Consider the following 461,373-nt stretch of genomic DNA (forward strand, 5'->3'; position numbering starts at 1 on the left):
CCCTACTCGCGGGCGAGCGCTCTGGTAACGAACTGTTTTAACTGACAGAACCATACCTGACTGCTAAAGTGAGGCTTCAACATTGAAGCCTCACAGAGGAAACTAAATATGTTAGTGACTCAGCAAACTCAGGATATCAACACGCCCACAGGGCCGATGCGCACTTATGTCTATCGCCCAGATGCCCCAGGGCAATTCCCCTGCATCCTCTTCTATTCTGAGATTTTTCAGCAAACCGCGCCCATCGCCCGCACCGCGACTATTCTCGCAGGCCATGGTTTTGCGGTGTTAGTGCCAGAAGTCTTCCACGAGCTTAATCCGATCGGCACAGTGCTGGCCTACGACGATGTGGGTAAAGATAAAGGCAATGCCGATAAATTTGCCAAGCCCTTAGAACAGCACGACAGCGACACCCAAGCCCTTATCGATTTTGCCCGTCAGCAGAGTTATTGCACTGGTAAAGTCGGCAGTATGGGCGTGTGTATTGGCGGCCACTTAGCCTACCGCGCCGCACTCAATCCCGAGATTTTGGGGGCGTTTTGCCTCTATCCGACCGACATTCACTCCAATACCCTGCCCTGTGCCTACGGCAATGACTCACTGAGTCGCAGTGGCGATATTCAAGGGGAATTAGTGTTAGTGTTTGGCAAGCAAGATCCCCATGTATCGCCCGAAGGTCGGGTATTGATCCACCAACAATTGATGGCTAAAAACCGCAATTTCAGTTGGTTAGAGGTTAATGCTCAGCACGCCTTTATGCGTGATGAGGGGGAGCGCTACGATCCCGCGCTGGCGCTGCAAATGTATCAACAATCCGTGGCGTTTTTTCACCGAGTATTGAGATAGGCGAAAGTATCAAGCCAACCCCTTAACCAATATGATTAATGGGTTGGCTTAGCGAAATGCTTAACTCTGAGCCTAAGCCTCTAAATCTTTACACCTCAGGGCTTACCCTTGTAAACGACTTTGGCTATAGGCCACCAGCTCTTGGTTGCTCACGCGGGCAATAAAAGTCTCGTCGAGGAAAAAGTCCACATCATCCCCCGATTTACGGCCCGACAATAATTGAGTGCTGCCATCTTCGTAGGCTAAGGTCATAGTCACAGTGTGCTCATCCGGATAGGCAATTTGCGCCTGAGTCAGTTTAACGGGCGCCGATTTCAGCTCATCACTCACATGGGGATTTACCTTAAAAATCGCGTCCACAGGCATATCAACGACCGCAGGGGATTTATCGGTGATCGGGTTCTTGCCCGTCCAAAACTCAATAGTGTTAACAATAAACAAATCGCCCGTTGCCGCCAGACCATACACTGGGCTTAACAGAATAAATAAGCCAGCACGGCCATAACGGTTATCCACCGCGCTTAAGTTGCCCTTAGTCACCATTTGGCTCAGACCCATTTGTCCCATACAACCGGTTAATTGTGTGGTTAACAGTGCGCCAATCGTCACGGCTAAGAGTTTAGATTTCATTCGATTCGTTCCCTTGGTAAAAACAAAAACACGAATTCTAAGGATTAGACAGAGCTAAACCGTGCGACGGGGCACAAACCTAGGTAAACAAAAGGGAGTGAATGTAAGCAAGTACGCTGATTTTGTTATGAAAAACACTTCAAGCAAGTAAAGCTCACGGGAAGATAATAAATCTCATCAGTTCATGACGCGCCGACAACAGTTTGCTAATAAATGTACTGCTGCAGCGCACATAAAGGAAAATAGTTACTCGAGGTCGAGTTTCTTTTTGCCATCCAGCAACGCTTGGCGCTCGTGGAGCGGCGCTTGATCCGCCAGCTTTAACACCGCCTTTTGCAACATCAAATTGTTGGGATAAGTGATGGTATCGCCATTATCCCTAAGAATAAGTACATGAAATAGCGCGATTTCAATAATCACTCCGCTGATATCTTCATCCTTATCCACCACCCGAATACGTTCACCAATTCGATACGGGAACACAAAGAAAATCAGCACACCAGCGGTTAAATTACTCAGTATCGACCACTGAGCGACTAAGGCGACGCCCATCACCGCAAACGCGGAGGAGACGAAAAGCGACACGTCCTGATAACCCAAGCCAAGGGATACCGCCATCAAAGACAGAGTGATAAAAAACATCACATAGGAAATAAACCGAGTGACAAGACTGGTACGGGCGGCACTCACCTGCTTCATCAATGAGAGTTTTTTCACCCATTGAGTTAAGGCACGCTGCAAAAAGAGAAACACCGCAAGATAAATACAGGCAAGCAGGATTTGATTTGTCATAATAGCCACTTAAAAAACGAAACCAGCTGAATTCTAACTTTTTTGCACCAGCAGTTATAGAGTCCCAAATCAGCCCAACGCAAATAGAGTAATAAGTACTATGGCCGACGCCACTTTGCTACACGAAACCCAAGATGCCCTAGGGCCGATCCGCGTGCTCGACTATGGTGATACCCGCGTGCTGTCCTTTGGCGACAATGATGAGCAGAGCAAGATTCTTAAAACCGCCCCGCACATCCCACAACATACCTATGTGCAAGGCATGTTACTGGTGTTGTTGTTTTGCCAACCCAAAAGCGCCATCGTACTCGGCCTTGGCGGCGGCGCCCTCATTCATGCCCTGCGCCGCTTCGATGCCGCAATCAAGCTTACAGCGGTTGAACTTCGCCCGGCGGTGATTGAACTTGCCAAGCGTTATTTCCAATTACCGATTGGCAAAAAGCTTAATCTCATCAACGAAGATGCCGTCGCCTTTATGGCATCGGCCGAGCATAAAAAGGTCGATGTGATTTTCGCCGATATCTACAGCGCCAAAGGGGTCGACACAGGGCAGCTCGCGCCCACTTTTCTTCAGCAGTGCACACAGCTAATTAAACCCAATGGTTATTTAGTGTTGAATTGCTGGAAGGAGCACAGCCAAAATCGCGAGTTACTCGCCGATCTGCAGCACCATTTTGCCCACGTGCATGCCTGCCTCACCAGCGGGGGCAATTGGGTGATTTTTGCCAGTCAAACACCACAATCTTTGGGCGCGTCGGCGCTGAAAAGTCAGGCGCAAACCCTGTCACAACAGCTGGATTTTGCCCTTGAACGCTCACTGACTCGTTTTGGCCCTTGGATTTAAGATTAATCTCAGTCAAATGGCTTAAATTAGTTAACCCTAAGACTCAGCTTTGCTATGCTTCACACTCTCTATTGATATGAGCTGTCACCATGAAAAATAAGAATAAATTGTTGTTAAGCGTTATGGCGCTGGCGTGCCTTAACTCTCTCAATGCTAACGCCGAAACCTTTAGTTTTGACACTCGTAACTCACTCAATTCCGACACATTAGTGCTGTTCCAAAGCGCTGATTCGACAACCTATAGTCTCGATTTTTTACCCCAATCGACCCAAGACCAACTCAACCTTGCGGTCGCCGACAACAGTTTTGCGGGTAAACGCGGTGAAATCCTCGAAATCCTAGTCCCGAGCGAAATAGACGCTAAGCGAGTATTACTGGTTGGGATTGGCGATGCTAAAACCCTAACACCCGGTGAGATCAATACCTTAGGTGGCAATATTGCCGCCAAGCTTGAAACAGTGCCTCAAGCGACTGTGCGTGTGCTGACCCAAGGCTTAAGTAACGCGCCGCTGTTTGGCTCAGAACTGGCCCACGGCATTGAACTGCGCAGCTACCGCTACACTCAATTTAAAGCCAGCAATCGCGCCGAGAAGAACTATCAAATCGGGGTTGATGACTTAAGCCAAAACCAAAAACACCATAAGAATCTGCAAGCTATCGAAGCGGGTGTGTTTTTAGCGCGGGATCTCACCAATGCACCAGCGGGAATCATGTATCCCGAAAGCTTTGCTAACGAGGCTCGTAAACTTAAGTCCCTCGGCGTAAAAGTCACAGTACTTGAAGCCAAAGACATTGAACGCTTAAACCTCGGCGCCTTAGCCGCTGTGGGTAAAGGCAGCGAGCGTCCACCTAAGTTAGTTGTCGCCCACTGGCCCGGCAGCAAAGAAGCGCCGATTGCTCTGGTGGGTAAAGGCATTACCTTCGACTCTGGCGGCTACAATATCAAGGCCACAGGCACCTCTATCGCGCGGATGAAGTCCGATATGGCGGGCGCGGCGACCGTGCTCGGCACAGTCAAAGCCATGGCCATTCAAAAGGCGCCGGTAAACCTAGTCGCGATTATGCCGATGGCGGAAAACATGGTGTCGGGACATGCGATGATCCCAGGCGATGTGATTAAAACTGCCCAAGGCCTCACGGTTGAAGTGCTCAACACCGATGCCGAAGGCCGTTTAGTATTAGCCGATGGCCTCTGGTATGCCCGTGAGAATTACCGCCCTTCGATTATCGTCGATGTGGCGACCCTCACTGGCTCGAAAGTGGGCGCGCTGGGTAGCGTTTATGCGGGATTGTTTACCGATTCTGAGCCGCTGGTGCAGCAGCTCACCTTTGCGGGTCAACAGGTGGGTGAAAAAGTCTGGCGCTTGCCGTTAGATCAAGCCTACGACGATGAGCTGAAATCCACCATCGCCGATTTAAAGAATACCGGTAAAGAAGGCAGCGCGGGGGCATCGTCTGCCGCCATGTTCCTCAAACGCTTTGCGGGTGAGCAACCTTGGGCTCACCTCGATATCGCTGGCAACGCCTTAACCGCCACCGATACAGCCGTCGTGCCAGCCGGCGCCACTGGCTATGGCGTGCGCCTGCTCAGCACTTGGTTAACTCAGCCTAAAGCGCAAAACTAACGCTATATTGTGAGTTAACTTCATCCAAACCCACTCAAGCCGAGTCTGTGGTTGGTTTGAGAAGCTAGATTAAGGGATATCGTCGATATCCCTTTTTTATTGCCCTACACTTGTGCCACTTCATTAAAGTAAACAATCAATTAGCCGCTAGGGCGCGCCAGTACTGAAAAATCGATTAATCCCCCATCTCAATCCCGCCAAATTCGATAAAACCGATTAGGATAATAGTTTTTATGCGTTATATTTATGATTCTGGGCTGGGTAATATGCTTCACATCAACGGGACACAAGTTAAGTGCCTCGTACTTAATTCACCATAATCAACTAAATGGAAGCATAAAATGACTCAGTCAATTATCAACAGCACAATCAAACCATTCAAAGCCACTGCTTACCACAATGGTGAGTTCGTACCTGTAACTGAACAAGATCTGTTAGGTAAATGGTCAGTTGTATTCTTCTATCCAGCAGACTTCACTTTCGTTTGCCCAACTGAATTAGGTGACATGGCGGATCACTACGCTAAGTTACAATCTATGGGCGTTGAAGTTTACTCAGTATCGACTGACACTCACTTCACTCACAAGGCATGGCACGATACTTCTGACACCATCAAGAAGATCAACTTCCCAATGCTGGCTGACCCAACTGGCGTGATCAGCCGTAACTTCGGTGTGATGATCGAAGAAGAAGGTTTAGCACTGCGTGGTACTTTCGTTATCAACCCAGAAGGCCAAGTGAAAGTTGCTGAAATCCATGACTTAGGTATCGGCCGTAGCGCTCAAGAGCTGGTTCGTAAGATCCAAGCGGCTCAATACGTTGCCACTCACGATGGCGAAGTTTGCCCAGCTAAATGGCAACCAGGTGACGAAACCTTAGCACCATCTTTAGACCTAGTAGGCAAAATCTAATCTAGCCTAACAAGAGTCAACCCCGCCAACCTAGCATCTCAAGCTAGTTGGTACCGCAGTAAGGTGGCAATTGCACGAATCCCCATGAGCTTAGTCTCTAAGTGATTGGGGTAAGTGATGCAGCCAACGCCATTGCGGTGCCAAATAGGAAGAGATAACCGCCCCCTGCAAGGTTCTAGGTTGGCACCCTCGCGTTTTTCTCTCTTTTCAATTTTTTATACTGATTTTGGAGTCATCATGTTAGATGCGAATTTAAAAAATCAACTGCAAACCTATCTGCAAAACCTCAAGAGACCAGTTGAACTTGTCGTGTCAGCAGATGAAAGCAGAAAGTCTCAAGAATTAAAAAGCTTAGCCAATGACATCGTTAGCCTTTCAACATTAGTGAGCCTCAAAGAAGCTCAAGGCCCCCGCACGCCAGCGATGACAGTGGTTAACCCAGAACTCAATACTCAGATTAGCTTTGCTGGTCTGCCTATGGGTCACGAATTTACCTCACTCGTGTTAGCCCTGCTGCACACGGGTGGACACCCCATCAAACTCAGCGACGAAATTATTGAGCAGATCCGTAATCTGCCTGGCAAATATGAGTTTGAAACCTATGTGTCACTCACCTGCCAAAACTGCCCTGATGTGATTCAGGCGCTGAATATGATGGCCGCGATCAACCCGAACATCACCAACGTGATGATCGACGGAGCCCTGTTCCAGGATGAAGTTGCCAGCCGCAATATCATGGCCGTACCCTCTGTGTACTTGAACGGTGAAGTGTTTGCCGCGGGTCGCATCAGTATTGGTGAGATCTTAAATAAACTCGATACTGGCGCAGCCAGCCGCAAAGCGGAAGAACTCAGCCAAAAAGCCCCATACGAAGTCTTAGTCGTCGGTGGTGGCCCCGCTGGTGCTGCGGCAGCGATTTACGCTTCCCGTAAAGGTCTGCGTACCGGTGTGGTGGCCGATAAATTCGGTGGCCAAGTCGCCGAAACCGTTGGCATCGAAAACTTTATTTCGGTTAAAGCGACTGAAGGTCCAAAACTGGTGGCTAACCTTGAAGCCCATGTGCGTGACTATGAAGTCGATATCATGGATAACCAAAAAGCCGTTAAACTGGCGAGCGATGGTTTATTCGAACTCGAACTGGCAAGCGGCGCTAAACTGCGCAGCCGTACCATACTACTGGCAACCGGTGCCCGCTGGCGCGAAATGAATGTCCCCGGCGAGAAAGAATACCGCGGTAAAGGCGTAGCCTACTGCCCACACTGTGACGGCCCATTATTTAAAAGCAAACGTGTTGCAGTGATCGGTGGCGGTAACTCAGGTATCGAAGCAGCCATCGACTTAGCCAACATCGTTGAGCATGTCACAGTACTCGAGTTCGATAGCAAACTGCGCGCCGATGATGTGCTGCAACGTAAAGCGGCTTCTATGGGTAACATAAAAATCATAACCCAAGCGATGACCACTGAAGTAACAGGTGACGGTACCCGTGTTAACGGCCTGAACTACACCGACCGTGCAACGGGTGAAAGCCATCATATCGCGCTGGCTGGTATCTTCGTCCAAATCGGTTTAGTGCCCAATGCCGAATGGTTAAAAGGCACTGTGGATTTGACTCCTCGCGGCGAAGTCATCGTCGATGAGCGCGGCCAAACCTCAGTACCTGGCGTATTTGCCGCAGGTGACGTGACTAACTCACCTTACAAGCAAATCATCATCGCCATGGGTAGCGGTGCCAATGCCTCACTGGGTGCGTTTGATTACTTAATCCGCCATAGCGATGACAGTACCGAAACCACAGCGACTAAAGCGGCTTAATCGTTAACGATTAATCCCTTAACTAAAAAGCCAGCTTATGCTGGCTTTTTGTTTTAGTGCTAACAATCCGGTTCTACAGGTAAGCATTCTCAAGTCGAATTTGCATTAAGGTTTCTGGTGTATCGACCGCTTTGAAACCAAATTGCGCATAGAGTCCATGGGCATCGCGGGTGGCGAGCATTATGCGTCTTAATCCTTGCAGATCAGGATGTTCCATAATTGCTGCCATCATCATCTTACTTAAACCTAAGCCGCGGTGAGATTCGAGGACAAACACATCGGCAAGGTAGGCAAAGGTGGCTTTATCGGTAATCAGTCGCGCAAAGGCAAGCTGCTGATTATCCTGATCAAACACCCCAAAACATAAACTGTTGCCAAGCGCCTTTCGCAAGAGTTCTGGCGGCATCCCCTGCGCCCAATAACTGTTGGCAATAAAACCATGGATAAGCTCAAAATCCATTTCCGTTTGCGCTGTGCTGACTCGATATTCCATCACTCGCCTCGATTTAGCTGTTGTTGACGCTTACCAATAACATGAAAGCCATGGCAAATAACACTAATTTAGCTAATGAATACAAGGCCCCCGCCAGAGTGCCACCGCCATGGTTAGTAAATGCCAAGTGGCGATTCATTTCATATTTAAATAAATGGGCGAGATGACGATAAGCCAAAAAGTAAAGCAGTGAAGCGGCAGGCCAAATGCCAATAATCAGCATTTGGCCCTGTTCCTTGGTCGTCAAAAGTGCTGACAGAAAGGGAATACTCAGAAACGCCGCATATATCCAAGCGAAACGCTTGAGTAACTGACGAATTTTTTTATCCGATAACGGCTTCAACTGAACTCCTTTTCATCTTACTTCCCCGCAATCACTGACTACATTGGCTCGATTTGCTCGACCATCAACTGCAGGGTGAAATTACCGCGATATTCATTTACATCCAGCTTATAAACGATGCGCGCATGTTGAATCGTCGCATCGGGCCAAGTGTGTAAATCCACATTAAAGGCAATCGCATCTAACATCACGGTACTGCATGGGGTTTCAAGCACTAATTTAAGGTGGCGCTCCCCCACAATCCGCTGCTGGATAATCTTAAAATAACCATCGAATAATGGCTCCTCGAAGGACTGACCCCAAGGTCCCGCATTACGCAGCAACTGGGCGATTTCGAGGGTAAGTTCCGTCGGTGTTAATTCACCATCGGACCAAAGCTCACCCGTGAGCTGCTCAGGCTTTAACAGTTCACGCACCGCATCATCATAGGCTTTGGCAAAGGTTGCAAAGCCGCCAGATTTTAAGGTCAAGCCAGCCGCCATCGCATGACCGCCAAATTTGCTGATAAGCCCAGGATGGCGGGAGTTAACCAACTCCAGCAGATCGCGCATATGCAAGCCTTTGATAGAACGCGCCGAGCCTTTAATCTCACCATTACCCGCGTCGGCAAAGGCGATAACGGGTCTGTGGTATTTATCTTTAATCCGCGAAGCAAGAATACCGATAACCCCTTGGTGCCAATCCTCTTGAAAGAGGGCAATGCCCCACGGGAGTTGCTCTTCATTAAGCTTTAGATATTCAAGGCTTTTCAGCGCCTCTTGCTGCATCCCGACCTCAAGCTCACGTCGCTCTTGGTTGAGGCTATCGAGTTCTGCCGCCATCCGCCTTGCATACATGATGTCTTCGCACAGCAAGGTTTCGACCCCAAGCGCCATTTCATCCAGCCGGCCGGCGGCATTGAGCCGAGGCCCTACGGCAAAGCCAAAGTCCGAGGCAACAATGCGAGCTGGATTACGTTTGGCCACTTCGAGTAAGGCGGTAATGCCTACGCGGCATCGACCACTGCGTACCCGCTGCAATCCCGCCTCGACCAGAATACGATTGTTGGCATCGAGCGACACCACGTCGGCCACAGTGCCAAGGGCAACAATATCCAGCAGAGTACCGAGGTTGGGCTCGGCAATGCCGCGGGCTTGATACCAATGACGAGCGCGCAGCTCTGCCCTAAGCGCCGTCATCAGATAAAAGGCAACCCCGACGCCAGCAATGGATTTACTGGCAAACTGACAACCGGGCTGGTTGGGATTCACTATGGCATCGGCCGCCGGTAACTCATGGCCGGGTAAGTGATGGTCGGTGATCACCACCTGCATGCCAAAGGCTTTGGCGGCGGCAACCCCCTCAATCGAAGAAATACCGTTATCAACAGTGATAAGTAATTCTGCCTGTTTGGATGCCGCCACGGCGACAATCTCAGGGCTTAGGCCATAACCGTAATCGAAACGATTGGGGATCAGATAATCGACCTTACTCGCGCCCATCATCCGCAGCGCTAGCAAACACACACTGGTCGAGGTAGCGCCGTCGGCATCGAAATCGCCGACGATCAGTATCGACTTATCCTGCTGCATCGCATCGGCAATCAACTTAGCGGCCGGCTCCAAGCCCTTCATTGTATCGGGTCTTAACAGGCCTTTGAGCACCAGTTCGCATTCGTTGGGCATAACACCACGGCGGGCGTAAAGCTGTCTTAATAACGGCGGAAGGTGAGCGGGTAAATGGCTATCATCAACGGTTGGACGACGGACTATCTTATGGATCAAGGGAGCAAACTCTTAAGCAATCATGGGGCTAAGATAACAAAAAGGTGAGCCTTAAGCTCACCTTTAATGGGATAAATTTATCCGAAATGGATTATTTGCGAGCTTCTAAAGTACGCAATAGATCGGCAGGTGGTTGATATCCTGGGATCATATTACCGTCTTCCAATACGATTGCAGGCGTGCCGTTAACGCCAAAGCTGGTACCTAGCTCGTACTGCTCGGCAATCTTGGCATCACAGGTCGCGGCAGACACTTTTTTGCCCGCCTTAGCTTCTGTCATGGCCTTTAATGGATCCTTAGCACACCAAATAGCCTGCATTTCATCGGCATTGGCAGATGGTACGCCAGCACGTGGGAAGGCTAAGTAACGCACGGTAATGCCAAGCTTGTTGTAATCGGCCATTTGGCTATGTAACTTACGGCAGTAACCACAGCTCACATCGGTAAACACAGTCACAACGTGTTTTTCATCCTTGGCTTTATATACCAGCATATGATCTTCAAGCGGCTTCATCATCGCCAGACGAGGTCCTGCAAGCGCCGCTTCCGTCAGGTTTTTCATGCCCTTATCAATATCGTATAAATTACCGTGGAACAGTTTTGAACCATCGCGGCTGATATAGAGCACGCCACGGTTGGTCATGGCTTGATATAAACCTTCGATCGGTGAATCCTGCATTGAAATCACTTCAACGTCTAACATCTCGCTGAGTTTTTGCTTAATCGCAGCTGTGTCGGGAGTGGTCGCCGTAGCGGCGCTGGCCAGAGGCGCAACAACAAGCGCGAAAACTAAAGATAATGCTCGGGTCAACTTCATGGGACTTCCTATTAAGTAAATCGCTACTGCGACATATGGGTCATCTTATTAGACCCTGTATGGGGGCAAAAAGTTACAGACAAGCTAGATAGAATGCAAATTTATACTGTAACTAAATTCAACCATTCGCGGTTTTGTGAAGGATACAACTTAACCGCGAGGATGATGCTGTTGGTGCAACTCTTGTAATCTCGCTCGCGCCACATGGGTATAAATTTGAGTCGTCGATAAATCACTGTGACCTAAGAGTAATTGCACCACCCTAAGGTCGGCGCCATGGTTAAGTAAGTGGGTGGCAAAGGCATGGCGCAGCGTATGGGGCGAGAGTTCAGTTTCGATGCCGGCGCGGCTCGCGTAGAGCTTGATCCGATGCCAAAAGGTTTGCCTTGTCATCATCTGTGCCCGCTTCGAAGGAAATACCACATCGGACTGGATATTGCCCAAGAGTTCGTGGCGCGCAAAGCTTAAGTAACGCTCAATCTCGGTAATGGCCAGCTCGCCCATGGGCACTAACCGCTCTTTACCGCCCTTACCCACAATCCGCACTAAACCTTGGCGCAAACTCATCTGCTCCAGGGTAAGCCCCACCAACTCACTCACCCGCAATCCTGTGGCGTATAAGAGTTCAAGCATGGCTTTATCACGGCACTCGACGGGGTCGTCCACATTGGGCTCGGCCAGCAATCTATCGACCTGTGACTCACTTAAAGAATCTGGCAATTGCCGACTCAATTTGGGCGATTCAATCAGCGCCATAGGATCGCCAGCAATCTGTTTGGTCTGCAATAAATAAGTGTAAAAACGCCGTAAACTGCTAAGTAGACGTGCGCTACTGGTGCGGGCAAATTGTTGTTCGACTCGGTAGGCTAAATAGGCGCGCACATCGGCTTGCCCCACCTCGATTAACCGCAGGCCTTGGCTCTGTTGATAGCGGTCAAAATGGCGTAAATCGGTGCGATAGGCACTCAAGGTGTTATCACTTAAGCCCTTACTGGACCAAAGATCATCGAGAAAGGCATCGATAAGCGGATCGCACTGATAGGTTTTAGCCACAAAAACTCCATAAAAAAACGGCGTATTCTAAGGATACGCCGTTGATATTAACTCAATTGTTCTGCTTGTGGCAGCGTCTTGTTTATGCCGCGCTGACCGCTTTCGCACCGCCGCGACCAAACAATAAACACAGCACGATCACGACTAAGGTGGGCAGTAACCACGCCATGCCTTCTTCGTACAGTGGCAGGATAGACAGTGTAGGAGACATACCGCTAACGAGATCGATAAAGCTCTGCGCCGCTTCGGTAATGCCTTTACCGTCTTCACCAGTGAGGCCTTTTGCCGCGACTTTCATCCCATCGAAAATACCAAACAGCAGCGCTACAGACAGTGCTGCACGGTGTGCAAACTGTGGACGCGGGAAGTGTTCGGTCAAGAAGGTCACCGCCACTAAGGCAATCGCCACAGGGTAAACCGCCATTAACACTGGAATACTGATAGCAATTAACTGAGACAGGCCCACGTTTGCGATCAAGGCACAGATGGCACTCAGCAGAACCACTAAGAAACGGTAAGACAGCTTTGGCATCAGCTCATTGAAAAACTCAGAGCAGGCACTCACTAAACCGACCGCCGTGGTTAAACAGGCTAAGGTCACAACGGTCGACAGTAATACTGTGCCTAAACTGCCAAACTCACGAGTCACATAGTTAGTTAAAATCTCGCCACCGTTTTTAGCGCCTACGGCAATATCACCCGCCGTCGCACCTAAAAAGAACAGAGATACATAAACAAAAGCCAGACCTGCCGCCGCAATAAAGGCTGCGCGGATCAAGTATTTAGTTTGCGCGCTAGGCTGGTCGATCCCCTTTTTACGCAGCAGATCGATAATCAACATACCAAACATCAAAGATGCTAGGGTATCCATGGTGTTGTAGCCTTCGAGGATACCTTTGGTCAGCGGATGGTTTTGGTAGTCACCCACGGCCACGCCAACTTCTGCAGCGGGCAAAAACACCACAGACAGGGCTAAACCCACCAGCAATAACAACAAGATAGGCGTTAGTACTTTACCGACGCTGTCGAGTAATTTACCGGGGAACAATGCCAGCAGCATAGTCACAGTAAAGAAGCACAGGGTATAGATAAGTTGCGACAGATTTAGCGACAAACTGCCGAGCATAATGGTCGCACTCGTATTGTCGATAAAGGGCTTAGCGCCGATTTCATAGGCCACAAGGCCCGTACGTGGCGCCGCAAACGCAGGTCCAATAATAATATAAATCGCGATGGCCAATGCAGTTGCCGCAAACACTGGTAGCATTGCCATAACCTTACCTTGAGCCTTAGCAACAGCAATGAGCCCGACTAAAGGTAAACCTACGGCAGTGATGAGAAAACCTAACATAGCAAGGGGCATATTCTCCCCGGCCAACATGCCCGCAAAGGGTGGAAAAATTAAGTTACCCGCCCCCAAAAAAAATGCGAATGTCATAAAACCTAAGCCTAATGTATCCCCGATACTCATCTGATTGTCTTGCACGGAAAGCCCCATCTTGTCTTATTGTTTTTAATAAACTTAAGTGATTATGTGTCGATTAGCCATAGCTAAAACAAAGCCCATCCGGAGTGCAAATCTATGTTTACACAATTCCGTGGTAAATATGTGCGATATCTGCTGAGTTTATAAACAAAAATGAACTAAAAATTGGCTTCACTGCCGATTTATTCACCTAAAAACCCGTTCACCTATCCGTTAATCATAAAATTGATTAAAAATGGGGGCGAAACTAATATCAGAATTTAAAAACCAATACAACAGACAAGATTGTTTTCACCTAAAAAAGCCCTGCAATGCTAATTAACTGCTAACAATGCGTTACCGGGGTAATAAATTAAACCGTTAATTAAGTGAACTTCGACTCAAAACAGCATAAAAAACACAAAAACTAGATCTAAATGGAAGAATGAACTTATTTGTATCAGGCACAAAAATCTTAGCGAATATGCGTTATGCCCTTTAAAATAACGCCAGCCCTTATGGGCAAGCTCTTTATTATTCACTTAATGATGTAATTCCCATGGCATTTACCTTTAAACAATTCCACATTGACGACCTTAATTGCGGCATGCCCGTCAGCACCGACGGCGTGATATTAGGCGCATGGGCTCCCCTATCGCAGGCTAAGCATATTCTCGATATTGGTGCGGGAAGTGGATTGTTAAGTTTAATGGCGGCGCAGCGTAGCCAAGGGCAAATCATCGCTGTCGAGTTAGAAGAAAACGCCGCAGCGGCCTGCAAATACAATATGACGCAAAGTCCGTGGGCGCAGCGCTGCCAGCTTATACATGGCGATATTCAGCACGTTTGTCAACAACCTGAGTATCAAGGGCATTTCGACCATATCATCTGCAACCCGCCCTACTTTGAGCATGGCCCCAAGGCAAACGAGCAACATAGGGCAATGGCGCGCCACACTGACACTTTAGGCTTTACGCCCTTACTCGAAGCGATAAATCAGTGCCTATCGCTTGAGGGTTACGCCAGCCTTATTTTGCCCATCCAAAGCCTGACGCGCTTTAAGGCTTGCCTAGATCAGACTGAATTTTATCTTGCGGAGGAAGTGAGGGTTAGCAGTGTGGAGAATAAGGCCGCCAATCGCGTGTTACTGCTGTTGGCTAAGACTGCGCAGACTAAAAGTCACGATGAACCTTGCCAGCACACAGAGCTCACTCTACGCCGAGAAGATGGCCGCTATACCGAGCAAATGATTGCCCTGACCAAAGATTTTTATCTAAAACTGTAATTCAAACGAGTGATAAGGCTCCCAGCAAGAGCCTTATCTTTTGTCGCTAATCTAATATCAGCTATCTATCCATTTATTTTTAATCTCTAGCACTTTATCTAAGTTATCGGTAAATAAGCGCACCAACTCAGGGTCGAAATGCACCCCGCTCTGCTCCTGGATATAGTCCATGGTCTTCTCAACTGACCAAGCCTCTTTATAGGGGCGTTTACTGGTCAGGGCGTCAAACACATCGGCGAGGGCAACTATGCGTCCTTCTAAGGGAATGGCTTCGCCTTTCAATCCATTAGGATAACCAGTGCCGTTCCATTTCTCGTGGTGAGTTAAAGACACGGATTTCGCTAACCGTAGCAGCTCAGAATCCGCCTCACCGATAATCTCGGCGCCGATATGGGGATGGGTTTTCATAATGGCAAACTCTTCATCGGTCAACTTTCCCGGTTTGAGCATAATGCTATCGGGAATACCGATTTTACCAATGTCGTGCATGGGCGCAGCATGTAATAAATCATCCGCCTGCGCCTCACTCAGGCCGTAGGCCAAGGCCAAAATTTTAGAATAATGGCTCATGCGCAGCACATGGGTGCCGGTTTCATTATCTTTATATTCGGCGGCGCGACCTAAACGTTGGATCACTTGCAAGCGAGTGCGGCGCAATTCATCGGCCTGCACTAAGGATAAATGGGTTTTCACCCGCGCCTTGACTACGGTGGCCGAAATCGGCTTCACAATATAATCCACCCCGCCCACGGCAAAGCCCGCCGCTTCATCGTGCTCATCATTCAAAGCGGTGACAAAAATCACAGGGATCGACTGAGTCTCTGGGATATTTTTCAGCAACTGACAGACTTCTAACCCCGTCATATTGGGCATCATAATATCCAGTAGGATCAGCGATGGCAGCTCAGTTTGCGCGAGGCGCAGGGCTTCTTCGCCACTTTTGGCAAAGATAAGATGGTAATCCTGATGTAAAACTTGCTTGAGCACCCGTAAGTTAACGGGCTCATCATCCACCAACAATAAGGTTTTCTTATGTTCAGATGTAGACTGCATTGCTACTCCTTATTCGCGGTGATAGAACGCCGTAACTCGGTCAATTCGTTATGGGCAATATCAAAATCAAAGTTGTCTAAGGCTTCGGTAATCATGGCCACATGAAGGCGCAGATGCTCATCAATACGAGCGGTAAGCGCCTCAAGATCAGACTCTTCAAAACTATGGTGCGCAATCGATGCTAGCAAGGCATCAATATGCGCTAATAATTCTGCGGGATCGCTTGTCCCCACATGGACGGCGGATACGCTGGCCGATGGCATTGTGGTGCCCTCGATATAATCCCCAATCTCGACGAGGGAGTCGCTTACCTTAGCAACAATGGCCTCCATGGCTTCACGCGAAGGTGACTGAGCTTGCGCCAACTGCTCTAACTGTCCAAAGTGCGCCATCCACTGCAATAGACCCAAATTCCCACTGACGCCTTTCAAACTATGGCTTAGGAGCTTAATGGTCACAGTATCTTGGTCACTTATCGCCTGTTGTAGCGCTTGATTTTTCTCTGGCCATTGGGCAATAAACTTCATCAACTCTTTGATAAATTGCGGTTTAGAACCCCACAATTTCACGCCCTTGGCTTCATCGACTAATTGCGTGCTAGCAGGCTGCGAAGAGACAAATTCGGCCTGAGGCGGATTAAGCTGCAACACTCTGGCAATTTCCCGCGTCAGCAGCGCAAAATCGATGGGCTTATTCGCAAAGCCATCCATACCGGCTTGCTCGGCGGCGCTCTTATCTTGCTCTAGCACGCTCGCGGTTAACGCAATAATTGGCATTCGGGGTAATTGAGATGCGACTTCTTGCTCGCGCCGCATCTTCGCCGCCGTCAGACCATCCATGACAGGCATTTGTAGATCCATCAGCGTGATATCGATGTCGGCTTTTTGCATCCGCAGCAGCGCCTGTTCACCATCGCGGGCGGTGATCACTTTATGCCCTTGGCGGGTTAACCATACGGACAGGAGATCGATATTCTGCTGAATATCATCGACCACTAACATCGTCAGTGGCGGTAATGACCAGTTATCGTCGTGCTGGCTCGATAGCGGCTCAAAGCTAGGTTGCAAGGGAATAGTAAAGCGGAATGTACTGCCTTGGCCGAGGGCACTTTTCGCCTCAATCTTACCGCCCATCAACTCAACCAACTGTTTACTGATAGTCGTGCCAAGCCCTGTGCCACCGTATTTTCGGCTCATGGACACATCGGCCTGGGCAAATGCCTCAAAGACCCGATTTAGCTGCTCGGGTGACATACCAATTCCGGTATCGACAATCTCGAAGCTAACCAGAGACTCATCCTGCGGGAAAACGTTGACCGTGACTTTGCCTTCGCAGGTAAATTTTACCGCATTACCAATTAAGTTGATCAGCACTTGGCGGATGCGCTCCGGCGAGCCAATAAAGTTCGCCGCCATCGTCGGCGCGATATTAACCTCGAGGGATAAGCGCTGTTTTTTCGCCTGCAACCACAGGGTTGAAATCACAGTATCGATTTCATCGGTTAAACAAAACACGCGGTTTTCTAACTCGAGTTTGCCCTTGTCGAGCTTGGCGCTGTCGAGCACATCGTTGAGTAGATGCAACAAGGATTTGGCGGAGCGATTGATGGTGGAGAGCTGTTTTTGCTGATCAACATCTAATACTGACTCCAACAGAATATCGCTAAAGCCGATGATGGCATTCATTGGCGTGCGGATCTCATGGCTCATGTTGGCTAAGAAGGCCGCGCGGGCCGCAGCCGCCTGCTCGGCATTATTCTTCGCCGTCACTAGGTCCTGCTCCATCTCCTTACGCTCGGTGATATCCATCAGGAAGCCGTCAATCCACACCTCTTTGCTGGTTTCATCGAGGATATAATTGCCGTGCTCGAACAACCAACGCACCCCGCCATCTGCGCGGATAATGCGATATTCCATCGAAAAGGTCGGCGGCTGCGCTTGGGCGTAAATGGTTTCAATATCGTCCGGATGATAGAGATCCGAGAAGAAACGTTTCGGATGGGGAAGCTCGAAATCCTCGGCGGGATAACCAGTGATATTTTGCACTGCGTCGCTGATAAACACCATGGGCCAGCCCTCAGTGCTTTTACAGCGATAGGCAATGCCTGGAATATTAGTGATCAGCGAGCGAAACTTGGCCTCATTGTTTTTAAGCTCTTGCTCCATCTCATTACGTTGGCTGAGATCGGAAATAAAGCCGACAAAGTAATGGGCTTTGCCCTGCATCACATGGCCAATACTTAGGCGCACAGGCACTAAATGGCCCGCCTTATGTTGCGCCTCGACCTCACGCCCCGTGCCGATAATCTGCGCCTCACGGGTTTTCACGTACTGGGCTAAATAACCATCATGGTTCGGCCGAATTGACTCGGGCACAATTTTCTTCACATTCGCGCCCAGTAACTCGGCGGATGACCAACCTAAAATAGTGGTCACCGCTTTGTTCACATTCACTATGATGCCTTGCCCATCGATCGTAATAATCCCATCGACGGCGGTATTCATCATGGCGCGCATACGGTCTTCGTTTGATTTTGCGAGCAAAGACAGGTCTTTATACTTAAAAATCACGTTCACAATCAGCACTAAGCAGATGATGATAACAGTGATCACCGAGACGCCGAGCGCCAGATAAAACGAGATTTCCGAGGTCTGCTGGCTCAGCTCCAAGCCTTCGGGTTTAACGAATCGCGCCGCCGCCATGCCAGTGTAATGCATGCCCGAAATCGCCAGTCCCATGACGATACTGGCGATAAAATTACAGCTAATGCTATTCATATTGGAGGAAATAAGCTGATTCAGCCCAGTGCGAACCCACAGCGCAATAATGGCCAGTAATACGGCGACCACGATAGACAGCGCAAAAATCCATGGGTCATAACGCAGTAATGGCGCCATCTCCATGGCCGCCATCCCCACATAGTGCATAGTGCCAATCCCTGCGCCCACTAAGGTGCCGCTAATTAACACTTGGGAAAGTTGAAAACTCGGCTTAGAGAGCAAATTCAGCGCCACCCATGAGGCACCAATACTAGGCAAAAGGGATAATGCCGTGAGCCCAAAGTTATAGGTCACGGGCGAACATAAATCGAAGGCCAACATTCCGATAAAATGCATCGACCAGACCCCACCGCCGAGGACGACGCTCCCCGTCAGTAACATGATCTGTTGCCGCGCTCTCGATTGACTCTGCACCGCTTGAGAGGTGACCTGAAAGGCCATAAAGGCGGCAAAAATCGCAATCAGAATGGAGATAGTGACTAGCAGGGGATTGTAATAGACATTCAGCAATAGGCTGTCTTGGGAAGAAATAAAAAACTGCGATAACCAATCAAAAGCCATATGTTCCAAGCCCATGTTTTAGAAACGTAAAACCTAATCGTAACCAACATTCGAATACGCCAATCCAAGCAGGGCTAACGCTTGGGTACTATGGGATGCGCTCATCAACCATAGGCACTATTTATTGTTAAGCTCCAGCTAACATCCCATCAATCCTTCGAACTCTCTCAACAACAGCCAATTTTTTACAATGTTCTCTTTATCTTATACATCTTTTGCAAAATGTCTGCCTTCAAATGTAATAGAGTACGGTAAAATCCACTCCTAACGGCCGCCATCAACGATGGCTTAAAGTAGGTAGACCCGCACTGCATCGGCCAAAGCACGGAAAAGTAAACCCTCTCCCGATTAAATTATTTAAGTTAACGGTTATAACCTTTATAATGCTTGGCTATTATTCGTCGAGACGCCGCGCATGCAATTTGAAGATTTTCAGCTTGACCCTAGCTTATTAGAGTCACTTAAAGCCATGGGGCACCTGTCGCCCACCACCATCCAGCAAGAAACCCTGCCACATGCCCTCGAGCAGCGGGATATTTTGGCGCGCGCCCCGACGGGTACAGGTAAAACCGCCAGTTTCTTATTGCCTGCGTTGCAACACTTAATCGACTTTCCCCGTCGCTATTCTGGCCATGCGCGAATTTTGATCCTGACGCCAACCCGTGAGTTAGCCAGCCAAATTCACCGTTATGCCTGCCACTTAGCCACAGGCCAAGGGCTGAATATCGCCATCATCACTGGTGGTGTGCCCTACGCGCCGCAGGAAGAAGCCTTAAAAGACAATATCGATATACTGGTCGCGACTCCTGGTCGTCTGATGGAATATTTAGATAGAGGCAAATTCAGCGCAGAATCGGTCGACATATTGATCATCGACGAAGCCGACCGCATGCTCGATATGGGTTTCTCCGCTGTGGTGAAAGCCATCGCCCTCGAAGCCCAAGGTCGTAAGCAAAATATGCTGTTTTCGGCCACCCTCGAAGGCAGTGGCGTTATCCGTTTTGCCCGCGAAGTGCTTAACGACCCTATCGAAATCGATGTCGACGCACCGCGCAAAGAAAAGGCTAAGATCCACCAATGGATCCACCTTGCCGATGATAAAGAACATAAGATTGCCCTGCTGTGCCATCTGCTCAAGCAGGAAGAGGTTAAACGCGCCATCGTATTCGTAAAGACTCGCGATGTGGTTTCTAGCCTCGAAGGTCAGTTGCTGAAAGCCGGTATTCCCTGCGCCTTTATGCGTGGCGATATGGAACAGAAGAAACGCTTCCAAGCCTTAAGCCGCTTTACCAAAGGCGAAGTGAATGTGTTACTGGCAACCGATGTAGCCGCTCGTGGTATCGATATCGACGATATCACCCATGTGATTAACTTCGACATGCCACGTTCTGCCGATAGTTACATCCACCGCATTGGTCGCACTGGCCGCGCGGGCGCGAAAGGGACGGCGATTTCATTAGCCGAAGCCCACGATATGCGCATTGTTGGTAAGATTGAGCGTTATATCGAGCAGCCGCTTAAGCGCCGTATTATTGAGGAACTGCGTCCTAAGCACAAAGAAGCGCGTGTACCGACCAAGAAAAAAGCCAAGGTGAAAGCTAAAGAAGCGGCCAAGCGAACCAGCAAGAAAGAGGCCGCGAAAAAGGCCACTAAAATTGCCCGCAAGAAGCAAGCTTAACCCCTCCCAAAAGCCGCGTAATGCGGCTTTTTTTTATGCTCGCCGGCCGCAAAAAATCGCTATAACAAATGCAAACCAAACACTCTTATCTTCCGTATGCTTATCGGCGGCCAAAAAAGAGGTGGCGTACCGTAAAAACGCGCCATCACCTTTAGACACATTTTATTTACAAAAATAAATTTATTGCGCCGCTCGACTCTGATACTTTAGGCGCATTAAGCGATTTAGCACGGATGTAACAATCATATGATGAAAACTTTACTCAGGAGATTATCTCCTCTGTTTATACTGCTGTTATTTGTTGTTGGTGCGATTGCACTGATGTCAACTAAGGAAGCCCCCGAACAAAAACCTGAAGAAATGCCAGTACCTATCGTCGATGTCACTCAGGTTGAGCAGCAAACGGTATCGCTTAATCTTCCTTCCTACGGCGTGGTTACCCCTAAATATAAGACGCAACTGGTGACCGAAGTCCAAGGGCGGATGCTGAGCATTTCGCCGCAATTTGTGGCTGGTGGCATAGTGAAGAAAGGCGACCAATTAGCCCAAATCGAACCTTCGGATTACGAAGCCGATTTAATGCAAGCCGAAGCCACCTTGGCTCAGGCAACCGCGGCGCTCAATGAAGAAATTGCCCGTGGCGAAGTCGCTAAAATCGAATTTAAGGGCTACGACAAAGGCTTACCGCCAGAGCTGGGGTTGCGTATCCCGCAGCTGAAAAAAGAGCAAGCCAACGTTAAATATGCCCAGGCCGCACTGGCACGCGCCCAGCGTAACTTAGAGCGCACTGTTATCCGCGCGCCCTTTGACGGCATAATCAAGGCCAGAAATGTCGATTTAGGTCAGTACGTGACATTAGGCACTAACTTAGGAGAGCTGTACGACACAAGCATTGCCGAAATTCGTCTGCCTATCTCTAACGATGATTTAGCCTATTTGGAATCCGTCGATCACCCCGATACCCAAGTCACCTTAAGCGCCTCTTTGGCGGGTAAGGAAAACACTTGGATGGGTAATATTATTCGTAGCGAAGGCGTGATTGATGCCGATAACCGCATGGTTTACCTCGTCGCCGAGATTAAAGACCCTTACCTACGTGAGCATAAAACCCAAGGCAGTTTACCGTTGAAATACGGCAGCTTTGTAAATGCCGTAATTAAGGGCCGCACCGTCGATGGCATAGTTAAACTGCCTCGCCACGTGGTACGTAATGAGCATGTGGCCTTGATTAACGAGCAAAATATTGTCGAGATGCGCCATGTGAATGTCGTACGTAGCGATCTTGAAAATGTGTTCATCAAGGACAGCTTAAAAACCGGTGAGCGCGTTGCCATCACTCACTTTAGCAATATGGCGAATGGCCAGTTGGTCAAAATCATAGGTGAAGATGCCAAGCCGGTGCAGACCCCCACACCTAAGGAAGATGCTCCTGAGTCGAGTCTTGCGGCCGCTGGAGTGAACTAATGGATACTCAAAAAGGGATCTTAGCCTGGTTTGCCCGCAACAGCGTGGCAGCTAACCTGTTAATGTGGGCGCTATTGATTGGCGGTCTATTTAGCACAGTATTGATTAATAAAGAGGTATTTCCCTCTTTTAATCTTAACTTATTGAGCATTACCGTTGCTTATCCCGGCGCTGCGCCGCAGGAAATCGAAGAAGGCATCAACATCAAGATTGAAGAAGCCATCCAAGATATCAACGGCATTAAAAAAGTCACTTCAGTTGCCAGTGAAGGGGTTGGCGCCATCACGGTCGAAGTCGAAGATGACTACGACGTGCAAACCGTACTCGACGAAGCCAAGTTACGATTGGACGCGATCTCCACCTTTCCGGTGAACATCGAAAAACCGCAAATCTATAAAATCGAACCCGAAAACAACGTGATTTGGGTGTCGGTCTACGGTGATATGTCGCTGCACGATATGAAGGAATTGGCCAAATCGGTACGTGATGATTTGACCCAACTTCCCGCCGTGACCCGCGCGAAAGTCACTGGGGTGCGCGACTATGAAATCGGTATCGAAGTCTCAGAAGATAAGCTGCGGGAATACGGCTTAACCTTCTCGCAAGTCGCCTTGGCGGTGCAAAACTCCTCTATCGACTTGCCGGGCGGTTCGATCCGCGCCGAAGATGGCGACATTCTGCTGCGCACTAAAGGCCAAGCCTATACTGGCGATGATTTTGCCAATATCGTCGTCACCACGCGCACCGATGGTAGCCGGGTGATGTTGCCCCAAGTGGCAACGATTAAGGACGATTTTGAAGAACGTTTAGAGTACACCCGCTTCAACGGCAAACCTGCGGCGATTATCGAAGTGACCAGCGTTAACGATCAAAACGCCCTCGACATTGCTCAGCAGGTCAAAGACTACGTCGAGAAGCGCCGTGCCACTCTGCCAGCCAATGCACAATTAGACACTTGGGGAGACTTAACCCACTACCTCAAGGGCCGCTTAAACATGATGATGTCGAACATGTTTTACGGCGCCCTATTAGTGTTTGTGATCTTAGCCCTGTTCCTCGACCTCAAACTCGCCTTCTGGGTAATGATGGGGTTACCCGTGTGTTTCCTCGGCACTATGCTGATCATGCCGCTAGAACCTTTCTCCATGACCATTAACATGCTGACATTGTTCGCCTTTATTCTCGTCTTGGGGATAGTCGTCGACGATGCAATTGTGATAGGTGAAAGTGCCTACAGCGAGGTCGAACGGCACGGACACTCGATTGATAACGTGATCCGCGGTGCGCAAAAAGTGGCTATGCCCGCCACCTTCGGGGTGTTAACCACCATCGCCGCCTTTATCCCTATGTTGATGGTCTCTGGCCCCATGGGGATTATTTGGAAATCCATCGGCATGGTGGTCATCATGTGTCTGGCATTTTCACTGGTGGAATCTAAATTTATCCTGCCAGCGCACTTAGCCCACATGAAGTTTAGAAAACCAGGGGAACCCACGGGCTTCTTTGGTCGCTTCAAGGACAGATTTAACAATCGCGTTCAACACTTTATTCACCACAGCTACCGCAACTTCCTCGAGCGCTGTATCCAACATCGCTACAACGTAGTCGCGGCCTTTATCGGTGTGTTGATTTTATCCATAGCCTTAGTCGCCAGCGGCCAAGTACGCTGGGTGTTCTTCCCCGATATTCCATCGGACTTTATCCAAGTACAGCTAGAGATGGATGAAGGCAGCTCAGAGCAAAACACCCTCAAGGTGGTACAGGATATTGAAGAAGCCCTGTACAAGATGAACGCCAAAATGGAGAAGGACAACGGCAGCGAAGTGGTGAAGCACAGCTTTATCAACATGAGCTCGCGCACCTCCGCCTTTATCTTTGCCGAACTGACCAAAGGTGAAGACCGGGATGTGGATGGCGAGACGATTGCCGCCGCGTGGCGCGAACAATTGCCAGAATTACTGTCGGTGAAGAAGCTCGATTTCAACGCCAGCGGTAACGGCGGAGGCGGTGGTGACATCTCCTTTAGATTGACTTCGAGCGATCTCGAAGAGTTATCCGCAGCCGCCCGAGAGCTTAAGCAAAAGCTCGCCACCTACGAAGGTGTGTACGACATTGCCGATAACTTCTCCTCGGGTAGCCATGAGATCCGTTTAAAGATCCGCCCCGAGGCCGAAGCGCTGGGCTTAACCTTGTCTGATTTAGCACGCCAAGTCCGTTATGGCTTCTATGGTTATGAAGCACAACGTATTTTGCGTAATAAAGAAGAAATCAAAGTCATGGTGCGCTACCCATTAGAGCAGCGCCGTACCGTTGGCTACCTCGAAAATATGTTGATCCGCACGCCGCAGGGCAAGTCGGTGCCTTTCTCTACCGTTGCCGAGGTCGAAAAAGGCGAATCCTACGCCTCAATCACCCGTGTCGATGGCAAGCGAGCGATTACCATTATTGCCAATGCCAACAAACACAAAGTTGAGCCTTCCAAGGTTGTGAATGAGATCCAACAGGATTTCCTGCCGCAGTTACAGGCCAAGTATCCGAAGATCCAAACCACCCTCGATGGGGGCAGTTTGGATGAGCAGAATGCCATGGTCGGTCTAATGCAGGGCTTCTTCTTTGCGCTGTTTACCATTTATGCCTTAATGGCTGTGCCGCTAAAGTCGTACAGCCAGCCGCTGATCATTATGTCAGTCATCCCCTTCGGGATTATCGGTGCCCTGTTTGGACATTTGATCCAAGGCCTTGCCATGAGCGTCTTGAGTCTCTGTGGTATCGTCGCGCTCGCCGGGGTAGTGGTAAACGACTCCTTGATTCTGGTGGACTTTGTTAACCGGGCGCGGGAGCAAGGGCAATCGGTCAGACAAGCGGCAGTAGATTCAGGCTGCTATCGTTTCAGGGCGATTATCTTGACCTCGTTAACCACCTTCGTCGGTCTCGTGCCTATTATTCTTGAACGCAGCTTACAGGCACAGATTGTGATCCCTATGGCGACTTCCCTTGCCTTCGGTATCCTGTTCTCGACTGTGGTGACCCTAATTTTGGTGCCTTTGCTGTACATCATTCTCGATGATGTTAAACGTACCTCTAGCCGTTTTTACCACTGGTGGTGGCGCCCAAAAACATCGCAGGAGAGGCATTTACCTGCCAATGAGAGTCACAAGGTATCCTTAGATGCCTTTAATGCACCTGACTATAAACAGGATTAGTGGTCGTACAGTCATCATCCTAACCCCATAAAAAGAGAGCCTAGGCTCTCTTTTTTTATCTCTAGCCTGTCCTGACGAGTAAAGCGCGTTGTGCGATCTAGGTGGCAGTTATCAAGGATCGCATTCGTTACACTCAACCTAAGTGACCGCCAAGATGCTAATAAAGTCGATAGTATGAAAACAGATCGGATGCCAAACTCACATTCTGCTTCAATCCACCCTGCACCACTCAAAGCCACTGAAACCTTAGTCAATGGCAACACAACGGCGGAAGTGTGCACCAATGAAACCTGCGCCAACGAAACCTTAGTCTATGATATTCGCAGGAGTCGTTACCTGAATATCACCGGCCGTTGCACCCTACGCTGCGCCTTCTGCCCGAAACATAATGGCAGTAAACAAATTCACGAGTATCAATTGGCATTGACCCACCAGCCCAAGCCAGAGGAAATCATCCCGCTGTTAGGCAAGGTGGAAGACTTTGAGGAATATGTGTTCTGCGGTTACGGTGAACCGACGATGAATCTGCCGACCCTGCTGGCCGTTGCCAAGGAAATCAAACGCCGTGGCGGTCGCGTGCGGGTCAATACCGATGGGTTAGGCAACCTAGTGCACAGGCGCAACATTCTGCCCGAGTTAGCGGAGTGCGTGGATGGATTATCCATTTCCCTCAACGCCGACAATGAGGCCGCCTATAACCAACATTGCCGCCCAAAACTGGCGGGCTCCTACGCCGCAGTGAATGCCTTTATCGCCCTCGCCCCCCACTATATTGAGCGGGTTCAAGTCTCGGCGATTGAGGGACTAGAAGGGGTCGATATCGATCTTTGCCGCGAACAAGTACTCGCCTCGGGCTGCGAGTTTAAGCACAGAGTGCTGGGCGCGCTCGGTTAATAGAACCGCAGAATAGCCGTTGGGTTGATGCATTGCTCGGGATAACAGAGTCGCCGAGCAACTTGCCACTGTCGTAACATTTCATTCGTGTTAACATAGCCTAATTAACAGTTAATCAACCCCAAATCGGCCCATGCTGAAAAAGAACCCTAGCCTACATCCACTCGCGCCATTACTTTCATTGACCCAAGGGCTGCATTGGTCTCACCAACGCCTGTTGGCTGTCGCGAGCCAGTTATCGATGCTGGTGATAGGTATGATTATTTTAACCAACTTAATCATTACCTTAGGTGAACGTCGGTTACAGGAAGAATGGGCAACCCAAAGATACAGCGAATTACAAACCATAGGCACGCTGATCACGGATAAGGTCGCCTTCCAGCAGTTTCGCACTCAGCTATTTGCCAAAGACGAATTACTCAAACAGTACCTCAAAAATCCAACGGCCTCGTCTCAGCAGAAATTGCAGGAAAGTTGGCAGGAGCTAGTGCAGCATATTCCCGAACTCCTCGGGATTGCCCTGTTCGATCCCCAAGGTAATTATAAGTTTGCGACACCTTCAAACTTTAGTCAGGACGCGCTGCCCGCCGCTCTGTTAGGTTCGAGCCGCAACTTAGGTGGCAAAGAAGTCTTTACCTCGCCCTTAGAGTTTGTGCCCCTCAATGGCATACTCGAACCCTACATGTATCAAATGACTTGGCTCGAGAAACCCGATCAAAGCTCGCTAGGTTACCTTATTACCTACAACTCGATTGTTCAGATGCTAGAAGCGATAAAACCTGCATTTTCAAGCAATAAATCACCGATGCTAGTGTTAGATACCCAAGGCTTGCTCTATGCGGGTGTGAGTGAACTCGCGCCTTTAACCCATATTCCCGATACCTTAGGCGCCAGTTTGCGCCAGAGTTATCCGGCGCTATGGCGGGAAATGTCGATGAGCAACTTTGGCCAATTCCATGGTGAAGATGCCACCTTCGTGTACCTCAAAGTCGAGTTAACCAATCAGCCCGAACTGCGCCGCGAGTATTTTTTACTCTCTTATATTCGTAATGCCGATATCGCCTCCAAGTTTTCCCAATGGCAAAACATCGTTATCGTCGCAGCGTTAATTCTGACCTTACTCGCCGCTTGGGTGATCTTACTCAGCCATATGTATCGCCTGCAGTATCGCTCGCGCCAATACAGTATCGATGTGGCCAATGCATTATTTAACAATGATATCGGCTTTATTCTCGCTAATGAGCAGGCACGGATCATCAGTGCCAACCCCAAGGCGGCCGAGGCGACTCAAGTCCCACAGGATGAACTCACAGATCGCAGCCTGCAACGTGCGCTGAATCTCGACGACCTGACCCACGCACAAATGCTCGACCAAGTGCATAGACAGGGTGAATGGCAAGGCAAGCTGTCGCTAGATAATGACAAGGGCTCAAGACTTAGCGTGTGTGTACGCCAAGCGCCGAGATTAGGGCGCGGCTTACCGCATCTGTTAGTCTCCCTTGAAGATATTAGCGCCATGATCGATTGCCAGAATCAAGCCTTCTTAAGCGACTTACTCTGCGATACGACTGTGGCCACAGCGCTGACAGATGCCAATGGTAAGCTGATAAAAATCAATCCGGTATTCGATCAGCTGATGCAGCTTAATGGCGATTTGAATCATGATTTAGCCTCACTGCTCGCCAACGATCTAGGTAACCAGTGGCAGCGGATCACTGCCCAAATCAGCATGCAAGGTCAATGGCAAGGGCAGATCCTGTGTTCACCCAATCTGCGCCATTCCAATTGTTTACAGGCCACCTTAAAGGGCCATGTGGCCGCCGACGGTGAGATTGATTACATCATCTGCACCTTAGAGCAAGCCGCAGATAGCCTAAGGGGCGCCGAGCCACGCAGCTTTGTGCCGCACCGCAGCACCATTTTGCAGCATCTCGCCGATTTAGAACGCTATTTTGCATCGCTTTCGCCCCAAAGCCGTAACCACTCAAGCCTGCTAGTGATGGATATCAACCCCGAGGGTTTACTCAGCCATATGAGTGATATCGACCAACTCGAGACGCGCCAGCAGGAAGTGGAAGTGCAGCTCTTGCTCGAAATCCCCACCCATTACCAAATCCTTCACTGGCAACTCGGTAAACTGTTGTTGTTACTGCCAGATACCGATGCAACGGCGGCGCATCACTTCGCCCTCAATACCATAGAAAAGCTCAACAGCAATGGCTTAGGTGAAGGGATCAGCATTGGGATTGCCAGCTATCAGGAAGGACAAAGCCTAGAGCAATACCTCAGCAATGCCGAGGTAGCGCTCAAACGGGCGAAGCAGAATAACGATCAGAATATCGGTCAGGCCTTTACTCGTCAGCCTTAGCGGGCGGATTAAAAGAATCGGGTAACTTACTCTGGGTGATCTCGATAATGGCCGAGCGGTTCATGGTGATTTTGTAGCGCGCGTATTCAGGCTCTTCTCGGCCGTCCCGCAGCACTAAAATCAGATTCACTTGGTAGCGACGCTCGACCGACTCATGGCTGATCTTGCCCTCAAGTTCCTTATAAATCTTGGCCTTGCCCCGCTCTAAGTAGCGGGCAAAGGGCACAAAACTGAAGTTCACTTGCTCTTGTATGGTCGAGTAGCCCGCCTGAAACTCGCCATGATTTACCCGAGTGGCAATCTTATAATGCAGGACTTCGGCATCGACCTTATTCTGGCTATGCCGTTGTTTTAGGATTTCGTTAACCTTCTCAGGCAAATCCTGCTGCCGCATAAATTCGAGCCAGACTAATTGCTTAGCGATCACCGACTGACTAGTGGTATCCCTTAAGATACGGCTCCAACGCGGCCGACCACGCTGAATAAAGCGCCAGAGGGCATTACGCACATCATCCTTAAAGATCTCACGAAAACCGTAAATCACCGCCAGCGTCAGCACCAATGCTATGGTAAAGCCGCTAAAGACGCCCTGCGCTTCAATGATAAGCGCCGATACCACCAACATAACCAACGCGGTCGCAAGTCCTGTCGTAAACTTTTTAAGGCCAATGCCTAAGGGTTTTAACTCTTCTTTGAGTACCACCCCTTGCTGAATTAAGCGCCGTAATAACAGCATCTTATTCGAAATTCGGTTGGGGTCTTGCTTGGTCTGCGCCGAGTTATAGTTGTTGGCATCGCGATAAGCGCATTCGGTGCGGCACAGGGTCAAGACTCGTTCTTGAATATCGGCAAAATCGCTGGTGCGGGTGGCATGGGCGAGCACTTTTAACAGTTGCTGCTCGCAGAACCAGGAGAGATAGTTATCGGCGTTCTCGAAATAGGATTTCCATTTAGGATCGCCCGGCTCATTACGGCGAAACTTTTTCAGCAGTTGCGTCACTTGCTCACACAGCTCATCGAGCGCCAGATAGAAGTGCTCCACATCGGCAATTCGATTGAGTTCTTTAACATCGTTTTCAACTGCGACGGCAAACTGGTAGGCAAACAGGTTTAAGTACAGCCGGAATTCTTCTACAGTACGGCGGTTCATACTGGCGAAACGCCCTTGCACCAGTGGCAAGTGCAGCCCTTCGGAGTAGTAGGAGCGGCGTCCCACAATCGCGCTGTGGTAATACTCTTCTTCGTTTAAGGTATGCGCGCCTATGCCCATTTCCTTTGGTAAAAAGAAATAGAGATCGAGCTGACGATTATCGCCCTTTTCCATCTGATGGCTGAACTTAATCGACAGGGATTCTTCTTGTTTGACACGTATCTTAAACACAACAACCCTATGATTGAGATGGAAGACTCGGCATTAACACCATGGAAAATATAATCTAAACCGAAAGCGCGGCAAATTCACTGATTAAATTCGGCTATTGACGATTCGGCAGCCACAGACAGTGTTACTCGGTTGGAATAAGACAACGGCATAGTCTTGATTCGTGTCGCTATCGAGCACCTCTATGCTGAGATTGTGTCTGCCAGATTCACTAAAGTGCAAGCTGCTGATGTAGGAAAGGTATTTCATATGTTCGGGCCAAGACTTTTTATCTATGTCTTCGGATTCCGTCTTGGTTTTAACTGAAACATTGTAGGTCATGCGGTTCAGCTCCATGCTCTTGACCTCACCCTGCATCAGAATCGCACCCGCGCTTGAACCATCGAGATTAAAGTAACGGTAATTAATCTGCGCATTGCCCGCCGAGATTAAGACATCGACCAATAAGTAGAATTTACCCTCATCCACTTGCTGCGTATGGCGGTCGAAGAGTTCTGAGCTGCAATTTAAGATCACCGCCTTATTGGAGACAGATTGCAGGTAAATCACCCCGCAGGCGACGATTAGCGCCGAGAGTATAGTCAGATTTATCGTCCACTTGAGCCACTTAGCCACAGATCCCGACCTCCTGAAGCCAGTTCACATCGATAAATTCTTTCGGCCGCCTAAAGTCGCTGATCTTCAAGTTGCGGATCACCGATTGTCCGAGTTTATAACCCCGCATAGTAATATTGAGCACCTGTTTATCGTGGGAGAGTGAGGAGTACACTTCGGACCAATCACTATGGCCGCAGCGACTTAGCCCTTGGCCTAAGCGGTCGCCTAACTCAAACAATAGGGTATTGTTGGTTTTCGAGTTGGCATACAAATGCAGCCGAATATGTTGCCCCGAGGCTAAGGGTAAATCGGTGGAAAGCAAAGGTTGAGTCGGTACGCTGTGGTCGATGCGGCTAAGATAAAAACCTGAAATCGCGAGCATAAATCCAAAAACCAGCAACACACTCCACCAAGGCAAGGATTGCAGCCTAGGATAGCGTAAGCTTTTTAGCTTTTGCCCTTGGGTACAGTGCAGCAGATAGCCTTGACCCTTGACGGTTTCAATCAGCCCCTCATATTGGGGCCCGAGGAAGGAGCGGATCATAAAAACCGCCCGCGCTAACGAAGTGTCAGTCAGAGGAGGATGCGCCCCATCGCCAGTCTTCAGCTCATGCTTGGAGACCAGTTTGCCTTGATGTTCAACCAACAGGCTCAACACTTGCAACTCGGCACGGGGAAGGTGCCAAGATTCATCACGAGCCTGTTCAACGAGTAAGCCACGCTCACGGTCAAACCAACAGCCCCCCACCTGCATAATTCAAACTCCAACCTATAAAATCATCGAATTAAGTCTATGCAAGCCTGCTAATGATTACTGTGATCCCGTTAACCCAAGGGGCTAAATAATTAATTTTCGTGAGCTTCCCCCGCAGGCAAATGAGCATAGAACAAAAATCTGCTTCAGCTCACAGCGATAAATACCATTTGCAGCACCCTCGCTTGGTGATAAATCCGCGTAAATTTACATAAATGCCACAAATAATGTGCTTTGGTGCAAATTACAATCGAGCATTCCTACAAAACTATATCGCAAGAATCGACCAAAACGATTGGTCATCTCCCACCGCCAGCGATTTTGGGAGGCGAAATATCCCCGGCCGCAAATCACACTATTTATTGCTGTAGTTTCTAGAATGATGCCATCAACCAATGGTTACTGATTGATAAATAAAAGCAATTAATAAAAGAGGATATTCATGATGAGCATTAATCGACGCCAAGCATTAACTCGCATTATCGGTATCAGCACGGCGGCTGCGGGCGCAACTTTAATGGGTACGTCAGCATTTGCGGCGACCAATGCCGACGGTCAATATCAATTAGCCCTCGGGGAAAAACTCAAATATGTGCCACTCGATGCCATGGCAACCGCAAAACTTGCCTACGAGACGGGTGGCGGCTGTATGCACCAAGTGTTTCACTCGGTTATCACTATGCTAGCGCAATCTAATAGTGCCGATGCCGACAAATTTAAAACCATTCCCACCGCCCTCGCGGGTTATGGTTTTGCTGGGGTCACAGGCCAAGGCACACTTTGTGGTAACCTCAACGCTATCGGTATGTTAGTCAACATCTTAGATGATATTAACGGCCAGAATAGCGCAGTTATCGCCAATACCTTCCGCTACTATGAAAACACCACCTTGCCACTATCGACCCCTGAGTTCGTTGCAGGTATCGGCTCGACAGCGGAAAAAACCGCCCTCGTTGGCAGTTCATCGAAGGCCATGAGTGTGCTGTGCCACTCCTCCATCAGTAATTGGTCACGGGCTTCTGGCCTGCCCTTCGCCAAGAAGGGTGAGCGCTGCTATCGCCTATCGGCCTCTATGGCCTATTACTTGGTTGAACTGCTAAATCGAGCCTATCAGGGCGAGAATATTGGCGCCCTCCCCGGCAGTAAACCCTCACTGGAAGCGCAGGATTGCCAAGTCTGCCACGGCAGCACCAGCACTTTAGGTTCGGCGGCAAGTGTTAAAACCGATATGGAATGCACCACGTGCCACACTGGCCACTTCAATTAAGGAGGCAGTGATGAAATACCCATTACTCGCATTAACCCTAGGTACACTCGCCCTTGTCGGCTGTGGTAGTGACGATGATAAATCCGAGGAGGTCACGCCTCCGCCGCCACCGCCGCCGGTCGAAACCACAGTGAGTATCGATGAGGCCACTCAGATTAATCTGGCGGTAGAACAGTTTGACCCCAACACCGGCAGCTTAGTGTTCTCATTAACCGATGCTAACCAAGCGGCCATTACCGCCGCCAAGAGCTATGACATTTATTACTTTGGTTTCCCTAATAAGGATAAAGCCTCGGCCAATCCTAAGGCTTGGAAACGCTGGCATGTGACCCAAAGTTATCGCTGCCAGAGCCAAGGGGAATGTTCGGGTCAACTGACCGAAGTCAAGAATGGCCAATATCAGTTCGAAATCGCGGGTCTCGATTGGCAGCAACAGGATCCCAGCGGCGCCGTGTCCCAAATCAAGGTCGCGATTCAGATCTATGGTGCTAAGGCCAATAATGAACTGACATTAGTTCAAGTGACACCTCAGTAGCGACACAGTAAAACCCCTTCATCGCGCCCCAAAAAGGCATCCTATGGGATGCCTTTTTATTGCTGACATTAATGACTCCTACAAGCCCACAAATGCCCGCTGGGATAGAACTTAATCAACACGAAATCATTTAAGGTATCCATATCCACAATCTGCATATCGAAACTCATTCTGCCCTGCTCGAACAAAGCTTGGCGGGATTTTCGCACCTCGGCACGCATTAAGTCAGGCACTTCGGTTTGCAGTAGGTCCATTTTTAAATTGGCTTGGTCTAAATTCAGCTTATAAGTCATAGTGCCAGGCTCTAAGGCACTGACTTTGCCGCGGTAAATCAGCGCAGCCAAGTCTTGCCCATCCTGCGCATAGCGATAACTTAACTTAGCGTGATTAGCCTCTATTGCCACATCGAGGGCTAAGCTTTGGCTAAAGGCAGGCAGAGATTCGGCCATAAAAGGCGATTGGTACAGCTTAGCCTGGCAACTCAAATTGAGTTGCTTACTGTTAAAGCTCATGGCGTAAGTGCCCAGCACTATACTGGATAAAACGACAATTATTCCAACTACATGCCATAAACGAAACCTATGGGTTTTCGCCGTTAAATCAGAAAACTTAAGCACAGATCCCCACCATTTTTAGCCATAACTCATCAATCACATCGGCATTAAAATCCTCGGACATCATCTTGATGGTCTCGAATCTCAGCCCATCGGCATCTTCATTTTTTAGCACTAGACTCACAAACTTTTGGTCCGTTGAGATTGTGGCGGCGATGGATTGCCAAGGGAAAATGGCACAAGCCGAAACCTGCGCCAGAAAGTGCTCGACTAATGGCTTCATCGAATGGTCCGTCGGCTGCCCCGTATAGAATTGGATCTCTGACAAATCACCATTATGCATAGGTAATTGCGTCGCATAATTGGGCGCGATGCTCGTGGGATGGGAGATCCGAGAGCTAACCCAAAACAGCGTTGCCAAGGTCAAGAGCATCAGCAACATAAACTGTGGCATACCTAGTTTAAAAAGCGGCGAATTAAGCTCGGTACGAGATTGTTTTCTAGGGGTGGCGTAAAGGATAAAACCTTGATTAGCAACATTAACCAATAGATGCGCCGCATCGTCACCGAGAAATAACCTTAAGCGACAAATGGTGCTATTGAGCAAGTCATCAGCACGCATAGATAATTTGAGTTGCGGCCGAATCGCCTGCTGCAACTCCATCCGAGAAACGACTTTGCCGCGCTGTGTACTCAGCAGAGAAAGTATTTGAAATTCATCCGCACTCAATAACCAGCTGCGTCCTGAAGCCGAATCAACCAGCACTTGTTCCTGTGCATTAAACCAACAAGCGCCTATTTGCATCTCGGCCTCTTTCATCATCTTACTTGAGGCCGAGTATACAATTCGAGCTAAAACAACGCAGTGATCTTAATGCCTCCTAACATGGTCAGATGAATAATCTGTGAAACACATCAATAAAACATTTAATGCTAAAAACAAACGGCGATACATTATGTTTCATTTGTTTTTAGAACATTGCTGCGTTGAGCCACATATGTACCAAAATGCTAGCAATATAGCCAAGCGCGATCACAGGTGTCCAACGTAAATGGGCGCCGAAGGTGTAAATCCCCCTCGCCTGTCCCATCAAGGCAACCCCCGCCGCACTGCCGATGGACAACAAACTGCCCCCAACGCCCGCGGTTAAGGTCACCAGTAACCATTGGCCGAGGGCCATCTCTGGGTTCATGGTCAATACGGCAAACATCACCGGAATATTATCGACAATGGAAGACAACAGACCGATAGCCACGTTGGCATAGGTTGCATCCCAATGGGAATACAACGCCTCAGACACTAAGCTCAAATATCCCATAAAGCCAAGGCCGCCCACACATAACACCACACCGTAGAAGAACAGTAAGGTATCCCATTCGGCGCGGGAGATCCGGCTAAACACATCGAAGGGAACCACGCTGTCAAGTTGTTGTAGTCGTTGTTTATCCTGACGTAATTCCGCCTTAGCACGCTCACGGGCAACGGATTTGTCGAAGGTCTTACGCAGGTAATAACCAAAGAACTGCAGGAAGCCCAGTCCCGTCATCATCCCAAGCACAGGTGGCATGCCGAAGAAGGAATGAGCACATACCGCCGTCGCAATGGTCAACAGGAATAAAGCAACGATACGTTTCGCACCGGGTTTAGTGTACACCTGCTCTTTTTCTGGCTCAGGTACATAACGTGGAATAAACACGCTCATAATCGCCGCAGGCAAGGCAAAGTTGACCAAGGCGGGAATAAACAGATGGAAGAAGTCAGCAAAGTGCACTAAGCCCTTTTGCCACACCATCAGGGTGGTGATATCGCCAAAGGGACTAAAGGCACCGCCCGCATTCGCCGCAACCACAATGTTAATACACGCCAGCGTAATAAATTTGCGCTGCCCCGCGCCGACCTTCATCACCACAGCGCACATCAATAATGCTGTGGTTAAGTTATCGGCCACCGGTGAAATGAAGAAGGCCATAAACCCCGTCAGCCAGAACACGGTTCGCAGGCTAAATCCCCGTCCGACTAACCAGCCGCGAATTGCATCGAATAAGTTACGTTCCTCCATGGCGTTGATATAAGTCATCGCCACTAAGAGGAAGAGTAATAACTCAGCGTATTCCAGTAGATTGTGCTTAAAGGCCGCCTCGGAAACCTCCGACATGCCATTTTGCACATACACAAAACCTATCATGCCCCAAATAATGCCGGCTGCGACCAATACGGGTTTGGATTTACGCAGGTGCAGCGCCTCTTCGGCCATCACCAAAATATAGGCGAGTACGAAGACGCATACGGCAATATACCCCACTGATGCAGCGGTTAAATCGAGCCGTTCTGTTCCTTCGGTCATTGCCCAAACTGCTGGTGAGAATCCGCTCAATATTGCAACGCAGAATAGGCTAGCGAGCACCACTCCACTGTTTTTAAACCACCGCTGTAATTTCATCAAAGTTGATCTCTGCAAGGGAAATTAGTTCGAAAATTACCATAGCTCGGGCTCTGTAAATTTTGACAAAACGCAACTTTCTATGCATTTCCCGATAACCAAGGGCATCTACAACATTAATTTTTGTATAACTACAGACATAACTAATAAAGAATTAACTAACTTTGTTTCAAGTTAGTCCAAAAACAGCCAATAAAAAAGCACCTCTCGGTGCTTTTTTATTGATATCAATCACATTGATTAGAACGAATAGAGCAAGGTCATATTCGTTTCGGTATCAGTGCTCTTTTTATCATCCAGCGGCTCGCTGTTGTAACGCACGATAATCGCAAACTTCATCGCCAAGGCGCCAATAATATTGGCAGTCAGTGAGGTTTCTGAACGCGCATCTAATTTATCGCCGTAGTCGGCCACAAAACGTTGCTGGAATTTTGAGGTTTCAGTGATTTCAGTTTCGAAGTTGATCACGCCGTGGGCAACCACACTGTCATTCGAATCTGTGCCTTCTAGCAGGGCTTGCTCGGAATCGAGGCGTTGATAGATGTAACCGGGACCGATTTCTACATCCAAGAAGGTCTTGCTGGTGTCATAGAGTCTGTGACCATAACCCGCCGCGCCTGAAACTGTGTAGTCATAACCGGTAAAAGGGTCAACTTCGTAGTTAGCGTTGGCAAACAGATAGCTGCGATCTGTCATCTTATAGTTGCCTTGAGCACCCGCTAAATAACGTTTAGCTGTCACTTCACCCGTATCTTCTTTGTACAAACCTTCTAAAAGATATTGGTTTTCCCAGTCACCCAGTTCGTGTTTTAGGCTTAAGCGGCCCTTGTAGGATGAGGTATCGGTGTTACCTGTGGTTAAGGTTGCACCTAACTCGGCTTCACCTGCGAATGTCTTGTCGCCTTTTACAAAATCGGCTCCCGCATTAGCCATAAATGGCGCAGTCATTAATAGCGCTGCGGTCAGTACTTTCTTCATGTTTATCCGTTCCTGTTGCGTTTTATCCCCTAAAAAATCTGCGCAATACTAACATTTACGATTAAAAAATGAAAATTCAACGGTTTTTTGCATAAAAAAGCCCGCTAATTAGCGGGCTTTTAACAGTGCTTTAAGACTTACAGGTTGATCTTAGGATCTAAAGCACCTGACTGATAAGCTTTGTACATTGCTTGTAAAGACAATGGCTTAATCTTAGAAGCTTGACCCGCACAACCGAAGGCTTCGTAGCGAACAGTACAGATGTCTGCCATCGCTTCCATAGAGGCTTTCAGGAACTTACGTGGGTCGAACTCGCTTGGGTGTTCGGCCAAGTATTTACGTACCGCACCGGTAGACGCTAAGCGCAAATCGGTATCGATGTTCACTTTACGCACACCGTGTTTGATACCTTCAACGATTTCTTCTAATGGTACGCCGTAAGTTTCAGGAATCTGACCACCGTATTGGTTGATGATCTGTAACCATTCTTGTGGCACTGAAGATGAACCGTGCATTACTAAGTGAGTGTTAGGAATGCGGGCATGGATTTCTTTGATGCGGTCGATACGCAGTACATCACCCGTTGGTTTACGGCTAAACTTGTATGCACCGTGGCTAGTACCAATCGCAATCGCCAGCGCGTCAACATGGGTATCGGCAACGAAGCGTGCCGCTTCTTCTGGGCTGGTCAGCAGTTGGTCGTGGCTTAATACGCCTTCTGCGCCCACACCGTCTTCTTCACCGGCTGTACCGGTTTCTAAGCTGCCTAAACAACCGATTTCGCCCTCTACAGACACACCACAAGCGTGGGCGAATGCTACGGTTCTGCGAGTCACATCAACGTTGTACTCGTAAGAAGCTGGGGTTTTACCGTCGGCCATTAATGAACCGTCCATCATTACTGATGACATACCTAACTGGATAGAACGCTGACAGATATCAGGATCGGTACCATGGTCTTGGTGAATACAGACTGGGATATCTGGATACTGCTCAAGTGCAGCCGTCATCAGGTATTTTAAAAATTGTGGACGCGCATATTTACGTGCACCCGCAGAGGCTTGCACGATAACAGGGCTGTCTGTGGCTTCTGCGGCCTGCATGATGGCACGCATTTGCTCAAGGTTGTTTACGTTGAACGCTGGCACACCGTATCCATGCTCTGCCGCGTGATCGAGTAGTTGTCGTAGGGAAATTAACGCCATTTTTTAACTCCAATAATAGGGTGACTGTCACATCAACGTTAGGTCACCGAGGTCGCTATCGTTTGGATGGATTTTTATACTCAATCACTCAAGAAAAACTTAGTCGTCTTAAGAGAATGAGCGGTTTTTTATAATTTTTTTATCAAGTTTTAGTGCCATCGCAGCGCGATGGCGCAATACCTAACTCAATATTAGGCACCGCGTTGTTTTAGCATAGCTACAGCCGGTAACTCTTTGCCTTCTAAAAACTCAAGGAAAGCGCCGCCGCCAGTAGAGATGTAAGAGACTTTATCGGCGATATCATACTTGTCGACCGCCGCTAAGGTGTCACCACCGCCAGCGATAGAGAAGGCTTTAGAATCAGCAATTGCTTGTGCGATACGCTTAGTGCCTTCACCGAATTGGTCGAACTCGAACACGCCCACAGGGCCGTTCCATACGATAGTGCCAGCAGACTCGATGATTTTCGCTAACGCTTCGGCGCTGTCGGGGCCGATGTCGAAAATCATGTCGCTATCGCCCACTTCATTGACCGCTTTTAAGGTCGCAGCAGCTGTAGGGCTAAACTCACCCGCAACAACCACATCGGTAGGTACAGGAATGTCGCCACCGCGGCTTTGGGCGTTCGCCACTAAGCGCTTAGCTTCATCGATTAAATCAGCCTCATACAGTGACTTACCTACATTGTGACCCGCCGCAGCGATAAAGGTGTTGGCGATACCACCGCCAACCACTAGCTGGTCCACAATGCCGGATAAGCTTTCTAATACGGTCAGCTTAGTCGACACTTTAGAACCACCAACGATGGCCACTAATGGGCGCGCTGGGTTGTCTAAAGCTTTGCCTAACGCTTCTAATTCTTGGGCTAATAATGGGCCAGCACAGGAGATAGGAGCGTGTAAGCCAACACCATTGGTTGATGCTTCTGCGCGGTGAGCGGTACCGAAGGCATCCATCACATACACATCACATAAGGCTGCCATTTTCTTTGACAGGGCTTCGTCGTTTTTCTTCTCGCCTTTGTTAAAGCGAACGTTTTCAAACACAACCACTTCGCCTACTGCCACTTCAACGCCGTCTAAATAGTCGGTCGCTAAACGGACGGTGCAAGACAGGGCTTTGGCCAAGTAATCGACCACAGGTTGCATGGAGAATTCGCTGTTGTATTCACCTTCGGTTGGACGACCTAAGTGAGACATCACCATTACCGCAGCGCCTTTGGCAAGGGCTAATTCGATAGTGGGAAGAGAGGCGCGCAGACGTGCATCACTGGTGACGACGCCGTTGCTGACTGGCACATTGAGATCTTCACGAATAAGCACTCGCTTACCTTGGAGATCTAAATCTGACATATTGATAATTGCCATGGTAACGCTTCCTTTTATAATCAAAAAAACAAACTGGTTTTTGCATCAATCGGTTAGCTTAGATAGCTACTCGGCACTCGACATCCCGTCGAATTGGCCACTAGGCTTAACCCATTGGTATAAATTCTTATCTTCAGCTTTGTTTAGCTGCAATCATCGCCAAACTGGTATCCAGCATACGATTTGCAAAGCCCCACTCGTTATCGCACCACAGCAACAGCTTAACCAACTGCCCTGCACTCACCCGAGTTTGGGTGCCATCGACAATACTTGAGCGCGGATCATGGTTAAAATCACAGGATACGAGCGGCTCATCAGTATAGCCTAAGATACCGTTAAATCGTCCATTGGCGGCCAATTCTAACACTTGATTGACGGTCGCAATATCCACTGTTTTATCTAATGTTACCGAAAGATCGATAGCGGTAACGTTGATCGTGGGAACGCGCACCGAAATCGCCTCAAACTTGTCTTTCATGTGCGGCAAAATCCGCTCGATACCACGGGCAAGTTTAGTGTCGACAGGGATGATTGACTGACCCGCAGCTCGGGTGCGGCGTAAGTCATCATGATAGGCATCAATCACTTGCTGATCGTTCATCGCCGAATGGATAGTGGTAATCGCGCCACTTTTCACGCCAAAGTGTTTATCCAGCACGTCGATAACGGGCACGATACAGTTGGTCGTACAAGAGGCGTTGGAGACCACAGTATGCTCGGCGCGCAGTAAGTCTTGGTTCACACCATAAACGATAGTGCCGTCAACATCGGCAGAAGAAGGGTGACTGATTAAGACCTGTTTGGCGCCTGCGTGGATATGGGCCTCGCAACTGTTGCGATCTAAGATGGCGCCAGTCGCTTCATAGACGATGTCGATGTCCATCTCGCGCCAAGGCAGCTTGGCTGGATCCGGTTCGTGGAGAATTTTGATGACGTCATCGCCGATCAGCATCTGATCATCGACTAATTTGACTCTGGGCTGAAACCGACCGTGGGTAGTATCGTACTGGGTCAGATGAATGATGGCTTCTGGCTTAGCCAACTCGTTGATTGCGACAATTTGTATTTGCTGACGTTTTCCGGACTCATATAAAGCGCGAAGGATTGAGCGGCCAATACGACCATAACCATTGATTGCGACTCGGATCATTGAGGTCTTTATTTCCTCTTAACAATACTGCATATACAAAAACGGCCTGCAAACGATTGCAGGCCGCATTATACAGATTAACCTTTCAAAAGTTTAACCTTTTGTCGGTAATCTCATCACCTAAGCGATTAGCCTAGTGATTTTGCAGCATTCAGCACATTTTCAACAGTGAAACCGAAGTGCTTCAGCAGGACGTTGCCTGGCGCAGACTCACCAAAAGTGGTCATGCCAACAACAGTGCCTTCGAAACCAACATACTTGTACCAGAAGTCAGTATGGGCCGCTTCGATAGCGATACGCTTAGTCACCGCTTTTGGCAGTACAGACTCTTTGTAAGCGGCATCTTGCTTATCAAACTCAGTGTTTGATGGCATAGAAACCACGCGAACTTGTTTGCCTTGCTCGGTCAGCGCAGCTGCAGCTTCTACCGCTAATTGCACTTCACTACCGGTCGCAATCAGGATGTACTCAGGCGTACCTGCACAGTCTTGCAGTACGTAAGCGCCTTTCGCCACATTCGCTAATTGCTCAGCAGTACGTGCTTGAGCCTTCAGGTTTTGACGGCTGAATACTAGCGATGTTGGTGCATGACGACGTTCGATAGCCGCTTTCCAAGCCACTGCGGTTTCAGCCGCGTCACATGGGCGCCATACCGCCATGTTTGGCGTCATGCGCAGGTTAGCTAATTGCTCAACAGGTTGGTGAGTTGGACCATCTTCACCTTGACCGATAGAGTCGTGGGTGTAAACGAAGATGTTTTGAATGCCCATCAGCGCAGACATACGTACTGCGTTACGTGCGTATTCCATAAACATCATGAAAGTCGCGCCGTAGTTGATGAAACCACCGTGGAGTGACACACCGTTCATGATGCCGCTCATACCGAACTCACGCACACCGTAGTACACGTAGTTACCCGCTGGATCTTCTTGAATACCCTTAGAACCTGCCCATAAGGTCAGGTTAGAACCTGCTAAGTCAGCACTGCCGCCTAACAGTTCAGGCAGAACCGCACCGAAAGCGGCAATCGCGTTTTGTGACGCTTTACGGCTCGCAATACCTTCGCCTTTCGCTTGGCATTCTTGGATAAAGGCTTGCGCTTTAGCTTCGAAATCCGCTGGTAATTCACCTTTCAGCACACGGCGCTCGTATTCGGCAGCCAGTTCTGGGTAAGCAGCAGCGTAAGCGGCAAACTTGTCGTTCCAAGCCGCTTCACGAGCGTTACCGGCTTCTTTAGCATCCCAACCTGCGTATACGTCTGCAGGGATTTCGAATGGCGCATGTGGCCAGCCTAAGAATTCACGGGCTGCAGCGATTTCAGCATCACCTAATGGTGCGCCGTGGCAATCGTGGCTGCCAGATTTGTTTGGTGAACCAAAACCGATAATGGTTTTGCAGCAGATCATGGTCGGCTTGTCGGTCACGGCTTTTGCCGCTTCGATAGCCGCGCGAATCGCATCGCTATCGTGACCATCAACGTTAGCAATCACGTGCCAGCCGTATGATTCGAAACGTTTTGGCGTGTCATCGGTAAACCAGCCTTCAACATGACCGTCGATAGAGATGCCGTTGTCATCCCAAAATGCGATCAGTTTGCCTAGGCCTAAGGTACCAGCCAGAGAACAAGCTTCGTGGGAAATACCTTCCATCAAGCAGCCATCGCCGAGGAAGCAGTAAGTGTAGTGGTCAACAATATCGTGACCTTCACGGTTGAACTGTGCCGCTAAGGTTTTTTCTGCAATCGCCATACCCACAGCGTTGCTGATCCCCGCCCCTAATGGGCCAGTGGTGGTTTCAACACCTGGGGTGTAACCGTATTCTGGGTGACCCGGAGTTTTTGAATGTAACTGACGGAATTGCTTCAGTTCATCGATAGGCAGGTCGTAGCCAGTCAGGTGTAATAAAGAGTAGATCAGCATAGATCCGTGACCGTTAGAGAGGATAAAACGATCTCTATCTACCCATTTCGGATTGTTCGGATTGTGCTTAAGGAAATCATTCCACAGCACTTCAGCAATATCTGCCATGCCCATAGGGGCGCCAGGGTGGCCTGAGTTTGCTTTTTGAACTGCATCCATACTTAACGCACGGATTGCGTTGGCGAGTACTTTACGGGAAGACATGCTCTCTCCTGCTTAATTTGTGGGGTCTAGCGGGCAATTTGGACGCATATTTTCCCCTACATAGCGAAGCGACGCAAACGAAAATTGCATTCCACTGTCCAGTCTGGTGGATTACACCTTTGAAGGTTTAGGCGAATTCATCTTAAAACACATTAAACATATTTGTAATACGATAATTCAAATATGTTATATCCTTTATTACATTGCCCCCATAACGATAAGGCTACAACCTTGGTTTGAGCTTAACTCAGCGACAACTTACCCACCTCATCGGGAACAAAAACCACATACCGCTATCAATTCATTGAGTTAGAGCAGAAACTCCAGCGCCGCAAACTCTGCCCGATTTGGGGCTTACCTCACTTTACACACAAATATTTAGTTTAGGGGGTGGCAACCAAGGGAAATTCCACTAAAATAGCCGTCTAGATGTAGATGCTTCTACACGTTTGATTGCTAACGACGAGATTTTCCTACTATGGCAAAGCACTTGTTTACTTCTGAGTCGGTCTCAGAAGGTCATCCCGATAAGATTGCAGATCAGATTTCTGATGCTGTGCTAGATGCGATTCTGGCCCAAGATCCTAAAGCACGTGTTGCGTGCGAAACATATGTCAAAACTGGCATGGTATTAGTAGGTGGCGAAGTGACCACCTCTGCCTGGGTTGATATTGAAGAGCTGACCCGTAAAACGGTTCGTGAAATTGGTTATGTCCATTCAGATATGGGCTTCGATGCCGATTCTTGCGCAGTATTAAATGCGATTGGTAAACAGTCTCCTGACATCAACCAAGGTGTCGACCGTGCCGATCCAAAAGAACAAGGTGCCGGCGACCAAGGTTTAATGTTTGGTTATGCCAGCAACGAAACTGACATTCTGATGCCAGCGCCAATCACCTATGCCCACGCATTAGTGAAGCGTCAATCAGAAGTGCGTAAAGATGGCACTCTGTCATGGTTACGCCCAGATGCGAAAAGCCAAGTCACCTTCGCTTACGAAGACAACAAAATTGTTGGTATCGATGCGATCGTACTGTCTACCCAACACAGCCCAGACATCGCCCAAGCGGATCTGATCGAAGGCGTGATGGAAACCATCATCAAGCCAGTCCTGCCAGCACAATGGCTGAACAAGGACACGAAATACTTCATCAACCCAACTGGCCGTTTCGTTATCGGTGGTCCAATGGGTGACTGTGGTTTAACCGGTCGTAAGATCATCGTAGATACCTACGGCGGTATGGCACGTCACGGTGGTGGTGCTTTCTCTGGTAAAGACCCATCAAAAGTTGACCGTAGTGCGGCCTACGCTGCCCGTTACGTAGCGAAAAACATCGTTGCAGCAGGCTTAGCGGACCGTTGTGAGATCCAAGTGTCTTACGCTATCGGTGTGGCTGAACCTACGTCTATCAGCGTTGAGACCTTCGGTACTGGTAAAGTGTCTGAAGAAGTCTTAATCAAGTTAGTCCGTCAACACTTCGACCTGCGTCCATACGGCCTGACTGAAATGCTGAACCTGGCTCGCCCAATCTATCAAGCAACCGCCGCTTATGGTCACTTTGGCCGTAACGAGTTCCCATGGGAAGCGACGGATAAAGCTGACGCACTGCGCGCCGATGCAGGTCTGTAATCTGTATTAAGCTCACGCTTTCGCTTGTAAAAAACCGCCTTAGGGCGGTTTTTTTTATGCTTAGGATGTATTGCCTAACCCCATCATAATCAGCAAGATGGCTTTCATTGTAGGCAAACGACAGAGACTCAATGAAGCCGTTAATCGCACAACTCCAATCCTGTTCTTGGGCGACCAAGATGGGCCATAACGAGCCCATGGCCAACACCTTAGGCAACCTTGAAGAAATCACCACTTATCTTGAAAAGGATCCCGACCGTTTTTTCGAACCGCCCTACTCCGAACCCTATGAAAGCTTATGCGTTAGCGACCATCAGCAGGCCGACAGATTAAAGCCCCAAGTCTCTAGCGAAATCGTCGCTCAAATCGCGAAAACCGCCTATCTGGAAACGTGGAAAATAATGCCCGTTGCTGAGATTTGCGCACTGGTGTCTGATGATGCCGATACCTTAGCCACTTTACTGCTAGCCGATGCAACGCTCTCAGAATTTACCCAAGAACGTTTAGCTTGGTACTTACAAGGACGGCTACCTTTTGGCTATCAAGGGAATTATCCGACGGGAGAATGGTTAATCCTTTGATTCGAATTAACAGTGGTCAAAATGGGCGTTTTGCATACACAGCAGGTTTATCTGCGCGGCGGATAACAGTACACAGTCTTGCACGCCAATTATCCTTGCACCTTGAACAGCCTCAGTCGTTAAAGGGACAATGGCTGCGCTGTAGGCATTGGTTCTGCCGCAATCGAGCCAACTATCCTCAATCTGCAGCCAATAGTGGGGGCGACTATCGTCGCAATCGACTTCAAATCCACGGGCTGTACATCGCTGCAACGCGCACTCGGATAACAAGACTCGCAAATTATCCCAAGCCGACAAATTGGCATTGGCGTATGTCGTCAGCAGGGTGCTGACTAAGGTATCACTCACTATTTCTCTCCAACCAAAAGGCTTTAGCCTCGGGTCCTGGCATCGCCTTGGCGTATAACCAGCCCTGCACATAACTCACCCCCGCCGCTTTAACAAACTCGGCTTCTTCAGGGGTTTCAACCCCTTCGGCAATCAAACTAAAGCCTAAACTATTACAAAGCTTACAGATTTGCAGATACAAGGTACGCCCTTTGGGCTCACAGGTATTAGCCAGAATACTGCGGTCGAGCTTAATGCCATCCACATTGATCCGACTCAGTAAACTTAAGCTAGAAAACCCTGTCCCGAAGTCATCTAAGAAAAAACTAAACCCATGTAGTTTAAGTTGCTTCATGCTGTTATCGATACGATTTAAATCCAACATAAAGGCCGATTCTAACATCTCAATTTCGACTCGGTTGGCGACGCTGCCTAACCTTTCATTCATGGTCGCCAACAATTGGGGATCGGTAATATTGTTTGGGTCGATATTGATGCTCACTTTTGGGTAAAAGCCTTCTAATTCCCAGCGAGCGAGATCCTCTGCAACCGTATTAATCACAAAGCGGTCGATGATATGGGAATAGCCCGCACGCTGAAAAGCATCAATAAAATACGGCCCCTTTAACTTACCATGCTCATCCTTCAGGCGAATAAGCGCCTCATATCCAACAACATGATTAGTGCTTAAGGCAATTTTAGGCTGATAGTGTAGTTGAAGCTCCCCCGCCAAGACTTCTTTGATGGTCTTCTCGAGGTTTAATTCGGCCTTAAGTGATTCGGACTGCTGCTGTGAATAATGCTGCTCCGTCATACGGTCTATATCCGCTTGAAACTGCACACGTTTAATTAATTCACTATCAAACTCATAGTGCTCAGACATCAAGGAGAAACGTCGTACAATGGGCAGATAAATCAATACCCCAAGTCCGATTAATAACACTTGGAAAAACACCGCGCTCAAGTGCCCGCTGGCAATGTAAGCGTTGAGCAGTGGCGGTGTGATCCAAGGGAAACTGTGCCCCTCAAAGCTTAAGATCCCAACATGGATAGCACTGTAGGCCAAGATAAAATTAACCAGTGGCGATAGAATAAACGGCACTAATAAGCGCGGATTAAAGATAATCGGTAGGCCGTAAATCAGAATTTCATTGATGTTAAAAATCGCAAAGGGTGTGGCAATTTTCGCAATATGCCGAGTGGCACTGTCTTTAGCACCGATAAAAATGGCAATGATCAGCGATAGCGTCGCGCCACTGCCACCATAGAGAATAAACAGGTCCATAAACTGGCTCGCAGTCAGGTGCGGCACCAATTCCATTAAGCCATTATCGACACCAATTAGCAGCAGATAGGCGTTATCGCCATGCACTCCAAAACACCAGAGCACATGAGTGAGCAGGATCCGCATAAACAGTTGCACGCCTAGGCTCGCTTGTTGCAACCCTTCGATAAATGGCGCAAATAACCATTCTAAAAAGATAGAAGCTTCGGCAACGATGGCAAACAGACCGATAAAACCAATCACTATCGGGAAGAATAAATTTAAATGTTGCTTTAAGTAACGACTCAGCGCCTTCGCTTTAATCAGTTGCAGCCCCTTCCATGCACTCAAAAAACGTAATAAATAGGCAGAGATAATTGGCAAAACCGCAATCCGCGGATCAGCCAAAATGGCGCGTACATAATCGAGATTAAATACATTCCCCGTATCTTGGGCATTAATGGCGAGTAAAATACTGAGCGACAAAGAACACACCACAATCGCCGACAGTTGTAGATATTTAGCGAAGTGAAAGGACAAAGAAATCAGTGCAAGTAATGGAAAAATCTTTGAAAGTTGCACCGAAAAAAAGCTAATTCCCTGATGAAAAGCAGAGCCTTGCCAAGTCGGAATACTGATATCGAGTAAGGCAATAATCAGGGATAGAAACGAATTAATCAAAATAAAAGGCAGTAACGCGATAAAGGATTCACGTATCGAAATGAGAAAACTTCTATCAAGAAATTGGCGTAGCTCAAACTTCATAGCAGCATTTATATTGATTAGTATTCTCTAACCATAGTCGATACAGAGTATTCCTCATAACGATATGCACTAAATACTGAGTTTCCAAGCAAGAACAAGTGTCAATCTGGATGTTCACTAAGCTTGAGTGCGCGCCACCATTAAATAGTAATCTCTTGCCGAAACGGTAAAGAAATCGACCACTTGCATTGTGGCTTTTTGGGTATGAGCGGCAAAGGAACGCTCGTTTTCCTCGGCAATAAAGGTCACCGCATAGGCAAAATGAGGGGCAAGTTGCTGATAAATCCCCTTCACCAACGCTTCAAAAATCCCCTGACCTCGATAGTGTTTATCTATCCAAATGGGGCCATACTGACAAGTATTCAGCTTCGTTAACTTAGTGCCGTCCCACTCGGCCTTAGCTAAGCGATTAAGGAGCGTGCGATAAACTGGCCAAGTTTCAAAAAAGGCCCAACGCCCGGCAATCACATAACCAATAATCCGCCCTTTATCCTCGGCCACCACCACCCAATGTCGAGTGACTAATTCGGTCAGCTCGCTACGGCCAAAGGCTTGTCCCTCCAAGCCCATCGCCGAAGACGCCAGTTCATCATTGAGGAAGGTTCTTTCTAATAAAACTAAAGAATCAATATCTTGTGTCGTAGCAGGGCGTATATTTACTGTCATTATCTAAACTCAATTTGGCGAGCAATATGGCTGGCGGCGCGCCAGTATACAGGAGTCATAAATCATCCCAATAATAGATGCATAAAAACTGATGTTTTTTTAGCCCATTGATTTGCAAATTATCCTGTTGTTTCCCAAACTTAAGGCATATTTTTTGCCCTTTAGGCGCCACCATGTTGCCCGAAACCATCAACCCCAATGTCAGCCTGCTCGACAGTGACCACCAGCAAGTCAATCTTGGTCGCTGGATGCATCAATGCGAGTTGATTAAAAGCTATTACAGCGCCACCAGTGTGTTTGTGCTGCAAATGACTCAATCTGGTTTTGAAGTGATTGTCAGCTCAGTGAGTGAAACGCCACTCTTTACCTCGGGTACTTTGTTTGCGAGCGACTTCCCCCTGTTTGAACAACTTAAACATAGTCCAGCGGAAGGAGACTATCTTAATCTCGGTCGTTTTATGCTCGACGAATTGCCACGGGATTTTGATGGTATTCAACATATTCTCTCCCGCCCTATCGCTTGGCCCGACGGCAGCCAATTTGGTTCACTGTGCGTGTTAAATCCACATATGGTCGAGCCCGCGAGCAACAGCGCCATGCTCGAGCCCTTCCAAATTTTGCTGCAGCAGGAATTATCCCTGTTATGCCAAAACCATCGCATTGAATCCCTATCGATGCGCGATCAAGAGACCGGCATGCTCAACCATTACGGTTTTATGATGATGGCGCCTAGGCAACTCAATCTAGGACGACGTTTTGGCGCCCATGCGGGGATCGTCTTCTTCGAGTTAACTGAAGCAAATTCGTCGGAAAATACTTTAGAAGAGAAACACCATAGACTGCTGGGCAATTTGGTCCAAGATACTATTCGCACCGCCGATGTCGCCGCCCATTACAGTGAGACTCAATTTGTGGTGTTAGCTTTCGTCGATAGCGAACGCGATATATTGCACATTATGAAGCGGGTAGAAAAACAATTAGAACAACAAAACCCCCATCTAAAACTCGATGCCAGTTACAGCTTCTTTACCCCTGAATCGACGGCCAAGTTAGCGCCCATGATGGAAGATGCGCGCTGCAAACTGAAATCCATGCAGCCAGAGCCTGAACCAAACCAAGCAAATCAAGCGCCCAAGTTCGATGCCGAGCAGTATGATAATCCCGCCGCCGACTCGGCCGAGCTCTAGCTTTTACGCGGGATTAATCTTTAGGAAGCTCGTCCTGACGCTTCGCCCATTGGATAAACAGCACCACGGGATAGGGTGACATCAATACGAGTCCTAAACCAATGAGGCTTGAGATCAGTAACATACCGCTGATTTCTAGACTCCATTGGGTCAACATATAGATCCCAAGTCCACAAACTAACATCAAAACACCTAACCAATGTAAAAACTTCAATAAATTCATAGTGCTTTTAATGGTATCTGTCATATAAACCTCTTTTTATCTCCCGCTAAACTTGTACACTATGGCCATGAATACGGAAAAAGGAACTGAGACAATGTTAAAACAAACATTTCTATTAAGCGCATTACTTTTTGGTTTAACCGCATGTCAGAGCACTGACGTTGCCAATCAGGACACAGTGCCATTACAGGGAAGCTGGCATATTGAAGCCGTTCAAGGGCAACCCACAGTGGATTACAGCCCTGCGCAAATCACCTTCGCTGATGAAGGTAAACTCTCTGGCAATAACAGCTGCAACAACTTCTTTGGCCAATACAGCCAGCAGGGACAGGCGCTAAAAATCATTCCTGGCGGCAGCACGATGAAGGCCTGTGTCGATGCGCTGATGCAGCAGGAGCATAAAGTGATGCAAGCCCTGCCATTGGTCGCTAAGGCCAAGTTAGTGCAAGGTCGTTTAACTCTGCTTAGCAGCGACGATAAGCCCGTCCTCGTCTTAAGCCAGCTTAAATAAGCTCGCTTCGATAATAAAAAACCGCCTAGTTGGCGGTTTTTTATTATTAGATGAATTAGCTTTTCGTCGCGGCGTTTTCACTCGCGGCATTTTGTTCGGCAATCATAGCGCTCTGCACCATATCGGCATTGTAATGCTCAACATCGAGCTCATCTTCCGACTTAGCAATCACAGTCGTCGCCACTAAGTCGCCAGAAACGTTTACCACGGTGCGCGCCATATCGAGAATACGGTCAATCCCCGCAATCAAGGCCACGCCTTCTAAGGGCAAGCCCACGGTCGAGAGCACTAAGGTCAACATCACTAGGCCTGCGCCCGGCACACCCGCGGTGCCGATAGAGGCTAAGGTCGCGGTTAAAATAATCGTTAGATAGTCGACCCAAGTTAAATCGATACCAAAGGCCTGCGCCACAAACAGCGCGGTCACGCCTTGATACAAAGCCGTACCATCCATATTGATGGTGGTACCTAAGGGCAGCACAAAGCTAGAGATCTTTTTATTTACCCCGAGATATTCGCTCGCACATTTCATGCTTGCGGGTAAGGTACCCGCCGAACTTGAGGTGGTAAATGCCACCGCCATCGCATTGCTGATCCCCTTGAAAAAATGCAGTGGATTCAGCTTGGCAAATAGGCGCAGCACTATGCTGTAGAAGCCTAACACGTGGATAATACAGCCAATATAAACGGCAATAATCACTTTAATCAGCGGCCACAGCATGTCGATGCCATACTCGCCCGCGACCCATGCCATCAAGCCAAATACCCCGTAAGGCGCAAGCTTCATCACCATATCGGTGAGTTTGTACATGGCCTCGGCAAGGCTTTCAAATACCTTGATCGCAGGCTTACCATGGTCGCCAATCAAGACCAAGGCAATCCCTAGGGCCACGGCAAACACAATCACTTGCAGAATTTGACCACTCGCCAAGGCGGCAACGGGGTTGGTAGGGACAATGTCAATCAGGGTTTGCATCACCGAAGGCACTTCTTTCGCCGTTTGTACCGCTTCGTGTTGCAGTAAAGGCACGCCTGCACCGGGTTGCACCACATAGCCCACGGCTAAACCTAGGCTGATCGCAATCGCGGTGGTGCACAGGTAAAACGCAAAGGATTTAAACCCAATTCGGCCCATTTTGGCGGTGTCTTCCATTGAGGTCACACCAACAATCAATGAACAAAACACTAAAGGCACAATCAGCATCTTGATGGTATTCACAAACAGGGTGCCAATAGGTTTCAGGTATGAAGCCTGCTCACCTAAGCTGACGCCCACCGCAATCCCTAACACCATACCAACGAAAATTTGCAGCCACAGGGGCACTGACATCCAGGAAGACCAGATCCGGCCTAGGGCTGATGACCTTTGTTTTGACATGTTTATAACCTTGAGTTTTAAATGATGATAGGGCTGAGCCTTATCCTTGGCGGGACTAACTTAACTTAGCCAGCCGCCGAGTCTAACATAAGGGATAAAATTCTAAGGATGATCTATATCACGTTGATGCCAACCGCTGCAAAATCCAGCGAAGGCAAAGCCTAGGCCTCAAATTGCACCGAATTGACTGAGGCGGCAAAACGTTGGCGATAAAGGGATGCGGGCGGCTGCTCGCACTCGATAAGGTAGCTCCAATAGTCATCGTCAAAACCGCTGAAGAGTGACTGATTATCCCCCTGCGATTTGAGGATCAAATACCACCAAACCAGCCCCCATAACCCAAAAGTGATTAAGGTAAGTACAAAGTGCATCCCATGATTAATCTGAAAATCTTTTTGCACTTCATAGACTTGTAAAAATTTGGGCTTAAAGCGACGAGTTGATTTTACGAATGCCATAATCGCACCACTCCCTTAGGGTGAAAACCTTATTCAAGCCTAGCAGATTAGACTTTAGTCGTACAAAAATTAGCCGTGATTAAAGCAGGATTTGAAACGCTGTTCACTCGTTCTTCTAAACGGTTCCGTGCTAAAGTGTGCCGCCGAATAAAAGCCGATGCATAAGCGTCATCCCCATACACAAGAGCGGTAGAGGTACTAACCGCCGAGGAGTTGTTATATGTTGATCCGTAAAGCCAAAGTGCAAGATCTCACCGCCCTAGTTCAATTTAATCAGGCAATGGCGCAGGAAACCGAAGGCCTCGCCCTAGACGAAACGACCCTGATTAAAGGCGTCAATACCCTACTGAATCACCCTGAGAAAGGCTTTTATCTGGTAGCCGAAATCGATGGCGAAATTGTCGGTTCGCTGATGGTTACCTTCGAGTGGAGCGACTGGCGCGCCAAAGATTATTACTGGATCCAAAGCGTTTATATTCGTCCGCAAAATCGTCGTCAGGGGATTTATGGCAAACTCTATGCTGAGGTGAAACAATTGGCCGAAGCCAATGGTGGCGCCGCGAGTTTCCGTCTCTATGTGGAGCAGGAAAATACCGCCGCTCAGCAAACCTACCAAGCACTAGGGATGAAGCAGAGTTACTATCTGATGTACGAGGAAAAGTAATAAAAAAAGGATCGGGTATAACCCGATCCTTTCGTTTCAAACCGCTTTTAATTCCAAGCTTAGCTTAACAAGCCAAACAGAATAGCCGTCATCGCGAGTAGGCCCGCAATAATCACAAACACGTTGCTGATGCGGTTACGGTAAGCCTTCAAAGCCGGCACTTTGTACACGGCATACATTGGCATTAAGTACAAAATCGCCGCAATAATCGGGCCACCCAGCGCCTCAATCATCCCCAAAATACTTGGGTTTTTAATCGCAACGGCCCAAATCGTGGCAAACATAAACACTAAGATAAACTTGTTCAGCTTGTTCTCACTGATTTGTTTATTACTTGAGCGCAGCTGCTTAACGATAATGCCCTTCATTCCCTCAGTCGCGCCCATGTAGTGGCCAAAGAAAGAAGACACAATCGCCACAAACGCAATGAAAGGCCCGAAATAGCTGACAAAACCACTGTCATGCACGTTCGCAAGGTAAGATAAAATCGGCAGGTTCTTCGCCTTCGCTTCGGCCAACTGTTCTGGCGACAGCGACAAGACGCAGGAGAACACGAATAACATCACAAAGCCGACTAACATCATCGAGGTATTACGCAGGATCACATCGGCCTTACGGGCCGCGTTGACGCCGTGGTCACGCTTAAGAGAAACCGAAAATTGCGAAATCGCTGGAGAATGGTTAAAGGCAAACACCAATACAGGAATGGTTAGCCATACAGTGCCTAAAAAGGCGCCGGTGTCTGGCACGACTTGCAGCGCATCCATTTTCCACTCAGGGATCAGATAGATGGACATAAAAGCCAGAATCCCCACCAGCGGATAGACCAGCAGCTGAGTCACCTTCAGCATAAATTGCTCACCAGCAACCATCACGGCCATCATGCCGAAAATCAACACGCCAGACAGCAGGAAACGTGGTGGTGAGGCCATGCCCAACTGGTTGACGATAAAGCTGTCGACTGTGTTAGTGATCCCCACACCGTAGATCAACACAATGGGATAAATCGCTAAGAAATACAGCAGCGTAATCGCCTTGCCCGCGCCAATCCCAAAGTGTTCTTCAACCACTTGGGTAATATCACTGCCGGGAATACTCGATGAACATACGAAGCGTGACAGGCCGCGGTGGGCGAGATAGGTCATAGGGCCGATGATAATGGCCATCAAGACTAAGGGCCAAAAACCGCCCATGCCCGCATTGATAGGAAGAAATAGAATGCCTGCCCCCACAGCGGTGCCGAATAAACTTAGCATCCAAGTGGTGTCTTGGCGCGTCCATGGTAAGTGTCTTGTTGTGCTTTCTTGCGTGCTTTGAGGTGTTTCGAGAACACTGATCGCATCTTTTTGCATATTAAAATTACCTTACGGTGATACCGCATAAAAAATTCGGCGTAAGGATAGCGAAAAAGCTTAAGCAAAAGTTGATCTAACACCATTTTAAGTAATGAAATTTCAAATAAAACAGGGTTTGCGATCTAGATCCATGAATTCATGTAATAAATTTTCAATGATGCAGCAAAAAGATCACACAAAAACACCAATATCGTACAGTTAATTCACCCCTGCACCTAAGTGTTGACACGGCCAGTTTGTCGATAAAAACCACAAAACCGCATCAAGTCGCAAAAATGCACTAAATGCGACAAGCTTCAATTAAGCCCTATAAAAGCTTGATCGAGATCACTGTGCAAATTGTTAAATTTTTACATTTTGAAACAGCAAGCGCTGCGCCAGAGAAAGCCAATAAAAAAAGGCCCACCTAAGTGAGCCCATCTATTCACGACAACTCAGCCATTACTGGGCTTTTTGCAGCGTCAGTTCTGTCGTCGAAATCACCGCAGGAGCGATATCGGCTTCCTTAAACAGTAAAGGACGGAAAGTCTTACTGCTGGAATACAGATTGCTTTGGTCGGTAAAGGAAGGCGACAGTATATTGCTCGACTCCGAATAGGTAAGTATGCCGCGCGCGACAGGGCCCTCATCGGTAAAGCTGACCGCCATCATCCAACTTGAGCCGTAACGCACTTGGTAACCCTTGGCCGTCATGCCTGAGGCCATGGCCTTACCTGTGGCAACGTCCATTAGCGGCGCGTACTTATGCTGCGGGATCAGAGTGTCATCTCCCGATAAACTTGTCGAAAACACGTTAAATCCACCTTCCGCGTTATGGCTGCCCGGCCAAGGTAAACGCGCGCCGCTGGCTGTGCCATCGGGGAGTGACTTCTCTACAAACTGCACATCACCTAACGGTGCATCTAAGGCAAAACCTGCGGCTTCAAGATTCAAGGCCGCATGGGCAAGCGCCACTAATGCACTACCGTCTGTGGTAAGCGTATTAGGCGTGGTCGCCGCATTCGCGGGGTCGAATCCCTTGGTCAACATGGTTTTTTGGCTGAACTGATGGGCAAACTCACGCAGTAAGGCGCCGCCTTTACTGTCGTTATCTTGCTTACCGTTCCAGGCTTTGAGCGCCGCACAGGCTGAGGTGAGATCCTTCGATAAACTCGCTGATACCACCACAGGCGTACTGCCCTGCGCCTCACATTGGGCAATCAAATCCGGCAATACCAACTCAGCTAAATAACTGCGATTCGACAATACCGCGGCTTCTAACTCTTCCAGATTGAACTTGCCATCACTGCCCGCCGCATCCTGCATCAAGGTTAAGCCCATACGGGTACGCAGCGATAACTGCCCAGCTTCTGGACCATACATGGGCGAGAAGTACGTCAGTGGCTCATTTAAGTTGGTAGACCAGAAGGAGTCATTGGAGTTTTGCACAAAGTCACTGCGCTCAAGCTTAGGCGCACGCTCATAGGGCGTGGGGCCACTAAAGCTAAATAACGAAGTATTCCCCGGCAGAATGGTAAAACCTGCTTGCTCTTTTGCCGCCTTAATATCGGGTGAAGTCTTTAGCACTACCACCGCCGCCTCGGATAAACCGGGCACGGTCGAGTCGTCGATGTAGAAGGCGTTACCCTCTTTATCGGCATACATAGTGTTGTTGAAAATCACCCCGTCGTAGTCTTTAAAGGCTTGTTGGAATTCGTCTTTATTGGTCGCTAAGTTCATGGCGAGCCAATGATCGACCGGATCCATAGTCGCCATGTTCGCATCTTGGATCATAAAGGCACTGCCATCGTCCCAACCAAAAGGCGCGAGCGCAGGCGGCGCCTCGACCATAGGTCCTTTTGCCGTGGTGTAAATATCCTTTTCAGCCACTAACATGCCAGCGGGGCCTGCGTTCACTAGGATAGACACAGTCTCTTTATTGATCGGCATCGGCTGACCATCGAACAGATACTGCAATCTATCGCCCGAGACCAGCTCGAGGTTGTACATCACAAAATGCTCAGCGGTTGAGAAGGTATGAGTCCAAGCTAAGTCTTTGTTAAACCCGATGTTGATAGGGCCTGGCATACCCACCAGCGAGCCGCCCATCATATCCAATTGTCCTGGAATAGTAATGTGCGATTGCCAGAAGCGCAGGTTGCCCGTATGTGGGAAATGCGGATTACCCAGCACCATGCCGCGACCATTTTCAGTCTTGTCTTTACCCAGACCCCAACCGTTAGAGCCCAAATCCCGCGGATTAGTCTCGGGAGTGGTAATGCGCGCCGCACGGGCAAGCAATTTAGACTGCATATCGCTGACAAACGCGGTTTGTTCTTGGCTTGGTGCAGGCCCGACGATGCGCGGCATATACTCCTGCCCATCCCCTGGGTTAGCGTAGAAAATCAAATCGAGGAAGTTAGCCGCGCCGGGTAATAGGGCGATGGAAAACAGATAAGTGACCACATCCTCTGGCACTATGGGCTTCACCCACGGCTGACCGCCACAGAAAGGTTCGGCGGTTTGTTTACCCGCTTCAACATCGGCAAGGTATTGGTTATAACCTGCTGTAAAACCTTGGATTAATGCACGTGAACGCTCGCTAAACTGCGGCCATTTGGCTTCGGCTTGCTCACGAATTTTTAAGGCTTTATAGGCAAAGTCGGAGATTAAGTTGCCATTGTCTTCGGCGGTGGGCTGCCCTGTGGTGAAATCAATCGACGCATGGGGGCCAAAGTACATAGAGCGTTGAGAGTTGGCCTTAATAAAACCATCGGCGAGCACGCAGAGGTTGTCCTGCGCCTGCGCGTAACCGCTACCAAAACCTAAGCTTTCTAGGTTTTCGGCTTGGATATGGGGCACACCGTAGGTGGTTCGACGAATATTGGCTTTGAGTAAGCCGTTAGGGGCAAAGGTTTGTAGTTGGGTTTCAGGTTCGGTAGGTGGAGTGCTATCTTCGCTGTCGTTACAGCCTGTGAGCATAACGCCGCAGGCCATCCCCATCGCGATCATGAGTTTGTTGAATTTCATTATTATTATCTCTTAATTTTAGTTCCTTCAATGACATAGCTTTACTGCTTAAATCAGCTAATTGACTGAAGGAGCAATAGTCGTATGTCGCTTCCTGATGCACGACTCTGGCTATTTGCTCCCCATGCATTCGCTTTTTTACTGAGCCAAGGCGATGAATATGGCAAAATAGAAAACCCAGAGGCGAGACACCTCCGACCATTTAAGCAATGATTCAAACGAGCGTCCACATTAAAAACCAAAATAAATAACTTATATGCAACAAAACATTATCAAAGTGATCGTCGGTTCGAAAAACCCCGTCAAAATTAACGCGGCGGCCAATGCCATGGCGCTGCTCTTCCCTGAATATGAGATCCAAACTCAAGGCATGGATGCGCCCTCAGGTGTCCCCGCACAGCCCATGACAGATAGCGACACCCGCCAAGGGGCAATCAACCGTGTTCACTATTGCCAGCAACAAGTTGAAGCGGATTATTACTTTGCGATGGAAGGCGGCGTCGATTGTTTCGAGTTCGGTCCTGCGACCTTCGCCTATATTGCGATTGCCCACCAAGCTCGTTTGAGCATTGGCCGAGGCGCCCTGTTGCCGCTACCGATGCAGGTCTATCAGGCACTCGAAGCGGGGGAAGAGTTGGGTCATGTGATGGATAGACTGTTTAATACGGTTAACATCAAACAAAAAGGCGGCGCAATCGGCCTGCTCACCCACGGCCACGCCACCCGTGAGAGCAATTACACCCAAGCGATCATCCTCGCCATGGCGCCCTTTTTAAATCCTGAGTTGTACCCTTAAATTTTGTTAATGAAATATTGCAAAGCCGAGCAAAGCCCGCTAATTTCGTTGTAACTTGCAACTAAATGATTCGAACTGAGCCACTGCCAGCCCACACAAGTGCTTGCATGGCTCAACTTTGATTAACCCTGATGGCATTCAATCCGACTATGGCAAATGATCCCGGCTCATCTAGCCAACTGAGACACCTTTCCCGCTATATGGTCAGACACTTAGGCATGCTCAATGCGGCCTTTGGCGATTTACCTCTGTCCCCAGTACAGGCCCACGCCTTGTTTGAAATAGGCAATCAACCGCAAACCATTAAGGAACTCGCCTGCAAACTGAGCATAGATAAATCCAATGCTAGCCGAGCAATCAAACACTTAGTCGATAAAAACCTCGCCCAGAGCCAAATGCATCCACGGGATAATCGTTGCCTCGTCGTACAACTCACGAGCGCAGGTAAAAAGCTGCTCGCAAAATTAGATAGCCAGCAAAATCAACTCTTTCAAGAAATCTTGGCCCAGCTGACCCCTGAGCAAATTCAACAAATCGAGCAAGCTCTTATGCAATACAACCAAGCCATACATAAAGCCAAACAACAATCGGGTTATCTTATCCGTGAAGCGACCGCCGCCGATGATGCCGCCATTGCCCAAGTGATCCGCGCGGTTTCCGCCGAATACGGCTTAACGGCGGATAAAGGCTATAGCGTTGCCGATCCGACCTTAGATTGTTTAAGCCAAATCTATTCGCAGCCTGGCGCTAAATACTGGGTGATTGAGCATGAAGGCCAAGTGGTTGGCGGCGCAGGCATAGCGCCACTGGCTAACAATGCCGGAATTTGTGAGCTGCAAAAAATGTACTTTATGCCCGAGATCCGCGGTAAAGGCTTAGCCAAACGTTTAGCGCTGCAGGCTCTAGAGTTTGCGCGTGAAGCGGGTTATCAGAGCTGTTACCTCGAAACCACCGCATTACTCAAAGAGGCCCTAAAGCTCTACGAACACTTAGGTTTTAACTACTTAAGCGCGCCTCTTGGCAATACTGGCCACGACGCCTGTGAGATCCCAATGCTATTGCCACTGCACGCCGAACTGAATGAATAGCCTTGTGCCAATATTTGCAGCAGTTAAGGCGCGGCTAAGAACCCCTTTTGGTAATTCAAAGCGGCCCTTCCAACGAAAGAAACCAGAATAAGGCTCCAATTACAAATCGTGGAGCCTTATTCTTTCGAAGTCATAGCATTAGCGGTTACATCAGACCCAGCATTGCGCGTTTGCGTTACTCCCGCAAACGTAACGTCTACTGAGTCGACACAGTGGTAAGACTTAAACCTTATGCAGAGATGATGTCGTCAGCAGCAAATGACTACGAATGATTTGACGGATCTGATTATGCAGTTCAAATACCCTGTTACGGTCGTTAAGGTTTAAGGAGAGGTTTTCCAGCATGACTAAGTCCAGATTAAATTCGGGATAATGCAGCGTCATCGACATATAACCCGAAACATACCCCGTATGGCTATATTCGACTAAGTCATTGTCCTTATTGATCCTTACCCCATAACCATAGCGCATATTCGGCCACAAAAATGGCAGCTCGATATAGGCAGTGGTCATTCGTTGATAACTTTCAGGGCTTAACAACTTGCCAGCATGTAATTGCTGCTGAAAGGCGGCATAAGTAGCCGTCGAGGCAATTAATCCCCCTGCGGGCAATAACGCTTCATCAATCACCAGCTCAGAAGGCGCAATCAATTCGCTTTCCTGCAATCCCACCGCCAAGCTAGGTACTTTGGCATGAATCGCCTCAAGACTTCCCTGCTCAGCACTTAGGCTATTAAGTTGGTATCGCGCAGCAAATTGTGCCACCTGCTCGGTAAAAGATTGGTGATTCACCTTCTCAAGTACTTGCCCCAACAATGCATAACCCAAATTAGAGTATTCAAATTGGCTGCCAGGGACGAACCGATTGGGCTGTCCAAGGCTGGCAACACCCGATGTATGGTTCAGCAATTGGTGCAAAGTAATGCGCTCATCATAACGGTTGGGATTCAAAGCCCCCGTATTGGCGTTCGCCTCAATGGCTTTTAGCGCCTTAGATTCCGCGTCAAGATCGCCAAAAAGGTAATGATTTAGCGTTTGATTTAAATCGAGTTTCCCCGCATCAACCGCCTGTAATATCAAGGTTGCAGTAATTTGTTTAGAGAGCGATGCCATCACAAAGCGCGACTCTTGGTTGATACCTTCGCCCTTTTGTAATTCAAGCAGAGGTTTCCCCTCTGCAAGCAGAATAACGCTGCCACTAAATGGCTGCGGCGAATCCTTGATCGCAGCTTGGATTAAGCTCTTAATCTCCCCAAGCTTAGATTCCGAGGATGCAGTTTGGCTTTCAAGCTTAACTAACTGACCGCCTTGCACGCTTTCCGACACAATCGCAGTTTCAAACGGCTCGCCAACACTATTGGCACTTGGGAGTAATAACAACCCCGATAGCAGGGAGCCGATAACACTCAAACGCATGGGTTATCCTTAACTTAATTAGCAAATACTGCCAGATTAGAAAGCGGCCAGCTTATCATAGTCGTATCTAATATGTTGTTAGAATTAAAGTTTAGAGTGTCATAGATAAATCTTTATAAAACCACAACGGCAATAATTACCGCACCCAACATATATAAACCCGCTGTGAGTGATATCGATTTTAGCGGGCTAAACTCTTCAACCTCCAACGTTTGTATCTCTTCAATTTTGACTTCTTTTCCCTCTCCCTCAATCTGCTGATCAGTCACTCTTTCGACGGTAAATTCCACCTTTTTACCCGATGCAGTGGTGACTTTGACTTTTTCGCCGATATAACTGGGTGCCGATTGAGCGTCTAATTTAACTTCATTGAGTGAAGAACATGCACTAAGGGAGAAACTGATAAGTAATGCTATGGCTAGCCTTTTCAAACGAACCTCCTATCCTACAAACGGTTGCATCCATGATTAAATAATACCTATAGGCATAAGTACTTAGATAAGTACGATTCAACTTACGAAATTCCGCTCGTAAACTAAAGAAACTTGAGCTGAATTGACTAAGGTTAAATCTTTTGACTGAGGTTCAAGTAATGTGGATAGCCACTTTTATCTATATTTTAAAGCGTCACAAATCACGACTGGCTTGAGAAGAGGCCGAAATCAGATTATGTTGTTGATTTTAAATGGCTGGAAAAGCTTTCGGTTTAAATATCTGTTCTAAGGAGAGAGCATGTTTTTTACATTACTGTTTATTACCTTTGCACTATCTATAACCGTTTCATTTCTGGTTGTTTCAATTTTCAAAAAACCATTGGGCGAAATATTTTCTCGAATTATTCAAGATTCAATCAGTGCCGCTTGGCAAAAATACATCATTTTTGCCACATATGTTGTGGGCATTTCAGGTGGCGTTAGGATTTATGATTTAGAGCGTTATATTACCGCTCGACATAAAGATGTAGAGATTCTTCAGCTAACACTAGAACGTTGGACTATTGAGATTTATCGGACGATTATTGAAACGTTGCAAAGTATTGCATGGATGTACCTTATCGTATTTATATTTGCCCTTATCGCATATGTCATTGTTAGAGGCTTTGAACATAAAAACGCTAATAAGCAATAAACAAAAATCGCGTTAGACTCAGCTGTACTAGCTGTGCCTAACGCGATTTTCTATTCCACTTACTGCTTAATCACCAAAGTCATCGAGCAGGATATTTTCAGGCTCAACCCCTAGGCTTTCGAGCATACGGATCACCGAGGAGTTCATGATTGGAGGACCGCACATGTAGTACTCGCAATCCTCTGGTGCCTTATGATGTTTAAGGTAATTTTCGTAAATCACATTATGGATAAAGCCTGTGTAACCGGTCCAGTTATCCTCTGGTAGCGGCTCAGACAGCGCCACATGCCAGACAAAGTTGTCATTTTCAGCCGCTAATGCATCGAAATCTTGTTGGTAAAACACCTCACGGGTCGAACGGGCGCCGTACCAGAAGCTCATCTTACGCTTGGTCTTTTTACTCTTTAGCTGATCGAAAATATGTGAGCGCATCGGTGCCATGCCCGCACCACCGCCGATAAACACCATTTCTGCATCGGTATCCTTCACAAAGAACTCACCGAATGGGCCAGAAATGGTCACCTTGTCCCCCGCCTTGAGGTTAAAGATATAAGAAGACATCTTACCCGGTGGTACATTAGCAGATGGTGGCGTGGCAATCCGCACGTTAAGCATGATGCGGCCCTTTTCATCGGGATAGTTCGCCATCGAATAGGCGCGTAGCACGTCTTCATTGACGGTGGAGACTAAGTCGAACAGGCCGTATTTTTCCCAATCGTCGCGGTACTTAGCCGGAATATCAAAATCGGCGTACTTCACCACATGGGCAGGCGCTTCAATTTGGATATAGCCCCCGGCCTTAAAGTGTACGTCTTCACCTTCCGGCAGTTTTAGCAGTAACTCTTTGATAAAAGTGGCCTTGTTATCGTTTGAGATCACCTCACATTGCCACTTCTTCACGCCAAAGATTTCTTCCTCTAGCTCAAGTTCCATATCGGTTTTCACCGCCACTTGGCAGGCGAGACGACAACCTTCTTTGGCTTCTTTTTTAGTGATATGCCCTTGTTCTGTTGGCAGAATATCACCGCCGCCCGATTTGACTTTCACCCGGCACTGGCCGCAGGTACCGCCGCCACCACAGGCCGAGGGAATAAAAATATTCTTGCTCGCTAAGGCGCCAAGCAGCTTGTCACCCGCGGCAACTTTAATGCTTTTCTCGGCATCGTCGTTAATCCCGATAGTGATCTCACCGGTAGTCACTAATTTCTTTTTGGCGATAAGGATTACTATCACCAGTAGGCACACCACTAAGGTGAACATGCCTATACCTATTGCCATTTCCATTCGATAACCCTTTTTCTAAACAGAATGCGGTTTCACTTTCTCAGCCACGCGTTACAGCGAGATCCCCGAGAAAGACATAAAGCCAAGTGCCATCAACCCTGTGGTAATAAAGGTGATACCAATCCCCTGTAAGCCTTCGGGAATCGCATGAAACTTCATCCGTTCACGCAGCCCGGCCAGCATCACAATCGCCAGCGCCCACCCCGTGCCCGAACCCATGGCAAACACCGCCGATTCAGCAAAGTTGTAATCACGGTTAGCCATAAAGATCACCCCAGCAAAAATCGCGCAGTTTACGGTGAGCAGTGGCAGGAAGATCCCGAGGGAGTCATACAGGCTTGGAATGTATTTATCTAAAAACATTTCAAGGATTTGCACTAAGGCCGCAATCACACCGATAAAGGTGATCAGTTGCAGGTAACTTAAGTCGATGCCAGGCATGCCCGCCCACGCCAATGCGCCCGGTGCTAACACCTTCACATAGATCAGTTGGTTCAAGGGCACGGCTAAGGTCATCACCACGATAACCGCAACGCCTAAGCCGAAGGCGGTCGACACCTTTTTAGACACGGCTAAGAAGGTACACATACCGAGGAAGAACGACAGCGCCATGTTGTCTAAGAATGTGGCCTGTAAAAACAGATTAATATAGTGTTCCATATCCGCTCCTTAACCGCGTTTACGCTGGATCACGTTAATGCTCCAGATCAGCAGGCCAATCAGGAAGAAGGCGCTTGGTGGCAACTTAAACATCTCGTTAGGTAAGTACCAGCCGCCGTTTTCAACCGTAGTCAACACGCTATGACCAAACAGATTGCCCGTACCTAACAGCTCACGCACAAAGGCCACACTGATCAGCACCAAGCCATAACCCGCCGCGTTCCCCACGGCATCGACCACGGCTAAGTGAGGTGGATACTTCATCGCAAAGGCTTCTGCGCGGCCCATGATGATACAGTTAGTGATAATTAATCCAACGAATACAGAGAGTTGCTTAGACAGCTCGTAAGCCACATCCTGCAACACCATATCGACAATAATCACCAAGGAGGCAATGACCGTCATCTGGGCAATAATCCGCACACTGTTAGGGATAAAGTTGCGAATGGCGGAGATGATAAGGTTAGAGAACACCAGTACGAAGGTCACCGCCAGTGTCATTACCACGGCCGTCTGCATGGAGTTACTCACCGCCAGCGCCGAACATACGCCCAACACTTGCATCGCTACTGGGTTATTGGCAAATACAGGGCCTGCTAGCATGTCCCGCATGGATAAACTGTTGCTCATTTTGCACCTCCCAACTCACCTTGCTCAGCCGATGCTTTTAATTGGTTGAAGAAGGTTTGGAAACCCTCGACGCCAAACCAAAACTCCATTGCGCGCTGCACGCCACGGCCTGTCATGGTCGCGCCACTCACCGCATCAACACCGTGCACATCGCCCTCTTTGGCGCCGCCTTTCACGAGGCGCATCGCAAACTTGCCTTTTTCATCAAAGAGTTGTTTACCCTTCCACAGGGATAACCAATGTGGGTCAGTCACAAAGTCACCGATACCTGGGGTTTCACCGTGCTCGTAAACCACCATGCCTTTAATCGTATTAAAGTCAGGCTCGACGGCCACATAACCGTAGATCATCGACCACAGCCCTTTACCGTAGAAAGGCACTACTACGCTGGATAATTTGCCGCTGTCATCGAACACCTTAAACACGCGGGCATCGTTGGCGCGGGTCTTGATTTTGGCGATATCCTTTTTAGGAGCGCTTGAGGTTTCTGGGTTAATCGCCGCCATACGCTCGTCAAAGTCGAGTACATTGGCATCCGAGTCCACTTTGCCTGTGTCGAGATTAATCAATAATGGTTTAACGGATTTAGCAAAAATCTCTCTAAACTCATTGCTTTGGCCAATATTCACATCGGCAGCCATCAACACATAACGTTGTAACTCATCGCGTTTTTTTGCGAGCTTACGCTCTTTCAATACGCCTGCGGTGCCGGTGATCATAAAGGAGCACAAAAGGCAGAGCGTAATGGTGAAGATCATGGTCCCCACCACAGTATCTTTCTTAAATACCATGACGTTTTACTCTCCGTTTGATGTTGGCACGGGCCACCAGATAATCGAACAGCGGTGCCCACAGGTTGGCGAACAGGATGGCTAACATCACGCCTTCTGGCATTTTGGGGTTAGCCACACGGATAAGGATTGTCATAAAACCAATCAAGGCGCCGTAGGCAAACTTGCCTTGGCGGGTATAAGAGGTCGTGACAGGATCGGTCGCCATAAACATCATCGCGATAGCAAAGCCGCCCGTGACTAAGTGCCATGTCCAAGGCATTGCCATCATCTGGTTAGTGCTTGAACCAATAACATTGAACAAGGTTGCAGTGGCAATCATGCCCAACATCACACCCACCACGATGCGCCAGTCGGCTAAACGGGTGATTAGCAGCAATAACCCACCGAGCAACACGGCGAGCGTGCTGGTTTCACCAATCGCGCCCACGGTAAAGCCGAAGAAATTATTCCACCAGTTAGGATCGCTAAAGGCGCTGTACCAAGCGTAATCGGCAAATTGCAACTTACCGGCAGCGGCTTGTGCTAAGGCTGTCGCGCCTGAAAAGCCATCTACAGCAACCAGTTGCTTAACGGTTGACACTTCAGATGGATAGGCAAAATAGATAAAGGCCAAACCTGCTAAGGCGGGGTTAAGGAAGTTGTATCCCATGCCACCAAACAGCTCTTTGGCAATCACCACCCCAAAACTAATCCCCATCACTACCAGCCAGAGTGGAATCGAAACGGGTAAAATCAGCGTAAATAACAAGGCAGTGACGAAGAAGCCTTCGTGCAATTCTTGGCGACGCACCTTAGCAAACACCACTTCCCAGAACAGGCTGGTCAGCAAGGCCGTTAAGTAAATCGGCAGATAAAAACTTAAGCCGTAGAGGAACAGGCCAATCACACCCGTCTCGGCACTTAAGCCACCGCTTAAGGCATTAAACAGCGCGAGTTTCCAGGTATCTGGCGTGGTTAAGCCGCTTGCTAGTGCGAGCTGTGCCTGTAAACCTACGTTATATAAGCCAAATAAAATGGCAGGTAATAAACAAAGGCCCACTAAGGTCATGGTACGTTTTACGTCAATGGCGTCACGTACGTGTACTTGTCCCTTAGTGCTGCGACCACTGGCGATCACCAATGAGCGCACAAAGCCCTTCATCGATTTACCCGTGGCGTAGTAGTCGTCCTGTAAATCAGGTTTTTTAGGTTGTGTCGTCATTAACCTTCCCTCTCGATAACATCTAGACAGGCACGTAACTCTTTACCGAAGTCATATTTGCCGGGGCACACAAAGGTACACAGGGCTAAATCTTCTTCATCTAACTCCAATGCGCCTAAGGCCTGCGCCTCATCGGTATCTCGCACCACTAAGTCACGCACTAGCAGAGTGGGTAAAATATCTAATGGCATAACGCGATCTAGCTGACCAAAGGCCATCATGGCGCGGTGAGAGCCGCCCTGATGAGTGGTAAATTCGAAGGACTTGGTCAGGCCAAATAAACGGGAGGTTACCGCACGGGTGATAGAGAACTTGTCCGAGCCACCACGCACCCAAGGCAATACTTGGTGCTGCGCATCTTCGGCGAGCACAGATACTTGGTTGTGGAAGCGACCTAAAAAGTCATGTACGCCCCTCGCGGTATGGCCTGATAACACTGAACCTGATACCACACGGTTGTTACCGGGTTTAACTTCGTCGGCCACTAAGGCGCTGAGCTCTGCCCCTAACTGAGTGCGCAGTAAACGCGGGTTAAGCACGCTCGGGCCACCCAGCGCCACCACGCGGTCGGTATAGAGTTCACCGGTTTGGAATAGCTTGCCGTAGGCGATTACGTCTTGATAGCCGATATGCCACACCTGACGCTCAATGCTGACGGGCAAGGTAAAGTGAATGTGTGTTCCGGCCAAGCCAGCAGGATGCACCCCAGTAAAACGGCGCACTTCAACCTTAGGCAAATCAGCACCGACTAAGGCTTCGCCTTTGTCTTGGCAGAGGTAAACCTTACCTTCGGTTAAATGGCTCAGTACCGCTAAGCCGGCCTTAAAGGCATCGCGCTGCTCGGCAATAATTAAACGAGGATCGGCAGCGAGTGGGTTGGTATCCATTGCCGTGACAAAAATACCTGCGGGTTTGCTATCTAGTGCGGGAACGCGGGAGAAAGGACGGGTACGCAGCGCCGTCCACAGGCCGCTCTTAACCAGTTGCGCTTTAACCACATCCGCAGATAGAGCCTGTAAATCGGTGTGGATATCGAAACGGATCTGCTCATCGGCGTCTAAGCCATTGCAGCGGATCACCACTGATTGCAACACCCGACGTTCACCACGGTGAATCGCAACAATCTCACCACTGGCGGGAGCGGTAAATAGCACGCCCTTTGTTTTTTTATCTTCAAACAAAGGTTGGCCTTTTTTGACCTTATCGCCGACTTCCACCAACATCGTCGGTTTTAAGCCAACATACTCCTCACCCAACAGAGCCACTTGGGATGGCCTGTTACCGGGTTCGATGATCTGCCGAGGCTCACCCGAAATCGGCAAGTCGAGGCCTTTTTTGATCGTTATAACTTGGTTTGAAAAATCTGCCATCACAAATATCAACCATGAAAATTTTTAGATAAATTTAGGGTAGATGTTTGTTAACAGATAATCCGATATTGGCGTCACATTCCGCCGCAATTTCGTAAGTAATATACGTAAATTCGCGCCATTTTGTGACATAGATTCACATCGATTACAACCTAAAGTTGCAAATGTAGTTTTATAACAAATAATTCATAATTCCTGCATTTCTGATTTAGTTTTGACTTAACTAGATAAAAACTGAAAAAAATCTCCCCTTTCAGCCCAGAATTAACACAAAGGTTCAAAACCTTGAGTCAGTGATGAATTCATGTGCAATCCAATCTGCGCGCCCCGCAATCCTGCTGTAACGCCCGGCTTTTAGGTATTGGTTATTTTTACTGCAGTAAAATGTTTGACGCCCTATTAACCTTTGCTTTACAGCAAAAGCTTGATAGCCTCGGACTAAGATAGTTTCCGTAGGAGAAATAGATGGAATACAGACGCATACCGCATTCTAATCTCGAGGTGAGCAAAATCTGTTTAGGCACTATGACTTGGGGTGAGCAAAATACCCAAGCCGAAGCCTTCGCACAGCTAGACTACGCCATCGGCAGTGGCATCAACTTTATTGACACTGCGGAAATGTACCCTGTGCCGCCCAAGCCGGAAACCCAAGGGGAAACCGAGCGCATTTTGGGCCAATACATTAAGGCCCGTGGCAACCGTGATGACCTAGTGATCGCCACTAAAATTGCCGCACCCGGCGGCAAGAGTGACTATATTCGCAAAAATATGGCGCTGGACTGGAACAATATCCATCAAGCGGTCGATGCTTCACTCGAACGCCTGCAAATCGATACTATCGATCTCTACCAAGTGCATTGGCCAGACCGCAATACCAACTTCTTCGGGGAATTATTTTACGACGAACAAGAGATTGAGCAGCAAACGCCAATCCTCGAGACCCTCGAAGCCCTCGCCGAAGTGATTCGCCAAGGTAAAGTGCGCTATATCGGCGTATCGAACGAAACCCCTTGGGGACTAATGAAGTATCTGCAACTGGCGGAAAAACACGGCCTGCCGCGCATTGTGACTGTGCAAAACCCCTATAACCTGCTCAACCGCAGCTTTGAAGTGGGCATGAGTGAAATCAGCCATCGCGAAGAGTTGCCACTGCTGGCTTACTCGCCCTTGGCCTTTGGTGCCTTAAGCGGTAAATATTGCAATAACCAATGGCCAGAAGGCGCGCGCTTAACCCTGTTTAAACGCTTCGCCCGTTACACGGGTTCGCAAATGGCGCTCGATGCCACCGCAGCTTATGTAGACTTAGCCCGCGAGTTTAATCTCTCCCCCGCGCAAATGGCGTTAGCCTTTGTTAACTCACGTAAATTTGTTGGCTCAAATATCATTGGCGCCACGGACTTATACCAGCTGAAAGAGAATATCGACAGCTTAAAGGTCAGCCTCTCCCCCGAGTTACTCAGCCGTCTCAATGCACTCTCAGATCAATTTAGATTGCCCTGCCCTTAGCTCTTAAAAGAGCGCTAACAATGAGCTGTTAAATTGAGTTTTTAAACAAGCCTCTAAAGTGAGTGGCCAAAGTGCCACTCACTTGAGTCACAGATTGATTGTCCATCACAGCAGTACCCTAACCGCAGCGATAGCCATTACAATAGCGGTCTATAAGACAGCAAAAGTCGAGAAATCCAGATGAAACAGGCCATTGTCCATATTGCACTCGTCGTAAGAGATTACGATGAGGCGATTGATTTTTATGTCAATAAACTCAAATTCGAGTTGATTGAAGACAGCTATCAACCCGAGCAAGATAAACGTTGGGTCGTGGTCGCTCCACCCAACTCCAGTGGTACCGCCTTATTGTTAGCCAAGGCTTCTAAGCCGGAGCAAGAACCCTTTATCGGTAATCAAGCCGGCGGCCGTGTGTTTCTGTTCTTAAATACCGATGATTTTTGGCGCGATTATCACCATATGCAGTCTATTGGGATCCGCTTTATTCGTGAGCCGCAGGAGCAGGATTACGGCACCGTTGCCGTGTTCGAGGACCTCTATGGCAACCGTTGGGATTTACTTCAATTGAACCCTAATCATCCCATGGCCAAAAGATGCCAATAACAGTGCAAAAGACTGAGCCGATAGCCAAGTAAAAAAACAGAATTAGCGTTAACTAAGTGACGCTGCGAGTAGCAGCTAAGTGCTTATCTCATTGAATAACCAATTGAATTAACCACGCAACTTGATGATAATCGCTTGGCTATTTAATCGCGTTATTCTTCACTTAGGAGTTGAAATGGATTTCCCTCAGTTTACCTATCACCCTCATCCCCTCGATACTGGCGCCGTGATCTCAAGCGATGCGACCTGCGAATGCTGCGGCCAAGCACGGGGATTTATCTGCAGCTCAGGAATGTATTGCAGGGACAATGTTGAAGCAATATGCCCTTGGTGCGTTGCCGATGGTAGCGCCGCAGACAAATTTAATGGCCATTTTGTCGATGATTACCCACTGCTCAACGCGGGGCTGGATATCGCCATAGTGAAGGAAGTGGCGGAAAGAACACCGGGGTATGTCTCCTGGCAACAGGAAGTCTGGCAATCCCACTGTAATGATGCCTGCGAGTTTCATGGCGATGCCGAACTCGCCGATTTACAAGCCTTGCAGGGCGAAGCATTGGAAGACTTTTTATCCGAATACTTACCCAACCATGCCCTATGGCAAAAACTCTTATCTAGCTACCAAAAGGGTGGCAACCCGGCCATCTATAAGTTTAAGTGCCGCCACTGCCAACAAGCGATTTTTACCTTAGATTGCCACTGAGCCAGTTTTATAACTAAAAGTTAACTAGACTCGGTCAATGTAAATCAATTAAGGTCAGTTTGTGGATTAGATAAGGCTAAAGCGAATTGGCCTGCATCAGCGACTCAGGTTGCCTGATACGGGCACATGCTTTAGCTTATTTCAACAGGGATACGCGCTTCCCGATAAGACTAACGGCTGAACCTTAACCAATAACAATAATGGCTTATCATCAATTTCGGACTCATAAAAAGTGGCCTTGGTTGCTGCTCAGTGTATGGCTACTGGTTACCCAGTGCTTTGCGCTGACCCATTACACCGAACACAGTCTGGAACATGAACACACCCATTGTATTGTCTGCGATTTTGGCCATGATACCAGTGCAAGTCCGGCATCTATGCCCGTGCTACCACTGGATTTGCAACATGCCGATCATCGCGACACTGTCGCCTATCAAGCCCCCAGCTTAGCCCACATCCGCCATGTAGATGCGCGCGCCCCTCCCTTTTAGAAAGCAAATTCAAAAACTTAAACATTAATTTTTTGCTTATCTACAAGGAAAGGCACAATGAAACTTGCACTATCTTCAATAGCGCTTGCGGTCGCGAGCGTGTGTTCATCGGCTATGGCCGCAGAGCTTCAAGGCCAAGTCACTGATCAACAAGGTAACGCGCTTGCCAATGCCCGCGTCAGTGTTGACGGCGGTAACAGCACAACCACAGATGCCCAAGGCCAGTATCAACTCAAGGTTGCGGATAATAGTCACCTGCACCTACACGTGAGTCATGCGAATTTTAAACATAGCGATCAAGAGATTAGTTCAAAGCAAGGTTTGCTCATTCAAGATGTGACGCTGAGCCAAACCCCGATGGAAAATATTGTGGTAACCGCATCGCCCCTCGCCCGCTCAGCCCTCGAGAGCACTACGCCCATCAGCGTATTGACCGAGGATCAACTCAAGCTCAACACCGAACCCACCTTGGGCGACACCTTAGAAAAACTCCCCGGCGTACAGGCCTCTCACTTTGGTGCGGGCGCCAGTCGGCCGATTATCCGCGGCATGGGCGGCCCCAGAGTACAAGTGCTTGAAAATGGCCTGTCGGTTGGCGATGCCTCCACTGTATCGGCGGACCATGCCGTGACCTCCGAGGCCGCCTCGGCGCAGCAGATTGAAATTCTTCGCGGTCCGGGCACCCTACTCTATGGCAATGGCGCCATCGGCGGTGTCGTCAATGTGGTTGATACCCGCTACAGCGAAACCCCAGTCGATGAAGTAACTGGGCACTTTGGCGCTCGCTACGACAGCGCCAATCATGGCCAAACCTACAATGGCGAACTCAACGGCGGTAATGGCCAGTTCAACTGGCATCTGGATGGCACCCACAGAAAAACTGAGGATGTCGACATTCCCGGTAATGCCATTGCCGATATGCCGACCACCCACGGTACCTTAGCCAATAGCCAACTCAAACTCGATGATTACGCCGCAGGCGTTGGCTATACGGGGGATTCGGGTTTTGTAAGCGTCTCCGGCGCGCGCACCGAATCCAACTACGGCATCCCTAGCCGTGGTGAAACCGATGCTCCCAATATCACCATCGACTTACAAAAAACCGCTTGGCAGTTACATAGCGGGCTACTCGACCCCTTTGCTGGTTTTAGTAAGTTAAAATTCGACGCTGCCTATAGCGATTATCAACACGCCGAGGAAGAAGATGGTGTTGCTGGCACCACCTTTTTCAACAAGCAGAGCGAAGCACGTTTAAGCCTAAACAATCATCCTTGGGGCGAATGGCAAGGCACTCTGGGGCTGCATGCGGTGCACCGTGACTTTGCGGTAGAAGGCGACGAAGCCCTGACCCCCGACAGTAAAACGGACACACTCGCTGCTTTTATCGTGCAAGAACGTAAGCTTGGGGATTTTCGCTTTGAACTCGGCGGTCGCCTAGAGCATTACCGCCTCGCGCCCGATAGCATGCAGCTCGACACGCTTAATGGTGAGCAAGAGTATCAACCTAATGATTTAACTGATAATAATGTGACGCTGTCGGCAGGTGTGGTGTGGGACTTTAATCCATCATACAACCTAGGGCTGTCACTCACCCGCGCCGAACGCTCGGCCACCGCCGAAGAGCTTTACAGCTACGGGCCACACGATGCGACTCAAAGCTTTGAGCTTGGATCGCAATTTAGCCTAGAGAATGGCCAAATCGTTGCCAACAGCGGCAGTAACGATAAGGAAATCGCCAACAATATCGACCTCACGCTGCGTAAGCTGGACGGCGCATGGACAGGTTCACTCAGCCTCGCCTATAACCGAGTCAATAACTTCTACTATGAGCGCAATACCGGACTGGTTGCCTCGGATCTGGTCAACAGCGATGAAGAAGGCGACATGCCGGTTTATCAATATACTCAAGGCGATGCGGATCTTTACTCCATCGAGGCGCAGGCAACGATACCATTTAATGATCTCTGGTCACTCGGGCTCTTTAGCGACTACACCCGCGGCAAACTCGTCGATGGCGGCAACTTACCGCAAATATCGCCGATGCGTGTCGGCTCGACATTAAACTTCGATCTGCAGCAGTGGCACGCAGAGTTAGGCGCCATAGGCTATGCCCGCCAAACCGACACCGCCGACAATGAGACTGAAACCGCAGGCTACGCCCTAGTGAACGCCGCCGCCACTTATCGCAGGTACACCTCAAGCGGCGATATTTTGGTTTATCTCAAAGGTACCAACCTGCTTAATCAGGAGGCCCGCCCCCATACTTCCCTACTCAAGGATTATGCGCCGTTAATGGGGCGCAACCTGATGCTGGGCGTCACCTATAACTTCTAACCCTAGGCCATAAACAAAAAAGCGAAGTCATTTGGCTTCGCTTTTTATTCACTTAACTGCGGGTTATTTCATTAACCACGCGCGGTAGGATTTACCTTTAATGCGGCCGCTGGTGATTTTGCTCAGCGCCTTTTTAGCGACTTTGCGATTCACCGCCACATAGGCGCGGTAGTCGGTCACAAGGATTTTACCCACCTGCGAGCCTTCGATACCATTCTCCCCCGTGAGGGCGCCGAGGATATCACCGGGGCGAAGCTTCTCTTTTTTACCACCATCGATTTGCAGGGTGATCATGGTTGGTGCATTGGGCGCTGTGCCCAGCAAACTTAATGATGGTAAGGCTTCGCTCTGAATATCGCGCTCTAAGTACTCTTCTAATAACGCAATTTTATAGCCATCTTGATCGTTAAAGAAGGTAAAAGCCGCGCCCTTACTGCCCGCACGGCCGGTACGGCCAATACGGTGAATATGCACTTCGGTATCGTAGGCCACGTGGTAGTTAAATACCGCGTCCAGCGCGTCGATATCGAGGCCGCGGGCAGCCACATCGGTTGCCACCAACACACAGGCACTCTTGTTGGCAAATTGCAGCAGGGTTTCATCCCGGTCACGCTGCTCTAAATCGCCGTGTAGGGCGATAACGCTAAAGCCAGCATCGCTCAGTTCATCGGCCACTTTTTGGGTTTCGCGCTTAGTATTACAAAACACCACAGCGCTCTCTGGCTTACGATCCAGCAGCAATAATTGCAGCGCCTGCATGCGCGCCTTGTCGTCATCCAAGTGGTAGAAATGCTGCTCGATGGTGCTCTTTTCGTGGGTCACAGCCACTTTCACCATCACAGGGTCGTACATAATTTGCTTGGCAATCGACTGAATTTGCTCGGGGAAAGTTGCGCTAAACAGCAGGGTTTGGCGCTCGCGTGGCGACTGCTCGATAATCGCATCGAGCTGTGGTTGGAAGCCCATTTCTAGCATACGGTCGGCTTCGTCCAGCACGAGCATATTCAGGTTACTTAGATCTAAACGGTTACGCTCTAAGTGATCGACAATCCGCCCCGGCGTACCGACGATAATGTGGGCGCCATGCTCGAGCGAACCAATTTGCGGCCCCATGGGAACGCCGCCGCAAAGGGTAAGCACTTTTACGTTGTGGATGCCACGCGCCAGTGTGCGGATCTCCTGCGCCACTTGGTCGGCCAACTCGCGGGTTGGACAAAGCACTAAGGTTTGAATGCGAAAACGCTTCACATCTAACTTGTTCAGCAGACCTAAACCGAAGGCCGCCGTTTTACCCGAACCCGTCTTGCCCTGACCAATCACATCCTCGCCCGCTAAAATGGCTGGCAGACTCTGCGCCTGAATCGGCGTCATTTCGTGATAGCCCATAGTGGTAAGGTTCTCAAGCAGTTCGGGTTTTAGCTTAAGAGTCGAGAAAGCCATTGAAGGCTGAGTGTCTGAATTGCTCAAGGCGAATATCCTGTGGTGGGTAACCCGCGCTGGCATAAACTCAGGCAAGTCACTGAAATTGCATCGTGTTACTGATTAAATACGCTTATCGCTTCGGGGAGTTTAGCCATTTGTTTAGGCTTTTATGTCTGGCGGTTAAGTTAACTAAGCCTTTAACTTAGGCCATTAAACTAGCTCTTTAAATAAGCTACGCCACTCGCGCAATAAGGCTAAGTCGGCAACTTGCCGTGCTCAGTCTTATCCGCGCCATCCCAAAGCTCGGCTATTGTAGCAATAAAGCGCGCTCTTTTCCTGAAGTCTTTCGCTTAACCACCCAAGCAGGCTTTATAGCCTGCTTTAAAGAGAGTCATTAATAAGAAGTGCGCGAACAAAAAGCCCTGCGCTGGCAGGGCTTAGTGGCTGTGACTTACGGAAAAACAAGCTTTGTACCAGCGGTGTTTTTCAAGCGAGGATTCAATATTTAAAGCAAGCCTTAGGCTATGCTGCCAAAGCGGCCCTCTTGATAATCGCGAATCGCCTGCTGAATTTCCGCTTGGGTGTTCATCACAAACGGCCCCATTTGGACGATTTTTTCGCGGATCGGTTTACCCACAAACAGTAACATGCCCGCACCGCGTTCATCGGCCTTAAGCTGCAATGGCGTTTGGCTATCGAGCACTAAAAACTGGCCTTCATTGAATGACCACTGTGAGCCTTCGCCCTTACTCAAGCCACCTTGGTAAAGATAGAGGGCGGCAAACTCATGCTTGGATAAATCGAGCTGCGCCTCACCATTAGCATTTATCATCAAGTCGGCAATCGCCGCTTCGCCCGCTAATCCTTGGATGGTGGCACTGATCGCGCTTTTACCCGCAAATGCCCAATCCCCCGCCAAGGCTTTAAGGGTGGCGCCTGTGTCGTTCGTGGTTTCAACGCTAGGGGTTGAAGCCGTATCTTGATACGTCGCGGGGCGCAGTTTGTCCTTGGCAGGCATATTGACCCAAATTTGGAAGCCATGCAGACCATTAAGCGCATCGGCCAGCGGCATTTCGGAATGCACCACGCCGTAACCCGTGCTCATCCACTGCACATCGCCAGCACGAATCGCTTTGACGTTACCCATCTGATCGCGATGCTCAAACCCGCCCTTGCGGATGTAAGTAAAGGTCTCCATTCCACGGTGCGGATGCGGCGGAAAACCACCAATAAAATCCTGTTTATCATCGGATTTAATCTCATCCATCATCAAAAACGGATCAAAATGGGTAGTGACAAAGTCCGCCACACGGCGAATATTCACCCCATCGCCATCCATCGCAGGTTTAGCAGAAAACTGACCTAAGACTTTCATTTTATGCTCCTAACTCGTAAGGCATTAGCCTGTGTAATCACGATCATTTGGGTTAGAAGTGACTGCGTGAAACAGTGGCAATGCTAATGGAGGCAGAATAACAAGGAAATTTGCAAAAGAATAACGCGAAATCACGGTCTAAACATTCGAAAAAATGGAATGGTAGGCAGCTGATATCCACGAATACAGGCTTGCCATGATGTTCACTCACCGACACGGTGAATAGAAACCTAAGGTTTCTGAGCTTATGAACGAGAGCCATGGATGGCGAACTGGCCTTTAAACAAGGATGTTGTTCAAGTCCGTCCGTGGATGCTCGACCGCCCCGTCCATGGGGCGGACAGTCGTCTCGCTAATCACCATGGTTCACCTTTTGACATTAGCGGAACCTGTAAATTTAACGTTTGGTTAAGGGACGGGCTTTAGCCCGTCCCAGTGAGCGAAGCGAGCGATTTGGACCAGTTGTTATATTTCTTCAAACTCAATGCTGTAATAATCCATGTTTTTGGTAGCTTTCCAGATGTCGAGGTATCCAGTAGAGCACGCGTGACGTCCTTGAACCTCAGCTTTAGTTATCTTTGATTTTAAGCCAATCAAGCAACTGTTTATTGAGCTGGATGACAATTTCATTAGATATATAGTCTTGGGGTTTTGACTTAGCTTGGCTAGTTCCATTGCCACGGCTGCTCTCTCTGCGTCGTCAGTAATTTTAAATAAGTTAATAACGCATGAGTCATTGTCAGGGTTAAAGATCGAATAAGAAGCGTTTTTTACTCGGTTTTTTATGCTTAGATTGCCGATAGAATCAAGGTTGGGAATTATGACTCGGTCAGATTGTTCTAGTCTAAGAATCACTCGATGCTCTTGCTCATAAATCCACTCATCACTTTTCTGTAAAAACACCTCATAGAGAATTCTATCCGCACCCTCTACTGATATATTTGAGTAATCATAATCGAACTTATCGTTGCGGTATCTTAATCCCTTCCTGTAAGAAACAGGTTTAGGAGTTCCATCGAATTGCGACCACTCCTCGCCCCAAGCTGAGTTTATGAGAGAGTCCGCTCTAAACAAATTTTCAAAAATGCATCCGTTTCGAGGGAAATGTACTATTCCAGCAACAATGCCTTTATGCTCATTTGCGTAGTGAGCCCACATAAGTAGATTTTCTTTGTTCTCGGTAAAGCTTATGACGCCTATATGGTGCATTCTCAAGTCAACATATTGAGAAAAACTCAACTCTCCAAACTCAGGGTCCCAAGAAGTTGGATTGTCAAAGTGACTAGCTAGTTCATCTAAGCTTTTACGGCAAAATGCCGCCTCAAAAGGGTCATTCAATACGCTTGGTTGTGAAAGGCGAATGAATCCCTCTTCGAAAAAGTCCCGAGGTTCGCTCATATATTTAAAGAGTTGCTTCAAGCGATGTCTCTTCTTGGTGGCTGAAAAATATAACGCCCAGTTAAGGGGTGAAGCACGCAATGACCAAACCACTGCATAGCACTTCAACACTAAAACCACCGCATACCAAAAATGCCACGCGTGCTGAATCCCTCTTGAACTGTTTGTTAGCTTTTTGAGTTTCTTAGTATATCCACTTTCCAGTATTTACCATATTTCGATGCCTTTCCGTCCAAATGACAACGAGTGACTTTTCTCTGATTTAACGGCATATCGAGTATAAACCAATTAAGTTTGCTGTTATCTTTGTTAAGCATAAAAGAAGGAATATTCTCTATTTCAATTCGATTTGGTTCAATTGGGCTGCATATTAAAAAATGTGGAATAACATTACTCCAATTTTCATTATTTTCACCAAAAATAGCACGTAACCTATTAGCTTTACTCTGGAGCTGATTGTTAGTAAAAGGTGTATCTCCTTTAGCTTCGATCATAATAATGTGGGTGTTGCCAGATTCATCCTCAAAAGCCAATAAAAAGTCGACATCTTCCTGGGTAGCAGTGATGCGTAGAGAATCTCTTGTTCTAGGTTCATTTCCATGAACATACGCGAGTTCTAAACTTGCGTATATCCAATCTAAGTGATAATCCATCGCAGAAAAATAGGATGGAGGTGTGTCCAACTCTAATAAGTCGAGGATTTTCTGTAATATAATTGGATCAAGATTAAATTCGGTATTGCCCAGTAATTGACCGACAAGATGAAAACGTTCTTTTCTATTAAAAGATTTTAAATATTCAATTATTTGCACAAAAAACACCTAATTAACATTGAAAGCTAACATTTTATTAGTGCGCATGCGCGTTTACCTCGTTGGACCTGTGAAAACGCGCACGGTTAACTATCTGTATGCAAAGAACTTATCAGCTTTCTGCCAAATACACTATCTGGAAAAACGCGCATGCGCGTTTTCCAAACCTAATAACTAAAATTCAGTTACTATATTCACTTGATTTTATAGATTTTTATTTATTGAGAATAGAATTAGTGCGCACTGATTTTGTCTAAAAATCATACCAAAACACCTAAATTTAAATATGACTGTATACCCATGCATTGTTAGCCGATTTCTTGTAAGGCCAAACATAGGCAAATAGATAAGAATATCTATGGCAGCAGTTGTGGGAATTTTCGGTTGAGCTAACGAGCCGAAACACGGAAAGGGGCAAATAGCTTTTAGTAGAACGAGCTGCGAGAAGGCTAGTTAGCATTGGCCATTGGCAATTTTTACGGAAGTGACCGTTGGTGGCATGGATGCCACCGTCGAGCCCTCAGGGATGAGTTTATGGCGTGTCACTGGAGTCATATTGCCAATCGACACTGCACACTGGTGAATTTTTTAGACTCTCGCTTTAAAACGAACAAGCAAAGCAACACCAAGCCTAGTCAGGCTTAAACACCCCAATCACGGCACCTGTGGCTTTTTCGGCGACTTTGACATCGGTTTGTTGTTCGCGGTAATCACAGTCGGTGCATTCTACGGTTTCGATACCGTTTTCTTTAAACAGCAGAATGCTGTCCTTGGCGCCACATTTTGGGCATTTTGCGCCAGCTACGAAGCGCTTTTTGATTTTGGTTGTCATGCTAATACCTTTAATGCACAGACCAGCTCAGTTGGATCAGAAGATGACTACGCTTCGCTTGAGAACACCAAAGCGTGAGCCTGAAATTGGCCGCTATTTTGCCACAGTGCCCAGCTATTGCCAGCCTTTAAACCAAGTTGTGATGCCATAAGATATGAGCAGGCGTTAGCATCTTGTGGGATTCACTCAAGAAGGATTTGCCAAATCAGCCGAACACTCGCATTGGCACTCATCCTAAGAGCGCCCTAAAAGCCGCCACCACATTCGCCAAAAAGATGCAGTAAAAAGTGTAAGAAATCCTCAGCAACTCGGCCTAAGTTGTGGTTTGCCATCGGCTTGTACGCTATCATCACAGCCCTTACTCATTCATGATATGACCAAGTTGTAGTTAATGATCAGCATCAACCAAGCGCAATTAATCCGTGGCAGCAAAACCCTGCTCGACGAAGCCTCTTTGACCATCTATCCCGGCCATAAGGTCGGCCTAGTCGGCGCCAATGGCACGGGTAAGTCCTCACTGCTGGCATTAATTATGGGTCACCTGAGCTTAGACAAAGGCGAATTTAGTATGCCTTCGGGTTGGCAAATCGCTACCGTAGCTCAAGAAACACCCGCGCTGGAAGTCTCTGCACTTGAGTATGTACTTGATGGTGATAAAGAATATCGCCAACTTGAGGCCGATTTACATATCGCGCAGGAACACAATGATGGCCATGCCATTGCCACCCTGCACGGAAAAATCGATGCCATAGGCGGCTACGCCATTCGCGCCCGCGCAGGTGCCTTGCTGGCAGGTTTAGGCTTTAGCGAAGCCGAGCAAAATAACCCAGTGAAAAGCTTTTCGGGTGGTTGGCGGATGCGCTTAAACCTTGCCCAAGCGCTGCTGTGCCGCTCCGACTTACTGCTGCTCGACGAACCGACCAACCACTTAGACTTAGATACCATGTACTGGCTGGAAGGTTGGATTAAGTCCTATCAAGGCACGCTGATTTTAATCAGCCACGATAGGGATTTTATCGACGAGATTGTCGATGAAATCGTCCATGTCGAGAATCAAAAACTCAATTATTACAAAGGCAACTACAGTGCCTTTGAGCGCATCCGCGCCGAACGTATGGCGCAGCAACAGGTCGCCTATGAGCGCCAGCAAAAAGAACGGGCGCATATGCAGTCCTTCGTCGACCGCTTCCGCTACAAGGCCAGTAAAGCCAAGCAAGCGCAGAGCCGCTTAAAAGCGCTGGAGCGGATGACTGAGCTGTTGCCATCCCAGGCCGATAGCCCGTTTTATATGGAGTTTCGCCCGCCAGAAGCTCTGCCCAATCCATTGATTAAAATGGAGCAAGTGGCGGTAGGTTATGGCGATAAACAAATCCTGAGCAAAGTACATTTGAACTTAGTCCCCGGTGCCCGTATTGGCCTTTTAGGGCGCAACGGTGCGGGTAAATCGACATTAATCAAACTGTTATCGGGACAACTATCACCGATGACCGGATTGTATGAGCCCAATCCCGGCCTGAATATCGGTTACTTTGCCCAGCACCAAATCGAATTTTTACGCTTAGACGATACGCCGCTGCAACATCTGGTGCGCCTCGCGCCCAATGCCCGTGAGCAGGAATTACGTAACTTCCTCGGCGGTTTTGGCTTCCATGGCGATATGGCGCTCTCGCCAGTGCGCCCATTCTCAGGTGGCGAGAAAGCGCGTTTAGTATTGGCCTTATTAGTGTGGCAGCGCCCTAACCTGTTACTGCTCGACGAACCGACTAACCACTTAGACCTAGAGATGCGCCATGCGCTGACTATGGCATTGCAAACCTTTGAAGGCGCAATGGTTATCGTATCGCACGACCGTCACTTACTGCGCTTAACCTGTAGCGATTACTATCTGGTTGACCAAGGCCAAGTGCAGGCCTTCGATGGTGATTTAGAGGATTACCACCAATGGTTACTCGATGCCGCTAAGGCCGCCAGTGCGAACTCCACCGTTAACGGTGACGATGCAAAACCCGCCGTCGATAAGAAACAGCAAAAGCGGTTAGAGGCAGAGCTACGCCAAAAGGTGTCGCCACTTAAACGTAAGCAGGCGAAGCTTGAAACCGATCAGCAAAAGCTCAGTGAACGGCTCGCCGAGTTGGAGCATCTGCTGGCCGATAGCGAACTCTACGATCAGGACAATAAAGCCAAACTCACGTCGGTACTCAGTGAGCGCACCAGCTTGACACAAACGCTAGAAGAAAGTGAAATGCAATGGCTTGAGCTGCAAGAAGAAATTGATGCAATGGAACTTGAGCTGATGGGACAGTAATTGGCCCTTTATCGCCTAACGTACAAGGAAACAGTATGTCGGATGCAACCCCGCTAGACAGTCAAATTTGGCATTGGTGTGATATGAGCTACGGGCAAAATAAGCAGCTTTGCCTCGAGCTACAGGATAACTGTCAAGTGAATGTGAATCTCTTACTGCTGGCGCAGTATTTAGATCTCACCAGCGATGTGGCGGGCCCGCGGGAATATTCGACCGAGCAGTGGCAGCAGCTGGTCAATGCGGTTTGGGATTGGGATGAAAAGTTTCTCACGCCCTATCGTCGTCTGCGCCGTCTCGCTAAGGCAAGCCTGAATGAGGAAGAATACCAGCAGATGCTCGATGTTGAGCTGATGATGGAACGTAAGGCACAGCGCACGATTCTAAATGCCGTCAATGGGTTATCGCCAACCGGCCAACAAACCAATCTCGTCAATTACCTCGCACTATTTGGCCTATCCGCAGCGGATGTTAACGCGCTGGATTTTATCGCACCTTAATAGACCGAACATTACTTAGTACGAGCCTGAGGATAACGCTGACAGTTATCCTCAATCTTGAGCCAACTTGGCTGCTCATCGGTATAAATATGGTAATTAGGCTGCACTAAATTCGGATCGTCTAAGCTTGCGATCGTCAGGGTGAGATAGTCGGGATACTCAGTGTGCCTGTAGGTTAGCGAGCAGCCGCAGTGGGCGCAAAAACCACGTCTCACACATTCAGATGAAGCAAACTCAGTCACTTGCCCCTTAACCCAAGTCACCTGTTGCAGCTTAAAATCCATCCAAGCGCCAAACACGGCCCCAATGCTTTTTTGGCACATGCGGCAATGGCAATAATCTGCGTCGAAGGGCTTGCCCTCAATCCGATAACGAATCGCCCCACATAAACAGCCGCCCTCCAAGGATCCTACAGATTGCATACAGGCTCCACGCTATTGTGGCTCTCGGCCATCGGTAAGCTTTTGCGCCAGCGCCGTAGCATTGCGCGCGGTAATGCCATAGATCGACAGCTGCGGATTGGCCCCGAGACTGGTCGGGAAGATAGAACCGTCCATCACCGACAGATTATCCAGATAATATGACTGACCATAGCTATTGACCATAGAGAGCTTTTCATCCTCACCAAAGGGGCAACCGCCCATCACGTGCGCCGAGGCAACGACTGTGCGCAGCGGTGCTAAATCCATTTGCGCAATGCTCTCTTTGGCCTCCTTCCATGACGACAGATACGGCATACCATCACTGATGGGCAGCACTTTTAATGCCCCCGCCGAGAATTGCAACTCGGCCATGCTGGCGTATGCCCGCCGCGCTGCCCGCCAAAAGGCCTCAGTAAGCGGGTAATCTAACATAAAGCCCGTTGGGGTGAGATGCACTTGCCCACCTTGGCTATCGGGATGATAACCATCGCGGATCAAGGCGATAGTGACCTGTAGCTGATTAAACTGTGCCATCAATTCGGCGTGGCTCACGCCGTAACCTATGGTCTTAGAGGCGATCAAAATCGGATGCACCGGCGGCACCTCAAGCTTGTAGCCTAACTCGCCATCGGCGCCGTTTTTCCAAACAAATTCATCGGAATAGATAGATTGCGGCGCGCCGCTGTGGGCATTAATCGCATCGGCAAATACGCCACCCGACAGCACTGTAGGATGTAAAAAGGTACGCTTGCCCAATAATTGATAGGGATCAGGCACCTCAGATCGCATCATTAAGGTCGGCGTGTGGATAGCGCCAGCGCTTAAAATATAGTGTTTGGCTTTAAATAACAGCTCGACTGAGGTCGGCCGTAAATTAACATCGAGCGCCTGCGCCTTGAGGGCAAACACTTGGCCATTATGATGTTCAATCTTAACGACTTTGGCACGGCTAACAAGCTGCGCGCCCTTCTCCAATGCGGTCGGGATCGTTGTGACTAACATAGATTGCTTGGCATTAACTGGGCAGCCCATGCCGCAATAGCCAGTATTCCAACAACCCGCCACGTTACGCTTAATGACGGTGTAATCCCAACCAAGGTTGATACAGCCTTGCTTGAGGGCGCCATTATTGCGGTTAGGTTCATAATTCCATTCATGAATGTTGAGCCGCTGCTCCATCTGTTCGAACCAAGGGGCAAGGGCTTCGGGGTCGAGACCCACCACGGATTTATGCTGCGCCCAAAAGGCTAAGGCTTCCTTCGGGGTACGAATCGAGGTGGTCCAATTGATGGTGGTCGAGCCGCCCACGGCACGACCTTGAAAAATCCCAATCGCCTTATCGGCGGTTTTCATCGCGGCCGCCTGTTGATACAAATTAGGGTAAGCGACCCGCTCCTCCATATTAAAGTCGCTGGAGGATTTAAGCGGCCCCGCTTCAATCATGATCACACTGAGTCCAGCTTGGGTAAGGATTTCCGCCGCCACACCACCGCCTGCGCCCGTGCCTACAATCACCACATCGGCTTCAAATTGCTGGTTCTCTTGCAGTTGACTGGCGTCGGTATGTAACCAACCGGAATTTAAACCTGTCACTATGGGATCTATGATTGCCACTTGGATTACTCCATTCTTACATTATTGTTATTATTATAAATTCAGCCTATTTGAACAATTCAGGCTTGGCGTAGTGAAGTCGGCTCCAATGCTCGGGACAGGCGTAATAACTGGCCATCACTAATTCCCGCAGGCCTAAATAAGCCGTTTGCAATAACGCAAAGTAGCTGTGGCGCCAGGTTTCCAACATTTGGGTTAATTCGCTGGGTGAACGCATCAAGAGTGGCGTCATACTCGAGGTCAGCAGCAGTAAACCGAGACGATTTTCCAGCATATCCAGCAGTTCGAATAGTTCAGTCTGCTGCTCATCGGGCAAGACATCAATCGAGTGCTTGATAGCATCTAAGGTGCGATTTTGCGCCGCCAACTTATGGGTTGCCACATCGGGCAAGGCCCCATCTAGCATCACAGGTAACAACACGCCGAATAACAAACGGTAGTCTTTTCCTTCGCCTTCATCGGGGAGGCTGAATTCGGGAGAGTAGAGATTCACCCCCAAGGCAATCGCCGCCGTACCGGCAAACGCGCCCAGTAAAAAGGTACGTCTATTCATCTATGTCTCCCCAAGACGCTTAGTGTTAAATTATTGTGCTACAATGACCGCGAATCTAAATTAAACACACGTTTTAATTTTCAGCAATAGTTGATATCAAGATAAGATCCCATGCCAAACGTTTTTAATCCGCCTTGGTGGGCCAAAAGTCCCCATGTACAAACTATTCTGCCCGTATTAACTAAAGTGGCCAAACCTGTGCTTGAGCGGCAGCGACTCGAGCTTCCCGACGGCGATTTTATCGATTTAGATTGGCAAGCAAGGCCAGAAATCGGCAAACCCATTATGGTCATCATTCATGGGTTAGAGGGCAGTGCCCAGTCCCATTATGCCAGACGCATTCTGCAAGCCTGTAAAGAGCAAGGGTTAGCGGCTGTGGTTCACCACCACAGAAGCTGCTCAGGGGAAACCAATCGCCTCGCCCGCAGTTACCACAGTGGCGATACCGACGATTTGCAGTTTAGCCTAAGCCTGCTGCAACAAACGTATCCGCAATCACCTTTATTGGCCGTGGGTTACAGCTTAGGTGGCAATGTGCTGACCAAATATCAAGGCGAATATCAAGAGCATAGCCTGTTGAGTCGAGCCGTAGTCGTGTCGGCGCCGCTGCAATTATCGGCCTGTGCCAAACGCTTAGAAAATGGTTTTTCAAAAGTGTATCAAAGCCATTTAATCAAACAGTTACAACATAAGGTCAATCAAAAACTCGCTGACCCCGATCTGGCGGGCGCGATGGCATTGAGCCCAATGCAAGTTGCTCATCTCAATACTTTTTATGACTTTGACGATAAAGTCACCGCGCCACTCCATGGATTTTTGGGTGTTGAAGATTACTACACCCGCGCCAGCGGCTTACCCTTTATCAAGTGCATCACTAAGCCGACGCTGATCTTACACGCCAAGGACGATCCCTTTATGACGGATGCCGTTATCCCGCATTCCAGCCAGCTTTCTGAACATGTGGAATATGAATTACATGCCCATGGCGGCCATGTCGGGTTTATTGAGGGTGGTACACCTTGGAAACCACGCTATTATCTAGAGCGGCGCATTTTAGACTTTTTACTCGCCAATGATGCTTTATCGGCACCTTAAGGAACCCGAATGCTTATCCCCTACGATGCTTTACTCCAGCTTCCCAAAGAGACGTTAGCCAATTTGATCCGCGAATATCTTTTAGGCCAAGTGGAGGATGGTAGTTTTACTAGCCTAGATGAGCAAGAGCTATCTGCAGCAATAGCGCAATGCCAACAAGCACTTAAACAAGGCAAACTCGTCTTGGAATACAGCGAGGACGATGAATCCTTTGCCATTCGCCACGCCGACCAAGTGGCCAAACGGCAAGATTGACCACCAGTATCCCTGTGCCGTATAAATAGCTTATACGGTTTATCGCTCCCAATGAGCGGCTCTTTAGGTTCCTAGCTAGGTAGAAAAAATGTCAGCAAAACATCCGATTATTGCAGTTACAGGCTCATCCGGCGCAGGAACCACCACTACTACTACCGCCTTTAGCCATATCTTTCGCCAGCTAGGGATTAATGCCGCCTTTGTAGAAGGCGATAGTTTTCATCACTTTACCCGTGCAGAGATGGAAGTGATGATCCGCAAATCCCAGGCCGAGAATCGCAATCTGAGCTACTTTGGCCCCGAGGCCAATAACTTTGCCCGCCTAGAGCAATGCTTTCGTGATTACGGCGCCACGGGCCAAGGCGAAACCCGCAGCTATTTACATACCTTCGATGAAGCTGTGCCCTTCAACCAAATGCCGGGCACCTTCACCCAATGGCGTCCACTGCCCGAAAACACCGATATGTTGTATTACGAAGGCTTACATGGCGGCGTAGTCACGGGCGATGCCAACGTGGCCCAGCATGTGGATTTGCTAATTGGCATGGTGCCTATCGTCAACTTAGAGTGGATCCAAAAGATCATTCGTGACACCTCGGAGCGAGGTCATAGCCGCGAAAAAGTGATGGGCTCGATTGTGCGCAGCATGGACGATTATATTAAGCATATGACGCCGCAGTTTTCGCGTACCCATATCAACTTCCAACGGGTGCCGACGGTCGATACCTCTAACCCCTTTAGCGCCAAAGATATTCCAAGCCTAGATGAAAGCTTTGTGGTGATCCGTTTTCGCGGCATCAACAACGTCGACTTCCCCTATTATTTGAGCATGATCCAAGGCTCCTTTATGTCGCGGGTCAACACCTTAGTGGTGCCGGGCGGCAAAATGTCACTCGCAATGGAGCTGATCCTCACACCACTGATTAAAGATTTAATGGAAAAACGCCAGCAGCTTAATAGCCCACAGGCGAACTGAGACAGAGTGAGCGTTTGACTAAAGGCTAATGAAATAAAGCCTTTTTGAGCAATAGATTAAGCTTGATTTAAGCCATTGAAGTTAATCTTATTGGCATCGGGATTTCAGGCGAAAGAACGATAGTTGGCATACTCTTGGGAGTTAATTCCCCCATCTTGATCTGTTGATTCCCTTGGGTATGCCAGCAACCCCTTCAAAGCTTTAAGTCGTAGCAGTTAATTCCACATCCTTGATCTGTTGATTCCCTTGGGTGTGCCAACAACCCCATCTTGAGTTAAGTCTTAGCAGTTAATTCCACATCCATACTTGATCTGTTGACTCCCTTAAATATGTCAGCAACCCCATCTTGCGTTAAGCCTTAGCAGTTAATTCAACTTCAATAATCCTTCGAAGCTATTCAGCCCAGATTTTCCTTGTGCTCGGCTAACGGCGAGCAGCTAAGCGCCCTATGTTTTTATACATCACCCGACAATCCAAAGCGATACCACGGGGTGAGCAATAGACCGCGTCTTCCTCTAGGCCTTCACCACCAAAACCGCAGTGGCGATAAAATTCGACCGCATTTAAGGTCGACTCTAATCGCAATTGGGCAAGGCCTAAATTAAACGCTTTTGTTTCAATAAATTGCAGTAACGATCTGCCAACACCTAAGCCCATCGCCTCGGGGGAGACAAACAGCGCCTCGACCTGAGCATAGGGTTCATCCAACATGATGGTGCCCACCACCGTCGATTCTTGGGTTGTTTCATTGAGGATTTCAGCCACATAAAAATGTGCGCCCACCATACGACGAAAAGATTCAGTCAATTCACCCTGAGTCCAAATCTGTAAATCATCTTGAGAATAAAATCCGGCGCAGCCTTTATTAATCGCCGCATTGCGGATATCCCAGCAGGCCTTGGCATCTAATTGCGTCGCTTTACGTATCCTTAGCATAGTCTTCCCGATAAATTGCCCTAGCCATATCCATGAGCATAGTCATAGCCAACCGCTAATAGGCTGAATCATAAAATAAACATATAAAGACTCATACTGTCCACGCGTTAATTTTATGCAATAAAAAACCGCCCGTAGGCGGTTTTAATACAATAAGAAGCGTTACTCGTAAGCTTAGCCGCAAAGGCAAACTCATTCGCGAAGGCAAACTTATCCTTTAATCAGCTCACTGATGGTCAGCACGCCATGGGTGGTCGCGCCAGCGCCCCATAGTGCAGAAGCCGAATCTTCGAAGGCCGCCGCTAAATCCACGTGTAACCATTTGGCTTCTGGCGAAACGAAACGCCACAGGAAGCCCGCCGCATTCGAAGCGCCGCCAGCACCACCGCCTTTTACAGGGCGACTGTTTGCCGTGTCAGCATAGGCAGATGGACACATGTCTTTGTGCCAAGGATCCAGTGGCAATGGCCATACACGTTCGGCCACAGTCGAGGCCTTTTGCTGCGCAAGTTGTAACACTTCAGTCTGTGGCGAGAAAATAGCGTTGTAGTTAGAGCCTACCGCCATCACAGCTGCGCCGGTTAAGGTTGCCGCATCGATAATAAAAGGAGCCCCCGTCGCAGAAGCCGCTTGCAGACCATCGGCCAGCACTAAGCGCCCTTCAGCATCGGTGTTGACCACTTCAACTGTCACGCCATTTTTGTAGGTGAGGATATCACCCAGCTTATAGGCACGGCCGCTGATCAAGTTTTCAGCGCAGCAGAGGAATAACTTAACGCGTTTGTTTAGACCCGATTTAATCGCTAAACCTAAAGCGGCGGTCACTGTGGCGGCGCCGCCCATATCGCACTTCATCCCCAGCATGCCTTCAGAGGCTTTAATGCTGTAACCACCAGAATCGAAGGTAATCCCTTTACCGACTAAGGCAACAGATACTGGGGCATCGGCTGACAGCGGGTTAAAGTCTAGCTCTAACATCGCTGGAGGACGCTCACTGCCACGGCCTACGGCATGGATCCCAATCCACTGCTCTTCTAATAATGCTTCACCTTCAATAATACGGTAGCTCACCTTAGCGCCACCTATATCGGCTAACCATTTAGCCGCTTGCTGCGCCAATTTCACTGGCGACAGATTTTCAGGGGTGTCGTTGATCAGTTGACGGGCAAATGTCGCCACTTCTAAGCGACGTTGTAATTCGGCTTGTACTGCGTCATCGCCGCACCATTGGATCTTATAGCCGGGTTTAGCGGTAGCAAAACCTTGGGCGAAGACCCATTGGCTATTCAGATCCCAAAGAGCGCCCGCTAAGGCTACCGAGCTGATCCCCTGATTGCGTAACTTACGCGCCGCCATTTGAATTTGGCGCAGCTCATCAGCGCCACCTAAGTGGACTAATGCGCCTTCGGCATTGAAGGTCACATCGGCTTTGCCCCAATGGGCGGCAGGGGTATCTTTGGTTAACTCAACTCTCATCACTTCAGTCACTTTAAGTTCACTCATGAGGGGTCCTTATTTTAATTTGTTCTTGCGCTTATACCCATGTAAGTTGAGGTGAGAGCTCCTGCATCCTCAGGCTTTTGGGGTATACAAAGTACAACGGGGTTGGCGGCAGTTTACTGCTAGCTGGCAAGGACTGAAAGCCATCGGCCTAAGTTACCGAGGTAAAATCTGTAAACATTTGCGAAATTTGTTAGTCTTGGACGCCCAAATCACCTCGCTACAGGTTATAGCATGCACTTTAGTCCATCACTGAAATCGGGAAAGCTACTTAAGCGCTACAAACGTTTTCTCGCCGATGTTCAACTCGAAGACGGCACTGAAATCACCCTGCATTGCCCCAACACTGGTTCAATGCGTAACTGCCTGTTTCCCGGTGAAACCGTGTGGTTTTCGACGTCTAATAATCCTAAACGTAAATATGCCCATACCTGGGAGTTAATGACCACGCCAACGGGCGGCCTTATCGGCATTCATTCGGGCAATGCCAACGCCCTGGTCGAGGAGGCGCTTAATAAAGGTGTCATCACCGAACTAGCAGGCTACGACAGCTTAAGCCGCGAAGTGAAATACGGCGATGAAAATAGCCGCATCGATATCTTGCTTGAGGCTGCTCAAAAACCCGCCTGCTATATTGAAGTCAAAAGTTGTACTTTGCTTGAGGATGGCCAAGGTTATTTCCCCGATGCTGTGAGTCTTCGCGGCCAAAAACATCTGCGAGAATTAATGCACATGGCCAGCCTTGGGCATAGAGCCGTCTTGCTATTTGTAGTGCAACACACAGACATCCACAGTGTGGCCCCCGCGGCGCATATCGACCCTGAATATGCTAACCTCTTGAAAAAGGCTGTTTTATCGGGAGTAGAAGTCTTAGCTTATCGCTGCGAGATTTCTGCAAGTGAGATACATCTAGCCCACGCTTGTCCAGTCCGAGTATGATGTTAAGATTCAGTAAAATGCATTTTCATTTCAATTAGCGAAGGTAATCAAAAAATTCTGCCAAGGTGAAATGAAAAATTTGCCTCAATGTGAAGATTCTGATATAGATAGCGGCCGTTCTTAAGGACGCCCTACAACGCAAATGATGACAGGAGATGCGTTATGCCTGAAGGCACCAAAAAACTTGGCGTACTCGCTATCGCAGGTGTAAGTCCCTACCAGGAAAAGCCGGGTGAGGAGTATATGAACGCTAAGCAACTGGGTCACTTCAAGATCATTCTTGAAGCTTGGCGCAATCAGTTGCGTGAGGAAGTCGACCGTACTCTGAGTCACATGCAGGACGAAGCAGCAAACTTTCCTGATCCTGTAGACCGTGCAGCGCAAGAAGAAGAGTTCAGTCTCGAACTGCGTGCCCGTGACAGAGAACGTAAACTGATCAAGAAGATCGAGAAAACCCTGCAAAAAATCGAAGAAGACGATTTTGGCTTCTGTGAAACCTGCGGTATCGAAATCGGTATTCGCCGTCTCGAAGCGCGTCCAACGGCCGATCAATGTATCGACTGTAAAACGCTTGCAGAGATCAAAGAGAAGCAAATGGCGGGTTAATCGGCCATCTCGGGCGGGGATTTCCCCGCCTACTTGTTTGTGCGTCTTGCATGAACATCTTTCGTTTCACTTCGCTTTTTTGTTCGTATCCCCCTAAAATACAGCCACTTTGACTGGTTATTCCTGCACATTCCTATGATGGCGACTCACTCTTCCAACACTTCCGCTTTACATCCCTATGTTGGCCGTTTTGCCCCTTCGCCCTCGGGCGCGCTGCACTTTGGCTCACTGATCGCCGCCCTTGGCAGTTATCTGCGGGCACGCTCATTGGGGGGAAAGTGGTTAATTCGCGTTGAAGATATTGATCCACCGCGGGAAGTTGCGGGCGCAGCCGATGATATTTTACGAACCTTAGAGGCCTACGGTTTCGAATGGGATGACACTGTGCTGTACCAGAGTGCACACACCGAGGCCTATCAAGCCAAGCTCGACGAGTTACTCGCCGAAGATAACGCCTACTTTTGCCAGTGTAGTCGCAAACAGATCCAAGCCATGGGCGGGATTTACGATGGTCGCTGTCATCAGTTAGCCACGCCGCATCAATCGGGCGCAATTCGCATTGTAAATCGACAACAAGTAGCCGAATTTAGCGATAATCTGATGGGAAAAGTCGTAGTGGACCATGCCTTTGCCGCCGAAGATTTTATTATCAAACGCAGCGATGGCCTGTATGCCTATCAACTCGCTGTAGTGCTGGATGACGCCTATCAAGGCATTACCGAAGTGGTACGCGGTTACGATTTAATCGAAGCCAGTTGCCGCCAATTAAGCCTGTATCAAACCTTTGGCCTAAGCGCGCCGCAGTGGTTGCACTTACCCTTAGCCTGTTTGATGCCAGGATTTAAACTTTCAAAACAAAACCATGCGCAGGCTATCGATAAACAACATCCGCAGGCGAGTCTTAATGCCGCCCTCGCCTTTTTAGGCCAAGCGCCAGTGGAGCCAACAACAGCGCCACAAATGCTGGCCCAAGCGGTGGCGCAGTTTCAACTGTCGGCCATTCCGAAGCAGCGGGAAATCTTGATAGCGCCTTAATCCCCGCGGGGCGAGTTGCGACCAAAAAGCATCGTTTTAGCTGTGCTAAGTCGTGGCATGGCTCAAAAATCGCGATATACCCATCGGTGCGCAATTGGTATATCATAGCCGCCAGATTTTTAATCACATAACAGATACATTCCGAGGTGTCCCATTTTTCGCCGTATCAGCCAATTCTGCAAGCAGCTATTTGAAGACGCGCCTAAAACGACCGCTCCGACTCCAGCTCAGATTGAACCCCAAACGCCAGAACTCACTTCAGGCGGCTTAAGCTTGTCGCTCGTGCCTCGGGATGCGCATTCGATTTCCCGTAAGCAGATCAGCGAAAACGCACTTAAAGTATTATACCGATTGAATAAATCAGGTTTTCAGGCCTATTTAGTCGGTGGGGGCGTACGGGATTTACTCCTCGGACTCGAACCGAAAGACTTCGACGTTGTTACTAATGCGACGCCGGAAGAAATTAAAAAGCTGTTTCGCAATTGCCGCGTAGTCGGACGCCGCTTCCGTCTCGCCCATATTGTGTTTGGCCGCGATGTGATTGAAGTTGCCACCTTCCGTGGCCACCACGGCGACAGCAATGAAAAGATTTCTAAAGCCAATGCCGAAGGGCGTTTGCTCAGGGATAACGTGTATGGCGAAATCGATGAAGACGCAGAGCGCCGCGATTTTACCGTCAACGCCCTTTACTACGATATCAGCGACTACTCTATCCGCAGCTATGGCGGCGGTATGGAAGATCTTAAAGCCGGCACCTTAAGGCTGATTGGCGATCCCGAAACCCGTTACCGTGAAGATCCGGTGCGTATGCTCAGAGCAGTGCGTTTTGCCACTAAGCTCAGCATGGCGATTGAAGAAGTGACCGCTAAACCTATCAAACAGTTAGCGCCACTGCTCAAGGACATTCCAGCCGCCCGCATGTATGAAGAAGTGCTCAAACTTTTCTTCGCCGGCAAAGCCATGGCCAACTTTGAGATGATGCAGGAATATAAGCTGTTCGCGCCGCTCTTCCCGCAAGTCGACGCCCAATTAAAAGATGCGCCTAAAGGCCCTGCGATGAAGATGGTGCAAGCCATCATGAAGAGCACGGATGCGCGCGTGAACGAAGATAAGCCTGTTACCCCGTCCTTCTTCTATGCGGCGATCCTCTGGTATCCACTACGCCAACGCGCCGAAGATATCGCGGTCGAGAGCGGCCTGACTTTATACGATGCGTTTTTTGCCGCCATGGGTGATGTGATTGAGCAGCAATGCCAAACCATCAGCATTCCGCGCCGTTTTAGTACACCTGCCAAAGACATCTGGCAATTGCAATTACGCTTCGATCGCAGCCAAGGCACTCGCGCCTTTAAACTGCTAGAGCACCCTAAATTTAGAGCGGCCTACGACTTGCTGTTACTGCGCGGCGAAGTCGAAGGTGGCAATGTCGCCAAAAGTGCCGCTTGGTGGCAACAGTTTGTTGAAGCGGATGAAACCGAGCGTTTGAACATCGCCCGCAGTGGTAACAAAGCGGCGGGCAACCGTAACCGCAATTCACCACAGCGCCGTCGTCGTCGCCCGAGTGCTGCGAAAGCCAAAGCCGCCGAATAATGACTCAGGTTTTTGTCGCCCTCGGGGCTAATCTTGAAGATCCTAAAACCCAGTTGGACAATGCCGTTGCGGCCTTGTCCACCTTGGCTGAACATCAGAGTCTCAAGGTATCGCCCTACTACGGTTCCGCCCCCATGGGGGACGTAGTGCAACCCGACTATATCAATGCCGTTGCCAGCTTTGAAACCTCTCTGGCGCCCATTGCCCTGTTAGATGCACTGCAAGAGATTGAAAACACTCAGGGCCGTGTTCGTAAAGAACGTTGGGGCCCTAGAACCTTAGATCTCGACTTACTCTTATATGGCGATGCCATTATCGATGAGCCCAGACTCAAAGTGCCACACTACGGCATGAAGGAGCGTAGTTTTGTGCTAGTGCCCTTGGCGGCCATAGCACCGGATCTGGTGTTACCTTGTAAAACACCGCTACGCAGCCTTATCAGTGAAAAATTCTTGGCCGAGTTACAACTACTGGGCAATGATCATTGAAGTCAGCCCCCAGTTAGCTTATAACACCACTTCTATTTGGTTTGAAGATCACCCATATGTCTAAAGTTACTAGCTCAACCCTGTTGAAATACAAACAGGAAGGTAGAAAATTCACCGCTCTGACAGCCTATGATGCCAGCTTTGCCAGTGCGTTCGACGGCGAAGGCATCGATGTGCTACTGGTCGGCGATTCTTTGGGAATGGTTCTGCAAGGCCACGATGATACCCTGCCCGTCACGACAGCCGAAATCGCCTATCACACTCGTTGTGTGCGTCGCGGTATCGAGCGCTCACTGCTGATCGCCGACATGCCATTTATGAGTTATGCCACGCCAGAACAAGCCATGGAAAACGCCACTGCACTCATGCAGGCGGGTGCCAATATGGTCAAGCTGGAAGGCGGTCACTGGTTACTCGAAACCGTGACTAAACTGACCGAGCGCGGTATTCCTGTCTGCGCCCACTTGGGCCTCACCCCGCAATCGGTACACGTTTTTGGTGGCTTTAAAGTACAAGGCCGCGATGCTGAAAATGCCCAGCGCATTCTCGATGAAGCCAAGGCCTTAGAAGCCGCTGGTGCGCAGCTGTTAGTAGTTGAATGTATTCCGGCATCACTTGCCACCGCCATCACTCAAGCATTAACTATCCCTGTTATCGGCATCGGCGCTGGCGCCACGACAGATGGCCAGATCCTAGTAATGCACGACGTGCTCGGTATTTCGAGTGGCTATATCCCACGTTTTTCAAAGAACTACCTTAAGCAAACGGGTGAAATCCGCTCGGCGGTACGCGCTTATATTGAAGAAGTGGCCAATGGCACCTTCCCAAGTGCTGACCACACGTTTAACTAAGCGTGCTAGCACTCATTGAGCTAAATAGTGCTAAGCACACAGACGACTATTTCAAGTTTTAGCAAGGTAAGAGTTAATGATCACTAGCGCCCATATCGATGATATTCGTACTCAAGTGCGAGCATGGCGTGCCAAAGGCGAGACCGTCGCCTTTGTGCCTACCATGGGCAATCTCCATCAGGGACACATCACCTTAGTGAAAGAAGCGGCGAAGAAATGCGACCATGTGGTCGTCTCAATCTTCGTGAATCCCATGCAGTTTGGGCAGAACGAAGATCTCGATGCCTACCCGCGCACCTTAGAGGCCGACAGCCAAGCGCTGACGGCCGCGGGCGCCGAGCTGCTATTTACCCCAACGCCTGCGGTTATTTATCCTAAAGGCTTGGCGCAGCAAACCTATGTTGAAGTACCGGGAATTTCCGATGTGCTCTGCGGTGCCAGTCGTCCCGGTCATTTCCGTGGCGTTGCGACTGTCGTCTGCAAGCTGTTCAACATAGTGCAGCCCGATGTGGCATTCTTTGGCAACAAGGATTATCAACAACTCTTAGTGATCCGCACTATGGTTGAAGACTTGTCACTGCCGATTGAAATTATCGGTGTGGATACCATTCGTGAAGCCTCAGGCTTAGCCATGAGTTCACGCAATGGCTACCTGACGGCGGAAGAAAAAGCCGCGGCGCCGGCGCTGAAAAAAGCTATCGATGCCATGGCACAAGGCATTAAGCAAGGCGTGAGCATCGAACAAGTCACCGCGGAAGCCAAAGCGAGCCTTATCGCCGCAGGCTTTACCCCAGATTATTTAGAAGTTCGCCATGCCACTACCCTGGCCAATGCGGAAACTACGGACCAAGCACTGGTGATTTTGGCCGCCGCTTACTTAGGTAAGGCGCGTCTTATCGATAACCTGCGCTTCGACCGCTAAGCGTTTTAGCGCAAGAAAAAGGAGCTTAGGCTCCTTTTTTGTTTGTGCAGCTCTGTGTAAACTCGCCTCAATCTATTGAGCGTCAAAAAAATTCCATCGTCAAAAAACTGGTTTTATTCTTCAAGTTACGCCATAGTATTCACGGTTGTTAACTATGAGTAACAAGTATTCCAGCCTCTTAATCTGATAACTGCTAGAGTTTAACAAGGACGCAAGCGCCAATCACAATCTGGCATTGCACCAATACAGTAACGTTATTCATTATTGCGTACACAAAGGATCTGTCGTCGAATGGCAAGACTCATAGTGACTCTTATTTGCGTGCTACTCCCTACGACTGCACTTGCAAATACCGTCTATAAATGTCGCAAGGACGATAAGGTCGTCTTTAGCCAAACCGCCTGCCCGCAGGATTATAGCCAACATAAGATTGAGTATCAGCTTGGCATCACCACAGAAACCGATTCAGACAAACGAGAGACGCCTGTCGACCCTCTGCAAGCCTTGCTCAATAGCCAAACGATTTCTAAGGAAAAACTGCTGCAATTGCTCGATGCCGAGCTGTACCGCCTAAAGCAGGAAAACAGCTATTTCGAAATCCTAAGAACCAGCGAGTTGCAAAAATTAGAACGCCAACGTTACTGGCAACATAAAGAAAAAGATGATCCTGAATACATCAGCCAACTCAATAAAATTAACGATCATTTTAATGGCTTAACCTCGAATAACACTCAGGCGATACAGCAGTTATCCGACCGGAAAACACAAATTTCCGCCGAAACTGAGCCAGAGGAAGTGAAATAAAAACCTTAGCTTTCGAATTTAGAGAACAAAAAAGGCGACCCTAGGGTCGCCTTATTATTTTATGACTTCATTAGAACTGCGCGACAACCGCCGCAGAACAGAGTGAGCCCGAGGTTTCACACACTTGGTACGTCACACTCGATGCCGTCGTTGTAAAGCGATCGCGGTAGTTACCATCGTTTTCAGTCGTGGCCACTAACTCGCCATCACGGTACAGGGCGACGCTTTCACCTAAGGCGCTATCCCATGTTAGATCGACCATAGCACTGCCACGGCGTGAGACTAGCGCACGAGTGACAGTGGCACTGATACTATGTTCATACACTTGCACTTCCATAGTCACAGTGTTGCTATGCTCCATGGCGTCAGTCACGGTAAGCGACACTCTGTAGGTGCCAGCGGCAGCAAACACATGGCTTGGGTTCATTTCGCTAGAGTTAGTGTCATCACCAAAGTCCCAGCTATAGCTCACGATATCATCGTTTGCATCGGTACTGGTGTTAGTAAAAGCAACGCTTAAGCCTTCAACCGCATACTCGAAACCTGCTACAGGTGCCGCGGGAGAGGCTTCACCTAAGCCGCTGATCACTAAGCCCCAGTTATTCAGGGTGCCCGTATCCGCGCCCGCATTGTCGTCAACAGATAATGACCAAGTACCACGGGCATTTTCACCGTCAAACGCGCTTAAGTCCCAGCTCTTAACGATGTTGTCGGCGCTGCCGCCCTCACGGTTATGCAGAACCACTTCGGTGCCCGCTGGAGAGGTTAACACAACACGTAAATCACCAATCCAAGTGTGGCTGATATTCACATCGGCGGTCACACCAAAAATCTGTACATCGTCGGCAACGTCGATAGTGCTCACCACGCCATTAGCGTTGTTATCTGGGATAGCAACAGCGTTTTCATTGCCATAGCTAAAGTCGTTTAATCCCTGTGGGAACACATTCAGTGAAACGACTTTAGACTTTTCAATGGTGCCATCGGTACCTGTTACTGTAATGCTGTAATCACCCCAAGCTGTTTGCGCCGTTGTCGCTACATCTAAGGTAAATGAACCACCAGCTGCAACTGTTGAGGTTGATAAGGATACGCCTTCAAGCGCCGGAGATACGGCTACGCTAAGCGCCACATCACCTTCCCACCCTGCCACACTGCCAACAGTAAAGTTATAACTAGCCGTGTTACCCGCTTCGACCGATTGCGATGCTGGCGATACGGTAAACTTATAGCTAGGGGATGGGTTTGCCTGCTCTAAGGCATTTGCCACATTGAGGCGAGTCCCTGCTACGGTTTTACCGGTGAGGTCCGCATTCGCATCGCCCGATGCCATCAGTAAGGTTTTCATTTCTACAGGCGAGAGATCGGGATTTAACGACCACACCAGTGCCGCCGCACCTGTCACATGGGGTGTCGCCATTGAGGTACCAGAATAACTGGCATAACCACCACCTGGTACTGTCGAGAGAATTGCAGTACCAGGTGCGCCCATATCGACGCTGGTTAAGCCCCACTGGGAGAAATCTGACATACGGTCATTACGGTCGGTACTGGCAATTGACAACACCACATCCGAGTCGTAGCTTGAGGGATAATGTGGGCTGGCATCATTGTCCACCGCATCGTTACCCGCTGCTGCAACGAATAAAATGCCTGCTTCACCACCCGCTTCAATCGCATCTTTTAAGGCTTGGCTAAAGCTGCCGCCGCCCCAAGAGTTGTTGGTGGCTTTGATATCCACGCCATGGTTAACCTTAAGATCGGTAAAGTAATCTAAACAGGCAATCGCGCCTGCGGTAGAACCATAACCATCGGCATCGAGGAACTGACAGGCGGCGATTTTAACATCCCAGTTCACCCCTACGACACCCACACCGTTATTGCCTTTAGCGCCAATCGTGCCGGAAACATGGGTACCGTGGCCGTTACCGTCCATAGGATTACCGTTATTATTGACCGCGCTGTAACCGTGAACATCGTCGATCACGCCGTTGCCGTCATCGTCGATACCGTTACCAGGGATCTCGCCACCATTCACCCACATATTGGCCTGTAAATCGGGATGATTGTAATCCACCCCAGTGTCAATCACCCCAATCACCACATCCGAGCTGCCGGTGGTGATTTCCCAGGCCTCTGGCGCATCGATATCCGCATCGGCGGTGCCACCGTTTTGTCCCGTGTTATGCATGCCCCACAGGCTAGCAAAGCTTGGATCATCTGGTGTGCCTATCACCTTGAGAATGTAGTTAGGTTCGGCATATTTCACCGCCGGATGACGGCTAATCACCTTAATCGCATCCTCAATATTGGCGCCTTTGCGCAGGGCTAAACGTGCCAGTTTGCCATTGAGTAAATGCTGGAACTTATCATCGACACCGTCCGCATTGGCATCGGTTAAGGTGCCACGAATTAAACGCTGAGCCGCCGAGCGCTCCGCTTTCGTCGCATTGTCTTTATACACCACGAGAATGGCATCTTTTTCATAAGCAGGGGCATCTTTTGCCATAGCAGGCACGGCTGACAATGTCATCGCTCCTGCAATTGCTAACGCCAGTGGTGAGAGTTTTATCGACATATTGAGCTTCCTATAGTCCTTTACGTTGAAATTCTGGAACCGCTATTACGCAGCCTCCGCTCAAAATTGATTGGATAATAGCAACGAACATCCAGCATGTTTGCCGGTAAATTGTTGCCATAATGTTTCAACTTAAAAAAGCCGCCCACAGCGAAATACGACTTAACTACTAGACCGACTCGGTAGGTTAAAAGGGAAGGCATACGGCGCATAAATAGACAATAAACTGATTTATCATAGGATTAACAAAAGTTAATCCTACCAAGCAGGCTATTACACCCAACAAATAAATACCCTTTCGGCCAATTGTCTCTCGGCCCTATGACTCGTACCTTGATGCCTGAATTGGTTGGAGTGTTTTCACCTCGGCCAAAACACCTATACATACAAGGAGTCACTTGTGCCAAGTCTATACACACGCTTTTTGGTACTGCTCATCTTGTTATGTAGTTGTCTGACGCCCAGCCAAGCGGCGGATGTCAGTGAACTGCCTATCACCCTGCAGGCGCTCATTGAGCGTTCTGGGCGCGATAACCTTATCGACCTAGTGCAGCAAGGTACGGCAAACCAAGCGATAGTGATCCAGTCGGGCAGCGATAACAGCGCCTATGTGACACAAGCGGGTAACGATAACGTTTCCCTCGTGACACAGATTGGTTCCAACAATGAAGTCCAACTACTGCAAGTCGGCACTCAAAACACGGCTTCAATTACCCAGATTGGCAATGACAATTTGGTGCAGTTGAACCAACTAGGAAGCGGCAATTTTTCGATCCAGCAGATTGCAGACGGTGCTGCAATCTCAATAACTCAATATTAAACAGGGAGAGTCCACATGAAATCACAAGCGAAAAAATCACTCATTGCTCTAGCTATTGCAACTGGCTTAAGTGGCCAAGCATTTGCGGCCAGTCTCGTTAACGACATCAACGTCGAGCAAACTGGCCAAGGTCAAGACACCTTAGTCGCGCAAACAGGAGTGATTAACGCTGCAGCAGTGACCCAAACGGGTAACGACCAAGTTGCCACCGTATTACAAGACGGTGTGTGGCATGAAGCGCAAGTTAACTCAACGGGTGATGCCAACGAAGTCACAGTGACTCAACAAACTGATTGGCATGTTGCGTCAGTTAACGTCACTGGCAATAACAACGTCGCTGAAGTGGCACAGGATGGTTTCTTCAACCAAAGCAGCAACGACATCACTGGTAGCGACAACCTGGTTTCTGTGAACCAATTAGGTGAAGTGAACGAAAGCTACGTTGAAATCACTGGCAACGAAAACAGCGCCTTCGTAGAACAAGAAGGTGATGCCAACTTCGCCGTATTCCGCGTACAAGGCGATAATAACGATGGCGACATCAAGCAATACGGTAACAACAACCAAGCGGGTTTAATCGCACTCGACCTGACCGCAAACATGGGTAATAACAACGACGTATCGGTTGAACAGATTGGTAACAACAACTTTGGTGCGGCTAAAGGCATCGCGGGTAACGACAACAGCATCGATATCTATCAAAAGGGTGATAGCCACACTGGCTTCGTTTACGCCTTAGCGGGTAGTGAGAACGATATCACCATGAAACAAGAAGGCAGCAACAACACTGCTTACCTTTCAATGACCACGGGTGATGACAACAGCATTGATATCGCTCAAGACGGCGACCGCAACACTGTAGGCGATACTTTAGTGGCCGACATTCAAGGTAACGACAACGATATCACTATCAAGCAACGTGGCAACAGCAACGGTGCAGAGTTCCAAGTATGGGGCGATAGCAACGACGTTGACTTAAAACAACGTGGTGACGCTAACTTCGCAACCTTTGGCGCTTACGGTACTGACAACGACTTCGACTTATCTTCTAAGGGTGATAACAACGAGCTGGTTGCCTTCGCAACAGGTGAAGACAACAGCATCGAAATCAGCCAAGAAGGTGATGTGAACTTCGCCTATGTGGATGCCGTTGGTAACGACAACGAAGTGGATGTTGAGCAAGATGGCGGACAAAACGAAACCATCATTAGCGTAACAGGTAACAACAACGCCGATGTGACTGCACTGCAACACCGTGGTGATCTGAACCTTATCGATTTAATCATCGAAGGTGATGAAAACTCAGCTCAAATCACTCAAGCGGGTAACGGTAACTGGGTAGGTGGCGATAGCGGCACTTCATTCGCTTCAAGCTCATTTGGCGTACGTGGTGATAACAACAGCCTAATGATTACCCAAACTGGTAATGACAACTTAGTGCTGGGTTCACAAGCTGGCAATAGCAACAGCATCAGCGTTAATCAAAGCGGTGATATGAACGTTGCAACTGTTGTTCAGTATTAATCTTTATCGATAGCCGTCTACTGTAGACGGCCCAATAAAAACGGGAACATGAATTATGTTCCCGTTTTTATTTGTGTATAAAGTGCAAAAGTGAGTTGCCGCTCGTCGAATCTTGCCGATGTAAATCACCATCCCAGCTCACTCACACCTCACCTCACCTCACCTTAGCGAGCTTAAGGCTTAACTGCAAAACTCAAAATGGGTTTGATAAGTTTGCGCCCAACGTAATAGCTCGACGCGATTGCGGGACTGTGTCTTACGGAAAATAGAGGAAATATGCGCTTTCACAGTGTGCTCACTGATACAGAGGCGATGGGCAATTTCCTTATTGCGCGCCCCGCTGGAGACGAACTGAATAATGGTTCGCTCTCTGGAAGTAAGCGCTTGCAACATGGCTACGGTATCGGCGGGCATCTCATTTTGCCCATCCAACTTTTGCACCACCCGGCGAAACATCTTACTGAGCAAGGTTCTATCGTACCAAAGCTCATCGGCCACCATTTTACGCAGCCCCGTTAGCATCAAATCCATCCGCTGATCAGCAAATAACAGACCGCGGATCCCCAGCAGCATGGCTGACTCTTGGTCTAAGGAATTACGCTCGACTTGATACAAAGCGACGGGAACATGTGGCACAAGACGTGACGCTAAGAGTGGGATCCCTTTATTGTCTAAGGCCGCGCCCTTTTGGGCGATTAAACAGAAACTGCGCTGCCCTTTATCTAAATTTAACTCAGAAGCCTGTTTAACAATCCGTGTTTTTAATCCGATAGATTCTGCAAGTATCGCCAAATGGCAAGGCGCTGCCACTTGATGCAGAAAAACTAACTCATTGATAGTACTCAATTTACTCTTCTCCCTGAAAAGTATTTCGTCTTTATTAGTCTAATGTTGAACTTAAGCGTGCAAATGCACAAAAATACAATTAATTAACATAGCCCATTTTGACTAGTTACCGCATGAATGCCATCACCCGAATGTACTAAATAATCACTCTTTTTTTATAGTAAGTTCGACTAACAGACCAAGGCTTTATCACTAAACAGTGATTAATCCTGAAGCTTATCGACGGAACAATCAGGTTACACCTTAGTCTATAAAGCTCTCAATCGAAAGTTGATACAAAAAATTAACAGAAAAAGATGACAGTTTGAGGCATAAAAAATCCCCTCTAAAGAAGCCTTAGAGGGGATTTTTCGGTAAGTGTTTGAGCCTAAGCTTGGCCGATAAGTTTTGCGATTTGCTTATCCTGCACACGGGACAAACTGATTAGTGCGACAATGGCCCCTATCAAGGCTAAAAACATATCCGATTGGGTATCCCACACATAGCCTTGAGTACCTAAGAAGGCCTCAGCGCCTTCGCCCGTCGCGGCGGCCACCCACCATTCAATCAGTTCGTAGAAGGCGCTGAAGGCCAACACAAAGCAGGTGACGAGAAAAGCACACCAGGCTCCAGGTTTAACGGCTTGATTACGTAACATAATCTCACGGGCTAACATGGCCGGAATAAAACCTTGAGCGAAATGCCCCACCTTGTCGTAGTTGTTACGCTCGGTCCCCATCCACTGGGCAATCGTATCGAACAGTGGCACTTCGGCATAGGTATAGTGCGCGCCAACAAACAACACACAGCAATGCACTAGCACCAAAAAATACACTAAGGGCGTCAGCGGAAAACGCTTGCGGGTAAAAAAGAGCAAGGGCACGGCCACTAATGCTGGCAGGGCTTCGAGCCACCAAGTGAATGGATCTGCGGGTTTTATCGCCGACCATATTAAAACTGAGAGGTAAATACCGCACCAAATGATTTTGTTATTCAATGTTCCTTCCTCTTATGCGATATTGTTCTAATTCTAGAATATTAACTTTAGCCATCTAGCCCTCCACAGTGAGCAAAAAAAGTGCTACTTTGGAAGGCCAAGGTTGTCAGCATATCACACAGAACTATTTCAATTAATTAGAGGGTACCCATATCATGGCGAAACATTCGCTGGACAAGGATAAGATCAAGATCCTGTTGTTGGAAGGCGTCCACCAATCTGCGGTCGATGTATTTGAACGTGCTGGATACACCAATATCGAGTATCACAAAGCCTCCTTAGGTGATGAAGCCCTGCTCGAGTCCATCAAAGATGCTCACTTTGTTGGTATTCGTTCCCGTACCCAATTAACGGCTGAAGTATTGAAGCGTGCCGAAAAACTGATTGCGATTGGTTGTTTCTGTATCGGTACTAACCAAGTGGATCTGGCGACCGCCGAATTGCTCGGTATCCCAGTATTTAACGCACCATTCTCTAATACCCGCAGCGTGGCTGAACTGGTATTAGGCGAAATCATCATGCTGATGCGCGGCATTCCTGAACGTAATGCTATCGCTCACCGTGGTGGCTGGATGAAGACGGCCGCAGGCAGTTACGAAGTCCGTGGCAAAACCTTAGGTGTGATAGGTTATGGCCATATCGGTACACAGCTCGGGATCTTGGCTGAAACCTTAGGCATGCGCGTGGTGTTTTTCGATATCGAAGACAAACTGCCATTAGGCAATGCCCAGCAAATCCATTCGATGGAACAATTACTGGCACAGTCCGACGTGATCAGTTTGCACGTTCCTGAAACGGCGCAAACCAAAGACATGATCAGCACCGCCGAATTTGCCGCCATGCGTAAAGGCTGCATCTTTATCAACGCCTCGCGCGGTACTGTGGTCGATATCGATGCCCTGACGGTCGCCCTTAAAGAGCGTCATCTTGCGGGCGCGGCCATCGACGTATTCCCCGTCGAGCCCCAATCGAATGATGATGAATTTATCAGCCCATTGCGTGGTTTAGATAACGTACTGCTGACTCCGCACGTGGGTGGCAGCACTGCTGAAGCCCAGGAAAACATCGGTATCGAAGTTGCCGGTAAGTTAGCCAAATACTCTGACAACGGTTCGACCGTATCTGCGGTTAACTTCCCTGAAGTGTCGCTGCCAATGCACAAAGGCATTTCGCGCTTACTGCACATTCACCAAAACCGTCCTGGCGTGCTGATCAAAATCAACAAAGCCTTCTCTGAAAAGGGCATCAACATTGCCGCTCAGTACCTGCAAACCACTGCAGAAATCGGTTATGTGGTGATGGAAGTAGATACTCACCAAGCCGAAGAGGCACTGGTTGAACTTAAGGCCATTGAAGGTACACTGCGCACCCGCGTATTGTTCTAATGCTTTAAGCACTCAGCTTGAGTGAATTTATAAGGCGCACATTTCATTCAAGATATGTGCGCCTTATGCTTTTGAGCGCCGCTTAATTCCGCTACAATCTAGCCTCTTGCATCGTCTTCATTTTCAGGATCTCCGCTATGACTATTGCAGTTTCGACACCCACTTGGGATCTGGACGCCTCCATGCCTCCACTTATGCTCGCCAACCTATCCCACCTCGGCCTCATCAAAGTAGTCGGTGAACAGGGGCGCAGTTTTATCCATGGCCAAGTGACCACGGACATTAGCTCACTCGAAGCCAACCAATGGCGCTGGGGCGCACATTGCGATCCTAAGGGTAAGATGATCGCCAGCTTCCGCACCTTTGCTATCCAAGAGGCGCTGTTGATGCTGCTGCCAAGGGAGACTATCGAGGTCGATCTGCCGCAACTGCAAAAATATGCCGTATTTAGCAAGGCAACCCTGACCAATGCGACGGCGGAGTGGACATTACTCGGCGTTGCAGGCGAACAGGCAACACAATTTGTGACCCAACACTTTGGTGAGCTGACTGAAGAACTGACTCTGGTCGAACATGGCGCCATTTTAAAGGACGCGGATCGTTTTATTCTGGTGCTGCAGCCAGAGGCGGCAACTACCTTAGTGGGCGAGCACACAGTGTTTGATGCCAGCGCTTGGCAAGCCTTAGAAATTGCTGCTGGCTACCCTAACCTAGCGCCAAGCCATGCTAATCAATATGTGCCGCAGATGTGTAACCTACAGGCTATCAACGGCATCAGCTTTAACAAAGGCTGCTACATGGGCCAAGAAACTGTGGCTCGGATGAAATACCGTGGCGGTAACAAGCGCGCGCTCTATATTCTCCACGGCACGACTTCCTCAGACATCAATTTGGAAAGTACTCTCGAGATCGAATTGGAAGATGGCTATCGCAAGGGCGGACAAATTATTGAGTTCGTACAGCGTGGCAATCAAGTACTGCTCACCGCTGTGCTGGCAAACGATACCGCGAACGATGCCAAGCTGCGCTTTGCCGACGATGAGCAATCCAGCTTACGCATTCAAGCATTACCCTACTCGCTTGAAGAAGCTTAGTATCTCGCTTCTAAGCGAGTCGTATTGAAAAAGGCGCCCTAGGCGCCTTTTTGTTTAATGTTCGATGTAAGTGTCTCGAATCGCCACCACCTCAGGCAGAATTTGCTTAAATTCTTCCACCAGCTTAGGGTCAAAGTGTTTACCCGCTTGGCTTTCGAGTAATTCGACCGTGGCTTCGATTGTCCAAGGCTCCTTATAAGGACGGCGCGAAGTCAGGGCATCGAAAACGTCCGCAATCGCCACAATCCGGCCTTCAATCGGAATATTTTCTCCCGACAAACCATTAGGATAACCCGAACCGTCCCATTTCTCATGGTGGGTTAAGGCGATGCGCCGCGCCATTTGCAGCAGTGGATCGCCATGTTCGCCAATGATCTCGGCACCAATGGCAGCATGTTGCTGCATGATTTCCCATTCATCGGCATCAAGCTTACCGGGCTTTTTCAGCACCGCATCGGGCGTGCCGATTTTCCCTATGTCATGCATGGGCGCCGCGTTATACAACAGCTCGCAGAAGGTGCTAGGCAAGCCCAGTTTAACGGCCAGCATCCGTGCATAGTGGCTCATACGCACAACGTGTAGGCCCGTTTCGTTGTCTTTGTATTCGGCGGCGCGGCCTAAACGGCGGATAATTTCGAAACGAGTTTCTTCTAACTCTTGGGTGCGCTCTTTGACTTGTTGCTCTAGCAGGCGTTTTTGATCGTACAGCGCCAGATGGGTTCGCACCCGTGCTTTTACCACGGGAGCACTCACAGGCTTAGTGATGTAATCGACGGCGCCGAGTTCAAACCCTTGAGTCTCGTCGGCCACCTCAGACAAGGCGGTCACAAAAATCACCGGAATATGGCAAGTTAAAGGCTCCTGCTTAAGCAGCTTACAGACTTCATAGCCGTTCATGCCGGGCATCATTACGTCGAGTAAAATCAAATCCGGCAGGGTTTTGGCGACAAGGGCGAGCGCTCTTGGTCCATCAATCGCCACCTTGACCTTATAATCCTCACCGAGTATGCCCACTAAAATATCGATATTTTCCGGTGTATCATCGACGACCAATATTGTTGCCTTATCCATCAACACTTTCACCTTATCCTGTGGCTTATCAATGGCCAATACCGCACTCTCTTGACCGGTTTTTAGGTTAATTCCGCAAGCACTTCATCAATCAAATCCACCGCTTCATCAAACTGATACTGATTAATCATAGTCAGGGCTGGGCTGAGCTGCAGCCATAACTTGCTACTGACCTGAGGTTTTAACGCATCGATTTGCGCCACCGCATCTGAGTCAGCATCCTCTAGGCTTTGTCGCAGCTGTTTTAAGGCGGTGACTAGCGCCTCTGGCGAGAGTTGTTCGCTCGTCGATGTGGTCGACTCCTCAAACTGCGGCTTGACCCGCTCAATGGCATCACAAATCGACGCCACTAGCGCTTGGATTTGGTCTAACTCAGTTTGGTATTCGCTCTTCTCACTTAAGTGCAACTCTAGTTGGCGAGCTAACTCCACCAGCTTGCTGGAGCTTAAGTTGCCCGCGAGCCCCTTCAAGGTATGCGCCATCCGCACAGCATCGTCACGTTTGTCATTGGCGAGCGCTTTATTGATGAGATCCACCACATTACGCTGACTGGTAACGAAACGATCGAAGATCCTTTGATACAAACGGGTAGAGTTTTGAACTAATTGTAAGCCCCTATCGATATCCAACTCAGGATGCTCGGGCCATTTCACCACTGATTCAGAATCTAAGTTGATAGGTTTAACCGGAATATCAACTAGTTGACTCGGCTCAGTGTTATCAGCCAGCGACCCGCTGCCACCTAAATATTTCAATAGGGTTTGGTAAAGCAGGTTGACCTCAATCGGCTTAGCGATATGGTCGTTCATCCCCGCTCTTAAACACATTTCCTTATCGCCAGCCATCGCATTCGCCGTCATCGCGACCACAGGCAGCTCGGTGAGTTCGGGCCGCTTTCTGAGTGCCTGCGTGGCCTGATAACCGTCCATCACTGGCATTTGGCAGTCCATCAACACCAGATCGAAGCTCTGCTGCTCCAGCTTATCGAGCGCAATCTGGCCGTTAGTGGCAATGGATAAGATAATCCCCACCTGCTCTAAAAACTCGGTGGCCACCTCAAGGTTCATCTCATTGTCTTCAACCAAGAGAATACGCTTGCCCTTAAGTGGCAATAACAGCTTAGGCTCGATGCTCTCGCTCTGGCGTCTCACGGGGAGAACCCCAGCCCGGCCGAGGGAGTTCATAATGCCGTCGAGTAACCTAGATGCACTGATGGGTTTACTGATATATCCGGCCAAGCCAAGTTCTTCAATTTGGCTTAAGAAATCTTGGTTTGCATGGGCCGACACCATCAAGACCCGCGGTGCCTTCTTCGCCTGTTGCTTGATTTGTTTAGCCGTTTCTATGCCATCGAGGTTCGGCATCTTCCAGTCGATTAAGGCAACGGCATATTCCTGCTGAATACAGCGGGTCACAGCCTCTTCGCCGGAGCGCACAGTATCCACCCTAAAGCCCATGCTTTCTAAGGTTGTGCGCATAATGTCGCGGGCGGTGGCATTGTCATCGGCAACCAGAATCGGCATGCCTTCAAGCTCTTGGGCGACCGTTAGCTTTTGACCGCTGGAAATCTGCAACTTAACGGTAAAATAGAAGGTACTGCCGTGGCCGAACTGACTTTCAACCCCAATGGTGCCGCCCATCAGTTCGACGAGCTGTTTACAAATCGCCAACCCTAAGCCCGTACCGCCGTACTTGCGCGTTGTAGAGGTGTCGGCCTGACTAAAGGATTTAAACAGTTTGGCCTGCTGATCTGCGGTTAAACCAATACCGCTGTCGCGCACACTAAAGCGCAGCACCACATCGTCATTTTGCTGCTCAACTAAGTTGAGCGATAACAAGACTTCACCGCGCTCGGTAAACTTAATCGCGTTGTTCATCAAGTTGATCAGCACTTGCCCTAGGCGCAGCGAATCACCGAACAAGTGCCTAGGCACATTGGGCGCCACCGCAAACAGCAGTTCAAGCTGTTTATGGGCAGCCTTCTCGGAGAACATATCGCTGAGATCTTCGAGCATAGTATCGAGCTGGAAGGGCACAGATTCGATGTCTAACTTGCCGGCTTCAATTTTAGAGAAGTCGAGGATGTCATTAATGATGGAGAGTAAGGATTTTGAGGCGCGCTCAATTTTCTCCACATAGTTCTTCTGCTTCTTATCCAGCGCTGTCTGCAAACAAAGTTGCGACATACCGATAATGGCATTCATCGGCGTGCGGATTTCATGGGACATATTCGCGAGGAAATCCCCCTTAGCCTTACTCGCTGCATCCGCTTCCTCTTTCGCCACTAACAGCTCGTCAGATAAGAGTTTCAACTCTGTCATATCGACCATACTGACCACGGCCGATTCGAACTGCTTCTGGCTATCAAACAGTGCCGACACATTGACCGTCATCCACAGTGGCTCACCATTGGGGCGAATAAAGCTACGTTCACCGCGATAGTGGTCGACTTTACCTTCGGCCAATTCTCTAAACTGAGCCTTAGCGGTTTCTTTATCCTGCAGGCTTAAGACATCGAAAATAGGCACACCGCAGAGTGACTCACGGGTCTGGCCCATGTCTTCGCAATATTGGTCGTTACAGTCGAGGATCACGCCTTTGGCATCGACGTTCACAATGCCAATGGTCGAGCCATCAAATAGCGCCTTAAAGTGCGCCTCGCTAACTGCCAACTCTTCTTCAATGGCTTTACGCTCGGTAATATCCATCACGTAGCCATTCCAAATAATGGCGCCATCATCGTTGTAGTGACCGCTCGCTCCCGCCTCCATCCAGCGAATACTGCCGTTAGGATGGCGATAACGGAACTCTCGCACCCATTGCAACTTGTCCTCACTCTTACCCGCTAAGGCACGCACCACCTCGGGGCGTTCCTCATCAAATATCCGCTCGGCAATGATATTAAAGTCTTTCAGTAAATCTTCGCGGTGTAAGCCCAGCATATGAAATGCCGCGCCGGAGAGGAAAGTAAAGGTGCGATCCGCAGGAGAAACCCAGCGCAACTGATACACAGTACAAGGGATAGATTCGGTGATATTGGTGAGTTGCAGGCGCGATGCCTCAAGCTCAACCATGGCCAGTTTACTCTCGGTGATATCGTCAATACTGCCGTCAAACCACAGTGGGAATCCTTCTTCGGTATAACTCGCCTTGCCCTTTTCATGCACCCAGCGAATGCTGCCGTCACGATGGCGGATGCGGTATTCCACCTCAAAGGTTTCTTGCTGCGCCAGCGCCCTGTCGATATGTTGATGGCATAGCTCACGATCTTCTTCCAAGATCAGCGAGGCAAAGGTGCGTTAACGGTTTTCAATAAACTGGCTCGCCGCAAAACCCGTAATATCGGCAATGTTGTCACTGACATATTCCATCACCCAGACATCGCCGATGCGCGTACGATAGACGGCGCCAGGGATATTGGTCACTAGGCCGCGGAACCTTAGTTCACTGTCACGAATTTTTTGCTCTACGGCTAGCTTCTGGGTCATATCCCGAATCGATGCCGCTACTTGTCTTCGACCTTCATGATCGGCAGGTAAAATACTTAAGGCGATTTCGGCGACAAACTCCCCGCCATCGGCTTTAAGCGCCCTAACATGGCGCGCATTGCCCATCGGGCGATCGCGGCCTTCACGCAAAAATTGCAGGCGGTCGCGGGCATGGTTGCTACGCATGGCTTCAGGCAAGAGTGACTCCACCTGTAGCCCCAACATGCTGTTGGCATCGTAACCAAAGAGAATTTGGCAGCGAGTATTAGTGAACACAATCGAGCCCATCTGATCGACGATCAGCATCGCCTCTGGCGCCGCTTCGAGTACGGCATTAGACCAAGTAGCAGCGGAGAACTGTTCGGTCACATCGGTGAATAACATCTCCACCGACATCAGTTCGCCCGTATCCGAAACCAAGGGCTGCATAAAGAGGTCGAGCATACGTGGGTGGCCACTCGCGTCGAGCAGCTCGACTTGATGGGAAGGAACGTTCTCCCCCTTCAGGGCTAAATCTGTGTATTCCCAATTTTTTTCATTTAATGGATTGGCGGTAAACAGTCTTTGATACTTACGCTTGAGCAGCTCAGGTGACATGCCCAAGACCTTAGTGACCCCCTCACTCACCTGCGCCAACTGCCCTGAAGGGTCGAGCGAGCAATAGAAGGACTTATCACTCATGCCATCGATCAGCCGCGCGAAACGGTTACCGCGGGAATCTAAAATCGCCTGCTCACGCTCGGCGAGGAGTTCCGCCATCTGGTTAAAGGTGCTGCTTAAGGTAACTATCTCACTCACCGCGCCTTTGGGGATCGCTAATTGCTGGGCTTTACCCTGACCGAAGGCCAAAATGCCCGACTCCAGCGCCTCAAGCGGCCGAGTCAAACGTTTAGCGGCGATGTAGCAAGTGAGTAATAACAATAGGGTTAATAAACTGAGGTTGAGCACTACGGATGCCACATCATCCAGCAGCGTTGCAAACAGCTGATGTTCGGGCACCATGACAATAACGCGCCATTTGAGCTTAGCCACTGAGGCAACACTGGCGAGATACACTGTGCTCTTATCATCGATAAAGCGCGCTTGTCCGTTTAGCCCCTTGTCTAATAATGTCCAAAAGTCACTGTTTCGACGGGTATTTCTATCGAGCCATTCGGCGGAGGTCACGGCGAGCACTTTCTCTTTATCGCTGTGGAAGATCAGCCGCCCTTGATCATCGAGTACCACTAATTGGCTTGGCTGCACACCAAGTTGTTCAGGCAATTTATCGAGCGCCAAATCGACGGTCGCCACCCCAAAGTAATCATTTTCAGGGCCAAAAGGCACCGAATAAGTCACCATCAAAGTGTTTCCTGCGCCCTCATCAAAATAAGCCTTAGACCAATAGCCTCCGGGTTGATTAATGGCTTTTGACCACCAATCCCAAGAGCCATCGGTATAGTCATAACCCTCGGCGCCAATATCTAGGTAATGGAAGTTGTTGCCATCGCGGTAAACATAGGGGGAAAAGAGTTTTTTATCGGGGAAGGTATAAGGTTTAAACGCAACGGCTGAGCCATAAAAATCGGGATTGCGTTCAATGCGATTAGTGAGTACCCGTTTGATTTTCTCACTATCATTAATGCCCTCCTTATTGGAGATAAACCCAATAAAATCGGCAACACCTTGCGTATTGGCCTGCGCATGTTCGAGTAACAACTGTAGGCGATAGGCGGAATGATTCGACTCCTGGGCTAAGGAATCGTATAGCTTTCGCTCGGCAGAAAGATAATTAAACCAAGCATTAATGCCGTAAACGGCCGTCATGATAAGAATTAAAGGCAGCGCAATATGGGAAAGAATTTTGCTGCGGAAGGTACGAAGTTTACTTTTATCCATGGCGTCGCCTCAAAGCCCCCGTTTTTAATCCACCCATTTTTGGGTAGCCCTTATAAAGTAAACGAAGAACCTTGTGGCGACAATCTTAAAGTTAAAATAATGTGAACTAATATATTGTTTTCACAACATTAATAAATTGGGTCTAATGTACGGTTTGAGAGTGTCCGAACAAAATAGCTTTGGGTTTCGGCAATAATCACATGCCTTAATCCGATAATCGCAATCAGGTTCGGTATCGCCATTAAACCGTTTACCGTATCGGCCAATAACCAGATCACATCCAGCTTGATAAAGGCCCCTACCGCAATCAGGCCTAAAAACAGCATTTGATAGGCACGCAGCCCGCGTTCGCCCACTAAATAGTACCAGCAGCGCTCGCCATAGTAGTGCCAACCTAAAATAGTGGTGAATGCAAAACAGACTAAGGCGATAGTCACTAAATACTGACCGATAGCCGCCGAGCCGCCTAGGCTGAAGGCCGCGCTGGTCATGGCTGCGCCTGCGGTATCGCCGCTCCAAACTCCGGTGATAATCAGTACCAGTCCCGTCATAGTGCAGATGATGATGGTATCGAAAAAGGTGCCCGTCATGCTGACTAAACCTTGTTCGACCGGCTCATTGGTTTTCGCCGCCGCGGCAGCGATGGGGGCGCTACCAAGGCCAGACTCGTTGGAAAACACCCCGCGGGCAATCCCCATTTGAATCGCCTGCGCCACAGTCGCGCCTAAGAATCCACCCGCCGCCGAAACAGGCGTAAAGGCCGACTCCACCACTAACTGCAATGCGGGTAAAATCGATTCGGCAAAACTCACTAAAATCCACACACAAGCCAGCACATAACCAATCGACATCGCTGGCACTAACTTTTGCGCCACGTTGGAAATACGCTTCACCCCACCTAAGGTCACCGCCGCGACTAACAGGGTGAGCACCAATGCCGTCGCCCAGGTCGGCACCTCAAAGGCAATGGTCAGGGCATCGCTAATCGCATTCACTTGGGCAAAAGTACCAATCCCGAAGAACGCCACCCCCACGCCAAACAGGGCAAACAACTTCGCCATCCAATGTAGGCCCAGACCCCGCTCGATGTAGTACATGGGGCCGCCTGCAATTTGCCCGCGCGCATCGGTGGTGCGATATTTTACCGCTAACATACATTCGGCATACTTGGTCGCCATGCCGAAGAAGGCCGCCAGCCACATCCAAAATAATGCCCCAGGGCCGCCCATCTTGATTGCGGTGGCTACCCCAACAATATTGCCTGTACCAATGGTGGCCGACAGCGCCGTACACAAGGCGGCGAAGGAAGAGAGATCCCCATGCCCTTTCGCAGGTTTAAACAATAGGCTAAGCGCCATTGGCAAACGAAACACTTGAATAAGCCGCAAACGCAAGGTGAGATAGATGCCCGTCCCTACGAGTAAACACAGGGTAACGGGTCCCCAAACGATACCGTTCAGGCTGCTGAGTAAAGCTTGAAAACTCATGATATTCCTCAATTATTAAACAACTAAATTAATAAAGGAGGAGGAAAAGAAATGGCTGTGACACACCGCTGCCAGCCTAAAGAAAGACTATCACCCAGCCAATAAAGGCAGGGAAAGCGTCCAAAAGACAAACGACAGGGACCGTGCAGTCATCCTCTCCTCTGTCCTTTTGCCTGAGCGTTTCGCAGAATGCATTCATCGATGCACCTACTTTCGCCTTCGGCGCCACCTATTATTGCGACTTAACGCAATCGGTAGTCTCTCCAGAGGCTCGTCCAGTAACAGTCCACGCCTTGCGGCACCTGAAAGAGTGCTTTGGATCGGGACACATCCCAAAACAAAGTTGCCTCGTCGGTGTGGGGTTAATTCCCCACTCTCCTGCTACCTTCATCCGAACGGATTGTTAAATCGATAGTCCGCTATCGATTTAACAGGGCGCACAGCATGCAACAAACACAAAAATAGCTCAAGCCCATTCGCTCACAGAATGCGAGCTAAACACCGCAATTGCAGAAAATTTAAACAGCATAAAACCTAAGTCTGAATCGATGCAAAGTGAACCTTAAGGGCCAAATAGCAGTATCTATCAGAAGATAAAATGTTTTATCTTTAGTCGGGCTAAATATTGCCAGAGTGGAAGGATAAATGTCAGAAGTAGCCAAACTTATCCAAGTGAGTAAAAGTTTTCGCGATGGCGAGCAGCGCCATACCGTACTGCAAGCCGTTGATTTAACCTTGCATCGCGGCGAAACCATCGCACTCACGGGCCCTAGCGGCAGCGGCAAAAGCACACTGTTAAATTTGATCGCAGGCTTTGAAACGCCAGACAGCGGCCAGATAGTGTTGAATCATCAATCCACCCAAGCATGGCAAGACAAACACTGGAGCGAGTTCCGACGCAGCCACTTAGGCGTGGTGTTTCAACAATTTAATCTGCTGACGCCACTCAATGTGAGAAACAACATAGGTTTTTCACTCAATCTCAACGGCGCCAGTTGGAATCCTTGGTGCGATTATCTCGTCGACAAATTGGGGCTGGCTTCGCTGCTCAATCGGCAGGTAGAGGCACTTTCAGGCGGGCAACAGCAAAGGGTCGCTATCGCCAGAGCCTTAGCCCACAATCCGAGTTTACTGCTGGCCGACGAACCCACGGGCAATCTCGATGATGAATCGGGTAAACAGGTGATGTCACTGCTGTGCGAACTGGCCAAAGAAAGCCAAACCAGCATCTTAATGGTTACCCACAGTGAAGAATGCGCCGCCTTTATGCACAAACGCTGGCATCTTTCCCACGCCGCAGTGTCTATCTCCGGTTAACTCGATGATGAGTCCAGCATTAACCCCTAAGGCAAGTGGCAACAAAACCCCAAGCAGAAACCGCCCATGGCTGCGGATCTATTGGGTATTAAAGGTCTTTCTCGCCCATTATCGCCACGCGCCGCTGCAAGCGGGAGCCATTTTGCTTGGTCTTGCCCTCGCCGTGACTTTACTTATCGGGGTTAAAGCCACCAATGATAATGCTATTCGCAGCTACAGTGAGGCCACAGAACTCTTGAGCCAGCGAGCAGATGTGCTCTTAAGCGCGCCCATAGGCCAAGAAACCCTCGACGAATCCGTGTATTTCAGCCTACGCCAAGCGGGCATCAGCCAAAGCCTTGCGGTTGTCAGTGGCAGAGTGGCGGGCATGAACGGTCAGTTTTGGCAAATTGAAGGCAGCGATATCGTCGCCGCGTTGACGGCGAGCCTAAGCCCAAAAGAGGGACAAAAGCACGACACCAGCACAAAGCAAGAAGCCAATCCAAGGATGTCGATGGGAGCGCTGCCGCTCGCCGATTTAATGAGTGGTGAGCCGATAGTGGTCATGAGTCAGAGCCTTGCCAATAAAATTGCACCCAATGGTCAACTCGCCCTCGCGCCCGCATCTTTTGCACCAGATAAGCTTAAGGTCATCAGTATCGATGATAGCTGGGGGCTGGGCAGTGCAATTCTGACCGATATTTCCCTCGCCCAAACGTTACTCGGGATGCAAGGCAAACTCAGCTATATCGCTCTATTTAGTGACAGGGATAAGCTCCCAGCCTTAAAGCCGCGGCTCGATACCCTAGGGATTACGCCGCTTCGCGCCAGTTACAGTCAACAGGATCAAGGCCAAGCCTTGATGGCACTTACCCGCAGTTTTCATTTAAACCTCAATGCGATGAGCATGTTAGCCTTTGTGGTCGGGCTGTTTATTGCCTATAACGGTGTGCGTTACAGCCTGATGAAACGCCAACGTCTATTAATCCAATTGCTGCAACAGGGCCTAGCGCGGCGCGAAGTCATGCTTGCCCTGCTTGGCGAATTACTGCTATTGGTGGTGTTGGGCTCGCTAATGGGATTTATCTTAGGATTACAGCTCAGTCACTGGTTGCAACCTATGGTCGCTATGACCTTAGAGCAGCTCTACGGTGCCCACTTGTTGCCAGGAATTTGGCAATGGCGTTGGTTGGCCGAGGCGATAGCCCTCACTTTAGTCGCCGCCCTAGCCGCCTGTTTACCCTTATATTTTGACTTAACCCGCCAATCCCTCGCCCAAGGCGCGAATCGTTATCAACAAACGCAGGCCCACAACAAAACCCATGGCAGGCAGTTTTTCTTAGCTTGCGGCCTGCTCACGCTCGCGGCAATACTCATGCCCTTCAGCCAAAGCTATAACACCAGTTTGGTATTGTTGGGTATGGTCGCCGTCGCGATTCCATTGTTATTACCACAAGTATTGCACTGGGGCGTCAGCTTGCTGCTGCCATTAACTCGCCCCGGGCTTCAGCAATATCTCCTCGCCGAAACCCGCGAGCTTATTGCGCCATTGTCTCTTGCGATGATGGCGATACTGCTGGCACTAAGCGCTAATGTGTCGATGAATACCTTAGTCGGTAGCTTCGAGCAAACCCTAAGAAGTTGGTTAGAAACCCGCCTGCATGCCGATTTATACCTGCGCCCCAGCGCCAACCATATGGCCGAAGTGCGCGATAAGTTGCGCCAAGATCCTCGACTGAGTGGCCTGTATCAGCAATGGCAAGTGGAGGCGGAAGTCTCTACCCAAGGGGCGGCACAAACCATACCCGTCAACCTGATTAGCCGCGATGATGCATCGATTCAACACACCAGCACACTCAAAGAAAGCTTGCCGGATCTCTGGCAAACCTACTTCAACGGACATTACGTGTTAGTCAGCGAACCCATGGCCATTAAGTATCAACTGCAACTTGGGGATACTGTGACGTTAAACGTACTGGACAAAACCGCCAACAATCCGGTCGTGATCGCGGGGATTTATTACGACCATGGCAATACCCGCAATGAGCTCATCATCAGCCATAAGCTGTGGCAACAGGCGCAGCTACCCGTGTTACCCATTAGCCTTGCGGCCAGTTTCCACTCTGTCGAGCCGGGAGTTCAAACCACAGCGACTCAGCGCAAACTCAGTGAGGCAGAGCTAGATGAGCTGCAAGGGCAATTAGCCGTTACATTGGGCTTAGCGCAGGCGCAAATTTACAGCCAAGCCAAGATCAAGGCTCAGGCCATTGCCATGTTTAAACGCACCTTCTCAATCACCTTAGTACTCAATAGCTTAACTTTGCTGGTGGCGGCCATAGGGCTATTTAGCGCCTGCTTGATGTTAACTCAATCCCGGCAAGCGCCATTGGCAAGACTGTATTCCCTCGGGGTGAGTCGCAGTAAGCTGCGGACTATGGTGTTCAGCCAAATGCTGCTGGTCGTGGTCATCACTTGCCTGATGGCCATGCCCACAGGCGCACTGCTCGGCTATTTATTGATTGATAAAATCACCCTGCAGGCCTTCGGCTGGACAATCAAGATGATTTGGGATTGGTTTGCCTATGGAAAAGCTATCCTCATTGCCTTAGTAACCTGCACCTTAGCCGTACTCTTACCGCTTTACTGGCAAACCCGCAGGCCCTTAATCGCCAGTTTGCAGCAGGAAACCCTATGAGCGCACGCGTACATCAAACCAAGGCTTGGCGCGTTAATGCATTAGCGTCTGCAACGCGATTTAGGATAAGGATAAGCACAAGCGCAGGCTTTATCTTGCAGAGCGTCATAGGTGGCTTATTGCTTGCGGCAATAAGCGGCTGCGATAATGCGCCTGCAACGACCGAGCCTCAATCCATGGGGTCTATGCTTGGGCAAGCAAGTGCAGATAGCCAAAGCTTTACTAAGGTGACGCCAGGAAACCGCTTTCAATTTCCTCAAGATCACCTCGCCCATCAGGATTTTCGTCAAGAATGGTGGTATCTCACCGCCAATTTAACCACTGAGAATGGTGAGCAACTTGGTGCCCAATGGACGCAATTTAGGGTAGCGCTAAAACCTAAGCACAGTGAATCGCAAAACGTGGGCTCTAATCCTAAATCCACTTGGGCGACTGAACAGCTTTATTTTGCCCATAGTGCACTCACCTCCAGCACTTCTCACCTCGCCCATGAAAAATGGTCGCGGGCACATCCATCACTTGCAGGAGTGAGCGCAGATCCCTACCAAATTCACCTCGATAATTGGCAATGGCGTAGCCAGTCAAAGGACTTATTCCCAGCAACCTTGAGCGTTGCAACCGACGACTTTAGTTATCAACTCGAGCTTAGCAGCCAAGCGCCACTGCAATATCAAGGGGATAAGGGTTACAGCATTAAGAGTCGCGACGGCAAAGTCGCCTCTTACTACTACAGCCAACCCTTTATCACGATTCATGGCGAAATCACCCGCCATATCAAGATCAATGCCCAAGTGGAGCACCGCGTCGAAAAAGTCACAGGCCAAGGCTGGCTAGATAGAGAATGGAGCTCGCAGTTTTTAACCAAGAGCCAGCAGGGCTGGGATTGGTTTGCCCTTAGGTTAGATGACGGTTCGGCGCTGATGTTATTTCAGCTCAGGGAACAATCCTCCGATAAAGCACAATCCGCCTTTTACAGCGCCAGACGAATGTTTGCCGATGGCACCGGACGCAACATCAATTCCCGCGATACCCCAGATGGGATAAAAATGACGCCACTCGAGTGGCAAACCACCAGCACGGGTAAATACCCAATTCGCTGGCAAGTGCAAATCCCAAGCGAGCAAATCGACATCCGCATTTCCCCCTTAAATCCCAATAGCGCCATGGCGTTATCCACTCACTATTGGGAAGGCCCGATTGAGCTTAAAGGTAGCCATAGCGGCACAGGTTATATGGAGCTGACGGGCTATTAATCTCCAGCTCAAATGTGATCTCCATATCAACTACAGCGACTGAACCCTCTTTGTTCTCATACTATCGATTGCAAATGCTGCTGAATTTTCACTCAGTGATTGCATTTCGATGAAAATCCCAATAAATTAACATGACAACGTTGTCAAAATAATTAAAACAACAAGATAGCCATCGTAATCACGGACGATTCTATTCAGTTCAATAACACAGGGAGGGGTGGATGAGCGCTTTACGTAAAGGGTTTACCCTGATTGAACTGATGATCGCCGTCGCCATTATTGGCATTCTTGCCGCCATTGCGATTCCTTCATTTAATGAGTACTTAAAACAAGGTCGACGCTTCGATGCGCAGCAATATCTCGTCAGTAGTGCCCAAGCGCTAGAGCGCCATTATTCCCGCAATGGCCTGTATCCCGCTTCGCAGAGTTTAACCAACAGTGCCTATTACAGTTTCAGCTACACCCCCACGACAGATAAATTAGGTTTTAGCCTCAAGGCCGTGCCCACAAGCCGTCAGTCGGATGCCTGCGGCACCTTAAGCCTCGACCATAAAGGTGTACGCACCCCCGCAACCCATTGCTGGACCCACTAAGATGGCAAAACGCACGACAGCGGGGTTCACCTTAGTCGAATTACTGGTCGCTATCGCCATCATAGGTATCTTGGCGAGCATCGCCCTGCCTTCCTATCGGGATCTGATCGCCAGAGAAAGCCTCACCAGCACGGCCAATGAATTGATCTCCAGTTATAAATTCGCCCGTGGCGAAGCCATCAAGCGCAATCAGGCGGTGATACTGGAAGCGACAGAAGATGGGCGCTGGCTGGTCATCAGCAATCAGGAACAACTTAAGGTCTTTAGTCCATCTAACCGCGGCGTCAGCATCGATGGCTTTAACACCCTCAATATCAATGCGACAGGCAACACCACTAAAACTCAGATGAGCCTCGAAAACACCCAAGGCGAAACGCTCAATCTGTGCATCTTGCCAAGCGGGCAAAGTTATCTACAGGAGGCGGCATGCGCATAAAGGTGCTGAGTGAGAAACAACAAGGCTTTACCATGACCGAAGTGCTGATTTCGTTAGTGGTGTCGGTCACTTCGCTACTGGCGCTCGGCAAAGCTCAGCTATCTTCATTGCAGCATGCGACCAATAGCTTCCAATATACGGTCGCCACTATTCAAGCGCAGAATGCCATTGAAAGGATCTGGCCGAGGATCTGCGATATTCAGCGCCAACCCGCACGCTTCGAGGATGTCAATTTTAGGGCCAGCCTCAGCCAAGATATGCCCAGCGGTTACACCTTAGTGCTCCCCAACACTTACCAAGACACTATGCCCATCACTGTCACTTGGCAGGACGGCCGCATTGAGGACAATAACAGTGTGAGCCTCAACGCCAGCTTTCCGCACTTATGTCAGGTGTAGTTATGTCGGGTGTAACAATGTCCTTAAGCGCGAAGAAACGGCAAGCGGGCTTTAGCTTATCAGAGCTAATGATCGCTATGGTGCTTGGGCTGATTATTATGCTGGCCGTGGTCAATTTTTTCGCCCCGCTCAAGGCCACGGTAGAAGAAAGTAAACGCCTCGAAAACGCTGCCGATGCGCTGAGATATGCCACCCTCAGCCTCAGCAAAAGTGTTAAACGTGCATCAAATATCGTATCCCTCAGCGCTAATGAGTTAGTACTCGCAGTTGCAGCATCCCCTGCCCAACCGAGTTTAACTTGCCTAGGAACCAGCAAAACCAGCGATTACAACGAAACCTACCGTTTTGACGCCCCCAATCTGAGCTGCGACGACGGCGATGGCGCTCAGGTATTACTCACAGGGCTAGAATCGACCCGTTTTGCACTTAATGGCGAACTGGTGACTGTAGTACTCAAGCCTGAAAAACTCCCCGCGCAATATGGCCAAGGGATCCAGCTCGATATCGCCCTGCGTAAACCTCTATGGCAGCAAGCCCTCAACAGCCAACAGAACCCATAAAGCAAGGAGGCCATAATGGATAATCTAAGACCAGCTCTAGGCAATAAGGAACATGGCGCGGTACTGCTTATCGTCTTAGTCTTCAGTCTGTTAGCGAGTTTGCTGGTAGTCACGTCGCTCAGGGATAATCTCGTGCAAGAGCGACTGAGTGGTAACTTTCAAAAGCAGGTCAATGCGCAGTTATTAGCCGAACAGGGAATGCACGAGAGCTACAACCAACTCAAGACTCAGCTGCAGCGCGCGCCCAATCAAGGTCTGCAAACCCTGTATGAGCAACTCCCCGCCGAGGCCGATGGCAGCCTCGAAGGCAGCAGCTATGCCCTCGAAAATGGTCAAATCGCCGGAGCCGATCTGAGCCTCGACAGTCGTGGCAATCATTTAGAAGGCGAGGCCAAACTTAACGCCCAGTTCACACTGCAGGGCAGTCACGGAAACACGATTTTCAATGATGCGATTGTGTCCTGCGAGAGCTTAAATTTAACTGGCAGCAGTAGCATCGATGGCTATGACTCCCGCAAAGGCGCCTATGGCGATAGCATCAGTAATGGCCAAGGTGGCAGTGAGCTTAATCAACACGGCAAAGGCAATGTCACCACCATTGAGCCCAATGCCAATATTACGCTCACGGGCAACGCGCCAATTTACGGCGATGTCAGCGCTACGGGCAGTGTCACTCTCACGGGCTCGTCGGATATCCACGGCAGCATTCAAGCCAATAATGATGTCACACTTGGCACAGGCACCATCGGCGGCAATGTCGCGGCGGGCAATAACTTTAACTTGGCCAATAGCGGCACGGTCGAAGGTTCGGTCAAAGCCAATAACAATGCCGCCACGGCGCCCAAGGCCCAAGTGAATGGCACACTGCAATATGGCGGCGACGGCAACTTTCATCGGGACAGCCAGATTGGCAACTTAGTCAACGCGCGCCCCAACTTGCCCCCCTTGCCCGCAAAATCCTGCGACCCATTGGATATTGGCGCTGTGATGGGTGGCTTTAAGATGCCCAATAACGGCGCCCGCACTATTGATGCCAACGCCAATGTTACTATCACACCCACAGGGTCGAGTAAGACCGAACTCGACTGGAAAGGTGATTATTTCCCCAGCCTTACCCCCACATCGGAGAACATCTTCGGCAGTGACACGCCGGTATTTAACCTCGACAGCTTAGTCATGAGCAGCGATGGGGTGCTTAATATCAGTGGCGGCGATGTCACCCTGATAGTCAATGGTGACTTTAAGATGAGCGGCTCGAATCAGCTGAATATTGCTCCAGGCTCGAGCCTTACCCTGTTTGTGGGCGGTGAAGTCGCCTTTACGGCGGGGACAAACAACGGCAACAACATTAAGGGGCAAACCCTGACCGACAGCAACAAGCCGCCACTGTCTATTTTTTCTGGCTCGGATAAGGATGTCACCGTCAGTGGTAATGTGCCGATTTATGCCGCGCTCTACGCCCCCAAATCTAAGGTCAATCTCCCCGGCGGCCCTGAGATTTTCGGTTCGGTGAGGGGCAAATCCATCACAGCGACAGGCAATGGAAAAATCCACTATGACAATGCCTTAGGTGCTGCCGACTTAGGCGAAGGTAATGCTAATCCCGCGCTCATCCTGCTCAAACAATGGCAATACTTATAGGCCGAATCCCCCCGCAGGACTCACTTGCAGCCTCCCTCTCCAAAGGGATAGGAATTGTGTAAATTTCAAACTGAGAGTTAGATCACGCGCAAAACTTTGATCCCGATCGACTATCCCCGCCAATACCTCTTGTGAGGTATACCCACATTTTTTATCAGGTCTAGACTCACAGTTATCCACATTTAGTTGTAGCGATTGTTATCGCAGCAACTGAGTGAATCTCAAGATAAAGGTACCGCTATGAGTCAGGAATACCATGTCACCAGCCTTGTGGTACATGCCGCCCCTAATGCCTTACAACAGGTTGAGGCCGATATTGCCGCGTTAAAAGGCTGCGATATCCACGCCATTTCACCCGAGGGCAAGTTCGTTATTACCCTCGAAGGGAATAGCCAAAAAGCTATTCTCGACAATGTTGAAGCCATCAATGCCCTGTCCGGCGTGTTATCCGCCAGTTTGATTTACCACCAAGTAGAACCCTTAGAACAAGAGAGTGAGGAAACACTATGAGCATTAGCCGCCGCGAGTTTCTCAAGGCTAACGCAGCGGTTGCCGCTGCCACGGCCGTTGGCGTCACGCTTCCCGTGAAAATGGTCGAAGCCGCCGAGTCAGATAACATTAAGTGGGATAAAGCCCCCTGCCGTTTTTGCGGTGTGGGATGTAGCGTATTAGTCGGAACCAAAGCGGGTAAAGTCGTCGCCACTAAGGGCGACCCTGAAAGCCCAGTAAACCGTGGTTTGAACTGTATTAAGGGTTACTTCCTGTCGAAAATCATGTACGGCAAGGACAGATTAACCACGCCGCTGCTGCGGATGAAAGACGGTAAATACCACAAAGAAGGCGAGTTTACCCCAGTAAGCTGGGATGTCGCCTTCGATACTATGGCCGCTAAGTGGAAACACAGCATCGCCACTAAGGGCCCAACCTCTGTGGGTATGTTCGGTTCGGGCCAATGGACGATCTGGGAAGGTTATGCCGCCTCTAAATTACATAAGGCCGGATTCTTAACCAATAATATCGACCCTAACGCCCGTCACTGTATGGCATCGGCCGTGGGTGGCTTTATGCGTACCTTCGGTATCGACGAGCCAATGGGTTGTTACGATGACTTAGAAGCCGCCGACCAATTTGTGCTCTGGGGCGCTAACATGGCCGAGATGCACCCGATCCTGTGGGCGCGCTTATCCGACCGCCGCTTAAGCCACAAAGACTGCCGCGTACATGTGCTATCGACCTTCGAGAACCGCAGCTTCGACTTAGCGGACAACCCTATGGTGTTCCGTCCACAGTCAGATCTGGTGATCCTCAACTTTATCGCTAACTACATCATCCAACACAAAGCCGTGAATACCGACTTTGTGACTAAACATACTAAGTTTGCCCTTGGTGTGGATGATATCGGTTATGGTCTGCGTCCAGATCATCCGCTAGAGAAGAAAGCCAAAAACCCAGGCAATGGTAAATCCAGCCCTATCAGCTTCGAAGAATACGCTAAGTTCGTCAGCACTTATACGCTGGAATATGCGGCGAAAATGAGTGGTGTTGAGCCTGAAAAATTAGAAACTTTAGCTCAGGCCTATGCCGATCCTAAGGTCAAAGTCATGAGTCTGTGGACCATGGGGATCAACCAACACGTACGTGGCGTGTGGGCAAACAACATGCTCTACAACATCCACTTGCTCACAGGTAAAATCGCCACTCCAGGCAACAGCCCATTCTCATTAACGGGTCAACCTTCGGCCTGTGGTACCGCCCGTGAAGTCGGCACCTTCGCCCACCGCTTACCTGCGGATATGGAAGTGGCTAACGATAAACACCGCGCCATTACAGAAAAAGTGTGGCAGGTACCAGAAGGCACGATTCCGCCAAAACCTGGCTTCCATGCCGTGCTGCAAAGCCGCATGCTCAAAGACGGCAAGCTCAACTGCTATTGGACCATGTGTACCAACAATATGCAGGCGGGCCCGAATATCAACGATGAAATTTACCCCGGTTTCCGTAACCCAGAAAACTTTATCGTGGTATCCGATCCATACCCAACCGTCACCGCCATGGCTGCCGACCTTATTCTGCCCACGGCCATGTGGGTAGAGAAAGAAGGTGCCTACGGTAACGCCGAGCGCCGTACCCATATGTGGCATCAACAGGTCAAAGCGCCTGAGGGTGCCAAGTCGGATCTGTGGCAATTAGTCGAGTTCTCAAAACGCTTTAAAGTGTCTGAAGTGTGGCCTGCTGAGCTTATCGCTAAACAGCCTGAATACGCTGACAAAACGCTTTATGAAGTGCTGTTTGCCAACGGTGTCATCAACAAGTTCCCAACCACAGATTGTAAGGGCGACCTGAACGATGAAAGCGCGCACTTTGGTTTCTATCTACAGAAAGGCATTTTCGAAGAATACGCCGCCTTCGGTCGCGGCCATGGCCATGACTTAGCCGACTTTGACCGTTACCACGAAACCCGCGGTCTACGCTGGCCAGTGGTTGAGGGCAAAGAAACCCTGCGCCGCTTCGTTGAAGGTAGCGATCCTTATGTGAAGGCAGGTGAAGGCTACAAGTTCTACGGTAAACCCGATGGCAAAGCGGTGATTTTCGCCCTGCCCTACGAGCCTGCGGCAGAAGAGCCAAATGAAGAATACGATCTGTGGATGTCTACCGGCCGTGTACTCGAACACTGGCATACAGGTTCGATGACCGCCCGTGTACCAGAGCTGTACCGCGCTTACCCCGATGCTCAAATCTTTATGCATCCTGAGGACGCTAAGGCCCGTGGTCTGCAACGTGGTGATGAAGTGCTTGTCGCATCCCCCCGTGGTGAGGTCAAAACCCGTGTCGAAACCAAAGGCCGTAACAAACCGCCACGCGGCGTGGTGTTTATGCCCTTCTTCGATGCGCGTCAGTTAGTTAACAAGCTGATTCTGGATGCGACCGATCCACTGTCAAAAGAAACTGACTTTAAGAAGTGTCCCGTAAAAGTGATGAAGGCCTAAGCCCTCATTTGATAGCAATAAGCGTATTTGAAAGTGATTAAGGTGTCTAAGGTGAGTCAGCAAGTGAAGAGTCCATTAACAGTCAAGCAAGTCAATCGTCGTCAGTTTTTGGCCACGACGGCTAAGGCTGGCTGTGTGATGGGGCTCGTGGGATTAGGCTTGACGGCCACGGCAAAAAGCCAAGGCCAACTCGCCCCCCAAGCTTGCAGACCGCCGGGAGCCCTTGAAGAAAGTGATTTTCTCTCCGCCTGCGTGCGTTGCGGTTTGTGTGTCGAGGCTTGCCCCTACAACACCCTATCGCTAGCACGCTGGTTCGATGGCGCCGCCACTGGCACGCCGTTCTTTACAGCAAGACGCATTCCCTGCGAAATGTGTGAGGACATTCCCTGCATCAAAGCCTGCCCATCGGGCGCGCTTGATCCTCAACTTGAGCAAATTAGCGACGCTAAGATGGGGGTTGCGGTACTGATAGATGAGAAAAATTGCCTCAACTTTAAGGGATTACGTTGTGATGTCTGTTATCGGGTTTGTCCGTTAATCGACAATGCCATCACCTTAGAACGCCAACGCAATCAACATAGCGATCACCACGCCATGTTTTTACCCACAGTCAACAGCGATACCTGCACGGGTTGCGGTAAATGCGAGCATGCCTGCGTGCTCGACACGGCCGCAATTAAGGTGTTACCGACCGCTCTGGCGCTCGGTAAAGCGGCGGCGCATGACACTTATATCAACACCGAGGAAACCACCTTAGAGATGTTGAATAAGGGGCTAACGCTATGAGTAACAAGTCTATGAATAACCAGACGGTGAACTCAAAAGCTAAGGCTCACATGCAAGGCGAGCATGCCGCAGCCATTGCAGAACTCGGATGGTTTGGCGCACACAAATATTTGCTGCTACGCCGCGCAGTGCAATTTGGCTTATTAGGCCTATTTGCACTGGGGCCACTTTTAGGAATTTGGCTATTTAAGGGAAATTTATCGGCCAGTTTACTGCTCGATACCATTCCCTTTGCCGATCCACTGGTGAGCTTACAAATGCTGGCAAGCGGGCATATTCCCGAGCTTAGTCTACTGATAGGCGCAGCCTTGATAGTACTGTTTTATGCCCTCGCCGGTGGCCGGGTGTTTTGCAGTTGGGTGTGTCCGGTCAATCTGGTTACCGATGCCGCAAGCTGGCTCAGACGTAAATTGAACCTTCCTCGCAGCAGCGAGTTGCCGCGCAATTTACGTTATTACCTGCTGGCACTCGTGCTGTTATTGCCACTGCTCACGGGCAACTTGATTTGGGAATGGGTTAACCCAGTCCCCTTAGTCTATCGCGCCGTGTTATTTGGCAGTCTCAGTGGTGTATGGATCTTAGCGGCGATATTTCTGCTGGATCTGTTTATCGCCGAGCGCGCTTGGTGTGGTCACCTGTGTCCAACAGGCGCCCTGTTTGGCTTAATCGGCAAATGGAGCCCCATCAAAATCGTCGCCAGCAAAGCCAGTGCCTGTGATAACTGCATGGACTGTTTTAGCGTTTGCCCCGAGCGCCAGGTATTAAAGCCGGCGTTAAAAGGGCAAAACCCGGTGATCACTAGCCCTGACTGCACCCAATGCGGTCGCTGTATCGATGTCTGCGCACAACGCGTATTTCGCTATCAAACACGCTTTACGGCCACTCAGGCTCAACTTAGTACAGGCGATTCGACCGATTGTCAGTCGCCATTAACCACTTCACCAATTCGTCAACACATTGCCCCCAAGGCGGAGAATGACCAATGAAAAAAATACTCACCTTAGCTGCGATTGTATTAGCCATCGGCGGCTGCTCAGGCCAACAAGCAGACACGCAAGCCACACCCGTAAACATTAAATCCCTCGCCGGCGATAGCGCGGTAACGGATATTCGCCCCGCCGATGCCATGCCCGTCTACCCAAGCCGTGGCAAGGCGTTAGAGCGCAGCTTTACCGACCAACCGCCACTCATTCCCCATAAGGATGATTACAAAATCACTATGGATAAGAATGGCTGTTTAACCTGCCACAGCTGGGATAAAGCCCCGCGGATGAAGGCTACGCCAGTGGCGAAATCCCACGTAGTCGATGATAAAGGCACACTCAATGGCCATAATTATTTCTGCACCCAATGCCACGTGGCACAGGCAGAAAACAAGGCGCCTTTAGTCGAGAACAAATTCTCAAATCAATAACACAGCACTTCCCTGCCCACAAAAGCCACTGCTAACCCAGTGGCTTTTTATTTTCAGCAATAACACCTCAGCACTAAGCTTTGCCCGCTAAGTGTTTAAAGCATAATGTTAAGAGCGCCGCTAAAACTGAAGATTCAGACACAGAGAGTGCAATGTAAGGACTAAACAATCATGCAATAAGATAGGAGTGAGGAAAGAAAACTGGCGGTAAGAGGATACAAACAAGAAACGACCTAAAAGTAAAAACCCAGCCTAGGCTGGGTTTACTTGTTGTTTTGCTTTATGCAAATCACCCGCTGGAGCCGTTAATCTGGTTTGCGCCGCTTTAGCTGTTTGCACATTCTTTGCTTCAGGCATCGCCGCCTGCCACAAAGCACCTACCCATAAACTCGATGTGGATTTCATTGGTTATTCCCCTTTTCTGTTAACGAGCTCAAAGTAATACTTAGGCCATCATCAGTAAAATGAATTAACGCCATACCATGGATTCCATTTAAGCATGAATATTCCAATCAAGACCTTGCAATGTTTTCTGATCCTCGTCGAAACGGAAAACTTCACTCGAGCCGCGGAAAAATGCTTTATCACCCAGCCGACGCTCAGCAAGATCATCCAAAGGCTCGAAGAGAGCTTAGGAGAGACGCTGCTGATACGTAACAATCAAAAGGTCGAGCTGACCCAAGCAGGACAACTGTTTGAGCACAGCGCGCGAGAAATTCTCGGTCAGTGGCATAGATTGCAGGAGGACATGAGTAACTTAAGTGGGCTAAAGACGGGGCGATTAAGATTAGGCGTCTGCCCTATGATGAGCAGTTTAATTATCGGGCTGCTTACCAGTTACCGGAAACGCTATCCCGGCGTAGAGCTGCAAATGTATGAATACGGCGGGTTTGGTTGTGAACAGGCACTGCTGAATAACAGCTTAGACATCGCCTTTACCGCGCTGCCAACCACCCATGAGACCGAGTTGGTTAACCAACCTCTGACCAAATATCCCCTGCTCGCTTGTTTGCCCGACGGGCATCCACTTACCGCTAAATCACACCTCAGCTGGCAGGATTTTGAGCCCTATCCCTTTATTCTCTACAACGAAGATTTTTCCTTGGCTAAGCTAATCAATCGCCTGAGTCGTAAGGCGGGAGTGCAACTCAATATCGCGTTTCGAAGTGGCCAATGGGACTTCCTCGCGGCCATGGTCGAAGCCGATATGGGACTGGCGATTTTACCCGAACCTATTTGCCAAAAACTCAGTACCAGCAAGTTAGTATTTAGACCTATGCAACCAGCTATGACCTGGGATTTAGCCCTTATCTGGCGACAAAATCTGCCTTTAACCCCTGCGGCCAATGCGTTACTGGAATTGAGTAAACAGAAAGCACTGCGTTAAACAGCTCCTTCAAGGCTTGGGCTTGGACTAAGCCTTAAGCTGCACCACTCAAGCTATGTTTATCCTTAAATTTCACCCATAAAAAAACCGCTACTAGCCTAGGCTTAGCAGCGGTTTCTATTTAGAGGCAGTTAAGAATTACTTCTTAGCTTCAGCAGCTTTACGCTCTTTAACTTGCTCAACAACTTTGTCCGCAACGCTGTTTGGACATGGGCTGTAGTGTGAGAACTCCATAGAGAACTGACCACGGCCAGAAGTCATTGTACGCAGAGTACCGATGTAACCGAACATTTCTGATAACGGAACGTCAGCCTTAACGCGAACACCTGTTACACCAGCAACTTGGTCTTTGATCATACCGCGACGACGGTTTAAGTCACCGATTACGTCACCCACGTTGTCTTCTGGGCTGAACACGTCAACTTTCATGATTGGCTCAAGCAGTTGTGGTTTAGCTTTAGCAATAGATTGACGGAATGCCGCTTTAGCAGCGATTTCGAACGCGATTGCTGAAGAGTCAACTGCGTGGTAAGCACCGTCAGTCAGTTCGAACTCAACGTCTAACACTGGGAAGCCAGCGATAGTACCAGTGTTCATCATGCTCGCGAAGCCTTTCTCAACTGCTGGCCAGTATTCCTTAGGAACGTTACCACCGACAACTGAAGACTTGAACACGAAGCCAGAGTTTGGCTCACCTGGGCGGATGATGTATTCGATCTTACCGAATTGACCTGAACCACCAGATTGTTTCTTGTGGGTGTATTGGTCTTCAACCATTTGAGTAATGGTTTCACGGTATGCTACTTGTGGTTCACCCACGATCAGCTCAACACCGTAAGTACGCTTCAGGATGTCCACTTTAATGTCTAAGTGCAGTTCACCCATACCTTTAAGAATGGTTTCACCTGAATCTTCGTCAGTTTCTACGCGGAAAGATGGATCTTCTGCGATCATCTTACCGATAGCGATAGCCATCTTCTCGCTGCCGCCTTTATCTTTTGGTGCTACTGCGATAGAGATAACTGGCTCTGGGAACACCATGGCTTCCAGAGTACATGGGTGCTTAACATCACACAGAGTGTGACCAGTTTGTACGTTCTTCATACCCACGATAGCGATAATGTCACCAGCTTCTGCTGATTCAATTTCGATACGATCGTTTGCAAGCATTTCGCACATACGGCCGATACGCTCAGTCTTACCAGTTGCACTGTTAAGAATGGTGTCACCTTTCTTCAGACGACCAGAGTAAATACGTACGAAGGTCAGGGCGCCGAAACGGTCGTCCATGATCTTGAACGCTAATGCTTTTAAAGACTCGTCAGCAGAAACGATTGCGTATTCGCCAGTTTCGTTGCCTTCTTCGTCAGTTAAAGGTTGTGGATCAACTTCGTTTGGTGCTGGCAGGTAGTCAACAACCGCGTCTAAAACCAGTTGCATACCTTTGTTCTTAAACGCTGAACCACAGAATGTTGGGAAGAATGCCATAGTACGAGTACCCTTACGGATACAACGCTTCAGGTCTTCAATAGATGGCTCTTCGCCTTCCATGTAAGCTTCCAGCAGATCGTCATCTTGCTCAACAGCCGTTTCGATCAGCTGTTCACGGTATTCTTCAACTAAGTCAACCATGTCAGCAGGGATCTCTTGGATAGAGTAGTTTTCTGGTAAACCAGTTTCATCCCACACGTAAGCTTGGCGAGTTAACAGGTCAACAACACCTTTGAACTCATCTTCAATACCGATTGGCAGAACCATAACCAATGGTGTAGCAGCTAAAACGTCTTTAGTCTGCTTCACAACGCGTAAAAAGTCAGCACCCATACGGTCTAACTTGTTTACGAAGATGATACGAGCAACTTCAGATTCGTTAGCATAGCGCCAGTTAGTTTCTGATTGCGGCTCAACACCACCAGAACCACAGAAGACAGCGATACCGCCGTCAAGAACCTTCAGAGAACGGTAAACTTCAACTGTGAAGTCAACGTGTCCAGGGGTGTCAATAACGTTGAAACGGTGATCTTTCCAGAAACAGCTTACTGCTGCTGATTGAATAGTAATACCGCGCTCAGCTTCCTGAACCATGAAGTCTGTTGTAGATTCACCGTCGTGGGTTTCACCAGCTTTGTGAATTCTACCAGTTAGCTTAAGAATACGCTCGGTGGTCGTGGTTTTACCCGCGTCAACGTGAGCGAAGATACCAATGTTTCTGTATTTGGATAATTCGGTCATGATTCAACTTTAATGATTAGTTTAAGAAGTAGACGGAGTATGCGACAAACCACCGACACACCGCACATCAGATTATTTTAGGCGCATATTGTAAATTGGAACCCCGCTCTTCGCAAATGGCTCTTGCAATTTTTCACGATAAAGTCGCGGAAAAAATTAAAAAAAAATAAGAAAAATATGTGAAAACAACTAAATAAAAATTTTTAGCTCATTTATCAATCAATTACTAAAAACCTTAAAAATAAGCGTGTTTTTGTTGATATTGATGTTTTTCCATGCTTTAACGGTTCATTAAACGCAAAAATCCAGCCCTCAGACAGTGCGCCTATGGGCAATATTCCCGTTAAAATCGGTTCGATGACGCAGGTTTTCTAGGATAAATAGCCGATTTCTGAATGAAATCCGCTATGTACTGAGGAATACAGTCTATTCATCACGCTCGGCACGTACTAGAGGTGCGTCTCATCCACACAAATTTGGTCCCGTCCCAACGCTTTTGCCTGATATAGCGCCTTATCTGCCCGCTCAAAACATGACTGCATAGGCTCATTTACCGCAAGTTTGGCAATCCCAAAACTACAGGTAAGCCGCACATCACCACTGAAATGATAATCTTTGATGGCGTGAGCTATCCGCTGACATAATGATTTAACGGCATCGAGCGATGTTTGATGGCAGAGGATCACAAACTCTTCCCCGCCCCAGCGCGCCACCACATCGCTTTCGCGCACGCAGTGCTGCAATACCGAGGACAACTCCATCAAAATTTTATCCCCAATCGCATGACCTAAGGTGTCATTGATCTCTTTAAAAAAATCGATATCTAACATCACCAAGCAAATAGCGCCTTCCATGGAGATAGCGGCGCGATGTTCGTGAACAAACTGGCGGTTAAAGTAATGCCGATTGTAGAGTTTAGTGAGTGGGTCATGGGTTGATAAAAATTCAAGCTCGGCATTACTTTGCTCTAATTGCAGGCGCAAAACCTCAAGTTGCTGGTTTTTATCGGTTAAACGTCGATTGTAACGGCTGATAACATAAGTGCGAGTCACGAGTAAAAATATCACCAACAGAGTGCCAGCAATGACCTGATAGATAAGCAGATAGTTAGTTTCATCGATAATGGTGATATTGTTCCACTTCTGATAAATCCGGATCCGCTCCAGTTCGTCCACATTATCCAATACCTGATTGATGATCGGCAGCAACGCCTCATGCCCCAAGCTCACTCCGACCCGCAGTTCATCCTCAGGGCCGCCCCAGCCAGCAATTTTAAGATGATTGAATCCCGTCTGCTGGATATAGGCATTAACCGAAAACATCGAGCCGACAAAGAGGTCAACTTTTTTCTCAAGCACGGCCTCAAGCCCCGCAGGCTCGCTCGCCACTTTAATGGTGTGAACATTGGGATAGTAATGGTGAATATACTCGGCCAGACGATAGCCATCGGGCACAGCCAAGGTGCGTGAACCGATGTTTTCAAAGCCCTGTAAAAAGGGTTGCTCCTTGAGCGACACTAAAACATTGGGGGAGCGAAAATACACATGGCTGAAATGTAAAAACTGCTCTCGAGTCGCCGTCTTATTGAGTAACGGGGTTAAATCGCAGCGCCCCGTTTGCAGAAAATGCAAGGTTTGTGTCCAAGATGTCGTGGGAACCAAGCTGAACTTTAACGACGAATGGGCTTCGATATAACGAATATAATCCGACGAAATCCCCACATGTTGACCATCACGAATCGCTTCGTAGGGCAACCAATCGGGGTCGACGCAATAACGCACCAACTGAGTCGCATGGTTAGCGTCTTCAGCAGCATTGAGGTAAGTTGAGGCCAAACGCTCGGCATTCCCAGATAATGGAGAGCATAAACAAAGGAGTAAAACCCAGTATCTGCAACCCATGGCACCTCTCGATTCGACCCGCTAGCAATCAGACAAAGTCAAAAAAGTGTATACGCGATATTAAGATAATACCAATAAGCCTTAATTTGAGTATGGAAATAGCCTAAGGGTTTGTCTATGCAACATTCATTAGGATAAAAAAATACCCGCCAATTGGCGGGTATTTCGTTTAAGCAGTCTGCTTTACTGATTAATCTTCTACGGGTGATACCACAAAGAGTAAGTCACCTTGAGATACTTGCTGACCATTGCTGTTCAGAATACGCTCGATGCGATACTTCTTATCTTCTGGGTACAGCACAGCGCCTTGACGGTTGAAGCCGGCTAAGTTCACTTGTGAGAACATCTTCATCGCTTCAGTTAACGCAAGCGTCTGATCTGCAGTCACAATATCACCTTCTTTCACGAAATCAGGTTCGCCAGGCGCTGGAGAGGTATAGAAGATACCTGCGCCTTGGGCTAATACTTTCAGCTCGTTACTTTCACCGACACGCAGTGACTCTGTGTCTACACCCACGGTTTCGGCAGCGGCTTCCATTTCAGCGATCAGCGCTGGAATGTCGAGCTCAGCCATGAAACGTGGCAGGTAGTTAGTGTCATATACGCCTTCTTTGAAGGTGCCATCGCTTAGGATCAGTTTCAGCAATGGAATATTAGTCGCGATACCTTTGAGTACTACGCTGTCTAAGTAAGCGTGTAGTTTCGCGATAACGTCTTCACGGTTTTCACCGCGCATAATCACCTGAGCGATTAAGCTGTCGTAGTATGGCGATACTTCTTTACCTGGGGCGGCAATCGAGATGATTTCCACATCTGGATGATCTGGGAATACACATTCGGTGATCTTGCCAGGATTTGGGATCAGTTGGAGTACACCATGGCTGTCCAGTGCTGCTTTTTCTGCAGTCACACGCACTTCCATCGCATAACCGATTTCTTTCGGCTCGAGGTTCTCGATTGAACGGCCCGCAGCGATATCAAACTGCGCGCTCACGATATCGATACCAGAAGTCGCTTCAGTTACTGGATGCTCTACCTGTAGACGAGTGTTCATTTCCATGAAGTACACTTCGTTCGCATCTAAGTTATAGATGAACTCAACAGTACCTGCGCCCATGTAATCGGTCGCATCACCTAAAGCACGGGTGTAATCCAGTACTTGTTTCTTCAGTTCTTCTGGCAGCATAGTTGAGCCAGATTCTTCGACCACTTTCTGGTTGTTACGTTGAACCGAACAGTCACGTAAACCCAGCACCTTAGCGTTGCCGAACTTGTCACGCAGTAACTGCACTTCGATATGACGCAGTGAGGTTACATATTTCTCTAAGTACAAGTCGCCGTTACCAAAGGCCGCAGCCGCTTCGGTAGAGGTTTTTTGGAATAAACCAATCATATCCTCAGGACGTTTAACGACCTGAATACCTTTACCGCCACCACCTTGTACCGCTTTAAGCAGCACTGGGTAACCAATTTCATTGGCCACGTTCACCGCTTGCTCAGCGTTTGTAAGAATACCGTGTGAACCTGGTACTACTGGTACGTTTTGGCTTTGTGAAGTCTTAATCGCGTTCGACTTGTTACCCATAGTCGTCATTGAATGCACGCTAGGACCAACGAAGTTTACCCCATTGTTCACACACAATGCCGCAAATTGTGGGCTTTCAGACAGGAAGCCGATACCTGGGTGCAGTGCATCAACTTGCTCGTATTCGGCAACTTTCAACACTGAGTATGCGTTCAGGTAACTTTCGTCAGAAGTGTTACCCCCTAAGCAGACTAACTTGTCTGAATCTTTCAACATATCCGCAGGTACGGCGGTCATGTCAGGATCTGACGCCACTAATACCACGTTGATATCGTTATCGTGAGCCTTACGGATCAGCTTAACAGCGGTACAACCACGGGCATGAACCAATACTTTGTTAATTGGTTTCATTAACTTACGTGGGTCGTTTTGAACAATCACTTCTTCTTCAACAGGCGCTTCAACAACCAGTGTTGATAGGGCGTTGATGATCACGTCATTGATCTTCGCCGTTGGCATTGGCATCAGAGGATCGATACTCGCCAATTGATTATCTAAGGTTTCGCTAAATGGGTTGTGGACTAAGCCCGCCATTGCACCTGGTACTTTCGACAAGTAGTTAGACAGTGTCGAAGTCGAAGGCAAGTAAGCAGGAACCACCATTTGACCCGCGAATGGCATGTTAGTACCAGACAGGTAATAGGTTTGCACTAATGGGTGAGTCACGAAACTCGCCTGTGCACCACCGGTACAGTCACCAAAACCAAACATCAGTACTGGCAGCTCGTTATCACGGATAAAACGAGTGATACGGTCGTTCACAACAGCCATAGAGAACAGTGCCGCAGCACCTTCTTTCGTTTGCATACCGCCTGAGCTGATAAAGCAAACCACAGGTAGCTTACGCTTAGCACACTCGATCAGCAGCGCAGAGAATTTCTCGGCACTCGCCATATCGAAGGCTCCAGCTTGGAATGCGGTGTTAGACACAGCCACACCCACACGGACTTTTTGACCTTTTTCTTTAAAGTCAGCAATACCTGTGATCAGACCGCAAGGACGAATACCTTTATCCAACGCATCTTCGATTGAGAGACGGAAACCAGGGAAGTTCAGCAAGTTGGCCGACATCTTGTCGCCATTGATTTCTTCAAAGTGAGTGAAGAATTGCTTAATCACATTTTCCCATGTCATCTTGCCGGTACGTTTTTCGTCACGTAATACTTTTTGGATCAGTAAGTCCTGATAACCCATGGTCAAGCGGTTCCAGAAGTCCTTACGACGACCGATACGCACAGGGTTAATCGCGCCAGTGTACTTGCTGTTATCGCTTTCACTGTCGAAGTATTCAGGCAGTAAACGCTCGAAGAAGTAAGTCAGGATAACGAATAAACTGTCGTTAAGTTGTGGGAAGCCCACACTCTTCCACTGCTCCACACGCACCAATAAGTCAGCACGGTTAGATTGGCCCATAAAGTACTTAAGCCACTTGTAGAATTTCGCTTTATCGTTAGCGGTATCCTGAGTCGACAGCGCATGGTCAATTGACTTGTGCAGCAGATTGTTCACTGAATTGCGCGACAAGCTCTTCGCCATCATGGCTTCTTTCGCGATAGACGCTAAGCTGCCCACAACGTTGTCGTACAGTGAGTTAAAGATCAGGATGTTATGACATTGCCAAATGAAGTCTTCACGCAGTTCATCGTTCACAACCACATCGAGCACAGTCAGTTGATTCAGTTCAGGCCACTTGGCTTGAGTCACTGACTTTGGCAGATTTTCAAGGTGCTGGATTAAGCCCTTGAAGTTGTTTGCCGCATTGCTCTTCCAGCGGTGATATAAAGACCAACCGATGTTAAATAACAGCGCCTTACGTGCTTTTTTGTAGTTCTCTTTTGGTTCACCCAAAATCAAACGCGTTAGCATGTTACGCTCGGTAGACACTTCATCGCGCTTAGCAATAAAGTTCGCCCACAGCTTGTTTAGATCTTCATCGTAAACCAGCTTATCAGGGCTTGATAACCAAGCTTGGAATACACGGTCTTGCTCTTGCTGGATACGTGCTAACAAGTCACCTTCAGGCACGCTAACACGTGACAAACGTCCGTATTGTTCCTGAGAGATTGAATGAATGCGGCTACGCAGCGTTAAATAACGCAGGTAACGGTAAGCACTACCAAACAGGTTGTGGTGGTTGGTTGGGCTAGTTGCCACGGCCAATTCCGCGTTTAACTCTAACGCCATCAGGTTTTTAGATGGGCTGAGGAAACGCGCTAAACTGCGGTCATAGTGCTCACGTAAATCTTTAGATTCACGCACAAAGTTGATGGCTGCACGTTCAACAGCTTCGATACTGCTGATGATAGCGCGGCGTAAATTGTGCTGACGCTCGTCACGGTCACCTGGAGAGAAATCGATGATGCCATCGATACAACCCGCGGTGTAAAGCTCTTCTGGAGACACGCCCACAGACTTAGCACATTCCTGCCATGACAGGTTGTACTTACGCGCAATACTCTGCAGACCTTGTGGCTGAATCGTGTTGAAAATACCATCGCGCAGCGATAACAGGATGTTGGCCGCCGCTAATGGAATTGCGCCGCCCGAGTAACCCGCACCGATAACGATACCGACTGTTGGCACGTCAACGTTGGCACTCTCAGCGATCGCCTTAGAAATAGAATGGGCTTGGTTTTGGCTGTTAGCCACTTCGCCCGCATCGGCCCCAGGGGTGTCGATGAGATAAACGATAGGCATAGACAATTCGGCGAAATGACGAATCGCTTTACAGGCCGCATAGTGATGTTCAGGCATCCACGCGCCGTTAGCAGTGGTACGCTCTTGGGCAATAAAACCGATACGACGAGTGCGTGAACCGAAATTCAGCTCGACCTCAGCGCTGTAGAAAGAACCCAAGTGAGTTTCGGTAATCAAGCGACCTTTTAGGTCAGCAATGATACGTTTTGCACCAGGACGACCTTTATCTTGGGTCGGCTGGATCACTTTTGCGACGTAACCATCGACATCTAAAGATGCCAAGTCTTTTAAATTTGCCTGAATGGCGTCATCGTTTAAAAGACCTTTAATTTCATCTGATAAGCTCTGTTTACTGTGTTTAGGAAACAGAGAAAAATCTTTTGCCAAATGCTCGGCTTGTAAAAAAAGCGGATCGGGCGTTTGGGCTTGAGTCATGTGTGTGGGCTGATTATTGCTGGTCATCAAAAGATCCTCTGCTTTAGCCTCTGAAAATTTTTAGCCAATAAATATAACTTTGTTATCCCGCCAAATGCCATTAAACTGCATAAGACGCTATGTTCCAAATATGAGACAGTGGGAAAAACATGCCAGATTTAAACGGTATGATGCTATTTGCAGCCGTAGTTAGAGCGAAGGGATTCTCCCAAGCTGCACGTGAAACCGGCCACCCAAAATCCACCATAAGTCGCAAAATCGCGCAGCTCGAAGAAGAACTTGGCGTGCGATTATTACAACGCGACACCCGCAACTTAAGCCTTACTCAAGTCGGGGCCCTCTTTTATCAACACTGTGATTCCATTCGCAATGAGGTGGAAGCGGCCAAGGCTGTTATCGAGAGTACCCATGATGATGTGTCAGGATCATTACGGATAGCTATTCCAGTCTCTTTTAGCCAAGAATTAATCGCTAACCTCTGTAGCGGATTCATGCGTTTATATCCCAATGTGGAATTAGATGTCCAGTTTACCGACAACGATATCGGTTTAGTGGGTGAAGGATATGACATAGCTATCAAATATGGGCCACTGCAATCCTCTGATCTTGTTGCAAGATTACTGTTCGAGCGCCAACCTATTCTCGTGGCAAGCCCGGCTTATTTAAAAGCCCGAGGCACGCCTGCTACACCCAAGGAATTAAGTGAACACAGTGGTATCTTACTCGGGACATCACGCTCTGCGCCCATTTGGCCACTGGGTAAAGGCGCACGTAAGACCATGGTGAATTTTCAACGTAAGGTTAGGGTTAATAGCCCTATTATGGTCAAGCAATTAGCCCTCGATGACTTTGGTATTGCCATGCTGTCCAACTCCGCCTGCAAGACGGAATTGGCGAATGGTCAACTGGTTCCCATACTACAAGAATGGCCGATCGAACCCTTTAAGGTCTATGGGGTGTATTCGAGCCGTCGCCAATTAGCCACTAATATCAGTGCCTTCTTGGACTTTTTCGTCAAACGCTTTAGTAGCCAAGAAAGCCTGCAATCCTTGATGGGCTAAGCACTTTATCGCAGCGGTATTCTCCTTTCCTTACATCGCCACGCCTTTACTCACACCACCATTGTGAACATCTATTTTAAGGGATAATAAAAAAGCCTAGCGAATTGGCTAGGCTTTTTGCGTTTAGGAATGAGAGGCTAATGCTCAGGCAGACGTTAACACTAAGCATCTGTCTATTGGGCCTAACCTAATTAAATATGAGCCATTGGGTATAAGCGCATCGAACATAAGCATTTTGTCCATATATCTTTACACCTTATATGACTGCTATTTTACACAAATGCGCCGCTAACCATTTCTAAGGAATAATTTTTTCCTGTTTCAGCACTGCTTTCGTAATGCTTTGACGCAACCCTAAGCCCTCAGCGGTGGGCATATCCATATTAGTCGCGAAGAACCACACATTGTCATCGAGTTCGACCCAGCCAACCCACCAACCAATTTTCGGTTCAATTCTGACCGAATAGCCAGTTTTCGCCCGGATGATATAGTCAGCATTTGCCTCGGTCAGCATGGCTTGTTTGACAATGCGCTGACTACGCTCAGAAACGTGCAGCTTGTTGTGGTAGAGCTTGCGTAAAAAAGCGATTTGCTGGGTAGCCGAAATGCGAATACCACCATCGAGCCAAAAGCTGTCTAAATTGCCCGAGATATCCTCATTGCCATAATCGAAGGCATGCAGCATTTTACTCATACGTGCCTCGCCAATTTGGCGGGCAAATCCTTGATAAACAGGCACAACCGAATACTTCATCGCGGTGATTAAATCATGGTCACGATTCCACGCGGCGATATCACGCGTCTGTCCATCCCATTTAAAGACTTGATGTTCATCCTTAACCACGCCTAAGTCCAAGGCAATTAAACTGTTTGGGATCTTAAAGGTCGATGCTGGTAAAAATGCTTGGTTTGCCCGTTTAAGATCGTTAGTAAAACCCTTCTGTTTATTCTCGTTCCAGAGCACAACCACGCCTTGGGTTTTATGTTCGCTAAAGTGAGCATTCCAGCTCTTGTTCTCTTGCCACTCCTTCGCTACCGCAGGCATGCCAATCATCGTTGTCACCATCAACACAGCCGATAAGGCTAACGCACGCATAATGTCCCCTTGCCTAATGCAATAAATCCATAAAAATAAGGCGCTAAGAGTAGCACCGTCTTGGCGGGCTTTCCCTAGCAAACTGCTGACCAATTGTGGCAGAAAAAAGGCACGCAGCTAAAGCGAGAGATTGCCAATGCTTGCAGTCAACGAAACGAACTCACAACCTAAAAACGCCACTTAGATAACATCTATATACAAAACAGGAATAAGATCCTCGAATCACTTTAGGTAAACTCTTATACTCAAAGCAATCATTGTGACTTTTTGGCATAAGTTACATCCGCTCTAGGATGAAGCAAACCAGAACGCCTTAGGAACATCGCCCTTTTCCAGCATAATAAGTGATTAAAATAAAAGGAAACGCCAATGTTAAAGCCCAGTCTCGCTTTTATCCTCGCCAGCACAGTGGTGCAAACCGCAGCTGCCGTACAACTCCTAGGAGATGTGGAAGTTTCCCGCATTCCCACCGCTGAAAAAGCCATGGCTGAGGTGGTAAATCGCTATCAAGCCTTGGATGAAGGCTTGGCTAATCAATTATCTGCACAAAAGAATGAACGCGATGCAACCCAACTTGCCGCTCGTCAAGGACACAGACTGTGGCAACAGGCGGTGCGTGATGTGCAGTCAGGGCACTTTGACGACAGATCCCTCTATTGGGCTCGGCTCTCAATGTTAAATAGCATCAAGAGTAATAGCGCTAATTTCAAAATGGCCGATTGGCAACAGCAGATTTTAGCCAGCGCCGTCGAAAAGGCATCTCGCGGTTTCAGCGATATCCAATACGATGACGATGTGCAGGTGAAAATCTTCCTGACGGGATTCGACCCTTTCTTCCTCGATAAAGACATCAGCCAGAGCAATCCTTCGGGCTTAGTCGCCCTCGCCCTCGATGGTTTTAGGTTTGATATCAACGGCAAAAAAGCCCAAATCGAAACCGCGATGCTCCCGGTGCGCTTCGAGGATTTTGACCAAGGCATTATCGAGTCCTTGCTAAGCCCGATTTATCGCGATCCTAAAACCCAGTTTGTCTTTACCGTTAGCATGGGCCGCAGTGACTTTGATATTGAACGCTTCCCCGGCCGTAACCGTAGCGCCGCCGCGCCGGATAACCAAAATCTGTACACAGGTGGGAGCAAAACTGCGCCTGTCGCCCCAAAACTCAACGGTAAAGACTTTATCGGCCCAGAATTTGTTGAGTTTTCACTGCCCGTAGCCGCCATGCAGGTCAAAGACGGCCAATGGAAAGTCAACGACAACCATACAGTGACGACCCTAGCGCGCGGCGAATTTAATGCCAGCTCCCTAAGCGAGCTGCAAATTGAAACCTCGGTCGAAGGCTCTGGCGGTGGTTATCTCTCTAATGAGATTTCCTACCGCGCCATTGTGTTACAGCAAAAGTTCAACAGCCCTGCCAAAGTCGGCCATATCCACACACCACGAGTGAAGGGCTACGACAACGCCACCGAACAAGCGATTGTCGAGCAAGTACGCACTATGGTGATGCAGGCAGCAGCGAGCCTGTAACAGGCACAATACTGGTATTGTCGGCAAGCGTTGGTTATGATGCGAACGCTTGCCCAAACGCTTGTCGAGCCACCTTGAATAAGGGCTTTGGACTCGTGAAATCCTAATAGATGCCTTGCGATAGCGAGAGATATTGTTTACTTGATGCTTTGCAGAATAAGAGTTAACGCCTAAGTCTATGTTTAACCCGAGATCCCTACTCAGTAGCCTGCGCCGTAAAGCCATCTCATCCGCGAGTATCACACCGACAGTGGCCAATACAGCGAAAACCAACACGCCCCAACGCCAGCCAAAGCCACTGACACCGCTGCAGCAACAAATCCTGGTACGCATCGAAGACTGTTATCAGCAGGCGGAAATCTACTTTAAGCGCCCATTTGCGAGGCCGTTGACCCAGTTTACCCTGAGGGGACGGAGTGCTGGCACGGCGCATTTGCAACAGAATCGCCTGCGCTTTAATCCCGTATTGCTCAGAGAAAACAGCGAAGCCTTTTTAGCCGAAGTGGTGCCCCACGAAATCAGCCATTTACTCTGCTTTCAACTCTTTGGCAAAACCAAGCCCCATGGCCGCGAGTGGCAATCCATCATGCTCAAGTTGTTTAAGGTGAGCCCCAATACCACCCACAGTTTCGATACTCAGTCGGTTAAGTGCAAAGACTTTGAGTACCGTTGTGCCTGCGGCCCGGTTCGGCTGAGCATCCGCCGCCATAATAAAGTGCTGCGTGGTGAAACCCGTTATCTATGCAAACGCTGCCATACCCAACTCACCTTTATCGAAGCCGCCGAATAATCCGCAATACACAAAATCCTCGGCCAAAAGTACGAGCGATTTGCATAAGGCGCTGTATTTCCCTTACCATTCAGGCATAAGAGACGAGCCACAGGCTCGCGTAGTACAGATTACTTTTTGGGATAAATATTGAACAACTCCAAGATAGCCTTAAGGTCTCGGCAAGCTTTGCTGTGCCTATTCAGTTGGCTGGCGGTTTCGGCCTCAGTCAATGCCTCTCCTTCACACCCCAATAGTTTCAGCCAAGCCAAGGTCTTGTCCCAATCCTTATATCAAGGCAGCCGTCAGGGCACCCTGCCCGCGGTCAGTTTTTATTGTGGCTGTGATATCCAAATAAAGGGCAAATCCTGGAAGCCAGATCTCAACAGCTGCGGCTATCAAGTGCGTAAACAAGAGACTCGCGCCAACCGCATCGAGTGGGAGCATATAGTCCCGGCGTGGGAATTTGGTCACCAATTACAATGCTGGCAAAAGGGCGGCCGTAAAAACTGCGCCGATAACAGTAAAGAATTCAATAAAATGGAAGCGGACATGCACAATCTGGTGCCCGCAATTGGTGAAGTGAACGGCGATCGCAGCAACTTCCGTTTTAGCCAATGGAACGGTAAGGCCGACCAATATGGTCAATGCACTATGGTCATCGACTTTAAGAATCGCCAAGCCCAGCCGCCCGCCAATGCGCGTGGCAAGATTGCCCGTACTTACCTGTATATGCAGCAAACCTACGGCCTTAAAATCGCCTCGCAGCAATTAAAATTGTTCAAAGCATGGGATAAAAGCTATCCAGTTGATACTATTGAATGCAAACGCGATAACGCCATAGCGCAGATCCAAGGTAATCATAATCCCTTTGTGCAGAACGCCTGCAATGCGCCGCCACTGCGCCAACAATTAGCCGAATAAGGTCGACAATGAGAGTTCCAAGAATTTATCAACCTCAACCATTAGCCGTAAACCAACAGCTGAATTTAGATGAGGATGGCGCAGCCCATATTGGCAAAGTGCTGCGTATGGGCAGTGGCGAACACATTAGCCTGTTTAATGGCGATGGTCATGATTATCTTGCCGAAATTGTCGATGCCGGTAAAAAATCGGTCACGGTAAAAGTGTTGTCCTGTGAGGCTAATCCATCGGAGTCACCCCTCAACCTGCATTTAGGCCAAGTGATTTCCCGCGGCGATCGGATGGAGTTCACCATTCAAAAATCCGTTGAGCTAGGGGTGAATACCATTACGCCGCTATTTTCTGACCGCTGCGGCGTCAAGCTCAATGGTGAGCGTCTCGAAAAGAAAATTCAGCAATGGCAAAAGATTGTGATCAGCGCCTGTGAGCAATCCGGCCGTAGCCAAGTGCCTATCGTTCGCCCCGCCATGGAATTACAGGAATGGTGTAGCGAACCGACCAGCGCACTCAAACTCAACTTGCACCCAAGGGCGGCGCACGGTATCAATGGCTTAGATTTATCCCATACCCGTGTACGCCTGCTGATCGGCCCCGAAGGGGGATTATCGGCGGAAGAAATCGCCATGACGGAAACCTACCAGTTTACCGATGTGTTACTCGGCCCCCGAGTGCTGCGCACCGAAACCGCCTCACTCACGGCGATTACCGCGCTGCAACTTAGATTTGGTGACTTAGGGTAAAGGTTTACCGCTAACTAGCGAATCGATGACTGGCTAATCCATAAATGCTTTTTGCCTGCAACGGCAATCAATAAGGAACAGATTAATGATAAAACTCGGCATAGTGATGGACCCCATCAGTGAGATCAACATTAAGAAAGACTCCAGTTTTGCCATGCTAATGGCGGCGCAGGAAAGGGGTTACCAACTGTTTTATATGGAAATGGCCGACCTCGCTATGGTCAACGGTGTTGCCATGGGCAATATGCGTCCATTAAAGGTCGTCAACGATGCCAATAAATGGTTCGAACTGGGCGAGGCTCAAGACACGCCGCTGAGCGAGTTGAACGTGGTGTTAATGCGTAAAGACCCACCTTTTGATACCGAATTTATCTACGCCACTTACATGCTAGAGCGCGCCGAAGAGCAAGGCGTGCTGATTGTGAATAAACCGCAAAGCTTGCGTGATGCCAACGAGAAGCTATTCACCGCATGGTTTAGCGAATTTACGCCAGAGACCATCGTGACCCGCGATGCTAATCGCATCCGCGCGTTCCATCAAGCCAAGGGCGACATTATCCTCAAGCCATTAGACGGCATGGGCGGCACCTCGATTTTCCGCGTGAAGCAGGACGATCCTAACCTTGGGGTGATCATCGAAACCTTGACCCAATATGGCAACCAATACGCCATGGCACAGGCCTTTATTCCTGAAATCACCAAGGGCGACAAGCGTATTCTGGTGGTGGACGGTGAGCCCGTGCCCTACGCTTTAGCGCGTATTCCGAAAAAAGGTGAAACCCGCGGTAACTTGGCCGCAGGCGGCAGCGGTGTTGCTCAGCCGTTATCGGACTCTGATTGGAAAATCGCCCGCGCCATTGGCCCAGAGCTGAAAAAACGCGGCCTGATTTTTGTGGGTCTGGATGTGATTGGTGACAAGCTGACCGAGATTAACGTCACCAGCCCAACCTGTATCCGTGAAATCCAAGCGGCATTCGATGTGGACATTACTGGCATGCTGTTCGATGCCATCGAAGCCCGTCTTGCCCAGTAAGCTTGTACACCTACAAGATAATATTATTCATTGAAGGCGCCCACAGAGCGCCTACGACTTCTAGGGATCTGATATGAGTTTCACCAAAGCGCCACTGTTATTGCTTGGTATGAGTTTATGGCTCTCCACCTCCGCACTGGCAGTTGAAGCAGGAGCGAATGAGACTGGCCCAGTAAAAGCCCCCTCACGCCCGAAAAATATTGTGATCATGATTGGCGACGGCATGGGGCCTTCCTATACCAGTGCCTATCGTTATTACAAGGACAATCCAGATACCGAAGAAGTCGAACAAACCGTCTTCGACCGTTTATTGGTTGGCATGGCGAGCACTTATCCCGCCAGCGTCAGTGGTTATGTCACCGACTCGGCGGCCGCTGCAACAGCCCTCGCGACAGGAGTCAAATCCTATAACGGCGCCATCTCGGTCGATACGCAAAAACAGCCACTACCTACCATTTTTGAAAAGGCCAAAACCTTAGGCTTGAGCACGGGTGTGGCGGTCACGTCGCAAATCAACCATGCCACGCCAGCGGCCTTTTTATCCCATAACGAGAGCCGTAAAAACTACGACGCACTGGCATTAAGTTATCTCGAAACCAACGCCGATGTGTTTTTAGGTGGCGGGCAAAAGTACTTTCCTCCAGAGCTGTTAGCCCAGTTCACCGCCAAGGGTTATCAACACATTACCCGCTTTGACGATCTGGCCAGCATTACCCAGCCAAAGGTCTTGGGTCTGTTTGCCGAAGTGCAACTGCCTTGGGCGATTGATGAAAAAGATGCTAAAAAACTCAGCACCTTGACTCAAAAAGCCCTCAGTTTACTGTCGCAAAATGAGCAAGGCTTTGTGCTACTGGTCGAAGGTAGCCTTATCGACTGGGCGGGACACAACAATGATATCGCCGCCGCCATGGGCGAAATGGATGAGTTTGCCAATGCGATTGAAGTCGTCGAGCAATTCGTACGCCAAAACCCCGATACCTTAATGGTGATCACCGCCGACCATAATACTGGCGGATTATCGATTGGTGCCGATGGTAACTACAACTGGAATCCCGAGATCCTACGTAATATCTCGGCAAGCTCAGATACCTTAGCCCAAGCCGCCCTTGGCGGTGACACTTGGCAAGCAGACCTATCCCGCGGGCTAGGCTTTGAATTGACCGAAGAAGAAGTGACTAAGTTAAATGTTGCCAGAATGCAGGGCTTAGAAACCATGGCCGTTGCGATTCGCCATGTGATTGATAAACGTACCGATACGGGTTGGACTACCGGCGGCCACACGGGGACTGATGTGCAAGTTTTTGCCGCAGGCCCAGCCTCTGAGTTGTTTAACGGTCATCAAGATAACACAGATATCGCCAATAAGATTTTTAGCCTGTTACCTAAGCCTAAAAAGCCAAAAGCCACCGCACAGGTATCGACTCCAGCTACAGCGCCTGCACCAGCACCAGAACTAGCACCAGTGCAGTCTCAGGGCTAATTTGCTGCGATTAGCTAATAGATGAAAGGCAACAGTGTTAACACAGTTGCCTTTTTTATTGGCTTTCATTCCGCACCGTTCGAGTGAGCGCTGTTTTGCTGCATCCCTTAAGTCTGCGGCTTGCAGGCTGGCTCGTAGCCGAATAAGGGGTATAATGCCCGCACTTATTTTTTACGGTAGCCATGCAGTGTTAACGAATCCATCGCAAGTCATTATCCGCAATCAGGAAACCCTGAGCCAACATAAAGTTTTAGTGCTAAACCATGAGGCAGACTCTCTGCCCAAAGCACTGCTCGATGTCGCCCAGTCCGTCGATGCTCTCGCCTTGGATTATCACCATTACCTGCATTTAGCGCCGCAGGCTAATGCCAAACTGCGCTGCTATTTTGGCCATCAACTGCCCCACCAGGATAAGTACGACACTGTGATTGTTTACTTTCCTAAGGCTAAGCCGTTAGCGCCCTACTTGTTTAATCTGGCCGCTCAGCATTTAGTGGCAGGTGGTCAACTCTTAGTCGTGGGTGAGAACAAAGGCGGGGTAAAATCCTTAGTCAAACTGCTGCCGAAATACTTTGCCACTGGCATCAAACTCGATAACGCGCGCCATTGCCTGCTCTTTGGCAGCAGCCTAATCGATACTGCGCCCGCGATTAAACTCAGCGATTGGACTAGCCAGTATCAACTCGCCACCCCGCAGGGCAATATCACCATCTGCAACTTAGTCGGTGTGTTCAGCGAGAAGCATTTAGACCAAGGCACAGAGCTATTGCTGTCGCATCTGCCAACGCTTTCAGGCCGAGTACTGGATTTTGGTTGCGGCGCCGGTGTGATTGCCGCTGCGCTGTTAAAGGCACAACCGACACTGTCGCTAGAATGTATTGATATCAATGCCATGGCGCTGGCCTCCTGCGAACTTACGCTAGCGGCAAACGGCATGACGGCCAAGGTCTATCCGTCCGATGGACTGGCGCAAACCAGTGGAAAATTCGACGGTATTATCTCCAATCCCCCGTTCCACGATGGCCTTGCCAGCACGACCAGCATTGCCCAAAGTTTTGTCGCCGATAGCGCCAAGCAATTACAATCTAAAGGGATTTGGCAAATCGTCGCTAACCGCCACCTACCCTATTCGGACACCATCGCCGCCGAGTTCGGCCAATTAACCGTGCCAGCAGAGAACAACAAGTACAAACTCTATTCCTTCCAACAGGCCTAATCTTTCGCCCCACTCAATTGTGAGTGGGGCATCCTTAATTTGACTCTAGGATGCACCAAGGAATAAAGACTCGTTAAGAATGACGAAGATAACGCCATCCCTATCAAATACGCCCATTTTGAAATCAAAAATACCCCAACAAACAAGTTAACGCAGCCATCTCTTAAATAGCATTTATTACCATTGAACGGTTCATCTGACTAAAAAGCTAATGCTCCATTCCATGCTTCGGCTCGTTAGCTCAATCGAAAAGTCTCACTCCTGCTGCCATACAATTCTCATCTATTTGCCTATGTTTGGCCCTGCTATAAATCGACTAATGATGGATGGGTATAGTCATATTTAAATTGAGGTATTTTTGAATGATTTGAAGACAATATCAGTGCGCATCAACTCTATTTGCAACAAATAAAACGCTATAAAATCAATTGACTATAGTAGCTGGCTTTTAGTTAATAGGTTTGAAAAAAGCGCATGCGTGTTTTTCCAGATGGATTACTTATATGAAAAGCGGCAGAAAGCTGATAAGTTCTTTGCATACAGATAGTTAACTGTGCGCGTTTTCACTGGTCTAACGAGATAAATGCGCATGAATAAAATGTTATGTCATTCTGAATAAATATCAAAATGTTAGTAGAGTTACTGGGTGAAGAAATATACGACAGATTTTGGCTTTCAGTTCAAACTAATCACTCAAAGCTAAATAAAAAGGTCTTGTTAGTTCGTGATGAAGCAGTAGCACTTTATGCGTACACAAACGTATACCCACCTTTCTATGATGCAATTAATGGTGCTTTACGTGAGGGGGATACTGGGCACTTTTTGATAGCTCTCCTTGACCAAGCAATAGTGAAATTGCCAAATTATAGTTCTAACATCGTTTACCGATGGTCCTCTCCACCAATTGAGCAAATGGAAGCTCTTGAACGAGGTGAGCTAGTTGAAGAGTTAGGTTATGTGAGTACACTAAAGGAACCGAATGAACTCGATATGGTTGATAGTGACTGTCTATTGTTTTCTATAAGTCACCAAAATGGTAGGGATATTTCGCTATATTGAGATGATTTTTCCTCTGAAATTCAAGAAGTCTTGATTCCAAGAGGGGCTAGTTTTTTGCAAGTAGCATTATTAAGCTCAGACTTTGACATGTCGTTAGAACAAACATAACAAACTATTTAAGAGGGATTCGCAACGCGTGGCATTTTTACTATGCGTTGATTTTAGTGATTAAGGTGGTTTTCGGCGGCTTCGGTGTTGCGTTGCTCACCCCTTAACAGGGCGTTAGTTTTCTTCATCAACAATTGAGTATAAATTTGAGAAACGATTGGAAGTTAATTTGTAAAGAAATCGAGAGGATTCGCTCCCAAAAAGGACATGTGGAGATTTCTGAGAACCTATTCGCTCATCTTGTTGCAGGTGAAGACCATCGATTCTGGTTTCATTTAGGTTTTGATCCGATTGGATTGTTAAGGGCTTTTTGGTGTTCAAAGTTTAAGAAAACCAGACAGGGGGGTTCCACAATAGCGATGCAGCTTGTAAGAACGCTCACAAGCAATTATGAATTCACATTGAGCCGGAAGGTAAAAGAAATATTAATAGCGATAATGTTAACTTATAGTTATGAGCGAGATGAAATTTTAAAGATCTACTTATTGGTAGCATATTTTGGTTGGAATATGCATGGTATTGAACAGACTTGCAAAAAATTAAACCTTAAAATAGACAAGCTTAATGATCATCAATCTGCATCAGTAATCGCGCGATTGAAATACCCTGAACCAAGATTTTTTGACAATAATAAAAGCAAGCTAATTAGCTTACGTGCTAATCATATTTTAAATAGATATCATAAGTTAAACTTTAAAGGTCAACATGGAACCATTTAAAATATCAAATCATTTAAGGAATGTTGTTGGCGCATACCCTCAAGCAGAACTTATTATTAACGCCGGTAAAGAAGGTGGTGAAGCTGCAAGGCACGCTATTGCAAGGCAATGGTTGTCAGAGGGTATTCCATATGCGTTCAAAGATTGCCCTGGAGTATATGAGTCAGTTAGATATTGGGTCGCAACCCGTTTGAGCGTTGATCCCAAAGAAGTAAATATTACTGGTAGCGGTAGATTAGGACAATCATTGGCTCCTCAAAAAATTGGGAAGGTATTTGGCGATGGTTCTGATTTAGATATTTTCATTATTTCTGGTGAGTTATTTGAAAAGCTAAAGCATGAATTCAACGATTGGTCATTTGATTTTGAGAGTAATAAACTAAATCCCTCAAATGACCGAGAAAGAGGATTTTGGGAAAGTAATTTACATAGAGTTCCCAAGAATCTTGGAAGAGGTTTTATAGATACGAAACTTATTCCGAATCATGAAAAATATAAAAACACAAGATCTATAGCTCAGACAATGTTCTTGCTCAAGGAAAAGTTAAGCGTTACTCCACAGGCTCCAAAAATTAGTGAAGCATCTGTTAGGTGCTATAAATCATGGAGCAGCTATGTTCAACAAGTATCTTTAGGTCTTCAGTAAACGAAAACTAACAAGAAATTCTAGCGGACAACGCTAAATTTGGCGTTAACATCTAAGGCAAGTATGAAGCACATTATTAGTAAAAATATCGGCATTGAAGAATTTAAAAAGAGATTCTCAGAAATCAGAGAATCCTTTTTGGATTCTTTAATAGCAGCTAGCGACGGTTATAAGAACGTAAGATACCTTGCTTGTGATGAAGATGGAGCACCTATTAACTGGGTGTGGGACGACGAAACCTTCAGCCATAACAAGGAAGAAGGCTCGCTTGAAGAGGCAATTCAATTTGCCAATAACATGATAGATAGCGGCATGTGTTTCTCCTACATGGGATGTTTATCAGGCTCCGGTGAGCTTGAAGTTTGGCTGACAACTTTTGAGTCCCCCATAGAAAAACCGACATGGCCAAGCAATAAAGCCCCCCTATTTGAACTGACTCATGGGGGTGTAACACAAGAATAGAAAGGGGTAATCAAATGTTAAACCATAGAATGTTGAATCCTAACCCTACGATTTAATCCTAACCCCACAAATTGAAGCAAAGCACCTAGCCCACTTTACCTCTAAGTTAGATTACTCGAAGATTTTAACGCGCCGCCCCATCTGGATAGAAACCTTCCCCTTAAGAACACCTCAATAAAGTCGCGCCCCCAAGCCGAGCACTAGCGGCTATCTAGATAAGATTTTTATGGTTTTGTGAACGCTATCAAATGCAGTAAGCGCTAAATTATCGAAGGTTTTACCCCTGTGGTGTTGTCCCTAACATACGGGGCAGCGTTGTAAAGTTTAATTTTTTGTTACATGCAAACATTGCGCAATTTTAGGCTCATGCTGGCGCACAGGCAAAAAACCAAAGATAACACTAAGTTACCGCCTATAGCTCAGATAAAAATCTATTTAAAAATCAACACATAGACTATAAGCAACAAAACGCCAACATTTACATCTTTTCGTGCCGAAAAGGCTTCTTTGAGCAAAGTTTCTACTGTTATACTCAGGTTAGCTACTAAAACAAAAATAAAACAAATGGATAGGAAGTGCTCTATGTTGGCCCCTGAACTTCTTGAGCTAAGCAGCGATAAAACCAAGGCGGAATTACGCTTAATTCCGAATGAACACGGTCCCATTACCCGTGATGATGTGATGCGTTTATTGTCCGTGCCTGAATTCGCCACCCTATTCCCCCTCGAGCCTGCGATAGATAAAGTTATCGCGCAAACCAATTCCCTATGCCATCAAGAAGATGGTAAATACGAGCTATTTGCCGTATTGGCAGAGCGCCGCGATGGCAGCGTAAAAATTGAGCTCAGCCAAGATAAAATGCAAGCCACCATGATCTTAACCGCCCCTTGGGGAGGTAAAGCCGTCGATTTACCCGAAATCCTCACGCAGCTTAAAAAAGACAATGTTTGCATGGGCTTAAGTAAGCTTAAGATCCAAACCTTGCTGCAAAAAATGACCAAGTTAAAACCGGGTGAAAGCTGCCAGAGTGAAATCGCTCAAGGTAAGGCCGCGATCAATGGTCAAAATGCGGTGCTGGAGCGTAAAGTCTCCCTCGCCCGTGAACGCCTATTGCAGCCGCAGGAGCGGGAAGACGGCACTGTGGATATGCGTAATCTCGGGGCGATGATCATGGTCAAGCCCAACGATCTGCTAATGATTAAGCATCCCGCGACCGAAGGGTCTCCCGGCTACAACATTAAAGGCGAAGTCCTTAAGCAAAAACCGGGGAAAGATCTGGTATTACAACCGGGTACGGGTACCGACTTCCACCCGAAAGATCCCAATAAACTCATCGCCACAGTGGCAGGCCAACCCGTTGAAACCCGCACGGGCATGAATGTCGACGATGTGTTGCAGCTTAAAGATGTGGATATCAGTACTGGCCATATCAACTTTAAAGGCAGTATTTTAATCACGGGCGATGTGCACGAAGGCATGATGGTTAAAAGTTCAGGCGATATTACCGTGATGGGCTTTGTCGATTCGGCGACCCTTGAGGCCGATGGTGATATTACGGTGAGCAAGGGCGTGATTGGCCGCCAAGTCAGAGTGAATGAGTTCTCCACCAATATCACAGCTCAGGGGCAGATCAGCGCCCAGTTCGTGCAATATTCCCAGTTAACAGCTAAGGGTAATATTCTGATCACTAAGCAATTACTCCACAGTAATACCAAAACCGCTGGCACGCTCACCGTAAGCGATCAGAGCGGCCGCCGTGGTGACTTAGTGGGTGGTGTCGTACATGCCGAAAAGGGCCTCACCGCCGTCGTGATTGGCGCAACTGCGGGCACCAAAACCGAAGTGTACTGCGCCATGGAACAGGGCGAACTCAAACAAAACCTCAAGCAGCTTGAGGAGAGCGTGCATGCAATGGTGGTGGCGACGCTGGATATCGAGGCTCGCCTGAAAAAACTGCCGCCGAAATCCGAATGGCAGAGCGACCCTATCATGATCGAACAGATTAAGATGATGCTCGATGAGAAGAATCGCATCTTAGGCGAACGTTCCCGCGAAGAATTAGAGTTCGATAGCCTCAAGCAAGAAGTCGAAACCTACTACGACAAGTACCGTATCGATGTGATTAAGCACGTATTCCTCAATGCCGAGTTCCATATTGGTCAAGCCAATCACAGAACCACCCGCGAACACGGTACTTGCTCAATAACCAATCTGAATCAAGAGATTAACTTCGATTACAACGCCAAACCTAAGGCGCAAGCGGCAAGCCATTAACGGGGCAATCATCCCCCCCCGCTAAGGGTTCATTCCATTGAGTGAACTCTTAGCCTGAATGCTTAGCCTGAATGCTTTGCCACTCATCGTGAGCCCCCATTAGGTAGGCTTGCCAGAGAAAATCCCCCAACGCCTTTCATCTTCGCCTAGGTCGGTGGCATACTGACCTCAATACAGCCCTTTAGCGCAGACTCTGTCGGCTAAAAGGCTAAGCACATAAAAAGCCTACGGGATTGCGCATGACTCAAGTGAAAATGGCAGACATTGAATGGCCTGCGGTAGTCAAACTCACTCAAAATGACGAACTACTCTACCTCGCCCATCAACGGGATTGGTTAGAACTTGCCTGCCTGTATCAGCACCAATTTATCGACACGGATTTATTACTCGACAGTCTCGGTAACCAATATCTGATCCGCGCCACCCCAAGCACCATTCATGAAGATCCCATAGGCGAGCTACCTAAGCTCCTCAAACAAGAGCAAAAATTGCCGCTTACTGACTTTATCAAATGGGTACAAAAGCACGCCAATGCCATAGGCCAGTGCTGCGTCGCTAAGTTAGCCTTCACCACCTTGGCCCAAGGGATGGAAATCGTTCGCAGCTTAGATGACTAACCCAGCTTGAAGAAATCGCGGGCGATCACAATAAAAATTAAGATGATCCTAAAAGCTAATATCCTCAGTCACATTTCACAGGCATAATTTGTCACACACGGCTCAGGCCGTTTTGCCCAAAGCGATTGATATTTATATGCCAAATTATCGCTGGGCATCATTCGGATACACATACAAACGGACCCTAAATTGGAACTACTTAAGATTGACTGCTTAGGCAAATCACTGCGTTTGGAAGGCTCACTCGCAGGTTGGCAACAACTCTTTTGGGACAATACCTTAGTCTCACAAAAAGCCGCATCGGTCGAAAATGGCGGCCTCAAAGTCCATGAATTTGAACTCACCCAGCACCAGAGCCAATTGGCCAGCGATACCGGCGAAACACAGGTTTTAGAACACAAAATCCAAGTACGCCTCGAGACCGATGTGGTGTGGCAGCCGTTTCGATTCGATTACCGCCTGTTGGTCGATGAAGAAGTGATCGCCCAAGGCACTCGCACCGAGAAAGATATCGAGCGTCAAACCCCTGAAGTCCCCGTGACTAATCCACAAAAAATCAGTTTTGTCGGCTTAGCCTCCCTCGGCTTTAAGCTACTCAAGAGTGCCAAAGTGATTAAAGTGGTGCTCGCAGGCGCGAGTGTAGCGGCCTATTCTTGGCTGTTTTCCTTCCAATTTGCCTTGGCGCTTATCGCCTGTTTGGTCTTCCACGAATACGGCCATATCCGCGCGATGAAATATTTTGGTATGAAAACCAAAGGGATATATCTCATCCCCTTTATGGGCGGACTCGCGCTGAGCGACGAAAAGATTAACACCCGCTGGCAGGATGTGGTCATCTCGATTATGGGGCCGACCTTCGGCCTGTTGATGTCGGTAGGTTCACTTATCGCTTACCACATGACGGACAATGTCTTCTTTGCGGGGCTAGCAGCCTTTAACGCGCTACTTAACCTGTTTAATTTATTGCCGATTTTACCCCTCGATGGCGGCCATATTTTAAAGAGTATTAGCTTCTCGATGAACAGCATCATGGGCTTAATCGCCTGTGTGATTGGCGCCGTCTTTGGGGTCTATATCAGTTATACCTTGGGACTTGCCCTACTCGGTTTCCTATTGCTTATCGGTAGCTTAGAGATAGTGTTCGAGTGGCGCACCCGCCATCAAAGCCACCTGCTACCGCTAGACAGATATGGGCAGATTTTCTCGACCATTTGGTATCTGGTCACAGTTGCCGCCTTGGTGGGCATTATCTGGCACTTAGCGGGCACGGGCGATGATATGTTAAGCCTGCCACTGCATATTCTGCGCAGCTAATCTGACTCGCATTAAGATAAAAGCGAAATAATAAAAAACCGCGAGAGCCTTAGGCATCGCGGTTTTTATTTATTAATGATTCAATTAGTTATCCGCTAATGGCGGCGCTATATCGCTCCCACCTAAGGCTTGGTAGAGTGTCGCTTGGGCCGTTAATTGGTTATAGCGATTCTCCAGCAATGCGGCTTCGGCGCTGCGGCGATTCTCCTGCGCATCGATCCAATTCTGAATGCCGATAGCGCCATGGCGATATTGGCTCTCATAAATGGCTTCGGCCTGGGCGGCGGCGCTAAATTGCACCTCAAGCTTCTCACCTTGGTAAGCGTATTGCTGCTTGGCCGAGATAGCGTTATCGACATCCTCGAAGGCGCTGTAGAGGGTTTTACGATAGCTGACGATGGCCGATTGATAGTCAATATCGGCAATATCATTGTTGATTTGCATTTGATTCCATTGCAAAAAGGGTAGCACTAAGCCCGCGCCTAAACTCCCCACGGGATTGCGCAATAACTCTTTTAGCTCTGAGGTCGACTCCCCTACGCTGCCAGTCAAACTCAAGCTTGGGAAGTAACTGGCATAGGTCGCATCTTTACTGGCCAGCGCCGAGCGCAGTTGATACAGGGCCGCCTTCACATCGGGACGACGGCCGACCAAGTCGGCGGGAATGCCGACGCCAACCTCTGGCACCGCACTGTCCGGCAATTGCTTGATCTCAACCGCCACTTGCCCCGGTGCGCGATTGAGTAAGATCGCCAGAGCATTCTCGGCTTCAACCAACTGTTGCAGCAGTTGGCTGTGGGAGGCCTCTTGCCCCGCTAAACTGCGTTGGGATTCAAGCACATTCAGCTCAGTCACAGCGCCCGAGGCAAATTGGCGCTGGGTTAACGCCAGCGTTTGCCGACTGTGTTCAATACTCTTATTGCTCAGTTCAATCCGTTGATGCAGATAACCAATCTGCCAATAGAGCGACGCCGTCGTCGCGACGAGACTCTGCGCCGTGCTCTCCCGATCTTCGAGACTTGCCAGCGCCGTCCATTGAGCTTGGTCGATATTGGCCGACACTTTGCCCCACAAATCCACCTCATAGCTTACCGACAGGTTCGCCTGAAATGCCCTGCTCGAACTGCCGCCCTCCAGCGGTTTATTCACAGACGCCGTATTATTAGAGCTGAGCTGTGGATACAAATCATCCCGCGCTAACCCCGCCTGTAAACGCGCCTTTTGCAAGGTTAAGGTGGCGAGCGTCAGGTCATTATTACTGCTGAGCACTTGGCTAATCAGCTGATTCAATTCGGGTTGATTAAACTTCTGCCACCAAGGGTCTAGGCTGACTTGACCATTTACTTGGGTGTGCTGCCACTGCTCTGGCACCTGTAAAACAGGTGGCTCAAAGTCGGAGCGCATCAGCGCGCCACAACCCGAGAGCAGGGCGATGCTGATAGCAATCACGCTGACCTTAAGCGTTGAACCGACACGGCGGCTTAATTCGTTTTGATGCGTTAAAACTCGATTATTCATTCAGTTACTCTCTCGCTAGGGCATCAACAGGGTCTAAACGCGCCGCATTACGAGCGGGCAGGAAGCCAAACAACACCCCGATTAAGGTAGAGCAGGCGAAGGCGGCAACAATAGAAGTCGTCGAATAAATCATCTGGAAACTGCCTCCCGCTTGGGCAAACACCACGCCAATCAGATAGGCCAAGGCCACCCCAAGCGCGCCGCCACACAAACAAACCAACACGGCCTCAATTAAAAACTGCCGCAGAATATCGCTCTGGCGCGCCCCGACCGCCATGCGAACGCCAATCTCGCGGGTGCGCTCGGTCACCGACACTAGCATGATATTCATCACCCCTATGCCGCCCACTACGAGGGATATCACCGCAATCGCCGAGATTAATAGCGTCATGGTCGCGGTGGTTTTCTCGATATTCTGGCGAATGGTATCCGTGTTAATGGTGAAGAAATCCTGCGTGCCGTGGCGCATCTTCAGCAGACTAATAATGCCCTGCTCCGCCGCATTGCTCGGCACCGACTCATCGAGTCGCACGGTAATCCCATCTAAGTATTTTTTGCCTACCATACGGCCAGAAACTGTCGTGTATGGCACCCACACATTGAGGGCATCACTATTACCAAAGGCGCTTTCCTTAGGCTGAGTCACACCAATAATCCGCACCGGTAAATCCCCGAGGAAGATGACTTCCCCGATGGCAGAATTCATAGCGCCGCTACTGTTAGGGAACAGCTGTTTACGGGTGTTCTCGTCGATCACCGCATCTTGGGCTAACGCATTAACACTGTCATCGTCCCAAAACTGTCCTTGGGCAAGCTCATAGCCTCGAACACGGAAGAACTCTGGCCCTACGCCATTCACAGTCGCCGTGACCGCCTTATTGCCATAACGCACAGTCGCACTCGAGCCAATGCTAGGGGTGACGCTATCGACATAGGGCAAGTTTTTCAGTGCATTAGCATCGCTTGCGGTCAAAGTTCGCACCCTTGCCGAGCGCCTATCACCAAAGCCTGAGCCGGGGCGAATGTCTATGGTATTGGTGCCCATTGAACTAATACTCTTTAAGATCTCCCGCTGCGAGCCTTCTCCCAGCGCCACCACAGACACCACGGAGGCGATACCGATAATAATCCCGAGCATAGTTAAAAAGGTGCGCAATCTATGGGTCGACATCGCCAGCAGCGCCATTTTCAGGGCTTCGGCATATCTGTCCCATGCCGCCACGCGGGCGCGTGCCTTAGTCTTGACGGGGATCACTTCGATCTTAGGCGCAGGCGCAATATTTGAGGCGGGATTAGGCTCATCGCTGATAATCACCCCGTCCTTAATCTCGATAATGCGGTCGGCATGCTGGGCCACGTGCATATCGTGGGTCACGATAATGATGGTCTGGCCCTCACGGTGCAGCTCCTGTAACAGCCGCATCATCTCTTCGCCGCTGTGACTATCTAAGGCCCCCGTTGGTTCGTCGGCGAGGATCACATCGCCGCCATTCATCAGCGCCCGCGCCACACTCACCCTTTGCTGCTGGCCGCCGCTGAGCTGATTCGGCTTATGGTCTAGGCGCTCACCTAAACCCAAGCGCGATAACAAGCTTTCCGCCCGCTCCCGACGCTCTAAGCGATCTTTACCCGCATACACGGCGGGCACTTCGACGTTACCCACAGCATTAAGATCGCCAAGCAAATGATATCGCTGGAAAATAAAGCCAAAATGCTCGCGCCTCAGCTTTGCCAGTTCATCCACATCCATCTGCGAGGTATCTTGGCCATCGATAAAGTACGAGCCCTTTGAGGGTTTATCTAAACAGCCCAAGATATTCATCAGGGTCGACTTACCCGAACCCGAGGCGCCGACAATCGCCACCATCTCACCACGGGCGATGGAAAGATTTATATCTTTGAGTACAGTCAGTTGTTGCTCACCCGCCTGAAAACTACGGTAGCAAGCTGACACTTCCAGTAATGGCTTACTCACGCTTAAAACCTCATTGGTGGGCCACGGAACTTCATGGTCGAACCGTCGGCGGGCATTCCGAGCACCACTTGGTCGCCTTCGTTCAGGCCAGACAGGATTTCGGCATTGATTTTGTTATTAATACCGACGGTCACATCCACATATTGCACTTGGTTATTTACCAGCACTGGCACTTGATACTGCGGCCCACGGGATTTGCGATCGCTTGCCGATGCCGCTTTATCCCGCGGTTTAGCTCGTAGCACCTGTGATGGCACTAACAACGCATCATCGGCTTTGGCGAGCACAATCGAGATCTGCGCCGTCATGCCAATACGTAGGGTATGGTCGGGGTTTTCGACATCGAATAAGCCGTGGTAGTAGATGGCGTCCGAATCGCTGGAACTCATATTGCTATCGTCACCATCCATGGAGGTGGGACCGGGTTCAATCGCCCTTAGGGTGCCGCGATATGGATGGTTGGGACGACCTAGAATCGTAAAGTACACCGCCTGCCCCGGATGCACATTGACGATATCCGCCTCGGAGATCTGTGCCTTGACCGTCATGGTATCGAGCTGTGCCATCTCGACTATGGTTGGCGTAGTTTGATTGGCGTTAACGGTTTGGCCCACTTCAACCGCAGAGTAAACGACCGTGCCATCCATGGGCGCGGTGATCTTGGTATAACCTAAATCGATTCTGGCACTATCGACATTAATCTCAGCCTGTTGTTTTTGCGCCTGTAACTGCTCAAGCTCGGCTTGATAAACCGTCAGCGTGGCTTCGGCGGCTTCAAAGTCTGCGCGGGAGCTAGCTTTATCGGCGAGCATTTCCTGCTGACGGGTGTATTCGAGTTTTGCCTGACGTATTTGCGCCTGCTTAGCGCGGTATTGAGCATTGATGCTTTTAAGGGAGGCCAGCGCATTTTGCAGGTTGTTTTGCTGAGCAAGGCTGTCGATTTGCGCGATAAGGTCGCCCTTCTTCACCTCTTGGCCAAGGTCCACAGGCAAACTCTGAATTTGCCCCGAGACCTGCGCGCCCACACTCACCAACTTGGAGGCCTGCAACATACCATTGGCGAGCACCAAGTTTTCAATGTCGCCGCGCCTAACGGGTTCAGTCACATAGCTTGGGGCCGCCTCGGGTTTATGCAGCAGAAAATAAGCGCCGCCCCCGAGGAGGACTAAACCGCTTAAGATCAATATCAGTTTACGCTTTGAGGATTTTTTCATCTGAATCTAAGTGTCCATCAATGCCAATGGGCGCAAGCGTGCATCTTGCGGGAGGAAAAATAGTGCAATCAGTATATAGAGTTAGCTCTGCGCAGTAGACGAAGGAAATGTCGATATCAGGTAAAGATTTGCAAATATCTGTGTAGAAGTTTGAAACAGAGAACACGGCCGTAACAATTCCCGCAAATGAGCTTAAGTTATTTGTGATGGGAATTGTCAGGCAGCTTTATTGGCATCCACCACAACGCACTGGGGATGACACTAATAGCGCATCATTGATCTTGATGAAGGCATCTTTTTTCGCTGATTTATCAACAGCCAAGCGCTATACTTTACAAAATCGCACAACCTAGTACAGCTTGGGAACTACGCAATGCGCCCTTCAACTCTGAAAAAACAAACCAACGTACTAGAAGCCACTACCGCGCTGTTTGGCCTATCTCAGCCAGACAAAGCTCAGGTTCACCTGCATATCGAGCGGGTGGTTGAGCACTTTCTTCACTCCCACCGTCATCAAACTGTCAGCGATGCATCAGGAGTACTCGCATGTTGAAACTGGACTCACTGTCGTTGTTTCAGCACGTGGTGCAACTGGGCGGTATTACGCAGGCGGCGGATTTTCTCTCGCTGCCCAAATCAAGCGTCAGTCGCAAAATCAAAGAGCTGGAAGAACATTACAATGTGAAACTGATCAATCGCAGCGCACGGCATTTTACCCTGACCGAAGCGGGCGAAATCTTTCATGCTCATAGTCGTGATGTGTTGACTCACGTCGAGGTGTTGGATCAGGAAATGTCGGCATACGGACAGGAAATGGCGGGGAAAATACGCCTTTTGTGTGTATCGCCGATGGTCAAATGTTTGGGTCAGTTACTGCGAGAGTTCTGCCGTCTATACCCGCAAATTGAGTTGGAACTGCATGCTCAGGAAGTGGTGGAGCGCACCATTCCCAAACGCCGCTTTGATCTGTTGGTGCAGCTTGGTCAGCCAGTGATCAGCAATCTGGTGGCGCAGCAGATTGGTGCGATGTACGCCGACTACTACGCCAGTCCGGATTACTTAGCTGAATTTGGCACGCCGCAAATGCCGGAGGATCTGTTACAACACCGACTGATCTTCCGTGAGATGTCGCAGGATGAGTACAAGTTCTGGTGGTTTGAATCCCCGACGCGTAAGCTCGACCTTGGGCGGGCAAATATGACGGTCGTCGATTCACCGGAGATGGCACTGACCTTGGCCACGCAGGGCTTTGGTGTTGCGTTGTTACCAGACATTCAACTGGCGCAAGCCATGAAGGACCAACAGTTGGTGCCGTTGTTTAACCAGCAACACCGTCGGCGTGTGCCGATTAATCTGGTTTATCACGATCGTCAGCACATTCCGCGCCGGGTGCGGCTGCTGATTGATTACCTCAGCAGCCATTTTGCCTCGGAAGCGCAGAAACACCTGTTGATGTGACACCCGATGGCCGGGTTGTTAACCGGCTTTCGCCTGCTTTTCCACCATCTTCTTCCCAATCAGGATCACCGGGGCCATCAGCGCAACCGCCACAACAAACCACAGAAAGGTATTGCCCAGCGCAGAGACAATCACTTGCTGGCTGATGGTTTGTTGCATCAATGATGCGCTGATTGGCGCCGAGGGCAGATGCCCTTGCGATAACAGCAGTTGCTGGGTCGAGTGGGCGTAAAATGCGGCCGATTCGGCACCGATATCACGAGTGAGGTCAGTCATAGATTCGGTGCGTGTTATCTGCAGCAAGCGGGTAAACAGCGCCGAACCCAATAAGCCCCCCAATGTGCGGCAGACATAGAACACGCTGATGCCTTCGGGGCGTTGCTCGGGACGAAAATGGGCCAACATGGCGATGGTCACCGAGACATTGAGTAAGCCGACCCCTAAGCCACGCAAGCAGATGGGCAGCAGCACTTGATCCGGCCCGACATACGCGGGTAATCGGCTGAACATCACCACCGAGATCACCAGCAAAACAACACCGATGGGCGTAATGATGTCACTTGGAAAGCGCCGTTGATTGCTGGCTGCGACACTGATCATCATGCCGACAATCATGGCAAGCAACGAAGGCAGTTGTATCTGTCCAGCAGTTTCATGGCTGTAGTGCAACACATTGGTGAGAAACAGCATCATCAGGGCGCCACTGGCGGTGACGCCGAATCCGGCAAGAAAGCCGTTATACATAAAGACATTGTTGTGCAGGTTGGTCAGCAGTGTGCGGCTGCTGGTATGGCCGCTGTTCTGGCTGGCCTGCATAAACAACATGGCCAGCAGCGCAATGACAATCACGCCCAACATCGCATATTCAAATCCCGGATAATCAAACCAGTTGTAATAGCTGCCACGCATCAACAGGTAAACCAGCAACGTGAGCGCCAATGCGCTGCATGCATAAGCGAGAAAGTGCGATTTTTTAGTTCGGGCGAAGGGATGACGAATGGAAAATTTTGTACTGATGGCAGCAGACAGTAACAATGACCCGGCGAGCGGATAAGCAAGCCACTGCCACTCGACCTGCGTGACCAGCCAGGTTAAGAACCAAGGGTATCCGCCCAGCGGCAGCAGGGTTGAGCAAGTCAGCACCAACGCAGTGAAAAGTGTCATGGCGCGATAGCCGTATTGATCCAAAATCAGCAGGTTAATCGTCAGCGTGATGGCACTGACGCAGAAGCCCAAGACGACCCAAGTTGCGCCATGCAGCCAGGGCGACTGGTGGGCAAAGGCGAAAACCAGTTGGCACAGAGCGGCCATTAGCAAGCTGGCGCGCAAGGTGCGAGTGACCGTGAAGTGGCGAACAATAAACGGGGCGGCCAGCAACGCGACCAGCTGCGCAGCGGAAAACGCGATATTGAGGTAACTCAGTTCATCACCGGATAATCCGTTGCTGGCGGCCATCTCTGCGGCGAGAGCTTTGAACAGTGCCGAGCTGATCCCTACGGGTAACATGGCCAGCAGAATGAGGGCGATGAGCCAACCTTTGCGTTGCATGGTCATTCTCCTGCTACCTTATTGGCCGAGCGCGATACTGACCACCGCAGATAAGCCGGGATAAACTCGGCCTTTGAGTGATTCAGGCAGTGTCAGGGTGATTTTGACGGGCACGCGCTGTACCACCTTAACGAAGTTTCCCGTTGCGTTTTGCGGCGGAATCATGCTGAACTGAGCACCAGTAGCAGGCGTGATCGAGTCAACCCGGCCTTCGAGCACAATATCGGGGTACATATCGATTCGCACATGAACTGCCTGACCTGCGATTAGGTGACTGAGTTGCGTCTCTTTAAAGTTGGCGTTCAGCCACACAGTTTCTGGCACCAGAGTGATGGTCCCCATGCCCGGCTGCACAAACTTGCCCTCTTGCACCTGGCGATTGGCGATGAAACCGTCCACCGGCGCTTTGACTACGGTGCGCTGCAACGCAATGGTATTCAAAGCCAGTTTGGACTGCGCCTGATTGAGCTGAGCGCTAAGTTGTTCGCGTTCAGCGGCCAGCGTATTGAGCTGCTGATGGGCGGCATCAAGGGCCAAATGAGCATTTTTCAGCGTCGCTTGCGCGTTGATCGCTTTGGTGTTCTGGTTATCAAAGGCGGTCTGGCTTACCGATGCTGAGCGCAAAAGTTTCTGAAAGCGCTGGCGTTCGGAATGTTGAAATTGTGCATTGGCGCTCGCGGCTTCTATCGCCGTTTTGGCCTGTTCAATGCTGACTTTTTGCAACTGCATGCGTGAGGCATTGTTGGCCAGCGCAGACTGAGCAACCGCAATGGCCGCCTGAGAGATGTTGACGTTCGCCTGATAGTCCTGATCATCAATCTGAAACAGTGGATCGCCAGCGTTCACCCACTGGTTGTCGCGTACAAACAGCTTGGTGACTCGGCCGCTGACTTCTGGGGAAACCAGCGTTACGTCTGCTTTGACATACGCATTGTCGGTTGTGACCCATTGTTGTTCCTGCCAGTATTTCCAACCGCCCAGTGCCAAAGTGCCCAGCGCTGCCAGCGTAATCATCGTTTTCTTCATCGTGTAACTCATCGAAGGGGAGAAAGATGGGAAAACTGTACTGGTGAGTACGCTTTGGAGCGAGAAAAATAACTGGAAGGTTACTGCCCAGAAAATGGAACCCCAAGGAATAAAGTGAATGAACATGAAACCGCCCATCACAGGCAGCGCGAAGTTCAGGCGCCTATGGTTGAGTTTGAATGCGCAATGACTACTTCGCCCATCAAAATATCCACGCCACCATCAGACTGAACCTGACAGATTTGCGCGTAAGATGCCTAGATACAGGTGCTAGGGACAATCTAGGAGAGTCAAATACACCGCCAACCTCGGATGCACATTCGCAGTTAGGCCTTGTTGACGGGTATATTCGAGTTTTACCTGACGAATTTGTACCTGCGCACATAAAGGGGTAATCAGGCTCTGGAACTAAAGTGCCATTGTCAGGCGCCGCAAAATTCAGCAAGTTCTCACTATCATGAACTTGGAAGCACTCCTATGCGCAAATTGACACTCATCGCTACTTGCCTCAGCGCACTGTTATTCACCCCCGCCTATGCCCAAAGTGAGTATCAGGCACTTAGCGAATTTGGCGCCAATCCCGGTGAGTTAACCGCCTCCTATTTATCGCCCGAAGGCCCAAGCCAAGGTGCGCTCGTCGTGCTGCTGCACGGCTGTGTGCAGGATGGCGTGGAACTGGCCAACAATAGCGGTTTAACCGCCCTCGCCCAAGAGAAAAAGTTTAGCCTACTTGTGCCACAACAGAGTTTTGAGAACAATGTAAAGCGTTGTTATAACTGGTTTTCAGCGCAGGATACTCAGGTGGATAGCGGCGAGATGCTATCGCTGAAAAACATGATAGCCAAAGCCCAATCCCAATCCGGCGCGAAGCGCGTCTATGTGATTGGACTGTCCGCCGGTGGCGCCATGGCCAGCGCCGCACTGGTGAATTATCCCGATTTATTCACCGCAGGCGCGGTGATCGCAGGCCTGCCTTACCCCTGCGCTGACAACCTGACCAAAGCCATTTCCTGCATGAAAAAGGGCCCAGCAGAGTCTGTTGAAGAACTGGTGAGTTTTGCCAAAAAAGTGCATCCAAACCAACAACACTGGCCGGCCTTAACCGTGTGGACTGGGCAAAACGATGTGGTGGTGAATCCTGAAAATGCCAAACAACTCTCGGCCCAGTGGGTCGCACTGACCCAAGCGAATAAAACACCAAGAGTCGAACAATATGCCGACTATAGTGTTAGCACTTGGTCCGATACGAGTGGCAATAACCTTATTTCGTTAGTCGAAATAAATAATATGGGCCATGGCATTGCCGTTAATCCAGATATTAAAAATGGCGGCAACACGGGAGACTTTTTACTAAAAGCACCTATCAGCAGCATGCCGGAAATAATCAATCTTTGGGGAATATAGGGTTTAATAATAAATAAACCCTGAGTATCGATATTCAACGTATCGGTATAAAAATAAAAACAATGAGTTAAAAACACATACTACTATAGTACCGATTTAAATTTTAAATAATTGCTATAGAGTCAATGTGAATCAGAAAAATAGTAGTAAGTACCAACCTTTAAAAAATAAATACTACAACGGGAAATCTGTATGAAACAGAATACTATCAAAATGAGTTGCATTGCTTTAGCTATCTCATCTGCATTGGCAGCACAATATGCTGTTGCTGAGGATGAAAATAGCACCGGGGAGAAGCAAGCCACCTTAGAACGCATTGAAGTCACCGCCCGTAAGTCCATTGAGAGCCTGCAAAACGTACCAGTTGCAGTGACTTCGGTCAGTGCTGACGATTTAGCGGAAAATGGCATCAGCGTGATGACTGAAATCCAGCAATTTTCACCCAACACCACGCTGCAATCCAGTCGCGGCACTAACTCTACCCTCACGGCCTTTATTCGCGGTGTAGGTCAGGAAGATCCGCTCTGGGGTTATGAGCCCGGCGTCGGTATCTATATCGACGATGTGTATATCGCCCGCCCACAGGGCGCGGTGCTCGATATCCTCGATGTGCAACGTATCGAAGTACTGCGCGGCCCACAGGGCACCCTCTATGGTAAAAATACCATCGGCGGCGCGGTCAAATACGTGACTAAGAAGATGAGCGGTGACGCTGAGTTAAACCTCAATGCCACCGTCGGCAGCTACAACCAGCAAGACTACAAGATAGCGGGTCAATTACCTTTAATTGATGACAAGCTGTATATTGGTGGCGCCTTCGCAAGCTTAAATCGCGATGGTTATGGTGACTTCATTACCTCAGCGATACCAGGTCAAGATACTGAAAACTATAACAAAGATGTTATGGCGGGGCGTGTGAGCTTAGAATACACGCCAACCGACAACCTGTTTATGCGCCTCAACTACGACAAGACCAAAGATGAGTCGAATTCAAAGGGCGGCTACCGTATGCTCCCCAGTGTCCTGACCGATGCCCCAGTACCAGACAGCAAATACGACTCTTACACCAGCATGCCAACTTGGAACAAGGTGGAAACCGAAGGTTGGGGACTGACCATTGAATACGGCTTGAACGATGACTGGACACTGAAATCAGTCACCTCATCACGTGAGAGCTATTCGCCCACCAACATCGACTTTGACAACACCAGTCTGCGTATTTTGGACGTTCCTGCTATCTATGATGACGAGCAATTCAGCCAGGAATTCCAAGCTAACTACGACGGCGATAATTTGAAACTCGTATCAGGCCTTTATTACTTTAAAGGCGATTCCTGCGGGATGTTCGATTCCATCCTGTATGAATATTACAAAGCTTACGGTGGTCTAACGCGTGAAGTTCGTGGTTGCAACAACAGTGAAAGCTATGCCGCCTACGCTCAAGGCACTTACGACATCACAGATAAATTGTCGATGACCGCCGGTTTGCGTTATACCCGCGAAACGAAAGATGCCACTGTCTATAACGGCATCATGTTTACGACGCTTTACCCCGAAACAGGCTGGGTACCAGGATATGTTCGCGATGAAGATGCCATCAACGCCAGTATTCCTAAGGTATTAGATGATGAAGAAACCTGGTCGAAACTCAATCCACGCTTAGGTTTAGAGTACCAACTCAGCGACGATATGATGCTCTTTACCAGCTATTCACAGGGCTTTAAGTCGGGCACCTTTAACCCAAGGGCAACGGGTCCTGAACCCGCAGTAGACCCAGAAGTTGTTGATTCCTATGAACTGGGTATGAAGAGTGAATGGTTTGACAGACTGCGAGTTAACGCAACCGCCTTCTACTTAGACCATAAAGACAGACAGTTCGTGACCGTATTACCCGGTGAAAACGCGTCCGATCTTAACCAACGTCTAGGCAACATTGGTAAATCAACCGCCACGGGTCTAGAACTCGAAGTGGAATACGCTGCGACTGAGTCATTGAATCTGTTCGCGACTCTAGGCTTAATCGATGCCAGCTTCGAGGAAGTGATCTCCTACGATAGTGATGGAAACCGCATCGACATCAGCGATACTTACACTATCACCAACACCCCAGATACCACGGCAAACGTTGGATTTAGCTACAATATAGACACGGATATCGGCAGCTTTGTGGCCAACGGTAACTACTACTATCGCAGCGACTATGACTTAGCTGTAGTAAATAACCTGTTGAGCCAAGACGGTTATGGTCTGCTAAACCTCGGCTTAAACTGGTACAGCAACGACGGCCATTGGCATGCGGGTCTGCATTGGAAAAACGTCACTAACGAAGAATATCTGGTCGGTAACTATGCCTTCGTCACCCCAGATGGTAATGGCGGATATATTCCAGGTTTAGGCGGTGACAATACATTAATTGGTTATTATGGCGATCCAGAGACAATCTCTCTCACCGTTGGCTATAATTTCTAGAATATAATGTTATTGACGCATAATAATAACCGACTCCCATGAGTCGGTTATTAATTTAACGGCTTTAAATATTATCTAGCATTAATTTCCAATAGGATTAAACTGGGTTAAAAAATAAAGGGAACGGATTATGTCTCAGATAAAAGTGGCGATTGCTGATGATCATCCATTATTTCGTACAGCCTTAACGCAAGCTGTTCTCAAGAATGTGAATACAGCGGAAGTATTGGAAGCGGAAAACTTTCAAGAATTAATTACTATCGTTGAGAATAATCCTGATATTGAACTGATCTTTCTCGATTTACACATGCCCGGCAATGAGGGCTTTACCGGCTTAACCCTACTACAGAATCATTTTCCCGATATCGCAGTGATCATGGTGTCCTCCGATGATCAACCCGAGATTATCCGTAAGGCCATTAACTTTGGCGCCAGTGCGTTTATCCCCAAATCCGCCAGCTTAACCCAGATCTCTACCGCAATTGCCACTGTACTCGAAGGAGAAGTCTGGCTACCGGAACACACGGATATCAATATCGATCAGCAAACCGCTGCCGAGCATCAACGTTTAGCGAAGCAACTGGCACAATTAACCCCACAACAATACACAGTGCTGGCCAGCATTGCCAATGGACGCTTAAACAAACAGATCGCCTATGACCTTGATATTAAAGAGACCACGGTTAAAAAACACGTGTCGGCGATACTGGTTAAACTCGAAGTCTACAACCGCACTCAGGCGGGCTTAGTCTTCCAACAGCTGATGATAACCAGCAACGATAAACCGCAGATCAGCGCCTAACTAAACTATGCCCGCAGAATCCAAACCTCAAGAAAAACAGTGGCACTGAGCCACTGTTTTTATTCGTATTTATTAAGCCATACGCACCGAGTCCCGAGTTATGACAATTGCTTAATCAATCGTTTTAAGGCGGTGGCCTTAACGGGTTTACGCACAAAACTGAACTGTGCGCTGCTGGTGTGTTGCCGCACGGACTCAGACGGATCTGCCGAGCAGATAATGCAGGTCGGACGCTGACTACTAAACACAGGATGAGTGAGCAAGCTTTGCACCAGATCGACACCGTTTTGGTCATCATCTAAGTGGTAATCGGCAATGATAAGCTTCGGCAACACCTGCTGCGCCAGTTGCTGCTCGGCACTGGCTTTATCCCGGGCCGTAAGTACATGGCAGCCCCAGCCTAACAACAATGAGGAGATGGCCTTTAGCATTAACTCATCGTTATCTATGACTAACACGCTGATATTAAAGCTATCGTTTGCGCCTTCCTCTTCGCTGCGTAGTTTAACCACATTACTAGGTTTGGCCTGAGCGAAGACGCGCGGCACTTCAACACTAAAACAGGTGCCCTTACCAACCTCGGAGTGCAAGCTAATCTTAAGCCCGAGTAACTTAGCGATGCGATCGCAAATCGCCAGCCCCAGCCCAAGCCCCGGGATCTCCCGCGTTTGTTCGAGGCGCTCAAACTCACCGAAAATCGCCTGCTGTTTATCTTGAGGTATGCCCGGGCCATTGTCCCACACTTGGATAAGCAGGCTATGTTCGAGTCGCCTCACCCCCAGCAGCACCTTAGGCACAAAATCGGCTTGTGATAGCTTAGGCAGAGCCGCGCTGGCATTGAGCGGCAGCGGCGTTTGCCGATTCACCGCGCCAGCCGGGGAATAATGGAACGCATTGGAGAGGAAGTTTTGAATAATCCGTCGCAGTAAACGTTGGTCGCTTTGCACTAGGCAGGAGGAAAACTGATAGGAAAAATCGATGCCCTGCTCGGCGGAAAGCACTTTAAATTCATTCACTAAGGTCGAGAGTAAATCGTTGAGCGCAAACTGGCTCTGCTCAGTTTTAAGGCTGCTGCTATCGAGACGGGAGATTTCCACCAGATCGGATAACAGGCTCTCCACCACATTTAAGGAGGCTTCAATATGGGTGGCCAGATCCTTGAGTTCGGTCGAAGTCACCCGCTGTTTGAGCATCTCGGTAAACAGGGTAAGTGCGTTAAAGGGCTGCATTAAATCGTGGCTCGCCGCCGCTAAAAACCGCGTCTTACTGCTATTGGCCGCCTCTGCTTCGGCCTTGGCTTTAGCGAGCTCCCTTGTGCGGCTTTCGACCCGCTTTTCGAGGGTTTCGTTGGCCAGTTGCAGGGCTTTTTCGGCCTGAATATGGTCGGTAATATCGGTAAAAGTACTGACAAAGCCACCACCTGGCATGGCTTGACCACGGATCTCCAGCACCTTGCCATCAAGCATAGTGCGCAGAAAATGATGTGGACTACCGCTACGCATATGGGCAAGGCGCTTTTCCACCAGCTCATGGGCCTCATCGCCTACAATAATGCCACGCTCGATATTAAACCTCAGCAGCTTCTCTATCGGTATGCCAGCTTTTACCAAATCTTTAGGATAATCAAGCAACTCAATATAACGTTTGTTCCATGCAACCAAACGCATATCGGCATCGACCACGCTAATGCCCTGTTCGATATTTTCGACCCCAGATTGCAGCAGTTCGCGGTTAAACTCGAAGATCTGGTTGGCCTCATCGACTATGCTGACCACATCCTCCAGCGGCACCTGCTGCGAGCGTGAGGCGGCATTCATCACCATCCGCGTCGAGGCAGACCCTAACACCCCCGACAACTTAAGGCGGGTGTAATCCACCAGCTCCTCGCGCCGTGTGGCTAATTGCAATTCAGAACCAAGCATTTTCGCCCTAGCCAGCAGGGCGTCGGCCTCTTCCTTATTGATAAAGCGGTGTAATAGGCTCGCCAGATCCTCAACCGAGAGGTGCCGTTCCAGCGCCACCTGTTTGCGGTTAACAAACACATCGGCTTGAAGCACTTCCCCCACACTCTGCTCTTTCAGCAACGAAATCAGCACAAAACAACCGACGTTCGCAAGCAAACTATACAGTAGGCCGTGGCTGATATTATCCAGCCCTGTTAGACCAAATAGCGCGGTTGGGGTTAGCCATGGAATATTCAACAACCCTTGAGTGACCCAGAGAGCATCGGGGAAGGTCGCGGGCAGCAGCAAGGTATAAAGCCAGACTAAACTGCCCATCAACATGCCCCAAAAGGCACCTTGAGTGGTGGCGCGGCGCCAATAGAGCGCCCCTACGGCGGCGGGAAAGAACTGCGACAGTAGCACAAAGGATAATAAGCCAATGCTGGCCAAGTGATTCTGCTGATCGATATAACGCTCGAAGGCAAAGGCCGATAGCAGAATCGCCGCTATCGATATCCGCCGTAAATTGAGCAATATCCCCGCGAGCTGTGGCGTCTGCTGCGAGCTAAATTTCGGCAACCTCAGCAGCAATGGAGTTAAAATCTCGGTTGAAATCATGGTACTGAGTACAATCGCCGCCACGATCACCATGGCGGTTGCCGCCGCAAGGCCGCCAATATACACCAAGACCCCCAGCCAAGCCTGCTGATAGAAGAGTGGTAAGGTCAGCACATAGGTGTCGGCATCGACACTGCCGCCGGGAAAGCTAATCTGCCCCGCAAGCGCGATAGGCAATACAAAGGCATTAATCAGCAACAGATACAGGGGCACCATCCAACGGGCGGCTTTTAACTCTTTGGCATGATGATTTTCAATCATCATCATGTGGAATTCCTGTGGCAGCGCATAGATGGTAATGGCGCCCAGCAGAATTTGTGACAGCACAAAATAGAGTGAATTGCCCTCAGAACTCGGCGGCAAATGCTGACCTCGAGCGAGCAAATCACTAAAACCATCAAACACATAAAACGTCGCGAACAACCCAACCGTGGTGAGCGCAAACAGTTTTACGATAGAGCTAAAGGCTATCGCCAGTACCAAACCTTGATTTTGTTTACTGGCCGAAAGCTGCCGTGTACCGAATAAGATACTAAAGATAATCAACACGATAGTAACGATAAACGCCGTGCTTATCCCAGATTGAAAGGTGCCCGTTAAAAGATCGAAGCTGGTGCTTATCGCCCTCAGTTGCAGCGCGATATAGGGAATAGTGCCAAAGAGCGACACCATGGCAACACTGGCGGCGATTTTAGGCGAGCGGTCGAAGCGGCAGGCGATAAAGTCGGCAATCGAGGTCAGGTTTTGGCTTTTGATGATCTGCAATGTGCGCATCAACATAGGCCACGCCAATACTAGGCAGATTATCGAACCTATGTAGATGGGCGCTAACCAAGCACCCGTGGTCGCCGCTTGCCCAACCGTGCCGTAAAACGCCCACGAAGTACAACACACCCCCAAGGATAAACTGTACACCCAAGGCCGTTTACGCCATTGATCTATCGCCTGATTTTGCCCCCACTGGGCGACAATAAACAGCACAGCCAAATAGGCAATCGATATAACGCTGATCCACCAAGTATCAACAGACAACCACGCCAGCAAGATATTCCCCAATCAACCTGTATACACCCAGCCAAACTACACTAGACAAACAAATTGTTAAACACTTGATAACAGCACGGTGCACTAAGGTAGTACTTATTTATCCCCCCCCATCGGCTAACCTACGGCCAATATTGACTCGAGGTTTTAAACAACTATGCCGATAAAAATTACCCATAAATATCTCGTAGAAGGCTTGGTTTTTACCAGTTACGTCTTATTTGCAATGGCATGGGTTGGCGGCACCGCGAGTATGAATAACATCATGGCCTCGATGCATATCGAGAGCTATGCCTCCGCCAGTTTACTGAGCGGTGCGGTCACCTTAGCCAAAATTGTCGGCACCTTTGCCGCAGCCTATCTCACCCTCAAATTTGGGGTGAAATATGCGTTTTTAGTCGCGGCCTTATTGATAGTCACGGGCATCATGACACCCTACGCCCCGAACTATGAGTTACTGTTGGTGAGCCGCTTTTTAATGGGGCTGGGCGGCGCCTTTATGATTGTCTATTTCAACCCGATTGTGATGCACTGGTTCGCCCCAGAAGAACGCCCTGTGATCAATGGATTAAACGCGGTGGCCTTTAATGTAGGCACGGCTATCGTGCTTTGGGGCATGCCGAGCATCAATGCCATCAGCGGCGGTTGGCAACAAAGCCTGTTGGTGTTTTCCCTAGCCAGTCTGGTACTGGCGCTGCTGTGGTTATTGGTGAAGTTCGAGCAAGCCCCCAGCCATCAAGCCAATGCACAGCAAGATGCCACCCATTCATACTCCTATCTCGATGGCTTAAAAGACGGTTTTAACTGGGCCTATGCCCTCACCTACTCGGGATTATTATCCTTTTACATTTGCCTATTCACCTTTTATCCGCTGGCGGGCATCAGCCAGAGTAAGTGGGTGATTGGCTTTGGGATTGTCGGCACCATAGCGGGGATACTCTACAGCCGTAAACAGCCCCTGCGCCTACCGATTATTCGCCTCAGCGGCCTGCTGATTTTCTTAACTGTGTTAGGGCTCTCCTTTGGCTCGGCGCCCTGGCTGCAAACCCTGTGCGCCATCGTTTTAGGCTTTTGCATCTTTTTACCCGTCACCGCTTTAGTCTCGATTCCCCACGAGCTACCTAAGATGACCAGTCAAAAAATCACGGTAATTTTTAGCCTGTTTTGGTCCATCAGCTATCTGATTTCAACCTTAGTGCTGTGGCTATTTGGCAAGCTAGTAGATATCAACCAAGGCAGTTACTTTGCCTCGTTTGTGCTGATCACTCTGTTAAGCGCCACTGTGTTTGTTGGCAGCTATTTTCTCCCCGAAACCGGACAAGCTAAGGAGTAAGCATGCAAGTTTCCCCACGCGGTACCGCTTCAGCAAAGCTGACAGATTTTCTTGAGTTAGCGAACCAGAATATCGCCCTCGCGAAACAGCAAAATATTCAATACAGCCCACAGCTGCTGCGGGAAAACTTAAACAAACTCGCGGCCCTAATGAGCGTTAAACCTGAGGTGAGTTATATCGCCGATAAGGCATGGCAAGTGAAAGATGCGCAGCATGGCGACAGGGAAATTGGCTGCCGTGTTTACAGCCCTGCGCCCAGTAAAGCCCTGCCCGTGGTGTTACATTTTCACGGCGGCGGCCATATGTGCGGCAGTGTGGAGCTGTATGACCCTATCTGTCGCCACCTTGCCAGTATCGCTCAGTGTGTGGTGATCAGTGTGGAGTATCGCCTCGCGCCCGAATATCCCTATCCGGCGGGACTTGAAGACTGCGAATACGCCCTGCGCCACTATCAAAGTGTGCTGACTGAGGTGCAATACCAACAAGGTGTTAGCATCATGGGCGACAGTGCCGGTGGCGCGCTCTGCACTAGCCTTAGCCAAAGTAGCCTCAGCGACAGTACGCTTAACATCGCCAAGCAGATCTTGGTGTATCCCAGCGTGGATTACACCATGGCGAGCGCTTCCTATCAGAGTAATGGCGCAGGTTTCTTGCTCGAAACCCCTAGGGTGCAATGGTACTTCGAGCAGTATTTTCAAGAGGTGGCTAAGGATGCCGAGCGCGTTAAACAAGCTTCCCCCTTACATGGCGAGTTCAACGCCAAACTGCCCAGCACCTTGATATTTACCGCGGGCTGCGACCCATTGCGGGATGAGGGCATTGCCTATGCCAACGCCTTAACGGCGGCTGGTGTGCAAGTGCAGCACCATCAATTTGAAGACATGATCCACGCCTATATGCTGCTGCAGGATTTGGTTTCGGAGGAATGCCTTGCGACCTACCGTATGATTGCCGCGTTTTTAGCTGAGCCCATAATCGCTAACACTCGCTAGCTCGCCTATTCAGACTCTCCCTCGAAGCACCTACACCCAAGATATGCTTGTAGGTGCTTATTTTTAAGTAGTCATTAGCGGGTGGACATCATTAAAAAATACAGCTATGCCCCAAATTACTCGCTATAAATCACGCCAATTTTCCCATTTAAAAATGGCACTTGGATTAATTGTTCATTCGTCCAAGGTGTAAGGTAACCAATTGATATAGCATTAGTTCCCAATTCACCCTCACCATAGGCGTACTCGTGACTAGTGTGAACCTCAATCAGCTCAGGTGTGAGCAATGACCATACAGTGGCAACATCAACCTTGAACTCAACAGGCACGATATTACAAGCGTGAATAAACTCGACCACTTTAGTCGCTATTTCATCGCGCAGCGCCTCGCTTGGCGAGGTAAGTAATGTAAGGGCCGTGCGTTGATTGGCCGAAGGCCCATTAACATCACCATGAATAACCAGCTGAAAGTCTCCCCCGAGGTAGGGAATCGACAATGAGGTTTGCCAAACTTTGGACTTACCCTTAGCTCTGAGTACACCAAAAGGCATGAGTTCGATAGTGCGGTACATGGTTAAAGTAGAATCCTAACGCTGGAATAGGTTTGATAAATAACGCATGAGAGATTAACGCGAAAAAAACGGGATGGGTATTGTTACCCATCCCGTTTTGTATTTCTCAGTCTTACGGCTTAAAGCTTATTGACTCAGCGGCGGTGTACGCGGCGGAATCATACGCTTATTGCCCGTCGACTCGAACGCGCCGGCAAACTTCAGCAGGTTGTTATCATCGTAGGCTCGGCCCGCGAAGGTTAGCCCTACTGGCATGCCAATATCGGCCATTACGCCCATTGGCACAGTCACAGTCGGCACGCCTAAATGGCGAATCGCAAGGTTACCGTTTGCCACCCAAACCCCGTTACTCCAAGCGATATCGGCTGAGGCCGGATTCACATGGGCGTCGGCGGGGCCGACATCGGCAACAGTCGGGAACAGCACGGCATCCAACTTAAGTCCGTCCATCCAGTCTTCGAGATCCAGCTTACGGGTCTTTTCTAAACCACGCAGACCATCGGGAATACTGTCGATCTGGTCATAGGATTTCAGGCCGCGTTTGGCCATGTTGACATACTCTTCCATGCCCGCCGCTAAATCACCCTCACGGTTTGGCAAGGTGCCGAGGTCATGGGGGAATATCAAATGTCCCACTACATCTTCAAGCTTGTTAAGTTTAGGGTCGTTGTTCGCCCGCAGGAATTCATCGAACGCCCAACCCGAGAGTTCCCATAATTCATCATGGAGGAATTGGGGCGTCACTATGCCACGGTTAAACACGGTCGGCGCGCCGGGGCGGTCGCCTTCGCAGTTAGACACCAGCGGAAAATCGACTTCAATCACTTCCGCACCAGCAGCTTCTAGGGCTTTACGCGCCGCTTCCCACAAATCGATAACAGATTGGCGAGTATGAATGCGTTGTCCCGTTGGTCCACCGATACCTGGGTTTTCGCTGGTTCCCGCGAGTTCATCTTTGTTGATGTACATGCGCGGTACGCCAAAACGCTTCCCCTTAAGGGTGTCGGCGCTGGCGGCGAGTGCCAGATAGGATTCTGGGCGAACGCTAGAAGCCTTAGGGATTTGAACCCAAGGTTGCAGGCGCCAGAGGTCGCCACGGGTGATAGGGTCATCGGCCACAATCACATCCAGCACTTCGAGCATATCCGCCATAGTGCGGGTATAAGGCACGACTACGTCCATGGTTGGGGTTAATGGCCAGTTGCCGCGCACCGAAATCACCCCGCGAGACGGCGTATAGGCACACAAACCGTTGTTGGACGCAGGGCCACGGCCACTCGACCAAGTCTCTTCGGCAAGACCGAACGCCGAGTAGCTTGCCGCTGTTCCAGTACCCGCTCCGTTGGAAGAACCCGAGGCAAAGGGCGCCGTCAGATAGTTCGCATTGTAGGGGCTTTCGGCGCGGCCATAGTGACCACGCTGCATGCCGCCATTCGCCATCGGTGGCATATTGGTTTTGCCTAAGCAAATAGCACCCGCGGCGCGAAGGCGCTCGACGGCAAAGGCATCGTACTGGGCCACTAAATCTTTAAATGCTGGGCTGCCAGACGCCGCCGTCAGCCCCTTCACTAAATAGCTGTCCTTAGCGGTGTAAGGAATACCATCGAGCGGGCTTAAGGTTTCGCCACGGGCACGGCGCGCATCGGAAGCCTCAGCTTCTTTGAGCGCATCGGGATTGTGCACCACTAACGCATTCAACTTAGTCTCAGTGGCAGGACCATCGTAAGCCGCCACTCGAGCCAAATAGGATTTCACCAACTCAACCGCAGTCGTGCGGCCGGATTCGAGCGCTTCACGCAGCTCGGCAATGGAAACTTCAGTCACTTCAAACATCTTACGCCCTCCCGCAGAAAGCCAATTGTGGTGCAATAACAGTGACATCAAGCGTCATACTGTTCTCCTTGGTGTACTTACTTTCCAGAAGGGATCTGCTGGGTAATACAGTGGATATTGCCGCCACCTAATAAAATCTCCCGCGCGGGCACCCCCACAATCTTGTGCTCAGGGAAAATCTCCTGCAGTTTTTGCGCGGCGATATCGTCGGTGGCAGGGTCAAGCAGTGGGAAGACGATACGATCGTTGGTGATTAAAAAGTTCACATAAGAACCCGCTAAGCGCTCGCCCGCAGTGCGCGGTACGCCAGTGCCTTCTGTCACGCCTTTTGATTCTTCATCGGTGCAATACAGAGGACCCGGTTGTGGCAGCAGGTGAATTTTTAACTTGCGACCTTGGGCGTCAACTGTGTTTTGCAACACGTCCAGCGCAGCTTTCGAGCGTGAGTATTGTGGATCGGTTTCATCGTCGGTCCAGTGCAGGATCACTTCACCTGGACGCGCAAAACAGCACATGTTGTCGATATGGCCGTCGGTTTCGTCCATATAAACGCCCTCTTCCAACCAGATAAACTGCTTAACATTCAAATAGTCACGCAGTAAGGCTTCGATCTGCTCTTTCGTCAGGTCTGGGTTACGGTTGGCGTTAAGTAAGCATTCGGCCGTAGTCATACAGGTGCCTTCACCATCGACATGGATAGAACCACCTTCGAGGATCAACGGCGCACTATAACGGGCAAAACCATGTTGCTTGAGCATTTGTGCGGCAACCTGTTCGTCCTTATCCCATGGGAAATACAGACCACCGTTGTGACCACCCCAAGCATTGAAACCCCAATCAACACCACGGCATTCGCCCTCGGCATTAACCACCACTGTAGGCCCAGAGTCGCGAGCCCAGCAGTCATTGCTGTCGATTTCGACCAGAGTCACGTGGGAAGGCATCACTTTTTGAGCTTCTGCTAAAAAGGCCTGAGGTACACCCATATAAACGGGAGTTGCCCCACCAATGGCATCGGCCACCTTAGCAAAGGTCGCTTGAGCATAAGCACCTGCAGAGCGCCAGTTATCAGGACGATATGGCCAAATCATCCATACGGCTTGCTGCGCCGCCCATTCGGCGGGCATATAAAAACCATCTTGTGATGGCTTAGTCGTTAACTGCGTGGCATCCACATTCGCGTTTGTCATGAGTTTTGTCTCCAGTAATGCTCAAATCTATAAGGGTGTACGCCCCGTTTAGGACGACAGAATAGAAATACACCTAACATAATCAAATAAATAAATCGAATAACCGCATTCATCACGCGGCGCGTTAGGTCAAAATTGCCACGTCTTCACTAGGTGAGTTTTCACCTCATAAAAATTCTGGCGCCTATCTTATCATTTAAGACGGCTTTCGCTGAATAGTGCTATGCAGGGCATTGGTGAGAATTTACAGGATAATGCGCTATTTGCTTCAGTAGCCGCCCCCGCCATCCACCTAAGCCAACGCAAAAAGGCGAACCATAAGGTTCGCCTTTGTTATCAAGCCGAGATCACCCAGTTAGGGCCTTCCCCTAATCAACCTTTTCACTTAGTTAGGACAGCTACCAACCACATAGTAATTGGCGGCAGTATTGGCCAAAGTACTGCTATAGAAGGTGTTATAAAGCCCCATTAATTGACCCGAACCCTTAGCGTAGGCATAACCGCCACTGCTGGTCGCGCGGCCCGCCGTAACATGGGCATAATTGCTCGTCGTGACTTGGGTACATTGATAAGTATCGCCATTGGGCGTGGTATCACAGGCATTGCCGATACCATCACCATCGTTATCCGCCTGATCCGCATTGGCGACATTGGGGCAGTTATCTATGCTGTCACTAATACCATCGTCGTCGCTATCTGTAGGCTCAGTGGTGCCACCTGTGCTACCAGTACATGCCTGCGAAGGCCCCGCGCAACTAGTATTGCCATCGGCAACCCACTGACATTGCGAGCTGCCCACCGCATATTCGCGCATGGTAAATTGCCCAGTACCGAAGGCGAGATAACAGGCGGAATAGCCTACACCCCAAGTGATATGACCAAGATTAATATGGGTGTTGTAATCCCCCGTCACGCCCGCATCGATAGTAAAGTTAATGCTGTCTTGACTAGAGAGTTGCGTGCTATCCATCGCAATCACGGTCGCAAGATTCGCACCGCCCGGTAAATTACAGCCTTGAGCGCTATATTGAGTGCCATTAATGCTCGCGCTGACTTGCTGACCAGAACTAAAACCAACAGTCACCGAGGCTAAATTTTGGTTTGCATCGACAACCGAGCCCGTCACCGACGCGCATTGCCCTGAGACACTCACCTGAATATTACTCAGTACTGGCGCAGCATTCGCAGGCTCAGGCCCAACACGTACGGTTAACTCCACTGGCGCGCTAAGCGCAGACACATCATCACTTGCTTGTACCACCAGCTTGTACAGACCATCGCTTAAGCTCTGGCTAGATAGCTGAAAACTGCCGTCGCTACCAAGGCTTGTGGTACTCACATTGCCAATCAGGCTTTGGCCCGCACCGTCGAGCAAATAAATGCCCATAGTTACCTGCGCGACATACCCATCGCTATCATTAGCCATGCCAGAAACAGTCAGCACGCCCGCGTTATCCGCACCAGTGACATTGGCAAGGGTAGGCAAGGCATTACGGTTTACTCTCTGGTTATTGTCGGCGAAAAACTTCCCTAAATAGGTGGCAAAGTTAATACTGTCGTCGGCGACATAATCCCCCGATGCGCCTGCCCCACCTGACCATGAATGATCTAAGCCATCGAACCACAACATAGCCACCCGCTTGTTGCTCCACAGGGTTTCCGATGCCGTATGCCCTACGCCCTCGGATAACGCATTGGTTCCGCTTAACTTAGTCACACCATAAACAGCGGCAAAACCATCGGCATTCTGCTGGTTATAGCAAGTGTTGACCGTAGTGTCGGCCTTGCCATGGCCAATTACGGCTAACTGAGTCCCCAAATAACTCTTGTAGCTACCCGCGTAGGATTCGCAGCGTGATTTAAAGGTGGATGTCGACACGGTTTCACAGGTAGAGATCGCCCCATTCGAACTCGTCCCTATGCTTGGCCCCGCGCTAGAGGCGACCCCAGCAAACACATCGGGTGCCACGCAGGCAGTTTGCATTGCCATCGCCGCGCCCGAGGAGAGCCCCGCAATATAGACCTGAGTCGGGTCGATATGGCGGTTTACATCACCCGACAGGGCATTGGCCAAATTAATCAGATTTTTATAATCCCCCGTTGTTCGATTAATGCTGCCCTGCCAATAGGACCAACAGCTGTAGCCTGCCTTATTCATCGCATCGGGTACGGCAATAACCATACCGTGAGCCTCTGCGGCCTGTTCAAGATTGGCCGTGAGATAGTTGTTGATGGGTTGTACGCAGCCATGCAGCACTAACATCAAGGCCTTACCGTCGCCCACCTTAGCGTCAGTATCCGGAGTGTAGATATGTACTTTGTTAAAACCACCAATGGCCACATTCTGTTGCCAACTTCCAGCGTACGTCAGAGATGAAAAAAGCCCAATTACAAGGAGTAGAAATTGGGCGACGAGACACGATTTGTTCCATTTCATTGTTATCACCTTTAAGGTTATTTTTGTTTGAAAATAGACATCAAACTAAACCTAGGTGAATCGCCTTAAAACGGATATGGGTCTTTAGAAGTAGACACTAAAGTAATACTAACCTGTTGAGCTAAAAACGATTGCGCTAACCTATTGCGCGGTCCAAGCGCCGTCCATGGCCAGCGATGCGCCCGTAATTCCCCGCGCCGCACTGCTACATAAAAACAGCACAAACTCGCCAATCTGACGCGGGTCTAGCATCTCTGGCAGGGGTTGTTTTGCCGTGACGAGTTGATACTTAGCCTCGTCGTAACTTAAGCCCTTATTGCTGGCGATGGCCTCAATCTGCTTGTTGATCAGCGGCGTATCGACCCAGCCAGGGCAAATCGCATTGACGGTAACCCCCTGCTCTGCGCACTCGATAGCTACGACTTTGGTTAAACCGACAATCCCGTGTTTAGCCGCACAGTATGCAGCCTTATTGACCGAGGCCACTAAGCCATGCACCGAGGCGATATTGATAATGCGGCCCCAACGCTTCTCGGCCATCGCAGGCACGGCTTGTTGAATGGTATGAAAGGCCGAGGACAGGTTAATGGCGATAATGTCGTTCCATTTATCTATCGGGAAATGCGCGACATTTTCAGTGTGTTGAATACCGGCGTTATTCACCAAAATATCAATAGTGCCCAATGCCTTTACTCCCGCGTCCATAAAAGCATGAATGCTCTCGGGATCCCGCAGATCGGCGTTACTGAAGAAAGTGTGAATATGATATTGCTCGGCAAACTCCGCCGCGAGGCGCCGCCCCTCGGCCTCTGGCATTAACCCGTGCAGGATCAGATGACAACCTTGCTCCGCCAGCACATGGGCCGTTGCTAAACCTATTCCACTGGTGGAGCCGGTGATCAGCCCTACCTTGCCCTTTAAGCTTGAGTGTTCAACCGCCATATTGCTTGTCTCCCGATGCTTTAAAATCCAGTCACAGTCCTTTATCCATGCCTTGAACACATCATGGCGGGACGCACATCCTCAATGCCCCCAGACTCAATGCCATTAGAATATGGCAATTGGCCGCGGTTTTATTTGGCACCTTAGTACCATAGGAGCGCCCGAAAAATTGGGTAATAGTAAGCGCCACACTTTCAGCAAGCGTAAGAGAGCACTCCATGTCTGGATTGAATAAGGTGGTTACCAGCTACGCCGATGCGTTAGCGGGACTCGAAGATGGGATGACGGTGATCGCGGGCGGCTTTGGCCTTTGCGGTATTCCTGAAAATCTCATCAAAGAAATCAAACACAAGGGCACCAAAAACCTGACCGTCGTCTCCAATAACTGCGGTACCACGGAATACGGACTTGGGATCTTATTGCTCGATAAACAGATCAAAAAAATGATCGCCTCCTATGTGGGCGAGAATGCCAACTTCGAGGCGCAGATGATGTCTGGCGAACTGGAAGTCGAACTCACACCGCAGGGCACGCTGGCGGAAAAAATGCGGGCGGCGGGCGCGGGCATTCCGGCTTTTTATACCGCAACAGGCTATGGCACTGACGTGGCAATAGGTAAAGAAGTCAAAGAATTCAATGGTCGCCATTACATTCTTGAAGAATCTATTACAGGCGACTTTGCCATAGTCAAAGCCTGGAAGGCCGACACCTTCGGCAATTTAGTCTTTCGCAAAACCGCCCGTAACTTCAATCCGCTTGCCGCCACCGCAGGCAAGATAACCGTGGTGGAGGTGGAGGAAATTGTCGAGCCGGGTCAATTAGATCCCGATGAAATCCATACGTCCGGCATCTATGTCGATAGGCTTATCCAAGGCAGCTTCGAGAAACGTATCGAACAACTGACCACCCGCCCCTCCAGCAAATAGGATTTGGTTATGGCACTTTCAAGAGAACAACTCGCCCAGCGCGTCGCCCAAGAACTCAAAGATGGCTATTACGTGAATCTCGGTATCGGTATCCCCACACTGGTGGCAAATTACATTCCCGAAGGCATTGAAGTGATGCTGCAATCCGAAAACGGCCTCCTAGGGATGGGGCCTTTTCCGACCATGGAAGAGGTCGATGCCGACTTAATCAATGCAGGAAAACAAACCGTGACTATGGCAAGGGGCGCCGCCATCTTCGACTCGGCCGAGTCCTTTGCCATGATCCGCGGCGGCCATGTGGATCTCACCGTATTAGGCGCCTTTGAGGTCGATACTCAGGGCAATATCGCCTCCTATATGATCCCGGGCAAACTGATTAAGGGCATGGGCGGCGCCATGGATCTTGTCGCCGGCGCCGACAATATCATTGTGACCATGACCCACGCCTCAAAACACGGTGAATCTAAGCTATTAACCGAGTGCACCCTACCGCTAACGGGCAAGGGCTGTATCAAAAAAGTACTGACGGATCTGGCCTTTATCGAAATCAAAGAAGGCAAATTTCATTTGCTCGAACGTGCGCCCGGCGTGAGTGTAGAGGAAATTATCAAGCTCACCGCAGGCGAATTGGTGGTACCTGAGCATGTCCCCGAGATGATGTTTAACGAATAAGCACAATTCAGTGAATAAGCGCTGTTTAACGAATAAGCGCCATTAAACAGTAGGCTCAAGTGCACATTCAAATATGCCTTTTCAAATCGCCAATAAAAAACAGGAATACTTAAGGTATCCCTGTTTTTACGCTATGCCAAAGAGGCATTTATTGCGGATATTACACGCGCTTAGCCAAGGCGGCGACGCAGTTCGCGGGTCGCATCCACCATGTTCTTCAGTGCGGGTTCAACCTCATCCCAAGTACGGGTCTTAAGGCCGCAATCGGGGTTAACCCAGAGTTGGCGCACTGGCACTTTTTGCGCCGCTTTTTCGATAAGGTGTACCATGGCCTCAACACTTGGCGTATTGGGCGAGTGGATATCGTAAACGCCTGGGCCAATTTCATTTGGATATTCAAAATCTTCAAAGGCATTGAGCAGTTCCATGCGTGAACGCGAAGTCTCGATGGTGATCACATCCGCATCCATGGCGGCAATGGCGGCGATCGTGTCGTTAAACTCGCTGTAGCACATATGGGTGTGAATTTGGGTTTCATCCACAACACCCGCTGCACTCAGTTTAAAGGCCCTCACCGCCCAATCTAAGTAAGCTTGCCACTCGCTTTGCTTTAATGGCAAACCTTCGCGGAAGGCTGGCTCATCAATTTGAATAATGCCAATACCTGCATTTTGTAAATCCACCACTTCATCACGAATAGCCAGCGCCAATTGGGTGGCAATGGTATCGCGGCTGATATCTTCACGGGCAAACGACCAATGTAGAATCGTCACAGGGCCCGTTAGCATGCCTTTGACCGGTTTGTCCGTCAGGCTTTGGGCGAATTCGGCCCACTCTACCGTCATCGCTTTCGGGCGGCTCACATCACCATAAATCAAGGGCGGCTTAACGCAGCGAGAACCATAACTCTGCACCCAACCATTTTTGGTAAATCCCACGCCTTCGAGCTGCTCGCCGAAGTATTCCACCATGTCGTTACGCTCGGCCTCACCGTGTACTAGCACATCGATACCGAGTTTAAGTTGGCGATCGATGGTATCGCGGGTCACTTGCTGCAACTGCTCGGTATATTGAGCATCGCTTAGCTCCCCTTTGCGCCAGCGGCTACGTAAGCCTCGGATAGCAGGCGTTTGTGGGAATGAGCCAATTGTGGTCGTGGGCAGTAATGGCAAACGATACTTGCGCTGCTGCACCGCTTGGCGCTCAGTAAATTCGCTCACACGTTCATAGTCGGCTTGGGTGAGCGTATCCACACGGGCGATCACTTTAGCATCCGCCGCCTGTGCCTTAGCCTCACGGCGTGCCAAACAGGTGTTAACTATCTCTTTGGCGGCGACAGACTCAGGGGCCAGTAGCAATTGGCGCACATTAGCCAGTTCCAACAGCTTTTGCTTAGCAAACGCGAGCTGCTGACGTAGCGCCGGCGTGAGCGTTGTCTCTACCTCTAAATCCACAGGGCTGTGAAGCAGTGAACAGGAAGAGCCAATCCATAGGCGCGCACCTAAATCTCTGGCAACACTGCCGATACGCTCGACAATCAGGTCAACCTCTGCCGCCCACACGTTACGGCCATTAACTACACCCGCAGAGAGAATTTGATCTGTTCTTAAGGCATTGGCAAACAAGGCCAATTGTTCAGGGGCAGTCACTAAATCGAGGTGCAGACCAGCGACTGGCAGCGCGGAAACCAGCGCCTGATGATGACTAATGCTGCCATAGTAGCTAGTGAGTAAAATCTTCACTTGAGCCGTTTTAAGCGCTTGATAAGCTTCGCTAATCGCCGCTTGCCACTCGGCGGTTAATTCGAGTGCAAGAATCGGTTCTTCAAGCTGTACCCAAGTCACGCCCTGTGCGGCAAAACGCGCCAGAATGTCGGCATAGGCCTTTAATAGATTGGGTAATAGGCTGAGTTTATCGAAATCCTGACCCACGGTTTTTGCCAGATACAAGTAACTCACAGGGCCTAACAGCACAGGCTTGGCTTGATAACCCAGCGCCTGCGCCTCGGCGACTTCATCAAAAAACTGCTCATAGGCGATAGAGAACACTTGGTCTCGCTTAAGCTCTGGCACTAAGTAGTGATAGTTAGTGTTGAAATACTTAGTCATTTCCGAGGCTGGCGCATCGGTGCCAGTTGGCGCACGGCCACGGGCAACACGGAATAAGGTATCAAGATCGATAGCGCCCTCACCACGGTGACGATCAGGAATGGCGTTTAGGGTCGCACTCAGGGTTAACACTTGATCGTAAAAGGCAAAATCACCCACTGGTACTTGCTCGATCCCTGCGGCCACTTGCCATTGCCAATGGGTACGACGTAACTCCTTGGCCACCTCATGCAGTTCAGCTTGAGTGCTCTCACCACGCCAGTATTTTTCGAGGGCAAATTTCAGTTCACGACGACGCCCGATACGGGGAAAACCAAGACTGTTTAATTGCATACCATATCTTCCTTTATTTGAGATAAGCCATATTCGGCACTAGCACCCAGCTGATGGTGTTTTCTTGGCAATTTTTCGCATTTAAGCCTAGATAAATCACAATGGGCGTCTGGACGTCTAGAAGTTTATTGTGATAGTCTCTATGCCAGCAACCGAATTGATTTCAAGCACAACATGAGCGAAATTCACTTGGAGTGATCATGATCGAACTAAGACATCTGCGAACCTTAATGGCACTGAAGGAAAGTGGCAGCTTGGCGGGCGCAGCCAAAAAACGTTTTGTCACTCAATCGGCTCTCTCCCATCAAATTAAGGAGTTAGAGCAACGAATTAACTCGCCCATTTTTGTGCGTAAAAGCAAACCCCTCTCCTTTACTCAGGAAGGCGCACGCCTGTTGCACCTCGCCGAGGAGATCCTGCCTAAGGTGTTAGAAACGGAAACGGATCTGAAAAATGGCCTAGAGACAGAGACCAATCAACTCAGAGTGGGGATTGAATGCCACAGCTGTTTTCGCTGGTTAATGCCAGTGATGGAGCAATTTAGGCAAGACCATCCGCAGGCCGAGTTAGATCTGTCGAGCCGTCACCTGTTCGATTCGCTCAATGCCTTAGAAATGGGCGAACTCGATATAGTGCTGACCTCGGATCCCGTGCCGGGACACTCGCTCGCCTATCAGCATTTGTTTGATTTTGAAGTAAAGTTAGTGGTTGCCAAAGATCATCCCTTAGCGAAAGAAGCCTATGTTACGCCTAAGCAATTAGCGCGTTTACCCATAATCAGCTACCCAGTGCCACTGGCGCGTTTAGATATTTACCGCCACTTTTTAGAACCGGCTGGTGTTGAGGCGGGCGAGCAAAAGACCTGCGATTTGACCATGATGTTATTGCAGCGCATCGCCTGCAAGGACGGTATCGCCGCCCTGCCCAACTGGTCAATCAATGAGGGACATGGTTTGAGTTTAGCTTCAGTCAAACTCGGCCAAGAAGGCTTAAAACGCCCACTATTTGGGGCCTATCGCCGCCACAGCGCAAACTCGGCCTTAGTGCAAAACTGGTTGCAACTGGTGGCCAGCGAAGGCTTAGCGCGTCAGCAAAAATCCAATTAGCGCCGTAAAAACAGCATAAAAAAGCCTGCAATCGCAGGCTTTTTTATTAAAGGCACATTCCTAGAGCGGGTTGAGTAACATGCCACGCATCGAAAGCACACGGCGTAGAATCAACCCGGGAGAATTTTGATTACGGGTCTGGCGCAGATTATGGGCGATCATAAACTCTTGGCGCAGATCCTGATCGAGATCTAAAGCCTCAAAGGCTTCGATGGTTAAGGTCTGCTGCTGATTATCAATCAATGACTTAATCACGCTTAACGGGAAAGATTGCTCAGAACTGGCATTTAAGTAAGCAAAGGCCGTTAAGGCAATGATTTGCCCGAACACGCTAAACAGCGCCAAGGTTTGTACTTCATCAGGGTCAACTTCAACATCCGGCATATCGACTAAGCTGTCGACCGCATCGGTAGCAATATTTTCCGTGAGTTTCCAATAACCTTGCACTAATTTCTTATAGGGTTGGGGTAATTCATCGAGGCGCTCTTTCAAATAGAAGGTAAAGGCATAACGATAAATATTGACCTGGCCTAAACGGATCAGGGCGTCTTTTAAGGAACGAGATTTAGGATTTACGACGCCTGAAGCCTGCGCCGAATTACTGCGCATCAACATATGGGCAGCTAATGCGGGATCGCTCGAAATAATATCGATCACATTACGAATGTCGCCTTCGGCAAGGATCGCTTTTTTGAGTGGGATTAAGATCCCACGGCGACCGATCACTTGCTCTTCATTCGCTATGATGGCTCTCACTTGAGTAAAAACCTGTTGCTCAAGATCTGTCATAAGACATTTTACACCTGTTAATTTGCTATAAGATGATTCGAATACCGCTCACATCATACCCAAACTACAAAGAATTTCAGCCCTAAGTCGTAGAATAATTGTGACTATGCTTTAGATGCAGTGATCTACAGCACAAGCAACGACTTAGGCTATCTGAATATAGGGCGAACTTATAAAGAATACACCGAGAAAATGGATTTTTCTCTGCGTATAGCCAAACAACAGAAATAATAAGGCCAGACAGTGTCTGGCCTTATATAGATTAACGATTACTCTCAAGCTTAGAAGCGGTAACCCACAGTCAAGCGAATATCACGTCCGCGACCAGCGTAATAGCTATCACCCCAAATGCCACCGTAGTAACCCGAGCTAACATACTCTTTATCAAACAGGTTATCGATACGCAGGCTCGCTAACCAAGCGTCACGGGTATAGTTCAGAGCCAGATTACCTAAAACATAGCTAGATAATTTATCGCCTTCGTTAGCATTATCGCCTTCGATAAAACGATCACCCGTGTAAATCGCCTCGGCAAACACTTGGAAATGCTCGGCAAAATCCATGCTGACATAACCGCGTCCCGTATGCTCAGCCACCCAAGACAATTGCTTGCCATCATTCACCCCATCGGTAAATTCGGCATCAATATAGTTATATTCCAAGCCTAATGTGAGGGCTTGAGTGACCTGCCAATCCCAATCGGCACTCGCGCCATAGCGGCGTGAAGCATCGGCATTGACGTTGGCGCCTTGGAAGCTGCCACCAACAGGTTTTTCAGCACTTGGATCGAAGACGATTTCATCTTCTAAATCGAGGCGATATAGGCTGACGCGTAGGCTTTGGCTAGCGACAGTCCAATCCCAACCCGCCTCGTAGGAGCGGCCCGTCTGCGGCTTTAAGCCATACACATCTTTCGGGGTGTAAGCTTGCTCATCGACCTTAGCGAAGCGGAAGTTTTCATCGCCACGTAGATAGAATCTGTGCTCGGCGCTCGGACGGTAATTTAAACCGAACTCGAATGCGGTCGCATCTTCATCTAAATCGATGCCGTTTGGATACACATTGCCATCGACCAGATCGTCGGTCACTCGCGCATAACGTCCGCCCACCACATAGCTTAAGGTGTGGCTTAATGGCACTGTGGCTTGCAGGTAAGCACTCTGCATTTCCTGCACGTTGCTGCGCGCCATAGAGTCAAACTCGGCCTTACCGCGGCTGATATCCAAACCCGTGACTAGGTTTAGCTCACCTTGACGAGTGCTGTAGGTTGCGAGCGCTTTAGGACTAAACATCAGCAGCGAGCGAGTATTATGGCTACCCGCTCCCCAGTTTAATGAGCTCACTAAGGTATCGCTGTAATCCAGATCCGCCGCCAAGGCCCAGTTTTGGTTAAGCTGATGCTGATAACCGCTGCGCGCCGCCGTGGTCATCTCATGAACATATTCGCTGCTATTAGAAGACTGACGTGGGTTTTCTTTGAACTGTTCTACCGTCAACGAACCAGGATTCTCGCGGTCATCATCGTAATAGCTGGTTTCAACGAAGAAAGAATCTGTGGCGGTTTTATATTGAATACGGCCAAGGATAGAACCCGTTTCATTGGCATTATGCTTACGATAGTTATCGCCTTGGTTGTAGCTACCAGTCAGGAAATAATGCCAATCTTTATTGATGGCGCCCGATACATCGCCGCGACCTTCGTAGGTATTAAAGCTGCCGCCGGATAATTGCACGCTGCCGCCCGTATTCTCAGGCGATTTAGTTACAATGTTGATCACCCCGCCTACCGCTTGGTCGCCATAGAGCACGCCCGCACTGCCAGATAAAATTTCAACCCGCTCAATTAAATTGAGTGGAATCGCATTCAGGCTAGGCGCGGCGATATCGATATTATTTAAGCGGCGACCATCGAGCAAAATCAAGGTGTTGTTAACCGCAGAGCTCGCGCTAAAGCCACGCATCGCGAAACTAGTACCAATGTTATTGTCGGATAGCTGAATACCGCTTTGACCACGTAAGACTTCGGTCAAGCTGGTTGCGCCACTCTGCTCAATCGCAGCGGCATCAATCACATTCACATTGGCGGCAATATTTAAGGGGGTCTTGTCTGAACGGCCAATGACGACAATATGCTCATCGACTTTGGCGACGCTGGCATCATCGGCCGCCACGGCGGGGGCGATAACAGAAAAGCTGCAAAGGCTGCCGATCAGCAGCGCGATTTTAGTTGGATGTGTTCCCATTTTACCTTTAACTCCTGCAAGGAAAACGGGGCATTGGCGCCACGATACCGTTGATTCAGTAACAAATACTGACAGTCACTATCGCATTTTGAGATCTGCCCACCGAAATCTCAAAAACACCTTTAGGGCCGGTCTCCGGACTTAGGCTATGTTTTTCTCAACGAGAGATAAACGCGAAACTGACCTTTGCACACTCGATTCTCTGGCTCATCTTGAGCTACCTAGCGAATGCGGTCGTCTCTCACCTTTTACCGTTGCGGGGGCAGTGCCAGAATTTCACTGGCTTCCCGATTATCTCGCGACGAATACGTCGCAAGCACCACAGAAGGTTGACTAAAAATGAGGTTCATAGGGCGAAAACCAGTTAACGCCCAACAAGGCTCGTGGCATATCAAGCCTGAGCGCGCGCATTATAGACGTCTATACGGATGAAAGTCCACGATCATCCGTCTATCGACTGACAACTACTTTAAGGAAAAGGGCGCTAAGGCAGAGATAAAGTCGGCACTGTTGGCCGCTTGCAGAGGAGGTTTATCGGCAGAAAACACCTCACCACGCATCGATTTATGCAGCAAATACAAATCCTTGTCGCCACTCACTACAGTGTAATAACCAATTTCGCCCTGGGGATGAGAGGTAAAGGCCGTTGGATTAAATTGAGTCGCGCCATGGACATTCGGCATAGTGGTACAACCAAGAATGGCTTGAAATCCGTCGTGACCGTCCACTTGGGTATCCCCCAACTTTTGATAAACCACTTCACCGTCACAGGAGGCTTGGTAAGTCTCGGCCATCGCATCTAAAAACTGCTCGGGGCTGACGCTTTCGGCCATATCCTTAAAGCCTTGCACACAAAACAGCGCACTCCATTGATTGAGCGCCTCCTGCTCCGGCACAAACTCCGCCATAAACATGCCAGCACGTTCTTCATGATAGGCTTTGCGCCACCCCTCTGGCAGGTTAAATCCTAATTGCTGGCTAAAGACGGGGAGCACATGGGAATGGGAAGCACTGCTCTCATGGCGAGGCATATCCAATTTCGCCTCGACGGATTCAGAACCGATTAGGCTGCACAGCATCAATACGCTCGCGCCCTGCCATAACCTCATCTGCATATGGGGTATACATTTCATTATTATCATCCTTGTATCGCATTGTTATGGGTTAATACGACATATGAAATTGCATAGAAAACATCCAGCATTCTAGCGAAGATGTAAATAAGATAACAGTTAAAAAGCGAAACAAAATGATACTTATACAGTCATAACAACTGTAAAATGGCAAATAGCCGCCAAAGATAGGGGCTGTGAGGGATTAAAAAAGCTGGTGAATGAACCTTCACCAGCTGAGGTATGCCCTACATGCCCAACAATGAGTTAGTCAAAAGACCAATTGATTTTCCGCTGCGGCCTTGCCTGACTCAAAATCGCCTGCCGTTGCTCCGGGGTCTCACATTGGGCGGCGGGATTAGATTCCAGCGGCTTAACCACCAAGGAGTCGGCAGGTTGTATCGGCGATTTATCAAACATCCCGAGATTCATCGACCAAGAGACCCATTCTCCTTTTTCACTGATCCCCACAAAACCATCATTTGCCTGCGCTAACCAAGTGAGGCGCGGAATGCGTTCAATCAGTTGCTCGACATTTTTAAGGTTTGCCCGATAACCGACGGGGACCACTTTGCCGTCGGGACGCGTAAAGGCAAAGGAGGACTTGCCTAGCGTAATTTTGCTGCCCTGCTGCCAATATTTGTCGAGGATCTCCTGAGCCTGATGAAAGCCAAACAGATAGGCGTAATCCGTATCGTCGGCGAGAATTTGCGGCGTGGCGTTGTCACGCAGTAGCAAGAATCCCGGGCCAACGCTGATAATCTCCTTCACGCCTGTGATATCGGTTTTCTTGATCCAATCGACGCCACAGTTAGTCCCATCACCCCAGAAATGCGCGTCACCCGTTGGACTTAACACCGCAAATGCGCAACTGTTTGCCGTGAGACTCGCTACATCCTTAAGCGCGCTGCGGATAGGATAAGCATCACTGCGCCAGCCCCAACTCACCACTGAGCCATCTTTTTTTAAGGCGGCATAGGTATTTTGAAAATATTCGATATGTTTGATATCCGTGAGCTGCGACTGCAACTTTTTCATATTGGTCGAACTTTCAACCTCCCCCCAAACTACGGCGCTGGCGTCTTTTTTCAGGGCAATAAAACTGCGCCCTTTAGCAAAGATATCGACCACATCGACTAACTCATCCTGCACCTGCAAACTATTGCCGCCGTAAGGCCCGTAGCCCCAAGTATGCACCTTACCATTGGCGTCGAGGGCGGCTACTGCCTCTCGGTTGGCGAATAGCTTAGTGATATTGGTCATGCGCGCTTGCAATACCTTGTCCAGACTCAACTTGCCCGCATTACCCCAATACACCACAGTGCCATCTTGGCGCAGTGCGGCAAACCCATCTTTAACTGGGACAATTTGCTTCACTTGCTTAAGTTGTTCTGTCACCTCACGGCTATCGCCACCGGCAAAACTATCGCCCCAAGTGATCACCTCACCAGACTTGGTTAATGCAGCGAAGGCCGTGCTGTTGGTCACCACAGTCTCAACTGCGGGTAAATCGCAGGGAATATGGCGATAATTCGGATTTGCCTCTTCCTTAAACTGGATAAGCTTGCCGTTATCAAATTGCAGCAAGGATTCCTTTTCATTTTCGACTACGGCGACGGGCTTAGGTTGGCTACAGGCGGTTAATTGTAACGCCACTAAGGCGGCCACCAATGCCAAGGGGCGTGATATAGGATAAGACTGCATTACTTATTTCCCTGTATTTGCTGAAATTTTGGTTGCTGATACTTTGGTTACTGAAAACGCGGGTTGCTGATTGGGTTGTGCTAATTTGCCTGATATCGACTCGAGTAGCGGCTTGAGTTCGTATTCAAAACCCTGAGTCGTATTTAAACGGGTTAAGAGCACTTGAATTTGTTTATCCAGTGTCTGCGCACAGTCTTGGCTGAGCGCGTCAAATGGCATTGCCTGTTTTAAGGCTGTTAAGATCAACCGTTGAACTGGGCCGATAGCCTGCCCCACTTGGCGGTTCAGTGTGGTATTGTCGAGCACTAATGTTACTAAGTAGAGTAAATAATCGAGGTGCACAGTAAAATCGACGTGGCATTGCTTTTCATCCGCCAAGCCGAATTTGAGCGCTTTGGCCTCACACAGCGCCTTCAATACCGCTAACTTTTCTGCGGTTAATTCCAACGCAAAGGGCAACTGCTTAGTGCGCGTCATCAGCACAAAGCTGACTAAGGTTTTAGCCGACAGCGTCTGTTTACTACGGGCGAGCATCGCCAGCGCTAAGTCGTGAAATCCTAATGAACTCAAGCGATAAAAGCTTATCATCGCAATAGATTCATCTACGGATTCCAGCTTTTTTTTGCTCGGTAAAGTTTGCATTTGTTCGAATAAATCCACGAAACGCGGATAGTGTTCAGGGCAATGACCTATATGCTCAGCAGCTTCCCAGACCAAGATATTCGCGGCAGGATGCTGGCGATAGGTTTCGAGCAAACAAATAATCCCGGTGTAATCCTGTTGCTGCCCTAAACGCCTAATCATTGGCACATAACGGGACTCGGCCCAGCGGATCCTTAATAGCGCCAAACAGAAATAACCAACCAGCAAACTGCCTAATATACCTGCGATGCCAAAGCCGAAGTCCAATTTGGCGCGATCGCGGGTTAATTCGAGATCGGCGCTCGCCTGTGTTGGCGCCTCGGGAAGATAATGCACAACACTTTGTCCGTAGTTGGGCACTAATGCGCCTGGGGTGTCGCCCTGCGGCGGCCGTAATTGATAGGTCGCTTGGCAATTCACACCATCGAGTTCCCATTGACGGACGAGCTTGCCTTCGGCGGTGCGATACTCAGCCAAGCAAATCAATCTTTGGTTATACACGCCCGTCGAACTGCGCTCACTGCGATAGGCGGTCTCAATCACTCGACCTATGGCCACATCACCACGCTCCAGCAACTGATTGACCAAAAACCACTTTTGCGCCCCTTCCCAGAGGAACAGCGCGGCAACACTCATCAAAAGGAGAGGGACACAGGTCAAGAGTATTGCTAACCAGCCCCAAAAACGCGTGGGTGCACTCGAGGTTAATTGACTGCGATTCATCAACACGCCAGAACTTCCTTATCATTCCATGATCGGTAAGGCATTAGAGAACTTGATTCTGCCTAAAGCGGGGCGCTATTGTAGCAGCTTATTGATAGAAATCAGAAAAAGCTCACAGTTTGCCCTAAAGACTCGGCCACATCCTAGCCTGCAAACTTGAGCATGCTATTCTACGTTTCCATTCCCGCTGTTTAAAGGAGTAACAGTATGAGTCGTCCGATTATTTTGGATTGCGATCCCGGCCATGACGATGCTATCGCGCTGATTTTAGCTCTCGCCCATCCAGAGCTAAACCCACTGGCCGTGACCACCAGCGCCGGCAACCAAACCCCAGATAAAACCCTCAATAACGCCCTGCGGATCTTAACCCTGCTCAATCGCAGCGATATTCCGGTTGCGGGCGGCGCAGTTAAACCCTTAAGCCGTAAATTGATGATTGCCGATAACGTTCACGGTGAAACGGGGCTCGATGGCCCGGCATTGCCTGCGCCGAGTTTTCAACCTCAAGCCGTGAATGCAATCGAGCTGATGGCCGAGAAAATCCGCCAAAGCGATAAACCAGTAACATTAGTGCCTACTGGGCCGCTCACCAATATCGCGCTGCTACTCGCCAGCCACGGCGAGTTACACGCCAAGATTGAGCGCATTGTGTTGATGGGTGGTGCCGCTGGGGTTGGTAACTGGACACCCGCCGCCGAGTTTAATATTTTTGTCGACCCAGAGGCGGCCGATATCGTCTTTAAATCCGGAATTCCCATCACCATGTGCGGCCTCGATGTTACCCATCAGGCACAGATCATGGATGAAGATATCGAACGTATTCGCGCTATTGCTAATCCCGTGGCTAAGTGTGTCGCCGAGTTGTTGGATTTCTTTATGATTTACCATAGAGATCCTAAATGGGGCTTTGTCGGCGCGCCGCTGCACGACCCTTGCACTATCGCTTGGTTACTTAACCCCGCGCTGTTTGATGCCCAAGACTGCTGGGTCGGCATTGAAACCCAAAGCGAGTTAACACTGGGGATGACGGTAGTCGACCGCTATCAACTGACGGGCAAACCCGCCAATGCAACTGTGCTTTTCGGCATTGATAGACAGGGTTTTGTTGACTTGTTAGTTGACAGCTTAGCGGCCTACACACCAACCTATCTCAATCGCAGATAAACTTAAGAGTGAACCTTCCATGAGCCAGATCCTCGTTATCGGCAGTGCGAATGCCGATCATGTGATGAATTTTGAGTATTTGCCCGTTCCCGGCCAAACCTTAATGAGCCGAGCCTATCGCTTGGAGCATGGTGGCAAAGGGGCTAATCAGGCAGTAGCCTGTGCCCGTTTATGCCAGGAGGATGCGGAAGTGGCATTTATCTGCCATCTCGGCCAAGACAGTGTCGGCAATGACATGCGTACAAGCTGGCTCAAGGATGGCATTAAGGCCGAAGGTATTACCCAAGTCGCCAATATGAGTACGGGCACGGCGCTGATTTTTGTCGGCGATAATGGGGAGAACTCCATCGGGATCGCCGCGGGCGCCAATGCCCATCTCACCCCGAGCGAATTAGAGCAGCATTACGCCCTGTTTGCCAATGCCCAATTCTTACTGATCCAGCTCGAAACGCCGATGGAGACGGTTCAGCACGCATTGCAAACCGCCAAGCGCCTCGGTATTACCACAGTGCTGAATCCTGCGCCTGCAACCAGTCAGGAGTTGGATTACCTCAAATGGGTCGACATCATTACTCCCAATGAGACCGAGGCCGAAGCGCTAACGGGTATTGAGGTTAATAACGAAGAAGATGCCGAGCTTGCCGCACAGTGGCTCCATCAGCAGGGCGTTGCAACTGTCGTCATCACCTTAGGCAGTAAAGGCGCGTTTATTAGCAGTGCTGGCTTTACCGGGTTAATTCCGGCGCTGACAGTGCAAGCCATAGATACGGTTGCCGCGGGCGATACCTTTAATGGCGCCTTAGTGGTGGGTTTAAGTGAGGGCATGTCAATTGCCGCGGCCGTCGGGTTTGCCAATGCCGCCTCGGCCATTACCGTTACCCGAGAAGGCGCCCAGCGCGCGATTCCCTATCGCCACGAAGTCCAACGTTAGCCCATGAGTGCGGCAAATTGTCGCACTCGACCTCTTTCATTCAAAAGTACTATATACATAATTTACATACCGAATTCATTCCCATTTAATGAATTCAGCCTATGCTGGCAAGCGCATGTTCGAGCCAAAACGGCTCGACCCACCTTGTTCAGAATAAGGAAGTACCAGATGAAAGCGAAAAGCACCACTTTACGTAATATGACTAGCGCTAGCTTACTCGGCCTAGGATTATTCGTCGCCAGCCAAGCGAGTGCTAACGAATGTGAACTCAAGATTGCTGCGACTGACGCTATGCAATTTGACACTAAAGAGCTGTCTGTTCCTGCAACGTGTAAGGAAGTGACCCTCACACTAACGCACACTGGCACTCTGCCAAAAGCAGCTATGGGCCACAACTGGGTATTAACTAAAGCCGCTGATATGTCTGCCGTTGCGACCGATGGTATGGGCGCTGGCGCCGATGCTGCTTACGTTAAAGCCGGTGATACCCGTGTTATCGCACACACTGGTTTAGTGGGTGGCGGTGAATCAACTTCTGTGACCTTTAGCACCGCAGGCATGAGCGCGACTGAAGCTTACCAGTTCTTCTGCAGCTTCCCAGGTCACTGGGCGATTATGCAAGGTAGCTTTAAAATTCAAGGCTAATCCCATTGCCTAATGCCTACTTAAGGGAATACCTTAACTGAGACAACAAAAAAGCGGACCTCTGGTCCGCTTTTTTGTTGAGTGCATATTGGCTTATAAGCCAATATGCACTCGAGGATTTTGTTTCGAGATGTATTCTTCGGGCGAGTTATTCTTCGCCGAACTCGTCTTCATCATCAAAATCATCGGCATCGGTTGCCGCTTCTGCCGCTAAAGCCGCCGCTAATTTGGCCTTAGCCTGTTTCTCTGAGCGACGCTTGTTGCGCTCAGCCAGCGTGCCTAAAAACACTTGCAGCTCGGCTTGACCCCAAGCTTGTGCCTCAGCCTCGGTCGCAAAACCGTCATGGCTTTTCGACACTACTGTTTTAGTCGACGTCATACGACGGGTGATTTCCGTCTTCCAACCATTTTCAGCTTGAGTGACGCGAAAATCGTATTTTTTACCCTTGCTCATTCTGCTCTATTTCCTAAATGATGCTTGCCACGTTTGTCTTATCAAGCGATACAAACGCCATCATAAAACAAAAGGAGCGCAGTTTACTTGATTTCGGCACAGAAAGATCGCTTGCGAGAAAATTTTCATACTTAGCACTTTCACACTGCCGTAAGAATCCCAAAAGTAACGCGGCATGCTAGATAATTTCTCGCCCTAATCTTAGTCCTAAGCTCAGTATCAAGCTAGCGTAAAAGCGGCTGGCGGACGGTATCTTTTCTTGTTTTAGTCATAAAACTGAGCTTATTTAGTCATATAGCAATTTTAGAGTATGAGGGACCCCATTAATAAGTAATCCATAATTTAGGAAAGATGATGAACACCTCCTCAGTAACACTCTACATGCTGCTCGCCAGTACGGCCCTGCTCGCAGGCTGTAACAGTGATAACAAAGATAACGACACCACGCCGCCCGCCAAACTGGTGCCCGCCCAAGTCGGTGAGCGACCACTGTTTTTGGTGCGTCAAATGCAGGACAGCAGCTTAAAAACCCGTTTAGCCCAGTGCGAAACCGACCATTTTTACCGTAGCGATTTTGCCATTGGTCATCGCGGCGCGGCGATGCAATTCCCCGAACACACCAAAGAATCCTACCAAGCGGCCATCGACTCTGGCGCGGGTATCGTCGAGTGCGATGTGACTTTTACCGCCGATAAAGCCTTAGTCTGTCGCCATTCCCAGTGCGATCTCGCCAGCACAACCAATATTTTGGCTATTCCCGAACTTGCCAATAAATGCTCAGTCCCCTTTACCCCCGCCGATGCGGCCAATGGCGTTGCCGCCACAGCAACTTGCTGTACCAGCGATATCACCCTCGCCGAATTTAAAATGTTAAAGGGTAAGATGGAGGGCGAAAATCCAAAGGCCACCAATGTCAAGGAATTTATCAATGCCACGCCAAAGTGGCGCACCGATCTCTATGCGGGTAATGGCACCCTAATGACCCACGCCGAGAGTATTGAGATGTTTAAAAAGGCCGGCGTCAAAATGACACCCGAGCTAAAGGCCGCCAGCGTGGCTATGCCCTTCGACGGTTTTACTCAACAGGAGTACGCCCAGAAGATGCTCGATGAATATACCGCAGCGGGTGTCGATGCCTCTCAAGTATTCCCCCAATCCTTTAATTTAGAAGATGTAAAATACTGGATTGCTAACGCCCCCGAGTTTGGCAAACAAGCGGTATATCTTGATGATAGATATGATATTCACACGGGCTTTGACCCACAGGACTCCTCCAGCTGGTCGCCCTCAATGGCGGAACTTAAAGCCCAAGGCGTAGAGATTGTCGCGCCGCCACTCTGGGTGCTGGTGACCTTAGATGCGGATAAAAAAATCATTCCATCGGAATATGCCAAAGCCGCGAAAGCAGCGGGACTCAAGATCATCACTTGGAGCTTAGAGCGCTCAGGATTATTGAAAGATGGCGGCGGTTGGTATTATCAAAGCATTACCGATGCCATTGATAATGAAGGCGATACCTACGAGCTGCTCGATGTGCTCGCCAAAGATGTGGGCGTGATTGGCGTCTTCTCTGACTGGCCAGCGACCGTCACTTACTATGCCAACTGCATGGATTTATAGGCCCAATAAATAGGCTCAAAATACAAAAGCTAGAAACAAAAAAGCGTTAGCAAAAACTGCTAACGCTTTTTATTAACAGATTCTTGTTACTTAAAAAGATGCTGAATATTTTTTAGATCGCCCTTACCTTCGGCAATTTCTTCCGGCGTTAAGCCCGTCACTTCATGTGGGAACACTAACCAGTCTTCAGAAGCATGGATATAGTAATCAGGCTTTAAAGGCACAGCGGTATTCTTTGGCTTGTAATAAGGGCAAGCGATACGAATATCCTGCGGCATGTTTAAACGCATCAGTTGGCTTAACTTTTCCTTCAGCGCGTGGATGCTGCGGCCAGAGTCAAACACATCGTCCACAATCAGTAAGCTATCGCTAGCATTCGCATTTTCAACAATGTAATGCAGACCATGTACTTTGATTTCTTTGCTTTGCTTGTCGGTACCAATACCGTAGTAAGACGAGGTACGCACGGCGATATGGTCGGTTTCAACCTTCTTAAAGTCGAAAAACTCTTGTACCGCGATCCCGATTGGAGCACCGCCACGCCAAATACCCACGATAAACTGCGGACGGAATCCACTCTCATAAACCTGTGAAGCTAATAGAAATGAATCTTCTAGCAGTTGCTGTGCGGTAACGAAATATTTTTCTGACATGACACCGATCCCCATCTTAATTATTGATTTTAGGTGTTAAAGCGAGCGCTTTTACCTAGTAAGGTCTGTTCGGCGTCCAAAACACGAGAACAGCATTCTCTTCATAAGAGTCCTAGCAAGTGTAGGCAGCCGCCGAATTTTGGGAGCGAATTTTATACCAAAAAAAACCGCCGTGCTGCAGTTATAGTCATAAGTTGCAGGTGAACGGCCGTTTATTTTGCATTTTTAGGACGGAACTAACAAAAAGCGTACAAAAAAGGCCACCCAAAGGTGGCCAACAAGGAACGAGCACAGGCCCAAAGCAAAGAATGGAGCTTAAGTTTGGCGCTAAGTTAGCTCACAGGGTTGATAACGTGTTCACCGACCTTAGTCATGGCGCTGTAGCTGCGGCTGGTCGACTCTTCAAACTCCTTCGCCAGAATCGTGCTGACATAATGCCAGTCGCTACGCACCGCTTCCTTAGTGAAGGTTAAGGTCATAAAGCCGCGATCTTTAAGGTTGGTGTATTTAAGATCTGGCACCAACTCGACGATCGCCGCCTCGGTCGCGGGGATCTGCTCCGCCGGTAGATTTAAGTAATATTCCAAACCAGGTGAAGACACTGAGCTTGTGGCAAACTCGACCCCCACAGTATCACCGTTGACATCTTTAAGCTCATTCGCCCAAGCATTATGAGTGTCACCTGCAATCACCACTAGGTTATGATTCTTCGATTTAGCCGTGCCTAAAATCACTTCCCTTTCATAGGCATAACCATCCCATGCATCCAAGTTATAGGGAATAGATGGCAGTTGCAGCAGGGCAATCACCTCTGGCGTTAACAAGGCTTGATTAGCCTGTAAATACTGTAATTCCGCCGCCGTTAGAGTTGGATCATTTGCCGCCGCACGGGCGGCTAACTTCGCCAACGCCCCAAGCATGGCATATTGTGGAATGCTCATTTTCTGGGTAGCGATCGCCGCAGGCAGGGACATCTTGCCCATCAGGATCTGTTGCCCTAATACCTGCCAAGTGCCCGTGGCTTGCAATAAGGTGCCCTGTAACCAAAGTAGCTGTGTCAGACCTAACATAGTGCGCGAGGTCGATGTCACATCGGCGAGGAAACGCTCCCCATCGAAGGCCCCCGTGCTGGCATCCATATAATCGGCATAATCGAGTTGCTTATCGCGAGCCAAGACGCGCGTGTCCAGCATATGTAAGTCGACTAAGTTACCGTAACTGAAGCTGCGGTAGATCTCCTCATGGTTACCCTCGCGCCATGGACGGATCGGCAGCCACTCAAAGTAAGCTTGTAGCGCGGCTTCTTTACGGACCGCAAAATCCCCTTCGCCTTCGTTGTGGTTCTCGGCGCCATCACGCCAGGTATCGTTTGCCACTTCGTGGTCGTCCCATACGGTAATAAATGGCACTTTCGCGTGCAATTTTTGCAGGCTGGCATCGGTATGGTACTGGCCATAACGGGTACGATAATCGCTAAGCGTCAGCAGTTCGTTGGCGGGTAACACTTCACGGCCAAGCTCCGCCGCATGTTCGCTGGCATAGCCACCACGGGCATATTCATAGATATAATCACCCAGATGCACCACGGCATCGAGGTCATCCTGCGCCGCAGCCAGTTCATACACGTTAAAGTAGCCAGCAGGAAAGTTAGCGCAGGACATAACGGCGAGTTTTACCGAACTTACTTCGCCCTCGGGTAAAGTGCGGGTCTTGCCCACCTCGGAGGTTTTTCCGCCCGTCATAAAGCGGTAGAAATAGGTTTGTCCCGCACGTAAACCGCGGGCATCGATTTTGACCGTGTAATCACGGTTAGCATTAGTGACCATCTCCCCAGTGGTCACTAATTGTGAGAATGCCGCGTCACTGGCGACTTGCCAGCTCACTTTAACATCCCCAGCAGAATCTGGCGTCACACGGGTCCAGAGGATCACCGCATCCTGCGCTGGGTCACCGCTGGCAACCCCATGTAAAAACTGTGCGGGCACAGAGTTATCATCATCACTGTCACTACACCCCATTAGGCCGTAGGAGATCACTGCGGCACCAATACCTTTGGCTGACATTGCTAGAAAATCACGACGAGTCACGGTTCGTTTCATTATTATTATTCCCTTTAAAAATGAGGTTTCACTGGTATGAGGTCTAATGAGGCCCCGATTGTGAGACATCACTGTTACACATTTGTGACATCTTTGTCAGCCTTTTATGATTTCTTTTAATTCATCAACTTATACTGAATAGCGTTCTTTATTTGTACAGTGCTGGCACAGAGCATCACTAAACTGCTAACATCGACTCAGATGCAAATAGCGCCTAAGATCACTACTTCTTAGCGCATTGTTAAAAAAGGAATTTATAGGATGAAAGTCAGCGACATTATGAGCACTGAGGTCATCTGCATCAGCGATGGTGCAAGCCTGAAAGATGCCCACCATTTAATGCAAACCCGCGGCGTGCGTCATCTACCTGTGATATCTGAAACCGACGGCACCTTAGTCGGTGTGCTCACCCATAAGAAGATGATCGCCAGCGTATTGTCTATGCTGAACAAATACGGCCAAGGCGCGTTGGATCGTAAGGAACGCTACACTCCCATAGCGACAGTGATGGACAAAGACTGCCAGCACTTAACCGCCGATGAGCCCTTAAGCGTGGTGGTGGAATACTTTATCGACAACAAACTCGGCTGCTTACCAGTAGTAGATAACGATAAGAAAGTATTAGGGATTGTCACCTCTTCCGACTTTATTAAGCTCTGTCGTACCCTGCTGCAACAGCAAGCTTAACGCCTAACATCCTCACTCTTTCTCGCTGGCCCTCAGTTATCAGGGTTGGCGAGAGTCATTATTTAACAATCCCAAGGACGCCCGTGGCTAAGTTATTAACCCAAGAACAATTTATCCGCGCCTATGAATGCGCCGAATTAGGCTGTATCGCCAACCATGACCGCCTAGTCCAATTACTCGCCGATCCCAATTATGACGCTTTACATGAATACAGCGCCTACTTTGGCAAAGCGGCGACACACATCATCTGTATCAGTGACTTACAAAGCATGGAGGAATTGCATTTTGTCGCGGGCAACTTGAATTGGGATGACCATGATCCCGATATGGCGAGGGCAATTATCGAACACCCACTCTGTGATGCGGGTACCGCTTTATTGCTTTACTGGTACGGACAAGGCTTTTATTACTCCACGCCACAGAGGCTCGACACGCCTTTTGGACAGCTATTCAAAACCATTACCGAACGCTTTGTTGCGCGGGGCTATGCCAGCTATAAAATCCATTTTGATCCGATTAAAGAATGTTTTATGCCCTCATTAGAGGACGTCCTCACGAATGGATGCCAAATTCCAGGGGCTATTTTTGCCCCCTACAGCACAATGGAAATCGAAACTGATGCAGGGCATCCAAGGTATCTACAATTTAAAAATGAGCAGCTGAAATCGGGAAAATGGGGTAACCAATAAGCCCTAAACTGTCTTTAAGTAGAACGCTTAAAGCCAAGCTATTAACGTGATTAAATAGGCGTTGCTGGCGGAATACGGGTAAAACGCTGCCAGCGACCCGAGCGCCAACGGTGCACCATAATCAAGCCTCGCACCCATTCATCGGCCGCAACCGCAAGCCAAGCTGCAAGGACGCCATAACCTAAATGCAGCCCAAAGAACCAAGCCAATAGCACGCCAATCCCCCACATGCTAAAGAGGCCAACGCGCACCGGAAACGCCACATCCCCCGCGCCTTTTAATGCCGAAATAATCACCAGATTAAAGACTCGGCCGGTTTCCAGCGCAATCGAGCCCAATAACAGGAGTGCGGTAAGTTGAATAACCTCAGGGTTCTCACTTAGCCAGCCCACTATGGTAAAACGCTGCCAATAAAAGGCTAGCACTATGGCGAGGGAGGTAATAAAGCCCAGCAAGCAATACTTTTGCACCCGCAGCGTTATCTCATCGAACCATTGTTTACCGACGTAATAACCGGTTTGAATTTGCGCCGCCTGCCCGAGCGCCACCGCAAAACAGTAAATAAAGCGGCTGATATTCAAACCATAGGTATAGGCCGTCAGCGAGAGCGTGCCCATCTGGCTGATAAAATAGATGATTGTCATCTGCGCCACATTGTAGGACAGCATTTCGCCCGCATTAAGCAAACCTATGCGCATCACGCTCCAATAGGTGCTGCGCGGCAATAACTTCAGCCTTGGCATCGGCAGTGGGATACCTTTATGGCGGATCACCGCCAGCATAATCAAGGCACCGATAATCTGGCTGGTGACAGTCGAAATCGCCACCCCAGTCACCCCATAAACTGGCAAACCAAAGGGAGAATAGAGGGCAATATAGTTACCGAGCACATTCATCAATCCCGTGCTGGAGGTGACTAACATGGCCGAGCGGGTAAAGCCGTAGCTGCGCAAGATGGCGGCAAAGGCGATGTTCATCACCAGCCCTATGCTTAAACTGCCGCAGATCAGCAGATAGTCATTTCCATAGCCTGCGACTTCTGGCTCTAGCGCAAATAAACTGATAATGCCGTGGGCACCGAAAAACATCGATGTGCCCATAATCACGGCTAAGCCTAAGCTTAAGGCCACGCTGGCCACGCCAATATCGGTCGCTTGCTGCGTCTGCCCAGCACCATTATTTTGGCTGATCAGAATGCTGGCGCCCGTGCTGACCATCATGGACATCACCATCATAAAAAACATCAATTGGGTGGTGAGCCCCACGGCGGCGACGGCATTATCGGAATAATGGCTCAGCATAAAAATATCGCTGATCCCGAGTAAGGATTGCAGCAAGGTTTCGATAAAAATCGGCCAAGTGAGGGCGACAATGCCCATGCGTTGTTGCAGGGTTTTAGCTGATTTAGCCACGTCCAATCCTTACCGCTGGAAGACAAGTGAAATAGCAATAACATGCCAAGGCTGGCGAGCGGTAATTTTCTTACATTTTTAGATTGTGCTCAATCCTTCATCAAGCCTAATACCTATCCCTGCAACCGTATTCATTGGGCGGAGCTCAATTCATTGAAGTCGAAAAATATCAGCAACACCTCAATTAACACTCTTTAATCGACTGAAATAGCTGGGATTAATACCATATCATCCAATACACACTACCCTTTTCGAGATTGAGCCGATACACTTTGCCGACCACAAGGGGCGATCAACGCTCACCGAATATATTCAGGGAAACTGCACATGAGCCAACTCTATTTAGAAGACGGAATTAAACAATTAGTGAGCGAGTTTATCGCCGCAGGTTGCCCTTCGGTGCGCGAACAGAGCCTTGAGGAGCGCCGCCAAGGGTATATCGCTAGCACAGTATTAGCAGGCGAGCCGGAGGCTGTGTTTGAAGTTAAAACCTTATCCCTTGAGGGCATAGAATTAACCCTATTTAAGCCCTCTGCGGACAACAACTTACCCGTGGTCATTTACTATCACGGCGGCTGTTTTGTCAGTGGTGGCATCGCCACCCACAATCAACAACTACGTAAAATTGCCAATGATTCCGGCGCGTTAGTGGTGGCGGTCCGCTATCGTCTCGCCCCAGAGCATGTGTACCCCGCCGCCCATGACGATGCCTTCAATGCCGCCAATCTCGTGCAACAACATTGCCAGCAATGGGGCGGTGATGACACCAATATCACCCTGATGGGCGACAGTGCTGGCGGCCATTTAGCCTTAGTCACTTGCCTGCGGTTAAAGGCACAAGGGCAATGGTTACCTAAAAAACAAGTGCTTATCTACCCTATGTTGGATGCGACCGCCAAAAGCCAGAGTTATATCGACAATGGCGATAAGTACATTATCACTCGCGATACGCTGCTCACGGGCTTTGATATGTACCTCGACTGGCACCCCAGAACCGATGTTGAAGCCAGCCCACTGCGCAGCCACGACCTAGCAGGTTTACCCGAAACCCACATTATTACCGCCGAATTCGATCCGCTGTTAGATGAGGGCGAACAGCTATTCCGTAACCTGTTAGATGAGGGCGAACAGCTATTCCGTAACCTGTTAGATGCGGGCGTCAATGCCCATTGCCGCCGCTATTTAGGGGTGATCCATGGCTTCTTCCAACTCGCAGGCGTCAGCCAATCGGCGCGGGACGCCATGGTGCAAGTAACCCATATTATTCGCGCTTAACCTCAGTAAGCCGCATGTTTAGATAAAAGGCATGCGGCTACTGAATCCATTCAACCAATAGCCCATCGCATGATAACGCAATGATTTAACGACGCTATTTCGCCTCTGGCCGACTCAGTTTGTGGATCACGTCTTGATGCTGTGGATACATGGCCAGTAAGGCTTCTTGGCTAAATAGCTCAAAGTCATCGAAGGTAAAACCGGGTGACACCATGCAACCCACCAGCGAGAATCCATCCTGATTCATGGCCGAGCCAAAAATACAGCCCTTAGGCACTAAAAACTGTGGCCTTTCGCCCGCGGCTAAATCTAGGCCTAGTTGCGCCGTGGTCAGCTCGCCCTCAGGGGAAATCATATAAATCGTCAGCGATTGACCCGCATGGAAATACCACATTTCATCGGCCGTGAGTCGATGAAAATGCGACACTTCGCCGGTTCTCAGTAAGAAATAAATACTGCTCCATAGCTGACGACTCGGATCGAAGGCCGATTCAGAGCGATAGGAAGAACGGTAATATCCGCCCTCAACATGCTGTTCAAGTTCTAAATACTGAATAAAATCATCTGCATTCTGCATCTTTACTACTCCATTCATTTTTTCGCACCTGTATCTTGGCTAATACCTTTTTTAAGAAGATGTTAGAACCATGACTAAAATCAAATAATAATTATTCTCATTTGCATATAATGCTGCCACTTGTAATTTTACGGAGAAATGAGAGTGAAGCCTACTTACCTTGCCATCCTGTTAGCAGCCCTACTACATCCCCCCTTGGCCAGCGCAGACGAAGTGAACCAACCTGAACTGGATAAAATCGAGCGCGTGAGTGTTGTCGGCGTAAGACAACGATTAGAGCAAGCCGGAACCTTGGCTAACACTATCATGAAAACCGAAGTCATCGACGCCAGCGTGATTGAGAACAAAAATGCCGTTAACCTCTCCGAGGCGATTGATAATTCCCCCGGCGTTAAAGTCTCCAACGAATGCTCCATGTGTGGCGTGAAGCGCATTATGCTCAACGGCATGAAAGGCGAGCAAACCACGATTCTGGTCGATGGTTTACCCGTACACACCATGATATCGGGCTATTATGCGGTCGATGCGATCCCAACAACTGGAGTCGAGCGCATCGAAGTCGCCCGTGGCGCGGGCGCCTCCCTAATCGCCCCCGAGGCCATTGGCGGCACCATTAATATTGTCAGCTACGAGCCCACTGAAAACGGTGCTGAACTAGATTTGTCCGCCGGTGAAAATGGCTACCGTAAACTGGGTTTTCTCGGTAAAGGTGTGACCCAAGATGGCCGCACCCGCGCGACACTCGTTGCACAATATGACGATAGAGATCAAGCCGATGCGGACAATAATAAAGTCAACGAAGCACCGATGCAGGAAAACCGCAGCCTGACCGCTCGAGTCTCCCACGATATTACCGATGCCGATAACCTAGTGCTGCGCGTCGCCAATATTCAATCGGAAATTTTCGGCGGCCCTATGATAGGCAGCACCTTCGCCGATGGCGTAGCGTCTAGCACGGGGAACGTGTTATCCGGCTACGATGGCCAACCGAGCGAGCCACAACAACTGTTTGAAGATGGTGATGTGCGTAAGCGCTACACAGGAAAAGCCTGGGAAACCACCGAATGGATTAAGACCGAACGTAATGAAGCCTCACTCGCTTGGCTGAGGGAATTTAACGACGACTGGAACATGCACCTTGCCGCCAGCTACGCCGATCATAAACAGGACTCCTTCTACGAAGGCTTCGATTACAGCGCCGATGACAAAATGTGGTTCTTCGATGCACGCTTTAATTATCTGTTGAGCGAGAGCCAACTACTGACCTTCGGCGCCGACTTACGCACTGAGGAAATGCGTTCCCATTCCCGCTCAGGCAGTGCCAACCCTGATTATGTTTCCGACTCCTTTGACTATGATGTAAAAGGCGTTTATCTACAGGATACTTGGCAAGCCACTGAATCGTTAGAAGTCGCAATGGCACTGCGTTACGATACTATCAGCGCCGATTTTACCGACCCCAACAAACCCGGCACCGAACTCGATGAGTCGATTCTGTCTCCTAGGGTCGACATTCGTCTGCGCCACAATGATGAATGGACCTCGCGCCTATCCGCAGGTCGCGGCTATCGCGCGCCATTATCCTTCTTTGAAACCGACCACGGCATTTTAGATGGCTCTCTGGGCTTTGACATCGATATCGACGAGCTAGAGCGCTCCAACTCAGTCAACTATGCCCTGAGTTACGAAGGTGAACGCCTCACCTCTACCGCCTCGATTGCTTGGACCGAAGTCGAGCATTTAGCGGCATTAACCACTAACGACCATGGCATTCCATTACTGACCCAACTCGATGAAGAAGCACGGGTTATCACCAGCGATATTGCCTTGGGTTATCGCTTGACCGACGATATGAGTTTAAGCCTTACCGCCGAGCATTTTGGTTATGACTCTATCTTTAAATCTTCCTATGCCATTGCGCCAGTTGAAAAACGGGTCACGCTCAGCATGGATTGGGATGTTAATGACTGGGAAATTTTTGCCAACCTAGTGTGGATCGGTAGTCGCGATCTGTCCGACTTTGGCTACGAAGGCTATAACCGCCTCGATGCCAATGGCCAAGTCGACCCTAGCTCGAAAAAGACCACGGATGCGCCCTCTTACGTGACTTTAGATTTAAAGGTCAGTTATCAGCTCAACGATACCCTGTCACTCTACACAGGGGTCAGCAATCTGTTTGACTATACCCAAGCGGGGGATGAAGACACGCCACTGTTTTACGATGCAGAGGGTGCCTTCGACGTTGGCTATATCTATGGCCCACTGCGTGGCAGAGAAATCTACGCTGGCATGAAGTTTAGCTTCTAATGCTGCGTATTCTTCTCCTTATGCTGTTGTGCTGCGTCCTGCCGTTATCGGCGGCGCAACTCACCCGCGACTATCAGTTTCAAGCTTTGCGGGGTCAGCAAGTGACTGACTTGTCACATCTCGAGGGGCAAGCGATGGCATTGATGTTCTTTGAGCCTGAGTGCCCTTGGTGTATCAAGCAGGCCAGCGTGCTGAAGCTGCTGCATCAAAGCTGTCGTCAAGGCGTGCACCCCGTGGCACTTGGGGTCAACGGAGATAATTTAGCCTTAAAACGTGCCCTGTTTAGGCTGAATTTCCCCTTTGAAGCCTACCGCGCACCATCGGCTTTGCTAAACGATATGGGCGGAATTCCTGCCACGCCCATTTTACTGCTATTAAATGCCAAGGGAGAGTTAATCAAAGGCTATCGCGGTTTTACCAACGAAGCAGAGCTGAAGGCTCAACTCTGCCGCTCGAGTTAATATCAGCATAATTTAATCTATTGTTTTCAATCAGAGTGTTGTTTTATGCTATTAAATGGCACACCATTCTGATTGAGAACAATAGGTTTCTGCCAATAAAACCTACATTAATCTACGCTGTGCAACGCCAACATCAGATACACTTAGAGTGTTACTCCGACATGCCCTTGCCTAGGTATAAACAAGCCACATGGGCCAGTGATAGTGAGTAATGGGTGTAATAGCAGACAAGGAGCCAACTAAGAGTGCTTCAATCTATTAGACCCTTTAACGAATAGGGAGCTTGTTTGATGGTCAGTATTGAGCAAATGGCTTTAGTGCTGGACGCGCTACCCGATCCGGCGTTTATCCTGTCCCAAAGCGGCCGCTATGTTGCCGTGTTTGGTGGTAAAGATGCGCGTTATTACCACGATGGCAGTGGATTAGTCGGCCTTTACCTGAGCGATGTACTCAACGACGAAAAAACTACTTACTACCTCGGCATTATTCAGCAAGCCTTGGATAGCCGTAAATTACTGATTGAGGAATATGAGCTCAGTAACAAGGATGTCAAAGGCTTACCCGATGAAGGACCATCGCAACCCATCTGGTTTGAGGGGCGCATTCAGGCGTTAGATTTTCTGGTGAATAACGAACCCGTCGTCCTCTGGGTCGCCAGTAATATTTCCAAGCGCCATAAACTGGAATTACAACTGCGACAGTTAAGCGATACCGACCAACTGACAGGGCTCTATAACCGCCGCCGCTTAGACCGTGATTTACAACTACTCTTCGACACTTTTAGCCGCCATCGCATTCCGGCATCGATCTTAGTCCTCGATCTGGACCACCTAAAACGGATCAACGATCAACTTGGCCACCAAGCGGGCGATCGCGTCATCATGGCGGTTGCCGACACCTGCCAACAACAATTTCGCAAAACCGACAGCGCCTACCGTTTTGGTGGCGATGAGTTTGTGATTGCCCTGCCCGGAGTTGACCATGACCAAGCCATAGTGTTTGCCGAATACCTCTGTGACTGCTGCTTTAAGGCATTGCAGCAGCTCTCGGTAAAGGGGTTATTTGCCACCGTCAGCATAGGTGTCGCCAGCATAGAAGCGGGCGACAAATCCTATGAAGATACCCTAAAACGCGCCGATGCCGCGCTTTATCAAGCCAAGCGGGATGGCAAAAACCGCGTTATCGCCAATAGTGCTTGATGCTGTATCAACCTGATAAATCAACAATAAAAAAGCGAACCTAGGTTCGCTTTTTATATACATTACACTGTTCGCGTCGCGATTATTGCGCCGCTTTGGCCTTGCGGGCGGCGTGCAGTTTTTTATAGCTTTCGATTAAGCGTAAATGTGGCTCAATCCCTTCGAGCTGCATGCTGGTCTTAGTTAAACCGCTGAAACGGATTTTGCCAGTAATGCTGCCGACCACTTGTTCCATCACTTCCGCACCAAACATGCGGGTAAAGTTATGGCTAAAGTCTTCGAGTTCAAGGTCTTCATCCAGCGTCACTTCCAGCACCGCGCTCATGGCTTGGAAGAACAGATTGCGCTTCACGGTATTGTCGTTAAATTGCAGGAACTCACCGACTAACTCCAGCGCCTCTTCATGCGCGCCGAGTGCTAGATAAATCAGTATCTTAAGTTCGATAATCGTCAACTTACCCCAGACGGTGTTTTCATCAAACACAATACCAATCAGGGTACGAATATCGGTGTAGTTATCGAGCTGACTTTCCTCTAAGCGATTGACTAGGTTGACCAATTGCTTAGTGCTTAGAGAATGCAGATTCAGGATATCTTCACGGTAATCCAGCGCCTTGTTGGTGTTATCCCAAATCAGGTCTTCAACTGGATAAACTTCAGAGTAATCAGGTACTAAAATACGGCAAGCCGATGCGCCTAATTCGGTAAATTCGGCGACATACACCTCTTTACCCAGCTCTTCTAAAATGCCGAATAAGCGGTCCGCTTCCTCTTGGTTAGTGCCAGAGAAATCCCATTCGCAGAACTCATAGTCATGCTTGCTGCTAAAGAAGCGCCAGGAGATCACACCCGTTGAGTCGATAAAGTGCTCTACAAAGTTTTCAGGCTCGCTCACCGCCATGCTGTTAAAGGTCGGTTTTGGCACATCGTTTAGACCTTCGAAGCTGCGACCTTGGAGCAATTCGGTCAGGCTGCGCTCCAATGCCACTTCAAAGCTTGGGTGGGCACCGAAGGAGGCGAATACGCCGCCGGTTTTCGGATTCATCAGCGTCACGCACATCACAGGGAACTGGCCGCCTAAGGAGGCGTCTTTCACTACCACAGGGAAGCCCTGTTCTTCTAAGCCCTTAATGCCCGCAAGAATGCTGGGGTATTTTTCTAACACCGACATTGGCACGTCGGGCAGAACGATTTCTTGCTCGATAATTTGGCGTTTCACCGCGCGCTCGAAGATCTCAGACAGACACTGTACTTCGGCTTCTTTGATGTTGTTACCCGCGCTCATGCCATTGCTTAAGAACAGGTTTTCAATCAGGTTTGATGGGAAGTAAACAGTCTCGCCATCGGATTTACGCTTGTAAGGAATCGCACAAATGCCACGGTCGCTATTGCCCGAGTTAGTGTCGATAAGATGCGAGCCGCACAGCTCCTCATCGGGGTTATAAATCTCTAGGCAGTAGTCGTCTAACAGGCCCGCTGGCAGAGCGTCGTCTTCCTCGAGGGCAAACCATTTTTCATTCGGATAATGCACAAACTCGCTGTTAGCGATTTCAACGCCAAAGAATTGGTCGTTATAGAAAAAGTTATTGTTTAAACGCTCGATAAACTCACCGAGGGCCGAGCACAATGCGCTCTCTTTGGTTGTGCCTTTACCATTGGTAAAACACATGGGCGATGCGGCATCACGGATATGCAGTGACCACACATTGGGCACAATGTTACGCCATGAGGAGATCTCAATCTTCATCCCCAGCTCAGCCAAAATGCCGGTCATATTGGCAATGGTCTGCTCCAGCGGTAAGTCTTTACCCAAAATATAGGTGCTGCTGTCGTCGCCAGGGTGACCCATCAACATGGCATTGGCGTCGGCATCGAGGTTTTCAACGGTTTCGATTCTAAATTCTGGGCCAGTCTGCACGACTTTTTTCACTGTGCAGCGGTCGATCGAGCGCAAAATACCTTCGCGATCTTTATCCGAAATATCATCGGGCAATTCGACATTGATCTGGAAAATCTGGTTGTAGCGATCTTCTGGGTCGACAATATTGTTTTGCGACAGGCGGATATTGTCCGTCGGAATATCGCGGGATTTACAATATACCTTCACAAAGTAGGCCGCACACAGCGCCGAAGAAGCTAAGAAGTAGTCAAAGGGACTCGGCGCCGAGCCGTCGCCCTTATAACGGATGGGCTGATCGGCCGTTACCGTAAAGTCGTCGAACTTGGCTTCGAGTCTCAGGTTGTCGAGAAAATTAACTTTGATTTCCATTAGAATTTTTCCACTCAATATGCTCAAACGCGGTAATCGCATTCGTTACCGCACAGCATTGCCCTTGGGCGCTATCGTCTTGGGGGGAATTATCGGTGTTTTTCGCCCATTAGTCTTGGGTTAATTATGTTAAAAAAACACCAGCGGGGTTTTTACGCCATAGGCAGCAAGCTGCAGAGTAGGATTTATTGCGGCATTCACTGTGGTTTAGCCAAGGGTTAATGCTCAACACTGCTTTGCTTATCCGCCTCGCGCTTAACCAGTAAAAAGGTGAGATACATCTTTGTCGGCAGGGATAACGCCATGCCAACGGCAACGCAAACGGCGCTGATAATAATTCCCTTAACGCCCATGGCTTCGACGGACTCATTAAAGTTATGCAGATAAATCCCAAGCATAATCAGGCACAGCCCAAGGCCAATGCAGATTTTTAAGAGGGTTATCAGCCTTTGATTAGTCACAGTCCTGCCTTTAGTGTGCGCGTCTTGATTAAGCTTGCGTCATCTTGATTCAACAGCGCCGCAACGCTGACCAACTCAAACAAGCGCCGCCGATGCATAAAGATTAACTAATATAATGAGCGCATTGACTTACTTAGGCCTTGATTAAGATCAACGAAGTGACTCAGCCTGTCGCCCTCATCCTTAAGTCAAATACCACTTTGCAATTTTGTCGGTTACATTAGATTTTTGTTAACTTAAGCACTTAAGAGTATTGGGGATTCGTTATACTGCCCTGCAATAATAAAGCGGCTTATCCCGGAGTTGTTGAACATGTCTAATTTCAGTTTACGTAACAAATTGCTCCTACTCGCATTGTTCCCGTTAATTCTGACCCTCATTGTACTGATGACAGTTTCCTACCATGTCGAGCAATCGGCGCTTGCCGATGAAGTCACCACATTTAGAGAAAAGTTAATCGGTGAGCGTAAAACCCAAATCAAAGAAGCCACCCAAATCGCCGCAGGCATAGTGCAATACCAGCTATCGTTAAAAGAACAGGGCAATGTTAACCAAGCCCTACGTGATATTCGCTTTGGCAGTTCGGGCTACTTCTTTATTTACGATTCCCAAGGTAAAAACCTGTTCCATGCGGTCATGCCCAACCTTGAGGGGCAGAATAAAATCGATATGACCGATCCCCGCGGCACCAAGATCATTGTCGGCCTGCTCAATGCCGCCAAAAACGGTGACGGTAATTTCTCGTTCTATTTCCAAAAACCCAATACCAACGAGCAAATCGAAAAAATCGGCTACTCCATGATGATCCCTGGCACAGATTGGATGCTCGGCACTGGCGCCTATATCGACGATATCGATGCCGTGGTGGAGGATTACCGCACCACAGTCACCGAGCAGATGATCGATAAGTCCTACGCGATTTTATTGATTGCACTGTTATTAGCAGCCATTACCGCCGCCGTGATCTTAGTGACCGCCCAGCGCATGGTCACACCGATTAAAAACATGGCCGATAACTTAAACGATATCGCCAAAGGCGAAGGCGATTTAACCAAGCGCCTTGCGGTGAAGGGCGACGATGAAATTGCCCAACTCGGCCGCTCCTTCAACCTGTTTGTCGATAAACTGCAAACCATTATCGGCGATGTGGCCCATGCCACCGCTAAGGTTAAAACCGCGGCCAATGCAATTCATGACCAAACCAAGGTAATGTCGCGCCAGCTTATCAGCCATAACAATGAGACTGATCAAGTGGTTACCGCCATTACAGAGATGTCTGCCACCGCGAGTGAAGTGGCGCAAAACACCACCCAAGTGGCCGAAGCGACCCACGCCGCCACGGGTGATGTGGCCAATGCCCAGCGTTGTGTCGATGCCTCGTTAGAGGAAATTTCGGTGCTGATGGCGCAAATCAATAATGCCGCCAGCAACATTCAATCCTTGAGTGAACAGTCGCAAAAAATTAATAGCGTGCTCTCGGTGATAGGCGGTATTGCCGAGCAAACCAACCTGTTAGCATTAAACGCCGCGATTGAGGCCGCCCGTGCTGGCGAGCAGGGTCGCGGCTTTGCCGTGGTGGCCGATGAGGTGCGCAACTTAGCCAGCCGTACTCAATCAAGCACATTAGAAATCAACGAGATGCTATCTGAACTGCATAAGCTAGTGAGCTTAGCGGTTAAAACCATGGAAGAGAGTCAGCAGAGTTGTATACGCTCGGTGGATTCGTCCCGCGCCATCTCCGAAAGCCTAGGCTCAGTGACCTCGGCAGTAACCGCCATCAACGATATGAGTACCCAAATTGCCACGGCGGCGACCGAGCAAAGCTCAGTCACCGAAGAAATCAACCGCAATGTGTTCGCCATCCAAGAGATTGTCAATGAGCTGCTGCACTCCAGTGAAGAAGCGGCGAGCGTGAGCCAAACCGTGTCGCAGGAAGGACTTAACCTCGGCAAACTCGTGGGTCAATTTAAAATTTAACGCCAAGGCGTGATATCGGCGGTCGGCGTAAGTCGATTAGGTATAAATCGCTATCTTTAACCACCGAAGGCCTCAAGCAATTGAGGCCTTTTTCTTAGGTTCTGCCTGCTAATGACCCCGCCTAAGCTCAGAGCTCGGCATATGGGCTCGGGATCAAAGCTCGGAACTAGAGTTCGGCCTCAAAGCGAGCAAGGCGTGCCTCGCTCATCGTGCATTGGGTTTGCTGCATCAGTTCGCCCAAGGTAATGGCGGGGTTTTGGTTGATCAGGCGAACCAACTTTGCGCTGAGTGGTTCAAGCTTATCGGCATGTTGTAATAAGCCGCTGTCGATCTTTTTGATCAGAAAGGTAAATTCGGCAGTATCACTCAGGGCTTTTAACTCGACGCAACAGCTTTGAATAGCGATAGCCTGTCCTGTAATGCTCCAATTACGGGAGCGGCGCACCCGCTTAAGCTCGCAGCCCTTTTGTACAGCAATCGCCTGCGCCCGCTTAACCGCCTCGCGGCCGATGCGATGGATAAGGGATGGCAAGGGAATACTAATATCATCGTGCATGGCAAGTTAACTATCGGGCCTTGGGTCGAATATGAGTGAATAACGGCGCGCGGCTATAAGTTGTAAGCGCTAAACCTTAAGCACCAAGCACTAAGCCTTAAACCAACGCCGCCAAAGTTTATCCTGTAGCGCGTGCGAACAAAAGACGATACAGGCTTATGCAACAACTCACGCTAAGTGCCACTCGCCCAAGATAGCGGCTTAGGCGTCACAGACTGACAACAACAGTCCTTGAGCAAGGCGGCGGGATTGCCTACAATAACGCACTTTTTGTTCACTACAGATAACGACCATGACTGACACAACTTCACAACCCGCATTACCGGATCGTCTTTCGGTTAACCCACGCAGCCGCCACCATGTAGCTGAAGTCTTCCAATACGATGTGGGTATCCGCGTGAACGGTAAAGAACGTTTCGATGTCGAAGAATACTGCATCAGCGAAGGCTGGGTTAAAGTACCAAGCAAATCTTTAGACCGTCGCGGTCAACCTCTGCTGTTAACCATCAAAGGCACAGTAGAAGCCTTTTACCGTTAAGCACCCGCAGCTTAATGGATAGCAGCTTAATGGATAATAAAAACGGCCAATTCGATTGGCCGTTTTTATTTACCCTACGTAACACCAAAGCTTCCTCCCAATACCTCTCCCCTGATATTCACAAGTCATTATTTAAAATAAGCTTTTGTGATAAAACGCATTGATTAAACCGCATAGCGCGGGTTAAAGTGTGACCACTAAGGGAAATGCAGAGCCACACTCGAACGCCACTATCGAGCACGCTATTTAAGGACAAAGCAGCCAATCTGTATCATGCCGCCCCACTCTTAACAGCCTCCTCTGCCACCAAGGTATCAAGCACATTTATCATGTGTGCGTTACGGAATTCACGATAAACCTTTCTATTTCAAGGATGTAAATGGCAGATTTTACTAACGGCCTGTTATCTTACGGGATACTTCTCTCAGGCTTTATTATCACTATTGGTGTGATGTATGCGTTGCTAAAACACCGTGATGCCACAGTCACCCTGCCCGTGGATCGTGAGCAGTTAACCCGCATTCCCGCCTATGGCTTACAAAAGCAAATCCAAGATCTGCAATTAGATTTAATGGGTTACATGATGATGGGGTTGATGATGCTTCACATCTTCGTTGATGCTTTAATTTCCACTTTACGTTCGTAAATGACTTGAAGGTTAATTCGGAAACTATTAGCTAAATTAGATAAGATATGAGCTCCTACAATTTAATTCGCATCTGATCGCGAGACATCTAATACAAATACATCAATCAATCCTCTTAGATCCAATGGAAGCTTGTCTTCTATACTTTTTTGGAGCTCAAACGGACTATTAATTCCATGTCTTCTCCTTCCAGCAATAGTCAAATGTGCTCCAAACCAAATAACAAGGTATATCCCTTGCTGCTCTGCATCAGGATGAATTGAATAACGTTTATACAATTGCTCTGAAGCTGCGGAATACAGGTCTTTATGCCACTGCCCTTTTGCCTCTATGACAAGCAAGCGCCTCTTGCCAGTAATCACTTTTGCAGCTGTTATATCAATCCTATTTTGATCTTTAGTCTGATGTTCGGCCACAACACTTATACTTTTCGGCTGTAATACCAAGCTCAGCCTTTCTGCAATAATCTCAACACAATCTACTTCACCTTTATGGGTGAATTGTCCATTAGTGTCTTCCTTATAAAACTGTTTAGCAGTGTTAAATTCACCGCCATGTAAGTCCTTTTGATAGTCCGTCAATTCTTGAAGAATAGATGCTCTTAAGCCCTCGACTGTGACGATCTCGTTATTGTCCAATAAATCTACGATCTGTTGAGGTGTAGGCGGTTCGAAATCCCTAAGCGCTTTTTTCCGCATTTGATCTGCTTTTATGCTTTTCAGTGTGAGATGAATATCAGTAAATCCCTGATTCTCTATCATTCGATTTAGTACAGGAATTGCTTCATCAGGTGAGTCATGACTGATAGTCCAAACGATTTCCGTAAGAAATCGATAGGCCGTTTCTCCAACTGGGCTGTCTGATCCCCAATGACTAGGAAGGTCAACTTTTGGCCACTTGTCAAAAAAAGCATTCATAATCATCTCAATCTTCACTGAAGACAACTGGGGCCAAGAATCATAGTCTCCTCGGTTCAATCTGCCCGAGCGGTGTTCAAAGAGAAATACTGAATTTGGATCAGGCTTAAGCCAGTCAAAATAAGGACGTGCACCTTCTGGGCACAGAAAATAAAACGCTCGAACAAACCAAAATTTTCGCCTTTGTTCAAATTTTTCGTCATCCTTGAGAGCAGGCCACTTTGTTAACATATCAGAACTACGAGTCAAGATAAGTCGATTAAGCCTCTCACGCTCTCCAAACCGCACAACTAGTTCAAAAAGCGTATCCATTGCATGGTATTCAAGTTCTTGAAAACGCTCGAGCCACTCAATAGATAGATCACTTTTTAGGGAACTGAATACATCATCATATTGCAGTAATTCGACCCTTGGGTGTTTGCACTCACTCTTGACCAACTGTGGTTCAAGATAACGACGAAGAAATAGTTCCGCCTTTTGCTGGTCAGGAAAAACCAAGCGATTAACCTCAGCTTGAAGCCTATTGTGCTCAACTTCATCAACAGCATCGTACCTAGTATTAAAAGTCGTTTTCAGAGCAACTAGTAATGCAGGCTTTACCGCCTCTAAACTTCCGAATGCTCGCATAATTTCTATACAGGCTGCATATAGAACTATTTCAAGGTCCACTGATTTTGACTCGCATCGTACTTTCGCAAGTTTCTCTAAATCAGGCACCTGAGGCTCGATGAATTCCAGACAATTCTTCAGTGCATTTCTGACAATAATTTCGCTACCAAACAAGGTAGGAATATTTTCAGGTTTGGTAAGAGCTACAAAAGCAAAATCGACTAAAAACCGCCAGTGCTTGCCACTCTCGACTAGTTCACGATTCTCATTTATGTACTGGATATTCTTGCTATCAATATCGTTGTCTCGCTTCTGCTCTCGCCTTACATATCGTTGATGTTTAGCATTCCAACGTCTGTGATCTGATTTATCAAGTTGTGCCATCGTTCTATTAAACTTCGCCCACACTTGCATAAATATTGATTTTTGTAGTGCTTGTCCTCGCATATGACGTCGCAATTCATTTGGGACTCTATCTTTAGAATGTAGATACCGATAGTGTTTAGCAATAAAGCTCTCCCATAGATGAGGATTGTCTGATTCAAATGCTAAATCCACCAAAAACTTAAAATCCTCTTTTACAAAATGCAGAGCAGAATGCGAGTTTGAAGAAAAACCAAAGTGGTTTATTTGGGTTTCGTGGATCTGTTTAGGATCGGTTAATCCGCCAAAGACATGAGCTAAAATGCCTTCCCGCAGTGAACGGTCTTCATGTAAAGCTTGAACAGATTTACTATCAGATGTCCCTCGGTTGCCATGGAAGTTTAAATTTTGTATCCAGCTCCAAACACGCAATGGATCGAAAGGAGGAGAAGCTATATTGAAGTAATGGTCCAACATAGTGCCAACAATCTTGCTGATACCACTAATGCAGTAACATTCATAACGTTCAAGGTCACAGCCACACACCAGATTTAGTGTTAGAGCATCTAGCAACCATTCAAGTGAATTTTTATCCAATTTGTGGATAACTCGTTTGATGAAATATCGCTCTCCAATGACACGACTCAGTCGCTGCTTCTTACTGGGATATAAATTGGCACATGCACGAAAAAAATTTTCAAGACAACTTAAATCAAATTCTTCTAAGCCGACCAACTCAATCCCTTTCGCTGCGACTTCAAGTGAGGCTGAACTAGCCTCAGATAACAGAGTGGCAAAATCTGGCTTAAAATCGTATTCAGCACATCCAACTAGACAATAGAGTGCAAAGAGACGCGTATACTTGTCTTCTTGAGCACCTAAAGCGATGCGCCGTAATTCTTTGAGCAAGAAGATACAAACTGGAGAGCCTACTAGTAGTTCAAGAATTAAATCTCGTAAGTGACCATCACTCACGCGCTCAAGTAGTACTTTGAGCTCTTCGACAATATCCTTCGTAAAAAAACTAGCAATACTAAATCTACGCCAAAAATCAGCTCTTCGAAAATAAGGGTCGTTCTCCTCAATTTCTTGCAGCTTTGCTAAAAGTAATTGCTTTGATATAGGTTCGAGCTGGGATGGATCTCCGTTAGCAAGAATTGCGTATGGGTCAAGTTCAATTAAAGTCTGCTGAATATCTCTGTTGCCTAAAGCAGCCATCCACCCAACTAATCCTCTAAGCTCGTCTCTGACTGTTGAATTGGGTGCAATAATCGATAAGCATTGGGACAAGGTCAAATTGTCTGCGGGATCAACTATTCGCTTAACAAGAAAGTCTGCCGAACAATACTCAGCGACGATTTTATGCACCGGTCGGTGTTGGTCGACAGTATCTCCGGGCTTGAAAAGTCGTGTAGCAAGAACGGTAGAAATGTCGGAGTCACTATTTAGCAGTGATGAAAACAAAGGATATATTCTGGTTTCCGAAAACTCATTAATGCTTATCCCTTCTGCACCGGACAATAACAGCTTGGCAAAAATCTCTGAAGCAATCTTAACTTTTTGACTGACGGAGAGAGGATTGCCAATTTTGGAAGATGTTGGTTTGCCTTCTTTTGTTAGGCGCTCTACTGCAAGCTTAAAAATTGAGCGTTTATCTGAAAATTTTCTGCCGCTTTCGAGATACGCATCCTTAAACATCGTCAGGAATTGCGGATTAGGCAACAGCGGCTCTAGATCAAATCTGGACACTTCTGAGTGGAAATTAGCGAAATCTTCGTCCGGTGCGTGATGACCGAAGATCGCACATTGTTCCGACTCATCAAATTCACAAAGCCTAACGATGAGAGGTTCATTACCAATATAATCTTTGACTGTGTTGGTAGCTGCATTATCCCACTCGCTGGACCTACTCGAAATAATTACAAACGTAGGTTTAGCTTTGACCACTTGAGCCAAAAGCTGATGAATTCCACTTTGATCAATCTTCGCTAATTCATCAAATCCATCAATTACTATTGGTTTTCCTTCTTGCTCAAAACCAATATGAACAAACTTTGTGGCTGTTATTGATGATGTATTTAGTTGGTTTGAAAGACTATGCAGAAGTTCTGTTTTACCACCACCGGGTTCAGCTAGAACAACGACTAAAGTCGATGCGTCTAGTAACTCTTTCTCTGAGAATGTTTTTTCGGTACTCGAAAGCCTGCGTTGTAGATAAAAATTCGAGTACATAGTTGCAATCTTTTTCCATAGATAAAGATATTGGGTAATTAAGTTAAAATTTAACAGAGCTTATTGGTAATGTCTCCAAATAGAAACGTGTAATATCTCATAGTTTAGATATGTTTCGAGAACCAATTAGTTTTGAATAATCAGGTGCGTCAACCTTATTTAGAGTCCGCAACTGGCTCTTTACAACGAAAAACAGAACAGGCATGACTCTCCACTCACTGGTTGCACCAGAACTGGCATTGTTGCACCAGTGACCTTCTAAAACATGGATGTTTTAGCAGAGCTTACAGGGATGTATTTACAGCGTGTCACTGGTGTAACAGTGCGAGAGCCTGCGGCAGGCAATTGGGAAGTACAGTTGCCAGAAGCCACAAAATAGCCCATTCGCAGCACTAAGCTCATCAGAAACAATACGCATAAAACAAAAAAGCGACCCTAAGGTCGCTTTTTAACGTTCATAATTGCGTCGTAGCCGAAGCTAACTCTTAGCAAGGGCTTGCTGTCGCAAGCCCAAACCAGCAATTACTCGTAGTCTTCCATCGGCACACACGCACAAAACAAATTACGGTCGCCATACACGTCATCAATACGGTTCACGGTTGGCCAGAACTTGTTAGTACGCACTGCGGCACTTGGGAACACGGCCACTTCACGGCTGTATGGGCGTGAATCAAACGCTGGGTCCATAATATCGGCCATAGTGTGTGGCGCGTTGTGCAGCGGGTTGTTGTCCGCTGGCCACTCGCCTGCTTCAACCTTAGCGATTTCGGCGCGGATTGACACCATAGCGTCGATAAAGCGGTCCAGTTCAACCTTAGACTCTGATTCGGTTGGCTCAATCATCAGCGTGCCCGCTACTGGGAAGCTCATGGTTGGTGCGTGGAAACCGTAGTCGTTCAGACGCTTAGCGATATCCATTTCGGTCACGCCAGAGGCTTCTTTAATTGGACGCAGGTCGATAATACATTCGTGCGCGACGCGATCGTTACGGCCACGGAACAGTACTGGGTAGTGTTCAGACAGCTTCTTCATCACGTAGTTAGCGTTTAACAGCGCGGTTTGAGTCGACTTTTTCAGGCCGTTTGAACCGAGCAGCTTAATGTACATCCAGCTGATTGGCAGAATGCCAGCACTGCCGTATGGCGCTGCCGAAACTGCACCGTTGTTGTCGCTTTCGCGGCCTGGTTTAACAACCACGTGACCCGCGACGAACGGCGCTAAGTGTGCTTTCACACCGATTGGGCCCATACCTGGACCACCGCCGCCGTGTGGAATCGCGAAGGTTTTGTGCAGGTTAAGGTGCGATACGTCGGCACCGATAAAGCCTGGTGAGGTTAAGCCAACTTGGGCGTTCATGTTGGCGCCGTCCAAGTACACTTGACCACCGTGCTGGTGCACGATATTGCAGATTTCGCGGATAGATTCTTCGTACACACCGTGGGTCGATGGGTAAGTGATCATGATACATGACAGGTTTTCTGCCACTTCAGCCGCTTTGGCCTTCAGATCTTCTAAATCAACGTTACCTTGCTTGTCACAGGCAGTCACAACCACTTGCATACCGGCTAATTGCGCCGATGCTGGGTTAGTGCCGTGGGCAGATTGTGGGATTAAGCAGATGTTTCTGTGGGCTTCGCCGCGAGACTCGTGGTATTTACGAATCGCTAACAGACCCGCGTATTCACCCTGAGCACCAGAGTTAGGTTGGATACACACGGCATCATAACCTGTGACATTCACTAACCATGAAGACAATTCTTCAATCAGTTGAGTGTAACCCTTGGCTTGATCCAGTGGGCAGAATGGGTGCATGTTAGCAAATTCTGGCCAGCTGACTGGGATCATTTCAACCGCAGCGTTTAACTTCATGGTGCACGAACCCAATGAAATCATTGAGTAGTTCAGTGCTAAGTCTTTGCTTTCGAGACGCTTGATATAACGCATCATCTCGGTTTCGCTTTGGTAGCGATTGAAGGTTGGGTGGCTCAGGATGGCATCTTCACGCACTAAAGAAGCTGGAATCGATTGGCTACCTTGCGCCACGATTTGCGCATCTAATGCGGCAACGTCTAAGCCATGGCCAGCACCTAAAATCACATCGAACAGTGCTTCGATATCGGTGCGGATAGTGGTTTCATCTAAGCTCACGCCGACGATGCCGTCAGCATCGAAACGCAGGTTCATTTCAGCGGCCAGCGCGCGAGCATTCACTGCAGCAACGTCTAAGCCTTTGATGCTGATGGTATCGAACCAAGTGTTGTTCACTAAGCTCACGCCTTTAGCTTGTAAGCCAGCGGCTAAGATATCGGTGAAGCGGTTGATGCGTGATGCGATGGTTTTCAGGCCTTGTGGGCCATGGAATACGGCGTAGAAAGACGCCATGTTCGCTAACAGAATTTGCGCGGTACAAATGTTTGAGTTGGCTTTTTCGCGGCGGATATGTTGCTCGCGAGTTTGCATCGCCATACGCAATGCGCGGTTACCACGGGTGTCCTTTGACACACCGATGATACGGCCAGGCATAGAGCGTTTGTGCTCGTCACGGGCCACGAAGAAGGCCGCGTGTGGACCACCAAAGCCCATCGGCACACCGAAACGCTGCGCGCTACCGAAGACCACGTCTGCACCCATGGCACCCGGTGACTTGAGTAACACTAAGGCCATGATGTCGGCAGCGACAGTCACAATCACGTTCTTCGCGCGTAATTCGGCGAATAAATCAGTGAAGTCAGTGATTTGACCGAAACGGTTTGAATACTGGAACAGGGCACCAAACAGTTCGTGGTTTACCGCTTCATGGGCAGGACCTACCACTACTTCAAAACCAAAACACTCAGCGCGAGTCTTCACTACGTCTAAGGTTTGTGGGAATACGTCATCGGCAACGAAGAAGATGTTGGCTTTTTTGGCTTTAGACACACGCTTAGCCAGCGCCATCGCTTCGGCAGCGGCTGTCGCTTCGTCCAGCAGTGAAGCTGAGGCTAAATCTAAACCGGTTAAATCCATCGACACTTGTTGGAAGTTTAGAATGGCTTCTAAACGGCCTTGGGCGATCTCTGGCTGATATGGCGTGTACGCCGTGTACCAACCAGGATTTTCGAAGACGTTACGTAAAATCACATTAGGCACTTGGGTACCGTAGTAACCCATACCAATGTAGCTTTTGAAGACTTGGTTTTGTTTGGCTAAACCACGAATGTAAGCAATGCCTTCGGCTTCGCCGCAGGAATCACCAATGCTCAACTCTTGGCTTAAACGGATCGACTCAGGCACGATTTGCGCAGTCAGATCGTCCAGAGACTCAGCACCAACGTAGTTCAACATTTCTTGTTGTTGGCTGCTATCCGGGCCGATATGGCGACGTAAGAATAAATCGTGCTGTTCTAACTGAGTGAGGGTTTGCTTGGTCATGATAAACCTTGTTCCAGATTTGCCGTAGCTCAGGACTGTAGGGTACTGATAAACGGGCTATTGTTATGTCAAACTTGCGCTAAAACAAACGAAGCCCCTTGGGGCTTCGTTAGCGTCGACGATTATTCCTCGTCGATAACAGCTTGGTAACCTTCTGCATCGAGCAGAGCGTCAACTTCAGATTCATCTGAAGGCATAACGCGGAAGAACCAGCCTTCGCCGTAAGCGTCGCTGTTTACGAGCTCTGGAGAATCTTCCAGTGCTTCGTTCACAGCAATCACTTCACCAGAGATTGGCGCGTAGATGTCAGAAGCCGCTTTCACTGATTCTGCCACTGCACAGTCGTCGCCTGCAGTCACAGTGTCGCCTACTTCTGGCAGCTCAACGAAAACCATGTCACCTAACAGCTCTTGAGCATGCTCAGTGATACCCACAGTGTAGCTACCGTCTTCTTCCTTGCGGATCCATTCGTGTGAAGAGGCGTATTTCAGTTCTGTCGGAATATTGCTCATTGTTCTTGTTCCTTGTTCCGTTTTTTTAAAATGCTTGTTTACCGTTGCGCACAAAGTTTGGCGCTACTACTCTAACAGCCACGCGCTTTTTACGCATTTCGACTTCCGCCGTATCCCCAATCGAGTTAGGAACACGCGCCATCGCAATAGAATAGCCCAATGTTGGTGAGAAAGTACCGCTAGTGATCACGCCTTGCTGCTCAACACCCGCTGCATCGGTGAAAAATACTGGCATATCATGGCGTAACACGCCTTTTTCTTCCATCACCAGACCGACTAATTTGTCGGTACCCGCATCGCGCAGGGCTTCAAGTGCCTGACGACCGATAAAGTCACGATCAGTTGGCTCCCATGCGATGGTCCAGCCCATGTTGGCGGCCAGCGGGTTGATGGTTTCGTCCATATCTAAGCCGTAGAGGTTCATACCGGCTTCGAGACGCAATGTATCGCGAGCGCCTAAACCACAGGGTTTAACGCCTTGATCTAACAGTGCTTGCCACAGGGCTTCGGCTTCAGTTTCTGGCACGATAATCTCGTAACCCACTTCACCTGTGTAACCTGTGGTGGCAATAAACAGAGAACCGGCTTGCTTACCGAAGAAAGGTTTCATGCCTTCGATAGCGGCATTTTGATCGGCACTGAATACGGCGGCTGCTTTGGCCTTAGCGTTAGGACCTTGAACGGCGATCATCGCCAGCTCAGGACGCTCAGTCACAGTGACATCAAAACCTTGGGATTGTTTGGCGATCCACGCTAAGTCTTTTTCGCGGGTCGCGCTGTTGACGACAACACGGTAGAAAGTGTCGGTCAGGTAGTAAGTGATCAGGTCGTCGATGATGCCGGCATTGTCATCTAACATGCCGCCGTATAAGGCTTTACCAGGAACTTTAAGTTTGGCCACATCGTTTGCCAGCAACTTACGGAGGAATGCACAAGCGTCGGTTCCGGTCACATCAACCACAGTCATGTGGGACACGTCGAACATACCTGCGTCTTGACGCACGGCGTGGTGTTCTTCGATTTGTGAACCATAGTTGAGGGGCATATCCCAACCGTGGAAGTCGACCATCTTAGCGTTTGATTCTAAGTGCTTGTTAAACAGAACAGTTTTATTAGCCATTGTTATCCCTTTTTTGCGGCCTTTTTCAGGTCTCTGCCTAGCGTAGGGTGATACAAATCCGGCTAAATATCTGGCTAATCGGCATTTCACTTCCACGATGCATCAATTTGAAAGGGGTTCTTTCGGTCTCAATGCGTCTGTCACTGCAACGCCTGATTCGCTCTGAATTGATTCAGATATTTATCGTGATTGGTATAAGTACTAGGGTCTAAAATGCGGCGAAATTATACCTTGCGTCACAAATTTGTATACAGGAGATTTTTCTAATCCGAAGCCAGTGTCATTAGATTTTCTCATCTTCAACATGTAATTTTTTTACATACGAAAGCGAGATTTGCGCAGCCTGCAGCCAAATTGCTGATATTATCAGCAATTATGATTACATTAGCGCAACCGAGGCTAGCGACATAACTTGGGGAGTGAGGACTTATTGCCCATGGCCTGTTGCATGAACACTGTTTTCAGCCCAGCGACATTATCAACCAGGTTGAGTCCCAGATCGCGAATGGCTTTTTTAAGGGGATTGCTCCCTTCGAACAGACGCTTAAATCCTTCCATCGCCGCAATCATCTCCATCGCATCGGCCTTGCGCCAACGCTCAAGGGCGCGCAGCTGGGCATAATCACCGATATCCTTACCCGCATCGTGTAGCTCACCGATGACTTCGATAATGCTGGCGGCATCGAGGAAGCCTAAGTTTACCCCTTGGCCAGCTAATGGATGGATGGTGTGGGCCGCATCCCCCGCGAGCACCAAACGGTGGCGAGCAAAATGACGGGCGTAGCGCATCCGCAGTGGGAAGGCGTGACGTTCACTTTCAAGCTTACAAATGCCAAGGCGGCCATCGAAGGCGGCGGTGAGATTGCGCTCGAACTGCTCTGGCGCCATTTCGAGTAACTCGTTAGCGCGCTCTGGCGGCACTGACCAGACAATGGAGCAGAGGTTTTCTTCATATAACGGCAGGAAGGCCAGCGGGCCGTCCTGCAAAAAGACTTGGCGGGCGGTGGCAAGGTGCGGCATTTCGCTGCGAATGGTCGCCACGATCGCATGGTGGCCATAATCCCAGAAAGTTAATGGGATCTTACATTGTTCGCGCACCCAAGAATTAGCACCATCGGCGGCAATCACGAGTGCGGCGCTAACACTTTCGATTTCGGCATCGGTGCCATTGGCTAAGGTCAACCAAGCTTCACGTTCACCAAAGGCGATACGCTCTATGCGTTGGTTTTCGATATGGGTGATATTGTCAAATTCACTGGCACGCTTGGCGAGGGCGTAGCTGATGGCATCATTTTCGATAATGGCGCCAAGGCTAGGTTCACTGATGCTACTGGCATCGAAGGCGATTTTACCAAAGCCGTCTTTATCCCAAACCGCCATTTTTTGGTAGGGTGTCGCGCGGCTGGCATCGACATAGTGCCAAGCGCCGAGATGCTCGAGCAAACGTTGGCTCGCCTTGTTGATGGCGCTGACCCTAAGCCTTGGCTCACCGCTCACGGCTTGGGTGCTTTGGGCATCGATCACGACGACATTCAAGTTGGCCTGCGCCAATCCTATCGCGGTGGCGAGTCCCACCATGCCGCCACCCACAATGGCAATGTCATAGGCTTGTGAACTTAACATGGGTACATCCTTTTCGCGTTGCGATACCAGTAATGATTATTTCCAGCCCATCGCCTTCTGCGCGACGGGGGTTTTCAGTGGCGGGAACCAAGATAACAGACGCAATCCCAGATTACGCCCAAGGGCCAAGGGCCAGTATTGGTTAGAGAAGCCACGGACTAAAAATTCAATATTGCGAATAGTGCTGTTTCTATCCGCCTCACGGGCCTGCAAATAGCCATGGGTGACGGCGACACCGCCAATATCCTCACCCTGCGCCAGCGCGCGTTGCAGCACATCAAGCAGGCTGACGACATCCCGAAGACCCAAGTTAAACCCTTGCCCCGCAATCGGATGCAGAGTCTGGGAGGCATTGCCGATAAACACGCATCTATGGTGAATTGGCCTTGGCATGTAGGACAGGTTTAACGGATAAGCATGGCGCTCGCTGACGTCAATAAACTGCCCAGCGCGATAACCAAAGGCTTGCTGCAATGCAGCTAAAAACTCGGCCTTGGGCGCTGTAAGCATCGCTTGAGCGCGGCTATCATCCAGCGCCCAGACAAGGGATAAACGTGGTTGGCCTTGGCTATCTGCCATCGGCAATAGCGCTAAGGGGCCTGTCTCGGTAAATCGTTCGTAGGCCCAGTGCTGGTGCGGCTTATCGGTTTGCAGATTAGCGATAATCGCGGTTTGCTCAAACGCCACTTGGGTGATGGGCAGAGTAAAACTGCTGCGCACCTTAGACTGCAAGCCATCGGCGGCGACCACCAGCTTGGCGCAAATCCGCTCGCCGGAATCGAGCACTAGGGTGTGATTCTCGTTAGCAGGGATCAACTCTGACAGTTTTGCAGGGCAGTAGAGCTTAACCTGAGTCTTGTGAAGCTCGCTAAACAGCACTTGGCCGACCCTTTCAAGCTCGACGACTTGCCCCAGCGCATCTAAGTGAAACTGACTGGCGTTGAGTTCCGTCATGCCAAAATGGCCGCGATCGGATACGTGGATATCCTTAATCGCCGTGCCTAAATGCGCCAGTTTCGGCCATAAACCTAAACGGGATAACTCGAAGATGGAACCATGGGCAATGGCGATGGAGCGGGCGTCAAAGCCGGGGTGGCTGTTATCGGGAAGGTGCGCCTCGATTAAGGCAATAGATAAAGGTTTTTCAGTACCAGACAAACGCGCTAAGGCCAGCGCGAGGGTCGCCCCCGCCATGGCGCCACCAACAATGGCAATATCGACATTTTGAACTGAATTATCCATGTGCTCTGCTACCGTCATGGGGTTCTCATTCAAGCTATGGCATGGCTAAAAGCGTTTCGCCATCAGGATGTTAGATTTGAAACTCATTAAAGGCGGAATGATTCCGCCTCTCTCGTTAGTGATTAATGGATCACCGCAGGATCGTCGCCTTCACCGTGGCTCGGCTCGGGGCCAAACTCGGAATAGCACATAATGGCGGCGATACGCACAAATTCTAGTAGCTCGATATAAGCCGTTTCCGATTCTTCATCATCAGCCACATCGAATTCGACCTGAGCGATCTCGGCCAGATCTTTAATCACTTCACGCACTTCGGCCGAGGCTTTATTCAGCTTAGGCTGGATAATCGCGATGCCCGTTAAGAAGCTTTGCGTCCACAGGGATAAGGCCTCAACTCGTTGACTTAACGGCTCTTCCTCTTCTGGAAGCAGTGGCATAAAGCCAAACTCAAAATCACCTAAACGGGCAACCGAGTCTTGGAATAGCTCACACACCAATTGATGCAGAGGCGCCGGTAAAGGCTGACCATCATTCATCAGGTCAAATAAAGGTTTAATCCACAGATCACCAGTTTGATCTACGCCACCGCAGATTAAACCCACAAGGGCACCGTGCACTTCCACGGGATGCTGACCAATTTCAGCCGCATCGAGGGCGATTTTTAAGCTGTCGATGCGTAACGAAGGAGGGGTCGCCATATCAGATTCCAATCAGAATTTTCCAGCAGCAATGCTAGCAGAGATAAAGACTTGAACCAACTCTGATCCGGCATTCTTGGGGGCGAAGATAAAAATTCCGGCAACTGCTCACACAAGCAGCAAACAAAACGGCGAATGTGCAATCCATCGGCGGCTCACCTTGCACTTTTAATATCAGCCCTATATAGTCCGCCCTATCGATGCCAACGAAAGGATCATCTTCGAATGAGTAATAGTGCAGTTGAAATCACCCTGCTAGGGCGCACCTACTCTATCGCCTGCCCGAAAGGTCAGGAAGATGCCTTACGTGTTGTGGCGCAAGGGGTTGAGCAACAGCTAACTACCTTAAAAAATCGCACTAATAGCTTAAGCCGCGAAGAAATTGCCATTATGGCGGCGCTGAATATTGGACACGAGTTGTACCAAGAAAAGCAAAAGAATAAGCACTATATGAAACAAATGGATGACCGCATCAGCCTGTTGCAGTCAACCTTGGAAAACGCCTTAGTTGAGCGTTCAACCAAATAGATTTAGACTGTGCCACTCGGTGCCACGCACCATCAATCTGATAAGAGTTGCACAGTGAATGGCTAAACTGGCCTATACTTTTTAAGCCAAGATTTTAGCGATTCAATACCGTTTTTGCTCCCTGGGGTGCAGGCCAACTGGTAATGTCCCTGTGCCGATAATTTTGATCTCAGGGTGAATGCTTTACTGACATTGAGCATGCTCGGCTCGTACCGAGAAGCCTTAGGAGGTAATCATTTACCCGCCTTGAACCTACGGTTCAAGGGCTACACCGGTAGCGGCATTCTGGGGAGCATCTTATTTATGTCTATCACTTCAGTCTCGAACACTTCGGCCCCAACCGCCAATGGGCCACACGGCACTCAGTCTGAAATTGATACCACCACTCTCAACCCAACGCTAAGCCGCGCCGAATTGCGCAAACAGATCCGCTTGGCTCGCCGCTCGCTTTCGACAGAGGTGCAAACAGAGGCTAGCCTTGCCGCCAGTCGGCGAATGCTCGAAAAACTGAGCGCACTGAATGCCCAGCATGTCGCGCTGTATCTCACCCACGATGGTGAACTCGCAACCGCACCGCTTATCGAAGCGCTTTGGCAGCAGGGGATTCACACCTATCTGCCACGGCTCCACCCTTTTAATGCGGGGCAATTATTGTTTTTGCATTACCACGCCAACTCGCCAATGCTGCCGAATCAATTTGGCATTTTAGAGCCTAAGTTGGATGTGCGCGCCGTGATGCCGATTGAGCGACTCGATGTGGTGATTACCCCGCTGGTTGCCTTTGATATCAAAGGCAATCGTATGGGCATGGGCGGCGGCTATTACGACAGAACGCTAGCCAATTGGCATAGCAAAGGTAAACCTCTGCCCATGGGTTACGCCCATGATTGCCAGCAAGTGACAGCCCTGCCCTGCGAGCATTGGGATGTGCCCTTACCTACTATCATCACTCCAAGCCGCGAATGGCGGTTCGACTAGGCCATTTAGTCGAATCATCCGAGTCATTCGATTCAGCCCATGACTCGACTTAGCCAAGTTACAGGTTTAAACCTTGCTTCTCGTTTAAACCCAGTACTCGTTTAAATCCTGCACTCGTTTAAGCCCTGCTACTCATTTAAGTCCAGTACTTGATTAAGTTAACTGCTATCACGCGGTTTTACTTTAAATGCCGACCGCCATCGACATTGTGGCTGCGACCTGTGACGTAGCGGCTCGCCAACAGATAATCCACTAAGGCGATAATCTCCTGATTTCCTGCTTCTTTTGGCAAGATTGCCTTAGCCAAGGTCTTTTGCCGATAGGCTTCATCATCGCTTGGATTAAAAAGGATCATCGCCGGAGCAATCGCATTGACTTTGACCTCGGGCGCTAATTGTGCCGCAAAGGATAAGGTTAAGTTATCCAGCGCCGCCTTACTGGCCGCGTAAGCCATGTGCTTGGCACTGCCCTTTTCGGCCACATAATCGGTGAAATGGATAATATCGCTGGCGCCAATCTCGCCCTCGGCCCCAGCTCGCAGCTGCGAGGCTAAGGCTAGGTTCATTTGATAGGGTACGCTCACATGCACTTGCATCATGCGCTGCATGACTTCATGGGCGGCAAGGCTTGGGCTGTTGTCTGGCAGCCAGTCAGAGGCGTTATGGATGATGGCGCGGATTTTGGGATATTGGCTCAATTGCTCAATCAGGTTTTGGAGCTGCACATTATCGTAAAAATCGCATTGGATTAAGGTCGCGCCCAAAGACTGTAACTCATCGATGCTGGGATAATGGCTGCGATAGGTGCCAATCACCTTTTGCCCTTGGGCGAGCAAGTGTTTCGCGAGGGCGCAGCCAATGCGTTTACCCACGCCAGTGATAATAATGGGAGCTGTCATATCCATCCTGTTATTTGCCGAGTACGGGTTTAAGCGTTAAATGCAGGGCAAATCTAGTTAGCTAAATCATCAATAAAGCAGTGTAATACACAGAATGTTACTGTTTTTATTGTCTTGCGCCTAATCTTTAAGGCATTAAAAGCTGCGTGATTTAGATCTAAAATGATGGCGCCCGCGTATACTCGAGGCGAGCTTAATCGAGGAAGCCCTATGGAACTGCGAATTTTTTACGACGCCAATTGCCCTTTATGTAGCGCCGAAATGCGTCAGCTTAAAGCGCGCGATCCCGATGATCGCATCGAACTTGTGAATCTTAATGCTGACAATTTCAGCTCTCGATTCAGCTATATAGATAAAGACTACGCCAACACCATTCTGCATGGTGAGACGGCGACGGGAGAGATTTTGCTAGGGCTCGATGTCACCAGCAAAGCATGGGCGCTCACAGGCACTCGCCCTTGGGTACAAGTGCTACGCTTACCGCTTATCAAACCCATCGCGGATTGGTGCTACCTGAGATTCGCCAAGCACAGATACCGCATCTCTTACTTACTGACGGGCAAGGCGCGCTGCGACAGCCAATGCCAACTGCCTAAGTAACTTTGCCCCAAGTATGGACTCACATTTAGCGCATAAAAAAACGGAGCCATTAGGCTCCGTTCTCTCATAATCCAGATAGATTACTTAACGAAATCAACGCCTAGTTTGATATCGCCTTTCAGCGTATCTAACATAGAATCACGGGCGTTAGCTTCGAATGCGCTCACTTCACCGTAAGGCAGTACTTTTTCGATACCGTTTTTGCCTAACAGCACTGGTTGAGCGAAGAATTCAGCGTGCTCGCTGCCGCCGTCAACGTAAGCACATTCAACGATGTTAGCTTCGCCTTGCAGACCACGAACCAGAGACATACCGAAACGGCAAGCCGCTTGACCCATAGACAGAGTCGCGCTTCCGCCACCGGCTTTAGCTTCAACCACTTCAGTACCCGCGTTTTGGATACGCTTGGTCAGAGAAGCGACTTCTTCATCAGAGAAAGTCACGCCTTCAACTTGAGACAGTAATGGCAGAATAGTCACACCGCTGTGGCCGCCGATAACATTCACTTTAACGTCAGCAACGTTTAAGCCTTTTAATTCAGCGATGAAAGTTTCAGAACGGATAACGTCCAGAGTCGTCACACCGAACAGACGGTTCTTGTCGTAAACACCGGCTTTCTTCAACACTTCTGCTGCGATAGCAACAGTAGTGTTTACTGGGTTAGTGATGATACCCACTAAGGCTTTAGGGCAAGTCACTGCCACTTTTTCGATCAGGTTACGAACGATACCTGCGTTGATGTTGAACAGATCTGAACGATCCATACCAGGCTTACGCGCAACACCAGCAGAAATTAGAACAACGTCAGCACCTTCCAGTGCAGGCGTTGGATCTTCACCAGCAAAACCTTTGATTTCAACCGCAGTAGGGATGTGGCTCAAGTCAACCGCAACACCCGGAGTAACCGGTGCGATATCGTATAGAGACAGTTTAGAACCCGCAGGTAATTGAGTTTTTAACAGTAGGGCGAGAGCCTGGCCGATACCACCAGCAGCACCAAGTACAGCAACTTTCATAGTTATCTCCGTTATTTCTCGGATATGTGTGACATGGATCTAATTTCCGTTGGCGTCACATTACTGGAATGTCACGTTAATTTCAATTATCCCTTAGTCGTGGAGACAAAGTTTTAGCGAAACTGAGCATTCCAATGTTGAATATTTACTCTAGTTCAATATCAATATCGACAACACGGCTATCTAGCCATCCGTTAATTGCATTTTTATTCAGTCATAATGGTTATTTGTTGACACTTTGACCAAAACTATTCAAAATACGCCTGTTTTTTTGAATAAAGAATAAGACTATGCAAACGACCAAGAATCAGGATGACCTTGTTAGAATTTTTAAGGCGATTTTAAAAGAGGAGCGCTTTGGCTCCCAGAGTGAAATTGTCGCCGCTTTACAAGCAGAAGGCTTTAGCAATATTAACCAATCGAAAGTGTCTCGGATGCTCAGCAAGTTCGGTGCCGTACGCACCCGCAACGCTAAGCAGGAGATGGTTTATTGCTTACCCGCTGAACTAGGCGTGCCTACCGCAGGCAGCCCGTTAAAGAACTTAGTGCTCGATGTTGACCATAACCAAGCGATGATTGTCGTTCGCACCAGCCCTGGCGCAGCGCAATTAATTGCCCGTTTATTGGATTCCATCGGTAAGCCAGAAGGGATTTTGGGGACCATTGCCGGAGACGATACTATCTTTATTTGTCCATCCAGCATCCAAGATATCGCCGATACCTTGGAAACCATCAAATCTTTATTCAACTACGCAGAATAAAAAAACAGGTCAGCTTGCTGACCTGTTCTCTTTTATCTGTACGCTTTTCAGTCCAACATTGCCCTCGTTTCAGGGCTAGTGTCCCGATTACGTTACAGCATAAGACCTATCTGTTGGCTTGAATGACGCTTGCTTGGAACAAAGACTCGTCACCCCGAGCTCACAAACCTTAGCTTATTGACCTTAACTCATCGACATTAGTCGCTGACCAGCATCTATAACCTTAGTAAGCCACACTGATCCTTTGATTGAGATGCGCCGCGTTTTCCGCTTCATCGAGCATCGCTTTGGCGTAGTCGGCTACTGAAATCTTGCTCTGACCATTCGCATCGGTAAAGAAGCTATCGCCACCTAAACGGTAAGGGCCTTCGCTAGCACCAGGGTAAATTTCTGCTGCTGGGCTAACAAAAGTCCAGTTAACCATAGTATTGGCGGCGCGAAATGCCTTTAATGCTTCACCTTGAGCCAAGGCTTCGTCCTTATAGGCCGGTGGGAAATCTGGACTTGAAACCAAAGTCACTCCCGGCGCCACTTCTAAACTACCTGCACCACCAACCCAAAGCAGACGAGGCACTTTTGCCTGTGGCAATACGGCTAATAGATTATTGACCGTTTTTGCCACTAAGCCGTGATTCTGCTCGGCGCGCGCACCCACTGCGGCAATCACTACATCGACACCTGCAAATGTGTCGGCTTCCAATGGCTGAGTCAGGTCAACACTACGCACTTCTGCCGCTGTTTCGCCAAGCTTGCTTGGGTCACGCACTAAGGCAACCACTTCATGACCACGGCTCAGCGCCTCGTTAAAAATGGTTCCGCCAATCCAACCTGATGCACCTAATACTGCAATTTTCATTTGATAAGTCTCGCTACTGATTTAAATTGAGACCAGTTTACTTGCGACACTTCACGTGATAAATATCGATAAATGAGCATGATTGTTTCAGATTGAGATACTAATGGATAAAATCGCCGCCATGCGCAGCTTTATCGAAGTGGCCAACTGTGGCAGCTTTACTAAGGCCGCAGAACACCTCGATCTCAGTCGCCTACAGGTTTCACGTCATATTCAAGAAATTGAGCAGTGGCTGAGTCTACGCTTACTACACCGCACGACCCGCAGCGTCAGCCTCACTCTGCAGGGGGAAGAAGCCCTGCAATATTGTCAGCGGGTGCTGAGCGAAGTCGCCGCAATGGAAAGCCGCGCCCATAGTCATAACACCGAATTAGTTGGCAGTATTCGTATTGCTACGCCCGTCGGGCTTGGGCAACACAGTCTGTTTGATGTGGTCGATCGCTTTATAAAATTGCACCCTAAGGTCAATATTCAACTGTTAATGTCGGACAGTTTTGCCCAGTTGGTGGATGAGCGGGTGGACGTGGCACTGCGCTATACCGAGCAACCCGATGAGAATTTGATTGCCCGCAAACTGATGAGCATAGATGCCGTGCTGTGCGCCGCGCCCAGTTACTTGGCTCAAGCCGAGCCGCTAACCGTCCCTAACGATCTGCTCAGCCATAATTGCCTTATCCATAGCTCGCAGCAACATTGGCAGCTCCTCAAGGAGCAACAGAGTGAGCTGATTAAACCTATGGGGAATCTGATGGCCAATGAAATGGGAGTGCTTGTCAGCGCCGCATTGCGCGGGCATGGCATTGCCTACTTGCCCTGCGACTTAGCCAATCCCTATCTGGCCAGCGGCCAACTACAAGAAGTGCTCCCCGAATACACGGCACCAGGGCAAACCCTCTGGGCTGTGTATCTCTCCCGCAGTTATCAACAAGCGCTGGTGCGCGCCTTTATCGATTTTACCGCCCAGCAGTGGCAGCAGGATCTCAGCAAGTGGACGACGGCGAGTTAAGCCCACAAACAAAAACGCACTGATGCTTTAAGGCTCAGTGCGTTGAATTGCGATTTGCGAAGGCTTAATTATCGAACTGCATCAAAAAATCTAAGCTTGGGGCGAAGAAAGAAGAACCCGTCAAGGCACTGGTAAAGTGCATCAAGTGATCGTGGTTACCCGCGCCATCACCAAACACCATGCTGTGGAGCATCTTCTCGAAGTGCTCTGGCGTACGGCAGGTTGAAATAAACATCAGCCCTTGCTCCTTGAGCGAACCGTAAGGCATGCTCTGGCGCAAAATCTCAATCGACTTGCCGTTGTCATCCTTGAGGTTTACCCGCTTGATATGGCTGGTTAATGGCTTATCTTCCGACTCGTATTCGATGTTGTCTTGCTTGGTGCGACCGATAATATCTTCTTGCTTTTTAAGCGGTAATCTATGCCACTTACTCAAGTTGTGGGCGTACTTTTGCACGTGAATGTAGCTGCCGCCTTTAAATTCAGGATCTTCATCCCCAACCAAGGCAACCTCTTGACGATGACGCCCTTTCGGATTTTCAGTGCCATCGACAAAGCCTGTTAAGTCGCGGCTATCCATAAATCTAAAGCCGCGCTCCTCTTCGACTAACTCGACTAAGTCTTCAAACATTTGGCTGATTTCGTTGGCGACTAAATGCAAAATGTCATAGCGGTCGCAGCGAATATGCACAAACAGATCGTATTCGATCGCAGGCGCCTCACGGTTACCCGCTTGCATTGCTGGGAATGGCTTGAGCATCTCGGGGCGAGCATCGGGATAGAGGCTGTCCCAATAGTTGGCACCAATGCCCACAAAACCATTGAATGCGCTGTCGGAATATTGATCCGTCAACTCATAAATATACTGCGCAACGTTGGCAATACAGGGACGCAATTGCGATTCAACGTTATCGTTGTCGCTCGCATTAAACATCAAATAGACGCTATGTAAGTTTCCCTCTGCACACACACCCAACTGTTCACGCGGCATATTTTGAATATCCATCTGGTTATCACCCTTTTGTCGATTCATTTTCGGCAATATTATCCGCAACTTTACCTGAAAATGACATTAAGTAACGCACAGTTTGTCCGTCTTTGTAATGTAAACACGTTTGTAGACTGGAATATAAAAATTGACGAGGCCATTACGCCTCGTCAATTCGTCTTACGCAAGTTTCGGCGCTCATAACGCCAAAGGCGAATTATGCCTTAGTAACCTGCGGCATAACCATCTTTACGGCTCTCTGATGCGCCGCGGTAAACGCCCGTTTCGGCATTAAAACCAATGGCTTGATATCCACCAAAATCGCCGAGCCCATCGCGTAGCACATGGCCTTTCTTAATTAGCTCACGGCGAGTTTCAACGGGGAAGCCTGATTCTAAGCTTACATAGCCACCGTCATTCATCACCTCGCCCGTAGGCTCGGTCGAACCTGTGTGCAAAATTCTGGGGGCATCGCCCGCTTCTTGCAAGTTCATTTTAAAATCAATCAGATTAACAATAATCTGCGCGTGCATTTGCGGCTGTGTTGCACCGCCCATCACGCCAAAACTCAGCCAAGGTTTACCGTCTTTAGTCACAAAGGCGGGAATAATGGTATGGAAGGGACGCTTACCCGGCGCATAAGTGTTGAAACGACCTTCGGTGAGATCGAACATCTGCCCGCGATCCTGTAATACAAAGCCGAGATCCGGTGGCGTCATACCCGAGCCCATACCGCGATAGTTACTCTGGATCAGCGACACCATATTGCCGTCTTTATCAGCAGTGGTGAGATACACAGTATCCCCATGTTGCAGCGCAGGATTCCCCGCATCGACACTCTTAGCCGCCTTGTTTAAGTCAATAAGTTTGGCGCGATCGTAATTGTATTTTTCCGAAGTCAACTCTTTAACTGGCACTTTGTTAAAGGCCATATCGGCATAGAATTTCGCGCGGTCGGCAAAGGCGAGTTTTTTGGCCTCTACAAATAAATGCACGTATTCGGGGCTGTTAAAGCCCATGGCCGCGACATCGAAGGGCTCCATGGTTTTTAAGATCTGTAGTGCAGCAATCCCCTGCCCGTTGGGCGGCAGTTCCCACACATCGTAGCCACGGTAGTTGGCCGATACGGGTTCAACCCAGTCGCTAGTATGGCTGGCGAGGTCTTCATAACTGAGGTAACCGCCTTGCGCCTTAATGTATTTATCTATGCTCTTGGCGATATCGCCCTTGTAGAAGGCATCGCGACCGCCCTTGGCAATTTTCTCGTAGGTGTTTGCTAATGCAGGATTTTTGAAGATTTCCCCTACCGCAGGCATTTTACCATTGGGCATATAGGTTTCTTTAAAACCGGGGAACTGACCGAGTTTTTTACCACTGCCATTAAGGTAATAGGCAATCAGCTCAGAAACGGGGAAACCTTCGCGGGCATAACGAATCGCTGGGGCTAAATTATCGGCCATAGGCAGTTTGCCGAACTTATCGTGCAGCTCATACCATCCATCCACCGCACCGGGAACCGATACGGGCAGCGGCCCAAAGGGCGGTAAATAATCTAGTCCGAGGGATTTAAGCTTCTCTAGGGTTAAGGATTTGGGGCTACGACCCGAAGCATTGAGACCATAGAGCTTTTTATCTTTAGCGCTCCAGACGATGGCAAATAAATCACCACCAACCCCGGCCCCAGTAGGCTCGACTAAACCCAACATGGCATTGGCGGCAATTGCCGCATCCACGGCACTGCCGCCCTGTTTTAATACATCAATCGCCACCTGAGTCGCTAGCGGTTGGCTGGTCGCCGCCATCCCATGGGTGGCATACACTTCTGAGCGCGTCGCAAAGGCTTTACCCGTGATCCTATCCATGGCCAACACTCCCGATGACGACATTGCTGTCGCCACTGTGACTAAGGTACAAATTGATTTTATTGTTTTTATCATAATTCCTCCCACTCTGGAGGAATTAAGGTAACAAGGAAGGCTGAAAATATCAGCAATCTAGCGTTTTTTTGCCCAAGTTAAACGTAAGCAAAAATGTCATACTTTATGCTGATACAGTGACATATCCTCTACAGTCTGCTTAAGATTCAAATAGCACCAGGGAATGTGGCTCAGTGCTTAATCCCACTCGCTGTCCGACATTCAACTGCATGATTTGGCTACGCACTTCGACATAATGGGCGTGGGACGCCGCCTCGACTTTCACCCAGTAATGGCAAAATGCCCCGAGGAAGCGCCGCTCGGTAATAGTGCCTACGCCCGCATCATCGGCGCTGAGCGCCAATTGCTGTGGCCGCAAAAACACTTGGCCATTGAAAGCATGGGATTGCGACAAGGGCGTCAGGCTGCGCAGCTCGCCAATCGGGGTGGCAACACTATGACCATCGAGCACTTCGGCAGGTAGATAGTTGCCACTGCCCAGAAAATCCGCCACATAGCGGCTATTAGGCGCAGCGTATAAGTCTTCGGCGCGGCCATGCTGCACTATCACACCTTGGTTAAAAATGGCCAAGGTATCGGCAAAGACGAAGGCTTCGTCCTTACTGTGAGTCACAAATACGGCGCTGACATTACGCTGTTTGAGAATGCTGCGGATCTCCGCCATCATGCTGTGGCGCACTTGGGCATCGATATTCGAAAAAGGCTCATCGAGTAACAGTAATTGCGGCTCATAGGCAAGCGCGCGGGCAATCGACACCCGCTGCTGCTGCCCACCGGACAACTCATGGGGATAACGCTTGGCTAAACCTTCGAGTTTCACTAGGGCAAGCATGTCATCCAAGCGCGCCTTGCGCTGCGTAGCCGTTAATTTTGCTACGCCAAAGAGAATATTCTCGGCGACGGTCAAATGGGGGAACAAGGCATAGTCTTGGAAGATCATCCCTATCCCCCGTTGCTCACTCGGCACAAATTGCCCCGCACCGCTGACGGTCTTGCCATTAATTTGAATTTCACCTTGGCTGATGGCCTGCAATCCAGCCACCGCCCTGAGCAAAGTGGTTTTGCCGCAGCCACTTGGGCCTAACAGCGCAAGGATTTCCCCTTGAGCAAGGGTTAAATCTAAGCCTTTGAGTACCTGTTGGCCCTGATAATCGCTATGAACTTGATGAAGATTGAGGGTGCTGGTCATCGGCTATCTTGCTCCAAGGAACGGTTTAAATAAATCAGTGGGACTAAGCCCACGAGCACAATCACAATGGCGGGCAAGGCGCCATGTTCAAGCTTTTCGTCTGAGACAAACTGGAAAACATAGGTGGCGAGATTCTCAAACCCTATAGGCCGCAGCAACAATGCCGCCGGTAATTCTTTCATGCTTTCGATAAACACCAGTAGCGCCCCAGCAAATAATCCCTTGGTGAGCAGCGGCAGATGCACTCTTTGGAGCAAACGTCGAGGGCTTTGCCCTAAGGTCAGGCTCACCATGTCCAGTGACGGCGAAATACGTTTATAACTGGTCTCCACACTGCCAATCGCAATAGCCACAAAGCGCACACAAAAGGCAAAAACCAGTGCGACCGTACTGCCCGTAAGCAGGAGCCCTGGGCCTGTCATCCCCAACCAATCGGCTACGTCATTAATCGCAAAATCGAGCAGGGTTAACGGCACCAGCACGCCAATCGCCAGCACTGTGCCAGGCAAGGCATAGCCAGTCGATGCCAAGCGTGATGGCAGCGCATCGCTCGACCTTGGGCTCACGCGGCGGATGAACATCAATATCAATGCAATCGCGCAGCACACTAGGCTAGTAATAAGTGCGAGGCTCAAGCTATTCACACTCAATTGCCAGAAAATCGGATCCCAGCTCTGCTCAAAATAATCGATGGCATAGGAGAGTAAAATGCCGCTTGGCAGTACAAAGGCCAGCAGTAACAAGGTGATGCAATAGCCGAGGGCAAGCAGGGTTTGCATTGGTGAGAGCCGATATAAATCGCTGGCTTGAATACGGGACTGTTTTTGGAATAGCTGCTGTTTACGGCGGGCAAAGCGTTCCATTCCAATCAAGCTAAACACGACCAAGAGGATAATGGCCGAAAGCTTAGCCGCCGCTGTCAAATTGCCATAACCCAGCCAAGTGTCATACACGGCTGTGGTCAAGGTGGGTACGGCAAAGTAGTTAACTGTGGCAAAATCCGCCGCGGTCTCCATCGCCACTAAGGCCACGCCCACGGCCAAAGCGGGCCTTGCCATAGGTAAGGATAAACGCCAAAAACTCTGCCACGGCGAGCAGCCCATAATCCTCGAAGCGTGGGCCAAGCTTAGGGATTGCTCCATAAACGCGGTGCGCGCCAACAGATAAATATAGGGAAAGAGCACCAGCGACAACACGCACGCCGCGCCGCCTAAGGTACGGATATCGGGGAAAAAGTAAGCCTGCGGCGAACTCCAACCAAACACTGAGCGAAGCCCTGTTTGCACTGGGCCTGCGTAATCGAGTAAATCGGTATACACGTAGGCGACTATGTAGGCTGGCATGGCCAAGGGCAGCAATAAGGCCCATTGCAGATAACGCCTAGCGACAAACTCACAGCGCGCCATCAACCAAGCGCAGGGCAATGCCAGCAAGAGTGAGCCAATACTCACCCACAGGATCAACCATAGGCTGTTGGAGATGTAGGTGGGTAGTACGGTGGAGAGCAGATGACCAAAGACGGCCTCATCGGGCTGCGCCGCCTGAAGAATTAACGCAAAGAGGGGTAACACCAGTAGCGCGGCTATGGCATAACCAGTAAGCGACCAGCTTCTGGCTAATCCTAAAATCATGTGGATCCTTTAACCTAAGTGCGCCAATTAAGGCGCACTTTTCACTTTTACTATTTCTAGTTGCTATAACCGCTCAGCTAGAGATCGAACTGAACTTCATCTAACAATTTCACCGCCGCTTGGTGGTATTCCGCCAGCTTGAAAATCGGTAATTGGTCGGATTTAAACTCGCCCCACGAGGCGACCAAGGTTGAAGGCGCGACATCAGCTTTCACCGGATATTCCATGTTTACTTCGGCATAGGCTTTTTGTGCCACATCCGCAGACAGGAACTCCATCAACTTGATGGCATTGTCTTTATTCGGCGCATGGCGAGTCAGCACCATACCAGACACGTTCACATGGGCACCGCGATCGGCTTGATTCGGGAAGTTAATTGCCACAGCCTCTGCCCAGCTCTTTTGCTCTGGATCTTGCAACATATTGCCGTAGTAGTAGCTATTGCCGATGGCGATATCACACAAGCCTTCTTTAACCGCCTTCACCTGCGCCCTATCGTTACCTTGAGGCTTGCGTGCTAAGTTGGTTTTCACACCTTGCAACCAAGTCTTAGTGTCGGCCTCACCGTGGTGGGCGATCATCGACGCGACTAAGGCGATGTTGTAAGGATGCTTACCACTGCGCGTACAGATCTTGCCTTTGTACTTAGGATCGGCCAGTTCTTCGTAGCTGATGGCTTGTGGGCCGAGGCGATCTTTTGCCGTATAGAGATTACGCACACGCATCGTTAAGGCATACCATTGTCCATCGGGATCACGGTATTGCGCGGGGATATTGCTATTAAGCTGCTCACTTTTCACGCGAGAAGTCAGGTCTTTGTCGACTAATTCAACCAAGCGAGAGAAATCTGAAGTTAACACTAAATCAGCGGGGGATAAGCGTCCTTCACGGGCGATCCGCTCGGCAATACCGTCTTTCGCAAATACTACATTCACAGCAATGCCAGTTTCATCGGTGAAACGCTTCAGAATAGGCTCAACCAAAAACGCTTGGCGATAGGAATAAACCGTTAATTTTTCATCCGCATGTGCAGACTGCGCAACCGACATTAACCCAAGTAAAGCGGCACAAGTTACCCATTTCATTAGCGATTTCTCCTCAAAATGATGACATCAAGCGTGAGTCAATTCTTAAGACTATTAATGATAATAGTTATCAGTTGCGCAAGAGTAATAGATCAAATGAACTAGGGCAATAGATTGATTAACTTTTTGTTTTTAATGAAATTAAACTTAAAACTGGAGATTATCTCAAACCAAACTAAACTGAACCTTAATTCGCTTAAAATACATGAGGAGGCGTTATGTTAGGCGCGTTACTGCTGCTTGTCGTCGTGATAGCGCTACTCGCGTTTATGGTGCTCAAACGGGGGCCTAAAAAGCGCAAGCATTTTGTCAAACTCATGGATAACGCGAAAAAGAAAAATCAACGGCTTGCAGGGCAAGAAAGGCGCTTCCATTGCGTCAGCATCGAAAATGATGGCAGTTGTTGTGAGCAGGTAGATGAGCTCAAAGGGAAACGTTTTCTGTCAAAGGAAGCCCCTGAACTCCCGATGGAAGAATGCACTATGGCCAATTGTCAGTGCCGCTATCAACACTATGACGATAGACGCCAAACGGGTAACGACCGCAGAGTCGATTACGGCATAACTAAGGATCTCTACGGCGCGTTTGGTGAACATAATCGCCGTGAGACCCATAGAGGCCGCCGCTCAACAGACCACTAATGCCTTTTACGCTGGGCGAGTTTCCACAAACGCGGGGAGATCGCGCATCTCACTAAACCAGAGCGAGGTCGCGGGAGCCACTTTACGCCAATCGAGTTCTGGATGTCTGAAATCCACATAATCTAATAAGCAAATTAAGGCTAATTGCGGTGCCTGAATCGTTGCCTGAGTGATCACGCTCTGATGTTCCATTTGCATCAAACCTCGCAGAAGCGCTTGCTCAAAACGCGATGTCCAAAAGGCCGACCTCACCCCTTCTTCTTCACGCATTTGTTCTTGGCGCAATTTTACCGCACTGTCGATCAGCCCTTTGATCATCGAATACTGGCATTGCAATACCCAATTATTTACTTGGCCACCAAACATCTGCTGCTCACCTAATTCGGCGTCTAAATAGCGCATAATCACTTCGCTATCGAAGATAGGTACGCCATCGTTGGTGATGAGGCAAGGGATCTGCCCAAGCGGGTTAACATCGAGCAGCTCGGCGGTGTTTTCCATCGGATTGACTAAAACTTCTTCGATATCCTTAATCCCTAAATAACGGATTAATGTGCGAACACAGCGAGCATAGGGTGAAGCGAGGGAGCAGAGCAACTTCATCAAAAAATCCTTCTATATGACTGACATTAAAACGATTAAGACTAATTATTTGTCATTAACACTCAAATGATTACCAATACTTCTCGACGGTAATTTGTCCCGGAGCGCGGCGTAGGTTTTTAGCTAATCCCTTGTCGAGCAAGGCTGCCTGCGCGCCGCTGATCATCCCCGGATTACCACAAATCATCACCTGCGAATCCGCGGCATTGATAGTTAACCCCACTTTACGCTCAATTTCGCCCGAGACGAGACCATCGGGAATACGGCATTGCAGTGCATCGTCGACCTTTTCACGGGTGACGGTTAAACACAGGATAAACTGATCAGGATATTGCGCGGCATAAGCCTTTAATTTATCAAGGTAGGCTAAGTCTTTAGCTTCGCGGACACCATAGACAAGCACGACTTTTTCGAAACGCTGCCAAGGCTCGGCCGTATCGAGCATAGATAAGAATGGCCCCACGGCCGTCCCCGTTGCTAACAACCATAAGTGCCGGCCTTGCGCTGCTCCCTTAGGGATCTCATCTAAAGTCATAAAGCCTGTGGCGGTTGGGGTGATCTCAATTTCATCCCCTATGGCAAGATTTTGTAATTGTGGGGATAACAGCCCTTCTTCTACGGCGACAGCCAAGATTTCAGCATAGGGTTTATCGGGGGAATTCACGAGGGAATAGGCTCTGGCGACACGCTTATCATCTTGTACTTGGCTGAGTTTAATAAATTGACCCGGAATAAAGGGCGCCAGTTCGGCCGCTATCCGCAGCGAAAATAATTTATCACTCCAATCAATACGTTCGATAACCCGTCCCCTAGTCCACATAACTCGCCCTCAAGCAAAACGTTAAATAGATCCCTAGCATAGACTGTTATCTGCACAACAAAAACCCCTTATTGCAAGGGGCTTAAAACAAGAAGGATGGAACTGCATTGAGCGTTAAGTGCGAGGCATTAAGCGCTAGCCGTTTGTGTCTCATCTGGTTTTTTATTGAAGCTATCCCTAAAGGCCTGCAATCCTTCTTGCACTAAACCATAGGTTTTATCGACGCCATCGGCAATATCCCCTTGCAACACTTTAAGGCCAGACAAAATATCTCGAGCCTCCTTAAAACCATTGTCGATAGCGCCGCCTATGATGTTCATAAAACTGTCGAGCTGCTCATCCAAACTCATATTCGAATTTTGCTGTTGGTGAATGCTAAAAAACTGGGTCGCAAAACTCACAATCCGACCAGCCGTTGCCTCGGGGGAATAATCGACCTGATTGTCATAGTTAGCTTGAGTCGAATTTGGCCCCATCGAAGGCGCTAATTCTTTATCTATCGCTTCAATTGCCGCGCGATAAAGTAACGCCATGGATTGATCACCGGACTTTAAACTCACTTCCTCCTGCGCCGACAGAATCGCCTGATTCATTAACTGCTTACTGGTTTGATACGCAGTTTGTTTGCCGGGCGCTTCCACATTTTTCGTCTTTTCAGCAGTGGCAGGTACGTTTTCGGCATACTTGCGGTGGGACGAAGAAGCGCTCTGTACCTGTGCAGGGTTGTTGATTTCCATGATACAAAATCCATTCAATTTGGGGTGACTCTATTATCGACCAAAATTTGAGCAACTTTAGTATTTTTCTCAATTGCAGTACCATCACAATCTAAGGCAATGATACCCATAATGAATTTATTCGCCTCAGCGTCGCACTTGCATGCGCTCATCAGATAAGGATATACGGCATGGCAACTCCCCAATGGCTAGCAGTGGTTACTCACTCCTTGCGAACCATCCGCTTAAATAAACTTCGGCTATCACACACTCTACTGTTAGGTCTGTTACTCTTTACCAGCATAGGACTCAGCCCCATCAATCAAGCTTTTGCCGATAATCGATTGATTATTTTGGTAAGGCATGCCGAAAAAGCCGACGCTCCAGCAGGCGATCCGTCCCTTTCCGATGATGGTCGTACACGTGCCCTCGCGCTGATTGGCGCCTTGCAAAGGACGCAGATTTCGCAACTGATCGCGACCCAATATCAAAGAACTCAGCAAACCTTGTTGCCTATGTCTTCGGAGCGGCATCTGCCTATTACTGTAGTCGCAGCCGAAAAACCACTCGAAGCCCATATCCAGCAAATCGTTGAACAAGTACATGCCGTGAAAGGTAACAGCTTAATCGCGGGGCATTCCAATACCGTCCCACTGATCATCAAGGCTCTTGGCGGCCCAGAAATCCCCACCATCGCTGAAGATGATTACAGTCAGCTGTTTTTACTCTCCATCCATGATGGACAGCCAGCGAGCCTTATCTCCACCCGTTATGGACACGAATAGAGGATAACAAGATGCAAGAATTGAATTGGTTTATGTGGGGACTGGATCTCTTCTCAGGGCTATTTTTAATCCTAGTGGGCTTTGTCGTTCTAGCGATTGTGTATATGTATATCGCCGACAAGCTACAAACCAAGCAGGCCGTGCGCCACAACTACCCTGTGATAGGTCGCTTTCGGTATTTATTTGAGAAACAAGGCGAGTTTTTTAGACAATACTTTTTCGCACAGGACAGGGAAGAATTGCCCTTTAACCGAGCCGAGCGGAGCTGGGTATATCGAGCCGCGAAAAACGTCGACAGAACCATCGCCTTTGGCTCGACACGCCCGCTAGACAGCACGGGCGCCATAATGTTTATGAATACCGCCTTTCCCACACAAGATGAAGATATCACGCCAATTCTGCCTCAAACCATTGGCCCCCATTGCCGTGAGCCCTACACCACTAAGGCCATTTGCCACATCTCCGCCATGAGCTTCGGCGCCCTGTCACGCCCTGCCGTCACCGCCTTATCCCACGGCGCTGCACAGGCGGGATGTTGGTTAAATACCGGAGAAGGTGGCTTAAGCCCTTACCATTTAAAAGGTGGCTGCGACTTAGTCTTTCAAATTGGTACCGCTAAATACGGTGTACGTAATGAGCACGGCCATTTAGACGATGACAAGCTCAAAGAAATCGCCGCCCACCCCGAGGTTAAAATGTTTGAAATCAAAATGAGCCAAGGAGCCAAACCAGGCAAGGGCGGTATCTTGCCGGGGATAAAAGTCACCGAGGAGATCGCCAAAATTCGCGGTATCCCGCAGGGCCATGATTCCATTAGCCCCAATGGTCATATCGAGTTTAAAAATGTGGGCGATATTCTGGATATGATTGCCAGAGTACGTGAAGTCACGGGTAAACCCACAGGCATTAAAGCCGTACTTGGGGACGTTCAATGGCTCGAAGATTTTTGCGATGAAATTGAGCGCCGTGGCGAAGCCTCTGCCCCCGACTTTTTTACCTTAGACAGTGCTGACGGCGGCACGGGCGCCGCCCCTCAACCCTTAATGGATTATGTGGGCTTGCCCCTTAAAGAGAGTTTACCCATATTAGTCAATATCTTAATTCAGCGAGGGCTGCGTAAACGCATAAAAGTGATCGCCTCAGGCAAACTCATAGTGCCATCGAGGGTTGCTTGGGCGCTCGCCTTGGGTGCAGACTTTATCGCCTCGGCCCGTGGCAATATGTTTGCCCTCGGATGTATTCAAGCGCTGCAATGCAACAAGGATACCTGTCCGACGGGTATCACGACTCACAATAAGAAACTCCAGCAAGGTCTTGATCCTAGAGACAAATCGACTCGCGTCGCTAATTATAACCATAACCTACACCACGATTTAGCCCTGATCGCCCACTCCTGTGGCGTGACAGAGCCAAGGCAACTCAAGCCGTCCCATGTGAGGATTGTGCTCGAGAGTGGCTTGTCGGTTTCGCTGGATAAGTACTATTCCCATATCAATCAATAGTTAACTTGACACTGTATGCATTTCGTACGACTTTCGTCTAAAGTTAATTTAGCAAAAGGTAATTTGAACACGTATCACAAAAGGGGTAAGATCCGTGATACGCGCTTGAGATTAAACAACTGCATATTAAGTTAAGGAAACACTGTGAAAGCAAGCTTTGTAAGCCATATGCCAGACAGTAAAACTGCCAGCACTAGCTGTAAGAGCTGTAATCGCTTGACTGAGATCGAAGGCGAATTAGTGTGTTTTCGTGAAGGCCAAGTGATTCGACTCACTAAAATTGACGAATCTACCACCAAATTCAATCTGTTATGTGAAGGTTGGAAGGCTGGAAAACCAAAGGGAATATAATTTCTTATATTCCCTATTTCGTTTGTCTCATCGCTTAATTCAGGCCACGAACATCCGCATTATATTCATTAGTTCTACGAATAATCCCTGCCAATTCAAGTTCTTGATTCATTTTTGCCAGCGTTAAACGTCTTGTGGTCACTTTAAGGCCTGCGTTTAACTCTGCGTGAATGCGTTGTAGCGAATCATAATCCACACCGCGCTTTTTAAGGGTTGCCATAATCGCAAACCAATCTGTGCTTACTTTCTCTTCTCTGCCTTCAATATTGACTCTTAATGCCATATTTTCCATGCCAAGCACCTCTTATCGTTATTTGCTTGGATTCGAGTATAGAGAGCCGAACCTGAATAAAAACTGAATTGTCCCAACGCTGTTACACTTCTACCGAAAGCTGTTGTTGCTCATTTTGTATGCGCCACAACTTAGCGTAGAGACCATCCTGAGCCAGTAAAGACTGATGATTCCCCTGCTCGACAATTTCCCCTTGGCTTAAGACCACGATTTGGTCGGCGTCGACTATGGTCGATAACCGATGCGCCACCACTAAACTGGTATGCCCTTTGGCGACCTCGCGCAGTGCCGACAGAATCGCCTGTTCCGAACGGCTGTCGAGGGAGGATGTAGCCTCATCAAACACTAACACCGGAGAGCCTTTTAAGATCGCCCGCGCAATGGCCACGCGTTGTTTCTCCCCACCCGAGAGCTTTAATCCCCGCTCACCTACTTTGGTATCCCAACCTTGGGAGAGCGACGCAATAAAATGCTCTAAATGTGCGAGTTTGATGGCATGGCGCACTTCTTCATCCGTCGCATCGGGACGGCCATAACGAATGTTCTCCACTAAGGAATCATTAAATAACACTGTATCCTGCGGCACTATAGCAATGGCGCGGCGCAGTGCATCCTGGGTTAATTGACGAATATCCTGCCCGTCAATCAAAATGCGCCCTTGCTCCACATCGTAAAAACGGAATAGCAATTTGATGAGCGTAGATTTACCTGCGCCGCTATCCCCAACCACCGCGACTTTTTTCCCCGCCGCCACCTTAAAGCTGACGTTGCGCAGTATCGGCCTGTCATCGTAGCTAAAACTCACATGCTCAAAACTGAGCTCGCCGCGCTTAGGCTCAAAGTCTAAGGCATCGGGTTTATCCACTATGCGAGGGTGCTTATCGAGCAAACTGAACATCCGCTCAATATTGGCTAAAGCTCCGCGGATTTCACGGTAGACAAATCCCAAAAAGTTGAGCGGCATAAAGAGCTGCATCATAAAGGCATTGATCAGTACAAAGTCACCTAAGGTCATCTCATTATTAGTCACTTTATAGGCGGCTAACGCCATCATCGCCGTCATCGCCAACGCGATAATCAGCGCTTGGCCACCGTTGAGGGCAAATAGTGATAAACGATTCTTACGTTTAGCCACTTCCCATTGGTCTAAGGCTTGGTCATAACGGTCCGATTCATATTTCTCATTATTAAAATACTTCACGGTTTCATAGTTGAGCAGACTGTCGATGGCGCGGGTGTTGGAGAGTGAGTCGGCCTTGGCCGCATCACGGACGTATTCGGTGCGCCACTCAGTCGCCACCACCGAAAACCAAATGTAGGCCATCACAGAGGTAAAAGTGATAGCGGCAAAGGCAATGCCATAATTAAAAAAGAAAATACCAATAACCATGGCGATTTCGAGTAGGGTCGGCACTATGTTAAACACCATAAAGCGCATCAAGAAGCTCACGCCACTGGTGCCGCGCTCAATATCCCTCGACAAGCCGCCCGTGCGCCGCTCTAGGTGAAAATCCAAATCGAGTCGATGCAGGTGGTCGAACACCGCGAGGCCCAATCGGCGAATGGCCCGCTCTGTGACACGGCCAAATAGGGTGTCGCGGATTTCGCCCGTGATGACTGTTAATAGCCGCACTGCGCCGTAGGCTAAAACTAATCCGATAGGCACACTCAAGGCCTGCGCGGTTTTATTGGCATCCAAAGTATCGACTAAGTCTTTCAGAATAAAAGGCAAACCCACGCTGGCAAGCTTAGCGACGATAAGGCAAGACATGGCTAACGCCACCCGGCCCTTGTATTCGAGCAAATAAGGCCAGAGCAACTTAACCACGTGCCAATTGAGCTTATCGATGGGACCTTCAAAATACAGTGTTGGGCGCATATGTCTAAACCTTTGCCAAAGTCGCTCAATTGTAGCAGCATGGCGCACGTTAAGGCGAAACCAAACAGGGAAAGTTTGAATAAAATCAATCAGATTTTTCTGACAGACAAAAAGCGGCCCGCTTGGCAAAATATCTCTGGCTTACCGAAATAAAAATGTCATGCTAACGACTTACGCTCAGAGAGTTCGCAAAGCGAATATTAAGGTGAAAAAATTCTGAAACAAGCTTGGCTTTATCAGAACAGTAACCGTTAAAATAGGCCAGAACATCAAGGGTTCGACTGTTGATTATTTTGTCGGTTTTACCCAAAATGTCCCTCGGACTAAAGATTTCAAGCAGCAGGATTTGCAAACATCTGGCCGCAGATCCGTGTGTACAAACAAGTTCCGCACTCGTTCTGCGATAACATTAAAGATAACTCAAATAAATCAAGATCAAAGGATGCTTTATGTTGGATTCAGCTAAAGTTCAATACCCGCCATTACCACTGATCCAAACTTGGGTGTGGATGATGATCGAATCAGGCAATCCAGAAATTCAGGACAAAGGCAGAAATAACCTGATTGCTGCTTTTGGTAGCTTGGCCAAAGCTAACGAATACTTAGCCGAAATGAGCAAGAAATAATAAAAATAAAGGCGCCGGGATAGCGCCTTTATTTTTGGTCTTAAATCCGATTAAACCCGCTGACGACGTTCGATAACACTCTGATTTAACACTGCGAGTAAACGCTCTGTATCGTCCCAACCAATACAGGCATCCGTGATACTCTGACCGTAGCATAACGCCTGGCCTTCAATCAGATCCTGACGCCCTTCCACTAAGTGGCTTTCGACCATCACACCGAAAATCGCCTTATTACCCGCAGCCAATTGTTCGGCCACATCGTTCGCGACTTCCATTTGGCGTTGATATTGTTTGCTGCTGTTGGCATGGCTGAAGTCGATCATTATGTTGTCGACCAGCTTGGCCTTTTTCAGTTGTTCGCTGATCTGCGCCACATGGCTGGCACTGTAATTAGGCTCACGGCCGCCACGCAGAATGATATGGCAATCGGGATTACCTTTAGTCGACACAATCGCCGAATGGCCAAATTTGGTTACCGATAAGAAGTGGTGCGGCGCATTCGCGGCGCCAATAGCATCGATTGCCACCTTAATAGTGCCATCGGTACCATTTTTAAAGCCTACAGGGCAAGACAGCCCAGAAGCCAATTCGCGGTGTACCTGCGATTCTGTGGTGCGCGCGCCGATGGCGCCCCAGCACATCATATCCGCCACATATTGCGGGGTGATCATATCGAGGAATTCACCCGCGGTAGGCATGCCAGAGTCATTCAAATCGACCAAGAGTTTACGCGCGGTACGCAAACCATCGTTCAGTTTGAAGCTGTTATCCATATAAGGATCGTTGATGAGTCCCTTCCAACCCACTGTGGTACGCGGCTTTTCAAAATAAACACGCATCACCACTTCGAGCTGATCTCGATAACGTTCTCTTAGCGCAACCAGTCGCTGGCCGTATTCCAATGCGGCCTTAGGATCATGGATTGAGCAAGGACCAATGACGACTAACAAACGATCATCTTGGCGAGCGAGAATGTTATGGATACTTTGACGGGCGTTAAACACAGTTGCAGCAGCGTTTTCGGAAGCAGGAAATCGTTCTAGAATCGCAATCGGTGGAAGTAACTCTTTGACTTCATTAATGCGAACGTCATCATTTTGGTAATACATAATTTACTGCTCCAACTCTCGTGTTTAGGCTATTTTTATCGCTGCAATAGGGGATCTCAACTGCAATACTGAGTTCAATTTATCCAGTCTGCGCCGTTAATGCAACCAAGTTGTCTCCATTTCAAAAAATCAGCTATAACGTCTTGTTTTAACATATTTTTAAAAAATACAAATTCAAATATTTCAATATGATACTCACATTGAAGTCGATGTAGTGTTTGACGAAAAAACAAAGTGCTAGCGAAAGCCAAAAATAAAAAACCTCCTTTGCCAGTAATCAGACGCAAACAAAGGAGGTTGAGTAAAGGATTAATGTTGCTGCATGGCCTGCAGTTTTGCCTGATAGCGATGTTTATCTGTGGCTTCGCGGCTCAGAGCCATGGCTTTTTCCATATTGAGTTTGGCACGTTTTTCATCGCCCAGCGCCCAATAGGTGCGTGACAGGCCAAAGAAAAACTCATGCCGATAATCGGCTTTATCCACGGCCCTTTGATACCAAGCGAGCGCCTCGCTGTATTGGTGCTCGTCATAGGCCTGTTCACCCATATCGTAGTAGTAATAAGGATTACGAATACGCGCTAACTCCAACACTTTATTGACCTGCGCCCACTCTTCTAAACGGCCCTGATCACCTAAAATCACCGCCAAGTTATAAAGCGTCGTCATATCATCGGCATCGTATTTGAGTGCATAGCGATAGACTTGCTCGGCCCGCTTTTCATCGCCCTTGTGGCGATAAATCACGGCTAAGGTGTTGAGCGCAGGAATAAAGTGTCCAGATTTTAAGCCCGCTTTAATCAGCGCATAGGCGCGGTCTAAATCCCCTTCGACCAAGGATTCGGCGGCCATATTGTTATAGAACATGCTGGTTAAGGTCTGGCGATTAATTTGCACTTTATTGTAGCCCCGCAGAGCTCGCTCGGGCATAAAGTCGACCAGAATCGCATGAGCCGACACATACACAGTGTGCACGCTCTCGGCGGGTAGCAAGCGTAGATTGACATGGCCGTTGATCAGATAAAACTCGCCCTGTTTGTCCCACACGGGTTCAATCGCAATATCCTGAAACTCGGTGCCAATTTTAAACACATCCGCTAGCGCCGATGTCATCACCACCAGCGACATACAATTCCCCGCGCGCTGGGCGTAGGTTTCGCTGGCGGTTTGAGTCAAATTATCTTGATAGTGAAAATCGCTGTGGCCACCGAGCTGATTGGCATTGATATAACTGGCTAACCATTCATGCACCGCGATAGGGTTTTTCGTCGATAAGCTGTAACGGTCGTAGGCTCGCCTAACATCGGCGGCCACAGAAGGTGGAAGGCTGAAAATATCCTCGACGCTAGGAATATTACTGACAGATTTAAACAACGAATCTGCAAATAAGGCATCTATCTCATCATCACTAGGTTTTGGGGCTGTCGAGCTGCAACCCCATAAGAGTAAAAGTAATAATGAGCAGATAATGCCGCTAGAGATGGTGCGCAGTTGTATCATGAGATGTCCCCCAGACCATAAGGCTCCTATTTGAGCTTATTACACTTGGCCAAAAAGACGTCATAAAATGGTTACAAAAAATAACGGCCTGCCACAAAGGATTGCGGCAGCTTAAGGGTTAACGCTGCACCGGAGGGTCAACCTTGATATACACATCCTGCTGCTGATAACGATAAGGGCGGTAGTTATCCTGACCACAAGTAAAGTAGCGGTAAGGCTTTACCTGGGCGATACAACCGAGTGGCAGAGCCTGCAGAATTTGAATTTGCTCCTGTCTTCTCAAAGATTCCTGCCATTCATAATCTTTTAGCACTTGGTCGCGTACGGCAAAGGCATCGAATGGCTCATCCGAGCGAGTCACTACGACTTGCCCAGCCAAAGCGGGCAAGGCTAAGAGTGTACTCAGAATGCCCCCAAGCAAACAGGTGCGACTGAGTGGTGCAGTGAGATCAAAGTTTAAGCGCATCATTCGCTCCTTGTGGTATCAGCATGGCAGTCGAAGACCCATAAAAAAAGCAGAGCACTTGGCTCTGCTTTACTATCCTCTTATCCCTTAGAGGCATCAAGTCATATCAACACCTGTTAGCCTGCACTTTTGACAGTGACAAACTCTGGGTAAGCATCGATTCCACAGTCAGACGCATCCATACCGTTATATTCTTCTTCCTCTGTAACACGGATGCCCATGGTCATCTTGAGTACAAACCACACCGCAAACGACGCGCTAAATACCCATGCGAAGATAATCGCTGCGCCAGTTAACTGCGCTGTGATAGTCGCGTCGGCATTCGATAAGGGGACACACATCAAGCCGAGGAAACCCGCAACGCCGTGCACTGAAATCGCACCCACAGGGTCGTCGATCTTGATTCTGTCCAGACCAACGATAGAGAACACGACTAAACCACCAGCCACCACACCAATCACACCCGCCATCAGCAGCGAAGGTGACAGCGGATCGGCAGTAATCGCCACTAAGCCCGCCAGAATGCCGTTGAGGATCATGGTTAAGTCCGCTTTACCCCAAATCATTTTGCACACAATTAGGGCAGAGATAGCACCAAAAGCGGCTGCGGTGTTGGTGTTTACGAAGACCTTAGCGACAGAGCTAGCGTTGGCCGCATCTGAAACCATTAATTGTGAGCCACCGTTGAAACCAAACCAGCCCATCCACAGGATAAACATCCCTAAGGTCGCCATTGGCAGGTTAGAGCCTGGGATTGGGTTGACTTGGCCGTTAGGGCCATATTTCCCCTTACGAGCACCGAGCAGTAACACCCCAGCGATAGCCGCAGCAGCACCTGTCATGTGCACAATACCGCTACCTGCAAAGTCTACAAAACCTAAGCTAGAAATAAAGCCTTTACCCCAAGTCCAGTAGCCTTCAACAGGGTAGATAATGCCTGTCATCACCACGGAGAAGAACAGGAAAGCCCATAACTTCATCCGCTCCGCTACGGCGCCAGAGACAATCGACATCGCCGTTGCCACAAACACCACTTGGAAGAAGAAGTCAGATTCTAAGGCATGGTTAGCATCTTCGGCTTGTGAGCCAATCAGCGTACCGAGTGAAGGCAACCAACCACCTTCGGCATTGTCGACGTACATAATGTTGTAGCCAATCAATAGGTACATCACACAGGCAATCGCGTATAACACCACGTTTTTAGTTAAAATTTCGGTGGTATTTTTAGAGCGCACTAGGCCAGCTTCGAGCATGGCAAAACCCGCCGCCATCCACATAACCAAAGCGCCTGAAATCAAAAAATAAAAGGTGTCGAGTGCAAAGCGCAGTTCAGAGACTGTCACGCCTAATTTTGTTAGTTCTTCCATCTTCCGCCCCCTATAGCGCTTCAGTGTCGAGTTCACCCGTACGAATACGGATGGCATGTTCTAAGTCGATAACGAAAATCTTTCCGTCACCAATTTTTCCCGTATGAGCCGCACTGGTAATCGCCTCAATCAGCATGTCGAGATTTTCTGCTTTAGTGGCAATTTCTAGTTTTACTTTTGGCAAAAAATCCACCTGATACTCGGCGCCACGATACAACTCTGTGTGCCCCTTTTGACGGCCAAAACCTTTAACCTCGGTCACCGTCATCCCCTCAATACCAATACCGGCGATAGCTTCACGGACATCATCCAATTTAAATGGCTTGATGATAGCGCTGACTAGTTTCATCCTGACCTCCAAAAAACGCGATTGTTATTAACTTGTAGCCAAGATAATTCAATCATTAGGCCAGAATTTCAATATATTGATTTTAAACAAATAATAAGGAATGCACTTGAATTAACCGATTAAAAATGCACCAGACTTGTGCAAGCGTGAGGGCGACGCACTCTTTTAGTGAGCAATTTAAGTGCACGCCATATTCGACCTTTGCCCTATTGGTGAGGCTGCCTAATTAGGGTTTACTAACAGTGCAAAAAACAAACAATTCACAAAATAAGCAGAGCAATCGCTAAACGATGCCTTTATTCCACCCGCGCAGAAGGAACGCCCGATGTTAAAACCTGAAGAATGTGTACTCGTTATCGTCGATGTGCAGGGAAAGCTCGCTCAGATCATGGATAACTCAGCCAAGCTTCATCAGCAGTTGAGTACGCTTATCCAAGGCGCACAGCTGTTTGAAATCCCCATCCTCTGGCTCGAGCAATTACCCGCCAAACTTGGCTCGACCACCGAAGAGCTAAAAACCTTGCTCGAAAGAACCGGCTCGCCCATTGCCAAGCAACATTTTAGCGGTTGGTATTGTGATGAATTTGCCAATGCACTAACCCAAACTCGGCGCAAACAGGTCTTGCTTGCGGGGATAGAAACCCATGTCTGCGTGTACCAAACCTGCCGCGATCTGCTCGACCAGCACTACTCGGTGCATCTTGTCGCCGATGCGGTGTCTTCCCGCAGCGTTGACAATAAGCAGTTGGGCATTCAGATGATGACCGCCAAGGGAGCAACCCTCACCAATGTGGAGTCACTGTTATTTGAACTGCAACATGAAGCTCAGGGAGATAGATTTAAGGCGCTGATTAAATTGATTAAATAAGGTTGATTAAATAAGGTGAGAAGAGAGCTTGTTCAAGCTCTCTTTAGTATTCAAAATGCGGCAACACAAACGGCATAGTTGGCACTATTAGCATAGCTGCGAGAACTATAGCCGCTGGGGGCGACAGAGATAATGCCAGCCAAGAATTCGGTCTCATTGACAGTACTAGACCAAGAGTCAATCGTCGAGCTCCACTGCGCACGTTGATAGGCGGCGCGACTCTCGCCGTACCCATAGAGAGTATTTAACTCCTGCTCCGTTGGCCTGCGCCAATTATCTTTATCGGCAAACTCGAGTGAAGCCAATTTTTGGCACCAGCGGTCAAACTGACCGTCGACGCCAACCTTGGCCTCATTACCCTTTGCCGCTTCGGTGCCGGGTAAGATGACGCCTTTACCGTCCTGACGAAACAGGGCGTATTCGCCTCGGCTCGGGCCAAATACAAACTCCTCCTGCACGTTAAACGTCATCGCATAGCTATCGCCACTGTTGTTGGCATCATCTTGCTTAAGATAACCCAAGGCGTTCATCACGGCGATGGAGGGCGAACTGCTAAACCATTTCGTCTGGCGATCGCTTTTATCGTAAAGCGCTTTGATTTTTAAGCAGTTGGTTGATGCTAGAGTGCGGTCGTTATTATCGAGGCCGCCATCAAAGCTAGTATCGATTGGCGTACCTTCGACGTGGCCACACAGGGGGATGTGTTCTTTTTGGCGACATTCTGTCAGTAAAAACAACAGCACTATGGCACTGCTGAACATGGCGATTTTAGTGGGATTAATCATCACAACAAACCTTAATCCAGTTTTGATAAAAAGACAGTACAGCTAATCCAGAATTCCCTCCCAGATCAGCCTTAAGTGATTGGCTCCATTAGGCTATAGCGCTTTAACCACGGCTTCCTGCACCAACAGTTGGTCGTTCTTGTAAACCAACAGCTCACCTATGGGTCTTTCTTCGGCGCTCAGCACTATCACATCGCAGACATAGAGATAGGGGCCGCTTTTAAACTGGAAGGAATGATTACCGCCGTTACCATCGAGAACTAACTTCCCCTTTTTGAGGACTAAATCAGGTTTCTCGCTCATGGATTTGCCTTTTGCCCAGGCGGCATAACGGTATTGCTGACGGTCGAGGGCATCGACACGTATGATGAATCGCGCGGTTTCCCACGCCAGCTCTGGGCTAGCAAACTCGCGCACACTCTCGTGTAGCATCGCTTTTTGCTGCGCGATCAGTTCATCCCTTAACTTGGTTTCCTCAGGGCTTTGGTAGTTAATACCCGAGATTTTGCCATCGAAATCCAACCAGACACTGCCGTGATCGAGCATAATGCCGCGCCAGCCCATAGTCTCCCAGTTGTTCTCTGTGGTCGAATTGGCAATTTGACTCAGCAACTTACTATCAAAGACTTGCTGAAACCTCGTCAGCAATTGCTGTGGATTTTGCACATCGGGGAGCGGGTATTCCCGCTGGAGGGGATAAGAAATTTGCTCGGCAATCGCCTGACGATCACCCGCCTTGGCCGCATCAATCAAAGTTTGCACCTGCGGCACGTATTCCGCCTCTAAGGCAGCCAGAACCTGGGGTGCAGTGCTAAGACTCCCCAGCAGCAAGCCCGTATAAAGCCCTAAACACGAGAGTCGATTAACCGCTGAAAAACCTTGATAAAACGGGCGACAAGACATGATTTATTCCTTTAAAGTCAAAAACATCCAAATTAAGACTTGGCAAGGATACCATAGCAAAGGAGGGATAAACATAAACAATCCCACCCAAGCTGATGTGATGTAAGCCGAATCACAGCCTCGCTAGCAGCACCTTAAGCCAACAGCAAACTCGAGACTATCGCTACCGCCACCGACATAAAGATCACCCCAATCACCCCATCGATAATAGGCGTGAGTCGTTGCAGCTTTTGCTGCACCTTAGCTTTTGAGAGCATCAGCGCCAGAAAGCCAAACCAGAGCAGTGACAACACAAATAACATCAACGCGGCGGCAAATTTAATCACGGGTGTCACGCTCGGGGTGATCAAGGCGGAGAACAAGGTTAAGAAAAACACTAAGGCTTTGGGATTCAATAAATTGGTATAAAGCCCCCTAATAAACCCCTGTTTAGCTGATAAAGCATTTACCGCGCCCGCCATGGGTGTATCAGTGCCAGTATCAGCTGTCGTTGTGAATCCAGAGGGATCTGCGCCCTCGCCGTTCAATACGGTTTTGGGTTTACTGAAAAAGGCGACCGCTGCCTTAAGCGCGCCAAATCCCATCCACGCCAAATACGAAGCGCCCAGCAATTGCACTAACAGATACAAGCTATGGGAGCTTTTAATCACTAAGCTGACGCCAGTTAAACTCAAAATGGTATGGGCTAAAATCGCCACCGATATTCCCGCCGCCGTGGCGACTGCGGTGTTTCGCGGCTGTGACGTAGCAATCTTCACCATAATGGCGAAATCCGGCCCAGGGCTGACTAAGGCTACACAATGAATAACGGCTAAGGTGACTAACAGGGATACATCCATCAATAGGGCTCCGCAAAACAGATAAGAACGCCAGTATGCCCAAGCCTGTAGCATCTGCATTGTAAGAAATTGCACGCGGCTAATTTACCGCGACAAATTATACCAATCGTATTAAAGCATGCGCCGCTGAAATTGGACGGGTGAGAGTAAAAAGGCCTGCTTGAACGCCTTATTTAGATGACTCTGGTCGAAAAAGCCTAATTGCTGCGCCACATCCGCTACTAAGGCGCCATGGGTTAAGGACTTTTTCGCTAACTCTAATCGCACTCGCTTCAGGTAGGCGTGGGGTGTCATCCCAGTCGCCAGTTTAAATTGGCGTAAAAACTGAAACTTACTCAGATTAACCTCATCGGCGAGCACCTCAAGCTGAGTGTTTTGCCACGGCTCATCGTGAATTTTCTGTTTGATGCGATTTAGCTGTTGCCATGATAACCCCCTATCCTGCCGTAAATTCAGCATTCCCGTGGGATGGCGCATCAATAACAGCTGCATAAAGTTCAGCAGGTGCGACTCGGCCGCCAGCTCAGAGCATTGACCTTGAATGAGTACATCATGTAGCTGGATAAAGTATTGATATAACGCAGGGTCATCTACCATGGGCGCATTAAAGAAATGGGCCTTGAGCCCCATTTCTTGGCTAATGCTGTTCATATACTCTACGGGGATCGACATCACCTTAACCCGATAACCTTCGGCGTCGCGGCTTTGTCCATCGTGGGTTTCATCGGGATTGAGGGTCGATAGCCCATGTTGCCCTAACTGATAACGACTGCCTTTATTGATAAATTGCTGCGCCCCTTGAGTCACCACGCCTAAGTGGTAATCCAGATGCACGTGTTTATCAAAACTGAAATGCGTAAATTCCGCCTGACTCAGTTCTATGCCCGAGAGGCTGGGATGGCGCCAGTAATTGATATTTTCAACGGGAGTCACACGGCTCATAGGGCAAGCTTAATCTCACAGGGCAAAGACAACTTTAGATATTACTCATTCTAGCCGCCGAGATCTTGGTCGGAATAGTAAATTATTGCAGCGCCCTCCCCAAAAATGCAAAACGCCCGAATGCGGGCGTTTTGTGAAAACCAACATGCTGGATTAGTGCGAATGACTGCCGTGGCCGCCTTGCGCCTCAATGGCATGGCCTTCGCTGTTATAAAAACCACTGCTACCGTGTTCGATAAAGCCTTGGTTGATCATCTTGGCGATAAAGGGGTCGGACTCACTGTCGCCCACGTCAGCAAAATCAATATCTTGATAATTCTGGGTTAAAGCAGCGAATGCTTCGTGGCTGTAAGGCTCAACCTTGAGCAACTGATAACTTAAAACTTCACCTAAATTAAATTGCTGTGGCAGTTCAATGCTGGCAATCCAGTCGAGCTGGCTGTCCAAGCCATTCACCTTACCCGCAAAGCCTTGAGCCGCAAAACAAGGCAATTGTTTTAGCTCAGTTTTTGCCAAGTTAGCAGGCAATGCCGGAGACACTACATGGTACAACTGATCGCGGTCGTGCTGAATATTTAGCGCCCTTAAGTCACCCTTGCGATAGGTGACTGAGCGTTTTTCCACGGGGAAATAACGCACATATTCGCCATTGGGTGCCCATTGTTCAAATGTGGTGTTATCCCGTTGAATAATAAAATCTTGTCCGTCTCTTAGCAGTGTCATCTGCCAGCTTTGCCCCTTAGCATTGGTGACTTGGTACTGGGCTTTTAAATGGCTGGCCTCAAGTGTTGCGCATTGTGCATTGGCCTGATTGGCAGAAGCAGCGCTAACGGGAGTGGCTAAGGCCATTACAGGGGAGGCTAATGTCGATACCAGAGTGACTAAGAGGAGTTTGTTCATGTTATTTCTCACTTACACGCTAATTTTATGACTCGCATTACTGACTAACGTCTTTACAGACAGTTAGATAAAAGCCGATGGCAGGACAACCCACCATCGGCATTTGGCTTATTTCGCCGCCATTGCAGCTTCCGCTTTCGCGACTAAGTCTGCCGCACGGTTCATCACGTGGAAGATATGGTTTTGTTCAACCGTACCTTGAACCAGATCCGAGCTTGGGCCACGGGCAAAAATCGCCACGTCTTCACCCGCATGGGTTTCATCGCTTAATGGCACTAGGGCTTCTTGATGGAAACCAGCACTTTGTGTATCTACAAAGTTCAAGTCCTTACGGCCTGAATCCACTGGGAAGTTATAACGCTCATCGCCACCCGTCGCTAATGACGCATAACCCATACCGTTGGCATAACCTACTGTCGTGTAAGGTAAACCGTTAGCATCGGTTGAGTTAGTCACTTCGGCGATACCGTTCGCATCGTTACTCTTCACCAGACCTAGGATTGGGTTACCACGGGTTGGATAACCTGCGATGGTAAACACATGGCTGTGGTCAGCCGTCACCATTAACAGAGTGTCGTTTGCCGAGGTTTTTTCCATCGCAACACGAACTGCTTCAGATAGCGCAACTGTGTCGTACAGGGCACGAGCGGCGTTACCGGCATGGTGCGCATGGTCGATACGACCCGCTTCGACGATCAGCACGTAGCCTTTGGTGTTTTTCTTCAGAATATCAATCGACTTGGCGGTCATTTCTGCAAGCGATGGCTCACCCGTTACGCCCGCTTCGGTGCGGTCGTAGTCGTATTCCATATGGGATGAGTTGAACAGACCCAATAAATGGTCCGTGCTCTTCACATCCACATTGAGGAAGCCATCTCTGTCTTGAACGTAAGCCGCATTAGTGTACTTAGCTAACCATTCGGCAGTTAGATCGCGACCATCGTTACGCTTGCCCGCTTTACCTTCTGGATCAATTAAGGTTTTTGGGATAAAGCTGCGGCGACCACCGCCCATCATCACGTTTAAACCATTGCCATAGTTAAAGTCGAGCATTTGCGCGGCGATGTCTTTACAACCATTGGTCACGGCTTCTGCTGGCAGGTTTGAGTCAGCTTCCCAGTCACGCTCTGGCACGTGGGCATAGGTTGCCGCAGGTGTGGCGTGGGTTAAGCGCGCCGTAGTCACCACACCAGTCGACATACCCGCCATGGCGGCCAGTTCCAGTGATGTCACTAAGTTTTGATCTTTAGTCGATGCGCAGTTAGCACGCACTACGCCTTCGGCCTGTGAAATCACGCCCACATCGGTTTTCACCCCAGTCATCATCGCCGACATAGTGCCCGCAGAATCTGGTGTTTGACCATCGACGTTATAGGTCTTAGATAAACCGACGTAAGGCAAGGTTTCGAAAGATAAAGAGTTTTCCTCACCCGTCTTGCCCTTTAATTGACCTTCTAAAATACGCGCTGCAGTGATAGTCGAGACCCCCATGCCATCGCCGACAAACAGGATCACGTTTTTCGCCGCGCCCACATCGTTGTTAACGCTCAGGCCATCGGCCTTAGTCACACGAGCCTGTGCATCGACATACCATTGGTTGACTGCGGTCCAGTCTTTACCGTCGCTGCCATTGGAACCGTTAGAACCATTCGAACCCGGCGTACCTGCCGCGCCGTTGTCACCATCGCTACCACATGCAGCTAAACCCAGCATGGCAGAGATTGCGAGTACCAGTAATTTCTTATTCATTTTTAACTCCAAAAGTGAGAACTGTAGGTCGCAGCCGACCTATTAGTACTTAGTGCCGCCAAGCTGCTGGGCTTGGTTGATAATGTGGAAGATCACGTTCTGCTCAATCACGCCCTGTACCAGATTCGAACCTGGGCCCATTGCGTGTAAGCTGATGTCTTCACCGGCGTGTGTCTCACTTTCCATTGGGATAAGTGCTTGTTGCATGAAGTCTTTATCTTGAGTATCGACTGAGGTTAAGTCGTCACGCACGCCAACCACAGCACCTGGGCCGTTAGTGTAGGCCAGCGTGGTGTAAGGCTTGCCGTCGTTAGCGAGGGCTAACGAACCATCCACATCGTGGACTAAACCTAAAATCGGGTTACCGCGTTTTGGGTAGCCTGCAATGGTAAATACATGGCTGTGGTCAGCTGTTACCATGATCAGGGTGTCATCGCTGCTGGTTGCATCCACTGCGGCTTTCACGGCGTTAGATAACTCAACCGCATCGGTCAAGGCGCGGCTAGCGTTGCCCGCATGGTGACCATGGTCGATACGACCCGATTCCACGATCAGCAGGAAGCCCTTATCGTTTTTCTTTAAAATTTCGAGGGATTTCGCGGTCATTTCAGAAAGTGATGGCTCACCACCAACGTCATCGGCACGGTCCGCTTCGTATTCCATATGGGATGGGTTAAAGAGGCCAAGTAAGTGATCGGTATTGGCGGCATCGATAGCATCGAAGCCTTTTTTGTCCCACACGTAAGCCGCTTTGCTGAAGTTTTCGACCCACGCTTTAGTCAGGTCTTTGCCGTCTTTACGTTTACCGGCTTTGTTCTCACCGTCAGTGACTTCTTTCGGCAAGAAGTAGCTGCGACCACCACCCAGTGCCACGCTGAGTGAGTTGGCCTCATCGCGCATCACCAGTTGGCTGGCGATATCGGTACAGCCATTCGCAACAGCTTCGGCTGGCAGGTTAAAGTCGCCTTCCCAATCACGTTCTGGCGATTTTGCGTAAGTCGCCGCCGGAGTCGCGTGAGTTAAACGAGCAGTCGTGACAATCCCAGTCGATAAGCCTTTAGCATTAGCAAGATCAACCAGAGAAACTAACTCATTACCTTTAGAAGACAAACAATTACCACGTAAACTGGTGTCAGAAATCGAGATGATACCGGCTTTGGTTTTTACCCCAGTCGCCATGGCGGTCATGGTACCTGCCGAGTCGGGCGTTTGCTGGTTAGTGTTGTAGGTTTTCACTAACGCCGTGTGAGGAAACTGCTCGAAACTTAAGAAGTTTTCTTCACCGCCTTGGTTACCCGTTTGCTGCTGTCCTTGCAGAATACGGGCGGCAGTTAAGGTTGAAATACTCATGCCGTCGCCGACAAAAAGAATCACGTTTTTAGCTGTTTTCTTGGTTTCAACCTGCGCTTTAGCCGCAACATTGGCTGCGCTGTCTTTAAACCACTGACTGTCAGTTTGAGTTGCGGGTAAGACTGCAGCGTGGGCTACAACCGTCATTAAACTGCAGGAGATAGCTGCAGCGATCCGTTTAATATTCATCACGTTCATCACCGATTTTATTATTGAGTGTATGAGGGTATTCCCTTAAGAGGCGCCCACATTTTCAATGCTTTATATGACGAACTGGCGTGATTTTAATGGCGTTTTTATTGCAGCAAGATGTCGAAATGATTGCAGTAAACAGAATAGAAAACACTAAGTTTATCCTCGTTGCGGAATAAACTTAGCGTATCGGCTGGTGCTAGCAACGGTCACTCAAGAATGCTCACTCAAGTTTTAGAAACGATAACTGACACTCACCCGCACCATGCGCGGCTCAACAGGATGATAATGCAAGTCTTCCACACCTTCTGCTGGCTCACCCGCTAGACGAGACTCGTAGAAATAATCGATATCGTGGTCTTTGCTATCAAATATATTCAATAGCTCGAGCTTAGTATCGAAGCCCGATATCTGATAACCCAGGGCAAGGTTCACTAAAGTCGTGTCATCGGCTTTATGCTCATCAAAACTATCGAGGATCCGCTCGCCTAAATATCTCAGCCTGACACTGGTATACCAACCATCGCCATCGGGACGGTAGGTAATGCCTGCACTGCCAACAAAGGGCACTGCACCATCGACATATTTGCCTTCATAGAGTTCATTCTCGGTAAAACGGGCACGGGTCCAGGCCAGTTCCATATCTAAGCTCAAATCATCGTTAAGCCAATAATAGGCTGTGACTTCAACACCGTAACGCTCAGAGGCGCGGCTTGGTTCGGTATTGCCCGCATCGCCGACGAAGAGTAGTTCAGAGTCGAGCTCCAAATACCAAAGCGCCGCCGAAAAGTTAATAAAGTCGCGATCATAGTATTTGACCCCAAACTCGCCGCCATTGGAGCGGACTAACAAATCGACCTTTTCAACCGGAGCGCCCGTAACAGGGTCGACCTTAATGGTCGCACCGCGGGCATCGTTAGAATGCAATCCCTGCCCCGCATTCATATAGAGTTCCAGATTATCGTTCACTAGGTAGGAAGCGCCCGCCTTTAAGCTCAACATGCCATCGGAAGCATCGCCGCTATTGAGGGGATTATCACTATCGACCTGCACATCGAAATAGTCGTATCTCAAACCTAAATTTAAACGCCATTGGTCAGCAGGCAACCACTCCAACTTGCCAAATAATCCCGTAGAGAGTTCCTGCACTTCATCGAGCCTCACAGTGCTGAGGCGTTCCCGTGCTTTAGTGTTATATAAACCCACGGCACCAATATCGTCGTAGCGCACATCGGCACCTAGGCTGTAATTGATTTGTGTCCCCGCCAGACTCATCTGCCAGTCGCGTTTAATATCACCGCCCCAAATGGTGCGCTCATCGACCTGCTCAAATTCATCGCCATTGATGGGATCGTTTAAGAAGTAAGTAAAGTTTGAAAACAGATCCATGGTCGAGCGAATGGCATAGGCATTGGCCTGCCAGTTGCCGGCGTCATAATTCGCCGAAATGCTGTAACGACTGGCCTCACCGCCCACATCGGTGTCGAGTGAACCGTAAAAATCAATCAGCCCAGACTCCACCGCCCGCGCAGGAATTTGATCCGCCGAATTCCAGCTATTGTCGTAGGCCATCATGGTGAGGCTAAAGTCCCCGCCATTGAGCTTGGTAAGATAGCGGCCTATCACATTAATCTTGCTGACATCTTCCTTTATATCACTCCAAGGGCCATCGTAAGCCTGCAATTCTGTCCCTAAAATAAATCGGCCGACCTCGGTCTTCATATCCTGAGTGGCCACCAGCCGTTGATAACCGTATTCCCCTATGGTCAGCCCAACTTGGCGATAAGCGAGTTCATCGGCGAGCAGAATTTGCGCCGCACCCGCGCCAGAAAAGTCCGCCACTTCAGGATAATAAGCTCCTTTGGCGTAACGGATTTCCCCTAATAACTCGGGAATTAAAAAGTTAAGATCCGTATAACCTTGACCATGGCCGTGGGTACGCATATTGACCGGCATACCTTCGACACGGGTATTAAAATCTGTGCCATGGTCTAAGTTAAAGCCGCGCAGAAAATACTGATTCGCCTTACCCGAACCACTGTGCTGAGTGACGATCATTCCGGGGACAAACTCGAGGATCTCCCCCGTGCGCAGTAGCGGGCGACTCTCGATTTCCGCCGCACCCACTATCCCTTCCGACGCCGACGTACTATGGCCTAAGGTATTAATTTGCCTGCCACGCACTTCTAAACGCTCAATATTATCCGCGCTGTCGGCCATGGCTAGGTTTGATAAACCACAGAGGGGTAATAACCAAATACCTGATAAATAAACTTTGGCTCGCTTTCCTGCTACTGTTTGGAGCGACTTCATTTTTCCTTCCCGAGTCAACGAATTGATGACGCGGATTTAACGCTGTCTTCACAGATAAAAAGCGGATCGAGCTCAAACTCTGCTGAATAAAAAATCACCATCAGCAGTTATGTTTCAAATTTATGTGCCACATCGCACGTTATTATGAGCAAAAGGACAAAATGTCCGTATCGAGATCACAGTTATTACCTGCTTCGCGCCACTCGCGCCATTGCTTCGGCCATGGAGGCAATCGACAAGAGGTAAAAATCCCTGAACCGAAAAAGTAGGACTAGCTATACTTTAAGCAATTAAAAAGGTTAAGGATGCCGTATGGAGACACCTAGTCACGCCGAGGGAAACATGGCTTATCTGTTAAAGATGCTGCTGGGGATATCATTGAGTCTAGCCTTGTGCTTGCCAATTAAGGCGAACGACAACACCAACACCGAGACACTCACCACAGGCAATCTGCCCACTATCACCATGGCGTTTTATGAAGATCCCTCCGATAACCTGTATTTTCGCTGGGGCGAATTAATTTATACCGAGGCCTTTGCTCGCCTAGGTTATCAATTTCGTTATCAAGTGGTTCCGCCCATACGCGCCAGCATGATGGCCGATACAGGGAAAGTCGATGGGGAACCCGCCAGAGTATTTGCCTACGGGTTGAAATATAAGAATTTAATTCGTGTAGAAGAACCCATACTCGAAAGTAAACTCACCGCCTATGCCATCAACCCCAATATCCAACTAACGGACTGGGGCTCACTGCTCAATCATCCTTACCGAATTGAATATTATCGAGGAATTTTCTATATCGAGCAGAAACTTGAGGGACTAGTGCCAGCGGATCGGCTGACCACTTCCTCTTCCCCCATCAATTCCTTTCGTCGTATGCAGCGAGACAGAATCGATATCTACATAGATACCGAAGCAATTGGGGAAAACGTATTGCAACATGCTGAATTCCAACACAGTAAAATTCACCCCGTGGGCGAGTTGGAGGAGCTCATCAGCTTCGGTTACCTGCATAAACGCCATAAAGCGCTGGCAGTGAAACTCAGCGCGACCCTCAAACAAATGAAGCAGGAAGGTCTGTTCGAACGCTACAAACAGCAGGCCCATACTGAAATCGACCAAAGCATTGCCCACGAACAATAGGTAACTCGCTTATAAATTACAGTATTTCATTTGGTTAACTTGAAAGTGCTTTAGCCTTTGCTACAGTCATACTTAATTCTGCGAAATAGGGAGACCAAATTAGTTAATTATGGGGACCACTATCGCCTACTGCGATAAAGACTATCCAAGGAACAGATGAAAAACCAACAGGTTAATAACCATCTTCAACTTAACATGCGTCTATCTTTTCCTCGCCAACCTAGCCATGGCGCTAGGAGTTCAGGATGAGTGGCAAGTTAAGGCAACTCATAGGGACATTGCAGCAACAGTCGCGCTCTACCGTTGCTAAGGTACTGTTGATTATTGGCATGTTTATCGGGATCTGTATCACCCTCGTTGTCCTCGTCTATATTCAGGGCAATATTTTTGATGGTGTGCGCACCTATGTCAGGGGCGAAGGACTCTGGGCCAAAGCGCAAAAAGATGCCACGTTTTACCTTATCCACTATTCCTACAACAAAAACGAAGTCGACTATCAGCGTTATCTCGCGGCAACGGCTGTGATGCTAGGCGACAGGCAAGCTCGCGAGGCCCTACTCGCCTCGCCAATCGATGAGTTAAAGGCCAAAGAAGGCTTTATCCAAGGTTTGAATGATGAAAGGGATACTGAGTCTTTAATTTGGTTTTTTCGGCATTTTAACCGCACTCACTATATGCAACGGGCTGTAGAGATTTGGACCCTCGCCGACGAAAGATTTAGCACTATGATGTTATTGGCAGACTCGATGCACAATGAGGTTTCCCTATTTGGTGGCAGTCCACCAGACCTTAGTCAATATCGCCAGCAGCTTATCCAGTTAAATGAAGAACTACTCAGTTTAGAAATTGAATTCTCCTTAGTGCTTAGCGAAGGCGCTCGCTGGGTAAAACGCATTACCTGGTTAATCAGCTTAGGAGTCGTCTTGCTCTTTATCAGCATAGGTATTTTGGCCAGCAGGCAGATCATTCGCAACATTGCAAAATCTGAAAAACAGCTATTAATCAGTGAGTCACGATTTAGCAGCCTTAAAAATTCCGACACCATAGGCATTATTTCATGGCAGCTCGATGGCACCATCCACGATGCCAATGATCATTTTCTCAATATGTTAGGTTTTGACCGTGAAGACTTAGCCGCGGGCCTGATCAACTGGCGCTCACTCACGCCACCAGAGTTTGAGGCAAGGGATAACATCGCGATTGCCGAACTTATCGAACTTGGCCACTGTCATCAGTATGAAAAACAGCTTATTAGTAAAACGGGTGCCCACGTCCCTGTCATGCTAGGTGCAAGCTTTTTAAATAGCAGCACCCAGGAAGGTGTCGCCTATTTTATGGATTTGACCAGCAGTAAGCAGGCCGAAGATAAACTGAGACTGGCCGCAACCGTGTTTAATGCCAGCACGGACGGCATCATAATCACAGACCCGCTGATGAGTATTATCTCTATCAATCAAGCATTTACCGATATAACCGGATTGACTGAGCAGAGTTTACATCAAGATGCCTCACGCTTTATCAATACGGGGCATCCGAATGAAGATGCCTATCAGGCCATGTGCAATCTGCTACAACAAGGGGAACAATGGCAGGGTGAGCTTATCAAGGAAACCGCATCGGGTTATCTGCCCTTAAGTATGCGGATAAACACGGTAAGGAATGAGCACAACCGACTGACTCACTTCGTAATTGTGATAACCGATATTTCTGAGCGCAAAGCCGAAGAAGAACATTTACGCCACATTGCCCACCACGATGCCCTCACCAATCTTCCTAATCGGGTGTTATTCCATACCAAATTGGAGCAGGCGATCGTCCATGCGCAGCGATCCGATGGGATCTTTGCCATTCTGTTTCTCGACTTAGATAACTTCAAACCAGTCAACGATGAATTTGGCCACGATGTCGGCGATAAGTTATTGCAGGAAGTGGCGAAACGGCTCACAGGCAGCATTCGGCAAATCGATACTATCACTCGTCTCGGCGGTGATGAGTTTGTGATTCTGTTGGAACACTTACCCAATGAGGAAAGTGTGCCCATTTTGATCCGCAAAATCACCCAAGCACTCACGGCACCCTACATTATCCATAAACATAAATTGCACATCGGGGTGAGCATAGGCTCGGCTATTTATCCCTGCCACGGCACCGATGCTAAGAGCCTGATCAACTATGCGGATCAAGCCATGTATGTGGTTAAAAAAGCCAACAAGCTGGTGCAATAATCTCTGTCACATCTCAAATATCACCATTGACCTTAAGGTCAATCCCACATATAAAGAACGTAAATTAAGCACTTAGAGCAAACTCATGGAAAGAGGCATTTTAGTTCGTTGGAACGATGAAAAAGGGTTCGGGTTTATTCAACCGGAACAACAGGGTAAAGACGTCTTTATCCATATTACCGTGCTTAAACACATGGCGAGAAAACCTCAGGTTGGCGATAGCATTCTGTATCGCACCGAAGTACAAAACGATGGCAAAGTGAAAGCCATCAAGGCCTCTATCGAAGGGGTCGCCGTCTTAGCTAACACCAGTAAAAGCCCACGCCGCAATGCAAATCCCCCGAGTCGCTCCCTATCAAATACCCTGCTGCCACTGTTATTAATCTTTGGCATCGGAATATTTGGTTTTAAAAAAAATACCGAGTTAAATGCCACTCCTGTATTAACCAACGCCGACATAGAGCAAATGCCTATATATGAGTCCTCCCCTGCTAAAACTCAATTTCGCTGCGAGGCAGGCAAAACCCATTGCAGCCATATGCGCTCCTGCGCCGAAGCCACGTATTACATCAATAACTGTCCGAACACCCAAATGGACGGTGATGGCGATGGGATCCCCTGCGAGCGCCAATGGTGCAGTAAGTCTTTGTTTTAATATGTATGAAGGCGATATAACGGCTCTGACTCAACACCAAATAAAAACTAAGTCGCTCAGTTGAAAAGCTCAGCACGGCTTATGCTTCACCTGTCAGCTCTGAGTTCATTTAGCCGTTGTAGTGTAGTAACCTTGGGATGGTTATCCCCATCAGTTTGTAAGCGGTATTCCACAGGACACTCCATGCCTAACGCCCAAATCCATACCATTGAAACGTCCGAGCAACTCGACGCGCTATTAAAGCAATATGCGGCAGTTTTACTCCTCTTTGGGGCGCCAAGCTGTGGCGTGTGTCAGGTCCTTAAGCCTCAGATTGCGGATTTGTTGGCGAGGGAGTTTCCCAAAATGGTGCTAGCGTATATCGATTGTGAAGCCCAAGGTGAGATTGCCGCCAGCTACCATGTCTTTAGTTTGCCGGTGGTAGAAACGGTATTTTACGGCAAAAGCTTTGGACGTTTTTCGAAGGTGTTTTCCCTCGGCGAACTTAAAGGGGCGATTGCCCGCCCCTATGGATTAATCGATGAGAACCAGCCTTAGGTTAGCGCTATTTTTGTAACTGTCTAAAGCCACAGTACTGAATAGGTTTGCCTTACCGCTGCAACCACAACATCCACCTTTCGCTAAATGAGCGCTTATAAATCAGCTCCATAACTCACCTCCACCGAATAACCTTCATCCTGCTTGATAAAATCGACAAAGTTTTTGATGGTGGGTAAAGCATCTTCCCTATGGTGGGAGACATACAGTAATTGGCTAAGATGATGCCCGGCAATCATATCCAAAGCCCGCATCACTAAGGTGCGATTGATAAAGTCGAGCCCTTGGTATGGCTCGTCCAAAATCAACAATAACGGCTGTTTAATCAAGGCTCGACCTATGAGCAATAGCCGCTGTTGGCCGTAATCCAGTTTTTTAAAACCTGTGCTTGCAAACTCGCTCATATGCAATATCGCCAACCATTCCTTAGCCAGATCCAATTGGGGTTTAGTGGGCTTGTGATACAGGCCAATGGAATCGTAAAAACCCGACAACAAGACATCGAGCGCCGAGCAACTGACGCGGTACTGTAAATGCAATGCCGACGACACTATGCCAATCCGTTGTTTAATCTGCCAAATACTCTCGCCGCTGCCACGGGATCGGCCAAAGAGGGTAATATCGTTGCTGTAGCACTGGGGGTGGTCGCCCAAAATCAGCCCGAGTAAGGTACTCTTACCACAGCCATTGGGGCCTCGCACTTGCCAATGCTGGCCCGCACGAATCCGCCAATTCACCCCTTTAAAAATCAAGCCGCTGACATATTCGACCTTGCCGTTTTTAATGTCGACTATGGGATCAAACGCCTCGGCATTGTGGCGTTGACGCTCCATCAATGCCAAGAGTTCGGCGCTGCGGCTAGCCGAAAGCGCATTAAGCTGCGCCATTACAGGATGTGTTTGCCACTGTTCAATCGACATGGGCGCGCTCAGTTGATGCACATGCTGACCCGATTTGAGCATATCGCTATTAAACAGCGCCACATGGCTAATACAGGGCGGCAATTCTTCTTGGCGTGAGGTGATAATGAGTAGCTGCGTATGTTTAGCAACCTCCACCAACAGCTGCGACAGGCTAAGCTGATGTTCTATATCCAGCCCTGCGTAGGGGTCATCTAAAATCAGCAAGTTGGGCTCAGTTGCCAGCGCCCGCGCCAACATCACCCGCCGGGTTTCACCGGTCGATAACTGCCGAAACCCGCGATGCTTTAAATGCGTTAATTCGACTTTCTGTAAAATGGGTGTCAAGTGTTCATCGTGAAGGCAGCATTCCAGCACCAGTGACTCGACCGTCGAACCGTAATCGAGTTCATCCTTTTCTAATTCCCGCTCCAGCAGCGCCTGTTGCAAACCGAGAGACACCCAGCCAATTCGCGCGGGCAAGCCGGTAATTTGCCCCGCATCGGGCTGAATATCCCCCGCCAATATTCGCCCAAGCAGTGAGCCGCTATAGCTGTCGGTCGCAAAAATCGCCCAATGCTGCCCAGGCATTAACTGCCAATCTTCAACCACTAACAGTTCATTACCGCGGCCGTAGCGCAATCCCTTAACGGCTATCGCCTGAGAGTCTGTGGTGTGATGCTGCATTGAATACGTCCTTTGGGGTGATTTTTATCCAAGTCTAACAAGCTGTTATCGTTTTTGTCCCTTCGACTTTATGCAAAGGGATAGATATAAACAGGGATCAGGGGCGTAATTTGATATACAACTCACCCTCGCGAATTTGAATATCTTCGACGCCGTCGGCAAAGGCATTCCAAAAGCCTCTGTCGCCGAACTCACTGACAAGATTGACATTCTTCATATTGCCTAGCCAAGCGTTAGGAATAGGCACGCCCATCAAGCTTACGCCCACTAAAGACACACTCGGGCGGCGATTGGCATCGAGGTGGATATCAAGTCCGGCATTGACCCGTAAAATTTCCCCCGCCATCACAGGAAAGTCCCTTGGGATCGGCACGAGGATTTTGGCACTGGCTAAATTATCTGAAAAATCAATGGCAATGCGCTGGGCAAAGTCAGGGTTGCGGCCAATAATGGCATTGACCTCACGCTCGCTAAAACTCACTTGCCGATCTTCAGCGCGCTCGCGGTAGGGCTCGGGTTGTAAATCGTCACTCGAGGACGACTTAGCCGAATCCTTGGTATGAGTCGAGGCCTTACGCTCTGGCTGCCAACCTAATTGACTCAGTTTATCCTCAAGCTTGGCCTCTTCTTTGGTTGATAAACTCACAGGCGTCAACGGTTTAGGGAAGATATAACTGCGAACTACAAAAAAGGTAATTCCCACGGTGAGCACTATGGTCACCAGTATCATCAACAAGACTTGAACACCGGTAAACCCCTGTTGCCGCAACCCCAAACTAATGGGCTTACGTGAGCGGTACTGTGGCCTTGCCAAATGGGGGCGAGATGTTGAGAGCATATTCGTTTCGCTGCAAAGAGATTTCCCCCGATACTACTTGGCTAAGCGGCATAAGGAAACGCCTAAGGCCAACAAGCGAGGTCTTCAGCGAAAACTCATTTCAAGTTAAGTGAGGATAGAAAGATAAAAGTCCACCCATGCACAGGGCACGGATGGACTTATAAGAGCTGAACTCACGGGCGATAAAACCCAGAGTCAATGCCGCTTAGATATCGAAGCGATCGGCGTTCATCACCTTATTCCAGGCTTTGATAAAGTCTTGCACGAATCTGTCTTGTCCATCTTGGGCGCCGTACACTTCAGACACGGCGCGCAGCTCTGAGTGCGAACCGAAGACTAAATCGACGGGGGTCGCGGTCCATTTCAATTTACCGCTCTTACGGTCTTGCCCTTCGTAGATGCCTTCTTGCTTCTCTGACTTGCTCCACTTGGTCGACATATCGAGCAAGTTAACGAAGAAGTCATTGCTTAAGGTGCCAGGTTTATCGGTAAACACCCCGTGTTTCACGCCAGCGCTGTTGGCGTCTAAGGCACGCAGACCACCCACCAGCACAGTCATTTCCGGCACGGTCAGATTGAGCATGTTCGCACGTTCAATCAGCATCTCGGCGGGAGAATGGCTGCTGTCCTTCGAATAATAGTTACGGAAACCATCGGCGGTTGGCTCAAGAACCGCGAAGGATGACACATCGGTTTGCGCCTGAGTCGCATCCATACGTCCTGGAGTAAATGGCACAGAGACAGTCACACCCGCCTCTTTCGCAGCCTTTTCGACCGCCACGCTACCACCGAGAACAATCACATCGGCCAGCGAAACCTTCTTGCCACCTTTCAGTGAACTGTTGAAATCCTTTTGGACTTTTTCCAATTTAGCCAGCACCTTAGCTAACTCTTTAGGATTGTTCGCCTGCCAGTTCATCATAGGCTCTAAACGAATGCGCGCGCCGTTTGCGCCACCACGCATATCGGTACCACGGAAGCTACTGGCCGAAGCCCATGCGGTTCTCACCAATTCGGGGACCGTTAAGCCAGAAGCCAAGATTTTGTTACCTAAGGCTTTGATATCGGCGTTATCGATTACAGGGTGATCAAGGGCTGGGATCGGATCCTGCCAAATCAACATTTCCGCTGGTACATCGGCACCTAAGTATCTTGCCTTAGGTCCCATATCGCGGTGAGTTAACTTAAACCACGCCTTAGCGAAGGCCAGCTCAAACTCTTTTGGATTTTTAAGGAAACGAGTGGTGATCTCGCGATAGCTTGGATCTTCCTTCAGTGCGATATCGCTAGTGAACATAATTGGCGCATGGCGCTTGGATTTATCATGGGCATCCGGTACTAAGTTAGCCCCTTTGCCATCTTTAGGGATCCACTGAATATGGCCTGCTGGGCTCTTCGTTTGTACCCAATCAAAACCATAGAGGTTTTCTAAATACTGCATAGTCCACGCCGTTGGATTCACTGACCAAGCGCCTTCTAAACCGCTGGTAACTGTATCTTCCGAGTGGCCTTTACCGCATTTGTTTTTCCAACCTAAACCTTGCCCCTCAACACCCGAAGCGGCGGGATCGGCACCGACACATTTAGAGGGGTCATGCGCCCCGTGTGCCTTACCAAAGGTGTGACCACCCGCGATCAGCGCCACGGTTTCTTCATCATTCATCGCCATACGGCCAAAGGTGTCACGGATTTCCTTCGCCGAGGCTAATGGATCTGGCACACCATTCGGGCCTTCAGGGTTAACATAAATTAAGCCCATTTGGGTCGCGCCCATTGGCTTAGCCAGTTCGCCCTTTTCATTGCGGCGTTTGCTATCGAGCCACGCTTTCTCTGAACCCCAGTTCACCTGTTCCGCTTCCCAGTCGTCGACACGACCACCGGCAAAACCAAAGGTTTTAAAGCCCATAGACTCCAGCGCCACGTTACCCGTAAGCACCATTAAGTCGCCCCACGAAATCTTGCTGCCGTATTTTTGTTTGATCGGCCACAGCAGGCGACGCGCCTTATCTAAGTTCACGTTATCCGGCCAGCTGTTTAATGGCTCGAAACGTTGCTGACCACCGGCGGCACCACCGCGGCCATCAAAAATCCGATAAACACCCGCGCTGTGCCACGCCATACGAATAAAGAAAGGACCATAATGACCATAGTCTGATGGCCACCAATCCTGAGATTCAGTCATCAGGGCTTTGATGTCTTTTTTAACGGCGTCGAGATCTAAGGATTTAAAGGCTTCGGCGTAGTGATAATCACTACCATAAGGATTTGATTCAACTGCATTTTGACGTAGCGGGCTTAAGTTTAGCTGTTCAGGCCACCAAAATTGATTACCCGTGACTTGCTCTTGTGCGATAGCGGTGCCACCAAATGCCAACGACATAGCCAAAGTCAGCGCTGACAAGCTTGGAATAGTGCTTTTCTTCATGATAATTACCTATTTCTTCTCGTTAAGGACATATCTGCCTGCACAGATGTGTGTCGTTTGTTTGCTGCATTAGGGCAAACATCAACCCCATGTCTCGTTGTGTAAATCTCGGGTAATGCATGAAACCGTCACCACAATCGATGTCAGAAAGTGTAGTGATGCGTGCTAACTATATGAAATGATTAAAATCGATGATTGGAATCGCCAAAATAGATTAACGATTGTTAATTTATGAAAGGATTATCAAAATACCGGCTTACGGCAATCCATGCGGTATCAGGTTTACAGCAAATAAGCCGTGACTTTACGGCCGTACCACCACTTAGGCGTAACTGTGATAAAATGGCCGCCGTTTTCTGTTAACTTCGACAAGGTATTGCAATGAATCCCATTATTGCCATCTTAAAAGAACACAATGTCACTGATGCAAAAATTGACGAGCTTTTTCAAGCGTTAACCGATAATCCTCTTATGGCGATGGGCATTATTGGTCAGCTCGGGATCCCGCCCGAAAAACTGCAGCAACTGATGGCGTTGGTAATGCAAAATCCTGCGTTAATCAAAGAAGCCGTACTCGAGCTAGGTCTCGATTTCGCTAAGGTTGAAGCCGCTAAGGCGCAGCTACAAAAGTAATATCTCCCTGTCCACGGGCTAAAAAAGGTAAAGCGATGTTCGCTTTACCTTTATCTCCTATCCCACGCTGTTACATAAAGATATAAAAACCTTATCGCCCCTCGCGGACAATCTTTGCTAGAGTGTTGTGACATGCCATAGTGGTTAAAAGTGACAGAAAGGAAGCAAGATGCGCCCACATACTCCCCTATTAGCACTACTATTGCCCGTATTGTTGCTCGGTTGCCAAGAGCAAACTCAGGCGCAAAATCCGCCGAGTGTGGAACCCGCCGCGCAAAGCTCTGCCAAAACAGACACTGCACAAACAAGCGCAGCTCTAACTGACACGCCCCAAAAAGTGACCACCGAAGAAAAGGCGGTCACTGTGGATAAGCGCGATAGTCCGCAGCTTCATAGTTCTGCCGACAAAGGTTTTATCAAGCCAAGTATTTCACCACAAGGAGAAGGCGTAATGCTGCAAGGCACTGTGAGATATATGAATTTAGAAGGTGGATTTTGGGGCATCATCGCCGACAACGGTCAGAAAATCTTGCCGAAAAATCTGCCACAGGATTACCGCAAAGACGGATTACGCCTCAGTTTCACCGCGCAGGAAATCACAGGCATGATGACCATTCAGCAGTGGGGTACACTGTCGAGTTTGAGTGACATCACGGTTATCGGCCAAGTGGAGAGTCAATCGGCGGATCCACGACTCTAACAAGCGTTGGCCTGAGCGTGAGTCGCAATCGACACCCAAAAACTCAGGCCAAACGTATTGAACATCTAACATCCAGCATCGAACAAATAGTATCCCCTCGTTCTGGCAAGGTCTCCTAAGTACGCACACATCAGGTGATGGTTCGACACCCGATGACCCAAGGATACATGCCACAGGGGGCAAACATTAAGACTGCCCCGACACCTTGGCCTGCTCAGCCTGCCACTCTTCAATCACTTCTTTTGCCGCCCGAAAGGCCTCAATACCCGATGGCATGCCGCAATACAGGGTTGAATGTAAAAGCACTTCTTGAATTTCTTCCACTGTGCAACCGTTACGCAACGCGCCGCGCACATGGCCTTTTAATTCGGTCGATGCCTTTAATGCGGCAAGCGTCGCTATGGTCACGAGGCTGCGGGTTTGCCGAGAAAGCCCCTCACGCACCCAAACCTCGCCCCAGCAGTTCGCCGTCACCAACTCCTGTAATGGACGCGTAAAATCCGTGGCACTACTCAAGGCTTTATCGACAAAACTATCCCCCATCACAGCGCGGCGCACCTCTAACCCTTTCTCGTATTGTTCATCATTCATCTATTCAATCCCCATATTATCCAATCTCAGTTAGTCTACTCTAGGGAAGATAACGCGCTCGCGCCATACTCCTTAGGTGGATGCTAGGGCGCAAAAATAACAATGGGTTTATCCCAATTGGATAAACCCATTCAGTGCGAACTTTTTTCAGGCGATGAGTTTAAAGGCCCATCGGCCAATGTGAGGCGTTAGGGATAAATACGCTTCCAATCAGCTTTCATATCGACCATGGGCCAGCCTTTGGCTGTTGCCTCATCTAAGCCTTTGTTTAACTGACCGATATGGGAGTCACGGTCATATTTCCACTCACGCTTGTCATCGGTATGGTGGATGTACATAGGTAAGCGTAGGCCGTCACCAGCGGCGGTCCATTGCAACATGGCTAGGTCGCCATCCGAGTTACCAAAGGCTGCTATGGGTCTGCGGCCTATACGTTCATATATTTCCTGCACTTTCATTTCTTTATCGTCGTTCACCAAGAAATTTGGCATGCGTTTTAATGTTGGCTTACCATCAACCAAGCTGAACTCGGTCTCAAAGGTGCTGCCCACCACTTGCTCTGGGGGAATATGGTAAACGCCTTCCACCCAGGCCCGCATAAAACCAGTGCCGCCGCCGGAGACGATAAAGGTCTTAAAGCCGTTAGCGCGCAGGTAATCCAGCAGCTCTAACATAGGTTGGAACACCATTTCGGTGTACTTTTTCCCTGTGGTGGGGTGCTTGGCCGTGGCAATCCAGTCCTTCACAATGGCATCGAACTCATCCGTAGTCATGCCCGTATGAGTCGCATAGAGGATCTTGATCAGATCTTCGGTATGCAGCTTACTCACATCGCCCTTAAGCACACTGGCGTAAGGCTCCTCGGTTTGCCATTCGGGATGGCTTGGGGCCAGCGTTTTGAGGCGGTCGAGGGCAAACAACACCTGAAAATACATAGGTTGCTCTGACCATAGGGTGCCGTCGTTGTCGAAGGTCGCGATCCGCTCGGTCTCTGGCACAAAATGTGGGGAGTTTTTATCCGTCACTTGCAGCACAAACTCCGTGATGGCTGCCTTGGCCTTGCCATCGTTCCAGGATGCCAAAGAGTCGCTTTGGGCCGCATAAGCTTGCCCCACCAGCAACATACTAACGAGTAACAACATCCAATTGCGGTATAGTCGTATGATTCTCACAGGGTATCTCCTTATTACGATCTGTAATATCCCTCTATAACTCAGAGGCTTTGGGTTCTGATAACGCTTTTCCAGCTGGTACTTTTTCGGTTAGGAAGGGTTGTTTCTCTAATGCGACGAGCGCCTTAGGTAAGGCTAAACCCATTCTGGCTCGCTTAATACGCTTCCACAGGTAGATAAAATCCGCCCGACGAGTCGAATGGGTTTGTAGCCTCAAAGCCGCAGCTTGCCAATCTGGCTCTGTCGATACCGATGTCATCGTCAGTAAGTGTTTGCGCCGACGTAAGCGTCGGTACAAGAGTACTCGACAGGTTTGCCACTCACCTCGGCGCAGGGCACGGTAAAACACTAACCACACAGGCATAGGATGGGTTTGGTAATACGCTTTCCCCCAGCGCATCAATAACCCCAATATCGCCGCGCTTAACAGCAGGGTTAACAGTGTCCATGCGTGGTGCTTCAGCCAAGAACTCAGAGTATGCTTGACCTTAATCGTCTTCCCTTCTAGCACTATCTGCTCCAACTGGCTGGTTTTGGTGTTCCACCACCAGAGCCGATACTCGGGCCAGCTCACATCGCCGCCATGTTGCAGTACATAGGTTTGGCTATCGATTCGGCTCGACACATAACCCTCGCGGCTTTGTTTATCCACCAGCTCGGGAGAACTGGGATACAGCTTCCAATCGGGAGAAGCTTGCGCAGGCATAAGATTGGGCAGCAGCACAGATAGTGAATCATTGGCCTCAATGTTAATGGTGCGTACTAAGCTATCTCCCACCTTGAGCACCTCAGTCTCATTTGGGCTCCATTCCTGCTGCACTTTGACATTCGATGCCGCAAACCAGGCTTTGTGACTCCCAAGCTCAGCACTGGGCAGAGCCACCCGAAATCCCATTGCAGGCGTTGTGAGCGTGACGGCTTGTTTGTCGCCATTGACGCCAGCCACCTGAGTGATCACTGTGGCTTCTGGCACGGAAAAATCACCGCTGGCTTGTGGATAGAGAGCGATTTCCCAGCGCTGCCGCGACCAAGTTTGGCCGTTTTCCTGCTCGGTATAGTTAACGGCAAAGGTATTGCGTTGCTTCACTAACACATTGGGGATTTCAATGCCCTTTATCTGAGTGCCCGAGGTAAACCAACGATTGGTCGACACCTCAATTTGCAACAAGATCTGCTCCGTGGGCGCCCATAGCTTTTCAGTCCCATCGGGATGTGCATCCGGCTTTTCACCCAACCAGGCCTTCACTTTGACCGCGGTGGCGGGCGCGGTTGCTAGGGCAGCGTCCGTCTGCGCATTGGCATGGGTTGCGAGCAGCAAACCATTCAGTATCAAGGTGATGAACATCAAAGCGATGACTCTTCTGGTCATCAATTTCGCACCGTTGACGACTGACCTTATAGGCACTCGTACTCTGCCGCCAAAGAGCGTTTTGTCGCTGCTCAGCGCACTGATTGCATGACTCATGGCTCCAACCCTCCATTGGCGTTATCGGTACCTTGTTCGCCCTTAGGTTGCAGATTTTGCAGCTGAAACTTCGCCCGCAAAAATTGTTCAGGATTGGCCTCGACTCGCTTAAGCCAGACTTCGGCCAATTTAGGATCGCCTAACATCTGCTCCGCCGTCAGATTTTGCGACTGCATTTTATCCTGTGAGGTTTGTTCATCGGCGCCTTCGGCGGTCTGCGGCTGATCGTCCGGCAACTCGATGGAGGTTTCCTGATCGTCCATACTGTTGGCTTGGGAGGCGCTCGCTTGATTGATTTCATCGATAAGCCCCTCAATAACCTTAAGATTATGCTCGATACCGGCTTTTAGCTCAGGTGCAATATCCTGCTTTTTCGCCAGCGTCCTCAACAGCTTACGCGCCGCAATATATTCCCGCTGCCGCGCTAATGCGCTGGCGGCGTAATAGGCGCCAAGATCGGTTTGGACCTGCATAAAGGCCGAATGGGCAAGCTTATACTCACCGCCATAGTAGTAGGCGATGCCCTTGTTGAGCACCGAATGGTAAGCCGCTGCCGCCTTGGTAAATTCGCCTTGATTAAACCAGAGTGCGCCTTGTTGATCCGGCGTTAGCCACAGATCCAACCACCATTGCCAACTCCGCTCGGCAAAGCTGATTTGTGCCACTTGGGTCTCGGTGGCCGCCTTAGAAACGGTGATTTCGGCATAGACCTGTTGCGGCGCCATACTCGGTAGCGTTAAGGCTAACACTAGGCTCCACTTCACCAACCAGCCCCGGCGAAACCATAACAAACTGAGCAGGGCTAAGGGCCAGAGCAACCAATAGCCCTCATCTAACCAAGGCATGCTGGAGTCATTATTGAGCATGCTAAAGCGTTCAATTTTGCGTTCAAGTGCCTGAATATCCGCATCATCTATTGTCATGCGGTACAGACTACCGCCCGTGCTATCGGCCAAGTTGGCCAAAGAGTCAAAGTCCACCGGCACCTGTGATTGAATATCGGGATCGCCGATCGCTAAGATCAACAGTTGATAGGGAGGCTGTTCAAACTGCTCGGTAAAATACCGCTCAAACGCATCGATAGTGAGTTGGTCAACGCCGTCTGTCAGCAGTAAAACACTGTTGCCTGCATTTGCGGGTAATTGCTCAGCGAGCTGACTCAATGCTGTTTGCGCCGCCTTGCCCGATAACGGCATCACCTCAGGGCTGATCGCCTCAAGGTAAGGCTGCAACACCTTAGCGTCGCTGGTGACTGGCATAGCCACATGGGCGCTCCCCGCAAACACCATCAACCCCGTCTTACCGCCGCTTCGCGCCGCGATTAAATCCAAGATCTTATGTTTAGCGCGGCTGAGTCTATCCGGCGCCACGTCCTGCTGCTTCATACTCTCACTGCTGTCGAGTAACACCATAAGCGCGGCATCGTCCTCGCCGAAGGGCGACGCTTCGCGCTCCCAGGTCGGTCCCGCACAGATAATCACAGCCAATAACAGCAATAACATTAAGATTTTCAAAGGTAACTGACTACGCCAACCGCCTTGATTCAGTGTAAGCGCACTGCGCAAATGGTTGGGGAAAAACACCAGCCGTTGCTGCAGATCATCCCGGCGCCAACGCAGCATCAGCACAATGGCGAGTGGAATGAGGGTTAATAACCAGAGTGGCCGAATAAAATGAAACTGCGCCAACATTTGCAGTTCTAAATGCCAATCACTCATTGGCCACCTCGGCGCGGCTGAACATTTGCCGCAGCGTCATCCAACTGAAAATCAACAAGTGCAGGGCGAGTACGATGGCAATCAGGTAGTAATGCAGGGTAATTTTCGGGCGGAAACTGGCGCTGCTGTATTGCTGCGGCTCCAGCTTATCGATCAGCTGATACGCCTTATCCAATTCAGCTTGGTCGATGGCGATAAAGGCGCGCGCCTGAGTGAGCTGCGACACCCTTTGGACCACCTCCATATCCATTGGCTGCTCGCCCACATGGGTTGGATCGCCCATGGCGATAGTGTAAATTTTGATGCCCCTTGCGGCGGCAATCTTGGCGGCATCCACAGGTTCGACAAAACTGCCGGTATCGTTACCATCGGTCAGCACTATCATCACCTGCTGCTCCGATGGCTGTGGATTTTGCTCGAACACTTTAATGCCAAGACCAATCGCATCGCCAAGATGGGTGCTCTGCCCCGCCATCCCCGTTTGCGCCTCCTCTAGCAAGCTTAACCACACCTGCTGATCGGCGGTAAATGGCGTTTGGATAAAGGCGGCATCCCCAAACAAGATCAGTCCAAACCGGTCGCCACTGCGTTTGGCGATAAATGTTTTTAAGACGTTTTTCGCTGCGTTTAAGCGGGTTAAGGTACTGCCATCGGCGGTGGTAAAATCCGCCTCATCCATGGAGCCAGACAAGTCCACCAACATGAGGACGTCACGCCCGAAGGCTTCGCGGGTTTGCACTTCACCTAAGATGCTAGGCTTAGCCAATGCGGTGACAATCAACAGCCAAGAGAGGATCAGCATGCCCCGCTGCCAATGTTTCGGGCTGAGCAGGCCAGCGGCAACTTTGGGAGTTTCGTTCAATGCCCGAAGGATTTCGGTAAAGAACGGCACTTTGATCGCGTCTTCGCGGCTGCGGTACGCGGGCACAAACCAGTACACCAGCACGGGCAGTGGCAACAGGATAAACGCCCAAGGATAGGCAAACTCAAGCTGATCCATGGCGAGCCTCCGGCAATTGATGCCTGCTTAACCACTGGCTTAGCCCTTGGCGCACAGCGCTAAAATCGGGGCGAGCGGCATTAGGATCTTCAAGGCATTTTAGCCACTGCTGAAACGATTCGTCGTTCGCGAGGTGAGCCTTAGTATGGTAACGCCCCATCTGCTCGAGCAAGGGAGCACCGTAGAGGGAGGCGTTTTTCGGCTCTAAGTAGACCATCACGATTTTAATAATCTTCATCATCTGCGTCGGCCAATGCGGATCCTCCGCCGACAGACTCAGCAAGGCCGTTATCGCCTCTTGGCGGTAACGGTTTCGCCACCAGAAAATCCCCTTGAGATACAGGCGATAACCCAGATACAGCAGCAATACCAGCAGCAATATTTGCCAGCCCAGAGTCTGTGGCCACCAGCTCACAGGATCGGGCTGAGCCACATCTTTTAACTCCCTCAGCATGTAGCTGCTGGGAGGAGACTGAGTTGCACCAAGCAATAAGATTGCCGTCATTGGATATCACTCAGGGTACGAGCCAGTTGCAGCAGATGATCGCCTTGTGTGCCGATTTCAATAAAGGGCATACGCTGCATTGCCATCAGATTTTTGAGTTGGGTCTGTTTTTCAAGATATTGTTTTTGCAGCGCCTTATTCACCTCGGCCGTTTGTTGCCCCTTCTGTAATGCCAACTGATATTGGCCATCACCCACCACCCAAGTGCTGCTAACACTGTCTTCGGGCACATGGGTTTCCATCGGATCTGAGATAAAAATACACAGCACATCATTATGCTGCTGCAGGTACTTTAACTGTTTGAGGGATTGGTTATCGGCATCGGCAAAGTCGCTGACAATCACTAGCGTTGCGGCTTTGAGGCTGCGCTGACTTAAGATTTGCATCCACTGGGCGAAACTTACCCGTTTGCTATCTCGGCTCGCCGCGCTCAAGGAATGATTGGCTTGGATAAGCCTATCTAATCCCATTAAAAAATGCGCAGTACCACGCTTTGCCGAGCACCAATGCAGCTGCTGAGTCGCGGATATCAACAGCCCAACCCTGTCGTTATTGGCCAGCGCCAGCCAGCCCATTAAGGCGGCAATCTCGGCGGCCACGACGGATTTCATATGGCTCACCGAGCCAAAATACATGGAGCTACGTTGGTCAACGCAGAGGATTACTTGGCGATCTTTCTCTTCGGTGTAACTGCGCACATGGGGCTTACCCGTGCGCTGGGTGACCTTCCAATCCATTTGGCGAATATCATCACCCAGTTGGTAGTGACGCAGCTCTTCAAAGTTCAGCCCACGCCCCCGTTGATGCGATTGATAACGGCCAGAAAGGTGCGCCCGAGAGTAACGCAGGCTAAGCATTTTGATTTGCGTCGTCTGTCCTTGCAATCGCACCAGTTGCGGCAAACTGGCATAAATACGCGAGTCCTGTTGCTTAGCGGTAGCAGACATGGACGACTGAGTTCGAGAGGATGCGGCCAGAGATGCGAGCGCCATAGCCGTTATCCAATACTGACCACATCGAGCAGTTCATGCACCAGATCGCGCTGATTGACTCCATCTGCTAATGCCTCATAGGAGAGGCTCAACCTATGGCCCAACACTAAAATCGCCACCTCACGCACATCGTCCACCAGCACATGGTCACGACCATTTAGCCAAGCCAAGGCGCGGGCACATTTGTCCAGCGCAATGGATGCCCGTGGGCTGGCACCAATCATCAGCCAGCTGGCTAACTTAGACTGGGGATATTGCTCAGGCTGGCGCGTCGCCATCACTAAATCGATAATGTAGTTCTCCACCATATCCGATAGCGTCACGGCCGCAATTTGCTGCCGCGCCTTGAGAATACTGGCGGGATCTATGGTGATGGTTTGCGGTTTTTCGGCGCTAAATACGCCGTTTTCCTCACTACGAACTAGGCGCACTATGTCACGCTCGGCTTCTTTTGTAGGGTATTCCACCGAAGCTTTGATCAGAAAACGGTCCATCTGCGCTTCGGGCAGCGGATAGGTGCCTTCCTGCTCTATGGGGTTTTGTGTCGCCAGCACCATAAAGAGTTCGGGCAGCACATGGGTTTGCCCCGCCACGGTAATGGTGCCTTCGGCCATCGCCTCTAACAGCGCCGCCTGCACCTTGGCCGGGGCACGGTTAATTTCATCGGCCAGCACGATTTGATTAAACACTGGCCCCGGCTGAAACCTGAGTGTCGATTTACCCTCAGCCTCGTGAAGCACCTCAGTGCCCGTCACATCGGAGGGCAAGAGATCCGGTGTAAACTGGATCCGGCCAAAGGAAATCGCCAAGGCATTGGCCAAGGCCTTAACCGAGCGGGTTTTTGCCGTTCCGGGCAAACCTTCGAGCAGCACATGGCCGCTACACAGTAAGCCCAAAATCAGACTGCGGATCACTGTGCGTTGCCCTACGACTTGAGATTCAACCTGTTCAATTAAGGCGAGAATATCCCCGTGGGCACGCGTTTGTGTGTTAGCCATTGGTTCCATGTGGTTGTCCTAGCAATACGGCCAATCCCGTCAGAATTGGCAACGAATAATCGAAAAATGCTTTAATCCCTGGACACAGATAATTGAGCCCTTCCTCCCCATCTGGGGTTTTCAACAGGCGATTTTTAGGGCATTCACCCCAACAGAGTTTGAGATAAGGACAGTCTTTACAGTATTGGGGTAACGAATCGCGCTTCGCCATACCAAAGGTTAATTGCCGGGTTGAGAACGCCATTTCATTTAAGGGACGCTCTCGCACATTGGCAATCTTATATTCGGGGTAAACATAATGGTCACAGCTAAAGACATCGCCATTATGCTCAATGGCTAAGCCCTTACCGCAAAACTCAGCGGTAATACAAAGCTGCGCCGGTTTGCCCATCACTTGGGCGACCGCCGTCTCAAACAGGTTAACCAGTACTCGGCCAAGATCGTTGTTGATCCACTCTTCAAAGGTGACGATAAGGAACTTGCCCCAGTCATCGGCATCGACTGACCAATCCGTCACCACCGACATAGGATGCCCAGGCTTTGCCAGCTCGCTGCCGACTGTGGGTACCATGCTGCTGTTCCAAAACTGTGGTGCCGTGGTTTTAAAATCGCTGGGTTCAACCACAGGATTGAACTGGATATAGGTCGCGCCCAACTCTTTGGTGACAAAGCGATAAACTTCGAGCGGGTACTTAACGTTGTGGCGGTTAACCGTCACTAAAGCATTAAAACGCACCTTGTATTGTTTGAGTTTTTCGACCGCAGCCATCACTAAATGAAAGGTTGGCTTGCCGCTGCGGGTCACACGATATTTGTTATGGAGTTCTTCGGGACCGTCGATGGATAAACCCACGAGGAAATTATGTTCGGCAAGAAACTGGCACCACTCATCGTTTAATAGGATGCCGTTGGTTTGCAGATCGTTTTCAATTTTAACGCCCACGGGCTGATATTTTTTCTGTAGCTGAACTACCTTGCGATAGTAGTCCACGCCTAACAGGGTCGGCTCGCCACCCTGCCATGAGAATACGATTTCGTCGCCATCTTGGCTTTCGATATAACCTTTAATAAAGGCTTCGAGGGTCGCATCATCCATCTCTGGTTGCTTAGGCTGATGCAATAAGCCTTCTTTGTGCAGATAAAAACAATATTGGCAATCGATGTTACATTTCGCCCCACCGGGTTTAGCCATCACGTGAAAACGACGTTGGTAATCGGGATGCTCTCCAAGTGCTTTTGCAGCTGATTTTAACGGTACAACATCGAGTATCGTTGATGCTCGCATTGAAGTTTTCGTCATGCAGACTTCCTTGTATTGGCTGACGTTCACATGAACGTCAGCCAATTTCTATTTAAAAAACAGCTTGTTTATCTAGGAACAAACGTACCAGCTTCCATCCGCGGTGGGAACTCTTTAAAGCTTTCCATCACTTCAGCAACCTTAGCCATGGCGGGGCCTAACAAGAATGCACGTTCGTACATCCAAGTGTTGTAGCCCATACCTTTGTCACCCTTCTCGAATGGATCGACACTGAGGTCGAAAATCAAAGGTACACGCAGCTTAGTGAATGGATATTGCCAAACCGCAAAGCCCGTTTCATGCTCTTGGATCATGAAGTGGAACTTGAATTGGTTGTAACGCAATGCCAATAAGTCACCGTCGTCACTCCAGTAGACGAACTCTTTACGAGCCGACTCTTGGGTTTTATCGGTGAAGTAAGGCAGTTGGTTGTAACCATCGAGGTGCACTTTGTAGGTTTGTTTACCGACCTTTTTACTCTTGAGTAATTCTTTCTCAACGCCTTCACCGCCTGCTGCGGCGACTAAGGTTGGGAAAAAGTCTTCCAAAGAGACCATACCGTTTTTAGTAGTTCCAGGCTTAATGTGTCCAGGCCATTTGATCATGCCAGGCACACGGAATGCACCTTCCCAGCCAGTGTTTTTCTCACTGCGGAAGGGCGTCATACCCGCATCAGGCCACATGTCGACCATTGGACCGTTATCCGAGGTGTAGATGATGATAGTGTTATCATCAATACCCAGATCTTTGATCTTCTTCAGTAACTTACCCACCTCATCGTCGTGCTGCTTCATACCATCGGCATAGAATCCGGCACCGGTTTTACCGGCATAGGAGTCAGGCACGTGGGTATAGTTGTGCATACGCGTGGTGTTAAACCAAGTGAAGAAGGGTTTATCCGCCTTAACTTGCTTCTCGATAAAGGTTTCGGCCGCATCGAGGAACTCGCCATCGACGGTTTCCATACGCTTACGGGTTAGTGGACCTGTATCTTCGATTTTGCCATCGGCATAGGAGTGAATGACGCCGCGCGGGCCAAACTTCTTACGGAAGGCAGGATCTTTAGGATAATCGACGTTTTCGGGCTCTTCTTCGGCATTGAGGTGGTACAAGTTACCAAAGAATTCGTCGAAACCATGGTTAGTCGGCAAATGCTCGTCGCGATCGCCTAAGTGGTTTTTACCAAATTGGCCCGTGGCATAACCTAAATTTTTTAGCATAGTGGGCAATTGTGGGATCTTTTTCGCTAATTCCTTCGGGAGCGCCTGGCATACCGACTTTAGAGAGACCTGTACGCTTAGGCATTTGGCCTGTAATAAAGGCACTACGACCCGCGGTAGAACTCTGCTGGGCATAGAAGTTAGTAAACTTAGTTCCTTCTGCGGCAATACTGTCAATATTGGGCGTGCTATATGCCAACATTCCATTGTTGTAGGTACTTAAGTTCCAGTAACCCACATCATCACCAAAAATAACTAGAATATTTGGTTTATCTGCAGCATAGGCTGTCACTGACGCGGCGCCCAAAGCCAATGTGCAGGCATTTAGCACAAACTTATTTGAGCGCCTTTGTTTTCCTGTACTCATAAAGACTCCATTTTTACGGTGGGTGGTTATTTCATCTCACAAAAAATAAACATCCCATCCAGATTAGGCGCAAAATGTATAAGAAACAATCATCAAAATGTTTTAAGATACATAAATCAAATTTATGTATTGAAGATTATGGTTTTAAATTTATGGATTTAAACTTAATACGAACCTTTTTAGTGGTGGCCGAGTGCCAGTCCTATACCAAGGCTGCCGAACGTATGCAGTTGACCCAACCCGCGATTAGCGCGGCCATTAAGCGACTAGAAAAACTCTACGGTGAAAATCTCTTTATCAAGCAAGGGCGAGGCATAGAACTCTCCAGCAAAGGGCAGCAACTTATCCCCGCATTTCGTCAAGCTGTCAGTATTATCGAAAATGCGATGAATATGCGAAAGCAGTTTAATGTTTACTGTAATGAGTCACTGATCAACACCTTGTTTCCCATTGATAACATTAACTTGCAAGAATCTCCTCCGGAGAAAAACCAGCTATTTGAACACCTACGCCAAGAGAAAACCGACATTATTGTCGATAGTATGTTGACCCGAGACAGTGCATTTATGGTGGAGGAAATTCTCTTAGAGCCCTTAGTGGTGATTTGCCGAAAAGACCATCCACGGATTCAGCAAAGCATCACCAAAGACGCCTTTTATCGTGAAGAGCATGTGTTTTACAGCGGCACGTGGGAAAAGATCCGCGGCTTCGAACTCTTTGCCAACGAACCCATTGAAGAACGCAAAATGGCATTAATCTGTCATTCGATTGCCAGCATTGCCTTGAATATTTCTCAGAGTAATTCAATTGCCGTTATCGCCCGTTCCTTTGCCGAGCAATGGGCGGCGAAATTAAATCTGCAAGTATTAACTTGCCCCATTAATACCGATTTAATTCCCTATCATTTGGTGTATCACAAACGACAAATTAAAAATCCCCTACATAAAAAAATTAGAGAAGAAATAAAAGCCAAGATAAAGGCTTTATATCAGCAATAGTGAATAAATGACTGTTAATCATAGGTACCAAAATTTCGATTACGCCTCAGACACCTTCTGACTGACCTTTATATTGAAACAGAAGCCCGAACCCCAAAATCAAATTTCAAGCAATAAAAAAGCAAGCGGTTAAGCTTGCTTTTGGCGGCATACTAATACGTGTTATTTAACACGACGACGCATGAATGCGAATGGGGCGAGTAGTAATGCAAACCACGACAAGCTACCACCTGATGAACCTTCTTTTTCAGGTTCAACAAGCGCTTGGCCTTCGCCATTAATCGTTACCGTTACAGAGGCTGTCATTTCTGCATCCCCATCCGAGATAGTGTAAGTAAAAGTCTCGGTTGCGGATTGCCCCTGATATAAGTGACTAAACTGTCCATTAGGGCTGTAAGTCACTGTGCCATCATTGTTATTGGTAACTTTACCCTTTAACGCGCCAACATTGATTGCTGTGATAGTAAGCGTATCCCCATCAGCATCAGTGTCATTTGCAAGTAAGGCAATTTGTATGTTCCCTGACTTAGTCGTTACTGCTGTGTCAGCAACAGCAACAGGTGCTTCATTAATACCCACAACACTAATGGTCACTTCCGTCGTGCTTGTTGCACCAATTTCATCGGTGATGGTGTAACTAAATACTTCGTTGGCTGTTTCACCTTTTGCCAAGCCGTTAAACTGACCATTAGGATCATAGACAAACGTACCATCGCCATTATCTGTCAGTTTACCTTTCAAACTAGCTTGTTTAGCTGTGAGGGTAAAAGTATGACCGTCAGCATCAGTATCATTGGTTAATGGGGAGATGGTAACAGTTGCATTCTCATTCACACTGACAGCATCAGCCATCGCTGTGGGTGGTGTATTAATTTTGATGGTGATATCAACGGTTGATTCTGCAAAGCCACCTTTATTGTCGGTAATGATATAGCCAAAACTGTCTAATACAGTTGAACCGGGTGTTTCATTTGCAAAAGCACTACCTGAGTCATAGTTGATAACATTACCTGAAATCGCAACAGCTCCCTTAGTTGCTCCCGTCGTCACGCTCTCGATAACAACAGTATCGCCATCAGCATCGGTATCATTGGCCAATGGTGAAATAGTCACTTTTTGGCCAGACCAAATAGTCACTGTATCTGAATTAGCCACTGGCGCATTATTTGGCGGAACGTCAGTGTTTAACGGTTCACCCGCACTGACTTGATATCCCCCCGTAGCCGCAGTGTCATCTTCATGGCTAACAACAACATATAGAGTCGATTCCAATTCAGACTTAGCTAACTTTGAGAACACATAATTTGTCGCGGATGGATTTGTTGCTAGGGTGACATTATCCACTATTGCCGTAGACGCGTCTGATTTGTACACAGTTAACTTAGGCTTCATACCTAAGCTAGCATCAGTCACTCGCACCACGAGATCTTTACTCATATCGATGTTTTCTAAGACATAGAAATCAAGGTCACCAGCACGGTCAATCACTCCATTGATGCCAGCATTCGTCGTCTCGAGTTTTATTGCAGTATGATGACTGTCATCACTGTCATAATAGGGCACGTCGCTAACAACTAATGAAGTTTTCGCAATACGTACAAAGTTCTCTGTGATGGTTGGTAGCGCTTCTTGGACTGGCTCTGAGCCGTCCAATGTTGGTGTAAATAAGCCTGTGGCGGTATATCTCGCCTTGCTATCCTTGTTGTCAACATTCACTTCGACTTGGTAAATACCATTCTGATTGTATGGCGCAACTGCTGAGTAAATACCGTCACCAGCGACCGCATCACCTCCTTGCCCATTATCAAACATTTCCAGATTTGTCGTGTTGCCCATCGGATCCTTGATGGTCGCCAGAACGTTAGCACCAGTGATCAGTTTATCCTTGGTTAGCGCCGTCGTTAAAATCATCGGACTTGGATAAGTAACTGCATTACCTGCAAAACCTTCAACTGATACGGTATAACTCCCCGCAAGACTAGGTTCTGCACTCACATTGACTGTCGCGTCCAGTGAACGATTGACATTTGTATTGCTCAACTCAAGTTGCCATTCACCATGACCGAGCGAAGCAATAACGCTATTAGGCACATTGACATTACAAGACTGTCCGCCTGATACCGTCACGCACTCAAACGACACTCCAGCTACATGATTGCCTGAGGCGTCTTTTAGCATGAGTTGTAGGTCTGAGGCATTACCTTTATGGTTTACGAAAATGTTCACATTATCTAAACCAGAATCGATATGAATCCCCTGAGTAGCGCTCGCATTATTTGCCACATTAACCGTTGATGACACTAAGTTTTGATTATCAGTGGCGATGGCATTTGCTTGTAAAAACGCATCGATAATTTCCGCAAGTGTCGTAGGTGAAGAAAAGTATTTCCCACCCGTTGCATTCGCCATAGTCACTAAAGGACCTGTAGGCGAAGCTGAACCATAACCAAAACTAAAGATAGGCACATTCGCATTTTGATAGGCAGTGATGACTGAAGCTTCTGTTTTGATGGAGTCATTGTCGTCACCATCAGCGAGTACGAAAACAACACCGGGAGCACCACTAGCAGCAGCGGTTTGGTAAGTCATTAAATTATCAAGAGCAAGGGAGCTACCATCGAATAGTGCAGTTGAACCGCTGGCATAGATATTATCAATTGCGGCTTTCAGAGCTTGTTTAATACCAGTATCCGGCTTAGGAATTTGTTGCACAGCAAAATCTTGCTTCACGCTTGAGCGACTGGAGAAGGACACCAATCCCATCGCAGTACTGCCTTCTGCGGTAGCATCTACAAGTGTTTTCGCCGCTTGAATTGCGTTATTAATCGGCGAACCATACATGCTACCCGATCTGTCCATCACGATCTGCATATCGATATCACCTTCCACCCACACAAACTTCAGCTGATCACGGCAGCTAGACTGAGCTGCAGGTAACTCAGTTTTGACTGGGTTGCTAGCATCGGGTGCATTATTCGCTAACGTGGTGTATCGAGTGCGAGTGGGCTGGGCTGTTTTTCGACCAGATTTAGGGTCATCTTTCACATCCTGAGTGAGTACTTCCCAAGCGCTCTTTCCATAGACTCGCCCCTGTGCGGTACGGTTAACATCACCAATATTGTTGGCGGTCGAATGATTCAACCATTTCATATCACCGTTTCTCGCTTGCCATTGATTACTCATAATGGAATCAGTGGCAATATCTGTGCTGAGCGTTGCATTTGCCGCCCCAGAAACAGCATTACCTTTATATTCATCATATACACCGTAGGCATAGTGTCCCCACTCATGCGCTAAGGTATAGCCAGCTCCGAGGGGATCGGTGAGCATGTTGTGGTCTTTACCTTGTCCCGCCCCATTAGGGAACACATCACCAAACCAAATATGCATACCATTGGCGCCAAAACCCGCTGTATTGGCACGCGGCCATTCACGATCGCCCCAAATAATATCCGACTTAGATCTATGCTTATTTTCTCTGAAGATACTTATTTTTCCGAGCTTATGCTCACCATTGGATTGCTCACATACCCCATCTGCAAAATAACCTAAAATCTCTTCGTAAGCCTTCTGCTCATTACCTTTGGGATTATTGTGCAAAGATACAGTAATATCGAAAACAGCATTCGATGAATCAGAACTCATTGCTGAAACAGCTTGCATATGATTAGCAGAAACAATGGATTTTTCTTGCTGTTCAGTAACAGTGTTTACACGTGATAACCAGCTGTTTGCAGCCATAGCAGAACTGGATGTTAAAGCGAATCCTACACAGATTGCGACCTTGCTTAGTTTATTTTCCTGTATCACTTCATATCTCCTTTAGAAAGTAATAATAGTTGGAAGGTGTATTTACCCTCTTTCACAACGAGTGTTCCGTTCTTCATTAACCGTGTTGAAATTGCAGGGTATAAAGACGAAAATTCAGCTATAGGTATTAGCTGAAAAATATACTGAATGAGTTGTCCCTCAGGTAATTCAAGATCTGCGGCAATATCATTTGGAGTATGTAAAACAATAATGCTGGGTTCAATATCTTGTTCAGAAATGACAGCATTATATGAATAGGGGAATGCTTTCGGGTCAATTTCACAGTACTGCAACTGCTCGCTAAACCAATACTTATAAGCATGACCAAAACGTGCCACGTCTTCAGTGAGAATCTTGTCTGCACAAAGATTTGCGGGCATATTTCCAGTCACAATCTTATGTGACAAAAGCTGCAAATTGGAATCAAATACAATGACTTCGATTTCACTCTCACTGAGTTCACGAATAATCTGAATCGTGTATTGACGCTGAATATCCAAAGATGAGTTAAATCTATAGATGGCTTTTGCTTGCACTGCACCACAAAATACAGACAGCACCATAACCAAAAGAAGGGTAATCTTTCGTATCATCCGTGAATACTTACTCGTCCTAAAAATCTACACTCAATGCTAACAAAAAATAAAAAACTTTTGTATGTTTTTTAGCATATTCATAAAAATTTAAAGCTGTTTGCATTTATAGAATTTGATCGCCATTAATTTTTGATAACTAAATATAGCTCTTTTCGAATAAGCACTAAGCCCTGCATGTAACTTCGCTAGTTGCGTCTTGGCTAATGTGAAAACAATAGGCAAGAAGGATAGGGCGAGCAGTCCTCCTTGGTCGACTCTTGATAAATAATCAGGGGTGAAGCCCCACGACTTTGATTTAACTCTTCTCCCCGCTTCGGATGCAAAAACTAATCTAAACCGTTGCACCAGATATCGCATTGTTGCACCAGTGACCTTCTAAAACATGGATGTTTTAGTTGAGCCTACACGGAGACTCTTGTTTAAACATCAGTACAGCGAGTAACTGGTGTAACAGTGCAAAAGCCTGCGGCAGGCAATTAGGAAATATTGAACTTAGCAGCGATGCTGCACGTTATTAGCAACACAAATACAAAAAGAAATTATCAGGCACTCTGACGCTGTCAGCGCCAAAAACAAAACCCCGATACTGTTGCCAGTATCGGGGTTTTCATTTTCTTTTATAACTATTTGGGTTTTAAGCGATTAAGCTAAAGACCGCTGATGTTTTACTAATCTAGCGCAGGAAAAATCGTTTTAGAGCAAGGCTTTTTGTTGCGACGTGTAGTGTTTTTCTACACGAGTAACAAAGTAACGCAGCTATAAACGATTTTAACCAGCTAGGATCACATCATGCCGCCCATTCCACCCATACCACCCATTCCGCCCATATCTGGCGCATCAGCCTTTGGCAGTTCAGCGACCATTGCTTCGGTGGTGATCATCAGGCCTGCGATAGACGCTGCGAATTGCAGTGCGCTACGGGTCACTTTAGTTGGGTCAAGGATACCCATTTCTAACATGTCACCGTAGGTGTCGTTGCCCGCGTTGTAACCGTAGTTACCGCTGCCGTGTTTCACGTTGTTCGCCACAACAGAGGCTTCTTCGCCTGCGTTGGTTGCGATTTGACGCAGTGGCGCTTCCATTGCACGCAGAGCGATAACAACACCGTGTTTTTGGTCTTCGTTAGCCACTTCAACGTCAGCAATCTTAGAAGCTACACGTACCAGAGCAACACCACCGCCTGGTACCACGCCTTCTTCAACCGCAGCACGAGTTGCGTGCAGCGCGTCTTCTACGCGAGCTTTTTTCTCTTTCATTTCAACTTCGGTCGCTGCACCGACTTTGATTACCGCAACACCGCCAGCTAATTTAGCCATACGCTCTTGCAGTTTTTCTTTGTCGTAGTCTGAAGTTGATTCTTCGATTTGTTGCTTGATTTGGCTTACGCGCGCTTCGATTTGCGCTTGTTCGCCGTTGCCATCGATGATGGTGGTGTTGTCTTTAGTGATCACAACACGCTTAGCAGTACCTAAATCTTCTAAGGTTGCTTTTTCAAGCTCTAAACCGATTTCTTCAGCGATTACAGTTCCGCCAGTTAAAATCGCTACGTCTTGCAGCATTGCCTTACGACGGTCACCAAAGCCTGGGGCTTTAACCGCAGCCACTTTTACGATACCGCGCATGTTGTTCACAACTAGCGTTGCTAAGGCTTCGCCTTCAACGTCTTCGGCAACGATCAGTAATGGCTTGCCGGTTTTTGCCAGACCTTCAAGGATTGGCAACAGTTCGCGAATGTTAGAGATTTTCTTGTCTACTAACAGTACGAATGGGTGATCTAATTCAACGCTGCCCGTTTCTGGTTTGTTGATGAAGTATGGAGACAGGTAGCCACGGTCGAACTGCATACCTTCTACTACGTCCAGTTCGTTTTCCAGTGCTTGACCTTCTTCAACGGTGATCACGCCTTCTTTACCGACTTTTTCCATTGCAGTCGCAATGATTTGGCCGATTGACTCGTCAGAGTTAGCAGAGATAGTACCTACTTGAGCGATAGCTTTTGAGTCGGCACAATCTTGAGAAAGGTTTTTCAGCTCGATAACGGCTGCAGCAACGGCTTTATCGATACCGCGCTTTAAGTCCATTGGGTTCATACCCGCTGCAACGGCTTTTAAGCCTTCAGTCACAATGGCTTGTGCCAGAACGGTTGCAGTTGTGGTACCGTCACCAGCGGCGTCGTTGGCTTTAGAAGCAACTTCTTTCACCATTTGCGCGCCCATGTTTTCGAATTTGTCTTCTAATTCGATTTCTTTTGCAACAGACACACCGTCTTTAGTGATCAGTGGTGAGCCAAAGCTCTTGTCTAATACCACGTTACGGCCTTTAGGGCCTAAGGTCACTTTCACTGCGTTAGCCAGAATGTTTACACCAGCCAGCATTTTTACGCGTGCGTCATTACCAAATACAACTTCTTTAGCTGCCATATTGAGTATCCTTTAAATTTTTGATGATTAATTGGAATGTCGAATTGATGTCGTGGATTAACCTACGATGGCCATCAGGTCAGCTTCTGACAGGATCAAGACTTCTTGACCGTCGATTTTTTCTTTCTTCACACCGTAACCTTCATTGAAGATCACTACATCACCTACTTTCACATCCAGTGGTCTTACAGTGCCATTTTCGAGAATACGGCCGTTGCCTACTGCCAGTACTTCTCCGCGAGTCGATTTTTCAGCGGCGCTACCGGTTAATACAATGCCACCCGCTGAAGTTGATTCAACTTCTAAACGCTTAACGATTACGCGGTCATGTAATGGACGAATATTCATCTATGAACTCTCCTAATGATTTAATGCCCAACAATCGAGGCGATTTTGTGATGAAAAAGAGGAAGCGTATTCGCCGTCCCCTTTGATGTCTGTGATATGGGGTTAGCCCTCGCCAGATCCAAGTGCCTTTACAAAAAAAAATTCATTTTTTTGATGTCAGTTTTTTCAAGCGAGCACAATCCTGCTAGAATTCCGCCTCCGCTCGCAAACAAGGCACCATTTCCCCATGCAAGACAGACACGGGCTGCTTAGCGCGCCAATTGGTCGTGTACTGCTCAACATGAGCCTCCCTAACTTGATTGGCATTATGACCATTCTGGGTTTTAGCCTCGCTGACACTTTTTTTATCAGCCAGTTAGGAACAGAAGCCTTAGCGGCGATCAGTTTTACCTTTCCAGTGACCTTGATTATTTCCAGCATTGCGATTGGGATTGGCGCTGGCGTATCGACCAACCTTGGCAGGCTGATTGGCTCGGGCAATGCCCCACGTGCCAAAGTGTTTTTGCACGATGCGCTTCTGCTGACCTTTATCCTGATCGCCAGTTTATCCGCCCTGGGTAGCATTTTTATTAAGCCACTGTTTAGCTTGCTTGGCGCCAATGACACCAGCCTGCCGCTGATCCACGACTATATGGTGTATTGGTATGTGGGTGCGCCACTGTTAGTGTTATTGATGGTGGGGAATCAGGGATTACGCTCGACCGGAGATACCCGCTCCCCCGCGATGATTATGGCGCTGGCGGCGATCATCAACTTAATTCTCGACCCTTTATTAATCTTCGGTATCGGGCCTTTTCCGCGCTTAGAGATCCAAGGCGCAGCAATAGCGACACTGTGCTCCTGGCTGGTAGCCCTATCGCTCTCGGGTTATTTGTTGATTATTAAGCGCAATATGTTGGAGTGGGCGGCATTTGATATCGATAGAATGCGCGCCAACTGGAGTAAGCTCGCCCATATCGCCCAGCCAGCGGCTCTGATGAATTTAATCAATCCACTCGCCAATGCGGTGATTATGGCAATGCTGGCGCATATCGACCACAGCGCCGTCGCTGCCTTTGGTGCGGGCACGCGCTTAGAGTCGGTGCTCTTGATTGTAGTGATGGCGCTCTCGTCGAGCTTAATGCCGTTTATCGCGCAAAACCTCGGTGCTGGGCAGCCGCAAAGGGCCAAACAGGCACTGCTGTTATCGCTGAAATTTATCTTAGTATTCCAAACCTTACTCTATATTCCGCTGGCGTTTTTGGCTCAGCCTATCGCCCATTTATTCAGCACCGATCCGCAGGTACTAGAGTGGTTAAGCTTTTATATTCTGGTGCTGCCCTGCGCATACGGCCCCTTGGGCATAGTGATTATCTTTGCCACGGCGCTCAATGCGTACCACAGACCCATGAGTTCGTTAGTGATTAACCTGTGCCGTTTAGTGCTGCTGATGCTGCCACTGGCGGCGCTGGGATCCTATATCGATGGCGTGAAAGGCTTATTGCTGGCGCTGCCGATAACGAATCTCTTGATGGGGATTGCCTGTTACTATCTTGCGCAGCGTATTTGCGAGCCGACCAAGGTCACAACCGCCGACGCAATCTAACTCTGCAAGATCTAACTCTGCAAGATCTAACTCTGCAAGATTTAGCGTAAAAGGCCGCAGCTAAGGTCGCGGCCGTTAAGGAAAGTTAAGAAAAACAGGCTCATATCAAGGCACAAACGGCGACGATTTGCTGCGCCACTGGCGCTGGCTAAGTGGCCACACATACTGCACACACTGCCACAGTATCCGCGGTAACTTAGCCATTGAGAGACGCCTGATTACACCGCGTGTTTCAGGCGAAAACGGACATCATTCGGCGGGAACGGTTCTTCCGAGGGTTTGCAGGAGCGACGCCCCAAATTACCTTCGGCACTCATATTGGTCGGCACGCCCTCTGGCGCCAACTCTTGCATGATAAAGTCGATAAAGCGGCGACAGGCAAGACTAACATAACGTCTTGAAGGATAAGCCAAATAACATTCCCCGGGATGTGGGTCAATCTCGGGTAACAGGGTGACTAATTGGCCGTTAGACACATGCTCGACCACCACTTCGGTCGGGGCATACACTATGCCTCGGCCTTGTAGAGCAAACTCCACCGCCACTTCGACACTGTTAGAGCAGAAATTGCCTCTGACCCGCACTTCTTCTTCGGCACCAATCCATAACTCATTGAAGATTTTGCCGTTCGATAGCCTAAACAAGGCCACGTTATGGGACTCAATCTCCTGTGGCGTCCGCGGCGTACCGTGCTCGGCGAGGTATTGGGGACTGGCATAAAAGCGCAGATCTGTGGTGAAGATGGGGCGCACTACTAGGTCTAAGGTGTCCAATGCAGGCTCGACCACAAAGGCCACATCGAGGTTATTCTTCACCATATCCACGGATTCAGCGCTGTTGATCACTTCAACGGTCAACTTAGGGTGCAGATCCATAAAGCGGAAAATGGCGTGCATCAGTACATTCATGCTGTGGATAGGAAACATTTGAATGCGAAGATGGCCACTGATCTCAGCATCTTCGTTAGTCATCTCAAACAGGGTTTCGTCGAGCTGCGCCAAAATGTTTTGCGATCTATGGTAAAAATGGCTTCCCGCTGAGGTCAGCGTCATCGAGCGACTCTGGCGGTGGAATAGCTTGATATTCAGTTCATCTTCCAACGCCTGTAAACGGCGGCTCACGGTCGATTTAGGTAAGTTAAGCAAATCAGCAGCTTCGATCAAACTACCAGTTTCGGCTATGCGGTGAAATAACGCTAAGTCCTCTGTCTTCATTTTTAACTTAATTTCAATCTCATTATGTGGGACTCATAATCCCAAAGTATCCCGTTTATTGCAACAAATTTAGCTGTTATCTTCGCGTCCCTAAAATGCTGATAAATTGTTATCGAGGACTCCCTGACCATGAAATCATATCGACTGCTTCCCCTAGCGGCTTTATTGCCAGCCGTGCTCACAGCTTGCACTCCAGCGGAAAGCTCGGTACAGGCGAGTGCCATTCGTCCAGTAAAACTCTTTGAAGTTGAGCAACTCGAAGGGGGAAATTTAAGGACGTTTCCGGCGCGCGTCAGTGCTAATAGCCGCGCTGAATTATCCTTTAGAATTTCCGGCGAACTGACGGTTCTGGCATTAGTGGAAGGACAACAGATCCGTCAAGGTAGCCTGTTGGCTAAACTCGATGACAGGGATGCCTATAACAATTTAATGACCCGCGAAGCGGATCATGAGCTCTTAGAGGCGGATTTTCAGCGTAAAACCGAACTCCTCAAACGCAAATTAATCTCTCAAGCCGAGTTTGATAGCGCCCAAGCGCAACTTAAATCGGCCAAAGCCGCCTTAGCCGCCGCCCGTGACCAGTTAAGTTATACCAAGCTTATCGCTCCCTTTAGTGGCACTGTGGCCAAACGTTTAGTGGATAACCACCAAATTGTGCAGGCCAACCAAGGGATTTTAACGCTGCAAAACAACAGTTTGCTTGATGTCAGCATTCAAGTCCCCGAAGCGATGGCGGCGAGCCTAAACAACTATATTCAGCAGCAAAACTTTACCGCTAAGGTGCGTTTTAGCGCATTAGCAGACATGGAGTTTGATGCGAAATTCAAAGAATACTCGACCCAAGTGACCCCGGGTACTCAGGCCTATGAAGTGGTGTTTTCGTTACCGCAACCTAAAGATATTCAGTTACTTCCTGGCATGAGCGCCGAGTTAACCCTCGCCTTAGTAAAAACACCAGATCAAACCGCGTCGGCCATAGTGCCAGTCACCGCCATCGATAAACGCGACCAAGACGGCCAAGTTCAAGTGTGGGTGTATCAGTCTCAGTCGGGTGAAGTGAAACCCACAGCCGTCACCTTAGGGCGTGTCACTACTCAAGGCATCGAAGTCTTAGGCGGCATCAACAAGGGCGACTTGATTGTGAGTGCAGGAGTTTCCCAGTTATCCGACGGGATGAAAGTCAAACCACTACGCTGGCAGCGCGGAGTGTAATTCATGAATATTGCTGAGTATTCCATTCGCCACAAAGTCATCAGCTGGATGTTTGTGTTGCTGCTACTCGTGGGTGGCGGCGTCAGTTTTACGGGCCTTGGGCAATTAGAATTTCCCGAATTTACCATTAAAGAAGCCCTAGTGATCACCGCTTACCCGGGCGCATCCCCCGAGCAAGTCGAAGAGGAGGTGACCCTGCCCCTCGAAGATGCATTACAGCAGCTCGATGCGGTTAAGCACGTGACCTCAATCAACAGTGCAGGCCTGTCGCAGATCCAAATTGAGATTAAAGAAACCTACGACAAAACCAGCCTGCCACAGGTGTGGGATGAAGTGCGCCGTAAGGTTAACGATACCGCAGGACAACTGCCCCCCGGCAGCACCTCGCCCAAGGTCTATGACGACTTTGGCGACGTCTATGGGATTTTGTTTAACCTCTCAGGCCCGGATTACAGCAACCGCGAATTAACCAACTATGCCGACTATTTGCGCCGCGAATTAGTGCTAGTGCCAGGGGTGAAAAAAGTCTCAGTCGCGGGCAGTGTAACCGAGCAAGTGGTGATTGAAATATCACAGCAAAAACTCTCGGCACTGGGGCTAGATCAAAACTATATCTACGGTCTTATCAACAACCAAAACGTAGTATCCAACGCCGGGAGTTTAGTCGTTGGCGATAATCGCATTCGTATCCACCCTACGGGTGAATTCAGCAGTGTGCAGGATCTGGCGCGTCTGATTGTCAGCCCACCGGGTAGCACCGAACTCATTTATTTAGGGGATATTGCCAATATTGAGAAAGATTACGACGAGACCCCGAGTGTGCTCTATCACAACCGTGGCGAGACAGCTTTATCACTGGGGATTTCCTTCTCAAGCGGCGTTAACGTGGTTGAAGTGGGTAAAAGCGTTAGCCAGCGCCTTTCCGAGCTAGAATCACAGCGGCCGATTGGGATGAACCTAGACACGGTTTATAACCAGAGTCTGGCGGTAGATGACACAGTTAATGGCTTTTTAATCAACCTATTAGAATCGATTGCCATCGTTATTGCCGTGCTATTGCTGTTTATGGGCTTACGCTCTGGCTTACTGATGGGATTAATCCTGCTGCTGACCATTCTCGGCACTTTTATCGTGATGAAAGTACTGGGCATTGAGCTGCAACTCATCTCCCTCGGCGCCCTGATCATCGCGCTTGGTATGCTGGTCGATAACGCCATTGTGGTGACGGAAGGTATTCTGATTGGCCTGCGCCGGGGTAAGACTCGCCTCGAAGCCGCAAAACAAATTGTGTCGCAAACCCAGTGGCCGCTACTTGGCGCCACAGTGATCGCGATTATCGCCTTTGCGCCGATTGGTTTATCACAAAATGCCGCCGGTGAGTTTTGTCGCTCCCTGTTCCAAGTGTTAATGATCTCTTTATTTATCAGTTGGATTACTGCGATCACCCTGACACCTTTCTTCTGCCACTTGCTCTTTAAAGATGCACCAGCAGACGATGAAGAACAGGACCCATACAAGGGCTGGTTCTTTAGCTTATACCGCGCGAGTTTAACCTTTGCCCTGCGTTTTAGGCTCACCAGTATTCTCTTGGTCGGTGCCATGCTCGTTACTGCGGTAATTGGCTTTGGGCATATCAAAAATGTGTTCTTCCCAGCGTCAAATACGCCAATCTTCTTTGTGGATATTTGGATGCCTGAAGGCACGGATATCAAAGGCACAGAACGCTTTACCGCCGATATTGAGCAGATGCTACTCAAGCAAGCCGAGGAACAACACAGCGGCCTAAAACACTTAACCACAGTGATTGGCCAAGGTGCGCAGCGTTTCGTCCTGCCCTATCAACCCGAGAAAGGCTACCCCGCCTTTGCCCAGTTGATCATCGAGATGGAGGATTTAGCGTCGCTCAAAGTCTATATGTCTGAGTTAGAAGGACAGTTAAATAAACGATTCCCGCAGGCGCAATATCGATTCAAGAATATGGAAAACGGCCCGTCTCCCGCCGCGAAGATTGAGGCTCGTTTCTACGGTGATGACCCCGAAGTGCTGCGTGCATTAGGCGCGCAGGCCGAAGCGATTTTCCATGCAGAACCAACGATGGACGGTGTTCGCCATGACTGGCGCAATCAAGTGCCGCTGATCCGCCCGCAGCTGCAAAATGCTCAGGCGAGGGAAACCGGGATCAGTAAGCAAGATCTGGATAACGCACTGCTCATCAACTTTAGCGGCAAACAGATTGGCCTGTACCGTGAAACCAGCCATTTGCTGCCTATCGTTGCCCGTGCGCCCGCCGAAGAGCGCTTACAGGCCGACAGCCTGTGGAAACTGCAAATTTGGAGTACCGAGCACAACACCTTCGTGCCAGCCACCCAAGTGGTGAGCCAGTTCGAAACCCAGTGGGAAAACCCGTTGGTGAAGCGTCGCGACCGGATGCGGATGTTAGCGGTTCTGGCCGATCCAAAGCTTGGCAGCGATGAAACCGCCGATTCTGTGCTACGTAAAGTGAAGGATAAGGTTGAAGTCATCAGTCTTCCCGCGGGTTATCACCTCGAGTGGGGCGGCGAGTATGAGACCGCTGGCGAAGCCCAAACTGCGGTATTTAGCTCGATTCCATTGGGTTACTTGGCGATGTTTTTAATCACAGTGTTCCTGTTTAACTCGGTACGCCAACCCTTAGTGATTTGGTTTACCGTGCCACTGGCCTTGATTGGGGTCTCGGCGGGATTACTGATTTTCGACGCGCCCTTTAGCTTTATGGCACTGCTGGGGCTGCTGAGTCTATCGGGCATGGTGATTAAAAACGGCATTGTGTTAGTCGATCAAATCAACCTAGAACTCGACGAAGGCAAGCCTGCCTATATCGCCTTAGTCGATTCGAGCGTCAGCCGTGTACGTCCTGTGATGATGGCGGCGATCACGACCATGCTCGGGATGATCCCGCTGATCCCCGACGCCTTTTTCGGCTCCATGGCGATCACTATCATCTTTGGTTTAGGTTTTGCGTCGCTGCTGACCCTTATCGTACTGCCAGTAATGTACAGCTTGGCCTTTAATATCAAACCGAATGCGGTGGCGAGCGAGCAGCACTAGTTCGTCACTCCCCCTAAACGCTTCCCGGCGTGGCCGATCGATGTGGTATTACTCATCGATTGGCCCTTTCTTCCCTTCAATTAACCACTTAAACCTCGAAAACAAAAACGCCTAGATTTCATCTTGGTTATCGACAAAATCTAGGCGCAGTAAGGGCGGACGGCGATAGTGCTAAGTGTTAGTTGACGACCTTTTTCACCACTTTCTTGGCATCGACACCCTCTTTTTTATCATGCTTGTCTTGCTTTAGTGCATCGGCGGCTTTGTCGGATAACTTATCGTCTGGTTTGATATCATCGACCTTATCACTGACCGAATCAGTGACTTTATCCTTGGCATCGCCAACGGCATCTTTAGCATCTTTCGCCGTACGTTCGGCGGCTTTTTCCGGTGTACAGCGGCCACTCACGCCCGTAGTCGCCTTGACCGCCGCATTTTTAGCGACTTTTTCAGGATCGCAATTAGGATCTAAGGGCCCTGCGACTGCGCTATAGGTAATCAGCGAGCAAGTTACGACAGACAACAATCCCGAAATCAGCTTTAACTTAGTCAGACTCATATTCAACCTCCATGAATAATATGTTCGAGCTTTACTATAGTACGTCGCTAAGTTGAAGCAAACCGACTTAAGCTACCCACTACAACGATTGCGACAACGCGCATAAAAATAAGCTCCCAGAGGTTTGCACCAGTGGGAGCTTGTAGAATATTGCGTGAGTAACGGCTTAATCTGTCAGGATAAATGGTTAAGATTTTGGATCTTTGGGCTGAGTGTCGTTAGGCTCATGCACTTTCGCGTCACCGCCTCTATCCGTTAATTGATGACTCTCGGGACGTTTATCGCTCGGATCAGCCTTATGCTCAAAGTCCCCTTCGTACACATTGCCGTCGGAGTGAGTATGTTGCTCGAAGGGATTCTGCCCAAATGGATTCGATTGCGAGCCAGAATGCGGTCCAAATGGGCCAGCACCAAAACCGCCGTGCATTCCGCCCTGTAAACCGGATACCACCCGTAGCTGCATACGCTTAAACACTAAAGCGGCAATCGGGCGACGCGTTAAGGGTGTGAGTAACAGTAGGCCAATAAAATCAGTCACAAAGCCTGGGATAACCAGCAATACCCCCGCCATAGCCAACATCATGCCTTCGACAATTTCCTGCCCAGGCGCCTCGCCTCGCGTGAGTTTTTGCTGTACTTGCATTAGCGTGCTCAGCCCTTGGCTACGCACGAGGGACACGCCCAACACGGCAGTGAATAACACCAGACCAATGGTGGTCCAAGTGCCGAGCACTTCGCCCACACGAATTAACACTGACAGTTCGACAACTGGGATCAGCACAAATAATAAAAACAGGATTAAAAACATACCGACCTCAGATTTATCTCGCTTACTTGAAAACTAAATGGGGGCTATCCGGTCTTAATTCAAGTCATTCGGCAGGAGCTGTCTGTAAAGGAGTGAAACTTCTGATATTTAGCTCACTCTTTTGTTACCCGGTTAATGTATGAGACCATAAAAGCACGTAAAGTAGCTTAGCCTAATAGGCTTAAGCGAAGTTTAAGATTGTTAAGGGACGATACCTCACACCATGCAAGCTCAGTATTTAGTGGTCAGCACCAGTTGCCCAGATGAAGTTCAGGCAAAGCGCATCGCCCACGCCTTAGTGGAAGCGCGTATCGCCGCTTGCGTGCACATCTCGGCGCCGATCCGCTCAGTGTATGCATGGGAAGGAAAAATCTGTGAGGAGCAAGAAATTAGCTTACACATTAAATGTTTACAAAGCCGCTATGCCGAGTTAGAACAGCTTGTGCTTCAACTCCACCCTTATCAAGTGCCTGAAATTATTGCCGTACCCGTCACTCACGGGCTACCAGCCTATTTAGATTGGATAAAAGATAACACTCAGCCATGAAAAAACTACTTAGCTTTATCTTCACTGCATTACTGCTGCTTGCGCCCTTAACTCAAAGTAGCAATGTCTTCGCCAATAGCTTCGGTTTTCTAAAAAGTGAGCCAGAGTTAATGCCTGTCGATCAAGCCTTTGCCTTCGATTTTAAGCAGGAAGGCAATAAGGTCACCCTCAATTGGGTCATTGCCGACGGCTACTACATGTACCGAGATAAGCTTAAGTTTAGTGTCAATGGCGCCGAACTTGGCACCATAGACCTGCCAAAGGGCAAACCCCACAACGACGAATATTTCGGTGAGCAAGAGGTTTACTACACCTATATCGATATTCCCGTTGGCCTGAAACAAGCCGATGATAACGGCACCTTAACCGTGACCTTTATGGGCTGCGCCGAGGGTAAACTCTGTTATCCACCGACCAAGCGCGATGTCACCCTAAAAGCCGTCGCGGCCAATGATGGGCAAATCGCAACTGGCGCAGACAGCAACGAAAATACTGAGTCTGCCGCCACTGCTGACGCTAAGCAAACCGGCAGTGCACCAAGCCAACCTATTACCCAGCAGGATAGCCTAAGCCAGATGCTGTCTAACGACAGTTTGCTCTGGACCTTAGTGATCTTCTTCGGCCTAGGGATTGGTCTGGCGCTCACGCCTTGCGTCTTCCCTATGTATCCGATCCTATCGGGCATTATTGTTGGCCAAGGTCAAAAACTCTCGACCGCTAAGGCCTTCACCCTGTCGATGGCCTATGTGCAAGGTATGGCGATCACCTACTCGATTTTAGGTCTAGTGGTTGCCTCTGCGGGGATGAAATATCAAGCAGCACTGCAACATCCCGCTGTGCTGATCTTTTTAGCTATCCTGTTCTTTGTACTCAGTTTATCCATGTTTGGCTTGTACGATCTCAAACTGCCTTCTAGCTGGCAGGAGAAGATGAACTCAATTTCAAACAATCAAAAGGGCGGCAATTTAGTTGGCGTGTTTTTGATGGGGGTGATCTCCGGATTAGTGGCCTCACCTTGTACAACGGCTCCACTTTCAGGCGCCCTAGTTTATGTGGCGCAAACCGGTGATTTATTGCAAGGTTTCCTCGCGCTCTACGTGCTGAGCATGGGTATGGGTGTGCCGCTACTTATCATTGGTACCTCGGGTGGTAAGTTACTGCCACGCGCTGGCGCTTGGATGAACATCATTAAAACCGTGTTCGGTTTCCTCCTGATTGCGGTATCGATTGTGATGCTTGGCCGTATTTGGACGGGTGTGGTTTCCGATGTGCTCTGGTCGCTCTGGGGCATTAGCTTCACCGGCTATCTGATGCACCAAAACAAACTCAGTGCCTTCAACTGGAAGCAAACCGTGCGCTCAGTGCTGCTGACGCTCACACTGCTGGCCAGTTTCTCCTACGGTTTCCAAGCAGTTATGGGCCACTTTGGTTTTACCCATGCGCCAATGGGCACTGTGGCGACAACCGAGCAGGAGCACGGCTTTAAACGGATTAAATCTATTGAAGATTTAGACCGTGAAATCGCCGCCGCAACCGCTGCGGGTAAGCCTGTGATGCTGGATCTCTACGCCGATTGGTGTGTGGCCTGTAAAGAGTTTGAGGCCATCACCTTTAAGGACGCCGAAGTGCTAGTGCGGATGAACAAGATAGTGTTATTACAGGCCGACGTGACTAAGAGCGATGCCATAGATGTAGCACTGCTAGAGAAATACAACGTACTGGGCCTGCCGACGCTGCTAATGTTTAACGAGCAAGGCGAGCAAAGGGAAGATTTAAGAGTGACAGGCTTTATGGGACCGAAGGAATTTGCCGCCCATTTAGATCACTTAGTGAAATAATCTCAACTAAAACGTCAGTTTATCTCTACGCCGTTTTAGCGTAAAACCAATAAAAAGCGGACTTTTTTCATTAAAAGTCCGCTTTTTTATCACGCTGTCATCGATTTCTTATACAATCCCTGTTTAACGTGGACTTTTTAGATTGGAGCATTATGGAACCGGCTATTCTCATCATTACACTTATCTGCGGCATGCTGGTTAGCCGCATAGGGCTGCCTCCCCTGATCGGCTACTTAGTGGCAGGCTTTGTACTCTTTGTTTTTGGTATTGAGAAAGAAAGCCTGCCCCTGCTACAAGAACTCGCTAACCTCGGGGTCACCTTATTACTCTTTGCCATTGGTCTTAAACTGGATATTCGCAGCCTCTTTAAGGCCGAAGTCTGGGCCGGGTCGAGCATACATTTAGTGCTCTCCATGGTGCTATTTATTCCTATCCTCAAAATCTTCGGCTTTATTGGCCTTAGCCAACTCGATGGTTTGGGCATTGCACAACTGTCATTAATCGCCTTTGCGCTCAGCTTCTCCAGTACGGTATTCGCGATTAAGGTATTGGAAGATAAAGGCGACGTGCAGTCCCTCTATGGCCGTGTTGCCATTGGTATCCTGATTATGCAGGATATTTTTGCCGTCATCTTCTTAACCATTTCTAAGGGCGCTGTTCCATCGGTTTGGGCACTGGCGTTATTGCTATTACCTCTAGCAAAACCACTGATTTACAAAGCCTTCGACCGTGTTGGTCACGGCGAACTCTTAGTGTTATTCGGATTAGTGATGGCGCTGGTTGTCGGCGCTTGGTTGTTTGAGTCCGTCGGCCTCAAACCGGATCTTGGCGCGCTTATCATAGGGATTTTACTCGCAGGGCATAAAAAGGCCTCAGAGCTAGCTAAATCACTGTTCTACTTTAAAGAACTCTTCCTTGTTGCCTTCTTCCTAACCATTGGTCTCAATGGCTTACCTACGGTATCCGATGTGGTACTCGCGGCCTTGTTAGTGCTGTTAGTGCCGTTAAAAATCCTGTTGTTCGTCTACCTTCTGACGCGATTTAAACTGCGTTCGCGCACCTCTATGCTGGCCTCATTTAACTTAGGTAACTTCTCTGAGTTCGGCCTTATCGTCGCAGCAGTCGCCACCAGCAAAGGTTGGCTACCACCACAATGGCTGGTGATTATCGCCGTTGCCTTAAGTTTCAGCTTCCTATTTGCCGCGCCACTCAATACGGCGGTGGGGAATATTTACCAACGATTCCAACAACGTCTGGTACGACTCGAGAAGCCACCACTGCACCCTGAAGACAGACCGATTGCCATTGGCAATCCGCGCTTTTTAATCTTAGGTATGGGTCGTATTGGTAGCGGTGCCTACGACGAACTGCGCGCGCGTTTCGATGGTGAAATCCTCGGGATTGAACACAAGCAAGAATTGGTGGATTTACACCGAGCCAATGGCCGCAACGTAGTGCAAGGTGACGCCGCGGATACCGACTTTTGGGAAAAGCTCGACAGAGCGCCAAATCTTGAGTTAGTGCTGCTGGCCATGCCGCACCATGCGGGTAATCTGTTCGCCGTTGAGCAGCTTAAGAAGCTGAACTATCAAGGTAAACTCAGCGCCATCGTACAATACGGCGATGATGCCGCCTCGCTGAGAACCTCTGGCGTACACAGCGTGTATAACTTGTACGAAGCGGCGGGGGCGGGTTTTGTCGACCATGTGATCCATGAGTTATTACCCGATTCAGAAACCCGCGCAGAGGCCGAAGCCAATGCCGACAAGTCACCAATCAACGCTAACGCGACCTCTGGCTCTGTCTAATCTAGCCTTGAATAAAAATCATCTTATTTAGGCTGATGTTGGCTCAGGAAATTAAACTTCCTGAGCCAACTTACCTCTCCCCTTAAAATGTCAAAAACAATCAAAATCAACTAATTGCAGTGATTCGCTAGGCAGAACTAATCGGTTGCTTGTTCTGTATCGATTTTCCCTAACGAGACTATCGTCTATACCCTACAAAATCTCAGTTACAAGGCCGAGTTAGTCGTGATATAAATCGAAGACAAGAACGCAATTTAGCTCAGCTTTTTTGGAAGTCTTCTCAGCATGTCGAACCCTGCGCAGCGCGCCACTAAGTTATTTGTCCAAACCTTTGGCACTAAAGCCGATGATTTATACCAAGCCCCAGGTCGGGTTAATTTGATCGGTGAATATACGGATTACAACGACGGCTTCGTGTTGCCCGCCGCCATTAATTTTCATACTGTGATTGCTGTTAAGCGCCGAGAGGACAATAAGTTTCGCGCCGTTGCCGACGCCTTTCCGGGACAAATCAAGGAATGGAGCTTCGGTAAAGACACCGAAATCAATCCCGAAGATGGTTGGGTCAATTATCTCAAAGGCCTGACAGTAGCCATGGCCAACACAGGGCTTATCGCCAAAGGGTTAGACTTGGCGGTTGTCGGCGATGTGCCATTAGCCGCGGGCCTGTCTTCCTCCGGCGCCTTAGTCGTCGCCTTTGGTACCGCCATTAGCGACAGCAGCCAACTGCATTTATCCCCTATGGCGGTAGCACAACTCGCTCAGCGCGGTGAATATCGTTATGTCTCATCGGCTTGCAGCATTATGGACCATATGATCTGCGCCATGGGCGAACCGGATCATGCCTTGCTCATCGATTGTCTGGATCTGGATAGCGAGCCTATTGCGATCCCTGAAAACCTCAGCCTGATCATTATCGATGCCCATATCGAGAAACAACGTCTGGCGGCGATAAATCAACAACGCCGCGAAGAATGCGCACAGGCTGCCGACTTTTTTGGCCTCGATGCCCTGCGCCACCTCGACCTGCGCCAGCTCGAAAGTGCTAAAGATCAATTGGATGACACCCTGTATCGCCGTGCCAAACACGTCGTCACCGAAAACAAACGCACTCAGAGTGCTGCTCGGGCGCTAGAGCAAAATAATCTATCTAAATTCAGTTTGTTAATGGCACAGTCCCATCAATCCCTGCGGGATGATTTTGAGGTGACACTGCCCGAATTTGACACTTTGGTAGACATAGTCGGCCAAGTGATTGGAGAGCGTGGCGGCATTCGCATGACCGACGGTTGTGTTGTCGCCTTAGTGGATCACGAACTCACCGATGCCGTAGTCTCGGCGGTCGAGCATGCATTTTATGAGCAGACCGGAATCGATGCCACTGTGTATCTCTGCTCGGCGAGTGCGGGCGCTGGGCGCATCGACAGCTAGTCCGTCAATCACGCTCAATCCATTCTTCCAAACAAATACCATACGAATTCAACCTTGAATCCTATGGTATTTGTTGTTTTTAAGAGGCAAAATCAAGCGGTTAAATCACATTAGAGGGAAGCTAAATGGTGCGTTTCAGTGTACTAGATCCTTGGACCGATCCCCGCGGCGGTGAAATCGAACGTGTGCGGATAGACAATGGCATCATCGCCTTAGAAGTGCTCAGCTTAGGTGGCATTATTCGCTCACTTTGGACGCCCGATAAACAGGGGCAACGCGCCAATATCGTGCTTGGCTGCGACAGTGCCGAAGATTATCTAACCCAAAACGCCCACCTTGGCGCTATTGCAGGGCGCTTTGCCAACCGTATTGCGATGGGCAAGATGCAATATCAAGGGCATGAATATCAACTGGATATCAATCAGGCTAACAACTGCTTGCACGGTGGCCGCGAAGGTTTTAATCGAAAAAACTGGCACTTAGGCCAACTTCCCGACGGTGTGCGTTTATCGTTAGTCAGCCCAGATGGCGACATGGGTTTCCCCGGCAATTGCACTGTCCAGTTAGACTATCGCCTCGCAGCCAATAATCTCTATGTGGAAATCCTCGCCTCGGTGGATAAACCTTGCCCCATCAGTCTGACGCAGCATTCCTACTTCAACCTCGATGGACTGCCGAATAATCATCAACATCGGATGCAAATCGATGCGACGCGCTACCTCACCATGAATGAGGTGGGTGTGCCTACGGGAATTGCCGAGGTCAAAAACAGTATTTTCGATTTAACTCAGGGCGTTACTCTTGGGGATAAACTCCAAGATCCGGCGCTAGCCAGCACTCAAGGTTATGATCATTGTTATCTCTTGGACAATCCCGATAATTCACTGCGCCGCTTTGGCAGCCTATCGAGCCCAGTCAGTGGTCGCGCCATGACAGTCTTTACCAATCAGCCCGGCGTGCAGCTCTACTGCGCGAACTTTTTAGCGGGAACCCTAGGGCGAAATCAACAAAGTTTGAACGCCTATCAGGGCGTGTGTATTGAGCCGCAAAAATTACCTGATTCGCCGAATCAACCCCAACTGGGTGATGACGCTTGGTTAGTACCGGGGAAAATCTACCATCATATCAGCCGCTATCAATTTGATATTGAAGGCTAAAATGAATGCGTTTTGGGATAGGTTTTTTCGAATAAAGGAAGGAAAAGCTGGTAAGGAATAAAGTGATTTATTCCTTACCTTAACCAAATTTGCCCTAGGCAAACTCAGTATTAATCGTCGAAATCATCGCCCCAATCTTCATCAAAATCGGCGCCAATGGCATCGGTTTCAATTTCAGGCTCAACTTCAGCTTTAGCCTTACGAACAGGGCCTGAATCTTTGACATTGTTCAGGTCGATACGAGCTTGATGCTTGCCCATAAATTGAGCTCGAGCTGCTTTCCATGCGCCGCTAAACTGAGCTTCAGCCGCTTTTACCGCTGCATCATCTAAGTCATGTAGGTTCACTTTTACGATGTCTTCTACATACTCAACAATAGCATCACGTTCGGTATTGTAGAGGTAGATTCGTCCAGGGGAAGCCTCTGGCAGCTGGTTGTCATGGACGACAATCGCGGTGCCCTTCGATGTTCTCAGCTCACCATACCAAACCTGTTTCTTTGCTGTGTTATACATATATGCCAATACCCTTAAATCAACACATACACTATGAGTTTTTTAGTCTGAATAAGCGAAGCGTCGCTTGCTTTGATCCACGAATCGCGCCGGAAAGTCTCTGACGTTTTCAACTGGGTATTTTTACAGAATATTTCCGATAATCAATGCCTCATACCATGAAATTTTCACTTATTACGCATTAATTTCGGCCAAAGTCTCTAAAAAATTTTGTCATTAACGACTTTAGTCTAAAAAAACATCACAGCAAGTTTTAATTCGGCAGCCCGCCTCCATCAAAGGATTGAGGCGAGTGCGTTTACGCAGATGTAGCCAGGCGGGATCACAAGGTTAATACAACTTTGCCTCTATGTTCTCCCGACTGCATCAGCGCATGGGCCTTGGCCGCCTCGGCCAGTGGAAAGGTGGCACAGATATGCGGCACGATTTTCTGGCTATCGAGCAAAGGCCAAACCTGCTCACGTAATTGCTTGGCGATTTCGGCTTTTGCCGCAACGCTCTGCGGTCTTAAGGTTGACCCGGTCCACACAATACGTTTGGCCATCAACTGCAGAATGTTCACCTCAGCCTTACCGCTACGTTGGGTCGACACTGACACCATGCGGCCATCTAGCGCTAATGCTTGAAGATTCAAGTTGATAAAGTCGCCACCAGCAATATCAAACACCACATTGACGCCCTTGCCTTGGGTAAAGGCCATGACTTCTTCCACGAAGTTCTGGGTGTTGTAGTTCACCACCAGATGGGCGCCTAATCCGGCGCAATAGTCGCGCTTGGCATCCTGTCCCGTGGTCGCAATCACGGTCGCACCAAGATGCTTAGCGAGGGAAATCGCCGTGCTGCCAATGCCACCCGAACCACCGTGGATCAACACGGTTTCACCCACCTTGAGTCCCGCGCGCATAAAGAGGTTGCCCCACACAGTGAAAAAGGTTTCGGGCAGCGCCGCCGCTTGCACCTCAGAAAAGCCCTGTGGAATAGGTAAACAATGCTCAGCATAGGTTAAGGTGTACTCGCCGTAGCCACCGCCGGGCACTAAAGCACAAACCTTATCTCCTAACTGCCATTGAGTCACGCCGTCGCCCAAGGCGCAGATCTCCCCCGCGACTTCCAGCCCAATAATCGGCGATGCCCCAGGTGGTGGTGGATACATTCCCATCCTTTGTTTGATATCGGGTCCATTCACCCCGGCTGCGCGGTTACGAATCAAGACTTGGCCAGCACTCGGTACGGGCAATGGCGAGCGTGTCAGCTGCATCACCTCAGGCTCGCCAGGCTGCTCAAGATAAATATGCGTGTAATCATGGGGTAATTCGGACATAACGTGCTCCTAGGAGAATACAGAGTACTGCCGCTAACAAGGCGGTCTTCACTGCTGGTTAGCAGCCATTTCAGGCATAGTTGGATATGGGGATAAATCGATAATCATAGCCACGATAGGGCTAGACTATCCCAAGTTCAAACACTAAAACTGGCATGACTCTCAAAGCTTTTCAAGCGCTTGTACTCTTGCCTTGGCCTTAGCTTCGTAATCATTCGTAAAGGATTTAGCCAGTTCAATGCTGTGCTGATAGAGCGCAAGGGCGCGCTCTGGCTCAACGCTGCCACCTTCGCCCGTATCGAGTAGGCTCGCAAGCTGAAAATAGGCACGCCCCAACACATCCCGCTGCATGCCTTGTTTATCACCCTGCGAAACCACTTTTTCGAGCCAGATGCGCGCTTGGTGCGCATCACGCGTGTCGGGTTTTAACAGAATATCCGCATATTCTGCGGCAGCATACAAATCCCGCTCGGCGGCAATCTGCCAAAACTCTTGGCTTTGTTCAAAATCCTCGAGCAAATAATAGTAATCACTGGCGGCGCTATGGGCTAAGGCCGGATCAGCCTGCACACTCATACGATAGTGAGTTAATGCTGCCGTTGCATCATGGTAGGGCGACCAAGGCAATGCTTGGTACAGCGCCATCATACTCATGGCCTCGGGAACACCTTGATTAACCAACTGATTTAACTGCTCCCAAGCGCTGGCTTGGACGCTTTTCGCCTCGGCCGTATTCGGTTTACCTTGCAGTATGGTCTCAAATGGCTGACGAATCAGTTCCAATGTGGCCTCGACATCCCCAAGCCTTGCCGCGCGTTGTAGCCAATAACGGCTCAGCTCAACCTCGCCCGCATAGGCTGCCTGTGATTGCATCCACTGAATCGCAATCAAGTCATCGCCCTCGGCCGCCTCTCGGTAGTATTTGCGCGCTTTTTCTTCATCCTTCGCCAGCGCATGACCTGCCCAATAGATGTGTGCTAACAATCGCTTATCTTCGGCCTTGCTACTCTCACTTAAGGTATTGAGCATAGATTCAGGCTTACCATAGGCATACAGATGAACGTCCCCGCGCGGATAACGATACTCTGTGCCATCGGGATAATGGACGGAGATATGCTCAGGCTGACGCCACACATTCACTTGATAATCTGGCAGAATTTCAGGATTAAACTGCACCCGCAGCACTGGCTGTTTATCGAATCGCACCATTTGTGTCGCCGCGCTTGACCATAAACGGCTGCTCGATTGCAGATTACTCTTAAGCTTTACCTCAAAGGGGCTGTCGGTCTTGGGGCTGTAAATCACCACAGGGTAATACACGGGATTGAGGCTAAGCGGCAACGCCGCAACCAGATTGGTATCTTCTTCGCTGCCAGCAAGCACGGGCTCGATAGTCAGTGCCTGACTCAAATAAAAGCCATCATGGGGCGAGGCTTTAGTCGCAGGTTCGCTCGACGTTAATAGCGGTGACGTATGTAAATAGTCATCTTTTAATGACTTAACCTTTTGCCAAATGGGATGACTTGGCTGCAAGGTAAGGTCGAGGACTAAATCCTCTAATTGCCAATCGCAATCTCCGCCCCCTTGCAGGGCTAACGTCAGGTTGAAAGGTTTGGCATTGTCGGTCGTATCGAGGGATTGTCGCAGAACCGAACTCTTATTCAGCGTGGCGCGATAGGGGTTGGCAATATCACCATTTGGGAAACGGATTTCTTTGCGGGTACATGTAGAGGAAGTGTAATAACCAACTAATTCGAGCTGGGTGTGGGCGGGTAAGGTTCCCGTAAACTCGAAGCGTTGCGCAGTCTTTGGCGGCTTAGTTTGGTCAACGGGTAACTCCTGTAGCCACAGGTTATCCCACCAGCCCGCCCAAGCTGGCGCAGAGTTCATTAGGCTTAAACTCAAGATGAGGCTCAGGCCCAGCGCGAGCACTGCTACTTTAGGAACCAACCTCATAATGCCAGCTCTCCATTGCTGATGAGATACCATCGCCCTTGCTTTAATGTCTCTACATCGGTTTTCACCAATGGAACCACCCTTGTTGTTTTAGGCATAATGCCCGTGTGAGCTTAGCTCAGTGCCGCTAATGCCTTGGCCGCCTCACTAAAACGTGGGCGACTGGCGAAGTCGGCCTGCATACATTGCTCTTTTAACTGCAGCAGCTGTGCGTGCAGCCCCTCGTCCTCAAAACGATTGGCGAAGGGCAACAAATCATCAATCAAACAACCTAGAGCCCGCACCTCTATGGCCTCCATAGCCTCTCGCTCTGATTGGGATAGCTTGGCCAAGTTTGAAGCAGCACCAAAGTCACCGAACAATAGCGCCATCTGCGGATTAATCATCATATTGTGCGCATACACATCCCCATGGCTGATTTGCTGGGCGTGCATATGCGCGAGAGTCTCGGCCAACTGCAAGGCTATCTTAACTATGCCCTTAAGGCTGAATTCTGTGCCCGCCTTAAAGGTATCGCGGGTGCAGGTTTCGAGGGAGGGCGGTAAGCCTAAGTTAGAAAATCCTTGGGGAATTAACGCCATCACTAGCCCTAGCTGATCCTTCTGGCTGATATGCGCTAAGACCTTGATGAGATTTGGATGCTCGCCCGTGGTTAAACAACAATCCAACTCATCGGCAGGGTAACCGTCACTGGTCACCTCGCCCTTAAATAGCTTAACCGCAATCTGCTCAGTCCCCGTGGCGGCAACCATCACAGGATTTAACCAACGCCCCTGATAAATAATACCCGAGGCGCCCTCACCCAATTTAACACCGAGGGCGATATCCGCTAATGACACATTGGGCACACTAGCCACATCGGCATGGGGGTCGACTAGCGTATGGCTAAAGGGATTGCCCGCAAACGCCAGCCAAGTGAGTTTAGGCAGCTTAAGCAACCAATTCGGCAGCGCGGCTAAAGCATTTGCCGACAAACGCACTAGCTCTAGGTTATGGCATTGGGCCATGGATGCTGGCAGCGAGGTTAACCGATTGCCCGCTAAGGCTAATTTTTGCAGGCGATACAATTGCCCCATACGTTCGGGCAAGGCGGTTATTTGGTTATCCGTTAAGATCAACCAGCGGGTATGCAAGGGCAATGACGCCTCAGGAACCGAACGAATTTGATTCGCCTTAAAGCCAATCATCTCCAGTTTGGGGCACTGACCTAATACTTCGGGCAGCACTTCAAAGCGGTTATTGGAAGCAAACAAAATCTTCAAATGGGCTAAGCGAGGTAAATCGTCGGGCAGTGAACTGAGCTGGTTATTGGATAAGTCGAGGATCTCGAGCGTATCGGCTAAATCGAAGATCTCCCGCGGAAACTCGGTTAAGTTTTCAACCAATTGTAAACGAGTAATCCCTTTTAATTGTCCCGCTTTTAACTGCGCTAACGTCTGCACTCTCTCATCCACTGCAATAAAAAACCGCCGCTATCTTAGCGTATTTAGCGCCAAAGCTAAACGTAACTAATGCGGTCAAATTTTAAGCAAAGCTATTCACAAATGCGAAAACAGATTAGCATGTGCCAAATCATGGAATACCAAGTCATCACAGATTACAGGACAATCATGCGGAAAACCTTTCGCCAACCCCATGCCTTAGCTGCGCTCGTGGTCGCCATCTTGATGGGCCAGCTCAGCGGCTGCGCAACCACGTCGGCGCAAACTTCGCCTACGGAATACGCTGCAACCATGCCAGACGCCAAGGGCAATAGTGAAGAGACAGCACAACCTCAGCATGTTGAAACGGAAGTTATCGACGAGCGTTACGCCGATGTGTGGGAAAAAATTCAACACGCCCGCACCATTGATGTGCATGACGATGCCGAAGTCCGCAAACAGCGTAACTTTTTCGATGATAAGCAAAAGTTTATGACTCAGGTGACCCAGCGCGCCGAGCCATTTTTATACTATATTGTCAGCCAACTCGAAGCCCGCAACATGCCGCTCGAACTGGCACTCCTGCCGATTGTTGAGAGTGGTTATAACCCGCTCGCTCAGGCAAATGGCCCCGCCGGACTCTGGCAAATGATCCCTGCGACGGGACGTAATTTTGGCCTGACCATCAACTCGGCCTACGATGGCCGTAAAGATGCGCTGGCCTCGACCGATGCCGTGCTCGACTATTTACAGCACTTGCACGACACCTTAGGTAACGACTGGATCAACGCCGTTGCGGGTTATAACAGCGGCGAGCTAGTGATCAAAGCCGCTATCGATAGAAACAAAGCTAAAGGCAAACCCACGGATTTCTGGTCGCTGAATATTCCTGCTCGCCAAGTGCAAACCGTACCTAAATGGCTGGCCTTTATTCAAATTATCCGCGCACCTAGCCATTACAATCTCAAAGTAATGCCGATTGCCAACCGCCCATTTTTGGAGCGTTTACCTGCACCTAACGGCGTTGAACTCAGCCAAATCGCCAATGCCGCGGGACTCACTAAGGCGGAGTTTAAAACCTATAACCCTGGTTATCGCCAAAGCGTGATCCCAAGTAAGGGCAAATATCAAATCGCCCTACCGATTGAAAACATCGGCCAATACCAAGAGAATCAGCATCAGCTGTCCGCGCAAAAACATTACGACAGCCAAAGCTATATTGTGAAATCCGGCGATAGCCTAGGCACAATTGCCGCAAAATTTGATATCTCAGTCAAAGAGTTAAAACAGGCAAATAACCTCAGCTCCGATAGAATTAAAATCGGCCAAGAGTTAACCCTGTTAACGCCAATGAGCAGCGAGGATAACGCCTCGACCGAAACACCAAAACAGAGCAAAGCTCAAACAACGTCTCAATCGGCTAAGGCTAAAACCAGCAGTAAAACCGCAGATAAGCCAGCGGCGAAAGCCAGCACATACAAGGTGAAGTCCGGTGACTCGTTAGATAAAATCGCGCGTAAAAACAAAGTGAAACTCGCGGATTTAATGAAGTGGAACCAGCTGAATGCCAAGAGCATTATTAAGCCTGGCCAAGAGCTAAAACTGTCGGAATAACGCCGCATAATACGAAAAAGCACTACCTTGGTAGTGCTTTTTTATTGCCCAATCTATTGAACCAGCCTAAGCGATTAAAGCTTAACGAGATTATAGCCAAAGCTGGTTGAAGCGTCCTTGTTCAGCACCATAGTGACATTATCTTCGTTATTAAAATCCATCATCTCTGAAGCATAAACTACGGTTTTAGTGCCATTTTCCACCGCGATCACCTTGATGGAATACTCACCTTTTGGCACCACTAAGGACTGCGGCGCCGTTGGATTAACCGCACTGATCTTATAGCTTGCAGTTTCAATAGTGTCGTTCGCTTTTAAGAAGTACAACGTCAGGTTACTCTTGTCGGCAAAACTGACGATATCAAACTTAAAGCTGTAGGGACTCGGCGTTTGCGTTTGTTTCATCTCCATCGCCTTCACTTGGCTACCTTCTTCGGTAGTTTGCTCGTAGATGAAGATGGTTTTGATATCGTCCTGATTAAGGGTAATCAGCACATTATCAAGCAGTTTAGCTTGGCTAGTATGGTCAAACACGCTCACGCCAAAGTCATTAAACTCAGCGCCTTGATAAGCCGTCACGCCAAAGGGAGCCACATTGCTAAACAGGGCTTCTTGTTTATTACTCACGACTTTGACATCGACATTGTGCATTGCCAAGCCATTGAATACCCTAAAATCGACGCTGCTTTCAAGGGCAACATGGTTACGCACATTGGTGGTCGAATCGACGCTATCTAAGCTGATTTTGGCATTCGAAGCACCAAAGCTTTCCCTTAAAATCAACTTATAGGGCACCTTAGTCTTAAAGTTAATGCTTGCTGTGGTGTAGCTCACATTAGTGGTTCCCGCGGGAGCGAGGTAAACCTTGTAATCCCCAGTGTCCAAAATCTGCGGGGTTGAGACCTCACCGTAGGAGACACTGCCAAGCATCACCGCATCGGCAAAGCTTTGATCGGCTTTGGCAATATAGGCATCGTAGGCGGGCGCATTCATCGCCGTATGGGCGATCAATAATTGCATTTTACTCTTGTCCGCTTCGGCGTTTTGCTTATCTAACTCAGTGCGGGAGTAATTAATATTCAGCAGCGATGGCGAGGCAAAATCCCCATGCAAGACAAAGAAATGGTCTGTCGCGGTTTTTAAATCGATATCCTCTTTATAGAGCGAGATATCTTTGTTCGATGCATCTTTACCCATCACCTCGACGGCACTGACGCCTGGCGTTGAAGTGAACCTTGGCATCGCATCGGCGTAGCTCACGCTCTCATAGGTTTTATCACCAATCTTCAGTGCGGTAGCCGTACTTCCAGCCGAAGCATTGTAAAATTGCACATAGGTATCGGTCTTCGAGGTGTCCTCATCCTTTTTATTATCGGAGCCACCACAAGCGTTCACGCCCAAACAGGCGAAAGTCAAAACCGCGAATCCTTTTAGTTTATTGTTAAGCATCGTATCCCTCATTAGCAGACAAAAAATTCAGTTCAGTCTACGCAGTTATACAATGACAACAATGGCAATTTCCACTCAAAACAAAAACAAATATTTCACAAACTCAATAACTTAACAAACATTTCAATAACAACACCGAAGTTGATACAAATCACATTTTTTAGGCGTTTAATTGATACAAATAAGATTGAAGACAAAGGCGGTATCGTCTGATGTACCTATGTTATTTCAGCATGTGAATTGAATATGCTGTGATGCTAGCCACTATTGAGCAATATTTAATCGACCAATCAGGGCCGTCGGCGAACTTTCGATATTGATATCTATAAACGCCTGCTGCATGCCGAGATAGAATTTATCCCCGTCAGCGGCACCAACAACCAATGCTCTCCAAACAACCTTTGTGCCCGCAGTTAGACATTGCACAATAAAGTAAACACGGTAAATATCAGCTTTAATCCTGCGTCTGTGGCTGAAAAATGGCTTTTATCCTGTTTAGCAGCCAAGTGATTTTGGGATTATGGCTGTTTCTCTTATGCCAAATTAAGGTAAAAGGAATGGCGAGTTTATCAAGATATTCGCCACTTATCGGGATCGGGCGACTCACTAAATCAGGGTGTAATTGACGAGCATATTGCTCACAATATTGCGGCGCTACCGCCATCATGCTGTGGTGAGGCTCTGCCGCGACAAACAGTGACTGCTCAAAACTGGCTAAGGTCAGCACTATATTGCGAGTTAACCCAAGTTCGATAAGTACATCATCCAAGGCCCAGGTTTCACTCTTTTCCCACAAGATATTGATATGCGGATATTTAAGAAAAGTGTCTATGTTCCACTCTTCTTGCAAGGCGGGATGATCGCGGCGTAAGTACACCCGAGGGAGATCGGTAAATAAAACCTCAAAATCAATAAAATAAGGCAGTAAATCAAGGGATTCCCTGGAGCGTGGATGACTCTCTCGGCCAGTAAACCCCAAATCGGCCTCACCGCGAATAATGGCCTCGAGTGAATCATAATCCCAATTACGCACCTTCACTTTTGCATCAGGGTAGTGCTGGTAAATGGTCTGCGTTAATTGATTAAGCATAATGAGCGACAAAGGAGACTCAAGCATCAGCTCGAAGCTAAGCCCTTTCGCCATATCATCCCCGCGCTTACCCATGAGCTGTTTGCCCATTTGCAACCAATCGGCTAAGTCCTGCTCCATGCTTTGGGCTAATGGCGTGAGCTGCAATCCTTGAGGCGTTTTAATGAATAACGGATCGTCAAACCAATCGCGCAACTTCGCCAACGATTTACTAACGGTCGATGGCGTCACATTGAGCTTTTTGGCGGCCTTAGATACGCTCCGCTCCTGCGATAACAACTGAAAAGTAAACAACAGATTGAGGTCAAGCCGACTCAGGGATTTGCTCATTCGCTACCATTTCCGACAATTTAGGCACAGCTAACATTAGCGTGATACTTATCAGCGCTCCAACGGTGAGGATAACTAATAATATATTAATCGCACTCACTTCGAGTAGCCCCATCACCCAAATATACAAGGCCGAAGTACAGACTTGGGCTATCCCCAGTAATGAGCTAGCCACCCCAGCCCTCGCCACAAATGGGCTGAGCGCCTGACTCATGGTCACCCCAAATCCAATCGCAAACCCTGAACATACCAAACCAAAACCGAGCAGATTGAATAACTGACCCAGCCAGCCCAATTGGGTCAAGATGAACACCAGCGCTGCTGCGGCAAATAATGTCTGAGAGAACAAAATTAGCGATTTTTCTTTAAACTGATTGAGCAAAAAGGGCGTCGAAAATGAGGCCAGCATGCTTACCAATGCAGTCATCGCCATAGTGTTGGAATATTGGCCTCGGTCAAACCCCATCTGCCCCATAATCAGCATGGGGGACACATTCACATAGCTTAAAATCGTGGTTACGCCTAAGGTCGTTATAACCACGCGGCTGATAAAAAAGCCTTGTTTAAAGGATTCAGTTTGCATTCTAGGCAAAGTTTGACTGTGAAATGACGCTTTAGAATAAGTCTCACGCAAGACGAACAGGCATAGTCCAAACACCAGTAATCCCATTACCGCCATAGTGTAAAACAAACTCGGCCACGGAAACCTAAGCATGATCAAATGCCCAATTACAGGCGCGATCACCGGGATAATACAGGTCACGCCATTCACCATTGAGAGCACTTTAGCGCGACGCTTATCGTCTAAGACATCACGCAAAATCGCAAACGCGACAACATAACAACACCCCGCCCCGACTCCTTGCACAAAGCGAGCGACTAAAAACAGGTCACTGCTTTGCGAGCGCGCCGCAAAATAGGAAGCTAACGCAAACAGTAAGGCACCAAAGAGCGTGATAGGTTTACGCCCAATCCTATCGGCTAAACTGCCCGCAAACAGCATAGTCGTCGCCATGCCCGCAAGATACACAGAAAACGCAATGTGCAGCTGCGCCTCAGTCGCCCCAAGTTGATTGGCAATTTGTGGCAATCCCACCAAGTACATATCTATCCCTGTCGGGTACATTAGGACCAAACCAAAGCAACATAAAAGATATCGAAACATGACATGAACACCCTGCAAAAAGTTGCGTTTAGCCTAATGTGAGCGAGGCTTAAACGTGAGTGGCATTTTCGACAACAGCGATTTCCAATTGCGACCGAGAGGTATTGCAATGATCAATAAACCAAATCTCCTGTGACACGAGTATCACAGGAGGCAGATCTTCAAAGGGATTATGATTTAATCGCTCACTGAGCCATGATGGGTACAGGTAAGGTTTCGATGGTTAAACGCTTATCATCTTTGAGGTATTTCTGCGCCAATTGGTTTAACTCGGCGGGGGTTATTTGCTGTACCAGTGCCAATCGTTGGTTAAAGCCCGCAAAACGCTCCGGTTGGCTTTGGGCGGTTGAGGCCAAATCTAACCAAAAGTTATTGCTTTGCGGCGCCATATGCATCCATTCCAACACAGGTTGGCGAGCCCGATCGAGTAAATCCTCACTGATCCCCGAAGGCGTTTTAACCTGCTTAACTGCAGCGGCGTAATACTTAGCCACCTCTGGCAACATGGTCTTAGTTGTCACGCTAAATAAGCCAAGATAACCATAACCCGTTGGGTTTAAGTCACTGTATGAAAATGCCGAGGGTGAATAACTCGCACCGGCTTTTTCGCGAACATTTTCAGTGAGTAGGATGTTTAGTACCTGCTCGAGCAAACCTAAACCCACCAGCTCACGGGGATTGCTCATATCCGTCGTCGGCCATACCTGCGCTAGCGCCGCCATATCGACTTGACCATAATGGGTCAGGCTCATTTGTGCCGGCACTTTGGGAAACACAGGCACAATCGTCTGCCCCTTAGGGATCGGCTGTCGCGCAATGGCTCCTAGGGTTTGTGCAACCTCAGCAATAGCTTTGTCTTCATCAAAATCCCCAACAATCGCCAGCTCAATCGCCCCCTGCTGAACGGCAGAATGGAAGCTAGGCGCGAGTTCAGCAAACTGCCGCTTGAGGATTTCATCAGGATTACCGTAGCCATAACGTTTGTCGCCATTGTGAGCAATACGGGCAAACTGATTCGAAAACTCCAGTTGCGGATTGCTATGAATGCTCTGCTGCTCAGCAATCACTTGCTCACGGAATAACTGCTCGGCCTGTTGATCCATCCCGGGCTCGACTAGGTAAGCCGTTAGCACGCCTAATTGGGTGCGAAGTTCGGCAGCATTGGTGCTGATCTCGCCGCCAAAACTCTGTTCACGCAGACTCAAGCCCACCGAGATATCTTGCCCAGCAAAAATATCCTGCAAACTGTCCCAATCGTGCAGCCCTAAACCGCCCTGCACAAAGGCGCTATTAAACAGGTAAGACAAACCATCTAGCTCAGGGAATGGCACCTCGCCAAAACCGATATTGAGACTTACCAGCGTCATCCCCTGATTAAAGGGGGTAGGTTTTACATTGAGGCGTACACCGTTAGCAAACTCTAGCTTACGGATCCCAGTTGCGGCATCGCGCTGATCGGCAACAATCTGTCCCGGCTCACCAAATTGGCTATAGGCAAACTCGGCAATGCTCTTGGTTTCGGGTACTTTTACGGCTTGCTTTCGGCTCGCGTTGTAGGCGGCTAAGAGTTGTTTTTCAACATTTTCAATGGGTTTGCTATTGGTGAGATACAGATAAGGTATCCCTTCCCAAGCCTGTTTAAACGACTGCTGCAGTTTTTGCGGCGTGATACTTGGCATCAGCTTTTCAAACAGCGCCAATTGCCATGCGGGCTCCACTGGCACACGTCGGCTCGCCACTGTATTCACTAGGCTTTCGGCAATATTGACACTGTGGATGGTGTTACTGCCAGCGGCACTGAGCTGATAGCCCTTGTGCATTCGTTTAAGTTGCTGATCAATTTCCTGTTGGCTAAAACCAAATTCCAGCGCCTGACGCAGGGTTTGCTCTAATAACGCAATTCCCTGCTGCCAGTTGTTTTCCTGCGTCCCCAAGGTCATTTGCGTGCCGTAGGCAATATCGTATTGCGGGCCGATTTGTAAGCTTACGCCGTATAAGCCTTGGCTGTGCAGCAACTGTGATTCTAGGCGGCGATACAAAATACCATGGGCAACCTCTAATAAAATCTCCTGCTCACGCAGCGCAATCGTATCTGGCTTAGGGATTTGTGGTTTTAACAGCCCGAGGGAAACCGAGGTTTGCAGGCTTGGGTCAAAAAATGCCGCCGCCTCAACAGCGGTTTGAGCCTGTACCGTGCCTATGGATTGTGCCTTCACCCCAGCAGCCTGCGGCGCGGCTTGCCAGTCGGTAAATTGCTGTTTGATCTTGTGCTCGAGACGACCGACATCAATATCCCCCACCACAATTAAGGTGGTGCGGGATGGCGTATAAAAACGCTGATAGAGGGACAATAACTTGTCACGATTCGCATTTTGAATGCTCGTCGCCTCTCCCACGGGAAAGCGCTGCGACAGCAAGGTTTGCGGCATTAAAAAGGTTAACTGATGGCGATAGTTTTCTAAATCGGCGCTACTTCGCTCACGCAGTTCAGACAAGACCACCGCCTTTTCACGCTCGATAAGGGCGGGATCCAGCAACAGATTACTGGCGATTTCGCGCATTAAAAACAAAGCAGTATCGACTTTATCTTGGCTATTGCTCGGTAAATTAAACTGATAAACCGTCTGCTGGAATTCAGTCACCGCATTGGTATCGGCCCCAAAACTTAAACCTAAGCGTTGTAAGGTCGGGATCATCTCCCCCGCCGCGAGTCCGGTAGAACCATTAAATGCCATATGCTCTAAAAAATGCACTAGACCTTGCTCGGCATCCGTTTCCATCACAGAGCCTACATCTACCCGCATACGGACGATAACCGCCTGTTCAGGGGTTTTGTTATTTACCAACAGGTAGTGCAACCCATTAGCTAGGGTGCCTGTGTGTACTCGCGGACTTAAGGGTAAATCGGCCGACTCAGGCCACAGCGGCGCTTCAACCGCCCTTAAGGGGAAGGCCACGCTGATAAATAGCAGCCATAGCCACAGGTGTTTAAACTGGATTCGCTTGAAATTATTCATAAAAATTCATTTTCTCCCCCCAATTGGGTTCATTAACCGGAGAAAATGCTTACCTCAGTACTGATAAATTGACTTTTTACTATAGCCTCTAAAATGCTTTAAGTCACAAAATCAATACCTTACACCGTACCAAAAATATCAAAACCATGAATCAATAAGAAAAAATAATATTAGAGCTTGAAAGTATATGAGGGAAAACTCGTTGTTAACTTTATAAAAATATTCCTCTGTCACACTGCCACACATTGGCAATTCAGAACAGGCTTAATTAAAGCCTGTTTTATTCTAAATTAAGCAAGTCTGACTAACACAGTTAATGCATAGATAACCATAGCCCAATAGAAACCAAAAAGAGCAATCCAGATCCAATTCAACCAAGTTAAACTTGAATTATCCTCATAGTCTAAAGGTTCAAGCGCAAAGTTAATTGCTTTTTGAGCTTCATACAATGGATACAAAACTGCTAAAGGTATAAAAATAGAAATTAAAATAAAAAATGTTGGTAAAACTTCAATTTTATTAAGAATACTAGAGACTACGATAAGTAAAACGTAAGCTGTCGCTAATGCTGAATGATTCCAACGATAGCTTCTATTATCTTCTTTAATATATTCATTAACATAAACGAACAAAGAGTGTGTAAAAAATACCGTAAAAATGCATCGAGCAATAGGCCATGCATCTAAATCATAGTACTCTTTTAATGCCTGCCATTGCTTATAAAACCAATAAATTTGATATAGACCAAAGGTGGCAACAAACATAATTGTCAATTTAGCAAGAGAAACGTGAAACAGTGGAATTCTCTGAATATTGCTATCTACTGTTATTTGTTTTTCATCACTTTTTAATGGATTACTTTCCTGACTTATTACATCTTCCATGGAAGAATTCCTTTCTTTTAGTAGTCGTCATAACGTTAATTTTTTTCAAAAGTTCAAGCCCTTTAGTTGACCAAAACAATCTACCCTAAACCGCAACAACTGTTAACAACTACATAAAGAAAATTATTCAAGGACAGACAAGCCATATACAAACAAAAAAGCCCTTAAAATAAGGGCTTAGATGTAATTCTTTACGAAAAATGTCTCAGGTAAACGCTAGAACGGGATATCGTCGTCCCAACCATCATCCAAATCTGGAGTGAAGTTTTGTTGTGGCTGTGGCGCTGGACGTTGTGCAGGTGCCGCTGGTGCTTGATAGGCTGGTGCAGCAGGCTTAGGCGCATAACCACTTTGCTGTGGCTGAGCATGGGATTGCTGTTGCTGGCCATAGCTTTGCTGAGCAGGCTGCTGATTGTAGCCAGATTGTGGCTGCTGTGCAGGTGCTTGGTAACTTTGCTGTGCTGGCGCGTATTGGTTTTGCGCTGGCGCAGTTTGAGCCGGAGCCGCTTGGTAACCCGCGTTTTGTTGCATGCCACCCATAGGTGCACCTTGGCCTTGACCTTGGTTACGGCCGCCTAACATTTGCATGCTACCGCTTTGGTCGATAACCACTTCAGTGCTGTAACGATCTTGACCGCTTTGGTCTTTCCACTTACGCGTCTGCAGTTTACCTTCGAGGTAAACCTGTGAACCTTTACGCAGGTACTCACCCGTAATTTCAGCCAACTTGCCAAACAGAACCACACGGTGCCATTCAGTACGCTCTTGCTGTTGACCTTGTTGGTCTTTCCACGATTCGCTGGTCGCTACTGTGATGTTAGCGACTGCGTTACCGTTTGGCATGTAACGTACTTCTGGATCTTGTCCCAAATTGCCAACCAAAATTACCTTGTTAACACCACGACTGGCCATTGAAATCTCCTGCGATTCTTTAAATAATCTATTAATTCAGTATGTTGTTTATAATTGTTGCCGCAAGGGAAAATCCGCTTCCCTAAAACTCGCGGCAATAACACATATTATTGAGCAGAGCCTAACACAGCTCGGGCTTCTCTTAAATCGAAATGCTCGTCAACTTTGAGATAAGCAACTTTCTCGTCTAGCACCACAATCGCTTCGACCACACCCATCAATTGTGACAGCTGCGACGCCATATCCCGCGCTTGGGCCTTGTCTTTCACTTCGGCCTCTAAGGTGTAACTCTTTAGCAGCACAGGATTTTTCATTCCTAGGGTCAATAATAACCAAACGCCCATCAATACCAGCGCGACGATAAACACGCCCACGGCGCCGACTAATTGGAACGCACCGCCGCCAAGCATACCGCCACAGAAGGCGCCTAAGAATTGGCTGGTCGAATAGACCCCCATGGCCGAGCCTTTTTCACCTACTGGGCAGAATTTCGCAATCAAACTCGGCAGCGACGCCTCTAGGTAGTTAAAGCCGGTAAAAAACAGCAGCACGGCCACGCTCAATACCCAGAGGTTGTTGGCAAAAATCGCCATGGCCGCAAGGGCAAACATCATGATCACTAAAGCAATTTGGAACATCGCCTTAGTATTCTTACGCTTCACCCCGATGATGATTAACGGCACCATCAAGAAGAAGGCGCCCACAAACGCGGGGAAATACAGCATCCAATGTTTTTCTTTCACCAGACCCGCATCGACTAAATCGAGTGGCAAGGCGACAAACACTGCGGTTAATACTAAATGCAGAATAAAGATCCCCGCATCGAGCCTAAACAGCTGTGGATCGGTCAACATACGCTTGAGCTTGGCGGGCGCCGCTAAGGTATCGCCCTTAGGTGCATGGGAAATCGGATTCGGCACTAATAGCTGCACAATCAACATGCCAAGTACCGCAAGGCCTGCGGTTAGCAGGAATAAACCCGATAAGCCTAAATGCTGCGCCACAATCGGGCCGACGAGTAACGACAGGGCAAAGGAGCCGCCGATACACATGCCGATAATGGCCATCACCTTAGTGCGCTGTTCATCTCGGGTTAAATCCGCCGCTAAGGCCAACACGGCGGCGGCAATCGCCCCCATACCTTGCACGGCGCGGCCAAATACCACGCCGTAAATGGTATCGGCATTGGCGGCAATTAAGCTGCCGATGGCGAACAATACCAGGCCAGCGAGGATGACAGGTTTACGACCATACTTGTCGGATAAAATCCCCATAGGGATCTGCAAAACGGCCTGAGTCAAACCATAGGCACCAATGGCAATCCCCACCCAAAGGGGAGAAAAACCTTCTAAATGCTGACCATAGAGTGCAAAGACGGGCATGATCATAAACAAGCCCATCATACGTAAACCAAATACGCTGGCTAAAGAAAACGCGACTTTTTTCTCGGTTCCTGAAAGTCCGTTGTTACCCATGATTTTGCCCTGGATTGAAGTCTTTTAGGGGGCGCATGTTAACACACCCAAAAGCGTTTGCTCAAAAGGAAAAACCGCCCACGCCAAGAGTGTAAAACAGTGGATTTTGCCCCGCGCCAATGCTGATGCGCGCACCTTAGCGTACGCTTAGGCCTTTATTTTTAAGGCTTATCTAAAAGCCCATTGGCTACAAATAGTTAACTCGATGCTTACAGAACTTGGGTAAGTTCAAAGCCGATAGACGGATTAATCTTAGTTAATCCGCTAACTGCATCACCTTTTATCAGCAATACCAGCCCTACAACCGCGCCCAATCGGCATGTCAGCAAGATCACAGAATCGACTAAACTCGGCCGCCGAACTGTGCGATACTTAGGCTCATTTTTTTAAGCATAAGACTTGAGCGATAGATGGATAAGATTGAAATACGCGGCGCACGGACCCACAATCTCAAAAATATCAACCTGACTATCCCAAGGGATAAGTTAATCGTTATCACAGGGTTATCGGGTTCAGGCAAATCTTCCCTAGCATTTGATACTTTATATGCCGAAGGCCAACGACGTTACGTTGAGTCTCTTTCTGCCTATGCCCGCCAATTCTTAAGCTTGATGGAAAAGCCCGATGTCGACCATATCGAAGGCTTGAGCCCGGCAATTTCCATCGAACAAAAATCGACGTCCCATAACCCGCGCTCCACCGTCGGGACGATTACCGAAATTTACGACTATCTGCGTCTGTTGTTTGCCCGCGTGGGCGAACCACGCTGCCCGACTCACGGCCAACCACTCGCGGCGCAAACCGTGAGCCAGATGGTCGATAAAGTGTTAGAAATGCCCGAAGACAGTCGCTTAATGCTGCTGGCGCCCGTGGTCAACGGTCGTAAGGGTGAGCACGTAAAATTACTCGAGGGCTTATCGGCGCAGGGTTATATCCGCGCCCGAATCGACGGCGAAGTCTGTGACCTAACCGATCCACCCGCACTCGACTTACACGTTAAGCACACCATCGAAGTGGTGGTCGATCGCTTTAAAGTCCGCAGCGATATTCAGCAACGTCTCGCCGAATCCTTTGAAACCGCGCTCGAGCTCTCCGGCGGGATTGCCGTGGTCGCCAGCATGGATGAAGGCGCAACGGAAGAGTTAATTTTCTCGGCTAACTTCGCCTGTCCGCACTGCGGTTATTCAATGGCCGAGCTTGAGCCACGGATTTTCTCCTTTAACAACCCGGCCGGCGCTTGCCCCACCTGTGATGGTTTAGGGGTACAACAATTTTTCGACCCCGACAGAGTGATCACTAATCCTGAGCTATCCCTTGCGGGCGGCGCGATTCGCGGCTGGGATAGACGTAACTTCTATTACTTCCAGATGCTGAGTTCGCTCGCCGACCACTATAAGTTCGATGTCGAAGTCCCCTTCGAACAGCTGTCGGATAAGGTGAGAAAAATCGTCCTCTACGGCTCAGGCAAAGACAGCATCGCCTTTAAATACATCAACGACCGTGGTGATGTGGTGGTGCGTAATCACCCCTTTGAAGGCATCTTAAATAATATGGACCGGCGCTACCGCGAGACCGAAAGTAACGCGGTGCGCGAAGAATTAGCCAAGTTTATCAACACTCAGGCCTGCCAAAGCTGTGGCGGCTCGCGCCTACGTGAAGAAGCCCGTAACGTGTTTATTGGCGATCTTAACCTGCCGAAACTTACCGTTTGGTCGATAGGTGAAGCCCTCGAATACTTCGACAAGCTCGAATTCAGCGGCCAAAAGGCACAGATCGCCGAGAAGGTACTAAAGGAAGTACGCGATCGCTTAGGCTTCCTCGTTAACGTCGGCCTTAACTATTTAAGCCTGTCACGCTCGGCAGAAACCCTTTCAGGCGGTGAAGCGCAGCGTATTCGCCTCGCCAGCCAAATCGGCGCTGGACTCGTCGGCGTGATGTATGTGCTCGATGAGCCTTCTATCGGCTTGCACCAACGGGATAACGAGCGGTTATTGCAGACCTTAATCCACCTGCGGGACTTAGGTAACACAGTGATCGTGGTGGAGCATGATGAAGATGCGATTCGCATCGCGGATCATATTATCGATATCGGCCCCGGCGCAGGTGTACACGGCGGCGAAGTGATTTGCGATGGTCCGATCGAGAAAATTGTCGCCTGCGACGAGTCCGTCACTGGGCAATATATTTCGGGCAAACGCAATATCCATATCAGCACCCCACGTACGCCTTATGATCCCAAACAAGTGATTGAGCTTTATGGCGCCCGCGGCAATAACCTGCGCAATGTCGACTTAACGGTTCCGGTAGGCCTGTTCACCTGCGTGACCGGGGTATCGGGCTCGGGTAAATCGACGCTGATTAACGATACCTTCTTTAGAATTGCCCATAAGCAACTCAACGGCGCCACAGTCGATGAGCCCGCGCCCTACGATCGCATCGTCGGCATGGAGCAATGCGATAAAGTGGTCGATATCGACCAAAGCCCGATTGGCCGCACACCGCGCTCTAACCCCGCCACTTATACTGGCATCTTTACGCCTATCAGGGAGATTTTTGCCGCAACGCAGGAATCCCGTACCCGCGGTTATCAAGTGGGCCGTTTCTCCTTTAACGTGAAAGGCGGTCGCTGTGAGGCCTGCCAAGGCGATGGCTTAATTAAGGTCGAAATGCACTTCCTGCCCGATGTGTATGTGCCCTGCGACGCCTGTAAGGGTAAGCGCTATAACCGCGAAACCTTAGAGGTGCGCTACAAAGGTAAGAACATCCACGAAGTGCTGCAAATGACAGTGGAAGATGCGCGGGAGTTTTTCGATGCCGTGCCAGCCATTGCCCGTAAACTGCAAACCCTGATGGATGTAGGTTTGTCCTACGTGCGTTTAGGCCAGAGCGCGACCACACTGTCGGGCGGTGAAGCCCAGCGGGTGAAACTGGCGAAGGAACTCTCTAAGCGCGATACGGGTAAGACCTTGTATATTCTGGATGAACCGACAACGGGCTTACACTTTGCCGATATCCAATTGCTGCTCGATGTACTGCATCGCCTCAAATCCCACGGCAATACTATCGTGGTGATTGAGCATAACTTGGATGTGATTAAAACCGCAGACTGGATTATCGACTTAGGCCCTGAAGGCGGCGGCGGTGGCGGTACTATCCTAGCAACTGGTACGCCAGAAGATGTGGCGCAGCATCCGACATCCCATACCGCGCGCTTCTTAAAGCCGCTACTGGAGCGGGATGCTAAGCTAGCCAAGCAGTCATAATGTTAAGTGTCAACAGCGCCTTGGGCATCACCAAGGCGCAGTGATTACACCCTATTGCTGTATAGAACCATCCTAGGTCGGCCATTCGCCGTTTTCAATCGAGGAGAACATTGTGCCAACGCATCGCCCGAGTTTGACGAGCTTAAGTCGCGCTAATGTATTGCTGATTGCCTGCTTGGGGTTAACGCTTGTGGCGCTGGTTATTGCCGCTGTCGATCCGCTTATCGGTCAACCCACACGTTTAAAGGTGACAGTGTTAGACAGCTCAGCCAATAGTAGCCTGCTCGCCTTGCCCGATGGCCGGATCACCACTTTAGATCAAGGCGGACTCACCAAAAATGCCCAAGTTACTATTTGCTCACGAACCCATTTGGTCTCTGGCTTGGAGCACTTTCATTTAAGCCGCCATCAAGAAGCGACACTCTCCCCCGAGATCCGCGTCTTAGACTGATTCAGCATTACGGCCCATGCAGCCAAGCCAAATCCCTGTTAGGCTTAGGATTGATCATCCTATTGCCAATCTTAAGGATAGCCATGGGCAATTTGGCGCACCCATTCATAGCAATCATTAGCCCCCAGTCTCACCGCATAGGCTTGAGCTTATTGCGCTTGTTTATCCTTAGTTTGTGTTTAAGCCTTGCCGCCTGTTCCAATCAACCCGCCGAATACACTTGCTCACCTGAGGCGATTCGATTGAGTTGGGCCGAACCAGACGATCTTAAGCAAACAGTAACAACACTCAGCGCCGCGGAATTGATGGGGCGTAAAACCCAAACCGAAGGCGCCGCCAAGACACGCGACTATCTGCACAGCCAGTATCAACAACTTGGGCTCAATCCTTGGGGAGATACTTTCGAGGTACCCTTCGAATATGCCACGCTTTTTAGCCAAGAGACGGGAAGCAATATGGTGGCGTTAGTCCCCGCACGCCAACCCACGAATCGATGGCGCATTGTGGTGGCTCACTACGATCATCTCGGCATGAGTGGCAGCAAGATTTACCATGGCGCCGATGATAACGCCTCAGGTGTTGCCGCCCTGTTGGCCCTCGCCGCCCACTGGCAAGCGCAACTAAGCGCCGCCCCCGATTCGCTGCCCAACATTAACTTAATGTTTGTCGCGACCGATGCCGAAGAGCCAGGGCTGTTTGGCAGTACGGCCCTCGTCGAGCAACTCAAGCAGCGCATGACCGAGGCGCAATTTGAACTGATGCTCAATCTCGATATGATTGGCCACCCGAGCCGCCCCTACGCCATTTACCTCGAGGGTAGCCGCAACTTCTATCAATTTTCGCAATTTAGGTCGATGCTTAACGCGAATAATCGCCTCTGCATTAAGTTAAGCCATCCCAAACCCGTGGGACGAAGCATCCAGAGCACAGATTGGCTGAGAGCCTCGGATCATTATCCTTTCCATAAAGCTAAGATCCCTTGGCTCTATTTTGGCGTCCCGACTCATCCGCAATACCATACCCCCGAAGATCCCCCCGACACTTTGGATTATGTGTTTCTCGCGGCGGTAACGGAATCCGCCTTCGAAATCCTACGACTCAATGGCGACTTTTTGAAAAATTAATCGAAGTGGCGCGTTTCTTGCTCAGTTTTGGCAAAAAAATCCACGCAAAACCCTGTATTTATCCGAGAGTCACTTGGTAAAGCGGCTAAAATGCTGCTATAATCTGGCGTTTTCGGTGCGGGAAATCGACACGGGGTTGATTTTCTGTCTGTGAAACTTAAGCGCCAATCCGGGCGCATCCACAAGGCTACAACCCAATGTCATCCAGTGAAAGAACTTTCCGTGAACTCGGCTTGTCCGAGAATTTGTTGCGTGCTCTTGACGAGCTAGGTTACGAAAACCCAACGCCAATCCAATCAGCCAGTATCGACCCATTAATGGCTGGCAAAGATATTTTAGGTCAGGCACAAACAGGTACAGGTAAAACTGGCGCCTTCGCCCTGCCCCTGCTCAACAAAGTGACCAGCCAAGCTGTTCCACAAATCTTAGTATTAGCGCCAACCCGCGAATTAGCGGTGCAAGTAGCAGAAGCTTTCAGCAGCTACGCGAAATTTATGAAAGGTTTCCATGTACTGCCAATCTATGGCGGTCAGAGCATGCATCAGCAATTAAACGCCCTGAAGCGTGGTCCACAGGTTATCGTGGGTACCCCGGGCCGTGTTATGGACCATATGCGCCGTGGCACCTTAAAGCTGGAAACCCTGCAAGCGCTGGTACTCGACGAAGCCGACGAAATGTTAAAAATGGGCTTTATCGACGATATCGAATGGATTCTGGAACACACGCCAGAACAACGCCAACTTGCACTGTTCTCGGCCACTATGCCAGAACAAATCAAGCGTGTTGCTAACAAGCATTTAAAAGATGCGACTAACATCAGCATCGCTGCGAGCCACACCACTGTTGACTCTATCGAGCAACGTTTCGTGCAAGTGTCTCAGCACAACAAGTTAGAAGCCCTAGTACGCGTATTAGAAGTTGAAAATACCGAAGGTATCATCATCTTCGTTCGTACCCGTAACTCATGCGTTGAATTAGCAGAAAAACTCGAAGCCCGCGGCTACGCTTCATCACCACTGCACGGTGATATGAACCAGCAAGCCCGTGAGCGTGCGGTTGAACAGCTGAAAAGCGGTAAGTTAGACATTCTGATCGCGACCGACGTTGCGGCCCGTGGTCTAGACGTTGAGCGTATCGGCCACGTAGTGAACTACGATATCCCTTACGATACTGAAGCTTACGTACACCGTATCGGTCGTACTGGCCGTGCTGGTCGTACGGGTATGGCGATTCTGTTCGTGACCAGCCGTGAAATGCGTATGCTGCGCACCATCGAGCGCGCAACTAACAGCCGTATTTCGCCAATGAAAGTGCCAAGCCCAGAGACGGTTGCAGAGCGTCGTCTGTCTCGCTTAGGTGAGCAGTTAGCGCAAACCATGACACAAGATCTGGACTTTATGCGCGAAGCCGTTGCCCAGTTATGTCAACAACTGGAAGTGGATACCGATCTGCTGGCCGCAGCCCTACTGCACCAGGTTCAGCAAGAACGCCCACTGCAATTACCAGCGATTCAAGAACGTACTCGTGATGAGCGCAGTGAACGTGGTGCTGAACGTGGCGAGCGCGGTGAACGTCGTAGCCGTGAATCGCGTCCAATGCCAGCAAGCTTAGGCTCTGCAGAAGCGTTAAAAGACAATCCAGATCTGAAGATGTGCCGTTATGTTATCGACGTGGGTCGTGACAATGGCGTGGGTGTGGGCAACATCGTTGGCGCCATCGCAAACGAAGCTAACATCGACAGCCGTTACATCGGTGCTATCCAGTTATACGACGCAGTGACTACCGTTGACCTGCCAGACGGCATGCCAAAAGAAGTGCTGCAGCACCTGAAGAAAGTGCGCGTATGTGGCAAGCCACTGAACATCCGTGAAGCTGGCGATCAAGTTTTCGTAGACTCTGGCCGTGGCGCACGTAGCGACCGTCGTCCACGTGGTGACCGTCCAATGGGCGAGCGTAAACCACGTTCAGCCTCTGGTGACAAGCCGTTTGCTGACCGCAAACCACGTTCGGACAAGCCTGCAGGCGAGCGTAGACCACGTAAACCACGCGAAGAGTAATCGCCAAACCTAAGCCGTTAGGTTAAGCAGATTTAAACAAACGCATTAAAAAAGGAGCCTAGGCTCCTTTTTTGTTGTCTTAAAATCGCTCCCGCTCAAACTTCACTGGCCAGTTGATATTTCGAACAGGTATAGTCAGTCGATGGATGCCTAACTTAAGGACACTAAATGGATTTTTTAGCGCTGATCATTTACCCATTTATCTCATCACTGCCCGAGCTAGCTAAGTCATGCAGCGAAGATAAAACCTTATTAATCATGGTGCTGGTCGGTTGTACTCTGTTTGCAGGCTTTATTGGAATGTTAGTCGCCATGGCAAATTAACTTGCACTTAAGCCAATAGGTCTATTAGTGTCGGCTTAGTCTTTAGCAACGCAATTAGTGTATTTCGATGAAAAAAGCCCTCACCGCTGGCCTGTTATCCGCCTTTGTCGCCCCCGGCAGCGGCCACTTTTACCTTAAACATAAACGTTCGGCGCTGGTGTTTTTCGGCTTAGCTGTCATCAGCCTGATGCTGTTGCTTATGCAAATCTATCAAGTGGCGCAAGTGATCGCCTTAGAGATCCAAAACGGCACCTTACCCCTAGATGTCGGGGTGATATCCGCCGAAATTACCGAGCAAACCCAAACCACCATGGCCAATGCCAATGAACTGCTCTATGGCTTTTTGCTCTGCTGGTTAGTGGCATTGCTCGACAGTATTCGCCTTGGGCTCAAGCAAGATAAACAAGATGCCTTAACTACGAATACAGCAGGGCATTAGATTCACTAGATACTTTAATGGGCTTGCAAGCACTGTGGCCAGCAAACCCATATTGCAACGATAACCTATTGCTTAACACCATCGACTGACGTATCAACAGCCTCAGTTCGAGTATCCAAATAGCCACTCAGGCGAGTTAGTAGCAGCGCCGCAATCACCACTAGCGCACCAATCAATGGGGTTTGCATTAATCCCATCTGCTCGACAATCAGTCCGCCGCCCCAGGCACCTAAGGCAATCCCTATGTTGAAGGCGGCGATATTTAATCCCGAGGCCACATCTACTGCGGTTGGGGCGTAGGTTTCAGCCAGTTTGACAACATAGACCTGTAATCCAGGGACATTACCAAAGGCGAAAGCGCCCCAAACGAGTATGGTTAACACTGCGGTAATCGGGTTTAATGCCGTAAAGTGGAAGATAAACAGCACAGCGGCTAACCCAGTAAAAATATAAGTTAGCGCTTTGATTGGCCCCATGTTATCGGCCATCTTACCGCCCCAGATATTGCCTATGGCAACCGAGACACCATACACCAACATGATCACCCCTATCGCACTCGCATCGAAGCCACTGATCTGCTGTAAAATCGGCGCGAGAAAGGTAAAGGCAACAAAAGTACCGCCATACCCAATTGCTGTAATGGCAAATACCAACAGCAGCCTTGGCTCAGTCAACACTTTCGCTTGGGTCAGTAAACTGGCTGCACGGGTCTGCTTAAGGTTGTTCGGCACTAAGAATGCACTGCCTATCAGGGCGATAAGGCCAAGCAAAGCAACGGCTAAAAAGGTCGACTGCCAACCAAAACTCTGGCCAATATAAGTACCGAGAGGCACACCGGTTACCAGTGCGACGGTCAGCCCTGTAAACATAATCGCAATGGCGCTGGCCGCTTTTTCCTTTGGTACCAGTCCTGTGGCAATGGTTGAGCCAATCGAAAAAAACACCCCATGGGCTAAGCCTGTAATCACTCTCGCCGCAATCAAAGTTTCATAGCTCGGGGCTTGCCATGCGAGCACATTTCCCGCAACGAATAGTGTCATTACCGCCAACAATACATGCTTACGATTCCAATGCCCCGTTAAGGCAGTTAAGACTGGGGCGCCGACGGCTACCCCAAGGGCATAGAGGCTCACTAATAATCCCGCCGAAGGAAGAGAAACCTGTAAATCCTGCGCCATTGTGGGAATTAACCCCACAATGACAAACTCTGTTGTTCCAATAGCAAAGGCGCTTAGCGTCAATGCGAGTAAAGCTAAAGGCATGATGGCGTCCATCCTGTATTAAACGAGCGACAAGCTCGATAAGGGCTAATAGAGCTGAAGTTAAACCAGCTCGCTTAACTTCAGATGGCGCTATCTTGACGATAAAGTTTATTGTCAAAAAGAGTGATTTTTACAAATGATTTTTGCTATAAACGTAATTAATTACCTCATTGGAGACTGACATGCTGACTCGTTCAGATGACTTACAGATACTGCTCACAGTAGTCGATAGTGGCGGATTTTCCGCGGCGGCCGAAGCGCTCGATATTCAAGTCGCTAGGGTTTCAAGAGCCGTGACTAAACTTGAGAGTCAGCTACAAGTTACCCTGCTCAACCGCACCACTCGAAGAGTCGAATTAACCAATGAGGGACGCCTGTTTGTCGATGCAGTTAGGCTTGGGCTGCAAACCATACAGTTAGCGGAAGAAGAGCTTATGAGCCGAGGGGAGCAACCTAAGGGTAAGCTTAGAGTCGATGCCGCCAGCCCTTTTGTGCTTCATCAGATTGTTCCCTTAGTACATGAATTTAAGCAGCTTTACCCAGAGATAGAGCTGGAACTCACCTCGAATGAAGGCTTTGTAGACTTGATTGAAAAGCGCACCGATGTGGCGATTCGTATCGGAAAACTCACCGACTCAACCCTGCACGCTAGACCCTTAGGTAAGAGTAAACTGCATATCGTCGCCTCTAAGGAATACCTCGCCAAACGTGGGTTACCTAAAAGCGCCAGCGAGCTAAGCCACCACAGCCTTATCGGTTTTACGGGCGCTAAGGTCTTGAATCAATGGCCACTCAAAGCATTGGAGCAAATCGCCCCCACTATGCGGGCGAGCAACGGTGAAACCGTGCGCCAATTAGCCCTCGCGGGTAACGGCATCGCCTGCTTATCAGGGTTTATGGTCAGTGATGATATTGCTAGCGGGCGTTTATTGCCTTTGCTGGAAAACGAGCGAGTCGCAAACATAGAGCGGGAGCAAGTCAATGCCGTTTATTACAAGGCCTCAACCGTAGCTCGGCGGATCTCCGCCTTTATCGATTTTATTCAACCTCGGCTAACCCTATAAATATGCAAGTGATTAGGGCGTTAAGTGCCATAGATTGTTGCGGTAATAGCAAAAATCATTTGTGCTTTAGCCTCTTTATCGACAAAGCGTGATCGGAGACAGTTACCCCATCCACAGAAATAAGGGGAAGAATATGACTCAAACCAATGCGACAACATCTAACCAAGCGCCTATGACAGCCATGCCGATGCTAGGCACAGGAACCTTCAGACTTAAAGAGAACGCCGCTTTCGATGCCGTGTTGATGGCACTCGAAGAAGGTTCACGCCATATCGATACGGCGCAAATTTATGGCAATGAACAAGCGGTAGGAAATGCGATTAACGCCTCAGGGATCCCACGTGAAGAACTGTTTATCACGACCAAAGTGTGGACAGAAAACCTGACCAAGGAACGCTTTGAGACTAGCGTTATCGACAGCCTAACGGCGCTACAAACCAAGTATCTTGATTTGTTACTCATTCATTGGCCGTTGAACAGCGATGAGCCGAGTATGGTCGAGTATCTCTCAGAGCTAAAAGCAGTATTAGATAAAGGCCTGACTCATCGCATTGGCGTATCAAACTTTACCAATGCACAACTCGCGCAAGCGATTGCCATCTTAGGCGAAGGCGTTATTTATACCAATCAAGTAGAAGTGCATCCCTATCTCATCAATCGCAAAGTGACGGATTTTTGCAGACAACACAATGTATTAGTAACTGGGTATATGCCATTTGCCTATGGCGCAGTCTTGCAGGATGAAACCATAGTCAACTTAGCATCAGTGCATCAAGCCACTCCCGCACAAATTGTGTTGGCTTGGTTGCGACAATTAGGTTTTGCCACCATTCCCTCCTCAACCAAAAGAGACAATGTTCGCAGCAACTTAGCGGCTGCAAGCATTAACTTAACGCCAGCAGAAATCGAGCAAATCAATCAACTGGATCGCAATCATAGAGTCGCCAATCCTGACTTTGCCCCACATTGGGATTAGCTCGAGCGCGCTTGAGTTAGCCTTTAGCTTCTAATGCCCAAGCGTCGATAAAGCTCTGATAATTGGCGATAAGTAAATCCGCCGTTTGGGCATAGTCCGGTACCTCGTCTGGGCAATAGAGGGCGCAGCGACTACCGGCATTTTGCGCTGTTTGCAGATCGAATAGATAATCCCCCACATACAAGATATCCGCCGGACTCAACTGCCATTGCTCGCAAATCAAGTGGATACCCTGCGGATGTGGCTTTGGCTCGGCATCGTAGCGGGTCAACACTAAAGGGATATCGATACCGAGTTTTTCGATGGTGATTTTGGCCGCCTCAGGCATATTGCGGGTCAAAATCGCCAGCGGCAGTTGCCGCGTCTTTAAAAACGCAATCAACGCCTGCGCACCTTCAATCCAGCTCGCCTGACGCGAACTTTCAAGCTCGTAGTCATGAACAATTTCGAGCGCCTGCATCTTGGCCATTGTTGTCTCAAGGCTATGTATATGCTCGAGAATATCGGTACCCGATCCAATACCTAATGCCGCCCTTAAGCCTTTAAAGTCAGGGTTTGAATGGGCAAGCGTGCCGTCGAGGTCGAAGATCACCCCGCGGATCTGTTCTAATTCAATATCAGTCAGGCGTGTGATCACTCGGGTACCTATTCAGTAGTCTGTGAAGCGGGTTGCAAACCTCGTGCGCGGCGCTGGCGATACAGGGGCAGTAACTGCACCACCATCACCGACACAATAATCACACCTATGCCTAATAGCGATAGCGCATCTAATTTATCGGCCTTAAATACATCTGGCCACCAACCGATACTCACCACTAATGCTGTGGCGCTAAAGCTAAATACCGGCGTTAACGCCAGCATGGCGCTCACCTGTGCCGTCGGCCAGTACTTCATCGATTGCCCAAAACAACCGTAGGCAATCAAGGTATTGGCGGCGCAAAACAGCGCCACTTGCCAGTCGAAGCTATCCATTTGTGCAAACTGACTAAAATCGCTAAAGGGCGCCATCGCAAAGATCCCTAAGGCATAGATAACTAAGAGTACGTTGGCGGGGGACAAACGGTTCAAGAGTGACTTTTGTAACAGCGCATAGGTAGTCCATGACAATGCGGAAAACTGCACTATCATCACCCCAAGCCAGATCTCATGGTTATCGGTGGCGGAAAAATCTAAATAGGGATGGAAAAACATCAACATCCCTAAAGCTAAGCTGGCAAAACAACTGAGCTGCACCGCATTCAAGCGTTCTTTAAAAAACAATACGCCGCCAAAGGCGAGAAAGAATGGCGAGGTTTGAAAATTAAGCTGCGCCGCCCCCGGTGCCAGATAATCGAGGGAATACACGAATGACACATAGTTAAGCATTAAAAACAGTCCGGCGAGGATAAGCCTGAGCCAAACCTTGGCATCGAGCGCCGCAAACTGTTTCAAACTCCCCGCACTCCACTGCACCAAAATACTAACGAGGAGCGCCACTAAAAAACGGAACCAAGTCAAAGTCACAGGATCGATAAAACTCCCCGACAGCTTAAGCGCTATGGGTAACATGCCCCAAAACAGCACGGCGACAGAAATAAACAACAATCCCAATTGAGCATGGTTGGTTGCCAAGGATCCAGAGTGGCTTTGATTCACGGAAAAGTCCCAGTAGTACCGCAGAAAGGAACGCCATTCTGGCACCGCAGCGCGCTAAGATCTAGCCTAAAAAGCGATTAACTTATCCGCTGGATTGGATAGTTAAGCTGACACTAAATCAATCTTACCCAGCGATAAATGCAGAGCACTTCAAGCTAAGTTTTATCAAGCCTTTAGCAGCACAAAAAGGTATATTGAGCGCAATTTCTCTTTTAGCTCAAATTGGATTTACAGAGTCGATTTATACCTTTTGCGCTCAGTTTTTACGGCATCAACCACTCTGTATAAGCCTTTTAAATACGTTAGTTAGGATTACACATGTCACAGACAGACGCTAAAACACAGCTTGAGTCCATTAACGCAGCAGCACAAGAACTTGCGCAGCGCCGCACCAAGGGTGAAGTGGGCGCGCTGTTGGAAGAAGCGCTAAGACCCAAGAATTTCCCCCAGGCCTTTGCCATCCAGCAAACCATTGCGCAGCAGTTTAGCGCCCAAGGCAACCCGATTGCGGGGTGGAAGTGCCTACTCCCAACCGCAGAAAAAACCGTAGTAGCGCCTATCTATCAACATGATGTGTATGTCGAAACCGCCGAGTGTCCGCTTTATCCTTCAAGCAAAGGGCTTGCCCGTGTCGAGCCCGAGCTCGCCTTTGAAATTGGCAACGATTTACCACCACGAGCAACACCTTATTCGGAAGCCGAAATCGACGCCGCCCTAGGTAAAACGCGCCTCGCCTTAGAACTAATCAAAAGTCGTTATCAAAACCCAGGCGAAGCCAATCACTTCGATGCCCTCGCCGATGGCTTAGTCAATCAAGGCCTATGGTTAGGGCCTGAACTGCTTGCTCCTGCCGAGATAGATACAGGCCATTTCGCCCTAAGCGTTGAAATGGCCCATGACGAGCAGCAACAGAGTGAAACTCTGCAAAAAGCCGCGGTTCATCCAAATGGTTTCCCTAAAGCTGGACTTTATTGGTTGGTCAACTTCTTATCTGCCCAAGGAATTGGCTTAACCCGAGGGCAATATGTGATCACAGGCTCCTATGCGGGGGTATTAGATTTGCCACTCAATCAGCACTGCCAATTCCACTACGGCGACTTAGGCCAGTTTGGTTTGCAGTTCGTGGCTAAATAAGTACAGCCTAAAGAGTGCCAAGCTAGCCGGCAAAGTCAGAAGGTAGGTAAAGGCTTACCTTCTACCCCCCTACTGACCAACAGAGCGAAAACAAGCTTGTATCAAGGGTGAAACATTTGTACTATCCGATAGAACTAAATATAAGGATATACAAGATGTTAGACGGAAAAACATTGCCTTTAGCAAGTCTATTTGCCTTAGCCTTAAGTACTTCGTTACCCTTAAATGCCTCGGAAAATACCTTTTCCCAAGCCTACAGTGACTACCAAACCGCACTCAAACAGGGTGATGACGCCCAAATAGAAGCCAGTGCTAAAAGGGCTTTCGAACTCGGTGAAGCTCAATATGCCAAGGACAGTGTCGACTTAGCGAACCTCGCCATGAACTGGGCTGGTGCGCTAAAAACGGTGGCTATGCCGAATCTCTTTGAGGGAGATAATGCGGCGAAAACGGCCAAGGCCTATGAGTTATATCAACTCGCATTAAGCAATTATAAAAAGCATTACGGCGAGCATGCAGCTGAGCTTATCGACCCGCTACTCGGCGCAGCGGAAACCTCACCTAAACTGACCGTGGCGAAAGAGCTTTTTGAAAATACTATTGAAATTGCTGAAAAAACAGCAAATAAAAAGCTGTTGGCCGATGTAAAGATAGCAACCTTTGATCGCCTCACCAACACAGGATTGTACACGGCTCAGGTAAGGGACTATGCCTTCGAGGCCTATGAAACTTACAAAGAGATCCTTCCCGAAAATGCCCTAGACAGAGTCAAAGCTACCTATGTAGTGGGTGCAGTTGAATATGCTGAAAAGCATGATGACAAGGCGATTCCATTACTGTTAGAAGTGGTTAAGCAGTTTGAAGCCCTTAAGTTTAGCCATCCCTACGCCTTAAGTGCCCACGCTTATTTAGTCGAACTTTATGAACGCCAAGGAAAACGCGAAGAGTCCACCGCCCACTGTATCGCCATCGGCAAGATGCGCCCATGGGCCGACACTCAGGAACAACAACCGCTGTTTCGTACGACACCCAAATACCCCAAGTCCTACCTCATACAACGTAAAAGCGGCTACGTGACCCTTAACTTCACTGTTGATGAGATGGGATTTGTGAAAAACCCTGAAGTGCTCGAATCCAAAGGCGGTGTGCTATTTGAGAAATCCACACTAAAAATGATCGAAGAATGGCGCTATGCCCCTAAGTTTGAACATGGCAAGCCCGTACCAGCACAAACGACTGTGCGTATCGATTATTTCACCGATAAGTCTTAATAGGTTTCAGTCGCCTATAATCGATTACTTCACTTCATATCCCAGCCCATCGTCTAATACCGATGGGCTGTTTTTATCTTCTGAAGTAACTGAAGCAGTTAGCACTCGCTTTATCCGGCTTAAACAAGTCTCACAAATACAAGCCGTCGCAGGCAGCGATAGTAGTTGCGCTAACTTATCAGCACTCAGCCCCGCTGCATCGCCTGTCGATAAGCCTACCGCCAAATCGCCAGATAGCAATTGAGTCAGCTTCGGAAACGCCTGCTTAGTGCACCAACAGTCACTGATATCTGCACTAAGAGTCATAGCACACTGATTCGCCCCTTGGCATAAAGGGCACAACTGCTCGGCATCGAACTGAGGTTTTGGTAAGCGCTTGGGCACGGTAATCCTTATGGCATAGGAGATATAACGCAGAGATAATAATTGTTTTTTCATTAACGTTGGAATAATCATTCCATCATCAAGACACTAATATCGATTCAGCGTGCCAATAAACACCTAGGTCTTTATTGGCCGTATTCATCAAGTGGTATCTAACTGAAACCATATTTGGTGTATTCATTTAGCTCAGTAAGCCGCATTCCTAAGCTGTGGCAAGTGTATTCACAGATTCATACACGGTGAATTCATTTTGTTGTTAATTCGAAGGTCGCATAGATGAAGTATTTATTTCGAGGAATCTTTTAGCACCCGCACAAGGGGCTGATAATAGCTTGCTAAAATGTATAGCGAAGCAAAATCGAGCAAGCTTTTAGCAGTCCCTTCACTTAATGTGCTTGTTAACTATACTTTTCCGATTCAAATTCTGTATTTGACCATACTAAACCAAGCTCTGGACTTTCCAGCGAAAACTCTGAAAATACGCAAGTGTATGACTGAGCTACGTCACACATAAAAGATACCCAGTTTATGAAGTCTTCTTCACTCAATTCATTACCATAAGGGCGAGTTGTTCCAGTTAAGAATTGATACCCTTTTTCGTCAACCTCACTCAGCTCTATTTCATAGTTTTCGCTGAGCTGTTGGGCTAATTTATTTAACTTCGATGAAACGTCACAAAAATGAGAAAAATCCATAGCGAAAACTGTTTCCTCATTTGCTCCAGAGCTTACAACTGCATTCCATAATTGAGTTGCTTCATCTATTTTTCTGTTTTTGATTCGGGCGTAATATTCTTCCCAAGTTTTTTGCGGATCGCTCATAGAACTCCCTGTATAGCTAACGCCCGCATAAACGGGGCAAAATGCTTGGCTATAATTTGAGAGGAACGTGCACAAGCCAAGCTTTTTATGTCCGCCTCTTAATGCGCTCGTTAGGTGTTTTTACTAGTTTGCTTTCCTTGTCGATAGATACGCCGAATCATTTCATTTGCTTCGAACGTAGTACCCGAAAGATTTTCTCCTGTCCAATTTGGTCCGATACGTATATTTGACGCAACCAAATCAAGTACCCATTCAGCTTCAAATTCATCGAGTTCTATTGAAGTCGGTACTCCGCTATCAAAATCTTTAAGCAGCTCAATCACTTTTGTTACTCTGGATTCAGAAGACCAAAATGGAAGTACCTGTGAACCATCTTCTTCAAACCACTGCAATAAAGATCCATCTTCAAATTCAATAGTCCAAAGCAGTTTCGTCTTGTACACCTCTCTGCAGAATGCTGCCACCTGTGACATCATACTCATAAGAACACCTAACAGTGCATTACCCGCTCTTCTACTAGAAACCAACGAATAGAGTTGAACATTGGAATTAGCTGAGTAAATAATTTAATTATTCTAATAAGTTAGCATCAACCTCAGTATGGTATCAACGTTTTTCATCCTGAAAAATCGAGTCCCTATTAACCGAGAAGCATTTTGGTTTGTTAAAAAAGAGGTGGATATCATTTGGTATTTCCTCTTACTTAGGAAATACAGTAAGGTGTAACAAGAGTTTGTTTCCTTTGACCAAAAACCAGCGTAAATCAGCTTCTTAGAAAACGTAGAGAGGGTTCGACTCCCTCGCTACGTTTCATGTATTCAAGATCGATTTTGAAATCAACAGACCACACTGATGCCCGAAAGGCGAGTCATGGTGGTTAGCGAGACGACCGTCCGCCCCAAGGACGGGGCGGTCGAGCATCCACGGATGGACTCGCTGCGTGTCGACGAGCCAATACCATGACAAGCCTATACGCTGAGCATGTCTGCTGACACTAACCCGATGCTCACAAGCTAAATCAATATCAGCTAATACTCTGATATTAAATAGCTTTAAGTAAAATCCCCCAACACATTTTACCCAATAAAAAAGCCAGCAAACTTTAAGCTTGCTGGCTTTTCTGCCTAACTAACTCACTCGCTTTATTTCACAGTGCGAACAGTCAATCAAAGCGACTCAACTAAGACTTTTTCGGAAACACCGGATAAGAGGCAGTGCCAAGCACTTTGCCATCGACTTCGACACCGTAGTAGTCATTGTCGTAATGGTATTTTTCCTGCGCTTGTTTCACATCGCCCTTATTGCGGGGGTCCTGTGGCCTTTCATGGGAGTTAATGTAAGCGGCAACATCCCAAGCCTGTTGATTAGTCAGCTGAATACTCTTAGCAAAGGGCATGTTTTCATAAATAAAGAATGCGGCTGTATTGACCCTGTGCATCCCCGCGCCCCAGTTGTAGCTCATTGGGCCCCACAGTGGCGGCAAGGAATAAACGCCCGCCATCGCTTGGCCTTGACCATCGGCGCCATGGCACGCTTGGCAATGGGCGGTATACACGGCTTTTCCGCGCTCGGGTGAGAACGCAAGTTCAGGTTTTGGGATCTCAGGATAACCACGGCCGGGCAGATTCGCGCGTTGCTCCACTGTCATCGCTTTGGCTAGTGTGTCTGGCAGCGGGAAATCCTCACGTTTGGCGCCTTTTACCAATTCGGCATCGCTAAGTTCTGGTACAGGGCCATCAAGGTTAGCCGCATCCATCAAACCACTCATCCCTAACCAGTAGGCATAAGCCGATAGTGCAACCAGTTCGGGGCTGCCCGCAGCGGGGGCTTTACCATTCATCGAATAGTTAAAGCAGCCTTGTATCCGCTCTTGAAAGGTATTTACTTTATCGTCTTTTTTACGATACGCGGGATAGGCAAAATAGGCGCCCCACACCGGTGACGCATTCGCCTTACGGCCCGCATCCATATGGCAGTTGGCGCAGTTAAGCTCGTTACCCACATACTTATCTCTTAACTGCTGGGTATTCACAAATAATTGATAACCCATGCGTACTTTATCGCCGAAGGCACCTTCGGGAATCGCACTTAAAGGTCTAGGCGTAAGATAGGTTTGATCAGGGTTTTTAGGCACTGAAGGCAATGGCGCTTGTTTGTCGGGTAACTCTTGCGCCGCTTGCACTTGAGTTGTCAGCACGCCCATTGCGGCCAATAGTAAGATGGCAGAAGATTTCATGGCCGGCTCCTTATTTCAAATTCGCAAAGTAGTTCGCTAAGGCATCCACCTCGGCGGCAGTCAGCTTGTTAGCCACATTGGCCATCATGCCGTCCACATCTCCCTTACGTGTGCCAGCTTGCCACGCCAAGAGTTGCGTCTTGATATAACTGGCCTGCTGACCCGCTAAACGTGGGAACAGGCCACCGCCTAAACCAGAGGGACCATGGCAAGTCACGCAGGCCGGTAAGCCACGTGACCAATCGCCTTGGTAAGCTAAGCGCGCAGTATCATCGCTAAAGGTCACCTGCTCACCACGGATCACAGGCTTAACCTCAGTCTTAGGGGATTTGGCGGAGAAGTAACTCGCCACTTGCTCAATGCCATCACCTTGCAGTGTCATCGCCATTGGCATCATGGTCGCGTTTTGGCGCACACCCGCCTGAAAATGCTGTAATTGGGTGGTGATATATTCTTTCGAGAGTCCAGCCAAACGAGGGCCAAGTGGCTCAATGCCCTCACCTTCGACGCCGTGGCAGGTCACGCAGATTTGTCCCGCTGGCGGGAGAGCGCTGGTATTCGCCATAACGACAGAGGTCAAGACACAGCCATAGATAAGTGTGATGCCCTTGGCTAATGTTCTAATTTTAATATTCATTTTCTATCCTTGAACAAACCTTCAGTCATTCTTAACTGGTTTAAAACCGTGTTAACGTCAAACCTAAGGTTGCTAAAAAGAGATAATTGAGTGATGCGTTCACACGTTTAGCCCACACTAAACGCATTGAAACACCATACTCCTTGCACGGAAGCGGAACAAGCATTAAAAAAATCTAATATTAACGCTTTAGTAACCAAATCGGGTCGCTTCAAAGCTATTCAATAACTTATGTAGCAGATAACAGAGGAATAAAGTCGCGACTATCGCCACAAAAATGCTGCTCACCCGATACAGTGCACTAAAAATTAAGTCGTTACCTGGGGTTAAGTATTGGCCAAATAAAATCCCTAACGTAGTCATAGCACCAAATCCCACACCTGAGCCGCTCGCCTCTTTTACATGGGCCTGCGCAAATAACATTAAGCCAAGCCATAGCAGCGGCACGATAAGGATCAATAAACCCGACCAATCGTAGAGGAGGAGTTGTACCATCACTCCAAACGACACCCCAAGCAAGGTGCCAACGGCACGTTTACGGGCATAATCCAACGCCCCGTTCCAATGCATGGGGAACAAAAGTAGCAAGGTGGTTGCCTGCGCCGACATCGAATCGCGCAGATCGAAAATCTGAAACACTAAGAAAGAAAACGTCGCAATGCTGGCACCGAGCAAGGCCTCATGGCGCATCCGATGTGGTGCCTTAGGGCCGGGTTGATAGGCAGCGCGAGGTTCAACATCCGGCCAAAGTGCCGTCATCAGATAGGCGATGATGACAGATAGCCCTGTCGCCCAAAAGTTACTAAAAATCAGATCATTAAGATCTGTGCCCGGATAGCTGGCAAAGTGCAGCATAATGCTTAAACTCAACACGCCATTGGCACCAAACAGAAACAGGCTACCGCGGGACATCGCCGCAAAACGATATAAAAACAGTAAAAAAACAATCGGCGTCATCAATCCGGGGTGACTACCGAAGAAACCTCCGAGCAGGCCGACTTCAAGCCCCGCTATGGCAGATGATGCCAATAATTGCCTTACCGCATGGCCACTTATCACAGGGACCAAACCCAGTAATAGCATTGGGGTTACCGTAAAAAATACCCCATTACTCCACCCAAAGAGCTTACACAGGGTAAAACCAATGGTGCCGCCAGTGGCAATGCGCAAACACTGGCGTAAGTCATTAGCGGTTAATGGATTGTGGCGTAACAACATGCAAATTGCCTTGAGATTAATAGATGTAATGGAGCAGGCTAATGACCTTAATCTGCACCTTGGCTAGCAGGCTAAACAGCGTATTGTCAGGCAGCAATTGCACAGTGGCACGCGCACCTGCTGGCAGGTTGTTCATCGCATTGTCGTCTAATACTAAATGCAGTCTTAAGCGCTGCGCATCACGCACCCAACGGTCCGACTCCTGCGGCGCAGCTAAGCGGCCATTGGCATCAAACTGCCCAGCACTCACACCGGCGTCGACACTGCTCACTTGGGCGCGATATAAACGGCCAGGCTCACCATCGAAGGCGATTAATGCTGGATAAGATGCGTTAACGCCACGTAAGGTCTTTTCACGAAAGTCGGCAATAATATCTAATTTATCAGAGACTAAGGCGAGTAGCGGCTGGCCCACAGCGGCAAAACTACCCACTTCGAGTTGCAGGTTGGTCACCACCCCATCTTGGTCGGCACGAATTTGGGTGTAAGACAGATTCAGCTCAGCTTGCTCTAAGGCATTTTTCGCTTGGCGCACTCTGAGGTTTTCTTCGCCATAGAGGCCACGGCTGACTTTGAGTTTATCGAGGCGAGCATTGGCGGCTAACAGATTCGCCTCGGCGGCATCCGCATCGCTATCGGCCTGATCCCGTTGCTGCTGCGACACACCATGGGTGGCATACAGCGCATCTAAACGTTTAGCTTCGCGGCGTTTTAGTTGAGCCGTAGTAGTACTGGCATTCACTTCCGCCTTGGCGGCTAACAACGAAGCATCTAACTCGGCATTGTCCTGACGCACTTGCTCTAGGGCCAACTTGGCCTGAGACACGGCTAACTCAAAGGGTGCTGGGTCGACTTGAAACAGTAAATCGCCCTTGGCAACCACTTGGTTATTCTTCACATTAATGGTTTGAATCTTGCCGCTGATCTGCGGAGTCACCTTAGTCACCACACGGGTTGCCATGGCCTGTGGGGTCAAGGGCATCATAGCGTCGGCAAACATAAAATAGCCAAACACAGCCACAAAACCGAGCATGGCGATTTTTACGAGGCGGGCAAATTGTTGATCCGGTGTCATCTTATTTCTCACTCAAGAATTTCTGTGCTCTTAGCCAACTTGGCTAAGGCGTTATCACTGATTAGGCTAATGGTGCGTTCAAACTCACCAAGCTCGCTGGCGCTGATCCCAGCCAACAACTCTGCACGCACTTGAATAATCCGCGCTTCAACTTGCTTTAATACATCCTTTCCCGCGGGCGTTAACGATACGATTCGAGCGCGCTTATCTTTAGTGCAGCAATGACGCTCGACTAAACCTTGCTCCTCAAGCTGCCCTAAGGTGCGCATCAAAGAAGCCAATTCAATTTCTAGCGCATCCGCCAACACCTTCTGGCTCACGTTGTCGCCCAGACGCAATAACTTCCACAATGCCGTCCAGCGAGGATGAGTTAACCCGAGCGGCGCTAATTCCACATCCGCCACGGTGCGCCATAGTCGGTGCAAACGGCCCAAATGTTCCGCTAGGGATAACTCCTTCAATCGCTCTAATTCTTTCTGCATCATGCTTACTCATTTACTTAGCCTGCTAAGCATTATACTTAGTTAGCAGGCTAAGTAAATATTCGTCACGAAAAAAAGATCTGTGCACGCTGCCACGAAATCTACAAAAAAACGGAGAACAACTGAAAAAGGCTAAGCCGCTCCCAAATCTAAAAAGCAGTATCTCTATAATATTCAAAAAGATAATTAGGCAGACATACGGATATTTGGAGGTTAACTGTGAAGAATTTAAACATTAGCACTAGGATAGTGTTAGGGATCAGCCTACTGCTATTTGCGGTGATGAGCTTTATCATGCCGCTGGTGCTATCGGAATTTAGTCGCCAAATTCGCGAGTCCGAGCAGCGGGAACTGCACAAACTGTACGAAACCGCAGTCGCCAATATCGCCTCATCGGGCCAAAGGGCGCAGGCGATGGCGACATTAATCACCTTAACCCCTGAGATCCAAAGCAGCTTTGCCGCACGCGACCGTGATGAATTACTGCAACGCACATTGCCGCTATTTACCCGCCTGAAACAAGATTTTGCCGTGCAGCAGTTCCAATTCCACACCCCGCCTGCCACGTCGTTTTTACGCCTACACCGCCCTGAGAAATATGGTGACGACCTCACCGCGATCCGTAAAACCATTGTCGAAACTAACACACAAAAACAACCACTTAGCGGCTTAGAATATGGCGTGGAAGGCTTAGGGATCCGCGGGCTAGTGCCGATGAATTACCAAGGGCAGCACACTGGCTCGGTGGAATTTGGCATGTCCTTTGGCCAAACCTTCTTCGACCACTTTAAAAATGCCTATCAGGCCGAGATCAGTCTCCTGCTCCCAAAAGATGGCGGCTTTGTCCCCTTCGGTGGCACGTTTACCACAGACACCAGCGCCGCCAGCGAACTTAAGAGCGTTATACAAGGCGACGAAGTTATCCGCACCATAGATTTAAATGGCAAGAGCTTTGCGCTCTATCGCCATGGAATAAAGGACTATTCGGGTAAAACCTTCGGGGTATTAGATATTGCGCTCGACAGAAGTCATTCTGAGCAAGCTATGTCCGATATTCGTTTGAAACTCATCATGATAGGAGTCATAGCCTTCTTAATCGGTACCGCAATCGCGTGGTTTATCGCTAAGAGTATTACCCGTCCAATTGCCGAAACCACTGACGCACTCAATGATATTGCCGAAGGTGAAGGCGATTTAACCCGCCGTATCGAAGTGAAGAGCAAGGATGAAATGGCCCAACTTGCCCAGGCCTTTAACCGCTTCGCTGAGAAAATCCACGCCACTGTGGCCCAAGTATCAGACTCGACCAGCTTGCTCGCGACATCGGCCGAAGAAATGTCCGCCATCACCCATGAAACCCAGCAAATGGCGAATCGGCAACACCTCGAAACCGAACAGGTTGCCACCGCGATGAACGAAATGGCGGCAACAGTGCAAGAGGTCGCCCACAATGCCACCGACGCCGCCGATGCTGCAACCCATGCCAGCGAGTCTACCGAGCAGGGCAAACAATTAGTCGAAAAAGTCATATCGACCATTAGCTTGCTCGCCGATGAGATTGCCCAGGCGGCCAATGCCATTAACGAGCTAGAGCGCAATACCACGCAAATTGATTCGGTATTAGTCGTTATCCGCAATATTGCCGATCAGACCAACTTACTCGCCCTCAATGCGGCAATTGAGGCCGCCCGCGCCGGAGAACAAGGCCGTGGTTTTGCCGTGGTGGCGGATGAGGTACGCACCCTCGCCAGCCGTACTCAGGCCTCAACCACAGAAATTCAGCAGATGATAGAAACGTTGCAACAGAGTGCCAAGGCCACGGTCAGTAGCATGAATACCAGCACGGCCACTACACAGAGCTGTGTATCACTGGTGCATGAGGCGGGTTCTGCCCTCGAAGCCATTACCCAAGCGGTATCCACCATCAGCCAAATGAACATTCAAATCGCCAGCGCCGCCAATGAGCAGTGCGCCGTTTCGGCGGAAATTAACAAAAACGTCAATAATATTAATGATATTGCGACCAACGCGACCGAGAGTGCCGTGCAAACCGCGCGGGCGGGGGATGAACTGGCGCAGCTTTCAATGCGCTTAACGACTCTGCTCTCCCAATTTAGGATTTAGTAATTAGCCAAAAACAAAACGCCGCTCAGTAGCGGCGTTTTTTATGGATGTTGACTGCGTTATACCGCCTTTGGGCGAACCCCTAAGGTATGGCAAATCGCATAGGTCAGCTCTGCGCGGTTGAGGGTGTAGAAGTGGAAATCTTTAACACCTTCACGTGATAACACTTTGACCATATCGATCGCCACGTTAGCGCCCACCAGCTGACGGGTTCCAGCATCATTTTCAAGGCCATCGAACTGCTTATGCAACCAGCTCGGCAGGCTAACATTGGTCATGCCCGCGAAACGTTTTAACTGGGTAAAGTTGGTCACAGGCAAAATGCCGGGGACGATTTCGACATCAATTCCCGCCGCAACGCAGCGGTCGCGAAAACGCAGGTAAGATTCAACATCGAAGAAAAACTGGGTAATAGCACGGCTCGCACCGGCATCGATTTTACGCTTGAGGTTAATCAAATCGGCCTGAGCATTAGCCGCATCTGGATGCACTTCTGGGTAAGCGGCGACCGAAATATCAAAGTCGGCCACTGAGCGCAGTAAGCGCACTAAATCCGCCGCAAAGCGAGTTGGTTTTGGGCTGCCCGCAGGCAAATCGCCACGCAGTGCCACTATGTCGCGGATCCCCGATTTCCAGTAATGCTTCGCCAGATCTAACAATTCTTCGTCGCTGGCATCCACTAAGGTTAAATGCGGTGCGGCAACCAGATTGGTTTCTTTTTGAATACGTTCAATCACGCCATGGGTGCGGTCACGCACGCCCGAGTTTGCACCATAGGTCACTGAAACAAACTTAGGATTCAGCGGCTCTAAACGGCGAATAGAGTTCCACAGGATCTGTTCCATTTCGGGGGTTGATGGCGGGAAAAACTCAAAAGAAACATTAATATCGCCATTAAGTTCAGACAAACTTTGGTTTAGCGAATGTGAATGTTGTGCGTGATGAAAAGCCATGTGTATTTCCTCAACCGCCCGAGTGCGACGCTCCATCGCGCTGGTACGACTTATTGATGCAGTAGTTTAATCCATATGGACGTTTGGACGTCTATATGTCCATATACTAGAGAAACTGGCGGTTAAGTCAAGCCAAAAAATCTCCCTTTTTGGCATTTTCTTATCCCTTGTTTGCCACTTAGATCCTAGACCTAATTTTAGCCAACAAAAAAGGACTCGAATGAGTCCTTTAAGTCTATGAATATAGGTCGAATCAACTTGAAGATACGAGATTTAAGTGTCTGGGTTTATCACTATTCTTGCAGCAGATCGCGACAGATCTGGGTCAGATCCGATTGCACCGCTGCGGCCGTCACTTCACGGCCCGCACCCGGCCCACGGATAATCAGAGGATTACCTTGGTAGAAAGCAGAGCGGATCACAAACACATTGTCCCCAGGCGTAAGATTGGCGTAGGGATGATTCGCATCAATCCACTGTAATCCCACCTCGGCTTTCAGTGCCGCACCACTATTGTCCAAGGAGGCGACATATCTCAGCACTTTATTTTGTTCCGCCGCCGCGCCGTATTGTTGCTGCAACTCATCATCCAGCTCACCGATACGGGCAAGGAATTGCTCCAAAGGAATATCCGCTAAATGGGCTGGCACTAAGGAGCGCAGCTCAATATCCTCAAGCTCGATTTCAAGACCGATTTCACGGGCTAAAATCAGCAGCTTGCGCTGCATATCGCGGCCAGAAAGATCGTCGCGGGGATCGGGTTCGGTAATGCCGAGGCCACGCGCTTCAACCACTAATTCCGAGAAGGGTTTGCTGGTATCGTATTTCTCGAATAACCAACACAGGGTGCCAGAGAAAATCCCACCGACGGCCTCAACCGTATCGCCACTATTACGCAGATCGTTTAAGGCGTGTTGAATAGGTAAACCCGCGCCGCAGCTGGCATTATAGCGCCAGAATAGACGGCGATAACCGAGTTGCTCCTTCAGCTCGCGGTAGAACGGCAGCGGGCCAGAACCCGCGAGTTTGTTTGCGCTGACCATATGGATGCCGCGCTCGAAAAACTCTGGGTATTGTAGGGTCAAACTGGCGCTGGCGCTGATGTCTAATGCAATCAGTTCGTCACAGTTAAGTTGTTCTAATTGTTCGAATAAGTGTTCATATTGCCAAGGTGTTGCCTCGGCATCGAATTCCTGTTGCCAGTTTTCCAAATCCACAGCCGTAGACTTGATCAGGGCTTTGCTGGAACTCACTAAACCGACGAGTTCGACACGCGCTTCAAGCTCTTGATTTAACGATGGAGATACGGACTTAAACAGCTTCACCCACGCCTCGCCAATATTGCCTACGCCCAGCAGCAATACGCCAATGCGTTTACGTGGACCAGCGCAGCGGCGATGCACTTTTTGCGTCAGCAGATTAACCTGCGACTGTGGCACTAAGGTCACCAGACTTAAGTCACCACTGAACAAGGGCTTAGCGTCGCGGCTCAGTAAACGGGCAAAACTGCGGCGATAATGCTCGGCGTCGGCACTCACAAGCGCCACTAAACCGAGTTCGGTATTTATTTGCAGATCTTTAATGCCGAGGGCTTCGGCCTGTGCATCCAATAACTTTTGTACTTGTTTTTGGTTTTCAGCGGTATAGGCAAGTTCGAGTCGTTGATGCGCCGATACCCAATGGGCCAGTGGCGTTAACCCTGCCTCGACTAATTGCTCGAGCAGACTAGCCACATCGCCCGCGATCTTAAAGCCAAATAACACCACGGCATTGAGGTTAGTCACCACAGGCGCACTCGCCGAGGAGCTGTGGGGAGCAATCAGGGTAAAGTCGGTATGGGAGGCGTAGCTTGAACGTACGGCTAGGCTCACCTCAGTGTTAAACAGCGGCTGCAAAGTGCGTGAATGTAATACTGGCGAGCCTAAACGCGCCAAGCGGTCGGCTTCGGCGAGGGACATGCTCTTGAGTAATTTCGCATCGTTGATCTTATTCGGATCGGCGTTAAATACCCCTTCAACGTCGGTCCAAATGGTCACACGTTCAATGTCGGCAAGGCTGGCAATTAGGCTGGCGCTAAAGTCAGAGCCATTGCGACCCAATAGCAAGGTATCGCCACGCTCGTTGGCGCAGATAAAACCAGTGATCACTAAACGCTCGTTAGGATGCGCGGCCAGTAAGGTTTGCACTTTGGTACGGGATTCTTGCACACGAATTTGCGGCACGGCGGCCTCGTCGGCCACGAGAATCGAACAGGCATCCACATGACTTGCGGCCACACCCGATTCACGCAGCAGCGCAGCCATCAGGCGCGCCGACCAACGCTCCCCAAAGCTCACCACATGGCTAATTTGGTAATCGTTACGGGAATCTAAGGATAACAGACTGATTAACTGGGCCTTATCCGTGGTTAAACGCTCACGCAGATCCCGCGCTTGCTCATTGGATAACAGCTGCTCAATCAAGCCTTGCTGATAGCTGATAAGGACTTGTAACTCTTCCTGCCATAATTGGTTGCTATCGCGCAGGGACAATAATTTATATAAAAAGTTAGTGGTTTTACCCGCGGCAGACACCACCACCAGATCATCACTATGACCATGGGTTAACAGAATATGGGCGACTCGGCGATAACAATCGGCATCGGCTAAGCTGGAACCACCAAATTTATGTAAGTGACAACGTGCCATCTCGAATTCCTCTACTGACAAGCCGCGACGGCGGCCAATCCTGCTTGAATATCTGCAACTAAGTCGTCGGCATCTTCAATACCAACCGACAAACGTAATAGGGTGTCTTTAATGCCAGCTTCATAACGCGCTTGGGGCTCCATCGCCCTGTGTGTCATAGTCGCGGGCACGGCCACGAGACTCTCAACGCCACCTAAGCTCTCGGCCACGCTAAATAAACTTAAGGCATCTAAAAAGGCGACCACTTCGGCCTCGCCGCCCTTAAGCTCAAAACTCAGCATAGCGCCAAAGCCTTTTTGCTGCTTGGCGGCAATGGCATGGCCGGGGTGGTCCGTAAGGCCGGGGTAATACACTTTGCTCACCACTGGGCTGCTCGTCAGCACGTCCACAATACGCTGGGCATTGCTTTGGTGCTCACGAATACGCACGGCTAAGGTACGCAGACCACGCAGGGTTTGATAACTATCAAAAGCTGAACCCGTTAAGCCCAAGGTGTTCGACCACCAATGTAAGGTCTCACCGAGTTGAGGATCTTTGGCGATCACCGCGCCGCCCACCACATCGCTGTGACCATTGATGTACTTAGTGGTGGAGTGGATAACGATATCGGCACCGAGTAATAGTGGTTGCTGCAAAATGGGCGAGAGGAAAGTGTTGTCGACCACCACTAAAGCGCCCACGGCGTGGCTCGCCTCCGCGATAGCTTCGATATCGACGACTCGCAGCAGAGGGTTAGAGGGGGTTTCAATCCACACCATCTTAGGTTGCAGGGCGATAGCTTGCTCAAGCGCTTGGGCGTCGGTTTGATCGACCACCAGCAGTTTAAATTGGCCCTTTTTAGCCAAGTTAGTGAATAAACGGTAAGAACCGCCGTAGCAATCGTGGGGCACCACCAATAAATCATCGGGGCCGAGCAACGTAGTCACTAAAGTAATGGCTGCCATGCCAGTGCAAGTCACTACACCAGTTGCGCCCTTTTCCAGCTTAGCTAAGGCATCACCTAGGATGCTGCGGGTAGGATTACCGGAACGGCTGTAATCAAATTCGCGAGGATTTTTATGACCATCGAAGGCGTAATTCGTCGACAGGTAAATTGGCGGCACCACAGCGCCATACTGAGTATCGCTTTCGATACCCTGACGCACTGCTAATGTGGCTAATTGACGTTCGGTCACTAATTTGCCTGCGGTCATCGGGAACTCCTAAGTTCGCAAAGAGATGTCTGGACGTCTAAATGTACCTAAGCCCAGTGGCATCGTCAATAGGCGTTAAGACGTTTAGACGTCTAAACATAAAGAAATCTGTTTGCAATCACTAAGAAATAGTAGCAATAATTTGACTGTTATCTGTAAGGGTTTAAAATCTGCCCCGAATTTAGCGTTATAACAGGTGAGTCAATGACTGAATGGAATGGGGAATACATCAGCCCCTATGCTGAACATGGCAAGAAGAATGAACAAGTAAAGAAAATTACTGTGTCTATTCCGCTCAAAGTGCTAAAAGTCCTCACGGATGAACGTACCCGTCGTCAGGTGAACAACCTGCGCCACGCCACCAATAGCGAACTCTTGTGTGAAGCATTTTTGCATGCCTACACCGGCCAGCCTCTGCCTAATGATGCCGATCTGTCGAAAGATAGCCCAGACAGCATTCCCGCCGAAGCGAAACGGTTGATGGACGAAATGGGGATCGAGTGGGAAGATATGGAATAACGCTCAGGCGTCCATAATCCTGCCGTAACTAATTATTAGGGATCGTTAATACTCATCTTGCCTGATGGGTTAGAGTAACGATCCCTATTTTGTTTTTGATGGAATCCTATGTTCTCCTTGATAGATCCACAAACGCTCGCCATTGCGTCTGTGATTGTGTTTTTAGGTGCCCTCACCCAAAGTCTGATTGGCTTTGGCCTTGCCGTGGTGGCGAGTCCGCTGCTGTATATTGTCGACCCCGAATTAGTGCCCGCCCCCGTGATTGTGATGGGCTTTTCCATCGCCCTACTCACCCTACTGCGTGAGCGTGGCCACTTAGAATTCAACGGCTTGCAATATGCGTTAATCGGTCGTGTGCCCGGAGGTTTTATCGGTGCCAGCCTGTTGCTGTTTGCACCGCAGCCGATTCTTGGTCTGGCGATTGCTGGCATTGTGGCGGTCGCCGTGGTGCTGAGCCTGTATAAATTCAGCCTGCCAGTGAATAAAGCAACCCTGTTTGGCGCGGGCGTAGTATCGGGGATCTTTGGTAATATTGCCGCCATTGGTGGCCCGCCGATGGCGATTTTGTTGGCGGGTAAGGATGCCTCAAAATTTCGCGCCGCACTCTCTGCCTTCTTTATTTTCAGCTCGACCATAGCGCTGGTCATTCTTGGGGTGACGGGCCTGCTCGAAATCAAGCATTTATGGTTATCCCTGATGCTGCTGCCCTCAGTCTTTTTAGGCTATTTAGTGGCGGGTAAACTGGTGGGGAATGTGGATAAGCATAAGACCAAGATGGCAACCTTAGCCCTCTGCGCTATCAGCGCCTTAGTGCTTACGGTGAAATCTGTGATTGAGCTATTGCCGCAATAATTACCGCAATAACCCCCTTCCAATCCTGCCAATCGCAGCCATAAAAAAGCACCGTTAATCGGTGCTTTTTGCTTGCAGGGATGCGTGTTGTACCCCATTTGAGTATCACTTAATCGCATTAAAGTAATACTCATATTTGTTGCGCTAGTTTGAATGCCATGGGTTAGAGCATTCTCTAACATCACTTAGCTCAGGTAGCTTTGTCCCGCATACACAATAAAGTGTCTCAGGGCTAACACGCCGGTTAAGCTGGCGCAGGCCACCATGATCATCGCGCCCTTGCTGTGGCGAGTCGCGGAAGGCAGCAGCATAAACAGCAGTGGAATACCAAAACCAATCCCGACCACGCCAATCCAGAATACGCTCGCCCACACGCCAGAGGTGAGTGATGCCAGCGCCGCAGCAGCCGCACCGCCCTTAAAGTACAAGGCGCAGAACAACATAAACAGGAACATGATTTCGATGGCCATCACTGGCAACTCTAAGCCATGCATTTTAGCTAAAGTCTTGTCGTGGCTATCGGTCTTGAACATCACCAGCGCCAGCACCGCATTAGCCGCCGCGCCCGCCGATAAACCAGAGACTAAGAACAGCGCCGGCAATACCGCAGTGTTCAGCATTGGATAGGCATTCATGGCCGAAATTAAGAAGCCTGTGTAAGCGCCTACACCAATCGCGAGGATAAACAGCAGCACTTCAATCAGCTTTCTAAAGGGCATCAGCAGCTTAGCAATAGGCACGAGGAAACCTAAGCCCCACTTTGGCAGTTCACCACGCAGCACAAGAATCGCGTAGGCAAATGCCAAGGGTGAGTAAGCCAGTAGCGCTAATACCCCAATCGCCATAACGGACTGGAAGTTATAGTTGATTAAAATCAGCCAGAAGTGGAAAGGCTTCGTTAAATCAAACACTAAACATGCCAAGCCTAGGCAAATGGCCACTGGGCCAATAATGGCGGCGGCCTTGAGAATACTGGTCTCACCCTGCGCTTGATCCTTATTAAACCAACGCAAACCGATACCAATCAACAAACTTCCGGCGGATAAACCCGCCATAAACAGATACACGGCGATGATCCAATGCCAAGTGACGGGATCATATTGCGCCATATCGCCCCAAGTATTGTTCATAATCAAATCCCCCCTCTTTTGGTAGGAACGCGATATACCCTAGGCTTGGTGCCTAAATGGGTCTTATCTTGGTAAGTGATCTTAGTGTTGAGTAGCATAGCGACCTCACTCTGTGGATCGTTGGCATCGCCAAAGACTAAGGCATCGGTCGGACACACAGTCACGCAGGCGGGCTCTTCACCCCGGGCCAAACGCGTGTCCTTACAGAAGTTACACTTGTCTGCCACTTTGGTTTCGGGATTCATAAAACGTACCTTGTAGGGGCACGCCGCCACGCAGTACATACAACCCACACACTTATCGCCATGGATGGAGACAATGCCATCCTCACCCACATAAGCCGCGCCCGTTGGGCATACCTTCACACAGGGCGCATCTTCACATTGCTGACACGACACCCTGTGATACTTAAAGTGCAGGTGTGGCATCTCGCCGAAAGGCCCCTCAACACGCACTTGTAAACGAGTCACGCCCTCGGGGACGCCGTTTTCACTACGGCAAGCCACGTTACAGGCTTGGCAGCCGATGCACTTGTTCTCATCGTGCACCATCACATATCTTTTCGTCATTTGAGCCTCCAATTAGCGTTTTGCCAGCGTGACGCCTGTTGTATGAATATTCATGCCACACACAGGGGCTGTTTGATGGGGCAGTAAGTTTCCGCAGTGGATACCTTTACCTGTCGCTCTAACCAACTCTTTGTTTTTAGAGCCAAAGCCCATATAGGCAAACACGGTATCGGGGCGAATGCCCGGGGTGACTAAGGCATGGCCCTCTTCGCTACCCACGCTGCTGGTTAACCGAATCGGATCACCATTGCTGATCCCTAACTTGCCCGCCGTAACGGGATGCACCCAAATGGCGTTATCCGACATCAGGTTAGCCAACATGGGGATATTGTGGGTCGCGCCATTGGTATGCACGGCGACCTTGCCTTGGATAAAGTACAGCTCATCGGCTTTCTTCAAATGCACTTCGCGGAACTTAATCACCCCGCGTCCTGGCGCCATGGCTTCAACCTTGGCTGAGGTCAATTCAATCTTGCCGCTTGGGGTTTTAAAGCTGAGTAAACTGCCGTAGGTGCCGTCTTCATCGACGGGTTTGGCATTGGCGTAGGCCTTAGTAAACTCGGCCACCATCTTAGGTTCGCGCAGCATGATGGGCTTACCAAAGCTAACAAAACCTTCGTCCTTAATGCGGCGCAGTAGTGCGGTATCGCGATTCACCTGCAGCAATTGCAGGGTTTCCATATTGTCCCAAGGATAGAATTCACTTAGCCCTAGCTTATGGCCAATGTCCTTAAAGATTTGCCATGAGGGCTTAGTGTTGCCTAGGGTTTCCACCACGCGTTGGCGCACATAGTAGGCTGGATTTTTACCCGACTTGTCGGCAATTTCCTCATCGCGCTCAAGGTAAGTAGACTCGGGTAAAATCACGTCGGCATAGGCGGCGGTTTCGCTGATATAGACATCGCACACGGCAACAAAGTCGAGCTTTTTCAAGGCTTCAACCACACGCGCCCTGTCGGTCATGGTTTGCATGGGGTTGGTACGGGACATTACCCAGCCGTGTAATTGGTAGGGAACGGCACTTAAGGTCGCATCGAGGATGGTTTGGTAAATCCCGCCCGACGACCACATCATGGCGTACTGCTCTTCCACTTGGTCGATACGTTTCGCCGCAGGCTTAGGCATATCTTTTACGCCGGGTTTACCCAATACGGGCGCCACGCTTTCTCCCGCCAGCTTGTTATAGTCGCCAGGCTTTTGACCTAGGTAGATACCGCCCTTACGCTCGATATTGCCGATCAAAATATTGGCAGCGTACAAGGCGCGGCGCATTTCAAACTCTTCGGTAGTAAAGGTGGCTCTGTGACCAAAATCCACCACAGCATGGGGCGCCTTGGCCGCATATTCGTGTGCGATACGGCGAATGTCCTTGGCGGGCACATCGGAAACGGTTTCGGCCCACTCAGGGGTGTAGGCTTTCACTTCGGCGGCGAAGGCATCAAACCCTTCAACATAACGCTCGATAAAGGCCTTGTCGTAGAGATTATCTTCAATCAATACATGGCATAAGGCTAAAGCCACCGCCACATCGGTACCGGGGCGGATCGCATACCATTCATCGGCTTTGTCGGCGACGATGGAGAATCTTGGCTCGAACACCACCAGCTTAGCGCCTTTATCCATTTGCGCCGCCATCATGCCGCGGGTTTCGGACATGTTGATGCCTTCGTACAGGTTATGGCCGAAGTTAATGATGTATTTGGAGTTGCTTAAATCGCGCTTCACCTTAGTGCCAAACATGGCCTTAGCGGCAATCTCGTAACCACCGGGGCAAGTTGAGGCATGGGTAAAAGTATTCGGGCTGCCAAAGGCAGTGGCGAGATGGAATAAGTGTTTTTCTTGCGAACCGGATTTAGAGGAAAACGCTACCGCTTCGGGGCCATGAGCTTGCTTGATTTTATTGAGATTATCGGCAATCAGTTGATAGGCTTCATCCCAAGAGATCTCGGCCCATTTACCCTCGCCGCGCTCGCCAACCCGCTTGAGTGGCTTCACAATCCGCTGTGGGTCGTAAAGTAAACTATGGCCAGCGCCGCCCCGGGCACAGACTTTACCACCAAAGGATTTGGCCGCCTTATTGCCACTGATAAAGACGTTTTTACCCTCAATCACCCGCGCCGAAATCGGGCAGCGAGTCGAACACATCTCACAGATACTGGCAATGTCTTTGCCCATTCCTTTTAGCTGCTTGCTCTCTAATGCCGCTAAGCTGCCTGGCAGCAAGCTAGCCAAGGCGCACGTTGCACCGCTGGCCCCTGCGCCCTTTAAAAAGGTTCGCCTATTAAGCTCAATCATGGTTACCTCCATCACACTCATCCACCCTTATGCGCCAGTTGGCACACGCAAACTTAGGCTTTGTCACCGCTGCGGTTTAAGGCTAAATTCGCTCACAGGTTTTTAGTTATTTACGCCAATGCACTTGCACCAATGACCTTGGGCACGCTGGCATTTTGCTGTTCCGGAGTGATTGTTATCCCTAAAGGGGTAAGCGGATATTGTGGTAAACCACATAGGCAAGTTGAGTGTGATCTGCGGCAACTAAAAGTTAAAAATGGTCTAAAAATTCGTGAATAGGATCAATAGAATTGGCGAGCCATTTGGGGAACCACTCGCCAACATTTTGAGATAAAAAAACAGGCTAAAAAAATCTAAAAAATGCCCAAAAAAGCTTGAAAAAATGACGGCTTAATCGACTAAGGTGATATCTAAGCCATTGAGTAAACGAATCGCTTCGTCGCGGCTAAACTTAGCGCCTTTAATTTTATTGTTAAAAATATCGATATCGTAATCGGTCGCCTCGGAAAAATCCGCCTCCATCAACTCGGTGCGGCCGAATAAGCTGTGGCGAAAATCGCTGTAACTAAAGTTGGCGCGATTAAACTTGCCCTCACGGAAATCCACATCCTGCGCCTTACAGCCCTCGAGCACCATTTCATCGAGCCTAAGCCCCATAAAAGAGCAGTCATTTAGGATGCAGGTTCTAAAGCTAAAAGGCGCCGCAAAGGATAATCTTGGCCAAGCGGCGCGAGTCCAATCTATGCCCACCAACTTACATTCTTCAAAACTCACGCCGTTAAATTGGCTTAAGGGCACCTTGAGCAGGCTCAAATTACAGCCCACAAAACGGCAATCGATAAACTTGCAGTTACGGAATGTGCTGTCGCTAAATTGGCAATCGTGGAACTCGCACTCTTCAAACTCCAGATCCTGCCACTGGGTTTGGCTCTCGGCTAAGGCGATAAATTGCTTCGAGAAAAAATACCGCCCCTCGGCAGTGGCGCGCGCCATCATCGGCGTTTTTACATCTGTCATTGACTACCTCTATGTGTGCCAACCCAGTCTTAGGCTAAGGGCTGATGGGCAAACTGTGTTTTTCAATTCACAAAAAATGGGCGTTAACACAAAAGGCCTTGCGGTATAGCTGCTTAGCCACTCGCTTTATTCAGATCACCTATATTACCCCGATTTACTGAGCTAACTGCATGCCTATATTGGGATTAATACCATTCTAAGGCTTAGTGAGTCACACTTTAAACTCAACTTCCCTACTCCTCGGCTCGAGTTTTATGGGAAGTATTTTCTGCTGCCACATTGATCCCTGACCAAATTTACACCGACACGCCGCACAGATGTGCATAAATAGCCGTGGAAAATTTTGCGAATAAAGGTAAAATGGCGCCACTTTTCGCGGCTGTCTAACAAGGTTCTCTCGGATTAATGGTTAGCCTTTTCGAGCAAAATGGCACGGGGTTTCCCCGCTTGAACAGACCAGATTCCTTCTGGCGCCAACCTTGCTCTGCGTGCTATTTTTACCCCTTATCCAGATCTACTCTCTCCTACCTATCGCCCGAAAATATCCTATTCGCTTTACGTTTTAACCTCACCAATCTCTTGTGCGCACTGAGCGATAAGCTATTGGTCAATAATAAAAAGGTGGCAAAGCATTTACGGCTTAAGCACACCGTAACGAATAAAAAACTCGTCCCTACACTCTCTATCCAAAGGAATACTCGTCATGAGTCTTGCTGATTCCGTATTAGCCGTAAACAACGATTTACCCATCCGCACCGACAGCCCAGTCCATAGCGGCAAGGTACGTAGCGTTTACTGGCTAACCGACGCCGACAGCCGCCGTTTAATTCAAACCAAGGGCTACAATGTGCCCGAAGATACGCCACTTGCCATTATGGTGATTAGCGATCGTATCTCAGCCTTCGACTGCATCTTCCACGGTGAAGGCGGATTAAAAGGCATTCCTGGTAAAGGCGCGGCATTAAATGCCATTTCTAATCATTGGTTTAAGTTATTTGCCGAAAACGGTTTAGCCGACAGCCACATTTTAGATATTCCGCATCCCTTCGTTTGGATAGTCCAAAAAGCCCGCCCGATTAAAGTCGAAGCCATTTGCCGCCAATACATCACTGGATCAATGTGGCGCGCCTACTCTAAGGGCGAGCGCGTATTCTGCGGTATCACACTGCCAGAAGGTTTAGAGAAAGATCAAAAGCTGCCAGATTTGCTGATCACCCCTTCGACCAAAGGTATTTTAACTGGGATTCCCGGTGTGCCCGCGCAGGACGATGTGAACATCAGCCGCAGCGATATCGAAGCCAACTATCAAGCCTTTGGTTTTGAAAAGGTAGAAGATATCGACCTGTACGAGAAGCTGTTAAAAGATGGCTTTAAGGTGATTTCAAAGGCTCTAGCCGACCTTGACCAAGTGTTTGTGGATACCAAGTTCGAGTTTGGTTATGTGACCGATAAAAACGGCAACTCAAAACTGATCTATATGGATGAAGTGGGCACCCCAGATTCATCCCGCATTTGGGACGGCGCCGCTTACCGCGATGGTAAAATCCTTGAAAACTCTAAGGAAGGCTTCCGTCAGTTCCTGCTGAACCACTTCCCCGATCCAGATATTCTGCTCAACAAAGACAGAATGCCAGAGCGCGAAGCCCTCGCCCGCGATAATGCCCTGCCATTAGAGGCCATGATGAATGTGTCACGCACTTACACCGGCATCGCCGAGAAGGTGACTGGCGCGGCAATCCCGCTGCCAGCCAATCCAAAGGCAGATATTATTAAGATCCTCAAAGATGAGTATGATCTGATTGTTTAATCAGATTTCGATGAGGTAGGGAGTTTTTCCTTAACCTCTAAATATAGAAAAGGCGCTTAGGCGCCTTTTTTGTTTTTCAAACTAGGTTTGGATTTATGTGTGTGAATCCATTCAGAGAAAATCTAAGACAAGATCAAAGTCGTGGGTCTTCAACCCACACCCGACCAAGAGGGGATCAACAGCAATTCCCTCTTGGATCTCCCTTGCCGCCCCTAGCGAAGTTATATGCATTGGTTACTAGCCTTGGTCTTATGGATAAATTGCTATCGCTTCCGAAGGATGCGTCCCTGCACCTGCGAAAGCTAGCCGGTCATCCATGACCGGACTCACGCGATTTATTCCAACGCCCCGCGGCAACTTCGCAGGGGAAGGTGAACTTCTGTGACTTCAGTATCAGCAGCCAATTCCAAAAAGTAATGTATGTTCCATCTATAGCCACAATCCCTTTAGAAACTTAATAAGATTGCTCATTGAACTCTTTGGACGTGTTCTTAACTGATTTATATATCATAAAACTATGAATAACTAACCTAGCTAATATAGAGTAGCTGCTTTTTTACACTTGTAACTTATATTCGAGTGTAATACCATCAAGCTCTCTTTAGCGTTTAGGGCTTTAATTTTGCCTAGTCGGGCGTTTCGCCAGACACTAACTTATTGAGGACATTTGGGAGCACCAGAAAACTTTCTGCTGAGCCTTTCGTTCCTCAAGGATCACCAGAAAGTTTGCTGGTGCCTCCTTTAGTAAAGAGAGACTAAAACGAGCATGTTTAGCATGCTCGTTTTATTTTACAAGGTAGTTTTAGTCCATCTCCAATAACATATGAAGAAAAATATATTTGAAGATTGTTTAATTGATATTTTTAGTGACCTAAATTTCAACAATTTTCAGGTTGAATATTCTATTAAAAAGTTTTTCTTATGTGGTGGAGAAATTAATATAGCAAATGAGTGCACCCCCTCTTTCAGAGATCGCTTTATGCGGCATTCAGCAAATCGTTATGAAGATATTTTTGATTCAATTGTACTAGCTGAAAGTTTTAAAGATTATTTCAAAGAAAATGTATACACAGACTTACTTATTTTTGAAAGAGATATTGCCAACATTGCAACATTAGTTATTATAATTTTAGAGAGTCCTGGCGCACTAGTGGAGCTAGGTATGTTTTGCAACAAGACAGACCTATATAATAAACTGATTATTGTTGCAAACCATAAACATACAGAAAATGAAGACTCTTTTATATATCTTGGGCCTTTAGAGTATATTAGAAAGAAAGATCCCACATCGGTAGCAGAATATCCATGGGATGATAAGGTTCAAAAAAGTGATTTTCACTCTTTGGAAGACTTATGTTTAGTTATTAATGATAAAGTTGAAAGCTATCCATCTTCTGAAAAATTTAAATATGATAATTCTGGTCACATTTCATTTCTTATTGCAGAAATAATAACACTATGCTATCCAATTTTGATAGGTGAAATTGAATTAATATTTATGGCACTTGAAATAGATGTATCACTTAGCCAAATAAAAAGATCATTATATTTATTAAGTAAAATTAGTGTGATAAACAGTAGGAAATATGGCACTAGTTATAAGTTTTACTATCCTTTATTAAAGGATAAAAAAACCGTCCGATATGGCGCTACGAAGTCTGGAAAAAAAGCTGATTCACTAACTCTTAGAATGGCAGTTATACAATCTTTTATAAGTCAAACTGACCAATTGTCAGAGAGAAGAGCAAATGTATTAAAGTTAATCAATAGTAGTTTAGTGGAGGCTTTATGAATCTAATTAAAATTCTAGAAGAAAAAACTTTAATCCCTCAATACGAGCTAATTAAGTTTGCCTCAACCGCACCTCATAGATATAAAGAATTTGACATACCTAAAAGAAACGGAAAAGGTGTAAGACATATTGCTCAACCATCTAAAGAACTTAAGTTTTTCCAAAGAATTATTGTTAGTCACCTTAGTAAAATATTACCTGTTCATAAAAAAGCGACTGCATATAAAGCGCAGGTTGGAATAAAAGAGAATGCACTTATCCATCGTGCCAAAACATTTATTTTAAAAGTTGATTTTGAAAACTTTTTCCCTAGTATAAAACCGATTGTCTTATTTAGTATATTTAATAAACACAATATAATTCTTGATGAGACTGATGAGTTCTTACTTGAAAAACTTTTATTTAAAAAAGATAAAAAAAACCGCCATTCATACCTAAGCATTGGCTCGCCAAGCTCTCCATTTATTTCAAATTGCATTATGTATTTCTTTGATGTTGAGGCAGATAAAATATGTGAAAATAGAGGCATAAAATACAGCCGCTATGCTGATGATATAACCTTATCAACAAATAAGAAAAATAACTTATTTGACTTACCTGATTTGCTTGGTGAAATACTGAAAAAAGAACTTATCGGACTCATTAAAATAAATAAGGAAAAAACTGTTTTTTCATCGAAAAGACATAATAGACACATCACAGGCGTTACATTAAGTAACAATGGAGAACTTTCACTTGGAAGAAATAGAAAACGTCTAATCTCTTCAATGGTTCATAGGTTTTCATTAGGTCAACTTGATGGTATGCAAACCTCTAAATTACAGGGTTTAATCTCATTTTCTTATTATATTGAACCATCATTCTTAGATCGACTTAAATTAAAGTATGGCTTAAATATTATTGAAAAAATAAGGAATGCCAATCTACTTTAGTATATATTCAAAAATTCGCCGTCAAAGAGTGAGCAACTGTTAAATTTATAAAGTGTACATTTGCGAAGTGGCAGAAAAAATAGCACAGGCATAACTCTTTTGAGATTAACCTTCGACACAGCCCCAACAGAAGTTCACCTCCCCTCGGAGTTGCCGCAGGGCATTTGCGTTCGTTGCGTGAGCGAGGCATGGATGCCGAGATAGCGTCAGTCGAATCAGGGACGAGCGTCTGACGCGATAGCATAAGAACGCTTTATGCCCAAAGGGGCTTTCAACTCCGTGAGGGGCGTCATGGAGCATCCAAGGAGGATAGGACGAGCAGTCCTCCTTGGTCGGGTGTGGGGTGAAGCCCCACGACTTTAATTCACCTCGGCCGTTAGGCCGCAATAACCATACATCTACATAAACAAGTGTGAGATGAAGCCCCACGACGTTGACTTTGGTTTGGCTTTTGATTTTATAAAGAAACCTCAACAGTCTAAATAAGCTAAAGAAGACTGATGAAAGTAAGAAAGTTGCCACCTTCAACCCAAGGTTAAATCTTCACACAGACAAACAGCGCATTACCTGAGCTTAAATCCCATGGGACGATTTTTTCATAATCGTGTTCAAAGATATGCACTTCAAAATATGGCGCGAGTAAGGCTTGCAGCTCCGCAAAACTGGTGGCGACCATAGTGTGTTGGTCTTGCCATAACTCAGTCTGATGCGCAGATGTATCGGCATCGGCGTCAACATCAACCTGTTGAGTAAAAGGCTGGTGACTCTTTGCAATACTCAGGTTTAATGACTGGTTTTCGCCTTGACCACTGTAATGCCAGCCAGATTCAAAGGCAAAATGGTGCCCCTCAAACTCTGCAAAATGCTTAATCGATAAGCGGTTATCGATGCGGTGCTTATCAACAGAGTTAAAACAAAATATCCCGCCGTCATTTAGGGCGCGGTGCACGCTAGCAATACAACTCTTAAGGCGCTCGATGCCCGCACTGTAATGAATGGAATATAAAAAACAGGTAATTAAATCGACTGGCTGCTCGAGATAAAAGGCGGTCATATCCTGTAGATTAAACTGCGCCTCAGGGCAGCGACGCATGGCCATATCGAGCATGGGTTGATTAATATCCAGACCACGACATTGATAGCCGAGGTCGATAAAGTGCCGCACATGCGGGCCTGTGCCGCAGGCTAGATCGAGGTGTTGCTTGCCATTATTGCCTAAGAACTGATGCAATCGATGGATACTCGCACTCTGTTGTTGATAGTTGATATCGGAGCACATGAGATCGTAATAACCGGATAGATCGGTATAAAGCGCGTTAGAAGACATAGCGGCAAACAGGAGGCATAGGCAATTAAGGGTGGCGCATGATATATCAGTTGGCTAAGAACCGATACACGCAATTCCGCCCTAAATACGAGTAGAAGACGCTTGAATTCATTTTATTCAATAAACAGTCCACTAGGATAAAGATGGGACTGGCGCTTTCCCCTTTTGGCTGATTTTTGATTAAAAAGGGGAAAGCCCACAACTTGGATGTTAACGCACTCAAATCGCATCAAACGGCAGAACTAGCTTACCCTTCTCATCATGCAAATCTAAGCATGTATATCTAGTCATGCAAATCTAACCATGCAAACGACTTTTGCAAAAATGCCATAGCGTCTTGCTCAACAATCACCCCGTGGGCCATCACTATCCTTTGAGGCTGCCAAGCCAACATCTTCGCCAGATGCGTGCGGGCTTGCTGCTTGGCAAACATAAAACTTAACCGCCAATCTAAGGGCATTTTGCCATTGGGAGCGAGTATGCCCGCGCCTCGGGCGAGCAATCGCTGCAAGGCATTAAAGGCATCGGGGGAAAAGTTTTCGATAAGGTCGGTCACGATCAAAGTACCAGACGCGTGATGGAAGAACACACATTCCTGCATAAAGTGGGAGCCAGTAAATAACAACTGGGCGATATCCGCCGACCAAGGCGCATTAAACTCTGGGGTAAACACTTGCTCAAAATGCAGATCGGGACGTTTGGTTTGCACTTCACTCGTACCAAAACTCTGTGCCTGCGGGTAAGCCTGCTGCCATTCCAATAAAAATAAATGATGCAGATGATTTGGAGCAATTAAATACCGCACCTCGCCGAGACTGGCGACCTGCTTTTGCAGCTCGGGCGTGAGCTTGATGGGGCTGTGCACCCACAAAGTGCCATCGCTTAAGCGGACAATCGTCATCCGTGTGGTATAGGGCAAGGTAAAAAACGGTACCGCCTCGCCATCTACAATCCATAGGTTTTCGGCTAGCTGTTTCATATCGACACTCCCTGTTGTCTACGCCACCCCATCGGCGGAGCTATAGTCCATTGAAACACAAAACTTGCCGATAAGGACACTTAAACTCGACTCGCTAAGTGGAATATGCCTTTACGGCCAGGCATATAAAAATGGGCTGCTCAGTTGAGCAGCCCATTGCGATAGAGAGTCATACCCATATCGCGGTTTTATTTGAGTTTATAAACCACTTCGACTCTGTCTTCGATAGTGACTTGACCATATTGATAGCTTTCGGCGGCGCCCATGGCATCGGCCTTGGCATTCATACGTAACATCACGGGCTGCACTGGGCGTTGATCGTAATAACGAATTTGCCACACCTTACCTAAGTTCTCCCCAAATCCCTTGGCTAAGCTTTCGGCTTTTTGTTTAGCATCGACAATGGCCGCTTGGCGCGCCTTGGCCACATACTCGGCCTCTTTGCTCGACTTAAGGGCGATATTGTTGACCCTGTTAATCCCCTCCTCTAAGGCGGAGTCCAAAATCGTATTTAAGCGGGCTAAATCACTAATAGTGACTGTGATTTGGCGACTCGCGGTATAACCACTCAGCTCGGGCGCCTTATCCTGGGCATACACATATTGCGGCTGCAGATTTAAGTTAGCGCTTTGGATTTGCTCCTTGGTAATGCCCGCGGCGGTTAAACGGGCGATAAATTTCGCCACTGCGGCATCCGAATTATCCTTGGCGGCCTTGGCCTCTTTCTCGGTAACGGCTACTTCGACATTAAGCTCTGCCATATCCGGCTCAACCTGAATTTGGCTCACGCCCATGGTTTCGATATGGGGAAAATCTACGTCGGCGGCCATCGCCTTTGCGGTAAACACACCTGAAAAAAGACCACCAGCCACTAATACAGCTAAAAGAGAATGCTTCATTGTTAACTCGAACTAAATCATTTAAGGCGAGACTGCCGTGGTTCTGACGCGGCGGCTATCGGCTAAAAGTACGACTCACTGTACCAATATGTAACAGCCCGATTTGTCGTCCGTTACGATAGCCACGCATCATGCAAACTACCCCTATAAACGCAGGCAAAAATAAAAAGGGTTAATTTTTTTGAAAATTTTTTAAATCGGCTTCGAGCGGCAGTGCACTGCGCCATTCAAACCTTAAAGCCATTCGCCCAAGATGAAATGCGGCGGGATAACAGAGCAGCGGACTCTACCGCGCCACGACTGGTAGAAACGCCCTCTTGGCTGTACACTTTTCACCCAAAGACACTGTACCTTTTAATCACTTCAGGTATAATCCGCGCTCTTTTTACGGCGCTCTTTTATCAGCATCAGCGAGACACCATGACAGTTGAAACTTTTAATCCTAAGCAAACAACCACGCTTGAGACCCCAGCCAAGACATTAGAAGCAGCGAGTGCTGACTTAGCTAATGCAGAAAGTGCTACAGGGAATCGCATCGGTTTCGTGTCTTTGGGTTGCCCAAAAAACCTAGTGGACTCAGAGCGCATTCTGACCCAATTACGCATCGACGGCTATGAAGTCACCAACAGCTATGACAATGCCGATCTGGTTATCGTCAACACTTGTGGCTTTATCGATGCGGCGGTTGAAGAATCCTTAGATGCGGTGCGCGAAGCCCTAGAAGAAAACGGCAAAGTGATCGTGACTGGCTGTTTAGGCGCCAAGGAAAACCAAATCCGTGAAGTGCACCCAGACGTGCTCGAAATCACGGGCCCACACAGCTACGAAGCCGTGTTAAAGCATGTACACAAGTACGTGCCAAAACCAGCGCACAACCCATTTACCTCGTTAATCCCACAAACTGGGGTTAAGTTAACGCCTAAGCATTATGCTTATTTAAAGATTTCAGAAGGTTGTGATAACCGTTGTACCTTCTGCATCATCCCAGCACTGCGTGGCGATTTAGATAGCCGCCCAGCGGGTAGCGTATTAGACGAAGCGAAACGCTTAGTTGAATCGGGCGTACAAGAGATTTTAGTCGTTAGCCAAGACACCTCTGCCTACGGTAAAGACAAGGGCGGCCGCACCGACTTCTGGAACGGTATGCCAGTGAAGCAAGACATCACTAGCCTTGCCCGCCAACTGGGCAAGATGGGCGCTTGGGTACGTTTACACTACATCTACCCATACCCATGGGTAGACGATCTGATCCCCTTGATGGCCGAAGGTTTAATCCTGCCATACCTAGATATTCCAATGCAGCACGCCAGCCCACGCATCCTGAAGATGATGAAGCGTCCAGGCCGTGTTGATCGTCAGTTAGAAGCCATCCAACGCTGGCGCGAAATCTGCCCAGACTTGGTGATCCGCTCAACCTTTATCGTGGGCTTCCCGGGCGAAACAGAAGAAGACTTCGAAATGCTACTCGACTTCCTGCGTGAAGCGCGCCTCGACCGCGTAGGCTGCTTCAAGTACTCAGAAGTGGAAGGCGCAGTAGCCAACACCATAGCTGAACTGATCAGCGAAGACGTGAAGGAAGACAGATACCACAGATTTATGGAAGTCCAAGCCGAGATCAGCGCCGAGCGTTTAGCCCGTTTCGTTGGCCGTACTATGGATATTCTGATCGATGACGTTGATGAAGAAGGTGCGATTGGCCGCAGCTTCGCCGATGCTCCAGAAATCGACGGCATGGTATTTATCAACGGCGAAACCGAACTCGAACCCGGCATGTTAGTCCGTGCTGTGATCACCCACTCGGACGAGCACGATCTGTGGGCCGAGTTAGTCGACGCCGACGCTGAAGATGATATCGAGGCCTAAGCACTCGACTTAAGCGTGCTACTTAAGCGCTTGCCCTAAGCAGTCGATTAGCCGGATTAAAAACATAAATAGCGAGCCCTTGATATAAATACTAATAGTCAAGGGCTCGCTTTTTTATGGGCAATCGTTACCAAGCTAGTGATAGGCATTGAAGGATATAGGCAGCAAATGGCAGAGCGGATAAGTTGAGGAATAAGCTCAGGAATGGTGCTTTAAAAGGTTTACAGGATAAGAATCAAAGAGAAATCGAGCAGAGATAAGGGAGAAACAAGTTACAAGGCGAGCAAAGTTAAGGCTTTAACACTAGGCACCAGTGAGACAAACTCCCATAAAGTCGAAAGGGGTATCGCCCCTGTGCTGATACCCCTTTCGGTTTGCTGCTTTACGGTTGTAAGACCCTTTGCCCTTCTTCGGCTTTTCGGTTCGCATTCTAAACAGTGAACTCGTCACCACTGCCTTGAGTGCATTGTCGGTAATAGTGCCGCGACCATTTTCATGTTCGAGCACGCTAGTCTCTTTAAGCTTTACCATAGGAACTCCTCAATTAATATTTACAGGCCAAATACACCTCTACCCGACCTGCGACGACACTATAGCGCAATATGACAGGATGTACAGAGTTTGTGCAGTAGTGCAAAGAATCTCTCTTTTTATTATCAAAAAGTATGATAGATTAATTCAATAAAAATAATACATTAGGCTAACAAGCCTTCGCCTTAGTTGTACTTTTAGCTCGCCCATTGGCGGCAAGATTACCCTTTGTAATCACGGGATAAGGAGATCATTTTGCAGTTTGCAGTTATTTATCGGCCCTTACTTAGCCTCGTTTTCTTGTTACTCAGCTTCTTCCCCAGCCTAGCGCAGGCTTTTTCAAGCTCTGAGTGCATCATTACCATGGGGTATCGCACCAGTGAGCGCCTTCCCTTTATCGAGCACGACCCAAATAACCAAGGGTTTTACCACGACATCTATCAAGCCGCCGCCGAACGGATTGGTTGCAAACTCAGGATCACGCGGGCGCCTAAGATGCGGATTTTGCGGGATCTAAAACTCGGTAATATCGACTTTTACCCAGGCCTGAGTTTTAGTGAAGAGCGCGCCCAATTTGCCTTTTTTATTCCTAATGGCCTGTCGGAGCGCGCCATCGGCATTAGCCGTGCGGGAGCCGCCAATATCAGTTCGTTAGAGCAACTATCCCAGAGTGGAATGACACTATTAATCGCCCCCGGCAGCTACGACTTTAACGGCTTGCCCGAGACCATGTCGGTACGCAAACCGCCCGAACTCGATGTGCCTAAGGCATTAGAATACCTGCTTGCCAGCCAAGGGGATTTTTTTATCTACGATCAGGCCACCATCAGCTACTACCTTAAACAGCGAGACATGAGCCAATTTAAGCTGCACCCTAATTGCTGCCAGCAGCCTCAGGCCATGTATCTGGGGTTTTCGAAAAAAAGCCGCCATTTTCGCGGGCAACATAACCCAAACTACCGTGCAGACTTACCCGTCAGCCCAGATAACAGCCCCAACAGACTCGCCGAAGATTCAAAGGCCTATGAGTTTGCCAGAGCATTGGCTTTAATGGATGCCGAGGGTGAAACCCAGCGGATCTACTTTAATCACTTCGGTTAATCAAAAAGCGTGTTAAACCGCGCCGCTTGATATTCTTACCTTACTGCTAGCTTATCTTCACCTTGGCGCTAGTTAGCACTCAAGGCCGCTATTTCAGCTTTATCTTTATAAGCTCTGCGACAATATGCCGCACCTGTCACACTTCGATGATCTTTATAATGCAGCGCAATTTATCCGAGTGAATGGAAGACAAAACGATGGCTGCAAACACTTCAACTATCCCCCACGGCTTTAAATGCTCCGCAATCGCCAGCGCGCTGACCTTAGCATTAGGCGCTTCGGTTGCCTCACAGGCCATGGCCGACGAGACAAATCAGACTCAAATCGAACGTATTCAAGTCCATGGTGAGCAGAATATTGGCCGTAACGCCTTAGGCTCGGCCGATACCTTGCTGAAAGACCAAGGCGTGGATTTCTCCGAAGCGGGCGGCGTTTCCGCCTTGCCCGTGCTTAATGGCATGATGGGCGATCGCATTAAAGTGTTAGTCGATGGCGCGGATATCACTGCCTCCTGTGCTAACCAAATGAACCCACCACTATCCTACGTGTCCGCTAACCAAATCAGCTCGGTAGAAGTGGTCGCGGGCGTGTCCCCCGTCAGTGCGGGCGGCGACAATATCGCCGGGGTGATTAAGGTTAATAGCCTTAATCCTAAATTTAGCGACAGCGACAACCTCAACTTCGAAAGCGGCGAAATTTCATCGGGATACCGCAGCACCAGCGACGCCTTCTTACTCGGCGCTAAAGCTGGGATTGCCAGTAAGCACTTAAGTTTCAGCTATCAAGGCGCCTATGAAGATGCCAATAGCTACCACGATGGTCACGGCGATAAAGTGCTCGATACCCTCTATCGCGCCCAAAACCATGCGTTAACGGCGGCATGGCGCGATGACACACAACAACTGGCGATTAAGCTAACGCACCAAGCTATCCCTTTCCAAGGTTTCCCGAACCAATACATGGATATGACGGATAACAAGAGTTACGGCGCCCTAGTCCGTTATCTGCGGGATTTAGACAACGACGGCGAATTTAGCGCCCAGTTAAACTGGCACAGTGTGAAGCATGAAATGGGCTTCTTCACCCCAGAAAAAACCGGCAAGATGCCGATGAACACTGAGGGCAGCGATTACAGCTATCAACTGCATTGGCGTTTACCCATGGGCGATAACAGCACATTACTCGTCGGTCAGGAATTTTATAACTATCAACTCGATGATACTTGGCCAGCAGTGCCCGGCACTATGATGGCCCCCAATGACTATATCAATATCAACGACGGTGAACGCCGCCGCGCCGCAGTTTATGGCGAGTGGCAGCAAAACCTCACGCCAGTCTGGTGGTTGTCTGCCGGGGTGCGTTATGAATATGTCACCACAGATACGGGCGAAGTGCAGGCCTACAGCAATATGCCCATGATGGGCATGCCGAATGTGGATGCCGAGGCAGCAAAAGCCTTTAACGCCATGGATAGAAGCCGAGATGATAATCTCATCGACGCCACTCTGCTGGCACGCTATCAATTGTCGGCCAAACAACAATTGGAATTTGGCTTAGCCCGTAAAAACCGCGCGCCAAACCTGTACGAGCGTTACAGCTGGGGCCGTGGCGTGATGGCAACCACTATGATCGGCTGGTATGGCGACGGTAACGGTTACGTGGGCAATCCCGATCTTAAGCCTGAAACCGCCCACACCCTGAGCGCGGCCTACAAGTTTGCGGGCGATGAATGGCAATTCTCTACCACGGCTTGGTATAGCGCAGTGACAAACTATATTGATGCCGAGGTGATTGGCAGCTTTAACCGTAGCGGCCTTGCCAACGGTAAACGCAATATCCTTAAATTCACCAACGAAGATGCCCATTTATATGGCGCTAAGTTGAGTGCGAACTACCTATTAGCCGATACCGACAGCGGTAAATGGCAGATGCAGGGCAAGCTGAATATCACCCGTGGCGAGCGCGATGAGGGTAACGAGCCGCTTTATCAAATCAAACCGCTACAAACCGAGTTAGCCCTTAGCCATCAACTTGGCGATTGGGAAAACCGCCTGTCATGGCAATGGGTAGCGACTAAGGATAAGGTCGATGATCGCCGCTTAGAAAATGAGACCGACAGCTATTCGCTGTTAAATTTAAGCAGCAGTATCAAATGGCAAGAGCTGAGTCTAACCTTTGCGATCAACAACCTGTTTGATACTTACTACGAACTGCCACTGGGTGGTGTCAACCTTGCCGAATTTAAGGCCGATAGCAGTGGTGGCTTTAGCCAAGTCGCAGGCTCGGGTCGCTCATTTGAATTAGGTGCTAGCTATAAATTCTAATGAGCACCGCCGCTAAAATGTGGCAGCGCTATTTAGCACGGTGTAATTAAATCAAAAAGGGCAAATGCGAACGCATTTGCCCTTTTGTTTAAAGCTCATTCCGTTAACGCCGAACCGTTAGACTGAATGACTCAATTAGGTTAACTCAATCAGTTACCCGCAACCTTCATCTCGGATAATAAGATCCCGCCGGTGCGGATAGACGAACGTAAATCGAAATCCTTACTAACCGCCTGAATCCCACGGAACATATCCTTCAAGTTGCCCGCGATAGTGATCTCTTCGACGGGGAACTGCACTTCGCCATTTTCGACGTAAAAACCAGCGGCGCCGCGGGAATAATCCCCCGTCACCATATTCACGCCTTGGCCCATCACTTCAGTGACAATCAGGCCAGTGCCCATGCCTTTGACTAGCTCATCGAAACTTTGGCCGGTGTGCGCCAGCGTCCAGTTGTAGATGCCGCCCGCATGGCCTGTGTTGGTTAAGCCTAGTTTGCGCGCCGAATAGCTAGTCAGCAGATAGCTTTCTAACATACCCCGGTCGATGATGCGTCTATCTTGAGTCGCTACACCTTCGCTATCGTAGTTGGCACTGGCGAGCGCGCCCAACAGATGCGGCTGTTCTTCAATATTGAACCAATCGGGGAAGATTTGGGTGTGAATCGCATCCAACAGGAAGCTGGATTTACGGTACAGGCTGCCACCGCTGATCGCGCCGACTAAATGGCCGATGAGCCCTGTGGCGATTTCAGGCGAAAGCAGAATAGGTAAACGCGAAGTCGCAATCTTACGTGCGCCTAAACGGCTCACTGTCTTTTGTGCGGTTTTCAAGCCAACGGATTCGGGAGATAACATCTCACTGAATTTACGGGCGATAGTGTAATAGTAATCCCGCTGCATGCTGCCATCTGAGTCTTCACCGATCACGCTGCAACTTAAGCTATAACGCGAGCTGCAATAACCGTTTAAGAAGCCGTGGCTATTGCCGTAAACTTTGACCGAAGTGTGGGCGTTTGCGCTGGCACCATCGGAGTTATTGATGCGCGGATCGGCATCGAGCGCCGCGGTTTCGGCGCGAATCGCCAATTGGGCTAATTCGTCGGGAGAAATCTCTTCAGGATAATAAAGCTTAAGATCGCGGATCTCGGTCGCCATTAAGGCTTTATCGGCTAAACCGCTAAAGGGGTCGGCCGAGGTGTAACGGGCGATATCGTCCGCCGCTTTCACAGCCAAGGCAATGGCTTCGGGACTGAGATCGGAAGTCGATGAACTGCCCTTGCAACCATCGCGATAAACCGTAATTCCTAGGGCGCCATCTTTATTAAATTCAACTGTTTCCACTTCTTTTAAGCGGGTTGAAACCGATAATCCCTGTTGTTTACTGATCGCCACTTCGGCGGCATTTGTCCCTAATTTATTGGCATATTCGAGGGCCACGGCAACCGCATCTTTCAGCGCGGTCAATTCACTATCGATTCTGTTCAAAGACACAAAGCTACTCTTTCGTTGTCGGCAATGGCGTTAGCATAACAAACACCCATGCCATTCTCATTATTTATTGCGCGCTTATTTCGTCAATCTCAGCCATGGCGCACGCGCTTTCGTTAGGCGATTTTTGGCGGGAGATGTTATTATTAGGCCGTTATTTAACTGAGGTTTTATCTATATGAAGATTGTTGGTGATTCAGAGCATTTTAAACAACCCTATGACAGTGACGAAGAGTATGTCAGCAAAACCGAGGACAAGCGTGACTGCGAAGCTGCTCAAAAAGTCGGTATGGAATTGGTGTCGCTCAGCAAGACCCAGCTAGATAAAATCGAGCTGGACGAGCACTTGTACGACAGCATCCAGCAAGCTCATAAGATTAAGCCGAAGACCGAAGCCTATCGCCGTCATATGCAATATATCGGTAAGTTGATGCGTAACGTCGATGTGGAGCCGATTAAAGCCGCGCTCGCTATCGTACTGAACAAAAACAACAACGAAACCGCTAAGCTGCAAATGTTCGAGAAAATGCGTGAGCGTTTACTGAGCCAAGGCGACAGCGAAATTCAAACCTTAGTGGAACATTACCCACAGTTGGACAGACAGAAGCTGCGTACCTTAGTGCGCCAAGCCACAAAAGAGTTGGCAAAAGGCCCTGAGTCCAAATCATCAAAAGAGCTGTTTAAATACCTACGCAGCGAAATCCAAGACTAACAATTCAGCCCAACAAGGATGTTTGCTTATGCGATTTAGCAACACGTTTTGCAATCTTACTTTGCTTTCTATTGGCTTATTTGGACTTTGGGGCTGTAACGGCCCTTCTGACGAAGATAACGGTGGCACAGATGCCAGCGACGGTATTTACAAACTGTCTATCGACTTTAAAACCCTATCGGGTAGTCAATGTGGCAGTTTTACCTCACTTCAAAGTTTCCCTAAAGACGCAGGTTTTTGTGCTGTCGCCAAGTTAAACAAAGGTTCGGCTAAGGTTAGCAATCAGAGAGTTAACTTTACGAGCGACCTTGGGGCGTTAACACCGGAAAGCAAACTCACAGATAGCAACGGTGAAGCCGTTGTTATTGTGAGTAATCCTGATTTGCTTATCAATGCTGGCACTATTACAGCAACCACCACTCCGAATGATTCCAGCACGGCGCTATCGGCGACTCGCAACTTTGAATTTACAGGGATTATCGACGGTACTGGCGCATCCATCGCCCCAAAACTGAGCGCCAGTATTCAAAGCGGCGCGAATGTAGTGACTCGCTTTAAAGTGGATGAAGCCGTACAACTGCAAGCCATTTTCCTCGATGCCGAGAGTAACGGCATTGCCGATGCTAAGGTCACCTTTAGCGCGGGTTCGGCTACCTTAACCCCCGCCAGTGCGCTAACCAATAGCCAAGGTATTGCCCAAGTCAGTTATACCCCGAGTGCCACCGAGTTAGGCGCCAATGCCTTAACGGTTACAGTGGATTATCAAGGGCAATCGCTACAAAGCAGCAGCTTATATGAAGTGCTCAGCAAAGATGCCGTTAACGAAGCCGGTACCTTAAAGTTAGGCTCCTTTAATGGCAGCAGTTTTACCGAAGGAAAACTGGCGAGTACGTTAACGGCACAGGCCGATGGCAGCTATAAAATCAGCGCCGGCGGCAGCTTTGGCGTGACCGCAAGCTTAGTGTTAGAGGCCAGCGATGGCACTGTCACTCGCGTACAGACGCCGTCATCCATCAGTTTCAGCTCTGATTGTACCGCCAGCAATAATGCGAGCTTAGACACGCCAGTCACGACCCTATCGGGTAATGCCAGCTCGACCTTCCAAGACACCAGTTGCAGCGGGAATAGCGAGCGTAACGATCAAATCGTCGCGACCACTGTCGTGGGTAATCAAACGCTGACGGCGAACTTCCCCTTTACGCTTCAACGCCAAACCTTAGCGAGTCTGAGCTTTGAAGCGGCCGAGCCCAACCAAATTCGCATTAAAGGCGCAGGTGGGACTGGGTCAAGCGAATCATCACTGGTGAGCTTTAAAGTCACCAGCGCCAATGGCCAGCCCGCAGCGCAGCAAAAGGTTAGTTTTAGCTTAGATACTGTGGTCGGCGGTTTAAGTTTTGCCAATGGCAGCGCCAATGCCGAGGGGCAAACAAACGCCCAAGGTATCGCCAGTGTGCGTGTGCTTTCGGGTACTGTGCCGACCCCAGTTCGTGTGGTCGCCAGCGCAGTGGATGCCGATACCAAGGAAGTGATCACTAGCCAATCTGAGCAATTAACGGTTAATACTGGCCTGCCACAGCAACTTGGCTTTAGTCTTTCGACGACGATATTTAACCCCGAAGCGGGCGATTATGACGGTGAAACCGCGACTATTACCGCCAGACTGTCGGACAGCTTTGGTAACCCCGCGCCCGATGATACTACGGTGAACTTTACCACCGAAGGTGGCCAAATCACCCCAAGCTGCTTAACGCAAAATGGCACCTGTAGCGTGACTTGGACTTCAAGCGATTATCGCCCTCAAGATCACCGTATTACCATCTTGGCCTACGCCTTGGGTCACGAAACCTTCTTCGACACTAACGGCAACAATCAGTTTGATAGTGCTGATGGTGGCGCTATCGCAAACGCCTGCTTATTCAATGGTGTAGCAACTAACTGCAGCGGCAATGGTATGGATGTGGAAACCTTCCACAGTAGCGGTTTTAGCGACTTACCAACGGCGTTTCGTGATGATAATGAAAACTTTAGCCGCGACAGTGGTGAACCTTATTTCGATAACCTCGCCCGCGAGACCTATCCCGTCGCCGATGGCAAGTTTAACGGCCCTCAATGTGAAGGCAGCCTCTGCGGTACAGGTCAAGCCAACAAAACCTATGTGCGTAAGGCTTTGGTGTTAAGCATGTCTGGTTCGCAAGCTTATATCAGTGTGCAGCAAGACGGTGTGTTACTCGCGAGCGTTAATGATATTAAACCCGTTGCCGCAGGTAGCGAGTCTAAGTTTGTGGTGTTTGTGCATGACAGTGCCAAACAAATTATGCCTGCTAAGACTCAAATCGAGCTCTGCGTCGATTGTAACGGTACGCCAGATATCATTGAGGTAGCCAACACTCTCACTGGCAAGAATGGCTTAGGCACACCGCTCAGTTTCACCGCCTCTGCAGGGAGTCAAATCAGTATCGTGACCACTACGCCCAAGCAAGTTAAGACCACCCTCAGCTTTACCGTGCCGACACTGTAAAAACCAAAAGACCCGCCAAGGCGGGTCTTTTACTTTCTAGCTCAAATTATTGGCTAATTCTGTAACTCTACCGCCTTGCGTAAACGCAGGCTTCGCAGCGCCAAGTACAAGACCCCAATAGCCGCCCAAATTAAGCCAAGCTCTAGGGACTGAGGCTCAAGGTTAATCCACAGCACGCCAATAGTCGCCGCGCCGCACAAGGGTAAGGCGAAGTACTGAAAGTGGTCTTTCAAGGATTGGTTGCGTTTCTCTTTGATATAAAACTGCACTATTACCGACAGGTTCACAAAGGTAAAGGCCACCAGCGCGCCGAAGTTAACGAGCGCCAGTGCCATTTCGAGATCGAAGGACACAGCCGAAAGCGCCAGTAACCCCACCAGAATCACGTTAAACGCCGGCGTGCGCCATTTGGGGTGAATATAGCCAAAGCCTTTATTGGGCAGCATATTGTCACGCCCCATCACGTAGAGAATACGTGCCACGCCCGCATGGGCGGCCATGCCCGAGGCCAATACTGCTATTGTGGTTGCCACTAGCACCACTGACTGGAATAAATTGCCGCCCACATACAGGGCAATCTCAGGCAGCACAGCATCTAACTGCTGGAAGCGAGAAATATCCGGGAAAAACAGCTGTAAGAAATAGGACACGCTGACAAAAATCACGCCGCCAATCAAAGCAGTTAGCACGATAGCGCGGGGGATCACCCGCTTAGCGTCCTTGGTTTCTTCACTCAAGGAACTTAAGCCATCGAAGCCTAAGAAAGAGAAACACAGAATGGTCGCGCCAGTAAACAGCGGCGCAAGGCTTATCTCTTCAGAATAGAATGGACGCACACTGGCAATCACACCTTCACCTTCGCCAAGGGACAGACTGTGGGCCATTAAGCCGATAAAGACTAAGATGATGGCTATCTGGGCGAATACGATAACGCCGTTAAAATTCGCCACTAAATCTATGCCCCGGAGGTTTAATAGCGTCATCACAGCGACTAAACCAAAGATAAAAATCCACGGCTCGACGTTAGGGAACATGGCCGTCAGGTAAATCTTTGCCAGCAGCATATTGATCATCGGCATAAACATATAATCGAGCAGCGATGACCAGCCCACCATAAAGCCGACATTCGGACTAAAGGTTTTTTGCGCATAGGTATAGGCCGAGCCCGCATAGGGATATTTTCGCACTAAGTGACCATAGCTAAAGGCGGTAAACAGGATCCCTGCTAACGCGAGCAGGTAAGAGGTGGCCACATGGCCTGAGGTGATCTCGGAGACAATGCCAAAGGTGTCAAACACGGCCATAGGCGTGAGATAGGCTAATCCCATCACCACCACTTGCCACAGACTCAGGCTTTGCTTTAAGCCTGGATTTTGTTGGCTCATATCCAACCTCCTTTTGAAGCAGGTGGAATTGCAAACGCAACAGCTTGATTTACGGCAACTACCGAACATCCGGTAAACAACAGCCCCATTGAATTGTCCTCAGTAAAGTAGGTTCAAACGAACCTCATATCATTTCCGGATGTTTACCGGCCTCAATTGGTTTAAAACCCATACACTCAAAAAGAAAATAACCGGGATACTGAATACCCCGGTTATTTTTGCGGCGCGCATTCTCCCCCAAAACAGCGTCGAAGACAACCCAATAAGGACATTAAGTTGCCTATCTGTGTCGTCTCTACGGTAAAGCGGGTCTAAGCAGATGAAGGCAGACATGGAGTGAAACGATTCCGCCTCGAATAAAGCGCGCAAATATTGTACTTATCACTGTGAGACAGCTCTGATTGTCGCGATTTTTGAGACAAAGAGACACGCTGTTATGGGCTTATCCCCTTCGAGGGGTTGCCGTAAAGTATGTTCCATCAACCCGATATTATTTTGATAAAACGACTTAGTAGTCTTAGGAGTCCATGATGAAACTAAATAAAACCATGATGATGGCAGCAGGTGCAGCCTTACTGTGTAGCAGCGTTCAAGCCGTCGAAATCGATTACTTCGCGGGTATGGGTTTAGGTTATCAAGCCGATGAAATTGAAGGTGTGATCAATAAAGATACCGAAGATCTAAGCTACCAAGCCCGCGTTGGTATGCTGATTGAGCAAAACCACCGCATTACCGGTACGTTTGGCTATATGGAAGACAAATTCAACTTTGCCAACGATAAGTTCAAACAGGAACAGTACAGCTGGTTAGTGTCCTATGACTACCTGTTACCCGTGCATAAAGACGTTAACCTGTTCGCAGGTGTCAGCATTGGTGCCAACGACAACAAGGTCTCAGGCAAATCGGCAACCGATTTTGTGTATGGTGGTCAAGTTGGCGTGCAATACAAATGGAGCGAGCATTTCTCATCGGATCTTGGCTACCGTTATTTAGCCCAAGACTATGAAGAAAACGGCAATGAAATTAACAACAGTCAGCAGGTTTATCTCACCTTAGACTACAAGTTCTAACAGTATTTTCTCCCTCATTATTTTCTTGGAGTACCTCGCTTATTTGGGTACTCCCTTTTTTTTTAAACAGCCTACCGAGTTCGATACAACTATCCACAAGGGAACACATACAAGATACAGGGGCCAGATAGCGATGTGTGAGATGCTTAGAAGTAAAGGCTTTCGACGATTTTACCGTTAACCAGCATGTCGCATTTATCGCCAGAGCTGGATTTCGTTGCTTGGATCACCCCAGCAATCGCACCAAATGCGCCACCTTGGCTACCTAACACTGAACCGAAATAGCATTGGCTAGAGATAGTGTAACCCTTGTATTTACCGCTGAGGTTTTGGGTTGGCGTGTAAGGTGGGAAAGTCCCTTTCATCACTGAGTCGCCATTCACAGACAGTGAAATATTTTTGCGTTCAGTATCGTAGCTGCCACCAAAAACGAGGTTGATACCATCGATTTCAACGGTTTTTTCTTGTGCAACGATGGGAGGTTTAGCGGCGCAGGCGGCCAACAGACAAGTACCCATGGCCAAAGAGAGTAAAGTAATTTTACGCATTTCATCTTCCTTTTGATGCGATAAAAAAATGAAGCAACTGCTTCGAAATTAAACGGCCCCTGTTTAATTTTTTGCCGGACGATTATATCTATATCTGCCTAATATCCAATAACAAATTTAATACAAACGCAAAAATCAGTGTTTTGTCGGTACGAATAACAGTGTCGCCTAAGACGCATTAAGTTCAGCTAATGCCCGCGCACGACGTTTAATCCCTAACATCGCAAGACCAAAAAACAGCACAAATAGGCCCCAAAGCTGTAACCATTTTGGCAGCACACTCGCCCAGCTGGCGCCCATTTGATTCAGCTCCAACATCCCCATAATGGCGGGCACCGCAGGGATAATCTGCGAGCCCAGCACCAAAGGCTCGGGGATTAAAGCAATCGGCCAGACAAAGCCGGAGACGAACAGAATCGGCATAGAAATCAGCAGCAATACTTGAGTCGGTAAATCACGGCGGCTAAACAGTGTACTCATCGCAACCCCTGCCGCAGCCGTCGAAAGTAAAAACGGCAGCAACCAGAGCGCCACTTGGCCAAGACTCGCCTGAATACTCACCTTATACCAGTGGTAGCAATACCCCACATAAAAACTGGTAAACACCATATAAATCAACATAAAGGCGAGAATACGACCACAGACCAATTGCAGCGGCGACACCTGCTGCCAATAGCTGCGGCTGCGCCACTGACCCGCGCCTAAGATCCCAGTCCCAATCAACAAGGTTTGATGCAGGATAAGTAAGAAGAGTCCAGGCACCACGTAGGGCGTATAACCTAGGCTAGGGTTAAAGGCGGGCACGCTGTTTAAATGCAGCGAGTTCAGGTTCTGCTCGGCTTCTTTCGGATTTTTCCCCTGCGCGAGCATCCCAATCAATTGCACTTGTTTGCCCGCATCCATCCCCGCGCTGACAAGCCCCTCGGCCACTGCCGAATAAATCAAGAAGTAACTGGCATCGCCGCCGTAGCTTAAGGTTACGCCCTTGCCCAGCAGCAAGTCGCGACGAAATCCTTCGGGGATCACCAGTAAGCCATGGGCCTTGCCGGTTTCGATAAAACGCTTCGCCTCAGTAATGGAGCCAACTTGACCTATCACCTGAATTTTTGCGCTGGCATCCGCATGACGAATAAGTTGACGGCTTAGGGAGGAATGATCTAAATCCACCACGATAAGCTGTTGTTCTGTTGGGACTTGGTGCAAGTAAGGCAAGGGATAGAGCACAGAATAAAACAGCACACCGCCGAATAGGGTCACGGCAATTGCCTTGTCACTCACAATCGCCTTTAATTCTGTTAGCACTAACTGCCATAAATTCATGCTATTGCCCCTTCGCAGCAAGTGGCGCCGCATCGTATGCCGCCGCTTCAGTCTGAGCTTTTACCGTCATCGGCAGTAATTTAATCGCCAAGAAATAAATCAGCGGCAATAAACCGATAAACCCCCAATAACTACTGAGTTGCTGCGCCACCGTTGACCAAGTCGCGCCATAACTCACCACGCTGACATGGGACTCAATATAATGGCTCGATGGCATAATGAGTCGCCACCACTGAGCGAGTTGCGGCATTTCATGGGTGGGGAAAGTGATCCCCATAAAGGCGAAGGCTGGCGCAAACAGCGCAGTACAAAAACTGATGACCCGCGCGCTATCGCGCATCAGCACAAAGATAAACAGCACTAGGCTCCACACCGCCAGTAGCATAATCAACTGGGCAACTAGCAGCAGCGCTAAACTGCCCGCAAAGGGTAAAGCCAGATACAGATACAACCAAGCGAGGATAAACCCGCCTTGCAGCATCAATATCGGGGTAAACAACAGGAGCTTAGCCAACACCTTAGGCCAAAAATGCTCGGTCAATCGATTGGAGATCCCCTCCTCTGACTGCGCGGCATTAAGGTGTAACTCGCGATTTAAGCTGTTAGCCATCACCAACATAGATAATAACTGCCACAGCGCGACCAATACCGGCGGCACTAAAAAACCTATGTAGTTGTTATTACGGTTAAACAACGCGGTCGTTTGGCTCTTTACTGGGCTTAAATTCACCGCCACTTGGGATTTTGGCGTGCCCGTCATCAGTTGCTTAAGGCCTGCGACCTGTAACAGTCCATCGCCTAGACTCAACTGAATTTGACTCGACAACAGCTTACCCACCAGCAAAAACTGGCTGTTGTAACGCACATCGATTGTTGGTTTATGGCCGGTGAGTAAATCCTTCTTCATATCATGGGGAAACACCACCACGGCATAGACCTGCGCCTGCTGCATAGCCGCGACGGCCGAAGAAAGATCGGTAAAACTTCGCGGCTCAGTCACAGGGTTGGCTTTGAGCTGGCGGGTCAACATTCGGCTCAATTGGCTGTGGTCTTGGTCAACAATCGCCACGGGTAATTGCCGTGGTAACCCAGCACTAAATAGCCACCAAAGACACAAGATGCCCAGCAGCGGGATATAACTGATAAGGGCCAGTTGCCAAGGATCGCGCCATAGCGCCCTAAGCTCGCGCCGCACTAATGCAATGATGCCTGAAGATGCAGGCTGCGCCGCATTCTGAGCCTCATTCAAAGGCTTAGACTCGCTCAAATGCGTTTGCTCGCTCGGTGACTTGGCCACAATGGTTACTCAGCACTGAGCAGCACAGACATACCGACACGCAGATCGGGGATCGGCGCAGTTGGGCGCAGCTCCACCTCGAAGGTACGCATATCAAAATCGTGGCCACTTTCGGTTGAACGCCAAGTCGCAAAATCGCCCATCACACTGATATGGGCGACAGTAAACTCCACGGTTTTATCCAGCGCGGGAATGGTTAATGGCAGTTTGTCGCCCTTTTTAAAGCGTTTTAGCTGATCTTCACGCACTTGGAATACTGCCCAAGCATCCTGCATGTCGATAAGGCTTACCACTGGGAAGCCGCTCGGGGCTAGCTCTCCCGCTTGCAACAATACTTCGCTGATTTCCCCAGACTTAGGTGCGCGCATTTGGCTGTCGGTCATAATGGCGCTGACTTCTTTCACCGCCCCTTCGGCCATACGAGCGTTACCCGCCGCTGCGGCTTTGGTTTCGACCCGCGCGCCTTCTTCGGCCATTTGATACATGGCTAATGCGGCTTGTTCTGTGTACTTGGCCGCTTGCCACTGGGTAAAGGCTTCATCGCGTTTTTGTCTTGCCGCGACTCCTTCGTTGAAGAGATTTTCCACTCGGGTATAAGTGGTTTTCGCCAGCGTTGCCGCCGCTTGCGCCTTGAGCCATTGTTCCTTAGCCGCCATCACCTCTTGGGTGCGGGCGCCGTTATTCGCCTCCTGTTGCAACGCCTTAGCCGCATCTCGGCCGCCTTCGGCCTGCATCAACTTGGCATCCAATTCAGGACTATGAATGGCAAATAATAAATCACCTTCGCTGACGCTATCGCCACGGCGCACAAGCACTTGCTCTACCCGCCCAGGTACTTTGGAGGATACGTTATATTCACGGGCTTCAATTTGCCCCTGCAACAAGCTCGGCTGCGGGCTGTAAGCCAGTTTGAGCCCATAGGCTAAGATAAGGCCTAATGCGACCAACGCCGTTAGGGCAAGGATTCTGTTAGCGCGCATTGATAGTCTCCTGCGATTGAGCGCCTGTGGCACTGCGACCGATAAATTCATCTAATTGACCACTGATGGCCATTAATCTGGCATAGGCTTGCACATAGCGATAACTGGCACCGAGCTGCTGGGTTTTAACAGCGCTCAGTTTTAATTCGGCATCGACCCTGTCGATAGAAGTCGAAAGCCCTTGGTTAAAGGCGATTTCCCTTAAACGCAGGTTTTCGCTGGCCAGTTCGAGTGAGGTATTCAATGCCTTAACCTCTTCCTCGGCCTGCAATAACTGGCGATAGCTTTGGTCGAGCAACAAACTTAAGTCTTGGCGGGTCTGCGCCTTAGTGTAACGGGCTTGCAGCAAGGCACTCTTAGCCGCTTCCACTTTACCGCTGCGGCCATCGCGGCTCAGCAAGGGCACTTTTACGCCGACACCGACCATCCAGTCCGGCTCCACTTTAGAAAACAAGCTGTCATCTTCGTATAAGGTGTAATTACCAAAGAGGAACACAGTCGGGTGGTATTTGCCTTTCTCTAGGGAAACCAAGCCATTCGCCTGCGCCTCTTTAGCCTCAAGCAGTTTAAGCGCGGGATGCTGGCTCAGGGTCACTTGGGTCAAATCCCCCAGTGAAGGCGCCTGCGGCAACACAAATAATGGCGAGTTAGTGCTGACATCACTCAGCTGCAACATGCGCGATAGGGCGATAACGGCCATTTCATGTTGACGGCGGGCGCTGCCTAAATTGACCTTAGCGTTATCTAAGGCCACTTGAGCATTAAGGCGCTCGACCTTAGCGATTTGCCCTTCGCGCTCCAGCGCTAGCGCGTGGTCAACGTGCTTCGTTAAGGAGGCCACCAGCTCGGTTTGGGTGCTGACGAGGGATTGAGTCACATCGACGGCATAATAACGGTCAACTAACTGAGTGAATAAGTCGCGGGTCGCTAACTGTAATTCCTGTTGCTTCTCGGCCACCATGGCGGCATGAATGCCTTGAGCCGCGGTGATCTGGCCGCCGGTATAAATCGGCCACATCGCCTGTAAGCTGGCGCGAAAAATATCTTGCTCGGTAAAGGGCGTGACAAATAATGAACCCGGAATACTCGCCAAGGCGCCGCCGAGTGCGGGTGGCAAGGTCGCAGGGTCAAGCGAGGCTAAGGGATTCAGATCCCTTAAATCTAATTCGATTGGTTTTTCGAGGTGGGTATAGCTGCCATTCAGGCTGAGGGACGGCAGATTTAAACTTTCGCCGGCCTCTTGCTCGCCCTTGGCGCGATTCACCTCTTGGGATTGGGCCTGGAGTTTATCGCTCACCTTAAGCACTTGCTGCCAAGCATCAGTAAAGCTACTGGGCTGGGCATTAGCCGCTAACGGCAATAGCGAGGGCAAAGGCAATAAACACAGCCATGCCAAACGTGATAGTTTCATTAACACCTCTAGAGTAGTTACTCTAATTTCCTTTGCAAATGATAACATCCATCATGGAAGGCGGCTAGAACCCACCGCCTTAAGTGCTGCCTAGACAGTAAACAAGCGGGTTATGCCGTACCTCCAACGGTTAAACGGTCAAGTTTGAGAGTCGGTTGACCGACACCCACAGGCACGCTTTGACCATCTTTACCACACACACCAACGCCCTTATCTAGCGCCATGTCGTTGCCCACCATAGAAATCTGGCTCATGGCTTCTGGGCCATTACCAATCAGGGTAGCGCCCTTAATCGCTTGAGTCACTTCACCATTTTCAATCAGATAGGCTTCAGAAGCGGAGAACACGAACTTGCCCGAGGTGATATCCACCTGACCGCCGCCAAAGTTAGGCGCATAAATGCCCTTCTTCACTGACTTGATGATCTCGCTCGGATCAGACTCGCCCGCCGTCATATAAGTGTTGGTCATGCGAGGCATAGGCAGATGCGCATAGGATTCACGGCGACCATTACCCGTCGGTGCCACGCCCATCAGGCGCGCATTTAATTTATCCTGCATATAGCCTTTAAGAATACCGTCTTCGATTAACACGGTTCTCTGGGTTTGTACGCCTTCATCGTCGATGCTCAGTGAGCCACGGCGATTCGCAAGCGTACCATCGTCCACCACAGTAACGAGCTTCGAAGCCACTTGCTCGCCGATCATGCCACTAAAGGCGCTGCTGCCCTTGCGGTTAAAGTCACCTTCTAGACCATGACCTACGGCCTCGTGCAGTAACACACCCGGCCAACCATTACCGAGTACCACAGGCATTTCTCCGGCGGGCGCATCGATGGCATTGAGGTTAACTTGCGCCTGACGCACCGCTTCGCGGGCGAAGGCAAAGCACATAGGTAAACCGGTTTCATCCGTCACCATAAACACGCTGTAATCGTGACGACCACCACCACCAGCGCTACCACGCTCACGCTTGCCATTTTCTTCTAAAATAACGCTGCAATTAAAGCGCACTAACGGGCGAATATCGGCGGCCAAGGTGCCGTCACTGGCGGCAACCAGAATTTCTTCATGCACGCCCGCGAGGCTAATCACCACTTGGATAATGCGGCTGTCGAGGCTGCGAATATAGGCATCGGCCTCTTTCAGCAGGTTGATTTTTTTCACTTCTTCCATGGCGGCGATAGGATCGAGACTATCGTACAGCGCCAAGGCTTGTTGACGTTTGAAGGCCTGCACCTTGGCCTGCTCACCCGCCCCAGCAATACCACGCGCCGCCTCGGCCGCAGCGCTTAATGCCGCTGGCGTAATATCATCGGCATAGGCAAAACCAGTTTTCTCGCCGCTGATGGCACGCACACCGACGCCGCGTTCGATGTGGAAGCTACCATCTTTAATAATGCCATCTTCGAGCACCCAAGATTCGTGGCGACTACCTTGGAAATAGAGATCGGAAAAATCGACTTTATGTTGATGTATGATGTTTAAATAACTCTGTAACCCATCTAGGGCTAAGCCACCCTTTAATAAACTTTGCTCTACTTGTGCTAAAAAAGGCATCGCGGTTCTCTCTGAAAGCTTGGCTAAAATTGGCAACTCACTCATTTTTAAAATAACTTAAATTCGCTGTGAGTCTATTTCATCTTAATCTGTTGAAGGCTTAATCTGTTCAAGGCTTGATCTGTTCAAGGCTTAAGGTTCGGTGCAGTAAAGCGATTATGTTGCGCCACGGGCATTTTACTGCGAATACTGTGCACCTCGGCCACATTGATATCGGCATGCACCCAACCTGTACCGGTTTTCTGCTCGGCAATCACCTCGCCCCAAGGACCTATCACCATGCTCTGCCCCCAGGTCTCGCGACTGCCTTCGTTATGGGCGCCCCATTGGGCTGCGGCCAAAATAAAGCATTGGGTTTCAATGGCTCTGGCCTGTAATAATACCTGCCAATGGGCTTCTCCCGTGACCTTAGTAAAGGCCGAAGGCACGGTAATAATCTCGGCTCCCGCGAGGCGCAGCGCCCTGAATAAATCCGGAAAGCGTAAATCATAACAGATGGTCAAGCCAATTTTGCCAAAAGGGGTGTCGATGACGCTGATATGATTGCCGGGGCAAAAGGTTTCACTCTCGCGGTATTGCTTAGTGCCGTCGGCGACATCCACGTCAAACAAATGCAATTTATCGTATTGCCCTAAGGTATCACCTTTATCATCAAACAGATAACAACGGCTGTAAACGCGCCCATCCTCCGCCAGCGCGGGGATGGTTCCCGCCACCATATACACGCAGTAACGGGCGGCTAAGGCACTTAAGGCAGATTTTAACGGGCTAAGATGACTGTCGCCCGCATAGGCGAGTTGCTGACTCTCATGACCACCAAACAACAGGCTGCATTCTGGCAACACCACTAAATGTGGGGCATCTTTGTCCCTTTGCAGACGCTCACGGGTTAATTCCTCAAGCTGCGATTCGATAAACAACAGATTCGCGCTGACGTCGCGACTGCTCTGACATTGCAACAGGCTGATGCGCATGACTATCTCCTTGAATTGTGTTTATCGACAATGCCACCTTGGGGCTCACAGGCTTAGGCTGTTCGGGTTCGACTTGGGGCGGCTCCACTGGCTCTACCTTAGGGAGCGTCGGCGCTTGGGGCGATGCCTCTTCCTCGACTGCTTTTACTGGTTCCACTTTAGGTTTATCAGCATCTGGCGCAGGCTGCTCATTGTTTTTTTCAGGCTCGACTGTCGGCGTAGCGTCTGTCTTAGTCGGGGCGCTATTCTTGACAGGCGCCGCATCGCTCTTAGGCTCAGCGCCCTCGGTGGGCACAGGCAATTCGCCCCCCACCATAGGCAGAATCGACTCGGGGATTTCAATCTCTTTACTCTTACGCTCGAGCTCTTCCACTACAGGATCAGACATAGTGCCAGTGACTCGGAAGCGGATTTCCGAAATCACCTCAATCACAGGCTCGAGTACTTTGGTCAGTGCAAACGCGCCAAGCCCCAGCGTCCACGCACTGGTACTGAGCAGCACCACGGTCGGCACACTCGACGCCAATTGCGGCACAAAACGGATATCATAATTTAGGCTTTCGCTGGTGAGATCCGTATAGCCGCGCACCTTCATATTGCCCGCAATCGCATCCATTTCGGTGTCCGTGGTTTTAACCACGCCATTATCGATTTGCAAATTGCCGCTAAAAGAGTTGAAGTACATGCCCTGGCCGAACACATCACTGAAATCTAAGGATAACTTACGTACCAAGGAGTCGAGACTGAACAGGGAGAAAATCCGCGTGCCCTTATCGCTCACTTGGGATAAATGCCCCTTACCCAGCTCAAACTTCACCTTGCCGTTTAAGGTATTGAGGGAGAAAGCATAGGGTGCACCTTGCCACTTAAGCTCGGCATTCACCTTCAAAGGCGCCTCATTCACACCAGGGTCGATACCCAATTGCTGACTCAAATAATTAAACTGACTGGCGTTTAAACTCACCGTTAATTCTGTTTGGTTCTGACCATTCTGCTGCTGCCAAATGCCATTGCCCTGTAAGGACACCTCTGGCGTCGTTAACGATAGGGTCTGAATACGATAGCCCAAAGGTTGCGGGCTCGCCTGCAAGACCAGCTTCCCGAAGGCTTTGTCGAAGAAGCGAAAATCTTCCACATTCACGGCAACCGGCGGTAAATTAGTGAGCACCTGATCCGCGGCGAAATCGGCTTCCCCTTCGGATTTCACTTCGGGGGAAAAATAAAACTTACTGGCGTTAACTTTTAATCCTTGAGTCATCCAGTTGGGATAAAAATCGACCCAGCCTTCAAACTCGCTGGCCTTGGCATCGAAGCGCCAGCCATGTTCGTTAGGCTTAGCGCTCAATCTAAGTTCGGTCAGTCCTTGGCCTAATAAATCAAACTTGCCGATATTGGCATCAATCCCAACCACCGAGGGGAACAAGGCCGAGTGGCTCGCCTCTTCCACTAAAATACCAGTGCGGGTGGGCTTGTTGTCGGTGCCGACAAAGGCATTAATTACAGGTAACCAATTGGCTAGCTTGCCACTGGTCACATCAATCTTGATATGCCCAAGCTCGGTATTAGGCACCTCGGCCGCATCGAAGAGTCGGCCCAATAACAAGTCAAAATAACTGAATTGAGTGCCCTTTTCGGCCTCGAAGCCACCAATAAACTCGGCCTGTTTATCCAGTTTTACCCTTAGCGTTGCCGTTTGCTGATCGCCAGAAAACTCCGCCATTAAGGGCCTAGGTTCATCTTCGGGTTTGGCAAAGGCGCCCGGCAATTTCAAGGTGGCACCAACCAGATCTGAGCCGACATTGGCTTGAATTTGATAGCCTTGATCGTCGAACACCATATTCAAGTTACCACCCCAAGCAAATTTACCTTGGTAAAAATCACTCAAAGGATTTTGCAACTCTTGTGGTAAACGGCTGAGATCCCAGCGGCTCTTCATATCCACATTGAGCGCAAAGTCTTTGCTCTCGGGTTTAGTGGCAAAACTAAATTCGAAGGGCTGCTCAAATAGGCGGGATTTGATGCCTTTGCCTTCAACAATCTCATTTGCAAACTGCACTGTGCCCGTCACGGCCTTGAGCTGTAAACCAGGTTGGGCAATAAAGACGGGGGTGTTATCAAAGGCGATTTGACCACGGATATCCTCGGCCTCACCCTCGTACAAGGGGATGCTGATATCTAAATTCCCGGTCACTGCGCCCTGCACTTGCACGACACTTAAGGTCTTACCCACAGTATCGGCGAGCGGCGATGCCTGCAACACTTGGGTGGCGGCGCTACCATTGGTGGCGAGATCGGCCTGAATTTTTAATAGCGAATGCTCGCCTAATTCAGGGATAAACACATGGGCGCCATCGGCTACCACATTCATCAATTTGCCTTGGTTAACCCAGATATCCATACGGGCATTTTCAAATAAGGCATCGAGGGAAAGCTCAGTCACCGCGGGCCAATCCGGTTGGAATTGGTACTCGGCGTTATCTAAAGTAAAGGCCGCTTGGAAGACTCCACTATTATCCTCAAAGGGAAAATGCGCTAGGGCGCCCTGCCATAACACTTGGGCATTTTGACTCTGACCCGCCTTGATAGCACCATCTAAATACTCCACCAACGCCTCGCCCATGGCTTTGACGGGGAAGTATCTGTCTGCATTGGCGGCATTTTTAACGGCCACATTGGCGGCGAGTGACATGCTGGCTTCGGCGCTAAAATCCAGTTTTAGGGCGGCAGACACGCCAATATCGTCGCTTTCGAGCTGAACCTCAGGCACAGATAAGGTCGCCCTTTGAGTATCGAAGGCGCCGGTTAACGCCGCGCCATGCAGCATTAAAGGCGCTGAAAACTGATCGCCAAAATCGAGGGTATAGGTCTGCTCTGGCAGCGAAAACACTAAGCTGTCATTCTGCCACTGCAATGCTAAATCTAATGGATTGGTGTTAGGTATGCCTTCAACTTTCTGCCAATGCAATTGCTTGATATGTGTACTGGCGAGCAAGGGTTGCTTAGCGCTTTGATAGATACGGATCGGCCCAACACTGCCGTCGGGCGCGAGATGGAACCATTGCTCAAGTACAGCTAAATCGACACCCGGAAATAATGGCAAGAGTGGAAATAAGGTCGATAAATCTATGCGGCTCACATAGGCATAAAAGGCATCATCTTGCTGCTTGGCCGCGAGCTTAAGATCGGGCCAATGCTCCCCATTGGTGACAAAGTTAAGATCGGTGCTGCTGATTTCCCAGCCCGTATCCTTGGGAACCCAACTAATACTGCCGGACTGGATTTCAAACTTTTGCGGTGCATCCTCCATCGACCACTGCAACCAACTAGGTTCAAACTGCACCAGTCCAGCACTTAAACTGCGGTGGGCAAAATCAAACCACGCCTTAAGATTGACCACCCCTTCTAAGGGTAACTTTTGGCTAGGATCATAGGGATTAGGTTGGCGCGATGCCCATTCGCCCAAATCTAAGGACTGAGCCGCGAGATAGATTTGTCCCTTCAGGGTATCTGGCGCAGTTGCGTCGCCCTGAATATCGAGCTGCAAACTGAGGGACTCATTTACCGAAGCATTGTTATCGAGGTAAATTTCCCCCGCGCCGCGGTGGCGCTCGCCACTATTACGCCAGTTAAGGTGGCGAATATGGATGGGTCGATATTCATGCTGCAAGCTCAACAGTTGCACCGAGGCATCCGTCAGCGAGAAACGTTCGAGCTGCTTTAACAGTAGCTTATACAGCCAATCGGTTTGCGCCGTTTGATTGGTCGCACCCGACGCCTTATTACCCGATAATTTATCGATATCGAGGGCAATATGAACGCCATCGAAATTCACATCTTCGATGCGCGGGCTGGTCGTTAGCAGCGATTGCCAAAAATCCAATTTAATTTGGACGTTCTTGACCAGCACGGTAACGGGGAGTTTTTCCTGCAGTGGGATCACCAGATTATCGACCGTCACGGCTGGGCCAAAGGCCTGCCACTGGGCGGATAACTCACCGACCTGCACATCAATTTGATATTCGCTTTTTACATACTCAACTAACTGCTGACGCACACCGTCTACTTGGGGCAATAATCCGCGGATCAAGCTTACCGTCAGGGCAAACAAGACTAAGATCAGCGCCAGTAATTGCCAGCAAAAACGGCTGAGTTTTTTCGCAGTAAAAAGCGTTGCCACTACATCATCACCACGTCGTATTTGTGCTGGGAATACATGGGCTCATTTTGCAGGCGAATGCGTTTACCTATGTAGACCTCAAGCTCGGCGACCAGATGACTTTCATCGCCACTTAAGCTGTTATACACAGCGGGCGAACAGTAAAGCAAAAACTCATCGGCATCATAGGCTCGATTCAAGCGAATGATTTCACGGAAGATTTCATAAGAAACCGTTTCAACCGTCTTCATGCTACCCGTGCTCTGACAGGCAGGGCATTCACCGCACAGCACGTGCTCCAAGCTTTCGCGGGTGCGCTTACGGGTCATCTCGACTAACCCAAGCCCCGAGAAGCCACTGACATTCGTCTTGACTCTGTCCTTGGCGAGCGCGCTGTTTAAGCTATTGAGTACCCGTGTTTTATGCTCGTCGCTCAGCATATCGATAAAGTCGATAATGATGATGCCGCCGAGATTACGTAGCCGCAATTGCCGCGCAATCGCTTGGGTAGCTTCGAGGTTAGTGTTGAAGATGGTTTCTTCAAGATTACGGTGGCCAACAAAAGCACCAGTGTTGATATCGACCGTGGTCATGGCCTCGGTCTGATCGATAATCAGATAGCCACCCGATTTGAGTTCGACCTTGCGACCCAGGGCGCGTTGAATTTCATTCTCCACATCGTAGAGATCGAAAATCGGTGCCGGCCCGGAATAGTGCTCAATCTTGTCGGCGATTTCCGGCATAAACTCTTGGGCGAAGGCTTGCAGCTCGGCAAAGGTGCGGCGCGAATCGACTTGAATTCTATCGAGCTCGGTTCCGACAAAGTCGCGCACAATCCGCACTGGCAGGGCGAGATCTTGATACAAGAGTGCCACGCCACGGCGCTGACGCCGCTCGGAGACCTTAGACCATACACGGCGCAGGAAGGCCGCATCCTGGGCAAGTTCATCCTCACCCACGCCTTCGGCGGCGGTGCGGATAATAAAGCCTCCGTCTTCATCGACGAAAGGCAGAGTGATTTTCTTTAGACGACTGCGCTCTTCTTCCTGCTCAATCCGCTGGGAGACCCCTACATGGCTTGAGCCGGGCATAAACACCAGATAACGGGAAGGCAGAGTGATATCAGTTGTCAGGCGCGCACCTTTAGTACCGAGCGGATCTTTTACCACCTGCACCATAATATCTTGCCCTTGGCGAACCAACTCGGCGATATCACGGACCACAAAATGGCCTTTTTCCACATCGGCTACGCATTCGGTATGCGGCACTATGTCGGAGGCATGTAAAAACGCGGCTTTATCTAAGCCAATATCCACAAAGGCGGCTTGCATGCCGGGCAACACACGGCTGATTTTGCCCTTGTAAATATTGCCCACCAGACCGCGCTTCATGCGCCTCTCGATATGGACTTCTTGCAGCACGCCATGCTCAACCAGAGCCACACGTGCCTCAGATGGGGTTACGTTAATCAGTAATTCTGAACCCATCTTGCGCTGAACTTTATTCGGATTTAAGCGACCGGTATTCACGACTCACCCCATTAGGGAAATTAAATTAATCTCAGTATGTTTTAAGCCTGAAAACCAATATCACAGATGTTTGTCTTGCGGATACTCAACTAAGGCCTAGTATTGCTCCCGTTAGCGAGCCGCTCAATCCTCCGATTAGCGTATTCCAGCCTCGGATAACAGCTCACGGGTCTCCACTAAGGGCAAGCCCACGACGCAGGAGTAACTCCCTTCAATAGATTCGACAAAACAACCGCCCAAACCTTGGATCCCATAGCTGCCCGCCTTATCCATTGGCTCCTGTGAGGCAACGTAGGCATCAATGTCAGCGTCCGACAGCACGCAAAAACGTACTAAGGTTTCGACTAAACGCACTGAGGTATGGTCAGCCTTAGCTAAGGCAACTGCGGTCATCACAGTGTGCGCCTTACCCGAAAGCGCGCGCAGTACCCGCTTGGCATCGGCCTCATCAACAGGCTTACCTAATATTTCGTTTTCAAGCACCACGATAGTATCAGAACCTAATACAGCAGGCTGTGACATGCCTGAGCATAATGCAAGCCCTGCCTGTGCTTTTTCGGCCGCGAGGCGCTGTACATAGTCGCGTGGTAACTCAGCTGCCCTCGGGGTTTCGTCGATATCCGGCGCCACTTGAGTAAAACAAAACTCGGCGCGACCTAAACCAATATGAGTCAATAACTCTTTACGGCGCGGCGAGGTTGAGGCTAAGACTAAATTCACGACTAACGCACCTTATAATGACGTCGAATTCGACGCAAAATCCAAAAAATCCACGGCCAAAACACTAGGCCCGATAACGCGGGTAAAAACAGATCCGTATGGAACTTAGCGCCATCCATCACAAACTCGACCCAATAGATAATCAGGTGATAGATAACGATCAGCACCATCACCACCAGCGCCTGTTGCCACTTAGGGAAGTTACGCAAACGTTGGCAGTGCAAAATCGCCATATAAATCACTAACGACATGGCGAGCGAGCGCACACCTAAGGTGGCGCCGAGCAGAATATCGAGGGCCAATCCCATCAGCCAAGCCGTGAGAATGTTATATCTGTGGGGCAACGCAATTGACCAATAAATTAAGATCATCAATAGCCAATCGGGACGCCAAGCTTCGACAATCGAAGGGAACGGCATAATTTGACTCAAGAGCCCAACGAATAGGGTCAGCCATACCACGAGTCTGCCATTTGCAGCTTGTAAACTCATTAGTGCACCTCGGCTGGCGGTTGAGTGGTGGCAGCGTTCGATGCACCATTGGCATTACTTGACGCCGCAGCGGCGTTCGGCGCTATCGTATTGGGAGCAGTACTATTAGATGCTGCGTTACTAGGCACACTAGCATTAGCAGCTGCGCCTTGAGGATTCGCATTGCCTGCATCGGGTTTAGCTTCTTCCGCAGGATGATCCGCAGCTGGCACAGGGATTTGATTCGGCAAAGTCACGCCAGAATCTGGGGATGGCCAAATCAACAGCAGATAACGAATTCTATCGAGCGCCGCTAACGGTTGAGCCGTGACACGCGCATAGCTCTGACCGTCTTCGGTTAAGACTTCCATAACTCGCGCCACCGGATAACCTTCGGGGAAGCGATTACCAAGGCCTGAGGTTACCAATAAATCGCCCACGCGAATATCGGTACTCTTGGCCACATGGCGCAGTTCAATCTCATCGAGCTCACCAGTACCGTTAGCCACTAAACGCACATCGTTACGGGTAATTCGCACGGGTAAACCGTGGGACACATCGGAGAGCAAGAGCACGCGGCTGGTCATCTCACTGACCTGTACAACCTGGCCGACGACGCCCTGAGCATCAACAACGGGTTGGCCGACAAATACACCACTGCGCGAACCGTGATTGAGTACAACATAATGATGGGAAGGATCGCTGGCCACCTCCATCACTTCGGCCACCATCTTGCGGGAATCCTGATAGGCAGGCGACCCCAACAGAGCGCGTAAACGCTCGTTTTCCTGACGCAGATGCTCGAAGCGCTGCAGACGCTCACTCATTAACAATTGTTGCCTTAACAACTCTTTATTTTGCAATGCCAACATATTGCGGGTAGCAAAACTCTCCGATGACCAATCGAGGATCGCACTGGGCACACTCGCAAGGTATTGGATGGGGCTTAAGGCGGATGAAAGGGATTCACGGGCAGGATCGAGACGGTGATTTGCGGCGAGCAAAATCACCGACAGGATAATTGCCAGTGTTAAACGGAACTGGTTCGAAATACCACGAACAAAAATAGGCTTCATAGGAAAGCTAAGGCGGTGATTAACCGCCCCATACCGAAGTTAGATTAGGTTTCTTCGGAGAACAGATCGCCGCCGTGCATATCAATCATTTCGAGGGCTTTACCACCACCACGCCCTACGCAGGTCAGAGGATCGTCCGCCACCATGACTGGAATTCCAGTTTCTTGCATCAATAAACGGTCTAAATCACGCAGTAAGGCACCACCACCGGTTAATACCATGCCGCGCTCAGAGATATCAGACGCTAATTCTGGTGGCGATTGCTCTAATGCCACCATGACGGCACTCACAATGCCAGACAATGGCTCTTGCAGTGCTTCTAAAATTTCGTTGCTGTTCAGCGTGAAGCTACGAGGTACACCTTCGGCCAAGTTACGACCACGGACTTCAATCTCTAATACTTCATCACCAGGGTAAGCAGTACCGATAGTGTGCTTGATGCGCTCAGCCGTTGCTTCACCAATCAAGCTGCCGTAGTTACGACGCACATAGTTGATGATGGCATCATCAAACTTGTCACCACCGATACGTACAGAAGAGGAATACACCACACCGTTCAAGGAGATAATTGCCACTTCAGTGGTACCACCACCAATGTCCACAACCATAGAACCTGTGGCTTCAGATACAGGTAAGCCCGCACCAATTGCTGCGGCCATTGGCTCTTCAATCAAATAAACTTCACGGGCACCAGCGCCCATGGCTGACTCACGAATCGCACGGCGTTCAACTTGGGTTGCGCCAACAGGAACACAGACTAAAACACGTGGGCTTGGACGAAAAAAGCTGTTGTTATGCACTTGCTTAATAAAGTGCTGCAACATTTTCTCCGTCACATAAAAGTCGGCAATCACCCCGTCTTTCATCGGACGGATTGCTTGGATATTGCCTGGGGTACGGCCTAACATTTGTTTGGCTTCTGTACCGACAGCGGCAACAGACTTCTGACCAGAACTACTACGCTCACCACGTATAGCAACAACAGAAGGCTCATTGAGGACTATGCCTTCATCACGAACATAAATTAAGGTGTTAGCTGTACCCAAATCGATCGATAGATCATTAGAAAAAATGCCACGCAGCTTCTTGAACATGTAACTAGCCTGTATTCTGTGGAGTCAGAAGAAAAGAAAAATCAGCTAACTTTATCAATGCCACCCTGATTCCACAAGACCGTTGAGGTTAACAATCGCTAATGGAGTGATTTTTTTTCAAATGTGCCGCTCAAAAACACTATTTAATCGAAAAATGCGCTTTATCGGTGAAAAATCCAACAGTTAAAAACCACTCTCAATACAAGTTTGCAACATTAGTAAAACCTGTTACTTGCATTTTCCCTCTGTATTAGACTTTGCAACGTCGCCTCAAAAATCACCGAGCCATGATCAATCACCAAAGCAGAAACCCAATTCAGCAAAATCAAACTGAAAACTGCCTTAATTGACTTCTCGCCAGTAGATGATTCTGTCATGGCCACGGTAACGACCAAAAAATGCACTCGCACGGGGATCGGATAAGGTGGTTGGGGAGACCCCATTCCAGTTCCAATACCATTCTAACCAAGTTGGTACATTTAAAGGCGCGGTGACTTGGCCGCGATATAAGTTGCCACTCGAGGTGATCGCTCGCCATAGCAAATCAAATTGTCCCGCTTGAAAAGCCGATGAAGCGCCGGAGCGATTAATGCTCTGCCCTGTGATCAAATCCGGATCAAAGTTATAGCCAAGGGCTGCATTATCCACCTGCGACGCAAGGCCATAGGTAGCAATCGTACAGCTATCATCGCCATTTAATACCCAATTCGCCCCATTCCAATATTCGGCTCGGGTCGGCATCCTGAGGATTTCGGTCTCTGGACCATAGGTGTTGTCCATCACCACCCGACCATGTCGTAGGATCTGCGTGGTGATTTTCTTGGCATTACAGTTAGTGCAATTGCCCGTGGTTGACGCATCCATATCGGGCGAGGCCACGTAGCTGTAAAGTCCATTTGGCCGAGGATCGTTATCCATCAACTGCACGCCAATATCGAGCAGCTCGAAGGGACCGTCTTGATACAGATTCGTCGCCACATTCGGGGTTACTCGGTTTAAAAAAGCGCGGTAAGCGCCATCGACCGTCGCCACACCTTGATTCCAACTATCAACCTTTACATGTAAAGCACTTAAGCGACTCTGTAAGTCGATACCATTGTTATTGTTCTCCCCAACCAATTTGGCGGTCGCGAGGGAAAATGGTGGGAAATAGTTCTGCGTCACCGCGCCACCGATATTTAAGGCTGTAAGGCTCATCGACATAGGGAAGGGTTGATCCATATAGCTAAAACTGCCGCAGGCGGGTAAGACGGAAATATCGCCCACTAAGAATCTATCGGGTACAAAGCGGCCAATATTGGCTGAATAGCCAATCGGAATATTTAAGCTGCTGGCCACACCTAGATAGTTAGGGCTCGCCTGCGCCGCGATTTGAAATACCCCAACTTCGCTAATCGTCTGATTCGTGATGCTATTAAGGTTATTGGCTTGGATTGTATGACTATAGGATGCCACACCTAATGCGCCATCATGGCCGCCGCTAGCAATGTTTGGCGCAACAACCTTACTGGTTAGTGTCATGGCTTGATCGCTAAAGTTAGGTGTAGATACGTTACCCGAACAAAAGTCGTTATCATCGTCTTTTTCCCAGGCCATAGCCTGTACTGTCATACCGAAATTCTGCCCCGCTTTACGGTAGGCATTACAGCTCATATCCGCACTCGAGCAACTGGCGCTGGCATCCACGGGTTTGACGCATAATCCCACAGGCACACTGACAAACTGGTCAGAGCCTGTCATCACTAAGCCTTGCTCGTTACCACTGCCGATATATTGGGCGTCGAGTTGTAATTTACCCGCATCGGGGTAATTCACTGAAATGCTTGCCTGTCCGTTAGTATCAAACGACAGATTCAATGCCGTAGGCGAGGCGCTTGAACTGCCAATGGCTGTATTGTTGATGGTGACGGCTTTGGGCGAGATAGGCGCACTCGGGGTGTGATAACTACTCCAGAAATTCAAGGTCTTAGTCTGGCTTTGGAAGCTTGGAACACATTGCTGAGTCACATCGGATTTTTTCACCGCTTTGACTAACACTTGCTCGGGGCGATTCGCACGCTTATCAGGCACATCGAAGACAAAACCACTGTCGGCGAAGGTGAGTGAACAGTTGTTTTCACTCAAGCCCCCATTACCGATACGGCAAAGTGTTTTGCTTAAGGGTTTGGTTGTCGGGCTCGAACCCTTCACTCCCAAGGTCACAACGCCCGGGGTGTTACGTCTTAGCTGTAACTGAGTGCTGCCATTGCTAAAGCTCACCTGATTGCCGCCAATCCAGATGCCTTCGGAGGCGGATTCGGGTAACAAGGTCGCCGCTAAAGGATCGGTAAAAAGCTGACTACAACTGGCGTTGGCGCAGGCTCGAATCGTCACCGTTTCGGGATTACAGGTTAATCCCTGCCCCGTATGGTCAAACTCAAAATGATCGATTTGCGCGCCAACGGGATTCGACCTCAAGGCACAAATTTGAACATTATCAATTTCATGATTGTTATTCGAGCCACCGGTTGAGCCTGTAAGCGACAACAAGAAGTCAGTGGGTATCGCCGCTTGCCCTTGTTCATCGATGGCATCAAAGGCAGGGATTAAGGTAACAAATCCCGACCCTGTATTACGCTCAATTTTCACCATCGACTTACCGGATACCTGCGAGTCGATAGTGATTTTATAGCGGTGCGCAGGCGAGACATTGTTGCCATCGACCGTGGGAGATAAACAGTTATCACTGGTATTGCCGTTCTTACAAGTGCCACGTAAATAATTATACCCTGATGTGCCAGCCCCAGAGCCACGCACAGCTACCGACTGACGACGTTGCCCTGAAAGATTAACCCTTCCACCTTCCCCGGAGAAGTTACCAAATTCATCGATCCCGATACCTAACCAACCGCCAGCAAAACCGCTAATACCGGGTTTATAGCCATAGCCTAAAGGCCCACCAAAGGCGCCGGGCTGTGGCGTGATAGCAGCATCTGATAACACCAGCGCGATACCATCGGCACCTGTGCCACCATAGGCATAGTGATCGAATTGGATCTCGACTAAGTTATTGGCAGCGGGGAATAATCTTTGATAGGTCGAGGCTGTAGATTGATTCGATTTTGCCTCGGTTAAGCGCATACGGCCGCTGACAATGGCAGGAGTAAAAGTACCGCTACTACGAGATACTACCCAATCGTTACTTAAGGCACTCTGGGAGAAGTTATCGGTAAAACACTGTAAATTAGGCTTAGCAGTTGCATCATTTATCTGACTAGAGCCAGTCATAGTTAATGTCTTGGACATAACTCGACCATTAATAATGGCTTGATTATTTAAAGTAATATCAGCATTAACATAAACATTAGCACTGATAACTACATCACCATTTAATACCAACGAACCATAGCTAACGATCTGAGTATTAAAATTATTACCTGGGTTAATTACAACATTATTACTAATATTCACAGAGGAATCAATAAAGATCCTCACATTCCCCAACGGTATGATTTTAGCTGTGGAATTAATAAATAACGACCCTAACCAATAATCACCCTCAGGCAAATAAATAATTGAATCATTATTTAATTCTAATGTTGTAATGAAGTATTCAGATTGAGGTTCTAGAGTTAAACTGCAACTGTTATTGAGTTTTATCGCCCTGAATTTATTACCAGTAACCTCTAGTGTAGGAGCGTTACATTCTTTTTCTATTATAGAATTTGTCGATTTAAATTTGTTTTGATTTTCGTTCAGGTTAACCCCCTGAATATCACTATTTGTTATTAAGCAAAGTTCATATCCTCCAATACTATTATCACAAGTGGCATATACCCTTTCATAATATGAGTTAATTGAGCAAAATTGTAAGGCATCACCATTAGTACCCGTAATTTTACTTGTATTATACATAGTCAACTTAGAACGGCTGCTATTGCAGTTTGCATTACCAGATTTGTGATATCCCTGCACCACAGCCGGAAAAACTATGTTCTCAAAGGCTAACGCCGAGCCACAAAGACCTAACGCATAAATGAACATCAAATAACGAAATAATTGACTACAATCCACGGGCTTCTACCTCGACTTGACGGCTGACACGGGTATCACCACTCTCGCATATCGCTTGGCTCTTAATGTGGTACTGGGTGACAGAATCCACAAAATACTGCGTACATTGTAAAGTCACGCTACAGGCATGAAAACCCACAACATTGGGCGGCGTCCAAGAGTTTGCAACACTGGTACAGGTCGCCGTCGCATTGGCGAGGGCGTTTAATGGGAATAATTGCGCCAGCGCCGCATCGGCACCACTGTTCGCCGCCGCTAAGGCGCGAGTTCCCCACACTTCTTGAGTTAATCCGGTATCGGCATCTTCGACTATGTTGATTAAAGCGGCGGCCAATAAAAACATCACAGTAATAACAAAAATGCCGATGATTAAGGCGCTGCCACCTTGGCGATGGGCCGCACACTGACGATATGCTGAGCGCGAGAGGCTAAATAAGTTAGGGGACATTAATCACCTGCACTTGATGTCGATATTGAAATGTCTCGCCATTGACATTAAATCGCGGTTGTAAATGCACCATCGCATTATTAACTAGACTCGATGGCGTTAAGATCAGCGGTAAATCGGCGTTATTACTCAAATCATTGGCCACATTCTGGGCCATTAGCACACCCGAACTCATATCCGTAGGCGTTGGCAGGCTGGCATTCACCCCATAGCCAGTATAACGCTTAAGAGTTAAATCATTGCTGGATGACGCTTTTTCAAAACAATAACTCACAGGGCTCGAACCAAAATAGATCCTTTGCCGCGGGGACGCTTCGGCAAAGCGTGTTGATGCCATAAAGGTAAGAGTGACTTGATTAGCCGGATTAGGCAGCTCACCTAGGGGGGTAAAAGTCTTAATCTGTGCCCGTTTTTGTCTGGCGCTGTTATAGACATCGCTATCAGTCAAAGGATAAATCCAAATATATTGGTTGTCCTTAATGTTATCGGTCGCATTGAGAATTACTGTTCCCGTTAGGGCTGCTGCACTCGGCGCAATCGGCATGGCTAAATAGGTGGTACTCGCCTCAATAGGGGCAAATTCAACGCACTGATAGGTTAAGCCATTACCATTGAGCCGCACACTGTTAGGCACGGCGCTGCGCAGCTCACGGGTCATACGCTCGATGGCAAAACGACTCTGGCTTAGCACTTGATCGACCGAGCTCGACTCCACAAAAATCCGCGTACCGAAAATAATAAAGCTACTCACGCCCACCACCAGAATGCCTAGGATAAGGATCACAGTGACCATTTCGACTAAGGTAAAACCCCGTAGGGAGCGCGCCATGCGCTTTGCAGATAAAGCGCTCATTAGTAATTGCTCCTCACCAGATTGTAAGTGATCACTTCGTTATCTGGGGTAATCACATTAATGGTCACTAACTTGGTATTGGGTGCAGAACCATAGGCGACAGAGACACTTAATTGATAGTTCGGGTACGCCTGCGCATAAGTTTGGCTGGAATTGAGCATAGTGGCGTTTTGAGTTAAGCCGTGATAGTCATCCACATCGTTAAAATCGTTACGCCCTTCGCCCTCATCCGGCCATTTCCACTCCGATGGCCCTAAATTGGTCACACTTGAGCAAGGTGCCCCTAATGGACTCCCGCAAGCAGGCACACCGCCATTGGCATTGGTATTTTGATCATAACGCTTACCCCAAATCTCATTCATCACCGAGTGGGCAAGTTCGGCACTCTTGACTCGATGCAAGGTCTTGGCAGCGCGATCCGCCTGCGGAAATAACATGCTACTGAGCATCACGATAGCAATGGCAATGACTAACATGCCAACCACTAATTCGATTAAGGTAAACCCCTGTTGTTTAGCTTTTGAGGATGCTTTTACTGATGTGCTTATCGAAAACAGCCGAGGATTAATTCGCATAAATATAGCCCTCGCTGGAGATATTAATCGCCACAGTATCATTGGCAATCACATTGATACATGGCCCATTACACGCAAGCGATGCTCGACCATTGATATCAAAATCAAGGTAAAAGCTCTTGGCATTGTTACTGATAAGCACTAACTGCGCGCCACCTTGAAAAGCTTGGCTGGATAAAGGGTTAGGAGACAATGGTGAGCCCGTACAACCAGTGGTATTTCGACTGGTAAACTGACTCACTTGATAACCCGTCGCCGACACGACAACGCGGTAACATCTATCGGTATTATTCAAGGCTTTTTGCTGAACCTGGCGCAGCTCGGCCATAAATTCATTGCGCAGACTAAAGGCGCTATAGGATGACTGGCTAAATAAGCGCGGCAGTACCGTCACCGATAGTATCCCAATCAGGATAATAGTGGTCACGAGTTCGACTAAGGTAAACCCAAACTGTCTGCCGCTGGAAAATCTACGCATTGTCCGCTTTGCCGTGATGCTAGGTTCTAGGTTCTAGGTTCTAGGTTCTAGGTTCTAGGTTCTAGGTTCTAGGTTCAGTTTCTGCCAACTTGATTCGTAAGGCAAATATTTCGCCTAAACAAAAGAAATAATTAGCAAATTCATTTTATTACAGCCAACACTCCGATTGGTTGCTGACCTAAAAAAAAGGCCTGCTAGGCAGGCCTTTTCATATAACTTAAATTAGCAAGCTGAAGCTGTAGGCAACGGCAAGAAAGATGGAGCACCAGAATCACTCGCCTCTTTGTAAGTTAACTTACAAGCAGCTGGAGCACCTTTTTGCCATATTTCAACGGATTTAGTGTCTGTTCCAGATGCTGCCGTTTCCTTAATAACCCACTCAGCAGTAGCATCTGTTGCTGTTGCCTTGCCATCGGCACCTAAATCAAATTTAACATCCACACCTTTTTCAAGTTCAACTTTCGTTGCTTGCAAATAGCCAAATTGTGTAATTGCAGAAATACCTGCTCCAAGGTCAACAGAAGGATTATCTGATGCTGCTTTTTTCTCTACCCCAGCCAGTGCTGCTTTTGAATAAACTAAAGTGTTAGCACCTTGGATTGAAGCTTTCAAACCATTCAGCGCAGACACTCGAGCATCACCTTGCAGATTAATAAACTTAGGTGCCGCTGTGACAGCAAGAATACCTAAGATGATGATCACTACAACTAATTCGATTAAGGTAAAACCTTGTTGTCTTTTCATATAAAACTACCCTTTATTTGAGAACCAAGTAACTTAGTCAGTTAAAAATAAACTACTTAAAAGATAAACCAATTAAAACATTTAATTAAGGCGTAAATGGTGTTTGAGTGAAACTTAATACTTTGCCCGTACCTGGGTTATACACCACCCCTTTAGCGCCCGTAGTGGATAAATCTGGCGCTGGCGTCGGTACACCTGTGGTTTGGTTTAGCACCAGAGAAGCCACTTGGTGATAAACACATAAATCGAGACCCGTTACGGCTGTTCCGCTAATCGAATTTGAGCTACCGCCGGCACCATCGATAACGCGCACTGTATAACGTTGATTACGCGCATCTTGCGAATAAAGCACGTTACGCGGCGCACTTTGCAACACAGTATTAAATACCTGCTGACAGCTTGCATCGGTCATCGCCGTCGCATCGGTACCAGAGGTGCCCGTTGGATAACCAAAACGCGGATCGAGGGACACTGAAGTACCGTCTAAGATCACACTGCTATTTTGGCGACCATCGACTTCCCATTGCGAACGCACAAAACTCACTGCGGTGGATAAACCACCCGCGACTCCGTCCACACTGGCATCTTCAGCATCATCGGTAACATTTAAAAAACGAGGGATCGCGGTGGCGGCCAACAGACCTAAAATTACGATCACTATGACCAGTTCAATCAATGAAAAACCATCTTGCTTAGTCTTCATTCGTCTCTCCCTATCTTGATGAAAGTCCATTCTAACAGCTAAATCAGTTTAAAAAAGCCCGTTACTTAACAATATTTTAGGAAGACGTCAAAAAAATGACCCTGCCAGAGTTTAGTTGATAGCCGATACTGTCCCCATTTTTTGAGCGATAACGACAGCTATTATCCTTAGCAAAATACGAGCCGATAAAGGATTCATCCCCAGCCTCTTGACCCATTAATTGTTGCCATAATAGCTGACAACTTTGGTCATCAAGATGACTCGGTTGTGGCCAACCCTGCACACTCATAAGCACAGAAGTTTGATCATTATTTGCGCTTTGCTCGTTAAACACTTCCCAATCTAGTCGCATTTGTTGTGGTTTGCCAAGGGATAACCATTGGGAACGCACCATAGCCAACACATTTAAGAAGCGCGTATGTTCGAGCTCCACACTGCGGGCAGCAAGTTGTGGCATAGTCGCAAAATATTTAAAGCCAATCACCGCGAGAATAATCAAGATCAAGGTCAGGCTAACGAGCCGCCCATACACACGTAATAGATCGCTTTCGGCCTTCTGCTGGCTCTGCATCTATTTGATCCTAAATGAGTTAAATTCTCGACTCGGCATTACTTCCCGCCTTTAACCACGTTGAGCATGTCCCACATCGGCAGATAAATACCCAGCGCTAAAATCAATACAATCACAGCGACGATCCCGATCAAAATCGGCTCTAACTTAGCAGTAAGATTTTTAAGATCGTAGTCGACCTCACCTTCATAAAAATCGGCCGCATCATTTAGTAGCTGGTCAATTTGTCCGGTTTCTTCGCCTACCGCGACCATTTGCAACACCAGTGGCGTAAACAATTTACTCTGGTTCGACACCCTCAGCATAGATTCGCCAGACTCAATACCGCGGCGCATCCCGACAATTTTGTCGTGCATATAGGCATTATCCACCGCATCGGCTACTAGACTGAGCGCCTGTGTCATCGGCACACCCGCGCTCAACATCATCGAAAAACTGCGGCAATAACGGGAGAGAGTCGAGCGTTCAATAATCGACCCCACGGCGGGAATGTGTAACTTCCACTGGTCCCATTGTTTCTCTCCTTTTTCCGTATGGTGCCAGTAGCGGATCCCAATAATGGTCCCAAGCAGTATTATCAGCATCAAGGGCCAATAGTTGACAAACAAGTTTGATGTGCCGATTAACACCTTAGTCGCCCAAGGCAAGTCGGCACCGAAGCGGGCAAACATCTCGGCGAATTTCGGGATCACCATGATATTTAAAATCACCATCGCCAGCGCGATGGCAATCAATACAAATATGGGGTAACGCATCGCGGCTTTAATTCGGCGGCGAGTTTCCTGCTCACGCTCGATATAACCCGAGAGCTGAATAAAAGCATCCTCTAACTTACCGGTGTTTTCGCCCACATGAACCATAGAAACAAACAGAGAATCAAACACATCTGGATGTTGGTTCATGGCCGATGACAGTGGGCGCCCCGCAGTTAACTGCTCTGAAATATCATTCAGCGCATCCTTCATCCGTTGGGAGTGGGCGGTTTCGGATAAGCCAGCAATGGCACGCAGGATGGGGATCCCCGAGCGTGTTAACGAGTACATTTGTCGGGTAAAAATTTGTAATTCATCCAAGCCGACTTTGCGCTTAAACAGCTGCGCCAAGGTAAAGGACTTAGCTTCCTTCGCGACTTTGACTTCTAACGGGATAATGCCGCGGGCTAACAGCATATCGGCCGCCGCCCCCTCGGAGGCAGCATCGAGCTGACCCGTTACGGCCTGACCTTGTCCACTGCGTCCACGGTATTGATAAACCGGCATAATTACGCCTCAACGCCTTGCTGACTGATAATATCCCGCGAGAGTGGCACCTGTGACTCACTCACATCCTCAACAAGCTTAGCCACCTCTTCAATGGTCGTCATGCCCTCGCTCAAATATTGCAGTGCCGACTCGGCCAGCGGGGTAAAATTCGGGCTTTGCAGGGCTGCACGGGCAAAATCCTGTGGATTACCGGTACGCATCGCATCGATCATCTTCTCATCCAATTCAAGGATCTCAAAAATACCGATACGGCCGCGATAACCACTGCCGTTACAGCTTTGGCAGCCAGTGCCAATGCGGAACTTGGCCGATGAAAAGTCCTGACGACTCACACTATTCAGCCAGGCTTTTTCCTGCGCCGTAGGCTGATATTCCACGCCACAGTTATGGCACACGCGGCGCACTAGACGCTGGGCAATAATCACCCTCAGCGCGCTCGCCACTAAGTAACTGGCGGCGCCCATATCGAGTAAACGTAGCGCGCTGGTCACCGCATCGTTAGTGTGCAATGTGGATAACACAAAGTGACCCGTAAGTGCGCCCCTAAGACCAATCTCCACGGTTTCTTGGTCACGCATCTCACCGACCATGATAATGTCCGGGTCTTGACGCAAGGTGGTACGCAGCACGTTCGAAAAATCGAGTCCAATCTTATGGTTAACTTGAACTTGGTTGATCCTTGGCAATTGGTATTCGACCGGATCTTCTACCGTGATGATTTTGCGATCAGCAGTATTGAGCTCACTTAAGATGCCATACAGGGTGGTGGTTTTACCGCTACCCGTTGGCCCTGTCACCAGCAACATGCCGTGGGGGCGTTTAATCTGCTTACGAATACGCGCCAAAATATGCGGCGGCATCCCAGTCTCGTTTAAAGTCAACAAGCCTGCGGATTGATCGAGTAGACGCATCACCACAGATTCGCCGTGGTAAATCGGCATGGTCGACATACGCACGTCAATCTTGTGGCCCTTAATTTCCATATGGAAACGCCCGTCCTGCGGCAGACGTTTTTCAGAAATATCCAGCCCAGCCATAAGCTTAAGGCGCAATACTAAGGCCGCAGCAATATTGACCTCGTTTAGAATGGTCTCGTGTAACTGGCCGTCGATACGTTGGCGGATCCGCAGCGCTTTTTCGCCGGGCTCAATATGAATATCCGAGGCGCGCATTTGCACCGCGTCTTCAAAAATCGACTGCAGCAGCTTAACGACTGTGGTTTCATTATCGCTATCGCTCGAGGTCAGGCTCGCCAGATCAAACATTTGATCTGCGGCATATTCCTCTTCGAGCTTACCGGCGATTTGCACGATTTGGTCGGTGCGGCGATACAGGTTATCGAAGGCTTGCAGTAATTGCTGCTCGGGGGCGACCGCGACACTGAGCTTTTTCGGTGCGATTAAAATCTCTAGATGGTCGAGCGCCTGCAAATCCGCCGGATCGCTCATGGCCACTAATACCGTATCCCCCCTATCTTCCACCGCGAGGGCGCGAAAACGCCGCGCTTGCACCTCGGGGATAAGGCTCACCACTTCGGCGGGGATGGGGCGTTTGCTGATATCTAGCAGTGGCAAATTGAGCTGCTGCGACAAAAATTGCAGCAGTTGGGTTTCGGTAATGGAGCGCAGCTCAATCAGGGTTCGGCCGAGCTTATGCCCAGTCTTACGCTGCTCACCCAAGGCTTGTTGTAGCTGCTCTTCGGTAATAATCGATTCTTGAACTAACAGATCGCCCAAACGCATCTTTAATCTGGGTTTCATTGGCTATCTCCTAGTTGTTGTAAACGTTGTTCAATAAAAGCCGTGGCTTGGCTCGACAGGCCTGAATAACTTAAGGCGGTGCGATAGGCCTGACTGGCGGGGCCGAATTGCTGCTGTGAATCGAGGGCATAGGCTAATCCCATCCACCATTTCCCCTGCTGCGGCTCCTGCTGCAATAACTTGCGGTAAGCCTGTTCAGCTAACGAATATTGCCCTTGTTTTTGAGCCAAATCCGTTTGCGCTAACCACTTTTGTCGAGCTAAAGGATGACTATCGGGAATTTGAGCAAGGCTAGTAAGAGCCAGATCTGTCTCGCCCATAGCATGTTGCACCCTTGCCAATAGCAAAGCAAATTCAAACTCTTGCGGATAAAGCAATCGTCCCTGCGCCAACACTTCGGCCGCTTGAGTCAGCTCCCCTTGACCATAGTGCAGTGCCGCCAGTTGTTTGCGCGACTCGTGCAAGCTCGGGTCAAGCTTGAGTGCCTTAGCGTAGTAATCCATCGCCTTAACCAACTGCCCCAGCTTTTCAGCATCCGCCGCCAACACTAACTGCTTTTGCGCGAGTTGGCTTGGTGATAACTTCACTTCTCGAATCGCCATTTGCCCCGTTGACTGAGCCTGAGCCGAAGCTGGGCTTGAAGCTTGGCTCGAAGCTTGAGTCGCAGCAGGCACGACGGGCTCACTCGCCTTAGGGTCTGTTTGAGTTATTTTTACTTCGCTCTGATTTGCGTTAACTTCTGCTTGATTTACTTTCGCAGTAACCTGTTGTGGCTCACTTTGGGCCAGCACCGACTCTTGGGTTAATGCCGCCTTGTTAGGTATATCAGTTGAGGTGTTTGCCGCAACTGATTCGGTTGTCTGCTCACTCCTTGGCTCTAAGGGCGCCGTATTTACACGGGGAGATTGAGCCACACTTGGGGCAGATTCTGCTAACTCAGATATATCCTTTGCAGGAGCCTCTGTCGACGACTGACTCACTTGCGCCATCTCTGCAGTAGGCTGATTTGGTGTAGTCGTTTCTGTTTCCAGAGGACTCGTATCAGTCTGTAGGCTGGCGTTATCTGGCTGAGTTTGCGCACTCGCTACAGGATTTACACTGTCATCCGCGACGCTCTTTACGCCGTAACTCACCTGAAAAGCGTAGACCGATAAGCCACCCACCAGCAGTGACACTAAACTGATGACTAACCATTTGCGCGATGAATTGGGGCGCCCGAAATACTGTGCCTGATGCACAGCGACATTGCTGAGGGAATGCCCCTGCTGGCGCTTATCGAGATCCTGCAGCATCTTGTTGATCACACTCATGCGACGCCTCCCCACAACTGTTGCAGGTTAACGCCAGAGAGCAGTAATGCCCCAATCGCCGCTGCACATGCTATCAGTGCGATCGCCATATACGCTGGCCACCTTTGCGAGCCGCGACTGGCATCTTCGGTATCCTGTATCGCATCCTTGATATGGGCCATACGCACTTGCGTTGCGCCTTCGCCAAAACTGAGCATCAGGGCCTTATGGGCTAAAATGTTGATTAATCTTGGAATGCCACGTGACGCCTCGGCAATCTTACGGGTCAGTTTAGGGCCAAATAAGGCTTGTCCCGCATAGCCAGCCACCGCTAAGCGATAGCGAATGTAGGCATCGGTTTCGTCCCAGGTTAACGGCCGCAGACTGTAGCTAAAGGTGATGCGCTGCCGCAGTTGCCTAAAGGCTTGACGCTTTAATCGCTCATCCAACTCGGGCTGACCAAAGAGCACCACTTGCAACAACTTACGGCTCTCGGTTTCAAGATTGGTAAACAGTCGCAGTGCTTCGAGGCTCTCATCGGGCAAGGCCTGCGCTTCGTCCAGCACTAATACAATGGCGTGGCCATGGGCGCTCAGGGCGAGTAATTGTTGCTGGATAAGTCCGGTGAGTTGCTGCTGATCGATTTCACTGGTGTATTTTAACCCAAGCTCATTGGCCACCGCCCAGCGCAGCTCGGCGGGGGTGAGATAAGGATTGGGAAGATACGCACAATGGAAGCCCTGCGGCAGCTCATTAATCAACTTACGGCAGATTAAGGTTTTGCCCGTGCCCACTTCGCCGGTGACTTTGATAAAACCTTCCCCGGTTTGTAGGGCGGTCTGCAATACTTGCAGCGCCTCTACGTGCGGGGATAACCCGAAAAAAAATCCGGTATTAGGTGTTAACGAAAATGGCGTTTGGCTGAGTCCAAAGTGCTTCAAATACATGAAAGCTTACTTATTTTCTGGATACCAACGGTCGAGTAAGGTCTTAGAACGCTCTAACTCGTTTTTCCAAGTATCATTGCCTACTACGGTCGGCTTTAACATGATAATCAACTCGGTTTTCTTCTTCTGCTTGCTGCGGTTTTTAAACAATTCGCCGACGAGCGGAATATCACCGAGCAGCGGCACCTGAGAAACCACTTCGGTATTTTCGCTCTTCATCAAACCACCGATCACCACCACATCGCCTGAGGCTGCGCGGATAACGGTATCGGATTCACGGATCTCGCTCTGTGCCAGCGGCAGTTCTAAGGATTCGCTGCTGACCTTAATGTCCTTGGTTTGTTCTTTAACATCGATAACCGAAGGATGCACGTGCAGTAACACATTGCCGTCTTTGTCGATTTGCGGCGTCACATCCAATGCGATGCCCGAGAAGAACGGCGTTAACTCTACCTGAGGCGTGGTCACAGGCGTGGTGCCCGCCACTGTGGTCGATGACACGTCGGTGACAAAGTACTCGTCGGTACCGACCTTAATCACCGCCTTTTGGTTGTTCGATGCCGTCACCCTTGGGCTGGACAACACGTCCACATCGCCTTGGGTGTCGAGCAGGCTAATCATGGTATTGAAATCCGAGCCTTTAATGCTTAAGGACGTCACGCCACCGAGGGAAGCGGTGATTTTATCGCTCAAACCTGCGCCCGCAGAGGTGCCAAAATTAATATTGGTATTACCTACGTGGCCCAATACGTTATCCCATTGAATACCTTGCTGATAACCATCAGACAAAGTGACTTCGAGGATCTTCGCTTCGAGGATCACTTGGCGTTGCAGATGGCTTTCGGCGGAATTTAAAAAGGCACGTACCTGGCGCAGCTCATTAGGATAAGCACGAATGGTCACTAATCCCGCCTGTGGCGTCACCACCACCTGACGACCCCCACCAGTGTCACCAATAATGGCGCTCAAGGTTTCTTTCAACTCGCCCCAAAAATCGGTCTTAGTGCGCGAGCGGATAAAGGTGCCGTTGGTGCTATCGCTACTGTTATTGTTGCCGTAATTACCGTTGTTGGAATTGTTATTGTTGCTGTTGTTGCCAAAATTGCCGTTGTTCGAATTGTTGTTATTGGAGTTATTGTTATTCGAGTTGTTATTGTCGGAGATCCGGCCCGAACTCACAGAGGTCAGCGATAGACCATCGCGCTCCATGTATAAGTAATTTAATGGGAAAGTCTCAGTCCGCATGCCCGCAGGGAACACTCGCAGGATGCGCCCTTCACGGCTCACCTCATAACCATAAATATCTTCCACCACTTGAATAGCTTCACTCAGGGTCACGCCTTTAAGTGACAATGAAATCGTACCCTGCACCTCGGGATGCACCGCCACGCTAAAAGGCGTGCCCTGCACTAAACTGGGGAAAAACACTCTCGCATCCACATCATTGGCAGACACATCGATACGACGCTCCGTCTCCATTGGCGGAGTTAACCCGCCCATCATGGCATTGGCGTTCAGCTCACGCTGCACCGCATCGGGCATAGTGGCCGGTGGTGGAGGCGTTGGCTGACTCGCGGTTTGCATCGAGGTGGCCAGCGCTTCTTTTGAGGCGACGGGCTGCGGTCTATCCGTGGTTTGGCAGGCCATAAGGCAAAGTGAGAGTAGAGGCGTAATATATTTAATAGCTGTCATCTGAGTGTTATTCCCTATCTCTCTATTATTGCTTGAAATAATGCTAATTTCCGTCCGTCAGACAAGGAGACCGACGAGGGAGTGATACGCACCACTTTAACCCCTTGAATGCTGTCTCCCACGGACACAATCTTATTGTTGATCACGGCATAGGCCGTGTTGCCCGAGCTGACAATGCTGTTAAGCACTAGGGCTTTGTTTTGGTTCTGAGTCACGGCGCCGGTGGCCGAGTAGCCTTTACCGGGCAAGGTCGGATCCCTTAAGGTTTCGGCCGATACTTGGGCCGACAACCCCAATAATGCAATGAAAATATAAGGCTTATTTAGCGACACTGATAAAGTCCTTATTGATACTCAAGGTATAAAGCTCAATATCGATTTTCCCCTTAGGGTATTCGGCTACTTTATAGTCGAGTCGTTTCCAGTAAAGTTTGTCGGGCATAGCCTCTACCGCTTCAACAAAGCGCAGCACAGAAAAATAATCCCCCTCCAAGCTCATGCGTATTCCATGGCTATAGAGATTTAGCTTTTTCTCTTCACCCACGGCAAGGAGTGGCACGGGCGTAACCGAGGTAAACTTAAGTAATTTAATACCTTGAACCTGCCCAAGCAGATTACCTAATAGCTCAGGCATATAATCGGCGGGCACCATGTCCACCATCTGCTCGTTGAGCTGAGCATCAATCTCTTGATTCTGTTGCTGCAACAAGTTTAAACGCTGACGATAGTCCTGGTTAGGATCCATAGCCAATCGCTGCTGATATAAATCAATCTGTTGCATCGAAATCTTGTTTTCTTGCTCTAACGCCTTCACTTGCTGCGCCGTCGAATGCTGTTGTTTCCACAGCGACTCGATAGGCATATAGGCCGACATGGCGACTAGCACTAATACGGCGAGAGCGATAAGCCCGCGCTCGCGCTGGCTGAGAGCATCAAACTTTTGCGCTAACTGTTCAAATTGGGCTTTCATCGCGCTTGCTCCTCTGGGGTCTCACTCGTCAGCGTGAAAGCCAGCGGTTTATCCTCACCGCGATCCATGGTCATAGACGAAAAAGCCTGACCTTTTAAGGTGTTGGTTGTCTTTAACTTGCCCACCCATTGCGGAATGCTCTGCGGATGATCGGCAAAGCCTTCAAACATAAAGTGCTGCTCGTTAATCACAATATGGTTCAGCCAGACACTCGCATCGGCCACCATAGCTAAATCCTTCAGCACGGGCGCAAAACCTCGGCTGGTTAAGGACGAACGCAGAGCTAATTCGCTCATCAATAATTGTTTTAACTCGAGCTGCTGTGACTCTAGCTCGACGCGCGCAACTAACTCAGGATCGGGTTTACGGGCGGCGATTTGCGCTTCAAGCTCCGCCTTTTGCTGATCGAATTGCTGTTTTTGCGTAGAGGCTTGGCTTAGTGCCCGCTGAGACTCGGTTAATTGCCAGTAGCTAAAGGCCGCGAGTATGGCGCAGACCAGTACCAAGCCTAAGGTATAACTCATTAATTTCGCGAAGGTTAGGCTCTGCTTTGGGGGTAATAATGCCGCAGAATATAGATTGACTCTCGATTTTATCACTCGGCACCTCGTGAAAGTTCACTAAAGGCTAATCCCGCCATGCTCGCGCCCACGGCACGCTTATTTACGACATTAACGGCTTGGTTAAAGTTAGCCGATACCAACTTAGCCAAGGCATCCACTGCGCCGTCGGCAAATAATTCAATTGAGGCGACCGGAGGCTGGCGCAATTGGCTTTCAAAGTAATCCATAGAACGCTGAATTTCTAGGCTTAAGTTATCCGCTAGTCCGTAATTAAGCTCATCGACTTCGGCCTTATCCAGCTCGGTAAAGCCCCGTACTCGGCGCTGCATATAGAGCTGACCTTGCTTGACCACAGTCAGCAATAACTCTTGCCCTGTATGATGGCTCACGACCAATCTCGCCTGATTATCCTCATCAAACAGGTTGGTCATGACTAATTCTTCGATGCTAATGCCTAGCACACTTAAACCTTGATCGCTGATGGCCTGCACCATAGCGCGCAACTTTTCTTTATCGACCACAACCACACTGAGCTTATTGCTCGGCAGGGGTGACTCAAAGTAATCCAAGTGAATTTGCGGCACAGGGATATTCACCATGTCTTTGATAGACCAGAGTAAAGCTTGGGCTAATTCGTCACTATCGACATTCGGTTTGTCGGCCACAAGCAATTGATAGCGGCCACTGCCAAGAACTATTTGTAAGGAAGCGTGGGGAAAGGCATTGGCAAGTTTGGCAAAGGCCTGTTGCCATTGCTCCTGTTGCAGTTCATAGGAAACCCATTGTTCTGCAAGACTTTTAGTCGCGGGAGCATAGACCCACAGCTTATCGGCACAGACATAAACACCGAGCGCCGAACCAGCCTGTTTGGCTCGCCAAAAGGCCAACCGAGCAAAAAGTCCTTTATCCATAAAAATGCCTGTCTTCCGATAAAGTTAAAGCTTGAGTCATAAGAGCGCGAATAACAAACGTCCAAAACTGAAATAAGGATAATGTGCATCACCTGCAAAATGTGAAACCCATCATATCCAGCGTCATAATTTTGGCACAGGCTAGTTTAGCCGCTAATCAGTGAATTTTATAGAGAAATCCGACATTTTGGCCCTATTCTTCCACAGCGATCACATACGCTGAGGAAATAATTCCCCGCTATTGCACCTCAATTGGCTCACTAAAATACATGCCCTGCGCCATACCCACACCGAGGATTTGTAGGGTTTGCCATTCCTCAAAGACTTCGATGCCCTCGGCACAGACTTGCACTTCGGTGCGATATAAACCACCGATAAGACTACGGATAAACAATTGATTTTCTGGTCGTAAATGAATATGACGCACAATTGATCTATGGAGTTTAATCATGTCGAAATGGCATTCACGAATATAGTAAGTGCCCACCACTTGTTGACCCACATGGTCAACGCACAGTCGCGCGCCCATCTTACGGATCATATCCAGCTTAGGCTTAAGCTTATCTTGGTGCTGGATAACGATGTCCTCGGACACCTCAAAAATCAGTTGTGGCGTCAAATGGCGATATTCGAGCAGAGTGGTTTTAAGCCACTGAGTAAAGGCGCGGCTCATCAAGGTATCTAGGCTCAAGTTCACACTATAGACTTGATTTTTATGTTGCTCCTGCGCCAACAAGCCCAACACTCGCTCAATCATCTGCCGCTCTACCTGAGGCATCAAACCGCATTTGTTTGCCATAGGGATAAAGAGTGTCGCCCGAACTAACGCGCCCTGATTATCCCGCGCCCGGGTAAAGATTTCCTTGTGATGTTCAACGCCGTCAGAATCCATCACTGGTTGGCTAAAGGGATAAAAACGCCGCTGGACTAAAGCATTCTCCAAGAAGCTGCGCCAACGCACTGAGCCTTTGGCAAACTCCTCATCAATCGCCCCCTTATCATACATAAACCAATTACTGTTACCTTGTAATTGCGCTGCACGTAATGCCATATCTGCTTCATCGAGCAGCTGGTTAACATTATCTCCGGCGGTAAAGTAAGCGCAGCCCAAGTGATAAAAGTTGTCTTGATTCTCCACATCGTCGGGCAAAGGTTGGCTCAGACAGACTTTGAGTAATTTACTGGCAAGTTGGTCGGCCTCAATCAAAGACACATGGGGCACGACAATCGCAAATTGATTATGGGAGCGGCGCGCAAAGATGCTGTTGGGCAAGGTCTGCAAAATAGAGTTAATGCTGTTAACTGTCGCATGGAGCAACTCTTTAACCGCGCTCTCCCCTTTCGCCTGTTGCAGTAAATCGAGGTCATCCATTTCCAACAGATAAATCACCCCGTGGGCCACCATGCCTTGATCATGGCTCAAGGCATCCAGACGGTTGTTTAAAAACAGTCGATTACCGATACGGGTTTGCGCATCTAAAAAAGTGTTGGAACGAATAAACTTATCGAAACGGCCACGTTCTTTGTGGGCGTCCTGCAATTCTTCGAGCAGCTTTGTTAAGGCTCGGTTGATCAGCCTCGGCTTACCATTGCCCGGGGTCGCGAGTGCTTGTTCGTGCTTGCCCTGCAAAATCAGTCGGCTACGCTGGGCAAGTTCTTCAATACCATCCAACTGCTGTGAAAACCACACATGGCCAAAACGCACCAGCGCAATGACTGCCAGCAAGCCCACGCCTAAAATGAGCAGCTCATACCAACTGACGCTGTAATGCTCGAAGGGCTGTGGCAGCGTGAGGGTCATATTCAATCCCGACTTGGGATCGAGCAAATGGGTATACACCATGGCATTTTGCGTCTGCACATTGCCCTGATAGGCAAAGAGCACTTCGCTCTTCATGGTCAAACGGAATTCGACGGCATTGTACGCCAGCAGCATAGGCGGCAACCAAGACTCTAACTCCCAATCGGGCTGAGTTTGATAATGCTCAATAAGTAGGGATTCAAGCTCAGTCACTTTTTGCTGTTGAAACTTATAGGTCAACTGCACAAAGCTCATCATGGCGCTGAGTAAAAAGACAAAGGCGATAGCGGCCAAGGACATTAACCAAAAACTGGTTAATTTTGTAGTTAACATTCGAGTGAATTTCATCGAGCCGCTATCCTGCAGGATTATTATAATTATCGGTGCACTCTTAACACGAGTTAAACAAATGCTACTCAAGATTATTCAGTAGCATAAGCCAAAAGGCAACCAAGGATTGGTTTTCAACGCCGCTCAAAGGATTCACATGGCAGAATTTTTATCCCGAGTAAAAACAAAAAAGAGGCTAATTAGCCTCTTTTAGGTTAGTCGAACTCGCGCTTAATCGGCGTAGTGTGGCAGCGTAGTGATTGCTGCAACACCCGAATCAATCGCAGCCTGCGCGACCGCGCGGGCAACGCGAGGTAATAAACGTGGGTCCATAGGTTTTGGTAGCACATATTCAGGGCCAAAACTTAATGAACTCACCTTTGGATAAGCCTTAAGCACGCTCGCTGGAACTTCTTCTTTGGCTAGGCCTGCAATCGCATGTACTGCAGCCACTTTCATTTCATCGTTAATGCACGATGCACGCACATCCAAGGCACCACGGAAAATGAATGGGAAGCACAGAACGTTGTTCACTTGGTTTGGATAATCACTGCGACCAGTACCCATGATTAAATCGCTGCGCGTCGCGTGAGCAAGCTCAGGTTTGATTTCAGGATCTGGGTTTGAGCAGGCAAAAATCACTGGTTTATCCGCCATCATGGCCACTTCTTCAGCGCCAATCACGTTAGGGCCAGATAAACCTAAGAATACGTCGGCACCTTTAATCACATCTTGCAAAGTGCGCTTGTCGGTATCGTTTGCAAACAAAGCTTTGTATTCATTCAGATCGGTACGACCCGTATGGATAACGCCTTTGGTATCTAACATGTAGATGTTGGCGCGGTTTGCACCACATTTTACCAGCATGGTCATACAGGCGATCGCAGCAGCGCCAGCACCCATACACACAAAGGTCGCATCGCTGATCAGTTTGCCTTGGATTTCTAAGGCGTTGATCATACCCGCAGCCGTCACAATCGCAGTGCCGTGCTGGTCATCGTGGAACACAGGCACATTACAACGCTCAATTAATTCGCGCTCGATAACAAAGCACTCTGGCGCCTTGATGTCTTCGAGGTTAATACCACCAAAGGTGCCAGCAATAGCCGCTACAGTGTTAATAAACTCTTCAGTGGTGTTGTGGGTCACTTCGATATCGGTCGAGTCGATATTCGCAAAGTGTTTAAACAACAGAGCCTTACCTTCCATCACCGGTTTTGACGCCAATGGGCCTAAATTACCTAAACCCAGAATGGCCGTGCCGTTGGTGATAACAGCGACAGTGTTACCTTTGTTGGTGTAACGATAGGCATTGTCAGGATTAGCAGCAATTTCACGTACCGGTTCAGCAACACCTGGGCTGTAGGCTAGCGCGAGGTCATGGCTGGTTTCAGCAGGTTTAGTGAGGCAGACTGCGGTTTTACCGGGAACGGGGAATTCATGATAATCGAGTGCTTGTTGACGAATATCTGACATTTTAACATCCTGAAATGCGACATTTATAAGTATGGAAGTAAGGCCGACCAACCCAAGATCACCTCATTTACGGGCGATTTAAACAGTGTGGCAGGTCGGGGTAAGATACGCCAATTGGGTTAATTTTTAAATAAGATATTGAGAAATTTCGCCTTTGCGACAGATTTATCTCTCTAAGCCAAGTTTTATAAACTTATCTCTGCCAATAAAGGATGATTATCTGTTTAAATTTGTAGGAAACAAACGAACATAACCCGCTAAAGCAATGGAAAAATGCCTAATAAAGCCAAAAATGTTGATTAAATTACAATAGAGATAGCTAACTGCGTTATCTTATAGTTAATTGCTATAAATAAGTCGATTTAGGCGGCTTTAGCCTACTATTAAGTGACTTTGATGCTTTTTTAAGTGAAGTCGTACCAGAAAGGCAGAAGAGTAGCGATTTTGTGCCAGAAGGCCAGAAAGCAAAAAGGCGCCATAGGCGCCTTTTTTAGAAACATTGCTTACGCAATTATTTCTTGCCAAGCATACCGAAACGCTTGTTGAACTTGTCGATACGACCGCCTGTATCAACAACTTTCTGTGTACCTGTGTAGAATGGGTGACATGCACCACAAACGTCTAAGTGCAGGTCTTTACCAGCAGTAGAGTTTACTTTGATTACGTTGCCACAAGTACAGTTTGCAGTGATTACTGCATATTCTGGGTGGATACCTGGTTTCATTGGGATTACCTCAAATGTAAGGCCATGTCGCTCTTCCAACCCGAAGTCGGACACCACATGCAGTTAATAACGATATGTTAGGGCGCAGAATAGTACAGTATCACCTACGCGGATACAAGTAGATTATCTGAGCATTTTCACGATAATCTACTTGCTCGCGAACATTTATCTGCCCGCCTCTCTATCTTCGAAACTTGTCTTAGCCACCTGCGCTTCGGGATAACGCGCAAGTATCTCAGCCGATGGACAATAAAGCGTGGCATCTTTCTTCAGCGCGTTAATTCGATTCTTCGAAAATGCCTTAGGGTTTGCATCGTGGATCGCCAGCATGGCGCCATAGACACTCACTTTCCATTCAGGGGCATAGCGATTGGCAATGCGCCATAACGTCTCATTGTGATAATCCAACATACACCCACCCAAGTTTGTTGCATTGGCATTTATCGAGCTCACAAGCTTAGCCTCTGCATTAGTTGCTTCGGCAGCCTTAACTTCGGGCGAACCAATAGTAGTCGTACTCTTATCGACTTTTGGTACATCAGCTGGCACTTCTGCAACGCCCTGCACGCTCTCGACTTCTATTGTTGACGGCTCAGGAGTAGGCATATCAGCTTTAGATGGCTCAGATTTAGATGGCTCAGATTTAGATGGATCAGAGTTAGTCACTTCTGATTTAACAGCCTTAGATTTAGCTTCATCAGATGCCACTACGGACGAACTCGAGGTGGAGGATGCTTTAATCTCAGTCTTATCCTCTGGGAAGGTAAATCCAGAGGCGCGAGGCGTAGCCGCTACTTCTGTAGTCACCGCAGCCACAACAACAGGCGCAACGGGCACAACATCAGCCTCAGCGGTGACTAAATTCACCTCTTGCACAATCTTAGTTGATTTAACTGGAGTTGTGTCACTTTTAGCAGAACTTGCCGCCAGCTGACTGGTCTCGGCTGCAGCCACTTTGCTTGATTTCACAACCGCCGTTTTTGCTTGCGTTAAGGGTGATACCGCAGATGAAGCATTATCAAACAGTGGCAGATTTTTCACTTCATACCAACGGTCGACACGATATTCACGTACCAACAGCCGCGCCTTGGGGTCGGTCACATCCTCCACACCCGTTAACAAAACCAAGAAACGGTTAAGCTGCTCGGCCATGAGTTTCTCTTCACCGCCTGACTGCTGCACCGCAAATTCAAGCCGAGTCATATCCTGATTATCGGTGATCACATTGACGCGCATTTTGGGGTAAGCGCCCAATTCAAACATGCGGCTATTGACACTCACATGGGAAACTTGCGCCTGCACACAAGCGCTACACACTAAGGCGAATAGTCCTAATGATTTCGCTATTTTAGTCATTTACTTACTCTCAACTATCCTTGGATAAACTGTCATTAGGACTAGCCCTCGCTAGCCGTGCTGAGTACACTAAACCTCATTTCCCTTAAGACTCGACCTGCATATGTCACTGTTTGTTGAAGTTGCGTTACCTGTGCCTATGCGGCAAAACTTTACCTATCGAGTGGATACCGATGAGCAAGGTAAGGAAAGCGCTCTACAACCTCAGATTGGTATAAGAGTAAAAGTCCCCTTTGGGCGCCAGCAACTGATTGGCCTTGTCACCGCCATTACCGACAGCTGCGAACTGGCCCCTACGCAACTAAAATCTGTCATAGAGTTTATTGATGACGCGCCCTTATTGCCAGAATCGCTTTATAAATTAACCCTCTGGGCCGCAAGATATTACTTTTGCAGCCAAGGACAAATGCTGACACAGGCGCTCCCCGTAGCGCTGCGTAAAGGGCTCGATGCCGCGCCGCAAAAAATTCAGTACTGGCAAATCACAGAGCTGGGCAGCAATATTGCGCCTGAGACATTAAAACGCGCCCCGGCGCAAAAACGCTTACTCGAACGATTACAGCAAACCAGCCTGACACAGGAAGACGTCATCAGTTTAGAACTGAATAAAGCCGCGCTCAAAACCTTAGAGGATAAGGGCTGGATTGCCAGACACGAGAAACTCGCCGAGCTCAATCTCGATTGGCGCAGCCAACTCGAACTCGATGAAGCCCCCCATAGACTCAATAAGGAACAGGCAGTTGCCGTCACCCTGCTCACCCAACAGCAAGGATACCACTGCACTCTGCTCGAGGGCATTACCGGTTCGGGTAAAACCGAGGTCTATTTAGCCGTACTCGAACATATCCTTAAGCAGGGTAAGCAAGCGCTGATCCTGGTGCCTGAGATTGGCTTAACACCGCAAACAATTAATCGTTTTAAGCGCCGCTTTAAAGTCAATGTGGCCGTGCTACATTCGGGACTGACCGACAACCAGCGCCTCGAAGCTTGGCGACAGGCACGCTGTGGTCAAGCCGCCATCATCATTGGCACCCGCTCAGCCCTGTTTACGCCCATGGCTTTTCCCGGCGTAATCATCCTCGATGAAGAGCACGACAGCAGCTTTAAACAGCAAGAAGGCGTTGGCTATCACGCTCGCGACCTCGCCGTGATGCGTGGACATTTAGAATCGATCCCAGTGATTTTAGGTTCGGCGACGCCCTCGTTAGAAACCCTGCAGAATGCCCTCAGTGGTCGATATCATCACCTGCAACTCGGGGAACGTGCGGGTAATGCAAAAAAAGTGCGCCAAGGAATTATCGATATCAAAAACCTGCCCCTCAAGGCGGGGATGTCGGCGCCACTCATCAACGAAATCCGCAGCCATTTAGAGGCAGGGAATCAGGTATTACTGTTTTTGAACCGCCGCGGCTTTGCGCCAGCACTGCTGTGCCACGAGTGTGGGCACTTACACGAGTGTGACCGCTGCGATGCGTTTTTTACCGTACATCAATCCCTTGGAGAAATCCGCTGCCACCACTGCGGCAACCAATACGCCATTCCAAGGCAGTGCCACAATTGCGGCAGCACCATGTTGATGGGCCAAGGTATCGGCACTGAGCAACTCGCCGAAGCACTGCAACAGGAGTTCCCCAAGTATCCCGTGGTGCGAATCGATCGCGATACCACCCGCCTTAAGGGGTCGCTCGAAAGCCACTTAAGCGCAATCCATAAGGGCGAATACAAAATCTTGGTCGGCACCCAAATGCTTGCCAAGGGGCACCACTTTCCAGATGTGACCCTAGTGGGATTACTGGATGTCGATGGCGCGCTCTTTAGCGCCGACTTTAGGGCGCCAGAACGCTTCGGCCAGCTCTATACTCAGGTTGCTGGCCGTGCTGGTCGCGCCAACAAACCCGGCACTGTATTGCTGCAAACCCATCAGAGCGATAACTCGATACTGAGGGATTTGCTCCACCGAGGTTATGGCGAGTTTGCCCGCAGTCAATTAAAAGAGCGGCAAATGGCGCTGCTGCCTCCCGCTTGGCACATGGTGCTGGTGCGCGCAGAAGCCCACTCAGCCGTGGATGCTGATAACTTTCTGAATGCGTTTGCAGCGCTGCTACCCCAAGATAAAGAGTTTGAAATCATCGGCCCAATGCCTGCGCCACTCGACAGAAAAGCCGGTAAGTTCCGTCGTCAATTGATGTTTCAAGCCAAGCACAGACATAGATTACAGCAGGAATTTGAGCGAATTTATCCCCTCATCGAACAGCTGCCAGAGGCCAAACGTTGTCGCTGGAGCCTAGATAGGGATCCGCAGGATCTGTTGTGATTCAATAATTTGATAAAAAATCATCGGGAAGATAGCAATTAGTCACCACAAACGGCTAAAATACGCGGTTATTCCCTGTATTCATTCTTAAAGTTAGTAGCTAATTAATCCATGAAATCACATATCCAATCATTACTTGAACAAACTATCGAATCCTTTAAACAACAAGGTATTTTGCCTGCGGATTTTGAGGCGCGAATTCAAGTAGATCGAACCAAGGATAAGAGCCATGGCGATCTGGCAACCAACTTAGCCATGATGCTAACCAAAGCGGCGGGTAAAAATCCCCGCGAATTGGCGCAGCTGATCATCGACAACCTACCCGCCTCAGCCTATGTAGCGAAAGTTGAAATCGCAGGCCCTGGTTTTATCAACTTCTTCATTGATGACAGCGCGTTAGCGAACCAATTACAAGCTGCAATTAGCGATGAGCATTTAGGGATTAAGCTACCAACGCCACAAACTATCGTCGTGGATTACTCTTCACCTAACCTCGCCAAAGAGATGCACGTCGGCCACCTGCGTTCGACCATCATTGGTGACAGTGTGGTGCGTACCCTCGAGTTTTTAGGCCATAAAGTGATCCGCCAAAACCACGTAGGCGACTGGGGCACCCAGTTTGGTATGCTGCTGGCCTACATGGAAGAATTGCGCGCGCAAAATGGCGAACAAGCACAATTAGAATTATCGGATCTCGAAACCTTCTACCGCGCCGCCAAACTGCGTTTTGACGAATCGGCAGAGTTCGCGACCCGTGCCCGTCAGCTTGTGGTTGAACTGCAATCAGGCGACGAATACTGCAACAAACTGTGGCGTGAATTTAACGACATTTCTTTAAGCCACTGCCACGAAGTGTACGAGCGTTTAGGGGTGAGCTTAACCCGCGCCGATGTGCACGGTGAAAGCGCCTATAACGCCGACTTAGAGCAAGTAGTTAAAGATTTAGACGCCCAAGGTTTACTGACCCAAAGCAACGGCGCCAAAGTGGTCTTCCAAGAAGAATTCCGTAACAAAGAAGGCGAGGCGCTGCCTGTTATCATTCAAAAGGCCGATGGTGGTTACCTCTATGCCACCACCGACTTAGCCGCTATGCGTTACCGTTCAAGCGTGCTAAAAGCCGACCGCGTACTGTACTTTGTCGATTTACGCCAAGCACTGCACTTCCAACAAGTGTTTAGCCTTGCCAAGCTGGCCAAATTTGTCCGTAACGATATGTCACTGGAACACTTAGGCTTCGGAACCATGAATGGCGAAGATGGTCGTCCGTTCAAGACCCGTACCGGTGGCGTGGTCAAACTGGTGGATCTGCTGGATGAAGCCAATACTCGCGCACTTGAGCTGGTTCGCAGCAAAAACCCAGATATGGATGAAGCGACCTTAGCTGAAATTGCCCGCGTTGTTGGGATCAGCGCAGTCAAATATGCCGATCTGTCGAAAAACCGTACCAGCGATTACATCTTCAGCTTCGAGCAAATGCTGAGTTTTGAAGGCAATACCGCGCCTTACCTGCTTTACGCTTACACCCGCGTTGCTGGTATCTTCAAACGTGCAACCGATATTGACTTAAGCCAAGCCAAGATTGTACTCGAACACGAAAAAGAGAAAGACTTAGGTAACAAACTGGCGCAGTTTGGTGAAATCCTCAGCCGCGTGGTCGACAAGGGCCAACCACATGTACTTTGCGGTTACCTCTATGAATTAGCAGGGGCTTTCTCTAGCTTCTACGAGGCCTGCCCAGTGCTTGCCGCCGATAACGACGAGCAAAAGCAGAGCCGTTTACTGCTGTCACAACTGACGGCGAGCACGCTGCAAAAAGGCCTAAATCTACTAGGTATCGAAACCCTAGAACGGATGTAAGCCATGAGCAATCGTGACTATGCCAACAGAAGACCGCAAGCGGGCGCGAAACAGCGCCCCATGCGCGCAACACGAGCGAGGCCTGCTGCTAAAAAGGCTGCGCCTCGCCGTAAGCTCCCGATCCCGTTGATCCTGTTCGCCTTTATTGCCGTCGGCAGTTTTGGCTATTTTCTGTTTAGCATTAAAGATACCGCCAAGCAGGAAGCGCCTGTCGAGGTGAAAACCGAGAAGCCGACTAAGGCAAAAGAACCGGCAACGATTCTGACGCCTAAGGTGAAAGAGGCCGAGCGCCAAGCCGTGGTAGTGACTGCGCCGGTGGAAGAAAAGCCCGTCGTTGAAGCGCCGAAGAAAGATCCGAACGCCTTGCCACCCAAGCCTAAGGAAGAATGGACCTATCTGGACGAGCTTGAGAATAAAAACGTCGAAGTAGATATTCCCGATGTCGTGGCGACGCGTACACCACAGCAATATCAATTGCAGTGCGCCTCATTCCGTCAGGAGTCTCAGGCGAACCAGATGAAGGCCGTGATTGCGTTCCAAGGATTAGAAGCGCAGGTCAGGCAAATTGAAGGCACCTCAGGCACTTGGTACAAGGTTATCCTCGGCCCCTACGAACGTAGGCGCGATGCCGAGCGTAAACGCCACACCTTGCAAAATGCGGGGATCAATGGCTGCCAACTGTTAGCCGTTCCAAAGTAATTCCGCTCGCAAAATCAGTCTAAGCATCGCGGCGCGTGACCCATCACGCGCCGCGATTTTTTATCTTCTCGCCAACTGAAGTCCTACCCAAACAACCCTCTTTCGCCCCGTTTCAAACATTGAGCTAAGTCACAATTTCATTTTATGAAATTTATAACCATCTATTTTTAAAGAGTAAATTTGTTTATTAAGAAAGATTAATATGGCGTTTAATTGACCTAGATCAAACTTAGGCGTATCTCTTAGGTAACAGCAAAACCTGTTGTCTACTCATCAAAAATCCAACCTCAGGGTGAAGTATTATGAATGCATTAATCGAGATTGAAGCCTCTGAATTCAGCCAACTGTTCAAAAGCGGTGACGCCTTAAGCATCCGGATGTATATGGAGCATGTGCACATGCCTCTAGATGTGCAGGATAAGATTTACAACGAGATTTCGGCCTTAGCGGTGCTCGAACAAGACACCATAGCGCGTCTTATCGAAACCCATTCCCACTCTGAAATTTCCGAGCGTCTGGCCTATTAATCACGGCTGAAGATGACGCGATACGCCAATGGACGGCTGCATTGAGTTCCCCATTCGCCGCGCCAGTTAACTGATATTTTTAACCCGCTTTTTTATCCTTAATCCCATGCTAAACCGCAAAAAATAAGGCCAAATATCACTATTTGGCCTTAGGTTTATGGGGCTTAAACTGATGAATATTTAAGCCGCAGAATGGTTTATGCGCATTAAGCTTTCTCTTTTAAGCCTATGCTATTCATCCAGTAATCGAAATCGACCATATTACCGGGCAGCACCACACGGCTGGACTTCTGGCTTAAGCCATCGAGCTGCTTAAAGTACTGCTCACCAAGTTGCATCCGCAGTGCGTTATGACCACCAGGCGCGGCAATTACAGTCGCTAAACGCTCAATCGATTCCGCAGTGGCTCGCGACAGGGTTAAAATCTCCTCCGCTTTACCTTCGGCCTCGTTGATACGGCGCTGCATTTCACCTTCAGAGCGGTTTACTGTTTCCGCTTTAATCCCTTCGGAGCGATTGATCTTACTCTGCTTATCACCCTCACTCTTTGCCAGTAATGCACGGCGCTCACGCTCGGCATTCACTTGCATTTCCATGGCGTTTTTCACTGTCTCGGGCGGCGTGATGTTCTTAATTTCATAGCGGTGTACGCGAATCCCCCACATGGCGCCCGCTTGGTCGAGCACTTCCACTACCTTGGCGGAAATCACATCCCTCTCTTCGAAGGTGCGGTCGAGATCTAAGGTGCCGATCACTGAGCGCGTGGTGGTCTGCGCTAATTGAATTGCCGCATAGCGATAGTCCGTGATGCCATAGCTGGCCTTCACAGGATCGGTAACAGAGATATAAATCACCCCGTCGACTTCCACATTCACTTCGTCACTGGAGAAGCACTCCTGTGGTGGTACGTCGATCGTTTCCTCTTTTAAGTCATGGATATAAGCCACTTTATCGACAAAAGGAATTAAGGTGTGGAAGCCCGCATCTAACGTCGAGTGGTACTTACCTAAACGTTCAACAATATAAGCCGATTTAGTGGGAACTAAGCGGATGGATTGGAACAGTTTAATCACAAATATGGCGAAAATCAGTCCCCAAATGGCCATTACCGCGACATCAGTATTCAATGGGATTTGCATTAGCGTGCTCCTTTGCTAGTTGCATTATGGCCACCCACGGTTTGGGTGACTTGTTCCATTCCTTCGAAGAATCCTTCGAGTTTTGCCATTTCCGCGGGGACAACCGACACTTGCGAATCGTTGAGGATCTTACCGACCTGAGCAATAAACTGCTCTTTTAACAGCATATTCATCGCATCGTTACCGCCATTGACTGCTAATGCTTGGGAAATCATCGCCATGCCTTCTGACTTAGCCTTAGCGATAATGGCAATCTCTTGCCCCGTACCTTTAGCTTCGTTGATACGCTTCTGTTTTTGGCCTTCAGAAATGTTAATCGCCTCTTGGCGCTCACCCTCTGACATATTGATCATCGCGGCCTTTTCGGCATTGGCCAAGGTGATTTCGGCGCGCTTACGACGCTCGGCTTCCATTTGTTTTTCAAGGGTATGGATCACATGGCGCGATGGCGTGATATTGCGGATCTCATAACGTAAGACTTTGATCCCCCAAGGCTCAGACGCCTTATCAATCTCGCGCACTATGGATTCATTTAAGCGATCACGCTCGGAAAAGGTCTCACTGAGGGTGAGCTTACCGATTTCAGAACGCATAGTGGTTTGCGCCAGATTCACGGCAGCTTTACGATAATTTTCAATACCGTAGCTCGCTAATTTGCCGTCCATGACCTTGAGATACACTAAGCCGTCCACCTCAAGCTGAGTGTTGTCCTTTGAGATACAACTTTGTGGCGGCACGTCGAGCACTTGCTCACGGGTATCGTGTTTATATGCGACGCGATCGAAGAAAGGAATTAAGAAGTGGAATCCCGGTTGCAGTACGGTGCGAAATTTCCCTAAACGCTCGATGACATGCACCTCACGCATCGGCACTATCAGCATCAGCTTATAGAGAATAAACAAGACAAATAAAATGACTAAGGTAAACACAAACATAGACTCATCCTTTAGTTTTGAGACGTTGCCTGATCAACAGGCTCAACCACTAGGGCAATGTTTTCACGGCAGATAATCCTGACCTCAGTGCCCGCAGCAATGATACTACCATCCCCCAATGCGGGCCATTCGCTCCCTTGGAACTCGACTCTTCCCGTCGTTTGTCCTGGACCTATGGTTTGCTTAACACGGGCGATTTGATTGTAGATATCAAGTTCTTCATCGGTGTTATCCACATGGGAATCTCCACCAACCAATTTTTGAGTGACTTGCCGAAAGGCGAGTAATAAGACGATGGCGGAAATAAACCACAATGTCAGGCTCTGAACCACACCTTCCACTAGGCCAATTCCTAAGGCGCCAGCCACCACTAAACAGGCGGCGCCGAGTAGCACGACAATACCTCCAGGTATCACCAGCTCGGCTAACATCAAGATAATCCCGATAATAGACCAAACTAAAATCAGATTCGAAAACTCCATATTCCCCCCTGAAATGAGAGCATCCTGTGCGGCACTATAGCAGCAGAGTGACAGATATGCGACATAATATGTCATAAATTTATACGCCGATTTAAAAAGCACGGCAAGACAATTAACTTGGGAAAATGAGGGGATGAATTGACTCGCGGCAAAATATCGACTCGAGTTGTTCTAAAATTAAGCACAATCAATTCAAAAAGTTAGCTCGCAATATCATCAAAAACATATCAACAAATAAAATAACCACTAAAAATCAATAAATTAAACGCATAAAAATCCACAATTTGATTATGTGATTTTCACAACAACATTCGATAAAAAACTTTGAATAATTGTAAATTTTTGCATATATTGCCCGCACTTTTTACCTTGCCCCCAGCCAGCACCCATACAAGCCGCTCCACCCTAGCCGTTTGTAGGTTCTGCCCTCGGAGCAGGAACTGAGTACAACTTTATTTAGCCTCTACCCCTACAACAGGAAATAACAATGAAAAAGACATGCCTATGTCTAGCATTAATGCTTTCACCTCAAGCATTTGCTGGTGACTTAGTACAGTGGTGGGATTTCAGTGCAACCGCTCTTTATGGCGAAGACTACGACTTGGCTCCTTCGGACAAGCAAGCGACAGTCACACTCGAAACCGCTGGTGCATGGAAATACGGTGATTGGTTTGCCTTCCAAGATTTTATCTACTTCAAAGGCGACCACACGGGCATGGATAGCACCACCTACGGAGAGATTTCACCTCGCTTTAGCGCGAGCAAAATCCTCGGCGAAAAAATTGCGTTCGGCCCAATTACCGATCTTTCATTAGCCCTCACCTACGAAGAAGGTGAAGGCCCTGTGCATAGCTTGCTCTATGGCTTAGGGGTCGATGTTGCCGTACCTTACTTTACCTACCTTAACTTCAACACCTATCGCCGCGATGCGATGAGCTCTGGCAATATCAGTGATGGCTGGCAGTTCACCCCAGTCTTCAGAATCGATATCCCTGTGGGTTCTGCCAATATCGTGCTCGATGGCTTTATCGATTGGGTATTTGCCACGGATAACAGTGGCTACGAAGAAAACTTCCACTTCAACCCACAGCTGAAATACGATTTAGGTAAGAGCCTATTTGGTGACCACAAGGCAAATAAATTGCTTGTCGGTATCGAGTACGATCTGTGGACCAACAAATACGGCGTGAAGGGTGTCGACCAAGACACTTATTCTGTAATTGCTCAGTACCACTTCTAATCTAAGTGATACAGTCCGCCTTAGCGGATATAGCGAATAAAAAAGGTGCCTTAGGCACCTTTTTTATTACGCACGCAACACTCGCTTTGCAGGGGAGCGCGTCGGCGAATTAAGCCAGTAGCTTCTTAGCTGCAGCCACGACGATAGAAACAGCACTGACTTCAGTTTGCTTCATTGTCGCTTCGTTCGGGATTTCCTGTTGAGTGCGGTTTACGATAACGCCAGCCACACACGCCGCACGCCAACCTTGAGTCGCACACATAGTGAATAGGGTCGCTGATTCCATTTCATAATTCAGCACGCCCATATCCTGCCACTCTTTCATTGAGCCAGCAAAACGACGGGTCACACGGCCAGTCACAGTGTCATAGCGCTCTTGACCTGGGTAGAAGGTATCAGAAGATGCAGTAACACCGATATGAGGCTCTACGCCCGCATCGCGGCACGCAGCAACCATAGCTGTGGTACATTCGAAGTTAGCAACTGCTGGGAACTCCATAGGTGCAAAATGTAAGCTCGCGCCATCTAAGCGCACAGACGCTTGAGTCACAATCACATCACCCACATTTACATGGGGTTGAATCGCACCTGTGGTACCAACACGCAGGAAGGTATTCACGCCTAATTGCGCTAACTCTTCAACTGCAATCGACGTTGATGGACCACCGATACCGGTAGAGCAAATCACCACTGGCTTACCGTCAGCATACGCTAAGTAGCTGGTGTACTCGCGGTGGCTTGCGAGGAATGTAGCATTATCCATTAACTCGGCAATACGTTTTACACGCTCTGGATCGCCCGGCACAATCGCCAAAGTGGCACCATCGAGCATCGCTTTGGTCAAACCTAAGTGAAATACATCAGCCATCGTGAAAACCCCTTTCATTTTTGATAATAAAATTCTTATTGAATCGACTTTAACCTAGTATCGAAGCGGTGAAGGTTAACTTGATCACAGAATTATCGGCAAGAAGAATTGTTCATTCGTAATGTAATTACCAAACCTATTACAGCTTGATCACAAAGATAGCAAATCTGTGATGTTTCTGTGGGCACTCGTCAATCAGGTGAAAGTAAGTGTGAGCCAGATCTGACTCACTCGCCACACAGAGCAATATAAAAGATATAGGTTATTGATTTATAGCTAGTTTGCTGAAATCACCCTTTAGTATTAATCTGTAGGAGGACAAATATTGATCCATATCACGTTTCATCATCGTGCCTAAGGTTAGGGTTAAGACGAGACCAAAGCACGATAAAAGACGACAAGGAGAACGCCAATGTTTCCAGAATATCGAGATCTCATTACCACCTTAAAGACTCAAGATGCTCATTTTCAACGCAAATTCAACGAGCACAATCAATTAGATGAAGAAATCAAACAACTGGAAAAACGCGTTGGCAGTGATTTCAATCCCACAGTGAAAGAACTCAAAAGCAAAAAACTGCATTTAAAAGAAGAGATCTATCAAATTCTCAAATCCCACAATTAAGTGGTGACGCCAAAAACGAAGGGCGCCTAAGCGCCCTTTTTGTTGCCTTGCGGCCAAGATTACAGGTAGTAATCCTTCAGAGGTGGGAAACCGTTAAAACACACCGCTGAATAAGTGGTGGTGTAAGCACCGGCAGTTAACCAGTACATACGGTCTCCAATCGCGAGGTCATTCGGCAGACCATAGCTGTAATGTTCGTACATGATGTCGGCACTATCGCAGGTTGGGCCGGCGATAACACATTTATCCAACTCACCTTGTTTGTGGGTGAAGATTGGGAATTTAATCGCTTCATCCATGGTTTCGATTAAACCAGAGAACTTACCCACATCGGTAAATACCCAACGCTCTAATGCGGTGTAGGATTTCTTACTGATCAGCACCACCTCAGACACCAATACCCCAGCGTTAGAGATCAGCGAGCGACCAGGCTCCAGAATGATCTGTGGCAAATCGTCACCAAAATCTTCCTTCAGGAAGTGGGTGATTTGCTCGGCATACACACCGAGTTGATTGGTTTTGTCGATATAGTTTGCAGGGAAACCGCCACCCATATTGATCATCTTCAGGACGATGTTGTGCTCATCGCGCAGACGATCGAAGATGCTCTTCACTTTACCAATCGCCGAATCCCAAGCGCCGATATCACGTTGCTGTGAACCCACGTGGAATGAAATACCAAAGGGCTCTAAGCCTAATTCCTTCGCCAGAACTAACAGCTCATAAGCCATCTCATTTTGGCAACCAAACTTACGAGACAGTGGCCAGTCGGCGGTGTCTGTGCCTTCGGTCAGGATGCGCACATAGATGCGTGAACCCGGTGCTTCTTCGGCGATCATGCGTAAGTCGGCTTCTGAATCCGATGCATACATACGCACACCACGCTCATAAAACGCACGCACATCTTGACGCTTTTTGATGGTATTGCCATAGCTCACGCGGTCAGGCGTTACGCCCACGTTAGTGACCATATCTAATTCATAAATCGACGCAATATCGAAGTTTGACCCTTTGTTTTTCAGTAACGTCAGGATCTCAGCCGCAGGGTTTGCCTTAACTGCATAATAAACATCGGCATAAGGAAAACTATTAACCATGTCATCGTATTGTTTCGCAATGATACTGGTATCAATCACCACGAACGGGGTCGCTTTATCTTTAGCAAACTCTTCGATACGCTTGAAGGTTTCAGCATCATAATAGTCAGCAACATCAATAGATTGAAATTGGCTCATTGGGCCAGAGTCTCCTTTGGGTCAAATGGTAAAAAATTGGCTTATCTGTCTTAAAAACGTGCGCAGTAAACGCTATTTTTTTATTTTACGCAACGAATTTTTATGCTTAATAACTAACTTTTTATTCCGTGAAATTTTAAGTGACATCAAACGTAAAAAAACTGCCATCAAAACAGATGATTATGCACAAGAGCACAACAGAGAATATTGACGTTTTTGAGGTAGGAAAAATGAATTTTTTACGACGACAATCCAAGCTTATGCAGCTAAGGATGATCTGAGGAAAAATACTGAGTAACACTGGTCGGCCGATGAGCGATTCAAGCTTGAGCCGTGCGAGCCCAGAATCACCACTCTAAAGCGAGATGAAATAAGTTGAGGGGTGAGCCCTTCAACATAGCCCCCCTCAACATTGACCACGAAGAACGGACTATTGCGACTCGTTTAATTTCGCTAGAGCTTGGCTTAAGGCTTCACTCGAATCGAAGTAGGCGATGTCTTGAATATTACGGTGATCCAGTAAAATCATCGTCGCCATATCTTTAGTATCGGGTAGCAGACGGCTGATCTCGCCCTCTCTGTCTAAGCCAATGGCAAAAGGCAACTCCTGCATTTGCGGCACGGCGACAAATTTGGCGATCAGTGATGGCATACCACTGATATCCGCCACATAGACTAAATGCTGCGGAAACTTATCTCCCGCCAATGGCGTCAGGGTTTCTTTAATAATATCGCCGCCTTTCATACTGCGGCTAAAGAGCACTACTTTGGTGTCGTCGGTCACACTGACCGCTTGCTCGTTTTGATCCTGTAATGAAATAGGATTGATCGCATCCCCAGCAACATAACTTGCCGCCAAGGCCATCATGGGAGTGAAAAGGAAGGACAGGCACAACAACAGCTTTCTCATAAACACGTAACTCCATTTTTGATACGGGCAATAGCATACCCGAGTCTCGCAATCGGCTCATTTAATCCGAACCATTACATGATACGCTTCACAATGCATGACGAATACGCCTTTCAAAGCAATTGTGCGTTATACTAGGGCGGTTAAATTTATTGCAAGGATATCATAATGATAACACCAGGACTCGATCAAGAATTGCAACAACTGCAGGGCGTTTACCAGCTGATCACCGAGTTTTTAGTCAATTATAGTTTCCAATTACTCGGTGCCGCGCTGGTCTTTTTGTTGGGTCTGTGGGTCGCCAGCAAAGTCTCGCGCTTAGTGGCCAAACAGTGTGAAAAACACCAAATCGACATCACCCTCAGTAACTTTGTCAGCAATCTGATCCGTATCCTGATCATTGTCATGGTGGCGATTATTGCCCTAGGCAAGATAGGCATTAGTGTCACCCCCATGGTGGCGGCAATTGGTGCGGCTTCCCTCGGTGCCGGTTTAGCTCTACAGGGCATGCTGTCGAACTATGCTGCTGGGGTCACGATTATTGTGACTCGCCCTTTTGTGGTTGGAAATACCATCGAAATCAAAGGTGAAAGCGGTGTTGTCACGCGGATTAATTTGGGGATGACGATTTTAACCAATGAGGAAGGCGAGCAAATTAGCATTCCTAACAAGCACATCGTCGGCGAGATCTTACATAACTCCTTCAGCAATAAGCTGGTCGAAACCCAATTTAACCTGAGTTATAACAACGACCCCGAGGCGGCGATAAGCCTCATCACTGAGCTGCTGAGCCAAAACCCCAATGTCAGTCAGGACACTACGCCAAATATTGGTATCAATGGTTTTAATGCCATCGGCATCGAGATTGGTGTGCGTTACTGGGTACCGACCCAAAGTTACTTCCAGCATAAATACAAGATAAATCTAGCGATTTACAACGCCCTCAAACAGGCTGGAATCGAAATGGCTTGCCCAGTGCGAGAAATTCATCTGCAAGAAAAGTAAGCGCATCCGCCGAGGCGAGTGGCTTCCACCGTTCGCTTCATCTGACACAGTTAACTTGCAATTTTTTCGGGATACGCGTTTACTGTGCAGCCCAAATATCGATAGTGATGGAATACTATGTCGTTGATACTTATCATTATAGCCTTTGTCGTTCTGTTTATTCTTTTTGCCAAATACCAAAAAAAGAAGATACAAGCCGAAGCGCTTGCCGCTGGGGAACCTTCGGCGCTACTCAATCACGGACTTACATTAATCAATCAGGGTCAAGTCAACTCGGGCCTAGACTATATTCAGCAGGCCGTTGATAAAGGCTTCGCCGTGGCCGCCATTGCCATGGCCGAGCTGTATTCGGGTCGATTCCCCCAAGTCCCCGCCGATCCTAAGGCATCTGAATATTGGTATCGAAAAGCTGCCGAAATCGATCCGCAATATTTACCCATGCTCACCCTGACTAGCTTGGTCGCCTCAGAGGCGCAAACACCAGAGCAGTTACGCGAGCAGGTAGAACAACTCAAAGCCAGTGCTGAAGCGGGGCAAGTCGAGTTTCAATATGAGCTCGCCTATTTGTATCTCAGACAAGCCTTTCTCGATCCCGATGCAAGCCAAGCCATTTACTGGTTCGAAAAGGCGGCCGCCCAAGGCAACCAAGATGCCTATTACCACTTAGGTACGCTGTATTGGCACGATGAACGTGTCACGCCAGACTATAGCAAAGCGCGGGAATACTTTGAGAAAGCCGTCGCCGCCGGTGATGAACACGCAAAAGATAACTTAGGCCATATGCTGGCCTCAGGCCAAGGCGGCCCTAAGGATCTCGTCCGCGCCGAAGCCTTACTCAGCGAATATGCCGCAGAAAATGATTTTCGCCAGTATTACCTAGGCAAACGTTTCCTCTATGGTGAAGATTTTGCCGTCGACTACGGCAAAGCCCGCTATTGGTTAGAAAAATCCTGCGCCACTGACAATGTCTTTGCCAAATTAGCGCTGGCACACCTTAAACTACTCGACCCACAAACTGATAATGACTACCAGCAGGCAAGAACAGAATTCGAGACGCTGGCGTCCCAGTGGCAAGAGGAAGCCCTATTCGGTCTAGGTAAAATCTACGAGGAAGGCTTAGGCGTCTCGCGCCAACCGATTAAAGCCTTAATGTATTACCAACTGGCGGCCATGAGCCATATCAGTGACTATCAAGACGCATACGAGAAGCTCAGTAAGCGCTTGGGCACCTTAGAGATCCGCGAAGTCCAGAGTCTGTGTAATAACTTTCTGCATCAACATCCTATCCCTGATGAGCAGCAGGCTTATTACCATCTTAACCAAGCAGAAACCTGCCGCAAGGGTGAGCATCCGAGCCGCGAAGCGCTGCAAACCGCAGAGTCTTGGTACCGCAAAGCCGCTGATTTAGGCAGCCAAGATGGCATGCAAGCCCTCGTTGATATCAACCGCCACGAGTCGATTGATAAACCGGTTCAGACATATATTTGGTCGAGCATATTACTGCGCAACTTTGGGCAATACGGGATGAATAGCGATCAACTATTGTATCAACAACAGGCCCTATCCCGCTTAACGGAGTCCGAGCTGTTGTATGCCCAAGATGAAATCGAGAGGATTGAAACCCAGCTAGCACCTTACCTACAGAGCAACGAATAAGGGATAAGCAGCTGATTGCTAGGGGTTAGCCGCTTGGCTAATCCCTGCACTTAAAACCACGGCTTAAGCCGTGGTTTTGCTCAAATGCCGCAGCAATGTTGCCAACGTTGGCGCAACAGTTTGATGGGATGGATAACACAAACCGATACGGCGAAACATCCGAGGACCATCGAATTTAATCTGTTTAAGCCTAGGCTCATCTTCGATTAATCCATCGGGGAGAAAACTCACCCCAAATCCCGCCAGTACCAGTGACATCACCAAAGACTTAGATTCTGCCTTCGCCACCAAATTGAGCGACAAATTGCTGCAGGCGAGTAAGCCTATGGTTTGCTGGTGCGCCTCGCAGGGTGGGCACTCAATAAAATCGTACTGACTTAACTCTTCGGGGCGAATACTGCTAACCTGGGCCAGTGAATGCTCCCTTGGCACACATAGCACATAGTCCTCCTCCCACAGCGGAAAAAACACTTCATCCTCATGGCGTAAACTGTCTAAGGTTAATCGGCAATCCGCAGGACTTTGATAATCCACCAGCTCTAAATCTAAATGGCTAATCGCCTGATTAATTTGAGTTAATAATCCAGCAAGGCGACGCTGACTCAGATCGGGCATCACGGCTAAGCGCAGCTTTTGCCGACTCGCTTTTGCCATAAATAGAGCGGGTAATTTACTGGCTTCCTCCACCAACTTAACCGCCAGCGGATACAGATAATGGGCACTATCCAAGGCTTTTACGCCTTTTTTACTGCGCTCGAATAAGGCGCCGCCTAGCTCTTCCTCTAACTGTTTAAGCCCAGCCGAGAGCGAGGGCTGGCTGACATAACAGCGCGTTGCAGCCGCCGTAATATTGTTTTCTTCATAAATCGCGATAAAAAACCGCAATAAGCGTAAATCCACCATCTAACGTCACCCTATCAACCCAACATTCTGTCATAGGCAAAGCCTATCATATTCAGTGGAAATAAGTATTTTTCAGTCTATAAACCGCTACTTATACTGGCTCCCAAGTTAGAGGTCTATCAATCCACCTTATTTACCGCGTCTAAAGATAGGAATGACAAATGACAAAAACCACTCAGCCCCTCGTTGTAATCACTGGCGCTTCATCGGGCATAGGTGCCGCCATCGCTAAACAATTTAGCGCCGCAGGACACCCGCTATTACTACTGGCGCGCCGTGTAGAACCAATGCAAGCCCTTGAGTTACCCAATAGCCTAGCGATAGCCGTCGATGTGACAGACACCACCGCCATCCAGGCCGCCATTAACCAAGCGGAAGCACAGTTTGGCCCAGTCGGTTGCCTTATCAACAACGCCGGCGTCATGCTGCTCGGGCAAATCGACACTCAAGATCCCAACGAATGGAGTCGCATGCTCAATATCAATGTGATGGGCGTACTCAATGGTATCCATGCGGTTTTAGCCAGCATGAAGGCGCGCAAAACGGGCACCATTATCAATATCAGTTCGGTCGCGGGACGTAAGACCTTCCCCAACCATGCGGCTTATTGCGCGACTAAATTTGCCGTGCATGCCTTAACCGAAAATATCCGTGAAGAAGTGGCGATGGACGATGTACGCCTGATCACCATTGCACCGGGAGCGGTCGAGACAGAGCTCTTAAGCCACACCACGGATGATGCAATCAAAGCTGGCTATCAAGATTGGAAAGTTCAAATGGGCGGCGTGATTGCCCCCGAAAACGTGGCCGCTGCGGCATTATTTGCTTGGCAACAACCACAAAATGTCTGTGTGCGTGAGATAGTGTTAGCGCCAACACGCCAGCAACCTTAAGCGACTTGCTTAGCACGACCCTGTGTAATACAGGTCAAACGCAGTGTGCGAGTGCCGCTGCGTTTAAAACTTAGAAATCGACCGAGCGTCCTCAACCCTAGCCACTGTACCGAATTACGCTAGATTCACACTTAAGCAAAGTGGATTTCGGGCGAAATCACTCCGATTGACTACTTTAGCGATCGTAAATTTTACAAAGTGTTAACTCGATCACTCTCATTTTTTCGCCCTCTTCGGCTTAAAACCCTAGCTGCGACACAACAAGCTAATTTAGTAATAAAAACAAATCATTGTTTTTGAAAATGTAAATTCCCACCCAAATCATTCCACCACCAATCAATTAGATTTTTATCAATGAAATTTTTATAAATTAGATTTTTTTAATGGAAGTGATACACATCAAATAAACATCCCATCACCTTTGATAAATTTATTCACAAGGTGGAAGCAATAGCCACATTCCACCAACAAAGTCATGTGAATGACAATTAAGAAAGGATGAGATGATGAAAACTTCAACTAAGATCGCAATCACCGTCGCGCTAATCAGCAGTTTGGGACTTCAAGCCTACGCCGCCGAGGGAGGCAATCCCAAAAAGGGGAAACACCTTTATAAAAAAGAATGTAAAGCCTGCCATAGCCAAGGTGGTGAAGGTGGCGAGCTGACCCCAATGAGCAAAACCATGAGCCAATGGGATCGCTTCTTCGACAAAGATAAACACAAACTCAAACCTGAGGTATTCAACGGCCTCACCGAGCAAGAGCTCAAAGATATACAGCAATTCCTGTATGACCATGCCGCCGACTCGGAGCAACCGCAAACCTGCGGTTAATCGCTGCTAAGCCGAAATCAAAGGGATAACCGCAGGCCTGCAACTGCAAGTTAACCCATTGAAATAAAACCAAGCCCAATAAGAGAAAAATGGGGAGCACACCTCAGGGCCTCCTGTTGGGTAAATTTGGCACAGGGCTTAGAGCCAGTGCCAGCGGAACACTCAGGGAGAAACCCTATGCGTACACCTACACTCATTTCGATATTGGTTGCGAATGCGCTGTTCATGTCCGGCCAAACCTTTGCCGCCGCCAATGAAACGCCAGCCGACACCCAAAAAATGGCCGAGCTGAAACAACAGCTGGCCGATATCACCGAACAGCTCGATGAACTCAATAGCCGCGTCGATAAAACCGAGCGCCACACTTCGTTAGACCGCCTTGAAATCACCGGCGACTTTAGAACCAAGGCCCACTCACTGCATTACCGCGATGTCGTTTGGAACCCCGCCATTAAAGTCAACTTTAATGACTTTGGCGCCAAGGCCATGTCCGGCGCCTTTGGGATGCCAAACGATCCTAACTCGCCACTCGGCCAAATGATGCAAGCCAATCCAGACCTTGCCGCCGCCTTTCAAAATGGCATGTTACAGGGGGTGATGCCCTATGTACTGGCGCAGCAACATATTCAAGATATTGATAACGATATCTTTTACACCACTCGCCTGCGGTTAAATCTTAAGGCCAAGGTATGGGATAACGTTAGCTTTGCCGGTCGTCTGAGCATGTATAAAAACTGGGGCGACTCCACCGGCGTACAAGTGTTCGACTCTTGGCGCTCATTTACTATGGATGGCACCAGCAGCGGCAACACCAGCGGTGACTGGTTAAGAGTAGAACGCGCCTATTTCGACTGGAAAAAAATCAATGGCTCCGAGTTTTACCTCTCGATTGGCCGCCGCCCATCCACCTATGGCCCACCAAGCCACTACCGTGAAAATGAACTGCGTGGCGGCACGCCTTCAGGCCATTTAGTTAACTTTAACTTCGACGGTGCAACCTTAGGCTACAACCTAGGGGAAATCACTGGAATTGAGGGGCAAGTGGTTCGCTTCTGTTATGGCCAAGGCTTTGAATCCCAATGGGGTAATGGCGAAATGTTTGGCGACATAGTCACCAAGGATACCCACCTCGGCGGCTTTAATATCGATGCCATCAATGACGGCACTAACTTTCTGCAATTTACCCTGTTTGGTGCCAAAGACATCAACGACGGCTTTAAAGGCACTATGGCCTTCCCGACCCAACTGGCGGGTATTTTTGCCCCGACCATGTATCAGGATATGCAAAAGTTCGACAACTTTAACTTTGTCACCCGAGTGCAACCTAGCGGCGTCATTGGTGATATGTACCTCGGCGGTATTGGCTTTGCACGTGAAGAAGCTAACGATATCAAATGGTTTGCCTCACTAGGCTGGACGCGCGCAGAGCCAAATGGCAATGCCGGAATGTTCGGCGGCATGCTATCCGATGCAATATTTGAAGCAGAGTTAAATAGCACCGGCACTGAAATCATCATGGTGCCGAAAACCAGCGATGATACCGATACCAAAGACGGCTATGGCATTTATGTAGGTATTCAAATCCCAGCGCCCTACGGCAAGTTTGGCTTGGAATATAACTACGGCTCTAAATATTGGACGCCCTTCACCCAAGCCCAAGATGACCCAATCGGTAGCAAGTTAGCCACCCGTGGCCACGTCGGTGAAGCCTATTACATCTTTGATATCAATCCAAAAATGTTTATCAAACTGGCAGGACTCTACTACGACTACGAATACACAGGTAGCGGCACACCTGTTGGCGCACCACAAAAAATCGATGAGGTGTTAGCGGGCTCAGCCTACTCGATGCTGCCGGTAGTCGATAAGGCCTTCGATGTGAACGCCTCGCTGACCATTAACTTCTAACCTAAATGCCATTCAGCCCTCGGTACTGCCGAGGGCAGGAGTACAGAATGAAAAAACTCATTGTTATTGCCTTAGCGGGTATGGCGTTGCAAGCGCAGGCTGCCAATCCCCATAAAGACGTCCTTAAAGGCCCCTTCGCCACAGGTTCAGAGGTCACGACTCAGTGCTTAACCTGCCACGAAGAACAAGCCACAGACATGATGAAAACCTCCCACTGGACATGGGAGTTAGAACAAAAGCTCCCCGATAGAACCGTATTACGCGGTAAGAAAAACAGTATCAATAACTTCTGTGTGTCGATTTCCAGCAACGAGCCTCGCTGCACCAGCTGCCACGCAGGTTATGGCTGGAAGGACAGTAACTTTGATTTTAAAGATAAAACCAAAGTGGACTGCCTAGTCTGCCACGACACCACAGGCACCTATGTAAAAGACCCCGCCGGTGCAGGCGAGCCCATGGCAAAACTCGCTCTGGCGAAGATCGCCCAAAACGTGGGTGAACCCGTGCGGGATAACTGTGGTAGCTGCCATTTCTATGGTGGCGGTGGTGATGCGGTCAAACACGGAGATCTCGACTCCTCCATGGCCTATCCCGATAAAGCCACCGATGTGCACATGGACAGCGATGGCAATAACTTCCAATGCCAAAACTGTCATACCACTGAAAAACATCAAATCTCGGGTAATGCCATGGGTGTATCCCCAGGCGGCATCGACCATATAGGTTGTGAGAACTGCCACGAGAGCGCGCCGCATAGCAACAAAAAGCTCAATACCCATACCGCAACCGTAGCTTGCCAAACCTGCCATATTCCCTTCTTCGCTAAGAATGAACCCACCAAGATGCACTGGGATTGGTCAACTGCGGGTGATGATAAACCTGAGACCGTTGATCAATATGGCAAACACTCCTATCAGAAGAAAAAGGGTGACTTCGTGTGGGAGAAAATGGTCAAGCCCCAGTACGCTTGGTACAACGGTACGGCTAACGCTTATATGGCGGGGGACAAAATGGACCCGAATGTCGTCACTAAACTGACCTACCCTATGGGCGACATTAACGATGCTAAAGCCAAGATTTATCCCTTTAAGGTGCATACTGGTAAGCAGATTTACGACAAAAAACTCAACATCTTTATCACCCCAAAAACCTATGGCAAAGGCGGATATTGGAGCGAGTTTGATTGGAATTTAGCGGCGAAACTGGGTATGGAAGCAAACACCACCATGACTGAAAAAGACATCAAATACAGTGGTGAATATGACTTTGCCGCCACTGAAATGTGGTGGCGTATCAACCACATGGTGTCCCCAAAGGAACAAGCCCTTAACTGTAATGACTGCCACAACAAAGGCACTCGTCTCGATTGGCAAGCCTTAGGCTATCAAGGCGATCCAATGAAAAACAAGCAAGGCCCTAAGCACAAACAACCATAAGCTGTTCCACTCGCTATCGCCTAACCGAACTTAAGGCATAGCGAGTATCGCTCCCCTGCAAACCTTTGAGAGCTTAGCACCCGCTGGCTAAGCTCTCTTTTTTATCGTGCTATACCTGCCAACAAAGACAAATCGCCGCAGTTAAAAAATATTACTGTCCCAGTTTGTCTCAACCTACAGGCGTGAAAAGGAGTTTGGCTCTGTTTATAAGTCAAATTAACTGATTTTTATGGCATTTATTTTGCCTAATCAGGCAATGTTCAATTGTGGCAACCTCTATGACCGCGGGCAAAACCCCAACACAGCACTCGACTCAACCGCTCAACCGTTTACTCGGTGAAACCAGCGGCGCCTTTGCCGACCTAGGCACTTTTTTACCCTTAGTCTTGGGCTTAATTGCCCTAAACCAATTTTCGCCCCAAGGGATATTTTTAGGTTTCGGCTTATTCGCGATCTTAAGCGCCTTATTTTATCGCCGCCCTATTCCCGTCCAACCCATGAAGGTCATCGCCGCCCTCGTGATCGCCCAAGGCTTAACGCCTGGGATGCTGCAAGCCAGCGCCATGCTGATGGGTATCATACTGTTAATCTTGGCGTTTAGTGGCGCCATCACTTGGCTTGCCAAGCAATTATCCCAAGCCGTGAGCGTCGGTATCCAGCTTGCTATTGGACTGCAATTAATGTGGATGGGCACTAAGATGATGAGCGACTTTTGGCTGCTCGGACTCGGCGCGTTTGCCTTGCTATTTGTGAGTAAATTCTTACCGTTACGTTACCTTGCTATGCCACTGGTGATCGCAGCTGGCATGTTGTGGCAAGCCAACAGCCAAACCGAAATAACTAGCAGCCTGAATATTCCCGCATTGAGCGCCTCACTGCATTTGGCTTGGCCTAGCCTCAATGAGTGGAGCTCGGCGGCGATTTTACTGGTGTTGCCACAGCTCGCCCTCACCTTAACCAATGCGGTGATAGCCACCTCGGCCATGGCGCAGGAAAAATTCCCCGAAGACGCCGCCAAACTCACGCCTAAAAACTTGGCCATTAGCTCTGGGCTTGCCAATTTGTTACTCGCGCCTTTTGGTGCGGCGGCCATGTGCCATGGCGCGGGAGGACTTGCGGTACAATACCACTTTGGTGCGCGCACTCACCTTGCGCCATTAATCTTCGGCGGTACTTGTGTGGCTATTGCCCTGTTTTGGGATAGCCAAATTGCGTGGTTACTCGGGCTTATCCCTGTGGCGATTCTCGGCAGTTTGCTGTCCATCGGTGGTTTGCAACTGGCGTGGTCAAAACGCCTTATCGATGGTAAACCCTTCTGTATCTTTGTGATCCTCGCAACCGCAGTCACTTGCTTGGCTGTCAACGCCGCCGCAGGGCTGGCTGTTGGGATTCTTCTCGAGCAGGGTCGCCGCACTTGGGCCATGCTCGCCATGCGTTAAGCACCGATATCTCCAAGAAAGTAAAAACCACAGCACATCTCAGTGCTGTGGTTTTATCCCTTAAAATGTTCTTGCCGGATTGGTGGGCGTATCCTTTTGTGCCAGCGCCCATTTCGCTATCGCATCCTTACGCATAAAACCCACTTTTGAATGTGCTTTCGCGTATTGAATAAACTTGTCTAAGGCATTGGCAAGACCTGGCGTGCCCCCGATACGGTCGTGCACACTAATCGACATCATCCGCCGCTGGGATGCGCCTTCTTGATAGAGCATATCGAATTCATCTTTAAGCTCCTGTAAGAAGGCGGCAGCCGTCATCGCAGTGTTACCACCAAAGCGACCTATATCATTGTTACGTAAGGTATAAGGCACCACGACAAACGGTTTACCCTGCACAGGGATAATTGAAGGTTCATCCCTTGATAGATCATCAATATGATAGATAAAGCCTAGATCCTGCAGGATATTTAAGGTTTGGGTGCTATGGCGCATCCAAAACGCATTAAACCCTATGGGGTGCTGGCCAGTGATCTTTTCTAAAGTATTAATACTCTGGATGTAAGAATCACGCTCCTGCGCTGGCGACATACTGTATTGCGGCGTCCACGTCTGCCCATGGCCAGAAATCTCATGGCCTTCATCCGCCACTTGTTTGGCAAGTTGTGGATGTAGTTCGGCGGCGCGGCCCACCATGTGGGATGTCACCTGAATATTGTGCTTACGCCATAAACGTAGCAAACGCGGTATTCCCTCATTCATCCCGTAGTCGTACCAACTGGGGGTAATAGTATCTGGATACCCCTGCTCCATTGGTGGAAACGGACCTTCGGCGTTTTTATCCTGCGCACCAGCCTCAAACTGCATGGAGATAGAGATCACCAGTTGTTCGCCATTAGGCCAAAAACGCTTATTCATACTGCCTCCGACTGAAGTTTGTGTTTGATCATCGAGTGCTACTAAACCCGGTACCCCCATAGAAAAGGCTGACTGACTTAGCCCTACACCCGCAATCAAGGCACCGCCCGCCTGTAAACTGGTCTTTAAAAATTGTCGACGTGGGTTCATGACTTGACTCCTGTGGTTACAGCTTTAGCGGCAAGCTGGCTAAATAGCGTTTGATAATCCTCAAGGTGCCAGTTATCTGTGATAAAACCCTCATGAACTCGGTACATATCTACGGCGCGAAAATCAATTTTTTGCCCTTGTCCACGCTGTTCACCAAAGACACCAGTAAAATGGCCATTAAAGCGGAGACGCACAACCGCACGGTCACCGACCACCAGCAGATGCTCAACGGTTACAGAGAGATCGGGCACCGCCGCCCTAAAGGTTTTAGAGGCCTCCAGTGGACCAGTAATCCCCTGCGCACGACCATCTGGCAAAGTGCGATCGATAAAACTGGTCGCTAACGCCCAGTGGGCAAATGTTGGGTCGCCGGTATCCCAAAAACTAGCGTATAACAAGGCGGCGTGGGCAATAGATTCAGCCTGTGGCGAACCATCGCTGATCAGCTCCATTGCCGTCACCTTAGGAGTAAGGGCTGCTTTGACATCAACACTGGCTTGGGTTGAACCACCTTGAGCAGCAAACACCGCCAAGCTAAGACTTGCAAGCGCAAAGCCAAAAATAGCTAAACCGAGTAATCCTGAGCTCCATAAACCGACTTTTATCCAAGGCCCAACGGCGCAATAAGTACGATGTTGCATTATGCCACCTCATCATCACTTGAGCGGACCACTGCTTGCAGCGCCGCTTGATAACTTGGATAATCCGTATATCCAGCCGCACTGCCACCAAATAATGGCCCCTTATCGAAGGGCGATAGGGGTAATTGATTGGCTAATCGATAGGGCAGATCCGGGTTAGCAATAAAGGCACGGCCAAAGGCCACTAAGTCGGCATAACCTTTTTCGATAACCTCATTGGCACGCTCGACATCGTAACGACCCGCCACAATAATGCTGCCTTTAAACACTTTGCGTAGCTCGATTCTGAAAGACTCAGGCACCTGCGGCGCATCGTCCCAATCGGCTTCCGACAAATGCAAATACGCTACGCCCAACGCCGATAAATGCTTAGCGGCTAACAGGATAGTATCGACTATCTCAGGGCAAGCCATATCCTTAAAAGTCACATAGGGTGCGAGGCGAACGCCTACTTTATCGGCACCAATCTGGGCACTTACCGCTTCAACCACTTCCAATAAAAAGCGAATACGTTTTTCAGGCGTGCCGCCATAGGCATCGGTTCTGTGGTTAGAATTAGTTCGTAGGAATTGGTCGATGAGATAACCATTGCCACCGTGGATTTCGATACCATCGAAACCTGCGGCAACGGCATTTGCCCCAGCGTTGGCAAAGTCGGCCACTACGCGGTCGATATCCGCTTGGGTCATTTCCCTCGGCTCGAGGCAATCCACCATTTGCCCCTCGGGGTGCAGCTCATCAACAATCCAAACTTTAGTGCCTACAGGAGTAATCGCCGAAGGCGCAATAGGCGCCCCGCCCTGCTGAAAAATCGGATGGGACACTCGGCCCACATGCCAGATTTGATTAAAGATTTTGCCGCCCGCTTGATGCACCGCCGCAGTGACCTTCTTCCAGCCGTCAATTTGTGCCTCGGTATAAACGCCGGGGGTAAAAGAGTAACCTTGGCTGTCGTCCGAAATTTGGGTCGCTTCTGTGATGATCAGACCAGCCGACGCACGCTGGGCGTAATATTGCGCCATTAAGTCGTTGGGAATATTCCCAGGCTGTGTGGTACGCGCCCGTGTCATCGGCGCCATCACGATACGATTTTGCAATGTCAGTGCCGCTGACTCATAGGCTGTAAATAAACTCATATGCACTCCGAACCATAAATGAAGTTTGAATATCTGAGTGCAATAGTGCATTAATTAATCTATATTGATAATCAGCCAAATATTTAAATCATTTTCAAAAATAATTTGATATGTACCATATAAACGATCTGCAACTCGCCCTGCGTATCGCGGCGCTCGAAAGCCTGTCCGCCGCCAGTAAAGAGGTTGGCATGACGCCCGCAGCCGCCAGCGCCGCCCTACAACGGCTTGAAAAAAAGCTAGGTTGTCAGCTGTTTGCGCGCTCGACACGGCGATTGCAGCTCACGGAAGAAGGGCGGATTTTTCTCGATGCCGCTAAGCCTGCTCTGGCCTTGCTCGAAACCGCTTCCGCCAACTTGGCCGAACATAGGGGCGAGCTGAAAGGTGAAGTACGCATTGCCTTGCCCTCTGATATAGGTCGCAGCCGGTTCCGCGGTTGGTTAGATGAGCTGATGGATAGCGCGCCAGATCTGTCGATCCAACTCTATTTTGGCGACCATATGGCGGATCTTATCGATCAAAATATCCATTTAGCCCTACGCTATGGCCAGCTTGAAGATTCCAATCTAAAACGGCGCCAACTGTCGATGACGCCAAGAGTGCTCGTCGCCTCCCCCGCTTATCTTGCTCAACATGGTGAGCCACAAACACTGAACGAACTGAGTCAGCACCAAGTGTTGATTTTAAATCGTGGCGGTGAGCCATGGCAGAAGTGGAAATTTAGCCACAATGGTGAAGCCGTAGAGATTGAAGTGAGAGGAAAACGCTTCTGTAACGACGGTGCCGTAGTACGCGATTGGGCGCTGGCGGGGCGAGGTATCGCCTATAAGAGCTGGCTCGATGTGGCGCAGGATGTCACCGAAGGTAGGCTAAAGCTTATCTTAGCCGATAAACTCGCACCTGCGGTGCCACTGCAATTGGTCTACCTGCAAACCGACTACCCGAGCCATAAAATACGCCGCACCATTGAGTTTTTAGCGCAAAAGCTGCAGCAATTTAGCCAAGAATATCCTGCACCTTAGAGGCAACTTGGCTGATTTAAACCACAGCGACTCAATAGTTCAGGTTATTAAAGGGAAATACTAGCCTTTAGGCAACACCACAGTTACCACACAGCCCTGTTGCCAAGGCAATCTGGCATGTGTCGATTGCTGACAATTTTCAATTTGAATACTGCCATGGTGGCGGCTAACGACATCCTTACAAATGGCTAAGCCCAAGCCGAGCCCCGCATCCTTGGTGGAGGCAAACGAGGCCATTAACTCGCTGGCTTGGCGCTGTAAACCCTCGCCATTATCTATGACTAATACTTTGATTTCACTGGAGTGGTAATAGATCTCAACCCTTAACTGCCGTGCTCGGTTATCCTTGCGGGCCTCCAGCGCATCGAGACTGTTTTTCACTAGGTTGACCCACATTTGGCTGAGGCCAACGCTGTCGCCCATCAACTCAAAGGGATGACCTTCGACTTGTAGTGTCACTTGTACCTCGGCGCGGTCTAACTCACGTCGTAGCAGAGCGAGAGCCTCTTTGACGACTAAGGTGACATTCAGCGATTCAGCCTTGGCCTGACGGCGCTTAAGCAAACCGCGAATACGGTGCACAACTGCCCCAGCCCGTATCGATTGCGCGTTGATTTTACCCAAAATATCATAGAGTTCAGGATTATCCTGCCCCAGCCTTTCTAGCTGTATCATGGCGCCTTCACTGTATTGGGTAATGGCGGCTATGGGTTGATTTAACTCATGGGCCAACCCTGCGCCAATCTCCCCGAGAATAGCCGCACTCTGCAACCGCTCTAGCTGCAAGGCTTTATCCTTTAACTGCCGCTCGGTGCTGACCAAAAACTCGCTCTTTTGGCGAAATTTATACTCGAGCCACAGGTGATAAATGGTCGATACGATAAAGATCAGCAGCAATACCCCGCCCCACTCTTTGTTTTTCTCCATCCATTTATAGACGGTTTGATACAGGGGCGGCGACGCGCCTTGAAGTTGTAATTCTTTAAATAACTCAATCACCTTGAGCTGGCTCACTGGCGCCGTCCAACCTAAGGTATCGGCGGTAATCGCCGCCACATGGTCGGCGGGCAAGTCAAACAAAGCACGGGTGATTTGCATGGTAATGCGCGGCGATACTGTATCCGCCGCCGCAAATGACCAGTTGGGATAGAGCTGAGTGCTCACCTCGCAATCATAGCCAGGCGGATTGGTTGGATGAATAACCCGATAGTCGGCCTGATTGATAAGCCCAGTTTCAATCATCTCCTCTAAGGTACAAAAAGGCGCAATAGCAGCGTCGGCATTGCCATCGCGCACTTGGTAGATTAACGGCTCGAGAGGAAAACCTAAGAATCGCACGTCACCGAAAAACTGCTCCGGCAGATAACCCATTTTATGCAGCAGTCCCATCGCCGCCTGATAGCCACCGAGTGCCTGCGGATCGCTGGCGACCACATTCTTACCCCGTAAATCCTGCAAACTGCGGATTGGACTATCGGCACGCACAATAATGGTCGCGCCTATGGTAAAAGTGCTACCCTGATGCTTACGACTCTTCATGGTCGCCAACCACGATAGCGGAAAGTTATTACTCAAATGCAGATACTGGCCGGGGTTGGTGACAATAAATTGCAAGTCGTGGCTAAGTAATTGGCTGCGCATGCCATTAAAATCCACTGGCACCACTTCAAAACGGCTATTAGGGACTTTTTCGCTGAGGTAATCCATCATTGGCTGCCAGCGTTGTTTCGCCTGTAACACGCCATGATTGGCCAGCACTCCCACTTTAAATTCATTGAAGGTAATGTCTTCATCGGCATAGGACAAATTGAGCCCCATCAGAGTCAAGATGCAGCTTAATACTAGCGCCCTACACCAAGTTACCATTGCTATTGCCTTGTCTTATATGCCTTTGTCTTCGGGACACTCTATAAGCTAGACAAAAATTAAGCTGTGAATAGCGCCAAACTCTCGGATCTAGCCCATGGGATTCGGCTAATTTAGTGATACACCTCCCAAGACCTCGGCTTAAAATTGAGCCAGCCCTCCGGCAGACTTAAGCTAATGGAGTAACAAACTACCGCAAGGGAAACCATGTCCACCAAGCTGCCACTGTATTTAGTCGATGATGATGAGGCGATTCTCGATTCCTTAGGCTTTATGCTCGGACAATTTGGCTATCAAGTACAAACCTTTAGCAGTGGTCGGGATTTTTTAACTCAATGCCCATTAACCCAGGCGGGCTGCGTGATTTGAGATAGTCGAATGCCGGAGATCACCGGCCAAGAAGTCCAGCAAAAGTTGCTCGAGACCCAAAGTCCGCTAGGGGTGATCTTTCTAACGGGCCACGGCGATTTGCCCATGGCATTAAGCGCCTTTCGCAAGGGCGCCTGCGACTTTTTTCAAAAACCTGTATCCGGCAAAGCTTTGGTTCAAGCGATTGAAAAAGCACATAAAGAAAGCCAAGCCAATTTTGAGCAACAGCATCTGCAGCAAAAATTTGCCCAACTAACCGAGCGCGAACAACAAGTATTAGCCCATGTGGTTCAAGGCATGACCAATAAACAGATCTCCGAAGCCATGTATTTATCCCTAAGAACCATCGAAGTCCATCGCGCTAAGATTATGAAAAAGCTCGAAGTTAGCAATATGGCAGAACTGGTACAGCATTTAGCTCACCTCAATGCCCTATTGCCCTAGCCATAACGAACCGCACAAACCAGACTTACCGACTGTCGCACTCGATAACTCATCTTTTCCTTAGCTAAAGAGACACAAAACAGCCCCCTGCGACAAGCTGTCGCAGTTTGTCAGTTTGGCTTTGTCGCTTAAGCAATAAACTGCCACACTCGGCTCAGGTTCTCTCCTTTATGTCCCGTAGGCATTAAAGATCCACTGCTTTAGAACCTTCCCCCGAGAACGGCCAGTGTTCTCGGGGCTTTTTTATTTCCTCATTCTGTTCATATTCCCGTTAAGTCATTGCTCAATCAAAGAATACGACGAAAGATTTAGCCTGAGGCTAATGTAAACCTTATGTTGCTAATTTAAATACTATCAATAGCTTAATGATCATAGCTAAAAGTTAAGTTAGAATATCGCCATCTTAGCAACAGGTGAGCAGTATGAGCCGTCTACACACATCTAAGGGATTTACCCTAATCGAACTGGTGGTCGTTATCATCATCTTAGGGATTCTTGCCGTGGTCGCAGCCCCTCGTTTTATGAATCTGAGCCAAGACGCCCACGATGCACGGGCAAAAGCCGCCTTCGCCGCCTTTACCTCTGGTGTAAAGCTGTATCACAGTTGTTGGCTTACGGGCGGACACTCGGGTTATACCCAAGATCTTGCCTGCTATGGTGATGGCACTGTCGACTCCACCACTACCGGCTTTCCCCTCGGAAGAGACACAGCCCAAAGCGGAAACCAAGGCACGCAATTACAAGGCGCTTTCTGCGGTGAGCTGTGGCAATCCTTACTCGATAATCCGGACACAGTCCTCGCCACTCACTTCGATTGGCAAGCAACCCCCAATGTCGATATCGTCTATTGGTATAGCGGCGGCGCGATAACTGACTCTAACACTTATTGTTACTTTAACTATGTGTCGGATGATCGCCGCCTTGGCAGCGAGAATTGGGAGCTAAAATACTATCCCCTCGATGGCCGCACTGTTGTCGGCCGCTCCACCTTATCGCAGTAATATCCGTTATCAGCCACAAGGCATAAAATCCTTAACGCCCTGTGGCTTTTTCCGCTTTCACTTGAAATCTGACCATCCATCCCCATATCTATTCCATCATCCACCGCAGGATTTTCATTGCGGGCAAGAGAAGAGGATTCATTGTGACCACTATCGTATCAGTACGCCGTAATAACCAAGTAGTCATCGCCGGCGATGGCCAAGTCTCCCTAGGCAATACCGTCATGAAAGGTAATGCCAAGAAAGTGCGTCGCTTATATCACAACAAAGTGTTGGCAGGTTTTGCTGGCGGCACCGCCGACGCTTTTACCCTATTTGAGCGTTTCGAGTCCAAACTCGAGATGCACCAAGGCCATCTATTACGATCGGCCGTTGAACTGGCCAAAGATTGGCGTACCGACCGCATGCTGCGCAAACTTGAGGCTATGCTTGTGGTCGCCGATGCCGAAGCGTCACTGATCATCACAGGTAATGGTGACGTAGTGCAGCCAGAACATGATTTAGTCGCCATTGGCTCGGGCGGTAACTATGCCCAAGCGGCGGCATTAGCCCTGCTACAAAATACCGAATTATCGGCGCTGGAAATTGCAGAAAAGTCGTTGACTATTGCAGGCGATATCTGCGTATTCACCAATCAATTCAAGACAATTGAAGAACTTAACTACTAACAGCCCGTGAGGAATATTATGTCTGAAATGACCCCCCGTGAGATTGTCCACGAGCTGGATGCCCATATTATCGGCCAGAAGAAGGCCAAACGTTCCGTCGCCGTCGCCCTGCGTAACCGCTGGCGCCGCATGCAATTGGATGCCGACTTCCGTCAAGAAGTTACCCCAAAAAACATTCTGATGATTGGCCCAACCGGCGTAGGTAAAACCGAAATCGCCCGTCGTTTGGCAAAGCTCGCCAACGCGCCGTTCATCAAGGTTGAAGCCACTAAGTTCACCGAAGTGGGTTACGTGGGTAAAGAAGTCGAGCAAATCATCCGTGATTTAACCGATATCGCCATTAAACTGACCCGCGAGCAGCAAATGGGCAAATGCCGCCAACGCGCCGAAGAACACGCCGAAGAACGTATTCTCGATGCCCTGCTGCCTAAGCCGAAAAACGAGTGGGACAACACCGACAGCGATACCAGCTCCAATACCCGTCAGATCTTCCGCAAAAAGCTGCGCGAAGGCCAGTTAGACGACAAAGAAATCGATATCGATGTTGCCCAGCCCCAAGTAGGTATCGAAATCATGTCGCCACCCGGCATGGAAGAAATGACTAACCAACTGCAAAGCCTGTTTAAAAACATGGGCCAAGCCCCGGCCAAACGTCGCAAAATGAAGATCAAAGAAGCCTTTAAGCTGTTGATCGAAGAAGAAGCGGCCAAGCTGGTTAATCAGGAAGATTTAAAAGAACAAGCCATTGAATTGGTTGAGCAGCACGGTATCGTGTTCCTCGACGAAATCGACAAAATCTGTAAGCGTGGCGAAACCTCAGGCCCAGACGTATCCCGCGAAGGGGTACAGCGCGACCTGTTGCCTTTAGTTGAAGGCTGCACAGTCACCACTAAACACGGCATGGTAAAAACCGACCATATTCTGTTTATCGCTTCGGGCGCGTTCCAAATGGCAAAACCTTCGGATTTAATCCCAGAGTTACAAGGCCGTTTACCGATCCGCGTTGAGCTAGATGCGTTATCAGCCGATGATTTTAAACGCATTTTAACCGAGCCACACGCCTCACTGACCGAGCAATATATCGCGTTAATGGCCACCGAAGGCGTGACCATTGAGTTTGCCGAGTCGGGCATCGAGAGCATTGCCAAGGCGGCATGGCAAGTGAACGAGCGCACCGAAAACATTGGTGCCCGTCGTCTGCATACCGTGATGGAAAAGCTGATGGAAGATATCTCCTATGAGGCGTCCGACAAGTCTGGCAGCTCATTTGTGATTGATGCCGATTATGTGAGTGCTCACTTAGATAATCTGGTTCAAGACGAAGACTTAAGCCGCTTTATCCTCTAACTAGGGCGGTTATCCAAGCCTGCAATGTTCGGTATCCAAGATACCGAACATTCGTGCAAAATTGTGACTGTGGCTAAGGCTTACACTTTGTAACCTTAGCCACAAATTGTTATGTTACAGCTTGTCCATTCCCCGTATTTTCTTGGCACTACCTATGACCACTAGCACACCCAATGTCACCGATCTTAAGCTCAAGCGTAAATCGCGCATTTTAGAAATCAGCTTCGATAACGGCGAGCAGTATCAACTCAGCTGTGAGATGTTACGCGTCTATTCTCCCTCCGCCGAAGTGCATGGTCACGGTAACCCTAAGCTGGTCACCCACAAGAAAAATGTGAATATCAGCAGCATCGAACCCGTAGGTAACTACGCGGTAAAAATCGTCTTCGACGATGGCCACGATACAGGGCTGTTCTCCTGGCAAGTGCTTTACGATCTCGCCACCCACCAAGTGGAATTATGGGAAAAGTACTTAGCTCGCCTGAGAGCCGAAAAGGCCTCACGCGAACCGCTGATCGCGATGAATATAAAGTACAACTAATACATTAGGTTAGCTGGCTATTAGTTGTGAGATTTAAACAATTACATTACAGCTAACGACAGATGTTTAAGAGTATTCGGCCATAGAATAAGCACTGTTATTCCAGTGACACGCCGTAAATATATCCCTATAGGCTCGACGGCGGCATCTGCTGCATATGGAAGTGCGAATGTCGCGATCACATGGATGTGAAAGAGCGGCCATGCCGCCAACGGTCACTTCCATACCAGTGCTTAATTCCGCTAATTTCTGCGTATGCTTTAATTCTAAAAACAGGTCATTTTACAATGGGTCGTTTGTGAATCTGTTACTTCTCTTGCTGACCTGAGTATCTAAGGAAAGATAATGTCGGAAAAAGTCCCCTGCACAGCCTGCCAAACCTTAATCATGCCCAGCACAGCCGAGCGCAATGCGGGCTTATGTATGCCCTGCAAAAATGGCAATCGTGAAAATATCGAACAGGCAAAAGCCTATTACCAAAAAGAGCGGGAATTAGATAAAACCTGCCCTTTTAGAGCCCTGTGGCGAGAAATAGTGGTGCGGGTGCATGACGATAAACAGGGCTTTCACACCCTAAGCGAAGCGGCGCAGCACTATTACGCAGTCAATTGTCTCTCAGGCGAAGTCTACAACGGTGGCTTTATCCAGTATTTCGATAACTCATCGGGCGAGCATTATGCTGTTGCCGAGCGCGGCCTTCAGCAAATTGGCGCTGTGCACTCGTTAGCCCTACTACAACAGGCTAAACAGGCGGTATTTGGCGACCATCCCGTCCCAACTGACAGAGACCAACGCCTCGCCGCAACCGATAATCCAGTAGCCGAAGCCCGACTAAATCAACTCGATGATGAGTTTTATAAAGACTTGGATAATCTTGATATCAAGCTAGAAAGCTATGCGATACAAACGGGATTGGTTAACGCAATCGAATGATTGCGGGTTGATTGTGAGTACTTTACGCAAGTAATTAAGCGCAACGTTAACTGAAACTATCAGTAATATTTTTTAGTTTAAAGTCGTGGGGCTTCACCCCACACCCGACCAAGAGGGGATCAACAGCAATTCCCTCTTGGAGCTCCCCTGCCGCCCCTAGCGAAGTTACATGCATTAACGCTTCATTTATAAATCAGGCCTTGGTCTTATGGATAAATTGCTATCGCTTCCGAAGGCAACGTCCCTGTACCTGCGAAAGCTAGCCGGTCATCCATGACCGGACTCACGCAATTTATTCCCCCCCTCGGCAACTTCGCAGGGGAAGGAGAACTTCTGTAGCCTTGATATATATGCTGTTTATCCCTCAAAAATTTGTGCCTGTCCCACCTTCCCGGAATGACCAACAGCGAAAAGGAACCTGCCTTATAGGGTTAGCCTATGATGGGATAGAGTGTGAGTGTCAGCCTGAATGTGCGGCCCAAATGCAGTCAAACCAAGATCAATAATCAGTCGAAATGGGGCGCAAAAAAATATAAAGCTAAACAATATCAAATGATTACCAATTAAACTGTATAAAAACCTCTACCGCAAAAAAGCAAATTCCTATAGCATCATTCATACCAATTGACATGGATGTGGCAGCGGCCAAGTCCAACAAGCGATTTATGCCCGGCAAACAATGCTGAGAAGTTATAATTCAAGGAGGTTCTGTGGTATTTAAACCGATTAGTGATAACGATCGAAAGTCTTTTGAGAAGAAACCTTTTGTTGAGCTGTCTGATACCACAATGAAGATTCGACGCAACTTATTGTTAGTTTCGTTCTTTGCTTATGTGATGCTTTCCTATGATGTGAAAATCAATGCGACTAGGACACCGCTATTCTTTATAGAAGGGTTATCCTCTAGCGAAATAGTAAATATCTTGGCTACTTTAATAGTCTATTTTTTGGTTAGTTTTATATGGAACTCATGGAATGATGTCATGAAGTGGAGACTATATTTGACCGTTGGACACCCTGAATCTCCAAAAAATCAAATAGGCCTACGAGTGTTGAAATGTCTTGACCAAGAGCCTCAATTTAATGCAGGAAAAATTAAGAATGAAATAGACAATATAAGTCGTCAAATAAATTCTTTTCCTGATGAATCGCCAAAAGTTGATATTGATTCTAAAAAGAATGAGCTTTTCAATTCTTGGAAACTAGCGATAAATGAAGATTTGGATCGAATTGAATATTTCGAGCACTGGTTTTGGGCTTACGGGAAGCAGCAAAGACTAAAATTTTTCTTCATCGATATAGGGTTACCTATAATTTTTAGTATGGTTATTTTATATAATTTATCCCTTTGAAATGAGTTATCGCAGAATTTAACGAGCCGCCCATTGTTAAATATCTAAAAGTTGTAGTAAGCATTACTCGATTTGCTTTGCATGACTTGCAAACAATACAAAAGCTGAAGGAGTTCACCTCCCCTCGGAGTTGCCGCAGGGCATTTGCGTTCGTTGCGTGAGCGAGGCATGGATGCCGAGATAGCGTCAGTCGAATCAGGGACGAGCGTCTGACGCGATAGCATTAGAACGCTTAATGCCCAAGGGGCTTTCAACTCCGTTAGGGGCGTCTTGGAGCATCCAAGGAGGATAGGACGAGCAGTCCTCCTTGGTCGGGTGTGGGGTGAAGCCCCACGACTTTGACTTTGTTTTTAAATAACTTCAGCCGATTCGATATTCAAATCAGTTAATCAATCCCAAATCACAGCGATAAAACTACCCTCGTAAAGCAACCTTCAGATTGATCCCAACTACCCATATCATCGTAATCCTCAATTGCAAATACCATCCACCAGAGTCCACCTAATGCAATCACAGCAGCAATTACAGCACTTCCACACGGTTAGGCTGATTTTAGGCGATCAGCTAAACGCCCAACATACTTGGTATCAGCAAGTCGATCCTAAGGTGCTGTATTTAATTGCAGAGTTGCATCAAGAAAACACCTATGTGACCCATCATGTGCAAAAGATCTGCGCGTTTTTTGGCGCTATGGCGCAGTTTGCCAGCGAGCTTGGCGCTGCGGGGCATCGAGTGCGTTACCTCACCCTCGACGATACCCAAGGCTTTGCCGATC

381 protein-coding genes, 1 other RNA gene, 3 pseudogenes and 2 riboswitches (2 of these 387 only partly in view) are annotated in these 461,373 nt (G+C 48.9%); of the genes and pseudogenes, 168 read left to right on the top strand and 217 right to left on the bottom strand.

Annotated features, from left to right (window positions below; translation table 11 throughout):
* Together ldhA and M0415_RS13070 are read left to right on the top strand one after the other, a co-directional pair.
* Positions 1-41 carry the final stretch of a lactate dehydrogenase LdhA gene (ldhA, locus tag M0415_RS13065; protein ID WP_249556138.1) on the top strand. Its footprint begins 949 nt before the window's first position, so 41 of the gene's 990 nt are visible here — the last part of the coding sequence; its start codon lies beyond the left edge, outside the window; it ends in the stop codon at positions 39-41.
* A gap of 67 nt (positions 42-108) precedes the next feature.
* Positions 109-846: a dienelactone hydrolase family protein gene (locus tag M0415_RS13070; RefSeq protein WP_249556139.1), complete on the top strand. Its 738-nt coding sequence runs from the start codon at positions 109-111 to the stop codon at positions 844-846.
* 102 nt (positions 847-948) lie between these two features.
* Here the strand turns inward: M0415_RS13070 and M0415_RS13075 are convergent, their stop codons facing one another.
* Together M0415_RS13075 and M0415_RS13080 are read right to left on the bottom strand one after the other, a co-directional pair.
* Entirely contained in the window at positions 949-1,476 is a 528-nt protein-coding gene (locus tag M0415_RS13075; RefSeq protein ID WP_011718124.1) for a DUF3332 domain-containing protein, read from the bottom strand.
* A gap of 246 nt (positions 1,477-1,722) precedes the next feature.
* Positions 1,723-2,268, bottom strand: coding sequence for a mechanosensitive ion channel family protein (locus M0415_RS13080; RefSeq protein ID WP_249556140.1), 546 nt, complete (start codon positions 2,266-2,268; stop codon positions 1,723-1,725).
* 100 nt (positions 2,269-2,368) lie between these two features.
* On the opposite strand from M0415_RS13080, the gene M0415_RS13085 reads away from it, so the two are divergent.
* The 4 genes from M0415_RS13085 to ahpF all read left to right on the top strand — a co-directional run bounded on the left by M0415_RS13085 (position 2,369) and on the right by ahpF (position 7,463).
* Complete coding sequence (locus M0415_RS13085) at positions 2,369-3,112, top strand: spermidine synthase (RefSeq protein ID WP_249556141.1); 744 nt, start codon at positions 2,369-2,371, stop codon at positions 3,110-3,112.
* 89 nt (positions 3,113-3,201) lie between these two features.
* Complete coding sequence (locus tag M0415_RS13090) at positions 3,202-4,737, top strand: leucyl aminopeptidase (protein WP_249556142.1); 1,536 nt, start codon at positions 3,202-3,204, stop codon at positions 4,735-4,737.
* 341 nt (positions 4,738-5,078) lie between these two features.
* A complete protein-coding gene (ahpC, locus tag M0415_RS13095) occupies positions 5,079-5,648 on the top strand; it encodes an alkyl hydroperoxide reductase subunit C (protein ID WP_011621596.1) in 570 nt (189 codons plus the stop codon).
* A gap of 237 nt (positions 5,649-5,885) precedes the next feature.
* Positions 5,886-7,463: an alkyl hydroperoxide reductase subunit F gene (ahpF, locus tag M0415_RS13100; RefSeq protein ID WP_249556143.1), complete on the top strand. Its 1,578-nt coding sequence runs from the start codon at positions 5,886-5,888 to the stop codon at positions 7,461-7,463.
* Between the two features lie 73 nt (positions 7,464-7,536).
* Here ahpF and M0415_RS13105 read toward each other — a convergent pair whose 3' ends face one another.
* The 6 genes from M0415_RS13105 to brnQ form a co-directional block, all read right to left on the bottom strand.
* A complete protein-coding gene (locus M0415_RS13105; RefSeq protein ID WP_089067075.1) occupies positions 7,537-7,956 on the bottom strand; it encodes a GNAT family N-acetyltransferase in 420 nt (139 codons plus the stop codon).
* Positions 7,957-7,969: 13 nt separating this feature from the next.
* A complete protein-coding gene (locus M0415_RS13110; protein WP_249556144.1) occupies positions 7,970-8,299 on the bottom strand; it encodes a hypothetical protein in 330 nt (109 codons plus the stop codon).
* A gap of 38 nt (positions 8,300-8,337) precedes the next feature.
* Positions 8,338-10,062, bottom strand: coding sequence for a single-stranded-DNA-specific exonuclease RecJ (gene recJ / locus M0415_RS13115; RefSeq protein ID WP_249556145.1), 1,725 nt, complete (start codon positions 10,060-10,062; stop codon positions 8,338-8,340).
* 91 nt (positions 10,063-10,153) lie between these two features.
* Positions 10,154-10,879, bottom strand: coding sequence for a bifunctional protein-disulfide isomerase/oxidoreductase DsbC (gene dsbC / locus M0415_RS13120; RefSeq protein WP_011621591.1), 726 nt, complete (start codon positions 10,877-10,879; stop codon positions 10,154-10,156).
* 150 nt (positions 10,880-11,029) lie between these two features.
* Entirely contained in the window at positions 11,030-11,932 is a 903-nt protein-coding gene (xerD, locus tag M0415_RS13125; protein WP_249556146.1) for a site-specific tyrosine recombinase XerD, read from the bottom strand.
* An 82-nt stretch (positions 11,933-12,014) separates the two neighbouring features.
* Complete coding sequence (gene brnQ / locus M0415_RS13130) at positions 12,015-13,430, bottom strand: branched-chain amino acid transport system II carrier protein (protein ID WP_055647416.1); 1,416 nt, start codon at positions 13,428-13,430, stop codon at positions 12,015-12,017.
* A gap of 526 nt (positions 13,431-13,956) precedes the next feature.
* Between brnQ and M0415_RS13135 the strand changes: the two genes are divergently transcribed.
* On the top strand, positions 13,957-14,682 hold the full coding sequence (locus M0415_RS13135) for a tRNA1(Val) (adenine(37)-N6)-methyltransferase (RefSeq protein WP_249556147.1): 726 nt from the start codon (positions 13,957-13,959) through the stop codon (positions 14,680-14,682).
* Positions 14,683-14,739: 57 nt separating this feature from the next.
* On the opposite strand, the gene M0415_RS13140 is transcribed toward M0415_RS13135, so the two are convergent.
* Together M0415_RS13140 and M0415_RS13145 are read right to left on the bottom strand one after the other, a co-directional pair.
* The gene (locus tag M0415_RS13140) at positions 14,740-15,735 is read right to left on the bottom strand and encodes a response regulator (RefSeq protein ID WP_088210273.1); all 996 of its coding nucleotides are present in this window, start codon (positions 15,733-15,735) and stop codon (positions 14,740-14,742) included.
* 2 nt (positions 15,736-15,737) lie between these two features.
* Complete coding sequence (locus M0415_RS13145) at positions 15,738-19,091, bottom strand: MHYT domain-containing protein (RefSeq protein ID WP_249556148.1); 3,354 nt, start codon at positions 19,089-19,091, stop codon at positions 15,738-15,740.
* Positions 19,092-19,491: 400 nt separating this feature from the next.
* On the opposite strand from M0415_RS13145, the gene srmB reads away from it, so the two are divergent.
* The 5 genes from srmB to M0415_RS13170 all read left to right on the top strand — a co-directional run bounded on the left by srmB (position 19,492) and on the right by M0415_RS13170 (position 28,683).
* Positions 19,492-20,754, top strand: a complete 1,263-nt coding sequence (gene srmB, locus M0415_RS13150) for an ATP-dependent RNA helicase SrmB (RefSeq protein WP_249556149.1) — start codon at positions 19,492-19,494, stop codon at positions 20,752-20,754.
* Between the two features lie 246 nt (positions 20,755-21,000).
* Entirely contained in the window at positions 21,001-22,218 is a 1,218-nt protein-coding gene (locus M0415_RS13155) for an efflux RND transporter periplasmic adaptor subunit (RefSeq protein ID WP_037430327.1), read from the top strand.
* Positions 22,218-25,421, top strand: coding sequence for an efflux RND transporter permease subunit (locus tag M0415_RS13160; protein ID WP_249556150.1), 3,204 nt, complete (start codon positions 22,218-22,220; stop codon positions 25,419-25,421). The genes M0415_RS13155 and M0415_RS13160 overlap by 1 nt, the downstream gene beginning before the upstream one ends.
* 189 nt (positions 25,422-25,610) lie before the next feature.
* Positions 25,611-26,315: a TatD family nuclease-associated radical SAM protein gene (locus M0415_RS13165; RefSeq protein WP_249556621.1), complete on the top strand. Its 705-nt coding sequence runs from the start codon at positions 25,611-25,613 to the stop codon at positions 26,313-26,315.
* A gap of 133 nt (positions 26,316-26,448) precedes the next feature.
* Positions 26,449-28,683: a PAS domain-containing protein gene (locus tag M0415_RS13170; RefSeq protein WP_249556151.1), complete on the top strand. Its 2,235-nt coding sequence runs from the start codon at positions 26,449-26,451 to the stop codon at positions 28,681-28,683.
* On the opposite strand, the gene M0415_RS13175 is transcribed toward M0415_RS13170, so the two are convergent.
* From M0415_RS13175 to M0415_RS13185, 3 genes are all read right to left on the bottom strand, one after another.
* Positions 28,667-30,064, bottom strand: a complete 1,398-nt coding sequence (locus M0415_RS13175; RefSeq protein WP_011718144.1) for a hypothetical protein — start codon at positions 30,062-30,064, stop codon at positions 28,667-28,669. The two genes, M0415_RS13170 and M0415_RS13175, sit on opposite strands and share 17 nt — an antisense overlap.
* Before the next feature lie 84 nt (positions 30,065-30,148).
* Positions 30,149-30,679, bottom strand: a complete 531-nt coding sequence (locus tag M0415_RS13180) for a hypothetical protein (RefSeq protein WP_011718145.1) — start codon at positions 30,677-30,679, stop codon at positions 30,149-30,151.
* Positions 30,672-31,415 carry a winged helix-turn-helix domain-containing protein gene (locus M0415_RS13185; RefSeq protein ID WP_011718146.1) on the bottom strand — a complete coding sequence of 248 codons (744 nt, stop codon included), beginning with the start codon at positions 31,413-31,415 and terminating at the stop codon, positions 30,672-30,674. Before M0415_RS13185 ends, M0415_RS13180 begins: the two co-directional genes overlap by 8 nt.
* Positions 31,416-31,860: 445 nt before the next feature.
* Between M0415_RS13185 and M0415_RS13190 the strand changes: the two genes are divergently transcribed.
* Positions 31,861-32,682 carry a cytochrome c3 family protein gene (locus M0415_RS13190; protein WP_164717971.1) on the top strand — a complete coding sequence of 274 codons (822 nt, stop codon included), beginning with the start codon at positions 31,861-31,863 and terminating at the stop codon, positions 32,680-32,682.
* A gap of 10 nt (positions 32,683-32,692) precedes the next feature.
* Positions 32,693-33,217, top strand: coding sequence for a hypothetical protein (locus M0415_RS13195; protein WP_249556152.1), 525 nt, complete (start codon positions 32,693-32,695; stop codon positions 33,215-33,217).
* 68 nt (positions 33,218-33,285) lie between these two features.
* Here M0415_RS13195 and M0415_RS13200 read toward each other — a convergent pair whose 3' ends face one another.
* From M0415_RS13200 to tkt, 8 genes are all read right to left on the bottom strand, one after another.
* Entirely contained in the window at positions 33,286-33,834 is a 549-nt protein-coding gene (locus M0415_RS13200; protein ID WP_088210267.1) for a hypothetical protein, read from the bottom strand.
* On the bottom strand, positions 33,827-34,576 hold the full coding sequence (locus M0415_RS13205; RefSeq protein WP_249556153.1) for a winged helix-turn-helix domain-containing protein: 750 nt from the start codon (positions 34,574-34,576) through the stop codon (positions 33,827-33,829). The genes M0415_RS13200 and M0415_RS13205 overlap by 8 nt, the downstream gene beginning before the upstream one ends.
* Before the next feature lie 166 nt (positions 34,577-34,742).
* Positions 34,743-36,212: a sodium:proton antiporter NhaD gene (gene nhaD, locus M0415_RS13210; protein WP_249556154.1), complete on the bottom strand. Its 1,470-nt coding sequence runs from the start codon at positions 36,210-36,212 to the stop codon at positions 34,743-34,745.
* A gap of 240 nt (positions 36,213-36,452) precedes the next feature.
* Positions 36,453-37,190 (bottom strand): DUF481 domain-containing protein, encoded by a 738-nt coding sequence (locus M0415_RS13215; protein ID WP_011718152.1) that lies wholly within the window; start codon positions 37,188-37,190, stop codon positions 36,453-36,455.
* Between the two features lie 137 nt (positions 37,191-37,327).
* Complete coding sequence (fba, locus tag M0415_RS13220; RefSeq protein WP_011621571.1) at positions 37,328-38,395, bottom strand: class II fructose-bisphosphate aldolase; 1,068 nt, start codon at positions 38,393-38,395, stop codon at positions 37,328-37,330.
* 191 nt (positions 38,396-38,586) lie between these two features.
* Positions 38,587-39,762, bottom strand: a complete 1,176-nt coding sequence (locus M0415_RS13225; protein WP_086902640.1) for a phosphoglycerate kinase — start codon at positions 39,760-39,762, stop codon at positions 38,587-38,589.
* A 133-nt stretch (positions 39,763-39,895) separates the two neighbouring features.
* Complete coding sequence (gene epd, locus M0415_RS13230; protein ID WP_086902639.1) at positions 39,896-40,912, bottom strand: erythrose-4-phosphate dehydrogenase; 1,017 nt, start codon at positions 40,910-40,912, stop codon at positions 39,896-39,898.
* 128 nt (positions 40,913-41,040) lie between these two features.
* A complete protein-coding gene (gene tkt, locus M0415_RS13235) occupies positions 41,041-43,035 on the bottom strand; it encodes a transketolase (RefSeq protein WP_086902638.1) in 1,995 nt (664 codons plus the stop codon).
* Between the two features lie 478 nt (positions 43,036-43,513).
* On the opposite strand from tkt, the gene metK reads away from it, so the two are divergent.
* Together metK and M0415_RS13245 are read left to right on the top strand one after the other, a co-directional pair.
* Positions 43,514-44,665, top strand: coding sequence for a methionine adenosyltransferase (gene metK, locus M0415_RS13240; protein ID WP_249556155.1), 1,152 nt, complete (start codon positions 43,514-43,516; stop codon positions 44,663-44,665).
* A 131-nt stretch (positions 44,666-44,796) separates the two neighbouring features.
* The gene (locus tag M0415_RS13245; protein WP_086902637.1) at positions 44,797-45,246 is read left to right on the top strand and encodes a hypothetical protein; all 450 of its coding nucleotides are present in this window, start codon (positions 44,797-44,799) and stop codon (positions 45,244-45,246) included.
* A gap of 6 nt (positions 45,247-45,252) precedes the next feature.
* On the opposite strand, the gene M0415_RS13250 is transcribed toward M0415_RS13245, so the two are convergent.
* From M0415_RS13250 to M0415_RS13260, 3 genes are all read right to left on the bottom strand, one after another.
* Positions 45,253-45,594 (bottom strand): hypothetical protein, encoded by a 342-nt coding sequence (locus tag M0415_RS13250; protein WP_086902636.1) that lies wholly within the window; start codon positions 45,592-45,594, stop codon positions 45,253-45,255.
* Positions 45,587-47,602: an EAL domain-containing protein gene (locus M0415_RS13255; protein ID WP_249556156.1), complete on the bottom strand. Its 2,016-nt coding sequence runs from the start codon at positions 47,600-47,602 to the stop codon at positions 45,587-45,589. Before M0415_RS13255 ends, M0415_RS13250 begins: the two co-directional genes overlap by 8 nt.
* A gap of 117 nt (positions 47,603-47,719) precedes the next feature.
* Entirely contained in the window at positions 47,720-48,268 is a 549-nt protein-coding gene (locus M0415_RS13260) for a GNAT family N-acetyltransferase (RefSeq protein ID WP_086903748.1), read from the bottom strand.
* A gap of 173 nt (positions 48,269-48,441) precedes the next feature.
* Between M0415_RS13260 and M0415_RS13265 the strand changes: the two genes are divergently transcribed.
* Entirely contained in the window at positions 48,442-49,455 is a 1,014-nt protein-coding gene (locus M0415_RS13265; protein ID WP_086903749.1) for a GGDEF domain-containing protein, read from the top strand.
* 13 nt (positions 49,456-49,468) lie between these two features.
* On the opposite strand, the gene M0415_RS13270 is transcribed toward M0415_RS13265, so the two are convergent.
* A complete protein-coding gene (locus M0415_RS13270) occupies positions 49,469-49,702 on the bottom strand; it encodes a hypothetical protein (RefSeq protein WP_086903750.1) in 234 nt (77 codons plus the stop codon).
* Positions 49,703-49,772: 70 nt separating this feature from the next.
* On the opposite strand from M0415_RS13270, the gene M0415_RS13275 reads away from it, so the two are divergent.
* Positions 49,773-50,189 carry an META domain-containing protein gene (locus tag M0415_RS13275; RefSeq protein WP_011718162.1) on the top strand — a complete coding sequence of 139 codons (417 nt, stop codon included), beginning with the start codon at positions 49,773-49,775 and terminating at the stop codon, positions 50,187-50,189.
* 55 nt (positions 50,190-50,244) lie between these two features.
* On the opposite strand, the gene M0415_RS13280 is transcribed toward M0415_RS13275, so the two are convergent.
* On the bottom strand, positions 50,245-51,567 hold the full coding sequence (locus M0415_RS13280) for a dicarboxylate/amino acid:cation symporter (protein ID WP_086903751.1): 1,323 nt from the start codon (positions 51,565-51,567) through the stop codon (positions 50,245-50,247).
* 161 nt (positions 51,568-51,728) lie between these two features.
* On the bottom strand, positions 51,729-52,025 hold the full coding sequence (locus M0415_RS13285) for a DUF4234 domain-containing protein (RefSeq protein ID WP_086903752.1): 297 nt from the start codon (positions 52,023-52,025) through the stop codon (positions 51,729-51,731).
* Between the two features lie 220 nt (positions 52,026-52,245).
* On the opposite strand from M0415_RS13285, the gene M0415_RS13290 reads away from it, so the two are divergent.
* Positions 52,246-52,689, top strand: coding sequence for a GNAT family N-acetyltransferase (locus M0415_RS13290; RefSeq protein WP_086903753.1), 444 nt, complete (start codon positions 52,246-52,248; stop codon positions 52,687-52,689).
* A gap of 59 nt (positions 52,690-52,748) precedes the next feature.
* Here M0415_RS13290 and M0415_RS13295 read toward each other — a convergent pair whose 3' ends face one another.
* Entirely contained in the window at positions 52,749-54,041 is a 1,293-nt protein-coding gene (locus tag M0415_RS13295) for a serine/threonine transporter (RefSeq protein ID WP_011718165.1), read from the bottom strand.
* A gap of 444 nt (positions 54,042-54,485) precedes the next feature.
* Positions 54,486-57,053, bottom strand: a complete 2,568-nt coding sequence (locus M0415_RS13300; RefSeq protein ID WP_249556157.1) for an acylase — start codon at positions 57,051-57,053, stop codon at positions 54,486-54,488.
* 256 nt (positions 57,054-57,309) lie between these two features.
* On the opposite strand from M0415_RS13300, the gene yjjX reads away from it, so the two are divergent.
* Both yjjX and M0415_RS13310 read left to right on the top strand, forming a co-directional pair.
* Positions 57,310-57,849: an inosine/xanthosine triphosphatase gene (gene yjjX / locus M0415_RS13305; protein WP_011627128.1), complete on the top strand. Its 540-nt coding sequence runs from the start codon at positions 57,310-57,312 to the stop codon at positions 57,847-57,849.
* Between the two features lie 131 nt (positions 57,850-57,980).
* Positions 57,981-58,937 (top strand): bifunctional helix-turn-helix transcriptional regulator/GNAT family N-acetyltransferase, encoded by a 957-nt coding sequence (locus tag M0415_RS13310; protein ID WP_249556158.1) that lies wholly within the window; start codon positions 57,981-57,983, stop codon positions 58,935-58,937.
* A 222-nt stretch (positions 58,938-59,159) separates the two neighbouring features.
* Here the strand turns inward: M0415_RS13310 and M0415_RS13315 are convergent, their stop codons facing one another.
* Both M0415_RS13315 and M0415_RS13320 read right to left on the bottom strand, forming a co-directional pair.
* Entirely contained in the window at positions 59,160-60,353 is a 1,194-nt protein-coding gene (locus M0415_RS13315; protein ID WP_249556159.1) for a serine hydrolase domain-containing protein, read from the bottom strand.
* Positions 60,354-60,466: 113 nt separating this feature from the next.
* Positions 60,467-60,784, bottom strand: a complete 318-nt coding sequence (locus M0415_RS13320) for a hypothetical protein (protein WP_086903757.1) — start codon at positions 60,782-60,784, stop codon at positions 60,467-60,469.
* Positions 60,785-61,085: 301 nt separating this feature from the next.
* Here M0415_RS13320 and M0415_RS13325 point away from each other — a divergent pair, with 301 nt between their 5' ends.
* On the top strand, positions 61,086-61,481 hold the full coding sequence (locus tag M0415_RS13325) for a hypothetical protein (RefSeq protein WP_086903758.1): 396 nt from the start codon (positions 61,086-61,088) through the stop codon (positions 61,479-61,481).
* 66 nt (positions 61,482-61,547) lie between these two features.
* Here M0415_RS13325 and nqrF read toward each other — a convergent pair whose 3' ends face one another.
* From nqrF to M0415_RS13355, 6 genes are read right to left on the bottom strand one after another with little or no spacing between them, the layout of a single operon-like run.
* Entirely contained in the window at positions 61,548-62,765 is a 1,218-nt protein-coding gene (gene nqrF / locus M0415_RS13330) for an NADH:ubiquinone reductase (Na(+)-transporting) subunit F (RefSeq protein ID WP_011718172.1), read from the bottom strand.
* A gap of 51 nt (positions 62,766-62,816) precedes the next feature.
* Positions 62,817-63,425: an NADH:ubiquinone reductase (Na(+)-transporting) subunit E gene (gene nqrE / locus M0415_RS13335; RefSeq protein ID WP_011621548.1), complete on the bottom strand. Its 609-nt coding sequence runs from the start codon at positions 63,423-63,425 to the stop codon at positions 62,817-62,819.
* Between the two features lie 9 nt (positions 63,426-63,434).
* Entirely contained in the window at positions 63,435-64,055 is a 621-nt protein-coding gene (locus tag M0415_RS13340) for an NADH:ubiquinone reductase (Na(+)-transporting) subunit D (protein WP_011071186.1), read from the bottom strand.
* Positions 64,052-64,846, bottom strand: coding sequence for a Na(+)-translocating NADH-quinone reductase subunit C (locus M0415_RS13345; RefSeq protein ID WP_249556160.1), 795 nt, complete (start codon positions 64,844-64,846; stop codon positions 64,052-64,054). Before M0415_RS13345 ends, M0415_RS13340 begins: the two co-directional genes overlap by 4 nt.
* On the bottom strand, positions 64,836-66,050 hold the full coding sequence (locus M0415_RS13350; RefSeq protein ID WP_249556161.1) for an NADH:ubiquinone reductase (Na(+)-transporting) subunit B: 1,215 nt from the start codon (positions 66,048-66,050) through the stop codon (positions 64,836-64,838). The genes M0415_RS13345 and M0415_RS13350 overlap by 11 nt, the downstream gene beginning before the upstream one ends.
* Positions 66,050-67,420: a Na(+)-translocating NADH-quinone reductase subunit A gene (locus M0415_RS13355; RefSeq protein WP_055648281.1), complete on the bottom strand. Its 1,371-nt coding sequence runs from the start codon at positions 67,418-67,420 to the stop codon at positions 66,050-66,052. Before M0415_RS13355 ends, M0415_RS13350 begins: the two co-directional genes overlap by 1 nt.
* Before the next feature lie 465 nt (positions 67,421-67,885).
* Here M0415_RS13355 and M0415_RS13360 point away from each other — a divergent pair, with 465 nt between their 5' ends.
* From M0415_RS13360 to M0415_RS13380, 5 genes are all read left to right on the top strand, one after another.
* Positions 67,886-68,926 carry an NADP(H)-dependent aldo-keto reductase gene (locus M0415_RS13360; protein WP_011718176.1) on the top strand — a complete coding sequence of 347 codons (1,041 nt, stop codon included), beginning with the start codon at positions 67,886-67,888 and terminating at the stop codon, positions 68,924-68,926.
* A gap of 180 nt (positions 68,927-69,106) precedes the next feature.
* Entirely contained in the window at positions 69,107-69,529 is a 423-nt protein-coding gene (locus M0415_RS13365; RefSeq protein WP_249556162.1) for a VOC family protein, read from the top strand.
* Between the two features lie 175 nt (positions 69,530-69,704).
* A complete protein-coding gene (locus tag M0415_RS13370; RefSeq protein ID WP_249556163.1) occupies positions 69,705-70,232 on the top strand; it encodes a CbrC family protein in 528 nt (175 codons plus the stop codon).
* A 242-nt stretch (positions 70,233-70,474) separates the two neighbouring features.
* Positions 70,475-70,723, top strand: coding sequence for a hypothetical protein (locus M0415_RS13375; RefSeq protein WP_249556164.1), 249 nt, complete (start codon positions 70,475-70,477; stop codon positions 70,721-70,723).
* A 57-nt stretch (positions 70,724-70,780) separates the two neighbouring features.
* Positions 70,781-73,057 carry a TonB-dependent receptor gene (locus M0415_RS13380; protein ID WP_249556165.1) on the top strand — a complete coding sequence of 759 codons (2,277 nt, stop codon included), beginning with the start codon at positions 70,781-70,783 and terminating at the stop codon, positions 73,055-73,057.
* 63 nt (positions 73,058-73,120) lie between these two features.
* Here M0415_RS13380 and dbpA read toward each other — a convergent pair whose 3' ends face one another.
* The 5 genes from dbpA to M0415_RS13405 form a co-directional block, all read right to left on the bottom strand.
* The gene (dbpA, locus tag M0415_RS13385; protein WP_089067035.1) at positions 73,121-74,497 is read right to left on the bottom strand and encodes an ATP-dependent RNA helicase DbpA; all 1,377 of its coding nucleotides are present in this window, start codon (positions 74,495-74,497) and stop codon (positions 73,121-73,123) included.
* A 499-nt stretch (positions 74,498-74,996) separates the two neighbouring features.
* Positions 74,997-75,854, bottom strand: coding sequence for a pirin family protein (locus tag M0415_RS13390; protein ID WP_249556166.1), 858 nt, complete (start codon positions 75,852-75,854; stop codon positions 74,997-74,999).
* Positions 75,855-76,319: 465 nt separating this feature from the next.
* Positions 76,320-77,273, bottom strand: coding sequence for a DUF2971 domain-containing protein (locus tag M0415_RS13395; RefSeq protein ID WP_086903769.1), 954 nt, complete (start codon positions 77,271-77,273; stop codon positions 76,320-76,322).
* 146 nt (positions 77,274-77,419) lie between these two features.
* Positions 77,420-78,064 (bottom strand): hypothetical protein, encoded by a 645-nt coding sequence (locus tag M0415_RS13400; protein ID WP_086903770.1) that lies wholly within the window; start codon positions 78,062-78,064, stop codon positions 77,420-77,422.
* Positions 78,065-78,695: 631 nt separating this feature from the next.
* The gene (locus M0415_RS13405; RefSeq protein WP_220050157.1) at positions 78,696-78,896 is read right to left on the bottom strand and encodes a YheV family putative zinc ribbon protein; all 201 of its coding nucleotides are present in this window, start codon (positions 78,894-78,896) and stop codon (positions 78,696-78,698) included.
* 391 nt (positions 78,897-79,287) lie between these two features.
* Here M0415_RS13405 and M0415_RS13410 point away from each other — a divergent pair, with 391 nt between their 5' ends.
* Positions 79,288-81,201 (top strand): ABC transporter ATP-binding protein, encoded by a 1,914-nt coding sequence (locus tag M0415_RS13410; protein WP_249556167.1) that lies wholly within the window; start codon positions 79,288-79,290, stop codon positions 81,199-81,201.
* Positions 81,202-81,236: 35 nt separating this feature from the next.
* A complete protein-coding gene (locus tag M0415_RS13415; RefSeq protein WP_011718189.1) occupies positions 81,237-81,698 on the top strand; it encodes a TIGR02444 family protein in 462 nt (153 codons plus the stop codon).
* A gap of 11 nt (positions 81,699-81,709) precedes the next feature.
* On the opposite strand, the gene M0415_RS13420 is transcribed toward M0415_RS13415, so the two are convergent.
* The 3 genes from M0415_RS13420 to M0415_RS13430 are packed head-to-tail and all read right to left on the bottom strand — an operon-like array spanning position 81,710 to position 84,287.
* Entirely contained in the window at positions 81,710-82,120 is a 411-nt protein-coding gene (locus M0415_RS13420) for a GFA family protein (protein ID WP_249556168.1), read from the bottom strand.
* A 12-nt stretch (positions 82,121-82,132) separates the two neighbouring features.
* Complete coding sequence (locus tag M0415_RS13425; protein ID WP_249556169.1) at positions 82,133-83,734, bottom strand: GMC family oxidoreductase N-terminal domain-containing protein; 1,602 nt, start codon at positions 83,732-83,734, stop codon at positions 82,133-82,135.
* Between the two features lie 46 nt (positions 83,735-83,780).
* A complete protein-coding gene (locus tag M0415_RS13430; protein WP_011718192.1) occupies positions 83,781-84,287 on the bottom strand; it encodes a hypothetical protein in 507 nt (168 codons plus the stop codon).
* A gap of 111 nt (positions 84,288-84,398) precedes the next feature.
* Here M0415_RS13430 and M0415_RS13435 point away from each other — a divergent pair, with 111 nt between their 5' ends.
* The 3 genes from M0415_RS13435 (at position 84,399) to M0415_RS13445 (ending at position 86,613) form a co-directional block, all read left to right on the top strand.
* Positions 84,399-85,382 (top strand): hydrolase, encoded by a 984-nt coding sequence (locus tag M0415_RS13435; protein ID WP_249556170.1) that lies wholly within the window; start codon positions 84,399-84,401, stop codon positions 85,380-85,382.
* Between the two features lie 9 nt (positions 85,383-85,391).
* On the top strand, positions 85,392-85,637 hold the full coding sequence (locus M0415_RS13440) for a YheU family protein (protein ID WP_011718194.1): 246 nt from the start codon (positions 85,392-85,394) through the stop codon (positions 85,635-85,637).
* A gap of 88 nt (positions 85,638-85,725) precedes the next feature.
* A complete protein-coding gene (locus M0415_RS13445; RefSeq protein ID WP_011621530.1) occupies positions 85,726-86,613 on the top strand; it encodes a phosphoribulokinase in 888 nt (295 codons plus the stop codon).
* A gap of 423 nt (positions 86,614-87,036) precedes the next feature.
* Here M0415_RS13445 and M0415_RS13450 read toward each other — a convergent pair whose 3' ends face one another.
* Both M0415_RS13450 and pepB read right to left on the bottom strand, forming a co-directional pair.
* Positions 87,037-87,549 carry a GNAT family N-acetyltransferase gene (locus M0415_RS13450; protein WP_249556171.1) on the bottom strand — a complete coding sequence of 171 codons (513 nt, stop codon included), beginning with the start codon at positions 87,547-87,549 and terminating at the stop codon, positions 87,037-87,039.
* A 210-nt stretch (positions 87,550-87,759) separates the two neighbouring features.
* Complete coding sequence (gene pepB, locus M0415_RS13455) at positions 87,760-89,052, bottom strand: aminopeptidase PepB (RefSeq protein WP_086903776.1); 1,293 nt, start codon at positions 89,050-89,052, stop codon at positions 87,760-87,762.
* 231 nt (positions 89,053-89,283) lie between these two features.
* On the opposite strand from pepB, the gene sfsA reads away from it, so the two are divergent.
* The 8 genes from sfsA (at position 89,284) to M0415_RS13495 (ending at position 96,284) form a co-directional block, all read left to right on the top strand.
* On the top strand, positions 89,284-89,988 hold the full coding sequence (sfsA, locus tag M0415_RS13460) for a DNA/RNA nuclease SfsA (protein ID WP_086903777.1): 705 nt from the start codon (positions 89,284-89,286) through the stop codon (positions 89,986-89,988).
* Positions 89,989-90,150: 162 nt separating this feature from the next.
* The gene (gene dksA, locus M0415_RS13465) at positions 90,151-90,594 is read left to right on the top strand and encodes an RNA polymerase-binding protein DksA (RefSeq protein WP_011718198.1); all 444 of its coding nucleotides are present in this window, start codon (positions 90,151-90,153) and stop codon (positions 90,592-90,594) included.
* Positions 90,595-90,732: 138 nt separating this feature from the next.
* Positions 90,733-91,629 (top strand): tRNA glutamyl-Q(34) synthetase GluQRS, encoded by an 897-nt coding sequence (gene gluQRS / locus M0415_RS13470; RefSeq protein WP_086903791.1) that lies wholly within the window; start codon positions 90,733-90,735, stop codon positions 91,627-91,629.
* 282 nt (positions 91,630-91,911) lie between these two features.
* Positions 91,912-93,219 carry a polynucleotide adenylyltransferase PcnB gene (locus tag M0415_RS13475; RefSeq protein ID WP_011718200.1) on the top strand — a complete coding sequence of 436 codons (1,308 nt, stop codon included), beginning with the start codon at positions 91,912-91,914 and terminating at the stop codon, positions 93,217-93,219.
* Positions 93,219-93,707: a 2-amino-4-hydroxy-6-hydroxymethyldihydropteridine diphosphokinase gene (folK, locus tag M0415_RS13480; RefSeq protein ID WP_086903778.1), complete on the top strand. Its 489-nt coding sequence runs from the start codon at positions 93,219-93,221 to the stop codon at positions 93,705-93,707. Before M0415_RS13475 ends, folK begins: the two co-directional genes overlap by 1 nt.
* A gap of 56 nt (positions 93,708-93,763) precedes the next feature.
* Positions 93,764-94,558: a 3-methyl-2-oxobutanoate hydroxymethyltransferase gene (gene panB, locus M0415_RS13485; RefSeq protein WP_086903779.1), complete on the top strand. Its 795-nt coding sequence runs from the start codon at positions 93,764-93,766 to the stop codon at positions 94,556-94,558.
* A gap of 76 nt (positions 94,559-94,634) precedes the next feature.
* Complete coding sequence (panC, locus tag M0415_RS13490; RefSeq protein ID WP_086903780.1) at positions 94,635-95,480, top strand: pantoate--beta-alanine ligase; 846 nt, start codon at positions 94,635-94,637, stop codon at positions 95,478-95,480.
* 291 nt (positions 95,481-95,771) lie between these two features.
* Positions 95,772-96,284: a DUF4124 domain-containing protein gene (locus M0415_RS13495; protein ID WP_086903781.1), complete on the top strand. Its 513-nt coding sequence runs from the start codon at positions 95,772-95,774 to the stop codon at positions 96,282-96,284.
* Between the two features lie 70 nt (positions 96,285-96,354).
* Here the strand turns inward: M0415_RS13495 and M0415_RS13500 are convergent, their stop codons facing one another.
* Positions 96,355-98,862, bottom strand: a complete 2,508-nt coding sequence (locus M0415_RS13500; RefSeq protein WP_086903782.1) for a S8 family serine peptidase — start codon at positions 98,860-98,862, stop codon at positions 96,355-96,357.
* 400 nt (positions 98,863-99,262) lie between these two features.
* Here M0415_RS13500 and M0415_RS13505 point away from each other — a divergent pair, with 400 nt between their 5' ends.
* Both M0415_RS13505 and M0415_RS13510 read left to right on the top strand, forming a co-directional pair.
* Entirely contained in the window at positions 99,263-99,682 is a 420-nt protein-coding gene (locus M0415_RS13505; RefSeq protein WP_086903783.1) for a curlin, read from the top strand.
* A 15-nt stretch (positions 99,683-99,697) separates the two neighbouring features.
* Positions 99,698-101,206, top strand: coding sequence for a curlin (locus M0415_RS13510; RefSeq protein WP_086903784.1), 1,509 nt, complete (start codon positions 99,698-99,700; stop codon positions 101,204-101,206).
* A gap of 180 nt (positions 101,207-101,386) precedes the next feature.
* Here the strand turns inward: M0415_RS13510 and M0415_RS13515 are convergent, their stop codons facing one another.
* Positions 101,387-102,052: a helix-turn-helix transcriptional regulator gene (locus tag M0415_RS13515; RefSeq protein WP_011718208.1), complete on the bottom strand. Its 666-nt coding sequence runs from the start codon at positions 102,050-102,052 to the stop codon at positions 101,387-101,389.
* Between the two features lie 367 nt (positions 102,053-102,419).
* Positions 102,420-103,028, bottom strand: a complete 609-nt coding sequence (locus tag M0415_RS13520; RefSeq protein WP_011718209.1) for a DUF2238 domain-containing protein — start codon at positions 103,026-103,028, stop codon at positions 102,420-102,422.
* A 155-nt stretch (positions 103,029-103,183) separates the two neighbouring features.
* Between M0415_RS13520 and serA the strand changes: the two genes are divergently transcribed.
* Positions 103,184-104,413, top strand: coding sequence for a phosphoglycerate dehydrogenase (gene serA, locus M0415_RS13525; RefSeq protein WP_249556172.1), 1,230 nt, complete (start codon positions 103,184-103,186; stop codon positions 104,411-104,413).
* 137 nt (positions 104,414-104,550) lie between these two features.
* Positions 104,551-105,507 carry a tRNA-modifying protein YgfZ gene (ygfZ, locus tag M0415_RS13530; RefSeq protein WP_249556173.1) on the top strand — a complete coding sequence of 319 codons (957 nt, stop codon included), beginning with the start codon at positions 104,551-104,553 and terminating at the stop codon, positions 105,505-105,507.
* Positions 105,508-105,561: 54 nt separating this feature from the next.
* On the opposite strand, the gene M0415_RS13535 is transcribed toward ygfZ, so the two are convergent.
* The 4 genes from M0415_RS13535 to M0415_RS13545 form a co-directional block, all read right to left on the bottom strand.
* Positions 105,562-106,578 (bottom strand): response regulator, encoded by a 1,017-nt coding sequence (locus M0415_RS13535; RefSeq protein ID WP_011718212.1) that lies wholly within the window; start codon positions 106,576-106,578, stop codon positions 105,562-105,564.
* Between the two features lie 62 nt (positions 106,579-106,640).
* Positions 106,641-109,856 carry a response regulator gene (locus M0415_RS21530; RefSeq protein ID WP_502957159.1) on the bottom strand — a complete coding sequence of 1,072 codons (3,216 nt, stop codon included), beginning with the start codon at positions 109,854-109,856 and terminating at the stop codon, positions 106,641-106,643.
* 21 nt (positions 109,857-109,877) lie between these two features.
* Positions 109,878-111,944, bottom strand: a complete 2,067-nt coding sequence (locus tag M0415_RS21535) for a PDC sensor domain-containing protein (RefSeq protein ID WP_425383184.1) — start codon at positions 111,942-111,944, stop codon at positions 109,878-109,880.
* Between the two features lie 128 nt (positions 111,945-112,072).
* Positions 112,073-113,431, bottom strand: coding sequence for an alanine/glycine:cation symporter family protein (locus M0415_RS13545; RefSeq protein WP_086902837.1), 1,359 nt, complete (start codon positions 113,429-113,431; stop codon positions 112,073-112,075).
* Positions 113,432-113,582: 151 nt separating this feature from the next.
* A riboswitch (glycine riboswitch) is annotated at positions 113,583-113,708 on the bottom strand.
* A 368-nt stretch (positions 113,709-114,076) separates the two neighbouring features.
* Between M0415_RS13545 and M0415_RS13550 the strand changes: the two are divergent.
* The 13 genes and pseudogenes from M0415_RS13550 to napB form a co-directional block, all read left to right on the top strand.
* A pseudogene (locus M0415_RS13550) lies at positions 114,077-114,598 on the top strand (ABC transporter ATP-binding protein); the annotation flags it as partial.
* Positions 114,599-114,752: 154 nt separating this feature from the next.
* A complete protein-coding gene (locus M0415_RS13555; protein ID WP_425383185.1) occupies positions 114,753-117,422 on the top strand; it encodes an ABC transporter permease in 2,670 nt (889 codons plus the stop codon).
* Positions 117,419-118,675, top strand: coding sequence for a lipocalin-like domain-containing protein (locus M0415_RS13560; protein ID WP_249556175.1), 1,257 nt, complete (start codon positions 117,419-117,421; stop codon positions 118,673-118,675). The genes M0415_RS13555 and M0415_RS13560 overlap by 4 nt, the downstream gene beginning before the upstream one ends.
* Positions 118,676-118,896: 221 nt before the next feature.
* The gene (locus tag M0415_RS13565) at positions 118,897-119,268 is read left to right on the top strand and encodes a type IV pilin protein (RefSeq protein WP_249556176.1); all 372 of its coding nucleotides are present in this window, start codon (positions 118,897-118,899) and stop codon (positions 119,266-119,268) included.
* Between the two features lies 1 nt (position 119,269).
* Positions 119,270-119,704, top strand: a complete 435-nt coding sequence (locus tag M0415_RS13570) for a GspH/FimT family pseudopilin (protein WP_249556177.1) — start codon at positions 119,270-119,272, stop codon at positions 119,702-119,704.
* Positions 119,695-120,102 (top strand): type IV pilus modification PilV family protein, encoded by a 408-nt coding sequence (locus M0415_RS13575; protein ID WP_086902833.1) that lies wholly within the window; start codon positions 119,695-119,697, stop codon positions 120,100-120,102. Before M0415_RS13570 ends, M0415_RS13575 begins: the two co-directional genes overlap by 10 nt.
* 17 nt (positions 120,103-120,119) lie before the next feature.
* Positions 120,120-120,662, top strand: a complete 543-nt coding sequence (locus M0415_RS13580) for a PilW family protein (protein ID WP_342190696.1) — start codon at positions 120,120-120,122, stop codon at positions 120,660-120,662.
* A gap of 15 nt (positions 120,663-120,677) precedes the next feature.
* Positions 120,678-122,303 carry a DUF7305 domain-containing protein gene (locus tag M0415_RS13585; RefSeq protein WP_086902832.1) on the top strand — a complete coding sequence of 542 codons (1,626 nt, stop codon included), beginning with the start codon at positions 120,678-120,680 and terminating at the stop codon, positions 122,301-122,303.
* A gap of 240 nt (positions 122,304-122,543) precedes the next feature.
* The gene (locus M0415_RS13590; RefSeq protein ID WP_086902831.1) at positions 122,544-122,813 is read left to right on the top strand and encodes a chaperone NapD; all 270 of its coding nucleotides are present in this window, start codon (positions 122,544-122,546) and stop codon (positions 122,811-122,813) included.
* Complete coding sequence (gene napA / locus M0415_RS13595) at positions 122,810-125,290, top strand: nitrate reductase catalytic subunit NapA (RefSeq protein WP_086902830.1); 2,481 nt, start codon at positions 122,810-122,812, stop codon at positions 125,288-125,290. Before M0415_RS13590 ends, napA begins: the two co-directional genes overlap by 4 nt.
* A gap of 51 nt (positions 125,291-125,341) precedes the next feature.
* A complete protein-coding gene (napG, locus tag M0415_RS13600; RefSeq protein ID WP_086902829.1) occupies positions 125,342-126,076 on the top strand; it encodes a ferredoxin-type protein NapG in 735 nt (244 codons plus the stop codon).
* Positions 126,073-127,062 carry a quinol dehydrogenase ferredoxin subunit NapH gene (gene napH / locus M0415_RS13605; protein WP_086902828.1) on the top strand — a complete coding sequence of 330 codons (990 nt, stop codon included), beginning with the start codon at positions 126,073-126,075 and terminating at the stop codon, positions 127,060-127,062. The genes napG and napH overlap by 4 nt, the downstream gene beginning before the upstream one ends.
* The gene (napB, locus tag M0415_RS13610) at positions 127,059-127,490 is read left to right on the top strand and encodes a nitrate reductase cytochrome c-type subunit NapB (RefSeq protein WP_249556179.1); all 432 of its coding nucleotides are present in this window, start codon (positions 127,059-127,061) and stop codon (positions 127,488-127,490) included. The genes napH and napB overlap by 4 nt, the downstream gene beginning before the upstream one ends.
* A gap of 252 nt (positions 127,491-127,742) precedes the next feature.
* Here napB and M0415_RS13615 read toward each other — a convergent pair whose 3' ends face one another.
* Positions 127,743-127,895 (bottom strand): hypothetical protein, encoded by a 153-nt coding sequence (locus M0415_RS13615; protein WP_011621497.1) that lies wholly within the window; start codon positions 127,893-127,895, stop codon positions 127,743-127,745.
* Positions 127,896-127,989: 94 nt separating this feature from the next.
* Here M0415_RS13615 and M0415_RS13620 point away from each other — a divergent pair, with 94 nt between their 5' ends.
* A complete protein-coding gene (locus M0415_RS13620) occupies positions 127,990-128,877 on the top strand; it encodes a LysR family transcriptional regulator (protein ID WP_088210210.1) in 888 nt (295 codons plus the stop codon).
* A 138-nt stretch (positions 128,878-129,015) separates the two neighbouring features.
* On the opposite strand, the gene fusA is transcribed toward M0415_RS13620, so the two are convergent.
* The 3 genes from fusA to M0415_RS13635 all read right to left on the bottom strand — a co-directional run bounded on the left by fusA (position 129,016) and on the right by M0415_RS13635 (position 137,754).
* Complete coding sequence (gene fusA / locus M0415_RS13625) at positions 129,016-131,109, bottom strand: elongation factor G (protein WP_086902824.1); 2,094 nt, start codon at positions 131,107-131,109, stop codon at positions 129,016-129,018.
* Positions 131,110-131,558: 449 nt separating this feature from the next.
* Positions 131,559-133,010 (bottom strand): diguanylate cyclase, encoded by a 1,452-nt coding sequence (locus M0415_RS13630; RefSeq protein ID WP_249556180.1) that lies wholly within the window; start codon positions 133,008-133,010, stop codon positions 131,559-131,561.
* A 190-nt stretch (positions 133,011-133,200) separates the two neighbouring features.
* Complete coding sequence (locus M0415_RS13635; RefSeq protein WP_249556181.1) at positions 133,201-137,754, bottom strand: ATP-binding protein; 4,554 nt, start codon at positions 137,752-137,754, stop codon at positions 133,201-133,203.
* A gap of 122 nt (positions 137,755-137,876) precedes the next feature.
* Here M0415_RS13635 and M0415_RS13640 point away from each other — a divergent pair, with 122 nt between their 5' ends.
* Positions 137,877-138,788, top strand: a complete 912-nt coding sequence (locus M0415_RS13640; protein ID WP_011621492.1) for a LysR family transcriptional regulator — start codon at positions 137,877-137,879, stop codon at positions 138,786-138,788.
* Positions 138,789-139,086: 298 nt separating this feature from the next.
* Here the strand turns inward: M0415_RS13640 and blaOXA are convergent, their stop codons facing one another.
* Complete coding sequence (gene blaOXA, locus M0415_RS13645; protein ID WP_249556182.1) at positions 139,087-139,884, bottom strand: OXA-48 family class D beta-lactamase; 798 nt, start codon at positions 139,882-139,884, stop codon at positions 139,087-139,089.
* 369 nt (positions 139,885-140,253) lie between these two features.
* Here blaOXA and M0415_RS13650 point away from each other — a divergent pair, with 369 nt between their 5' ends.
* The 14 genes from M0415_RS13650 (at position 140,254) to M0415_RS13720 (ending at position 154,772) form a co-directional block, all read left to right on the top strand.
* Positions 140,254-141,411 (top strand): PA0049 C-terminal domain-containing protein, encoded by a 1,158-nt coding sequence (locus tag M0415_RS13650; protein ID WP_249556183.1) that lies wholly within the window; start codon positions 140,254-140,256, stop codon positions 141,409-141,411.
* A 178-nt stretch (positions 141,412-141,589) separates the two neighbouring features.
* Entirely contained in the window at positions 141,590-142,201 is a 612-nt protein-coding gene (locus tag M0415_RS13655; protein WP_249556184.1) for a SprT family zinc-dependent metalloprotease, read from the top strand.
* A gap of 126 nt (positions 142,202-142,327) precedes the next feature.
* On the top strand, positions 142,328-143,104 hold the full coding sequence (gene endA / locus M0415_RS13660) for an endonuclease EndA (RefSeq protein ID WP_220058195.1): 777 nt from the start codon (positions 142,328-142,330) through the stop codon (positions 143,102-143,104).
* A gap of 8 nt (positions 143,105-143,112) precedes the next feature.
* Entirely contained in the window at positions 143,113-143,844 is a 732-nt protein-coding gene (gene rsmE, locus M0415_RS13665; protein ID WP_249556185.1) for a 16S rRNA (uracil(1498)-N(3))-methyltransferase, read from the top strand.
* An 85-nt stretch (positions 143,845-143,929) separates the two neighbouring features.
* Positions 143,930-144,877, top strand: coding sequence for a glutathione synthase (gene gshB, locus M0415_RS13670; protein WP_249556186.1), 948 nt, complete (start codon positions 143,930-143,932; stop codon positions 144,875-144,877).
* Positions 144,878-144,950: 73 nt separating this feature from the next.
* Positions 144,951-146,357, top strand: a complete 1,407-nt coding sequence (locus M0415_RS13675) for an alkaline phosphatase (RefSeq protein WP_249556187.1) — start codon at positions 144,951-144,953, stop codon at positions 146,355-146,357.
* Between the two features lie 187 nt (positions 146,358-146,544).
* Entirely contained in the window at positions 146,545-147,573 is a 1,029-nt protein-coding gene (locus M0415_RS13680; RefSeq protein WP_089068889.1) for a methyltransferase, read from the top strand.
* Positions 147,574-148,200: 627 nt separating this feature from the next.
* The gene (locus M0415_RS13685) at positions 148,201-148,632 is read left to right on the top strand and encodes an ADP-ribosyltransferase family protein (RefSeq protein ID WP_249556188.1); all 432 of its coding nucleotides are present in this window, start codon (positions 148,201-148,203) and stop codon (positions 148,630-148,632) included.
* Positions 148,633-148,886: 254 nt separating this feature from the next.
* The gene (locus tag M0415_RS13695) at positions 148,887-149,459 is read left to right on the top strand and encodes a biosynthetic peptidoglycan transglycosylase (RefSeq protein ID WP_249556189.1); all 573 of its coding nucleotides are present in this window, start codon (positions 148,887-148,889) and stop codon (positions 149,457-149,459) included.
* A complete protein-coding gene (locus M0415_RS13700; protein WP_249556190.1) occupies positions 149,446-150,105 on the top strand; it encodes a hypothetical protein in 660 nt (219 codons plus the stop codon). The genes M0415_RS13695 and M0415_RS13700 overlap by 14 nt, the downstream gene beginning before the upstream one ends.
* A 63-nt stretch (positions 150,106-150,168) precedes the next feature.
* The gene (locus M0415_RS13705) at positions 150,169-150,567 is read left to right on the top strand and encodes a hypothetical protein (RefSeq protein WP_249556191.1); all 399 of its coding nucleotides are present in this window, start codon (positions 150,169-150,171) and stop codon (positions 150,565-150,567) included.
* A gap of 582 nt (positions 150,568-151,149) precedes the next feature.
* Entirely contained in the window at positions 151,150-152,841 is a 1,692-nt protein-coding gene (locus M0415_RS13710; RefSeq protein ID WP_249556192.1) for a flagellar assembly protein A, read from the top strand.
* A gap of 239 nt (positions 152,842-153,080) precedes the next feature.
* The gene (locus M0415_RS13715; protein WP_011624010.1) at positions 153,081-153,458 is read left to right on the top strand and encodes a DUF4144 domain-containing protein; all 378 of its coding nucleotides are present in this window, start codon (positions 153,081-153,083) and stop codon (positions 153,456-153,458) included.
* A gap of 189 nt (positions 153,459-153,647) precedes the next feature.
* On the top strand, positions 153,648-154,772 hold the full coding sequence (locus tag M0415_RS13720; RefSeq protein ID WP_249556193.1) for a site-2 protease family protein: 1,125 nt from the start codon (positions 153,648-153,650) through the stop codon (positions 154,770-154,772).
* 84 nt (positions 154,773-154,856) lie between these two features.
* Here M0415_RS13720 and M0415_RS13725 read toward each other — a convergent pair whose 3' ends face one another.
* The 3 genes from M0415_RS13725 to M0415_RS13735 are packed head-to-tail and all read right to left on the bottom strand — an operon-like array spanning position 154,857 to position 159,479.
* On the bottom strand, positions 154,857-156,290 hold the full coding sequence (locus tag M0415_RS13725) for an efflux transporter outer membrane subunit (protein WP_249556194.1): 1,434 nt from the start codon (positions 156,288-156,290) through the stop codon (positions 154,857-154,859).
* 4 nt (positions 156,291-156,294) lie between these two features.
* The gene (locus M0415_RS13730) at positions 156,295-158,265 is read right to left on the bottom strand and encodes a MacB family efflux pump subunit (protein WP_249556195.1); all 1,971 of its coding nucleotides are present in this window, start codon (positions 158,263-158,265) and stop codon (positions 156,295-156,297) included.
* Positions 158,266-158,267: 2 nt separating this feature from the next.
* Positions 158,268-159,479, bottom strand: a complete 1,212-nt coding sequence (locus M0415_RS13735; RefSeq protein ID WP_249556196.1) for an efflux RND transporter periplasmic adaptor subunit — start codon at positions 159,477-159,479, stop codon at positions 158,268-158,270.
* Positions 159,480-159,852: 373 nt separating this feature from the next.
* On the opposite strand from M0415_RS13735, the gene M0415_RS13740 reads away from it, so the two are divergent.
* Together M0415_RS13740 and M0415_RS13745 are read left to right on the top strand one after the other, a co-directional pair.
* Positions 159,853-160,032 carry a hypothetical protein gene (locus M0415_RS13740; RefSeq protein WP_249556197.1) on the top strand — a complete coding sequence of 60 codons (180 nt, stop codon included), beginning with the start codon at positions 159,853-159,855 and terminating at the stop codon, positions 160,030-160,032.
* Positions 160,026-160,937 (top strand): LysR family transcriptional regulator, encoded by a 912-nt coding sequence (locus M0415_RS13745; protein WP_088210190.1) that lies wholly within the window; start codon positions 160,026-160,028, stop codon positions 160,935-160,937. Before M0415_RS13740 ends, M0415_RS13745 begins: the two co-directional genes overlap by 7 nt.
* A gap of 18 nt (positions 160,938-160,955) precedes the next feature.
* Here M0415_RS13745 and M0415_RS13750 read toward each other — a convergent pair whose 3' ends face one another.
* Both M0415_RS13750 and M0415_RS13755 read right to left on the bottom strand, forming a co-directional pair.
* Entirely contained in the window at positions 160,956-162,485 is a 1,530-nt protein-coding gene (locus tag M0415_RS13750) for an MFS transporter (protein ID WP_249556198.1), read from the bottom strand.
* An 18-nt stretch (positions 162,486-162,503) separates the two neighbouring features.
* The gene (locus M0415_RS13755) at positions 162,504-163,637 is read right to left on the bottom strand and encodes an HlyD family secretion protein (RefSeq protein ID WP_249556199.1); all 1,134 of its coding nucleotides are present in this window, start codon (positions 163,635-163,637) and stop codon (positions 162,504-162,506) included.
* Between the two features lie 351 nt (positions 163,638-163,988).
* Here M0415_RS13755 and M0415_RS13760 point away from each other — a divergent pair, with 351 nt between their 5' ends.
* The 3 genes from M0415_RS13760 (at position 163,989) to M0415_RS13770 (ending at position 168,186) form a co-directional block, all read left to right on the top strand.
* Positions 163,989-164,915 (top strand): extracellular catalytic domain type 1 short-chain-length polyhydroxyalkanoate depolymerase, encoded by a 927-nt coding sequence (locus tag M0415_RS13760; RefSeq protein WP_249556200.1) that lies wholly within the window; start codon positions 163,989-163,991, stop codon positions 164,913-164,915.
* A 192-nt stretch (positions 164,916-165,107) separates the two neighbouring features.
* Positions 165,108-167,384 (top strand): TonB-dependent receptor, encoded by a 2,277-nt coding sequence (locus M0415_RS13765; RefSeq protein ID WP_249556201.1) that lies wholly within the window; start codon positions 165,108-165,110, stop codon positions 167,382-167,384.
* A gap of 130 nt (positions 167,385-167,514) precedes the next feature.
* Entirely contained in the window at positions 167,515-168,186 is a 672-nt protein-coding gene (locus M0415_RS13770) for a response regulator transcription factor (protein ID WP_086902804.1), read from the top strand.
* A 98-nt stretch (positions 168,187-168,284) separates the two neighbouring features.
* Here M0415_RS13770 and M0415_RS13775 read toward each other — a convergent pair whose 3' ends face one another.
* Complete coding sequence (locus tag M0415_RS13775; RefSeq protein ID WP_249560494.1) at positions 168,285-171,803, bottom strand: hybrid sensor histidine kinase/response regulator; 3,519 nt, start codon at positions 171,801-171,803, stop codon at positions 168,285-168,287.
* A 145-nt stretch (positions 171,804-171,948) separates the two neighbouring features.
* Here M0415_RS13775 and M0415_RS13780 point away from each other — a divergent pair, with 145 nt between their 5' ends.
* The gene (locus tag M0415_RS13780; protein WP_249556203.1) at positions 171,949-173,124 is read left to right on the top strand and encodes an MFS transporter; all 1,176 of its coding nucleotides are present in this window, start codon (positions 171,949-171,951) and stop codon (positions 173,122-173,124) included.
* 2 nt (positions 173,125-173,126) lie between these two features.
* Complete coding sequence (locus tag M0415_RS13785; protein WP_086902801.1) at positions 173,127-174,116, top strand: alpha/beta hydrolase; 990 nt, start codon at positions 173,127-173,129, stop codon at positions 174,114-174,116.
* 116 nt (positions 174,117-174,232) lie between these two features.
* Here M0415_RS13785 and M0415_RS13790 read toward each other — a convergent pair whose 3' ends face one another.
* The 5 genes from M0415_RS13790 to M0415_RS13810 all read right to left on the bottom strand — a co-directional run bounded on the left by M0415_RS13790 (position 174,233) and on the right by M0415_RS13810 (position 181,090).
* Positions 174,233-174,688, bottom strand: coding sequence for a hypothetical protein (locus M0415_RS13790; protein ID WP_086902800.1), 456 nt, complete (start codon positions 174,686-174,688; stop codon positions 174,233-174,235).
* A 126-nt stretch (positions 174,689-174,814) separates the two neighbouring features.
* On the bottom strand, positions 174,815-176,521 hold the full coding sequence (locus M0415_RS13795) for an amidase (RefSeq protein ID WP_086902839.1): 1,707 nt from the start codon (positions 176,519-176,521) through the stop codon (positions 174,815-174,817).
* A 77-nt stretch (positions 176,522-176,598) separates the two neighbouring features.
* Positions 176,599-177,711 (bottom strand): agmatine deiminase, encoded by a 1,113-nt coding sequence (aguA, locus tag M0415_RS13800; RefSeq protein ID WP_086902799.1) that lies wholly within the window; start codon positions 177,709-177,711, stop codon positions 176,599-176,601.
* Positions 177,712-178,096: 385 nt separating this feature from the next.
* Positions 178,097-180,148, bottom strand: coding sequence for an extracellular catalytic domain type 1 short-chain-length polyhydroxyalkanoate depolymerase (locus tag M0415_RS13805; protein WP_249556204.1), 2,052 nt, complete (start codon positions 180,146-180,148; stop codon positions 178,097-178,099).
* A 141-nt stretch (positions 180,149-180,289) separates the two neighbouring features.
* Positions 180,290-181,090: a 3-hydroxybutyrate dehydrogenase gene (locus M0415_RS13810; RefSeq protein WP_249556205.1), complete on the bottom strand. Its 801-nt coding sequence runs from the start codon at positions 181,088-181,090 to the stop codon at positions 180,290-180,292.
* 218 nt (positions 181,091-181,308) lie between these two features.
* On the opposite strand from M0415_RS13810, the gene M0415_RS13815 reads away from it, so the two are divergent.
* Together M0415_RS13815 and M0415_RS13820 are read left to right on the top strand one after the other, a co-directional pair.
* A complete protein-coding gene (locus tag M0415_RS13815; protein WP_249556206.1) occupies positions 181,309-182,016 on the top strand; it encodes a CoA transferase subunit A in 708 nt (235 codons plus the stop codon).
* A 9-nt stretch (positions 182,017-182,025) separates the two neighbouring features.
* Positions 182,026-182,688, top strand: coding sequence for a 3-oxoacid CoA-transferase subunit B (locus tag M0415_RS13820; protein WP_011625148.1), 663 nt, complete (start codon positions 182,026-182,028; stop codon positions 182,686-182,688).
* Positions 182,689-182,858: 170 nt separating this feature from the next.
* Here the strand turns inward: M0415_RS13820 and metE are convergent, their stop codons facing one another.
* Positions 182,859-185,129 (bottom strand): 5-methyltetrahydropteroyltriglutamate--homocysteine S-methyltransferase, encoded by a 2,271-nt coding sequence (gene metE / locus M0415_RS13825; RefSeq protein ID WP_249556207.1) that lies wholly within the window; start codon positions 185,127-185,129, stop codon positions 182,859-182,861.
* Positions 185,130-185,329: 200 nt separating this feature from the next.
* Between metE and M0415_RS13830 the strand changes: the two genes are divergently transcribed.
* The gene (locus M0415_RS13830) at positions 185,330-186,235 is read left to right on the top strand and encodes a LysR family transcriptional regulator (protein WP_011624035.1); all 906 of its coding nucleotides are present in this window, start codon (positions 185,330-185,332) and stop codon (positions 186,233-186,235) included.
* 60 nt (positions 186,236-186,295) lie between these two features.
* On the opposite strand, the gene M0415_RS13835 is transcribed toward M0415_RS13830, so the two are convergent.
* The 5 genes from M0415_RS13835 to M0415_RS13855 all read right to left on the bottom strand — a co-directional run bounded on the left by M0415_RS13835 (position 186,296) and on the right by M0415_RS13855 (position 193,448).
* Positions 186,296-187,024: an HDOD domain-containing protein gene (locus M0415_RS13835; RefSeq protein WP_011718263.1), complete on the bottom strand. Its 729-nt coding sequence runs from the start codon at positions 187,022-187,024 to the stop codon at positions 186,296-186,298.
* 281 nt (positions 187,025-187,305) lie between these two features.
* On the bottom strand, positions 187,306-189,267 hold the full coding sequence (locus M0415_RS13840; protein ID WP_086902793.1) for a TonB-dependent receptor: 1,962 nt from the start codon (positions 189,265-189,267) through the stop codon (positions 187,306-187,308).
* A gap of 109 nt (positions 189,268-189,376) precedes the next feature.
* Positions 189,377-189,606, bottom strand: a riboswitch (cobalamin riboswitch).
* A gap of 125 nt (positions 189,607-189,731) precedes the next feature.
* A complete protein-coding gene (locus M0415_RS13845; protein ID WP_011718265.1) occupies positions 189,732-190,400 on the bottom strand; it encodes a hypothetical protein in 669 nt (222 codons plus the stop codon).
* Between the two features lie 246 nt (positions 190,401-190,646).
* Positions 190,647-192,083, bottom strand: a complete 1,437-nt coding sequence (locus M0415_RS13850) for an RCC1 domain-containing protein (protein ID WP_249556208.1) — start codon at positions 192,081-192,083, stop codon at positions 190,647-190,649.
* Positions 192,084-192,086: 3 nt separating this feature from the next.
* Positions 192,087-193,448, bottom strand: coding sequence for a hypothetical protein (locus M0415_RS13855; RefSeq protein ID WP_249556209.1), 1,362 nt, complete (start codon positions 193,446-193,448; stop codon positions 192,087-192,089).
* 207 nt (positions 193,449-193,655) lie between these two features.
* Here M0415_RS13855 and rihA point away from each other — a divergent pair, with 207 nt between their 5' ends.
* From rihA to azu, 3 genes are all read left to right on the top strand, one after another.
* Positions 193,656-194,612 carry a pyrimidine-specific ribonucleoside hydrolase RihA gene (rihA, locus tag M0415_RS13860; protein WP_249556210.1) on the top strand — a complete coding sequence of 319 codons (957 nt, stop codon included), beginning with the start codon at positions 193,656-193,658 and terminating at the stop codon, positions 194,610-194,612.
* 19 nt (positions 194,613-194,631) lie between these two features.
* Positions 194,632-195,543, top strand: a complete 912-nt coding sequence (rbsK, locus tag M0415_RS13865) for a ribokinase (RefSeq protein WP_086902789.1) — start codon at positions 194,632-194,634, stop codon at positions 195,541-195,543.
* Positions 195,544-195,711: 168 nt separating this feature from the next.
* Complete coding sequence (gene azu, locus M0415_RS13870) at positions 195,712-196,188, top strand: azurin (protein WP_011718270.1); 477 nt, start codon at positions 195,712-195,714, stop codon at positions 196,186-196,188.
* A 148-nt stretch (positions 196,189-196,336) separates the two neighbouring features.
* Here the strand turns inward: azu and M0415_RS13875 are convergent, their stop codons facing one another.
* Entirely contained in the window at positions 196,337-196,642 is a 306-nt protein-coding gene (locus M0415_RS13875; protein ID WP_011625141.1) for a DUF3622 domain-containing protein, read from the bottom strand.
* Between the two features lie 354 nt (positions 196,643-196,996).
* Here M0415_RS13875 and M0415_RS13880 point away from each other — a divergent pair, with 354 nt between their 5' ends.
* Positions 196,997-198,262 (top strand): glycerophosphodiester phosphodiesterase family protein, encoded by a 1,266-nt coding sequence (locus M0415_RS13880; protein WP_086902788.1) that lies wholly within the window; start codon positions 196,997-196,999, stop codon positions 198,260-198,262.
* Positions 198,263-198,348: 86 nt separating this feature from the next.
* On the opposite strand, the gene M0415_RS13885 is transcribed toward M0415_RS13880, so the two are convergent.
* Both M0415_RS13885 and M0415_RS13890 read right to left on the bottom strand, forming a co-directional pair.
* A complete protein-coding gene (locus M0415_RS13885) occupies positions 198,349-198,915 on the bottom strand; it encodes a phosphoribosyltransferase (protein ID WP_011624046.1) in 567 nt (188 codons plus the stop codon).
* Positions 198,916-199,247: 332 nt separating this feature from the next.
* Positions 199,248-201,014, bottom strand: coding sequence for an alkaline phosphatase D family protein (locus M0415_RS13890; RefSeq protein ID WP_249556211.1), 1,767 nt, complete (start codon positions 201,012-201,014; stop codon positions 199,248-199,250).
* 261 nt (positions 201,015-201,275) lie between these two features.
* On the opposite strand from M0415_RS13890, the gene M0415_RS13895 reads away from it, so the two are divergent.
* Together M0415_RS13895 and M0415_RS13900 are read left to right on the top strand one after the other, a co-directional pair.
* On the top strand, positions 201,276-201,701 hold the full coding sequence (locus tag M0415_RS13895; RefSeq protein WP_011624048.1) for a CBS domain-containing protein: 426 nt from the start codon (positions 201,276-201,278) through the stop codon (positions 201,699-201,701).
* A gap of 83 nt (positions 201,702-201,784) precedes the next feature.
* Positions 201,785-202,390, top strand: coding sequence for a DUF4274 domain-containing protein (locus tag M0415_RS13900; protein WP_086902786.1), 606 nt, complete (start codon positions 201,785-201,787; stop codon positions 202,388-202,390).
* Positions 202,391-202,440: 50 nt separating this feature from the next.
* On the opposite strand, the gene M0415_RS13905 is transcribed toward M0415_RS13900, so the two are convergent.
* On the bottom strand, positions 202,441-203,802 hold the full coding sequence (locus M0415_RS13905; protein ID WP_086902785.1) for an MATE family efflux transporter: 1,362 nt from the start codon (positions 203,800-203,802) through the stop codon (positions 202,441-202,443).
* A 327-nt stretch (positions 203,803-204,129) separates the two neighbouring features.
* Between M0415_RS13905 and M0415_RS13910 the strand changes: the two genes are divergently transcribed.
* A complete protein-coding gene (locus tag M0415_RS13910; protein ID WP_086902784.1) occupies positions 204,130-205,077 on the top strand; it encodes an alpha/beta hydrolase in 948 nt (315 codons plus the stop codon).
* A gap of 94 nt (positions 205,078-205,171) precedes the next feature.
* Here M0415_RS13910 and M0415_RS13915 read toward each other — a convergent pair whose 3' ends face one another.
* Positions 205,172-205,654: a cupin domain-containing protein gene (locus tag M0415_RS13915; RefSeq protein ID WP_086902783.1), complete on the bottom strand. Its 483-nt coding sequence runs from the start codon at positions 205,652-205,654 to the stop codon at positions 205,172-205,174.
* Positions 205,655-205,792: 138 nt separating this feature from the next.
* On the opposite strand from M0415_RS13915, the gene M0415_RS13920 reads away from it, so the two are divergent.
* From M0415_RS13920 to M0415_RS13930, 3 genes are all read left to right on the top strand, one after another.
* Entirely contained in the window at positions 205,793-207,961 is a 2,169-nt protein-coding gene (locus tag M0415_RS13920) for a TonB-dependent receptor plug domain-containing protein (RefSeq protein WP_249556212.1), read from the top strand.
* Complete coding sequence (locus M0415_RS13925; protein ID WP_086902781.1) at positions 207,961-208,422, top strand: TlpA family protein disulfide reductase; 462 nt, start codon at positions 207,961-207,963, stop codon at positions 208,420-208,422. Before M0415_RS13920 ends, M0415_RS13925 begins: the two co-directional genes overlap by 1 nt.
* Before the next feature lie 290 nt (positions 208,423-208,712).
* Positions 208,713-209,621 carry a GGDEF domain-containing protein gene (locus tag M0415_RS13930; RefSeq protein ID WP_011718277.1) on the top strand — a complete coding sequence of 303 codons (909 nt, stop codon included), beginning with the start codon at positions 208,713-208,715 and terminating at the stop codon, positions 209,619-209,621.
* An 82-nt stretch (positions 209,622-209,703) separates the two neighbouring features.
* On the opposite strand, the gene M0415_RS13935 is transcribed toward M0415_RS13930, so the two are convergent.
* Together M0415_RS13935 and M0415_RS13940 are read right to left on the bottom strand one after the other, a co-directional pair.
* Positions 209,704-211,890, bottom strand: a complete 2,187-nt coding sequence (locus M0415_RS13935; protein ID WP_249556213.1) for an OsmC domain/YcaO domain-containing protein — start codon at positions 211,888-211,890, stop codon at positions 209,704-209,706.
* A gap of 218 nt (positions 211,891-212,108) precedes the next feature.
* Entirely contained in the window at positions 212,109-212,351 is a 243-nt protein-coding gene (locus tag M0415_RS13940; RefSeq protein WP_249556214.1) for a hypothetical protein, read from the bottom strand.
* Positions 212,352-212,663: 312 nt separating this feature from the next.
* Between M0415_RS13940 and M0415_RS13945 the strand changes: the two genes are divergently transcribed.
* Positions 212,664-214,328, top strand: coding sequence for a methyl-accepting chemotaxis protein (locus M0415_RS13945; RefSeq protein ID WP_249556215.1), 1,665 nt, complete (start codon positions 212,664-212,666; stop codon positions 214,326-214,328).
* Between the two features lie 166 nt (positions 214,329-214,494).
* Here M0415_RS13945 and M0415_RS13950 read toward each other — a convergent pair whose 3' ends face one another.
* Entirely contained in the window at positions 214,495-214,884 is a 390-nt protein-coding gene (locus M0415_RS13950) for a ribosome recycling factor family protein (protein ID WP_249556216.1), read from the bottom strand.
* A gap of 292 nt (positions 214,885-215,176) precedes the next feature.
* On the opposite strand from M0415_RS13950, the gene M0415_RS13955 reads away from it, so the two are divergent.
* Together M0415_RS13955 and M0415_RS13960 are read left to right on the top strand one after the other, a co-directional pair.
* Positions 215,177-215,422, top strand: a complete 246-nt coding sequence (locus M0415_RS13955; RefSeq protein WP_011624059.1) for a DUF3297 family protein — start codon at positions 215,177-215,179, stop codon at positions 215,420-215,422.
* Positions 215,423-215,801: 379 nt separating this feature from the next.
* Positions 215,802-216,068, top strand: a complete 267-nt coding sequence (locus M0415_RS13960) for a hypothetical protein (protein ID WP_249556217.1) — start codon at positions 215,802-215,804, stop codon at positions 216,066-216,068.
* A gap of 62 nt (positions 216,069-216,130) precedes the next feature.
* Here M0415_RS13960 and eruA read toward each other — a convergent pair whose 3' ends face one another.
* The 7 genes from eruA to M0415_RS13995 all read right to left on the bottom strand — a co-directional run bounded on the left by eruA (position 216,131) and on the right by M0415_RS13995 (position 228,795).
* Positions 216,131-220,189: an NACHT domain-containing antiphage protein EruA gene (gene eruA / locus M0415_RS13965; protein WP_249556218.1), complete on the bottom strand. Its 4,059-nt coding sequence runs from the start codon at positions 220,187-220,189 to the stop codon at positions 216,131-216,133.
* A 522-nt stretch (positions 220,190-220,711) separates the two neighbouring features.
* Entirely contained in the window at positions 220,712-223,600 is a 2,889-nt protein-coding gene (gcvP, locus tag M0415_RS13970) for an aminomethyl-transferring glycine dehydrogenase (protein ID WP_249556219.1), read from the bottom strand.
* 122 nt (positions 223,601-223,722) lie between these two features.
* Positions 223,723-224,112: a glycine cleavage system protein GcvH gene (gcvH, locus tag M0415_RS13975; protein WP_011071083.1), complete on the bottom strand. Its 390-nt coding sequence runs from the start codon at positions 224,110-224,112 to the stop codon at positions 223,723-223,725.
* A gap of 25 nt (positions 224,113-224,137) precedes the next feature.
* A complete protein-coding gene (gcvT, locus tag M0415_RS13980; protein ID WP_011718288.1) occupies positions 224,138-225,232 on the bottom strand; it encodes a glycine cleavage system aminomethyltransferase GcvT in 1,095 nt (364 codons plus the stop codon).
* A gap of 399 nt (positions 225,233-225,631) precedes the next feature.
* Positions 225,632-226,855, bottom strand: coding sequence for an FAD-dependent oxidoreductase (locus M0415_RS13985; RefSeq protein ID WP_249556220.1), 1,224 nt, complete (start codon positions 226,853-226,855; stop codon positions 225,632-225,634).
* 36 nt (positions 226,856-226,891) lie between these two features.
* Positions 226,892-228,115, bottom strand: coding sequence for a 2-octaprenyl-6-methoxyphenyl hydroxylase (gene ubiH / locus M0415_RS13990; RefSeq protein ID WP_249556221.1), 1,224 nt, complete (start codon positions 228,113-228,115; stop codon positions 226,892-226,894).
* 104 nt (positions 228,116-228,219) lie between these two features.
* A complete protein-coding gene (locus M0415_RS13995; protein WP_249556222.1) occupies positions 228,220-228,795 on the bottom strand; it encodes a UPF0149 family protein in 576 nt (191 codons plus the stop codon).
* A 225-nt stretch (positions 228,796-229,020) separates the two neighbouring features.
* Here M0415_RS13995 and M0415_RS14000 point away from each other — a divergent pair, with 225 nt between their 5' ends.
* From M0415_RS14000 to M0415_RS14010, 3 genes are all read left to right on the top strand, one after another.
* A complete protein-coding gene (locus M0415_RS14000; protein WP_011718292.1) occupies positions 229,021-229,323 on the top strand; it encodes a cell division protein ZapA in 303 nt (100 codons plus the stop codon).
* 115 nt (positions 229,324-229,438) lie between these two features.
* Positions 229,439-229,619, top strand: a non-coding RNA gene (gene ssrS, locus M0415_RS14005) — 6S RNA.
* Between the two features lie 7 nt (positions 229,620-229,626).
* The gene (locus M0415_RS14010) at positions 229,627-230,301 is read left to right on the top strand and encodes a 5-formyltetrahydrofolate cyclo-ligase (protein ID WP_249556223.1); all 675 of its coding nucleotides are present in this window, start codon (positions 229,627-229,629) and stop codon (positions 230,299-230,301) included.
* 178 nt (positions 230,302-230,479) lie between these two features.
* Here M0415_RS14010 and folM read toward each other — a convergent pair whose 3' ends face one another.
* Entirely contained in the window at positions 230,480-231,199 is a 720-nt protein-coding gene (folM, locus tag M0415_RS14015) for a dihydromonapterin reductase (RefSeq protein ID WP_249556224.1), read from the bottom strand.
* A 210-nt stretch (positions 231,200-231,409) separates the two neighbouring features.
* Here folM and M0415_RS14020 point away from each other — a divergent pair, with 210 nt between their 5' ends.
* Positions 231,410-231,799: a thiol-disulfide oxidoreductase DCC family protein gene (locus tag M0415_RS14020; RefSeq protein ID WP_249556225.1), complete on the top strand. Its 390-nt coding sequence runs from the start codon at positions 231,410-231,412 to the stop codon at positions 231,797-231,799.
* Positions 231,800-231,879: 80 nt separating this feature from the next.
* On the opposite strand, the gene mdh is transcribed toward M0415_RS14020, so the two are convergent.
* Positions 231,880-232,815 (bottom strand): malate dehydrogenase, encoded by a 936-nt coding sequence (gene mdh, locus M0415_RS14025; protein ID WP_011718296.1) that lies wholly within the window; start codon positions 232,813-232,815, stop codon positions 231,880-231,882.
* A 290-nt stretch (positions 232,816-233,105) separates the two neighbouring features.
* On the opposite strand from mdh, the gene argR reads away from it, so the two are divergent.
* Positions 233,106-233,576, top strand: coding sequence for a transcriptional regulator ArgR (gene argR, locus M0415_RS14030; protein WP_011624073.1), 471 nt, complete (start codon positions 233,106-233,108; stop codon positions 233,574-233,576).
* A gap of 223 nt (positions 233,577-233,799) precedes the next feature.
* Here the strand turns inward: argR and M0415_RS14035 are convergent, their stop codons facing one another.
* Positions 233,800-234,432, bottom strand: a complete 633-nt coding sequence (locus tag M0415_RS14035; RefSeq protein WP_249556226.1) for an NAD(P)-dependent oxidoreductase — start codon at positions 234,430-234,432, stop codon at positions 233,800-233,802.
* 103 nt (positions 234,433-234,535) lie between these two features.
* Between M0415_RS14035 and M0415_RS14040 the strand changes: the two genes are divergently transcribed.
* Positions 234,536-235,438 (top strand): LysR family transcriptional regulator, encoded by a 903-nt coding sequence (locus M0415_RS14040; protein WP_011718298.1) that lies wholly within the window; start codon positions 234,536-234,538, stop codon positions 235,436-235,438.
* A gap of 64 nt (positions 235,439-235,502) precedes the next feature.
* On the opposite strand, the gene M0415_RS14045 is transcribed toward M0415_RS14040, so the two are convergent.
* The 5 genes from M0415_RS14045 to M0415_RS14065 all read right to left on the bottom strand — a co-directional run bounded on the left by M0415_RS14045 (position 235,503) and on the right by M0415_RS14065 (position 242,268).
* Complete coding sequence (locus tag M0415_RS14045; protein WP_011624076.1) at positions 235,503-236,444, bottom strand: Dyp-type peroxidase; 942 nt, start codon at positions 236,442-236,444, stop codon at positions 235,503-235,505.
* Between the two features lie 206 nt (positions 236,445-236,650).
* Positions 236,651-238,363: a gamma-glutamyltransferase gene (ggt, locus tag M0415_RS14050; protein WP_249556227.1), complete on the bottom strand. Its 1,713-nt coding sequence runs from the start codon at positions 238,361-238,363 to the stop codon at positions 236,651-236,653.
* A gap of 139 nt (positions 238,364-238,502) precedes the next feature.
* Positions 238,503-239,552 (bottom strand): ABC transporter ATP-binding protein, encoded by a 1,050-nt coding sequence (locus M0415_RS14055; protein WP_220053882.1) that lies wholly within the window; start codon positions 239,550-239,552, stop codon positions 238,503-238,505.
* The gene (locus tag M0415_RS14060; protein ID WP_249556228.1) at positions 239,549-241,183 is read right to left on the bottom strand and encodes an ABC transporter permease; all 1,635 of its coding nucleotides are present in this window, start codon (positions 241,181-241,183) and stop codon (positions 239,549-239,551) included. Before M0415_RS14060 ends, M0415_RS14055 begins: the two co-directional genes overlap by 4 nt.
* Before the next feature lie 77 nt (positions 241,184-241,260).
* Entirely contained in the window at positions 241,261-242,268 is a 1,008-nt protein-coding gene (locus M0415_RS14065) for a Fe(3+) ABC transporter substrate-binding protein (RefSeq protein WP_249556229.1), read from the bottom strand.
* Positions 242,269-242,486: 218 nt separating this feature from the next.
* On the opposite strand from M0415_RS14065, the gene M0415_RS14070 reads away from it, so the two are divergent.
* Positions 242,487-242,909 carry a hypothetical protein gene (locus M0415_RS14070; RefSeq protein ID WP_220053885.1) on the top strand — a complete coding sequence of 141 codons (423 nt, stop codon included), beginning with the start codon at positions 242,487-242,489 and terminating at the stop codon, positions 242,907-242,909.
* A gap of 6 nt (positions 242,910-242,915) precedes the next feature.
* Here M0415_RS14070 and M0415_RS14075 read toward each other — a convergent pair whose 3' ends face one another.
* The 3 genes from M0415_RS14075 to M0415_RS14085 form a co-directional block, all read right to left on the bottom strand.
* Complete coding sequence (locus M0415_RS14075; RefSeq protein WP_011718305.1) at positions 242,916-243,512, bottom strand: glutathione S-transferase; 597 nt, start codon at positions 243,510-243,512, stop codon at positions 242,916-242,918.
* Between the two features lie 70 nt (positions 243,513-243,582).
* Positions 243,583-244,332, bottom strand: coding sequence for a ferredoxin--NADP reductase (locus M0415_RS14080; protein WP_249556230.1), 750 nt, complete (start codon positions 244,330-244,332; stop codon positions 243,583-243,585).
* Between the two features lie 128 nt (positions 244,333-244,460).
* Positions 244,461-245,069, bottom strand: a complete 609-nt coding sequence (locus tag M0415_RS14085; RefSeq protein ID WP_249556231.1) for a DUF5610 domain-containing protein — start codon at positions 245,067-245,069, stop codon at positions 244,461-244,463.
* 170 nt (positions 245,070-245,239) lie between these two features.
* On the opposite strand from M0415_RS14085, the gene M0415_RS14090 reads away from it, so the two are divergent.
* From M0415_RS14090 to M0415_RS14100, 3 genes are all read left to right on the top strand, one after another.
* The gene (locus M0415_RS14090; RefSeq protein WP_249556232.1) at positions 245,240-245,833 is read left to right on the top strand and encodes a histidine phosphatase family protein; all 594 of its coding nucleotides are present in this window, start codon (positions 245,240-245,242) and stop codon (positions 245,831-245,833) included.
* Positions 245,834-245,844: 11 nt separating this feature from the next.
* Positions 245,845-247,335: an FMN-binding glutamate synthase family protein gene (locus M0415_RS14095; RefSeq protein ID WP_220053889.1), complete on the top strand. Its 1,491-nt coding sequence runs from the start codon at positions 245,845-245,847 to the stop codon at positions 247,333-247,335.
* Between the two features lie 144 nt (positions 247,336-247,479).
* The gene (locus tag M0415_RS14100; RefSeq protein ID WP_011718310.1) at positions 247,480-247,686 is read left to right on the top strand and encodes a hypothetical protein; all 207 of its coding nucleotides are present in this window, start codon (positions 247,480-247,482) and stop codon (positions 247,684-247,686) included.
* Between the two features lie 34 nt (positions 247,687-247,720).
* Here the strand turns inward: M0415_RS14100 and M0415_RS14105 are convergent, their stop codons facing one another.
* Both M0415_RS14105 and M0415_RS14110 read right to left on the bottom strand, forming a co-directional pair.
* On the bottom strand, positions 247,721-247,978 hold the full coding sequence (locus M0415_RS14105) for a hypothetical protein (RefSeq protein WP_088210143.1): 258 nt from the start codon (positions 247,976-247,978) through the stop codon (positions 247,721-247,723).
* Positions 247,979-248,060: 82 nt separating this feature from the next.
* Complete coding sequence (locus tag M0415_RS14110) at positions 248,061-249,857, bottom strand: ABCB family ABC transporter ATP-binding protein/permease (RefSeq protein ID WP_088210142.1); 1,797 nt, start codon at positions 249,855-249,857, stop codon at positions 248,061-248,063.
* 449 nt (positions 249,858-250,306) lie between these two features.
* Here M0415_RS14110 and M0415_RS14115 point away from each other — a divergent pair, with 449 nt between their 5' ends.
* The gene (locus M0415_RS14115; RefSeq protein ID WP_011624090.1) at positions 250,307-250,483 is read left to right on the top strand and encodes a hypothetical protein; all 177 of its coding nucleotides are present in this window, start codon (positions 250,307-250,309) and stop codon (positions 250,481-250,483) included.
* A 50-nt stretch (positions 250,484-250,533) separates the two neighbouring features.
* Here the strand turns inward: M0415_RS14115 and aroG are convergent, their stop codons facing one another.
* The 5 genes from aroG to M0415_RS14140 all read right to left on the bottom strand — a co-directional run bounded on the left by aroG (position 250,534) and on the right by M0415_RS14140 (position 255,271).
* Positions 250,534-251,592 carry a 3-deoxy-7-phosphoheptulonate synthase AroG gene (gene aroG, locus M0415_RS14120; protein WP_249556233.1) on the bottom strand — a complete coding sequence of 353 codons (1,059 nt, stop codon included), beginning with the start codon at positions 251,590-251,592 and terminating at the stop codon, positions 250,534-250,536.
* 309 nt (positions 251,593-251,901) lie between these two features.
* Positions 251,902-253,089 (bottom strand): tetratricopeptide repeat protein, encoded by a 1,188-nt coding sequence (locus tag M0415_RS14125; RefSeq protein WP_088210140.1) that lies wholly within the window; start codon positions 253,087-253,089, stop codon positions 251,902-251,904.
* Between the two features lie 118 nt (positions 253,090-253,207).
* A complete protein-coding gene (locus M0415_RS14130; RefSeq protein ID WP_249556234.1) occupies positions 253,208-253,555 on the bottom strand; it encodes a hypothetical protein in 348 nt (115 codons plus the stop codon).
* A gap of 116 nt (positions 253,556-253,671) precedes the next feature.
* Positions 253,672-254,922 carry an ammonium transporter AmtB gene (locus tag M0415_RS14135; protein WP_249556235.1) on the bottom strand — a complete coding sequence of 417 codons (1,251 nt, stop codon included), beginning with the start codon at positions 254,920-254,922 and terminating at the stop codon, positions 253,672-253,674.
* A 10-nt stretch (positions 254,923-254,932) separates the two neighbouring features.
* Positions 254,933-255,271 (bottom strand): P-II family nitrogen regulator, encoded by a 339-nt coding sequence (locus M0415_RS14140; RefSeq protein WP_011624095.1) that lies wholly within the window; start codon positions 255,269-255,271, stop codon positions 254,933-254,935.
* A 325-nt stretch (positions 255,272-255,596) separates the two neighbouring features.
* Here M0415_RS14140 and M0415_RS14145 point away from each other — a divergent pair, with 325 nt between their 5' ends.
* Positions 255,597-256,139, top strand: a complete 543-nt coding sequence (locus M0415_RS14145; protein WP_220053894.1) for a hydrolase — start codon at positions 255,597-255,599, stop codon at positions 256,137-256,139.
* A 50-nt stretch (positions 256,140-256,189) separates the two neighbouring features.
* Here the strand turns inward: M0415_RS14145 and M0415_RS14150 are convergent, their stop codons facing one another.
* The 8 genes from M0415_RS14150 to M0415_RS14185 form a co-directional block, all read right to left on the bottom strand.
* On the bottom strand, positions 256,190-256,924 hold the full coding sequence (locus tag M0415_RS14150; protein ID WP_249556236.1) for an Lcl C-terminal domain-containing protein: 735 nt from the start codon (positions 256,922-256,924) through the stop codon (positions 256,190-256,192).
* 93 nt (positions 256,925-257,017) lie between these two features.
* On the bottom strand, positions 257,018-257,827 hold the full coding sequence (locus tag M0415_RS14155; protein ID WP_249556237.1) for a hypothetical protein: 810 nt from the start codon (positions 257,825-257,827) through the stop codon (positions 257,018-257,020).
* A gap of 134 nt (positions 257,828-257,961) precedes the next feature.
* Positions 257,962-258,666 carry a LysE family translocator gene (locus M0415_RS14160; RefSeq protein ID WP_249556238.1) on the bottom strand — a complete coding sequence of 235 codons (705 nt, stop codon included), beginning with the start codon at positions 258,664-258,666 and terminating at the stop codon, positions 257,962-257,964.
* Positions 258,667-258,777: 111 nt separating this feature from the next.
* The gene (locus M0415_RS14165; RefSeq protein WP_249556239.1) at positions 258,778-259,608 is read right to left on the bottom strand and encodes an AraC family transcriptional regulator; all 831 of its coding nucleotides are present in this window, start codon (positions 259,606-259,608) and stop codon (positions 258,778-258,780) included.
* 153 nt (positions 259,609-259,761) lie between these two features.
* Entirely contained in the window at positions 259,762-260,508 is a 747-nt protein-coding gene (locus tag M0415_RS14170) for a hypothetical protein (RefSeq protein WP_249556240.1), read from the bottom strand.
* Positions 260,509-260,616: 108 nt separating this feature from the next.
* A complete protein-coding gene (locus tag M0415_RS14175) occupies positions 260,617-262,257 on the bottom strand; it encodes an alkaline phosphatase family protein (protein ID WP_220053898.1) in 1,641 nt (546 codons plus the stop codon).
* Positions 262,258-262,299: 42 nt separating this feature from the next.
* A complete protein-coding gene (locus M0415_RS14180; protein ID WP_088210392.1) occupies positions 262,300-263,796 on the bottom strand; it encodes an alkaline phosphatase family protein in 1,497 nt (498 codons plus the stop codon).
* 237 nt (positions 263,797-264,033) lie between these two features.
* Positions 264,034-266,112 carry a TonB-dependent receptor gene (locus tag M0415_RS14185; RefSeq protein WP_425383187.1) on the bottom strand — a complete coding sequence of 693 codons (2,079 nt, stop codon included), beginning with the start codon at positions 266,110-266,112 and terminating at the stop codon, positions 264,034-264,036.
* 312 nt (positions 266,113-266,424) lie between these two features.
* Between M0415_RS14185 and M0415_RS14190 the strand changes: the two genes are divergently transcribed.
* The 4 genes from M0415_RS14190 to M0415_RS14205 all read left to right on the top strand — a co-directional run bounded on the left by M0415_RS14190 (position 266,425) and on the right by M0415_RS14205 (position 270,672).
* A complete protein-coding gene (locus tag M0415_RS14190) occupies positions 266,425-267,255 on the top strand; it encodes a substrate-binding periplasmic protein (RefSeq protein WP_249556241.1) in 831 nt (276 codons plus the stop codon).
* A gap of 245 nt (positions 267,256-267,500) precedes the next feature.
* On the top strand, positions 267,501-269,480 hold the full coding sequence (locus M0415_RS14195) for a sensor domain-containing diguanylate cyclase (protein WP_249556242.1): 1,980 nt from the start codon (positions 267,501-267,503) through the stop codon (positions 269,478-269,480).
* An 85-nt stretch (positions 269,481-269,565) separates the two neighbouring features.
* A complete protein-coding gene (locus M0415_RS14200) occupies positions 269,566-270,135 on the top strand; it encodes an excalibur calcium-binding domain-containing protein (protein WP_249556243.1) in 570 nt (189 codons plus the stop codon).
* Between the two features lie 183 nt (positions 270,136-270,318).
* Positions 270,319-270,672, top strand: coding sequence for a thioredoxin family protein (locus M0415_RS14205; RefSeq protein ID WP_249556244.1), 354 nt, complete (start codon positions 270,319-270,321; stop codon positions 270,670-270,672).
* 95 nt (positions 270,673-270,767) lie between these two features.
* Here M0415_RS14205 and M0415_RS14210 read toward each other — a convergent pair whose 3' ends face one another.
* From M0415_RS14210 to katG, 3 genes are all read right to left on the bottom strand, one after another.
* Positions 270,768-272,258: an ATP-binding cassette domain-containing protein gene (locus tag M0415_RS14210; RefSeq protein WP_249556245.1), complete on the bottom strand. Its 1,491-nt coding sequence runs from the start codon at positions 272,256-272,258 to the stop codon at positions 270,768-270,770.
* A 97-nt stretch (positions 272,259-272,355) separates the two neighbouring features.
* Positions 272,356-273,096, bottom strand: coding sequence for an arginine N-succinyltransferase (locus M0415_RS14215; RefSeq protein ID WP_220056558.1), 741 nt, complete (start codon positions 273,094-273,096; stop codon positions 272,356-272,358).
* Between the two features lie 205 nt (positions 273,097-273,301).
* Complete coding sequence (gene katG / locus M0415_RS14220) at positions 273,302-275,521, bottom strand: catalase/peroxidase HPI (protein WP_249556246.1); 2,220 nt, start codon at positions 275,519-275,521, stop codon at positions 273,302-273,304.
* 381 nt (positions 275,522-275,902) lie between these two features.
* On the opposite strand from katG, the gene M0415_RS14225 reads away from it, so the two are divergent.
* Both M0415_RS14225 and M0415_RS14230 read left to right on the top strand, forming a co-directional pair.
* Complete coding sequence (locus M0415_RS14225) at positions 275,903-276,154, top strand: DUF2999 family protein (protein WP_249556247.1); 252 nt, start codon at positions 275,903-275,905, stop codon at positions 276,152-276,154.
* Positions 276,155-276,323: 169 nt separating this feature from the next.
* The gene (locus M0415_RS14230; protein ID WP_249556248.1) at positions 276,324-276,854 is read left to right on the top strand and encodes a hypothetical protein; all 531 of its coding nucleotides are present in this window, start codon (positions 276,324-276,326) and stop codon (positions 276,852-276,854) included.
* Between the two features lie 186 nt (positions 276,855-277,040).
* On the opposite strand, the gene M0415_RS14235 is transcribed toward M0415_RS14230, so the two are convergent.
* The 10 genes and pseudogenes from M0415_RS14235 to M0415_RS14280 all read right to left on the bottom strand — a co-directional run bounded on the left by M0415_RS14235 (position 277,041) and on the right by M0415_RS14280 (position 288,182).
* Positions 277,041-277,445 carry a carboxymuconolactone decarboxylase family protein gene (locus tag M0415_RS14235; RefSeq protein WP_088210119.1) on the bottom strand — a complete coding sequence of 135 codons (405 nt, stop codon included), beginning with the start codon at positions 277,443-277,445 and terminating at the stop codon, positions 277,041-277,043.
* 188 nt (positions 277,446-277,633) lie between these two features.
* Entirely contained in the window at positions 277,634-278,617 is a 984-nt protein-coding gene (locus M0415_RS14240; RefSeq protein ID WP_249556249.1) for an HAD family hydrolase, read from the bottom strand.
* Between the two features lie 34 nt (positions 278,618-278,651).
* Positions 278,652-280,082: a hypothetical protein gene (locus tag M0415_RS14245; protein ID WP_249556250.1), complete on the bottom strand. Its 1,431-nt coding sequence runs from the start codon at positions 280,080-280,082 to the stop codon at positions 278,652-278,654.
* The gene (locus M0415_RS14250) at positions 280,079-281,800 is read right to left on the bottom strand and encodes a vWA domain-containing protein (RefSeq protein ID WP_249556251.1); all 1,722 of its coding nucleotides are present in this window, start codon (positions 281,798-281,800) and stop codon (positions 280,079-280,081) included. Before M0415_RS14250 ends, M0415_RS14245 begins: the two co-directional genes overlap by 4 nt.
* Positions 281,793-282,800 (bottom strand): VWA domain-containing protein, encoded by a 1,008-nt coding sequence (locus M0415_RS14255; RefSeq protein WP_249556252.1) that lies wholly within the window; start codon positions 282,798-282,800, stop codon positions 281,793-281,795. The genes M0415_RS14250 and M0415_RS14255 overlap by 8 nt, the downstream gene beginning before the upstream one ends.
* The gene (locus M0415_RS14260) at positions 282,787-283,305 is read right to left on the bottom strand and encodes a DUF4381 domain-containing protein (RefSeq protein WP_249556253.1); all 519 of its coding nucleotides are present in this window, start codon (positions 283,303-283,305) and stop codon (positions 282,787-282,789) included. The genes M0415_RS14255 and M0415_RS14260 overlap by 14 nt, the downstream gene beginning before the upstream one ends.
* Entirely contained in the window at positions 283,302-284,297 is a 996-nt protein-coding gene (locus tag M0415_RS14265; RefSeq protein ID WP_249556254.1) for a DUF58 domain-containing protein, read from the bottom strand. Before M0415_RS14265 ends, M0415_RS14260 begins: the two co-directional genes overlap by 4 nt.
* A 5-nt stretch (positions 284,298-284,302) precedes the next feature.
* Positions 284,303-285,304: an AAA family ATPase gene (locus M0415_RS14270; RefSeq protein WP_089066920.1), complete on the bottom strand. Its 1,002-nt coding sequence runs from the start codon at positions 285,302-285,304 to the stop codon at positions 284,303-284,305.
* Entirely contained in the window at positions 285,288-286,595 is a 1,308-nt protein-coding gene (locus M0415_RS14275) for an anaerobic sulfatase maturase (RefSeq protein ID WP_249556255.1), read from the bottom strand. Before M0415_RS14275 ends, M0415_RS14270 begins: the two co-directional genes overlap by 17 nt.
* A 68-nt stretch (positions 286,596-286,663) precedes the next feature.
* Positions 286,664-288,182 (bottom strand): annotated as a pseudogene (locus M0415_RS14280) (arylsulfatase).
* Positions 288,183-288,334: 152 nt separating this feature from the next.
* Here M0415_RS14280 and M0415_RS14285 point away from each other — a divergent pair.
* A complete protein-coding gene (locus tag M0415_RS14285) occupies positions 288,335-289,180 on the top strand; it encodes a LysR family transcriptional regulator (protein WP_249556256.1) in 846 nt (281 codons plus the stop codon).
* Positions 289,181-289,342: 162 nt separating this feature from the next.
* On the opposite strand, the gene M0415_RS14290 is transcribed toward M0415_RS14285, so the two are convergent.
* From M0415_RS14290 to M0415_RS14305, 4 genes are all read right to left on the bottom strand, one after another.
* Positions 289,343-292,990 (bottom strand): cadherin-like domain-containing protein, encoded by a 3,648-nt coding sequence (locus M0415_RS14290; protein WP_249556257.1) that lies wholly within the window; start codon positions 292,988-292,990, stop codon positions 289,343-289,345.
* Complete coding sequence (locus M0415_RS14295) at positions 292,987-293,583, bottom strand: hypothetical protein (protein WP_249556258.1); 597 nt, start codon at positions 293,581-293,583, stop codon at positions 292,987-292,989. The genes M0415_RS14290 and M0415_RS14295 overlap by 4 nt, the downstream gene beginning before the upstream one ends.
* A 785-nt stretch (positions 293,584-294,368) precedes the next feature.
* Positions 294,369-296,006 carry a chaperonin GroEL gene (gene groL, locus M0415_RS14300; protein WP_089066912.1) on the bottom strand — a complete coding sequence of 546 codons (1,638 nt, stop codon included), beginning with the start codon at positions 296,004-296,006 and terminating at the stop codon, positions 294,369-294,371.
* A 57-nt stretch (positions 296,007-296,063) separates the two neighbouring features.
* The gene (locus M0415_RS14305) at positions 296,064-296,354 is read right to left on the bottom strand and encodes a co-chaperone GroES (protein ID WP_011071021.1); all 291 of its coding nucleotides are present in this window, start codon (positions 296,352-296,354) and stop codon (positions 296,064-296,066) included.
* Between the two features lie 226 nt (positions 296,355-296,580).
* Here M0415_RS14305 and M0415_RS14310 point away from each other — a divergent pair, with 226 nt between their 5' ends.
* Positions 296,581-297,939, top strand: coding sequence for an MATE family efflux transporter (locus tag M0415_RS14310; RefSeq protein WP_086902160.1), 1,359 nt, complete (start codon positions 296,581-296,583; stop codon positions 297,937-297,939).
* Positions 297,940-298,157: 218 nt separating this feature from the next.
* Here M0415_RS14310 and M0415_RS14315 read toward each other — a convergent pair whose 3' ends face one another.
* Entirely contained in the window at positions 298,158-299,153 is a 996-nt protein-coding gene (locus M0415_RS14315; RefSeq protein ID WP_086902161.1) for a LysR family transcriptional regulator, read from the bottom strand.
* A 129-nt stretch (positions 299,154-299,282) separates the two neighbouring features.
* Between M0415_RS14315 and M0415_RS14320 the strand changes: the two genes are divergently transcribed.
* Both M0415_RS14320 and M0415_RS14325 read left to right on the top strand, forming a co-directional pair.
* Positions 299,283-300,365, top strand: coding sequence for an efflux RND transporter periplasmic adaptor subunit (locus M0415_RS14320; RefSeq protein WP_086902162.1), 1,083 nt, complete (start codon positions 299,283-299,285; stop codon positions 300,363-300,365).
* Positions 300,366-300,368: 3 nt separating this feature from the next.
* On the top strand, positions 300,369-303,452 hold the full coding sequence (locus M0415_RS14325) for an efflux RND transporter permease subunit (protein WP_249556259.1): 3,084 nt from the start codon (positions 300,369-300,371) through the stop codon (positions 303,450-303,452).
* A gap of 178 nt (positions 303,453-303,630) precedes the next feature.
* Here the strand turns inward: M0415_RS14325 and M0415_RS14330 are convergent, their stop codons facing one another.
* Both M0415_RS14330 and M0415_RS14335 read right to left on the bottom strand, forming a co-directional pair.
* Positions 303,631-304,011: a hypothetical protein gene (locus M0415_RS14330; protein WP_220053926.1), complete on the bottom strand. Its 381-nt coding sequence runs from the start codon at positions 304,009-304,011 to the stop codon at positions 303,631-303,633.
* Between the two features lie 187 nt (positions 304,012-304,198).
* Positions 304,199-304,819, bottom strand: coding sequence for an FxsA family protein (locus tag M0415_RS14335; protein ID WP_086902165.1), 621 nt, complete (start codon positions 304,817-304,819; stop codon positions 304,199-304,201).
* A gap of 223 nt (positions 304,820-305,042) precedes the next feature.
* Between M0415_RS14335 and cutA the strand changes: the two genes are divergently transcribed.
* The 5 genes from cutA to M0415_RS14360 all read left to right on the top strand — a co-directional run bounded on the left by cutA (position 305,043) and on the right by M0415_RS14360 (position 311,600).
* Entirely contained in the window at positions 305,043-305,366 is a 324-nt protein-coding gene (cutA, locus tag M0415_RS14340) for a divalent-cation tolerance protein CutA (RefSeq protein WP_011718355.1), read from the top strand.
* Entirely contained in the window at positions 305,363-307,204 is a 1,842-nt protein-coding gene (locus M0415_RS14345; RefSeq protein WP_249556260.1) for a protein-disulfide reductase DsbD, read from the top strand. Before cutA ends, M0415_RS14345 begins: the two co-directional genes overlap by 4 nt.
* A 152-nt stretch (positions 307,205-307,356) precedes the next feature.
* On the top strand, positions 307,357-309,012 hold the full coding sequence (locus M0415_RS14350; RefSeq protein ID WP_249556261.1) for a cation:proton antiporter domain-containing protein: 1,656 nt from the start codon (positions 307,357-307,359) through the stop codon (positions 309,010-309,012).
* Between the two features lie 285 nt (positions 309,013-309,297).
* Entirely contained in the window at positions 309,298-310,443 is a 1,146-nt protein-coding gene (gene galK / locus M0415_RS14355) for a galactokinase (RefSeq protein WP_011625059.1), read from the top strand.
* Positions 310,444-310,568: 125 nt separating this feature from the next.
* Positions 310,569-311,600 carry an aldose epimerase family protein gene (locus tag M0415_RS14360; protein WP_086902169.1) on the top strand — a complete coding sequence of 344 codons (1,032 nt, stop codon included), beginning with the start codon at positions 310,569-310,571 and terminating at the stop codon, positions 311,598-311,600.
* Positions 311,601-311,710: 110 nt separating this feature from the next.
* Here the strand turns inward: M0415_RS14360 and M0415_RS14365 are convergent, their stop codons facing one another.
* The 4 genes from M0415_RS14365 to M0415_RS14380 form a co-directional block, all read right to left on the bottom strand.
* Positions 311,711-312,115, bottom strand: coding sequence for a hypothetical protein (locus tag M0415_RS14365; protein ID WP_086902170.1), 405 nt, complete (start codon positions 312,113-312,115; stop codon positions 311,711-311,713).
* Positions 312,116-312,437: 322 nt separating this feature from the next.
* Complete coding sequence (locus M0415_RS14370) at positions 312,438-313,436, bottom strand: NAD(P)H-quinone oxidoreductase (protein WP_086902171.1); 999 nt, start codon at positions 313,434-313,436, stop codon at positions 312,438-312,440.
* Positions 313,437-313,598: 162 nt separating this feature from the next.
* Positions 313,599-315,392: a tetratricopeptide repeat protein gene (locus tag M0415_RS14375; protein ID WP_086902172.1), complete on the bottom strand. Its 1,794-nt coding sequence runs from the start codon at positions 315,390-315,392 to the stop codon at positions 313,599-313,601.
* 113 nt (positions 315,393-315,505) lie between these two features.
* Positions 315,506-316,834 (bottom strand): leucine-rich repeat-containing protein kinase family protein, encoded by a 1,329-nt coding sequence (locus tag M0415_RS14380; RefSeq protein WP_086902173.1) that lies wholly within the window; start codon positions 316,832-316,834, stop codon positions 315,506-315,508.
* 168 nt (positions 316,835-317,002) lie between these two features.
* Between M0415_RS14380 and M0415_RS14385 the strand changes: the two genes are divergently transcribed.
* A complete protein-coding gene (locus M0415_RS14385) occupies positions 317,003-318,427 on the top strand; it encodes a LysM peptidoglycan-binding domain-containing protein (protein ID WP_086902174.1) in 1,425 nt (474 codons plus the stop codon).
* A gap of 74 nt (positions 318,428-318,501) precedes the next feature.
* Here the strand turns inward: M0415_RS14385 and M0415_RS14390 are convergent, their stop codons facing one another.
* The 7 genes from M0415_RS14390 to M0415_RS14420 form a co-directional block, all read right to left on the bottom strand.
* On the bottom strand, positions 318,502-319,875 hold the full coding sequence (locus M0415_RS14390; RefSeq protein WP_342190668.1) for a DUF4397 domain-containing protein: 1,374 nt from the start codon (positions 319,873-319,875) through the stop codon (positions 318,502-318,504).
* 454 nt (positions 319,876-320,329) lie between these two features.
* Positions 320,330-321,295 carry an HTH-type transcriptional regulator YidZ gene (yidZ, locus tag M0415_RS14395; protein ID WP_249556263.1) on the bottom strand — a complete coding sequence of 322 codons (966 nt, stop codon included), beginning with the start codon at positions 321,293-321,295 and terminating at the stop codon, positions 320,330-320,332.
* Complete coding sequence (locus tag M0415_RS14400) at positions 321,270-322,460, bottom strand: MFS transporter (protein WP_086902177.1); 1,191 nt, start codon at positions 322,458-322,460, stop codon at positions 321,270-321,272. The genes yidZ and M0415_RS14400 overlap by 26 nt, the downstream gene beginning before the upstream one ends.
* 185 nt (positions 322,461-322,645) lie before the next feature.
* Positions 322,646-325,477, bottom strand: a complete 2,832-nt coding sequence (locus M0415_RS14405) for a M16 family metallopeptidase (RefSeq protein WP_249556264.1) — start codon at positions 325,475-325,477, stop codon at positions 322,646-322,648.
* Between the two features lie 290 nt (positions 325,478-325,767).
* Positions 325,768-326,361: a hypothetical protein gene (locus M0415_RS14410; protein WP_086902179.1), complete on the bottom strand. Its 594-nt coding sequence runs from the start codon at positions 326,359-326,361 to the stop codon at positions 325,768-325,770.
* Positions 326,362-326,577: 216 nt separating this feature from the next.
* Positions 326,578-327,273, bottom strand: a complete 696-nt coding sequence (gene ssb, locus M0415_RS14415; protein WP_249556265.1) for a single-stranded DNA-binding protein — start codon at positions 327,271-327,273, stop codon at positions 326,578-326,580.
* Positions 327,274-327,380: 107 nt separating this feature from the next.
* Positions 327,381-328,748, bottom strand: coding sequence for an MFS transporter (locus M0415_RS14420; protein ID WP_088210090.1), 1,368 nt, complete (start codon positions 328,746-328,748; stop codon positions 327,381-327,383).
* 410 nt (positions 328,749-329,158) lie between these two features.
* On the opposite strand from M0415_RS14420, the gene uvrA reads away from it, so the two are divergent.
* From uvrA to M0415_RS14450, 6 genes are all read left to right on the top strand, one after another.
* Positions 329,159-332,011 carry an excinuclease ABC subunit UvrA gene (uvrA, locus tag M0415_RS14425; protein ID WP_109287683.1) on the top strand — a complete coding sequence of 951 codons (2,853 nt, stop codon included), beginning with the start codon at positions 329,159-329,161 and terminating at the stop codon, positions 332,009-332,011.
* A gap of 112 nt (positions 332,012-332,123) precedes the next feature.
* Positions 332,124-332,462 (top strand): hypothetical protein, encoded by a 339-nt coding sequence (locus M0415_RS14430; protein WP_249556266.1) that lies wholly within the window; start codon positions 332,124-332,126, stop codon positions 332,460-332,462.
* An 83-nt stretch (positions 332,463-332,545) separates the two neighbouring features.
* Positions 332,546-333,586 (top strand): M28 family peptidase, encoded by a 1,041-nt coding sequence (locus M0415_RS14435; RefSeq protein ID WP_249556267.1) that lies wholly within the window; start codon positions 332,546-332,548, stop codon positions 333,584-333,586.
* Between the two features lie 197 nt (positions 333,587-333,783).
* Entirely contained in the window at positions 333,784-335,643 is a 1,860-nt protein-coding gene (locus M0415_RS14440; protein ID WP_011718375.1) for a DEAD/DEAH box helicase, read from the top strand.
* A gap of 168 nt (positions 335,644-335,811) precedes the next feature.
* Entirely contained in the window at positions 335,812-335,967 is a 156-nt protein-coding gene (locus M0415_RS14445; RefSeq protein ID WP_249556268.1) for a hypothetical protein, read from the top strand.
* A 67-nt stretch (positions 335,968-336,034) separates the two neighbouring features.
* Positions 336,035-336,406, top strand: coding sequence for a hypothetical protein (locus M0415_RS14450; protein WP_249556269.1), 372 nt, complete (start codon positions 336,035-336,037; stop codon positions 336,404-336,406).
* Positions 336,407-336,471: 65 nt separating this feature from the next.
* On the opposite strand, the gene M0415_RS14455 is transcribed toward M0415_RS14450, so the two are convergent.
* A complete protein-coding gene (locus tag M0415_RS14455) occupies positions 336,472-337,668 on the bottom strand; it encodes an MFS transporter (protein ID WP_249556270.1) in 1,197 nt (398 codons plus the stop codon).
* 182 nt (positions 337,669-337,850) lie between these two features.
* Between M0415_RS14455 and M0415_RS14460 the strand changes: the two genes are divergently transcribed.
* Together M0415_RS14460 and dkgB are read left to right on the top strand one after the other, a co-directional pair.
* A complete protein-coding gene (locus M0415_RS14460) occupies positions 337,851-338,732 on the top strand; it encodes a LysR family transcriptional regulator (protein WP_249556271.1) in 882 nt (293 codons plus the stop codon).
* Positions 338,733-338,865: 133 nt separating this feature from the next.
* On the top strand, positions 338,866-339,708 hold the full coding sequence (gene dkgB, locus M0415_RS14465; RefSeq protein ID WP_249556272.1) for a 2,5-didehydrogluconate reductase DkgB: 843 nt from the start codon (positions 338,866-338,868) through the stop codon (positions 339,706-339,708).
* A gap of 16 nt (positions 339,709-339,724) precedes the next feature.
* On the opposite strand, the gene M0415_RS14470 is transcribed toward dkgB, so the two are convergent.
* Positions 339,725-340,345, bottom strand: a complete 621-nt coding sequence (locus tag M0415_RS14470) for an HAD family hydrolase (RefSeq protein WP_249556273.1) — start codon at positions 340,343-340,345, stop codon at positions 339,725-339,727.
* An 8-nt stretch (positions 340,346-340,353) separates the two neighbouring features.
* Complete coding sequence (locus M0415_RS14475) at positions 340,354-341,343, bottom strand: DMT family transporter (protein WP_249556274.1); 990 nt, start codon at positions 341,341-341,343, stop codon at positions 340,354-340,356.
* Between the two features lie 318 nt (positions 341,344-341,661).
* On the opposite strand from M0415_RS14475, the gene M0415_RS14480 reads away from it, so the two are divergent.
* Together M0415_RS14480 and M0415_RS14485 are read left to right on the top strand one after the other, a co-directional pair.
* Positions 341,662-342,477 (top strand): hydratase, encoded by an 816-nt coding sequence (locus tag M0415_RS14480; protein ID WP_249556275.1) that lies wholly within the window; start codon positions 341,662-341,664, stop codon positions 342,475-342,477.
* A 155-nt stretch (positions 342,478-342,632) separates the two neighbouring features.
* Positions 342,633-343,748 carry an energy transducer TonB gene (locus M0415_RS14485; RefSeq protein ID WP_249556276.1) on the top strand — a complete coding sequence of 372 codons (1,116 nt, stop codon included), beginning with the start codon at positions 342,633-342,635 and terminating at the stop codon, positions 343,746-343,748.
* A 24-nt stretch (positions 343,749-343,772) separates the two neighbouring features.
* Here the strand turns inward: M0415_RS14485 and M0415_RS14490 are convergent, their stop codons facing one another.
* The 8 genes from M0415_RS14490 to slyA form a co-directional block, all read right to left on the bottom strand.
* Positions 343,773-344,132, bottom strand: a complete 360-nt coding sequence (locus M0415_RS14490) for a cysteine-rich CWC family protein (RefSeq protein WP_249560498.1) — start codon at positions 344,130-344,132, stop codon at positions 343,773-343,775.
* 398 nt (positions 344,133-344,530) lie between these two features.
* Positions 344,531-344,953: a hypothetical protein gene (locus M0415_RS14495; protein ID WP_023267745.1), complete on the bottom strand. Its 423-nt coding sequence runs from the start codon at positions 344,951-344,953 to the stop codon at positions 344,531-344,533.
* 110 nt (positions 344,954-345,063) lie between these two features.
* Positions 345,064-345,435 carry a DUF2750 domain-containing protein gene (locus M0415_RS14500; protein WP_086902208.1) on the bottom strand — a complete coding sequence of 124 codons (372 nt, stop codon included), beginning with the start codon at positions 345,433-345,435 and terminating at the stop codon, positions 345,064-345,066.
* A 698-nt stretch (positions 345,436-346,133) separates the two neighbouring features.
* The gene (locus M0415_RS14505; protein WP_249556278.1) at positions 346,134-347,189 is read right to left on the bottom strand and encodes a c-type cytochrome; all 1,056 of its coding nucleotides are present in this window, start codon (positions 347,187-347,189) and stop codon (positions 346,134-346,136) included.
* Between the two features lie 10 nt (positions 347,190-347,199).
* The gene (locus tag M0415_RS14510) at positions 347,200-347,826 is read right to left on the bottom strand and encodes a c-type cytochrome (protein ID WP_425383193.1); all 627 of its coding nucleotides are present in this window, start codon (positions 347,824-347,826) and stop codon (positions 347,200-347,202) included.
* Positions 347,827-348,015: 189 nt separating this feature from the next.
* Positions 348,016-349,044 carry a DUF2955 domain-containing protein gene (locus tag M0415_RS14515; RefSeq protein WP_208660193.1) on the bottom strand — a complete coding sequence of 343 codons (1,029 nt, stop codon included), beginning with the start codon at positions 349,042-349,044 and terminating at the stop codon, positions 348,016-348,018.
* A 16-nt stretch (positions 349,045-349,060) separates the two neighbouring features.
* Positions 349,061-350,119 carry an HlyD family secretion protein gene (locus M0415_RS14520; protein ID WP_088210075.1) on the bottom strand — a complete coding sequence of 353 codons (1,059 nt, stop codon included), beginning with the start codon at positions 350,117-350,119 and terminating at the stop codon, positions 349,061-349,063.
* An 8-nt stretch (positions 350,120-350,127) separates the two neighbouring features.
* Positions 350,128-350,601 (bottom strand): transcriptional regulator SlyA, encoded by a 474-nt coding sequence (gene slyA, locus M0415_RS14525; RefSeq protein WP_249556626.1) that lies wholly within the window; start codon positions 350,599-350,601, stop codon positions 350,128-350,130.
* A gap of 219 nt (positions 350,602-350,820) precedes the next feature.
* On the opposite strand from slyA, the gene M0415_RS14530 reads away from it, so the two are divergent.
* Positions 350,821-352,725 carry a methyl-accepting chemotaxis protein gene (locus M0415_RS14530; RefSeq protein ID WP_249556279.1) on the top strand — a complete coding sequence of 635 codons (1,905 nt, stop codon included), beginning with the start codon at positions 350,821-350,823 and terminating at the stop codon, positions 352,723-352,725.
* 59 nt (positions 352,726-352,784) lie between these two features.
* On the opposite strand, the gene metF is transcribed toward M0415_RS14530, so the two are convergent.
* The 3 genes from metF to metB all read right to left on the bottom strand — a co-directional run bounded on the left by metF (position 352,785) and on the right by metB (position 357,540).
* On the bottom strand, positions 352,785-353,678 hold the full coding sequence (gene metF / locus M0415_RS14535; RefSeq protein ID WP_011624168.1) for a methylenetetrahydrofolate reductase: 894 nt from the start codon (positions 353,676-353,678) through the stop codon (positions 352,785-352,787).
* Between the two features lie 293 nt (positions 353,679-353,971).
* Positions 353,972-356,365, bottom strand: a complete 2,394-nt coding sequence (locus M0415_RS14540; protein ID WP_220053959.1) for a bifunctional aspartate kinase/homoserine dehydrogenase II — start codon at positions 356,363-356,365, stop codon at positions 353,972-353,974.
* Between the two features lie 11 nt (positions 356,366-356,376).
* Complete coding sequence (gene metB / locus M0415_RS14545) at positions 356,377-357,540, bottom strand: cystathionine gamma-synthase (protein WP_249556627.1); 1,164 nt, start codon at positions 357,538-357,540, stop codon at positions 356,377-356,379.
* 222 nt (positions 357,541-357,762) lie between these two features.
* On the opposite strand from metB, the gene metJ reads away from it, so the two are divergent.
* Both metJ and M0415_RS14555 read left to right on the top strand, forming a co-directional pair.
* Positions 357,763-358,077, top strand: coding sequence for a met regulon transcriptional regulator MetJ (gene metJ / locus M0415_RS14550; protein ID WP_011718393.1), 315 nt, complete (start codon positions 357,763-357,765; stop codon positions 358,075-358,077).
* A gap of 108 nt (positions 358,078-358,185) precedes the next feature.
* Positions 358,186-358,929: a sulfite exporter TauE/SafE family protein gene (locus M0415_RS14555; protein ID WP_088210071.1), complete on the top strand. Its 744-nt coding sequence runs from the start codon at positions 358,186-358,188 to the stop codon at positions 358,927-358,929.
* A gap of 185 nt (positions 358,930-359,114) precedes the next feature.
* Here the strand turns inward: M0415_RS14555 and nrfD are convergent, their stop codons facing one another.
* The 4 genes from nrfD to M0415_RS14575 all read right to left on the bottom strand — a co-directional run bounded on the left by nrfD (position 359,115) and on the right by M0415_RS14575 (position 363,940).
* The gene (gene nrfD / locus M0415_RS14560; protein WP_249556280.1) at positions 359,115-360,059 is read right to left on the bottom strand and encodes an NrfD/PsrC family molybdoenzyme membrane anchor subunit; all 945 of its coding nucleotides are present in this window, start codon (positions 360,057-360,059) and stop codon (positions 359,115-359,117) included.
* 2 nt (positions 360,060-360,061) lie between these two features.
* Entirely contained in the window at positions 360,062-360,628 is a 567-nt protein-coding gene (locus M0415_RS14565; protein WP_088210069.1) for a 4Fe-4S dicluster domain-containing protein, read from the bottom strand.
* A 12-nt stretch (positions 360,629-360,640) separates the two neighbouring features.
* On the bottom strand, positions 360,641-362,923 hold the full coding sequence (gene phsA / locus M0415_RS14570; protein ID WP_249556281.1) for a thiosulfate reductase PhsA: 2,283 nt from the start codon (positions 362,921-362,923) through the stop codon (positions 360,641-360,643).
* Between the two features lie 390 nt (positions 362,924-363,313).
* Complete coding sequence (locus M0415_RS14575; protein ID WP_249556282.1) at positions 363,314-363,940, bottom strand: pentapeptide repeat-containing protein; 627 nt, start codon at positions 363,938-363,940, stop codon at positions 363,314-363,316.
* 703 nt (positions 363,941-364,643) lie between these two features.
* Between M0415_RS14575 and M0415_RS14580 the strand changes: the two genes are divergently transcribed.
* The 3 genes from M0415_RS14580 (at position 364,644) to M0415_RS14590 (ending at position 368,471) form a co-directional block, all read left to right on the top strand.
* On the top strand, positions 364,644-365,747 hold the full coding sequence (locus M0415_RS14580; RefSeq protein WP_249556283.1) for a phosphoribosylaminoimidazolesuccinocarboxamide synthase: 1,104 nt from the start codon (positions 364,644-364,646) through the stop codon (positions 365,745-365,747).
* A gap of 823 nt (positions 365,748-366,570) precedes the next feature.
* A complete protein-coding gene (locus tag M0415_RS14585) occupies positions 366,571-367,539 on the top strand; it encodes a retron St85 family effector protein (protein WP_249556284.1) in 969 nt (322 codons plus the stop codon).
* Positions 367,536-368,471 (top strand): retron St85 family RNA-directed DNA polymerase, encoded by a 936-nt coding sequence (locus M0415_RS14590; RefSeq protein ID WP_249556285.1) that lies wholly within the window; start codon positions 367,536-367,538, stop codon positions 368,469-368,471. Before M0415_RS14585 ends, M0415_RS14590 begins: the two co-directional genes overlap by 4 nt.
* A gap of 535 nt (positions 368,472-369,006) precedes the next feature.
* On the opposite strand, the gene M0415_RS14595 is transcribed toward M0415_RS14590, so the two are convergent.
* The 3 genes from M0415_RS14595 to M0415_RS14605 form a co-directional block, all read right to left on the bottom strand.
* Positions 369,007-369,798, bottom strand: coding sequence for a class I SAM-dependent DNA methyltransferase (locus M0415_RS14595; RefSeq protein WP_249556286.1), 792 nt, complete (start codon positions 369,796-369,798; stop codon positions 369,007-369,009).
* Positions 369,799-370,081: 283 nt separating this feature from the next.
* Positions 370,082-370,777: a DUF4336 domain-containing protein gene (locus M0415_RS14600; protein WP_249556287.1), complete on the bottom strand. Its 696-nt coding sequence runs from the start codon at positions 370,775-370,777 to the stop codon at positions 370,082-370,084.
* A gap of 188 nt (positions 370,778-370,965) precedes the next feature.
* Positions 370,966-371,676: an oxidative stress defense protein gene (locus tag M0415_RS14605; protein ID WP_011624181.1), complete on the bottom strand. Its 711-nt coding sequence runs from the start codon at positions 371,674-371,676 to the stop codon at positions 370,966-370,968.
* 420 nt (positions 371,677-372,096) lie between these two features.
* Between M0415_RS14605 and rimO the strand changes: the two genes are divergently transcribed.
* A complete protein-coding gene (rimO, locus tag M0415_RS14610; protein ID WP_039978462.1) occupies positions 372,097-373,539 on the top strand; it encodes a 30S ribosomal protein S12 methylthiotransferase RimO in 1,443 nt (480 codons plus the stop codon).
* Between the two features lie 303 nt (positions 373,540-373,842).
* On the opposite strand, the gene M0415_RS14615 is transcribed toward rimO, so the two are convergent.
* The gene (locus tag M0415_RS14615) at positions 373,843-374,070 is read right to left on the bottom strand and encodes a ribosome alternative rescue factor ArfA (RefSeq protein WP_249556288.1); all 228 of its coding nucleotides are present in this window, start codon (positions 374,068-374,070) and stop codon (positions 373,843-373,845) included.
* Positions 374,071-374,340: 270 nt separating this feature from the next.
* Here M0415_RS14615 and M0415_RS14620 point away from each other — a divergent pair, with 270 nt between their 5' ends.
* Positions 374,341-375,171, top strand: coding sequence for a substrate-binding periplasmic protein (locus M0415_RS14620; protein ID WP_425383196.1), 831 nt, complete (start codon positions 374,341-374,343; stop codon positions 375,169-375,171).
* A 197-nt stretch (positions 375,172-375,368) separates the two neighbouring features.
* Positions 375,369-377,495: a TonB-dependent receptor plug domain-containing protein gene (locus M0415_RS14625; RefSeq protein WP_249556290.1), complete on the top strand. Its 2,127-nt coding sequence runs from the start codon at positions 375,369-375,371 to the stop codon at positions 377,493-377,495.
* Positions 377,496-377,644: 149 nt separating this feature from the next.
* Here the strand turns inward: M0415_RS14625 and pmbA are convergent, their stop codons facing one another.
* Positions 377,645-378,988: a metalloprotease PmbA gene (pmbA, locus tag M0415_RS14630; protein WP_249556291.1), complete on the bottom strand. Its 1,344-nt coding sequence runs from the start codon at positions 378,986-378,988 to the stop codon at positions 377,645-377,647.
* Between the two features lie 175 nt (positions 378,989-379,163).
* On the opposite strand from pmbA, the gene yjgA reads away from it, so the two are divergent.
* Positions 379,164-379,697 (top strand): ribosome biogenesis factor YjgA, encoded by a 534-nt coding sequence (gene yjgA, locus M0415_RS14635; protein WP_011625015.1) that lies wholly within the window; start codon positions 379,164-379,166, stop codon positions 379,695-379,697.
* A 28-nt stretch (positions 379,698-379,725) separates the two neighbouring features.
* Positions 379,726-382,215, top strand: a complete 2,490-nt coding sequence (locus M0415_RS14640) for an Ig-like domain-containing protein (RefSeq protein WP_249556292.1) — start codon at positions 379,726-379,728, stop codon at positions 382,213-382,215.
* A gap of 53 nt (positions 382,216-382,268) precedes the next feature.
* Here the strand turns inward: M0415_RS14640 and M0415_RS14645 are convergent, their stop codons facing one another.
* On the bottom strand, positions 382,269-383,600 hold the full coding sequence (locus M0415_RS14645) for an APC family permease (RefSeq protein WP_249556293.1): 1,332 nt from the start codon (positions 383,598-383,600) through the stop codon (positions 382,269-382,271).
* 530 nt (positions 383,601-384,130) lie between these two features.
* Here M0415_RS14645 and M0415_RS14650 point away from each other — a divergent pair.
* Complete coding sequence (locus M0415_RS14650; RefSeq protein WP_220056614.1) at positions 384,131-384,670, top strand: outer membrane beta-barrel protein; 540 nt, start codon at positions 384,131-384,133, stop codon at positions 384,668-384,670.
* A 146-nt stretch (positions 384,671-384,816) separates the two neighbouring features.
* On the opposite strand, the gene M0415_RS14655 is transcribed toward M0415_RS14650, so the two are convergent.
* From M0415_RS14655 to M0415_RS14820, 34 genes are all read right to left on the bottom strand, one after another.
* Positions 384,817-385,218, bottom strand: a complete 402-nt coding sequence (locus tag M0415_RS14655; protein WP_088210053.1) for a hypothetical protein — start codon at positions 385,216-385,218, stop codon at positions 384,817-384,819.
* A gap of 168 nt (positions 385,219-385,386) precedes the next feature.
* Positions 385,387-386,538, bottom strand: a complete 1,152-nt coding sequence (locus M0415_RS14660; RefSeq protein WP_249556294.1) for an ABC transporter permease — start codon at positions 386,536-386,538, stop codon at positions 385,387-385,389.
* A gap of 1 nt (position 386,539) precedes the next feature.
* Positions 386,540-387,787: an ABC transporter permease gene (locus tag M0415_RS14665; protein WP_249556628.1), complete on the bottom strand. Its 1,248-nt coding sequence runs from the start codon at positions 387,785-387,787 to the stop codon at positions 386,540-386,542.
* A gap of 53 nt (positions 387,788-387,840) precedes the next feature.
* On the bottom strand, positions 387,841-388,815 hold the full coding sequence (locus M0415_RS14670; protein ID WP_249556295.1) for an HlyD family secretion protein: 975 nt from the start codon (positions 388,813-388,815) through the stop codon (positions 387,841-387,843).
* The gene (locus tag M0415_RS14675; RefSeq protein ID WP_249556296.1) at positions 388,805-390,226 is read right to left on the bottom strand and encodes a TolC family protein; all 1,422 of its coding nucleotides are present in this window, start codon (positions 390,224-390,226) and stop codon (positions 388,805-388,807) included. The genes M0415_RS14670 and M0415_RS14675 overlap by 11 nt, the downstream gene beginning before the upstream one ends.
* 110 nt (positions 390,227-390,336) lie before the next feature.
* Entirely contained in the window at positions 390,337-391,785 is a 1,449-nt protein-coding gene (gene tldD / locus M0415_RS14680; protein ID WP_249556297.1) for a metalloprotease TldD, read from the bottom strand.
* A 125-nt stretch (positions 391,786-391,910) separates the two neighbouring features.
* The gene (locus M0415_RS14685; protein ID WP_249556298.1) at positions 391,911-392,759 is read right to left on the bottom strand and encodes a carbon-nitrogen hydrolase family protein; all 849 of its coding nucleotides are present in this window, start codon (positions 392,757-392,759) and stop codon (positions 391,911-391,913) included.
* Positions 392,683-396,936: a YhdP family protein gene (locus M0415_RS14690; RefSeq protein WP_249556299.1), complete on the bottom strand. Its 4,254-nt coding sequence runs from the start codon at positions 396,934-396,936 to the stop codon at positions 392,683-392,685. Before M0415_RS14690 ends, M0415_RS14685 begins: the two co-directional genes overlap by 77 nt.
* On the bottom strand, positions 396,936-398,402 hold the full coding sequence (gene rng / locus M0415_RS14695) for a ribonuclease G (protein WP_049764552.1): 1,467 nt from the start codon (positions 398,400-398,402) through the stop codon (positions 396,936-396,938). The genes M0415_RS14690 and rng overlap by 1 nt, the downstream gene beginning before the upstream one ends.
* Positions 398,403-398,579: 177 nt before the next feature.
* Positions 398,580-399,164, bottom strand: coding sequence for a Maf family protein (locus M0415_RS14700; protein ID WP_249556300.1), 585 nt, complete (start codon positions 399,162-399,164; stop codon positions 398,580-398,582).
* Between the two features lie 2 nt (positions 399,165-399,166).
* Entirely contained in the window at positions 399,167-399,655 is a 489-nt protein-coding gene (gene mreD, locus M0415_RS14705; RefSeq protein WP_249556301.1) for a rod shape-determining protein MreD, read from the bottom strand.
* The gene (gene mreC / locus M0415_RS14710; protein ID WP_249556302.1) at positions 399,655-400,710 is read right to left on the bottom strand and encodes a rod shape-determining protein MreC; all 1,056 of its coding nucleotides are present in this window, start codon (positions 400,708-400,710) and stop codon (positions 399,655-399,657) included. The genes mreD and mreC overlap by 1 nt, the downstream gene beginning before the upstream one ends.
* A 44-nt stretch (positions 400,711-400,754) precedes the next feature.
* Positions 400,755-401,804: a rod shape-determining protein gene (locus M0415_RS14715; RefSeq protein WP_249556303.1), complete on the bottom strand. Its 1,050-nt coding sequence runs from the start codon at positions 401,802-401,804 to the stop codon at positions 400,755-400,757.
* Between the two features lie 342 nt (positions 401,805-402,146).
* A complete protein-coding gene (locus M0415_RS14720; protein WP_502957288.1) occupies positions 402,147-405,053 on the bottom strand; it encodes a DUF6701 domain-containing protein in 2,907 nt (968 codons plus the stop codon).
* Positions 405,054-405,846: 793 nt separating this feature from the next.
* Positions 405,847-406,305: an MSHA biogenesis protein MshP gene (locus M0415_RS14725; RefSeq protein WP_249556304.1), complete on the bottom strand. Its 459-nt coding sequence runs from the start codon at positions 406,303-406,305 to the stop codon at positions 405,847-405,849.
* Positions 406,295-407,158 (bottom strand): type II secretion system protein, encoded by an 864-nt coding sequence (locus M0415_RS14730; RefSeq protein ID WP_249556305.1) that lies wholly within the window; start codon positions 407,156-407,158, stop codon positions 406,295-406,297. Before M0415_RS14730 ends, M0415_RS14725 begins: the two co-directional genes overlap by 11 nt.
* Positions 407,158-407,733: a type II secretion system protein gene (locus M0415_RS14735; protein ID WP_249556306.1), complete on the bottom strand. Its 576-nt coding sequence runs from the start codon at positions 407,731-407,733 to the stop codon at positions 407,158-407,160. Before M0415_RS14735 ends, M0415_RS14730 begins: the two co-directional genes overlap by 1 nt.
* Positions 407,723-408,211, bottom strand: a complete 489-nt coding sequence (locus tag M0415_RS14740) for a prepilin-type N-terminal cleavage/methylation domain-containing protein (RefSeq protein WP_249556307.1) — start codon at positions 408,209-408,211, stop codon at positions 407,723-407,725. The genes M0415_RS14735 and M0415_RS14740 overlap by 11 nt, the downstream gene beginning before the upstream one ends.
* Positions 408,212-408,433: 222 nt before the next feature.
* Positions 408,434-408,955: a type II secretion system protein gene (locus M0415_RS14745; RefSeq protein ID WP_249556308.1), complete on the bottom strand. Its 522-nt coding sequence runs from the start codon at positions 408,953-408,955 to the stop codon at positions 408,434-408,436.
* A gap of 85 nt (positions 408,956-409,040) precedes the next feature.
* Positions 409,041-409,658: a prepilin-type N-terminal cleavage/methylation domain-containing protein gene (locus tag M0415_RS14750; protein WP_126512030.1), complete on the bottom strand. Its 618-nt coding sequence runs from the start codon at positions 409,656-409,658 to the stop codon at positions 409,041-409,043.
* Positions 409,659-409,734: 76 nt separating this feature from the next.
* Complete coding sequence (locus M0415_RS14755) at positions 409,735-410,229, bottom strand: MSHA biogenesis protein MshF (RefSeq protein WP_249556309.1); 495 nt, start codon at positions 410,227-410,229, stop codon at positions 409,735-409,737.
* A 38-nt stretch (positions 410,230-410,267) separates the two neighbouring features.
* Positions 410,268-411,488 carry a type II secretion system F family protein gene (locus M0415_RS14760; protein ID WP_220053986.1) on the bottom strand — a complete coding sequence of 407 codons (1,221 nt, stop codon included), beginning with the start codon at positions 411,486-411,488 and terminating at the stop codon, positions 410,268-410,270.
* Positions 411,489-411,490: 2 nt separating this feature from the next.
* Positions 411,491-413,251, bottom strand: coding sequence for a GspE/PulE family protein (locus M0415_RS14765; RefSeq protein WP_249556310.1), 1,761 nt, complete (start codon positions 413,249-413,251; stop codon positions 411,491-411,493).
* Positions 413,248-414,561 (bottom strand): tetratricopeptide repeat protein, encoded by a 1,314-nt coding sequence (locus M0415_RS14770; RefSeq protein WP_249556311.1) that lies wholly within the window; start codon positions 414,559-414,561, stop codon positions 413,248-413,250. Before M0415_RS14770 ends, M0415_RS14765 begins: the two co-directional genes overlap by 4 nt.
* Positions 414,558-415,487 carry an ExeA family protein gene (locus tag M0415_RS14775; RefSeq protein ID WP_249556312.1) on the bottom strand — a complete coding sequence of 310 codons (930 nt, stop codon included), beginning with the start codon at positions 415,485-415,487 and terminating at the stop codon, positions 414,558-414,560. The genes M0415_RS14770 and M0415_RS14775 overlap by 4 nt, the downstream gene beginning before the upstream one ends.
* 6 nt (positions 415,488-415,493) lie before the next feature.
* A complete protein-coding gene (mshL, locus tag M0415_RS14780; protein WP_249556313.1) occupies positions 415,494-417,179 on the bottom strand; it encodes a pilus (MSHA type) biogenesis protein MshL in 1,686 nt (561 codons plus the stop codon).
* A gap of 14 nt (positions 417,180-417,193) precedes the next feature.
* The gene (locus M0415_RS14785; protein WP_249556314.1) at positions 417,194-417,511 is read right to left on the bottom strand and encodes an MSHA biogenesis protein MshK; all 318 of its coding nucleotides are present in this window, start codon (positions 417,509-417,511) and stop codon (positions 417,194-417,196) included.
* The gene (locus M0415_RS14790; protein WP_249556315.1) at positions 417,498-418,148 is read right to left on the bottom strand and encodes a type 4a pilus biogenesis protein PilO; all 651 of its coding nucleotides are present in this window, start codon (positions 418,146-418,148) and stop codon (positions 417,498-417,500) included. Before M0415_RS14790 ends, M0415_RS14785 begins: the two co-directional genes overlap by 14 nt.
* On the bottom strand, positions 418,145-418,747 hold the full coding sequence (locus M0415_RS14795) for a PilN domain-containing protein (protein ID WP_088210031.1): 603 nt from the start codon (positions 418,745-418,747) through the stop codon (positions 418,145-418,147). Before M0415_RS14795 ends, M0415_RS14790 begins: the two co-directional genes overlap by 4 nt.
* The gene (locus tag M0415_RS14800; protein ID WP_249556316.1) at positions 418,744-419,622 is read right to left on the bottom strand and encodes an MSHA biogenesis protein MshI; all 879 of its coding nucleotides are present in this window, start codon (positions 419,620-419,622) and stop codon (positions 418,744-418,746) included. Before M0415_RS14800 ends, M0415_RS14795 begins: the two co-directional genes overlap by 4 nt.
* 238 nt (positions 419,623-419,860) lie before the next feature.
* A complete protein-coding gene (gene csrD / locus M0415_RS14805) occupies positions 419,861-421,771 on the bottom strand; it encodes an RNase E specificity factor CsrD (protein ID WP_249556317.1) in 1,911 nt (636 codons plus the stop codon).
* 213 nt (positions 421,772-421,984) lie between these two features.
* The gene (locus tag M0415_RS14810; RefSeq protein WP_011624983.1) at positions 421,985-423,229 is read right to left on the bottom strand and encodes a malic enzyme-like NAD(P)-binding protein; all 1,245 of its coding nucleotides are present in this window, start codon (positions 423,227-423,229) and stop codon (positions 421,985-421,987) included.
* A 511-nt stretch (positions 423,230-423,740) separates the two neighbouring features.
* Positions 423,741-423,953, bottom strand: coding sequence for a 50S ribosomal protein L31 (rpmE, locus tag M0415_RS14815; RefSeq protein ID WP_011624224.1), 213 nt, complete (start codon positions 423,951-423,953; stop codon positions 423,741-423,743).
* A 165-nt stretch (positions 423,954-424,118) separates the two neighbouring features.
* On the bottom strand, positions 424,119-425,309 hold the full coding sequence (locus M0415_RS14820) for a FimV/HubP family polar landmark protein (protein WP_249556318.1): 1,191 nt from the start codon (positions 425,307-425,309) through the stop codon (positions 424,119-424,121).
* A gap of 103 nt (positions 425,310-425,412) precedes the next feature.
* On the opposite strand from M0415_RS14820, the gene priA reads away from it, so the two are divergent.
* From priA to M0415_RS14840, 4 genes are all read left to right on the top strand, one after another.
* A complete protein-coding gene (gene priA / locus M0415_RS14825; RefSeq protein ID WP_249556319.1) occupies positions 425,413-427,623 on the top strand; it encodes a primosomal protein N' in 2,211 nt (736 codons plus the stop codon).
* Between the two features lie 111 nt (positions 427,624-427,734).
* Positions 427,735-429,480 (top strand): arginine--tRNA ligase, encoded by a 1,746-nt coding sequence (argS, locus tag M0415_RS14830; protein WP_249556320.1) that lies wholly within the window; start codon positions 427,735-427,737, stop codon positions 429,478-429,480.
* 3 nt (positions 429,481-429,483) lie between these two features.
* A complete protein-coding gene (locus M0415_RS14835; protein WP_249556321.1) occupies positions 429,484-430,179 on the top strand; it encodes an SPOR domain-containing protein in 696 nt (231 codons plus the stop codon).
* Between the two features lie 302 nt (positions 430,180-430,481).
* Positions 430,482-430,706, top strand: coding sequence for a hypothetical protein (locus M0415_RS14840; protein WP_011624229.1), 225 nt, complete (start codon positions 430,482-430,484; stop codon positions 430,704-430,706).
* A gap of 206 nt (positions 430,707-430,912) precedes the next feature.
* Here M0415_RS14840 and M0415_RS14845 read toward each other — a convergent pair whose 3' ends face one another.
* Genes M0415_RS14845 through M0415_RS14855 form a run of 3 tightly spaced genes read right to left on the bottom strand, consistent with a single transcriptional unit; the run spans position 430,913 to position 433,262 of the window.
* A complete protein-coding gene (locus M0415_RS14845) occupies positions 430,913-431,845 on the bottom strand; it encodes an SPFH domain-containing protein (RefSeq protein WP_011718443.1) in 933 nt (310 codons plus the stop codon).
* On the bottom strand, positions 431,845-432,780 hold the full coding sequence (locus M0415_RS14850) for an SPFH domain-containing protein (protein WP_011624233.1): 936 nt from the start codon (positions 432,778-432,780) through the stop codon (positions 431,845-431,847). The genes M0415_RS14845 and M0415_RS14850 overlap by 1 nt, the downstream gene beginning before the upstream one ends.
* Positions 432,781-432,791: 11 nt before the next feature.
* A complete protein-coding gene (locus M0415_RS14855; protein ID WP_220056637.1) occupies positions 432,792-433,262 on the bottom strand; it encodes an NfeD family protein in 471 nt (156 codons plus the stop codon).
* A 487-nt stretch (positions 433,263-433,749) separates the two neighbouring features.
* On the opposite strand from M0415_RS14855, the gene M0415_RS14860 reads away from it, so the two are divergent.
* Entirely contained in the window at positions 433,750-434,502 is a 753-nt protein-coding gene (locus M0415_RS14860; RefSeq protein WP_011624976.1) for an outer membrane protein OmpK, read from the top strand.
* Positions 434,503-434,611: 109 nt separating this feature from the next.
* On the opposite strand, the gene udp is transcribed toward M0415_RS14860, so the two are convergent.
* Positions 434,612-435,370 (bottom strand): uridine phosphorylase, encoded by a 759-nt coding sequence (gene udp / locus M0415_RS14865; RefSeq protein WP_011624236.1) that lies wholly within the window; start codon positions 435,368-435,370, stop codon positions 434,612-434,614.
* Positions 435,371-435,782: 412 nt separating this feature from the next.
* Here udp and M0415_RS14870 point away from each other — a divergent pair, with 412 nt between their 5' ends.
* A complete protein-coding gene (locus M0415_RS14870; RefSeq protein WP_011624237.1) occupies positions 435,783-435,995 on the top strand; it encodes an HP1242/YdcH family protein in 213 nt (70 codons plus the stop codon).
* A gap of 59 nt (positions 435,996-436,054) precedes the next feature.
* Here M0415_RS14870 and M0415_RS14875 read toward each other — a convergent pair whose 3' ends face one another.
* Both M0415_RS14875 and M0415_RS14880 read right to left on the bottom strand, forming a co-directional pair.
* Complete coding sequence (locus tag M0415_RS14875) at positions 436,055-437,230, bottom strand: type III PLP-dependent enzyme (RefSeq protein WP_011624238.1); 1,176 nt, start codon at positions 437,228-437,230, stop codon at positions 436,055-436,057.
* Positions 437,231-437,660: 430 nt separating this feature from the next.
* The gene (locus M0415_RS14880) at positions 437,661-438,140 is read right to left on the bottom strand and encodes a hypothetical protein (protein ID WP_088210021.1); all 480 of its coding nucleotides are present in this window, start codon (positions 438,138-438,140) and stop codon (positions 437,661-437,663) included.
* A 168-nt stretch (positions 438,141-438,308) separates the two neighbouring features.
* Between M0415_RS14880 and M0415_RS14885 the strand changes: the two genes are divergently transcribed.
* Positions 438,309-439,145, top strand: coding sequence for a mechanosensitive ion channel family protein (locus M0415_RS14885; RefSeq protein WP_220054002.1), 837 nt, complete (start codon positions 438,309-438,311; stop codon positions 439,143-439,145).
* Between the two features lie 117 nt (positions 439,146-439,262).
* Entirely contained in the window at positions 439,263-440,801 is a 1,539-nt protein-coding gene (locus M0415_RS14890) for a tetratricopeptide repeat protein (RefSeq protein WP_249556322.1), read from the top strand.
* Positions 440,802-440,864: 63 nt separating this feature from the next.
* On the opposite strand, the gene M0415_RS14895 is transcribed toward M0415_RS14890, so the two are convergent.
* The gene (locus M0415_RS14895; RefSeq protein WP_011718450.1) at positions 440,865-441,704 is read right to left on the bottom strand and encodes a LysR family transcriptional regulator; all 840 of its coding nucleotides are present in this window, start codon (positions 441,702-441,704) and stop codon (positions 440,865-440,867) included.
* Between the two features lie 161 nt (positions 441,705-441,865).
* Here M0415_RS14895 and M0415_RS14900 point away from each other — a divergent pair, with 161 nt between their 5' ends.
* The 5 genes from M0415_RS14900 (at position 441,866) to M0415_RS14920 (ending at position 448,213) form a co-directional block, all read left to right on the top strand.
* Positions 441,866-442,597, top strand: coding sequence for an SDR family oxidoreductase (locus M0415_RS14900; protein WP_249556323.1), 732 nt, complete (start codon positions 441,866-441,868; stop codon positions 442,595-442,597).
* A gap of 503 nt (positions 442,598-443,100) precedes the next feature.
* Positions 443,101-443,430 carry a c-type cytochrome gene (locus M0415_RS14905; protein WP_249556324.1) on the top strand — a complete coding sequence of 110 codons (330 nt, stop codon included), beginning with the start codon at positions 443,101-443,103 and terminating at the stop codon, positions 443,428-443,430.
* 177 nt (positions 443,431-443,607) lie between these two features.
* Entirely contained in the window at positions 443,608-445,338 is a 1,731-nt protein-coding gene (locus tag M0415_RS14910) for a DUF3373 domain-containing protein (RefSeq protein WP_249556325.1), read from the top strand.
* Between the two features lie 47 nt (positions 445,339-445,385).
* Positions 445,386-446,774, top strand: coding sequence for a tetrathionate reductase family octaheme c-type cytochrome (locus M0415_RS14915; protein ID WP_249556326.1), 1,389 nt, complete (start codon positions 445,386-445,388; stop codon positions 446,772-446,774).
* Between the two features lie 278 nt (positions 446,775-447,052).
* Positions 447,053-448,213, top strand: coding sequence for a putative sulfate/molybdate transporter (locus M0415_RS14920; protein WP_249556630.1), 1,161 nt, complete (start codon positions 447,053-447,055; stop codon positions 448,211-448,213).
* A gap of 60 nt (positions 448,214-448,273) precedes the next feature.
* On the opposite strand, the gene M0415_RS14925 is transcribed toward M0415_RS14920, so the two are convergent.
* Genes M0415_RS14925 through M0415_RS14935 form a run of 3 tightly spaced genes read right to left on the bottom strand, consistent with a single transcriptional unit; the run spans position 448,274 to position 451,055 of the window.
* Positions 448,274-449,278, bottom strand: coding sequence for a polysaccharide deacetylase family protein (locus M0415_RS14925; protein ID WP_249556327.1), 1,005 nt, complete (start codon positions 449,276-449,278; stop codon positions 448,274-448,276).
* Positions 449,275-449,919, bottom strand: a complete 645-nt coding sequence (locus M0415_RS14930; RefSeq protein ID WP_249556328.1) for an ester cyclase — start codon at positions 449,917-449,919, stop codon at positions 449,275-449,277. Before M0415_RS14930 ends, M0415_RS14925 begins: the two co-directional genes overlap by 4 nt.
* Entirely contained in the window at positions 449,919-451,055 is a 1,137-nt protein-coding gene (locus tag M0415_RS14935; protein WP_249556329.1) for an alkene reductase, read from the bottom strand. The genes M0415_RS14930 and M0415_RS14935 overlap by 1 nt, the downstream gene beginning before the upstream one ends.
* A 110-nt stretch (positions 451,056-451,165) precedes the next feature.
* Here M0415_RS14935 and M0415_RS14940 point away from each other — a divergent pair, with 110 nt between their 5' ends.
* The gene (locus M0415_RS14940; protein ID WP_249556330.1) at positions 451,166-452,077 is read left to right on the top strand and encodes a LysR family transcriptional regulator; all 912 of its coding nucleotides are present in this window, start codon (positions 451,166-451,168) and stop codon (positions 452,075-452,077) included.
* A 60-nt stretch (positions 452,078-452,137) separates the two neighbouring features.
* On the opposite strand, the gene M0415_RS14945 is transcribed toward M0415_RS14940, so the two are convergent.
* Positions 452,138-453,943, bottom strand: a complete 1,806-nt coding sequence (locus tag M0415_RS14945) for a sensor histidine kinase (protein ID WP_249556331.1) — start codon at positions 453,941-453,943, stop codon at positions 452,138-452,140.
* 207 nt (positions 453,944-454,150) lie between these two features.
* Here M0415_RS14945 and M0415_RS14950 point away from each other — a divergent pair.
* From M0415_RS14950 to M0415_RS14985, 8 genes and pseudogenes are all read left to right on the top strand, one after another.
* Positions 454,151-454,756: pseudogene (locus M0415_RS14950) on the top strand (response regulator transcription factor).
* Positions 454,757-455,178: 422 nt separating this feature from the next.
* Positions 455,179-455,757, top strand: coding sequence for a type II secretion system protein (locus tag M0415_RS14955; RefSeq protein ID WP_249556332.1), 579 nt, complete (start codon positions 455,179-455,181; stop codon positions 455,755-455,757).
* Positions 455,758-455,900: 143 nt separating this feature from the next.
* Positions 455,901-456,425, top strand: a complete 525-nt coding sequence (hslV, locus tag M0415_RS14960; RefSeq protein ID WP_011073856.1) for an ATP-dependent protease subunit HslV — start codon at positions 455,901-455,903, stop codon at positions 456,423-456,425.
* A gap of 18 nt (positions 456,426-456,443) precedes the next feature.
* The gene (gene hslU, locus M0415_RS14965) at positions 456,444-457,772 is read left to right on the top strand and encodes an ATP-dependent protease ATPase subunit HslU (RefSeq protein ID WP_088210006.1); all 1,329 of its coding nucleotides are present in this window, start codon (positions 456,444-456,446) and stop codon (positions 457,770-457,772) included.
* Positions 457,773-457,926: 154 nt separating this feature from the next.
* A complete protein-coding gene (locus tag M0415_RS14970; RefSeq protein ID WP_249556333.1) occupies positions 457,927-458,313 on the top strand; it encodes a gamma-butyrobetaine hydroxylase family protein in 387 nt (128 codons plus the stop codon).
* Positions 458,314-458,658: 345 nt separating this feature from the next.
* A complete protein-coding gene (locus M0415_RS14975) occupies positions 458,659-459,246 on the top strand; it encodes a DMP19 family protein (RefSeq protein WP_086902267.1) in 588 nt (195 codons plus the stop codon).
* A gap of 710 nt (positions 459,247-459,956) precedes the next feature.
* Positions 459,957-460,598 carry a hypothetical protein gene (locus M0415_RS14980; protein ID WP_086902268.1) on the top strand — a complete coding sequence of 214 codons (642 nt, stop codon included), beginning with the start codon at positions 459,957-459,959 and terminating at the stop codon, positions 460,596-460,598.
* A gap of 504 nt (positions 460,599-461,102) precedes the next feature.
* On the top strand, positions 461,103-461,373 hold the beginning of the coding sequence (locus M0415_RS14985; protein ID WP_086902269.1) for a cryptochrome/photolyase family protein. It continues 1,295 nt past the right edge of the window; 271 of the gene's 1,566 nt are visible here — the first part of the coding sequence; its start codon is at positions 461,103-461,105; the stop codon falls past the right edge of the window.

Origin of the sequence: Shewanella sp. 10B, assembly GCF_023475885.1 — a bacterium.
GTDB classification, from domain to species: Bacteria; Pseudomonadota; Gammaproteobacteria; order Enterobacterales; family Shewanellaceae; genus Shewanella; species Shewanella mangrovisoli.

Excerpts from the sequence above, each read along its gene's own strand:
- M0415_RS13070 (WP_249556139.1), top strand. The coding sequence starts at position 109 with ATGTTAGTGACTCAGCAAACTCAGGATATCAACACGCCCACAGGGCCG.
- M0415_RS13075 (WP_011718124.1), bottom strand. The coding sequence starts at position 1,476 with ATGAAATCTAAACTCTTAGCCGTGACGATTGGCGCACTGTTAACCACA.
- M0415_RS13080 (WP_249556140.1), bottom strand. The coding sequence starts at position 2,268 with ATGACAAATCAAATCCTGCTTGCCTGTATTTATCTTGCGGTGTTTCTC.
- M0415_RS13085 (WP_249556141.1), top strand. The coding sequence starts at position 2,369 with ATGGCCGACGCCACTTTGCTACACGAAACCCAAGATGCCCTAGGGCCG.
- M0415_RS13090 (WP_249556142.1), top strand. The coding sequence starts at position 3,202 with ATGAAAAATAAGAATAAATTGTTGTTAAGCGTTATGGCGCTGGCGTGC.
- ahpC (WP_011621596.1), top strand. The coding sequence starts at position 5,079 with ATGACTCAGTCAATTATCAACAGCACAATCAAACCATTCAAAGCCACT.
- ahpF (WP_249556143.1), top strand. The coding sequence starts at position 5,886 with ATGTTAGATGCGAATTTAAAAAATCAACTGCAAACCTATCTGCAAAAC.
- M0415_RS13105 (WP_089067075.1), bottom strand. The coding sequence starts at position 7,956 with ATGGAATATCGAGTCAGCACAGCGCAAACGGAAATGGATTTTGAGCTT.
- dsbC (WP_011621591.1), bottom strand. The coding sequence starts at position 10,879 with ATGAAGTTGACCCGAGCATTATCTTTAGTTTTCGCGCTTGTTGTTGCG.
- brnQ (WP_055647416.1), bottom strand. The coding sequence starts at position 13,430 with ATGGGGCTTTCCGTGCAAGACAATCAGATGAGTATCGGGGATACATTA.
- M0415_RS13135 (WP_249556147.1), top strand. The coding sequence starts at position 13,957 with ATGGCATTTACCTTTAAACAATTCCACATTGACGACCTTAATTGCGGC.
- M0415_RS13140 (WP_088210273.1), bottom strand. The coding sequence starts at position 15,735 with ATGCAGTCTACATCTGAACATAAGAAAACCTTATTGTTGGTGGATGAT.
- M0415_RS13145 (WP_249556148.1), bottom strand. The coding sequence starts at position 19,091 with ATGGGCTTGGAACATATGGCTTTTGATTGGTTATCGCAGTTTTTTATT.
- srmB (WP_249556149.1), top strand. The coding sequence starts at position 19,492 with ATGCAATTTGAAGATTTTCAGCTTGACCCTAGCTTATTAGAGTCACTT.
- M0415_RS13155 (WP_037430327.1), top strand. The coding sequence starts at position 21,001 with ATGATGAAAACTTTACTCAGGAGATTATCTCCTCTGTTTATACTGCTG.
- M0415_RS13160 (WP_249556150.1), top strand. The coding sequence starts at position 22,218 with ATGGATACTCAAAAAGGGATCTTAGCCTGGTTTGCCCGCAACAGCGTG.
- M0415_RS13165 (WP_249556621.1), top strand. The coding sequence starts at position 25,611 with ATGCCAAACTCACATTCTGCTTCAATCCACCCTGCACCACTCAAAGCC.
- M0415_RS13170 (WP_249556151.1), top strand. The coding sequence starts at position 26,449 with ATGCTGAAAAAGAACCCTAGCCTACATCCACTCGCGCCATTACTTTCA.
- M0415_RS13185 (WP_011718146.1), bottom strand. The coding sequence starts at position 31,415 with ATGCAGGTGGGGGGCTGTTGGTTTGACCGTGAGCGTGGCTTACTCGTT.
- M0415_RS13190 (WP_164717971.1), top strand. The coding sequence starts at position 31,861 with ATGAGCATTAATCGACGCCAAGCATTAACTCGCATTATCGGTATCAGC.
- M0415_RS13195 (WP_249556152.1), top strand. The coding sequence starts at position 32,693 with ATGAAATACCCATTACTCGCATTAACCCTAGGTACACTCGCCCTTGTC.
- M0415_RS13205 (WP_249556153.1), bottom strand. The coding sequence starts at position 34,576 with ATGCAAATAGGCGCTTGTTGGTTTAATGCACAGGAACAAGTGCTGGTT.
- nhaD (WP_249556154.1), bottom strand. The coding sequence starts at position 36,212 with ATGAAATTACAGCGGTGGTTTAAAAACAGTGGAGTGGTGCTCGCTAGC.
- M0415_RS13215 (WP_011718152.1), bottom strand. The coding sequence starts at position 37,190 with ATGAAGAAAGTACTGACCGCAGCGCTATTAATGACTGCGCCATTTATG.
- fba (WP_011621571.1), bottom strand. The coding sequence starts at position 38,395 with ATGGCGTTAATTTCCCTACGACAACTACTCGATCACGCGGCAGAGCAT.
- M0415_RS13225 (WP_086902640.1), bottom strand. The coding sequence starts at position 39,762 with ATGGCAATTATCAATATGTCAGATTTAGATCTCCAAGGTAAGCGAGTG.
- epd (WP_086902639.1), bottom strand. The coding sequence starts at position 40,912 with ATGATCCGAGTCGCAATCAATGGTTATGGTCGTATTGGCCGCTCAATC.
- tkt (WP_086902638.1), bottom strand. The coding sequence starts at position 43,035 with ATGTCTTCCCGTAAAGTACTCGCCAACGCAATCCGTGCGTTAAGTATG.
- metK (WP_249556155.1), top strand. The coding sequence starts at position 43,514 with ATGGCAAAGCACTTGTTTACTTCTGAGTCGGTCTCAGAAGGTCATCCC.
- M0415_RS13245 (WP_086902637.1), top strand. The coding sequence starts at position 44,797 with ATGAAGCCGTTAATCGCACAACTCCAATCCTGTTCTTGGGCGACCAAG.
- M0415_RS13255 (WP_249556156.1), bottom strand. The coding sequence starts at position 47,602 with ATGAAGTTTGAGCTACGCCAATTTCTTGATAGAAGTTTTCTCATTTCG.
- M0415_RS13260 (WP_086903748.1), bottom strand. The coding sequence starts at position 48,268 with ATGACAGTAAATATACGCCCTGCTACGACACAAGATATTGATTCTTTA.
- M0415_RS13265 (WP_086903749.1), top strand. The coding sequence starts at position 48,442 with ATGTTGCCCGAAACCATCAACCCCAATGTCAGCCTGCTCGACAGTGAC.
- M0415_RS13270 (WP_086903750.1), bottom strand. The coding sequence starts at position 49,702 with ATGACAGATACCATTAAAAGCACTATGAATTTATTGAAGTTTTTACAT.
- M0415_RS13275 (WP_011718162.1), top strand. The coding sequence starts at position 49,773 with ATGTTAAAACAAACATTTCTATTAAGCGCATTACTTTTTGGTTTAACC.
- M0415_RS13280 (WP_086903751.1), bottom strand. The coding sequence starts at position 51,567 with ATGTCAAAACAAAGGTCATCAGCCCTAGGCCGGATCTGGTCTTCCTGG.
- M0415_RS13285 (WP_086903752.1), bottom strand. The coding sequence starts at position 52,025 with ATGGCATTCGTAAAATCAACTCGTCGCTTTAAGCCCAAATTTTTACAA.
- M0415_RS13290 (WP_086903753.1), top strand. The coding sequence starts at position 52,246 with ATGTTGATCCGTAAAGCCAAAGTGCAAGATCTCACCGCCCTAGTTCAA.
- M0415_RS13295 (WP_011718165.1), bottom strand. The coding sequence starts at position 54,041 with ATGCAAAAAGATGCGATCAGTGTTCTCGAAACACCTCAAAGCACGCAA.
- M0415_RS13300 (WP_249556157.1), bottom strand. The coding sequence starts at position 57,053 with ATGAAATTCAACAAACTCATGATCGCGATGGGGATGGCCTGCGGCGTT.
- yjjX (WP_011627128.1), top strand. The coding sequence starts at position 57,310 with ATGCAACAAAACATTATCAAAGTGATCGTCGGTTCGAAAAACCCCGTC.
- M0415_RS13310 (WP_249556158.1), top strand. The coding sequence starts at position 57,981 with ATGGCATTCAATCCGACTATGGCAAATGATCCCGGCTCATCTAGCCAA.
- M0415_RS13315 (WP_249556159.1), bottom strand. The coding sequence starts at position 60,353 with ATGCGTTTGAGTGTTATCGGCTCCCTGCTATCGGGGTTGTTATTACTC.
- M0415_RS13325 (WP_086903758.1), top strand. The coding sequence starts at position 61,086 with ATGTTTTTTACATTACTGTTTATTACCTTTGCACTATCTATAACCGTT.
- nqrF (WP_011718172.1), bottom strand. The coding sequence starts at position 62,765 with ATGGAAATGGCAATAGGTATAGGCATGTTCACCTTAGTGGTGTGCCTA.
- nqrE (WP_011621548.1), bottom strand. The coding sequence starts at position 63,425 with ATGGAACACTATATTAATCTGTTTTTACAGGCCACATTCTTAGACAAC.
- M0415_RS13340 (WP_011071186.1), bottom strand. The coding sequence starts at position 64,055 with ATGAGCAACAGTTTATCCATGCGGGACATGCTAGCAGGCCCTGTATTT.
- M0415_RS13345 (WP_249556160.1), bottom strand. The coding sequence starts at position 64,846 with ATGGTATTTAAGAAAGATACTGTGGTGGGGACCATGATCTTCACCATT.
- M0415_RS13350 (WP_249556161.1), bottom strand. The coding sequence starts at position 66,050 with ATGACGACACAACCTAAAAAACCTGATTTACAGGACGACTACTACGCC.
- M0415_RS13355 (WP_055648281.1), bottom strand. The coding sequence starts at position 67,420 with ATGGCAGATTTTTCAAACCAAGTTATAACGATCAAAAAAGGCCTCGAC.
- M0415_RS13360 (WP_011718176.1), top strand. The coding sequence starts at position 67,886 with ATGGAATACAGACGCATACCGCATTCTAATCTCGAGGTGAGCAAAATC.
- M0415_RS13365 (WP_249556162.1), top strand. The coding sequence starts at position 69,107 with ATGAAACAGGCCATTGTCCATATTGCACTCGTCGTAAGAGATTACGAT.
- M0415_RS13370 (WP_249556163.1), top strand. The coding sequence starts at position 69,705 with ATGGATTTCCCTCAGTTTACCTATCACCCTCATCCCCTCGATACTGGC.
- M0415_RS13380 (WP_249556165.1), top strand. The coding sequence starts at position 70,781 with ATGAAACTTGCACTATCTTCAATAGCGCTTGCGGTCGCGAGCGTGTGT.
- dbpA (WP_089067035.1), bottom strand. The coding sequence starts at position 74,497 with ATGGCTTTCTCGACTCTTAAGCTAAAACCCGAACTGCTTGAGAACCTT.
- M0415_RS13390 (WP_249556166.1), bottom strand. The coding sequence starts at position 75,854 with ATGAAAGTCTTAGGTCAGTTTTCTGCTAAACCTGCGATGGATGGCGAT.
- M0415_RS13405 (WP_220050157.1), bottom strand. The coding sequence starts at position 78,896 with ATGACAACCAAAATCAAAAAGCGCTTCGTAGCTGGCGCAAAATGCCCA.
- M0415_RS13410 (WP_249556167.1), top strand. The coding sequence starts at position 79,288 with ATGATCAGCATCAACCAAGCGCAATTAATCCGTGGCAGCAAAACCCTG.
- M0415_RS13415 (WP_011718189.1), top strand. The coding sequence starts at position 81,237 with ATGTCGGATGCAACCCCGCTAGACAGTCAAATTTGGCATTGGTGTGAT.
- M0415_RS13420 (WP_249556168.1), bottom strand. The coding sequence starts at position 82,120 with ATGCAATCTGTAGGATCCTTGGAGGGCGGCTGTTTATGTGGGGCGATT.
- M0415_RS13430 (WP_011718192.1), bottom strand. The coding sequence starts at position 84,287 with ATGAATAGACGTACCTTTTTACTGGGCGCGTTTGCCGGTACGGCGGCG.
- M0415_RS13435 (WP_249556170.1), top strand. The coding sequence starts at position 84,399 with ATGCCAAACGTTTTTAATCCGCCTTGGTGGGCCAAAAGTCCCCATGTA.
- M0415_RS13440 (WP_011718194.1), top strand. The coding sequence starts at position 85,392 with ATGCTTATCCCCTACGATGCTTTACTCCAGCTTCCCAAAGAGACGTTA.
- M0415_RS13445 (WP_011621530.1), top strand. The coding sequence starts at position 85,726 with ATGTCAGCAAAACATCCGATTATTGCAGTTACAGGCTCATCCGGCGCA.
- M0415_RS13450 (WP_249556171.1), bottom strand. The coding sequence starts at position 87,549 with ATGCTAAGGATACGTAAAGCGACGCAATTAGATGCCAAGGCCTGCTGG.
- pepB (WP_086903776.1), bottom strand. The coding sequence starts at position 89,052 with ATGAGTGAACTTAAAGTGACTGAAGTGATGAGAGTTGAGTTAACCAAA.
- sfsA (WP_086903777.1), top strand. The coding sequence starts at position 89,284 with ATGCACTTTAGTCCATCACTGAAATCGGGAAAGCTACTTAAGCGCTAC.
- dksA (WP_011718198.1), top strand. The coding sequence starts at position 90,151 with ATGCCTGAAGGCACCAAAAAACTTGGCGTACTCGCTATCGCAGGTGTA.
- gluQRS (WP_086903791.1), top strand. The coding sequence starts at position 90,733 with ATGGCGACTCACTCTTCCAACACTTCCGCTTTACATCCCTATGTTGGC.
- folK (WP_086903778.1), top strand. The coding sequence starts at position 93,219 with ATGACTCAGGTTTTTGTCGCCCTCGGGGCTAATCTTGAAGATCCTAAA.
- panB (WP_086903779.1), top strand. The coding sequence starts at position 93,764 with ATGTCTAAAGTTACTAGCTCAACCCTGTTGAAATACAAACAGGAAGGT.
- panC (WP_086903780.1), top strand. The coding sequence starts at position 94,635 with ATGATCACTAGCGCCCATATCGATGATATTCGTACTCAAGTGCGAGCA.
- M0415_RS13495 (WP_086903781.1), top strand. The coding sequence starts at position 95,772 with ATGGCAAGACTCATAGTGACTCTTATTTGCGTGCTACTCCCTACGACT.
- M0415_RS13500 (WP_086903782.1), bottom strand. The coding sequence starts at position 98,862 with ATGTCGATAAAACTCTCACCACTGGCGTTAGCAATTGCAGGAGCGATG.
- M0415_RS13510 (WP_086903784.1), top strand. The coding sequence starts at position 99,698 with ATGAAATCACAAGCGAAAAAATCACTCATTGCTCTAGCTATTGCAACT.
- serA (WP_249556172.1), top strand. The coding sequence starts at position 103,184 with ATGGCGAAACATTCGCTGGACAAGGATAAGATCAAGATCCTGTTGTTG.
- ygfZ (WP_249556173.1), top strand. The coding sequence starts at position 104,551 with ATGACTATTGCAGTTTCGACACCCACTTGGGATCTGGACGCCTCCATG.
- M0415_RS13535 (WP_011718212.1), bottom strand. The coding sequence starts at position 106,578 with ATGGATAAGGCAACAATATTGGTCGTCGATGATACACCGGAAAATATC.
- M0415_RS21535 (WP_425383184.1), bottom strand. The coding sequence starts at position 111,944 with ATGGATAAAAGTAAACTTCGTACCTTCCGCAGCAAAATTCTTTCCCAT.
- M0415_RS13545 (WP_086902837.1), bottom strand. The coding sequence starts at position 113,431 with ATGAGTTTTCAAGCTTTACTCAGCAGCCTGAACGGTATCGTTTGGGGA.
- M0415_RS13555 (WP_425383185.1), top strand. The coding sequence starts at position 114,753 with ATGATGAGTCCAGCATTAACCCCTAAGGCAAGTGGCAACAAAACCCCA.
- M0415_RS13560 (WP_249556175.1), top strand. The coding sequence starts at position 117,419 with ATGAGCGCACGCGTACATCAAACCAAGGCTTGGCGCGTTAATGCATTA.
- M0415_RS13565 (WP_249556176.1), top strand. The coding sequence starts at position 118,897 with ATGAGCGCTTTACGTAAAGGGTTTACCCTGATTGAACTGATGATCGCC.
- M0415_RS13570 (WP_249556177.1), top strand. The coding sequence starts at position 119,270 with ATGGCAAAACGCACGACAGCGGGGTTCACCTTAGTCGAATTACTGGTC.
- M0415_RS13575 (WP_086902833.1), top strand. The coding sequence starts at position 119,695 with ATGCGCATAAAGGTGCTGAGTGAGAAACAACAAGGCTTTACCATGACC.
- M0415_RS13580 (WP_342190696.1), top strand. The coding sequence starts at position 120,120 with ATGTCCTTAAGCGCGAAGAAACGGCAAGCGGGCTTTAGCTTATCAGAG.
- M0415_RS13585 (WP_086902832.1), top strand. The coding sequence starts at position 120,678 with ATGGATAATCTAAGACCAGCTCTAGGCAATAAGGAACATGGCGCGGTA.
- M0415_RS13590 (WP_086902831.1), top strand. The coding sequence starts at position 122,544 with ATGAGTCAGGAATACCATGTCACCAGCCTTGTGGTACATGCCGCCCCT.
- napA (WP_086902830.1), top strand. The coding sequence starts at position 122,810 with ATGAGCATTAGCCGCCGCGAGTTTCTCAAGGCTAACGCAGCGGTTGCC.
- napH (WP_086902828.1), top strand. The coding sequence starts at position 126,073 with ATGAGTAACAAGTCTATGAATAACCAGACGGTGAACTCAAAAGCTAAG.
- napB (WP_249556179.1), top strand. The coding sequence starts at position 127,059 with ATGAAAAAAATACTCACCTTAGCTGCGATTGTATTAGCCATCGGCGGC.
- M0415_RS13615 (WP_011621497.1), bottom strand. The coding sequence starts at position 127,895 with ATGAAATCCACATCGAGTTTATGGGTAGGTGCTTTGTGGCAGGCGGCG.
- M0415_RS13620 (WP_088210210.1), top strand. The coding sequence starts at position 127,990 with ATGAATATTCCAATCAAGACCTTGCAATGTTTTCTGATCCTCGTCGAA.
- fusA (WP_086902824.1), bottom strand. The coding sequence starts at position 131,109 with ATGACCGAATTATCCAAATACAGAAACATTGGTATCTTCGCTCACGTT.
- M0415_RS13630 (WP_249556180.1), bottom strand. The coding sequence starts at position 133,010 with ATGGGTTGCAGATACTGGGTTTTACTCCTTTGTTTATGCTCTCCATTA.
- M0415_RS13635 (WP_249556181.1), bottom strand. The coding sequence starts at position 137,754 with ATGACCAGCAATAATCAGCCCACACACATGACTCAAGCCCAAACGCCC.
- M0415_RS13640 (WP_011621492.1), top strand. The coding sequence starts at position 137,877 with ATGCCAGATTTAAACGGTATGATGCTATTTGCAGCCGTAGTTAGAGCG.
- blaOXA (WP_249556182.1), bottom strand. The coding sequence starts at position 139,884 with ATGCGTGCGTTAGCCTTATCGGCTGTGTTGATGGTGACAACGATGATT.
- M0415_RS13650 (WP_249556183.1), top strand. The coding sequence starts at position 140,254 with ATGTTAAAGCCCAGTCTCGCTTTTATCCTCGCCAGCACAGTGGTGCAA.
- M0415_RS13655 (WP_249556184.1), top strand. The coding sequence starts at position 141,590 with ATGTTTAACCCGAGATCCCTACTCAGTAGCCTGCGCCGTAAAGCCATC.
- rsmE (WP_249556185.1), top strand. The coding sequence starts at position 143,113 with ATGAGAGTTCCAAGAATTTATCAACCTCAACCATTAGCCGTAAACCAA.
- gshB (WP_249556186.1), top strand. The coding sequence starts at position 143,930 with ATGATAAAACTCGGCATAGTGATGGACCCCATCAGTGAGATCAACATT.
- M0415_RS13675 (WP_249556187.1), top strand. The coding sequence starts at position 144,951 with ATGAGTTTCACCAAAGCGCCACTGTTATTGCTTGGTATGAGTTTATGG.
- M0415_RS13685 (WP_249556188.1), top strand. The coding sequence starts at position 148,201 with ATGTTAGTAGAGTTACTGGGTGAAGAAATATACGACAGATTTTGGCTT.
- M0415_RS13700 (WP_249556190.1), top strand. The coding sequence starts at position 149,446 with ATGGAACCATTTAAAATATCAAATCATTTAAGGAATGTTGTTGGCGCA.
- M0415_RS13705 (WP_249556191.1), top strand. The coding sequence starts at position 150,169 with ATGAAGCACATTATTAGTAAAAATATCGGCATTGAAGAATTTAAAAAG.
- M0415_RS13710 (WP_249556192.1), top strand. The coding sequence starts at position 151,150 with ATGTTGGCCCCTGAACTTCTTGAGCTAAGCAGCGATAAAACCAAGGCG.
- M0415_RS13715 (WP_011624010.1), top strand. The coding sequence starts at position 153,081 with ATGACTCAAGTGAAAATGGCAGACATTGAATGGCCTGCGGTAGTCAAA.
- M0415_RS13725 (WP_249556194.1), bottom strand. The coding sequence starts at position 156,290 with ATGAATAATCGAGTTTTAACGCATCAAAACGAATTAAGCCGCCGTGTC.
- M0415_RS13735 (WP_249556196.1), bottom strand. The coding sequence starts at position 159,479 with ATGAAAAAATCCTCAAAGCGTAAACTGATATTGATCTTAAGCGGTTTA.
- M0415_RS13740 (WP_249556197.1), top strand. The coding sequence starts at position 159,853 with ATGCGCCCTTCAACTCTGAAAAAACAAACCAACGTACTAGAAGCCACT.
- M0415_RS13745 (WP_088210190.1), top strand. The coding sequence starts at position 160,026 with ATGTTGAAACTGGACTCACTGTCGTTGTTTCAGCACGTGGTGCAACTG.
- M0415_RS13750 (WP_249556198.1), bottom strand. The coding sequence starts at position 162,485 with ATGCAACGCAAAGGTTGGCTCATCGCCCTCATTCTGCTGGCCATGTTA.
- M0415_RS13755 (WP_249556199.1), bottom strand. The coding sequence starts at position 163,637 with ATGTTCATTCACTTTATTCCTTGGGGTTCCATTTTCTGGGCAGTAACC.
- M0415_RS13760 (WP_249556200.1), top strand. The coding sequence starts at position 163,989 with ATGCGCAAATTGACACTCATCGCTACTTGCCTCAGCGCACTGTTATTC.
- M0415_RS13765 (WP_249556201.1), top strand. The coding sequence starts at position 165,108 with ATGAAACAGAATACTATCAAAATGAGTTGCATTGCTTTAGCTATCTCA.
- M0415_RS13770 (WP_086902804.1), top strand. The coding sequence starts at position 167,515 with ATGTCTCAGATAAAAGTGGCGATTGCTGATGATCATCCATTATTTCGT.
- M0415_RS13780 (WP_249556203.1), top strand. The coding sequence starts at position 171,949 with ATGCCGATAAAAATTACCCATAAATATCTCGTAGAAGGCTTGGTTTTT.
- M0415_RS13785 (WP_086902801.1), top strand. The coding sequence starts at position 173,127 with ATGCAAGTTTCCCCACGCGGTACCGCTTCAGCAAAGCTGACAGATTTT.
- M0415_RS13790 (WP_086902800.1), bottom strand. The coding sequence starts at position 174,688 with ATGTACCGCACTATCGAACTCATGCCTTTTGGTGTACTCAGAGCTAAG.
- M0415_RS13795 (WP_086902839.1), bottom strand. The coding sequence starts at position 176,521 with ATGTTTGAAGTGACTGAAGTTTCCATTGCCGAGCTGCGTGAAGCGCTC.
- aguA (WP_086902799.1), bottom strand. The coding sequence starts at position 177,711 with ATGACAAACGCGAATGTGGATGCCACGCAGTTAACGACTAAGCCATCA.
- M0415_RS13805 (WP_249556204.1), bottom strand. The coding sequence starts at position 180,148 with ATGAAATGGAACAAATCGTGTCTCGTCGCCCAATTTCTACTCCTTGTA.
- M0415_RS13810 (WP_249556205.1), bottom strand. The coding sequence starts at position 181,090 with ATGGCGGTTGAACACTCAAGCTTAAAGGGCAAGGTAGGGCTGATCACC.
- M0415_RS13815 (WP_249556206.1), top strand. The coding sequence starts at position 181,309 with ATGTCTGGATTGAATAAGGTGGTTACCAGCTACGCCGATGCGTTAGCG.
- M0415_RS13820 (WP_011625148.1), top strand. The coding sequence starts at position 182,026 with ATGGCACTTTCAAGAGAACAACTCGCCCAGCGCGTCGCCCAAGAACTC.
- metE (WP_249556207.1), bottom strand. The coding sequence starts at position 185,129 with ATGCAATTAAACAGTCTTGGTTTTCCCCGTATCGGGCGTCGTCGTGAA.
- M0415_RS13830 (WP_011624035.1), top strand. The coding sequence starts at position 185,330 with ATGATCGAACTAAGACATCTGCGAACCTTAATGGCACTGAAGGAAAGT.
- M0415_RS13835 (WP_011718263.1), bottom strand. The coding sequence starts at position 187,024 with ATGACAGATCTTGAGCAACAGGTTTTTACTCAAGTGAGAGCCATCATA.
- M0415_RS13840 (WP_086902793.1), bottom strand. The coding sequence starts at position 189,267 with ATGGGAACACATCCAACTAAAATCGCGCTGCTGATCGGCAGCCTTTGC.
- M0415_RS13845 (WP_011718265.1), bottom strand. The coding sequence starts at position 190,400 with ATGAAATGTATACCCCATATGCAGATGAGGTTATGGCAGGGCGCGAGC.
- M0415_RS13850 (WP_249556208.1), bottom strand. The coding sequence starts at position 192,083 with ATGCAGTCTTATCCTATATCACGCCCCTTGGCATTGGTGGCCGCCTTA.
- M0415_RS13855 (WP_249556209.1), bottom strand. The coding sequence starts at position 193,448 with ATGAATCGCAGTCAATTAACCTCGAGTGCACCCACGCGTTTTTGGGGC.
- rihA (WP_249556210.1), top strand. The coding sequence starts at position 193,656 with ATGAGTCGTCCGATTATTTTGGATTGCGATCCCGGCCATGACGATGCT.
- rbsK (WP_086902789.1), top strand. The coding sequence starts at position 194,632 with ATGAGCCAGATCCTCGTTATCGGCAGTGCGAATGCCGATCATGTGATG.
- azu (WP_011718270.1), top strand. The coding sequence starts at position 195,712 with ATGAAAGCGAAAAGCACCACTTTACGTAATATGACTAGCGCTAGCTTA.
- M0415_RS13875 (WP_011625141.1), bottom strand. The coding sequence starts at position 196,642 with ATGAGCAAGGGTAAAAAATACGATTTTCGCGTCACTCAAGCTGAAAAT.
- M0415_RS13880 (WP_086902788.1), top strand. The coding sequence starts at position 196,997 with ATGAACACCTCCTCAGTAACACTCTACATGCTGCTCGCCAGTACGGCC.
- M0415_RS13885 (WP_011624046.1), bottom strand. The coding sequence starts at position 198,915 with ATGTCAGAAAAATATTTCGTTACCGCACAGCAACTGCTAGAAGATTCA.
- M0415_RS13890 (WP_249556211.1), bottom strand. The coding sequence starts at position 201,014 with ATGAAACGAACCGTGACTCGTCGTGATTTTCTAGCAATGTCAGCCAAA.
- M0415_RS13895 (WP_011624048.1), top strand. The coding sequence starts at position 201,276 with ATGAAAGTCAGCGACATTATGAGCACTGAGGTCATCTGCATCAGCGAT.
- M0415_RS13910 (WP_086902784.1), top strand. The coding sequence starts at position 204,130 with ATGAGCCAACTCTATTTAGAAGACGGAATTAAACAATTAGTGAGCGAG.
- M0415_RS13915 (WP_086902783.1), bottom strand. The coding sequence starts at position 205,654 with ATGCAGAATGCAGATGATTTTATTCAGTATTTAGAACTTGAACAGCAT.
- M0415_RS13920 (WP_249556212.1), top strand. The coding sequence starts at position 205,793 with ATGAGAGTGAAGCCTACTTACCTTGCCATCCTGTTAGCAGCCCTACTA.
- M0415_RS13925 (WP_086902781.1), top strand. The coding sequence starts at position 207,961 with ATGCTGCGTATTCTTCTCCTTATGCTGTTGTGCTGCGTCCTGCCGTTA.
- M0415_RS13930 (WP_011718277.1), top strand. The coding sequence starts at position 208,713 with ATGGTCAGTATTGAGCAAATGGCTTTAGTGCTGGACGCGCTACCCGAT.
- M0415_RS13935 (WP_249556213.1), bottom strand. The coding sequence starts at position 211,890 with ATGGAAATCAAAGTTAATTTTCTCGACAACCTGAGACTCGAAGCCAAG.
- M0415_RS13945 (WP_249556215.1), top strand. The coding sequence starts at position 212,664 with ATGTCTAATTTCAGTTTACGTAACAAATTGCTCCTACTCGCATTGTTC.
- M0415_RS13950 (WP_249556216.1), bottom strand. The coding sequence starts at position 214,884 with ATGCACGATGATATTAGTATTCCCTTGCCATCCCTTATCCATCGCATC.
- M0415_RS13955 (WP_011624059.1), top strand. The coding sequence starts at position 215,177 with ATGACTGACACAACTTCACAACCCGCATTACCGGATCGTCTTTCGGTT.
- M0415_RS13960 (WP_249556217.1), top strand. The coding sequence starts at position 215,802 with ATGGCAGATTTTACTAACGGCCTGTTATCTTACGGGATACTTCTCTCA.
- eruA (WP_249556218.1), bottom strand. The coding sequence starts at position 220,189 with ATGTACTCGAATTTTTATCTACAACGCAGGCTTTCGAGTACCGAAAAA.
- gcvP (WP_249556219.1), bottom strand. The coding sequence starts at position 223,600 with ATGACCAAGCAAACCCTCACTCAGTTAGAACAGCACGATTTATTCTTA.
- gcvH (WP_011071083.1), bottom strand. The coding sequence starts at position 224,112 with ATGAGCAATATTCCGACAGAACTGAAATACGCCTCTTCACACGAATGG.
- gcvT (WP_011718288.1), bottom strand. The coding sequence starts at position 225,232 with ATGGCTAATAAAACTGTTCTGTTTAACAAGCACTTAGAATCAAACGCT.
- M0415_RS13985 (WP_249556220.1), bottom strand. The coding sequence starts at position 226,855 with ATGTTAAGTTCACAAGCCTATGACATTGCCATTGTGGGTGGCGGCATG.
- ubiH (WP_249556221.1), bottom strand. The coding sequence starts at position 228,115 with ATGACGGTAGCAGAGCACATGGATAATTCAGTTCAAAATGTCGATATT.
- M0415_RS13995 (WP_249556222.1), bottom strand. The coding sequence starts at position 228,795 with ATGGCGACCCCTCCTTCGTTACGCATCGACAGCTTAAAAATCGCCCTC.
- M0415_RS14000 (WP_011718292.1), top strand. The coding sequence starts at position 229,021 with ATGAGTAATAGTGCAGTTGAAATCACCCTGCTAGGGCGCACCTACTCT.
- M0415_RS14010 (WP_249556223.1), top strand. The coding sequence starts at position 229,627 with ATGTCTATCACTTCAGTCTCGAACACTTCGGCCCCAACCGCCAATGGG.
- folM (WP_249556224.1), bottom strand. The coding sequence starts at position 231,199 with ATGACAGCTCCCATTATTATCACTGGCGTGGGTAAACGCATTGGCTGC.
- M0415_RS14020 (WP_249556225.1), top strand. The coding sequence starts at position 231,410 with ATGGAACTGCGAATTTTTTACGACGCCAATTGCCCTTTATGTAGCGCC.
- mdh (WP_011718296.1), bottom strand. The coding sequence starts at position 232,815 with ATGAAAGTTGCTGTACTTGGTGCTGCTGGTGGTATCGGCCAGGCTCTC.
- argR (WP_011624073.1), top strand. The coding sequence starts at position 233,106 with ATGCAAACGACCAAGAATCAGGATGACCTTGTTAGAATTTTTAAGGCG.
- M0415_RS14035 (WP_249556226.1), bottom strand. The coding sequence starts at position 234,432 with ATGAAAATTGCAGTATTAGGTGCATCAGGTTGGATTGGCGGAACCATT.
- M0415_RS14040 (WP_011718298.1), top strand. The coding sequence starts at position 234,536 with ATGGATAAAATCGCCGCCATGCGCAGCTTTATCGAAGTGGCCAACTGT.
- M0415_RS14045 (WP_011624076.1), bottom strand. The coding sequence starts at position 236,444 with ATGGATATTCAAAATATGCCGCGTGAACAGTTGGGTGTGTGTGCAGAG.
- ggt (WP_249556227.1), bottom strand. The coding sequence starts at position 238,363 with ATGATAAAAACAATAAAATCAATTTGTACCTTAGTCACAGTGGCGACA.
- M0415_RS14055 (WP_220053882.1), bottom strand. The coding sequence starts at position 239,552 with ATGACCAGCACCCTCAATCTTCATCAAGTTCATAGCGATTATCAGGGC.
- M0415_RS14060 (WP_249556228.1), bottom strand. The coding sequence starts at position 241,183 with ATGATTTTAGGATTAGCCAGAAGCTGGTCGCTTACTGGTTATGCCATA.
- M0415_RS14065 (WP_249556229.1), bottom strand. The coding sequence starts at position 242,268 with ATGAAATGGGTAACTTGTGCCGCTTTACTTGGGTTAATGTCGGTTGCG.
- M0415_RS14070 (WP_220053885.1), top strand. The coding sequence starts at position 242,487 with ATGTTAGGCGCGTTACTGCTGCTTGTCGTCGTGATAGCGCTACTCGCG.
- M0415_RS14075 (WP_011718305.1), bottom strand. The coding sequence starts at position 243,512 with ATGAAGTTGCTCTGCTCCCTCGCTTCACCCTATGCTCGCTGTGTTCGC.
- M0415_RS14080 (WP_249556230.1), bottom strand. The coding sequence starts at position 244,332 with ATGTGGACTAGGGGACGGGTTATCGAACGTATTGATTGGAGTGATAAA.
- M0415_RS14085 (WP_249556231.1), bottom strand. The coding sequence starts at position 245,069 with ATGGAAATCAACAACCCTGCACAGGTACAGAGCGCTTCTTCGTCCCAC.
- M0415_RS14090 (WP_249556232.1), top strand. The coding sequence starts at position 245,240 with ATGGCAACTCCCCAATGGCTAGCAGTGGTTACTCACTCCTTGCGAACC.
- M0415_RS14095 (WP_220053889.1), top strand. The coding sequence starts at position 245,845 with ATGCAAGAATTGAATTGGTTTATGTGGGGACTGGATCTCTTCTCAGGG.
- M0415_RS14105 (WP_088210143.1), bottom strand. The coding sequence starts at position 247,978 with ATGGAAAATATGGCATTAAGAGTCAATATTGAAGGCAGAGAAGAGAAA.
- M0415_RS14110 (WP_088210142.1), bottom strand. The coding sequence starts at position 249,857 with ATGCGCCCAACACTGTATTTTGAAGGTCCCATCGATAAGCTCAATTGG.
- M0415_RS14115 (WP_011624090.1), top strand. The coding sequence starts at position 250,307 with ATGTTGGATTCAGCTAAAGTTCAATACCCGCCATTACCACTGATCCAA.
- aroG (WP_249556233.1), bottom strand. The coding sequence starts at position 251,592 with ATGTATTACCAAAATGATGACGTTCGCATTAATGAAGTCAAAGAGTTA.
- M0415_RS14125 (WP_088210140.1), bottom strand. The coding sequence starts at position 253,089 with ATGATACAACTGCGCACCATCTCTAGCGGCATTATCTGCTCATTATTA.
- M0415_RS14130 (WP_249556234.1), bottom strand. The coding sequence starts at position 253,555 with ATGCGCTTAAACTTTGATCTCACTGCACCACTCAGTCGCACCTGTTTG.
- M0415_RS14135 (WP_249556235.1), bottom strand. The coding sequence starts at position 254,922 with ATGGAAGAACTAACAAAATTAGGCGTGACAGTCTCTGAACTGCGCTTT.
- M0415_RS14140 (WP_011624095.1), bottom strand. The coding sequence starts at position 255,271 with ATGAAACTAGTCAGCGCTATCATCAAGCCATTTAAATTGGATGATGTC.
- M0415_RS14145 (WP_220053894.1), top strand. The coding sequence starts at position 255,597 with ATGTTAAAACCTGAAGAATGTGTACTCGTTATCGTCGATGTGCAGGGA.
- M0415_RS14150 (WP_249556236.1), bottom strand. The coding sequence starts at position 256,924 with ATGATTAATCCCACTAAAATCGCCATGTTCAGCAGTGCCATAGTGCTG.
- M0415_RS14155 (WP_249556237.1), bottom strand. The coding sequence starts at position 257,827 with ATGTCTTGTCGCCCGTTTTATCAAGGTTTTTCAGCGGTTAATCGACTC.
- M0415_RS14160 (WP_249556238.1), bottom strand. The coding sequence starts at position 258,666 with ATGGATGTATCCCTGTTAGTCACCTTAGCCGTTATTCATTGTGTAGCC.
- M0415_RS14165 (WP_249556239.1), bottom strand. The coding sequence starts at position 259,608 with ATGAGCCGTGTGACTCCCGTTGAAAATATCAATTACTGGCGCCATCCC.
- M0415_RS14170 (WP_249556240.1), bottom strand. The coding sequence starts at position 260,508 with ATGAACAAACTCCTCTTAGTCACTCTGGTATCGACATTAGCCTCCCCT.
- M0415_RS14175 (WP_220053898.1), bottom strand. The coding sequence starts at position 262,257 with ATGAATAAGAAATTACTGGTACTCGCAATCTCTGCCATGCTGGGTTTA.
- M0415_RS14180 (WP_088210392.1), bottom strand. The coding sequence starts at position 263,796 with ATGAATATTAAACGGATCGCTGCAGCTATCTCCTGCAGTTTAATGACG.
- M0415_RS14185 (WP_425383187.1), bottom strand. The coding sequence starts at position 266,112 with ATGAAGTCGCTCCAAACAGTAGCAGGAAAGCGAGCCAAAGTTTATTTA.
- M0415_RS14190 (WP_249556241.1), top strand. The coding sequence starts at position 266,425 with ATGGAGACACCTAGTCACGCCGAGGGAAACATGGCTTATCTGTTAAAG.
- M0415_RS14195 (WP_249556242.1), top strand. The coding sequence starts at position 267,501 with ATGAGTGGCAAGTTAAGGCAACTCATAGGGACATTGCAGCAACAGTCG.
- M0415_RS14200 (WP_249556243.1), top strand. The coding sequence starts at position 269,566 with ATGGAAAGAGGCATTTTAGTTCGTTGGAACGATGAAAAAGGGTTCGGG.
- M0415_RS14205 (WP_249556244.1), top strand. The coding sequence starts at position 270,319 with ATGCCTAACGCCCAAATCCATACCATTGAAACGTCCGAGCAACTCGAC.
- M0415_RS14210 (WP_249556245.1), bottom strand. The coding sequence starts at position 272,258 with ATGCAGCATCACACCACAGACTCTCAGGCGATAGCCGTTAAGGGATTG.
- M0415_RS14215 (WP_220056558.1), bottom strand. The coding sequence starts at position 273,096 with ATGCTCTCAACATCTCGCCCCCATTTGGCAAGGCCACAGTACCGCTCA.
- katG (WP_249556246.1), bottom strand. The coding sequence starts at position 275,521 with ATGAAGAAAAGCACTATTCCAAGCTTGTCAGCGCTGACTTTGGCTATG.
- M0415_RS14225 (WP_249556247.1), top strand. The coding sequence starts at position 275,903 with ATGAATCCCATTATTGCCATCTTAAAAGAACACAATGTCACTGATGCA.
- M0415_RS14230 (WP_249556248.1), top strand. The coding sequence starts at position 276,324 with ATGCGCCCACATACTCCCCTATTAGCACTACTATTGCCCGTATTGTTG.
- M0415_RS14235 (WP_088210119.1), bottom strand. The coding sequence starts at position 277,445 with ATGAATGATGAACAATACGAGAAAGGGTTAGAGGTGCGCCGCGCTGTG.
- M0415_RS14245 (WP_249556250.1), bottom strand. The coding sequence starts at position 280,082 with ATGAGTCATGCAATCAGTGCGCTGAGCAGCGACAAAACGCTCTTTGGC.
- M0415_RS14250 (WP_249556251.1), bottom strand. The coding sequence starts at position 281,800 with ATGAGTGATTGGCATTTAGAACTGCAAATGTTGGCGCAGTTTCATTTT.
- M0415_RS14255 (WP_249556252.1), bottom strand. The coding sequence starts at position 282,800 with ATGGATCAGCTTGAGTTTGCCTATCCTTGGGCGTTTATCCTGTTGCCA.
- M0415_RS14260 (WP_249556253.1), bottom strand. The coding sequence starts at position 283,305 with ATGACGGCAATCTTATTGCTTGGTGCAACTCAGTCTCCTCCCAGCAGC.
- M0415_RS14265 (WP_249556254.1), bottom strand. The coding sequence starts at position 284,297 with ATGGCGCTCGCATCTCTGGCCGCATCCTCTCGAACTCAGTCGTCCATG.
- M0415_RS14270 (WP_089066920.1), bottom strand. The coding sequence starts at position 285,304 with ATGGAACCAATGGCTAACACACAAACGCGTGCCCACGGGGATATTCTC.
- M0415_RS14275 (WP_249556255.1), bottom strand. The coding sequence starts at position 286,595 with ATGACGAAAACTTCAATGCGAGCATCAACGATACTCGATGTTGTACCG.
- M0415_RS14285 (WP_249556256.1), top strand. The coding sequence starts at position 288,335 with ATGGATTTAAACTTAATACGAACCTTTTTAGTGGTGGCCGAGTGCCAG.
- M0415_RS14295 (WP_249556258.1), bottom strand. The coding sequence starts at position 293,583 with ATGATACGAAAGATTACCCTTCTTTTGGTTATGGTGCTGTCTGTATTT.
- groL (WP_089066912.1), bottom strand. The coding sequence starts at position 296,006 with ATGGCAGCTAAAGAAGTTGTATTTGGTAATGACGCACGCGTAAAAATG.
- M0415_RS14305 (WP_011071021.1), bottom strand. The coding sequence starts at position 296,354 with ATGAATATTCGTCCATTACATGACCGCGTAATCGTTAAGCGTTTAGAA.
- M0415_RS14310 (WP_086902160.1), top strand. The coding sequence starts at position 296,581 with ATGCAAGACAGACACGGGCTGCTTAGCGCGCCAATTGGTCGTGTACTG.
- M0415_RS14315 (WP_086902161.1), bottom strand. The coding sequence starts at position 299,153 with ATGAAGACAGAGGACTTAGCGTTATTTCACCGCATAGCCGAAACTGGT.
- M0415_RS14320 (WP_086902162.1), top strand. The coding sequence starts at position 299,283 with ATGAAATCATATCGACTGCTTCCCCTAGCGGCTTTATTGCCAGCCGTG.
- M0415_RS14325 (WP_249556259.1), top strand. The coding sequence starts at position 300,369 with ATGAATATTGCTGAGTATTCCATTCGCCACAAAGTCATCAGCTGGATG.
- M0415_RS14330 (WP_220053926.1), bottom strand. The coding sequence starts at position 304,011 with ATGAGTCTGACTAAGTTAAAGCTGATTTCGGGATTGTTGTCTGTCGTA.
- M0415_RS14335 (WP_086902165.1), bottom strand. The coding sequence starts at position 304,819 with ATGTTTTTAATCCTGTTTTTATTATTTGTGCTGATCCCAGTTGTCGAA.
- cutA (WP_011718355.1), top strand. The coding sequence starts at position 305,043 with ATGCAAGCTCAGTATTTAGTGGTCAGCACCAGTTGCCCAGATGAAGTT.
- M0415_RS14345 (WP_249556260.1), top strand. The coding sequence starts at position 305,363 with ATGAAAAAACTACTTAGCTTTATCTTCACTGCATTACTGCTGCTTGCG.
- M0415_RS14350 (WP_249556261.1), top strand. The coding sequence starts at position 307,357 with ATGGAACCGGCTATTCTCATCATTACACTTATCTGCGGCATGCTGGTT.
- galK (WP_011625059.1), top strand. The coding sequence starts at position 309,298 with ATGTCGAACCCTGCGCAGCGCGCCACTAAGTTATTTGTCCAAACCTTT.
- M0415_RS14360 (WP_086902169.1), top strand. The coding sequence starts at position 310,569 with ATGGTGCGTTTCAGTGTACTAGATCCTTGGACCGATCCCCGCGGCGGT.
- M0415_RS14365 (WP_086902170.1), bottom strand. The coding sequence starts at position 312,115 with ATGTATAACACAGCAAAGAAACAGGTTTGGTATGGTGAGCTGAGAACA.
- M0415_RS14370 (WP_086902171.1), bottom strand. The coding sequence starts at position 313,436 with ATGTCCGAATTACCCCATGATTACACGCATATTTATCTTGAGCAGCCT.
- M0415_RS14375 (WP_086902172.1), bottom strand. The coding sequence starts at position 315,392 with ATGAGGTTGGTTCCTAAAGTAGCAGTGCTCGCGCTGGGCCTGAGCCTC.
- M0415_RS14385 (WP_086902174.1), top strand. The coding sequence starts at position 317,003 with ATGCGGAAAACCTTTCGCCAACCCCATGCCTTAGCTGCGCTCGTGGTC.
- M0415_RS14390 (WP_342190668.1), bottom strand. The coding sequence starts at position 319,875 with ATGCTTAACAATAAACTAAAAGGATTCGCGGTTTTGACTTTCGCCTGT.
- yidZ (WP_249556263.1), bottom strand. The coding sequence starts at position 321,295 with ATGAGCAAATCCCTGAGTCGGCTTGACCTCAATCTGTTGTTTACTTTT.
- M0415_RS14400 (WP_086902177.1), bottom strand. The coding sequence starts at position 322,460 with ATGTTTCGATATCTTTTATGTTGCTTTGGTTTGGTCCTAATGTACCCG.
- M0415_RS14405 (WP_249556264.1), bottom strand. The coding sequence starts at position 325,477 with ATGAATAATTTCAAGCGAATCCAGTTTAAACACCTGTGGCTATGGCTG.
- M0415_RS14410 (WP_086902179.1), bottom strand. The coding sequence starts at position 326,361 with ATGGAAGATGTAATAAGTCAGGAAAGTAATCCATTAAAAAGTGATGAA.
- ssb (WP_249556265.1), bottom strand. The coding sequence starts at position 327,273 with ATGGCCAGTCGTGGTGTTAACAAGGTAATTTTGGTTGGCAATTTGGGA.
- M0415_RS14420 (WP_088210090.1), bottom strand. The coding sequence starts at position 328,748 with ATGGGTAACAACGGACTTTCAGGAACCGAGAAAAAAGTCGCGTTTTCT.
- uvrA (WP_109287683.1), top strand. The coding sequence starts at position 329,159 with ATGGATAAGATTGAAATACGCGGCGCACGGACCCACAATCTCAAAAAT.
- M0415_RS14435 (WP_249556267.1), top strand. The coding sequence starts at position 332,546 with ATGGGCAATTTGGCGCACCCATTCATAGCAATCATTAGCCCCCAGTCT.
- M0415_RS14440 (WP_011718375.1), top strand. The coding sequence starts at position 333,784 with ATGTCATCCAGTGAAAGAACTTTCCGTGAACTCGGCTTGTCCGAGAAT.
- M0415_RS14445 (WP_249556268.1), top strand. The coding sequence starts at position 335,812 with ATGGATTTTTTAGCGCTGATCATTTACCCATTTATCTCATCACTGCCC.
- M0415_RS14450 (WP_249556269.1), top strand. The coding sequence starts at position 336,035 with ATGAAAAAAGCCCTCACCGCTGGCCTGTTATCCGCCTTTGTCGCCCCC.
- M0415_RS14455 (WP_249556270.1), bottom strand. The coding sequence starts at position 337,668 with ATGCCTTTAGCTTTACTCGCATTGACGCTAAGCGCCTTTGCTATTGGA.
- M0415_RS14460 (WP_249556271.1), top strand. The coding sequence starts at position 337,851 with ATGCTGACTCGTTCAGATGACTTACAGATACTGCTCACAGTAGTCGAT.
- dkgB (WP_249556272.1), top strand. The coding sequence starts at position 338,866 with ATGACTCAAACCAATGCGACAACATCTAACCAAGCGCCTATGACAGCC.
- M0415_RS14480 (WP_249556275.1), top strand. The coding sequence starts at position 341,662 with ATGTCACAGACAGACGCTAAAACACAGCTTGAGTCCATTAACGCAGCA.
- M0415_RS14485 (WP_249556276.1), top strand. The coding sequence starts at position 342,633 with ATGTTAGACGGAAAAACATTGCCTTTAGCAAGTCTATTTGCCTTAGCC.
- M0415_RS14495 (WP_023267745.1), bottom strand. The coding sequence starts at position 344,953 with ATGAGCGATCCGCAAAAAACTTGGGAAGAATATTACGCCCGAATCAAA.
- M0415_RS14500 (WP_086902208.1), bottom strand. The coding sequence starts at position 345,435 with ATGAGTATGATGTCACAGGTGGCAGCATTCTGCAGAGAGGTGTACAAG.
- M0415_RS14505 (WP_249556278.1), bottom strand. The coding sequence starts at position 347,189 with ATGAAATCTTCTGCCATCTTACTATTGGCCGCAATGGGCGTGCTGACA.
- M0415_RS14510 (WP_425383193.1), bottom strand. The coding sequence starts at position 347,826 with ATGAATATTAAAATTAGAACATTAGCCAAGGGCATCACACTTATCTAT.
- M0415_RS14515 (WP_208660193.1), bottom strand. The coding sequence starts at position 349,044 with ATGTTGTTACGCCACAATCCATTAACCGCTAATGACTTACGCCAGTGT.
- M0415_RS14520 (WP_088210075.1), bottom strand. The coding sequence starts at position 350,119 with ATGACACCGGATCAACAATTTGCCCGCCTCGTAAAAATCGCCATGCTC.
- slyA (WP_249556626.1), bottom strand. The coding sequence starts at position 350,601 with ATGCAGAAAGAATTAGAGCGATTGAAGGAGTTATCCCTAGCGGAACAT.
- metF (WP_011624168.1), bottom strand. The coding sequence starts at position 353,678 with ATGGCTTTTCATCACGCACAACATTCACATTCGCTAAACCAAAGTTTG.
- M0415_RS14540 (WP_220053959.1), bottom strand. The coding sequence starts at position 356,365 with ATGGCACGTTGTCACTTACATAAATTTGGTGGTTCCAGCTTAGCCGAT.
- metJ (WP_011718393.1), top strand. The coding sequence starts at position 357,763 with ATGACTGAATGGAATGGGGAATACATCAGCCCCTATGCTGAACATGGC.
- M0415_RS14555 (WP_088210071.1), top strand. The coding sequence starts at position 358,186 with ATGTTCTCCTTGATAGATCCACAAACGCTCGCCATTGCGTCTGTGATT.
- nrfD (WP_249556280.1), bottom strand. The coding sequence starts at position 360,059 with ATGAACAATACTTGGGGCGATATGGCGCAATATGATCCCGTCACTTGG.
- M0415_RS14565 (WP_088210069.1), bottom strand. The coding sequence starts at position 360,628 with ATGACGAAAAGATATGTGATGGTGCACGATGAGAACAAGTGCATCGGC.
- phsA (WP_249556281.1), bottom strand. The coding sequence starts at position 362,923 with ATGATTGAGCTTAATAGGCGAACCTTTTTAAAGGGCGCAGGGGCCAGC.
- M0415_RS14575 (WP_249556282.1), bottom strand. The coding sequence starts at position 363,940 with ATGACAGATGTAAAAACGCCGATGATGGCGCGCGCCACTGCCGAGGGG.
- M0415_RS14580 (WP_249556283.1), top strand. The coding sequence starts at position 364,644 with ATGAGTCTTGCTGATTCCGTATTAGCCGTAAACAACGATTTACCCATC.
- M0415_RS14585 (WP_249556284.1), top strand. The coding sequence starts at position 366,571 with ATGAAGAAAAATATATTTGAAGATTGTTTAATTGATATTTTTAGTGAC.
- M0415_RS14590 (WP_249556285.1), top strand. The coding sequence starts at position 367,536 with ATGAATCTAATTAAAATTCTAGAAGAAAAAACTTTAATCCCTCAATAC.
- M0415_RS14595 (WP_249556286.1), bottom strand. The coding sequence starts at position 369,798 with ATGTCTTCTAACGCGCTTTATACCGATCTATCCGGTTATTACGATCTC.
- M0415_RS14600 (WP_249556287.1), bottom strand. The coding sequence starts at position 370,777 with ATGAAACAGCTAGCCGAAAACCTATGGATTGTAGATGGCGAGGCGGTA.
- M0415_RS14605 (WP_011624181.1), bottom strand. The coding sequence starts at position 371,676 with ATGAAGCATTCTCTTTTAGCTGTATTAGTGGCTGGTGGTCTTTTTTCA.
- rimO (WP_039978462.1), top strand. The coding sequence starts at position 372,097 with ATGACAGTTGAAACTTTTAATCCTAAGCAAACAACCACGCTTGAGACC.
- M0415_RS14615 (WP_249556288.1), bottom strand. The coding sequence starts at position 374,070 with ATGGTAAAGCTTAAAGAGACTAGCGTGCTCGAACATGAAAATGGTCGC.
- M0415_RS14625 (WP_249556290.1), top strand. The coding sequence starts at position 375,369 with ATGGCTGCAAACACTTCAACTATCCCCCACGGCTTTAAATGCTCCGCA.
- yjgA (WP_011625015.1), top strand. The coding sequence starts at position 379,164 with ATGAAGATTGTTGGTGATTCAGAGCATTTTAAACAACCCTATGACAGT.
- M0415_RS14640 (WP_249556292.1), top strand. The coding sequence starts at position 379,726 with ATGCGATTTAGCAACACGTTTTGCAATCTTACTTTGCTTTCTATTGGC.
- M0415_RS14645 (WP_249556293.1), bottom strand. The coding sequence starts at position 383,600 with ATGAGCCAACAAAATCCAGGCTTAAAGCAAAGCCTGAGTCTGTGGCAA.
- M0415_RS14650 (WP_220056614.1), top strand. The coding sequence starts at position 384,131 with ATGAAACTAAATAAAACCATGATGATGGCAGCAGGTGCAGCCTTACTG.
- M0415_RS14655 (WP_088210053.1), bottom strand. The coding sequence starts at position 385,218 with ATGCGTAAAATTACTTTACTCTCTTTGGCCATGGGTACTTGTCTGTTG.
- M0415_RS14660 (WP_249556294.1), bottom strand. The coding sequence starts at position 386,538 with ATGAATTTATGGCAGTTAGTGCTAACAGAATTAAAGGCGATTGTGAGT.
- M0415_RS14670 (WP_249556295.1), bottom strand. The coding sequence starts at position 388,815 with ATGCGCGCTAACAGAATCCTTGCCCTAACGGCGTTGGTCGCATTAGGC.
- M0415_RS14675 (WP_249556296.1), bottom strand. The coding sequence starts at position 390,226 with ATGAAACTATCACGTTTGGCATGGCTGTGTTTATTGCCTTTGCCCTCG.
- tldD (WP_249556297.1), bottom strand. The coding sequence starts at position 391,785 with ATGCCTTTTTTAGCACAAGTAGAGCAAAGTTTATTAAAGGGTGGCTTA.
- M0415_RS14685 (WP_249556298.1), bottom strand. The coding sequence starts at position 392,759 with ATGCGCATCAGCCTGTTGCAATGTCAGAGCAGTCGCGACGTCAGCGCG.
- rng (WP_049764552.1), bottom strand. The coding sequence starts at position 398,402 with ATGGGTTCAGAATTACTGATTAACGTAACCCCATCTGAGGCACGTGTG.
- mreD (WP_249556301.1), bottom strand. The coding sequence starts at position 399,655 with ATGAGTTTACAAGCTGCAAATGGCAGACTCGTGGTATGGCTGACCCTA.
- mreC (WP_249556302.1), bottom strand. The coding sequence starts at position 400,710 with ATGAAGCCTATTTTTGTTCGTGGTATTTCGAACCAGTTCCGTTTAACA.
- M0415_RS14715 (WP_249556303.1), bottom strand. The coding sequence starts at position 401,804 with ATGTTCAAGAAGCTGCGTGGCATTTTTTCTAATGATCTATCGATCGAT.
- M0415_RS14725 (WP_249556304.1), bottom strand. The coding sequence starts at position 406,305 with ATGTCCCCTAACTTATTTAGCCTCTCGCGCTCAGCATATCGTCAGTGT.
- M0415_RS14730 (WP_249556305.1), bottom strand. The coding sequence starts at position 407,158 with ATGAGCGCTTTATCTGCAAAGCGCATGGCGCGCTCCCTACGGGGTTTT.
- M0415_RS14735 (WP_249556306.1), bottom strand. The coding sequence starts at position 407,733 with ATGCGAATTAATCCTCGGCTGTTTTCGATAAGCACATCAGTAAAAGCA.
- M0415_RS14740 (WP_249556307.1), bottom strand. The coding sequence starts at position 408,211 with ATGCGTAGATTTTCCAGCGGCAGACAGTTTGGGTTTACCTTAGTCGAA.
- M0415_RS14745 (WP_249556308.1), bottom strand. The coding sequence starts at position 408,955 with ATGAAAAGACAACAAGGTTTTACCTTAATCGAATTAGTTGTAGTGATC.
- M0415_RS14750 (WP_126512030.1), bottom strand. The coding sequence starts at position 409,658 with ATGAAGACTAAGCAAGATGGTTTTTCATTGATTGAACTGGTCATAGTG.
- M0415_RS14755 (WP_249556309.1), bottom strand. The coding sequence starts at position 410,229 with ATGCAGAGCCAGCAGAAGGCCGAAAGCGATCTATTACGTGTGTATGGG.
- M0415_RS14760 (WP_220053986.1), bottom strand. The coding sequence starts at position 411,488 with ATGCCGGTTTATCAATACCGTGGACGCAGTGGACAAGGTCAGGCCGTA.
- M0415_RS14765 (WP_249556310.1), bottom strand. The coding sequence starts at position 413,251 with ATGAAACCCAGATTAAAGATGCGTTTGGGCGATCTGTTAGTTCAAGAA.
- M0415_RS14770 (WP_249556311.1), bottom strand. The coding sequence starts at position 414,561 with ATGAGTGTGATCAACAAGATGCTGCAGGATCTCGATAAGCGCCAGCAG.
- M0415_RS14775 (WP_249556312.1), bottom strand. The coding sequence starts at position 415,487 with ATGTATTTGAAGCACTTTGGACTCAGCCAAACGCCATTTTCGTTAACA.
- mshL (WP_249556313.1), bottom strand. The coding sequence starts at position 417,179 with ATGACAGCTATTAAATATATTACGCCTCTACTCTCACTTTGCCTTATG.
- M0415_RS14790 (WP_249556315.1), bottom strand. The coding sequence starts at position 418,148 with ATGAAAGCCCAATTTGAACAGTTAGCGCAAAAGTTTGATGCTCTCAGC.
- M0415_RS14800 (WP_249556316.1), bottom strand. The coding sequence starts at position 419,622 with ATGGATAAAGGACTTTTTGCTCGGTTGGCCTTTTGGCGAGCCAAACAG.
- csrD (WP_249556317.1), bottom strand. The coding sequence starts at position 421,771 with ATGAAATTCACTCGAATGTTAACTACAAAATTAACCAGTTTTTGGTTA.
- M0415_RS14810 (WP_011624983.1), bottom strand. The coding sequence starts at position 423,229 with ATGTCAGATATTCGTCAACAAGCACTCGATTATCATGAATTCCCCGTT.
- rpmE (WP_011624224.1), bottom strand. The coding sequence starts at position 423,953 with ATGAAACCAGGTATCCACCCAGAATATGCAGTAATCACTGCAAACTGT.
- M0415_RS14820 (WP_249556318.1), bottom strand. The coding sequence starts at position 425,309 with ATGACTAAAATAGCGAAATCATTAGGACTATTCGCCTTAGTGTGTAGC.
- priA (WP_249556319.1), top strand. The coding sequence starts at position 425,413 with ATGTCACTGTTTGTTGAAGTTGCGTTACCTGTGCCTATGCGGCAAAAC.
- argS (WP_249556320.1), top strand. The coding sequence starts at position 427,735 with ATGAAATCACATATCCAATCATTACTTGAACAAACTATCGAATCCTTT.
- M0415_RS14835 (WP_249556321.1), top strand. The coding sequence starts at position 429,484 with ATGAGCAATCGTGACTATGCCAACAGAAGACCGCAAGCGGGCGCGAAA.
- M0415_RS14840 (WP_011624229.1), top strand. The coding sequence starts at position 430,482 with ATGAATGCATTAATCGAGATTGAAGCCTCTGAATTCAGCCAACTGTTC.
- M0415_RS14845 (WP_011718443.1), bottom strand. The coding sequence starts at position 431,845 with ATGCAAATCCCATTGAATACTGATGTCGCGGTAATGGCCATTTGGGGA.
- M0415_RS14850 (WP_011624233.1), bottom strand. The coding sequence starts at position 432,780 with ATGTTTGTGTTTACCTTAGTCATTTTATTTGTCTTGTTTATTCTCTAT.
- M0415_RS14855 (WP_220056637.1), bottom strand. The coding sequence starts at position 433,262 with ATGGAGTTTTCGAATCTGATTTTAGTTTGGTCTATTATCGGGATTATC.
- M0415_RS14860 (WP_011624976.1), top strand. The coding sequence starts at position 433,750 with ATGAAAAAGACATGCCTATGTCTAGCATTAATGCTTTCACCTCAAGCA.
- udp (WP_011624236.1), bottom strand. The coding sequence starts at position 435,370 with ATGGCTGATGTATTTCACTTAGGTTTGACCAAAGCGATGCTCGATGGT.
- M0415_RS14870 (WP_011624237.1), top strand. The coding sequence starts at position 435,783 with ATGTTTCCAGAATATCGAGATCTCATTACCACCTTAAAGACTCAAGAT.
- M0415_RS14875 (WP_011624238.1), bottom strand. The coding sequence starts at position 437,230 with ATGAGCCAATTTCAATCTATTGATGTTGCTGACTATTATGATGCTGAA.
- M0415_RS14880 (WP_088210021.1), bottom strand. The coding sequence starts at position 438,140 with ATGAGAAAGCTGTTGTTGTGCCTGTCCTTCCTTTTCACTCCCATGATG.
- M0415_RS14885 (WP_220054002.1), top strand. The coding sequence starts at position 438,309 with ATGATAACACCAGGACTCGATCAAGAATTGCAACAACTGCAGGGCGTT.
- M0415_RS14890 (WP_249556322.1), top strand. The coding sequence starts at position 439,263 with ATGTCGTTGATACTTATCATTATAGCCTTTGTCGTTCTGTTTATTCTT.
- M0415_RS14895 (WP_011718450.1), bottom strand. The coding sequence starts at position 441,704 with ATGGTGGATTTACGCTTATTGCGGTTTTTTATCGCGATTTATGAAGAA.
- M0415_RS14900 (WP_249556323.1), top strand. The coding sequence starts at position 441,866 with ATGACAAAAACCACTCAGCCCCTCGTTGTAATCACTGGCGCTTCATCG.
- M0415_RS14905 (WP_249556324.1), top strand. The coding sequence starts at position 443,101 with ATGATGAAAACTTCAACTAAGATCGCAATCACCGTCGCGCTAATCAGC.
- M0415_RS14910 (WP_249556325.1), top strand. The coding sequence starts at position 443,608 with ATGCGTACACCTACACTCATTTCGATATTGGTTGCGAATGCGCTGTTC.
- M0415_RS14915 (WP_249556326.1), top strand. The coding sequence starts at position 445,386 with ATGAAAAAACTCATTGTTATTGCCTTAGCGGGTATGGCGTTGCAAGCG.
- M0415_RS14920 (WP_249556630.1), top strand. The coding sequence starts at position 447,053 with ATGACCGCGGGCAAAACCCCAACACAGCACTCGACTCAACCGCTCAAC.
- M0415_RS14925 (WP_249556327.1), bottom strand. The coding sequence starts at position 449,278 with ATGAACCCACGTCGACAATTTTTAAAGACCAGTTTACAGGCGGGCGGT.
- M0415_RS14930 (WP_249556328.1), bottom strand. The coding sequence starts at position 449,919 with ATGCAACATCGTACTTATTGCGCCGTTGGGCCTTGGATAAAAGTCGGT.
- M0415_RS14935 (WP_249556329.1), bottom strand. The coding sequence starts at position 451,055 with ATGAGTTTATTTACAGCCTATGAGTCAGCGGCACTGACATTGCAAAAT.
- M0415_RS14940 (WP_249556330.1), top strand. The coding sequence starts at position 451,166 with ATGTACCATATAAACGATCTGCAACTCGCCCTGCGTATCGCGGCGCTC.
- M0415_RS14945 (WP_249556331.1), bottom strand. The coding sequence starts at position 453,943 with ATGGTAACTTGGTGTAGGGCGCTAGTATTAAGCTGCATCTTGACTCTG.
- M0415_RS14955 (WP_249556332.1), top strand. The coding sequence starts at position 455,179 with ATGAGCCGTCTACACACATCTAAGGGATTTACCCTAATCGAACTGGTG.
- hslU (WP_088210006.1), top strand. The coding sequence starts at position 456,444 with ATGTCTGAAATGACCCCCCGTGAGATTGTCCACGAGCTGGATGCCCAT.
- M0415_RS14970 (WP_249556333.1), top strand. The coding sequence starts at position 457,927 with ATGACCACTAGCACACCCAATGTCACCGATCTTAAGCTCAAGCGTAAA.
- M0415_RS14975 (WP_086902267.1), top strand. The coding sequence starts at position 458,659 with ATGTCGGAAAAAGTCCCCTGCACAGCCTGCCAAACCTTAATCATGCCC.